The organism is uncultured Aquimarina sp. (assembly GCF_947492115.1).
In the GTDB taxonomy this organism is placed as follows: domain Bacteria; phylum Bacteroidota; class Bacteroidia; order Flavobacteriales; family Flavobacteriaceae; genus Aquimarina.
On record NZ_CANLMM010000005.1, the window covers coordinates 1 to 461373 of the forward strand.

The 461373-nt window shown below is 33.0% G+C and carries 374 protein-coding genes and 1 pseudogene (1 of these 375 only partly in view); 248 read left to right on the forward strand and 127 right to left on the reverse strand.

Annotated features, from left to right (window positions below):
• Positions 1-102: 102 nt before the first annotated feature.
• From Q1A73_RS15605 to Q1A73_RS15820, 44 genes are all read left to right on the forward strand, one after another.
• Positions 103-567 (forward strand): DUF1877 family protein, encoded by a 465-nt coding sequence (locus tag Q1A73_RS15605; protein ID WP_299607243.1) that lies wholly within the window; start codon positions 103-105, stop codon positions 565-567.
• A gap of 199 nt (positions 568-766) precedes the next feature.
• Positions 767-1060 carry a hypothetical protein gene (locus Q1A73_RS15610; protein ID WP_299607245.1) on the forward strand — a complete coding sequence of 98 codons (294 nt, stop codon included), beginning with the start codon at positions 767-769 and terminating at the stop codon, positions 1058-1060.
• Between the two features lie 27 nt (positions 1061-1087).
• Positions 1088-1357, forward strand: coding sequence for a hypothetical protein (locus Q1A73_RS15615; protein WP_299607246.1), 270 nt, complete (start codon positions 1088-1090; stop codon positions 1355-1357).
• A 58-nt stretch (positions 1358-1415) separates the two neighbouring features.
• Positions 1416-1859, forward strand: coding sequence for an RDD family protein (locus tag Q1A73_RS15620; protein WP_299607248.1), 444 nt, complete (start codon positions 1416-1418; stop codon positions 1857-1859).
• A gap of 144 nt (positions 1860-2003) precedes the next feature.
• The gene (locus Q1A73_RS15625; protein ID WP_299607250.1) at positions 2004-2453 is read left to right on the forward strand and encodes a hypothetical protein; all 450 of its coding nucleotides are present in this window, start codon (positions 2004-2006) and stop codon (positions 2451-2453) included.
• A gap of 189 nt (positions 2454-2642) precedes the next feature.
• Complete coding sequence (locus tag Q1A73_RS15630; protein ID WP_299607251.1) at positions 2643-3305, forward strand: hypothetical protein; 663 nt, start codon at positions 2643-2645, stop codon at positions 3303-3305.
• Between the two features lie 160 nt (positions 3306-3465).
• Positions 3466-4434 (forward strand): peptidase, encoded by a 969-nt coding sequence (locus tag Q1A73_RS15635; RefSeq protein ID WP_299607253.1) that lies wholly within the window; start codon positions 3466-3468, stop codon positions 4432-4434.
• 61 nt (positions 4435-4495) lie between these two features.
• On the forward strand, positions 4496-5899 hold the full coding sequence (locus Q1A73_RS15640; RefSeq protein WP_299607255.1) for an SMI1/KNR4 family protein: 1404 nt from the start codon (positions 4496-4498) through the stop codon (positions 5897-5899).
• A 77-nt stretch (positions 5900-5976) separates the two neighbouring features.
• Positions 5977-6609: a hypothetical protein gene (locus Q1A73_RS15645; protein WP_299607257.1), complete on the forward strand. Its 633-nt coding sequence runs from the start codon at positions 5977-5979 to the stop codon at positions 6607-6609.
• Between the two features lie 176 nt (positions 6610-6785).
• Positions 6786-7823: an RNA ligase family protein gene (locus Q1A73_RS15650; RefSeq protein WP_299607259.1), complete on the forward strand. Its 1038-nt coding sequence runs from the start codon at positions 6786-6788 to the stop codon at positions 7821-7823.
• A 63-nt stretch (positions 7824-7886) separates the two neighbouring features.
• Entirely contained in the window at positions 7887-8807 is a 921-nt protein-coding gene (locus tag Q1A73_RS15655; protein ID WP_299607262.1) for an NAD(P)-dependent alcohol dehydrogenase, read from the forward strand.
• A gap of 106 nt (positions 8808-8913) precedes the next feature.
• Positions 8914-9423: a lactoylglutathione lyase family protein gene (locus Q1A73_RS15660; RefSeq protein ID WP_299607263.1), complete on the forward strand. Its 510-nt coding sequence runs from the start codon at positions 8914-8916 to the stop codon at positions 9421-9423.
• Positions 9424-9588: 165 nt separating this feature from the next.
• Entirely contained in the window at positions 9589-10239 is a 651-nt protein-coding gene (locus Q1A73_RS15665; protein WP_299607265.1) for a hypothetical protein, read from the forward strand.
• 88 nt (positions 10240-10327) lie between these two features.
• Positions 10328-10768, forward strand: coding sequence for a hypothetical protein (locus tag Q1A73_RS15670; protein ID WP_299607267.1), 441 nt, complete (start codon positions 10328-10330; stop codon positions 10766-10768).
• A gap of 282 nt (positions 10769-11050) precedes the next feature.
• Positions 11051-11545 carry a hypothetical protein gene (locus Q1A73_RS15675; RefSeq protein ID WP_299607268.1) on the forward strand — a complete coding sequence of 165 codons (495 nt, stop codon included), beginning with the start codon at positions 11051-11053 and terminating at the stop codon, positions 11543-11545.
• Positions 11546-11743: 198 nt separating this feature from the next.
• Positions 11744-12343, forward strand: a complete 600-nt coding sequence (locus Q1A73_RS15680) for a hypothetical protein (protein ID WP_299607270.1) — start codon at positions 11744-11746, stop codon at positions 12341-12343.
• 77 nt (positions 12344-12420) lie between these two features.
• Positions 12421-12798: a lipocalin family protein gene (locus Q1A73_RS15685; RefSeq protein ID WP_299607272.1), complete on the forward strand. Its 378-nt coding sequence runs from the start codon at positions 12421-12423 to the stop codon at positions 12796-12798.
• A 205-nt stretch (positions 12799-13003) separates the two neighbouring features.
• Positions 13004-13822 carry a hypothetical protein gene (locus tag Q1A73_RS15690; protein WP_299607274.1) on the forward strand — a complete coding sequence of 273 codons (819 nt, stop codon included), beginning with the start codon at positions 13004-13006 and terminating at the stop codon, positions 13820-13822.
• Positions 13823-13975: 153 nt separating this feature from the next.
• Complete coding sequence (locus tag Q1A73_RS15695) at positions 13976-14542, forward strand: Crp/Fnr family transcriptional regulator (protein WP_299607276.1); 567 nt, start codon at positions 13976-13978, stop codon at positions 14540-14542.
• A 65-nt stretch (positions 14543-14607) separates the two neighbouring features.
• Entirely contained in the window at positions 14608-15063 is a 456-nt protein-coding gene (locus tag Q1A73_RS15700; RefSeq protein WP_299607278.1) for a hypothetical protein, read from the forward strand.
• Positions 15064-15168: 105 nt separating this feature from the next.
• The gene (locus tag Q1A73_RS15705) at positions 15169-15966 is read left to right on the forward strand and encodes a hypothetical protein (protein ID WP_299607279.1); all 798 of its coding nucleotides are present in this window, start codon (positions 15169-15171) and stop codon (positions 15964-15966) included.
• Positions 15967-15996: 30 nt separating this feature from the next.
• The gene (locus Q1A73_RS15710; protein WP_299607281.1) at positions 15997-16257 is read left to right on the forward strand and encodes a hypothetical protein; all 261 of its coding nucleotides are present in this window, start codon (positions 15997-15999) and stop codon (positions 16255-16257) included.
• 22 nt (positions 16258-16279) lie between these two features.
• Entirely contained in the window at positions 16280-16621 is a 342-nt protein-coding gene (locus Q1A73_RS15715; RefSeq protein ID WP_299607283.1) for a biotin/lipoyl-containing protein, read from the forward strand.
• A gap of 124 nt (positions 16622-16745) precedes the next feature.
• Positions 16746-17162: a DUF3997 domain-containing protein gene (locus Q1A73_RS15720; protein WP_299607284.1), complete on the forward strand. Its 417-nt coding sequence runs from the start codon at positions 16746-16748 to the stop codon at positions 17160-17162.
• A gap of 138 nt (positions 17163-17300) precedes the next feature.
• Positions 17301-17849, forward strand: a complete 549-nt coding sequence (locus Q1A73_RS15725; protein ID WP_299607285.1) for a VOC family protein — start codon at positions 17301-17303, stop codon at positions 17847-17849.
• A gap of 15 nt (positions 17850-17864) precedes the next feature.
• Positions 17865-18593, forward strand: coding sequence for a DUF2071 domain-containing protein (locus tag Q1A73_RS15730; RefSeq protein ID WP_299607286.1), 729 nt, complete (start codon positions 17865-17867; stop codon positions 18591-18593).
• A gap of 93 nt (positions 18594-18686) precedes the next feature.
• The gene (locus Q1A73_RS15735) at positions 18687-19280 is read left to right on the forward strand and encodes a hypothetical protein (RefSeq protein ID WP_299607288.1); all 594 of its coding nucleotides are present in this window, start codon (positions 18687-18689) and stop codon (positions 19278-19280) included.
• A gap of 152 nt (positions 19281-19432) precedes the next feature.
• The gene (locus Q1A73_RS15740) at positions 19433-20560 is read left to right on the forward strand and encodes a helix-turn-helix domain-containing protein (RefSeq protein WP_299607289.1); all 1128 of its coding nucleotides are present in this window, start codon (positions 19433-19435) and stop codon (positions 20558-20560) included.
• Between the two features lie 66 nt (positions 20561-20626).
• Positions 20627-22000 (forward strand): S41 family peptidase, encoded by a 1374-nt coding sequence (locus tag Q1A73_RS15745; RefSeq protein WP_299607291.1) that lies wholly within the window; start codon positions 20627-20629, stop codon positions 21998-22000.
• A 114-nt stretch (positions 22001-22114) separates the two neighbouring features.
• Positions 22115-22699, forward strand: coding sequence for a GrpB family protein (locus Q1A73_RS15750; protein WP_299607292.1), 585 nt, complete (start codon positions 22115-22117; stop codon positions 22697-22699).
• Between the two features lie 100 nt (positions 22700-22799).
• A complete protein-coding gene (locus Q1A73_RS15755) occupies positions 22800-23474 on the forward strand; it encodes a hypothetical protein (RefSeq protein ID WP_299607293.1) in 675 nt (224 codons plus the stop codon).
• A 93-nt stretch (positions 23475-23567) separates the two neighbouring features.
• Positions 23568-24026: a hypothetical protein gene (locus tag Q1A73_RS15760; protein ID WP_299607294.1), complete on the forward strand. Its 459-nt coding sequence runs from the start codon at positions 23568-23570 to the stop codon at positions 24024-24026.
• 1046 nt (positions 24027-25072) lie between these two features.
• A complete protein-coding gene (locus Q1A73_RS15765; RefSeq protein WP_299607295.1) occupies positions 25073-26014 on the forward strand; it encodes an alpha/beta hydrolase in 942 nt (313 codons plus the stop codon).
• Between the two features lie 69 nt (positions 26015-26083).
• Complete coding sequence (locus Q1A73_RS15770) at positions 26084-26608, forward strand: GNAT family N-acetyltransferase (protein ID WP_299607296.1); 525 nt, start codon at positions 26084-26086, stop codon at positions 26606-26608.
• A 239-nt stretch (positions 26609-26847) separates the two neighbouring features.
• Positions 26848-27246: a hypothetical protein gene (locus Q1A73_RS15775; protein WP_299607298.1), complete on the forward strand. Its 399-nt coding sequence runs from the start codon at positions 26848-26850 to the stop codon at positions 27244-27246.
• 15 nt (positions 27247-27261) lie between these two features.
• On the forward strand, positions 27262-27849 hold the full coding sequence (locus Q1A73_RS15780) for a hypothetical protein (protein ID WP_299607300.1): 588 nt from the start codon (positions 27262-27264) through the stop codon (positions 27847-27849).
• 57 nt (positions 27850-27906) lie between these two features.
• Complete coding sequence (locus tag Q1A73_RS15785; protein ID WP_299607302.1) at positions 27907-28653, forward strand: peptidase E; 747 nt, start codon at positions 27907-27909, stop codon at positions 28651-28653.
• 90 nt (positions 28654-28743) lie between these two features.
• Positions 28744-29109 (forward strand): DUF2200 domain-containing protein, encoded by a 366-nt coding sequence (locus Q1A73_RS15790; RefSeq protein ID WP_299607304.1) that lies wholly within the window; start codon positions 28744-28746, stop codon positions 29107-29109.
• Between the two features lie 118 nt (positions 29110-29227).
• Positions 29228-30286 carry an AraC family transcriptional regulator gene (locus Q1A73_RS15795; protein WP_299607306.1) on the forward strand — a complete coding sequence of 353 codons (1059 nt, stop codon included), beginning with the start codon at positions 29228-29230 and terminating at the stop codon, positions 30284-30286.
• Positions 30287-30361: 75 nt separating this feature from the next.
• Positions 30362-30715 carry a hypothetical protein gene (locus Q1A73_RS15800; RefSeq protein ID WP_299607308.1) on the forward strand — a complete coding sequence of 118 codons (354 nt, stop codon included), beginning with the start codon at positions 30362-30364 and terminating at the stop codon, positions 30713-30715.
• Between the two features lie 38 nt (positions 30716-30753).
• Complete coding sequence (locus tag Q1A73_RS15805) at positions 30754-31224, forward strand: YHS domain-containing (seleno)protein (RefSeq protein ID WP_299607309.1); 471 nt, start codon at positions 30754-30756, stop codon at positions 31222-31224.
• Positions 31225-31365: 141 nt separating this feature from the next.
• Positions 31366-31788, forward strand: coding sequence for a DUF3592 domain-containing protein (locus Q1A73_RS15810; protein ID WP_299607310.1), 423 nt, complete (start codon positions 31366-31368; stop codon positions 31786-31788).
• A gap of 113 nt (positions 31789-31901) precedes the next feature.
• Positions 31902-32480 (forward strand): Crp/Fnr family transcriptional regulator, encoded by a 579-nt coding sequence (locus Q1A73_RS15815; protein WP_299607311.1) that lies wholly within the window; start codon positions 31902-31904, stop codon positions 32478-32480.
• A 60-nt stretch (positions 32481-32540) separates the two neighbouring features.
• Positions 32541-33308, forward strand: coding sequence for an MBL fold metallo-hydrolase (locus Q1A73_RS15820; protein ID WP_299607312.1), 768 nt, complete (start codon positions 32541-32543; stop codon positions 33306-33308).
• A gap of 119 nt (positions 33309-33427) precedes the next feature.
• On the opposite strand, the gene Q1A73_RS15825 is transcribed toward Q1A73_RS15820, so the two are convergent.
• Positions 33428-33946 (reverse strand): fasciclin domain-containing protein, encoded by a 519-nt coding sequence (locus Q1A73_RS15825; RefSeq protein WP_299607313.1) that lies wholly within the window; start codon positions 33944-33946, stop codon positions 33428-33430.
• A 121-nt stretch (positions 33947-34067) separates the two neighbouring features.
• On the opposite strand from Q1A73_RS15825, the gene Q1A73_RS15830 reads away from it, so the two are divergent.
• The 7 genes from Q1A73_RS15830 (at position 34068) to Q1A73_RS15860 (ending at position 41031) form a co-directional block, all read left to right on the forward strand.
• Positions 34068-34625: an RNA polymerase sigma factor gene (locus Q1A73_RS15830; RefSeq protein ID WP_299607314.1), complete on the forward strand. Its 558-nt coding sequence runs from the start codon at positions 34068-34070 to the stop codon at positions 34623-34625.
• A complete protein-coding gene (locus Q1A73_RS15835) occupies positions 34625-35410 on the forward strand; it encodes an anti-sigma factor (protein ID WP_299607315.1) in 786 nt (261 codons plus the stop codon). Before Q1A73_RS15830 ends, Q1A73_RS15835 begins: the two co-directional genes overlap by 1 nt.
• A gap of 33 nt (positions 35411-35443) precedes the next feature.
• Positions 35444-35986, forward strand: coding sequence for a DUF4287 domain-containing protein (locus tag Q1A73_RS15840; RefSeq protein WP_299607317.1), 543 nt, complete (start codon positions 35444-35446; stop codon positions 35984-35986).
• Between the two features lie 70 nt (positions 35987-36056).
• Positions 36057-36713, forward strand: a complete 657-nt coding sequence (locus Q1A73_RS15845; protein ID WP_299607318.1) for a DUF6090 family protein — start codon at positions 36057-36059, stop codon at positions 36711-36713.
• A gap of 110 nt (positions 36714-36823) precedes the next feature.
• Complete coding sequence (locus Q1A73_RS15850) at positions 36824-37759, forward strand: pyridoxal-phosphate dependent enzyme (RefSeq protein ID WP_299607320.1); 936 nt, start codon at positions 36824-36826, stop codon at positions 37757-37759.
• 153 nt (positions 37760-37912) lie between these two features.
• Complete coding sequence (locus Q1A73_RS15855; RefSeq protein ID WP_280936580.1) at positions 37913-38272, forward strand: BlaI/MecI/CopY family transcriptional regulator; 360 nt, start codon at positions 37913-37915, stop codon at positions 38270-38272.
• Complete coding sequence (locus Q1A73_RS15860) at positions 38272-41031, forward strand: M56 family metallopeptidase (protein ID WP_299607321.1); 2760 nt, start codon at positions 38272-38274, stop codon at positions 41029-41031. Before Q1A73_RS15855 ends, Q1A73_RS15860 begins: the two co-directional genes overlap by 1 nt.
• Before the next feature lie 124 nt (positions 41032-41155).
• Here the strand turns inward: Q1A73_RS15860 and Q1A73_RS15865 are convergent, their stop codons facing one another.
• The 4 genes from Q1A73_RS15865 to Q1A73_RS15880 all read right to left on the reverse strand — a co-directional run bounded on the left by Q1A73_RS15865 (position 41156) and on the right by Q1A73_RS15880 (position 44639).
• Positions 41156-42064: a hypothetical protein gene (locus tag Q1A73_RS15865; RefSeq protein ID WP_299607322.1), complete on the reverse strand. Its 909-nt coding sequence runs from the start codon at positions 42062-42064 to the stop codon at positions 41156-41158.
• Between the two features lie 67 nt (positions 42065-42131).
• A complete protein-coding gene (locus Q1A73_RS15870) occupies positions 42132-42536 on the reverse strand; it encodes a nuclear transport factor 2 family protein (protein ID WP_299607323.1) in 405 nt (134 codons plus the stop codon).
• A gap of 81 nt (positions 42537-42617) precedes the next feature.
• Positions 42618-43679 (reverse strand): alpha/beta hydrolase-fold protein, encoded by a 1062-nt coding sequence (locus Q1A73_RS15875; RefSeq protein ID WP_299607325.1) that lies wholly within the window; start codon positions 43677-43679, stop codon positions 42618-42620.
• Positions 43680-43697: 18 nt separating this feature from the next.
• Positions 43698-44639 (reverse strand): hypothetical protein, encoded by a 942-nt coding sequence (locus Q1A73_RS15880; RefSeq protein WP_299607327.1) that lies wholly within the window; start codon positions 44637-44639, stop codon positions 43698-43700.
• 244 nt (positions 44640-44883) lie between these two features.
• Between Q1A73_RS15880 and Q1A73_RS15885 the strand changes: the two genes are divergently transcribed.
• Together Q1A73_RS15885 and Q1A73_RS15890 are read left to right on the forward strand one after the other, a co-directional pair.
• A complete protein-coding gene (locus Q1A73_RS15885; protein WP_299607329.1) occupies positions 44884-46047 on the forward strand; it encodes a histidine kinase in 1164 nt (387 codons plus the stop codon).
• A gap of 11 nt (positions 46048-46058) precedes the next feature.
• Positions 46059-46793, forward strand: coding sequence for a LytTR family DNA-binding domain-containing protein (locus Q1A73_RS15890; RefSeq protein ID WP_299607331.1), 735 nt, complete (start codon positions 46059-46061; stop codon positions 46791-46793).
• Between the two features lie 82 nt (positions 46794-46875).
• Here the strand turns inward: Q1A73_RS15890 and Q1A73_RS15895 are convergent, their stop codons facing one another.
• Both Q1A73_RS15895 and gltB read right to left on the reverse strand, forming a co-directional pair.
• A complete protein-coding gene (locus Q1A73_RS15895; RefSeq protein WP_299607333.1) occupies positions 46876-48339 on the reverse strand; it encodes a glutamate synthase subunit beta in 1464 nt (487 codons plus the stop codon).
• A gap of 12 nt (positions 48340-48351) precedes the next feature.
• Entirely contained in the window at positions 48352-52851 is a 4500-nt protein-coding gene (gene gltB, locus Q1A73_RS15900) for a glutamate synthase large subunit (protein WP_299607334.1), read from the reverse strand.
• Positions 52852-53289: 438 nt separating this feature from the next.
• On the opposite strand from gltB, the gene Q1A73_RS15905 reads away from it, so the two are divergent.
• A complete protein-coding gene (locus Q1A73_RS15905) occupies positions 53290-53628 on the forward strand; it encodes a P-II family nitrogen regulator (RefSeq protein WP_219010207.1) in 339 nt (112 codons plus the stop codon).
• Positions 53629-53664: 36 nt separating this feature from the next.
• The gene (gene amt / locus Q1A73_RS15910) at positions 53665-54966 is read left to right on the forward strand and encodes an ammonium transporter (protein WP_299607337.1); all 1302 of its coding nucleotides are present in this window, start codon (positions 53665-53667) and stop codon (positions 54964-54966) included.
• 66 nt (positions 54967-55032) lie between these two features.
• Here amt and Q1A73_RS15915 read toward each other — a convergent pair whose 3' ends face one another.
• Positions 55033-55371 carry a DUF4870 domain-containing protein gene (locus Q1A73_RS15915; RefSeq protein WP_299607338.1) on the reverse strand — a complete coding sequence of 113 codons (339 nt, stop codon included), beginning with the start codon at positions 55369-55371 and terminating at the stop codon, positions 55033-55035.
• 167 nt (positions 55372-55538) lie between these two features.
• Complete coding sequence (locus Q1A73_RS15920; RefSeq protein WP_299607339.1) at positions 55539-57968, reverse strand: trypsin-like peptidase domain-containing protein; 2430 nt, start codon at positions 57966-57968, stop codon at positions 55539-55541.
• 239 nt (positions 57969-58207) lie between these two features.
• Between Q1A73_RS15920 and mnmE the strand changes: the two genes are divergently transcribed.
• The 9 genes from mnmE (at position 58208) to Q1A73_RS15960 (ending at position 67711) form a co-directional block, all read left to right on the forward strand.
• On the forward strand, positions 58208-59611 hold the full coding sequence (gene mnmE / locus Q1A73_RS15925; protein ID WP_299607341.1) for a tRNA uridine-5-carboxymethylaminomethyl(34) synthesis GTPase MnmE: 1404 nt from the start codon (positions 58208-58210) through the stop codon (positions 59609-59611).
• 111 nt (positions 59612-59722) lie between these two features.
• Positions 59723-61534, forward strand: a complete 1812-nt coding sequence (locus tag Q1A73_RS15930; RefSeq protein ID WP_299607342.1) for a helix-turn-helix domain-containing protein — start codon at positions 59723-59725, stop codon at positions 61532-61534.
• A 162-nt stretch (positions 61535-61696) separates the two neighbouring features.
• A complete protein-coding gene (locus Q1A73_RS15935) occupies positions 61697-62572 on the forward strand; it encodes an SDR family oxidoreductase (RefSeq protein WP_299607343.1) in 876 nt (291 codons plus the stop codon).
• Positions 62573-62676: 104 nt separating this feature from the next.
• Positions 62677-62928: a DUF983 domain-containing protein gene (locus tag Q1A73_RS24605; protein ID WP_366141465.1), complete on the forward strand. Its 252-nt coding sequence runs from the start codon at positions 62677-62679 to the stop codon at positions 62926-62928.
• 94 nt (positions 62929-63022) lie between these two features.
• Complete coding sequence (locus tag Q1A73_RS15940) at positions 63023-63937, forward strand: NAD(P)-dependent alcohol dehydrogenase (protein WP_299607344.1); 915 nt, start codon at positions 63023-63025, stop codon at positions 63935-63937.
• A gap of 19 nt (positions 63938-63956) precedes the next feature.
• A complete protein-coding gene (locus Q1A73_RS15945; protein ID WP_299607346.1) occupies positions 63957-64535 on the forward strand; it encodes an NAD(P)H-dependent oxidoreductase in 579 nt (192 codons plus the stop codon).
• Positions 64536-64576: 41 nt separating this feature from the next.
• Positions 64577-65533 (forward strand): NAD(P)H-dependent oxidoreductase, encoded by a 957-nt coding sequence (locus Q1A73_RS15950; RefSeq protein WP_299607348.1) that lies wholly within the window; start codon positions 64577-64579, stop codon positions 65531-65533.
• A gap of 2 nt (positions 65534-65535) precedes the next feature.
• Positions 65536-66246: a GNAT family N-acetyltransferase gene (locus tag Q1A73_RS15955; protein WP_299607350.1), complete on the forward strand. Its 711-nt coding sequence runs from the start codon at positions 65536-65538 to the stop codon at positions 66244-66246.
• 31 nt (positions 66247-66277) lie between these two features.
• Complete coding sequence (locus Q1A73_RS15960; protein WP_299607351.1) at positions 66278-67711, forward strand: amidohydrolase family protein; 1434 nt, start codon at positions 66278-66280, stop codon at positions 67709-67711.
• A gap of 223 nt (positions 67712-67934) precedes the next feature.
• Here Q1A73_RS15960 and Q1A73_RS15965 read toward each other — a convergent pair whose 3' ends face one another.
• From Q1A73_RS15965 to Q1A73_RS16015, 11 genes are all read right to left on the reverse strand, one after another.
• Positions 67935-68288 carry a hypothetical protein gene (locus Q1A73_RS15965; protein ID WP_299607352.1) on the reverse strand — a complete coding sequence of 118 codons (354 nt, stop codon included), beginning with the start codon at positions 68286-68288 and terminating at the stop codon, positions 67935-67937.
• A gap of 299 nt (positions 68289-68587) precedes the next feature.
• Complete coding sequence (locus tag Q1A73_RS15970) at positions 68588-68842, reverse strand: hypothetical protein (RefSeq protein WP_299607353.1); 255 nt, start codon at positions 68840-68842, stop codon at positions 68588-68590.
• 10 nt (positions 68843-68852) lie between these two features.
• A complete protein-coding gene (locus Q1A73_RS15975; RefSeq protein ID WP_299607354.1) occupies positions 68853-69269 on the reverse strand; it encodes an NUDIX hydrolase in 417 nt (138 codons plus the stop codon).
• 49 nt (positions 69270-69318) lie between these two features.
• Positions 69319-69906 (reverse strand): SET domain-containing protein, encoded by a 588-nt coding sequence (locus Q1A73_RS15980; RefSeq protein ID WP_299607356.1) that lies wholly within the window; start codon positions 69904-69906, stop codon positions 69319-69321.
• Entirely contained in the window at positions 69903-71279 is a 1377-nt protein-coding gene (gene rimK / locus Q1A73_RS15985) for a 30S ribosomal protein S6--L-glutamate ligase (protein ID WP_299608088.1), read from the reverse strand. The genes Q1A73_RS15980 and rimK overlap by 4 nt, the downstream gene beginning before the upstream one ends.
• Positions 71280-71307: 28 nt before the next feature.
• Positions 71308-72087, reverse strand: coding sequence for an RMD1 family protein (locus Q1A73_RS15990; protein WP_299607358.1), 780 nt, complete (start codon positions 72085-72087; stop codon positions 71308-71310).
• Positions 72088-72091: 4 nt separating this feature from the next.
• Positions 72092-72508 (reverse strand): VOC family protein, encoded by a 417-nt coding sequence (locus tag Q1A73_RS15995; protein WP_299607360.1) that lies wholly within the window; start codon positions 72506-72508, stop codon positions 72092-72094.
• Positions 72509-72519: 11 nt separating this feature from the next.
• Positions 72520-72825: a hypothetical protein gene (locus Q1A73_RS16000; RefSeq protein ID WP_299607362.1), complete on the reverse strand. Its 306-nt coding sequence runs from the start codon at positions 72823-72825 to the stop codon at positions 72520-72522.
• Positions 72826-72827: 2 nt separating this feature from the next.
• Entirely contained in the window at positions 72828-73802 is a 975-nt protein-coding gene (locus Q1A73_RS16005; RefSeq protein ID WP_299607364.1) for a deoxyhypusine synthase family protein, read from the reverse strand.
• Entirely contained in the window at positions 73792-74736 is a 945-nt protein-coding gene (gene speB / locus Q1A73_RS16010) for an agmatinase (RefSeq protein WP_299607365.1), read from the reverse strand. Before speB ends, Q1A73_RS16005 begins: the two co-directional genes overlap by 11 nt.
• A 36-nt stretch (positions 74737-74772) precedes the next feature.
• Complete coding sequence (locus tag Q1A73_RS16015; RefSeq protein ID WP_299607367.1) at positions 74773-76215, reverse strand: arginine decarboxylase; 1443 nt, start codon at positions 76213-76215, stop codon at positions 74773-74775.
• Between the two features lie 698 nt (positions 76216-76913).
• Here Q1A73_RS16015 and Q1A73_RS16020 point away from each other — a divergent pair.
• The 4 genes from Q1A73_RS16020 to Q1A73_RS16035 all read left to right on the forward strand — a co-directional run bounded on the left by Q1A73_RS16020 (position 76914) and on the right by Q1A73_RS16035 (position 85704).
• The gene (locus Q1A73_RS16020; protein ID WP_299607369.1) at positions 76914-79430 is read left to right on the forward strand and encodes a T9SS type A sorting domain-containing protein; all 2517 of its coding nucleotides are present in this window, start codon (positions 76914-76916) and stop codon (positions 79428-79430) included.
• A 43-nt stretch (positions 79431-79473) separates the two neighbouring features.
• Complete coding sequence (locus tag Q1A73_RS16025) at positions 79474-82197, forward strand: RICIN domain-containing protein (RefSeq protein ID WP_299607370.1); 2724 nt, start codon at positions 79474-79476, stop codon at positions 82195-82197.
• Between the two features lie 20 nt (positions 82198-82217).
• A complete protein-coding gene (locus Q1A73_RS16030; RefSeq protein ID WP_299607372.1) occupies positions 82218-84962 on the forward strand; it encodes a ThuA domain-containing protein in 2745 nt (914 codons plus the stop codon).
• Positions 84963-85089: 127 nt separating this feature from the next.
• A complete protein-coding gene (locus Q1A73_RS16035) occupies positions 85090-85704 on the forward strand; it encodes a pyridoxamine 5'-phosphate oxidase family protein (RefSeq protein ID WP_299607374.1) in 615 nt (204 codons plus the stop codon).
• Positions 85705-85737: 33 nt separating this feature from the next.
• On the opposite strand, the gene Q1A73_RS16040 is transcribed toward Q1A73_RS16035, so the two are convergent.
• From Q1A73_RS16040 to Q1A73_RS16055, 4 genes are all read right to left on the reverse strand, one after another.
• The gene (locus tag Q1A73_RS16040; protein ID WP_299607376.1) at positions 85738-88473 is read right to left on the reverse strand and encodes a TonB-dependent receptor; all 2736 of its coding nucleotides are present in this window, start codon (positions 88471-88473) and stop codon (positions 85738-85740) included.
• Between the two features lie 36 nt (positions 88474-88509).
• Positions 88510-89340 carry a GLPGLI family protein gene (locus Q1A73_RS16045; protein WP_299607378.1) on the reverse strand — a complete coding sequence of 277 codons (831 nt, stop codon included), beginning with the start codon at positions 89338-89340 and terminating at the stop codon, positions 88510-88512.
• A gap of 177 nt (positions 89341-89517) precedes the next feature.
• The gene (locus Q1A73_RS16050; RefSeq protein ID WP_366141464.1) at positions 89518-90813 is read right to left on the reverse strand and encodes a HAMP domain-containing sensor histidine kinase; all 1296 of its coding nucleotides are present in this window, start codon (positions 90811-90813) and stop codon (positions 89518-89520) included.
• Positions 90814-90850: 37 nt separating this feature from the next.
• A complete protein-coding gene (locus Q1A73_RS16055; protein WP_299607382.1) occupies positions 90851-92200 on the reverse strand; it encodes a sigma-54 dependent transcriptional regulator in 1350 nt (449 codons plus the stop codon).
• A 208-nt stretch (positions 92201-92408) separates the two neighbouring features.
• On the opposite strand from Q1A73_RS16055, the gene Q1A73_RS16060 reads away from it, so the two are divergent.
• The 14 genes from Q1A73_RS16060 (at position 92409) to Q1A73_RS16125 (ending at position 119495) form a co-directional block, all read left to right on the forward strand.
• On the forward strand, positions 92409-93659 hold the full coding sequence (locus tag Q1A73_RS16060; RefSeq protein WP_299607384.1) for an efflux RND transporter periplasmic adaptor subunit: 1251 nt from the start codon (positions 92409-92411) through the stop codon (positions 93657-93659).
• A 29-nt stretch (positions 93660-93688) separates the two neighbouring features.
• Entirely contained in the window at positions 93689-94366 is a 678-nt protein-coding gene (locus tag Q1A73_RS16065; RefSeq protein WP_299607386.1) for an ABC transporter ATP-binding protein, read from the forward strand.
• A gap of 37 nt (positions 94367-94403) precedes the next feature.
• Complete coding sequence (locus Q1A73_RS16070; protein WP_299607388.1) at positions 94404-96809, forward strand: ABC transporter permease; 2406 nt, start codon at positions 94404-94406, stop codon at positions 96807-96809.
• 25 nt (positions 96810-96834) lie between these two features.
• Positions 96835-99219 carry an ABC transporter permease gene (locus Q1A73_RS16075; RefSeq protein WP_299607389.1) on the forward strand — a complete coding sequence of 795 codons (2385 nt, stop codon included), beginning with the start codon at positions 96835-96837 and terminating at the stop codon, positions 99217-99219.
• A 36-nt stretch (positions 99220-99255) separates the two neighbouring features.
• On the forward strand, positions 99256-101637 hold the full coding sequence (locus tag Q1A73_RS16080; protein WP_299607391.1) for an ABC transporter permease: 2382 nt from the start codon (positions 99256-99258) through the stop codon (positions 101635-101637).
• Positions 101638-101662: 25 nt separating this feature from the next.
• Complete coding sequence (locus Q1A73_RS16085) at positions 101663-104089, forward strand: FtsX-like permease family protein (protein ID WP_299607393.1); 2427 nt, start codon at positions 101663-101665, stop codon at positions 104087-104089.
• 14 nt (positions 104090-104103) lie between these two features.
• Positions 104104-106521 (forward strand): ABC transporter permease, encoded by a 2418-nt coding sequence (locus Q1A73_RS16090; RefSeq protein ID WP_299607395.1) that lies wholly within the window; start codon positions 104104-104106, stop codon positions 106519-106521.
• A gap of 43 nt (positions 106522-106564) precedes the next feature.
• Positions 106565-108949, forward strand: coding sequence for an ABC transporter permease (locus Q1A73_RS16095; protein WP_299607397.1), 2385 nt, complete (start codon positions 106565-106567; stop codon positions 108947-108949).
• A 58-nt stretch (positions 108950-109007) separates the two neighbouring features.
• Entirely contained in the window at positions 109008-111362 is a 2355-nt protein-coding gene (locus tag Q1A73_RS16100) for an ABC transporter permease (protein ID WP_299607398.1), read from the forward strand.
• Positions 111363-111376: 14 nt separating this feature from the next.
• Positions 111377-113824, forward strand: coding sequence for an ABC transporter permease (locus Q1A73_RS16105; RefSeq protein ID WP_299607399.1), 2448 nt, complete (start codon positions 111377-111379; stop codon positions 113822-113824).
• A 162-nt stretch (positions 113825-113986) separates the two neighbouring features.
• Positions 113987-116410, forward strand: a complete 2424-nt coding sequence (locus tag Q1A73_RS16110; RefSeq protein ID WP_299607401.1) for an ABC transporter permease — start codon at positions 113987-113989, stop codon at positions 116408-116410.
• A gap of 54 nt (positions 116411-116464) precedes the next feature.
• Positions 116465-117208, forward strand: coding sequence for a DUF2807 domain-containing protein (locus Q1A73_RS16115; protein ID WP_299607403.1), 744 nt, complete (start codon positions 116465-116467; stop codon positions 117206-117208).
• A gap of 184 nt (positions 117209-117392) precedes the next feature.
• Positions 117393-118061 carry an ABC transporter ATP-binding protein gene (locus Q1A73_RS16120; RefSeq protein WP_299607405.1) on the forward strand — a complete coding sequence of 223 codons (669 nt, stop codon included), beginning with the start codon at positions 117393-117395 and terminating at the stop codon, positions 118059-118061.
• 12 nt (positions 118062-118073) lie between these two features.
• Positions 118074-119495 (forward strand): TolC family protein, encoded by a 1422-nt coding sequence (locus tag Q1A73_RS16125; protein WP_299607407.1) that lies wholly within the window; start codon positions 118074-118076, stop codon positions 119493-119495.
• 114 nt (positions 119496-119609) lie between these two features.
• Here the strand turns inward: Q1A73_RS16125 and Q1A73_RS16130 are convergent, their stop codons facing one another.
• The 13 genes from Q1A73_RS16130 to Q1A73_RS16190 all read right to left on the reverse strand — a co-directional run bounded on the left by Q1A73_RS16130 (position 119610) and on the right by Q1A73_RS16190 (position 141640).
• Entirely contained in the window at positions 119610-120749 is a 1140-nt protein-coding gene (locus tag Q1A73_RS16130; protein ID WP_299607408.1) for a hypothetical protein, read from the reverse strand.
• 40 nt (positions 120750-120789) lie between these two features.
• Complete coding sequence (locus tag Q1A73_RS16135) at positions 120790-121413, reverse strand: hypothetical protein (RefSeq protein WP_299607409.1); 624 nt, start codon at positions 121411-121413, stop codon at positions 120790-120792.
• A gap of 151 nt (positions 121414-121564) precedes the next feature.
• A complete protein-coding gene (locus tag Q1A73_RS16140; protein ID WP_299607411.1) occupies positions 121565-122083 on the reverse strand; it encodes a hypothetical protein in 519 nt (172 codons plus the stop codon).
• A gap of 2 nt (positions 122084-122085) precedes the next feature.
• Positions 122086-126759 carry a DUF6443 domain-containing protein gene (locus Q1A73_RS16145; protein WP_299607412.1) on the reverse strand — a complete coding sequence of 1558 codons (4674 nt, stop codon included), beginning with the start codon at positions 126757-126759 and terminating at the stop codon, positions 122086-122088.
• A 12-nt stretch (positions 126760-126771) separates the two neighbouring features.
• The gene (locus Q1A73_RS16150; protein ID WP_299607414.1) at positions 126772-130320 is read right to left on the reverse strand and encodes a hypothetical protein; all 3549 of its coding nucleotides are present in this window, start codon (positions 130318-130320) and stop codon (positions 126772-126774) included.
• Between the two features lie 326 nt (positions 130321-130646).
• A complete protein-coding gene (locus tag Q1A73_RS16155; protein ID WP_299607416.1) occupies positions 130647-132401 on the reverse strand; it encodes a hypothetical protein in 1755 nt (584 codons plus the stop codon).
• On the reverse strand, positions 132394-134634 hold the full coding sequence (locus tag Q1A73_RS16160; RefSeq protein ID WP_299607417.1) for a tryptophan-rich sensory protein: 2241 nt from the start codon (positions 134632-134634) through the stop codon (positions 132394-132396). The genes Q1A73_RS16155 and Q1A73_RS16160 overlap by 8 nt, the downstream gene beginning before the upstream one ends.
• Positions 134634-135923 carry a BatA domain-containing protein gene (locus tag Q1A73_RS16165; RefSeq protein WP_299607418.1) on the reverse strand — a complete coding sequence of 430 codons (1290 nt, stop codon included), beginning with the start codon at positions 135921-135923 and terminating at the stop codon, positions 134634-134636. Before Q1A73_RS16165 ends, Q1A73_RS16160 begins: the two co-directional genes overlap by 1 nt.
• Position 135924: 1 nt before the next feature.
• Positions 135925-136821 carry a DUF58 domain-containing protein gene (locus tag Q1A73_RS16170; protein WP_299607419.1) on the reverse strand — a complete coding sequence of 299 codons (897 nt, stop codon included), beginning with the start codon at positions 136819-136821 and terminating at the stop codon, positions 135925-135927.
• 22 nt (positions 136822-136843) lie between these two features.
• Positions 136844-137845: a MoxR family ATPase gene (locus tag Q1A73_RS16175; RefSeq protein ID WP_299607420.1), complete on the reverse strand. Its 1002-nt coding sequence runs from the start codon at positions 137843-137845 to the stop codon at positions 136844-136846.
• Positions 137846-137859: 14 nt separating this feature from the next.
• Positions 137860-138480 carry a DUF4159 domain-containing protein gene (locus tag Q1A73_RS16180; protein ID WP_299607421.1) on the reverse strand — a complete coding sequence of 207 codons (621 nt, stop codon included), beginning with the start codon at positions 138478-138480 and terminating at the stop codon, positions 137860-137862.
• A gap of 173 nt (positions 138481-138653) precedes the next feature.
• Positions 138654-139970: a TldD/PmbA family protein gene (locus tag Q1A73_RS16185; protein WP_299607423.1), complete on the reverse strand. Its 1317-nt coding sequence runs from the start codon at positions 139968-139970 to the stop codon at positions 138654-138656.
• Between the two features lie 29 nt (positions 139971-139999).
• Positions 140000-141640: a TldD/PmbA family protein gene (locus tag Q1A73_RS16190; RefSeq protein ID WP_299607425.1), complete on the reverse strand. Its 1641-nt coding sequence runs from the start codon at positions 141638-141640 to the stop codon at positions 140000-140002.
• Positions 141641-142184: 544 nt separating this feature from the next.
• Between Q1A73_RS16190 and Q1A73_RS16195 the strand changes: the two genes are divergently transcribed.
• On the forward strand, positions 142185-142760 hold the full coding sequence (locus Q1A73_RS16195; RefSeq protein WP_299607427.1) for a uracil-DNA glycosylase family protein: 576 nt from the start codon (positions 142185-142187) through the stop codon (positions 142758-142760).
• A gap of 11 nt (positions 142761-142771) precedes the next feature.
• Here the strand turns inward: Q1A73_RS16195 and Q1A73_RS16200 are convergent, their stop codons facing one another.
• The gene (locus tag Q1A73_RS16200; RefSeq protein ID WP_299607429.1) at positions 142772-143290 is read right to left on the reverse strand and encodes a DinB family protein; all 519 of its coding nucleotides are present in this window, start codon (positions 143288-143290) and stop codon (positions 142772-142774) included.
• A gap of 434 nt (positions 143291-143724) precedes the next feature.
• On the opposite strand from Q1A73_RS16200, the gene Q1A73_RS16205 reads away from it, so the two are divergent.
• Positions 143725-143946 carry a hypothetical protein gene (locus Q1A73_RS16205; protein WP_219009713.1) on the forward strand — a complete coding sequence of 74 codons (222 nt, stop codon included), beginning with the start codon at positions 143725-143727 and terminating at the stop codon, positions 143944-143946.
• A 9-nt stretch (positions 143947-143955) separates the two neighbouring features.
• On the opposite strand, the gene Q1A73_RS16210 is transcribed toward Q1A73_RS16205, so the two are convergent.
• The 6 genes from Q1A73_RS16210 to Q1A73_RS16235 all read right to left on the reverse strand — a co-directional run bounded on the left by Q1A73_RS16210 (position 143956) and on the right by Q1A73_RS16235 (position 150537).
• On the reverse strand, positions 143956-145743 hold the full coding sequence (locus Q1A73_RS16210; RefSeq protein WP_299607432.1) for a YfiR/HmsC family protein: 1788 nt from the start codon (positions 145741-145743) through the stop codon (positions 143956-143958).
• A gap of 98 nt (positions 145744-145841) precedes the next feature.
• Complete coding sequence (locus tag Q1A73_RS16215) at positions 145842-148553, reverse strand: TonB-dependent receptor (RefSeq protein WP_299607434.1); 2712 nt, start codon at positions 148551-148553, stop codon at positions 145842-145844.
• A gap of 119 nt (positions 148554-148672) precedes the next feature.
• Entirely contained in the window at positions 148673-149086 is a 414-nt protein-coding gene (locus Q1A73_RS16220) for a response regulator (RefSeq protein WP_299607436.1), read from the reverse strand.
• Positions 149083-149505, reverse strand: coding sequence for a response regulator (locus tag Q1A73_RS16225; protein ID WP_299607438.1), 423 nt, complete (start codon positions 149503-149505; stop codon positions 149083-149085). The genes Q1A73_RS16220 and Q1A73_RS16225 overlap by 4 nt, the downstream gene beginning before the upstream one ends.
• A gap of 152 nt (positions 149506-149657) precedes the next feature.
• Positions 149658-150068, reverse strand: a complete 411-nt coding sequence (locus Q1A73_RS16230; protein ID WP_299607439.1) for a response regulator — start codon at positions 150066-150068, stop codon at positions 149658-149660.
• A gap of 37 nt (positions 150069-150105) precedes the next feature.
• The gene (locus tag Q1A73_RS16235; protein ID WP_299607440.1) at positions 150106-150537 is read right to left on the reverse strand and encodes a response regulator; all 432 of its coding nucleotides are present in this window, start codon (positions 150535-150537) and stop codon (positions 150106-150108) included.
• Between the two features lie 266 nt (positions 150538-150803).
• Here Q1A73_RS16235 and Q1A73_RS16240 point away from each other — a divergent pair, with 266 nt between their 5' ends.
• Together Q1A73_RS16240 and Q1A73_RS16245 are read left to right on the forward strand one after the other, a co-directional pair.
• Positions 150804-151991 (forward strand): hypothetical protein, encoded by a 1188-nt coding sequence (locus Q1A73_RS16240; protein WP_299607441.1) that lies wholly within the window; start codon positions 150804-150806, stop codon positions 151989-151991.
• Between the two features lies 1 nt (position 151992).
• A complete protein-coding gene (locus Q1A73_RS16245) occupies positions 151993-153006 on the forward strand; it encodes a metal-dependent hydrolase (protein ID WP_299607442.1) in 1014 nt (337 codons plus the stop codon).
• A 49-nt stretch (positions 153007-153055) separates the two neighbouring features.
• Here Q1A73_RS16245 and Q1A73_RS16250 read toward each other — a convergent pair whose 3' ends face one another.
• The 7 genes from Q1A73_RS16250 to Q1A73_RS16280 all read right to left on the reverse strand — a co-directional run bounded on the left by Q1A73_RS16250 (position 153056) and on the right by Q1A73_RS16280 (position 175328).
• On the reverse strand, positions 153056-153556 hold the full coding sequence (locus Q1A73_RS16250; RefSeq protein ID WP_299607443.1) for a DUF1761 domain-containing protein: 501 nt from the start codon (positions 153554-153556) through the stop codon (positions 153056-153058).
• A 56-nt stretch (positions 153557-153612) separates the two neighbouring features.
• Positions 153613-154212: a LysE family transporter gene (locus Q1A73_RS16255; protein WP_299607444.1), complete on the reverse strand. Its 600-nt coding sequence runs from the start codon at positions 154210-154212 to the stop codon at positions 153613-153615.
• Between the two features lie 137 nt (positions 154213-154349).
• The gene (locus tag Q1A73_RS16260) at positions 154350-155534 is read right to left on the reverse strand and encodes a cytochrome c peroxidase (RefSeq protein WP_299607445.1); all 1185 of its coding nucleotides are present in this window, start codon (positions 155532-155534) and stop codon (positions 154350-154352) included.
• Between the two features lie 301 nt (positions 155535-155835).
• Positions 155836-161190, reverse strand: coding sequence for an immunoglobulin-like domain-containing protein (locus Q1A73_RS16265; RefSeq protein WP_299607446.1), 5355 nt, complete (start codon positions 161188-161190; stop codon positions 155836-155838).
• Between the two features lie 309 nt (positions 161191-161499).
• Positions 161500-166080 carry a BspA family leucine-rich repeat surface protein gene (locus Q1A73_RS16270; RefSeq protein WP_299607447.1) on the reverse strand — a complete coding sequence of 1527 codons (4581 nt, stop codon included), beginning with the start codon at positions 166078-166080 and terminating at the stop codon, positions 161500-161502.
• 224 nt (positions 166081-166304) lie between these two features.
• Positions 166305-173006 carry a BspA family leucine-rich repeat surface protein gene (locus tag Q1A73_RS16275; RefSeq protein ID WP_299607448.1) on the reverse strand — a complete coding sequence of 2234 codons (6702 nt, stop codon included), beginning with the start codon at positions 173004-173006 and terminating at the stop codon, positions 166305-166307.
• A 675-nt stretch (positions 173007-173681) separates the two neighbouring features.
• Positions 173682-175328 carry a tetratricopeptide repeat protein gene (locus tag Q1A73_RS16280; RefSeq protein WP_299607449.1) on the reverse strand — a complete coding sequence of 549 codons (1647 nt, stop codon included), beginning with the start codon at positions 175326-175328 and terminating at the stop codon, positions 173682-173684.
• Between the two features lie 252 nt (positions 175329-175580).
• Between Q1A73_RS16280 and Q1A73_RS16285 the strand changes: the two genes are divergently transcribed.
• The 4 genes from Q1A73_RS16285 (at position 175581) to Q1A73_RS16300 (ending at position 179526) form a co-directional block, all read left to right on the forward strand.
• On the forward strand, positions 175581-176066 hold the full coding sequence (locus Q1A73_RS16285; RefSeq protein WP_299607450.1) for a biotin/lipoyl-containing protein: 486 nt from the start codon (positions 175581-175583) through the stop codon (positions 176064-176066).
• A gap of 48 nt (positions 176067-176114) precedes the next feature.
• Positions 176115-177557 carry an acetyl-CoA carboxylase biotin carboxylase subunit gene (locus Q1A73_RS16290; RefSeq protein ID WP_299607452.1) on the forward strand — a complete coding sequence of 481 codons (1443 nt, stop codon included), beginning with the start codon at positions 176115-176117 and terminating at the stop codon, positions 177555-177557.
• Between the two features lie 2 nt (positions 177558-177559).
• Positions 177560-179101 (forward strand): acyl-CoA carboxylase subunit beta, encoded by a 1542-nt coding sequence (locus Q1A73_RS16295; protein WP_299607454.1) that lies wholly within the window; start codon positions 177560-177562, stop codon positions 179099-179101.
• A 71-nt stretch (positions 179102-179172) separates the two neighbouring features.
• Positions 179173-179526, forward strand: coding sequence for a hypothetical protein (locus Q1A73_RS16300; protein ID WP_299607455.1), 354 nt, complete (start codon positions 179173-179175; stop codon positions 179524-179526).
• Between the two features lie 427 nt (positions 179527-179953).
• Here Q1A73_RS16300 and Q1A73_RS16305 read toward each other — a convergent pair whose 3' ends face one another.
• Complete coding sequence (locus tag Q1A73_RS16305) at positions 179954-180844, reverse strand: TIM barrel protein (protein WP_299607456.1); 891 nt, start codon at positions 180842-180844, stop codon at positions 179954-179956.
• A gap of 335 nt (positions 180845-181179) precedes the next feature.
• On the opposite strand from Q1A73_RS16305, the gene Q1A73_RS16310 reads away from it, so the two are divergent.
• The 7 genes from Q1A73_RS16310 (at position 181180) to Q1A73_RS16340 (ending at position 188873) form a co-directional block, all read left to right on the forward strand.
• A complete protein-coding gene (locus Q1A73_RS16310) occupies positions 181180-182871 on the forward strand; it encodes a GMC family oxidoreductase (protein WP_299607458.1) in 1692 nt (563 codons plus the stop codon).
• Between the two features lie 10 nt (positions 182872-182881).
• Positions 182882-183520, forward strand: a complete 639-nt coding sequence (locus Q1A73_RS16315) for a gluconate 2-dehydrogenase subunit 3 family protein (protein ID WP_299607459.1) — start codon at positions 182882-182884, stop codon at positions 183518-183520.
• Positions 183521-183545: 25 nt separating this feature from the next.
• On the forward strand, positions 183546-184532 hold the full coding sequence (locus tag Q1A73_RS16320; protein WP_299607461.1) for a sugar phosphate isomerase/epimerase family protein: 987 nt from the start codon (positions 183546-183548) through the stop codon (positions 184530-184532).
• A 21-nt stretch (positions 184533-184553) separates the two neighbouring features.
• On the forward strand, positions 184554-185786 hold the full coding sequence (locus Q1A73_RS16325) for a nucleoside permease (protein ID WP_299607463.1): 1233 nt from the start codon (positions 184554-184556) through the stop codon (positions 185784-185786).
• A 2-nt stretch (positions 185787-185788) separates the two neighbouring features.
• Positions 185789-186934: a Gfo/Idh/MocA family oxidoreductase gene (locus Q1A73_RS16330; protein WP_299607465.1), complete on the forward strand. Its 1146-nt coding sequence runs from the start codon at positions 185789-185791 to the stop codon at positions 186932-186934.
• Between the two features lie 61 nt (positions 186935-186995).
• A complete protein-coding gene (locus Q1A73_RS16335) occupies positions 186996-188048 on the forward strand; it encodes a sugar phosphate isomerase/epimerase (protein WP_299607467.1) in 1053 nt (350 codons plus the stop codon).
• A gap of 15 nt (positions 188049-188063) precedes the next feature.
• Complete coding sequence (locus Q1A73_RS16340) at positions 188064-188873, forward strand: DUF1080 domain-containing protein (RefSeq protein WP_299607468.1); 810 nt, start codon at positions 188064-188066, stop codon at positions 188871-188873.
• Here Q1A73_RS16340 and Q1A73_RS16345 read toward each other — a convergent pair whose 3' ends face one another.
• From Q1A73_RS16345 to Q1A73_RS16410, 14 genes are all read right to left on the reverse strand, one after another.
• Positions 188874-189755 carry a carbohydrate kinase gene (locus Q1A73_RS16345; protein ID WP_299607469.1) on the reverse strand — a complete coding sequence of 294 codons (882 nt, stop codon included), beginning with the start codon at positions 189753-189755 and terminating at the stop codon, positions 188874-188876.
• Positions 189756-189892: 137 nt separating this feature from the next.
• On the reverse strand, positions 189893-190627 hold the full coding sequence (locus Q1A73_RS16350) for a hypothetical protein (protein WP_299607470.1): 735 nt from the start codon (positions 190625-190627) through the stop codon (positions 189893-189895).
• Between the two features lie 239 nt (positions 190628-190866).
• Positions 190867-192144, reverse strand: a complete 1278-nt coding sequence (argH, locus tag Q1A73_RS16355) for an argininosuccinate lyase (protein ID WP_299607472.1) — start codon at positions 192142-192144, stop codon at positions 190867-190869.
• A gap of 17 nt (positions 192145-192161) precedes the next feature.
• Positions 192162-193244 (reverse strand): M20 family metallo-hydrolase, encoded by a 1083-nt coding sequence (locus Q1A73_RS16360; RefSeq protein ID WP_299608091.1) that lies wholly within the window; start codon positions 193242-193244, stop codon positions 192162-192164.
• 107 nt (positions 193245-193351) lie between these two features.
• Positions 193352-194137 carry an acetylglutamate kinase gene (argB, locus tag Q1A73_RS16365; protein ID WP_299607475.1) on the reverse strand — a complete coding sequence of 262 codons (786 nt, stop codon included), beginning with the start codon at positions 194135-194137 and terminating at the stop codon, positions 193352-193354.
• A gap of 208 nt (positions 194138-194345) precedes the next feature.
• Positions 194346-195290 (reverse strand): N-acetylornithine carbamoyltransferase, encoded by a 945-nt coding sequence (locus tag Q1A73_RS16370; RefSeq protein WP_299607478.1) that lies wholly within the window; start codon positions 195288-195290, stop codon positions 194346-194348.
• A 41-nt stretch (positions 195291-195331) separates the two neighbouring features.
• Positions 195332-195685: a four helix bundle protein gene (locus Q1A73_RS16375; protein ID WP_299607481.1), complete on the reverse strand. Its 354-nt coding sequence runs from the start codon at positions 195683-195685 to the stop codon at positions 195332-195334.
• On the reverse strand, positions 195685-196497 hold the full coding sequence (gene proB / locus Q1A73_RS16380) for a glutamate 5-kinase (protein WP_299607483.1): 813 nt from the start codon (positions 196495-196497) through the stop codon (positions 195685-195687). The genes Q1A73_RS16375 and proB overlap by 1 nt, the downstream gene beginning before the upstream one ends.
• On the reverse strand, positions 196475-197671 hold the full coding sequence (locus Q1A73_RS16385; RefSeq protein WP_299607486.1) for a glutamate-5-semialdehyde dehydrogenase: 1197 nt from the start codon (positions 197669-197671) through the stop codon (positions 196475-196477). Before Q1A73_RS16385 ends, proB begins: the two co-directional genes overlap by 23 nt.
• Before the next feature lie 2 nt (positions 197672-197673).
• Positions 197674-198813: an aminotransferase class III-fold pyridoxal phosphate-dependent enzyme gene (locus tag Q1A73_RS16390; RefSeq protein ID WP_299607489.1), complete on the reverse strand. Its 1140-nt coding sequence runs from the start codon at positions 198811-198813 to the stop codon at positions 197674-197676.
• 153 nt (positions 198814-198966) lie between these two features.
• Positions 198967-199761 (reverse strand): pyrroline-5-carboxylate reductase, encoded by a 795-nt coding sequence (gene proC / locus Q1A73_RS16395; protein ID WP_299607492.1) that lies wholly within the window; start codon positions 199759-199761, stop codon positions 198967-198969.
• Between the two features lies 1 nt (position 199762).
• Positions 199763-200740, reverse strand: a complete 978-nt coding sequence (gene argC, locus Q1A73_RS16400; protein WP_299607494.1) for an N-acetyl-gamma-glutamyl-phosphate reductase — start codon at positions 200738-200740, stop codon at positions 199763-199765.
• Positions 200737-201927: an argininosuccinate synthase domain-containing protein gene (locus Q1A73_RS16405; RefSeq protein ID WP_299607497.1), complete on the reverse strand. Its 1191-nt coding sequence runs from the start codon at positions 201925-201927 to the stop codon at positions 200737-200739. The genes argC and Q1A73_RS16405 overlap by 4 nt, the downstream gene beginning before the upstream one ends.
• Positions 201915-202556 carry a GNAT family N-acetyltransferase gene (locus Q1A73_RS16410; protein ID WP_299607499.1) on the reverse strand — a complete coding sequence of 214 codons (642 nt, stop codon included), beginning with the start codon at positions 202554-202556 and terminating at the stop codon, positions 201915-201917. Before Q1A73_RS16410 ends, Q1A73_RS16405 begins: the two co-directional genes overlap by 13 nt.
• Before the next feature lie 843 nt (positions 202557-203399).
• On the opposite strand from Q1A73_RS16410, the gene Q1A73_RS16415 reads away from it, so the two are divergent.
• The 14 genes from Q1A73_RS16415 to Q1A73_RS16480 all read left to right on the forward strand — a co-directional run bounded on the left by Q1A73_RS16415 (position 203400) and on the right by Q1A73_RS16480 (position 223075).
• The gene (locus Q1A73_RS16415) at positions 203400-204113 is read left to right on the forward strand and encodes a FadR/GntR family transcriptional regulator (RefSeq protein WP_299607502.1); all 714 of its coding nucleotides are present in this window, start codon (positions 203400-203402) and stop codon (positions 204111-204113) included.
• A 309-nt stretch (positions 204114-204422) separates the two neighbouring features.
• Positions 204423-207569: a TonB-dependent receptor gene (locus Q1A73_RS16420; protein ID WP_299607504.1), complete on the forward strand. Its 3147-nt coding sequence runs from the start codon at positions 204423-204425 to the stop codon at positions 207567-207569.
• Between the two features lie 84 nt (positions 207570-207653).
• Positions 207654-209147 (forward strand): RagB/SusD family nutrient uptake outer membrane protein, encoded by a 1494-nt coding sequence (locus Q1A73_RS16425; protein WP_299607506.1) that lies wholly within the window; start codon positions 207654-207656, stop codon positions 209145-209147.
• Positions 209147-211561: a chondroitinase-B domain-containing protein gene (locus Q1A73_RS16430; protein WP_299607508.1), complete on the forward strand. Its 2415-nt coding sequence runs from the start codon at positions 209147-209149 to the stop codon at positions 211559-211561. The genes Q1A73_RS16425 and Q1A73_RS16430 overlap by 1 nt, the downstream gene beginning before the upstream one ends.
• Before the next feature lie 18 nt (positions 211562-211579).
• Positions 211580-213127: a hypothetical protein gene (locus Q1A73_RS16435; protein WP_299607510.1), complete on the forward strand. Its 1548-nt coding sequence runs from the start codon at positions 211580-211582 to the stop codon at positions 213125-213127.
• A 33-nt stretch (positions 213128-213160) separates the two neighbouring features.
• Positions 213161-215434, forward strand: coding sequence for a heparinase II/III family protein (locus tag Q1A73_RS16440; protein ID WP_299607512.1), 2274 nt, complete (start codon positions 213161-213163; stop codon positions 215432-215434).
• 3 nt (positions 215435-215437) lie between these two features.
• On the forward strand, positions 215438-215806 hold the full coding sequence (locus tag Q1A73_RS16445; RefSeq protein ID WP_219008159.1) for a cupin domain-containing protein: 369 nt from the start codon (positions 215438-215440) through the stop codon (positions 215804-215806).
• 3 nt (positions 215807-215809) lie between these two features.
• Complete coding sequence (locus Q1A73_RS16450; protein WP_299607518.1) at positions 215810-217117, forward strand: MFS transporter; 1308 nt, start codon at positions 215810-215812, stop codon at positions 217115-217117.
• Positions 217118-217160: 43 nt separating this feature from the next.
• Complete coding sequence (locus tag Q1A73_RS16455) at positions 217161-217922, forward strand: SDR family NAD(P)-dependent oxidoreductase (protein ID WP_299607521.1); 762 nt, start codon at positions 217161-217163, stop codon at positions 217920-217922.
• A gap of 21 nt (positions 217923-217943) precedes the next feature.
• Positions 217944-218948, forward strand: coding sequence for a sugar kinase (locus Q1A73_RS16460; RefSeq protein WP_299607523.1), 1005 nt, complete (start codon positions 217944-217946; stop codon positions 218946-218948).
• Position 218949: 1 nt separating this feature from the next.
• On the forward strand, positions 218950-219630 hold the full coding sequence (locus Q1A73_RS16465) for a bifunctional 4-hydroxy-2-oxoglutarate aldolase/2-dehydro-3-deoxy-phosphogluconate aldolase (RefSeq protein WP_299607525.1): 681 nt from the start codon (positions 218950-218952) through the stop codon (positions 219628-219630).
• A gap of 173 nt (positions 219631-219803) precedes the next feature.
• Entirely contained in the window at positions 219804-220997 is a 1194-nt protein-coding gene (locus tag Q1A73_RS16470) for a T9SS type A sorting domain-containing protein (protein ID WP_299607527.1), read from the forward strand.
• A 124-nt stretch (positions 220998-221121) separates the two neighbouring features.
• Positions 221122-222240 (forward strand): T9SS type A sorting domain-containing protein, encoded by a 1119-nt coding sequence (locus Q1A73_RS16475; protein WP_299607529.1) that lies wholly within the window; start codon positions 221122-221124, stop codon positions 222238-222240.
• 13 nt (positions 222241-222253) lie between these two features.
• On the forward strand, positions 222254-223075 hold the full coding sequence (locus tag Q1A73_RS16480; RefSeq protein WP_299607531.1) for a heparin lyase I family protein: 822 nt from the start codon (positions 222254-222256) through the stop codon (positions 223073-223075).
• Between the two features lie 72 nt (positions 223076-223147).
• On the opposite strand, the gene Q1A73_RS16485 is transcribed toward Q1A73_RS16480, so the two are convergent.
• On the reverse strand, positions 223148-224002 hold the full coding sequence (locus tag Q1A73_RS16485; RefSeq protein ID WP_299607534.1) for a DUF5777 family beta-barrel protein: 855 nt from the start codon (positions 224000-224002) through the stop codon (positions 223148-223150).
• Positions 224003-224037: 35 nt separating this feature from the next.
• Positions 224038-224421: a hypothetical protein gene (locus Q1A73_RS16490; protein WP_299607536.1), complete on the reverse strand. Its 384-nt coding sequence runs from the start codon at positions 224419-224421 to the stop codon at positions 224038-224040.
• A 125-nt stretch (positions 224422-224546) separates the two neighbouring features.
• Here Q1A73_RS16490 and Q1A73_RS16495 point away from each other — a divergent pair, with 125 nt between their 5' ends.
• From Q1A73_RS16495 to Q1A73_RS16560, 14 genes are all read left to right on the forward strand, one after another.
• On the forward strand, positions 224547-224915 hold the full coding sequence (locus Q1A73_RS16495) for a hypothetical protein (RefSeq protein WP_299607538.1): 369 nt from the start codon (positions 224547-224549) through the stop codon (positions 224913-224915).
• A 15-nt stretch (positions 224916-224930) separates the two neighbouring features.
• The gene (locus tag Q1A73_RS16500; protein ID WP_299607540.1) at positions 224931-225467 is read left to right on the forward strand and encodes a YceI family protein; all 537 of its coding nucleotides are present in this window, start codon (positions 224931-224933) and stop codon (positions 225465-225467) included.
• A gap of 102 nt (positions 225468-225569) precedes the next feature.
• Positions 225570-226469, forward strand: a complete 900-nt coding sequence (locus Q1A73_RS16505; protein WP_299607542.1) for a nucleotidyltransferase domain-containing protein — start codon at positions 225570-225572, stop codon at positions 226467-226469.
• Complete coding sequence (locus Q1A73_RS16510; protein WP_299607544.1) at positions 226462-227925, forward strand: radical SAM protein; 1464 nt, start codon at positions 226462-226464, stop codon at positions 227923-227925. Before Q1A73_RS16505 ends, Q1A73_RS16510 begins: the two co-directional genes overlap by 8 nt.
• Positions 227918-228709 carry a class I SAM-dependent methyltransferase gene (locus Q1A73_RS16515; RefSeq protein ID WP_299607547.1) on the forward strand — a complete coding sequence of 264 codons (792 nt, stop codon included), beginning with the start codon at positions 227918-227920 and terminating at the stop codon, positions 228707-228709. Before Q1A73_RS16510 ends, Q1A73_RS16515 begins: the two co-directional genes overlap by 8 nt.
• Positions 228706-230082 (forward strand): radical SAM protein, encoded by a 1377-nt coding sequence (locus Q1A73_RS16520; protein ID WP_299607549.1) that lies wholly within the window; start codon positions 228706-228708, stop codon positions 230080-230082. The genes Q1A73_RS16515 and Q1A73_RS16520 overlap by 4 nt, the downstream gene beginning before the upstream one ends.
• Before the next feature lie 255 nt (positions 230083-230337).
• The gene (locus tag Q1A73_RS16525; RefSeq protein WP_299607551.1) at positions 230338-231615 is read left to right on the forward strand and encodes a hypothetical protein; all 1278 of its coding nucleotides are present in this window, start codon (positions 230338-230340) and stop codon (positions 231613-231615) included.
• A gap of 73 nt (positions 231616-231688) precedes the next feature.
• The gene (locus Q1A73_RS16530) at positions 231689-232732 is read left to right on the forward strand and encodes a hypothetical protein (protein WP_299607553.1); all 1044 of its coding nucleotides are present in this window, start codon (positions 231689-231691) and stop codon (positions 232730-232732) included.
• A gap of 1 nt (position 232733) precedes the next feature.
• Positions 232734-233474 (forward strand): glycosyltransferase family 2 protein, encoded by a 741-nt coding sequence (locus Q1A73_RS16535; RefSeq protein ID WP_299607555.1) that lies wholly within the window; start codon positions 232734-232736, stop codon positions 233472-233474.
• The gene (locus tag Q1A73_RS16540; RefSeq protein ID WP_299607557.1) at positions 233471-235054 is read left to right on the forward strand and encodes a glycosyltransferase family 87 protein; all 1584 of its coding nucleotides are present in this window, start codon (positions 233471-233473) and stop codon (positions 235052-235054) included. The genes Q1A73_RS16535 and Q1A73_RS16540 overlap by 4 nt, the downstream gene beginning before the upstream one ends.
• Before the next feature lie 9 nt (positions 235055-235063).
• Positions 235064-236743: an ABC transporter ATP-binding protein/permease gene (locus Q1A73_RS16545; RefSeq protein ID WP_299607559.1), complete on the forward strand. Its 1680-nt coding sequence runs from the start codon at positions 235064-235066 to the stop codon at positions 236741-236743.
• 2 nt (positions 236744-236745) lie between these two features.
• Positions 236746-237639: a glycosyltransferase gene (locus Q1A73_RS16550; protein WP_299607561.1), complete on the forward strand. Its 894-nt coding sequence runs from the start codon at positions 236746-236748 to the stop codon at positions 237637-237639.
• A 107-nt stretch (positions 237640-237746) separates the two neighbouring features.
• Positions 237747-239270: a radical SAM protein gene (locus Q1A73_RS16555; protein WP_299607563.1), complete on the forward strand. Its 1524-nt coding sequence runs from the start codon at positions 237747-237749 to the stop codon at positions 239268-239270.
• Positions 239270-239932, forward strand: a complete 663-nt coding sequence (locus Q1A73_RS16560; RefSeq protein WP_299607565.1) for a methyltransferase — start codon at positions 239270-239272, stop codon at positions 239930-239932. Before Q1A73_RS16555 ends, Q1A73_RS16560 begins: the two co-directional genes overlap by 1 nt.
• A gap of 5 nt (positions 239933-239937) precedes the next feature.
• On the opposite strand, the gene Q1A73_RS16565 is transcribed toward Q1A73_RS16560, so the two are convergent.
• The 3 genes from Q1A73_RS16565 to rpmH all read right to left on the reverse strand — a co-directional run bounded on the left by Q1A73_RS16565 (position 239938) and on the right by rpmH (position 243706).
• On the reverse strand, positions 239938-240474 hold the full coding sequence (locus Q1A73_RS16565) for a nuclear transport factor 2 family protein (RefSeq protein ID WP_299607567.1): 537 nt from the start codon (positions 240472-240474) through the stop codon (positions 239938-239940).
• A gap of 110 nt (positions 240475-240584) precedes the next feature.
• Positions 240585-243437: a carbamoyl-phosphate synthase large subunit gene (gene carB / locus Q1A73_RS16570; protein WP_299607569.1), complete on the reverse strand. Its 2853-nt coding sequence runs from the start codon at positions 243435-243437 to the stop codon at positions 240585-240587.
• Positions 243438-243547: 110 nt separating this feature from the next.
• Entirely contained in the window at positions 243548-243706 is a 159-nt protein-coding gene (gene rpmH, locus Q1A73_RS16575) for a 50S ribosomal protein L34 (protein ID WP_081414554.1), read from the reverse strand.
• Positions 243707-243877: 171 nt separating this feature from the next.
• On the opposite strand from rpmH, the gene Q1A73_RS16580 reads away from it, so the two are divergent.
• The 3 genes from Q1A73_RS16580 to Q1A73_RS16590 all read left to right on the forward strand — a co-directional run bounded on the left by Q1A73_RS16580 (position 243878) and on the right by Q1A73_RS16590 (position 246757).
• A complete protein-coding gene (locus Q1A73_RS16580; protein ID WP_299607571.1) occupies positions 243878-244393 on the forward strand; it encodes a DUF2892 domain-containing protein in 516 nt (171 codons plus the stop codon).
• 148 nt (positions 244394-244541) lie between these two features.
• Positions 244542-245381, forward strand: coding sequence for a redoxin domain-containing protein (locus Q1A73_RS16585; RefSeq protein WP_299607574.1), 840 nt, complete (start codon positions 244542-244544; stop codon positions 245379-245381).
• A 233-nt stretch (positions 245382-245614) separates the two neighbouring features.
• The gene (locus Q1A73_RS16590; protein WP_299607576.1) at positions 245615-246757 is read left to right on the forward strand and encodes a glycerophosphodiester phosphodiesterase; all 1143 of its coding nucleotides are present in this window, start codon (positions 245615-245617) and stop codon (positions 246755-246757) included.
• Between the two features lie 111 nt (positions 246758-246868).
• On the opposite strand, the gene Q1A73_RS16595 is transcribed toward Q1A73_RS16590, so the two are convergent.
• The 3 genes from Q1A73_RS16595 to Q1A73_RS16605 form a co-directional block, all read right to left on the reverse strand.
• Positions 246869-247237, reverse strand: a complete 369-nt coding sequence (locus tag Q1A73_RS16595) for a sulfite exporter TauE/SafE family protein (protein WP_299607577.1) — start codon at positions 247235-247237, stop codon at positions 246869-246871.
• 73 nt (positions 247238-247310) lie between these two features.
• Entirely contained in the window at positions 247311-248258 is a 948-nt protein-coding gene (locus tag Q1A73_RS16600) for a lytic transglycosylase domain-containing protein (protein WP_299607579.1), read from the reverse strand.
• Positions 248259-248330: 72 nt separating this feature from the next.
• Positions 248331-248990 carry an alpha/beta hydrolase gene (locus Q1A73_RS16605; RefSeq protein WP_299607581.1) on the reverse strand — a complete coding sequence of 220 codons (660 nt, stop codon included), beginning with the start codon at positions 248988-248990 and terminating at the stop codon, positions 248331-248333.
• A 282-nt stretch (positions 248991-249272) separates the two neighbouring features.
• Between Q1A73_RS16605 and Q1A73_RS16610 the strand changes: the two genes are divergently transcribed.
• Positions 249273-249575 carry an N-acetyltransferase gene (locus Q1A73_RS16610; RefSeq protein WP_299608094.1) on the forward strand — a complete coding sequence of 101 codons (303 nt, stop codon included), beginning with the start codon at positions 249273-249275 and terminating at the stop codon, positions 249573-249575.
• An 80-nt stretch (positions 249576-249655) separates the two neighbouring features.
• Here Q1A73_RS16610 and mtaB read toward each other — a convergent pair whose 3' ends face one another.
• A complete protein-coding gene (gene mtaB / locus Q1A73_RS16615) occupies positions 249656-250969 on the reverse strand; it encodes a tRNA (N(6)-L-threonylcarbamoyladenosine(37)-C(2))-methylthiotransferase MtaB (RefSeq protein ID WP_299607583.1) in 1314 nt (437 codons plus the stop codon).
• 241 nt (positions 250970-251210) lie between these two features.
• Here mtaB and Q1A73_RS16620 point away from each other — a divergent pair, with 241 nt between their 5' ends.
• Entirely contained in the window at positions 251211-252731 is a 1521-nt protein-coding gene (locus Q1A73_RS16620) for an ABC transporter substrate-binding protein (protein WP_299607585.1), read from the forward strand.
• Between the two features lie 203 nt (positions 252732-252934).
• Positions 252935-253996, forward strand: a complete 1062-nt coding sequence (locus Q1A73_RS16625; protein WP_299607587.1) for a hypothetical protein — start codon at positions 252935-252937, stop codon at positions 253994-253996.
• A 97-nt stretch (positions 253997-254093) separates the two neighbouring features.
• On the opposite strand, the gene Q1A73_RS16630 is transcribed toward Q1A73_RS16625, so the two are convergent.
• The 3 genes from Q1A73_RS16630 to Q1A73_RS16640 all read right to left on the reverse strand — a co-directional run bounded on the left by Q1A73_RS16630 (position 254094) and on the right by Q1A73_RS16640 (position 256421).
• The gene (locus tag Q1A73_RS16630; protein ID WP_299607589.1) at positions 254094-255272 is read right to left on the reverse strand and encodes a GlmU family protein; all 1179 of its coding nucleotides are present in this window, start codon (positions 255270-255272) and stop codon (positions 254094-254096) included.
• 335 nt (positions 255273-255607) lie between these two features.
• Positions 255608-255859 (reverse strand): type B 50S ribosomal protein L31, encoded by a 252-nt coding sequence (locus Q1A73_RS16635; protein WP_219008121.1) that lies wholly within the window; start codon positions 255857-255859, stop codon positions 255608-255610.
• An 85-nt stretch (positions 255860-255944) separates the two neighbouring features.
• Entirely contained in the window at positions 255945-256421 is a 477-nt protein-coding gene (locus Q1A73_RS16640; protein WP_299607592.1) for a hypothetical protein, read from the reverse strand.
• Positions 256422-256615: 194 nt separating this feature from the next.
• Between Q1A73_RS16640 and Q1A73_RS16645 the strand changes: the two genes are divergently transcribed.
• The 9 genes from Q1A73_RS16645 to Q1A73_RS16685 all read left to right on the forward strand — a co-directional run bounded on the left by Q1A73_RS16645 (position 256616) and on the right by Q1A73_RS16685 (position 266004).
• Positions 256616-257185: a DUF4199 domain-containing protein gene (locus tag Q1A73_RS16645; RefSeq protein WP_299607594.1), complete on the forward strand. Its 570-nt coding sequence runs from the start codon at positions 256616-256618 to the stop codon at positions 257183-257185.
• A 143-nt stretch (positions 257186-257328) separates the two neighbouring features.
• Positions 257329-257856: a DUF4199 domain-containing protein gene (locus Q1A73_RS16650; protein WP_299607596.1), complete on the forward strand. Its 528-nt coding sequence runs from the start codon at positions 257329-257331 to the stop codon at positions 257854-257856.
• A 214-nt stretch (positions 257857-258070) separates the two neighbouring features.
• Entirely contained in the window at positions 258071-258580 is a 510-nt protein-coding gene (locus tag Q1A73_RS16655) for a DUF4199 domain-containing protein (RefSeq protein ID WP_299607598.1), read from the forward strand.
• A complete protein-coding gene (locus tag Q1A73_RS16660) occupies positions 258581-259528 on the forward strand; it encodes a glycosyltransferase family 2 protein (protein WP_299607600.1) in 948 nt (315 codons plus the stop codon).
• A 157-nt stretch (positions 259529-259685) separates the two neighbouring features.
• Positions 259686-261416 (forward strand): phospho-sugar mutase, encoded by a 1731-nt coding sequence (locus Q1A73_RS16665; RefSeq protein ID WP_299607602.1) that lies wholly within the window; start codon positions 259686-259688, stop codon positions 261414-261416.
• A gap of 29 nt (positions 261417-261445) precedes the next feature.
• The gene (locus Q1A73_RS16670; protein WP_299607604.1) at positions 261446-263272 is read left to right on the forward strand and encodes an ABC transporter ATP-binding protein; all 1827 of its coding nucleotides are present in this window, start codon (positions 261446-261448) and stop codon (positions 263270-263272) included.
• 974 nt (positions 263273-264246) lie between these two features.
• Positions 264247-264786 carry an RNA polymerase sigma factor gene (locus Q1A73_RS16675; RefSeq protein WP_299608097.1) on the forward strand — a complete coding sequence of 180 codons (540 nt, stop codon included), beginning with the start codon at positions 264247-264249 and terminating at the stop codon, positions 264784-264786.
• A gap of 31 nt (positions 264787-264817) precedes the next feature.
• The gene (locus Q1A73_RS16680; RefSeq protein WP_299607606.1) at positions 264818-265465 is read left to right on the forward strand and encodes a hypothetical protein; all 648 of its coding nucleotides are present in this window, start codon (positions 264818-264820) and stop codon (positions 265463-265465) included.
• 95 nt (positions 265466-265560) lie between these two features.
• Entirely contained in the window at positions 265561-266004 is a 444-nt protein-coding gene (locus Q1A73_RS16685) for a sensor of ECF-type sigma factor (protein WP_299607608.1), read from the forward strand.
• A 62-nt stretch (positions 266005-266066) separates the two neighbouring features.
• On the opposite strand, the gene Q1A73_RS16690 is transcribed toward Q1A73_RS16685, so the two are convergent.
• On the reverse strand, positions 266067-267125 hold the full coding sequence (locus Q1A73_RS16690; protein WP_299607610.1) for an oxidoreductase: 1059 nt from the start codon (positions 267123-267125) through the stop codon (positions 266067-266069).
• A 75-nt stretch (positions 267126-267200) separates the two neighbouring features.
• Here Q1A73_RS16690 and Q1A73_RS16695 point away from each other — a divergent pair, with 75 nt between their 5' ends.
• From Q1A73_RS16695 to Q1A73_RS16740, 10 genes are all read left to right on the forward strand, one after another.
• Positions 267201-268409: an RsmB/NOP family class I SAM-dependent RNA methyltransferase gene (locus Q1A73_RS16695; RefSeq protein ID WP_299607613.1), complete on the forward strand. Its 1209-nt coding sequence runs from the start codon at positions 267201-267203 to the stop codon at positions 268407-268409.
• Between the two features lie 20 nt (positions 268410-268429).
• Positions 268430-270247 (forward strand): endonuclease, encoded by a 1818-nt coding sequence (locus Q1A73_RS16700; RefSeq protein ID WP_299607615.1) that lies wholly within the window; start codon positions 268430-268432, stop codon positions 270245-270247.
• A 157-nt stretch (positions 270248-270404) separates the two neighbouring features.
• Positions 270405-274070, forward strand: coding sequence for a phosphoribosylformylglycinamidine synthase (gene purL, locus Q1A73_RS16705; protein WP_299607618.1), 3666 nt, complete (start codon positions 270405-270407; stop codon positions 274068-274070).
• A 169-nt stretch (positions 274071-274239) separates the two neighbouring features.
• Positions 274240-276639, forward strand: coding sequence for a M14 family zinc carboxypeptidase (locus Q1A73_RS16710; RefSeq protein WP_299607621.1), 2400 nt, complete (start codon positions 274240-274242; stop codon positions 276637-276639).
• Between the two features lie 87 nt (positions 276640-276726).
• A complete protein-coding gene (locus Q1A73_RS16715) occupies positions 276727-279138 on the forward strand; it encodes a M14 family metallopeptidase (RefSeq protein ID WP_299607623.1) in 2412 nt (803 codons plus the stop codon).
• 274 nt (positions 279139-279412) lie between these two features.
• Positions 279413-281185: a long-chain fatty acid--CoA ligase gene (locus tag Q1A73_RS16720; RefSeq protein ID WP_299607625.1), complete on the forward strand. Its 1773-nt coding sequence runs from the start codon at positions 279413-279415 to the stop codon at positions 281183-281185.
• 193 nt (positions 281186-281378) lie between these two features.
• Positions 281379-281834, forward strand: coding sequence for a MarR family transcriptional regulator (locus Q1A73_RS16725; protein WP_299607627.1), 456 nt, complete (start codon positions 281379-281381; stop codon positions 281832-281834).
• Between the two features lie 19 nt (positions 281835-281853).
• Entirely contained in the window at positions 281854-284259 is a 2406-nt protein-coding gene (locus Q1A73_RS16730) for a 3-hydroxyacyl-CoA dehydrogenase/enoyl-CoA hydratase family protein (protein WP_299607629.1), read from the forward strand.
• Between the two features lie 85 nt (positions 284260-284344).
• The gene (locus tag Q1A73_RS16735; protein WP_219008089.1) at positions 284345-285535 is read left to right on the forward strand and encodes an acetyl-CoA C-acyltransferase; all 1191 of its coding nucleotides are present in this window, start codon (positions 284345-284347) and stop codon (positions 285533-285535) included.
• Between the two features lie 33 nt (positions 285536-285568).
• Entirely contained in the window at positions 285569-287377 is a 1809-nt protein-coding gene (locus Q1A73_RS16740; protein WP_299607632.1) for an acyl-CoA dehydrogenase family protein, read from the forward strand.
• 118 nt (positions 287378-287495) lie between these two features.
• Here the strand turns inward: Q1A73_RS16740 and Q1A73_RS16745 are convergent, their stop codons facing one another.
• On the reverse strand, positions 287496-288290 hold the full coding sequence (locus tag Q1A73_RS16745) for a hypothetical protein (RefSeq protein WP_299607634.1): 795 nt from the start codon (positions 288288-288290) through the stop codon (positions 287496-287498).
• 769 nt (positions 288291-289059) lie between these two features.
• Here Q1A73_RS16745 and Q1A73_RS16750 point away from each other — a divergent pair.
• Together Q1A73_RS16750 and Q1A73_RS16755 are read left to right on the forward strand one after the other, a co-directional pair.
• Complete coding sequence (locus Q1A73_RS16750) at positions 289060-291354, forward strand: starch-binding protein (RefSeq protein ID WP_299607636.1); 2295 nt, start codon at positions 289060-289062, stop codon at positions 291352-291354.
• 270 nt (positions 291355-291624) lie between these two features.
• Positions 291625-292422, forward strand: a complete 798-nt coding sequence (locus Q1A73_RS16755) for a sugar-binding protein (RefSeq protein ID WP_299607639.1) — start codon at positions 291625-291627, stop codon at positions 292420-292422.
• Positions 292423-292492: 70 nt separating this feature from the next.
• Here Q1A73_RS16755 and Q1A73_RS16760 read toward each other — a convergent pair whose 3' ends face one another.
• A complete protein-coding gene (locus Q1A73_RS16760; RefSeq protein WP_299607641.1) occupies positions 292493-294259 on the reverse strand; it encodes a glycoside hydrolase family 15 protein in 1767 nt (588 codons plus the stop codon).
• A gap of 92 nt (positions 294260-294351) precedes the next feature.
• Between Q1A73_RS16760 and Q1A73_RS16765 the strand changes: the two genes are divergently transcribed.
• The 11 genes from Q1A73_RS16765 (at position 294352) to Q1A73_RS16815 (ending at position 307559) form a co-directional block, all read left to right on the forward strand.
• Positions 294352-296556 (forward strand): bifunctional alpha,alpha-trehalose-phosphate synthase (UDP-forming)/trehalose-phosphatase, encoded by a 2205-nt coding sequence (locus Q1A73_RS16765; protein WP_299607644.1) that lies wholly within the window; start codon positions 294352-294354, stop codon positions 296554-296556.
• A 53-nt stretch (positions 296557-296609) separates the two neighbouring features.
• On the forward strand, positions 296610-297731 hold the full coding sequence (locus Q1A73_RS16770; RefSeq protein WP_366141466.1) for an MFS transporter: 1122 nt from the start codon (positions 296610-296612) through the stop codon (positions 297729-297731).
• Positions 297732-297839: 108 nt separating this feature from the next.
• Positions 297840-299018 carry a nuclear transport factor 2 family protein gene (locus Q1A73_RS16775; protein WP_299607647.1) on the forward strand — a complete coding sequence of 393 codons (1179 nt, stop codon included), beginning with the start codon at positions 297840-297842 and terminating at the stop codon, positions 299016-299018.
• Between the two features lie 182 nt (positions 299019-299200).
• Positions 299201-300928, forward strand: a complete 1728-nt coding sequence (locus Q1A73_RS16780) for an amidohydrolase family protein (RefSeq protein WP_299607650.1) — start codon at positions 299201-299203, stop codon at positions 300926-300928.
• A 649-nt stretch (positions 300929-301577) separates the two neighbouring features.
• Positions 301578-302918: a M28 family peptidase gene (locus Q1A73_RS16785; RefSeq protein ID WP_299607653.1), complete on the forward strand. Its 1341-nt coding sequence runs from the start codon at positions 301578-301580 to the stop codon at positions 302916-302918.
• Positions 302919-302972: 54 nt separating this feature from the next.
• Entirely contained in the window at positions 302973-303908 is a 936-nt protein-coding gene (locus Q1A73_RS16790; protein WP_299607656.1) for an alpha/beta hydrolase-fold protein, read from the forward strand.
• Positions 303909-303920: 12 nt separating this feature from the next.
• A complete protein-coding gene (locus Q1A73_RS16795; protein WP_299607659.1) occupies positions 303921-305561 on the forward strand; it encodes a M1 family metallopeptidase in 1641 nt (546 codons plus the stop codon).
• A gap of 34 nt (positions 305562-305595) precedes the next feature.
• Positions 305596-306399 (forward strand): arginase family protein, encoded by an 804-nt coding sequence (locus tag Q1A73_RS16800; RefSeq protein ID WP_299607662.1) that lies wholly within the window; start codon positions 305596-305598, stop codon positions 306397-306399.
• 28 nt (positions 306400-306427) lie between these two features.
• Positions 306428-306724 (forward strand): ankyrin repeat domain-containing protein, encoded by a 297-nt coding sequence (locus Q1A73_RS16805; RefSeq protein ID WP_299607665.1) that lies wholly within the window; start codon positions 306428-306430, stop codon positions 306722-306724.
• A 117-nt stretch (positions 306725-306841) separates the two neighbouring features.
• Entirely contained in the window at positions 306842-307009 is a 168-nt protein-coding gene (locus tag Q1A73_RS16810; protein WP_299607668.1) for a Lacal_2735 family protein, read from the forward strand.
• Positions 307010-307028: 19 nt separating this feature from the next.
• Complete coding sequence (locus Q1A73_RS16815) at positions 307029-307559, forward strand: CIA30 family protein (protein WP_299607670.1); 531 nt, start codon at positions 307029-307031, stop codon at positions 307557-307559.
• A 7-nt stretch (positions 307560-307566) separates the two neighbouring features.
• Here Q1A73_RS16815 and Q1A73_RS16820 read toward each other — a convergent pair whose 3' ends face one another.
• Positions 307567-309204, reverse strand: a complete 1638-nt coding sequence (locus tag Q1A73_RS16820) for an ABC-F family ATP-binding cassette domain-containing protein (protein ID WP_299607672.1) — start codon at positions 309202-309204, stop codon at positions 307567-307569.
• Positions 309205-309467: 263 nt separating this feature from the next.
• On the opposite strand from Q1A73_RS16820, the gene Q1A73_RS16825 reads away from it, so the two are divergent.
• The 9 genes from Q1A73_RS16825 (at position 309468) to Q1A73_RS16865 (ending at position 319017) form a co-directional block, all read left to right on the forward strand.
• Positions 309468-310334 (forward strand): hypothetical protein, encoded by an 867-nt coding sequence (locus tag Q1A73_RS16825; RefSeq protein ID WP_299607674.1) that lies wholly within the window; start codon positions 309468-309470, stop codon positions 310332-310334.
• Positions 310335-310443: 109 nt separating this feature from the next.
• A complete protein-coding gene (locus tag Q1A73_RS16830) occupies positions 310444-311028 on the forward strand; it encodes a hypothetical protein (RefSeq protein ID WP_299607677.1) in 585 nt (194 codons plus the stop codon).
• 2 nt (positions 311029-311030) lie between these two features.
• Positions 311031-311726, forward strand: coding sequence for a DUF2490 domain-containing protein (locus Q1A73_RS16835; RefSeq protein WP_299607679.1), 696 nt, complete (start codon positions 311031-311033; stop codon positions 311724-311726).
• Between the two features lie 9 nt (positions 311727-311735).
• Positions 311736-312314 (forward strand): YdeI/OmpD-associated family protein, encoded by a 579-nt coding sequence (locus Q1A73_RS16840; protein ID WP_299607681.1) that lies wholly within the window; start codon positions 311736-311738, stop codon positions 312312-312314.
• A gap of 92 nt (positions 312315-312406) precedes the next feature.
• Entirely contained in the window at positions 312407-312868 is a 462-nt protein-coding gene (locus Q1A73_RS16845) for a DUF3291 domain-containing protein (protein WP_299607683.1), read from the forward strand.
• Positions 312869-312880: 12 nt separating this feature from the next.
• Positions 312881-313897, forward strand: a complete 1017-nt coding sequence (locus tag Q1A73_RS16850) for a pirin family protein (protein WP_299607685.1) — start codon at positions 312881-312883, stop codon at positions 313895-313897.
• Between the two features lie 130 nt (positions 313898-314027).
• Positions 314028-316109 (forward strand): transporter substrate-binding domain-containing protein, encoded by a 2082-nt coding sequence (locus Q1A73_RS16855; protein WP_299607687.1) that lies wholly within the window; start codon positions 314028-314030, stop codon positions 316107-316109.
• An 11-nt stretch (positions 316110-316120) separates the two neighbouring features.
• Positions 316121-318184: a transporter substrate-binding domain-containing protein gene (locus tag Q1A73_RS16860; RefSeq protein ID WP_299607689.1), complete on the forward strand. Its 2064-nt coding sequence runs from the start codon at positions 316121-316123 to the stop codon at positions 318182-318184.
• An 8-nt stretch (positions 318185-318192) separates the two neighbouring features.
• Positions 318193-319017: a DUF1853 family protein gene (locus Q1A73_RS16865; RefSeq protein WP_299607691.1), complete on the forward strand. Its 825-nt coding sequence runs from the start codon at positions 318193-318195 to the stop codon at positions 319015-319017.
• Positions 319018-319025: 8 nt separating this feature from the next.
• Here the strand turns inward: Q1A73_RS16865 and Q1A73_RS16870 are convergent, their stop codons facing one another.
• Complete coding sequence (locus Q1A73_RS16870; protein ID WP_299607693.1) at positions 319026-320489, reverse strand: magnesium chelatase; 1464 nt, start codon at positions 320487-320489, stop codon at positions 319026-319028.
• 38 nt (positions 320490-320527) lie between these two features.
• Positions 320528-321658: a VWA domain-containing protein gene (locus Q1A73_RS16875; RefSeq protein ID WP_299607695.1), complete on the reverse strand. Its 1131-nt coding sequence runs from the start codon at positions 321656-321658 to the stop codon at positions 320528-320530.
• Positions 321659-321893: 235 nt separating this feature from the next.
• Between Q1A73_RS16875 and Q1A73_RS16880 the strand changes: the two genes are divergently transcribed.
• Positions 321894-323036 carry a serine hydrolase gene (locus Q1A73_RS16880; protein WP_299607698.1) on the forward strand — a complete coding sequence of 381 codons (1143 nt, stop codon included), beginning with the start codon at positions 321894-321896 and terminating at the stop codon, positions 323034-323036.
• Positions 323037-323302: 266 nt separating this feature from the next.
• Complete coding sequence (locus Q1A73_RS16885) at positions 323303-323656, forward strand: hypothetical protein (RefSeq protein WP_299607701.1); 354 nt, start codon at positions 323303-323305, stop codon at positions 323654-323656.
• 3 nt (positions 323657-323659) lie between these two features.
• Here the strand turns inward: Q1A73_RS16885 and Q1A73_RS16890 are convergent, their stop codons facing one another.
• Positions 323660-323893 (reverse strand): hypothetical protein, encoded by a 234-nt coding sequence (locus tag Q1A73_RS16890; RefSeq protein ID WP_299607704.1) that lies wholly within the window; start codon positions 323891-323893, stop codon positions 323660-323662.
• 264 nt (positions 323894-324157) lie between these two features.
• Here Q1A73_RS16890 and Q1A73_RS16895 point away from each other — a divergent pair, with 264 nt between their 5' ends.
• The 5 genes from Q1A73_RS16895 to Q1A73_RS16915 all read left to right on the forward strand — a co-directional run bounded on the left by Q1A73_RS16895 (position 324158) and on the right by Q1A73_RS16915 (position 331687).
• The gene (locus Q1A73_RS16895) at positions 324158-327370 is read left to right on the forward strand and encodes a hypothetical protein (protein WP_299607706.1); all 3213 of its coding nucleotides are present in this window, start codon (positions 324158-324160) and stop codon (positions 327368-327370) included.
• An 11-nt stretch (positions 327371-327381) separates the two neighbouring features.
• Entirely contained in the window at positions 327382-329340 is a 1959-nt protein-coding gene (locus Q1A73_RS16900) for an alpha/beta fold hydrolase (protein WP_299607709.1), read from the forward strand.
• Positions 329341-329358: 18 nt separating this feature from the next.
• Entirely contained in the window at positions 329359-330036 is a 678-nt protein-coding gene (locus Q1A73_RS16905) for a DUF2490 domain-containing protein (protein WP_299607712.1), read from the forward strand.
• Positions 330037-330041: 5 nt separating this feature from the next.
• The gene (locus Q1A73_RS16910; RefSeq protein WP_299607714.1) at positions 330042-330614 is read left to right on the forward strand and encodes a cysteine hydrolase family protein; all 573 of its coding nucleotides are present in this window, start codon (positions 330042-330044) and stop codon (positions 330612-330614) included.
• A 356-nt stretch (positions 330615-330970) separates the two neighbouring features.
• Positions 330971-331687: a DUF547 domain-containing protein gene (locus Q1A73_RS16915; RefSeq protein WP_299607717.1), complete on the forward strand. Its 717-nt coding sequence runs from the start codon at positions 330971-330973 to the stop codon at positions 331685-331687.
• A 122-nt stretch (positions 331688-331809) separates the two neighbouring features.
• Here the strand turns inward: Q1A73_RS16915 and Q1A73_RS16920 are convergent, their stop codons facing one another.
• On the reverse strand, positions 331810-331965 hold the full coding sequence (locus Q1A73_RS16920; RefSeq protein WP_299607719.1) for a hypothetical protein: 156 nt from the start codon (positions 331963-331965) through the stop codon (positions 331810-331812).
• A 123-nt stretch (positions 331966-332088) separates the two neighbouring features.
• Between Q1A73_RS16920 and Q1A73_RS16925 the strand changes: the two genes are divergently transcribed.
• Together Q1A73_RS16925 and Q1A73_RS16930 are read left to right on the forward strand one after the other, a co-directional pair.
• Positions 332089-332310 carry a hypothetical protein gene (locus Q1A73_RS16925; protein WP_299607722.1) on the forward strand — a complete coding sequence of 74 codons (222 nt, stop codon included), beginning with the start codon at positions 332089-332091 and terminating at the stop codon, positions 332308-332310.
• Positions 332311-332466: 156 nt separating this feature from the next.
• Positions 332467-333678 carry a bifunctional alpha/beta hydrolase/OsmC family protein gene (locus Q1A73_RS16930; protein ID WP_299607725.1) on the forward strand — a complete coding sequence of 404 codons (1212 nt, stop codon included), beginning with the start codon at positions 332467-332469 and terminating at the stop codon, positions 333676-333678.
• 22 nt (positions 333679-333700) lie between these two features.
• On the opposite strand, the gene Q1A73_RS16935 is transcribed toward Q1A73_RS16930, so the two are convergent.
• Together Q1A73_RS16935 and Q1A73_RS16940 are read right to left on the reverse strand one after the other, a co-directional pair.
• Entirely contained in the window at positions 333701-334474 is a 774-nt protein-coding gene (locus tag Q1A73_RS16935) for a class I SAM-dependent methyltransferase (protein WP_299607728.1), read from the reverse strand.
• 12 nt (positions 334475-334486) lie between these two features.
• Positions 334487-337552, reverse strand: a complete 3066-nt coding sequence (locus Q1A73_RS16940; protein WP_299607731.1) for a DUF2723 domain-containing protein — start codon at positions 337550-337552, stop codon at positions 334487-334489.
• Between the two features lie 446 nt (positions 337553-337998).
• Here Q1A73_RS16940 and Q1A73_RS16945 point away from each other — a divergent pair, with 446 nt between their 5' ends.
• The 9 genes from Q1A73_RS16945 (at position 337999) to Q1A73_RS16990 (ending at position 349444) form a co-directional block, all read left to right on the forward strand.
• The gene (locus tag Q1A73_RS16945; RefSeq protein WP_299607733.1) at positions 337999-341265 is read left to right on the forward strand and encodes a T9SS type A sorting domain-containing protein; all 3267 of its coding nucleotides are present in this window, start codon (positions 337999-338001) and stop codon (positions 341263-341265) included.
• A gap of 67 nt (positions 341266-341332) precedes the next feature.
• The gene (locus Q1A73_RS16950; RefSeq protein ID WP_299607735.1) at positions 341333-342349 is read left to right on the forward strand and encodes a hypothetical protein; all 1017 of its coding nucleotides are present in this window, start codon (positions 341333-341335) and stop codon (positions 342347-342349) included.
• 313 nt (positions 342350-342662) lie between these two features.
• Positions 342663-343844 carry a fibronectin type III domain-containing protein gene (locus Q1A73_RS16960; protein ID WP_299607737.1) on the forward strand — a complete coding sequence of 394 codons (1182 nt, stop codon included), beginning with the start codon at positions 342663-342665 and terminating at the stop codon, positions 343842-343844.
• Between the two features lie 54 nt (positions 343845-343898).
• Positions 343899-344366 carry a hypothetical protein gene (locus Q1A73_RS16965; RefSeq protein WP_299607740.1) on the forward strand — a complete coding sequence of 156 codons (468 nt, stop codon included), beginning with the start codon at positions 343899-343901 and terminating at the stop codon, positions 344364-344366.
• A gap of 112 nt (positions 344367-344478) precedes the next feature.
• On the forward strand, positions 344479-344949 hold the full coding sequence (locus Q1A73_RS16970) for a hypothetical protein (protein WP_299607743.1): 471 nt from the start codon (positions 344479-344481) through the stop codon (positions 344947-344949).
• Positions 344950-344978: 29 nt separating this feature from the next.
• Positions 344979-345920, forward strand: coding sequence for a leucine-rich repeat domain-containing protein (locus Q1A73_RS16975; RefSeq protein ID WP_299607746.1), 942 nt, complete (start codon positions 344979-344981; stop codon positions 345918-345920).
• Between the two features lie 16 nt (positions 345921-345936).
• Positions 345937-346818 carry a hypothetical protein gene (locus Q1A73_RS16980; protein WP_299607748.1) on the forward strand — a complete coding sequence of 294 codons (882 nt, stop codon included), beginning with the start codon at positions 345937-345939 and terminating at the stop codon, positions 346816-346818.
• A 53-nt stretch (positions 346819-346871) separates the two neighbouring features.
• Positions 346872-348812 (forward strand): sensor histidine kinase, encoded by a 1941-nt coding sequence (locus tag Q1A73_RS16985; RefSeq protein WP_299607750.1) that lies wholly within the window; start codon positions 346872-346874, stop codon positions 348810-348812.
• Positions 348809-349444, forward strand: a complete 636-nt coding sequence (locus Q1A73_RS16990; RefSeq protein WP_299607752.1) for a response regulator transcription factor — start codon at positions 348809-348811, stop codon at positions 349442-349444. Before Q1A73_RS16985 ends, Q1A73_RS16990 begins: the two co-directional genes overlap by 4 nt.
• 105 nt (positions 349445-349549) lie before the next feature.
• On the opposite strand, the gene Q1A73_RS16995 is transcribed toward Q1A73_RS16990, so the two are convergent.
• Positions 349550-349942 (reverse strand): hypothetical protein, encoded by a 393-nt coding sequence (locus Q1A73_RS16995; RefSeq protein ID WP_299607755.1) that lies wholly within the window; start codon positions 349940-349942, stop codon positions 349550-349552.
• 191 nt (positions 349943-350133) lie between these two features.
• The gene (locus tag Q1A73_RS17000; RefSeq protein WP_299607758.1) at positions 350134-352395 is read right to left on the reverse strand and encodes a fibronectin type III domain-containing protein; all 2262 of its coding nucleotides are present in this window, start codon (positions 352393-352395) and stop codon (positions 350134-350136) included.
• 164 nt (positions 352396-352559) lie between these two features.
• Between Q1A73_RS17000 and Q1A73_RS17005 the strand changes: the two genes are divergently transcribed.
• Positions 352560-353435: a DoxX-like family protein gene (locus Q1A73_RS17005; protein WP_299607760.1), complete on the forward strand. Its 876-nt coding sequence runs from the start codon at positions 352560-352562 to the stop codon at positions 353433-353435.
• A gap of 40 nt (positions 353436-353475) precedes the next feature.
• On the opposite strand, the gene Q1A73_RS17010 is transcribed toward Q1A73_RS17005, so the two are convergent.
• Complete coding sequence (locus Q1A73_RS17010; protein ID WP_299607763.1) at positions 353476-356697, reverse strand: M36 family metallopeptidase; 3222 nt, start codon at positions 356695-356697, stop codon at positions 353476-353478.
• Positions 356698-357175: 478 nt separating this feature from the next.
• Between Q1A73_RS17010 and Q1A73_RS17015 the strand changes: the two genes are divergently transcribed.
• The 6 genes from Q1A73_RS17015 to Q1A73_RS17040 all read left to right on the forward strand — a co-directional run bounded on the left by Q1A73_RS17015 (position 357176) and on the right by Q1A73_RS17040 (position 361184).
• The gene (locus tag Q1A73_RS17015) at positions 357176-357658 is read left to right on the forward strand and encodes a YdeI/OmpD-associated family protein (protein WP_299607765.1); all 483 of its coding nucleotides are present in this window, start codon (positions 357176-357178) and stop codon (positions 357656-357658) included.
• Positions 357659-357782: 124 nt separating this feature from the next.
• Complete coding sequence (locus tag Q1A73_RS17020) at positions 357783-358301, forward strand: hypothetical protein (protein WP_299607768.1); 519 nt, start codon at positions 357783-357785, stop codon at positions 358299-358301.
• A gap of 11 nt (positions 358302-358312) precedes the next feature.
• Positions 358313-359056, forward strand: coding sequence for a hypothetical protein (locus tag Q1A73_RS17025; protein WP_299607771.1), 744 nt, complete (start codon positions 358313-358315; stop codon positions 359054-359056).
• Between the two features lie 86 nt (positions 359057-359142).
• Positions 359143-359745: a superoxide dismutase family protein gene (locus Q1A73_RS17030; protein ID WP_299607774.1), complete on the forward strand. Its 603-nt coding sequence runs from the start codon at positions 359143-359145 to the stop codon at positions 359743-359745.
• A 105-nt stretch (positions 359746-359850) separates the two neighbouring features.
• Positions 359851-360381, forward strand: a complete 531-nt coding sequence (locus tag Q1A73_RS17035; RefSeq protein WP_299607777.1) for a sigma-70 family RNA polymerase sigma factor — start codon at positions 359851-359853, stop codon at positions 360379-360381.
• Between the two features lie 2 nt (positions 360382-360383).
• Positions 360384-361184 carry an anti-sigma factor gene (locus Q1A73_RS17040; RefSeq protein WP_299607780.1) on the forward strand — a complete coding sequence of 267 codons (801 nt, stop codon included), beginning with the start codon at positions 360384-360386 and terminating at the stop codon, positions 361182-361184.
• Positions 361185-361198: 14 nt separating this feature from the next.
• Here the strand turns inward: Q1A73_RS17040 and Q1A73_RS17045 are convergent, their stop codons facing one another.
• The 4 genes and pseudogenes from Q1A73_RS17045 to Q1A73_RS17060 all read right to left on the reverse strand — a co-directional run bounded on the left by Q1A73_RS17045 (position 361199) and on the right by Q1A73_RS17060 (position 367547).
• Positions 361199-362170, reverse strand: coding sequence for a hypothetical protein (locus Q1A73_RS17045; protein WP_299607782.1), 972 nt, complete (start codon positions 362168-362170; stop codon positions 361199-361201).
• A gap of 360 nt (positions 362171-362530) precedes the next feature.
• Positions 362531-364762, reverse strand: a complete 2232-nt coding sequence (locus tag Q1A73_RS17050) for a TonB-dependent receptor plug domain-containing protein (protein WP_299607784.1) — start codon at positions 364760-364762, stop codon at positions 362531-362533.
• Positions 364763-364789: 27 nt separating this feature from the next.
• Positions 364790-366082 (reverse strand): tetratricopeptide repeat protein, encoded by a 1293-nt coding sequence (locus Q1A73_RS17055; protein WP_299607787.1) that lies wholly within the window; start codon positions 366080-366082, stop codon positions 364790-364792.
• Between the two features lie 154 nt (positions 366083-366236).
• Positions 366237-367547 (reverse strand): annotated as a pseudogene (locus Q1A73_RS17060) (DUF4331 family protein).
• Between the two features lie 175 nt (positions 367548-367722).
• On the opposite strand from Q1A73_RS17060, the gene Q1A73_RS17065 reads away from it, so the two are divergent.
• Positions 367723-368904, forward strand: coding sequence for an LETM1-related biofilm-associated protein (locus Q1A73_RS17065; protein WP_299607790.1), 1182 nt, complete (start codon positions 367723-367725; stop codon positions 368902-368904).
• Positions 368905-368936: 32 nt separating this feature from the next.
• Here Q1A73_RS17065 and Q1A73_RS17070 read toward each other — a convergent pair whose 3' ends face one another.
• Together Q1A73_RS17070 and Q1A73_RS17075 are read right to left on the reverse strand one after the other, a co-directional pair.
• Positions 368937-369560 (reverse strand): hypothetical protein, encoded by a 624-nt coding sequence (locus tag Q1A73_RS17070; RefSeq protein WP_299607793.1) that lies wholly within the window; start codon positions 369558-369560, stop codon positions 368937-368939.
• 2 nt (positions 369561-369562) lie between these two features.
• Positions 369563-370057: an RNA polymerase sigma factor gene (locus Q1A73_RS17075; protein WP_219008303.1), complete on the reverse strand. Its 495-nt coding sequence runs from the start codon at positions 370055-370057 to the stop codon at positions 369563-369565.
• Positions 370058-370264: 207 nt separating this feature from the next.
• Between Q1A73_RS17075 and Q1A73_RS17080 the strand changes: the two genes are divergently transcribed.
• Positions 370265-371563: an NAD(P)/FAD-dependent oxidoreductase gene (locus Q1A73_RS17080; protein ID WP_299607798.1), complete on the forward strand. Its 1299-nt coding sequence runs from the start codon at positions 370265-370267 to the stop codon at positions 371561-371563.
• Here the strand turns inward: Q1A73_RS17080 and Q1A73_RS17085 are convergent, their stop codons facing one another.
• The 3 genes from Q1A73_RS17085 to Q1A73_RS17095 all read right to left on the reverse strand — a co-directional run bounded on the left by Q1A73_RS17085 (position 371564) and on the right by Q1A73_RS17095 (position 374259).
• Positions 371564-372445 carry a GLPGLI family protein gene (locus Q1A73_RS17085; RefSeq protein ID WP_299607800.1) on the reverse strand — a complete coding sequence of 294 codons (882 nt, stop codon included), beginning with the start codon at positions 372443-372445 and terminating at the stop codon, positions 371564-371566.
• Positions 372446-372461: 16 nt separating this feature from the next.
• A complete protein-coding gene (locus Q1A73_RS17090) occupies positions 372462-373331 on the reverse strand; it encodes a GLPGLI family protein (protein ID WP_299607802.1) in 870 nt (289 codons plus the stop codon).
• A 124-nt stretch (positions 373332-373455) separates the two neighbouring features.
• Positions 373456-374259, reverse strand: a complete 804-nt coding sequence (locus Q1A73_RS17095) for a GLPGLI family protein (RefSeq protein ID WP_299607804.1) — start codon at positions 374257-374259, stop codon at positions 373456-373458.
• A 199-nt stretch (positions 374260-374458) separates the two neighbouring features.
• On the opposite strand from Q1A73_RS17095, the gene Q1A73_RS17100 reads away from it, so the two are divergent.
• The 10 genes from Q1A73_RS17100 to Q1A73_RS17145 all read left to right on the forward strand — a co-directional run bounded on the left by Q1A73_RS17100 (position 374459) and on the right by Q1A73_RS17145 (position 381970).
• The gene (locus Q1A73_RS17100; RefSeq protein WP_299607806.1) at positions 374459-376612 is read left to right on the forward strand and encodes a TonB-dependent receptor; all 2154 of its coding nucleotides are present in this window, start codon (positions 374459-374461) and stop codon (positions 376610-376612) included.
• A gap of 202 nt (positions 376613-376814) precedes the next feature.
• Positions 376815-377243, forward strand: coding sequence for a DUF2141 domain-containing protein (locus Q1A73_RS17105; RefSeq protein WP_299607808.1), 429 nt, complete (start codon positions 376815-376817; stop codon positions 377241-377243).
• 100 nt (positions 377244-377343) lie between these two features.
• Complete coding sequence (locus Q1A73_RS17110) at positions 377344-377964, forward strand: hypothetical protein (protein WP_299607810.1); 621 nt, start codon at positions 377344-377346, stop codon at positions 377962-377964.
• Positions 377965-378012: 48 nt separating this feature from the next.
• Positions 378013-379365, forward strand: coding sequence for a 2TM domain-containing protein (locus tag Q1A73_RS17115; protein ID WP_299607813.1), 1353 nt, complete (start codon positions 378013-378015; stop codon positions 379363-379365).
• Positions 379358-379702 (forward strand): 2TM domain-containing protein, encoded by a 345-nt coding sequence (locus Q1A73_RS17120; RefSeq protein WP_299607816.1) that lies wholly within the window; start codon positions 379358-379360, stop codon positions 379700-379702. Before Q1A73_RS17115 ends, Q1A73_RS17120 begins: the two co-directional genes overlap by 8 nt.
• Positions 379692-380036, forward strand: a complete 345-nt coding sequence (locus tag Q1A73_RS17125; RefSeq protein ID WP_299607819.1) for a 2TM domain-containing protein — start codon at positions 379692-379694, stop codon at positions 380034-380036. Before Q1A73_RS17120 ends, Q1A73_RS17125 begins: the two co-directional genes overlap by 11 nt.
• Before the next feature lie 10 nt (positions 380037-380046).
• Complete coding sequence (locus Q1A73_RS17130; protein ID WP_299607821.1) at positions 380047-380361, forward strand: 2TM domain-containing protein; 315 nt, start codon at positions 380047-380049, stop codon at positions 380359-380361.
• A 20-nt stretch (positions 380362-380381) separates the two neighbouring features.
• A complete protein-coding gene (locus Q1A73_RS17135) occupies positions 380382-380693 on the forward strand; it encodes a 2TM domain-containing protein (protein WP_299607823.1) in 312 nt (103 codons plus the stop codon).
• A 44-nt stretch (positions 380694-380737) separates the two neighbouring features.
• Positions 380738-381043, forward strand: a complete 306-nt coding sequence (locus tag Q1A73_RS17140; RefSeq protein WP_299607826.1) for a 2TM domain-containing protein — start codon at positions 380738-380740, stop codon at positions 381041-381043.
• A gap of 171 nt (positions 381044-381214) precedes the next feature.
• Positions 381215-381970 carry a LytTR family DNA-binding domain-containing protein gene (locus Q1A73_RS17145; RefSeq protein ID WP_299607828.1) on the forward strand — a complete coding sequence of 252 codons (756 nt, stop codon included), beginning with the start codon at positions 381215-381217 and terminating at the stop codon, positions 381968-381970.
• Between the two features lie 3 nt (positions 381971-381973).
• Here Q1A73_RS17145 and Q1A73_RS17150 read toward each other — a convergent pair whose 3' ends face one another.
• Positions 381974-383848, reverse strand: a complete 1875-nt coding sequence (locus tag Q1A73_RS17150; RefSeq protein WP_299607830.1) for a T9SS type B sorting domain-containing protein — start codon at positions 383846-383848, stop codon at positions 381974-381976.
• A 155-nt stretch (positions 383849-384003) separates the two neighbouring features.
• Here Q1A73_RS17150 and Q1A73_RS17155 point away from each other — a divergent pair, with 155 nt between their 5' ends.
• From Q1A73_RS17155 to Q1A73_RS17165, 3 genes are all read left to right on the forward strand, one after another.
• Entirely contained in the window at positions 384004-385620 is a 1617-nt protein-coding gene (locus Q1A73_RS17155) for a helix-turn-helix domain-containing protein (RefSeq protein WP_299607832.1), read from the forward strand.
• A gap of 145 nt (positions 385621-385765) precedes the next feature.
• A complete protein-coding gene (locus tag Q1A73_RS17160; protein ID WP_299607835.1) occupies positions 385766-385927 on the forward strand; it encodes a hypothetical protein in 162 nt (53 codons plus the stop codon).
• 201 nt (positions 385928-386128) lie between these two features.
• Complete coding sequence (locus tag Q1A73_RS17165) at positions 386129-386314, forward strand: hypothetical protein (protein ID WP_299607838.1); 186 nt, start codon at positions 386129-386131, stop codon at positions 386312-386314.
• A gap of 99 nt (positions 386315-386413) precedes the next feature.
• Here the strand turns inward: Q1A73_RS17165 and Q1A73_RS17170 are convergent, their stop codons facing one another.
• Positions 386414-387790 (reverse strand): hypothetical protein, encoded by a 1377-nt coding sequence (locus Q1A73_RS17170; RefSeq protein WP_299607840.1) that lies wholly within the window; start codon positions 387788-387790, stop codon positions 386414-386416.
• Between the two features lie 457 nt (positions 387791-388247).
• On the opposite strand from Q1A73_RS17170, the gene Q1A73_RS17175 reads away from it, so the two are divergent.
• From Q1A73_RS17175 to Q1A73_RS17190, 4 genes are all read left to right on the forward strand, one after another.
• The gene (locus Q1A73_RS17175) at positions 388248-388664 is read left to right on the forward strand and encodes a hypothetical protein (RefSeq protein WP_299607843.1); all 417 of its coding nucleotides are present in this window, start codon (positions 388248-388250) and stop codon (positions 388662-388664) included.
• A gap of 175 nt (positions 388665-388839) precedes the next feature.
• Complete coding sequence (locus tag Q1A73_RS17180) at positions 388840-389814, forward strand: helix-turn-helix domain-containing protein (RefSeq protein ID WP_299607846.1); 975 nt, start codon at positions 388840-388842, stop codon at positions 389812-389814.
• Positions 389815-389909: 95 nt separating this feature from the next.
• On the forward strand, positions 389910-390698 hold the full coding sequence (locus Q1A73_RS17185) for a cupin domain-containing protein (RefSeq protein ID WP_299607849.1): 789 nt from the start codon (positions 389910-389912) through the stop codon (positions 390696-390698).
• A gap of 140 nt (positions 390699-390838) precedes the next feature.
• Entirely contained in the window at positions 390839-391603 is a 765-nt protein-coding gene (locus Q1A73_RS17190) for a YARHG domain-containing protein (protein ID WP_299607853.1), read from the forward strand.
• A gap of 84 nt (positions 391604-391687) precedes the next feature.
• Here the strand turns inward: Q1A73_RS17190 and Q1A73_RS17195 are convergent, their stop codons facing one another.
• Both Q1A73_RS17195 and Q1A73_RS17200 read right to left on the reverse strand, forming a co-directional pair.
• Positions 391688-392491: a lysophospholipid acyltransferase family protein gene (locus tag Q1A73_RS17195; RefSeq protein WP_299607856.1), complete on the reverse strand. Its 804-nt coding sequence runs from the start codon at positions 392489-392491 to the stop codon at positions 391688-391690.
• A gap of 167 nt (positions 392492-392658) precedes the next feature.
• Positions 392659-393258: a CoA pyrophosphatase gene (locus Q1A73_RS17200; RefSeq protein WP_299607859.1), complete on the reverse strand. Its 600-nt coding sequence runs from the start codon at positions 393256-393258 to the stop codon at positions 392659-392661.
• Between the two features lie 38 nt (positions 393259-393296).
• Between Q1A73_RS17200 and Q1A73_RS17205 the strand changes: the two genes are divergently transcribed.
• Positions 393297-394058, forward strand: a complete 762-nt coding sequence (locus tag Q1A73_RS17205; protein WP_299607862.1) for a peptidylprolyl isomerase — start codon at positions 393297-393299, stop codon at positions 394056-394058.
• A 12-nt stretch (positions 394059-394070) separates the two neighbouring features.
• On the opposite strand, the gene Q1A73_RS17210 is transcribed toward Q1A73_RS17205, so the two are convergent.
• The gene (locus Q1A73_RS17210; RefSeq protein WP_299607865.1) at positions 394071-394796 is read right to left on the reverse strand and encodes an RDD family protein; all 726 of its coding nucleotides are present in this window, start codon (positions 394794-394796) and stop codon (positions 394071-394073) included.
• Positions 394797-394835: 39 nt separating this feature from the next.
• Between Q1A73_RS17210 and Q1A73_RS17215 the strand changes: the two genes are divergently transcribed.
• From Q1A73_RS17215 to Q1A73_RS17245, 7 genes are all read left to right on the forward strand, one after another.
• Positions 394836-395804 (forward strand): stage II sporulation protein M, encoded by a 969-nt coding sequence (locus Q1A73_RS17215; RefSeq protein WP_299607868.1) that lies wholly within the window; start codon positions 394836-394838, stop codon positions 395802-395804.
• Positions 395785-396708, forward strand: a complete 924-nt coding sequence (locus Q1A73_RS17220) for a hypothetical protein (protein ID WP_299607872.1) — start codon at positions 395785-395787, stop codon at positions 396706-396708. Before Q1A73_RS17215 ends, Q1A73_RS17220 begins: the two co-directional genes overlap by 20 nt.
• Complete coding sequence (locus Q1A73_RS17225) at positions 396701-397423, forward strand: hypothetical protein (protein WP_299607875.1); 723 nt, start codon at positions 396701-396703, stop codon at positions 397421-397423. The genes Q1A73_RS17220 and Q1A73_RS17225 overlap by 8 nt, the downstream gene beginning before the upstream one ends.
• Complete coding sequence (locus Q1A73_RS17230) at positions 397416-398600, forward strand: DUF4350 domain-containing protein (RefSeq protein ID WP_299607878.1); 1185 nt, start codon at positions 397416-397418, stop codon at positions 398598-398600. Before Q1A73_RS17225 ends, Q1A73_RS17230 begins: the two co-directional genes overlap by 8 nt.
• A gap of 4 nt (positions 398601-398604) precedes the next feature.
• Positions 398605-399597, forward strand: a complete 993-nt coding sequence (locus Q1A73_RS17235) for a MoxR family ATPase (protein ID WP_299608102.1) — start codon at positions 398605-398607, stop codon at positions 399595-399597.
• A complete protein-coding gene (locus tag Q1A73_RS17240) occupies positions 399597-400931 on the forward strand; it encodes a DUF58 domain-containing protein (RefSeq protein WP_299607881.1) in 1335 nt (444 codons plus the stop codon). The genes Q1A73_RS17235 and Q1A73_RS17240 overlap by 1 nt, the downstream gene beginning before the upstream one ends.
• 201 nt (positions 400932-401132) lie before the next feature.
• Positions 401133-401552 carry a DUF2141 domain-containing protein gene (locus Q1A73_RS17245; RefSeq protein WP_299607883.1) on the forward strand — a complete coding sequence of 140 codons (420 nt, stop codon included), beginning with the start codon at positions 401133-401135 and terminating at the stop codon, positions 401550-401552.
• Positions 401553-401634: 82 nt separating this feature from the next.
• Here the strand turns inward: Q1A73_RS17245 and Q1A73_RS17250 are convergent, their stop codons facing one another.
• Positions 401635-401934, reverse strand: a complete 300-nt coding sequence (locus tag Q1A73_RS17250) for a hypothetical protein (RefSeq protein WP_299607885.1) — start codon at positions 401932-401934, stop codon at positions 401635-401637.
• 166 nt (positions 401935-402100) lie between these two features.
• Here Q1A73_RS17250 and Q1A73_RS17255 point away from each other — a divergent pair, with 166 nt between their 5' ends.
• The gene (locus Q1A73_RS17255; RefSeq protein ID WP_299607887.1) at positions 402101-403051 is read left to right on the forward strand and encodes a LysR substrate-binding domain-containing protein; all 951 of its coding nucleotides are present in this window, start codon (positions 402101-402103) and stop codon (positions 403049-403051) included.
• Positions 403052-403067: 16 nt separating this feature from the next.
• On the opposite strand, the gene Q1A73_RS17260 is transcribed toward Q1A73_RS17255, so the two are convergent.
• The 3 genes from Q1A73_RS17260 to Q1A73_RS17270 all read right to left on the reverse strand — a co-directional run bounded on the left by Q1A73_RS17260 (position 403068) and on the right by Q1A73_RS17270 (position 404766).
• Positions 403068-403265 carry a hypothetical protein gene (locus Q1A73_RS17260; protein WP_246615842.1) on the reverse strand — a complete coding sequence of 66 codons (198 nt, stop codon included), beginning with the start codon at positions 403263-403265 and terminating at the stop codon, positions 403068-403070.
• Positions 403266-403396: 131 nt separating this feature from the next.
• On the reverse strand, positions 403397-404197 hold the full coding sequence (locus Q1A73_RS17265) for a TIGR00266 family protein (RefSeq protein WP_299607893.1): 801 nt from the start codon (positions 404195-404197) through the stop codon (positions 403397-403399).
• 113 nt (positions 404198-404310) lie between these two features.
• The gene (locus tag Q1A73_RS17270; RefSeq protein ID WP_299607896.1) at positions 404311-404766 is read right to left on the reverse strand and encodes a DUF4442 domain-containing protein; all 456 of its coding nucleotides are present in this window, start codon (positions 404764-404766) and stop codon (positions 404311-404313) included.
• Between the two features lie 154 nt (positions 404767-404920).
• On the opposite strand from Q1A73_RS17270, the gene Q1A73_RS17275 reads away from it, so the two are divergent.
• The 7 genes from Q1A73_RS17275 (at position 404921) to Q1A73_RS17305 (ending at position 410856) form a co-directional block, all read left to right on the forward strand.
• Positions 404921-405373 (forward strand): DUF4870 domain-containing protein, encoded by a 453-nt coding sequence (locus tag Q1A73_RS17275; protein WP_299607899.1) that lies wholly within the window; start codon positions 404921-404923, stop codon positions 405371-405373.
• 6 nt (positions 405374-405379) lie between these two features.
• Positions 405380-405913: a hypothetical protein gene (locus Q1A73_RS17280; RefSeq protein WP_299607902.1), complete on the forward strand. Its 534-nt coding sequence runs from the start codon at positions 405380-405382 to the stop codon at positions 405911-405913.
• 54 nt (positions 405914-405967) lie between these two features.
• Positions 405968-406309, forward strand: a complete 342-nt coding sequence (locus Q1A73_RS17285) for a PadR family transcriptional regulator (protein ID WP_027392197.1) — start codon at positions 405968-405970, stop codon at positions 406307-406309.
• Positions 406306-408066: a PspC domain-containing protein gene (locus Q1A73_RS17290; protein ID WP_299607906.1), complete on the forward strand. Its 1761-nt coding sequence runs from the start codon at positions 406306-406308 to the stop codon at positions 408064-408066. The genes Q1A73_RS17285 and Q1A73_RS17290 overlap by 4 nt, the downstream gene beginning before the upstream one ends.
• A 49-nt stretch (positions 408067-408115) precedes the next feature.
• Positions 408116-408835, forward strand: a complete 720-nt coding sequence (locus Q1A73_RS17295) for a head GIN domain-containing protein (protein ID WP_299607909.1) — start codon at positions 408116-408118, stop codon at positions 408833-408835.
• A gap of 164 nt (positions 408836-408999) precedes the next feature.
• A complete protein-coding gene (locus tag Q1A73_RS17300) occupies positions 409000-409782 on the forward strand; it encodes a DUF4440 domain-containing protein (RefSeq protein WP_299607912.1) in 783 nt (260 codons plus the stop codon).
• A gap of 216 nt (positions 409783-409998) precedes the next feature.
• Positions 409999-410856, forward strand: a complete 858-nt coding sequence (locus tag Q1A73_RS17305; RefSeq protein WP_299607915.1) for a DUF2807 domain-containing protein — start codon at positions 409999-410001, stop codon at positions 410854-410856.
• A 60-nt stretch (positions 410857-410916) separates the two neighbouring features.
• Here the strand turns inward: Q1A73_RS17305 and trxB are convergent, their stop codons facing one another.
• Positions 410917-411885 carry a thioredoxin-disulfide reductase gene (gene trxB, locus Q1A73_RS17310; RefSeq protein ID WP_299607917.1) on the reverse strand — a complete coding sequence of 323 codons (969 nt, stop codon included), beginning with the start codon at positions 411883-411885 and terminating at the stop codon, positions 410917-410919.
• A 272-nt stretch (positions 411886-412157) separates the two neighbouring features.
• Here trxB and Q1A73_RS17315 point away from each other — a divergent pair, with 272 nt between their 5' ends.
• The 13 genes from Q1A73_RS17315 (at position 412158) to Q1A73_RS17375 (ending at position 433469) form a co-directional block, all read left to right on the forward strand.
• A complete protein-coding gene (locus Q1A73_RS17315; RefSeq protein ID WP_299607919.1) occupies positions 412158-412775 on the forward strand; it encodes a trimeric intracellular cation channel family protein in 618 nt (205 codons plus the stop codon).
• Between the two features lie 220 nt (positions 412776-412995).
• A complete protein-coding gene (gene fabV, locus Q1A73_RS17320) occupies positions 412996-414189 on the forward strand; it encodes an enoyl-ACP reductase FabV (RefSeq protein ID WP_299607921.1) in 1194 nt (397 codons plus the stop codon).
• Positions 414190-414463: 274 nt separating this feature from the next.
• The gene (locus tag Q1A73_RS17325) at positions 414464-418267 is read left to right on the forward strand and encodes a M48 family metallopeptidase (RefSeq protein ID WP_299607924.1); all 3804 of its coding nucleotides are present in this window, start codon (positions 414464-414466) and stop codon (positions 418265-418267) included.
• Positions 418268-418410: 143 nt separating this feature from the next.
• Positions 418411-418935 (forward strand): hypothetical protein, encoded by a 525-nt coding sequence (locus Q1A73_RS17330; protein WP_299607927.1) that lies wholly within the window; start codon positions 418411-418413, stop codon positions 418933-418935.
• A 162-nt stretch (positions 418936-419097) separates the two neighbouring features.
• Complete coding sequence (locus Q1A73_RS17335) at positions 419098-420981, forward strand: OstA-like protein (RefSeq protein ID WP_299607930.1); 1884 nt, start codon at positions 419098-419100, stop codon at positions 420979-420981.
• Positions 420982-421067: 86 nt separating this feature from the next.
• Positions 421068-422258, forward strand: coding sequence for an aspartate aminotransferase family protein (locus Q1A73_RS17340; protein WP_299607934.1), 1191 nt, complete (start codon positions 421068-421070; stop codon positions 422256-422258).
• A 409-nt stretch (positions 422259-422667) separates the two neighbouring features.
• Positions 422668-424065 carry a tetratricopeptide repeat protein gene (locus Q1A73_RS17345; protein WP_299607936.1) on the forward strand — a complete coding sequence of 466 codons (1398 nt, stop codon included), beginning with the start codon at positions 422668-422670 and terminating at the stop codon, positions 424063-424065.
• Between the two features lie 120 nt (positions 424066-424185).
• Positions 424186-425151, forward strand: a complete 966-nt coding sequence (locus Q1A73_RS17350) for a DUF368 domain-containing protein (RefSeq protein WP_299607938.1) — start codon at positions 424186-424188, stop codon at positions 425149-425151.
• Positions 425152-425158: 7 nt separating this feature from the next.
• Positions 425159-426187: a DUF368 domain-containing protein gene (locus tag Q1A73_RS17355; protein WP_299607940.1), complete on the forward strand. Its 1029-nt coding sequence runs from the start codon at positions 425159-425161 to the stop codon at positions 426185-426187.
• On the forward strand, positions 426184-426912 hold the full coding sequence (locus Q1A73_RS17360; RefSeq protein WP_299607943.1) for a shikimate dehydrogenase: 729 nt from the start codon (positions 426184-426186) through the stop codon (positions 426910-426912). Before Q1A73_RS17355 ends, Q1A73_RS17360 begins: the two co-directional genes overlap by 4 nt.
• 139 nt (positions 426913-427051) lie before the next feature.
• Positions 427052-429109, forward strand: a complete 2058-nt coding sequence (locus Q1A73_RS17365; protein ID WP_299607946.1) for a DUF349 domain-containing protein — start codon at positions 427052-427054, stop codon at positions 429107-429109.
• A gap of 20 nt (positions 429110-429129) precedes the next feature.
• Positions 429130-429759: a class I SAM-dependent methyltransferase gene (locus tag Q1A73_RS17370; RefSeq protein WP_299607949.1), complete on the forward strand. Its 630-nt coding sequence runs from the start codon at positions 429130-429132 to the stop codon at positions 429757-429759.
• Positions 429760-430028: 269 nt separating this feature from the next.
• Complete coding sequence (locus Q1A73_RS17375) at positions 430029-433469, forward strand: starch-binding protein (protein ID WP_299607951.1); 3441 nt, start codon at positions 430029-430031, stop codon at positions 433467-433469.
• A 206-nt stretch (positions 433470-433675) separates the two neighbouring features.
• Here Q1A73_RS17375 and Q1A73_RS17380 read toward each other — a convergent pair whose 3' ends face one another.
• The 7 genes from Q1A73_RS17380 to mazG all read right to left on the reverse strand — a co-directional run bounded on the left by Q1A73_RS17380 (position 433676) and on the right by mazG (position 448298).
• Positions 433676-435037 (reverse strand): RagB/SusD family nutrient uptake outer membrane protein, encoded by a 1362-nt coding sequence (locus Q1A73_RS17380; protein WP_299607953.1) that lies wholly within the window; start codon positions 435035-435037, stop codon positions 433676-433678.
• A gap of 11 nt (positions 435038-435048) precedes the next feature.
• A complete protein-coding gene (locus Q1A73_RS17385; RefSeq protein ID WP_299607957.1) occupies positions 435049-438057 on the reverse strand; it encodes a TonB-dependent receptor in 3009 nt (1002 codons plus the stop codon).
• A gap of 737 nt (positions 438058-438794) precedes the next feature.
• A complete protein-coding gene (locus tag Q1A73_RS17390; RefSeq protein ID WP_299607960.1) occupies positions 438795-440252 on the reverse strand; it encodes a RagB/SusD family nutrient uptake outer membrane protein in 1458 nt (485 codons plus the stop codon).
• An 18-nt stretch (positions 440253-440270) separates the two neighbouring features.
• Positions 440271-443336 carry a SusC/RagA family TonB-linked outer membrane protein gene (locus tag Q1A73_RS17395; protein WP_299607963.1) on the reverse strand — a complete coding sequence of 1022 codons (3066 nt, stop codon included), beginning with the start codon at positions 443334-443336 and terminating at the stop codon, positions 440271-440273.
• Positions 443337-443683: 347 nt separating this feature from the next.
• The gene (locus tag Q1A73_RS17400) at positions 443684-445222 is read right to left on the reverse strand and encodes a helix-turn-helix domain-containing protein (protein WP_299607966.1); all 1539 of its coding nucleotides are present in this window, start codon (positions 445220-445222) and stop codon (positions 443684-443686) included.
• A gap of 495 nt (positions 445223-445717) precedes the next feature.
• Positions 445718-447238 carry an AraC family transcriptional regulator gene (locus Q1A73_RS17405; RefSeq protein ID WP_299607969.1) on the reverse strand — a complete coding sequence of 507 codons (1521 nt, stop codon included), beginning with the start codon at positions 447236-447238 and terminating at the stop codon, positions 445718-445720.
• A gap of 286 nt (positions 447239-447524) precedes the next feature.
• A complete protein-coding gene (gene mazG, locus Q1A73_RS17410) occupies positions 447525-448298 on the reverse strand; it encodes a nucleoside triphosphate pyrophosphohydrolase (protein ID WP_299607972.1) in 774 nt (257 codons plus the stop codon).
• A gap of 122 nt (positions 448299-448420) precedes the next feature.
• Here mazG and Q1A73_RS17415 point away from each other — a divergent pair, with 122 nt between their 5' ends.
• A complete protein-coding gene (locus Q1A73_RS17415) occupies positions 448421-449719 on the forward strand; it encodes a nucleotide disphospho-sugar-binding domain-containing protein (protein WP_299607975.1) in 1299 nt (432 codons plus the stop codon).
• Here Q1A73_RS17415 and Q1A73_RS17420 read toward each other — a convergent pair.
• The 3 genes from Q1A73_RS17420 to Q1A73_RS17430 all read right to left on the reverse strand — a co-directional run bounded on the left by Q1A73_RS17420 (position 449716) and on the right by Q1A73_RS17430 (position 452971).
• Entirely contained in the window at positions 449716-450660 is a 945-nt protein-coding gene (locus Q1A73_RS17420; protein WP_299607978.1) for a nitronate monooxygenase, read from the reverse strand. The genes Q1A73_RS17415 and Q1A73_RS17420 overlap by 4 nt on opposite strands.
• Positions 450661-450955: 295 nt before the next feature.
• A complete protein-coding gene (mnmA, locus tag Q1A73_RS17425) occupies positions 450956-452143 on the reverse strand; it encodes a tRNA 2-thiouridine(34) synthase MnmA (protein ID WP_299607981.1) in 1188 nt (395 codons plus the stop codon).
• 138 nt (positions 452144-452281) lie between these two features.
• Complete coding sequence (locus tag Q1A73_RS17430) at positions 452282-452971, reverse strand: hypothetical protein (RefSeq protein WP_299607984.1); 690 nt, start codon at positions 452969-452971, stop codon at positions 452282-452284.
• Between the two features lie 242 nt (positions 452972-453213).
• Here Q1A73_RS17430 and Q1A73_RS17435 point away from each other — a divergent pair, with 242 nt between their 5' ends.
• Entirely contained in the window at positions 453214-454200 is a 987-nt protein-coding gene (locus tag Q1A73_RS17435) for a fasciclin domain-containing protein (RefSeq protein WP_299607987.1), read from the forward strand.
• A 41-nt stretch (positions 454201-454241) separates the two neighbouring features.
• On the opposite strand, the gene yidC is transcribed toward Q1A73_RS17435, so the two are convergent.
• The 7 genes from yidC to ruvX form a co-directional block, all read right to left on the reverse strand.
• A complete protein-coding gene (yidC, locus tag Q1A73_RS17440) occupies positions 454242-456128 on the reverse strand; it encodes a membrane protein insertase YidC (RefSeq protein WP_299607990.1) in 1887 nt (628 codons plus the stop codon).
• A gap of 91 nt (positions 456129-456219) precedes the next feature.
• A complete protein-coding gene (locus tag Q1A73_RS17445; RefSeq protein ID WP_299607993.1) occupies positions 456220-457863 on the reverse strand; it encodes a CTP synthase in 1644 nt (547 codons plus the stop codon).
• 253 nt (positions 457864-458116) lie between these two features.
• Complete coding sequence (locus tag Q1A73_RS17450) at positions 458117-458806, reverse strand: hypothetical protein (protein WP_299607996.1); 690 nt, start codon at positions 458804-458806, stop codon at positions 458117-458119.
• Positions 458807-458977: 171 nt separating this feature from the next.
• A complete protein-coding gene (locus tag Q1A73_RS17455) occupies positions 458978-459397 on the reverse strand; it encodes a DUF5606 domain-containing protein (protein ID WP_299607999.1) in 420 nt (139 codons plus the stop codon).
• Between the two features lie 111 nt (positions 459398-459508).
• Positions 459509-460099, reverse strand: a complete 591-nt coding sequence (gene def, locus Q1A73_RS17460; RefSeq protein WP_299608002.1) for a peptide deformylase — start codon at positions 460097-460099, stop codon at positions 459509-459511.
• Positions 460100-460148: 49 nt separating this feature from the next.
• Positions 460149-460487, reverse strand: a complete 339-nt coding sequence (locus tag Q1A73_RS17465; RefSeq protein ID WP_299608005.1) for a four helix bundle protein — start codon at positions 460485-460487, stop codon at positions 460149-460151.
• A gap of 39 nt (positions 460488-460526) precedes the next feature.
• On the reverse strand, positions 460527-460937 hold the full coding sequence (ruvX, locus tag Q1A73_RS17470; protein WP_299608008.1) for a Holliday junction resolvase RuvX: 411 nt from the start codon (positions 460935-460937) through the stop codon (positions 460527-460529).
• Positions 460938-461063: 126 nt separating this feature from the next.
• On the opposite strand from ruvX, the gene Q1A73_RS17475 reads away from it, so the two are divergent.
• Positions 461064-461373, forward strand: the 5' end (the start) of a protein-coding gene (locus Q1A73_RS17475) for a 2,3,4,5-tetrahydropyridine-2,6-dicarboxylate N-succinyltransferase (protein WP_299608011.1). It continues 506 nt past the right edge of the window; the window shows 310 of its 816 coding nt (coding positions 1-310); it begins with the start codon at positions 461064-461066; its stop codon lies off the right edge, out of view.

Consider the following 461373-nt stretch of genomic DNA (forward strand, 5'->3'; position numbering starts at 1 on the left):
TACAAGAAATAAAAATGCGCAGATAGATCAATTGGTTCAGGTATACTTGCCTAGCTCCGATTCATATATTTGGCGTTGTACGTAATTTGAAAAATAATTGAAGTGGGAATAATTTGCGAATTATACAGAATATCGGACTCAAAAATTGAGGAATTAAAAAAACTTAATTCGGATATTGCGGAGGAATTTCTTGACAAAAATTACGCTTATATTTATGGGAAATATCATAAACAAAACGACACCGTATTTTCAATGGATAAAGGTTGGGATGTAACTCGATTTCTGCTTCAAGAATGCGATAATTCTTCTGATAAAATTTTGAATAAACTTGATAAGCGATTTATAAAATCCAATGATGTTAAGTTAATAAACAAAGTGTTGGAACTGATCGAAATTGGAGACCTGAAAAAAGTATATAATAAAGATAAGTTGATTAAAAATCATATCTACGGAGCCAAATATGATGTTTATTGGGAATATATAAATAACTATCATCTAAAATTATATAAATCTGCATTCAAAAGAGCATCTGAATTGAATGACGGAATAGCAACGAACCATAACTAAAAAGAAAAAACTACGTACAACACGATATATGATGTCATAGCAGCTAAGTGATCAATCGAATAGTCAGTGTATATTTGCAGTGGCGAAATGCTTGCAGAAAGAAAAAGTTAGCAACCAATGCGCAGAAAAACCGAAAAATAGGGTAACATTTTGCCCCGCTACGACACATATTAAACGTTAGCATTAATACATAAAAAAATTGATTAAAAAACTCATTTACATACTGATTCTTTTACCCATAACTTCTTGTTTAAATGATAAACAAATAAAGTCTGGATGGTGGAAATATGGTAATGGATATCATATTGGTGATGTTATAAGTTTTGAAAGATATGATTTACGAAATGACACGTTATTTTTGGAAAACACTCCGAAAGCAATATTATCAAAACGAGAAGGAAGTTATTTCGGTTTTACGGATAGAAAAATAACCATCAAAGATTTAAAATCTAATAAAACGGGAATATACTATCAAAAAGGAAAATCAGAATAATAAATTTGAACAATGTGTAGATAGGCAATGACAACATATAAATCTCATTATGAATGTTTTAATTACAGAAAAACATTTAAACGAAGTCTACTGAGTGATATTAACGGAGGACAAAGTAAGGATGAAAATCAAAATGCAACTTATCTCTATAGTATCCCTAAAGAAATGAAAACGGGTTCAAAAAAGAAACCTAAATATGATGCTCGGAATGCCCAAATATATTGGAATGAAAGAGTTATCCAAATCGATGAGAAAATTGAAAAAGTAAAAATGCTAACACTGTATAACAAATTATAGTCTCCTTCGGCAGACCACGATTGTTATACTTACCGTTACCATAAATTAAAAAAATTAAATGACAAACCAAACAAATACCAAAACGGAGTCTAATATTGGAAGTAGGATTTTAGCTGGATTTATTGACTATTTGATTATTTACATATTTTTCTTTGCTTATGTTTATACTTACGGGGAACCAGATCCAGATGGTGGTTATTCTGTGAATGGATTACCAGCATTGATACCTATATTGTTTTGGGGATTGATGACAATCGGACTTGAGCAATTGTTTGGAGCTACTATTGGGAATTCAATAGTAGGATTAAAACCGATTTCAATAAATGGAATTTCCAAAAATTTGTCATTTGGACAATCCGCGCTAAGACATTTGTTTGATCCGATCGATATGTTCTTTTTTGGACTAGTTGGAATTCTAACCATACAGAACTCTGAAAAAAATCAGAGAGTTGGTGATATCGTTGCAAAAACAATAGTTGTAAAGATTAAAAAAGAAAAATAAAAACGTATGATAACAAGGTGTATAGCTAATTGCGGCTGAATTCCTTAAACGGAATTCATTGCAGATTTGCTACTTTAGTGATTCATCGGAATGTTTCCTTCGGAAAATTCCACAACAAGCCATACACAGAACGTTAGTAAACATATGATTAAACGGAAAGAAATAATATATTCGGATTATTCTGGAGATTATATAAAAAGGCTAATCGAAAGAGAATTATCAACTGAACCTAAATTAGAGATCAATCTAATTAAATGGTTTAAAAAATTCGAAAAACATATAGAAGATGGAAAAAAGTTTAGTGGATCTATCCAAGGTAATAAGATAAAACTTCATTCAAAAACAGTTTTGTATTGGCCAAAAACAATTATTGAAATAGAAGAAGGAACAAAAACAAAATTGACTTTAAACTATAGACTCTATTGGTTATATGCATCAGTATTTATTTTCCTTGTTATTATGCCTATTTTAATGATTTTTGAATCTGGAACGATCCAAGTTAATGACATAATTATACCCTTAATTATCTTTGGTGTAATTGCTATGTTCGGAAGACGGCTTCAAAAGAATACGAAAAAAATTTTAACGGAATAAAAACACATTTGCTAACACGATATATGTGATCATAACAGCTAGGCGATGAATCGAAAGGTTATTGTATTTTTGATAAGGTTAAATGCTTGCAAAGAGTAAAGTTAGCAAGCAATGCGCAGTTTTAGTTGAAAATAAGGTATCTTTTTGCCCTGCCAAGACACATATATAAAACGTTATGCTTAATTAAAAATGACAGGAAAAGATTTACTTTATAAATACCTTGATTATAAATATTTGTGGTCAAACTCGGACAGATTAAATGAAAAGCCCAGTATTATTAGACGACAGCAACTAAACTCATTGTTAGATGCTTTTGGTCTTTCTAAAAAACATGTGAATCCTTTGGTGCAGATGAAATACTTCCTATCAGGAAGAAAAGAAGAATTAAATCGTTCACAGCATTTAAACAAATTATCTGATATACAATATTTTGAGCAAGGAGAATTTCTAAATGATCGAGAATATGATGTAAATAAAGAATTAATTATACGTGCTTTAGACAAAATAAAAGAGTTATATAAAAATCCACCCGAAAATAGAATGAATAGACCAATTCATATTGGATGGATGTTTAATGACCTAATGAACTTTAGACAAGAAATATTTAAAGTTGCTTATCCATGGGGAGGAATGGACGAAGGTTTTGCTGTAGGATTGATATATAGTAAGTATCTTCAAAGCGAATTAAAGAAAACTATAAACGAAAATCTTAATAAAATTGACGAAACTTTATGGTTAATAATAGATCCTCAAAAAAGAGAAATTGACTTGGAAACTATAAAATCCGAATTTCAATACCCTGATGTGGATTTAGAAGAAATTGACCTAAATTGGAAAATTGAAAATTATTAAAAAAGCATAACATTTTATATAATGCATATCCCACCTTCAGCTGACATACGTAATACAGAAGGAACGTTAGCTTCCATTAAAAGAAAAAGGGACTTTCTGATTCAAAGAGACTTTATACAATGGTAATCTTTATAAATTTATCAATTAAAAAGATAGAGCCATGTTTCAAGCAGAAGTAAAAAGTAAAATAGGAGAAGATATCTCAATATTATTGCGATTGGATAATCATCCATGGAATTATTTATGTGAGTGTGGAGATGCGAGCAATTTGACCGTAAAAGAATTACAAAATTGTAAAGCTATATTTATAAGTCATACGCATATAGATCATTTTGTGAATTTTGATTCAGTTTTAAGGCATCAAATAGGAATTCAAAGAAGAATTATCATATGTGGTCCAAAGGGAATAGCGAATCAAGTTCAATCAAGAATAAAAAGTTATACCTGGAATCTTATTGAGAAAGGTGCAATAACCTATGAGATAAGAGAATATGTTTTAGAAGGAAGGATAATAATCTATGAAATAGAACCTCCAATATGGGATTTGGTGAAAATTAAAGAGACCGAAGGAATGGTAATATATGAAGATAAATCGTTTAAAGTAAGCTCTATATTATTAGATCATAAAATACCTACATTAGCCTATAAATTTCAAGGGGAAGATGCTATAAAAATAGATATTGAATCTAGTGGATTTAGAGGAGGTAAATGGGTGAGAGAATTGAAAGAGGCTTTTGAAAAAGATGAAAGGGATTTGATTATTTCGATAGGAGATAAAGACTATAAATCCGAAGATTTATTTCATTTACTACATGTTCAACAAGGAGATTCGCTAGGAATAATTATGGATCATGCAGCAAATGAAGAAAACCATAAAAAGATAAAACATCATTTTTATAGGTGTAGACAAGTGTTTATAGAAAGCTTTTATAAAGCAGAAGATAAAGAACAAGCGAGATTAAACTATCATAGCTATTCGACCATGTCTGGCAGAATCATGAAAGAGAGTGAGATTAAAGATCCCATTCCTGTTCATTTTTCGAGGAAGTATGATGAAGATGAAATAAAGGAACTGATTAGCGAATTTGAATTAGAATTACAAAACAAAACGGAAGCCGACAAAAGCTAAAGCGTCAATTGCCCCTATGCGTTGTAACTGCGTTTAGTAATGCCGTTAGCAGATATTAGAAATGAAAGACTACTCCATTCAAATTGAACGTATAAAATCTAAGCTGTTAGAAGCGGCAAAGGTGGACAAAGGCCTTAAAGCTTTTGGCGCAAGTAGCCATAAATACAATATTCATAACCCCGTTAGTATTGAGGAAGTAAATACTTTTGAAAGAAAGTATTCGATTAACCTTCCTGATTGCTATAAATCATTTGTATTGCAAATCGGAAACGGAGGAAAATCATATGCTAATTCAGGAGCTGGACCGTTTTATGGAATATATCCATTGGGAGATGGTGTCGATGAACTTGTTTATAAAAATACAGAAAAGTATATTAAAAATGAGTCAATACTTCACCCTAAAATGACAAATGATTATTGGTCAAAAGTAATTGAAAAAATAGAGATTGATAATATTTCAGATAGTGAATATGAACAAGAACTAGGTAAAATATTCGGTGGTATTTTACCAATTGGTTCCCAAGGATGTTCGTATTTGCATGGTATCATTCTTAATGGTACACACAAAGGAAAAGTAGTAAATATAGATCAAGATCTTCAAAAACCACATTTTACTTTTGAGGACAATTTTCTTGATTGGTATGAAAGATGGTTAGACGAAGTTATTTCTAAAGATTTGTTGATTGAATCACCTTCATGGTTTGGGTATACAATGGGAGGATCCGAAGAAAAACTACTAGAAGCATATAAAAATGGATCTAGTGATATTGCCAAGGAAGATGCGCTCAACGGTCTGCTAAAAAAGAGAACATTAAATTCTTTTACTCTTGACTCAATTGATAAACTTTATCTCAATACTTCTAAAGAAAACTCTAAGCTATTACTTCAAATATTAGTAAAATACAAACATAAAACTTGGAAAGAATATTTAACTAAACAAGGTAAAGATGATCTCTTAACAGTATTCCAATACATTTTTTGGTACGATAAAGCAAACAGTACGAATTGGAAAGAATATATTACCAGCCACATTAACCAAATTACTAATCCTGAAACGTTTCGATTTTGTACATATTTACTTCAAGAATGTAATTTTGATTATGGTTATCTTATCCAAGGGTTTATTAAAAATACTGACAAAGATATTAGATCAACAGTAGTATATTCCCTCGGTCAGTTGAGTAACAAAAAAGATTATCTGGAGACTTTCATTATTGGACTAAATGATGATTCTAATAAGGTTATTCACTCATCATTACAAGCTCTTTCAGGAATAAAAAATGAGAAATTACTTATTCATTATAAAAAAATTGCAGATCGTTTTCCTGTTGAAAAAGATTATATATTATCAAATTTGAAACAAAGGCTTGCAGAGTTTAAAATTGATTTAAATTGGATTAGAAAAAATGATCTAAATAAAATTCCATTAAAAAGTGATAAAAAGTGGTATCAAATATGGAAATAAAATCGCTAACACTATGTAAAGATGCATTAAAAACGCGTTTTACATTAAACATTGCACAAGTGCATATAAAATTATAAATGGAAAACTTTCAACTAATTTTTGGAATAATAATACTGACTCTTGTTGGTTTTGTTATTTATAAAAATGCTTTTAACTTTTACAGGATTTCAAATTTACCGAAAGACAAAGTTAAATTTGATATCATAAAACCCTTATTTAAAAAAATAGCTAAAGGAGAAATCCCTGAACCGAAATTATTAACGAAATATGCATTTGATATTAAGACTAGAGAAATAACGTATCAACTTCTTAAGGAATATAATAGAATTGATTTGTTTCCAAAAGAGTTTAACACCATAGAAAAAGGTGCTGAAACTAATTTAGTTAATTGGTTAGATTTTCCAGGAGATTTGGAAAAAGTTCCTGACGAAATAGAATATATTGAAAAGGTTAATATTGACGATAATGGAACCCAACTTTATTATCACACATATAAGTTTAAAGTTTATGAACCTTCTTATGCAGCCAAATGTGGGTGGATGATCGGAACGGTAGGCCCCTACTCTGATGTTAGCGTTCCCTACGAAAAACCAAAAGTGATTTCAAGTAGATTTGTTAAAAGTAAATATGGTGAAGTTACCCCTAAAGAAGAAGTACTATGGACGCATAATAATATTTACCTAAAAGCCAGTACACAACAAGATATATAAGTCATAGCAGCTAAGTGATAATTAATCAATCGATTGGTTTGTATTTATTTATGAAGGCGTAATGCTCGTAAAATGTAAAAGTTAGCAACCAATAAGCAGTTTTTATTGAAAACAGGGTAACATTTTGCACTGCTAAGACATATATTAACCATTAGCAGAAGTTAAAAACAAAAGTTATGAGTGATTTCTCAGGTTATGAGAAGATGCCAAATAGTTTAAAAAAACTTGGATTAAATGATAGCGATTTTTCTAAATTAGAGAAATTGAGTTGGGTTGTTACTGAAAAAGTTCATGGAGCAAATTTCAGTTTCATCTATGATCAAAGCACTTTGAAATATGCAAAAAGAAAGGATTACCTCTCTTGGAATGATGACTTTTTTGGTTTTCAGCTTATTGTTAATAAATTAGAAGATAATCTTCTGCAATTATTTGAAGTTTTAAGTACTCTAATAAAAGGTAGTAAGTACATTATTTATGGAGAATTATTTGGTGGTAAATACCCTCATCCCGATATTGAGCCTGACTCAAACGTTCAAGCTATCCAAACAGGAGTTTATTATTCACCAACCATAAACTTCTGTGCGTTTGATATTGCAATTGAAATTAATGGTTTAAATTCTAAATATTATCTTGATTATGAATCATCAGTTTCATTCTTTGAAAAGTATGAGATATTTTACGCAAAACCTTTATTGGTTGGAAAATTTGGGGAAGCATTAAATTTTGATACCAGAATTAATTCTGCAATTCCAAAGCAATTGAATCTTCCAGAATTAAAAGAAAATCTAATTGAAGGTGTTGTAATAAAACCTTTTAATCAAATAGATAATAAGAGTATACCATTTAGACCAATAATCAAACTAAAGAATAAGGAATTTGATGAAGAAAAAAAATTTCATCAAGCAGAAAAATGGACATACATTCCAAATATATCATCTAAAACTGAAGACTTATCATTCATATTAAATGAACTAAGAAACTACATAACTGTAAATAGGTTAGAGAGTGCTATTTCTAAAATAGGTGCTTTGGATTTCACTAATGAACAACGAATCATTGACATCAAAAATGAATTCTTTCTTGATACATTAGTTGACTTTAATGAGAACAATAAAAATCTATTGGAAGAATTATCCGATGATGAAAAAAAATGGATTAACGAAAGAGTGAAATCTGAAATAAATAAGAAAATAACTGCCAATAAAACTTTGTAAAAATGTAGTAAAACGTATTTTACGTTTAACGTTTTGTATCATTTCAAAAAAACTAAAATTAATATGAAAGCAGTAGTTTATGAAAAATATGGTCCACCAGAGGTTCTCAAACTAACAGACATCGATAAACCTAAACCTAAGGATAATGAGATTCTAGTAAAAATACATTCAGCTACTGTTACTTCGGGAGATGTTAGGCTTCGAAGTTCTGATTTCCCACCTTTGTTTTGGCTGCCTGCAAGATTAATTTTTGGACTGTTCAAACCAAAGAAAAGAATTTTAGGCCATGAATTGGCTGGAATCGTTGAAGAAATTGGGAAAAACGTAACTGAATTTAATGTTGGTGACAGTGTATTTGGAACTACAACAATGCTAAATTCAGGTTCATATGCAGAATATATATGCTTGCCTCAAAAATGGAAAAATGGTGTGATTGGTTTAAAACCAGAAAATTTGAGTTACCATGAAGCTGCAGCGTTACCAATTGGAGCAATGACTGCAATTTACCTTTTAGAGAAAGCTAGTTTGAAAAACGGACAAAACGTTTTAATTTATGGAGCTTCTGGAAGTGTTGGAAGCTATGCCGTACAAATTGCAAATCAAAAAGGTTCTCATGTAATAGGTGTATGTAGTGCTTCGAATTTCGAAATGGTGAAATCTTTAGGTGCTTCAAGTCTAATAGATTATAAAAAAGAGGATTATTCCCAGAGAAATGAGAGGTTCGATATTATTTTTGATGCTGTTGGAAAAACAACAAAATCAAAGGCAAAAAAGGTGCTTAAAACTGGAGGTGTTTTCGTTTCAGTTAAAATGCTAACAAAAGAAAAGAATGAACATCTTAGGTTAATAAAAGATATGGCTGAAAAAGAAGAACTAAAACCATTTATAGACAAATCCTTTACACTTGATGAAATAGTTAAGGCTCACGAATATGTTGATAATGGGCGAAAAAGAGGAAATGTGATAATTCATATATTAAAATAAACGAATACATAACTATGGATAAAAGTAATTGCCAAGTTAAGCACTAATCCCTGCAACTACTTATAGTCGATGCAGTTGTGTATAATTTTTTAAAATAAATAGAAATATGAAAGAAATAAAATACCCAAAATCATTTTCACATATTGGAATTACAGTCCCTGATATTCATAAAGCCGTAAACTTTTATGAAGAAATTATGGGATGGTACGTAATTATGAAACCATCCGTAGTAAAAAAAGAACGAGATACAGCAATTGGACAAATGTGCATAGATGTTTTTGGAGAAAATTGGGAAGAATTCGAAATAGCACATATGTCAACTTCAGATGGAATTGGAATTGAACTTTTTTGTTTTCCTAACGGAGTTAAAGAAGCACCTGAGTTTAATCCGTTCAACACAGGATTATTCCATTTTTGTGTCCAAGACCCAGATATCGAAAATCTGACTAGAAAAATCGTCGATGCTGGTGGAAAGCAAAGAATGCCAATAAGATCATATTATCCAAATGAAAAACCGTATAAAATGGTTTATGTAGAAGACCCATTTGGAATTGTATTTGAAATCTATACTCACAGCTATGAATTAACTTATTCATCAGGAGCTTATCAAGAATAAAACTATATACAATCATTTGTAGAATTCGTTGTTAGTTAAAGCCTACATAAGAAAGTACTTGTGAATCTTCTATCTATGATTTATTTGCTAAATTTAGTACTTAAACCCATAACGAAATCACACACTAAAACAGTTTATCATTTCTAAAAAGCTAAACTAAATAAGATGTTTAAAGAATACAACTATATAGATTTTCGTGAGTTTTTGATTTTTCCATACTACTTAAAAATCGGACAAAAAAAAAGTTCCGAAAGGTGGCTGAGAGATGAGTTGGCATTGATTGATTATCACTCAGAGTTTATTACACAATATCACTATGTTAAATGTGAGCATCTAGAGTTCTTTTATTTTTGTTTTAAGTCGGTAAGTGCCATAGATGAGAAACTCTTTGAGGATTTCATCAAGTTTGGATGGAGAGGTGTTGTATGGGCAGCTTGGATCAGTTGTATTACACCATATCCTGAGGAATATATGACTAAGCAATTACAAAATATAGATTTTAATTCACCTTATAATGATTGGCTTGTAAATGTGGCTTTAAATATTCTAACTGGAAACAACAAAAACGAAGGAATATATCAATGCATGAATAAATTTCGAAATTATATGGGTATGATTCCTCGAATAGAAGTTCCTTTGAGACCATGGTATAACAAAGAATATTTCAAACGAGCAGCGGAGTTTCAACGCAATCTGAAGAATATATATATAAATGAAGGAACTGATGCTGCAATTGATTTCTTTCATCAAAACAAGTGTTCAACTTATAATGTTGACTATAAAACATGGGTGCAAAATTTATCCAAAAAACAATAACACGCAACAATTTACATATCACATATGCTCCCTTCAGGAAGCAAACATACTACACAAAAAACGTTAAGTATCTTAATTCAAAATCATTATGAAAAAGAAAATCATCCTACTATTCATATTCTTAATAAGTTCTTTGAGCATATCTGCACAAAAAGATTATTCTGAAAAAAAACAAATTGAAAAAATTAATAATATTTTGTCCTCCAGTATTGGAAAAACGAAATACACTTTTTCCATATCCGGAAATGATTTAGTTGTATCTGGCACAGGTAAACAAACCTTCCCAATCAATAAAATCTCAACAAAAAAACTTAAATTTAAGAAAAAAGGTGAAGTTAGTTTTAGTGGAAGAAAAGGTAATTCTTATCATGTTTATATGAATCCGAACGAAAAAGGGCTTTATGTTTATAATTCTATATTTAAAAAAAAGAAAAAACAGCTAATTTTCTTTTTTAGTCACGAAAAAAAAGAAACTATTGAAGAATTAAAAACATTAATTATTGATTTAGTTAAAAAACACTCAAACTAACATTTTATCACACAAAAATAGATGGTATTAAAACATCTTTAATTTGAGCTATCATATGAAGTAAAAAAGTAAATACTTTAAAAAAAGAATCGGTTCAAATCTGGATCTTGACGAAATACAAAATACTCTACAAGTAAAAGAACTATATACAAAAAAGTATTATACCGATTAAGCCCAAATCTAACCGATTTCCGAATATAGAATGATATAATTATAACTCACATTCTATATCATTGGAAATAGGCTACATAATAAAACATTTCACAACAAATATTAATAAAAATGAGAAAAACTATCTACATTCTTTTACTATTTACAAGTTTAAACAGTTTAGCCCAAGAATTATTTGAATATGATTTTGATGAAAATTTAACCCTAAACGTTATTGACAATTCAGAAGAAGGAGAAATTGCTAACGGTAAATTCGTAAAAGGAACATTTGAAAATGAAACTATTGTTTATTTAAAGTCTAAAAAGAAAGGGTTAAAAAACGTTAGCGGGAAGAAACTAGAAAAACTTTTTGAAGGAATTAAGGATGGCGCTTTAAAAGCTAGTAAAGGAAAATTAATTAATGAAGAAATAATAAAAATTAATGAACTTGATGTTTTAAATTATAAATATTTTATAAAACAGAGCGAAGAAAAAAAGATAATAGAAAACTATGTCTTTGTATATAAAGAGAATATCTACACAATTCAATTTATGAATAATAAAGACGAGTTTAACAAAAACACTGAATTTAGGAAGCGAATAATCGAGTCAATAAAATTAAAGTAAAAATTGTTTTTAAAACTATAGATATGCTTTCGTAACAACAACACGATCAATCAAAAGGTGCAATATTCCTGACCAAATGGAATAATTTTATTTCGAAAAATTAGAAAAAATGAAGTTTTTTTGTTGAAAACAGGGTAACATTTCATCCTGTTACGGAATGTATCTAAAACGTTAGTTATTATCTAAACTAAACTTAAAATGAGAAATTTATTTTTATTATTTTCTTTAACTCTTCTCGTTTCTTGTAAATCCGACAACTCGAACAATTTTCTTGAAAATCATGATCATTCAAAACACATAAATCACAAGATTAGAAATAAAAAAGCGATTGAATTCTACAACAAAGGGGTTAAATTACTTAAGCAACAAGATTTAGATTCCGCCAAAGTTTATTTTTATAAATCATTAAAACAAGAAAAAAATTCAATTGTATTAAATGAACTTGGAACGATGGCTTTGTCTAAAAACAATTATCAAGAAGCTCTAAATTATTTTAATGATGGCATAAAACAAGAATTTGAATATTGGCCAAGCCATATCAATAAATCACGAACTTTTATTTTATCATCTCATTTTGAAAGTGCGGAACAAACTCTAAAAAGTATGTTGCTAAAATGTGAATCTGATTATTGGAAAGCTTACGCAAATCTTCATTTGACCTATATTTATACAAATGGCATATTAAATTGTAAAAAAGCAAAAGAATCTGCGAATAAGGCTGTGTTTATAAAAAATGATATTGAACTAAAAAATCAATATGAGAGCATAATTAAAGAGAAAGTTAAATACTGTGACTAAAGTATATAATAGTATCATTACTCCGAAAAGCAACAATGTATGCTATGTCGGTTATTAAATAATAATTAAAGAAACAAATGCATAAAAAAACAATCATATTATTATCATTCATATTTATAACTATTAATTTATGTGCTCAAAAATCTAACTTAATTGTTGGTAATTGGGTTTTTACAAAACCATTAAACAAAGGGATAGATGAAGCTGGATTAGCATTCTTAGAAGCTGAAGTTATAGGAAAGTGGAAAATTAATTTTAAACCTGATGGAAAATTTGACTCTACTATGATGGGAGAACAAACAGATGGAACTTGGAATTTTGATTCAAACTCTAATTCTATAACCATATCTGGTAAGGAAGGCGAACCACAGAAATTCAAAATTTTAAAATCAACTAAAAGTGAACTAATTTTAAAACTTGGATTAGGAGAATTCTTACTAACTAAAATTGAATAACAAAACTAAGCTCAATATTGTACACCTACTAAAGCTGCAAAGTGATCAATCTAATAGTTTGTATTTATTATTGAAAATTACTTGCAGAATGAAAAGGTTAGCAATCAATGCCTAGAAAGATTGAAAAGTAAGGTAACATTTTACGCCCTACCGCGATACATATATACAATAAATATTAAGATTGATAAAAAACAAAATCAGATAAGTGAGGCTGACTAAAACAATATTCATAAACATCGCTCTTGTAATTGGATTAAATTGTAATTCGCAAACAATTATAGGTCTTTTAGATAAAAACACACTTGTTTTCGATTCCGAAAGACCAATCAAAGAAGTTTACGAAACTTTTTCTGGCAAAAAACAAACAATTTTTACCTATGATAGAAATGGTAAACTAATATCAAAAGTACCTCGTTTAAAATCAATTCCTAATTTTTCGATATTCTGGGAATACACAGACTCATTACAAAAATTCCGTACTGATATAAAAGAAACAAATTTTGGAAAAATGATTAACTATTTTTCATACCATTATGATAACAGTGGTTATTTAACATCAATAAAATACCTCAATCCAGAAAAAAAATTGATCAATGATATTATAATAAAAAATGACTCTTTAGGAAATCCTATCAGATTAGAAACTTTCGACAATAAAAGAAGAAAAATGGGATATGAAGTCGCTAAATATTTTTATGACTTAAATTTGGTCGAGATCATGGTTTACAATACAAAGGATCAGATTGCTGGAATAATTTTAAATCCAATTGACAAGAAAAAACCAATGATCTCATTTAAAGATTATTTATCCAAAAACTCATACAATCATCTAAAACAAAAAGCAAAAGATTGGGCTAATTTAAGAGTTACCTACAATAAATTTAAGTATAAGTTTAACAAAAATGGATTTTGGAAAAAAGAGACTCATGACTTAATTGGATATTTTCCAGCTACAAAAAGAATAGAAAATTATTCCAACGGATATATCACAAGAAATATTAAAAAATATTACAATAAAAATTAACTAGCTCCAACAATGAATAGAATACATTATTATCTCTTGGTGCAAAAGTAAAATAGAAACAGAAATCACTCCATCCTAATTAGCAAACAGAATTCCTTACGGATTTATTACCTTAGTAGCTCTTAGAAATTCACTTCTAATAATATCCACAGCATGGAAGAAATAAAAAAATTCATTGATCATATTTATCCAATGAATCATGCTGATTGGGACTTTTTTTCTTCAAAACTCCAAAAAAAAACAGTAAAGAAAAAATCAGATCTCATAAAGGTGGGTATGATTGAAAACTATTTATCTTTTATTTCCGAAGGAATAGTGAGGTTTTATATCCCTCTAGAAGAAACCGATTTAACATTTGGTTTTCTATTTGAAAACGAATTCGTGACAGCATACGATTCTTTCATTACGCAAACTCCTTCACTCTATCAAATAGAAACACTAACAAAAACGACTTTATGGAGAATATCTTATAAAGATCTTCAAGAAGTTTATAAGAAAACTGAAAGTGGAAATTTTATCGGACGAAGAATGGCCGAAAATATGTTTTTAATAAAGTCGAAAAGAGAAGTTTCCCTGTTAAGTAAAACAGCTGAAGAACGTTATTTGGACTTATTCTCGGAACGTCCTGAATTATTAAAACAGATTCCACTAAAATACATTGCTTCTTATATTGGTGTTACACCCCAAGCCTTAAGCCGAATACGTAAACGAATTACTTAACTTAGGTTCATTGTCTATTTTAAATTCATTCACAAACTTTGTAAATAAATCAAAATCAAGACCATATGAAACCCTTAATAGTACTTTTATCCACTTTTATCATTGCTGTTTTCACAGTTAAAATCGCTACAACGACATATGACTTTACCTTATCGGCTAGGATAGCAATGTCAATAATGTTGTGTTTTACCGCAATTGGACATTTCGTTTTCACCAAGGGAATGGCTATGATGATTCCACAATTTATTCCTTTCAAAACAAATCTTGTTTATATGACAGGATTTCTTGAAATTCTTTTAGCAATTGGATTACTTGTCCCCTATTCTAAAACAATTAGTGGATGGACTCTGATTCTTTTTCTATTAGTAATGCTACCCATGAATATTTACGCAGCAGTTCATCAAATAGATTATCAAAAGGGAACATTTGGTGGAAATGGCCTTTCTTATCTATGGTTTAGAGTTCCGTTACAATTTCTTTTTATTGCTTGGACTTATTTTAGCTCTATCCGAATACTTTAAAAAAACTACTCCGTAACTAAATTTATAAAGATTTCTTTGAATTTTAAGGTAACAATTTCTTTGACTGAGATACATATATTAAATGTTAGACAATAGCAAATCGGAATGAAGAATATTGATAAACTAAAAAATGTACTGGATTTAATAAAAAACGAAATTTATGTATTAGATTATCCAGAGAATGATATAAGAATAGCGTACTTCGAAAATCTTTATTCTATCATTAATGAGTTTTATTTAGGGAAAGTATTTTTTGAAATCAGTACCGAAATAAAAAATGGTAATATCAAATTTGATGCTGAAATCATGGACTTAAAGCCCCATATTTTAAAAGTCTATGAAGTCGCTGACATCCCATTATTGTCAAATGGATTTCATAACGACCTTAATCGTAAACTATTTGTTGATTCCTTTACCAATTTTGAAGTAACTATAGATTTATGTTTTGAGAATCTAAAGACCGATGAAATTACAAAAGCAATAGTAACCGATTTAAATGTTAGACTTATTAAACTTATAGAAGAGTCCCATAAAAAAGAAGAGATCATTAATCAACTAGTTAAAAGTTCTTTTATTCCTTTATTAAGAAAATTTAAGTTTCTTTCTAACAGAAGAGATCACTGTTATGGAGAGAACTATTCAGAAGATCTGAAATTCATTGGCTTTTGTGGAAAACTAAGAAACTGTGTACTCCATTCTGCTGGATATTATAAAGGTAAAAATTCTGAATATGAATTTGAAGATGTAAAATTTATATTTAAAAATGATGAATTTCTTGAGATGGTTGGTGAAAATGATTATATATTTCTTAAAATAAATGAGCGATTGACTAATATAGCGAGTCAATTATTTAATTGTTTAAATGATATCGAATTTTTGAAATATCCTGATGATGGGTTTTAAAAAGTATAGTTTGATAATATTACAAATAAAATGGATCAGGAAATACTAGATATAATAGATAAAGACTTTGCATTAGATTTCAGAGAATCTGTAATAAAAGAACTTTTATCTATTGAATTAAAACATGTTATGGCCGAATCGGAATACAACTTAAAAAATACAAGAATGGCTATTCTATATTTGGCACAAGGTAATATAGATGAAGTTATAGAACTTACCAAACAAGCTAAAATTGATTTTCGCGACGTCATCATGTTGGCTACTCAAGAAAAGAAATCAAAGGATAAATAAAATTAAAACTTAAAATCAATACATGAGAAAATGGCTACTTAAACAGATGGATAAATTGGGGTTAGACAATACCAGTTTAAAAACAAAAGCATCATCAAATGACATTAGTTTAAAGCCAGGCGAATCTGTAAAAATTAAGTTTCCTGTAGAATTAGCTAAAGATCAACAAGAATGGATCTTAAAAAAAATGAACTTTACAACAGGTGAAATCGTGAAACCAGGAGATATTATTGGAATCATCGAAAGTAAAAAGCTAACATTTGAATTCGAAAGTTACTTACATGGAAAATTAGAATACACCTGTCCTATTGGACAAAAGATTACGGCTGATACAATTTTAGTAGAAATAAAAGGTGTAGAATAAAACTAGAAAACGAGGTAACATTAATTCTAATAGAATTCGTATTTAAGATTCTTAAGCTTATTTATACCTTCAGAAAATAATACTTTATATATTAGAAATAATAAATTAGATTTGATCAAACCATATGCGGAATATTACTAAACTCATACTGATACTTGGAATTTTAACCTTTAATTCTTGCTATTTGTTCGACAGTGATTCAGATAAGATTATCGGAAAATATGAAGTGCAATGGGTTGACATTCCAAATAAACGTGCTATTTGTGAACGATATAGTACTACTGTAAGTTCTGTTTTAATTCCAGAATATGTCTTTGCTGTAGGACATAATTCAGAATTTATCATTGCCAAACAACACCCAACTAACGGATTTGAAAAAGGATATCAAATCGATACATCAAAGACCAATTATTATATTATAGACATAAGAGAAAAAAGCAATGTTCTAGGACCGCTAAACCTCTTAGATTTTAATAAAAAAATATCCGAACTAAATATTACCAAAATTGATTTTGATCAGGTGTATCCAGATGATATATAATAATACCTAAGCTACGGTCTCAACCTCATTTATAAGTTAAATCATATCGAATATCCATTCTGTCTTTGTTGTATCTTTACATAGGTTATATTTTCATATTACATTAATAATTTCTGTAAAATCTAAAAAACATCAACTATGACCAGAGTTATTCCACTAATACTCCTACTGCTACTGACATACAGCTGTAAAGAGGTAAAAAAAGAAGATGAAAAAAATGCAGAGTTGGTTCATTTAAAAAGCAAACTTGACAGTTTAAGAAATATATTCCATAAAAAGCAAGATCTTGAAAATGATCAAATTGCAACATTTCTAACCTTTCAAGATGCAAATGCAGAACAGGCGATGAACTTTTATGTAGCACTGTTTGACAATTCTAAAATTATAAGTACCAAGCGCTGGGGAAAAGAAGGACCAGGAAAAGAAGGAACAATAATGCATGCCAAATTTAATCTAAATGGTGCTTTGTTTATGTGCAGTGATAGTCCAGCCATACATGAATGGGGCTTTACACCAGCAGTATCCAACTATATAGAATGCAAAAACGAAGAAGAACTTCAGCGTTTATTTGCAAAACTATCTGAAAATGGAAAAGTTATGATGCCTTTAAATAATTACGGTTTCAGTCAAAAATTTGGATTTGTCGAAGACCAATTTGGAGTTTCCTGGCAATTGAATTTACAATAACATAAATCAGAGGAAATGAAAATACCAAAAATAAAAGGAATAATCGACAGGCGAATTCTAATTAATTATCAGGTAGAAAAAGAAGTTTTGGAAGACTATTTGCCAAAGCCTTTTAAACCAAAATTAGTAAATGGAAAAGGTATTGCAGGAATTTGCTTAATTCGATTAAAAGAAATTAGACCAAAGGGATTACCAAAACAAATCGGAATCTCCTCTGAAAATGGTGCGCACAGGATTGCTGTAGAATGGTATGAAAATGGAAAACTTCGAGAAGGAGTTTATATTCCCAGAAGAGATACTTCTTCTAAGCTAAACTCACTAGCAGGAGGAACTATTTTTCCAGGAGTACACCATCTTGCTGAATTTAAAGTTCGTGAAACCGATGAGAATTATAATGTTTCTTTTATTAGTGAAGATGACACTACGTTATCCATTGAAGCTTGCGAAACTCATAAATGGAATGAAGAAAGTATATTTGATGATTTAAATTGTGTCTCAGATTTTTTCGAAAATGGTGCCATTGGTTATTCCCCAGACAAGGATGATTTTGACGGATTAGAATTAAAAGCATACAACTGGAAAGTTTCTCTTTTAGAAGTAAAAAAAGTTCAATCTAGTTTTTTTGAAGATGAAAATATCTTCCCAAAGGGCTCTGTAAAATTTGACAATGCACTTTTAATGAAGAATATTGAACACGAATGGATCGGATTAGAGAAAATAAAACCAACCAACCATATACTATAAAACCCATGTATTCTTAGAATTAAAAAACAAATCAAAATAACGTAACATTTTTTCCTTTCAGCGTACCTATAGTAAATATCAAAGTCTCTAAAAATGAACAAACTAATAATTTTATTTTTGTTATTTATAACAGTATGCGTATCCTGTAAAACTTCTGAAAACGAAAAGAATAAAACATTCAATAAACTCGAGATTGGTACACAATATTATAAAGCATTAGACCAATCTGATAGTACTAAGATGACTTCGCTAGTTGGAGATATTATTGTGATCAGAGAAAATAAAGATAACTATGAAGAACGTTTTTCTAATCAAGGATATAATACTTGGTTAGCATGGGAATCTGTTTTTGATCCAACCTACAAAATCCTTCAAATTAAAGAAGAAAAAGATATCGTTATCGCAAAAGTTTCCAAAACCGATAAAAGAATCTTTTTTCTTACCCAAGAACCAGTAGTTTGGGTAGAAACTTTACAGTTTGATCAAAACAGAATAGTAAAAGTGAATCGAATTGAATATGAAGTTTTTGATATAGATAAGTTTTTGAAAAACAGAGATTCGCTAGTACAATGGGTTGATAAACATCATAAAGAGCTAAGTGGCTTTCTGTATCCGCAAACAAAATCTACAGGAATGAAATACCTAAAAGCAATTGAGCTATATAACAAAGAGAAGGGATCTTTATAATAAAGAATTTAAAATTTTCTGATTATCTAACCATACTATAAAATCAAGTAAAACAGAATTTAAAAATTGTAGAATCTATTGTAACCATTAATTATATTATGTTATCATAATCCCCATCATTATTTTAGCAAATAGAAAAACAAATACTTTAGATGGTTACCTCTAACCCTATTTTATTTACTATTATCTGCGTATTGGCGCTACAGGCAATGATACTAAGTGGATTGATTGCTTTTAAAAAACCAAAACGGTTAGCAAACATTTTCTTATCTCTATTAGTATTCTTTTATACGCTAATGGTTATTAATATTGTAGTAGTGAATGTATTAAAAGACTATGAATTACTATACGTATTTCGATATATTCAAATGGAAATGCTCTATGGTATCGGTCCCTCTCTTTATTTCTATACATTATGTATCAGTGATCCCAAATTTCAATTTAAAAAAATACACTACCTACATTTTATTCCTTTGCTATTAGAGTTCATTTTCTATAGAACTTCAATCTATAGGATTGGATCCAATGGACTTTACTTAGAAGAACTTCCCTCTTATTCGTATGTTTATCTAACACAACAATGGTTGGGAGTGATTTCGATCTTATTATATAGTTTCATACCATTAGGAATATTGATCAAATACCAAAAACGTCTCAAAGATTACTATTCTAAAATTGAACATCTATCCCTAAAATGGTTACAAGCACCTATTATCATTTATGCCAGTTACCATATCCTGTATAGAATAATTACAGAAGTGGATCGGTTTGTTTTTGATAAAAGTCTACGAGAATATTACTTCCTACCTAATTTTGCGATCCTTGCAGCGATAACTTGTTGGATAGGTTTTAAAGGATATGTTCAAAAAGAGCGTGATATTATTCGGTTACAACCAATTGATAAGAAACCTCCAAAAACACCTTTAGAAAAAGATGAAGCTTTTCTTTCAAAACTTAATCATTTGATGCAACATGAAAAACCTTATCTTAATCCAGATCTTAATCTTAATTCTTTAGCAGATTTGCTAGCTATAAAACCTAAACAGTTATCTGCAAAAATTAATCAAAATTGCAATCAAAATTTTTACGATTTAATCAATTTATATCGTGTAAAAGAATTCAAAAATCGTCTACAATCACCAGAGCAAGATAAACTATCATTACTGGGACATGCATTTGAATGTGGATTTAATTCAAAATCAACTTTTAATCATGTATTTAAAAAATTCACACAAATGACACCAAGTCAGTATCTTAAAAACACGAAAAACAAGTCCTAATAGAAGCGTTAGGACGATTGAAGTTGTTTATTTCTATAATATTGCTCCCTCAAATTATTTATATCCATGAAATTTATAACTACTCTTGTCTTTATCATCCTAAACACTTGTTTGACTTTTGGGCAAGCTAAATTTTCAAAAAAACAAGTCCTAAACGATCTTGATTATCTTAAGAATTCACTAATTACAACTCAGTACAATTGTTATCATACGATTACTGAAGAAGCTTTTGAAAAAGCGTATCATAAAATTAAAAGTAAGATTACGAGGGATTCTTTAAGCCTATTAGAAGCTACTCGTTTATTACAACAACTACCAGCATTATTAAACAATGGACACACTAGAATTTCTTTTCCTGTTCAGTCATACATCAATTATGCTCAAACAGGAGGTACCATATTTCCATTAGAAGTAGCCATTGAAAAAGGTAAAGTCTTGGTAAGAAAAAACTGGTCAAAAAAATCAGACATAAAGATTGGAGATCAACTTATAAGCATTAATAATCAGCCGATTCAGAAAATTCTGGAAACAATATATCCACATATCGCTGCAGAAAGGATATACTTTAAAAATGCTCAATTAGAATTTCTAACGCTTCCAAGATTCTATTGGTTAGCTTTTGGAGAACAAAAAGTGTTTGAAGTTGAAATATCAAGAAACGATAGAGTTTCTACTTATAAGTTAGCTTCTATAAAAGCCATGGAAGATTATGAGACAAAACGTGATGATATCATAAAACGCGATAGAAATATTAAATTTTTATCTAGGTCCACAGCATATCTTAGACCTGGTGAATTTGGAGGAGATGAGGATCAATATCGTAAGTTTGTTGATAGTGCTTTTACCGAAATAAAATCCAAAAAAAATAAAAACCTCATCATTGATTTAAGAAATAATCCTGGCGGTGATGATTCTTTTAGTGACTACTTGGTATCATATATTGCTAACAAACCATTTAAATGGTGTTCTAAATTTCAACTTAAGACCAGTGCTTTACTAAAAGAACATGTGAGAAAAACCAAGGATACAACCACATCATATTGGAAGTCTACTTTACTACATGAGGATGGCAAAATATACGAATATGACTTTGGGTTTTATCAACCACAACCCAAGAGTAAACGTTTCCATGGCAATGTCTATGTATTAGTAAATCGTCAATCCTATTCACAGTCTACAGTAACGGCAGCCCAGATACAAGATTATGATTTTGGGAAAATTGTAGGGGAAGAAACTGCAGAGTATCCGAATCTGTATGCTTCCATTTTTAACTACCAATTACCGGAAACAGGAATCAGTGTGGACATCGCTAAAGGGAAAATACAACGTGTCAGTGGTCTCGATAATAATACAGGGGTTATTCCAGATATTTCTGTAAAGGATTATTTATTAGATGAAAAAGATGAAATACTCGAAAAACTTTTAAAACAAATAGATTAGGAAAAAATAAGTTTTATCTCGCAAAAAAAGTAAAAAAGAAAATGCCATTTTCTTTCTCTTCCTAGTATATTGCGGCTCCTAATTACATCGTTAATCCTTCAAAAAACTTCTCATATGAAAAAGACCTTATATGATTTAACCAAAGATGAATGGAACACTCTTTTTCCTATTGAACTAGTGGATCATAATCCCAATTGGAAATCTCTGTATCAAGATGAAAAAGAGAGGATTCTAAATACTGTTGGAAGTGAAAAGATTTTACGCATAGAACATTTCGGAAGTTCATCGATACCCAGCATAAAATCTAAACCTTATATCGATTTGATGATAGAAATCCCTAAAGAATTACTATTTAATGAAGACCTTATCAACCAATTTACGCAACTAGGTTATTCACATTTTGTAGTTCCTGCTAGAGAGAATATCGAAGCGTATTCATCCTTTGGAAAAGGTTATAATTTAGAGGGAGCAAATGAGCAAATTTTTCATATTCATATGTGTCCGAAGGATAACATCATGTGGCAACAAATCGACTTTAGAGATTATCTAAATACAAATCCTGATAGAGCAAAAGCCTATGAAAACTTAAAAATTGAACTGGCTGCCAAATATAAAAATGATAGAGGTTCGTATGTGCTTGGAAAAACAGATTTTGTAAACGAAACTTTAGAGATTATTAAACAACATAATCTATCCTAAAACAATTAATTCTATGTTTTAAGAAAAACATGGATAAATAGGGGTAACATTTTATGGCGTTTTGACACCTATATAAAACGCTTTATAAAACATATCAACCATGAAAAAACTAGCATATACTTTACTCCTATTTTCAACAATAGTTATCGGACAAAATGGATCTATTCAAGTAGAAGTAAGAGACTCTATAAAAATCGATCCTATAAGCTTTACCTATGAAATCTATGTGGATGATTCGAAATTTCTTAGATATGCAGAAGATGGAACTAGAAATGATGAAGAAGCAAGAAATAAACTGCAAGAGAAACATGAAGAACTTGGTGCAATTCTAAAGTCAAAAGGATATAAATTCAAAAACCTCAATAAAGAAAATTATGAATTACATAGTTATGTTGGGTTTATAAATCTGGGGTACTCCGTTAAACTAAAAAATACCGAAGAATTGGATGCACTTCTGGTAGAATTGAAAAAGCTGGATTTTGTAAGAGCTTCTATGGGTGAGTTTGAATTACCTGATGAGTCCATTTCTGATAAAAGACTTTTTAAAAAACTTATGGAAAAAGCTTTTCAAAAAGCCACAACTATTGCTGCGCTATCAAAATTAAAACTTGGTAGAGTCATAGAATTTAAAGAAGTTCCAGAGATAGATAATCTTACTTTTAATATTATGGATATGTATGTAAAATCCCAAACAAAAGGAACATTTGGTGGTAAACAAGGTGTTTTATATACTCAAAAATGGAAAACTGTTCTGATAAAATTTGTAGCAGAATAATTCACTAAAAAATAATCAATTCGTATAGTAGGAAACTGCATGAGAAATGAAAATAACTAAAAAGATTACATTTTCCTCAGTCGACAAAAAAACATGGAAATACTGATTACAAAGGGTAAGAATAGAAATACCCTTACGTGTAAAAGAAATGATGGAACTTGGACAAGTATAAATTTGGGACCTGATATTCCCAACCATGATCTTGCGCATTATGTTGTAGAAAAGGAATTTGATCTACAACATGGATTTTATGGGAAAATAAAATCCGGAATGACAATAGAACAGCTTTCTGATAAAGAAATCATTAAAACCTTAGAAGCAGAAACTTGGTTGTCTGAAATCATGGCAAGAAATCTACAAGCTATTGGTTCTGGAGCTTCTAATACTGATCAATTTATCCAATTAACAGCATGGGAAGCTCGAAATATGGATGGAATTAGTATTCCTCATATGAAGCTATCTCAGGTTGAAAAAATGAAAATAGACTTTGATCAGCTTTGTAAACAATGGGATGAAATACCTCAGCAAGGAACGTTACAATTATTCTTTTAATAGACCTGCGTTCTTAAACTTTTAAATGCTTTAGTAATCATCATCGTCTGACTTATATAATGTTTAGTACACTCATCGGGATAACTTGACTTAAAATCGAATCATAAAAAAATCATACTTTTTTCTAGCTATGCTTATGAATTACACAAAGACCATATACAGTATAATTGGAGATAGTTTTATCGTACTTTGTTTGTGCTACTTATGGAATAAAAAAATAAAAATGGATACAGAATAAGGATTGATCAAGAGAATATTGCGTTTACAAAAGAATAATTAACCAGACTACTCACGAACTATGGCAAAATTAACAGCATAGTAATCGATGGCTGGGGCTCTGGTTGGGGAAAAAGTCTGAACTTCGAAGAATTTACTTATCATATTTTAGCAAATCACATCCATTCTATACAACCTGAATGTTTGGTAATTAATCATAGTTGTTGACCATCTTTTAGCGTTTGTTTTCGTAAACTAATATTCACAATATGTTTTTTTGTGCTTTTTCAGAATTAAGTATCGATTATAAGACCGTAATAATCAAAAAAGCACAAAAAAATAATAATTCAGTATGAAAAAATTAAAAATGAAAAATCCGTTGACGCCTATAAATACTGATATATTTTGATGTTTATGATTCTGATTTAATTTTTTAACTTTTTGTAAAAGAATGTAAGATTTTTTATTTTGGTGAAGAATACAAAATAAACCTAATGCATCTATAGTTTATTTTTATTCAGAAAACAAAGGTGGAAAAGAAACATTGCAGTAGTATCATTAGCATCCGCAAGTTTGATTAAAAGAAAAGGAAATTGAACGTACTACAATTATTTTTAGTTATGTAAAAATTTAATAAATACGATTTTTATTTTCTGTTAATCATACCATTATCAGATTGAGTTTGTGGAAATGAATCTTGAAAATCAGATGTTTGAAAACTTCGTTAGACTCAATTTTGCACCAGAGTAATAGCAAATAAAAACTTTCGAATGCTAGTATATTAGTAGCTCCAAAAGGTATGCTTTCTAAAAATATGTAAAATATTGACTATGAGATTATTTTTATTGTTTATTTTATTAGTCTTATTTGCTAATTGCACAAACAAATACGACAAATACAAAAAAGTGCCACAATACATTACAGAAGCATCTGCTTTAGATGCAACTTACTATGAAGCTTACGACAAAACATTACAATTATGGGATGTACCTTATGAAGAGTTATACATCACTACCACTTATGGCATTGCTCATGTCATCGTAAGTGGTCCTAAAAATGCAGAAGCTGTAGTATTACTTCATGGAATGAATGCCAGCTCAACAATGTGGTATCCCAACATAGAGTCACTGAGTAAGAATCATCAGGTATTTGCAATAGATTTTATTTTAGAACCTGGAAAATCGTATCTATATAATGAAATTGAAGACGTCGAAAAAGTAACTGATTGGTATGAGGAAGTATTATTTGTTTTAGAATTAGATAGTTATCATTTAATAGGTGCTTCCAGAGGTGGCTGGTTTGCTGTTACCATGGCATTAAAAAACCAAAATAAAATAAAAAGTTTACTATTGTTAAGTCCCGCTCAGACTTTTACATGGATTAAACCGAGCGCAGAATTGCTTAAAAACGTCGTTGCTTTATTTTCTTCAAAAGAAAAACAAGTTGAACAAACTTTAGAAAGTATGTCTAACGATGTTGGTAATATTAGCGAAGCTTATATACGACAATATAAAATAGGTTTGGAAAAAGAATCTAACAACAAGTTTTTATTGAGTATGACGCCTTTTTCTAATGATGAATTAAAATCCTTACAAATGCCTGTTTTAGTATTAATTGGCGATAATGATGTAATTAATAAAGAAAGAACAGTTGAAATTGCTAATTTACTACCCAAAGGAAAAGGTGAAGTGATCCAAAACGCTGGACACTTTTTATCTGTTGATCAAGCAAAAATTGTGAATGAAAAAATGGTAGCATTTCTAAAAAAATGAATAGCCTTTCATCCATAATGCGATGCAAGATTAAAGATAATTCAACCAACATTATTAAAAAAAGAGTAAATGGCAGAGAACAAACTTCCAACCATCCTAACAGATAGACTTCTGCTACGCAAAATAATTGATTCTGATCTGGAAAACATTTACAATGGCCTTTCTAATCCAAAAATTACTCAATATTATGGAGTTAGCTATAACAGTTTAGAAGCCACAAAAGAGCAAATGACTTGGTTTGCGGATAAAAAACAGCTATGGTGGGCAATTTGTGATGTTAATACCAAAATATTTTATGGAGCAGGTGGATTAAACGATATAGATGATAAAACCAACACAGCAGAAATTGGACTTTGGTTACTTCCTGATTTTTGGGGTAATGGTATTATGAAAGAAGTTCTGCCATTGATTTGCAATTATGGATTTAAGCACTTATTCTTAAAACGAATAGAAGGATTTGTAGAATCCAATAATAAAAATTGCAAAAGAGCAATGGCTAAGCTTGACTTTAAACTTGAAAAAACCGTTCCTGATTTTGAAATCAAAAATGGTAAACCCATTAGTGTTGATATCTATGCTAAAACCAATCAGTAGGAACTAGATTAAATACCGTTCGGAATACCTAGCTGTATTATTCTGATTAATGTATATTGCTACTAGTAATTCATTTTCATTAGTTCTGTATAAAACACAAAAAACTCAATAATCAATTCTCATTCGCACATTACATGAAATTCAAAAACACTTCCTTAAGCTTCCACAAGTTTTATAGCTGTATAGCTTTTATTTTTTTCTTCAATCTAGCTTTTAGTCAATCCTCTAACACGCAGCAAATGGAGTTATTAGACTTTATGATTGGAGAATGGATAGGCACCAGTACCATTTATGAAAATGGAAAAGTTACCAAACAAGGATCAGCATATCAACATATTTCCTATGACCTCGAAAAAAGTATTTTGGTCATCAAATTAAATAGTGAGTTTCTACAATTACATACTATAATTTATTATGATGAAAAGGATAACACATATTACTATTATCCTTTTTCGAAGCGAGGCGTAAGAAAATATCCCGCAGTATATAAAGACAGAAAGTTGATCGTAAATAGCAGCGAGACTAATAGATTTATTTTCGGTAGAACCGAAGAAGGTGGTTTTCGCGAATACGGAGAAAAAATGGTCGACGGTAAATGGGTTAAATATTTTGAAGATAATTTTAAAAACACACAATAATAACAACATGCCATCTTGAAAGCAAACCAGACATATCTTAATGGAAAATCAGTCTTTACAGTTTCTTTAATTGTAATCGTAATTACAATCCTAACAGTTTACTTTACTGGAATAAACTATAATAGAAGTTTAACCTCTAATTTTTATATTTCCTTATCCATCATTTCAACTGCGCTATTCGTTTTTATGTCTTATGGACTTTATAAAGGGGTGATTTTAAAAGATGATTTTCCTAAATTCAAAAGTTTTAAAACTGGAGATATTATACCTGATTCTGGGACAATACCCGATTTACCGAGTATTGATTTAGATCTAGATGATGAACTTGGTGCAGGAATTCTTCTATCGATCGTATTATGGATCGTCATGACGATCCTTTTCCTTATTCTTCTGGTTTTATTAGAAGCAGTTTTTTGGGTATCCATTTTTATTATATTGGCCATGCTCTATTGGATTTTCTTTAGGGCACTTAAATTGGTATTCGCCAAGTCAAAAGATACTATCGAAGATTTAGGAAATTCGATGTTATATGCTATAGGCTATACTGCTTTGTATACAGGATGGATTTTTGGAATTGTTTATATCTCTCAAATTCTTAAATAAAGTATTCTCCAATCTTATATAAATTCGTCATAAGTAATTATTGAAAACACAACGTACATGAAGAAAATTTTATTCTTTTTATTTATTCTCATTACCACAGTAACTTACTCGCAAACCGATAAAAAAGCATTTGTTTATGGTGGTCAAATAACGAAAGAATTTATCAAATATACTGCTAGCATTACAAATAAGGAAAAGCCTAAAATATGCTTTTTACCTACTGCTACGGCAGATAATCAACGATATATAAATTATTGGTATGAACTGTGTTCTGATTTAGATATTGAACCCAAAGTAATGACTGTATGGATCAACTCTTCTACACAAAAACAAACTTTTGAAGAGATACTGTTAGAAATGGATGCAATTATTGTTGGTGGAGGAAACACACTTAATATGCTTGCTATTTGGAGAGCTCAAAAAATCGATACCGCTTTACGAAAAGCATATGAAAAAGGAATTGTAATGGCTGGAGGCAGTGCGGGTTCATTATGCTGGTTTAATGCAGGTACTACCGATTCTAGGCCAAAAGAACTTACTATTGTAAAAGGACTAGGCTTTCTAAATTATAGTCACTGCCCTCATTATCATTCCGAAAAATCAAGAAAACCGCTTTATCATAAAAATATACTAGACAAAAAACTAACCAATGGATATGCCTGTGATAATAGATCTGGAATTTTATTCATTAATGGAAAAGTAAAGAATAGTGTTTCTCTGGACTCTAAATCCTTTTCTTATTATGTTTATGAAGAAAACGGTAAGATTATAGAAGAAAAATTACCTACAGAAATCATACTATAAGTAATTTTATATAACTTTTTGTATATTTTACCAGAACATTGTATCAATTTGAAAGGAAAAATATCCCAGGATACTTAAAGAGATAACATTATGGCAACAACACCAGAACACGATGCTCGAGTTGCAAAAATAGTATTTGCTTCTATATATCCTCATTATCTGAATAAAGTAGAAAAAAAAGGAAGAACAAAAGAAGAACTACATCAAGTAATAGAATGGTTAACGGGTTTTGATGAAAAAAAGCTAAAAGAATTAATCGATGAAAAGGCTACTATTGAAACATTTTTCGCAAAAGCAACCCTACATCCAAACGCTCACCTAATCAAAGGAGTCATCTGTGGCTATAGAATAGAAGAAATCGACACTCCTTTAACTAAACAAGCTAGGTATATGGATAAACTTATAGAAGAGTTAGCCAAAGGGAGAAAAATTGAAAAGATCCTTAGAACAGCGTAATCTTATTCTTTAATAATGTAATCAATAGGATCATAAACGTCTAAGTATTTATTAGTAAAAAGATAATACCTACTCTAAAAATACTTCTATCTTAAGAAGATACTACTCCTCCACTCTTATGCACAAAGTCGAAAAATTCTCACCAGAAATTAACAAAGTATACTTTATAGAACGGCATACGTTATTTCATATTTTATCGGGTAATGGTAGTATTCAGGTTGATTTTAAGAATTACTTTGACTGGCAAGAAAAAGCAATCTTTTTAGAGAAAGGACAATACATCAAATTCTTATCAGATACATTTGAAGTTCGAAAAATCGAATTTTCTAATGATCAAAAATTTTATAATAATGATGTCAGGGTATTATTTAAACATCTTATATCCCTAGGGTATATAGATTTGATAGAATGTGATGAATGCAATAGTTTTTTATCCGAATCTGCTTTAGCGGATAACTCTTCAAACATTATTGATATATCATCTAAACAATGGTATTGGCAGAATCCTTTTAAAGCTAATAAAGAGGAATATCAAATTATTTTTGACATAAAAGATGTAATAGATCTGGAATACGCAAATAATCTTACTGGAAAAGATTTAGTAGGTCTTATCAATGAGAATGGTTATAATGCGCAAGCTTTGGTAAAAAATAAAGTAGGATTATCTATTAAGAACTTAATAAGTTCTAAACGATTGCAAGAAAGCCAGAAACAAATCGCTTTTACGGATAAAAATATTCAGGAGATTTCTTATGATCTGGGTTTTAAAGATGATGCCTATTTCAACAGAGTATTTAAAAAATCTACCGGACAAACTCCAAAGCAATTTCGAGAAAATTTCGATTTTGAAAGACGGGATGTATTTACTCAGGATATTTTAGAACTTCTTCAAAAATATCATACTACCGAAAGATCATTAGAATTTTATGCCGATAAAATGAACCTTTCTATTAAGGCGCTTTCAAACAAAGTAAAATCCAAAATGAATATCACTATAGGTCAATTAATTCGATTAGAGCTTGTGAATACTGCTAAGTTTATGTTGCTCGAAGATGAATCTATTACCGCTGTTTCTCACACTTTAGGTTTTGAAGAACCTAACCACTTCACTCGATTCTTTAAACACTACTCAGGAATTACTCCTTCAGACTTTAAATCTAAAAAGTACAATTCGTAGTCCTTTTTTGGTAACATTTTTACTTGAAATCTGCTTCATCTTTGCAGTGTATTAATCATTTAAATAAACAAAAAGATGAATATTAAAGAACAAGTACAAAAAATGGATGCAATTGTATCAAAAGGTGCAATCGTAGAAGCAGTAAAAGAATTTTTCGCACCAGATGCCATCACTTCTGATTATGGCAACGGAGGAACAACAGGCAAACCAGCAATGATCCAAAAAATGGAAGGCTTTGCGGGATCAATTGCCAATGTTAACGGAATAGAACATCATTATACGATCGTGGATGGTAATGTATCTGCGTCTGAATTTACTTTTGATTTTGACATGAAAGACGGTAGCAAAATCTACTGGCATGAAATCATTCGAAGAGTTTGGAACAACGACGGAAAAGTAATTAGAGAAGAATACTTTAACGCAGCATAAGTAAAAACACAAAACATTAATATTTAAACAAAAAAATTATGAAACTTATCAAATTATCAATCGTTTTATTCGCTTTTTTAGCAACTTCTTTAGTAACTGCTCAAGATAAAAAGGCTAATAATATAGACAATAGTAATATCGCTTTACAAGGATACAGTCCAGTTTCCTATTTGGACTTAGGATTAGCACAGCGAGGGAATAAACAATTCAAATCTGAACATCAAAAGGTGGTATATTATTTCACATCTGCTGACCAGAAAAAGCAATTCGATAAAAATCCTTCTAAATATTTACCAGCATATGGAGGGTTCTGCGCCTTTGGAACCTATGCAGGTGCTAAATTTAGAGTAGACCCTACAAAGTTTATTGTAAAAGATGGTAAATACTTCTTGTTTCTCAACAATGTAGAGTTAGATGCTAAGCAACTATGGCTGGCAGAAAACGATCATAATAAACTGAAAAGTACGGCAGATAAAAATTGGACCAAATTAAGTAAAACACATAATTAAGGATTGGTTCCTTTTCATGAGAATAACGGTTTAGGTAGTTACTTAAACCGTTATTTGTTTTTGAGAATTAACTAAAAAGTAAAAACTATATTTATATGTTTACAATAGAAAATTAAAAAACATAATATAAAACTTTATAAAATGGAAAATCTTCTGGTTATAGCTATCTTCTTTATCGTAGGAGGTGTTTTCATTTATATCGGATATTATTTCCGAAATAAAAATATTAGAATTGAAAGTAATGGGGTTAAAACAAAAGCAACAATCATTGATTTTGTAGAAAAAAGAAGTAAAGATTCTGATGGATACACCAGTACAATGTACTATCCGATTGTGAAATTTTATGACACCAATGGAATAGAAAAAATCCAAGAACTTGATTATGGTACTAGTTTTAAAAGTTCTAAAAAAAATATGGATATTATCTATTTAAAAAAGAATGACACCTATGAAATAATCATTAATAATAAATTTTGGAAAACCTATTTTCCTATGATCTTTATTGGAATGGGCTATTTCTTTTGTATAATAACGTTGATTTTTTATTTATATCTTATACAGTAGTAATCTCTATTATATTCTAAAAGTTTTGATTACCGAAATAAAACATAAACAGTTGATATAATAATTAAACAGCATCCGAAATACTTTGGTTTAAGTATAAGTAAAATACAGCTATGCATCTTGATACATCTAAAATATCATCATTTTTTGAAACGGAATATCCATTAAACAAACATGGATTAAGGGAACTGTTGGATTTATTTAGTATCAAAAAAATAAAAAAGAACACACAAATTCTCACCGAACATAAAGAAGAAAAGCAACTTCGCTTTTTGAATAATGGTGTGATAAGAGAATACTATTCATCAAGTAATAAGGAAACAAACATTAATTTTTATACAAAACCACAGTTTGTTACAGACTTGTCCTCCTTCATTAATGATACAAACACTAAAAAAAATCAAGAAACATTAACTGATATTGAGTTATTGGTTATTGACAAAACTCCATTTAGACAACTGCTACAAAAATACGAATGTGGAAAATCATTTATTGATCTGTCTTTTCAAAAACTACTAAAACAAAAAGAACTTTTTGAATATAATAGAATAACCAAATCATCGGAAGAATTGTATAATGAATTACTTATTTACAAACCAAATTGGTTACAAACCATTCCTCAATATCACATTGCTTCTTACTTAAACATTACTCCTGAAACATTAAGTAGAATCCGAAAACGAATTTCTTGATTCAAATCAATGAAATCAAATAATTAGCACTTTAATTTTATCTTTTTAAAATATGAAGTCATGAAAATACATCATCTCAGGAATGCTACAATGGTAATTGAGACTAAGGATAAAGTTATTTTAATAGACCCAATGTTGGGTAAAAAAGGAACAGCCGGACCGTCTTTTACGTTCTTTAGATACAAACCCAAACGAAATCCTATTCTAGATCTACCTCAGAACGCAATGGAAATAGTACATAAAACAACGCACTGTTTGCTAACACATTTACATCCTGATCACTTGGATAAAGCGGCAGAACAATTTCTAAAATCGAAAAACATCCCGATAATCTGCAGTGTTAAAGATGAAAAAATACTACTTAAACGTGGACTAAACGTTTCACAAGTTATTAACTATTGGAAATCTTCAGACTTTTTAGGGGGCACTATAGAAGGAATTCCAGCCAGACACGGGTATGGATTCGTAGCAAAACCTATGGGAAATGTAATGGGTTTTTACATACAACTTCCGAATGAAAAAACAATTTATTTAAGTTCAGATACTATTTATACCCAAGCTGTTGACAAAGTACTTAAACAATACAAACCAGATATTAGTGTAGTAGCAAGTGGTAGAGCACAATTGGATCTCTTTCGACCTTTATTAATGACTATGGAAGATATTGTCAAATTTGTTAAAAATGCTCCCGATAAGGTAATTGCGAACCATTTAGAAGCCGTTAACCATTGTCCAATTACTAGAGAAGAACTAACTTCTGAATTATCCAAAAAAGGACTAATAGACAAGACATATATCCCGCAGGATGGAGAACTCATGGTGTTTTAGTAAACTTTGGTTATAAACAAAGTATCCATATTAAAAATACACTTTTTATCCTATCAATTTTATTGAAAAAAAATAAGCGCTGTATCCGATACAGCGCTTATTACTGATGTATAAAGCTACTATTTAGGCATTACAACATCACCAATCACATGAATCACTCCATTCGAAGCCATCACATCAGTTTTTACAATTGGACTATAGTTCCCGTTTTGATCTTTTAACCAAATCTTTCCGTCCTTTTTGATAACTTTTAAGGTAGCACCACTAAGTGTCTTTAACTCAGCTTTACCTCCGCCTCCTTTTAGTGCTTTTACCACAGCAGCAGCATCAATTTTTCCAGATACTACATGGTAAGTAAGAATAGAAGTTAATTTTCCCTTATTCTCAGGTTTTAATAAAGAATTAAGTGTTTTTGAATCAATTTTAGCAAATGCATCATTTGTTGGTGCAAATACTGTAAATGGTCCATCTCCTTTTAACGCTCCGACCAAATCTGCAGCTTTTACAGCAGTTACTAATGTCGAAAAGTCTTTGACTGATGCTGCAACATCCACAATATCTTTTTTTGATTGTGCAAATACAGATTGAGATACTACGAATAAGAATAATGTTGATGCAATAAAAATTAGTTTTTTCATGATTTTATTTTTTAATAATTAAACATTTTTAAACGCGTTTTTCATTATCATATACACAAGATTGTTTCGTTTGGATGAGTTTGGATGAGATTTTTTTTAAATTTGAAGAAGCCAATAATAAATGAAAGACGATTTAGAACTCATAAAAAAGTTACAGAATCAAGATACCCAAGCTTTGTCTAGGGTCTATGATCTCTATTCTGGAGCGATTTATGGTGTCATTTTACGAATGTGCAAAGACGAAGGTTTAGCACAGGATCTATTACAAGAAACTTTTATGAAAATTTGGCAAAAATCTAACACTTATGACCCTGAGAAAGGGAAGTTTTTTACCTGGTCCTATAAAATAGCAAGGAACATAACGTTAAATTCTTTAAGAAAAAAAGATGCTCTCCTCATCCAAACGGAAGATTTAAGTGTATATAAAGAGAGAAGTACTTCTGAAGCGGGAAAAGATATCACACAACTAGAAGGCTCCTTAAAGAGATTGGAACCTCATCATCAAAAAGCTTTAGAACTTGTATACTTTAATGGGCTTACACATAGAGAAGCTCATGAAGAGATGGAAGTGCCTTTGGGAACATTTAAATCGTATATCAAACAGGCATTGAAAAAACTTAGGGAATCTTATAAAGAGGAACTTGGAATCGTATGGATTATTATTGAAATGATGAGATGATGGATAGGAATACAATAAAAGATACAGGAGTACTAGAACAATATCTACTGGGAGAACTTTCTGAAAAAGATTCCAGAGAAATAGCTAAAATACTGAAAGAAGATTCGGAATTACAAGCGTACTTCCGTAAAATGGAAGATGACATGGAACAAATGGCTTTTGAAAATGCCATCTCACCTCCTACTCATATCAAATCTAATCTTCTAAATTCTATAAAAAATAGTGATACAGTTTCTGAAGAAGGTGTGATTCCTATTCAACAAAAGAAAAAAATCTCTTACCGCTTTGCTATTGCTGCAAGCCTTGCAGCACTATTTCTATGTACTTCAGGGTGGTTATACAATGAGTGGAAAAATACCGAAGCTACTATTGTGACTTTGCAAAAAGAAACTACTAATCTACAAGACAGACTGGTAACCGTAGAAGATAATCTAAAGGAAACCGATAAATGGTATCGAGCGATTAACAATCCAAAGGTGGTCCAATTGGTACTTAAAGGAAATGAAAAATCTCCTACTTCTTCTGCCGTAGCATATGTAAATCATCAGAATAAAGAAGTAATTCTTAATCCACAAGGACTTTCTAAATTAGATAATAGCAAAACATATCAAATGTGGGCAGACGTGGATGGAGAAATGATTGATATGGGCGTAATCGCCCAAGATCAGGAAATGATCACCATGAAATATATTGAAAATGCAGCATCCTTAAATATTACTATCGAACCTGCTGGTGGAAATGACCATCCAACGGTGGAACAGCTAATTTCTAATGTGTACTTATAATTTAAATTTCTCTTCTTTAAATACATACCAACCATGAATCAAGCATTACAAACTATGATTAATAATATGCCTGAAAAAACAGGCAAATCATTGGAAGAATGGAAGTCTATTCTAAAAGACAAATCATTTGCTAAACATGGAGAAGCAGTGAAGTTTTTAAAACAAGAACACGGAGTAACTCATGGTTTTGCTAATACCATCGTAACTTTATCAAAGGAAGGAAATGAAACTACTGAAGATTTAGTAGCGAACCAATATAAAGGAAAGGAACAGTTAATTCCAATCTATGAGAAACTAGTTTCTGTAGTAGATTCCTTTGGTTCAGATGTTACCAAAACTCCTAAAAAAACTAGCGTTAGCATTATCAGAAAAAGACAGTTTCTACTAATTAAACCAGCTACTAAAACAAGAATTGATTTAGGTTTCAAACTTAAAGAGAAACCAACTACAGATAGATTACTGGATTCTGGACCATTTGGAACAATGTGCACGCATCGAGTACAATTACAATCCGTAGAGCAAATAGACAAAGAGTTAATAAGTTGGATGCAAGAAGCTTATGAAGACTCTATTTAAAAATCCAAATCTTCTTTTATTTTTCTGAATCATTTCATTTTTTATATCTTAGAAAAGATAAAATGGCAGAATGAAACGTATTAATTGGAAATATGCAATCGGAGAAATCATCATTGTGATTATTGGAATCACTATTGCCTTTTCTTTAAACAATATAAAAGAAAACCGATCTAATACAGATCTTAAAAAGCAATATTTAGATAATCTTGCAATTGATATTGAACGTGAAATAGCACTATTGGAAGAGAATGAAACAAAGTTCAATTCTAAAATTAAAACTACTTTACAGATACAAGCTTTTTTTAGAAATCCTGAGATAACGAAAAGAGATTCTATAAGCAGAAAGGTTTTTGTATTAGCAAGACTTATTAATTTTACTCCTCAAAATACTACTTACCGAACATTGGTCAATTCTGGTGATATGAAGTTGATTGATAATTTTGATTTGCGTAAAAGTATAGAAGAGCATTATTCATCACATAAAAATATCTTACAAGATTATCAAAGAATAGAAAAGATTAACGAAAAGTATTTAGCAGATTTTTTCATTCATAAGATGGATTATACCAAAATAAGAAGTGGGAATCTTGACTTTTTAGAAGATCCTTTGTTAAAAAATATTGTATCCAGTATGAATGGTGCCTACTACATTGTTTTAGAGAGTGGAAAAAAATGCTTAGAAAGTAACAAACGCCTTTTAGAAGAGATCAAAAAAGAGAGTACATAAATGTAGTATATCATATTATTAAGTCTTTATTTTCATTGTTTCTAACTAGCCAATCATACATATAGATTGGTAAATTAGTATCTTCGTCCAAGGCTAATCTTACTATAATTATGAATGCACAAAGTCTTAGAGATACGGCAGCTAAAATCTCTTCTTATATCCATAGAACTCCAATATTAACTTCTAGGCTTATAAATAATATTGCTGGAGCTGAAATTTATTTTAAGTGCGAAAATTTTCAGCGAATGGGAGCCTTTAAAATGCGAGGTGCTACACATGCTATTCTGCAACTCTCAGAAGAACAAAAAGCAAAGGGTGTTGTTACGCATTCTTCTGGAAATTATGCGCAAGCGTTATCTCTTGCTGCCCAAAGCTTAGGTATTACCGCATATATTGTAATGCCTTCTAATGCCCCACAAGTTAAAAAGGATGCAGTTAGAGATTATGGAGGTCATATTATAGAATGTCCTCCTACGCATAAAGATAGAGAAGAAACTGCTAAAAGGATACAACTCGAAAAAGGAGCTACATTTTTACACCCTTATAATGATCACAATGTAATATTAGGACAGGGAACAGCAGCGTTGGAGTTATTAGAAGACCATCCGGATCTCACTCACATCTTCGCGCCTGTTGGCGGTGGTGGACTCATCGCTGGAACTTCTTTAGCTGCTCATTACTTTGGTACTAATTGCACCGTAATTGGGGGAGAACCCTTTGAAGTAGACGATGCGTATCGTGCATTACAAAGTGGAACTTTAGAAATTAATGAAACCACTAATACCGCTGCAGATGGACTTAAAATGCCATTAGGAGACCTTACCTTCCCTATCATTCAGCAATATGTTTCTGAAATTATTCGTGTAGATGAAGAGGAAATTGTTAGTGCCATGCGTTTGATATGGGAACGAATGAAAATCATTATAGAACCTTCTTGTGCGGTTCCACTTGCCGCTTTATTAAGAGAAAAAGAACGCTTTCAAGATCAAAAAATAGGAATGATCTTATCTGGTGGTAACGTAGATTTAAGTAATCTTCCATTCTAAAAAACACTTTTACTTTTTTTTAACACTGTTGCAAAACCCGAGTAATAAAAGGGCTTCAGCTCTAAATCTCCTAATAAATTAGTTTAACTCCTAATTAATTAGTTGTTTAACTAATTAATTAGGAGTATGTTTGTATTATCAAATTAAGAAATCATGCAAAAGTTAGCCAAAAGAGAAGAACAGATCATGCAGAGTTTGTGGAAGCTGGAAAAAGCTTTTATCAAAGAAATCATAGAAGAATTACCAGATCCTAAGCCTCATTATAATACTACTGCTACAATTGTAAAGATTCTGGAAGAAAAGGGTTTTATTAGCCATAAAGCTTTTGGCAATAGTTTTCAATACTATCCATTGATCTCTAAAAATGATTACCAAAAAGATGTTTTAGGTGAAGTTGTGAATAATTACTTTGATAATTCACCTCTAGCCTTAGTTAAATTCTTTGCCAAAGAAGAAAAGATCAATACCGAAGAATTAGAAGAAATCATCAAACTCATCAAAAACAACAAGTAATGGCTTATATCATCTACAGTGCTGCTCTTATAGGTTTATCCTATACTATATATCGGTTATTTCTTTCTAAAGAAACTTTTTATCATCTGAATAGATGGGTTTTAGTTGGTTTAGTTCTTGTTTCTTTTTGTTTACCATTTATTTCTGTACCAGAAAACATTTCATTTAAGACTACAATTTTTCAGCCTTCGGCTGATTCCGAAATCCAACAAACAGCAATCTCAGAGAATAATAGTACTCCGATTGAAAATACAATACCATTCTCTGATTCGGCTCCTGTAACTTCAACTTCAGAAAGTATTACAGAAACTATTGCTCCATCCATAATTGCTCTAGATTGGAAATCAATTTTGCTTTATATCTATGTATTAGGTGTCATGGCGTTCGGAATAAATTTCTTAATACAACTTGCAGTACTCATCTTTAGAATGATAAAATATCCAAGTATCGAAGTGGATGCCTACAAAATTGTAGAAACAGATACTAATCATGCTCCTTACTCTTTTTGGAACAGAATATTTATAAATCCCAATCAATACGATCCAGATACCTATTTACAGATATTAAAACATGAGCAAATGCATATAGCTGGTGCTCATAGTTTGGATATGTTATTAGTAGAATTATTAGTTACAATACAATGGTTTAATCCATTTGCCTGGTTATACCGCAAGGCTATTGATAACAACCTGGAATATCTTACCGATGATGGCATGCTCAAAAAAGGTGAAGATAAAGAGATGTATCAAATGAATTTACTAAAAGTTTCAACCCCAGATATGCCAACAGGTTTGGCAACAAGTTACAATCAATCATTTCTCAAAAAACGAATAATTATGATGAATTCTAAAAAATCGACAGCAAAATCAGGATGGAAATACCTAATCATTATTCCATTACTGGCATTAACCGTATTATCTTTTAATCCGGTTCACATGAATCCAATAACAACAGAAAACGATGCTTTCTATTCTGATGAAATAGAAACTCCATCTGAAGAACATTTCGAAGAATCAAAATTTAAAAACGATTACACCAGAGGCTCTTGGGATGCTGAGCTTGGAGGAGGAAAATTATGTATTATGTATCGAAATGCAGAACCATTAAAAAGAAGTTACTGGTCAATTACTAGATGTTATGACCCTTCATTCTTTGCAGGTTTTCCAGCTGGAAACAAACAAAATTTTGAAATTACCAGAGATGCAGGAACTATGTTATTTACAGGAGAATTTGAAAATGGGCTTGGAGATGGAAGATATACCTTCACTCCGAATACCAATTTCAGTAAAGCATTAAGAGATTATGGATTTTCGGCTGATAATGAAGAACTTGTTCATTGTTTCCTTACTGATTTTGATGAAACTTATTTAGCATATTTAAAACAAGAAAATCTTTCTTTAGATCAGGATGATTTTGAAGACATTATCCATAAAGGGCTTTCTCTTGATAAACTAAAGATGTACCGCAAAGGATTAGCCAACCTTGGCTACAATGACTATACTATGAATGAAGTGAGTAAGTTAAACCTTTTTGATGTTGATCTCGCGTATATAAAATTCATAAACAAAGTAAACGGTCAACAGACATCATTAAAGAAAATTACTAAGGCTAAAATCCATAACCTATCACCAGAGTTTATCAAGTCCTACTCAGATAATGGATATAAAAAGATGTCTTTAGAAGATTATATGAAATTAAAGATTCATAATGTATCTCCAGATTTTATTGCTGACTTCAAAAAAGAAGGTTATACTGATATTTCTGCAAAACAAGCACAAAACCTTAAGATCCATAACGTAACACCAGAATATGTTCAGGCGTACAAAAATGCTGGTTTCAAAAACATTACTTTAAAAGAAGCTCAGAACCTTAAAATACATAATGTTACTCCTGCTTTTATACAAAGTTTCCAAAAAATGGGGTATCCAAATATTACTTTAAAAGAAGCTAAGAATTTAAAGATTCATAATGTAACTCCAAGTTTAGTTGAATCTTATAAAAAAGCTGGACAAAAGAATATTTCTTTGAAAGAAGCAGTGAAGTTGAAAATTCATAATGTGACGCCACAATTAACAACCGCTGCACAGCAATATAGCCAATCGAGTTCAACAAATAGCTCTGGTAAAGGATATCAAAAGAGTCAGCAGACGACTCCAAATGATTTTATCAAACAGTTTAAAGCACTTGGTTATGATGATGTATCTGTAGATGATATTATCTCTTTAAAAATTCATAATGTGACTCCAGAGTTTATTAAAAGATATAATGATGCAGGGTATAAAAATATTCCTTTAGATGAAGTAGTTGGATTAAAGATTCATAATGTAACTCCAGAGTTTATTAACACCTTTAAAAAAGCAGGTTACAAGAATATATCTTTGGATGATGCCAAATCTCTTAAGATTCATAATGTATCTTCAGATTACGCTTCAGAATACGCAAAAATGGGATATAATAATCTTTCTATAGATGATCTTATGTCTCTTAAAATACATAACGTATCACCACAATTTATCAAAGACTTTAAAAAAACAAGATTCGGTAATCTTCCTTTAGATGATATTATATCTTTTAAAATTCATAATGTTACTCCTGAGTTTGTAAAGCCGTTTGAAGACCTTGGATATAGCAATATTTCTGCTGATCAAGCGAGAAGTCTAAAAATCCATGGAGTAACTCCGGAGTTTGTAAAATCTTTAAAAGATCAGGATAATGATATTTCATTAGAGCAAGCAATCCGTATTAAGATTCATTTTTAAGTGATCAATATTTCAAACTAGCCAATCACATATACATTCATCAATCATTGAAAATGCTGTTAATTATTTCAATTAACAGCATTTTTCGTTTTTATCATCTCTTTGTAAATAATGAAATAGTCCTTTATTTATGAATATGTAAGCCTATCTGCCTATGTATCCTAAGAGAATGATCCTTTTCTCTACGCCAGTAAGAAATACCAGTTCCGGTACTATTCCCAGAATATCCTGGAACAGACCAATCCACATAAAATCCACCATATTTAATATAACCATCCTCTACGATATCATAAGCATAAGTCATCACCTCTAGCGAGTCGATCGTTGCAGGATACTTGTAGTATCCCTTATAATGTTCTACCAAAACAGACTTTCCGGATTTTATGGTATCCGCAAATGGTAAATACATGGCATCATCTGTATAAGAATCTGCAGTTCTTTCTGGAATTCTAGCTCTTACATTACTTTTTCCCAAAGCACTATAGGCAGCCAATTCTCTTGGTATTTTAATTGGATCAAGGGATGTAGTACTAGCTTCGGGGACCAAGAATTTGTCCGGATCGTCCATACGTTTCAAATATCCAAAAGCTTCTGCTCTTAACTTTAATTTTCCTTCGCCATTATACTTCCACACATTCAAATACTTTCCCTCTACTTTTTCTGCATCCTCAAACACTTTAGTAAACAATCCTATTTCAATGATTCTACTAGAAAACTCTAAAACATCTAACGTTTTTCGGTTGTATTCCTTTATATTCATTCTATCAAATATAGTATCGTAATAAATTTTGATGTTTGCTTCACTTACAATCAAAGGGTTATAATCTGTCATTAATAAAGACTCAGAATCATATAGTTCTTGTATGATCTCAAAAGAATTTGTTTTTCCAGCTTTTACAATCATCTGATTATATTTGGCTAACATATTTTCAACAGTTACTGGTTTTTCTATCTCTATAGTATTTTTATTTTCCTTGTTTTCACAGGCGATTAGTGTTGTTATACTAAATATGAGTACAATATATCTTTTCATTACTACTTATTTTTATGAGTATTCTTATGGATATTTACAGATAACCATACTTCCCTTTTAATTTTATCTATGAAGTCATATTGAATATCACTTTCCAAATTTTTAACGAATTGTCTTTCATTCTTCTAAAGACAAACATATTTTTAGTACTAAAAGCATTATGTTTTTCTTTGTTTGTAGGGTAAAAAGTTCCCGTTACTCTTCCATGCATCACTACCACCTCAGCATACGAATGCATCTCTGTTATTTCATGTTTCATATCTGCAAAACCATACTCCCTTTCTTTTTCTATATGAGCCACAAGTGTGGGTTTATCAGAAATCAATGGATGATTTGGAGCCATGTGGATCAAATCATCAACCCATACCATCATTTTATCTTCCGTGGAAATACTATGATCATCCAAAATTTTTAAAATTTCCTGTACTGATTTTTGATCTTCTTCTAGAGAAAACTCGGGAGTTTTATCCAAACATGTACACTGTAAAAAAGATATTGAAATAACTAACCATATAAGAATCCGTCTTATCATCATGCTTTGTTAGATTTAATATTAAAACGATAAATGTTTATTTAAAAAAGGTAAAACTCTAGTCGCTATGCGACCATCATCGCCCCAATATTTATTCCACGGATCGCCTACAAACTCGTCACCCTGATGATCAACATTAAGATCCATCAATTTTTTACTAAATCTTCGATTAGAAATCACATGAGCTTGTGTCTGATCAAATCTTGCCCAATCAAAAGCAATCGCTTTAAGACTTCGAAGATTTTCTGCGTAATCATCTAATCGTTCATCTAAGTGAAACTCTTTTTGTTCTTTTCTTACATTATTTGGATGCAGTTTTAGTTGTCCATTCTCATCTTTTTCGAACAAAAAATCACAATACAAAGGAGCACGATTGATGTTTGGAAGAAACGCCTGACATACACTAGTGAAAATTTTGGTTCTTATATCTTCTCCTACTTCTTCAAATGAATTAGCCTGATGTATTTTTTCCCAATCTACACCCAAAGAAACTCTGGGAAGGTATCCAGAACCAGTAGCCACAGGATGCAAAGCATATACAACAGTAAACATTTCGGGATATTCCATAGCAACTTTAAGCGCTCCTCTGCCTCCCATAAAATGTCCAATCACAGCTCTACTATTTTTATCAGAAATAGTTCTATACTTTTGATCTATGAAAGGAACTAGTTCTTTGCTAATGAAGTCTAACCACAAACCACTAGTTTCCGAGTTCTCATACAGACTTCCTACTGTTGGAGAACTGAAGTCTGCTACCACGAAAACAAACTCCTTCGATGCGCTAGACATGATACTTTTATCGATAATTTCTGGAGTTTTTTGATCAGAAACTACACGGTTTATATTTTCAAAAAGGCTATGTAAATAATAAACTACTGGATATGTTTTTTTTGATGATGAATAACCCGGTGGAAGGTAAATTTTGATTTTTCTTGTAGCGTTTAATCCAATTTTATTCTTTTTTAAAACCTTTGATGGTATAACGTCTTCTACTATGTTTCCCTTCATCTTGTATTGTGCAGAAGAATCATTCATCACAAAAATCATCAGAAAAGGAAGTAAAGCTAGCTTGAAATATTGCATAAGAGAATGATTTTCAAATTAATAGTTGTAATCGTAAGTAGATATTTGCCTTACTATTTTTAGTGTTCCATTTGGTGCTCTTCGCCATATTTTTATTCCTTTACCCGTACTAATTCCAGAATATTCATTATTTCTCCAGTTTGCGATATGACTTGCATAGTTCACCACATATTCTCCAAGATCATTGATATAATTATTCCTGATATCTAGTTTTTCGAAAATTGGAAGCTCCGCTACATGATCTTTTATAAATTGATCTAAGGCGTTTTTATCTTTAAAAACTGGTTTATAGCTAAACAATGTAATCGCGTCTTTTGCATATAATTGTTTCCATAAGGTATGATCCCGATGCGCTATAAACTCTTCTGTAAAATGGTTAATAGAAGCTATTTCAAATCGGATATTATCATTAATCGGCAAGTGTCCTTGATAAGCAAGTACTGTTCCCGGAACATCGTTAAACTTTAGCTGTTCGGTAAGATCTGTATGATGATTATAATTCCATATTTCAGAAATCAAAGTAATATCTGTTTGCCCTTTTTTCCATATATCCATATACTTTCCATTTAACTCCACTACTTGAGTTTCATTTTTTAATCGAACCTTCATCTTAAATTCGCCCAATACACAGAGTTGTGATCCTAAATCCAAGGTTTCGAAATTTTCTCTTTCATATGCCAGAATATCAAATCGATCGAAGAAAGCTTTGTGATATAAGAATGCATTCTCTTTTCCGAGTAGTGTTTTTTGAAATGCTGGCATTAAATACATTTCTTTATCATAATGTTTCACGATGATTTCTGCATTAGATGATTGCATTCCCTTATTGTAGTCTCTAATAAACTCACTAAGCTGTTTTTCTATACTTACTTCATCTATCAGAGTAGTATTTGCCTGTGTTTCTTGAAAACAAATAGTAATTAAAAACAAGAAACTTAAGCATGTTTGGACAAGTCTCATAATGGTTTTGTTTTGTGATTTATGCTAAAATATTCTGAATATGAACTTGTTAACACACTAAATTGATCAAACGAACTGAAGTATTGATGTTCGACGAATTTTAGGAGTCTGTAAAAAAAGAGATTAAAAAAGACGAGTTTTTTTGCGTTCGTCAATAATTTAGCGCTGTTGATCAATAAATCAATTAAGAGCAGTAGGGTTAGCAACTATTTTCTTATTTTAATGAGTTGTAAGTAATACATGTATGTCTGTTATATCCTTGGATACCTTTAAGAACTCTAAAATTCTGAACGTTTTATACCGTTATAAAGTGTACCATCTTTTATTTTGGTTTGTATATCATTATATGTGGTGGGCTATTGGAATAGGAAGTGCAAAAGAAGCTGCGTATAATATTTTCTTTCCACCATATAATGTAAAATTTCTGTTCTATTTTGTTTTCCAGGCAGCAGCAGTATATTTCAATTTATATTACCTCATTCCTAAATTCCTAGAGAAAAGAAAATATCTTACCTATCTTCTTTTTTTCGGTGCAACGATATTGGTTACTGTATTTATTCTTACTTCTGGTTATTATGTAACAGCATACGTGGCAAATTCAACTGTTGCGGAGCTATTTGACAATCAAAGTTTTTCAAAACTTCTAAGGTCTGGACCTATATCCTCTACACTGGCTAGTATGACCTTAGCAATGAGTATAAAGCTTACCAAAAATTGGATTAAATCTCAACAACAACAGCAATTGTTAGAAAAGGAAAAAATTGAAACAGAACTTAAATTTCTAAAATCTCAATTTAATCCTCACTTCTTATTTAATACCATCAACTCTATCTTTGTTTTGATCCATAAAAACCCTGACATGGCTTCTGAATCCTTAGCCAATTTTTCTGATCTCATGAGATATCAACTCTATGAGTGCAATGAATCTAAGATCCCATTAGAAAAGGAAATTAATTACTTAAAAAATTTTATTAACCTCGGAAAATTAAGACTAGACAATACAGTTAAAGTTACGACTACTATTAAAGATCAGGCATATGGTAATATCTCAATTGCTCCGTTTATTCTAATGCCTTTTGTAGAAAATGCTTTTAAACATGTTTCTCTTGGAGAAGATCAAAAAAACTGGATTGAAATTGAGCTTCATTGTTACGAGGAGAAAATACTCTTTAGAATAAAAAATAGCATTAATAATTATGATAATTATAATGCTGAGGATCTTATGAAAAATAGCGGAATTGGTTTGAAAAATGTTAGAAGACGATTGGATTTAGTATACAAAAACCAATATCATCTTGATATTCAAAAAACCAATAATATATTTACGATAGAGCTTCAATTATTGTTACAATCGCTCTCTATTTCTTCGGAACCGATAATCAATCCAATTACCTCATTACAATCTTAAAAAAATAAAGTATGGTTTTAAAATGTATTGTAATTGATGACGAACCTTTAGCAAGAGAGTGTATTTCGAATTATATAGCAGAGGTAGATTTTTTAGTATTACATGGTAGCTGTTCAAATCCATTAGAAATGACTAAAATTAAGAATGCTCACGAAGCAGATCTTTTATTTCTAGATATTCAAATGCCTAGAATGAATGGAATCGAATTTCTGAAATCCATGAAATCTAAACCGATGGTCATCATTACGACCGCATTTCCGAATTACGCTTTAGAAGGCTTTGATTTAGACGTAATGGATTACCTATTAAAACCAATTACTTTTACTCGTTTTTTTAAAGCGGTTTGTAAGGTAAAGGAGCAATATCTCTTGCTCAATAACAAAACTGAAACTATATCTGCTAATGATACTACAACATCAGATTATGTTTTTATAAAATGTGACAACAGTTATAAAAAGTTATATTTTGATGATATTCTCTTTATAAAATCCATGCAAAACTACGTGGCATTTCATACGGCTGATGGAAAAAAATATCTCTCTCTAATTCCTCTAAAGGAAGTTGCCAAGCAATTAGATGCTGATATTTTTCTGCAGGTTCATAAATCTTATATCGTTTGTATCCATAAAATTGATTCTATAGAAGCGGAGGGGATTACTATTGCATCTAATCATATTCCATTAGGCAGAAATTATAGATCTAAAATAATGGAAAAGATCGTACACAATAAAATTCTCAAAAAATAGTATCCAAAAAAAAGGCTGCTAGCACATACGCTCACTAGCAGCCTTTAATTAACACTAATATTGAATATTAGATTCTAAAAAACTAAATTCTTGGTAAATCTCCATCTCCTTTTAGTGGTAGATTAGAGCTTCCCATTAAATATGTATCTACATGATATGCTGCTTGTCTTCCTTCGGCAATAGCCCATACAATTAGAGACTGACCTCTTCTTGTATCTCCAGCTGCAAAAACTCCTTTTACATTGGTAGCATAATTATCTTCTGAAGCCTGGATATTTGTTCTAGCATCCATATCAACACCTAACTGTTCTGCGATAGTAGGTTCTGAACCAGTAAATCCAAGTGCTAGTAATGCTAGCTCACACTTCCACTCTTTTTCGGTATTAGGAACTTCTTTTAGTGTAAAACGTCCATTTTCTTTGATCCATTCTACCTCAGATGTTATTAATCCTTTCAGATTTCCATTTTCATCTCCTAAAAATTCCTTTGTAGATATACTCCAGTTACGCTCTACTCCTTCTTCATGAGAAGAACTTGTACGCAATCTCATTGGCCAAAACGGCCAAGGCTGATTCGCGGGTCTAGCTGTAGTACCTTTACCCATAATTTCAAAATTAGTCACAGAAGTAGCTCCATGACGTACAGAAGTTCCTATACAATCAGATCCTGTATCTCCACCACCGATAACGATAACATCTTTTCCTGTAGCTAAAATTTCTTCTCCCAAATCCTTAATACCATCAACTCTTCGATTGTTTTGTGGTAAAAAGTCCATTGCTTGCACTACACCTTTTAGATCAGAACCTTTTACTGGTAAATTTCTTCGAACCGTTGCTCCTGTGCATAATACAACTGCATCAAAATCTTCTTTTAATGCATCTGCTTTTACATCTTTTCCGATAAAGGTATTTGTTTTAAAAATAATTCCTTCTTCTTCTAAAACTTCAATTCGACGATCGATTACATTTTTCTCCATCTTAAAATCCGGAATTCCATATCGAAGTAACCCTCCTACCTTCTCGTCTCTCTCAAAAACAGTCACCAAATGACCCGCACGGTTCAATTGTTGTGCTGTTGCTAATCCAGCAGGACCTGATCCAATAACCGCTACTGTTTTACCTGTTCTTTCTTTGGGAGGATTAGCTTTAATCCATCCATTTTTAAAAGCTTCTTCGACAATATTTTTTTCAATATTTTCTATGGTTACGGGATCTTCGTTAATCCCTAAAACACAAGCTTCTTCGCAAGGTGCCGGACATAATCTCCCTGTAAACTCGGGAAAATTATTTGTGGAGTGTAAAATGCGTGTTGCTTTCTCCCATTTCCCACGATATACCGCATCATTAAAATCAGGTATTAGATTTCCTAACGGGCATCCGCTATGGCAAAATGGAATTCCGCAATCCATACATCTTGCTCCTTGGTCTTTAAGTTTACTTTCCGTCATAGGAACGGTAAACTCTTTATATCCTTTTATACGATCTTTAACAGGTTCATACTGTTCCGTCTCTCTTTCAAATTCTAAAAATCCAGTTGTCTTTCCCATGTTTATTATCGTTTATGCTTGTGCTAATTTTTCTTCTTCTAATCGTTTTAATGCTTGCTTATATTCTTCTGGGAATATTTTGATGAACTTTGGTAATTCACTTTCCCAGTTTTCAAGAATTCTCTGAGCTAATGGACTTAACGTGGCATTATAATGTGACTCTATTAAATCTTTTAACTCTTTAACATCCTCAGGAATCACTACGGGATCCAGGTTTAAAGCTTCTTTATTGCAATGTGCTTCAAATGTTTTCTTGTCATCATAGATATATGCTATTCCACCAGACATTCCAGCTCCGAAGTTTCTACCAACCTCTCCAAGAATTACGGCAACACCACCAGTCATATATTCACATCCATGATCTCCAATACCTTCCACTACTGCTTTGGCACCAGAATTACGAACACAGAATCGCTCACCTGCTTTACCATTGATATACACTTCTCCATCTGTGGCTCCATATAAGGTTACATTACCTGTAATCACATTATTTTCAGGAATTAATGTCGCTTCGTCTGGTACTTTAATAATTAATTTAGCTCCAGATAATCCTTTACCTAAATAATCATTAGTATTACCATTAACCACCATGGTAAGACCTTTGGTAGCAAATGCTCCGAAGCTTTGTCCTGCTGCTCCAGTAAAGTTTAATTTCAATGTGCTATCTGGAAGACCTTGCGCTCCATATATCTTAGAAATCTCATTACTTAGAATCGCTCCTACTGCTCTATCTGTATTAGTAATATCAAAATCCAAGGTGGTTTTTTCTTTTCTAAATAATGCCTGGTGAGCCTGCTCGATAATTTCAAAATCTATGGATCTTCCTAAACCATGATCTTGCATTTCAGAATTGTAAATACCAACACCTTCTGGTGCTTCTACCTGATGCAAAATTGGAGAAAGATCTACTCCTGCCGTTTTGTAATGCTCAATTGCTTTTTTACGATCTAATTTATGTACTTGTCCTACCATTTCATCGATAGTTCTAAAACCAAGCTTTGCCATTATTTCTCTTAGCTCTTGAGCCACGAAATACATATAATTTACTACATGCTCAGGTTTTCCTTTGAATTTCTTGCGCAATTCAGGATTCTGGGTAGCAATTCCAACAGGACAGGTATTCAAGTGACAAACTCTCATCATTATACAACCAGAAGCTACTAACGGCGCTGTTGCAAATCCAAATTCTTCCGCTCCTAATAAACAAGCAACCGCTACATCTCTTCCTGTTTTTAACTGACCATCACATTCTAATACAATACGACTTCTTAGGTTATTTCCTACCAAAGTCTGCTGCGCTTCTGCGATTCCCAGCTCCCAAGGCAAACCAGCGTGTTTTAGAGAAGTTAATGGTGATGCTCCTGTTCCTCCATCGAATCCAGATATAAGAATTACGTCCGCTTTTGCTTTAGCCACACCTGCGGCAACAGTACCAACTCCTACTTCTGATACTAATTTCACATTAATTCGTGCATCTCTATTCGCAGATTTTAGGTCATAGATTAACTGCGACAAATCTTCTATAGAATAGATATCGTGATGTGGTGGTGGCGAAATCAATCCTACGTACGGTGTAGAATTACGTGTTTTGGCAATCTCAGGATTTACTTTAGGTCCTGGTAATTGTCCTCCTTCTCCTGGTTTTGCTCCCTGAGCCATTTTTATTTGAATCTCAGCAGCATTGGTAAGATAGTTAGAAGAAACTCCAAATCTACCCGAAGCAACTTGCTTAATAGCACTGTTCTTCCAATCACCATTTACATCTTTATAAAAACGCAATGGATTTTCTCCTCCTTCTCCCGAATTACTTTTTCCTCCAATACGATTCATTGCCACCGCTAGGTTCTCATGAGCTTCTTTACTAATCGATCCGTATGACATCGCTCCTGTTTTGAAACGTTTTACGATTTCTGTCCACGGTTCTACCTCATACAAAGGAATAGGATCGTAATTAGAGAATTCTAATAATCCTCTAATCGTCATAAGATCTTTGGATTGCTCATTGATTAACGCAGCATATTCTTTATAGGTCTTAGGGTCATTGTCTCTTACCGATTTTTGCAATTTAGCAACAGACAATGGATTAAACTGGTGTTTCTCTCCATTACGTCTCCATCTATACTGCCCTCCTATTTCAAGATCTAAAGAAGCATCTACTTCTCTTTCGATATATGCTCTTTTATGACGTTTCGCTATTTCTTTTTCTATTTCGTATAATCCAATTCCTTGTATACGAGTAGCAGTATTTGGGAAATACTTATCTACCACTTGTGTGTTGATTCCAATACATTCGAACAACTGAGAACTACGGTAAGAATTCAATGTAGAAATACCTATTTTGTTCATTACCTTTAATACTCCTTTCCCAACAGCTTTATTGTAATTATTTATAGCTGCTTCTGCTTCTAAAGCGGTAATATTATTATCTTCAATTTGCTCTTTGATAATCTCATTTACCATATAAGGATTAATAGCACTTGCGCCATATCCAAATAGTAGCGCAAAATGGTGCACTTCTCTTGGTTCTGCTGATTCTATAATGATACTAACCTGAGAACGTTTTCCTAATTTTTGTAATCCGCTATTCACAAAAGAACAAGCTAACAATGCTGGTATTGGCGCTCTATGTTTACTGATATTTCTATCAGAAAGAATGATTATATTACTTCCGTCATCGATTGCTTCAGAAACTTTATCTAACATGGTATCTAAAGCATCTTCTAACCCATTAAGTCCACGATTAATGTTGTATAACATGGATACAGAAGTAGCTTTAAAACCTTTATCTGTATACGTTTTAATTTTATCAAGATCCTCTTTAGATATAACCGGATTCTGAATTTTTAATTTATTACAGTGCTTTTCATTAATATCAAAAATATTATGATCTGCCCCTAAGGTAAGACTGATATCAGTGATTAATTCTTCACGAATTCCATCTAATGGAGGATTCGTTACCTGTGCAAACAATTGCTTGAAATAATTGTAAATCAGTTGAGACCTTTGTGAAAGCACCGCAATTGGGGTATCTGATCCCATAGAACCTATAGGTTCCTTTGCTAACTGACTCATAGGTACGATAATCGTATCGATATCTTCTTGAGTATATCCAAATACTTCTTTTCGTTTAGCAATTGTTTCTTCTCCTAAGAATAAAGGACAATCATTATAAGGTATATCTTTTAAATGCACTAAACTGCTATCAATCCACTTTCTATACGGATGTTTGGCTGCTATTTCTTCCTTAATTTCCTCGTCATTTACAATTCGCCCTTCATCCATATTTACCAAGAACATTTTCCCAGGTTCTAGGCGACCATGAAATTCTATATTTTCTGGTGCAATATCAACTACTCCCGTCTCAGAAGACATGATTACATATCCATTCTTGGTTACGGTATATCTAGAGGGTCTTAATCCATTTCTATCCAGTACAGCTCCAATATAATTTCCATCTGTAAAAGGTATAGAAGCTGGACCATCCCAAGGTTCCATCGCACAAGAATTGTATTCATAAAAAGCCTTTTTCGCTTCTGACATTTCTGGATTCTTTTCCCAAGCTTCAGGTACCATCATCATCATTACCTCTGGTAAAGATCTACCTGTCATTAATAATAGCTCCACAACCATATCCATAGATGCAGAATCGGATTTACCTTTTAATACTACCGGTAAAATCTTTTTTATATCATCTCCAAACCAATCACTAGCTAATAATTCTTCTCTAGATCGCATTCTGGTTACATTACCTCTAAGTGTATTGATTTCGCCATTATGACACATATATCGGAAAGGTTGTGCTAAATCCCAAGTAGGAAATGTATTGGTAGAAAAACGTTGATGCACCAAAGCAAGCCTTGTTACAACTTTTGGATCCATTAAATCCGTATAATACAATTTAATATCCTCTGGCATCAAAAGACCTTTAAAAATTAAAGTCTTTGTAGACAAACTTGGTAGGTAAAAGAATTTATTCTCGGATAACTTAGAACTGTAAATTTCGTGTTCTGTTATTTTTCTAGCCGTGAATAATTTAAGGTTAAAATCAAAATAACTTTGATCCTTAGAATTCTTACCAATAAATATTTGTTTGATAAAAGGCTCTGTTGTAGCAGCTATTTCTCCTAAGTGTACCGTGTCTACAGGAACATCTCTCCATCCTAATAATACCAACCCTTGATTTTCGATATTTCTTTCGAAAGTATCTATACAATATTGTCTCTGGTTTTCTTTTTTGGGTAAGAACACATTACTTACAGCATATTCTCCTGCTTCGGGTAAATCAAACTCACAATTTTCTAAAAAGAAATCATGTGGTATATCTATTAGTATTCCTGCTCCATCTCCTGTCTTTCCATCTGAGCTTACCGCTCCACGATGTTCTAATTTTTCCAGAATTTCTAGTGCTTTATGTATGATGTCATTAGACTTTTTACCTTCTAAGCTACAGATAAATCCAGCACCACACGCGTCGTGTTCGAATTCTGGCAGATACATTCCTTGTTTCTTCATGTTATTTCCGATCTAAATAGTGTTTCAAGTTGTTGAAATTAACAAAACCTTAAGGAAGGGGAAAGAAAAACCGCGTATGGAACATCGTTTTTTTGAGCTCGATAAAAAAAGGACTATTTAACTAATATAATCCTAAAATAAAGACTTGAAATTACGAATTTAATAACGCGATTTTCTTCAAAAAACCTTTATTAATCGTAGGTATTACAGCATTTTAGGCTAAAAAAAATAAATGAAAACGTTTTCGTAAAAAAACATCAATCTTTCACTGCGAAATCCTCAGTTATTTCTTGAAAAAATACATACCCCTAATTTTTTAGGGGGTAAATATTTTAAAATGATAAAAATAACATGAATACCCTTATAAATTTTGAGGCTAAAAAGTAATTCACATATTTTTGACAGAGATTTAACATTAATTTTAACTTTTTAGTCTTTATGAAGAAAATAGAAGCAATCATCAGAAGATCAAAATATCGTGTGGTTAAAGAAGCACTTCACGAAAAAGGCATTACGTTCTTTTCTTATTGGGATGTAACGGGTGTAGGTAATGAGAAAAAAGGGAGTGTATACCGTGGTATCTCTTACAGTACTACTGATATCCAAAGACGTTATTTATCGATCGTTGTAAACGATGACTTCGAAGAAGTAGCTATTGCTGCTATTTTAGAAGCTGCTAAAACAGGTGAAGTTGGTGATGGAAAAATATTTGTTTCAGATATAAAAGAAGCCTATAGAATTCGTACATCAGAAAAAGGGGGGATTACCTTATCATAATCTTAATACAACAAAGATCAACTAAAACTAAATTTTATGAGTTATATACAACAACCAGACGTACAAGAAGCAGTAAAAGCAGCCGTGGAAGGAATCAACGGGGACATGGGTGCTTTATGGATCACGCTTTCTGCGATCCTAGTTTTCTTTATGCAGGCAGGATTTACCTTGGTAGAAGTAGGTTTTACCAGAAGTAAAAATGCTGTAAATATCGTTATGAAAAATATTATGGACCTTTCTATCGGTTCTATAATGTTCTGGGCAATCGGTTATGCAATTATGTATGGAGACGAAGTAATTGCTGGTGGTTTTTTCAGATGGAGTTCTGCGGATCAAGGATATGCCTTTTTTCATGCTGACGATTGGTATAATCTATTTTTCCAAACGGTATTCTGTGCAACTGCTGCAACTATTGTTTCTGGAGCCATTGCAGGGCGTACTAAATTTTCAACGTATTTAATATTTTCTTTTGTGCTTACAGCAATCATTTATCCAATTTCGGGTAGCTGGTATTGGCCTTTTGACGACAGTGCTTGGTTAAACACATTAGAGAAAAGTATGGGACTTCCAAACTTTGTTGACTTTGCAGGATCTTCTGTAGTGCACGCTGTTGGTGGTGGTGCTGCATTAGTAGCTGCAAAATTAGTTGGACCACGTATTGGTAAATATGAAAATGGAAAAGTAAACGTGATTCCTGGACACAATATGTTATTTGGTGCTCTTGGGGTTCTTATCCTTTGGTTAGGATGGTTCGGATTTAACGGTGGATCACAATTAGCATGGGGTGGTGATGATACTATTGCTGCTGGTAGTGTTCTTATTAATACAAATATAGCCGCTGCCGTTGGTGCTGTTGCTGCTTTATTCCTTACTTGGATCAAATATGGAAAACCAGATGTTTCAATGACATTAAATGGAGCATTAGCAGGATTAGTTGGTATTACAGCAGGATGTGGTGCAGTAAGTCAATTCGGTGCACTATGGATCGGTTTAATATGTGGTATCGCTGTTGTGTTCTCTATCGAATTACTTGATAAAGTACTTAAAATAGATGATCCAGTAGGAGCTATTTCCGTTCATGGAACTTGTGGTTTCTTAGGAACTGTATTGATCGGTTTATTTGCAAAAGAAGGTGGTTTATTCTACGGTGGTGGAGCTGGACTTTTAGCAAGTCAAACTATCGGTACATTAGCATACATAGGATGGGCTGTAGTAACGAGTTTCATCGTATTAATTATATTGAAGAAAACGATTGGACTTCGTGTTTCTGAAAAAGAAGAAATTGATGGATTAGATGTTCACGAACACGGTGTAAGTGTTTACGGAAGTGATAGCTAAATAGTTAGCAGAACATTAAAAGTAATAAAAGGAGTGTTGTATTTACAGCACTCCTTTTTGTTTAGTTTATTTTATAATCTCCATCGATAATGGATATGAAGGTTCTTCTCCGTTGCTTGCTTTTATAGCATTGATAATTGGAAATACGATACATAGAATTCCTATTAATATCAAACCAAGTATTCCTAATCCAAATAATAATATTAATGGAATACACACAATCGCATAGATAAACATACTTATTTGAAAATTCATAATGGATTTTCCATGATTATCCATTGCCAATACCTGCTCTCTTTGGGTTAACCAAAGTATTAAAGGAACTATAAACCCTCCAAATCCGGTTACTAAGTCTAATAACTGTGATAAATGGGTAATTACTAATAATGATTTGTCTTGTCTCATGATTATTTATGTTTTTTGGTTGATGATAGTTTTGATTGCTAATAAAATTAGCACTCTTTATCTATATGACGCAAAACTTTTAAAAATGTTACATATTTGTGATCACAAAAAAAGCATCCCTAATTGGGATGCTTCCTTTATATAACTAAATTTAATTCTATATCTTTTTATTGATTGATGATTAGTTTTTGTGTGGTTGATTCTCCGTCACTTTCTATTCTTATTAAATAGATACCTTGTGACATTGAGAAGTTTTTGGCAGAAATGGTATTAACTCCTGATTGTAATTCAATAACTGCTTGTCTACGACCCAAAATAGAGAATATAGTCGCTTTTGCATCTTTAACATAAGAATCTAGATGTATAGAGAAGTTATTCCTTGCAGGGTTTGGTGAAATGCGAACATCTGCAAAAATTCCTTCTGGTTCATCACCTAAGATTGCCTCTGTAGATGCTAATTCTGCTACTAAACTTTCTGCACTAGCCGATTGACCACAAGATCCTTCGTAAATCTTAACGTTGGAGAATACTGATGTGTTACCACTACCAGCATCATTATCGTTAATAAATACTAATCTATCCATTGTACCTGTATAGAAGTTTCCTACAGGTATCGTATATGTAGTTGTTCCTCCAGAATAGTTATCAAAATTAGTCACTCCATAATTCTGAGTTCCATGAACTTTAAAATATCGACTAGATGTTAAAGCATTATCATCCTCGAATCCTATTCCATGAATTTCTCCCTGACTTGAACTGCTAAAATCAAATTCAATAACGGTGTTAGCAGTTACGGTATAATTCAATGCAATATATTTCCAAGTATTATTTTGCATGGATATTGATGCTCCTCCATTGGTAATTGAGTAATTTCCAGCTGCATCTTGATTTGAGAAACCTGTGATTGTAAAATCATTAAAGTCGATTGCATCACATGTTGGAGGCGGTGGAGTTGAACCATTTGTGATACTTAAATCATCAATAGTAATATCTCCTTGCCAGCTAGTTCCAGTAACTACATTTAATCGTAACTGTACACTAGAATTTCCTGCATAAGCAGAAAGATCAATACTAGCTTCATTCCAGTTAGATCCTTGTGAACCAGATCTACTGAATACACTAGTCCAGTTACCTGAATTATTTGTTCTTGCTTCTACATTTAATGATCCTACAGCATTACCAACCATATGATACTGAAAGCTTAGTGTTGGAGAAGAAACTCCGTTAAAATCTAAACAAGGAGAATTAAGAATTGCTTGTTTAGATGGATATCCTGTTCCATTTCCTGAAGCTTCTACATATATATATGAAGAACCGTCAACTGCTCCACTCGGTCCAGTTCCGTTAGAAGGTGTTCCTCCGGAGTTTACTGTCCAGTTAATATCATCACTTGAGGATTGTGACCACGCTCCTATCGATCCTTCAAAACTTTCTGAATATGGGAATGAAGAAATATCTCCTGTACAATCTTCATTTGGTGGTGGCGGAGGTGTTCCTAATCCCATAGCATCCCAAAAAGCAGGAATGGTTGCTCTTTCTCCAGAGTTAGAACCTCCAGAGCTTGTACAACCTCCATAGGCATGAACTCCAACTGCATTACCAGTCGCTTCATCTATGATTGGACTCCCAGAGTTACCTCCAGTAGTATCTGCTCTATATCGTACGAATGTATTAGTTACACTAGCTAATGGTCCTGAATGTGTTTGCTGTGTTTGGTTATCGATTCCTGTATCGGTACCAAATCCAGTAATTCTAATTGTGTTTCCAGGAGCATCCTGTACTACATTGAACGATTTTCCTTGTGCTTGTAAAGGTGTTAAACCAGTCTGAGAATTGGCACTTGCTTCAAAAACACCCCAGTCATTAGCTTGACTAGGACTATTGATATATGGAGAAACAAAATTACCTATTGGATATTGATCCTCAGGTCCAGGATGTACTATCGTTCTATCAGGATTAGATTTAGGTACATTAAATTCAATAATTTCAGATCTACTGGTTAAACAATGCCCAGCAGTTACAAATTTCCCATTGGTGATGATCCATCCAGTACAACCGATAGGTACAATTCTTCCAATCGCATCATCAGTAGAGTCGATACGATCATCTGCGGATCCACATTGAGATTTAACAGTCGGATCCAATTCCCCAACACTTAACTCATAAATGTTGATATTAGCTGTAGCATCATTAGGTGCAATTGTTAAAGTTACCGTTACTTCGTCACCATTAAAATATGCACTTGAATTTTTCCAATCCTTAATTGTTTGTGAGTTTAACACTTGAGTAGCGCCGTCTAATTTTGAGGTGATAGTTATGGTACTATTCTTACCAAGATTTACATCCTTAAAGAATAAACGAAGCCAAGTTGCTCCCTTTTCCGAAACATTTTCTGTTATTGTATTAGATCCACTTTTACCTGAAATGTCGTCTGATTTTAGAGTCAGATTATATGGTGTTTCATGTCTAGCTAAATTCTGCGTTTGTGCAAAATTGACAAAAGGAATTAGCATAATTACTGCGCATATGACAGTAGATAATTTGTGTTTGATTAGCAGTTTGCTTCTGCTAATTGAGTTTGTGCTGTGAAAATTCATAAAAATAAAAGTTTAGTATATAGAAATTAAATTTAGTTACTAAATCTCTCGCTTTCGGTTAGTTAGACCTTAAGCTGCATTCCATATTATTTCCTTTTATTTTTTACTGAAATTATAAAAATTTCAACCCCTAAGCCTTAAATGTAAGGAACTAAATCCTCTCTGCAAAAAAGTTTCAACTTAAAAATAGAATGCTACCGTGATAATATGTCTATTTTTGTATTTTGATTTTGAAATGTATGATTACACAAGATACTATTGTGGCGTTAGCTACACCATCGGGAGCAGGTGCCATCTCTGTAATTAGAATCTCGGGAAAAGACGCCATAAAAATCTGTAACCCTTTATTTAAATCTATTAAAGGAAAAGATTTGGCTGCTCAAAAAACCCATACGATTCATTTAGGTCATATCGTAGACAATGGTCGTGTTTTGGATGAAGTATTAGTATCACTATTTAAAGACACTAATTCATACACTGGAGAACCTACGGTAGAAATTTCATGTCATGGATCTACTTACATCCAACAAGAAATCATTCAATTATTATTACGCAGTGGATGTAGAATGGCTGATGCTGGTGAGTTTACTTTACGTGCTTTTTTAAATGGAAAATTAGATCTTTCGCAAGCAGAAGCCGTGGCGGATCTTATAGCTTCTGATTCTGAAGCTTCGCACCAAATTGCCATGCAACAAATGCGAGGTGGATTTTCTAATGAAATTAAAAAACTTCGTGAAGAATTGATGAATTTTGCCTCTCTTATAGAGCTTGAGCTAGATTTTTCAGAAGAAGATGTAGAGTTCGCGGATCGAAGTCAGTTTAAAGATTTGATATCAAGAATTACCAATGTTCTGAAACGACTGATAGATTCATTTGCTGTCGGAAATGTGATCAAAAATGGAATCCCAACAGCAATTGTTGGAGAACCTAATGTAGGAAAGTCTACATTATTGAACGCATTGCTAAATGAAGAAAGAGCTATTGTATCCGATATTGCAGGTACTACAAGAGATACTATCGAAGATGAAATTAACATCGGAGGAGTTAGCTTTCGTTTTATCGATACAGCAGGAATTAGAGAAACAGAAGATGTTGTAGAAAGTATTGGTATCCAAAAAACCTTTGAAAAAATAGAACAAGCGCAAGTAGTTATCTATTTACTAGAAGCTGATAAATTTCTGGTTTCGGGTAAAACTTTTATTGTTGAAATTGAAAAAATTAAAAATAAATACCCTCAAAAACCACTAATTATAGTTGCTAATAAAATTGATAAAGTTGATACCAAATCTCTTGAAGCATTAACCAATGAACTATCACAAGTAGAAGGTGTTACTTTACAATTATTATCTGCAAAATCTGGGACAGGAGTTGAAGAATTGCAAAACCAATTATTAGATTTTGTAAATACAGGAGCTCTACGCAATAATGAAACAATAGTCACGAATACCCGACATTATGATGCTTTATTAAAAGCATTAGAAGAAATACAAAAAGTACAATATGGATTGGATACTGGACTTTCTGGAGATCTAATGGCTATCGACATTCGCCAGGCTTTATATCATTTTGGAGAAATTACTGGAGAAATCACCTCTGATGATTTGCTAGGAAACATCTTTGCTAATTTCTGTATTGGGAAGTAAGTTACTTCCTCTTCTTTCATTTTAAAGTCACATAGAACTTTCCCGAGTGGTATACTATTTTTATGCACTGATCATATCAATTTGTATCTTTAGATTTTAGTTTTTATAAACTTGGGGATAGTTAGCAAGCATATCATAGATGTAGATAAATCTATTGTCGTATTACCATTCAAGAATATGAGTGGAGATGACAGCTATGATTATTTTTCTGATGGAATTACTGAAGAAATCATTAATGCATTATCAAAAGTTGAAGGACTAAAGGTAACAGCCAGAACATCTTCATTTGCATTTAAAAATAAGCCAAAAGATATTCGCATAATAGGTAATGAATTAGGTGTAACGAATGCCGTGGAAGGAAGCATTAGAATTGCAAAAGATAGGATTAGGATTTCAACTCAATTAACTCGCACCGACAATGGTTTTCTTTTATGGTCTGAAAAATTTGATAGACAATTAGATGATGTTTTTGCGCTACAAGATGAAATAAGTCTATTAATTGCTGATAAGATTCGTGAGAATTTTGGACACTTAACCGTTCAAGATCAATTAGTACATCAAGAAACTGAAAGTATAGAAGCTTATGAAAATTATCTAAAAGGGCGGTTTTACTTTTTTAAATGGGATTTACCTTCTATGGAAAAAGCTATTTCTTTTTTTGATGAAAGTATCCACATTGACCCTAACTTCACGAAAGCCTATTTTAATTTGGGTATGTGTTACAGTCTTTTGGGATCATGGGGCTTTTTTTCTAAAAATGAGGCTTTTGAAAAGGCGGAAATGTATTTTGCATTAGGTGCTCAAGTAGGAAACGAATCATACGAAACCTTTTATGTGCGTGCAACTCATGAATTTTGGGGAAAATGGAACCATCAGAAAGGGTATGATTATCTTCAAAAAGCTATAAAATTAAACTCTCAAAATGCATTTACCCTTGATTTTATCGCTGAAATACATAGAGCCACAGGCAGTTTTGAAAAAGGACTGAAATCGAACAGTCAAGCGTTGCAATTAGATCCACTATCGGTAAATGCCTTATACACAAGATCAACTATTCTGTATTTAAAAAGAGATTTTACCGAAGCTATTTCTTACGTCGAAAAAGGATTGAACTTAGATCCTCATTTCAGTTTATTACAAAACCTTAAGGTTTTAATTCTTATACAACTGAATAAGAAAGCAAAACTTGATATATATCTAAAAGAAAACGTGCAATCTCAAACCCTAAAAACAATCGCACAATGTTTTTATAATCTATTCCATAAAAAAGAGATGGACTCATCTAAAATAGAAGATCTTATCGGACAATTGGAATCACTAACCGAACCACTATTATATCCGTGGGATGTCTATTTGAATTTATATGCAGGACACTCTAATAAGGCGTTATCTCTTTTGGAAGAAAAAGTAAATAACAGAATGGGACAAGTTATCTCATACAAGAACGATCCTCTTTTTGAATTGCTTTCTTCTGCTATATCATCCAAAGAAAACCTAAACTCTAATTTCTTATTAGCTGACTTAGAAGCTATTCAAGAAAATGTAGATAATAATCCTAAGAATTCTATCCTCGATCATTCTGAAATTAACGCTCTGCTTGACGTTTTAAATTCGAAAATGGAAAATGAGCAACTGTATACAAATCAAAACTTAAGCTTAAGGGCTCTTGCCAAGCACCTCAACCTTCATCCTAATAAATTGTCATGGCTATTAAACGAATGTATCGGTAAAAATTTTAATGATTATATCAATACCTATAGATTGAAAGCTTTTAAGGACAATGCTTTAAATTCAGAAAATAAACATCTTACTCTTTTAGGTTTAGCCTATGATAGTGGCTTTAATTCTAAGACCGTTTTTAATACCTACTTTAAAAAAGCAGAAGGCCTAACACCAAAACAGTGGTTAAAGTCGCAACCATAAATTAGTCACCCTAGATTAACCACCTTTCCTTAACTTCTTTGTAACCTAATAAGTTCTATATCTCATTTTATAAGTTCTGAATTTTATTTCAGAACGATTGCCTTTCGGTTTTACTACACCTTTGTATCATCAAAATTTATGAACCCACAATGATAGATAACGATGCTACCAAAAAATAATAATAAAATCATTCTTCTCGCTGGAGCTACAGGTTACCTCGGTAATTATATAGCACAGGAAATGCAAAATAGAGATCTTACCGGACGATTAATAGCACGAAAACCTGAAAAACTAGAACAACTTAAATCGTCTCGATTAACAATTCTAAAAGCCGAAGTTACGCATGCTAACACATTAAAAGGTATTACTGAGAATGTAGATACTATTATTTCCACTGTAGGTATAACGCGCCAAAAAGATGGATTAACCTATATGGATGTAGATTATAAGGCAAATCTAAATCTCCTGGAAGAAGCAAAAAAAACTGGTGTTAGAAAATTTATATATATCTCAGCTATAAACGGAGATAAACACAAGAACTTGAAAATTCTAGAGGCAAAAGAAGCATTTGTAGATGAATTAAAGAAATCAGGTTTGGAGTATACCATTGTACGTCCAAATGGATTCTTTTCCGATATGAAAGACTTTTTGGAAATGGCTAGAAAAGGAAAAATATATCTCTTTGGAAACGGCGAACAATTGCTAAATCCAATACATGGAGAAGACCTGTCAAAATTATGTCTTGATTTAGTAAACGACACTATTAAGGAAATTTCTGTTGGGGGTCCTGATATATTAACCCATAATGAAATTGCAGAACTGGCATTCAATGCATATGGAAAAGTACCATCCATCTGGCATTTACCAGATTGGGTGAGAAAGCTGGTATTATGGTCCGTTCGAAAATTTACATCTATTAGCACCTACGGCCCATTAGAATTCTTTTTAACACTGATGGCTGATGATAATATTGCGATGAGATATGGAGAAAACAAACTTCAAGATTTCTTTTTGGTTGAAGCTCAAAATTCTAAATAATTAAAGTCATGATACGTGAAATTTTAAGTAATAAATGTCCTAATTGTAATGAAGGACATATATACAGCAAAAAGAATATCTACTTCAATTTTTTTTCAAATAAAATGAATAAGAAGTGTGAGAAATGTGGATATATTTTCGAGAAAGAACCAGGATTTTTCTTTGGCGCTATGTATGTAAGTTATGCACTGGGCATAGCGGAAGCTGTAACAGTATTCCTCTTCGGAAGACTTTTTTTTGAGTCTGCTTATGATATGAGAATAATCTTTTGGATAGCATTAACACTCATACTCTTGTCATCATTTAACATGAGGTTTTCGAGAATAATTTGGATTTATCTCATGCGAAAATTTTAAAGCTATAAAATAGGTTCGGAATAATAATCTAGAACGATTTGCTTAAGTACCCGTAAGATATTTGTAGCGTAAATTTTAATTGCAAACTAAGTTTATGAAAGCTGTAATATATAAAAAATATGGAGGTCCAAACGTACTTCAATTAAAGGATGTACCTAAACCTGTAATTCAATCAAATGAGGTTTTGATAAAAATAATAGCAACCTCTGTTACTGCGGGTGATGTTCGTCTTAGAGCATCGAATTTTCCGCCATTAGCTTGGTTACCCGCACGATTAATTTTTGGATTATTTACACCTAAAAAACAAATATTGGGCCACGAGTTTTCTGGTCACATCGTACAAGTCGGTGATAAAGTTACAAGATTTAAAACGGGTGATGAAGTCTATGGAACAACATCGATGCTTAAAACAGGTGCGTATGCCGAATTCATAGCAGTACCAGAATGTTGGAAACAAGGCGCATTAGTGCTTAAACCAACTAACATAGATTTTAAAGAGGCGGCTATTCTACCTATCGGAGCAATGACCGCGCTTTATTTATTGAAAAAGGCCAATACCTATAAAGACAAGAGAATACTTATTTACGGTGCTTCTGGTAGTGTTGGAAGCTATGCAGTACAAATTGCAAAAAGCATAGGCGCAGATGTTACGGGAGTATGCAGTAGTCGGAATATAGAAATGGTCGCTTCACTTGGTGCAGATACAGTTATCGATTATACAAAAGAGGATTTTACCAAATCAAACAAGATGTATGATATCATTTTCGATGCTGTCGGCAAACTAAGTAAAGTAAATTCCAAAACTGCCCTTTTAAAAGGTGGGAAATATGTTACAACAAAAATGATTACTAAACAAAGTAATGAGTCCTTAGAAGAAGTAAAAACTTTAGTTGAACAACAGGCAATTCGTCCATTTATAGATAAAACTTACGCTTTAGAAGATATCCAAAAGGCACATGCTTACGTAGATACAGGACGAAAACGAGGCAATATTTCGATAATAATTTAATAAGTCAAAATACATAGAAATGAAAAATATAGTAATCATAAACGGTCACCCAGATAAAGAAAGTTTCAATTGGGCACTATCAAAAAGTTATCATAAAGGGGCAATTATGACAGGTGCAAGAGTAGAAATGATAAACCTTATAGATATAAAATTCGACCCTAATTTAAAATATGGTTATCGTATTCCTTACCCCTTAGAGCCAGATTTAGAAACAGCAATTTCTAAAATAAAGAATGCAGACCATATTGTTTGGTTTTTTCCGATGTGGTGGTATGGCACACCTGCCTTATTAAAAGGATTTATCGATAGAACATTTTTACCAGGTGTTACTTTCAAGTACCAAAAGGGAAAATTATTTCCAAATAAATTATTAAAAGGCAAAACCTCAAGAATGATAATCACTTCGGATACTGTGAGCTGGTATCATAGCTTGGTGATGAAAAAACCAGTGATCAATCAGATGAAAAAAGGAGTATTAGAGTTTTGTGGAATAAAGCCCGTAAAAACTACCTACTTCGCACCTGTAAAAAGTTCTTCTTTGGAGCAGCGTAAAAAATGGCTCTATAAAATCGGAAAACTTGGAGAAGCCTTAAAATAAGTATAAAAAGTAATTCAAAAAACGAATAAAAATTAAAAATCATGAAAAACATTTTAGCATTTTCTGGAAGTAATAATCCAGATTCAATTAATGAAAAATTAGTACAGTCTGTAATTAATCGACATCCTGAATATGATATTCGGTTTATAGATTTAAAAAAGTTTGACACACCAATTTACTCACAGGAAATTCAGACCAAAGGTATACCAGAAACTATTTTAGATTTATATAAAATTTTTCAAGAAAGTGAAGGCTTTATTATTGCATCACCAGAACATAATGGTTTACCATCAGCTTTTTTAAAAAACATCATAGATTGGTTATCAGTAATAACTCAAAAATTCTTCGATAATAAGCCGGTACTGTTGTTAAGTACATCACCAGGTGTTACTGGAGCAAGAACACATCTAGGATTGTTGGCTAAACTAATACCCCTATGGGGTGGTAAATTAAAAGCATCCTATTCTTTAGGTAGTTTCGAAACAAACTTTGATATTACCAATAAGAGAATTACAAATAATTCAGAAGTAAATAAGCTTGATAAGGCATTTAATTCTTTCATTAATACTCATTCTAATGTTATGAAAAGTAACAAGGATGTTGTGGAGTCTTATTTCAAAGCATTTACAAATGGTAATTTAGAACAGGTAATAAACATTTTTCATCCAGACTGCTACATCGTTAGTGTTAAAGAAGAAGAACGCCCAACAGAGCAATTACATGGCATATATCGCACACGTGAGGAAGCAAGACAATTTTTAAAGAATATTGTATCGCTATTTGAAACGAAAGAATTTACAGTAGATACTGTAGTTGAAGCTGAAGAAAATTTGGTAATTGCCAAAGGTACATTCACACATCTAGTAAAAAGTACTGGTAAGTTATTTTATAGTAATTGGGTACAATTATGTATAATCCAAGATGAGATGATTAAAGAATACAGATTTTACGAAGATTCTGCGGCATTAATCGAGGCATCATCCATTCAATTAGTATAATTATGAAATCAAGACCAATAGCACATCAATTTGAGTTTTGGGCAAATTTAGGTAAGGTAAGTGGCTATATTCATCAATATGATGGATATACCACACTCTTACCGAGCCAAGGTACTTGGCCCTCAAAAACATTCAATATTCAGAACAACAGTATTTCAAAACTGAAAACTGAAATTTTGAAAAATAACATACCTAATGCTATTGCTTTAGATGCAGAAGATACAATTAATCAAATACTAATTGAAAATCACTTCAATATAACATCGGTTGTAGAAGGTATGTCAGTAAATGTTTCGTCTAAGATGGTGTTTAAAGAGAGTTCCAACATAATCAAAGTAGAAGATGAAACTGCAATTGCTATATTTTCAAGTATTGCATCTAATGCCTTCGGTTATAATATTCATTTTTCCTCATTACTAGGGTTGCTAAAAGATACAAATACCCAATTATTTCTAGGACAGTATGAAACTGAATTTGTTAGCTGTGGTATGCTTTACTTAGATAAAAATGGTGATTCTGGCTTGCATATGATTGGAGCTAAAAAGGAATTAAGAGGTTTAGGACTAGGTAAAGAAATGACGCGGCATTTATTACATCATGCTTGCAAAAATAAAAGTCCTCAAATTCATTTAGTGGCCTCAACATTAGGAGCACCTATTTATCGCAAATATGGCTTTACTAATAAAGGATACTTAAATTCATTTAAATTATAACACAGTAACGTAATACTCAATTCCCATAATTATGAAAACAGTAAGACGCCTATTAAAAATCATTACAATTCTAGCAACACTAGTCATTATAACATTAATCATAACCTTATTTGTGGACTTGTATAAAACAAATTATTTAAAAATAAATACAAAATCTACTGCATCTAGGGATACCTATTTAATTACTAATGTGAACGTAATTCCAATGTATAAAGACACTATTTTGAAAAGTAAGATGGTGTTTATTAAAGACGGTATCATTCAAAAAGTAGCAGATACTATTCTTATAGATGGTATTCAAAAATTTGATGGTCAAAATAAATTTCTAACTCCTGGTTTAATCGATATGCATGTTCATATATGGGATAGATATGAACTTGGCCTTTATTTGTCTAATGGTGTAACTGCCGTTAGAAACTTATGGGGAATGCCGATGCATCTTAGAATTAAAGAAGATGCAAATACTGGTGAAATCTATTCTCCAATAATAGTCACTACAGGTCCAAAATTAACGGGTCCGGAGTTTATCGGTGATGATAATTTAAACCTATTAAATCCGAAAGAAGCTAAAGAAAAAATAATGTCATACAAAGAGAGAGGATATGATCTGATTAAAACCTATTATGGTCTAGATAAAGAAATATTTGATGCGGTAATTGAGCAGACGAAGAAAAGTGATATGGATATAGTAGCACATCCATCTCAAAAAGTACCATTTTCATACCATTTAAATCCACAAATAAAGTCTATAGAACACGCAGAAGAAATTGTTCAACAAGCTTTAAAATTTGATTTAGATACTACAAAACTAAGAGGTATCATTGATACTATTTCAGAATCAAAGCATACAAGTTATTGTCCAACATTGATCGTTTTTAAAAATATTCACAATATGATGGGTAACGATTCGATTTTAGATTCTGAACCTATAAAGTATTTGAATCCACTAATTAGGCAAGTTGATAGTAAAATGCAATTTGAACGATGGTATAACACAAAAATTAATGACTCATCAGCACTAACTAGAATTGAAGAACAACATAAATTTCATTTAACCATAGTCGAATTGCTTCATAAAGCGAATGTAAATCTAATTTGTGGGACAGATGCAGGTATTGGCGTAACATTACCCGGATTTTCAATTCATAAAGAACTTCAATTTTATCAAGAGGCGGGTCTTTCTAATTATGAAGTCTTAAAAACAGCAACAGTTAACCCAACCAAGACACATTCGCATTTTGAATCTTTAGGAACTATTGAAGAAGGAAAAACAGCAAATCTATTGGTTTTAGATACGAATCCTTTAGATGACCTATCTGTACTCTCTGAGCCTTCAACTATATTTATAAAAGGGAAAAAAATAAATAGAGATAAGCTTAACTCTTTTAATTCAAAAGCTAAGAATAGAAAAAACTTAGTAGCAACTGCAATAAGATATGTAGAAAACTTATTGGTCGAAAAGTAAAAAAATAATAAAAACATTAATCATCCAATAGATAAGCAACTAATTCTTTTAGTACTCATTTTCAGAAATTAAGACAGATATTACGGACACCTTTTAAAATCCAATGAATAAGTTCACAATCCAAACAAAAAAAAGTATCGGTAACCTGATTATCACCAATACTTTTCTCTGATACTTAAAAGGACAAAATTGTATATTTTATATCTTCTATTTAGTTTTACATTTAGTCCAATAATTCTAAATCAATAATAGTTCTAACCTCATATTCCTGTTCATCACCATCTTCATCTGTTTCTGTTTCCCATTCTATCTTAAAAGTGATGTTAAACTTTTTTCCAATAAATTTCTCATCACTAAGATTGTATTTTTCCAATACTTCAGGTGCTACTTTAGGAAAAAGAACTATATCTTCATCACCATCTTCCGTGATATAATTAAATGTGAAATTTTCACCATCAAAACCATCAAAAACTCCTTCAATGGTTTCCTTTTCCTGATTTGTTTCTTGTGCCTTTACTGTAGTGACACCGAAAAATAATACTATTATAATGAATGTTGTATTTATTAAATTTTTCATCTGTTTTATTTTTTGTTAGAAATGAATCAAATAAAAATTTCCTGCTTAGATAACCGCTACGGCTTTTATTTAAAAAGTTTACTTACTTATAGATAAGCAAAAAATTAATTCTGTTTATACTCCATTTCGTGATATGTAAGATTTAAGTTTTTTTATGATATAAAACCAGATTGTTATCACTTCAAGTCTGGTGCTTTTAGTAAATAATCTCTTAGATACTTACACGTGATGATTTCCTATACTTTTTTATCTACGATATTCTTTAAAGCTATATCGATTATACAATCTTTAGTTTTTTTTTATGCAAGTTCTAATTTTTCAATTCTAAAGGATACAAAATCCTCATCATCATCCTCAACATACTCTGAGTATGTGATTTCAAAACTTTTGCCTTTAAAAGAATCTGATTTAAGATCAAATTTTCTAAGTGCAAGATTTGACACTTCTTCAAAAACAATGGTTTCACCATTTTCCATTTCAAATTGAAAGTACCCATCATAGTATTTTTTAAACACTCCGTACTCTACATTTTGATTAATAAAAACACCGTCCATATATTGATTTTTAATAATTAATCTTACAAGGTTTAAATAAAGATTTCACCATTTTTCGGTCCGACTTACCAAAATATTTTAATGCATCCTTCCAATATATCCATGTAATTTTTGCAAACTTATCGGGCTCACTAAGTGAAAAAGATTTATTCGCATTTTTACAAACAAAATAATGTTTGGAAAGCTTTTGATTCTCACCCCAATCCAACGTTAAAGAATCGTAATAGTCCATATCTTGTTCAGAAAGTTGTACACCTGTCTCTTCATACGTTTCTCGGATAAGACCTTTTTCTGGAGTTTCTCCTTTTTTTAAAAACCCTCCTATTAATCCATATTCTAATCTATTACTGATCTTTTGAAATACTAATAGTTCATCTCCTTGATAGACTATTAATCTTGATTTTTGTCTGTGTTTTTTAATTTTCATCGGCAACCAATTGATTAAATTAAGTAATCATAAACTTGATCATTTCTTCTTATACCTTCTGATAATAATTTTTTAATATGGATTCCATTTTCTTTTCTCCTTTTTCTATTTCTAAAACTAAAAGACGTAGATCTTCATTTAATAATTTGAATAAAGGCTGTTTTACCTTCGAAACATAATTAAAGGCTTTTGCTAGTTTATTATCCCATGATTTATGGTATTTTAATAAATCATCAGGATACACAATTTTTCTTCTGGTTCCTTCATCTATTCCTCTAAATGGGATTTCAATGTTTAAATACCCATAATCATCTGTTAACTGCTCACCAGGATGAATATCTCTTATCGCTAATTCAAAATTATAAGCAGTAGTTAAGCAATTAGATTTAAAACTGTGATTTACAAATCTTCCATTATCCCAACACAACACCAGATTCCCTAGGTTGTTTTTGAAGGCATACGTTTCTAATATATCTTTATAAATAGGATCTAATTTATCGATTGTATCAGGTGTAAATTCTTGATCAAATTTATCCAGAACCCATGTAATTGTTCCCATAGGAATGAATTCAGTGGCTACTACACCGTAACCAATCTCTTCGCTTATAAATTCTATTTTAGTGCTAGGGTGTATCATCTCTTAAACTTTAACTTTTTTTCAATTGATTCGATCATAATATTAGCAATATCCAAACCTGTAGCATTCTCAATACCTTCAAGACCTGGAGATGAATTTACTTCTAGTAAAAGTGGTCCTTTATTGGATCGAATAATATCGACTCCTGCTACTGGTAAATTCAATATTTTAGCTGCTTTTATTGCTAGCTTTCGTTCCTCAGAAGTGATTTTAATTTTAGAAGCTGAACCTCCCTGATGGATATTTGCTCTAAACTCTCCTTTAGCTGCTTGTCGTTGCATAGATGCTACCACTTTTCCATTGACCACAAAACAACGAATATCCTGTCCATTTGCTTCTTTGATAAATTCCTGGACCAAAATATTGGTTTGCACACTTTTAAAAGCATTGATCACACTTTCGGCAGCTTTATTAGTTTCTGCAAGCACCACTCCTTTTCCTTGAGTACTCTCTAGAAGCTTTATAATCAAAGGGGCTCCATTAACCATTTTAATTAAATCTTTAGTATCTAAAGGAGACTTTGCAAAACCAGTAATAGGGATATGAATATCATGTTTAGCAAATAATTGAGTAGCAAGTAATTTGTCTCTTGATTGCGTAATTGCTTCCGCAGAATTTAAACAATAAGCTCCCATAGAATCAAACTGACGAATTAATGAACAAGCATAAAACGTTACTGAAGGTTTTATCCTTGGAATAATCGCATCAAATTCATCAATAATATTACCTCCACGATAGCGTATTTCAGGTTCGGCAGCATCAAGCTTCATGTAGGCTTGTTCGACATTAAGAAATACCATTTCGTGACCTCTGGCGATTCCTGCTTCTATAATACGCAAATTACTATATAACTGAGGATTACTGGCTAACAATGCGATTTTTAACCCTGATTTTTCTTTAAGAAAAGGTTTATATTTTATTTGGATCTCATCTGGAGTGAAATCTTGCTGCGCAAAACTAATGGAGGGATTAACAATATACCGATCAACTAACGCTTCACGTCCTAATAACATTCTATATTCCATCGCATCACGATTGGCTAATGTAAGTTCTATATTAAAAATAGTTTCACCTAGTTTTACAGGTGTTTTAATTACAAAACGTAGTTCGGCAATACCAGATGAACTTTTTACTATTCTCTTACCATATAATTTAGTTTCACATCGAATTACAATACTTCTATTGTCCTGAATAGGGTTTACTTCAAAACGCACCCATTCCTCACCTCCTTTATGAATGAGTTTGATATTGTTAGCTTGGATAGAAGAAGTTTTTGCTCCAGAATCTACCCTAGCCTTGATAGCTGGGATACCAAATTCGGCAAAGACACACCATTCCTCACTCCCAATTATTTTTAGTTCCTTATTTATTATAGTTTCAATCACTTAATTAATTTCTTTACTATGTTAATTTTTGTACAAAAAGATCTACTACCTCAACCATAATCAGAATGATAATAATCCATTCGAGTGTACTACTTTGTCTATGGAACATAATATCTTTAAAGAGTTCCAGATTTTCTTTAATAATTCCTATTTGATCATGAATACTGCGATAACGGTCTTTTAGATCAAAAACTCTTTTTAAATCCTGATCTAACTTATTTAGAGTTTCATCTTCCCATGAGACATCATGCGAATCAAAAATGTAAAGGTTCTCAGAAATCTTGTTTTTAATATTCAACACACGTCCTATATACCTTTTCAATTTTCTGCCACTGATATCTAGCTTTCCATTTTCTTCGAGATAGGAAGTATGTCCTCTGGTATCTTCTAAAATTTGTTCAGAAATATTAGCATACTTATCCAAGGCAACAGATTGAGAAACATTAAGCATAATTAGTCGTATGGATTCTACATCAAACTGTTGCAGTGATACTTTTCCAAAAGATACTTTGTTCAAGTTCCCACCAATCATAATCTCCATACTTTCCGAAATCTCTTCTGAAACAACATTTTTAGCATATTTCAAAATTTCGAAACACTTCTTATTTATATTTTCAATGGTAAGATCATGAAAAGAAATTACTCCATATTTAAAGATATATATGTATTGCCCCGAATGTAATTCATAAAATAACTCATCACTATCGGAGAATAAAAGTTTTTCTTTAAAGCCATTTTTACAATCTCTTATAGAAATTGAATCTGCAACTTGCACTGAATAGGCTACTGTTCTCATGTTCTTAAACAGTGAACACCTCTCCTGTATTCTTAAAACTTTTAAACTCTACCATATATCCATCGGGATCTTTGACAAAAAAAGAAAGATGCTCTCCCACTTTATTTTCAAAAAAGGTTACCTCTGTAGTAACTTCGATATCCTTACTAGATAAATGTGAATACAACTTTTCCCAAGTTTCCATATCTACAATGACTCCGAAATGAAAAGATGGCAAAATTTGGTCTCCTAAACGATAATTCTTAAAATCGAAATTAAAAGTACCTGCTTTGGTAAATGTAATTTGATTCCCATACAAGTTAATATCTATCCAATTGTCTGTATGCCTCCCCAATGTTGCACCCAATATATTGGTATAAAAATCTTTTGTCTTGCCTATATCTTCACAAGGCAATGCTAAATGAAATTCTGCCTTTTTCATATTATGATATTTTATTCTTCTTCAACATTAGAACCATCTGGTAAATCCTGATTTTTTTCACTAGAATCTTCATCTGTATCATCAAAATCTTCCATAGCGGCCACTAAACGTTTACTTACTTTAATAAGATAAAGTGTATCTTCTGTTGTTACCTCTACACATTCCACAATTTCGTTTTGCGCATTTCTAAAAGTGATAACATCTCCATCACCATATCCATCCGGGTACTTATTGACTAATAGATCTAAAATCTGATTATTTAGTTTTTTATAATCTACAATAACTCGTTTTAAATGTGCGTTTCTTTGTCTTTTCATTTTTACATATCTAATAAGTAGCCAAATATTAATGGTGCTACGATGGTTGCATCACTCTCTATTACAAATTTTGGAGTATCAATATCTAGTTTACCCCATGTAATCTTTTCATTAGGTACTGCACCAGAATAAGATCCATAGCTTGTGGTAGAATCACTTATCTGACAGAAGTAATTCCAAAATGGAGTATCTGTTCTTTCTAAATCCTGATATAACATTGGTACTACACAAATAGGAAAATCACCTGCAATACCACCTCCTATTTGGAAAAACCCTATACCGTCTTTAGAGTTTTCTGTATACCAATCTGCCAAAAATGTCATATACTCTATTCCAGATTTCATGGTGCTTGCTTTCAACGCTCCCTTCATTACATAGCTCGCAAAAATATTCCCCATAGTACTATCTTCCCATCCAGGAACCACCATAGGTAGATTAGCTTTGGCAGCAGCATACATCCAAGAGTCTTTAATGTCTATTTCATAATATTCTTCCAATACTCCAGAGAGTAAAAGCTTATACATAAACTCATGCGGAAAATAACGTTCTCCTGCTTCTTCTGCATCTTTCCAAATTTTAAAAATATGCTCCTGCAGCCTTCTAAAAGCTTCCTCTTCTGGTATGCAAGTATCTGTAACACGATTGAGACCTTTTTCTAATAACTCCCATTCCTGTTGTGGAGTTAAATCTCTATAATTTGGTACCCGTTCATAATGGCTATGCGCCACTAGATTCATAATATCTTCTTCAAGATTTGCTCCAGTGCAAGAGACAATATGCACTTTCTCTTCTCGAATCATTTCAGCAAATATTTTCCCTAATTCTGCAGTACTCATAGCTCCTGCAAGAGAGACAAGCATCTTACCTCCTTTTTCTAATTGAGATTCATATCCTTTTGCTGCATCTACAACAGTCGCTGCATTAAAATGAAGAAAATATTTTTCTATAAATTTTGAAATTTCACCTTTACCTTTCATCGTATTCTTCGTAACTAGATTTAAATTTTCTTAATGCTTCATTTTCTGTAATATCATCCTCTTCATCGATTGTATCTTCTGTGTCCTCAAACTTATAAGACAACATTTTATAGTATAATTTTGCAGCAGCAAAATCAGATGGTTTACTCGTTTCATTAGGACATAATTCCACGATATCAAATCCTACCACATTCTTTTCTGAAAAGACTTTTCTTAAGAATTCTAGGGTTTCGTACCAGAACAATCCTCCTGGTTCCGGTGTTCCGGTTGCAGGTAATATAGAAGGATCAAATGCATCTAGGTCAAATGTGATATATACATTATCCGTCATAAGTTCGATTGCATTATCCATCCAATAATCATCTTTTGCCATTTCATGGGCAAAAAACACCTGATCATCATTCATTACCAAGTTTTCTGAAGCATCCATACTTCGTATCCCTACTTGAATCAAATTGGTTTTCTCATTGGCCTCATACATAGCGCAAGCATGATTATACTTAGAACCATTATATTCTTTTCTCAAATCCGCATGTGCATCAATCTGTAACACCGTAAGGTTATTAAAACACTCATCAAAAGCTCTGATAGCACCAATTGAGATAGAATGTTCTCCTCCAAATAGGGTTACAAACTTATTCCTCTTTATATTATTTTTGGTTGTATTATATACTGCCTCTACCATAGATTCTGGAGTATCATTCTCCGTAATTGGTTCTAATAAACATATCCCTTTTGTATATACTTCGCTGTCCGTTTCTATATCGTACAATTCCATATTTTCAGAAGCTTCTAGAAATGCTTCAGGGCCTTTGTCGGCTCCTTTACCCCAAGTGCTGGTTCCATCATACGGAACGGGTACTAATACTATTTGAGATTTTTCATAGCCCGCAAACTTTTCAGAAATGCCGGCATATGTGTTACTAGTTTTCATTGTATTAAATTATAAATGGTTTTTAAATTATAGTCTTTAAATGATGTTTGATACCTTTAACTGTGAAGGATCTTGTTGATATTCTTTCTGATATCCAAGAATAGATAATAATTGTTCTGAGGTTTGTTGTTCCGTAAAGACAGAGGTTTCTAAGTTCCCATCTTGGTCTCGATCAATAATAATATGTTTTGGCTGTGGAATCAAACAATGTTGTAATCCTCCGAATCCTCCAATGGTTTCCTGATATGCTCCTGTATTAAAGAAACCTATATACAGTGGTTTTTCTTTTTTATACTTAGGTAAATAAATCGCATTCATGTGCTGCTCAGAGTTGTAATAATCGTCGCTATCACAAGTTAGACCTCCTAATAACACACGTTCATATTCATCATTCCAACGATTAACAGCAAGCATTACAAAGCGTTTATTGATAGCCCATGTATCAGGTAAAGTAGTAATGAATGAAGAATTAATCATATTCCACTTTTCGCGATCATTTTGCTGTTTTTGATATAATACTTCATAAATAGCTCCTCCACTTTCTCCTACTGTGAAGCTTCCAAACTCTGTAAAAATATTTGGTACATCTACTCGAGCTTCTTCACAAGCTATTTGAATTTGATTTACAATCTCATTCACCATATACTCATAATCGTAATCAAATCCTAAGGAGTTTTTGATCGGGAAACCACCTCCAATATTTAGGCTATCTAAGGATGGACATATTTTTTTGAGGCTTATATATACTTTGAGACATTTTAATAATTCATTCCAGTAATAAGCAGTATCACGAATTCCTGTATTTATAAAGAAATGTAACATCTTTAGTTCTACTTGAGGGTTCGCTTTAATCTGGTTATTGTAAAAAGGAACAATATTACGATAGCCTATTCCTAAACGAGAAGTATAAAACTCAAATTTTGGTTCTTCTTCTGAAGCAATACGAATACCAACTTGAAACTTATCATTAATACTTTCGCTTAGTAAAGATAATTCTTCATAATTATCAATAATAGGAATACAGTTTTGATGACCATTATTTATAAGTCTTGCTATATTTTGGATGTATTGATCTCTTTTAAAACCATTACAAATGACATAAGTATGGTCATTAATTTTACCTTGAGCTTTTAGATTTTCAACAATGTCAATATCAAAAGCAGAAGAAGTTTCGATATGAATATCATTTTTTAATGCCTCATTCAACACATGTTGAAAATGAGAGCTTTTGGTACAGTAACAATAGTTATAAGTACCTGCGTAATTATTCGCTTTAATCGCGTTATCAAACCATTTTTTGGCTCTGTTAATATTTTCAGATATTTTGGGTAAGTATGTAAATTTTAAAGGCGCTCCATATTGAGCAATCAATTCCATTAAATCTATTTCATGGAACTGCAGCTGATCATTCTTCAGGTTAAATTCTTGCTGAGGGAAATCAAAAGTTTGATCGATAAGATCAATATATTTAGTCTTCATTTATTCGGTTTTGTTTTGCGTATAAAAGAAATCAATAGATAGAAAGATTAACATCGTTAAACTATATCTAATCGAGATTCTATGATGTCATATTTGAAAAATTACAAATTGTAGATAAAATGATAAAAGCATCTTATCAATCTATACTCATATCCGAATAATTGAAATCGTATGTGGAACGAATTTTATCCGTTCTAAAAACTGAAGTGCAATTGTATATTTTTTAGAAGTCAGCCTGAGAATTCGGTTCCCTATCCCTAAGGCAGCTTTTGGAGTAGACTTCTTTATTCTCCTAAGCCCGAATCTGAAAAAAGATTCCATTTTATTTAGGCAATGCGTCTGATTGTACAGACTCATTTGTTAACAGTTAATCAAACATAGTAAAAAAACAAATATCAAAAACTTTTTTACATATTTTTTTAAAATTTATTTCGCTTTGCAAATTTCAGTCAAAAACAATACCTAACATTATAAATATCAACAGATTAAGCAATAAACAACTTCTAGATTTATAATTTAAAACTGCGAATTATTTTCACTCCTCTACGAATTCTACTTTTATAAAGTCGAAAAATCATTTAACTCTCTTCTCCACAGATAATAAACATACTTTAGACAATTATAAAATTGGTCAACCAATTTTATAATAATGATAAACTCCATAAAAAAATTAAAACTACACTATCAATCTAGCAATAATGAAAAAAATACTATTACTCTTATTAACCTTTACCACCTGGAATTCCTTTTCTCAAATTACAGTCAATTCTTTACAACAATTATTACCTTATTTAAACGACAATAATGTACAAGTAAAATTAGCTCCTGGCACCTATAATATTTCAGCTGCTGATGTTGCTACAGGAAAATTTAGCAACCCACTTTTTCTTTTTGAAGGTAATAACAGTACTTATGATTTCACAGGTGTTACTATCAATTTTGATACAGATATTTTTACTGCATTTGGAAACATCGGTGTTGAAGAACTCAAAGTAATTGGTAATAACAACGTGCTTAAAAATTTAAAGATGGTAGATGTAGGTAGTGTATATGATAGACCTACAAGAACAGCACTTGGTATAAGTTTACAAGGTCAAGATAATTTGATCGAAGGTTTCGACATGACCATTGTAGGATCTCAACCATATGGATACGGTGATGCTTTTGGTAAAGGATCTGGATATGTTATCAAGCATTTCAAACATTCAGCAATATTAGTTGGAGGAAATAGAAATCATGTAAAAGACTGTAACATTAAGCATAGAGCCTATGGGCATGGAGTCTTTATGCAAGGGGCAGTTGATGCGTTGATTGAAGGTGTTTATCTAGAAGGAGAAGTGAGATCTACTGATGATATGTTGGCTGGAGCTTATGAAGGAGATGGAGTCACTGGTGAAGATGTGGATTGGATGACTGTTTGGGGGTTTCCGCTTCCCGCTGGCCATACAATGAGTCTACAGGAAGATGGAATTAGAACGTACACCAGAGGGACTACTATAATTAATGGAGAAACAATATCTGATAGAAGAACAACAAATATTACCATTAAAGACTGTATTATAAAAAAGATGCGCTCTGGATGTTCTATAACGTTAACAGCTGGAACAAAATATATTGAAAACACTACTGCTATTAGTTGTGAAACTGGTTTTGGAGCAGGTAATGGTGGTCAAGTAGTAAATTGCTTTGCAGATGCGGCAATAGGACCTGTTTACAGAAATGCTTACAATACTACCAATAATTTTGAAGGTGAGATCACTGTTATTCCACCAGAAAATGGATACTACAATGGAGCTAATTGCTTGGCTTATTTAGGTGGAAATAATCATGAGGTAATTCTTAGAAATGCTGAGCCAAATTTACCCTCTAATCTAGCAATCATGTTTGGGGGAGATTTTTTAGCACATCGTTTTTTAAGTGATGATACTAATGTAGATCACCCATCAAGAGATGTTTCTCTTATTAATTATACAACTGCACCAGTTTTAATATCATCCGAAAGTTCAGGAAATCAAATTGAAACCTGTTCTACTGTGACTAATAATGGTTCCAATAATACTATCTCACAACTAAATGATTGTAATACTGTTCCACCACCAAGTTCTAGCTTTACTCCAGATCCTAATAAAACTTATTATATAGACAACCCATATCACAACCTTCGATTAGCTTCTAACGGATCTAGCGAAGATACATATACTACATCTACTCAGACTACAGGAGATGATGTAGCCTGGAAATTTGTAGATAAAGGTAATGGATACTGGCATATACAAAGAGCAGCCGGAGGTCCTAAACCACGCTTACGGACAGATAATTCAGAACTGGCAGATATGCAAGCAATCACTAATTCAGGTACATATACCTATTATAATTTTACTCAAGGGGCTAGTGCTAACACACATTTTATAACGCTTCCCGATGGTCCTTCAGGGCGTCAACGCTTACAAATCAACAATTCAGGTTTAGTTCGTTTTATGAGTTCTAGTTTAAATGGTACTTGGGAATCATTTACAATTACCGAGATAAACAGTACTAATATAGTTCATATTACCAAACGCAACGCACCAGATTTTGCTATCGATGGAAACAATGGAGGAGAAAATGGGCAGAGTATTTATTTATGGACTGAAAATGAGAATAATGTAAATCAACAATGGATAGAAATTGATAGAGGAAACGGCTACTATTCATATCAAAAAATGAATACTAATTATTGTATTGATGGAGGGGTTTCTGGCGCTAACAGACAAGACGTATATCTGTGGACATGTAATGAAAACAACCGAAATCAACACTGGCAAAAGGTAGCTACAAGTGGTGGAGCTTTTAAATTGATTAAACGTAATGCGCCATTTGCTATTAATGGAGGTAACAATGGAGCTAATGCTCAAAATGTAAACCTTTATGATGCCACAAATGGCTCGTATAATTTACAATGGTTTATTACACCAATTAATGATACTAAATCCCCAGAGATTTCCAACGACAGTAGTACAGTATTATATCCAAATCCCGTAGTAAGTACTGTAACTATAATGGGGGCTGATAATTCAATTATCAGAGTGTATGATATGAATGGAAAAGAGGTATGGTCAAAATATGTTTCTAGTAATAACGAAACTATAGATTTAAGTTTTCTTCCTTCTGGCATTTATTATGCTAAGGTAAATGGCTCACAAAGCATTTCTACAATTAAAATAGCAAAACAATAATCCCATAATTAAGAATATAATTTAATATCAATATAAAATAACAATGAAAAAAATAGTATCAATTTCTTTGCTTTTAGTAGGTCTATTTGCTTCACAACTAAGTTTTGCTCAAAGAACAATTTCTAGTCTTCAAGAATTTATAGAACTTCAAGATGCAAGTAATCAGAATATCAAAATGACACCAGGTACTTATCATATCTCATTGTCAACAAAAACTTTATTTGATGGTGATGATTGGATTGTGCGCACAACAGGTTCGTGGCCGGGGCTTTTTAACTTTACAGGTAGTAATAATATCTTCGATCTAACAGGAGTAACGTTCACTTTTGATTCTACTATAATCAATGACATGCCTAATTTAGCTCATGGAAGCTTGGTAAGATTGGGAGGAACTGGTAATACCTGGATAGGGTTTAATTTGCAAGAATTGCCCGGTAGTAATGGAAATTATGGATACTACATTCACGTTTCGGGTGGTGTGGTCGTGGAGATAACTGGAAGTGGGCATCGTTTTGAAGACTTTACCCTAAAAGCACGTTATTCTCATCCATATGGTTTTGGATCGCTCTACGGAAAAACAGGTAGTAGTAGTGGCATGCTACCTGGATCTCGTTTGGGAAAAAAGAGTGGTGTCATCCTTTCAAATTTAACCAATAGTACTTTTACAAATGTTTTAGTAGACCATAGTGCTTTTGGCCATACTTTATTTTTTAATGGACCTATTAATAATGTTGTTGTAGAAAATGTAACCATTATAGCTGAGTCCAGATCCACAAATGATCTTCGTCAAAATGGTATTGGCGGTACAGATCGTAATGGAGTACCCTTTGGAGTTAATTATCAAGGAAATGTTTTGTTTGGGGCTTCAGATAATGATACTTTTTTTGATCTTTTTGATACAAATAATTTAGATCAGTGCCAAAATTTAGATGGTGGTTCTCAAAGATCTCCAATCCGTAATAATTATCAATTTAGTTTGGTCGAAGGTGCATTTAGGGGTTATACCCAAGGTGAAATAGAAAACCTTACCATTCGTAATGCTTATGTTGAAGGAGCACGAAGTGGTATCGCAATGGATATTGCCAATAGAGGTTTTGTAGTTGAAGGCATGACCGTAAAAGGAGTTGCTGGTCATGGAGTTCCTGCATGTAATGGAGCCTGGAACAGTGCCAATGGAGGTGAAGGTGATGCTACCGCTTTTGGTGTTCCCTCTTATGCGGTTATTAAAAATGCACAAGCTGATGCTGCATATGCCACAGTTTTAGAACTTGCTGGAGCACGACAAGAAGTTACAGCTGATATTGAAGTATTAGATCCGGATAATGGCTATTTACGCCCGTCTGGCTCCACAGCATTAGCACTAATAAGTGGTAGTGATCATAAACTCCGATTATGGAAACGTGATGGACAAGCCCTGGATAAAGACCTAGTCATAAAAGTAGGTAATCAAGCTACCTCAGGTATTTTGCTCTGCAACATGACTAAACAATCTGTAACATTATCCAATAATGTAACCAACTCCACAATTTATTCAATTGGAAACGTAGTAGATTCTAGTAATGGTAGCAATACCATCATAAATGTATCTAGCATAAATCAAGAACCTTGTGAATGTAGCTCTATTGCCAATGATAGTTGTGTGGATAATTCATTCACTCCCGATCCCAATAAAACGTATTATATCGATGCACCACATCATAATCTTAGGTTAGCAGCAAATGGCAGCAGTGAAGATCCTTATGCTACCTCTATCAATACTACAGGAGCAGATGTAGAATGGAAATTTGTAGACAAAGGAAATGGATACTGGCATATACAAAGAGCAGCTGGAGGGAGTGTTCCGAGACTTAGAACAGATAATAGTTTATATGCAGATATGCAGGCAACTGCTAATTCAGGAACCTATACCTATTATGAATTTACAGAAGGGACAATAAATAACACCCACTTTATTACACTTCCTGATGGTCCAACTAATTTTAAACGATTACAAATGACTCCTAATGGCGAGGTTCGATTTTTCCCTACTACCTCCAATGGTACTTGGGAATCCTTTAGGTTTACAGAAGTAGTCACTGGTGAACAAATCGTACATATTACCAAAAGAAATGCTCCGGGATTTGCTATTGATGCACCAGGATCTACTCCGTCCAATGGAGATCAAGTGTATTTATGGTCATCCAATCAAAACAATGCAAACCAACAATGGGTTGAAATCGATCGAGGTAATGGATATTACTCCTATAGAAAAAAAGATACAAATTACTGTATAGATGGTAACAACGGAGGAGCGGATCGACAGAATGTCCATTTATGGACCTGTGATCTAAACAACCAAAACCAACAGTGGCAAAAAGTAGCTGTTGGTGGAGGCGCCTATAAATTGATAAAACGCAATGCTTCAGGATATGCAATAGATGGAGGTTCCAACGGAGCAAATGGACAAAACGTGCAGCTTTATAATTCAGCTAACACTAGCCAAAACTTGCAATGGATTATCACACCAATTAATGACATCAAAGCTCCAGAACCTTCCGAAGATAAAACTATCGTCGTATACCCTAACCCTTTGGTAAATAAGTTTAACATAGAAGGAGCTGAAAATTCCATAATTCGAATATATGATATAAATGGAAAAAGGGTTTTTACAAAACATATTTCCCAGGATTCAGAAACCATTGATATAAGCTCATTTGCTCAAGGGCTGTATTACCTAAAGGTGAATACATCCAAAAGCATCCGTACAATTAAAATTAGTAAACAATAAAACTCTTTAAACTTAAAACCATGAAAAATGTAACCCCATCTAAAAACAGTATTTTGACAATACTATACGGTTTTTTCGCTCTACTTGTTCAGTTTAATTATGCTCAGGATTTCAATGTATTAGTATTCCATGAAACCAATGGGTTTAGACATACTGGCGCTATTAATGCCAGTATAGCTATGTTAGAAGATTTAGGGGTCAATGCAGATCATGATACGTGGTCTGTTGATGATACCAGAGATGCATCTGTTTTTACGGATCAAAATCTAGCCAATTATGATGTTATTATATTTTCAAATACATCAGGTGGAGATTTATTAGATGATAATCAGAAGAATGCCATGGAAACATTCATACAAAATGGTGGTGGTTTTATTGGTTTTCATGCAGCTAGTGATACCTACAGAGGTACCAATGTAGGTTCTACATGGCCATGGTATAATGAGCTTGTTGGTGCCATAGTACAAACCAGTCCGAATCATACTTCTAATAATCTACCAGGCGTAATGAATGTGCTGGTAGACCATCCTGTCACTAACCATATAGGAAATGCAGGAGATGTATGGTCTCATGAAGAAGAATGGTATTATTGGGAACTAAACGGCGGACAATTAAGTGATACTAATTTTGATCTTTTAGAAGTACAGACAACAGGAAATCAAAGTTATGATGCCACTCGTCCTATTACCTGGTTAAAAGAATTTGACGGAGGAAGATCATTTTATACAGCTCTAGGTCATAATGCTACTACGTATAATGATAATGAAACTTTTAGAAGAATGATCGAAAAAGCAGTGCTATGGGTAGCAGATCGATTAGATACAAATGAACCTGTTAATGATTGTGGCGCCACTTTAACTAGTCAATGGACAGATCTTCTAGAAAATGATTTAGATTGTTGGGAAATATGGATGGGAGTGCCACATAGCACAACTGGATTACCAGGTGCTAGTGATAATGTTACTAATGGATCTGGAACTCCTTTGGGATTAAACAATGATCCTCGAAATGTGTTTTCTATAATTGAAGAAAATGGTGAAAAACAACTCTATATAACGGGTGAAGTCTACGGAGGATTAACTACTTTAAATGAATTCGAGAATTATCATCTAAGCATGGAATTTAAGTGGGGAGAGCTAAAGTGGGAACCCAGATTAAATCGCCTTAGAGATAGTGGTATTTTATATCATTGTAATGGAGAACACGGAACGTTTTGGGATGTATGGAAGTCTTCATTAGAGTTTCAAGTGCAAGAAGGAGACTTAGGAGATTATATTGGTTTAGCAGGAACGAAAGGTTTGGTTCCGTCAGAAAATAGAAATGGATTAACCTTTACTCCTATGGCCCCATTGAATACGGGAACACTAATTAGAGCTGGATCAAACACAGAATTTCCAAATGGAGAATGGAATTTATTAGAAATTATTGTAATTGGTGATAGAGCAATTCATTATGTAAATGGTGTTATGGTTAATGCATTGCAAGATGCTACCTGGAATGGAAATACAGTAACCAGTGGACAAATACAACTACAATCTGAAGGAGCAGAATTATACTATCGGAATATTAGGATAAAGTCAGAAACTGAATTCCCAGCAGAAGATGTTGCAACACTAGGATGGGGTGATGACACTACTCCTACTCCAACCTGTGATACTGATGCTCCCATAGGACAAATGATTGCGCTTAAAAAATCAGGTGGTGATCAAAAATGGGTTACTATCGATCCTTCTAATTCCAGTCTTATTGCAGATGGTGAAATTGATGATAGAGCATTATTTTATGTAGAAGAACATCCGAATGGTTGTATTGCTCTTAAATCGGTAGCTACCGATAAATATGTACAAGTAGTTCGTAATTCGAGAACCACACCTATTCGTGCTACAGGTAACGCTCCAGGAACTTGGGAAAATTTTGGTTGGCAACCTAAAGGAAATAATCAAGTCGCATTAAAAAGTTTATTTAATAATGGATGGGTACAAGCTAATTGGAATATCAATAACACATCACTTTTTCCTGCTGGAAATGCGGATGGCACATGGGAAACTTTTGATTTCGAAATCATAGATAATTCTCCGACAACTACCATAGTACATATCACTAAGCGTAATGCTCCAGGTTTCGCTCTAGACGGAGATCATGGTGGTGCTAATGGACAAAATGTGTATTTATGGTCTGAGAATTCTAGCAATGTGAATCAACAATGGATTGAGATTGATCGTGGTAATGGATATTATTCATATCAAAAGATTGGAACAAATTATTGTATCGATGGAGATCATGGTGGTACAAATGGACAAAATGTGTATTTATGGAATTGTGCCGAAAACAATCAAAATCAGCATTGGTTAAAAGTAGATGTAGGAGATGGAGCTTTTCAATTAGTTAAACGTAATGCTTCAGGTTTTGCCATCAATGGTGGTAATGTGGGATCCAATGCTCAAAACGTTAACCTATATGATTCTTCTAATACAAGTCAAAATCTACATTGGATTATTACTCCAATTGATGATATCAAAGCGCCAGAAATTTCAGAAAATACCAATATCATCTTATATCCTAATCCAGCTGCCAACGCTATTACTATTGAAGGTGCTTCAAATGCTCTAGTCCGTATCTACGATATCAATGGAAAGGTTGTTTTAAACAAAAGTTTAAGCTCCGAAAATGAGATCATAGATATACACACTTTTGCAAAAGGAATGTATTATCTAAAGATTCTCGGTGATATGGAAAATAAGGTAATAAAATTTGTGAAGCTATAAACCCTTTAAAAATAAAGTAAATACTAAACTAAATTATATAAATCGATAATTTAGTTTAGTATTCCATCACAAAATTGAAAGTTCTTGCAAAATAAACAGACTATTTACTCATCAAAAAACTAGTAGCATGAGTAAAAGTTTTATTAGTGATATCGCTTTTAGTCCAAAAGTTAAAAAACGCCAAGAAGAGATGGGGTCTAGAGAGACCTATCAAAAAATGGCAGAGCGTAGAGATTGGCAAGATACTATAACGGAAGGTTTAGAATCATTTCTTGCGCTAAGAGATTCATTTTATATGGCTTCTGCAAACAACGAAGGCCAACCTTACATTCAGCATAGAGGTGGACCGAAAGGTTTCCTGAAAGTTTTGGATAAAAAGCATTTGGCATTTGCAGATTATTCTGGAAACAGACAATACATTTCTGTGGGTAATTTTGATGTAAATAACAAAGTACATCTCTTTTTAATGGACTATCCAAATAGAATGCGAATAAAAATTTGGGGAGAAATCGTTCCTCAGACTGAAGAAGACGTTACTCTTTTTGAAAAAGTTTCAGATAAGGATTATGCGGCTAAAGTAGAACGGATTATTAAAATTAAAATCAATGCTTGGGATGTAAACTGTCCCCAACATATAGAACAACGATTTACAATAGAGGAATTTCAACCTAGAATACAACGATTAGAAAATAAAATAGAAGAACTAGAAAAACAACTAAAGGAATTTCAAGACAAGAAATAACACTAATCTGTTTCTTTAAAAGAAGTACCGAAATTACAAAACATAACGTAATCTAAACGTGATAAATCTGGGAAGAATAAAAGTCTCTGTAGAAGAAACAAACAAATTATTCGCTGTATTATTTACTCTAGATTGCACATCTAATATATTCGTGGCTCTAAGTTCATATTCCCATTTAGCATCTTTATCTTTTCTATAGGATAAGGAAGCATTCCATGTATCAAATGACTGAGCATTACCTCCTGACCTACGTTGTCTAGTATAGGTGTAATCGGTAACAAAAGTGAAGGATTTCCAGATATATGCATCAAAATCTATAGAAGGAGCATCGGTATAAAAAGTGGTTTTATTAGACCCTTGTGTATTGTTTGTAATACTATAATTATAGCGCACACTTATATTTGGTGCCTTTTTAAAATTTGTTCGTAAAGCTGGAGTATAACTCTGTGTAAAGCCTTCATTTACCGAACGTCGATCCTGAATAAATTGATTAATCTTGTTATAATTGTAGTTTACATTTAGCGTTGCCCTTAGCTTACCAAAAGTTCGTTGTATACGACCAAAAGCAGAAAGATTTTCATCCGCGAAACTAGAATTAAAAAATGTACTAGTAGTAATAACATTGTCAAAACTAGTTAAACCGCGAATTTGATCTATGTTTTTAGAATAGGCTAGTCTTGCAAAAATATTGGTGTAATTAAATAAGTTGAAACTAGAATAAAACAAACTCAAATTATGGGATAACGCATTCTGTAATTCTGGCTCTCCAAATTGAATGCTATTAAAATTATTTAGCACGAGGCCTTGGGCTAATCGAGTAACATCTGTAAATTGATTCCTCATATCATAACGAAACGTAAGACTTTCATTTTTCTTAAACTGAATACGTGTTTCAAAATCTGGGAGTACTCTAAAAAAGTTTTCTTCAAAACGTTCTTCAAATTGGGTGTTCTTATTTCCATAGGAATGTAATGATACACCAGGCGTGATGATAAACTTACCTGTTTTAAAACGATAATGAGCTCCTAGATAAACATCACTAAAGGTATATTTGGTATCATTTGTTGCTCTTCCTTCATTAAAAGTAGGAATTGGATCCAAGGTTGTATCTGATGTTAAAAATTGAAACAATCTAGAATCAAACTGTTGTTGACTAAAAATTGACCCCAAAGTTATATTCAGATTACTTTTTGCATTAATAATATAAAAATAGTCAAGCTTTGCGTCTAATTGATTCGATTTAATTCTTCTATTTTGACCAAGATTATAATTCTGAAGGCTTGTATCTAAACCAAGAACTGCTGCAGTGTTATCAAATGGATCATTAGAATCCGGATCAGTATTGTTAGTAGGATCATTAGTAAGTTGAGCATTATAGAAAGGATCTTCATCCTTTATCAGATGTTCCGCTTCTAACGCAAAAATACTTTTCTCATTTAGTGTATAGTAATATTTCAAACTTTGGTTGATACTATAAGGTGTATTTTCTTCATTTTCTGTTGTACTACCTAAAACAGAAGAGAAAAAGTTTTGATTTTGAACATCTTTAGAAATTCTTCCTAAAACATCATAATCTACCTGATTACTCACATTAGGCTTATAAGATGCACTTAATTTAAGGAGTCCTTGATCTGATTTTTCTTGATTATTTTGTTCGGTTGACTCATCCGGAATACCCAGATCTGCATCTGTATATTGATTAAAACTTAATTGTCTCGACGACAGATCACTTACATTAAAAATAGCAAACCCACTGATATCTAGCGATTTATTAGGTGAATAACTAAAATTTGCAGCTCCCAATATATTTTCGATATCGGTAGCATTATTCTGATTGGTCAAAAATCCTAAGTCATTATTTCCTAAGTTAATACTAGTTCCACTGCTCCTACTTGGAGCTCTAAATCCACCTCCAAAACTTCGAATATCTCTTCTGGATAATGCAACATCTCCAGTATTATTAAAATCCCCAATAAAGTTAACACTATACTTTGGACTGTAGTAAAACAATTTGGGTTGTACTACATATAACCCTTCATCAGTTGATGCTCCTCCACCAACCGTAACGTTTCCAAACCAAAAACTTTCTTTTCCTTCTTTCAGTTTAATATTTAGTGCTACATTATCTTGATTATTCGTTACTCCACGTAATTGACCTACTTCAGCATAATTTCTTAATACTTGTATTTTATCAACTGCTTTGGACGGAATATTTTTAGTGGCTACCTTAGTATCTCCATCAAAAAAATCTTTTCCATTAACCATCAGTTTGTTTACTACCTTACCTTCTACTTCTACTTGTCCTTCTTCATTAATCTCTACTCCTGGTAAATTTTCTAATACATCTTCCAGTTTACGTTCTGTTCCTGTATTAAAAGAGTCTGCATTATATATGAGTGTATCTCCTTTTACAGTTACCGGCATTTCATAGGTGATCTGAACCTCATCAAGAGCATTGCTGAGCTTTAGAACAATATTTTTAGTAATGTCTTCTTCTCCTGTAGAAATAATCTCTTCATAACTTTCCATCCCTACATAACTGGCGGTAATTTTATATTTGGTATTCGTACTCAGTTCTAGCTTATATTTTCCATTAGTATCAGAAGTACCGTAGGCTTGTAAAATGTTAGTTTCCTGATTAAAAGCTACAACATTCGCAAGTTCTAACGGATTACCCAGACTATCTTTTACTATTCCCTGAAGCTGAACTTGACAAAAGGAATTAGATATAGCAACAAAGCTTAATAATAAAATAAGTAAAACTCTCATGGATCTGCGATAGGGTAAGGGTCTACAATAACTCAATTATCTTCCTGTTCTTCCTGGTCGTTGTCTTCCTCTATTATTCCGCATTTCTTGCATCTTACCAGTAATGATTTCTTTGTACTCTTTTTTAGTTACAACCTTACCTTTTTTAGGAGCTTCTATAGATGACTTTTCTTCTGGGTTCATAACAACTTTAAAACACAGCATGGTCGTATTTCCAACATTTACCTCTAGAATTAAACCTGGCAATCCCCAATATTCAGAAGGTCCGGAACTGACAGGAATGTTAAGCGTATACCATGCAGTTACTTCAGTCATATTAACTTCTTCACCGTTTTCTTTATCAGCGGCTCGTAATTCGCTCCACGAAAAATCATACCATGTAAGATCGGCGGTAGGTATCGCAGCTGTTGCTTTATAACAGGTATAACCACCTATTTGTTTGGTCTCGGCTCCCATTTTCCAATCTATAGATGGAAGTTTATCCTTTACCAAAAAGTTTTTTCCATAAAACTCCTGCTTTTGAACAAGTTCATTGGTTTTTACATTCTTATATTGTGCTCCAGGTGAGAAATTCTTACCCCAAGTATCTGTAGCTCCAGAAAGTACATCCACATCTAATTTCTCATCTTCTTTAAAAGTCGATGCAGCTTTATCAAAAGTTAATATGTATGTTTTTTCTAATCGATTCTTCAAACGTGCGGCTACTTGTTTTTTCTGAGCTTCACTCAATCGTGCTCCCCAACTTCCTAATTCCATTGTGGATTTTGAGTAGTAATAGGCTCTTCCCTGAAAATCTTGAGAGAAAATATTTAATGAGAAAAAAAGAAAAAAGAAAAACGGTAAGGGGCTACTAGTAAAATTTTTCATCTGAGATTAGTTTTGTTTAACGAATATATACAAATGTTAAACAAATAAACTATTCTTTATTAAAACATTAACGGAATGTAGAAAGTAAACTTGAGCAAAACGGAAAATCACAAAACTTCGTAAGCAATAAATAAACTCAGTTTTTTCTTCTCTTCTAAAGAAACTCTTTGCTATTATTTAAAAAACCAAACTAAACACAGTTCCTTCGTCTTCTTTACTATTTACGAGTATTTTACCTTTATGCAATAACATAATCTGTTTACATAAACTAAGACCAATACCGCTACCAGTTGATTTACTCGTAAAAAATGGAATAAAGATACTCTCCATTATATCCTGAGGAATTCCAGAACCATTATCGTACACTTTAATAACAATATTCCTATTTGGTTTTTGCTCTGCAATTACTCTTATTTGTGGTTGCTCTCTATGTTTACAGGCATCTACAGCATTTACAATTAGATTTATTAGCACTTGCTCTATGAGGTAGCTATCAATATTTAATTCTAATTTTGGAGGTGTTACTTTAAAATCTATATGAATATTCTTTACATCCAGTGAGGGTTGCATCAATAGCTTTATGGTGTCGAATAGTTCTACTACCATTTTCTTTTCTAAGCTCAAATGCGTTACTTTACTCAGGCTACGATAGGTTTTAGCAAACTTAAGCAGCCCTTCACTCCTATTCTGAATAGTTTTGATACCTGCATTGATGTCTTGTAATTCTAGTGGATATTCCTCTGGATTATCTAACGTTAGCTGTAAATGTGTTTGCAAAGTATCCGCCAATGACGAAATCGGAGCAATAGAATTCATAATTTCATGAGTCATCACACTCAATAACTTTTTCCAAGCTTCTGATTCATTTCTATTTAGAGTATCATCAATGTTCTGCAGTACGATTAGCTTAAACGGATCATCCTTTACCTGAAAAACAGTATCAGAAATAAGAACTTTTATCTTTTCATTCTGTACTGCTATAGAAATCGAATTGGGTTCCCTATGATAGGTTTCAAAAATAGCATCATACAATTCTGGTTTTCTACCTTCTACAAAGCGAATATTTTTAAACGATGGAAAATCAAGTGTTTCTCTAAAGGAATCATTGGACCACAAAACATCTCCTGTATCCAGATTATACGCAATAATTCCTATGTCTACCATTTCTAATATTTTTTGGAGATATACATATTGCGCTTCATTCTTAGAATTAATTTCTTTAATAGTACGATTTACTTCATTAAAACCTCTATATAAAAATCGAATATCTTTAGGACCTCTATCTTCTGGAAACCATCGTGAAAAGTCTCTATATTTTACAGCCTCAAAAAAATCATCCATCACTACAAAACGACGTTTTACGAAAACATAGGTGGTGTAGCCGAAATAAACAATTACAAAACTTACTATAGTTCCAATACTAGTATATCCCTTATCAAAAGCATATACCACACCTAAGATAAGCCCTACCAAAACTAAAATCCTTAAAAAAAGGCGGGTGATATAACCGTTATAATTCATATTTGTCTAACCTTCTGTATAACGCTGCTCTTGTGATTCCTAATTCTTTTGCCGATTTAGAAACATTTCCTTTATTCTTCTCCAGAACTGTAAGAATTGCATTTTTCTCTATACTATCTAAATTCATTGTAGTGGTCGATGAAGTTTTGGTCGTTTGGCGTTCGATAGTTGAAAACACCAAATCCTCTGGTTTCAAAACATTTCCATCTGTCATTATTACAGCTCTTTCTAAAACATATTGTAACTCTCTAACATTACCTGGGAAATCGTGTTTTTTTAATTTAGATATAAATCCAGAATCCAACGAAAACTGTGCTTTATTATATTTATCCGCATAGATACCGATAAAGTGTTTTGCTAATAACGTAATATCAGTTCCTCTATCTCGTAATGGTGGCATAACGATATCCACCGTATTTATTCTATAAATCAGATCTTTTCTAAACTTCTGCTCATCTGCCAATACTTTGGGTTCCAGGTTTGTTGCACATATCAACCGTATATCGATCGGTATTTCCTGATTAGAACCTAAAGGAGTTACTAATCTATTTTGTAATACGGTTAATAATCGTACCTGTTGTCCTAGGGTGATATTTCCTATCTCGTCTAAAAATAAAGTACCGCCGTTGGCAGCTTCAAACCTTCCTGTTCTATCCTCTTTCGCATCTGTAAAAGCACCTTTTTTATATCCAAACAATTCACTTTCGAAAAGAGAAGAAGTAAGCGCTCCAACATCTACTTTTACAAATGGCTTATTCCTCCTATTAGAATTATCATGTAATGCTCTTGCGATTAAATCTTTACCAGTACCATTCTCTCCAAGAATCAAAACATTCGCATCTGTTGGAGCGACTTTTTTAAGTTTTAAGAAAACATCTTTTATCGCGTCGCTTTCTCCAATGATGGTACTCGTAGAAAGTGTTTGAGGATTTTTGTTGGTTGTATTAGATTTTCGGGCTTTTAATAATGAACTAATAGTATTTATTATTTTTTCATTCTTCCATGGTTTTACCAAAAAATCCGAAGCTCCTTCTTTTAGGGCTCTAATCGCCAAATCGATATCAGCATACGCTGTAATTAAGACTACATCGGTATCAGGTCTAGATTTTTTAATTTCATTTAACCAAAATATGCCCTCATTACCTGTATTTACCAAACCATTGAAGTTCATATCCAAGATGATAATATCAAAACTCTTCTTGTCTATCTGAGCACCAATATTACTTGGATTTTTTTCAATAATTACCTCCTTTACCAAAGGCTTTAATAAAAGACGCAATGCAGTTAATACATCTACATCATCATCTATAACTAAAATCGTAGCTTCCTTTAATACCATTGATACAATATTACAATATTATCCTGATGTCGTAAAAATTATAAAAACAAAATATTTTGGGATTGCTAAATGTACTATTTCCGAACAGAAAGTGTATCAAAACCGAACACTTTTATTTTTACAAAAAAACATTAAATACTGATAATCAGATATTTATTTTTTTGGCATCATCTTGACTATCTAAAGATTGTAATTAAAAAATCAATCAATGGACGTTCCAATTCAAAAAAAGAAATTTTCTAAATCACGTATAGCGATGGTAATAGGTGGTTTATTAGTAGTAGCACTCATCATCTTTGTCTTTTCTCAATCTCTGGGAGGATCTAAATTAAATGTAGAAAAGGAGCGTATCGCTATCAGTACTATTAAAAAAGATGTGTTTCAGGAAAACATTCCTGTAAACGGAATTGTCCTACCTATTACAACAATCTATTTAGATGCATTAGAAGGCGGAAGAGTTGAAGAAAAATATGTCGAAGATGGAGCAATTATGAAAAAAGGAGAGCCTATCCTAAGATTATCTAATACAGACTTAGAATTAAGTCTGATCAATCAGGAAACATCGGTGTACAATCTACTTACTCAGATGCAGATTTCTCAAAATGCAGCAAGACAAAATACGATTAATCGTCGTAATCAATTTACGGATGTAGAAAATAGCCTTATCGAGGCAAAGCGAGTATATGAATTAAACAAAAGACTATATGATAAAGGAGCTGTAGGACGACAAGAGTATGAATCCTCTGAGAACAATTACAAATACCAGCAAGAAAGAATGCAGTTAGCCAAACAAGTATTAAGTCAAGATTCTATCTCTACTAAACTAGAATTAAATCAAGCACAAAGCTCTTATACCAGAACTCAAAATGCTTTAGAATTAATGCGAAAAAAAGTAGGAGATCTTGTCGTTCGAGCACCGGTAGATGGTCAATTGACTTCTTTAGATGCGGAAATCGGACAATCTAAAAACAAAGGAGAGCGATTAGGTCAAATAGATGTACTTAGTGGATATAAAGTAAGAGTTGATATCGACGAGCACTACATCTCCAGAATATACAACGGTCAAAAAGGAACCTTCAGTTTTAATAACAAGATGTATACCCTAGTGATCAAGAAAGTATTCACTCAAGTAAATAATGGTCGTTTCCAAGTAGATATGCAATTCGAAGGTAATGTTCCAGAAGGAATTAGAAGAGGACAAAATCTACAAATAAGAGTGGCACTTAGTGCAGAAAAACAAGCCCTGTTAATCCCTAAAGGTGGATTTTTCCAAAAAACAGGTGGAAACTGGGTTTATAAAATAAGTGAAAACGGAAATTCAGCATATAAAGTGAACATAAGTTTAGGTAGCCAAAACACTGAATACTATGAAATTATCGATGGATTACTTCCTGGAGATAAGGTAGTAACCTCTAGTTACGACAGTTTTGGAGATACCGAAGAATTAATATTAAAGTAAAAGCAATCAATTAAAAAAATAGATCGAAAATGATACAAATAACTGATTTAGAAAAGTTCTACAGAACTGAAGAAGTACAAACTATCGCATTAAACAAATTATCGTTTGAAGTAAAGGAAGGTGAATTCGTAGCCATCATGGGACCATCTGGATGTGGTAAATCAACCTTATTAAACATCCTTGGATTGCTCGATGATCCAGATGGAGGAAGTTTTAAATTCAATGGAGAAGAAGTTGCTGGATATAACGAGCGTAAGCGTTCAGATCTTCGTAAGCATAATGTAGGTTTTGTATTTCAGAGCTTTAACCTTATTGATGAGCTTACTGTTTTTGAAAACGTAGAATTACCTCTTATTTACACTGGTGTAAAACCTGCAGAACGTAAACAACGTGTAGAAGAAGTTTTAGAAAAAATGCAAATCATGCACAGACGTAATCACTTCCCTCAGCAATTATCAGGTGGTCAGCAGCAAAGAGTTGCCGTAGCAAGAGCTGTAGTAAATAATCCAAAATTAATTCTTGCCGATGAACCTACTGGAAACCTAGATAGTACAAATGGTAATGAGGTTATGGATTTATTAATAGAACTTAATGAAGCGGGAACTACAATCATAATGGTAACGCATAGCGAACATGATGCCAAATACAGCCATCGCATTATCCGAATGTTAGACGGTCAGAAGGTAACAGAAAATGTATTAGTGTAGAGGTCATTCATCAAATCATCAAAAAAAACGAGCAATCATGATTAAGAATTATTTTAAAATAGCGTGGAGAAATCTTTTAAAGAATAAGGTCTATTCTTTTATCAATATATCCGGTTTAGCTATAGGAATGGCGGCCACGATACTTATAGGTCTTTGGATACACGATGAACTTAATCACAATAAGCATTTTGAAAATCATGATACGATTGCTCAAGTGTTCCAGCATGAATCTTCAAACAACGTCGTAGGAACAGGACCTGCAATTCCAAGACCATTAGAATTTGCTTTGCGAGAAAAACACAATGATAATTTTAAGCATATCATTATGTCTTCTTGGGAACAACCAAGGTATATCCGATATGGAAATACCAATATTAACAGACGTGGTTATGCGATGCAAGAAGGTGCTCCAGAAATGTTAAATCTAGAAATCATTGTAGGAGAAAAAAATGGAATCAAAGAAAAAAACTCCATTATGTTATCCGAATCCTGTGCTCAAGCATTATTCGGAGATAACATAAGTATAGCTATTGGAAAAATAGTAAAAATTAATAATCGTGATGATCTTGCGATTACAGCTGTTTTTAAAGATAATCCAGAGAATACTTCTTTTAAAGACATGGATTATTTAGTGCCTTGGAAATACTATATCACTACACAACCATGGTTAGAACGTGCCAAAACTGCTTGGGGTAATAATTCATTTCAGTTATTTGTGCAGATCAATGATAACACCACTATGGAAGCTATTACTTCTAAAATCATTGATGTAAAGAAAAATGCCTCTCCAGAAGAAGCAGAATTTAATCCGCAAATATTTCTTTTTCCAATGAAAGATTGGTATTTGAGAAGTGAGTTTGAAAATGGAATTCAAACAGGAGGACGTATCGAAAACGTGTGGTTATTTGGTATCATCGGAATATTCATTTTATTGCTTGCTTGTATCAATTTCGTAAATCTAAGTACCGCTCGTTCCGAAAAAAGAGCAACGGAAGTTGGGATTAGAAAATCTATTGGTTCACAAAGAGGACAACTTATATTCCAGTTTTTAAGTGAATCATTTTTAATCGTTGTGTTGTCATTCGTTGTAGCAATAACCATTGTACTCATCAGCTTAGGCGGATTTAATAACTTGGCTAGTAAGGAGATTCTTTTTCCTTGGGCTAACCCAATCTTTTGGATCATTTCTGTATTATTTATTTTACTTACAGCATTCTTATCCGGAAGTTATCCTGCACTCTACTTATCATCATTTAATCCAGTATCGGTATTAAAAGGAACTTTTAAAGCTGGTCGTTTTTCTGCACTTCCAAGAAAGATATTGGTGGTCACACAGTTTACGGTATCTATCGCATTAATTATAGGAACGCTGATTGTCATGAATCAAATTCAACATAGTAAAAACAGACCCACAGGATATGATAAAGAAGGATTGGTGCAAATGCCTGTAATGAGTAGTGAATTTATCGGAAAAGCTGATGTAATGCGAGATCAATTCATAGCTTCTGGAGGCGCTATAGAAATGGCAACTACCAGTAGTCCTACAACAGATGTCTGGTCTAATCGAGGTGGATACACTTGGGAAGGTAAACCAGTAGGGTTTCAGGAAAATCTTGCTTATACAGATGTGTCTTATGAGTTTGTAGAAACATTAGGCGCTGAAATTATTGAAGGAAGAGGTTTCTCCAGAGATTTTCCATCCGATTCATCGGCAGTTATTTTAAACAAAACCGCAGTGGCATATATGGGTATTAAAAATCCTATTGGAAAACTAATCAGACATTCTGATGAAAATGACCCTAACCCACCTCTTAAAATTATTGGTGTAATCGATGATATCATTATGCAGTCGCCTTATAGCCCGGTAAAACAATCTATGTATGCTTTTGATCAACACGGAAATGTTTCTTATTGGAACTTAAGACTAAATCCAGAAAATAGTGTTCGAAAAAACTTAGAAATCATAGAAGGAGTTTTCAAAGAGAATTTCCCTAACGTTCCTTTTGATTATCAATTCATAGATGAAGAATACGCGAAAAAGTTTAGAGCCGAAGAACGAGTTGCAAGCCTTTCTAAAGTATTTACGGTATTAGCAATCTTTATCAGCCTTTTAGGTTTATTTGGACTTGCTTCATTCGTTGCAGAACAACGTACTAAGGAAATAGGAATTCGTAAAATATTAGGAGCTTCGATTACACACTTGTGGATGCAATTATCTAAAGATTTCATCACTTTAGTAATGATTGCACTTATCATGGCGGCTCCATTGGCATATTACTTTATGAGTCAATGGCTTCAAAAATTTCCTTATAGAATCAATATATCCTATACAACTTTTTTAATTGCTGGTTTAGGTGCATTGCTCATCACAATCATTACGGTAAGTATCCAAGCCATACGAACCGCAACTACCAACCCAGCCAATTCTTTAAGAACGGAATAAATCATCAATCAAAAAACGAACAGTAATGTTTAGAAATTATCTAAAAATATCCTTAAGAAACTTACAGAAAAACAAAACGCTTTCTCTGTTAAACCTTATTGGTCTAAGTATAGGAATATCAAGTGTATTAACACTATTGTTTTCTGTATATGCATACTATAACGCTGATAGTCCAATACCCAATAAAGAGCATATATTCTATGCAAAAACGATTTTAACAGATGGTAATGATTATAACGAAGTGCCCTACCCATTACTAGATCGTGTGTTGAATAGTTCTCCGGATGTTATTGCAGGAACGCATTTACATAGTTGGAATACTATTTGGTTAGCTTCCGACGGAAAAGATTTTCAAAATAATACGAATTATGCTGATCCTGAGTTTTTTGAAGTATTCGATCTTCCCTTTAAATATGGAAATAAAACGACCGCTTTAAAAGAAAAATACTCTATAGTACTTACAGATAAAGTAAGCAAACAGATTTTTGGAGATATCAACCCAGTTGGTAAAACTATCGTTGGAGCGGATACACTCAACTTAAAAGTTACTGGAGTTTTTGAACCTATTAGTCCATATTCGTCTTTTAGATTTGAAGTTTTACTTCCTAATACAATTCTTGAAACAAATGCTTCTTTTATCGCTCAGAATAACTGGGATAATACCTTTTCTCCTACTTATTTTAAAATGAGACCTAATAGTGATCTAACCAAACTTAAAACTAGTATATCGGAATTGATTATCGGAAACCGTACAGAGGGAAGCCCGATTGCCGAAATGAAGATAATACCATTCACAGATTTGCGAACGGATGCTATTCCTGTTGTTGACATTATCATTAACAGTTCCATTGCCGCAGCGTTGTTTATTTTACTTATCATATTAGTTAACCTTTTGAATCTAAACACTTCTACTATGCTGAGTCGCACAAAAACAATTGCTGTGAGAAAAGTATTAGGAAGTGATAAGAAAGGGCTCATTTTACAATACTGTATAGAGAATGGTATCCTGGTTTTCGTTTCTATACTTATATCCATGTTGCTGTTCTTTACCGTAAACCTTCCTAGATTCAATGATACCTTCGGTCCAGAATTTGGAAGAATTTCCTTTAATCTGATCGAAGATTATCCAGTTATTTTAGGAATTATTTTTATTGGAATTGTTGCAACCTTAGTAGTGTCTATATTGCCTAGTCTCCGTTTTGTAAAAATCCCTGTGACTCTAGGTATTAAAGGAAAAATCCAGCAAGTAAAAAGTAGCTTTTTGTTACGCAACTCTTTTATAATTCTTCAATTTACTATTGCTATCCTATGCATAAGCGTTGCTGTTATACTCAACAAACAGATAGGCTTTATGAAAAATGCAGATTTAGGTTTTGAACGTACTAATGTTTTGGTAGGTAATATAGATCTAGATTATAAAAACTTTGATATTGCTCAATCAAAATTTAATGCGCTTTTAAATGAATTAGAGTCTAATCCTTATGTAAAGAGTGTTTCTACGAGTCAAGCAGTGCCATCAGAGTATTATTTCAACTATACCACGTATTATGATAAAGAAAATAATAGGGATGTAAGAATCCGAAGGTCATATGCAGACGATTCTTATTTTAAAACATTAGGCATTCCAATAACCAAAGGGCGTAATTTTGATAAAAATCTGGATCAGGCTGATGAATATCCAGTCATCATAAATGAAGCGGCGTTAAAAGCTTTTGGATGGAAAACAATCGATGGAAAAACACTTGGGTCTAAAGGAGAAAATACAATAAAACAACCTATAGTAGGTGTCGTAAAAGATTTTCACTATCAAGATTTACAAAATGCTATTGAACCTTTGGTTCACATTTACAGAGATCGAAAAACATTAGACAAGCATAGGTTTTTAACAGTACGTGTACAAGAAGGTCATGAAGCCAGTATTGAGAAAATGATTACTACCGCATTTGAGAATATCCCTTCGAGAAAAACTTATATACAATCCAGGTTAACGGATAAAGTTAGTGGTCAATATTTATTAATTGAAGGAATTCTAAAGTCTGTAAGTATTACAGCAATACTCGCAATTTTTATTTCATGTTTAGGCCTTTTCGGACTCATTTCTTTTTCTGCGAAAAGAAGAGTAAAGGAAATTGGAGTTCGCAAAGTTTTAGGTGCTGGTGTTACCAAGATAGTACTCTTATTATCTAAAGATTACATCTTCCTTGTAGGAATCGCCGCACTTATTGCATTTCCAATTGCATGGTACGCAATGAACTCTTGGCTAAATGGTTTCGCCTATAGTATCTCAATTAAATGGTGGATGTTTGGATTGGCTGCTGTTATTGCCCTATGCATTACCTCATTTACATTAGGAATAAGAGCTATTAAATCCGCTATGGCAAATCCAATAAATTCATTAAGAACGGAATAAATCATCAATCAACAAACGAACAGTAAACCAACAATCATGATAAGGAATTATTTTAAAATAGCATGGAGAAACCTTTGGAGAAGAAGAGGTTTTACATTTATTAATATCACGGGCTTATCGATAGGAATGACAGCCAGCTTTCTAATGCTTTTATATGTTAGTTTCGAATTAAGTTACGATAACTTTCATAGTAAAACAGATAATATCTACAGGGTTGTTGCAGATATTAAAACTCCTTCTGATAATATAGAAGCGAATATAACCGCTTGGGCTGTTCCTCCTAATTTAGAGAAGGATTTTCCTGAAATTACATCTGCAGTACGGATAAATGATTTAAATATGATCGTTCGCAAAGATGATCTAAAATTTAAAGAAACCAATGCTATTGCAGCGGATTCCAGTTTTTTCTCTGTTTTTGATTTCGAATTGGTACAAGGAAACCCAAAAGAAGTACTCAAAAAGCAATTTAGTATTGTATTATCCGAAACTACAGCAAAAAAATACTTTGGAAACCAAAATCCTGTTGGGAAATCATTAAAAATAACTGAAGAAGGGTTCAACTCTGTAGTAACTGGAGTAATGAAGGATTTTCCCGAAAACTCTCACATCCAAGCGGATATGATACTATCGCTAACCACATTTACACAAAATTTAGACAAAGAATTAGATACCAGATGGGGTAGTTATGACGCGGCAGCATATGTGTTGGTAAATCCAAATACTAATATAGATCAACTAACTTCTAAATTTCCAGCATTCTTAGAGAAGCATAGCGGAGAATTTATGAAACAAAGTAAAATGTTCGTCACATTACACTTAGAACCTCTTAAAACATTATATCTGCAATCCACCAGAGGTGGAACTGGTGGTGGGAGTATGACCAATGTATATATATTTTCTATCATAGCTATTTTTATTCTTCTTATTGCGTCTATCAATTTCATTAACCTTACTACCGCTCGTTCCGTAGAAAGAGCAAAAGAAGTGGGTATCCGAAAGGTTATGGGTGCCGAAAAACAACAGTTATCACTCCAATTTATTGGAGAATCAATTATAACTTGTTTGATAGCTTTTTGCATTACAACGGTCTTAACCATGCTAATCTTACCGTTTTTTAATGATATCTCAGGAAAGGTAATTAGCGAAGGCTTGTTTTCTAATTATTCCAATATTTTTAAATTATTTGGAATTTCATTAGCCATAGGAATTTTTGCAGGAATCTACCCTTCCATAGTATTATCCTCTTTTAAACCTATACAAGTCCTTAAAGGTAATTTCTCTACTGGTGGTAAAGGTGTTTTGCTTCGTAAAAGTCTTGTAATTATACAATTTACTATTTCGATTATACTTATTACTGGTACGATTATTATCTATAATCAAATGGAATATATGCGTAATCAGGAATTAGGGTTTAACAAGGATCAGTTATTAATTCTTGAAGCAGAATCATCTACATCTCAATTGGCATTAAAGAATGCTATCAGTAATATTTCTGGAGTAAAATTCACAAGTTTAGGTTCTAGTGTACCTGGAGGAGGAAATTCATCAGCTTATTCAGAAATAGAAAATAAATCAGGGGATTTGCAAATAGCAAATCTAGACCTCTACTTTGTTGATCATGATTATATCCCACAATTTGATCTTGAAATTTTAGCTGGAAGAGCATTTTCTAAAGATTTCGCTTCAGATTCTACAAAAGCGATGATCATTAATGAAGAAACTGTAAAATTACTAGGATATAGTGATCCACAGAATGCTATTGGTGCCAAATTTAAACAATGGGGTCGTGAAGGTCAGGTAATTGGCGTTGTTAAAAATTTCCACTTCAACTCTCTTCATGATCAGATTGGACCTCTAACCATGAGAATGGAGACGAATAGAAATGATTTAATTACTGTAAAGCTAGCTTCTAATAATATGAAACAAACTATTGGTGAAATAGAGAAACTATGGGAGTCATTTTTACCAGAACAGCCTTTTGATTATTACTTTTTGGATGATGCATTCAACGAACAATATGAAAGTGAAGAGCGATTTGGAAATCTGTTTCTGTATTTCGCTAGTTTAGCAATACTAATATCCTGTCTAGGTTTACTGGGACTTGCTGCTTACAGTACATTACAAAGAAAACGAGAAATCGGTATTAGAAAAGTAATCGGAGCTTCGGTATCTGAAATTGTAAATCTTTTATCCAAAGATTTCCTAAAACTTGTAATGATTGCTTTTGCTATTGCTTCTCCTATTGCTTGGTATGTGATGCATAATTGGTTACAAAACTTCGCATTTAGGATTGATATACAATGGTGGATGTTCCTATTATCTGGTGGCTCAGCGATCCTTATAGCCATATTCACCGTTAGCTTTCATGCGGTAAAAGCTTCTCTATCAAATCCAGTAAACGCACTTAGAACCGAATAAATCATCAATCAAAAAACGAACAATCATGATCAGGAATTATTTTAAAATAGCATGGAGAAGCCTTCAAAAAAACAAACTACAAACTACAATTAACCTGCTAGGGCTTACAGTAGGTACAGTCTGTTGTTTGAGTATATTATTATATGTATTTGCGCAGTTAGGTTATGATGATCATCATAAGGACGCTGAGGCTTTATATAGAGTACGAACAATTATCGATGATCCTAGTTCTGTTCAATTCAATGCTGCATCCAGCGGACCTCCTATTGGTTTTGCTATGAAAGAAGACTTTCCTGAGGTTATAGAAGCGACTCGATTGGTATATATGGGTGAGGGTACAGAAGAACTTATTAGAGCAAGTGATCAGAATGAAGGTTTTTATGAACCAAGAGGTTATCTTGCAGATGCTACTGTTTTTAATATTTTTACTTTTAAGTTTTTAGAAGGAAATCCTGAGACTGCATTAGTGGAACCTAATACCGTCGTACTATCTGCTTCATTAGCTCAAAAACTATTTGGTAATGTGCCTGCCATTAATAAAACTGTATTATCAGGAAGTGGAGAGCAACAATTATCACTAAAAGTAACCGGTGTTTTTGATGATAGTAATCCAGAAAAATCTCATATCAATCCTAATTATCTGGTTACGATGAATACTCCAGGTCTTGGAGAGTTTGTAAGAACAGTACAAAACTTTGCAACACAAAACTTTATTTATACCTATGTAAAGCTAAACTCGTCAGATAATGAGGACTTAGTACAAAGTAAACTTCCGGGCTTTTTAAATGCTCGTGGAGCGAAAGATTTTGCTAAATTAAATTTCACAAAACAACTGTTCCTTCAAAAAGTTAGTGATATACACTTACATTCCAAAGGCATATCCAGACAAATCGGACCTATATCAGATATTAGTTATCTATATCTTTTAATCACTCTAGCCTTATTTATTCAATTAGTAGCTTGTGTGAATTTTATCAATCTAAGTACCGCGAGAGCCAACAAAAGAGCTAAAGAAATTGGTGTTCGTAAAACCATTGGAGCTGACAAAAAATCACTTATCGGTCAGTTTTTGGGAGAATCTATATTACTTTCTCTTTTTGCTACCTTAGTAAGTATTCCTCTAACAACAATTCTTCTTCCTGTCATAAATTTGCTTACCCAAGGTAATGTAGCTTATCTTGATATATTAGATTGGAGAGTATTAACAACACTACTGGTAGTAGGTATTCTTACAGGATTTGTTGCTGGAATTTATCCTGCACTCATACTTTCCTCTGTAAAACCAACTCGTGTATTAAAAGGATCTGTATCAACAAACCCTAAAGGCACTTTATTACGCAAAGGATTAGTCGTTTTTCAATTCGTAGTATCGATTGGATTAATCGCTACGGTATACATTATTACGCAGCAAGTTCGATTTGCTCAAAATAGAGATATGGGGTATGAAACTGATAATCTAATCGCTGTTCGTTTGGGTACCCAAGAGGCCTTTGCGCAATATGAAACGCTTAAAACCAATATGAGTGCCGTATCAGGTGTAAAATCTGTCTCTGGATGTAATATTTTCCCTTCTCAATTATTAAGAAGTGACGTTGGTGCCTATTTACCAAGTGGAGATCCTACAAAACCTAAATTGGTAAAAACAAATGGTATCAATGCTGATTATTTACAAACCACTAAGACTAAACTCCTTACTGGTCGTCCCGTAAAAAAACAAGACACTACTCAAGTATTAGTCAATAAAGCCACAATAGATGCCTTTAACATAAGTCTAGAGAATGCTATCGGACAAAAAATTCTTTTCTCTACTGGTGGTGATGTTACTACTGTAGAAGTAATCGGAGTAACCGAAGACTTTCATTATGCTTCGCTAAAAGAAGAAATCGAACCTTTATTAATGTATGTAGATGATACACCAGAATGGTTATTAGTAAAAACAGAAACATCTAATTTCGAGACCATTCTTAGTCAATTAAAAACTGCTTGGAATGAGGTAAATAAAACAACTCCTTTTGTTTACACTTTTGTCGATAAAGAAGCTGAAAAACTAATTGCCGAAGAAAAACGCCTTGCGAATATTTCAGTTGCCTTTACTACACTCGCTATATTGATCAGCTGTCTGGGATTATTTGGATTAATCTCTTTTATGGCAGAACAAAAGAAAAAAGAAATTGGAATACGAAAGGTACTTGGTGCTAGTGTAAGTACGGTAGTAAAAATGTTGACCAAAGACTTTTTCACCTTAATTACGATAGCACTAATCATAGCTACTCCTCTAGCCTACTATTTGATGGAGAACTGGTTACAAGACTTCACTTATAGAATATCAATAAGTTGGTGGGTATTCTTATTGGCTGGTATCGTAACTATGGCTATCACGCTTTTAACAGTTAGTATCGAAGCTATGAAAGCAGCTACCGCAAATCCAGTAAATTCATTACGAACAGAATAAATAAACGCATAATTATGATTAAGAATTATATCAAAATAGCCTTTCGTAATTTATGGAAGAATAGAATTTTCACATCCTTCAATATTGTAGGATTGACATTAGCATTTGGGGCAGCTTTGTTATTAACTATCTATGCTGTTTTTGAATTATCATTTGACCATTTTCACGAAAATGGAGATCAAATCTATATGGTATACTCAGAAGACAGCACCCCTAATGGCATAGAAGCCAATACTTCCCAATCAGAACCTTTTGCAGAAACTTTACAGAAAGAAATAAGCGGAGTTGAGAAAATAACACGTCGTGCTGGTGGAAATTTATTATTAAGTTATGAGGATAAAGAATTGAGAATGAATGGTGCTTTTGTAGATCCGGACTTTTTCGACATCTTTAGTTTTCCCATCATTAAAGGGGATACACAAAACCCCATAACATCAGAATCTTCTATTGTCATTACAGAATATGCGGCAAATCGAATATTTGGTGATAAAAATCCAATTGGACAAACGGTAACAATTCTTAGAGATGGTAAACAAGTACCTTTTACCATTAGTTCGCTTATCGAAGATTTTCCTGATACTAGTTCTATTGGTTTTGATATCGTATTAAACTTTAAAAGTCAAGGAGAACATGCATATGGCAGAACTGTGGGTCGCTGGGATGTTGAAAACCATGAAGTGTACATGAAATTAGCGCACGGAATTACACCCGAGCAATTTGAAAACAGCACCAAAGATTTTACAAAACTACATTATAAAGATGCTATAGAAAGTGCAAAAAGAGATGGTATCCAACCGATTGTTAATGGGGAGTACAAACAAATAAAATTACTATCATTTTTAGATAAAAAGTTTGCCAATTTTGATCAGGGTCCTGCCAAAGTAAATCGAAAAATGCCGTATATCGTTTTAGGTATAGCACTACTCATCCTGTTTATAGCATGCGTAAACTTTGTGAATATGAGTGTTGCCAAAAGTGATCAAAGACTTCGAGAAATTGGCATGCGAAAAACTCTTGGAGCCAATAAAAAGCAATTGTTTTTCCAATTTTGGGGAGAAAGCGTTCTTGTTTTTATAATTTCTGTGATTCTAGGTATTTTAACTACCATTCTTCTACTTCCCCATTTTAAAGTACTTTTTAAAACCAAAGCAACTTTTGGTACCTTATTAGATCCTGTATCTATAGTCTTCTTACTATTAGCAATAGTTGGCATCACACTCATAGCAGGCGGATATCCTGCGATACTAATGAGTCGTTTGAATACCATACAGAGTTTAAAAGGTAAATTAAATAACAACGGAAAAAACTATTTACGAAACGGTTTAATTGTAGCACAATTTGGAATTGCTACGATATTGATATGTGGAACTCTTGTGGTTTGGGAACAAGTTCAATTTTTACGAACCAAAGATTTAGGATACAATAAAGAACAAGTGATTGCCTTCCCACTAAACGGAAAGCGAAATGATCAACAAGCTTTACAACTTTTGCGAAATGAATTAAAAGATCAGACAAACATTTTAAGCGTATCTGCATCCAATAATATCTTAGGTTTAGGTAAAGATGGATCCCGATCAACCAGTATTTTCGGTTTTGATCATAAAGGTGTCGGCGTTGAAACTCATATGCTTGTAGTTGATTCAGATTATATCAAAACTTTGGATTTAGAATTGCTAGAAGGTAGAGCCTTCAGGAAAAATCTGGCAAGTGACAGTCTATCAGTCATTATCAATGAGTCTATGGCTAGACAACTCAATGAAGATCAAATACTAAACGCTCAGTTAAACATAGATGATAAATTCTATTCTATAGTTGGAGTTATTAAAGATTTTAATTTTCAGGATTTAGATAGAAATATTGCACCAATGTCTCTTTTTGCACTACCTGATTGGAATCTGAGAAACGTATATGTAAAAGTTGCTCCTCAGAATCTAGAAGCATCTTATGATATTGTAAAAAATGCTTGGGCTACTATAGAACCTAACGCAGAGTTTCAAGCTTCCTTCTTGAACGAAAATGTTGACAGAACTCTGAAAAGAGAACGCGATATGATCTCTATGATTAGTAGTGGTTCTTTATTGGCAATTATTTTAAGCTGTATTGGTCTTTTTGCGATGACCTTGCTTATTGTTGCAAAACGAAAAAAGGAAATAGGCATTCGAAAAATTGTTGGAGCAAATATTACAGCAATTACTATGCTTCTAACCAAAGACTTTTTAAAGTTAGTTTCTATTGCCTTTTTGATTGCTGCACCTATTGCCTGGTGGATGATGAGCAAGTGGTTACAAAACTATATCTATCGTATCGATTTGAATATAGTATTATTTCTTGGAGCTGGAGGTATTGTTTTATTAATTGCTTTACTTACAATATCCTTCCAAACGGTTAAAACTGCAACTGCAAATCCGGTGAATTCATTACGAACAGAATAATATCAATTTTTCTGCTCCAAAGCAGATCTAAAAGCAGACAATTATGATTAGGAATTATTTCAAAATAGCTTGGAGAAATATACAGAAACGAAAAGTGTTTTCCTTTATAAACATCTTAGGATTAGCGCTTGGGTTTGGATGTTCGATTTTAATATTTCTATTTGTAAACTACCATTTACAATTCGATAATTTTCATAACAATTCTGATAGGATTTATAGAGTTGTCACCGAAGAACATCAAGATGCTATAGAATATGAAGCAAGTGTTCCTCCAGGTTTTGCAAGTGTATTCAGATCTGATTTTAATTATTCTGAAAAAGTAGCGAACATCTTTATTAGACAAGAATGGCAAATCGATGGAATGGATTCTAACACCAATCGTTTATTAGAAGATGTAGTTTTTGCGGAGCCCGATTTTTTTGAGATATTCAATTTTCCCCTACAAGAATCTCTTGGTACACATAATTTCGCAGCACCTAATGTTGCATACATCACCAAGAGTTTTGCTAAGAAAATGTATGGCGATAGTACATCTTCTTTGGGAAAAACATTTACACTTCAGAATACAGGAACTATACAAGTTATAGGAATACTTAATGATATCCCTACTAATTCTTCTGTACAAGGAGATGTATTTATATCCTATGAGAGTCTTAAAAATTATAGTCAATTTGCATATAGCAAGAGTTGGGGAGGTATCACAAACAGTTTACAGTGTTATACCCTTTTAAGACCTAATCAAGACATCTCTCATATTGAAAAAACACTTATTCCTTTGGTTTCTAAATACAGACCAAAAAGTAAAAACGTACACAGATACAAGTTACAACCACTTAGTGATGTTCATTTAGAACAAAAATATGGTGGTATTAATGTGAATTTACTATGGATATTTTCTTTAATTGGGATATTTCTTATAGCAGTTGGTTGTATTAATTTTATTAATATTTCCACAGCACAAGCATTTTCCAGATCTAAGGAAATTGGGGTTAGAAAAGTACTTGGTGTAAGTAAAACCAAACTATTCTGGCAATTTATATTAGAAACTTTTTTAATAAGTCTCTTCGCATTACTACTAGGAATTGGGATTTCTATTGGAGTATTACCCAAGTTCAATGAATTATTTGAATTGCAGTTAAGTATCCAATCTTTACTTTCCTTTAAGGTAATAAGTTTTCTTATCACACTTTTATTACTAGTATCACTTTTGGCAGGTAGCTATCCTGGCATTTTAATGGCAAGAATTCTACCTACTCTGGCATTAAAAGGGAAACTTACCCAGAATGATACTGGTGGTAAATTGACACGAAAAGTATTAGTAACCACTCAATTTGCAATTTCAATTATGCTTATTGTAGCAACTATCGTAATCGGTAAACAAATCAATTTTGCAATTACTTCCGATCTAGGTTTTGATAAAGAAGCTATCGTAATGTTAGAAATTCCAGAAGAAATTGAACTATTAAAATTACAAGGACTAAAAAACAGATTAAATAATATTTCAGGAGTATCAAATACTACAGCTTGTTTATCAAGTCCTGGAGCAGCAGAAAATGAATGGGGAACTAGTTTCCGATATCATAATAGACCCCAGTATGAAGAGTTCTCCATAGGTGCTAAACTTGCCGACGAGGATTATCTAAATACATTTAATTTAAAACTTATCGCTGGACGTAATTTTTTTACTTCGGACTCTATAACAGAAGTTGTGGTTAATCAAAGAGTAGCAGATAAACTAGGTCTCTCCTCCTATGAAGAACTAATAGGAAAACAAATAGAAGCCAATCGTGGAAGAGTAAAAGCTACCATCGTTGGCGTTATTGCTAATTTCCACGATCAAAACTTCTTAAGCGGTATTGGTCCCGTTTTTATAGCGCCAGAAAAAACTGGTTATAGCGAACTCGCTGTTAAAATAGATGGTGCCGATATAAGTACTGCATTGAAAGCTATCGAAAGTCGCTGGAAGGAAGTGTTTCCAAAATTTGTATATCAATATAAGTTTTTAGACGAGCGCATAGCTCAACAATACATCGAAGAGCAACGTTTCTTATCAATGACCAAAATATTTTCTGGTCTTGCAATTTTTATCAGTTGTTTAGGGCTTTACGGACTTATTTCTTTCTTTATCGCACTAAAAACAAGAGAAATTGGAATCAGAAAAGTATTAGGTGGAAAAGTTAAGGATATCCTAGCTATTGTAATGCAAGATTTCTTCAAATTGATCTTATTAGCAGGTGCTATAGCATCTCCAATAGCCTGGTATTTTATGAATAACTGGTTACAAAATTATACGTACCGAACAGAAATAAACTGGTGGATTTTCGTAGTTGCTGTGGGGTTACTATTAATTATCACTTTACTTACCATTAGTTACAAAGCTATTAAAGCAGCCACTGCCAATCCGATCAAAAGCCTTAAAACAGAATAAATCAATCAATGTGTCCGCCTATCGTGGATCTAATAACACAAATCAAAAACGAACAATTATGATCACTAATTATATAAAAGTTGCTTTCCGAAGTTTATTAAAAAATAAAGGATATAGCTTTTTAAACATTTTTGGATTAGCTATTGGTATTACTTGTGCAAGTCTTATTTTTCTTTGGGTAGAAGATGAAGTAAGTTTCAATAAGGATTTTGCGAGACAAGATCATATCTATTATACACCTACCAATCAGAATTATGAAGAAGAATGGAGAACCTTCTACTCTACTCCAGGTCCTCTTGCTCAGGCAATGAAAGATGAAATCCCTGGTGTTATTAGAGCTACCAGGTCTAGTTCTGAAGAACGACTTTTTACGGTTGGTGATCGTGCTATCAATAGAACTGGAAGATATGCAGATGCCGATTTTCTAGATATTTTTAGTTTAGAATTTATTGAAGGATCTATAAAAGGAGCCTTTGAGAATCCAGAAGCCATAGTCGTTACTCAGGAAACAGCTGAATTCCTCTTTGGTAAAAACGAAAAAGTACTCGGAAAAACTGTAAAACTTAACAATAAGGACAATTACCTTATCACTGGAGTTGTAGAAAATTTACCAGAAAATGTTTCCTTTCCATTTGATTGGGTAGCTCCATTTGAGCGCTACAGAAATGGTGCTGAATGGATGACAGAATACGGTAGTAATTTCTCTGATACGTTTGTAGAGTTATCGCCAGAAGCTAACGTAGTCGAAGTGAATGAAAAAGTTAAAGCTCTGATCCCTGCAAAAGATCCTGAAAGTGACACTTACGCCTTTTTACATCCTATGAAAGATTGGTATTTGCGTTCCAAGTTTGAAGGAGGCAAAAAAGTTGGTGGAAAAATCACCTATGTACGTCTATTTTCTCTAATAGCACTGATCATATTATTGATTGCTTGTATTAATTTTATGAACTTATCCACCGCTCGCAGCGAAAAGAGAGCAAATGAAGTAGGTGTTCGAAAAGCTATCGGTTCTAGTCGATCTCGTTTGATTATTCAATTTGTATCAGAATCTATGATGATGGCTTGTTTTGCAGCTATCATAAGTATTATATTATTGGTGGTATTATTACCGCAGTTTAATCTCCTGATTGATAAAAATCTTGTTCTTGGTTTATCCAAACCTTCTCACATTGGTATATTATTAGTTATTACTATAGTCTGTGGATTGTTTGCTGGTTTATATCCAGCCTTTTACCTATCCTCTTTTAGACCAGTAGAAGTTTTAAAAGGCATAAAAGTTAAAAGTGGTTCCGCTTCATTTATAAGAAAAGGATTAGTGGTAGGACAATTTACTATTTCCATTGTTTTTATCATCTGTACAATCATCGTATATCAACAAATTCAGCATGCTAAAAATAGAGAGCTTGGATATGATAAAGAACGATTGATTTCTATGCGTGTTAATGATGAAATTATTGATAAGTTTTCTGTAATTCAGCAAGATCTAATTAAAAGCGGATATGCTCATAATGCTGCATTGTGTAATTCTCAAATCCTATCTGGAGGTAATAATGGTTCTGGATTTACCTGGCAAGGAGGCGTTAATACCCAAGATGTTTTGCTATCCTTTAGAAATATAACAGCTAGTTTTTTTGAAACTACAGGCATGGAAATTGTTGAAGGTCGTGGTTTTGGGACAAATGTAGATGCCGATAGTACCAATGTAATGATTTCTCAATCACTAGCTAAACTAATGAAGACTGATAATCCAGTAGGTAAAAAGATTAATAGAGGTGATGAATCTTACGAAATCATAGGAGTTGTTAAGGATTATCTCTACGATGATATGTTCGATACCAGTGATCCGGTATTGTTTATAAACAACCCAAATTTTGCAAGATATATGTATATCAAAACAAAACAGGGCACGCCAATTGATCAGGCAATATCCGGAATAGGAGAAGTACTGAAAAAGCACAATCCTGCTTTCCCATTCGAATATACTTTTGTGGATGAAGCTTTTGATGCTAAATTTAAAAGTGAGCAACTTATCGGTGAGCTATCTAGAATCTTTGCTTTGTTGGCAATTTTTATATCCTGTTTAGGGCTTTTTGGATTAGCAGCATATACCGCAGAACAGCGAAGCAAAGAAATCGGAGTACGAAAAGTATTAGGTGCCAGTGTAACCGGTATTGTAAAATTACTATCAAAAGATTTTCTAAAATTAGTCTGCATTGCCATTGTATTAGCAGTGCCCTTAGCTTGGTTCTTTATGAACAACTGGTTACAAGACTATGCTTATCGCATAGAAATTAACTGGATAGTGTTTGTCATCGCAGGAATTGTCGCAATTCTCATTGCATTAGCAACTGTAAGTTTTCAGGCTGTTAAAGCGGCAATAGCCAACCCTATTAACAGTCTAAAAACCGAGTAATAAAAACTAACATTATGATCCGGAATTATTTTAAAATAGCATGGAGAAACATCTTAAAAAACAAGGTGTTTTCTTTTATTAATGTTATTGGACTTACTATTGGTCTAAGTGCTTCTTTTGTAATAGGTCTTATGATTTATTATGATTATACTTTTGATGATTTTCATAAGGATGGAGATCGAATTTATCGAGTGGTCACAAATTTTAAAAACCCTGAAGGTGAATTTTATAATTCTGGAGTTACTATAGCTTTAGAAGATGCTATTCGTGAAAATTCAAACTTTGAAATGGTGAATGGTTTTTACAGCGAAAGACCCGCAAAAGTAGAAAACAAAGAAAATGATCTTACGCTGAAGTGGCCCAATTTTGTGATCTTTACAGAGCAAAATTATTTTGATATGTTTCAGTATGAATTCTTAGCAGGAAATACAGATGAAATATTATCACAACCTAACCAAGTTATTCTAACAAAGACAAGGGCTTTGGAGTATTTCCCAAAACTAAAACCCACTGAGATTATTGGTAAAACTTTGATTTATAATGACTCAATTCCTATTACTGTTTCTGGAGTAGTTGAAAATTTTGCAAGACGCACTGATTTAGTATTTCAGGAATTCATATCACGTCCTACCCTATTACAAACCCGACTTAGAGAAAACATCTTAGAAAAAAACTGGAACAGTACTAACTCCGCTTCACAGCTATATGTAAAGGTTAATAAGAATGCAAGTCTTGATCAGATTCAAAAAGATTTTGATGCATTAGCCGAGGCACATATAAATGAAGAAGTAGCACAATATGGACAAACAAGACAATATGTTTTACAACCACTTAGAGAGATTCACTTTGATGATCGTTATGGTATCTATGATTGGACACGTACTCAGGCAAGTAAATCTTTGCTACGAAACCTCGCGTTAGTAGCCCTGTTTCTTTTACTATTGGGGTGTATTAATTTCATTAATCTTAATACAGCGCAAGCCACACAGCGAGCTAAAGAAATTGGAATACGAAAAACACTCGGTAGTTCTCGCAAACAAATTATTAAACAATTTATGGGAGAAACCTTTATACTAGTGATGTTATCTGCAATTATTTCTATAGCATGTACTAGTTGGTTAATCAAGTTATTCTCAGACTTTGTCCCCGAAGATTTGGAATTCGAGCTTATTGGAACTCCAATAATCATATTTGGTATTGCGATCGTATTGATGGTCGTTACTTTCTTAGCTGGTTTTTATCCTGCCTTGGTACTATCAAAATTCAATACGGTTTCTGTTTTAAAAAATCATTTAGGTATTGGCGAAAAGAAAGTAGGACTCAGAAAGTTTCTAACCGTTTTTCAATTTACCATAGCTCAGGTATTTATAATTGGAACCTTGCTAGTTAGCAAACAAATTAATTATGTATTAAGCAAAGACATGGGCTTTAAAACCGAGGCCGTAGTCTCCGTTTATAGTCCGCGTAGCGAAAGAGAGCTTTCTAAGAAAGAAATATATGCACAAAAACTAAAGGCAATACCACAAATAAAAACCATTAGCCTTGGAGGAGTACCGCCAGCATCAAGAAATACTAACATTTCTAACACTACAGTGCATAATGGAAAAACTGAAGTGAAATCTGAATTACACTTCATTTTTGGAGATACTGATTATCTAGATCTATTCGAGCTACAGTTATTGGCTGGTCGTGTTTACAAGAATGATACGATACGAGAAATTGTTATCAATGAAACTGCTCGAAAAATATATGGCTTTGAAACTCCGGAAGAGGCTTTGGGAGCTATTGTTGATTTTGGAGATGAAAAAATTCCTATCGTAGGAGTGATGGGAGATTTTCATCAACGCTCTTTAAAATCTGACATAAGTCCAATGGGATTGATTGGAGATTGGTATAGACCAAATTTTAGTAGATTTCAGGCAGTACATATAGCTTTTCAAAACAACACCGAAGAAGGGTTAACACCTGTTCTATCTAAAATTGAATCCGCTTATAAATCTGTTTATACAGAGATTGATGATTATCGTATCGAATTTATGGATGAAACCATTGCTAAGTTTTACAATAGAGAAAAGAATATTTCTAAATTGCTAAATTGGGCCACAGGCTTATCTATTTTAATAAGTTGTTTAGGATTGTTAGGACTAGTTATTTATACCACCAACAGACGTATCAAAGAAATTGGAGTACGTAAAGTCTTAGGAGCATCTCTACTGCAAATTAATACTATCTTATGCAAAGAATTTCTAGTATTGGTAGCTGTTGCTTTTGTTATCGCAGCGCCTATAGCATGGTATGGGATACAAAATTGGCTAAATGATTTTGCTTATAGAACTAATATTAGCGTATGGATATTTCTTCTTGGAGGTAGTGCGATGATTCTTTTAGCACTTATGGTGATTAGTGCTAAAACCTTGCAAGCTGCTAATGCAAATCCAATTGATTCTTTACGATCAGAATAATAAGGATTGTAAAGTGTTCGATTTTGAACAAAAAGTGTATCAAAATCGAACACTTTTTATTTTAAAAATAATTTTAAAACACTGATTTTCAGTGTTTTATTTTTTTGGCATCATCTTCACTATATACATACCAAATTCAACAATCAAAATAAAATCAACATCGTGATCAGAAATTATCTTAAAATAGCGTGGAGAAATCTCATTAAGAACAAAGGGATTACTTTTATTAATACCGTTGGACTTTCGTTAGGAATATGTTGCTTTATTCTTATTGCATTATTTGTAACGGATGAAATAAGTTATGATCGGTTTCACGAAAAAGCGGATCAAATTTATAGAATCAATTCTGATATCCTCTTTGGCGGTACCGAAATGCATATGGCTGTGAGTTCTGATCCGATGGGAGCTACACTAAAAAAGGATTATCCCGAAGTAGAAGAATATACCCGAATATATGCTTCAGAAGGATCAAAACTTATCCGAAAAGGAACGGAACTTATTGATGAATATGCCATTGCCTATGTAGATTCGACTTTTTTTAATGTATTTACCTTTCCAGCTTTAAAAGGAAACCCGAAAACAGCATTGAAAGCACCTAATACGGTTGTTTTATCTGAAAAAGCAGCAATAAAGTATTTTAATGGTGTAGATACAGCTATTGGAGAAGCATTAGAAGTAAATAATACTTTGTATAAGGTTACTGCTATTATTGAAGACATGCCTAAAAACTCACATTTTCATCTAGATGTTTTACTATCTATGGCTAATGTGGATTATAACTTTGGAGATTACCTAAGTCATAATTTCCACACGTATATTGTGCTAAAAGAAGGTGCTGATTATAAAAAGTTTAATAACAATTTTAGAGAAGTAATTGCAAAATATTCCTTACCACAGATATCTCAGTTCACTAATATTAAAAGTATAGAAGATATAGAAAGTTCTGGTAATAAATTAGAATATTCTTTAATTCCTCTTACTTATATTCACTTGCATTCGACTCAAAATATAGAACTCAGTACTAATGGTTCGATAAAGTATGTATACATTTTTTCTGCAGTAGCGTTGTTTATTCTACTTATTGCATGTACCAATTTTATGAATCTTACTACAGCTAGATCTTCGGGTAGAGCAAAAGAAGTTGGTATTCGTAAAGTATTAGGTACAGAGAAAAAATCTTTGGTATTACAGTTTTTAAGCGAATCTACGCTGATCGTAGTACTAGCACATAGTATCGCTATTATATTTGTGTTTCTTTCTTTGGAATGGTTTAATAACGTCTCTGGCAAGGAAATTTCAATAAAAGCATTACTACAACCACAATTTTTGATTTTCCTGATTCTATTACCTTTTGTAGTAGGACCTCTAGCAGGTATTTATCCAGCATTTTTCCTTTCTAAATTCCAACCTATAAGTGTATTAAAAGGAACTCTATCTAAAGGAAGTAATAAAAACAGCCTGAGAAATTTCTTAGTTATTTTTCAGTTCACCACCTCTATTATATTGATCATCGGTACCATTGTTGTCTACCAACAATTAAATCATATCCAGACTACAGATGTAGGGTTTAACAAGGATCAAGTATTGATCGTAGATAATTCTGGATTAACGAACGAAACAAGAAAGTCTTTAAAATCAGAAATCGAACAATTCCCAGAAGTAAAATCAGCATCATTTGCAGGATATATTCCAGTATCTCAATCTGCTAGATCGGATACCACCTTTAATACTGGAAGTGTAAACACCGCAGATAATGGTTTTAATATGCAGTATTGGAGAGCAGATTACGAATATATAGAAACGATGGGCATGGAACTTATTGCAGGTAGAAACTTCTCTCGTTCTTTTGGAACAGATTCCACAGCCATTATCATCAATGAAAAAGCGGTTGCTCTAACTGGTTTTGATGATCCAATCGGCAAGAAGCTTTATAAAACTATTGGTAAAGACGACAAGATTGTATACACGATTATCGGAGTAGTAAAAAACTTTAATTTCGAGTCTTTACGACAAGATGTTGGTCCTTTAAGTCTTAGACTAGGAGATAATAGTTGGAGAACTGCCTATCGATTTAATACAGCAGATGTAGAAGGTTTTATTAGCAAAATTCGTAATAAATATGAAGCTGTTTCTTCCGAACTATCATTTACCTATAGTTTTTTAGATGATTCTTATCTTGATATGTATCAACAGGAAAAAAGAATTGGAACGATTGCTTTAATTTTTACAGTACTTGCTGTGATCATAGCAGCTTTAGGATTGTTTGGATTAGCCACCTATATCGCAGAACAACGTACCAAAGAAATTGGAATTCGTAAGGTTTTAGGAGCTTCTACAGCGATTATCGTAAAGATACTGTCTAAAGATTTTATCAAACTAATTGTATTTGCCTTTTGCATCGCTACACCAATTGCATGGTGGTTCATGAGCAGTTGGTTACGAGATTTTGCTTTCAGAATTCAATTAAATTGGTGGGTTTTTGCCCTTACAGGAATCATCACCCTACTGGTAGCCATAATTACGTTAAGCTTTCAAACGATTAGAGCAGCCGTTGCAAACCCTATTAAAAGTTTAAAAACAGAATAAAAAATAATATCATCATTTCAATCAAATAAAACGAACATTAAAAACTCATTCATCATGAAACATTTAAAATACTTATTAGCACTTGTAGCCTTAACTATCGCACAATTGTTAGCTGGACAAACAAAGAAAAACGTTGCTGATTTTGATAAAGTAATCATTAGCCCACACATTCAGGCAAGATTTGTAGAAAGTAGCGAAGCCTCTGTAATTATAGAAGAAAGTACAGAACCAAACGATAAGATTAATATTGAAGTAAACGGAAAAACACTACGTGTATATCTAGATGGTGCCAAAGAAACTACAAAACATAAGGTTGTTGTGAAAAATGGTATCGAGCGAAAAGTACCGATCTATAAAGGAAGAGTATTAACCATTACCGTGAACTATAAAGACCTGGAATCACTTTCTGTTCGTGGTGAACAAGACGCTACCTGTGAAAGTAAATTAGATTCTGAATCTTTTAGACTAAAAGTTTTTGGAGAGTCTAGAATTACCTTAAACGAAGTAGATTTAAAATATTTAGATGCAGATATTTTTGGAGCTAGTACCTTAACGATCAAAAAAGGAAGTATCGAAAATCAAAAAATCACGGCTTTTGGAGAAAGTTTTTCGGATCTTATTGCAGTAGACAACAAGAACACTAAAATCAAAGCTTTTGGAGAAGCAGAATTTAAAATTAATTCTTCTAATCGTATTAAGCTTACTGCTTTTGGAGAAGCAAAACTATATTATAAAGGAGATGCTAGTATCCATAAGGGATTAAATATTGGAGAAGTAGAAATTTCTGAAATTCAATAATATCATGATCGAAAAAATGAATTCAATTTCCGAAAATTATGTCTGTCTGAGACATGAAAACTCTAGGGTTTTTAATACCATTAGACCCAGACGCATCTCTCAGAAGACTTATAGAAAATTACACTAGCTAATTTTTTATAGCAACTAAGTAAACAACATAGATAATCATCATCAAAAAATAATTATGATTTTACGACTTAACAACGCTTCTAGAGTAATTAGTTCTGGAGGAAAGAAAATAGCATTACTAGACAACATCGACTTAGCAGTAAAAGAAGGAGAGTTTATTTCTCTAATGGGACCATCAGGTTCGGGAAAATCTACTTTACTTAATTGCATTGGGATGTTAGATAGTTTTACTGCTGGGAATTACACCTTTTTAGACGAAGAGGTGCATACGCTAAAAGAAAAACAACGTTCTAAATTATATAAAGAATATATAGGATTTGTTTTTCAGGCGTATCATCTGATCGATGAGCTTAATGTGTATGAAAATATCGAAACTCCCCTACTCTATAAAAATGTAAAGTCGTCAGAACGTAAAGCTTTAGTAGCTGATATGCTAGACCGATTTAATATCGTAGGTAAAAAAGATCTGTTTCCAGCACAATTAAGTGGTGGTCAGCAGCAGTTGGTAGGTATTGCAAGAGCATTGATTAGCAAACCGAAACTTATTTTGGCAGATGAACCTACTGGAAACCTCAACTCTAAACAAAGTACAGAAATCATGGAATTATTTTCTGAGTTAAACAAAGATGGTGTAACGATTATACAAGCCACTCACTCAGAGAAAAACTCTTCCTATGGTTCTAGAATTATTAATTTATTAGACGGACGAATCGTCAGCGAATAATCCAACAATCACATGTCACTGAAATCAATTATTTATATCAGTGCTTTTCTTTTATCTTTTACAGGATTTACACAAAGAAAAGACACAGAGAAGTACTCTCTTGACCAATGTATAGCTATGGCTTTAGAAAATAATCTAGATCTAAAGTCTACTACATTGCGCGCCAATACTGCGCTCATTAATCATAGACAAGCAAAAGCGAATATACTTCCAAGCCTAAATGGTAATTACAATATAGGAGTAAATAATGGTAGAAGTATTGATCCTTTTACGAATGATTTTATCAATCAAGAGCTTACGTTTTCTAATGCAAGATTAAACCTGGATGCTACGATTTTTAATGGTTTTCGGATATTAAATACCGTAAAACAGCAACGCTATAATCGATTAGCTTCTGAAATGGAAATCGAAGAAGCGAAGCAGACGCTTATTCTTAATGTGACCTTGGCATATCTGCAGGTACTCAACCAAACGGATGTTTTAACGCTGGCCAAAGACCGATTAGTTGCTACGAATAAACAATTAAAACAACAAGAAGATCTCTATAACGAAGAGTTTGGGAATCCAGCGGATTTCGCAGATATCAAAGGACAAAAAACCATTGATGAAACTAATATTCTGATAGCAGAAAGTAGCTTAAATAATGCAAAACTAAGTCTGGCACAATTACTAAATACAGATGCTAATATTACGGCTGATAAGGCATCTATCCTCTTAGATTTTAAAGAGTATACCCTAAGTTCTGATGATGTGTTTAAAGATGCCATGCAAAACCTAGCCACATTTAAAGCACAAGAACTAAGAGTAAAAGCTGCGAAAAAAGGAGTTCAGGTGGCAAGAGCGCAATACATACCAGAGATTTCATTCTTTGGGCAGATAAACACCAATTATTCTAGTGTGGCAGAAACTTTTACCGAAACTGGATCTGAAATTGTAGAAACTGGTGACTTTGTAACCGTTAATAACGAACAACTTTCTGTATTTACTGATCAAACGCAGTTTAGAGGAGAAAGTATTGACTACTTAGATCAGTTTGATAACAACCTAAATACAGTGGTAGGGATTGCCGTAGATATTCCACTTTTTAATGGATTTAGAGCAAAAAACAATGTGGCGCTGGAAAAAATCAGAGCTGAAGAATCACTCATCGAATTAGAGAGAACATCACAACAAGTAAAAAATGCAATTGATCAGGTACATTTTGATATGCAAACTGCTTATGATCGCTATCAAAGTTTACAGAACCAGGTAACTGCTTTTGAAGAATCCTATCGTGTAAACGAAATACGCTTTAATAATGGCGTATCTAATTTTATCGCTTACATCACTAGTAAAAATAATCTAGATAATGCCAGAACCAATCTTACCAATGCACAATATGAATATTTATTACGGGTAAAAGTATTAGAGTTTTATCGTGGAAATGCATTGTAAATAGAATGCTTTTAAAATTCGATGCCGCTAGTTTGTAACTAGTGGCTTTTCTTTAGTATTTAACAATAAAACTCATCAAAACAATATTCTCCTTTTATGAGATATATTTTTATATTATTCTGAAATAAATATTGAAAAAGGAAAACCATATAATACATCAACTGATTTCCCTTGTAACTCTCCTGTTTGTAAAGTAGGAATTGCATATAATATTCGGGTAATCTCATTTACAATAAAAGGATCATCATGCAAAACAAAAACGTCTGTAATCTCTCCTTTGTGAGATACTTTAAACTTACTTAATATGAGATGCCATCCTGGTTTCAGATTTGCATATTCTATTACATTTCGATCAAAATTACTATTTACAAAACTTTTAAAATAAGAAGAAAAACACTTTTTTAATTCTTCATTATCCTTAAGATGTTGGCAATCCGTAGGTGCTGGATATCTATCTAATTCCCTATCTGTAGTGATATCTTCTTGCTTTATTATTTCATTTGATTGATTCATATTATGATAAGTGATATCGGTAATTACAGAATCTAAACGAGCGTTATCCCTTATTTTTCTATTTACAATCGAATGTCCAAGAATCGCATCAAAATGATTATTCTTTTTGATCATTTGTTTATACCAAGCTTTTGCAACACCATACTCCCCATTAAGCTCACAAGCCCAAGCAAGATGATATGTTATTTTATCATCATTCGGATCATCTTCCTGATAGGTATAAAAATCTGCTTTGGCATTTTCAAATTCTCCTCGTGACATATAGATAAGAGCTCGTTGAAAAAGATGTTCTTTCTTATGCTTTCCTTTTCTTATTTTCTTAGATATTGTTTTAAAATATTTTTCGTCAACATTATATCTAACATTGATCAATTTTTTGGCTCTTTGAGCACTTACATACCAATAATAGGGTTGACATTCATTCACGAAATATTCTTGATGTCCAGCAATAAAAGCATTAAGGTTTTTAGGATTTATTTTGTAATCTGAGGTATAAGATTCATCATTTCTAACGGCAAATTTTTCCTGTAAGAGAATTTCTTTATGTTCTGTTTTATATGACTTCATTTTTTTACTTAAACATTGTTCTAATATAGAATTACCTTTATGTAATCTTCCATTCTTAAATTGTTCATCCAAACAGTAGCAAATATCATTTTTCAAAACATCTTGTATATCCTGTGCAGAAAGTATATTGGAAATCAATACCAGTATGCAAACAATGTATTTTCTTATTCTCATGTGATACTATATCGTTTATAGAAAAGATGACTTTTTATCCTTAAGATCCTGATGATAATTTTTTGAGCTTCGCTCGCCAACGTTGTTTTACTTTAGCATAGGAATACTCTTCTAATTCATATAGCTCTTGATCTACTTTTAGTAACCAATCGCTACTTGGTTCTGCCAACGTACCATTAAATGTTTCTTGATCATACTTTCTTTGATACGTCTTGCATTCTTTCCAATAGGTAGTATATACATTTTGATAAGCATTAAAGTCTTTAATCTTCTTTTCTTTTAGCTTTTCAAAAGCTTTTCTCATTTTTCTGGCAAATAGTTCTCCAATATTAAAATGATTCTGTTCATGAGCCAATAACTGTTTGTCATTTTTTTTGCCTAGCCATGACTTATTCTTATAAAAATAGGTGGCAAGATTCATTTTTAGGTAATTAGCAATCTGATTATTTTCGTCTACCAAGACTTCTTTGGGTAAGATCTCTATTTTATAGGTAGTTAAACCATTCCTAGTATCATAAGGATCTACTTCTTTTACGATTCTAAAATCTTCCGGCTCTAAAAACACTCCTTTTTCCCATAGAATGATATCATCACCAACTTTAATATCTTTTTGACCAAGTATTACCATTGGAAATAACAGTAGTATATATTGTATTTTATTCATGTGTAGTTCTTTTTATGTAATAAAACCAGTTACATCTTAATACCATATAATGTAACTGGTTTTATCTTTATCTAATATCTATAATTGCCTTACAAACTATGTCGGCACCCGAAAGATTCGGGCGCGAGCGAGGGGACGACGCTCGCGCAAGCTATCTGGAAATTCCAAATTTCTTTTTATAATTTCTTCTTAACTCCTCTAAATTTAATTCTTTATTCTCATTATAAAATTTTATAAACCTTTCATATGATAAATTGGTTAAATAAGAGGGTATTTCGATTTTGCCTGATTTAAAATTCGAAAAATAATTATCAATTAAAATAAGAGCGGATTCCGATTTTGTCAATAAATCCAAATCACCAATTGTTGATAAATAAGGATTCTTAGTTTTGATCCAATTACAAAACTCCTTATCCTCATTTCTATATTTTAATAAATAATCAATGATTTTTATATCTGAACTATAGAACTTTCGAACCGAATTTTTATAAATATTAAACCTCATCTCATGTTCCTTTTCGTTGATATTATAATGCTCATAATACAAGTCATCACCAATTTCATCTTTTATTAAAACATAATTATATGATAAATCGTTTAAAATAGAATCATAATCTTCTGAACAACTAATATTAAAGATTATAATTAAGTATATTATTGTGTTTTTCATTTTTATGGTTTTTTTCTAAAATATATTCTACTTGGATATGTTTTTCCATTAGGTGCTACAAAAGTAGGAGTAAGAGCTCCATAACTAGATGGAATATCTCTCGGATGATGCTTGTATCTAGCTGATTTACCCCATTTACTTTCAACCTCGATTGTATTACCATATTGATCTATCGCAGTAACTATAGCAGAATGCGTCGGTATAATAGTTTGAGATTTGATATCCCATTGGTAATAAATTAACCTATCCCCAACTTGATTAGGATCGTTAAAATTTAAAGGTTTATACCCCCCAGTATTATTAAGAGGATCATTATCCCATTTTGTAATTCCAGCAAGAACCAATTTTTTATTAGAAGGATCCATAGGATCCCCTTTAGAATTGCACCAAGCGAAAGAATGACAGTTATAAGCATTCACATTTATATTACCATTCTTATCAAAAAAAGGTGTGGGTGGACCTGTTTGCTTCTTTCCCTTATAATTTTGGCCAATTGGCTTATCTCCATCAGAATCAAAGTTAGAACGTATACTATCCCATTCTTTACTAGATATATTATGATTCAATTCTCCTTCATCAAGCCATTTAAATTTTCTTCCTTTTTTAGAATTATTATCAACAGATTGAATACTCACCAAAAATTCCATAACCCCCATAGCTTCACTAACCTGAGAAGACGCATAATCATAAGGTGTATAACCTCCATATCCAGAACCACCCATAGCTCTTCTTTCCTGTACACCTATATGTCTACCCTCAGAAAATATCTGATCATCCATGTGACTGTACTCACTATTCCCTCCAGATGGATCTGCATATACTATCGGATTATTATCAAACGCATTATACGGAGATAATCCATGATGCACTACAGGATCGATACGATTCCATCTGGCAATGGCTGGATCGTAAGAACGTAAGGGCATTTCATACCAGTTAAGTCCAAGCTCTTCGGTAAGTTCTGTCCCATTATACTTATAGTTATGTTCCTGTCCTGTAATCTGGCTATTATAGCCCTTATGTTCTAATCCAAAAGGATAGTAGCTATTCTCCTGTAAAATCTCATGGGCATAATCCCCATCACCATCCAGATCGCTAGTATCATTTCTAAGAACGTCTATCTGACCATCATGATCCTTATCAGAGTAGTTTAATCTGTTATTACCAAGGTGGTCTTTATATTGGTAAATATAAGTAAAAGTTCCATCACTTTCGGGTTCTATATACCCTTCTGAGTGATGAAAAAGTTTTAACTGCCCATTTTCATATACATAGTTACCTGGGTAATCGGTTTCTGTATATACGTCATCCGTTCCATATACTCCCGTATTCTTTTTTAATTTTGCTCCAGTTGCGTCATATGTATACCATATTTCTCCACTATCAGCATTATCAAACTCTATAAAAGTAGGTAAGTCCAAATGATTGTATTGTATACTGGTAATTCCTTTATTACGATCTAAGGTAATATTACCGTTAACATCATACACATAATCATCATTGGTATTCGTACCGTCTTTAAAGCCGTAATTATCATCTCCATAATCAATAACTTTGCTTAATTTGTTACCCGAGTCGTAACTATATACCAGATTATCCATATCCCAATAGTTACTACTATTCTTCCATCCATGACGTTTTAGCGTCTTTAAATTTCCATTTTTATCGTAGGAAACATTAGATAAACTATAGCGATTGGCATTATCTACTGCCCTAGTTAATCTATTTAAATGATCATAGCTATATCGATACCATCTCAGCACATTATCTGTCGCAGATTTCCATTCTATTTCGGCAATATTACCGTTGTATAATGCTGTGCCACCATGAGTTGGTGTATTGTAGTTTACTTTATAAGCAAACAAATCATCTCCAAGAGCATTAGGATCATTGATTTTGGTCATCCATCCTCTTACATTATACGTATAATCCACCGTTTGTAAAGGTGCTTGCTCTGCATTTCCTACTTTTTTCTGTACTACCTGCCCTAAATCATCATATATCAACTGAGATAACAATTCTTCTGCCTGGTTATTGATTTGCTGTTTTTGGGTAAGCAAACGGCCCATATGATCATAGGTAAACCTATCTATAGTGACTATGGCAGTATTACTACCTTTTGTATGTGTTGTTTTTACCTCTATAGCTTTACCTACAAAATCGAGTTTTGTTTCTGTTTTATCAATAGTGTTTAAATACCTATTTCTACTTCCTGCCCAGATTACTCTACCTCTATCATCATAAGCATTTACCGTAGTAATCCAATTATTAGTTCCTAATACACGTACTTTAGAACCCGTAGCCAAACCTTTGGTCTGATTGGTGGTAGCTACTCCGTATATGGTAGCTGGTTTGTTCATTCCATCTCTATCAAAAGTATAATCATCATAGTAGTGGATGGTATAAATTTTACTAATCCCAATAGGTTTTGCATCATTACTATAATATAGGGTTGTTCCTGCTAAAGTAACAGCATTTTCAAGTTTTGTTTCGTATTGCTGATCACTATTATCCAAAACCTGTTCCATATACTCTCGATTTCCTTCATTGAATATTATTCCTGTATAAGCCACTCTACCAAATGCATCATATTTGGTAAATGACCATTCGTCTCGGGCACGTTGTTTTGCATCCTGTGTCATTACAGGTTGGTCTAATTTATTATAGACAATATATTCCCAACCTTTTCCTGGTATTTTCTTTTCGATCAATCGGTTTTGGTTATCGTACTTATATTGGTAACACAGCTCACTAAGCTCTGTAGCCGACACACCATTATCTACAGTTACCTTGGGCGGAATAACATACGTAAGATTTCCAAAATCATCATATACATTATAGGTATCATGGGCAGCTCCATTGTTATACGCTCTGCTTAGTACTACATTCCCGTTTTTATCGGTAAAGGTTTCAGCAGTTTTGTTTTTACCATCTGCTACAATCCAATTTTCGTTTTTGGTGATGTTTTTAGTTAACTGTCCTGCGGCATAGTTTCCATTAGCTACCAATGTTGGTTTCTGGCTATCTCCATTTTGCATTGCCACATCAAAACGTTTTACCTCACTACCTGTATTGAGTCCGTAAGATGCCTTGGTAGTAGTATTAGTGGAATACACCTCATCATATCCTGTAAGTACTTGTAGTTGGTTTAGATTATGATCACTGCTTGTATTGATTCCTGCGGTAATCAATCTCGGGTTTTGATTAATTGCCTCTACAGCAAAGTAGTTATCTTCTATATATACTTTGTAATCCATATTATTACCAGAAGCATCTTTGATATACCCTAAATCCAAATATTCAATCGCTGGTGTAATATCTAGTTTACGCAACTTACCTGTTGGTAATCTTTGTAGACCATCACTAGACGTACTTTTGATTCTAAGTTTTAGTTTACCTGCATTAAAATAAATCCACACATAACTATTACTAAATAGTGGATTAATTACTGCCTCTTCATTAGGAGGTGTCCCTTGTCCAGGAACATAAAAAACACCTTTGGCAGCCCACGCCTTACTAAAAGTAACATCGGTAGGGTATGATGCATACACTGGATTTTTATACTGGATATTTTTTTCATCATATCCCCAAGGGCCTCCTGGTGCTGCCTGCTCCATCACTCGGTTTGCAGGAGAAGCTTCTGTAATCGTTTGGCTATAAGGATTTAGTGTATTTTCATATTTTGGTGTATTATAAAATGCTTGTAACTCGGCTAAGGCATCGGTATGTATAGCACCTTGTGCTGTATTATCTGATGCATAGGACAAATAGGATTTGGTTTGTTTTCCAAAATCGTCATACTCATAATGAGATATAATATCCTTAGGCTTGGTCTGTTGGATTAGTTCTGTAACTGGCACTCCATTTCCATCAATCTTTGTCAATACAGGATTCCAAAAGTATTGACGTACACTGATATCAGTTGAATAGTACAGGTAATTTCTAAATCTAGAAGTGGTTGTATTATTTCTCCATTTAAAATCATTTCCTGACTTTACTTTAGTTCCATTGATATCATACATACCGCTAACACCAGAATTACCACCACTATAGGTATATGGGTGTATGACTCCAACTAATAAATACCATTGGTTCAGATTAGGTGTATCACCTACGACAAAGTACGGGTTGTTATTAGCACTTCCACTAAGGTTATTCACATTTTGTGTACCATGATAAGTACTTCCATCCTGTGATCCTGTACGCTTTACCCAAACGGTATATCGATACGCAACATTTTTATCTACAGGGATGTAATCTGTATTCCATCCACCATCTGCATCTCTATTCGGATCATTTCCACATCTCCATAAAAGGGATTGTTCTCCAAAAGGATTGCTACCAAATATTCTTTGGTTATCAGAAGATTGACCGTTTAAATTAAACAAAGGGGTAGCTCCTGTACCTGCTTTCCAATCATTTGTCCAATCCAAGATATTCGTACCTTGTTGTTGTCCTCCTGCGCGTACTGCCACCGTTTGTTTCGTTCTACCCAATCCATCCGAGTATGCTACCGTAACAATTTGATCACTTTCTAATACCTGAGCTTGTTGTCCTTCTTTTACTTCGGTTTGATATACCGTAGTTTTTACATAATTTTCTGTTGGTGTCTGCGCACTTACTATCGTAGCTACTAATACAGCAACTACACTTACGATTTTTTGTAATGTCTTCATCTTTGTACTGTATTAGTTGTTTTTATAATTGTATTCATTGGCTGACAGGATATTCCCATCCTGATCTTTTACTTGTTTTAGTCTATGGAGACTATCATATTCGTAGTAGGCCGTTCTATTTCTAACATCCGTAGTACTGGTCATACCGATCAAAGGATCGTAGGTATAGGTGACCATCTGCGATGCAGCAAAATAGCTATGGTTTCTCAAGTTTTGTAATGCTGTCCTTAATTGATTTTCTGTAGAAGCATTGGTATCATTATCGGATGCTGTGATAGCTGCGTTAATCAGATTTTGTACTGCAGATGGCATTCCTGTGTAGGATGCATTTGTAATGACAGCAATGGGTGTTGTATGATTGTATCCCCAAACATAAATGGTATGTATACCTTCTCTAGCGGAAGTTTCTAGAGGATTTCCGTATACATCATATTTATGAAAAATAGTTTGATCCAATAATGCTGCATTCTCCTTAGCCGATTGTATGGTTTTCGGCAGGTATCCTCCCGTATTCCAGGAATCAAAATTTACCAAAGCAGTACTCTGTTTTTTATTATTAAAAAAGGTTTCTGTTTTTATAGGAGAAGCAATACGATTATCTGAAACTAAGGTGCTATTATTAACGGCACTATGATACGGATAAAAATAGGTTGCTTTTTGAGTATCCCCTTTAGAAGTGGTACTCCTTTGTTCTATCACCTGTTGGTTATTGTCATAGGTAAACTCCTGAACACTTTCCTGATACTGATCTGGTGCAAGATCAGAATACGTTTTACTTACTACTCGTTTTCGTTGATATTGTACATTAGTATCTTTATAACTAATTACGGTATACATCTCTTGTCTATCCCCCACAGGTTCGGCTAGGTCTGCCTCTACCATGCCCACTCCTTTGGCCATCCTGAATAGGGTTTTCCAACCAACTGAATTTACTGGGAAGCCTGTGTACCCTATCATTTGTCTGGCATAGTCTTCGAATTCTGCTTGTGTGCGGTTTTCATAATATTCTCTAAAGTTCTGCAATCCAAGTGGTAATACGTTCATATTATTTTGTTGCATAATGATCGGTATCAACTTATCATAATGCATATCTCGCTTGATTTGGGTTTTTGCTATTACTTTTATCCCGTATGGATAGTCAGTAGCAGTTGCGTTACCAAAGAAATCCGTAGCAGGTGTTACTGCCTCGTATTCGTAAGCTTGCTCTGATATCAATTGCTCTTTTGGAATCACTGCAGAAACGTCTGTCTTATACGTTTTAATAGTGCTGATTCGTAATCCTCCTTCATTGATACCTTTAGGAGCGCGATCATAATATGCTCTTGTTCTAAAATCATAAGGTTCGTTAAAGAAATAAGGATCTTCATAGCGATACACTGTTTTTCCATTTTTTGCACTGCTCATAGGATCAGAAGAAACAACGGATTCATTTACTTGCGAATAATAAATTGGTAGCCCTCTTCTCTCTACATAAAACGGGATGTAATACTGATGTGAAGTACCATACCAGTATTTTTGCGGTTCTAGTTTTAAGGCTGTATAAATTTTAGCACTAGAAACTTTCTGATCATTGATATATTCGTATCTTTTTTCGGTACATTGGCCCGTATCGATTGGACAACTGCGAATACTTGCTACACGAATCCCTCCGTATATTTGGTCTTGAGAGGTATTTACATAATTCTGAGGAGTTGAAATTTTTACATTTATTTCTGCCTCTGTATTTGCTTCTGTTTCTACATAAAATGTATAGGTTCCTGGTTGTACGGTAAGTGTACATTTTCCATAACTATCATATTGCACCAATCCGTCAGCCAGTTCTGATCGTTCTCCTACTTCGTTTATATACAATTGAGCAACACCTGCGGTATTGCTGCAATCTGTATAAGGAACATATGCTCCAGTATATCCCTGTTTAAAGATTCTAAGTTGTACTCTAGAACCATATTTGGTAATACTTGCTTTATGCTCTATCTCAATTTGTGTAGCGCTGGTAAATGTCCCAGAACGCACCTCTTTTCTTGATGTTCCAATAGTATTGGTATTACGACTGGATACCGTAAATGATCCGTTAATCGTGTTATTATTGGCATATTCTTGGGGAATACGATTTAACTCATACTGGATTGTTGTTTCCCCACCAGTTTTATACCGTATCTTTTGCAAAGCACCTGCGACTGTATGGCTCAAAATAGGATTTACACTTGCTTCTTCTTTTAATTGATCGGTAGGGGTTTGAGAACCATTGTAGTATCCCCAAGCATCCATCGTAGAACCTACTTCTTTATTATTATATTCGAATGCTGGAATGGTTGAAGATATATTTTCATAATAATAATCAAATCCAAAAGTAAACTCGTTATTGGTTCGGATTTCTTTTAGTAAATCTCTATTTCCTTGTGTAAAGAACTCATAAGTATTGATTAAGTTTCCATTAAAATCTTCAAGATCGATAGATGTATACTTATGATGTGCTCCATTAGGAACAGATGCTTCATTAAAATGCAATGTACCGTCAGCAAATGTAATTTTCTGTAATACAGGTACTGTTACATCTACATCCAATCGTGTATGGGTATATACATTGGGATCTTGTCCTTCTTGTAATTCAGATGGTGGTGCTTGTTGTCCAAATGGAGTTAACACGGGTTTTACCAACAATCCTTCTAAAAACTGCGCCTGTAATCCCTTATATGAATATATTTTTGGTAAAAAAGCCTTAGTTTTAAATAAATGATTTTGATAGGTAAAATTAATTTGTTGTGTTGTATTTGGAGGTTGTATGCTTGTTAAATACCAACTCCGTGTGTACGGATAATTAGGTTCAATTGGCAAAAGCGCTGTTCCACCAATACCTAAAGTATGTACAATATCATCCTCTGGTACTGGCGTAAAAATTTCTTTTGCCGCAAAAATATAAAGTACACCTTCCGAATCTATAACTTCTATCTGATTCCAATTAAAGGTTACCTTAACATTGTGATGTGATAATAATACGGGTTCTAGATTTTCTCCTAGTTTAAATGAAAAATTAATACTACCTGCATTTACATGAAACACATCTGGTTCTCCATCCATCATTCCTTGTGCAAGCAAATAGGCATGATGTTCTTTGATTACTTGTTTTCCATTGGTCGCAGTATTATTGCCATTAGGGTTAAAATAATAGAATGGATCTAAAATAGTGGCTCTCAAATTTTCGGATCCATAATATCCTTTTGGGTGATCATCTGGCAATCCTCTTACTTCTCTCGATATCATACCTGTTGCTGCCAAATCCCACCCTAATCCAATAGCAGAAGGTTCTTCCATCACTCTTAATCCAGAATAACGATACTGTAATCCTGTGCTCCATGACACTCCATTTTGTTCTATGGTATAAATTGGCACATACTGTTGTGCGCTACCACTAGTGAGACTTACGGTAGCACTACCACCTCCACTAATCTTAGCGGCTGTCGGAGTCGTAGTGGCTGATGGAGTATACCCTCCGTAATAGTTATCTTGTGCTATTGACACCATACTAACGGTTATCATACACATCAAAAGAATTTTCTTCATAAAAACGATACTTACAAATTGATTACTTACTTTTTTGCGGCGGCAAACTTATGAAAAACTTTCCGCGTCATATGTATGTGTCATAATCCATACTTGTGTTACCCCTATTTTTTGATTTTTTTTTATATTTTTTGAAAAAAGCTGATTTTCTGAGGATTCATAAGGCGTATTAATTGAATAAAGAAATGTATTGACCTTTTGACAAAATCAAAATGAAGAGTTTTGAACTAAAATTAATGAGGTTAAAGATTTAGAAAGAAATTACTCTATATAGGCTGTAAGTTTAAAAGAAAATCTTTTTAGTAAAGTATTTTATCTAGTCTACTCTATGAAAGTTTTGGTGCTAACCATAAATATCCAAGGCAGCAAATTAAAAACACATATAATCCAATAGGATTTACGGGGGCTACCGGAGAAGTTGTTTTGGTATCTTTGGATAGAGAAGTTTCGAAATTCCTTTGGTTAGCCTGAATTCGATTATACTTACTATTGGATTGCCATGTAGTAGTATCTGTTACGTAGTAATTAAGAACCGTAGTAGTATCTTGTGCTGTTATAATATGATTCCATCCCGTTGTTTTAGGATATATTTTTCCTTTCCATAAATTAGGAATGTCGATATTTCTTGCCATCGAAATTTGATATCCATTCTCAGTAATTACGTCAGGATTTGGTATAAAAGTTCTTAAAGTAAATTCATAAGGTTCATCCTTACGGATAGGTACCTCACCACCATCCCAATAAATCGCTTTACTATCTTTTTTACCAATTTTATTGATAATATCTGACCATATTCTTTGGTAAGTAGCACTCTTTCCATTTAGCAAGAGTTCATAGGTTTCTTTTAATAAGGTAGTACCTACTTTACCCTTACCTATATGTTTGCAACCAGAAACCACGGATTCATTAGCAGCAATATGAATAGGTTGAAGCATCAATCCTTGTTGTATTGTAAATGGATACTTACGCACCTTTGCAATAGTTTCATTATATAAACGAACTTCTGAAGTTTTTTCTCGGCTTACATCAAAAGACAGTAAGCTATTGTTTGTCCTAAAAAGACTTTCATCTGGTTGTATAAAAAGCCCTAATCCCTTAGTGCGTATTACGGTTTCTAAAGCTACTCTCGAATTCCTACTAAGATTCTTAGCCGTAAGAGCATCCAAAATCACTAAATCATAAGGTGCTAGACTTTTTTCTGTAAACCCTCCTATCGGAATCCGATCTGTATTAAAATATTCAAACTTATACTTACCTTTTGTGATTTTAGTTTTCACTAAAACTTTATGCCCTTTTTCACTTAAGTAGTTTTTGAGATATTTCGTTTCGAAGGTCGGAAAATCATTTATGATCAGTATTCTTAGATTTTTACGTTTTGCAACTTGAATAGGTATAGAATCTTTAGCAAGTAAAGTCCCTAAGGAATCTTTCTCAGTAATTTTATAAGTATAGTTTCCAGCTATTTTTAGGGTAGCAGATAACTCAAATTTCCAGTTTTTATCAGTTTGTAATGTTACAGAATCTATTACATCACCCGATGGTTCCTCTAAAAATAATTGAGTTCCTTTTTTAGCATCGTTATAAACCCCTTTGAATACTAGCTGCTCTCCAACAGTAGCTTTTTGATTATAGGTATATTTTATAATTCCAGAAGGTGCGGCACCATTGATATAAGTAACGTTCTGATCTTTTAACTGCCAAAAATCATAGGATGCTAACCCATTTCCAATCACAAAAATAGTATCAGAAGTATATATTTCTTTCAGAATTGTTTGGTTTTCCTGATAAGTAATTGTGGTTAGATTTCTATATTGATTTTTTAGACTATCCAACGTGCTTTTCTTATAGTCATCGGTAAGAATAACTACTTTGGCGTTTTTACGATGTATGGGTAATGCAGGTTGTAATGCAAGTATTCCCATCGTAAGGATTGCTAAAGAAGCTACGACGCTACGAATCCAAAACTTTGGTTTTGAAAAATGACCCCATTCTTTCCAGATAAAGATACCCCAAATGATGAGACAGCAAACTACAATAGGTATCATCCAATGGTTATGCAAAAAGGTAATCTCGTTATTCATTAATTTCAAGTTCTTTTAACAATAACTCATTGATTTCACTTAACGGTTGCTCTTTTTTGAAAGCATTTGGAGGCATTGCAGGAAGTGCCTGCAACAATCCTTGTTGCAACTCGATCAAGGCCTCATAAGGAATCTCTACATCCTCTGATATCCATTTTAATTGCTGCAATGTTGTTAGATATTTTCCAGGTTTTTCGATTGCTTTTATGGCCAACTCATTTGCTGCTTCTCTAAACAGTTGCTTATCGGTTTCGGCGATTTCCTCTTTTTCTCTTGCAGTGATTAATGTTTGCAATCTGTTCAATGTTAACCGTATGGATTTATAAGTATCCACTTCAGTTATATCGGCTATTTTTCGAAACCCATGTACTTTATCAATCTCTCCGGTTAATCTCTTCTCTTCTTTTATGGGTGGAGGATCAAATCCTATACGATGTACATAAATGCGAGCACTATTCTTTATTTCCTGAATAAGTTTTAAAGCTCTATACTGATACGGCAATGACTTTTCTGGTTTGTATAATCGTAGATACAATTCAGCATCCCACATTTCATTTAGTGCTTGTCGTAATTTACTTTTTAACGATTGTGTAAACAAAGTAGATTCTTCTGGATCATCATGATTGTGTAAATACTCTTCTAAAGGATCTTTCTCTTTTTTTTCTTCTTCTGGTACAAGGTTATGTTCGTTCTCATGATCATGTTTATGTGTATATTTTGCTAAAGGATCTTCTTCTTCATGATCTTCATGTTCATCGTGATCATGATCATGTTCTTCTTCATGATCGTGATCATCCCCATCTCCCTCGGCTGCATGAACTTCTTCGGTTTCGTCTCCCATAAACTCAGCATACTTAATTCGCAATACTTTTTGATCAAAACCTAGCTCATTACTTCTTGACTTATATTCTTTAGCAGATAGTTTCGATTTATCTTTCAGTAATTTTTCGGTATCTATAATAAGCTGTCGCTGGCTTCTGAAATAATCTGGCATCAAGTCTACTCCCATAGTTCCTTCTACTGCAAATGTATCCGAAATGGTATCTTTAATCGCGGCAAAATAGGTTTCGCTACGTGAAACATTCTTTTGTGGTCGTTTTTGATCTGTAGCTTCTACATAAAAATACAATTCATCACCAGGTTCCATTTTCATCTTATCCAAATCGATTTCTTTAGATAAGTCCAAATCTTTACTTCCTATTTGTAGATTACTAAACCTTAATTTTTCTTCTCTAAATTTTACAGACTCCCCAGAACCTTTACTTACTGTAGCAATAATATAGGCATCTCCAATTCCAAAATCATCTGTAATCTTGGTTCTAAAGGCAAGTTTTTTATCCTCTGAATATTCAAAAGATGTGAACTGCTTAATTCCTAGAATTTGTGTCTCGGGACTCTTATCTTTCGTAACTTCTATCGGATATAATTTAGAAACGTGAGCTTTATCGTCTAAGTCAATAAACTTAAAATTATAAAAGCCTGAACTTCTCATTTCCGAACCACCAAAATAAATTCCATCAGTGAATTTCATTACATAGCTATTTCCAGCACTTTCTACAAAAGCTTCCTTAATTTCTTTATCAAATTCTAGTCGCCATGTTACTTTAGTACCTTCTATCACTTTAATATCCATATCGGAAGTGATCACAGACTTTATTCTCGTATATGCCGGATATTTAATTTCTAATTCTTGTTTTATCAACTTCGGAGGAGCAGTTATTGCGATACTGCTATCCGTTGCTATAAAAACAATTTCATCTGACACGTTTAGTGGTGATACTGGATTTTGAGAAAAAGGAAATATGCCAATAGTATTTAAAATTAATCCTATTCCCAGACATAATGCAAAAAACAAGAAACTCCATTTTAGATGACTAGGTGGTTGTATTGTTTTATATTTTTCAACCAGAATATTGCCCGCCCTATTTTGTTGGATTCTAGCCAATCCGGATAATTCATTTTCCGGAATTAGTATCAGACCTGTACTATACTCGATCGCATCCAAATGTTGATCCATATAACTGGCAGCGCTTTCTAAAGAAGGTTTCCATGGTTTCGTAAAAATTAGTAGTACTCCTACAATAAGGATAGCTACTACAACTGCCAACAGTATTTTTGAAAACAATGTGTATATCAGTATCGAAGTACCCACCCCATACAAAAGGGTTTCTAACCAAAGTAGGACTTGCCATTTTCGTTTAAAACCTACTAATATGTTATATCCTGAGCTCACTACTGTTTTCTATATTTTGCTATACAACGTTCTGCTATTAACAATGTTCCAAATACCAACCACAACCATTTAGAAATATCTAAAAGCGCAAACTGTTTTTTTATCGTCTGTTTTGAAGTCACTAGTGGTGTTATTTCAGAAACTTCTATCACTCGTCTATCATGTTTTGCTATATCATTTTTTATATCCTGATAATCATCTAACACTTCTAAAAGCTGTTCTGAAAAATGTTGATCTATACTGCGCTCTACGGTAAGTAGTTCCGTAAGGTAGAATATCTTAGATGCATCAGTAGTTTCTATACTTCTTTTTGCATATTCATCGGGGTTAAACACCAATAATTTTGAATTGGTATTAGGTACAGGATCTGTAGACAACCAAATAATAAGATCAAAACCTGTAATGGTATCTGCAGTATTTGTAAACTCTTTTATTTCAATAGTTCTATCCGTATACTTCGCAATGGCTTGTAATGAAGCTTTTATTAATCTTTTTTGATCTAAGAGACTATCATCATAAAACAAGGCTACTTTTTTAGCACTAAAATTAGAAACAGGAACTCGTTGTTTCAGATCATTTTTTGTAAAAACTATACTATCATTATTTTTTGAAAACTCAAGGTCTTCATTTGACACCTTTTCTTTTATAAAAGTTAATTGATCCGAATTACTCCTTAACATTAGGACTTGGGTAGTATCTTCTTCTTTAATAGCCTTAAGAGCATAGTTATATGATTCTTTTCTATCGATAGAAATCCAGTTTATATTTTTATAAATCGTTGGTCTGGCTCCTTTAAGTCCAGATAAGAAAGCGCTGGTAAATACTACTATACTATCTGTTTTTAAGTTTTCCATTTCTTTGGCTAATTGCCAGTAATTCGGAATGCTTTTTTGATCTACATCTAATTCATCTTTGTCTAGCAGCGGAAACGTACTTGCCAATAACCGTAGGGACTCTCCTTCATCTATCGTATCCAAGATATTCATTACACGATCATGTTTCAGTAGAGAAGGTTCAAAAAGATAGGTAACAGGTAACGTTGTTTCTTTTTTATTAATTCGTATTCCGGAAATAAGTAATACAAGTACACCTAATAGTAACATTCTTAGCATCAATAAAAAGATCTCATTCAGTTGAATGCTTTTAGATTGTTTAGAATCTGATTCACTTAATAATTTAGTACTACCTACTTTTATTGTTTTTCCTTCTCTCTTACTCCAAAAATGGATTACTATCGGGATGATAAGTCCCAACAACGCCCAGAGATATGTAGGATATAAAAAAGACATCTCAGACTAGTTTATTTCGTTTTTTAAGGAATAAGCGAAGGGTCTCTTCAATAGGTTGATTCAGTTCACATAAATGATAATCAACATCATTCATTAGCAAGGTGTTTTTTGCCTTTTTAATCATCTCTTCTAATGACGCTAAATACTGCTTTTTAGCGGTTTTAGTATCTATCTTAAGCTTGGCACCTGTCTCTAAATCTTCAAAAGTAACTGTCCCTTTGTAATTAAAAGTAAGCTCGTTTTCTCCCATCAAATGCAATACAACCACTTCATTCTTAGGAGTCTTAAGTCTTTTTATAAAATTGGTTAATTCTTCTGTATGTTCGTAGAGGTCTGTAATAAAAAAAATCAATTCCTTTTGATTTCTATTATGAAGACTTTTAGAAGTATTCAAATTCTCAGGCCATTTCCCTTTGTTTTCTATCTGGGTCAGTTCTAACAAAAATCGATTATAGTGCTGTTTTTGAATTCTAGGATATAAGTCATACAATTGATCTTCATTTAAACCAAACAATCCAATAGCATCACCTTGGTTTTGACACAGATATCCCAAGGAAGCGACTAATACTCTTGCGAAATCCATTTTAGAAAAGGTATGTTCGGTATGCAACATGGATGCACTTGCGTCTATAATAAAGTTGACGGAGATATTGGTTTCTATTTCTGATTGTTTGATATAATATCTACCTGATCTGGCTAACATTTTCCAATCTAACAGCCGCAAATCATCTCCTGGTTCATAATTCCGAAACTGATTAAATTCCATTCCGGTTCCTACGTTACGACTTCGGGTTAATCCAGATAAATATCCATCTACAATAATACGCGCTATAAGAGACAATCCAGATACGCTTTTGATCAATTCTGGTTTAAGTAATTGATGATAATCTTGTCTCACGGCTACTTATATTAGTAATTCTTTATTTCCCTACCTGGATCTGCTCTAATAAGTGATTGGTAACTTCATCTGATGTAATTCCTTCTGATTCCGCTCTAAAGTTCACAATTACTCTATGACGTAATACAGGAATCGCCACTTGTTTTAAATCTTCTAAGGTAACTGATAACCTTCCTTGTGCCAAGGCTCTGGCCTTCGCAGTTAATATCATCGCTTGCCCAGCTCTGGGTCCTGCTCCCCAGTTCACCCATTCTTTAACATAAGAAACGCTTGTTGTCTCTGGTCTGGTCGCTCTTATTACCTTACTAACAAAAGCGATTAGATCGTCACTAATAGGAACCTCTCGGACAAGCTGTTGTAATCGAATAATATCTTCTCCAGAGATCACTTTATTTAACGTTGCTTTTTTTACTCCAGTGGTATTTTTTAAAATGGTGGTTTCATCAGATGCTGTTGGATACCCTATCTTGATATATAATAAGAATCGATCTTGTTGTGCTTCAGGAAGCACAAAAGTTCCTGATTGTTCAATTGGGTTTTGCGTTGCCAGAATAAAAAATGGCTTATCCAACTCGTATGTTTTTCCAGAATACGTCACTTCGAACTCCTGCATTGCTTCTAACAGAGCTGCCTGGGTTTTTGGAGGTGTTCTATTAATTTCATCTGCCAAAATGATATTTGAGAAAATTGGCCCTTTATTAAATTTAAAAAACTTCTTCCCAGTACTGTAATCTTCTTCCAATATTTCGGTACCTATAATATCAGAAGGCATTAAGTCTGGCGTAAACTGAATCCTTTTAAACTTGAGGTCTATCGCTTGCGCTAACGTTCGTATCATTAGGGTTTTTGCTAAACCTGGAACACCTTCTAATAATGCGTGCCCGCCAGCTAAAAAAGTAATCAATAGCTGTTCAATAGTTTCTTCTTGCCCTGTAATGACCTTAGCGATTTCTTTACGTAAATTCTGTAATTTTTCTGTGAGCGTATCTATCTCTCGTTCTATACTAGCCAACTCTTTATTCATTTACATACATTATTTTAAGACGTCAATGCATACATAACAATATTAACACCAAATCGTGTATTATCTATTTTGTACCATCGCTTGTTTCTAAAATCATAATCCCATTCGCATCCATAATCTTTATTACTGTATAAAACCCCTATTCTGCCATTAATTTCTATTGCTTTTAGATAATCATGAACGATATCATCTCCCCATCCATTTAATTCTTGAGAAGTGGTAGGAGGACCATCTTCAAATTCAAAAAACACTTTATATAACTCATGATTATTTGGTATTTTTTTTAGTGCTTGTGGACCAAAAATATCTGCCATCTGACGCTCAAAAGATTTTGAAAACAAACCATCAATATCATGGTTACAATCATCTGCAAATACAAAACCTCCATTATTCACATATTTTTTAAAGTTTTCCCTTTCTTTTTTAGTAAATTGAACAAGCTTATGACCGGAGATGTAGCAAAATGGACTTTTAAAAATCTCATCGCTACTTAATGAAATAATCTTCTCCTGTGTATCTACTTTTAATGTAGTATACTCTACTAACGAGTTCAACAAATTGGAAGGCATTCTTTGATCTACATCCCAATCTCCAGACTCATACTGTAATCGCGTAAAGAAAAACTTGGCACTCAATATTTAACTAACTAGGTAAAACAGCAATATAAACTATTACTTATGAAGATGATCTAAAATTAAAGTTAATTAGGATTCTATTACCAGAAATACATCAAAATAACAAGTATAGTTGTTAAGTATTACTTTGTAACACCTAACAACTATACTTATTTGATATATTGTGATATCCGTTATACAGCGTCCGAAAGGCTGGTAAAAGTAAAGTCTCTTATTTTCATATAAGGCACTAAATTACCATCTATTCTTACTTGTTTTCCAAGAGTTTCGAGATTATTAAGCATGATAATCGGGCTCTCATTAAACCTAAAATTCTTTACCGGATGTTTGATTTTACCGTTTTCTATGTAGAACGTTCCATCTCTGGTAAGACCCGTATATAATAAGGTTTGTGGATCTACACTTCTGATATACCATAATCTGGTTACTAAAATTCCTTTTTTAGTTCCTTTGATTAGATCTTCGAGAGAAGCATCTCCTCCTTGCATGATAAATCCATTAGGAAAAGGTACTGGATTTACGCCTTTCTTTTGAGCCCAAAAACGACTATAGGCTAGGTTTTTCACCACACCATTTTCTATCCACGTTGTCTTTTTCAAAGGTTGCCCAGAACCATTCCAAGTACCTGTTGGCACATCTGGATTTAATGGATCAGACCAAATATTCACACGTTCATCTACAATTTTCTCTCCTAGTTTTGTTCCACCACCTTCTTTAGACATAAAACTCCTACCTTCATCTGCAGTACGAGCATTGAATGCAAATGCCATATTTCCTAAAAGACCTACAGAAGCTGCTGGTTCTAAAATAACTGTATACTTACCAGGTTCTATAGCTTTTGCTTCTTTAGACATAACCGCTTTATCGATCGCTATTTTTGAAGCTTCCGCGGCATTAAATTTGGATACATCATTGTAATCACGTGTTACCCATCCAGATCCTGTACCATCGTTACTACGCATCGTTACTGTAAAACTGGCATTCGTAGATTGATTATAGGCGAATAAACCATTAGAATTCATCATTGCACTAAAACCTGATGAATCATTAAAAAAACCTGCTGCAGTTACATTTTTAGCCGCTGCTGGTCCAATACTACTATTAGCAACTTCAGCACGGTAATCAGGTGTTATCTTAGCAGTGGATTCTTTAAAAGTGATAGATTTATCATATTCTTGAGGACCCAATGGTGCCATAAATTCTGGATTTTCTGGAGAAAGTTTTGCTAACTCCTCTGCCCTCTTTACTACCTTCTTAAGTGACTCGTCATCAAATTCATCGATTGTTGCTGTACCTGATTTTTTTCCAAAACTAGATTGTACTACTAGTGTTTGGTTGGATCTATGTCCTGCAGTGGATACCGTATTTCTTGCATAGCGGATATTACCACTTTCGCTTCCACTTAAATTGATTTCGCAAGTATCTGCAGTAGAAAAGCTTAAAGCCTTTTCCATGATCTTCTTTGCTTCTTCTTTCGTATATATTGCCATGATATTTTTATTTGTAATAAGACAGTGATTTAAATTTTTCTACCTGTGTTGATCACATTTACACCATTAAAACGTGTAGTAGAACTTCCATGAGAAACAGCACTTATTTGCGAAGGCTGTCCTTTTCCGTCAAAGAATGATCCAAACATTCGATAATCATCTTTGTCACATATCTTAGCACAAGAATTCCAGAATTCCTGTGTATTAGATTGGTATGCTACATCATCTAACATACCCACTATCTTTCCATTTTTGATTTCATAAAAAACGGTTCCACCGAATTGGAAATTATATCGTTGCTGATCAATAGAGTAAGAACCTCTACCAGCTATATAAATTCCTTTCTCTACATCCTTAATCATATCATCTATAGAGTATTTCTCTTTTCCTGGTTCTAGAGAAACATTTGGCATTCTTTGGAATTGCACATCATTCCAGCTTTGGGAATAACAACATCCATGAGATTCTTTTTGATCAATCATATGAACTTGATCCCGTATTGCCTGATAATTGGTTAAAATACCATTACGTACCAGATCCCATTTTTTAGTCTTTACTCCTTCATCATCATAGCCTACAGCCCCTAGAGACCCCACTTGAGTTTTGTCGGCTACCAGATTAACAATTTCGCTACCATATTTAAAGTTCTTTGTTTTCCATTTGTCTAACGTTGCAAAACTTGTTCCTGCGTAATTTGCTTCATAACCAAGTACTCTATCCAATTCTAAAGGATGACCTACAGATTCGTGAATAGTCAACCCAAGGTGATTTGGTTCTAACACCAAATCATACTTACCTGCTTCTACCGATTTAGCAGTTAACCTTTGCTTGGCTTGCTGAGCAGCTACAGTTGCATCCTCTACAATATCATAACTATTGCGATACAAGTTTAAGCCTTCTGGACCTTTTAGTTTTTCAGAAGCCAATCCATCCATATACTCATATCCCATTCCCATAGGAGCACTCATTGCCTGACGTGATTTAAACTTTCCTGTACTTTTATCGATGGCAGTAACTGTAAATGTTGGCCAAATACGATGTACATCCTGATCTATATAAGAACCATCAGTAGATGCAAAATACTTCTGCTCATTTACCATAAACAATCCAGAATTCACATAGTTTGCTCCGTTTTTTAAAGCTGCGGCATTTGCAGATAGTAACAGATCTACCTTTTCAGAAACTGGAACTTCTTTGAAATCCTTTTTTATCGGTGTTTTCCAGCTTACTTCTCCATGGGATGCTACTGGAGCTAATTTTACCTCTTCCTTTTGAATTTTAGAATTGGCTTTTGCGATAGCAACTGCTTGATCTGTTGCTTTCTTAATTCCATCTTCATTAACACTATTGGTAGATGCAAATCCCCAAGTGCCATTTACGATTACTCTAATACCTATACCAAATGATTCCGTATTTACTACATTTTGCACTTTATCTTCTCTAGTAAACACATATTGGTTTAAATATCTACCGATTCGAGCATCGGCATAGGTAGCACCAAGCGATTTTGCTGTATTGAGGGCTACATCAGCCATCCTCTTTTTAATGGCTATATCCATTCCTGGATTAAGTAAAGCCTCTGCCGAAATATCATTTCCTAGTAGTAATGATGGCATCATTAAAGCTCCTGCACCTAATCCTGTGTATTGAATAAAATCTCTACGTTTCATAAACCTCTATTTTGATTGAGTGAATATTATAATAAGTTTGATGAATTGATCTTGTAACAATATCTAAGTTCACCAATTACTAGAAGATATTCTTAAAAGATTGTTACAAGACTAACTTCTGTTAGCTTTAAAAGTAGAAAAATTATATCAAACAACCATACCATAAAAACAGGTAAACCCATAACCTTAACGTGTAAAATTCCGCTTATCATAGCAACACTATTAAACAAACTAAACACCTGATAAACAATAACATAAAAACCAAAAAAGAATTAAAAAATTCTCATCAAAACGATCCAAACTCAATAAAAAACGCACTAAAATCACATTTGCTTAAATTTTTGTTAAACTTTCAAGTTATTCTTTGGTAATTATTCAAATTATCGACTTAAGCCATATCATAAACAGTTGTTTTGCAAAAAAATACTGCCGAACGATATACCTAATGATACTAAAATTATGATTAAGCATCATAATTCTGGTATTCTTAAAGAGTATCTATATTATTTGTAATGTAATTTCAATTTTTATAATTCACTATTTTATGGAAAGTTTGTTATCTGATATTTCAAAATGTGATGTTTGCGCTTCTAAATTAGCATTGGGACCAAGGCCTGTAGTTTCTGCAAGCGAGCATAGTAAAATTGTTATTATCGGACAGGCACCTGGTAGCGTTGTTCATAAATCTGGTATTCCATGGGATGATAAAAGTGGACAGAATCTACGGAGTTGGATGGGAATTGATAATGAGACCTTTTATAATCCAGAAGTAGTAGCGCTTATTCCTATGGGGTTTTGTTATCCAGGAAAAGGAAAGTCTGGTGATTTACCTCCCACCAAAGAATGTGCTCCTTTATGGCATCTAAAATTATTAAATCAGATGCCTAATGTGCAACTTACCCTTTTAATAGGAGCGTATTCCCAAAATTATTATTTAGGTAATAGATTAAAGAGAACCCTTACTGAATCTGTTAAAAATTATAAAGAATACTTACCTGATTATTTTGTGCTTCCGCATCCTTCTCCAAGAAATAATATATGGCAAGCTAAAAATGAATGGTTTAAGAATGAAGTCCTACCAACATTACAACAGACAATTGAAAAGATTATAACTTCCTAATCTTTTCTGGTTTATAAATATCTTTCTTTTATAATATCCATATGCCAAATCTCATGACCTATAATAGTAAATGCGGCTGCTCTTGCGGACATATCACCTCCGTTGGCATTTCCTATAAATTGAAGATCGTGATCAGAAATACTGGCTAATACAGAAACTGAATTTTGTCTACATATCGTATATTCTTCAAGTAACTCATCTATTTGTTTATCCTTTGCTCCAGAAGGTTTGATATAAATATCTTGATCGAAACCTGCTAACGGAGTTTTATCTCTACGAGCAATTCGAAAACATCGATACATAAAAACTCTTTCTGTATCAATAAGATGTTGTAAAATCTCCTTTACTGTCCATTTATCATTTTCATATTGATAATTATGCTTACTCCTTGGAATTGATTGAAAAAACGCGATAATATTTTCCCTTCCTATTTCAAAACCTTCACGTAAATCCAAGCGTGACGATAATTTATCGATATATCTCTTGTAGTAGGAATCATATTCTTGTGTACTTAAGTCTATAATAGTCATTGTAATTATTTTGATACAATGATATTATTTATCTGTATATAGGTTGTAGTCCAGTTTTTGAATAACTGCTATTCCAGTTTCGCGCGATACACTCTTAGATGAATTAAAAATCAGATATGTACTAGTTAAGAATTAATAGGATAATCTATAGAGAATCAAGGAAAATAATTCACTACAAAAAGATTAGGAAAGTAAGAAATTTCTCATTAAATTAGTTAAATCGTTAAAATTTATGATACGTTTTTTAATGAAATATTCTTTTTTATCAAAAGCTGTATCATTAACATTTATATTCTTATTAATTTCTGTTATTTATATGAGGATGTAAATGCCTATTTTTTTTATATATTTACGCCCGAAAATGTTAAGTTTGGGTACCAAATTTTAGAAAATATAACCTACTAAACATTTTATTTTATACAAAATATTGAGTTATGGAATTAATGGAGAAAGCAAGGGAGTTTGAGAACAGGAGTATGAGCAATATGTCCACTAGTGATAGAGTTGAAGCATCAAGAGAAGCTAAAGATCTTGTCTTAAGTCTTAATGAAATTTATAAGCAAAATAAAGATCCTGAAATAATGGATATGATGAAAATCATTACTGCTAAAAAGCAAAAAATCGAAAAAAGACTTAAAGGTAGACCAGAAATATAAAAGTCTAATCTACATATCGATTTTTATCCCAGATTTATCTAATAGTATATTTTCCTTCTTAGGAATAGTGAAGTAAAAGGTAGTTCCTTTTCCTTCTTCTGATTCTAGCCATATATTACCACCGTGAGATTCGATTATCTTTTTACAGTGTGCAAGTCCTATACCTGTACCTTGATATTGTTCTCTAGAATGTAATCTTTGAAAAATAGCGAATATCCTATCCTGATGTTTTTTGGGTATACCTATTCCGTTATCCTTTACTGAAAATTCCCAAAATGTTTCTGTTTGACTATTGATTGGTACGTTCTTGGTAGTCACATTAATATGAATTTCAGGTATCGTCTCTTTATCTGTAAATTTTATACCATTACTAATTAAATTTTGTAATAAGAGTCTTAACTCTATTGGATTTCCAAATACTACGGGTAATTTTACTGAATGTATTTTTGCGTTTGTTCTTTCTAATACGTTTCTAAAGTCCTCTTTAATTTCCTGTAAAATAGTTTCCATACCAGTATCCACAAAGTCAGTAGATCTGCCTAATCTGGAGTATTCTAATAATGAATCAATCAGTTTTTTCATTCTAATACTTGCATCACTGATATAATTCAAACTTTCTTTTCCTACCTCGTCAAAACTGTCACCATAATCCTCTGATATCAATCCTATAAAACTAGATATCGTATTAAGAGGTTCTTGTAGATCATGACTAGCGATATATGCAAACTGTTCTAACTCCTTATTTTTAGATTCCAGATCTAAAGATTGCTCATGAATTTCTTTATTCTTCGCTTGTAAAACTTTATTCAACTTCTTTTTATTGAGATAACTTCTATACACAAAGAATCCACCTATGAGAATTAGAGAAATTAATGCAATAAGATACCAGTTAATTGTTTTTTGATCTTCGATTTCTCCTCGTTGCCTGTCTAAAATACTTTCTTGTTCCTTAATCTGTTTATTTTGTTCCTCTAAATAACGTTCCTTCTCCTCTATTTCGACTACGCTCTGTTTAATTCTTTCCTCTTGAGCTTTGATAAAAGTAACCTGCTCCTGAATATTTTTCTCTAATTCTTTTTCTATCAGAAGCTTCTCTTCATATTTCTTTTCCTGAATTTGATTCTGATTAGATAATTCTTTTATCCATTGATTATTCTCAACAATTTTTTCCTGAATATTATCAAGAGTTTTAGACTGATTTTCAATCTTCTTTTCCTGCTGTTTTAACTGATCATTTTTGCTTTTAATCTCCGCCTTCTGCTCTTCATTTTCATTTAAAGCATTTACCAAGGATTGTTCTGTGGATTTAAATAACCCTTTCCATTTTTGTGAAGAAGTTACTGCGTATTGTTTTAAAGAAGGTGCGATCACAAACCCTTCTCTTTCTATTCTATTTTCATTGATTTCGTATTCGAAAGAATCTCCAACATTCACCATATTAATCATCGAAGAATTATAAAAATAATCCTCTGAAACTAATAATATATTTTTTTTAGAAATTTTACGTAAGATGTAGGCTATGTCATAATTGTACTTATTGTGTACGTAAAGCAATTGAATATCTTTAATATTTTTCACAAACTGATATCGAACAACCTCTATCGGTTTTCCAAAAATCTTTCGTTTTTGTGCGATCGCCTTTAAATCTATTACCGTACGGTCAGGACCTAAAACTCCTATCTTAAAAGTTTCTAGTTCTGCTATTTGTGGCCATCCTATTTGTTGGGCAAAATTGTAGATAAAAATCGTTCGCTGTGCTCTTTTTACCTCTTCATTTCCAAGATCTTGTCCTTTCACCCTTTGTATATTACCAAGAACAAGGAATAATATCAATATACCTATAGTATATCGCCTGCCCAATTTAGTATTAAAAAGATGTTGGTGGAAGATCCTCATTATAACCGTAACAATAATCGAAGATAGTAATTCGCGCCATTAACTCCGAATTGTTGCACTCTTCTGCTGTAAACGAAATTACCATCACTCGTATTTGCTGAATGTGTATGCTCATCTGGATACACATTAAAAATATTATTCCCGCCTATAGTACATTTTACGTAATCATTAAATTGATAGGAAACTGCTAGATCTGTAGTTAGTTTAGGAGAAAAGGTTTGGTCACGTGATTCTACTACTCCGGTAAATTCATTTAGCACCCAATTTGCAGCGTCTCCATCATCAGGATGTACAAATTCCACTTCGCCAAATAGAGAATTCATCATTTGCAATCTGAATTTATCGAATTCGTAGGATATTCCAGAATTAATTTTATAATTAGGTTGAGAAGATTCTACTCTTGCAATTTCCTCTCTATTAAACAAGACATTCTCCTGTCCAATAAGCGATGGAGATACTTTGATGCCTCCTTTTACTTTTGTACTCGTAACATTTGCTCCCAGCGACGCGTTTAATTCACCCGTACCGAGTATAGTTTTGTAAGCAACCGCAAAATCACCACCAGAAGTTCTGGAATCAATTGCATTGGTAAAAAACTGTGCTGCACCAACACCAAACGGTTCTAAGATAGTCTCATATCCTTCTGCAAATCTACCAGAAAGAACAATTCTGTCATCTATATTAATTAAATAATAGTCAAAAGCGAAGGTAAATTTATCATTTAGCTTTCCACTAATACCAGCACTAAAGTGTGTTGACAGTTCTGGTTTTAAACGTCCAATCTGGAATGCTTCGGCAGTAACTGCACTTTCATTATTAAAAGTTCCTACCTGGATGCTTTCGCCATTTACAAATTGAGTACTTATATTTTGAAAAAACACCTGATGTAAAGAAGGTGCTCTAAAACCAGTAGAAAAACCAGCTCTTACACTGATATCGTCCTTTACTATATAACGCCCAGAGAGTTTCCAAATACCTTGACCACCAAAATCATTATACGCTTCATACCGTCCTGCTGCTTTTACCAATAACTTTTCTGAAATATTGGTTTCCACGTCTAAGTATGCTGAACTATTGGTTCTAAAACGATTTAATTCGTTTTCTGGTCGAAACCCTGGAAAAACTTGTGCTCCTACTGCTCTTGGAAGTTCTTGACCAGAAGTATCAAAATAGGTGCTACCTCCATCTACATAAGACGCTTCTTCTCCTGCTATAATCTGATAATTCTCCACTCGTAGCTCTGCTCCAAAAGCAATACTTACTCCACTTAACCAATCAAAAGATTTAGATAAATCTAAATTCGTGGTATTCTGCTGGTATTCAAATCCACCTGCATAAAATGTTCTTGGTGAGGCTACACCAAGAGACGCATTATTAGAGTTATTTACTGTATAGTCTAAATGATTGATCCCTATTGAGTGACTAAAATCAATATTCCATCCATTCTTAATACCTTTAATTCCTCCGGCAATTACATCGTCTCTAATATCCGTTAATATCTGGGGGGAGAATCCATTAGGAAATAGCTCTGGAACTACTCTATCCTGATCTTTTGGGAAACGATAAAATCCAGCGGACATTCCTTCTCTGTAATTTCTACCTCCTTGTAAGTAAAAGGTAGCATTATCTGACATTTTTATCTCTCCATTAATGCCTAAAGCCAAGTTTTGAGTCTCTGCACTTCCTATTTCCATGACACGACGATCATCATAACCTGTTTGACCAAAAAAATTATTCTCCTGAATTAATCTTTCATCCTCAACCGCATCATCGGTATACACTGTTCCTGTGTAATCACCAGCTCTATTTACTGATTCTCTATTCCTGTATTCTGCGGTTACGTTTACAAACCCTTCTTCCCCAATTTTTAACCCAAAATTGGCTGATGAATATGTAGTAAAACCGTCTCCCTCTGTAGTGATTCCTACTCTATTATCTACCTGTATTACCTCCGTCTGTTTTTTCAGTATAATATTAATTACACCTGCAATCGCATCTGATCCATACTGAGAAGTAGCGCCATCTCTAAGAATTTCTATTCGCTCAATAGCAGAAATTGGTATTGCATTAAAATCTGTTCCTACAGTACCTCTACCTACGGTACCATTTACATTTAGTAATGAGCTATTATGTCTTCGCTTTCCATTAATAAGCACTAACACCTGATCTGGTCCTAATCCTCTTAATGTGGCAGGGTCAATATGATCCGTTCCATCCGCAATGGTTTGATGTGTAGAGTGAAAGGAAGGTACTAAATAGTGTAAAATATGGCTTAGCTCTATTTGGGAGGCATTTGTAATTTCTTGTGGAGATATAATATCAACCGGAGCAGTGGTTTTTAGAGAAGATCTAGGTTTAGCTCTGGATCCAACAGCAATAGGTTGGTCTATAGAAAAACCTGTTTCTAATATAAAGTCTACGGTTACCTTTTCTCCTACCTTAACCGTAACAGTTTTAGAAATGGAAGTATACATAACAAAAGCTGCTGTTAGCACATATTCTCCTTCATCCACATCAAAGCTATAACTTCCATTTACATCTGTAGTTGTAACTTTATTTGTCCCTTCTATACTAATTTTTGCTCCAGGCAAACTACCAAATTGATCAGATACATTACCTGATATAACTCCTCTGGACTGAGCAACAACATTTCCTATAGTACTAAAAAAGAATAACAAAGCGATACAGGCTACATATTGTAATCTGACCATAAGGGGGTAATTTTAGTTTAATTCCTATTTAAAGAATGTATTTGCGTTCTATTTATGTCTGAAAGATAAAAAAATTAACGTGAAATCTTTTAAAAAGTACAACAAACACAAGTACGTCTTTATGATTGTAGCAAGGCAAATTCTTCTTGATAATGCTTTCTCATAATATCATCCATAACAATCCTAGAAAGCATCTTTCCCTGAAATTCTTTAATCTGTGGAAAAGACAGTACCTTATCCTTATCCTCATTTGATAAAGGTGCTCCTATCATTAAAACGATGATCGTATTTTCTAAGGCATTGTTCAAACTTTTAAATTCTTCTAAAAACTCCCATCCATTCATAACAGGCATATTAATATCTAAAAATATGATATCGGGAACTACTCCTGATTTAATGATAGTTAATGCTTCCAAACCATTTTTTGCCACTAATATCTCATCGATATATCCTGTTTTGGAAAGTATTGTTTTATTAAAAAAAGTTGTAGCCTCACTATCGTCTACTAAGAGAACCGTTCTTATTTTTTTCATAACTGTGGGGTGTTAAAAAAATGTTTGTTAATTACGTTATTTAATATGGGTAACGATAAAGGCTTATTAATTAAATCTGTAACTAGATCATTGGATTTTGATTTTTCTATATCTCTGTGATCTGAAGAGGTAGTAAGTATGATTACGGTAATATCGTTGGTTAAACTAGGGTTTAGTCCTTCATATTCTATAAGAAACTCCCATCCGTTCATAGCCGGCATATTCAGATCTAAAAAGATTAACTTAGGTTTTTTCGCATTACCTTTTTCGACCTCTGACAAGTATTCTAAAGCAGCCTTTCCACTTTGTTTGATGAGTATTTTATCAAAGCTTTTATGCTTAGCCAAAACGGTACTATTAAAGAAGTTAGTAGCCTTACTATCATCTATTAATAATACACAGTCAACAACATTATTCATAATATATCTTTGTTGGTTGGCGCAAAAGAAATAGATACAGCGTTAGAAAGGTGTATTTACCTGAGAATCAATCTAAATTTATAGACAAAATACAACTAAACACGATAAAGTGCATTAACTATTTAGAATCGAATATAATTTGGACGGTTTTATTAAAGTTTTGAGGATACTTCTTGTGCAAAATATTTCAGAATAATTTCTTCTAAGACTTTCTTAGATAACATTTTATCTCTGAACTCTACCACTTGAGAAAAAGATAAAAGCCGTTCTCGTTCTTCTTTGCCTATTTCTACCCCAAGCATGATAACGATTTTTGAATTCTGGAATGGATTCGAAGGATGATGATAAGCGTCTAAAAACTCCCATCCGTTCATGACAGGCATATTTAAGTCTAAAAAAATTAGTTCTGGAGCGCTATCTGACTGCAGACTCTCTAACGCCTCTTTTCCATTATAAGCAACAGCAATTTCTTCTACGACTTCCGTTTTTAAAATAATCGTTTTATTAAAAAATGTCGTTGCTTTACTATCGTCAATTAAAAGAAAACGTTTCAACTTTCTCATAAGCTCCTAAAATAATCCACAAAATAAGTAATTCAATTTACTTATCTGCAGGAACGGTATTATTTGAGAAATGTTTTTTGATCACATTGTCTAACAAATCCAATGATAGTGGTTTATTGATAAAATCATCTACAGAATGATTTTTTATAGACTCATTAACATCATCAGGATTAGAAGACGTAGATAATAAAATGACTTTTATACCTTCGGTAAGGCTTTTTTTCAACTTAGCAAATTCTATTAAAAACTCCCACCCATTCATAGCAGGCATATTAATATCCAAGAAAATAAGATCTGGTTTTATTGCCAATTCATTCTCCACATTAGCGAGATATTCCAGCGCAGCTTTCCCACTCTGCACCGTATTTACATTATCAAAACTATTGTGCTTAGTAACTACTCGTTCATTAAAGAAGTTAATGGCTCTATCATCATCGATTAAGAGCACACAAGTGATTGATTTCCCCATAAGACTTTCCAATTACACCCAAAAAAAGTAAACTTATTTGACATATGCACCATAAAATCAGACTTTTCGAATGAGTTTTCGTTCAAAAACATCATTTAAACGACAAAATAACTTTAAATGTTTTTCCGTAAATAAATTACGGCTACAAAACACCAAAAATAAGGCTTCTGCCAAAATTGAGAAGGGTTTAACAAACTACTAATAAAATTAAATGTAAATTTGATATTAATCCTAGGGGCTACACGAAAAATATTTGTAAGGGATTTATGCTTAATAAAATAAAAAACAGGTGCAAAGGCACCTCGCTTCAATATTCGATATTTACCAATACTTCGGAGATTCCAATTAATGAATGGAATGCTATAAATGAACAGCATAATCTGTTTTTATCCTTATCATATCTTCGAACTTTAGAAAACACCTTAGCAGATACCATTGATTTTCGTTATATCATTTTTTATCGGAGAGACGAGGCCGTTGGTATCGCTGTAAATCAATTGATAAAATTTAATCCTCAGGATCTAAAACTACAGGAATTTCCTTGTCGCATTAGTGATACTATTAAAAATACTCTAATTAAAAGTATGGACGTTCGCGTACTGATATGTGGCAATTTATTTTCTTGTGGAGAACATGGTTTTGTGTATTCCGATCAAATTACGGATCAAGAAGCTTTCGAAAATTTATCAGAAGCGCTTAAAGAAATACGAAAAACCGAAAAAGCAGACAAACCTTCTTTCATTTTACTAAAAGAATTCTGGCCTTCTTCTTTTACTAAGGGTAATTACATCAAGAAACAAGATTTTAGAGAGTTTAGTATTGATGTGAATATGGTATTAGAGGTTCAAAAAGATTGGACAAGTTTTAATGACTACTTAGCTAGCATGAAAACAAAATTTAGAACCAGAGCAAAAAAAGTATTTAAAAAATCAAAGGAATTAGTTATCAAAGATTTTACAGCCAATGACATTGAAATACACCAAGAAATTATTGATGCTTTATACCTTTCTGTTTTAGATAAAGCAGATTTCAAAATAGGGAAATTGAATGCCATTACATTTAAGAACTTAAAAGAAACTCTTAACGACTCATTTGTTTTTAAAGGATATTTTCTTGAAGGTTCTCTTGTTGGTTTTACAACTGCTTTTATTCTGGATAATATCGTGGAAGCTAATCATATTGGAATTGATTATTCTTACAATAAATCTCATGATATCTATCAGAGAATGCTATATGATTATGTGAATCTTGCCATTAGTCGCAAGGTCGGCGAATTAAGATTAGGAAGAACTGCAGAAATCATTAAAAGTTCTGTTGGAGCTAAACCCGTGGAAATGAAATTATATGCACGACATGGAAATTCCCTTTCTAATCAATTAATAAAACCGTTGATAGAACTTATTTCTCCCAGTGAATATGAAATTCGTAATCCTTTTAAGCTACAATTAGGATAGTATGGATTCATTAACCCAAATTGTATTAGGTGCCGCTGTTGGTGAGGCAGCTATTGGTAGAAAAGTTGGTAACAAGGCCATGTTATGGGGTGCTATTGCTGGAACTATTCCTGATTTAGATGTAATTGCTAAATGGTTTTTTGATCCCGTAACTGCGAATGAGTTGCATAGAGGTTTTTCCCATTCAATACTCTTTAGCATTCTGATGGCTCCAATACTCGGTTGGCTTGTGAGCAAAATTTACAGAAACAAAGAAGCCGATTGGAAAGACTGGACTAAACTCATGTTTTTAGGGCTCTTTACGCATCCGATACTCGATGCTTTTACTACCTGGGGAACACAATTATTCTGGCCATTTGGTAACAGATTAGCTTTTAATAATATTTTTGTTGTTGATCCACTATATACAGTCCCTTTTCTCATATTTGTAATCATTGCGATGTTTTACAAACGAACGAATCCCAAAAGGAGACGTGTTAATAATATTGGGTTATACATAAGCTCCACATATCTTTTACTTACCTTGGTTTTGCAAAAAGGAGCTAGCTCAAATTTTATTACCAATTTGGAGAATCAGCATATTCAATATCAAGATATACAAACGCGTCCTACACCGCTTAATAGTATTCTATGGACTGCTAATATAAAAACAGATGATTCCTTTCTTATCGGATATTATTCCTATCTCGATGAACCTGATGTTATTGATTTTATAGAGTTTCCTAAAAATCATCATTTATTAGGAAAAATGAAAGACGATCCACTTATACAACGTCTCATAAAGTTATCTCATGGCTGGTACACCATAGAAAAAACTGAGAACAACATATATTTTAATGATCTTAGATTTGGTTTGTTAGGGTTAGGAAAAAGTGCAAAGCGCTTTGTTTTTAGCTACGAGCTTTTTTACGATACTTCCGGAAAATTGCAAGCCAAGGAGCGAGAGCGTGATATGCAAGAAGCTGGTCCAATGTTAGAAAAACTGTTTGCTCGAGTATTTGGAAATAAATCATAAAAAAAGGGATCGCTATGGTATCCCTCTTTTGTGTATTTAAAAAAGAATATTAAGCAAACTGACAAATAACGCCTCCCATTAATGCTAAACATACCGTCCAGTAACCTACATTAATAGCAATATATTTAAAGCCCTTTCTCTCGAACATTGCATTGGTTCCCAGAATTGGTAACGCTACTAATATTCCCATCATGGTACCATGTAGAGCGCCATGTTTAAAGGTTCTGAAATTATCTCCATGATCTGCCATAAAATCCTGAGCATATTTGTATACTTCAGTCCCTTCTACTAGAACATCAGGATTCTCCATAAGAACTTGAAAAACACCGAACTGATGAATTACATAAGTTTGAACAAAACTTGCAAGAAAAAAGCTGAGTACGTAGCTAAGGATAAAAATTAACGCCATATTTCCTCCTTTGAGATCTTCTTCGGTAAAACCACAAACATTCATCCACGCAGTTCCAAAAACCTTTGGGTTATACCATATAAATCCTAATACCATAGGGATAAGAGCGGCAAGTGCCGTAATCACTAAATTAAATTCCATATTGGTTTGTTTTTAAAGTTGTTACTCAAATATAGCAAAAATCTAAAGTATCATTTTCACCATACCAAATACAATAACCGAAACGAAAAGATTAACAGCACTGCACCCGTAATTCTAAAAAATACTTTTAACCTATCCACGGAAATAAATCTCTTAAGTTTATCAGAGAGGAATACTTTTAACAAATCAGTTGTTAATATTCCCATAAGTACCGCACTTAAAAACATGTATAATTCTAATGTTTCGAAATATTTCTGAGAACCATATTTAAAAACTCCAATCCAAACTACAAATACAAAAGGATTAAAAAAATTAACGCTGAATCCTTTTATAAAAAAAGTACTACCCTTTTTGGAGTCAATCGCAAGATTATTTGAAATATGAGGTTTTTTTAAAAGATAATTAATGCCCAATCCAAAAAGAATACAGCTTCCTATAACACCTATCCAAAATTGATTATGTGATGCTGTTATAAACTTTGATATTCCGTAATAACATAGTATTACACAAACAATATCACTAACAATAATACCCAAAGCAACAGATATCCCTGCTTTCATGCCGTATTCAAAGCTACTATTGAGTAACAAAAAGAATACTGGTCCAACAAAAATTACCATTGCCAAACCAATCAAAAACCCTTCTATAAATGACATATCTACAATTGTTGCTTAACAAATATAGTTTTATAAATATGCTTATTAATCTAAATGTATTGAATTCCTAATATAAAAAAACCACCTTATTCTAATAAGGTGGTTTTTTCTAAACTACTTAATTTGTGATTATTAGTTTATAAAAAAGGATCGCTCCATTTTGTATCTGTATACATATTTGATCCTGATAATGTTTTGAGAAAAGCTTCTAGCGCTAACATTTCTTCATTAGTAAGATTCAAATTTTGACCATTTCCTCCAGCTCCTCCTCTTAGACGATTATCTAAATTAGTATTTCCTGTGGCATCGATATCATTATAGTGTAAAATTGCATCCATAATTGTTGGGATACTAGCATCATGCATTAAAGCACCGTTCATAGTCCCGTTTGCATTCATGATATCTCGTAATGAAGGAGATCGTGTAATCGTGAAATCAGCATCATTAACAACTCCAAAGACACCAGTAACCCCATTATTTAAACTTTCGGGATCAATAGAGAACTCTGGTGCTTGGTGACAAGTAATACATCCTGCACCGCCTTCATTTGGAGGTTGCATAAAAATAGTTTTTCCTAGATTTTCCTGATCTGTAAAGTTTGGAAAGTCCATATTATTATTTGCTATTACTGCCCTACCATCATCGTATTTTGAATCGAATGATTGTATACTACGAATGAATTGCGCCAAGCATTCCTGAAGTCTCTCTTCTGTAATAGCAGTATTTCCATAAGCGAACTGGAAGAGTTCTTGATAATATGACAGTTGTTCTAATTTACTTAAAAGATCTGTCATAGATGGATCTCCGTTTTCACCACTGAACCCCATCTCTGCATGGTCTTGAATTGGTTGTGTGGTTTGCTCCTCTAATGTACTTGCTCTTTCATCCCAAAAGAAATGAACTTCATCAGAAAACCTAGCATTTACCAATCGCATACTATGCCTTCCTGTAGTTCCGTTGACTCCTGTACTCACATCTGAACCGTCGCTAAATGCAAATGCCTGTTGATGACAACTAGAACAAGAAATTGTATTATCGGAAGATAAATTCTTATCATAGAACAATACCCTTCCTAATGTTGCCTTTTCATCAGTTATAGCATTTCCATTAGTATTATCTCTTGTTATATAATTAGGAATATTTTGTGCTGCATAATTCTCTAGATTATTTAAATCTATATTTTGACCAAAAGTGGCTTGGAGGGTTTCTGAAATTTCTTCATTATTTTGATCTTCATCAATTTCCACATAGTTACTTTCTTCATTGGAACATGCTACGAATATGCAAATACATAGTAGCAAAAGTAGGTCTGTTACTTTCATTATTTTGGGATTTGAGGGTTGTTTATAAATTATTAGACTTTCTAAACCTAAAAAGGCTTAACGATTTCATTCTCAAAGATATTTTAATTCTCCAAAGATGTAAGCTTATATAGGGGTACAAAAAGGGGTGCAACTTCAAAAAACATCATTTTATGGCTGATTTTAAAAAGGTTATATTCTATTTACAAATCAGATACATATAAAAACCATCCACCTGATGAGGCAGATGGTTTATAATTGCAAAGAAGTTTATGTTCCCCATAATTATATAAATCTTCCTTGCACAAGAACTATTGAATTATCATTTTTTTATCAATCGTATGGTTTGCTTGATATCATTTTGCTCTATTGTAATCAAATACACTCCTTCAGATAAATCTGTGGTAGATACAGCTTGTCCATTCACAACTTTTATGGTTTGTAACATACGCCCGTTGATATCATAGAACGTAACTGCTGCCTCTCCACTTACTCCGGTAATCCAAAATTGATCCGTTGCTGGATTTGGGTATATGGAGAATATGTCTTCTGTATTTTCTTCTACACTTAGTACACCAGATACAGTAATGGTAAAAGAAACTGTTTCTATATTCGAATTATCATCTGTTGCCGTAAGTGTGATTACATGATCGCCTTCCGCTAACAACGTACCTGCTACTGGACTCTGCGTAATCGTCGTAGCAAATGCACTTTTGTTAGTATCGCAATTGTCTGTAACTACTACTCCAACTGTAAAATCAGCCAACGTATACATATTACCAGTATCAAAAGGTACTTCCATATCTGTAGGTACGGTAGTCATATCAAATTCTGGAGCTACCTCATCTTCTACCGTAACAGTAGCCATGCACATATCCGTATTTCCATTAGCATCCGTAACCATTAGCGTAACCATGTTATCTCCAATGTTAGTACAATCAAAATCTGTAACATCAATAACAATTGATGCTATGCCTGAAAGATCTGTAGAACCGTTATCGATCATAGCGGCCGTAATAGTAGCATTCCCTGTATCATCTAATTGTACGGTTATATTTTGACATACAACAGTAGGATTGGTAGTATCTACTACATCCACTGTTCTGGCCACCTGAATCGCTGCATTGCCAGCAGCATCGGTAGCATCATAATAAATCGTATAACTACCTACTGCGTCCATAAATTCTAAAGTATCAATACTTACTACAGAACCATCATCGGTAGTAGCTCCTAATTCTGTATATCCAGCTCCTAATTCTATAATTTGTGGATTTGCTCCGTTTAAGGTAATTACTGGTGCGGTAGTATCGACTACATCCACCGTTCTGGTTACCTGAATAGCTACATTACCAGCAGCATCGGTAGCGTCATAATAGATCGTATAACTACCTACTGTATCCATAAATTCTGAAGTATCAATACTTACAGCAGATCCATCATCTGTAGTAGCTCCTAACTCAGTATATCCAGCTCCTAATTCTATGGTTTGTGGATTTGCTCCATTTAAGGTAATTATTGGTGCTGTAGTATCTACTACATCTACAGTTCTGGTTACCTGAATAGCTACATTACCAGCAGCATCGTTAGCATCATAATAGATCGTATAACTGCCTACTGCATCCATGAATTCTGAAGTATCAATACTTACCGCAGTACCATCATCGGTAGTAGCTCCTAATTCTGAATATCCAGCTCCTAATTCTATAGTTTGTGGGTTTGCTCCGTTTAAGGTAATTATTGGTGCGGTAGTATCTACTACATCCACCGTTCTGGTTACCTGAATAGCTACATTACCAGCAGCATCGGTAGCATCATAATAGATCGTATAACTGCCTACTGCATCCATGAATTCTGAAGTATCAATACTTACCGCAGTACCATCATCGGTAGTAGCTCCTAATTCTGTATATCCAGCTCCTAATTCTATAGTTTGTGGGTTTGCTCCGTTTAAAGTAATTACAGGTGCTATACAATCTAAACTAAAACTAGTTTGTACATCTTTATCTATAAAATTGGTATTCGCATAATCCACATCGTCCACTTCTACACAATACAGATCTGGATTTCCAGTTATTTCTAATTCGTCGATACCCGTGTTACCACCATTCTTTAAGTTGATTCCTGTTAACTTTCCATCTGTAGCGTAGATATCTAACAGTATAGGGTTATGAGATAAATCTAAAAAAGTGATATCTGTTTGTCTTAGACTTATTTCTCGTAAATCTACCAACAAGCTAAGGTCGATATTGGTTAGTGCCGTGTTATCTAATTGAATTGTTTCTAAATCTGTGCTATTCCCAAAAATTATTGATGAAAGGTCAGAACAGTTATTACAATAGACCAGTTGAATATCTCCATTAGTAGTTAAATCTAAAGAAGACAAAGCTGTATTGTCATTTGCAAATAACTCCAATAAACTTGTATTACCACTTACATCAATACTTGATAAGTTATTCTCATCTAAATAAAGAAATTCTAGGTTTACAAGACCATATATATTAATTGTAGTAATATCATTAGCATCTAAAGACACATTTTCTAGAAGTGTATTGTTAGATAAATCTATACTAGATATTCCGTTATTATTCGCATTTAATTCTTCTAGGTTTACATTTGAAGAAAGATCAAGTATAGCTATATTATTATCATGGATATCTAAAATTTCTAAAAATGTATTTGTAGAAACATCGATAGTAGAAAGTTGATTTTCTCCTAAATAAACTATTTGCACTTGTGCATTCTCAGATAGGTCCACTGAAGTAAGTGCATTATCCGAAGCATTCAAAATCTCTAAATTAGCATTATTTGAAAGATCAATTACCGATAAACTATTTGAACTCACATTCAAAGTTTCCAAATCTACAAAAGCTTCAATCCCCGTTAGATCAGAGATACCACTATTTGCTACATTTACGATTGGAACATTTTCTATCCGATCTGTAGGTATCAAACCATCATTTGCTATATCATCATAGGCACTCAAAGCTGCCTCAAAATTTGCGTCAGGAATTAATGTATATCCACAGGTTGTTTCACTAAAGGTTACTCCCATATCAATATCAGTAAAATCAGTAATCGCCGCTGTAGCATCATCCACCATAATACAGGTAAGACTTGCATTAGATGTTGCCTCCATCCTACTAAAATTACTGTTATTACCATTTCTAAGATCCAAGCTTACCAAATCAGCATTATCAACTCTCAAATCCGTCAACGCGATATTTGCTGAGATATCTAAGGTCTTCAAATTGGTATCTCCTACATCTAGTACTCTCAAACCTGTAAGTGGTGAAACATCTATGGATTCGATAGCAGTTTCATCAATATAAAGTTGAGTCAGCCCAATTGCATTTCCAAAAATTACTGTAGTCAACGTAGCTGTATTATCTATATCCAATCTGGTAAGCGCTGTGTTATTAGAAAAATCTAAATTTACAATCTGCGTGTCATCCGTATCTACATCTTCCAACAATAAGTTTTGAGAAAAATCAATTGCCGTTAATGGATTGCTCTCCAAATCAGCTCTTTCCAGATTAGGTAGAACCGTTAGATCTAAAGTTGAGATGTTATTCGTTTCTATATCCAGAAATTCTAATAACGAGTTATTACTCAAATCTAATGCAGAAAGGTTATTATTGTCCAGATCTAAAAACTCAAGTAGTATATTATTACTAAGATCTAGTGTGGTAATTATATTATTATCTAAATCTAATGATTTCAGGTTAATATTAGTAGACAAATCGATAGTACTCAAGTTATTATCATCTGCTTCCAGCGTTTCCAATACTGTACAACCGTTAAGATTTATAGATGTAAGTAATCCACAATTATCAACATATAAACTAATTAATTGGTTGTTATTAGATAAATCCAAACTTGAAAAGCTATTGTCTCCACAAGTCAAAGTTTCTAATAACTCATTATTAGAAAGATCTAACGTACTTAAATTATTTCCACTACAATTAAGTGTTGTTAAGGATTCAAAAGATGCAATTCCTGTAAGATCCGAAATAGTATTTCCTTCTACATCCAGCTCTTCTACATCGTAAATGTTTTCTAATGGAATTTGACCATCACTACTAATATCATCGTAGGCAGCTAATGCTGCTTCAAAATTCGAATCAGGGATAGCAACATAGATCGTACAATCTGTTTCGCTAAATGAAGTTTGGTTATCTATATTGACAAAATTAGCATTAGCATAGGTTTCGCTATCTACCAAAATACAGTTTAAATCTGCATTTTCGGTCGCGTCAAAAAAAGTAAGATTGGTATTTGCTCCATTTTGAATATTTAAAGCGAATAAGTCATTTTTATCTACTTCGAGACTGGTTAGGTTTACCAGATTTGATACATCTAATGTCTTTAAAGAATTTTCTTCTAGATTAACAATTTGTAGATCTGTATTATTTGATAAATCAACCTTTCTAAGACTGTTAGTACTGGCATTAAGTGATGATAATGCAATAAAATCTTGAATCCCAGTCAAATCAGCAATATCCAGAGAAGAAACATCTAAAGTTGTTAGAATTTCGATTGCTGCTTTTGGCACACTATTATCACCTGGTATATCGTCATAGACTGCTAGCGCAGCTTCAAAATTGTCATCTGGCACATAGGTATACAAAGCACAATCAATACTATATCTAAAATCTGAAGTAAGATTTGCTTCTGCTAAAGCTACATCATCCACTGATATACAATCCAAATCATTATTTCCAGATGCAGATAAATTAATTTGTGTAACATCAATATTACGCAGATCTAAACTGGTCAAGTTATTATTTGGAATCTGAATAACAGTTAGTGCTGTATTGTTTCTTAAATCTAGAGTTTCCAACTGACTACCAATAGCGCTTAAAAAATTTAAATTGGTTGCTTCACTAAAATCTAAAGAAGTTATAGATGCGGTATTTACCTGAAAAACCTCTAATGCTGTTACTCCTGCTAAATTGACCGTAGTCAGATTATTGTTACCGCTCCCATCAATTATGGTTAAGTTACTTAAACCTGAAAAATCGAGACTTCCAAAATTATTACTCTCAAAACCAAAAAATTCTAGCTGTGTATTATTTGATAGATCAATAGTAGTTAATTGATTATCCGAAACTAACAAACTCTCTAATGCTGTTAGATTAGTTACATCTAAGGTTGTGAGGTTATTATCTTCTAAGTCAAGTTGCTGCAATAAAACATTATTAGAAAGGTCAATGGTACTTAAATTAGAATTTTCCGCAACGAAATTCGTTAGTTTGGTATTTTGAGAAATATCAATCCCTGACGTTAAATTAAGATCATTAATACTTAAGTAATCAAGATTTACATTGGCAGAAACATCTAAAGCAGTTAGATTATTATCTCCTATAAAGAGTGTTTCTAATGCTGTGTTTTGACTTAAATCTACCGATGAAATACTATTAAAATTAGCTCTTAATTCTTCCAATGCGCTAAAATCTTCAATACCGGTAAGATCTGTAATCTGTTCATTCCGTATATCTAATTCTGTTATTGTTGCTATGTCGGCTGTTAAAACCTGTCCATCACCACTAACACTATCGTGACCTAAAGCTACTAACGCAGCTTCAAAATTGGCGTCAGGTATACTCGTGTATTGAGCATGACTTACTGTAATTCCTACTAAAAAAAGTAAAATAATTAAAAGGTATTTTTTTTTCATAAACTAAGGGCTTTATAAATTACTTGGATATTCTATATTAATTTTGGTGCAATGGTACTACTTACCGCTTGTTAAAAAAACTATATTGGGGGTACATATAGGGGGACAAACATTTTTTTGCAATAGTAATCAAGATATTAGGTATCCATAAAAGGAAAAAGAAGACAATTGGGAGACATTTTTTTAACTATTCAATTTTTAACAATTAGAGATAAAAAACCATCCGCCTAAGGCGGATAGTCCTATCTTGCAAACTTCCGTACTACGACCCCTTACCTCCGCAGTACTTAGTTGCTAATTTTTGTTATGCTAATTCTTGATCAATCGAATAGACTGATAAATATCATTTTGCTCTATTGTAATTAAATAGACTCCTGCAGATAAATCTGTGGTAGAAACCGCTTGTTCATTCATAACTTTTATGGTTTGTAACATACGCCCGTTGATATCATAAAACGTTACTTCTGCTTCTCCGCTTACTCCTGTAATCCAAAATTGATCCGTTGCTGGATTTGGGTATATCGAGAATATGTCTTCTGTATTTTCTTCTACACTTAGTACACCAGATACAGTAATAGTAAAAGAAACTGTTTCTATATTCGAGTTATCATCTGTTGCTGTTAGCGTAATCACATGATCGCCTTCCGCTAATAACGTACCTGCTACTGGACTCTGCGTAATCGTCGTAGCAAATGCACTTTTGTTAGTATCGCAATTGTCCGTAACTACTACTCCATTTGTAAAATCAGGCAACGTATACGTATTACCTGTATCAAAAGGTACTTCCATATCTGTAGGTACTGTAGTCATATCAAATTCTGGAGCTACCTCATCTTCTACAGTAACAGTAGCCATACACATATCTGTATTTCCATTAGCATCGGTAACTGTTAGCGTAACCATGTTATCTCCAATGTTAGTACAATCAAAATCTGTTATATCAATAACAATTGATGCAATACCTGAAAGATCTGCAGAACCATTATCGATCATAGCGGGCGTAATACTAGCATTCCCTGTATCATCTAATTGTACGGTTATATTTTGACATACAACAGTAGGATTGGTAGTATCTACTACATCCACTGTTCTGGTCACCTGAATAGCTGCATTACCAGTAGCATCGGTAGCATCATAATAGATCGTATAACTTCCTACTGCGTCCATAAATTCTGAAGTATCAATACTTACCGCAGATCCATCATCTGTAGTAGCTCCTAACTCATTATATCCAGCTCCTAATTCTATGGTTTGTGGATTTGCTCCGTTTAAGGTAATTACTGGTGCGGTAGTATCTACTACATCCACTGTTCTGGTCACCTGAATAGCTGCATTGCCAGCAGCATCGGTAGCATCATAATAAATCGTATAACTACCTACTGCATCCATGAATTCTGAAGTATTTATACTTACTGCAGAACCATCATCGGTTGTAGCTCCTAACTCAGTATATCCAGCTCCTAATTCTATGGTTTGCGGATTTGCGCCGTTTAAGGTAATTACTGGTACGGTAGTATCTACGACATCCACTGTTCTGGTCACTTGAATAGCTACATTACCAGCAGCATCGGTAGCGTCATAATAGATCGTATAACTTCCTACTGCATCCATAAATTCTGAAGTATCAATACTTACCGCAGATCCATCATCGGTAGTCGCTCCTAACTCAGTATATCCAGCTCCTAATTCTATAGTTTGTGGATTTGCTCCATTTAAGGTAATTATTGGTGCGGTAGTATCTACGACATCTACTGTTCTGGTTACTTGCATTGCAGTTTCACCAGAAACTGTATTTATAGCATCATAAGTAACCGTATAACTACCCACTTGATTTGTATTTACAGACGCCGAATTGATAGTTAACGTAGCTCCATAGGTAACCTCAGCCCCTAATTCATTATACGTATCTCCTTTTTCTATCACTTGTGGATTATCTCCCAATAAAGTAATGACCGGATCGATACAAGCTTGCCCCATATCGTTGATTATCCAATTATAAGGTGCAGCAGTTAAAGTATTTCGTGCCGATTCTCCTAAGCAATAGGTACTATTTCCTGCATTAAATGTAATTCCCACTGGGATTTGAGTTTCATCTGCATCTAATGTTGCCCAACCGATTAAGGTCTGATCATAATTTTCTGTCGATAATCCTGAACTAAACAACATATTTCTCATATCTGTCACACTCGATATATCCCAATCCCCTATTGATTGATCGTAACCAAAGTTTTGTCGAAACATTTCTCTTAAACTACTTACCTTGCTCATATCCCAATTGCTAAGATCCTGGTTAAAGGATGTTGCTCTAGCAAACATTTCGGTCATATTTATAGTACCTGTAACCTGTTCCCCAATATTCCAACCACCTATATTTTGAGAAAACCCACTTTGATAGAACATTCTACTAAAATTGATCACATTTCCAACATTCCATGAAGTTATATTTTCATTAAAAGCCGTAGCAGTATCAAAAACACCCCACATATTGCTAATGTTTGAAACATCCCAACTATTCATAATGTCTTTATCATCCTCAAAAGAAGTCGCCCCAGCGAACATAAATGAGATGTCTGTTGTGGTTGATAAATCTGGTACGTCATCAGCGTTTAACACTAGGTTACTACAACCTGCAAAAGCACGATTCATACTATCCCATTGTTGTTTTCCCCACTGTTCTATTGTCAAGATTTTATCTCGATCTCCTGTATTATTGAAATATATTCTTGGAAAATCTCCCGTAATCTTTATAATATACGTTGCAGGTGTATCATATTTACGAATAATACTCCCTGTCACATTAGATATCACGATTCCATCTCCCCAATCCACATTGTAATTATAACCACTTCCTGTGGTGGGAAGGGTAACTGTTCCAAAAGGTACAGTCGTTTCCCAAGTAGTAATAAACGCATCACTACAATCCAATCCTCCATCATCTATGGTCCAATTATAAGGTGCACTTGTAAGGACGTTTCTCGATACTTCCCCTACACAATACTTAAGTCCATCTGCCCCTAACACTAAGCCATTAGGACTATTGGTATTGGATGCCCAACCTATTAAAGTAGCGTCGTAATTACCTATAGAAAGTCCAGAATTATTCAAGATATCATTGATATCTGTTACTTTCTGTAAATCCCAACTTCCTAAATCCTGATCAAAATTTTCAGTACTCTCTAACATACTATCCATACTTATTGTACCCGTCACGTTTTCTCCTATATTCCAGCTGCTAATATTCTGATTAAAGCTTCTTGCTCCTCCAAGCATCAATACAAAATCAGTAACATTACCAACATTCCAAGTAGTAATGTTGCCATTGAAATTTCTAGCATTCAAAAACATCCAACCCATACCGGTAACATTAGAAGTATCCCAAGCTGAAAAATCAGGAGAACCCAAACTAGTACATCCAAAAAACATTTGTCCCATTTCTGTTACCTGTGATAAATCAGGAGTATCTGTAGCAGTAACATTCATATTAGCGCATCTCGAAAATGCTTGAAACATTGTTCTCCATTCCATATCGCCCCACTGTTCAATAGCTTGTAACTTTTCAGCATTACCTATCCCTCCTACTAAGGAAGCAAACTGAGGAAAATCTCCTATAATTTTTATCTTATATATTCCTGGAGAAATATAGCTGTGCGATGCATTCCCTGTAAATCCAGTTTCTATAGTTCCATCTCCCCAATCAATATCGTAATCATATCCAGCTCCTGTAGTTGGTATAGTAATACTTTCGTTATTAGAAGTAGTCTCCCAGGTAGTGATAAAGAAATCTGTAGAAGCACACGCTGCACCATCATCCGTAATGTTCCAATTAAATCTAGTACTATCGGTTAATATATTCCTTGCATCCACTCCAAAACAATATTGACTTCCTTCAAAACTGATGCTAATATTTGATGGTATCGTTTCTCCCGCATCTTGTGTAGCCCAACCAATTAAGGTAGCATCATAATTTGTTGTGGAAAGTCCAGCTAACTGGAACATAGCCCCCATAGCGGTTACGCTAGAAAGATTCCAATCACCAACATTTTGATCAAAGTCTGATGCTCCAAAAAACATTCCTCCCATATTCTCTACGCTACTCGTATCCCAATTATCAAGAGGCTGATTAAACGCTGTAGCAAACCCAAACATACTTGACATGTTTATGACTCTACTTATATCCCATGTATTTAAAGGACTATTAAAACTACTAGCAGAGTCAAACATAGCCCTCATATTTATAGTACCAGTCACAAACTCCCCAATATTCCAACCATCTATATTTTGATTAAATGCGGTATTTCCGGTAAACATCCCTGTAAAATCTATTACGTTTCCCACATTCCATAACCCTATATTTACATTCATTCCAGAATTTCTGAACATATCGATCATGTTTTCAATAGTTGACACATTCCAATTTCCAAGTTGTCCTCCATTATCCACAAAGTTGGTAGTCCCATCAAACATTTTTTCCAAAGAAGTAGTATTACTTAAATCTGGTATATCTGTAGCATTAATCACTAGGTTTGTACAACCTGAGAACGCTCTGGTCATATCCGTCCAGGCATTTGATCCCCATTGTTCTACGGATACTAATTGAGCTGGAACTCTAAAATCAGGATTGTTACCAAAGGTTATCGAAGGAAATACTCCCTGTATTTTCACAGTATAAATACCATTACTTGCGTATGTATGAAAACTAATTCCTGTTTGATTGGATTCTATAACTCCATCTCCCCAATCTACAGTATAATTATAGCCAGATCCAGAGGTGGGTATAGAAAGTTCTTTTTGATCATCAGTGGCTTGCCAAGTAATTATAAACTCATCCTGAGCAAATCCTACAGTAAAAGAGCTAACAATCAAAAAAAGTGCAGTGTAAATGTGTTTCATATTAAGGGGTCTTTTAGAAAAAGAGTTGATATACATTTTTTAAAATCGAGTGCAAAATTAACAAGATATTAAGTTTTACCAAGAAAACAGGGGTTGCAAAGGGGTTGCAAAATACTATAAACAAAAAACCATCCGTCTGAGGCGGATGGTTTTGTTTGGCAAATTTCCATGTTACAACCCCTTAACTTTGTAACACTTCCTTTTGCCGATGATTATTTAGTATTCTAATTCTTCATCAATCTCATGGTTTGATTGATATCATTTTGTTCTATCGTAATCAAATACACTCCTTCAGATAAATCCGTGGTAGAAATCGCTTGATCGTTCATCACTTTTATTGTTCTTAATATGCGACCATTGATATCTGAAATCGTTACTTCTGCTTCACCTTGTAATCCAGTGATCCAAACCTGATCTTTCGCTGGATTTGGATATATCGTGAACAGATACTCTTCATTTTCTTCTACACTCAATATCGCGGATACAGTAATCGTAAAAGAAACTGTTTCTATATTCGAATTATCATCTGTTGCTATTAGTGTAATGACATGATCCCCTGCTGCTAATAATGTACCTGCCACAGGACTCTGTGTAATCGTCGTCGCAAACACACTGTTACTATCACAATTGTCAGTCACCACTACATCAGTAGTAAAATCAGCCAACGTATACATATCACCTGTATCAAAAGGCACTTCCATATCTGTTGGTACTGTGGTTATATCAAATTCTGGAGAAATGGAATCTTCTACCGTAACAGTAGCCATACACATATCTGTATTTCCGTTAGCATCGGTAACCGTTAGGGTAACCATGTTGTCTCCAACGTTTGTACAATCAAAATCAGTCACATCAATTGCTAGTGATGCTATGCCTGAAAGATCTGTAGAACCGTTATCGATGATAGCCGCGGTAATACTAGCATTTCCTGTGTCATCTAGTTGTACGGTTATATTTTGACATACCACGGTTGGATTAGTCGTATCTACCACCTCTACTGTTCGGAATACTGTGGAACTATTACCACTAGCATCTGCTGCAAAATACATTGCAGAATACGCACCTACATCACTAACCAAGAGACCAATATTAGTATCTAAAGTTACTGGACTACCATCATCGGTGGTTGCTCCCAACTCTACGTACGGATTTCCTAATTCTATGATTTGTGGATTTGGTCCGTTTAAGGTAATTACTGGAGCGGTAGTGTCTACCACTTCTACTGTTCTAAATATTGTAGAACTATTACCATAAGCATCCACGGCAAAATACATTGCGGAATATGTACCCACATCACTAACTAAGAGACCAATATTAGTATCTAAAGTTACTGGACTACCGTCATCGGTTGTTGCTCCCAGTTCTACATACGGATCTCCTAATTCTATGATTTGTGGATTTGCTCCGCTTAAGGTAATTACTGGAGCGGTAGTGTCTACCACTTCTACTGTTCTAAATACTGTAGAACTATTACCATAAGCATCTACAGCAAAATACATTGCCGAATATGTACCTACATCACTAACCAAGAGACCAATATTAGTATCTAAAGTTACTGGACTACCATCATCGGTTGTTGCTCCCAGTTCTACATACGGATCTCCTAATTCAATGATTTGTGGATTTAGCCCGTTTAAGGTAATTACTGGAGCGGTAGTATCTACAACCTCCACAGTCCTGGTTACTTGTGTTGCAGTGGCTCCCGATACCGTATTTACAGCATCATAAGCAACCGAATAGCTACCTACCACATCTGTATTTACAGAAGTTGCATTGATTGTTACTATTGCACCATAGGTAACTTCAGCACCTAGCTCTGTATACGCATCACCTCTTTCTATTACTTGTGGATTATCTCCTAATAAAGTTATCACTGGGTCAACACATCCTTGTCCTCCATCATTGATGGTCCAATTATAAGGTGCGTTGGTTAGCGTATTTACTGCATCGATACTTAAACAATGAGCAACCGTAGCATCCAGTGTTAAATTAGCTGGGATTTGAGTCTCTCCAGATTCTAAAGTAGCCCAACCGATCAAAGTGTTGTCATAATTTTCCTGAGACATTCCCGAACCGATAAAAAAGTTATCTAATGATTCTACATTACTAATATCCCAAGCAGATAAATCCTGATTAAAAGAAGTAGCGCCATTAAACATATCATAAGCTTCATAGACATTGCTAAAATCCCAAGCACTTAGGTCTTGATTAAAAGAGGTGGCTCCTGCAAAAAAATCATTGATATAATCTACTACACCTAATGTCCAATTACCTATAGGTTGATTGAAAGAAGTTGCATCTTTAAACATACTTTCCATATCCTCTACAGTAGACATATTCCAATTGGAAATATCCTGGTTAAAAGCTGATGCCCCGTTAAAAGCACTAAAACTAGATTTAAGTTTTGTAAATGTCCAATTACCTATGTTCTCATTAAAGACTATACAATCATTAAACATATATGATATTCTTTCGATATTACTTACATCCCAAGAATTCATATTATCTTTTAAGTCTTCAAAGTTGGTACAATCCCTAAACATATCTGCGATAGTGGTTACTTGAGATAAGTCAGGTATATCATTGGCATTTAATTTTAGGTTATAACAACCCCCAAAAGCTCCGTTCATAGTGGTCCATCGCTGTGTACCCCATTGTTCAATGGTTAATAACTTACCTTTATCATCATTTGACAATATCCTAAAGAATGGTGCTGGAAAATCTCCAATTATCTTTATAGTTTTGATTCCTGCTGTTGCAAATGTATGTGTTGCATTTCCTGTAAAACCAGTTTCTAAAATTCCATCTCCCCAATCTACACTATAATTATAAGTTTCTGCACTTCTAATAGGAATAGTGATTACTTCATTCGCTGTGGTCGTTTGCCAGGTGGTAATGAAAAAGTCGGTAGCTGCGCAAGCTGTTCCTTCATCAAAGATGAGCCAATTATACAAGGTACTTGTTAATGTGTTTCTGGCAGCTTCTCCTAAACAATAGGTGGCATCAACATCTAATACTATATCACTAGGAATTTGTGTTTCTCCCGTTTCTAAAGTCGCCCAACCGATTAAAGTCGCGTCATAATTCTCTGTAGACATTCCTGCATCTCGAAGCATTGTGTCCATACTCGTGGCACTGCTAATATCCCATTGACTTAAATCTTGATCAAAAGAGGTAGCACTTAGGAACATAAAATCAAAGCGGGTTGCTTCGCTTACATCCCAATTAGTAATACTACTACTGTTAAATGCGATCGCATCTGTAAATGCCCAGGTAAAATCTTGAATACTACTGGTATCCCATCCAGAAAAATCAACATTGAAATCTTTATCTAAGGAATGGCATGAGCGAAACATCGATTCAAGTGAAGTAACATTTGATAAATCCGGACTATCCACTGCTTTCACTTCTAAATTCGTACAACCGTTAAAAGCATCCTCCATAGAAGTCCAAGTATTGCTTCCCCATTGTTCTATGGTTTGGATTTTGTTCCTATCTGCATTTCCATTAAAACGCATACGATTAAAGTTTCCTGAAATACGGATGGTGTACGTTCCTGCATTCGCATAGGTATGGTAAGCCTCTTCGGTTTCATTGGTAATCATACCATCTCCCCAATCTACTATAAAATCCAGCCCGGTATCTGTGATAGGAAGTGCTATTTCTTCATTATTTGTGGCTATTTCCCAAGTGGTAATAAAGAAATCTGTGGAAGCACAAGTAGTTCCTGCATCGGTAATAGACCAATTATAGGGAGCACTGGTTAGCGTATTGTGCGCATCTACTCCAAGACAATACGTTAGGTGATTTGTAACAATAGAAATTCCTGTAGGTATTTGTGTTTCTCCAGTATCTAAGCTTGCCCAACCCATTAAAGTTGCGTCATAACTAGCTGTAGAAAGCCCTACATTACTAAACATTCCGGTTGTGATTCTTAAACTAGATATATCCCATGCACCAAGACTTTGATCAAAACCTGTAGCGTTAAAAAACATGAATCCCATATCAACAACATTAGATACATCCCAATCACTCAAATCCCTGTTAAATAATCCTGTTCCTCCAAAAACTGCCTCCATGTTATCAACATTACTCACATCCCATTCGTTGATACTACCATTAAAGTTTGTTGCTCCTGTAAACATTCCATTTATCTTCGTTACGTTAGAGAGATTCCAATGATTAAAATCTTCATTGGTAAGAGAAGTACAAGCCGCAAACATTTGACTTAATAAAACAACATTACTTAAGTCTGGAGCATCCGTAGCATTGATTACCAAATTAGAACATCCATTAAACGCATCAGACATGGAATTCCAGGCAATAGTTCCCCACTGTTCTACACTTAAAATTTTTGTTGCAATAGATGTGTTTCCAGAAAAGTATATTCTAGGAAAGTCACCATTGATTTTAACTACATAAGTTCCTGCAGTAGCATATTCATGACTTGCATTTCCTGTAAATCCATATTCAACAGTTCCATCTCCCCAATCAACTGAATAGTTATATCCATTTTCAAACGTTGGAATGGTAATACTTTCATTATCTGAAGTGGTTTGCCAAGTGGTAATAAAAAAATCTGTAGGAGCACAAGTGGTTCCATCATCACTTATGGTCCAATTGTAAGGTGCACTCGTAAGCGTATTGTGAGCCCCCACTCCTAAACAATAACTACTAGAACCTGCATGAAAAGTAATATTAACAGGAATATCATCAATTCCATCAGTTGTATTTCCACTAGAGTCCGTTGCCCAACCAAGTAAGGTAGCATCATAATTAGCTAAAGAAAGTCCAGAGGTAACCAGCATATCAGACATATTAGTTACACTATTAATATCCCAATTACCAAGATTTTGATCAAAATTTGGACAGTTAGCCAGCATATTACTCATATTGGTAACATTCTGAGTATTCCAACTACTGATATCCTCATTAAAGGGAGTATTTCTAAATAGGTACCCCATATCCTGCACATTACTTACATCCCATGTGCTTATAGCACTACCGTTATCAACAAGACTAGAATTTAAAAAGAACATTCCTTGCATACTGGTTACCATACTCAGATCTGGAACATCTATAGCATTGATCACCAAATTGGTTGTACTATCAAAAGCATTTTCCATACTTTCCCACTGTTGCGTGCCCCATTGTTCTATGGATTGAATCTTGGCTGCATTAGTAAAATACCCTCCCATTCCTGGAGAATAAAACCTTGGAAAATCCCCTGTAATTTTAACGGTATAAGTATCTGTAGTAGCATATTCATGCGTAGCATTTCCTGTTAAATCGAATTCAACAGTTCCATCTCCCCAATCGATATGGTAATCATATCCAGATCCTGTTGTAGGTATGGTGATGGGTTCATTTGCGGTTGTAGTTTGCCAGGTTGTGATAAATGCGTCACTACAATCTATTATAGTGCCACTAAATAACCAATTATAAGGATCTAAAGCTAGGTTAGTTTCTTCCTGCAAGCCTAAACAAAAGTAAGTGAATTGTAAAAAAAATATTTGAAAATCTCTTGGTATATCGTCAATACCATCGCCATCGATTCCACTTGTATCAGTTCCCCAACCTGTTAATAACTTGACATAATTTTTCTCTGAAAGTGTTAAGAAAGTAATAGAACTTCCATTAGTAATATTACTTAAATCCCAATTTCCTATGTCTTCATTAAAATTTGAACCTGCAAACATTGCAGTCATATAATTTACATTACTTACATCCCAATCCTTCATTCTACCTCCAATATCATCAAAACTCGTTGTAGATTGAAACATGGCGCTTAAATTTTCAACTTCTGATAAGTCTGGTATATCGGTGGCATTTAGTACTAGATTCGTTGCTCCATTAAAGGCAGATTCAAAACTTTGCCATTTGTTTGTACCCCAATTATCTATAGAAAAAATTTTTCGCCTATCACCTGTATTGTTAAAATAAATTCGAGGAAAATCTCCCCATATTTTAATTTGGTAATCGCCAGGACCCGAGGTATATTGATGAGTAGCATTGCCTGTTTCTATAGTCTCAACTGAACCATCTCCCCAATCCACATAATATTCGTATCCCGAGCCTGTAGTTGGAATTGTAATGGTCTCATTATTTGAAGAAATCCTCCAAGTAGTTATAAATGCGTCGCTATCATCGCAATTAAATCCTCTATCTAAAATTGTCCAATTATTCGGTGTTGATGTTAATATATTCAAGGCGGACGTACCAATACAATGGCTGCTGCTTCCAAAATCTACAAAAATATTCGTAGGTATCGTCTCCCCTGCATCCAATGTTGCCCAACCGATTAAAGTAGCATCATAGTTTTCCGTCGATAAACCACTCCTAAAAAACATACTTACCATACTTGTTACACTAGAAATATCCCAATTTCCTAAATCTTGACCAAAATTATTCGCAGATGCAAACATACCGGTCATAGAGTTTACAGTACTTACATCCCAGTTTCCAATACTGCCTTTAGTATCTACTAAACTACTTGCATCACTAAACATTTCAGAAAGATCATTCACCAATGATAAATCCGGAGTATCATCTGCATTCAATATCAATTGCGAACATCCATCAAACGCGTTTCCCATGCTGGTCCATCGAATAGTCCCCCACTGTTCTATGGTTCTAATTTTATCTTTATCACCAGAGTTCGCAAAGTAAATCCTTGGAAAATCACCAGTGATTTCAACAGTATAGGTATCTGCTATAGCGTATTCATGTGTAGCATTTCCAGTCAATCCATTCTCAATAGTACCATCTCCCCAATCAACCGTATAATTGTATCCTGATCCTGTTGTGGGAATGGTAATACTTTCATTAGCTGTTGTGGTTTGCCAAGTGGTAATAAATTCACTTTGAGCAAATCCAGCAGTCAAAAAACTAACAATAAAAAAAAGTGTAATGTAAAAGTGTTTCATCTGTTGCTTGTATAAGGTTTATCAGCCAGATGGAATTCGCCAATAGTAATGATCAGTTCAATAAAAATCATTTTAATGGCTCATTTCATAAGGGGCTTTTTATTAAAAAAAGAGTTGAAATAAATTCTTAAAATCGAGTACAAAATTAACAGGATTTTAAGGGTTACAAAGGTTTTGGGGGTTGCAAAAGGGTTGCAACGGGGTGTTTTTGGGGTTGCAGGTTTATTTTACCTTTTCTTTATGGTTGCTATATCGGTCCCTTCGAGAACTTGAGAGTTCACTCGTATCGTGGGCTGAGGCTCTCGAAGCCCGACATGATGAAGACTAGAATTGGTTCTCGATACATCCCGATATACATCGGGACACTCGAACTGACGATATGTTATATTCAAAATTTGACCTTTTTAGTAATTAAGGGGCCATACACATCGAGGGCTGAGGCTCTCGAAGCCCGACCTCATCATATCTAGGACTGAAGATATATACATATCAAGGTGTGAGACCCTTCGAGAACCTCAGGGTCCGAACACATCTAGAACTGAGATCCTTCGAAAACCAAAGAGTACATGCTCATCGAGGGCTGAGGTTCTCGAAGCCCGAAAAGGGAAGTTCTAAAGTTATACTTCGACAGGCTCAGTATGACATCATAACTCTTGCAGTAAAATTATGTACTAATTAAATATTGGAATTATTTATAAACTCAATAATATCTTGTTTAGAATCTACTCCTATCTTTTTACGAATACGAGAGCGTGCAGATTTAATCGCAGAAACGGTATTGTTTTGTAGTTTACTAATCTCCGTAGCATTGAGCCCTAAAGTCATTAAACACAATAACTCTTTTTCTTTTTCTTTTAAATCGGGAAACTTGCTATCCAAAATCACTTTAAAATCCATACTTACGGTATCCATATAGGATTTTAGATCTGTAGTACTGTTGGTAGTTGCTTTTTCTGAAAGTAAGGATGCGGATAATGATTGTAAGGCGGTTTTACGTTCTTTTTCGTTTTCTAGTTTGATAATCTCCTTAATGTCACCCAAGGTTTTACTCAATACTTCTTGTCGTAAAGAATTTTCTATAACGGCATTCTTCAATTCTTTTTCTTTCGTAACTAATGCCAATTCTGCTTTTACCTTTTCTAATTGCTCGGTTGCTAACTCTTTATTTGATAAGGCTAATCGATGCTTCGCGTTTTTTCGTGTCAACCAGAAAATAATACCTCCCATAATAGTAGCAATTACAAAAAGTAATAAGTACAATTGTTTCTTAGAGGTTTCATTCTCTAATCTTAATTCACTTGCTTGCTTCTCTTTATCAAATTTATAATTGAGTTCTAATTCTGTAATACGCTTTGTTTTTTCTGTATTATTAATAGAATCATTGTACATTTTATAGATCTTGTAATCTTGTAATGCTTCCTCATACGCTCCTCTAGTTTCATTCAGATTACTTTTGCTATAATACTGCGTTCTTAATAGCCCATTATTTTTAATCTTTTTAGCTTCTGTAATAGCACTATCTAAATATGGAACCGCATTGTCGTATTGCTGTAAGGCATTATATAATACCGCAACATTTAAATAACTGATGCTTAACTCATTTATATCTTTAGCTTTTTTAGAAATACCGATGTTTTCTTTATAGATCTGAATTGCTTTATCGTACTCTTTATTTGAATAATACACTGCCGCTAAACTTCCATTGGCTTTCGATTTACGTAGCGCAGAGCAAGGTAAACCTTTAACTATAGCCAAATGATGTCTGGAAGAATCTAGTTGTTTATTTTCATAATAGGCAACTGCCAACATATGATGAGATACTGCCAAACTTTCGGTATCATCTAACTTTTCTTTGATTGTAATTGCATTTTTAAAATACTGTTTTGATTTTTTAAAATCTTTTTGGCGTCTGTAAAACATGCCCAAATTATGTAATGAAAATCCAATCGTAGTTGAGTCATTTATAGTTTCACTGATATTAAGTGCGTTCAGATAATTCTCCAAAGCATTTTCTACTTTACCTTGTTTGATATCTAGAATACCAAGATAATTGATAGCCTGCGCCTCATTACTCTTATGATATGATTTCGGACTTTGGATACTTTTAAGTTGTTCTAATACATCGTTGATTATAATTCTCGTGGTATCCACATCAAAACGACGCATTTGTTCTATCAATTGTATTTTATAACTAATTCGAGCAGAATCCGTCGTAGCGCTTTCTATTTTATATTTCAAAACAGTAGCCAAACTATCATGGGATTGACCAAAGCATTGTATCGTACTGAAAAAGATAAAAATGATAGGGTATAAAAGTTTCAAAAGGAATATTAGGTTTTAATAGTGTATGACAAAAGGTTTATTAGTTTCAAAAATACAAGATAATTTATTTGCTACCACAATGAAACCCTTTTGACACCTTTTTGCAACCCCATTCTCTAAAATACGCAGTACTTTCTTTTTTTCATTTTCTTAGAAAAGATACCCTTTATGAAACAATTTTTAAAAATTTCACAAGAAATCCCTATGCTGAATATAAATACCTATATTTATCCACCAAATGAATGATTATTTATGAATGCAACATATAAGGTAAAAGTAAATAAGGATTTTGAATATACTATAGAACAAGAAGAAGTCTTCAAAACGGATATTATCCAGACTTCTGATTCAAAATTTCATCTTCTCGACAAGAACAAATCGTATCATAGCGAGATCATCCAATCAGATTTCAACAATAAAAAATACAGCATAAAAGTAAACTCTAATACCTATGAAGTGGACATTGCTGATTCATTAGATATGATGATTGCAGAAATGGGATTTTCTGTTGGTGCTTCTAAACAAGTAAATTCTATCAAATCTCCAATGCCAGGATTAATTATAGATATTCAGGTAGCCGTTGGACAAACAGTTGAAGAGGAAGACTATCTATTAGTGTTGGAAGCCATGAAAATGGAAAATATCATTACTTCGCCAAGAGCAGGAACTATTAAATCCATCGAAGTCGAAAAAGGAGATGCAGTAGATAAAGGAAAATTATTAATTGAGTTCGAATAATAGTTCTTGTCACACTAATTATAAACCTATCATAAGTTCTAAACGATTATGAAAAAAATATTGGTCGCTAATAGAGGCGAGATTGCTATACGGGTAATGAAAACGGCTAGCAAAATGGGGATTAAAACGGTAGCTATCTATTCTACTATAGATAGGAACTCACCACACGTGGCATTTGCAGATGAAGCCGTTTGTGTTGGTGAAGCTCCTTCTAGTGAATCTTATTTATTAGGTAATAAGATTATTGAAATCGCCAAAGAATTAAACGTAGATGCCATACATCCTGGATATGGATTCTTAAGTGAAAATGCTGATTTTGCTTCGGAAGTAGAAAAAAATGATATCATTTTTATTGGACCTAAGTCCAAAGCGATTGAAGTTATGGGAAGTAAGCTAGCGGCAAAAGAAGCGGTTAAAGCATATGACATCCCTATGGTACCAGGTATCGAAGAAGCGATCACAGATCCTGAAAAAGCTAAAGAAATTGCCAGAGAAATAGGGTTTCCTATTTTGATCAAAGCTTCTGCTGGTGGTGGTGGAAAAGGAATGCGTGTAGTAGAAAAAGAAGAAGACTTAGAATCTCAAATGCAACGTGCTATTAGTGAAGCTATTTCTGCCTTTGGTGATGGTTCTGTTTTTATCGAAAAATATGTAGGTTCTCCAAGACATATCGAGATTCAGGTAATGGCGGATACGCATGGAAATGTATTACACTTTTTTGAAAGAGAATGTAGTGTACAAAGAAGACACCAGAAAGTAGTGGAAGAAGCTCCTTCTGCTGTACTAAGTCCAGAATTGAGAACTAAAATGGGGGAAGCAGCGGTTAGGGTAGCCAAAGCTTGTGATTATGTTGGTGCGGGAACAGTAGAATTTTTATTGGATGAGCAGCACAACTTCTACTTCTTAGAGATGAATACACGTTTACAAGTAGAACATCCTGTTACTGAATTGATCACTGAAGTGGATCTTGTAGAACTACAGATCAAAGTTGCCAGAGGTGAAAAGTTAAACATCAAACAGGAAGATTTAACCATTAAAGGACATGCATTAGAATTAAGAGTCTATGCAGAAGACCCTATGAATGATTTCTTACCAAGTGTTGGAAATCTGGAAACCTATCAAATACCTGTTGGTGATGGTATTCGTGTAGATAATGGGTACGCAGAAGGAATGGATATTCCTATTTACTATGATCCAATGCTATCCAAATTAATCACTTATGGAGAAACACGAGAAGAAGCAATCGAATTAATGATCAAAGCTATTGATCACTATCAAGTAAAAGGTGTGCAGACTACCTTATCCTTTGGAAAATTTGTATGCCAACACGAAGCCTTTAGATCAGGAAATTTCGATACTCATTTTGTAAAGAAATATTATACCGCGGATGCTTTGAAAACAGAAATGCAAGAAGAAGCCAGAATTGCTGCATTGATGGCATTACGACAATATCAAGAAGATCAAAAACAATTAAGATTACCAACACACTAGATATGAACTCGAAAATAAAAGTTTTACAAGAAAAGATTGATCAGGCACATCTTGGTGGTGGTAAACAACGTATCGAAAAACAACACCAAAAAAAGAAATTAACCGCCAGAGAACGTATTGCATACTTCTTGGATGAAGGGTCTTTTGAAGAAATTGGTATTCTGGTTACTCACAGAACTACTGATTTTGGTATGCAAGATGAAATATACTACGGTGATGGTGTCGTTACCGGTTATGGTACTGTAAACGGACGATTGGTCTATGTTTTTGCACAAGATTTCACCGTATTTGGAGGAGCCTTATCCGAAACACATGCCGAGAAAATCTGTAAGGTTATGGACTTAGCAGTTAACGTGGGAGCGCCAATTATTGGACTAAATGATTCTGGAGGTGCTAGAATTCAGGAAGGAGTACGATCTTTGGGTGGATATGCAGATATATTCCATAGAAACGTACAAGCTTCTGGTGTTATTCCTCAGATCTCTGCCATTATGGGACCTTGTGCTGGTGGTGCCGTATATTCTCCTGCAATTACTGATTTCACACTAATGGTAGAAGATACTAGTTACATGTTTGTAACAGGACCTAATGTAGTAAAAACAGTGACTAATGAAGAAGTAACTTCTGAAGAATTAGGAGGTGCAAGCACACATTCTACAAAATCTGGTGTAGCGCATATCACTTCTTCTAATGACATTCAGTGTTTAGAAGATCTTAAAACGTTACTGAGTTATTTACCACAAAACAATAAAGAAACAACAAAAGCATTACCGTATACCTTAGGTGATGAGAAAAGAGCTGTTCTAGCTGATATCATTCCGGACAATCCTAACAAGCCTTATGATATGCATGAGGTGATTGGTGGAATTATTGATGAAGATTCTTTCTTTGAAATTCATAAAAACTACGCCGAAAATATTATTGTAGGTTTTGCCAGAATTGGAGGTAAAAGTGTTGGTATTGTGGCGAATCAACCGATGTTTTTAGCAGGTGTTTTAGATGTAAATAGTTCTAAAAAAGCTGCTCGTTTTACACGTTTCTGTGATTGTTTCAATATTCCTTTATTGGTACTAGTGGATGTTCCAGGATTTTTACCTGGAACTGATCAGGAATGGAATGGAATTATTGTCCATGGAGCTAAATTATTATATGCCTTAAGCGAAGCTTCTGTTCCTAAGGTAACCGTAATTACGAGAAAAGCCTACGGAGGAGCTTATGACGTAATGAATTCTAAACACATTGGCGCAGATCTTAATTTTGCTTGGCCAACTGCCGAAATAGCGGTTATGGGTGCCAAAGGAGCTAGTGAAATTATCTTTAGAAAAGAAATCAAAGCTGCGGATGATCCAGCGGCAAAATTAGCAGAAAAAGAAGCTGAGTACGCAGATACCTTTGCGAATCCCTACAGAGCCGCACAGCGCGGATTTGTAGATGAAGTGATCTTACCTGAAAATACCAGAAGAAAATTGATCAAAGGATTTAGCATGCTAGAAAATAAGGAGATCCATCAGCCAAAAAGAAAACATGGTAATATTCCTTTATAAATAAATTTCTTGGGGAGAAGTCACAAACATTTTCCTATTTTTACGATGAAGTAATTATAGGAAAATGCCCCATGAATAATAGACAACTCACTAAATTTGCGATCTACGCGATCGCTGTTCTTTGCGCAGCTTTGATTAACGAATTTGTTATTAAACTTGTAAAAAAACAAATTCATGAACAAGGCTATCTTTTGGTGCTCATCGATATGCTAATCGTAGTATTGATTTTTGCACCTGCTTTTGCTTTAGTTTCTAAATACACTAAAAAATTATCCAAAGCTTATTTAAAAACTTCCAAAAAGGTATCCAGTAGTAAAAATGGAAACTTATTAGGGTTTACCGTAGCTATGATTATTTTATTTGTTCTTTTCGCGTATTTACGCCATAATATTAATGTTATTCAGGATCTAAAAACCATCATTTAGCAACAAAGGTGTAACCGAAGTGGTTTAAACTGCATTCAAAAAGTTAAAATATTAAGTTTTTTTCACCAACTAGGGGTACTTGTTAAGTACCCTCCCTCTACTTCTGAAGTCCCCTCTCCCTACCTCATTACTAAGGTGGTCGAAGCTAAAAGGGAAGTCTCACTTTCCTCTAAACTTAGTGTCACTTTGCTTTTTACTAGGTTGCACTAAGCTCTGAGGTACCCTCACCCACTAATGGAAGTACCCCTCATAATCCTTTTACAAACAATGCCCCACCTATATAAGTACCCCTTTGTATTATATCTTACATGAAACCCCTACCTATATATGTACCCTCTCCCCACATAGATAAGTGGGTATTTAGCCATTTGAGTCTGTTTTTGTTAAAAAAATATTAAGGATTGATCTATTCTAGTACGATCAAAAATTATACATCACATATTAGTATTCCCTCTTTAAGGGCTGCCAGATTATCCTCATAAGTAGGGATAAATTCTTGGGCTACATATCCCTTGAATCCAGTTTCCACAATTGCTTTCAAAATTGCAGGATAATTTAATTCTTGTGAGTCATTTATTTCATGTCTTCCTGGCACACCTCCTGTATGATAGTGCGATATATACTCTTTGTACTTTCTAATGGTAGCAATAATATCTCCTTCCATAATTTGCATATGATAAATATCATATAACAATTTAAAACTATCAGAACCTATCTTATCCACCAATTGAACACCCCAAGGAGTATGATCACATTGGTAATCTGCATGATCAACCTTACTATTTAGCAGTTCCATGATTAACGTAATATTATTCTTCTCTGCATGCTTCACCAAAGGTGCTAATCCTTGTGCACATTGCTCCCATCCTTCTTCATCAGAGATCCCATTCTTATTTCCTGAAAACACAATCACCTGTCGTACTCCTGCATGAGAAGCTTTAGAAATAAGCTCTATATATTGCTTTTGTAATTTTTCATGATTCTTCTCATCATTAAAACCCTCTGTAATACTAGCAAATGTATCCGTAGCTACAGAACAAGAAAGTCCTTTTTTTTGCACTACTTCCCATTCTTCCGGTTTTAAAAGATCAATAGCCTTGATCCCTATGCTTTTACACTTTTCAGCGAATTCTTCTAATGGTATGCTCTGATAACACCATCTGCAAACTGCATGATTTACATTTCCTTTTAATCTATCCGAAAAAGTTCTCGAAAAATCTTGTGATATCGTTTTTCCAAACGCTGAACCACTGATACTCAATGCTCCAAAACCCAAAGACATATTCTGAATTGCTTTTCTTCTATTTAGCTTAGCCATAACCCCAAAATTGAATAGTTCATAAAACACAGCTAATTTAATTAATGATTTGTTAATTTTATTGTTAATACAGAAACAAACTTCTTATATTAGAAGCAAAATTGTGCAAACAATAAAAATTGAATTATGAATCTATAATTTTTCATTTTTCAAAATACCTTTCTTCGAGAACAAGAAGAAAACAGACAAACAAAAAACTACTATCAGAGCGTACTCAATCAAGCAATGATCAGCTTGATTCGGGATTAATTTATTTTAACATAAAATGAGAAGATTGATCGCAATCTCTCATCTTTTAATGTAACGTATAGACTGTCTGTAAACATCAAAAAAGTATGGAACAAGAACCTCAATTTGACGCTATTGTCGTTGGAACAGGAATTAGTGGTGGCTGGGCTGCTAAAGAACTTTGTGAAAAAGGTCTCAAAACACTCGTATTAGAAAGAGGTCGTATGGTAACGCATATCGACGATTACACCACTGCTAATGATGATCCGTGGGATTACGAATTTAAAGGAGAACCCTCTCGAGAAGAAATTGCCGAACAACCTAAACAACATAGAACAGGGTATGTTACTGATAAAGCACACCGTCACTTTTTTGTAAATGATCTTAAACATCCATACAATGAAATTAAACGTTTTGACTGGATTAGAGGATATCATGTAGGTGGAAGATCACTCATGTGGGGAAGGCAAAGTTATAGACTGTGTGATTTTGATTTTGAAGCAAATAAAAAAGAAGGAATTGCTGTAGATTGGCCGGTACGCTATAAAGATATTGCACCTTGGTATGATAAAGTAGAAGAGTTTATTGGAGTAAGTGGAGAAAAATTAGGTTTGGAACAATTACCAGATGGTCAATTTTTGCCACCCATGGAATTAAACTGCGTAGAAGAGCATCTAAAAAAGAATATCGCAGAAAATTATGAAGATCGCTTGCTAACCATCGGAAGAACCGCTCATATTACCGGAACCAAGACTTTTGAAGGCAGAATGAACTGCCAATATCGTAATCGATGTATGCGTGGATGCCCATTTGGAGCATATTTTAGCAGTAATTCATCCACTTTACCAGCCGCAGAAAGAACAGGTAATATGACTTTGCGACCCAATTCAATCGTACATCAAGTACTCTATGATGATAAAACTGGAAAAGCTACTGGAGTAAAAGTCATTGATACACTTACTAAGGAGAAAATGCAATTTACTGCAAAAGTTATTTTCTTATGTGCTTCAGCCATTGCTTCGGCAAGTATATTAATGCAATCAAAATCAGAACGTTTTCCGAATGGAATGGGAAATGATTCTGGTGAATTAGGTCATAATATTATGGACCATCATTTTAAAGCTGGAGCTATTGGAAAATATGATGGCTATAAAGACAAGTTTTATAAAGGAAGAAGACCTAATGGTATTTACATTCCACGTTTTAGAAACATTGGTGGCGAAACAGATCAGGAAAATTTTAAAAGAGGTTATGGATATCAAGGCGGAGCTAGCAGATCCAACTGGGAAGAAACTATTGCTGAGCTTGGTTATGGCGCCGAATTAAAAGAAAAAATATTAGAACCTGGAGGATGGCGATTCGGACTAATGGGATTTGGTGAGTGTCTACCCTATCATGAAAATAAAATGACGCTCGATTATGATAATCTAGACGAATGGGGATTACCTACCGTAACATTTGATGCCGAGTTTAAAGAAAATGAGCTAGAGATGCGTAAGGATATGATACAACAAGCAATGGATATGCTTTCTAAAGCAGGATTTACAGATATACAGCCTTGGGATGATATTGGAGCACCTGGTTTAGGAATTCATGAAATGGGAACCGCTCGTATGGGAAGAGATCCTAAAACGTCTGTACTTAATGGAAATAACCAAATTCACGCAGTTCCTAATGTTTATGTTACCGATGGTTCTTTTATGACCTCAGCGAGTTGTGTAAATCCATCACTTACGTACATGGCTTTTACGGCTCGTGCAGCAAATCATGCCGCAGAACAAATTCAAAAAAACGCTTAATCTAAGTATTATGAACAGAAGACAAGCATTAAGAAATATTGGACTATCAGCAGGATATATTGCTGCTACTCCCACCCTTTTCAGTCTATTGCAAAGCTGTAAAAAAGAGTACATATTGGATTGGACACCAGAACTATTATCTGTGGATGAAGGAAAAGCCTTAGATCACATCGTGGATCTTATTTTACCAGAAACAGATATTCCTGGCGCGAAAGCATTACACATACCTATGTTTATTGATAAATTTATAAATCACGGTATCGAAGAAACTGAAGAAACGCAGATGTTTAAATATGGTGCTGGTGTGATCCTGAAAAAATTAGGAGTTAGTGAAGAAAAAAATATTGATGATGTTACCGCAGAAGAATATGATGCCTTATTAGCTAAATACTTAAAACTTCCTAAAGAAACACGAAAAGCACATTGGGAAGAAATATCTAAAGTAAATACTCCCGAAGATATAGAAAATGTATCTCAAGAGGCTATATCATTTAATTTCTTATATTCAGTAAGAGATATTTCTATTTTAGGATTTAAAACCTCAAAAGAAATTGGCGAAAACGTATTAAACTACCTCCCTGTTCCTGGAGAATATATCGGTTGTGATTCTGTTCAAAATCTTACTGGTGGAAAGGACTGGGCTTTATAATTATTACCTAACTAAATTTAAAATTATGTACAAAACAATCTTTAAGGGGCTTATATGTATGCTTATTATTAGTTCCTGCAAGAATACCTCTAAAGAAACTACTGTAACCGAAACTCAAGAAGAAGAAACCATACAAGAAGCACCCAAGGAACCAGAGCCATTCTTCGAATTATCCTTAGCCCAGTGGTCGCTTCATAAAGAAATCCAATCTGGAAAATTAGATCCTATGGATTTTGCAAAAAAAGCAAAAGAACTTGGTTTTACCGGTATTGAATATGTAAGTCAGTTATACACGCATCTATATAAAGATGCCGGTGACCCAGAGAAGGAATTACATGAGATTCTCAATGCGCTAAAAAATAAAAGTGATCAGTACAATGTGCAAAATCTACTTATCATGGTAGATGGAGAAGGTGATCTAGCCGTTCTTGGTGAAAAAGAAAGAAACCAAACCGTTGAAAATCATAAGAAATGGGTAGATGCTGCTCAGTTTTTAGGATGTCATTCGATCCGAGTAAATCTATTTGGCACCAATGATCCCGAAAAATGGGTTGAAGTTGCAACTGATGGATTAAAGAAATTATCGGAGTATGCAGCTACTAAGGGTATCAACGTAATTGTAGAAAATCATGGCTATTTATCATCTGATGCATCTTTATTAGTAAAAGTGATGCAAAATGTGAACATGAAAAACTGCGGAACACTTCCGGATTTTGGGAACTTTTGTTTAGAACGTGAAGGCGGTGCGCGATGGGGTGCCAAATGCGTAAAAGAATATCCAAAATATAAAGGTATCGAAGAAATGATGCCATTTGCCAAAGGAGTAAGTGCTAAATCGTATGATTTTGACGCCGATGGAAATGAAACGACTATCGACTTTAAAAAAATGATGGATATCATCAAAACTGCAGGATATCAAGGATATATTGGGGTTGAATATGAAGGAGAACGACTAAGCGAAATTGATGGCATCATTGCCACCAGAGATCTATTAATAAAGCTATCTAAGTAACCAGGTAATCGTTCTTAAATTATGAAGAAATTTATTCAATTTCAGTTATCTCTAATGATGTTTTTAGAGTTCTTTATCTGGGGTGGTTGGTTTGTTACTATGGGAATCTATTTACCTAACTCTCTCGATACTAGTGGTGGTGAAATTGCGATGGCATATTCTACACAATCGTGGGGCGCTATCATTGCTCCTTTCATTATCGGGCTTATTGCTGATCGTTTTTTTAACGCAGAACGTATTTTGGGAGTACTACATCTCATCGGAGCATTGCTAATGTATCAAATGTCTAACGCTACTGATTTTTCGGTATTCTTTCCCTATGTTTTGGGATATATGATTGTATATATGCCAACATTGGCATTGGTAAATTCTGTATCGTTTAACCAAATGACAGATCCGGCGAAACAATTCTCTTTTGTAAGAGTATTTGGAACCGTTGGATGGATTGTTGCTGGTTTAGTCATTAGTTATGTTTTTCATTGGGATTCTCCAGAAGGTGTAGCTAATGGAATGCTGAAAAACACCTTTTTAATGACAGCAATTGCATCTGCAATTCTAGGAGTTTTTAGTTTTACATTACCCAAAACACCTCCAAAGGTTGGAAAAGATCAGAAAGTAACTATTTCTGACATTTTAGGGTTGGAAGCAATCAAACTGCTAAAAGACAGAAACTTTCTCATGTTTTTCCTAGCCTCAATATTAATCTGTATTCCTCTCGCATTCTATTATCAACATGCTGGACAATTCTTAGGTGAAATTGGTGTTAGCAATCCTGCAGGTAAAATGACTATTGGTCAAATATCCGAAGTACTGTTCATGTTACTTTTACCATTTTTCTTTAAACGTTTTGGTTTCAAGAAAACATTAATCGTTGGAATGTTAGCTTGGGGAGTACGATATCTATTATTTGCCTACGGAAATTCGGGCGAACTTGCATTTATGCTCATTGTTGGAATTGCGCTACATGGTATTTGTTATGACTTCTTTTTTGTATCTGGACAAATCTATACAGACTCTAAAGCAGGAGAAAAGTTCAAAAGTGCTGCACAAGGTTTAATTACACTAGCGACATATGGATTAGGAATGCTTATAGGATTTTATGTAGCTGGAAAAATTACGGATGCCAATGTAATCGCAGATGGAGAACATAACTGGAATAGCATTTGGATATTCCCAGCAATTTTTGCAGCTGCAGTAATGCTACTATTTGCTATCTTCTTCAAAAATGAAAAAATAGAATATAAAGAAAGTTAACTATGACTAAACTTAAAATGGGAATGGTCGGTGGCGGAACAGGATCCTTTATTGGAGATGTGCACCGGAAAGCCGCCAGTATTGATGGAATGGTTGATTTAGTTTGTGGTGCATTTTCTTCTAGTAAAGAAAAAAGTCTTACTTCTGGGAAAGAACTAGGAATCCCTAATGAACGAGTGTATGGCAGTTTTGAAGAAATGATCCTGGAAGAGGCAAAACTTCCTGAAGAGGAACGAATGGATTTTGTATCTATCGTAACTCCTAATCATATGCATTTCCCTCCTGCTAAAATCGCTCTAGAATATGGGTTTCATGTGATTTGTGATAAGCCACTGTCCTTAACTTTAGAAGAAGCTATCGAATTAGAAAAAGTAGTTGCATCTACTGGAAAAATATTTGCGCTAACTCATAATTACACAGGATATCCTATGGTAAAACAGGCAAAAGCTATGATCGCCAAAGGAGACTTAGGAACCATTCGAAAAATAAACGCTCACTATCTGCAAGGCTGGCTTTCTACTTCAGTAGAAAAAACTGGTCAAAAACAAGCTGCATGGCGAGTAGATCCAAAGAGATCAGGAATTGGAGGTGCTTTGGGTGATATCGGCACACATGCCGAAAACTTGATTGAATATATCACAGATATAAAAATTGAAGCACTTGCGGCAGATTTAACCGCTTTTGGCGAAGGTCGTAGTCTAGATGATGATGGCAATATATTAGTTCGTTTCGAGAATGGAGCCAAAGGAATCATCTCTTTTTCTCAAATCGCAACGGGAGAAGAAAATAATCTGAGTGTTAAAATTTATGGTACCAAAGGAAGTGTAGAATGGTATCAAGAGAATCCAAATCAGTTAATCGTTAAATGGTTAGAGCAACCCAAACAGATCTATACTCCAGGTGGAAACGGAACGTATCCTGAATCTTCTGACTATGTAAGAATCCCTGCAGGACATCCCGAAGGATATTTAGAAGGGTTTGCTACTATTTATAGAAGTTTTGCCAAAGAAGTCCTCGCGTTTAAAAATGGAAACTCGATTTCAGATCAATTAGATTTTCCTACCGTAGCAGATGGGGTGCGTGGAATGAAATTCATCTATGCTGCCGTAGAAAGTAGTAATAATAATGCCGCTTGGGTAACATTATGATCCTAGTAAAATTTTTAATTAACCAATCACACATATAAACCACCACTAAAAACTTATGACAATGAAGACAATAAAAGGGCCTGCAGTATTTCTTGCTCAATTTATGGATGACAAAGCTCCTTTTAACTCACTTGATGGATTATGCAAATGGGCCTCTGATTTAGGATATAAAGGTATTCAAATCCCTACTTGGGAGACCAGACTTATTGATCTGGATACTGCTGCAGAAAGTCAAACCTATTGCGATGAACTCAAAGGTAAGATTGCAGATTACGGATTAGAAATCACTGAATTATCTACGCATCTGCAGGGACAATTGGTAGCAGTGCATCCCGCCTATGATTTGATGTTTGATAATTTTGCTCCTGATGATTGCAAAAACAATCCTAAAAAGCGTACAGAATGGGCGATAACTCAAGTAAAAAATGCTGCAACCGCTAGTAACCACTTAGGAATTAGTGCGCATGGCACCTTCTCTGGTTCCCTTTTATGGCATACGATGCATCCTTGGCCACAACGTCCTGCCGGATTGGTAGAAATGGGATTTGAAGAATTAGCAAAAAGATGGCTACCCATTTTGAATCATTTTGATGAGCAAGGCGTAGATGTTTGTTATGAAATTCATCCAGGAGAAGATTTACATGATGGTGTTACTTTTGAACGTTTTCTAGAAGCTACAGGTAACCACAAAAGAGTAAACATACTATATGATCCAAGTCATTTTGTGTTACAACAATTGGATTATATCGAATATATTGATCATTATCATGAATTTATCAAAGCTTTTCATGTGAAGGATTCTGAATTTAATCCCACCGGAAAAAAAGGTGCGTTTGGTGGATATAGTGATTGGATAGATCGTGCAGGAAGATATCGTTCTCCAGGAGATGGACAAATAGATTTTAAGACTATTTTCTCTAAGCTTACTCAATACGGATGTGATGTTTGGGCGGTAATGGAATGGGAATGTTGTATTAAATCTCCAGAACAAGGTGCCCGAGAAGGTGCTCCGTTTATCCAAAGTCATATTATTGAAGCCACGCAAAAGGCATTTGATGATTTTGCTGGTGCTGATATTGACAAAGAGCAACTAAAAAAAATACTAGGATTATAATTTAAAAAACTCAAAATGAAGAACCTTATTTATTTTCTTATCATCAGCGGTATGTTATATGCTTGTGATACGAAACAAAAAGAGACCACTACTATTGCTGAGGAAAACAAGATTGAGGAAGAGATGGAAGAAACTCCTACTCCCACAAAAGAAATTACAGATCCTAAAGAAACTGAAGTTTGGGATCCAGAACCAAAAGCCATTTCTTTTGATTCGATGAATGTTCCTTCCGATGCTATTGTTCTTTTTAATGGATCGGATTTGGAGCAATGGATTGCGACCAAAGATTCTGCACAAGCTGGTTGGACTATCAATCCTGATAACACCATGACGGTGAAACCAGGTACAGGAGATATACAAACTAAAAGAAATTTTGGTAGCGTTCAATTACACTTAGAATGGAAAGCGCCGGATGTTTTGGTGGGTGATGGACAAGGAAGAGGAAATAGTGGTGTGTTTTTTCAAAATAGATATGAAGTACAGATTTTAGATAGTTATCAAAATCGTACGTATGCTAATGGACAAGCTACTTCTATTTATAAACAGCACATTCCTCTGGTCAATGCTACCAAACCTAATGATCAGTGGCAGACTTATGATATCATATTCCACCAACCTGAATTTGAAAACGGTAAAAAGAAAACGTCAGGATCTTTTACGGTAATTCATAATGGTGTATTGGTGCAGGATCATGTAGAGATTTTAGGAACTACAGAATATATAGGTCCGCCGAAGAATATTCCTCATGGAAAAGGTCCTATAAAATTACAAGATCATAGCAATCCAGTACATTATCGCAATATATGGATACGGGAATTGAAGTAGCTACTGAGCATTTATAAATGCTTGAATCTCTTTATCTGTAAAAACAGGATTCGCTCCTTCGCTACCTGCTACCATAGCACCAATAGCGCATGCATAATCTATGGCTGTTTGTGGATCGGCTTGTTGGATTAGCTTCGAAATTAAGGTGCCTAAAAAGGAATCCCCAGCTCCTACCGTATCTATTACCTTTACTTCGTATCCAGAATTATTGTAAAAACTATTGTTATAAAATAAGGTAGCGCCTTTTCCTCCTTTGGTAATACAAATTTGGGAAGTTTCTGTATGTTTTGCTACAGCTTTTACTTGATCTTCAACTGTGTTTTCTTGTATGTTGAAAAAGGTACAGATTTCATCCAATTCTTCATCGTTGAGTTTTATAAAATCAGCCTTTTGCATCAATTCTAAAAGTAAAGCTGCATCATAATGTGGTGGGCGAAGATTAACATCCAATATTTTAAACTTGGCAAGCTCTAACAGCTCCAACAAAGTCTTTCTAGAAACATCATTTCTAGCCGCCAAACTCCCATAAATAAATGCATCCGAAGTGGCTACTTCCTTTTTGAGAGCTTCAGAATTCTCAATAAAGTCCCATGCCACCGGTCTGGTAATTTCATAAGAAGCAGTACCTTCGTGATCTAAGTTTACTAAAACTTCTCCCGTTTTATATTCTTGATCCTTCTGAACCGTATTGGTTGAAAGGCTTTTTTCTAGAATGTAAGAAGTAATATGATCTCCTAATTCGTCATCACCGACTCTGGTAATAATAGTGGTATTAATTCCCATAGTTTTTAGACGCAATGCCACATTCAGTGGTGCGCCTCCTATTTTTTTATGAGAAGGAAATATATCCCAAAGTACTTCTCCAAAACAGCTTATTTGCATAAAAATAATTTAAGTACTAAAGATATTCTTTTGTCTTTATAAAAAGAAATACCAATACTTGAAGTTTTAGGTGAAAACATAAAAAAACCTTGAAATAAAAGTATCAAGGTTTTTGGTTCTAAAATGTATTCCAAATTCTAAAAAAACTGTTCAATGATTGGAGTTTCTGGTTTAATATCTTCAAAATCTATTGGCTCTACAAAAAAGTCAAGATACATTTCGGGAATACTAAGCATATCAAGATATTCCATAAAATCATCTGGTACATATGGACAAATATAACATCTAGAATATTCAGAGACAGGACAGATATACCAGTTGCAAGAAAAACAGTCCCAACCAGTAAAACCGGTATAACAGGTTTTGGTATCCTCTTCGAAATTATTAGCTAGAATACCTTCCCCGAACAGAAAAATTCCATCTTGATTTCCTAGATTTTCCGGAACAGTAACCTCATTCAAATAACTCAAGAAAACTAAATCTCCTTTTCTATTTGTTTTTGGGTTATAAATACCAGATATCAATATTGCTCTACTATTTTCTTGGTAAACCATTTCTTTTACAAAAGCTGATTCTTCTTCGGGATATGGTTGTGCTTTTAAATCGATCTTTTCCAAAATCCCTTTACCACTAACTACGGTTGCTTTTTCTAATAATTCTAACATATTCTCCTTAGCATTTATAGAACCGTAAATATGAACCAGCGCATATAGTAATGCCTTATTTGCTTTGGTTGTATAAATTCCTTCGGACTTTTGAAAATTCTTAGTTTGAACATTTTCTGGAATAGTGCCTTCTGTCTCAGTTTTTGAGCATGAAATGACCATCGTGGCGCATAGAAATACTACAAAAAGTTTACTTACTTTTTTCATCATAATTGGTTTTAAGATTAAACATATACCCGTTAGTAAAAAAAGACACCCGAAAGTAGACATCTGCGAAAAAACAACCCTCAGTGGTTAACTACTCCTCTGAGGGTCTAGGCTGAAGCGAAAAAATTAAACTAACTCAACTTACACTCAATTAACAGCTTCAGCTTCTCTTATATATCTTATGTTTCTTTATCTAAAATGGATTCCTGCCTTTGCTGGAATAACTAAATACTATTGTTTTATACTGAATTTAATTTCTCTTTAATCTTATCAATACACGGATTGTTAATACTTCCTATATGTGTATGTTTTGTGTTCTTTTCAGGTTTGTAATTTCCTTTTTCGATATTCTGCCCGATTTTTACATAGGCATCTCTAAAAGACATTCCTTCCATTACCAACGCATTCAACGTATCTACACTAAATAAATAATCATATTTGGTGTCTTCCAATATACTTTCGTTTACTTTCACATTCTTTAGGGCATAAATCGCCATCTCTAAAGACGCTTTTAAATCCTGAATTGCAGGTACGATGCCTTCTTTCAATAACTGTAAATCTCTATGATATCCACTGGGTAAATTATTCATAAGCAAACTCAATTCATACGGTAATGCTTGAATCTTATTACACTTTCCTCTTATTAACTCAAATACATCAGGATTCTTTTTATGTGGCATAATACTAGAGCCTGTTGTAAATTCTGAAGGAATACTCATAAAGTCAAAATTCTGACTCATATACAAACAAACATCCATTGCTAATTTGGATAAGGTACCTGCCACGCTACTCATGGCAAAAGCAGTAGATTTTTCGGATTTTCCTCTGCTCATCTGAGCGGCAACTACATTGTATTTCAATGTCTCAAAATCTAGCTCTTTTGTAGTAAACTCTCTATCTATAGGAAATGAACTTCCATATCCAGCTGCACTTCCTAATGGATTTTGATCTACTACCTTTAAAGCCGCATTTACAAAATAAAGATCATCCACAAAGCTCTCTGCGTAAGCAGAAAACCATAATCCAAATGAGGATGGCATGGCAATCTGAAGATGTGTATATCCAGGTAGCAACACCTCTTCATACTGCTTTGCAGACTTTAATAAATTTTCAGATAATTCTTTTACCTGATCTTTTATCTGTTGTAATTCATCCTTTAGGTATAAATGCATTGCTACTAAAACTTGATCATTTCTGGATCTGGCAGTATGTATTCGTTTACCAGCATCTCCAATTTTTTGAGTAAGCTCAAACTCTATTTTAGAATGCACATCTTCAAACTGATCTTCAATTACAAAAGTACCTTGCTCAATTTGTTGTGCCAAGACATCGAGTTCTTTTTCGATGGCAACGATATCTTCATTTGAGAGCAACTGAATTTTATGTAACATTTTAGCGTGTGCTAACGTTGCTTTCACATCATATTTAGCAATTACCAAATCCAATTGCCTATCGTTTCCAACAGTAAACATGTCTATCTTCTGATCGGTTGGTAATCCTTTATCCCAAAGTTTCATCTACTATTTTTATTTTTCTAAATTATACCTTCTAATATCTTTATATACAAAGCGACTCCTTCTTTGATTTCTTCTACATAGATAAACTCATTTGCAGAATGCGATCTTGTAGAATCTCCTGGTCCTAATTTTAGCGATGGACAACTTAATACCGATTGATCCGAAAGTGTTGGAGATCCATAGGTGGTTCTTCCTAATGAAATTCCAGAGGTAACAATTGGATGGTCCTTTGGTATAGATGACGACCCTAAATGCAGTGATCTTGGTTTTACCTCTACATTCTGCGGCAAAGAGTCTTTAACTAATTCTAAGACTTCTTCATTTTTATACTTATCATTTACTCTAATATCTACAACCAAATTACAGTGAGATGGCACCACATTATGTTGATTGCCAGCATTAATCTGAGTCACAGTCATTTTTACATCTCCCAACGTCTCTGAACTGTTTTCGAATTTGTAATCCTTAAACCATTCAATCACCTTTAGTGTATTATATATTGCATTATCATCATTAGGATGTGCAGCATGACTGGCAGTCCCTTTTACCGAAACATCTAATACCAATAATCCTTTTTCAGCAATTGCTAGTTGCATCAATGTAGGCTCTCCCACAATAGCAAACTCTACATTTTTTAGATATTTCAGAATACTTTTTAATCCTAACGGACCACTACTTTCCTCTTCTGCCGTGGCTGCTATTACAAAATTGTAATTCAGATCTTGTTTGTTATAAAAATAGGTGAAAGTTGCTATGAGAGATACCAAGCATCCGCCAGCATCGTTACTTCCCAAGCCATATAACTTTCCATCTTCTACAAAAGCCTTAAATGGATCGTTGGTATAATTACCGTTAGGTTTTACCGTATCATGATGAGAATTCAAAAGAATTGTAGGTTTTGCTTTATCAAAATTCTTATTATATGCCCAAATGTTATTGTTCTCTCTTTCAAAAGGTATTTCATATTGATGGAACCAATTTTCTATCAATAAAGCTGTTCCTTCTTCTTCTGAAGAAAAAGATTGAGTTTCTATTAACTGATGCAACAGATCTATTGCTTTTTTAGTTAATTCAGGAATACTTAAAGCTGAATTATTCATAGTAGTATGGTTGTCTATCACAGTTGTATTTATGGTATTATCTTCTTTCTCCATGATAATTTATCTCTCTTTATTAGTCCAGATTTTAAAAGTTTATCATCTTATATTTATAAGCTCAAAGTCGTATGTTTTATTGAGTTATCTTTTATAAAATCTGCATTGGCTATATGCACTTTATTTACGTTTTTATGCAATGCATCGAAACAGTTTTTTAATTTGGGCAACATACCATCTGCAATGATATCTTGATCTCTTAATTCAGAATATTTTTCTAAATCAATATGCTCTATTACAGAATCTTTATCCTCTATATTTTCGAGAACTCCTTTTAGTTCAAAACAGTAAAACAACGCTACTTCGTAATCTGTACTCATCGCTGAAGCAATTTCGGATGCAATAGTATCTGCATTAGTATTAAACAATTGACCATTGGTATCATGTGTTACCGCACAAAACACAGGTGTTATTCCTAAATCTATAAATCCCTTTAACGTATCCTTATTTACCGTTGTAACATCACCCACATATCCATAATCTATAAACTGTACTGGTCTTTTATTCGCTACGATCACATTTGCATCAGCACCCGTAAGCCCCAAAGCATTGCAATTATATTTTTGAAGACCTGAAACAATAGTTTTATTTAAAAGACCTGCATACGTCATTACCACGATATCCAAATTCTCTGCCGATGTGATTCTTCTTCCATCAATCATTTCTGTCTTCACACCTAATTTAGATGCTAATTTTGTAGCAGATTTTCCTCCTCCATGAATCAAAATTTTTGGTCCTTTTACTTTGGAAAAATCTTGCAGAAAAGAATCCAACGCTTCTTTATTTTCGATGATGTTACCACCAATCTTAGCAACTAATAATTTATCTTTTGTTTTCATAATTATCATTTATAGCCTACGCGCCATCTAAAATCACTAATTTAAAAGGCTGCGTAGTCAGTCTGAGCTTGTCGAAGACCACATTAACTACAGTTGTAAAATACACTTCGACAAGCTCAGTGTGACATATAGTTTATTTTCTTCTTACTCAATACCGCTTATACTCTACTTATTTAGCAACTAATAATTTATCTTTTACTTTCATACCTTAACTCTTTTCTAAAATCTTTTTCATCACCAACTGTGCAGCATAGGTTCTATTGTTTGCTTGTTCAATAACTACAGAGTTCTCACTATCAATGACTGCATCATCAACCACTACATTTCTTCTTACTGGTAAACAATGCATAAACTTCGCATTATTGGTAAGATCCATTTTATCTTTTGTAATTCTCCAGCTTTCATCTTGCGAAGAACTTCCGTAGTCTTTATACGAACTCCAGTTTTTCACATATACAAAATCAGCGTTTTCGAATGCTTTTGCTTGATCGTACTCTATGGACACCTCATTGGTAATCTGACTGGCTAACTCAAACCCCATTGGATGGGTAATTACAAACTCTGCGTCCATTTTTTGTGCCATTTCTGCAAAAGAATTGGCGACAGCCTGCGGTAAGGCTTTCGGATGCGGTGCCCATGAAAGTACAATCTTTGGTTTATGTATTGGCTTATATTCTGTTATTGTAATTGCATCTGTTAACGCTTGTAGCGGATGACCTGTAGCACTTTCCATATTAATAATAGGAACGCTGGCATATTTCATAAAGCTTTTTAAAACTTTTTCTTCATAGTCCTCTTCCTTATTTTCTAACTTCGCAAAAGCACGTATTGCTACGATATCACAATATTGAGATACTACTTGTGCTGCTTCTTTAATATGCTCCGAATTACCTTGATCCATGATGGTTCCATCTCCATATTCTAAGGACCATCCTTCTCCACCAAAATTCATTACCATCACATTCATCCCAAGATTTAAAGCGGCTTTCTGCGTACTTAACCTAGTTCTTAAACTAGGATTAAAAAACAATAAACCGATTGTCTTATCTTTTCCTAATTCTTTGTGAGATAAAGGGTTTTTCTTTAAATCAATCGCTTCTTCAACCCAAGAAGTAAGAACATCTATATCGTGTACTGAAAAATAATTATTCATTTTTTCTAGATTTAAGAATAAAGAAAATAGAGTGGAGACTTTTAAAGTTTATTTTGAAAACTCATAGTCATTCTTTGAAACTCTTCTAACTTATTCTCTAGTTTTTTTAATTCGTTATTATCTATATAATTTCTATGCTTAGCTATTAATAATTGAGTTCCTAATTCAAAAGAAGATCCTAAGGAAATGTTTATAAAATGACTAAACGATTTATCAGTTCTTGCGGAACCTTCAGCAATATTACTAGGTATTGAGACAGAGCATCTACTCATTTGAGAACTTAGGTCATACATTTCATGTTTCGGAAATTTCAATAAAACATCTGAAACGTCATTGGCTATCTCTAACCCAAGTTTCCAAATTTTTAGATTTTTATAATTATGTCTTTTACTCATTAATATCTATTTTCTATAGTCTCTTTTCTATTTGATATTTTAATCTTAGTAAAAGGAACAGTATTATTAATCGCATTTACCATAAAATTGTCTTCGAGACCGTTGGCTATCCATGTTTCTATGTCACAGTCCTGAGTGATGCTAGCGGCTTGTACTTTTGATTTCATTCCGCCAGTTCCATGTTTAGATGTTGAAGAAACAATTTCATTATTCAAAAGCTCTAAATCATCTACTTCATCTATTGTTTTAAAGGTTTTATTTTCTACTGACTCCTTGGTACATATACCATTGGTATTGGTAGCAATAAGTAATAAGTCTGCTTCTAATAAACAAGCAGTTAATGCTGCTAGTTTATCGTTATCTCCAAATTTAATTTCGTCTGTTGCAACCGTATCATTCTCATTGATAATTGGGATGTAGTTATTCGCTATCAAGACATTAATCGTACTTACAATGTTTTTTTTAGACTGTTCTCTTTCAAAATCAGAATACGACAATAAACATTGAGAAGTAAGTAACCCTAAATCCCTAAAGCTTTCTTGAAAAATTCGCATCAAATGTGGTTGCCCAATAGATGCTAAAGCTTGTTTTACGGTAATCTCTTTACCATTACTCTCTAGATTTACAAATTGCTTTGCTACTGCAATTGCTCCAGAGCTTACAATTACAAACTCATAACGATCTTGTAATTCAACTATCTGATTACCTATATCTTCAATTTTGCCTCTAGAAATATGATCCGTTTCTTTGGTAAGAACATTGGATCCTATTTTTAGGACAATTCTCTTTTTATCTGATTTGCCCGTCTCCATGTATATACCATTTATTGGTTACCAAATGTTGCAGTCCAATAGGACCTCTTTGGTGCAGTTTATCTGTACTAATCGCCAATTCCCCACCTAAACCTAATTGAAATCCATCTGTAAATCGTGTAGAAGCATTGTGATATACTGCTGCGCAATCTACAGATGCCATAAAGGATTCTGCTTCCTTCTGATTTCTTGTAATTATTGCGGCAGAGTGTCCTCCACTAAATTTATTAATCTTAGAAACTGCTTCGGGAGCGTTTTCTATTTCTCCGATTACTATTTTATAATCTAAAAATTCTTCTTCCCATATATTAGGATTTGAAATTTGAGCTACTTCATCATATTTAGAGAGCGAAGCATCTCCTAGTATTTCAACATTAAAATTCTTTAAGGTGATGATCAGGTTTTTTACAAAATCTTCTTTATTAGGCAAGTTCTTATCGATAAGAACCTTGTCTACAGCATTACAAGCGGAAATTTTGTCTGTTTTACCATTAATAATATTATCTAGCGCCAGCGCACGATCTGCTTCCTTATGCACATACACAAAATTGTTTCCTCTTCCACTTACTATTACCGGACAAGTGGCATGTTTCTTTACGAAGGCAATTAGCTTTTCTCCTCCTCTTGGAATAATTAAATCCACATTTTGGGTTGGCTTTTCTAAAAAAGATTGAGTCTCGGTTCTATTGTAGTTTAGATACTCTATCCAATCACTTGATATATTGTTATCTTTTAAAGCCTGATGCCATAGCTTAACTATCGCAAGATTAGACTGCAAGGATTCTTTTCCTCCTTTTAGTAAAATTTTATTCCCAGATTTAAAAGCTATTCCTGCCGCCTCCACTGTAACATCTGGTCTAGATTCATAGATAATTAAAACCGTTCCAAATGAAGCCGTTTTATTATATACTTGCATTCCATTATCATGGGTAAATCGAAAACGTTCTACCCCAACAGGATCTTCTTGACTAGCCAATTGTTCTAGAGAAGCAATCATTGTATCTATTTTGGAGTCATCCACTTTTAATCGGTCTCCCATTGCTAAATCATCTCCAGAATATGAATTAAGATCACTTTTATTTGCTTCAATAATAGCATCTTTATGTTGTGCTATTAAGTCTGCCATTTTTTGCAGTACAGCATTTCTTTCTGATATATCAAGTATAGTATTCATTTTTATATCTTTTCTGGCACTAACACGGTTTGTAATGCCTTTATAAATTGATCTATTTCCGTTTTACCAATTGTTAATGGTGGAAGAATTCTCAACAACTTTTTATTCATAGCACCTCCAGTAAAAATATGCTCATCATAGATTAACTTTTTTCTTAGTTCGGCTACTTCAAAATCAAACTCCAATCCTAACATCAAACCTTTTCCTTTTACTTGTTGAACACCAGGGATTTCTAAAGCTTTAGTAATAAAATACTCTCCTGTTAATCTTGCATTATCAATCAATTCTTCAGCTTCTAATATTTCCAAAACTGCCAAAGCTGCTGTACAAGCAAGATGATTGCCTCCAAAAGTAGTTCCGAGCATGCCATAACTTGGTTCGATATGTGGAGCGATCATAATGCCTCCAATTGGGAATCCATTTCCCATACCTTTGGCAATCGAGATAATGTCAGGTGTAATTCCATGATATTGATGCGCAAAGAATTTTCCGGTTCTTCCAAATCCTGATTGTACCTCATCCAGAATTAATACGACTTTATTTTCTTTACATAATTTTTCTAATTCTTTAAAAAAGAATGAGGTTCCTTCATCTAAACCTCCTACACCTTGAATAGGTTCTATAATAACAGCGCAAACATCACCTTTGGATAGTTCGGTTTTTAGTAAATCCAAATCATTTAAAGGCAAAAAAGTAACATCTTGTTGTTTATTTAAAGGCGCATTGATCTTGGCATTATCAGTTGCTGCTACGGCTGCAGATGTTCTACCATGAAATCCGTTATGAAATGAAATTACTCTAGACTTCTGTGTATAAAATGAAGCCAACTTTAGAGCATTCTCATTAGCTTCTGCTCCAGAATTACATAAAAACAACTGATAGTTATCGTATCCTGATAATTGACCTAATTTATTCGCCAAATCAGTTTGCAAACTATTATGAACAGCATTAGAATAGAAACCAATTTTGTCCAACTGTTCTTTCATCCTTTTTATATAATGAGGATGTCCATGTCCGACTGATATTACTGCATGACCGCCGTATAAATCTAAGTACTCCACTCCATTTTTATCCACTACGATACTATCATGAGCTTCTACCGGCTCTACATCATAAAGAGGATATACATCAAATAGTTTCATTTTATTTGTTATTTGTTATTGGTTAATTGTTATTAGCTTTTATAGTTAAAGCAAAACAATTAATCATTGTATTATCTAATTCTTATATTCATATAGTTTTACTATTAATGGTTATTAGTAGGTAGCTATCAACTAATAACCAAAAACAGTCAACTACTTTATCGTATTAATTTTTTCATAGGATGCCATTACTCCTTTAATTACCGAGGAACTAAGCCCTTGGTGTTCCATTTCATTCAATCCTTCTATAGTGCATCCTTGTGGGGTTGTCACCTTATCTATTTCTCGTTCTGGATGTGTTCCATTTTCTGCTACTAAGGTAGCTGCTCCAATAGCGGTCTGAACAGCGATAATCTGAGCTTCGTGAGGGTGAAATCCCATTTGGATACCTCCTTGTATCATAGCTCTTAAGAATCTTAAGAAGAATGCAATACCACTGGCTCCTAATACTGTTGCTGCTTGCATTAATCTTTCTTCGATTACCAAGGTTTCTCCGATCGTATCAAACATCTTTTCGACCATTGATAATTCTTCTTTCACATCATCATTAGCCGCAATACAGGTCATAGACAGTTTTTTTGCCGCACCTGTATTGGGCATTACTCTCACAACTTTGTTATTAGGAACTATCTCGTTTATCTCTTCTATAGATGTACCTGTTACGGTAGATATTAATATCTGATCTGTTGTTACTTCATCTTTAATTTCCTGAAGTACCGCGTCTAATTGTCTTGGTTGCACACATAAGATAACCCACTTTACATCTTTTATAGAAGTTAAAATATCTTGTGATGTAGATACACCCAAATTCGTTTCAACTTCTTTTAGATTGTATTTTGATTTATCAACAACGGTAATATTCTTTGCTTCGAATAAATCACTACTGGCTAAACCCGATATAATTGATTTACCTAAGTTACCTCCTCCTATGATTGTTATTTTGTTCATTTTAAAACGCGCTTGCTTTTAATTCTAGTCCTGTTTTTTCTTCTATTCCCAGCATCAAGTTCATATTGTGAATTGCCTGACCAGAAGCTCCTTTAATCAAATTATCAATTACAGAGGTGATCAGTAGCATTCCATCTTTTTTACTAAGATGAAGAATACACTTATTGGTATTCACTACTTGTTTTAAATAAATTTCCTTCTCAGAAACCACTGTAAATTTGGAATCTTTGTAATAGGTTTTATATAACGCTACTGCCTCTTCTTCAGAACCATCATACTTTGTATATAAAGTTGCATAAATGCCTTTACTAAAATTTCCTCTATTCGGAATAAAGAAAATGGGAGTATTAAAATTGTTTTGTAATTGTTGAATACTCTGATTGATCTCATCGAGATGCTGATGTGTAAACACTTTATAACTCGAAAAGTTATTATCCCTCCAACTAAAATGCGTAGTCCCACCAGGCATTACTCCTGCTCCAGTACTTCCCGTAGTTGCATTAATATGCACTGCATCATGGATTTTATTAGAAGATGCTAATGGTAATAATGCTAATTGAATTGCCGTAGCAAAACACCCTGGATTTGCAATATTCTGAGCCGACCTAATCTTATCCTTTTGTAGCTCTGGTAATCCATAAACGAACTCTCTTCCATCAAACACATGATCTTTTTCTAATCTAAAGTCATTTCCTAAGTCTATAACTTTAGTATGATTAGAAAAGGTATGTTCTTCTAAAAAAGCTCTTGATCGTCCGTGTCCCAGACATAAAAACAAAACATCTATACTAGGATTTACAGTATCCGTAAATGCTAGATCAATATCTCCTAAAACATCCACATGCTGATCACTAATAGACACACCAGCGTTTGTTGTACTATACACAAAATCTAGTACTACATTTGGATGATGAATTAATAACCTAATTAGTTCTCCTGCTGTATACCCAGATCCTCCTATGATTCCAACTTTTATCATGATTCTGTAGGATTTACATTATGATATATTTTATTCGCATTTCCATAAATCTTGATAAAACCTTTAGCATCATCTGAAGTCCATGAATTATTCATTTCTCCATATTGACCAAAATCTGATTTCATCATATCAAAAGGAGATTCAATTCCTTCTAATAAAAAGTGATAAGGTTTCAATTTTACAGTCACATCTCCAGTTACTGATTTTTGAGAATCTTCTAAGAAAACTTCAATATTTCTCATCACGGGATCTAGATAATTTCCTTCGTGTAATAACATACCATACCAATTAGCCAATTGTTCTTTCCAATATTGTTGCCATTTAGTAAGCACATGCTTTTCTAGTAAATGATGCGCTTTTATGATCACCAGTGGCGCAGCAGCTTCAAATCCAACTCTTCCTTTGATTCCTATAATCGTATCACCTACATGAATATCCCTACCAATCGCAAAAGCACTTGCTAATTCCTCTAATTTTTGAATATTTTTTACAGGTGTATCTTTAATACCATCGAGACCTACAAGTTCTCCTTTTTCAAAATTTAAAGTGATTGTTTCTTCTTTATCCTTTGTTAGCTGACTAGGATATGCAGCTTCTGGAAGTGGATCATGAGATGTTAACGTTTCTTTACCTCCTACACTCGTTCCCCAAATACCCTTATTAATGGAATATTGTGCTTTTTCCCAACTATAGTGTACATTATGCTTTTTAAGGAATTCTACTTCTTCTTGCCTGGATAATTTTAAATCTCGAATCGGTGTGATGATTTCAATTTCTGGAGCAAGTGTTTGAAAAATAACATCAAATCTTATCTGATCGTTTCCAGCTCCAGTACTTCCATGAGCAATATATTTAGCTCCTACTTTTTTCGCATAATTGATTACTTCGATTGCTTGAAAAATTCTTTCGGCACTAACTGACAACGGATACGTATTATTTTTTAAGACATTCCCAAAAATTAGATACTTAATGGCTTTCTGATAAAACTCATTTAGAATAGTCTTATTCACATGTGATGTACTCCCCAGTTCATAAGCTCTCTTCTCTGTTTGGTCTAATTCTTCATCAGAAAAACCGCCTGTATTTACCAAGATCGTATGCACCTCTAAATTCTTTTCATGAATTAGATACTTTACACAATAGGAAGTATCTAAACCTCCGCTGTATGCTACTACTACTTTTTCCATAACAATAATTGTTTATTGCTTGTAAGCATTGTTTGTTTTATTTTTTTTAATCTTTTAAGTACTTTTTTATCGTACCATTTTTCTTTTTTCTTTACTTTATTAGCAGGATCATATAACATACCCGTACATAGACACATTTTATGTTCCTTTGCTTTAAGAATATCATAATTTGTACATGTTTTACAACCCGCCCAAAACTTAGGATCATCTGTTAACTCAGAAAAAGTCACTGGTTTATATCCTAGATCAGAGTTGATCTTCATAACGGCTAATCCCGTTGTAATTCCAAATACTTTAGAGTGAGGATACTTCTTCAGAGAATAATTAAAAGTGAATTCTTTAATTCTTTTTGCCAGCCCTTGATTTCTATAATCAGGATGAACTATAAGACCTGAATGTGCAACATACTTTTCATGTCCCCAAACCTCTATATAACAGAACCCTGCAAACTTATCATCGTATAAAGCGATAATAGCATTACCGTTTATCATTTTTGTTTGTATATACTCAGGCGTTCGCTTAGCAATACCAGTTCCTCTGACTTTTGCAGAATCCGATATTACATCACATATTTCCTGAGCAAAATGTAAATGCTTGTCTGTTGCTATGATAATTTCTATCTGTTTCATATTGTTATTTCTACTATCTGCTTTCTACATCAGATATAGATATAATTAATGATAAATATTAGTATACAAAAGCTATGAATCCACAGTAAAATGAAACATAGACTAGTGTATAATTCTTAAAATTTCTTGATAATTCCAGTGAAAATAAAATATGGATATAACCATACTCGAATTAGTACAAAGTCATCTTTGATACTATTATTTAACTAAAATGGAATTTGAAAGGAAGCAGGACGCACCTACTTCTAAATGAATTTAAACCCCCAAGGGGCGACGAAAGCGGCGCACTCTGAATGCAGTAGTAACAGATATGTTCTGAAATTGAACTTTCACTTTTCTCGAAATGTTTATTGCCGTTTTCATAATAGTAACTCTAAATCGTCGGCCGAAGCCCCTTTCGTTAACTAGATGATACAATATTACGCAAAATAGTTTTGATGAAGAAAAATAAAAATCAAATTTCACAAAAATTACGACAAATGCAAAATTTGATTCTTAATAAAGAACTTGTTTCAAAAAAACCATCAAAAAATTACATTATACTCATTTTAAACACTTTATTAAGAACACAACTTACTTTTTAATATATTAACACCATATTATTGAATAAATATTATTGTAAGGCGAATTTATAGACCAAATAGTCATTTTTACTAATGATCACTTGGGCTTACAAGTATCGATAATATAATACGAAAAGGATTTAGAATGAATATTCGACGAAAAAACAATGCTTTTTTTACAGTTTCATAATATTTTTAACATTTAAATTTTGTGATAATAAAAAAAAACTATACTTTTGGTTAACCAGATTGGTCAACCAGTTAAAATCAAAACCAGTATATGAGTATTAAAACAGAAAAAGAATCGGACGTTTCATCCAATTCTAAAAAAGGTTCTGAAGAGATAATTATTTCTAAAATAAGAGAACTAATTGTTTCTAAGCAACTCGAACCAGGAGATAAACTTCCTGCAGAACGAGTGCTGGCTGAGCAACTTGGTGTAAGTAGAAATCAATTAAGACAAGCAATTCAAAGATTAGAATTCTATGGACTTGTTAAAAAGTATCCTCAGAGTGGAACGAGAGTATCTAATATAGGTGTAACTGCATTAAACGGAATGATGACGGATATTTTGCAGTTACAAGAACCAGACTTTAAATCACTGGTAGAAACCAGATTGATATTAGAAACTCATGCTGTTCGACTAGCTGCTACAAGAAGATCCGATGAACATTTAAAGCAAATCCTTGCTGCCCATGAAGCTTATAGTGAAAAAGCGGTAAATGGGCTAAGCGCAGTAGAAGAAGATTTAATGTTTCATCTAAAATTATCTGAGGCTAGTGGCAATAGTGTAATCAATTCTTTAATGCTTGTTATTACCCCAGAAATAATAACCCATTTTGTTGCTAACAAAGTTTGTAATAAAGATGAAAATTATCTACTCATTAGAGAACATCAAGCTATTATAGATGCTATCGTGGATAGAGACCCAGATCGAGCAGTTGCTAAACTAGAGGAACACTTTAAAGATCTATACAAATATTGCTATGATTAAAACTTAACAATACTAAAGAAACAATTTTAATACCAATCAAATTATGTGATATACAACTAAAAAAAGGGACAGCTACCACACTAATCCCTTTATTTTCAAACTTTACTTGGTCTAAGAAGTAAAATTATAACTATAATTACTTATAGATAGATTAAAACAAAGATACTAAAAATTGATAAATGCTAATTAGTATATCTTTTTTATGCTTTGTTCAGTGATAAGTAATTACAAAATTAGGGTTTGCTTTTACTCATTGATGACCAATTATTGATTTAAAAGAAAGCATTAAAAAAACAAAACTAATTACTTATGTATTTCAAAAAGATCATAACAATCATCCTGATTGTTCTATATCATAGTACAATGCTTGCTCAAGAGAGCATTACCCTTGAGGGAACGGTCACTTCACTAGAAGATGGAATTCCAATTCCTGGAGTTAACGTATTAATACTTGAATCAAATACAGGAACTACTACCGATTTTGATGGGAATTACCAGATAAAAGTTACTAAAGGAGACGTTCTTTCCTTTTCTTTCACAGGTAAAAAAACAGTTACCATAGTTGTGGAAAATCAAACCAGACTTGATGTTTCACTTCAAGAAGAAGCTTCAGAACTTGAACAAGTTGTAGTAATAGGTTATGGAGTTCAGAAAAAATCAAGTTTAACAGCCTCTGTTGCAAAACTAGAAAACACCAATCTAGACGAGCTTCCATATTCGGATGTATCAAATAGTATAAAAGGTAAAATTGCTGGAGTTCAGATCAGAAACCCAAGCGGTAATGTCGGTGATGACCCCGAAATTATCGTAAGAGGTATCGGTTCTATTAGTCTTAGCTCTGCTCCTCTAGTAGTAGTAGATGGCTTTCCGTTTGATGATGGACTTCAATTTATAAACCCGAGTACCATAGAATCTATAGAGGTATTAAAGGACGCAAGTTCTACCGCTATATATGGATCTAGAGGTGCAAATGGTGTAATCTTAATTACAACAAAACAAGGAAAAGCTGAAAAGACGTCTTTTGAGTTTAAATCCTTATCTGGAATTAAACAGGCAGCTAGAAGTATCGATATCCTTGATGCCATTGAATTTGCAGACCTAGACAGAAGCAGAGATCAGTTAGTTGAAAATTTTAATGCACAACAAGAAAATAGAGAACCTAATCTCGTATACTATGATAATGTACAAATAGGAAAAAGAACCATCGCTCAAAATATTGGTGGTGCAACAGACTGGCAAGAAGAAGCTCTTAGAAATCAGGCAAGAATCGAAAACTATCAATTAAATGTATTTGGAGGAGGTGCTCGAACAAATTATCTAGTATCTGCCAATTACATCTATAACGAAGGTCTAAGAAATGATAATGACTTAGAAAGATTAAATCTTTCTGCAAGGCTAAAATCGAAACTTTCAGACAATTTAAGTTTTGATCTTAAAATAAATCCTTCTTATACCCTTACCAGAAGATCTTCTATCAATTTTACAGATGTTGGAAGATATGAGACTTGGATTCCTGTTAGACATAATCAATATACATCAGACTTAACAGGACAACCTGTTGGAAGCTTTGCTCATGCATTACATTTTAGAGATTTAAACTTTGATTATGTAGACCCAGTTACTGGACAAGTAGAAAATACTGGGAATATAGAAGCACTTTGGACTTCATCCAATTTTAACCCTATTTCCAGACAAGAAGCTAGTAGGAGAAATCGTTTTGAATATAGACTATTATCTAATGGTTCTGTAAAATGGAAAATAGCAACTGGATTAACTCTTAGATCATCTTTAGGTGGATATGTACGATACAGAACAGGAGAAGAGTTTTTTGGTTCTGACGGAGATAGAGATGGAGAAACTGAAGGATTATTAGCTGATCAACTTACTGTAAAATACATAAATGAAAATACTTTAACGTATAATAGAGACTTTAATGGTCATGATCTTGGACTATTAGTTGGTATTACTTACGAAAATACTGCCGAAAGATTAAGTAATTTAAGAATTACAAACTTTGATGACGAAAATATAACCACACTTAATGGTGGTACTATTATAGATTTAGACAACACATTTACTATTAAAGATGAAACCATTTTATCTTCTTACTTAGCTCGAGTGAATTATGCTTTTAAAGATCGCTATTTAATTTCTTTAGCAGGTAGAGCAGATGGTTTTAATAAGTTTGGTAAAAACAACAAATACGGGTTTTTCCCATCTGTTTCCGTAGGTTGGAATGTAGCTAATGAAAATTTCTGGCGAAACAGTATCGGAAATACCGTGAATACTTTAAAGTTAAGATCTAGTTGGGGAATTAGTGGAGCAGCTCCTCCTCTATTCGATTTCTTATCGCAAACCATTGTAGACTTCAGTAACTATAGCTTAGGAAATACTGGTGGAGTAACTACAGGTCAGGGAGAAGTAGACTTTTTACAAGGAAATCCTGATATCACTTGGGAAACAAATACAGAATTTAATAATGGTGTAGATCTTGGACTTTTTAATGGTTCTGTAAATCTTACAGTAGACTACTACTATAAATTATCTGAAAAACTATTATTAAGACAGCAAATTTCTAATACTACTGGTTTTGATGAGCAGTGGAACAACATCGGAAAAGTACAAAACTCTGGATGGGAATTTGCACTATCTACAAATCTTGGTACAGGAAAACTAAAATGGCAAGGAAGTGCTAACATCTCCTTTAATGAAAACAAACTTATATCTTTTGGTGGATCCGAGAGAGCTATTAACAATGGAGAACGTACAGATCAATATATTACACGTGTAGGTGAACCTTATATTCAGTTCTATGGATATAAAACTGATGGTATTTTTCAGAATGCAGAAGATTTAGCTAACAGTCCAAGTGGTATTACTGATGCTGTTGGTGGATTGAAACGTGTGGATGTAAATGGTGATGGAATCATTAATGAAGATGACAGAACAGTTATTGGAGATCCTTTCCCAGATTTTATTTGGGGATTCACAAGTACGTTTAACTATGGAAACCTTGATCTAAACTTCTCATTCCAAGGATCACAAGGAGGTGAAGTAGTTTGGGGTGAAGCTTTCTATAATGAAGTTGCGAGATATGGCTCTGTATATGCCGAAGGACAATGGTTTAATGAAAACATCCCAGCAAGCAGACCAGGAATTAGAATTGGAGTTCCATGGTTAGAAACAGATTATGCAGTACAAGACGCTTCTTACGCTTCTCTAAGAGAAGTTGTATTAGGATACTCTATACCTACTCACTCTGTGAAAAAAATGGGACTAGAAAAATTGAGAATTTACCTTTCTGGTCAAAATTTATGGTACCAAACCGCTGATGATTATCTGGGTAATAATCCAGAAGGAAATACTGATCGTAATAATGTTCTAATTAGAGGATATCAAAGAGGTGTTACACCAGTACAAAGACAACTTGCACTGGGACTAGACATCAATTTCTAAAAGCAAATAATAATAGTCCATTTCGAAAAACTTCTGTTACAGCAGACTTGAAAAACCGAAATATTGACTACAAAAAATTAGATAATGAAACATATTTTTAAACTTCAGAACAGATCCATAAATTTTAAGATTTATGCTTTTTTCTTGACATTATTAATGGTGTCTTGTGATCTCGAAGAAGATGTAATTTCGTTTAGAACGGATGACAACTTCTATGAAGATCAGGAAGAATTAAATAGAGGAATCATCGCCGCCTATTCTAGTTTATACGATGTAATGGCAGTTGAATGGAACGTTACAGAACTTCGTTCTGACAACACATTTACGAATCCGGATCGATCTCCAGAATCGGACGCTCCAAGATTTACTTTAGATAGACTAACCGTAGACACCAATAATTCTATCAATCAGAGTTATTACTCGAGTTGTTATAAAACAATTGCTTTAGCAAATAGAATATTAGCTAACCTAGATGTTGCAGAAGATGAAAATCTAAGAAATCAATATGAAGGTGAAGCTAAATTCTTAAGAGCATTGATGCATTTTAATCTTACCAGATTATACGGAGGTATTGTAATTGTTGATAGAATCCTTATCGGTGAAGAAGGGTTTCAATTATCCAGAGAACCGCAAACAGCAGTGTATGATTTTATTATTCAAGATCTTACGGATGCCATAGCATTGCTTCCAGAGCAGTATGACGATTCAGAATTTGGAAGAGCAACAGGAATAGCAGCAAGAACAATACTTGGGAAAGTTCACCTATCAAGTCCCACTAGAGATTTAGAAGCTGCTATCACTCAATTAGAGTATGTAAGAGATAGAGGATTAAATGATTTACTCCCTGATTATGACGAACTATTCGAACCTGGAAATGAAATCAATAACGAAGTAATTTTCTCTGTTAGATATGAACAAGGATTGATTGGTTTAGGATCTCCTTTTCCAAATTTCTTTGCACCACTACAGAGTGATGGAAATGTAGTTTTTGGTAATGGTGATGGACTTAACGTTCCTACTGATGATGTGTCTGATTCTTATGCTACTGATGACCAAAGAAAACCTTCTTCCATGGCTGATAGCTACATAGCTACGAATGGAACTGAAATATTTAACAAACATGTTACTAAATACAATTCAGATTTTAATGCATTAGATGATGGAGACGTAGATTGGCCAGTAACTAGATTTGCTGATGTACTATTAATGCTTTCTGAAGCATATGTAGATGCTAGAGGAATTTCAGAAGCCTTAATTGAGCTTAATAAAGTGAGAGAACGAGCAGGTCTGACAGCAATCGTAGAAGCTGATGTAAGTTCTAGTTTTGCCTTTAAACTTGCTTTGGAAGATGAAAGACGCTTAGAGTTCGCTTTCGAAAACCATAGATTTTTTGATCTATTAAGAACTAATAGAGCATTAACAGTAATCAATGAACATTTCGTAACTGAATTTGCTTATAACAATCCTGATAATCCGGATTTAGATGCAAGTCCAATCTCGGACTTCCAGTTACTGTTACCGATTCCGCAAAGAGAAATTGACTTGAACCCTAATTTAGCTCAAAACGTAGGTTATTAATGATGTTTATAAAAACACATATCATCACTATTACTTTACCAATTCTACTTTTTGTAGGATATGCAGGACTTGCAAACGAGATTAAAGTAGCTACTCTTTCTGAGTTTAATGAAGCTATAAAATCTGTAAAAGCTGGCGATCGTATCATTCTTAAAAACGGAGAATGGAAAGATGTAAAATTAGTGGTAAAAGGTATAGGAACGTCTGAAAACCCTATAACTATTGAAGCTGAAGAATCAGGTAAAGTTGTTATTTCAGGTGATTCTAGCTTAAAAATGGCTGGAGAATATCTAATAGTCAAAGGGCTATGGTTCAAAAATGGATATTCTTCTGGTAAGTCAGTTATCTCCTTTAGAGTAAATTCTAAGGAATTTGCTAATCATTCTAGATTAACAGATTGTGCTATTACCTATTTCAACCCTAGATCTAAATCTATTGATTATAAATGGATCAGCGTTTGGGGTAAAAACAATCGTGTAGATCATAATTACTTTGCTGGTAAAACTCATTCAGGAACTACTCTTGTGGTTTGGTTAAAAGGTGAAAAACACATTGAAAACAATCATAGAATTGATCATAATTATTTCGGAGAAAGACCTCCTTTAGGATTTAATGGAGGCGAGACTATCAGAATCGGAACTAGCAAAAATTCTTTGTTATCATCCAGAACGATTGTAGAAGATAATGTGTTCGAAAAATGTAACGGAGAAGTAGAAATTATATCTAACAAATCCTGTGATAATGTCTATAGAAATAATTTATTTCTAGAAAGTGAAGGCGTGTTAACATTAAGACATGGTAATAGATGCTTAATCGAAAGTAATGTCTTTATTGGAAACCAAAAACCAAATACCGGAGGAATCAGAGTGATTAATGCGGGCCATATGATTAGAAATAATCTTATGATGAATCTAACTGGTGATGGTTTTAGAGGTCCTATTGTAGTAATGAATGGGGTTCCAAACAGCCCCGCTAATCGTTACCACCAAGTTAAGGATGTAAGCATTGTTAATAATACAGTAATCAATTGTTCTCCTATTCAATTTTGCGCTGGTAAAGATGAAGAAAGATCATTAGCACCAGAAAATACTGTATTTGCTAATAATATAATTTTCAATACTCATAATGGTGAAATAGCTTCTGTATATGACTCCTTAGATGGGTTTAAATTCTATGGTAATATACTTGATACAAAAGGTACTTTTGAGAAAGACGGTTTTACAAAAGTAAAAGTAAACTGGGATACTTTTGAAGACATTTTATATATACCAAAAGTTGAAAACGAAGCCTTACTAAAGAATTCCAAGAGTGAAGGCAAACCTACAAGATTGGATATCACTGGAGCTAAAAGAACGACTTTTGTCGCAGGAGCTTTTAACTTAGGGAATAAAAAATACCCGAAAGCACTGCTATTAAAAAGTGGAACTTCATGGGATTCTAAATTCGTACCACAAAAAACTAAGACAATTACCGAAGTTATTGAAGTGGAACCAGGTGTAGGTACTTTGCGTAAAGCATTGAAAAAAGCACCTGATGGAAGTATTCTAAAATTAAAACCAGGAACCTACACTCTGGAAAAAGGCATAAAAATCACAAACAGTGTTACCATACAAGGAAGCGCAAACGAACCTAAGGCAATTTTAAAAATACAGGAAGGTTTAGAAAAAAAACCAACCTATTTTTTTAGAGTCGAAGGTGGAAAATCCTTAAAAATAGATAACATTGAGATAAACGCTACATCCAATACTCCTATAAAATATGCTGTAGTTTCTCCTGATAAAGGAATTTCCGATCCATACTCTGTATTTATTAATAACTGTCATATAAAAGGTTTCAAAAACAAAAATGGCGGTAGTGTTTTTAAAGGATATAAAGGAACTTTTGCTGATTCTATAAGCATCATGAATTCAAGAATTGAAAATGCCTACAGAGGTGTCAACCTAGGTGAAGAAAAAGATGATTTAGGAAGGTATAGTGCTCAAGTAGTTATCATAAAAAATACGATTTTTAAAGATATTGATCAATGGGCTATAAATTATTTCCGTGGCGGTAATGATGAATCTACTTTAGGAGGTAAACTCCTCGTTGATAATTCTGTATTCAGTAATGTAGGAAATATGGAAAAAGGAACTGTTTTAAGAACTAAAGGAATTGTTACCGTAGCTATTAAAAATTCAGTATTTGAAAAAAGCTATAAAGTTGTAAACCCTGTAAGTTTAAAAGGAAACAAAAATGAGATTACCAACTGTGTCATTTTTGATTGCGGAACGGTAAAAGCAACAAAAGGAGCATCTGCAACAGATGTATTTTATAAAAACCCGAAATGGGACGATAAAGAAAACTTCATTCCAAGTAAGAAGTCACCTTTACTAAGGCAACAAGCTATTGGTCTGAAATGGGAAACTAAAAAATAAAATTAACACCATAGAATTATGAAAAATTATGAAGCATCTTTTAAAAGAATCTTAGCAGGTCTGCTAGTTTTCTGTTTAATGTTGATATTCGTTATATCCTCTTCTTGCGACGCAGATATTGAAGTAGATCAGACTGTGGAAGAAATTGAGTCTGCTACACCAATTATTACAGGTTTTTCTCCGTCTAATGTAGAAATTCTTGAGGATGTATTAGTAGAGGGAGAGTTTCTACAATTTGTAGATCGCGCAACTATCGGAGGTATCCCTACAGAAATTAAAAGTAAAATAAGTGATACTCAGATTTTACTAAGAGTAGATCCTGCAGTAGTTTCTGGACAAATAGTTTTAATAAATGATGTAAGTAGACAAGGTGCCGAAAATCTTGAATTTACAGCTACTTCTAATGAAACTGTTAATGTTTCCTACCCTGTTCCATCGGTAACAAGTGTTATCCCAGATGAGGCTACAGCGAATGACCTTCTTATTATCGAAGGAGCTAATCTAGGAGTGGTTTCTAGTGTTACCTTTGGTGATGTAGCAGGTGTAATATCATTTCAGGAAACTGGTGTAATTGTAGTAACAGTACCTAATCCAGGGACCTTGGATCCGGTTGCAGTAAATTTAAACTACAATAGCAATACTGGAGAAATAGGACAAGAATTAAGCTCTTCTTTTCTGGTAAATATACCTACTCCAGAGCCAGATAATGTTCCGAGAATAATGACTCGTGATAATATGGTAACGATAACTGGTGCTAATATCAATTTTACCACCTCGGTAACTGTAGATGGTATAGAAGCTACAATAACAACATCTCCGACAGATTTAACTTTTATGGTGCCATCTGGAGTATCGACAGGTATTTCTGAGGTGATCATAACAGATACCGAAGATCGTCAGACAACATTTAATATTCCATACATTAATGGCCCATACTACGAATATTATGATTTTGATACTAAAGCATTAGAAACTGTACGAGATAACAAAAATGATCCTAGCCAAGTAGTTTTATCATTGGGTGAAGAGGCTTCTGAACAGCCTAGATTTACGGGGATGACAGAACCTTTTGGAAGTAGATATCTACATATAGATTATCCTACAGCTACTACAAGTACATTGGCATCTATCTATGGATATGATTTTAGTGATGCATATGGAACTGAGGAAATGGGAGAAGAATCTGCAGCATTGGTAGATCCAGATGGTCGATTTGGAGGAAATCCAGTTCTGCATTTCTGGATGAGAATTAATGGTGCTAACTGTAGAACTAAAATATATCTAGGAACTTCTAGTGCTCAACGAAGAGAATCTAATGGAGAATTATTAGATACAGCAGGAGAATGGGTATTAGTAGCTGTTAGACTTAACGGATTTATGGACAGTGCGGCGGATTTCTCTAGATTTCATTTCCGTCTTACTGCAGGAAGCTCTTCTGATAACATTCCTAGGTCTGCGGATTACGACTGGATCATTGTTACAGATAGAGTACTTACAGAATTCGGAGCTGTAGATTATTCACCAGCATCAGTTACTGATGAAACTTTTTGGAAAGACCAAGGATAAGAACAATATATAATAACAATCATAAAAGCATATATGATCCAATCACCTTCACATATTATACGGTTAAGGTTAGACATTCTTTGTCTAGCCCTAACCCTATGCATCCTCAATTTTAGTTGTAACTCAGACCTAAAAACAGATGCTAAAGCTGAAGTAAAAACAGAAACCAAAAATCAAAAACCTGTACTTTCTTTATCCAATTCGGAAGCCAATGAAATAAAAGAATTACTAGACTCAAATGAGATTTTAAGAAATTCATTTGAAGAACAAAAAACAAAGGCTGATAAAGCAATCGTAAATGGAATAGAAGTTCCAGTACCAAAAGATCCAGGTGGCGGTTATTCTCATGAAAAACACAAGCGTAATTATGGAGAAATGTACGCTGCGGGAATTGCATTTATGATTACTAAAGATAGCAAGTATTCTGAGTTCGTAACAAATATGTTACTTGCCTATGCGGATATGTATCCTCAGTTACCATTGCATCCAAAAAGAAAAGAAAATCATCCTGCAGGAAAATTATTTTGGCAAGGATTAAACGAAAGTGTATGGTTAGTTAATTCTATTCAAGCTTACAATTTGGTAAGTGATGCTATTTCATCAGAAGATAAAAAAACAATAGAAAACAATGTCTTCCGAAAAGTAGCTGAATTTATAAGTGTAGATTCCAAAAAAACCTTTAATAAAATTCATAATCATGGAACCTGGGCAGTAGCGGGCGTAGGTATGACAGGATATGTTCTCAAAGACCAGGATATGGTAGACCGTGCTCTGTACGGAAGTAATAAGGACAAGAAAACCGGTTTTCTTAAACAAATAGACATGCTTTTTTCTCCAGAAGGATATTATTCTGAAGGACCTTATTATCAGAGATACGCTATGATGCCCTTTATGCTTTTCGGGCAGGCTATCCAACGTAATCAACCTGATCTTAAAATCTTCGAATACCGAGATCAACTATTAGGCAAAGCTGTAACCACAGTATTGCAACTTACTGATGAAAATGGAGCTTTTTTCCCTTTTAATGATGCATTAAAAGAAAAAAACTATTTAACCAGTGAATTGATATTCGCCAGCAATATTGCTTATGCCTACTATAATGATAGTTCGCTACTGCCTATTACCCATGAGCATAATAAAGTAAGTATATCTGGTGCAGGACTTTCTGTTGCTAAAGCACTTCAGAATTTCAACGCTAAAGAATACGAAAAAAAATCACTACTTATTACCGATGGTAAAGATGGAAATGATGGTGGATTAGCATTGTTGCGTATGCCAAATTTACAAGATAATGAAAAACTCACTACGGTCTTTAAGTTTGCATCGCAAGGTATGGGGCATGGACATTTTGACCGACTTTCATTATTCCTTTACGACGGAAAACAAGAAATCATTCAAGATTATGGTGCCGCAAGATTCTTAAATGTAGAATCTAAGCAAGGAGGTCGCTATTTACCAGAAAACAAAACTTGGGCTAAACAAACAATCGCTCATAATACGGTTACTATAGATGAAACATCGCAATTTGGAGCGAATGTTAAAGCTTCCAGCGAGGTAAGTCCTAAACTATTATTTTCTAACGTAGGAGATAAAGATCTTCAAATTGTTAGTGCTAAAGAAGAAAATGCATATGATGACATAGCTATGCAAAGAACAATTGCTTTAGTAGAGGGTAAAAATTCAGAACAACCGCCTTTTATAATCGATGTGTATCGAATCGCTTCTGCTAACAAACATCAATATGATTTTAATTTTATGTATCAAGGACATTTAATGGAAACTAATTTTGAGTATATCAAAGCAAATACATTATCACCACTTGGTACAAAAAACGGATATCAACATTTATGGAAACTTGCAGAAGGTAAAAGTGATCATAACCTAGCCACATTTACTTGGCTTAATAAGAACCGCTTCTACTCTATCTCGAGTCTTGTTTCTAAGGATAGTAAAATGGTTTTTTCGTTATTAGGAGCTAACGATCCCGAATTTAATCTCAGAAATGATGCTTCTTATATGTTGCGAGAAAATGATAAAAAAGACCACGTTTTCGTGAATATTATTGAGCCGCACGGAAATTTTGATCCTAAGTTAGAATCCGTTCAGAATCCGCATTCTCGTGTAAAACACATTCAATTATTATTTTCAGATGAAAACTACACTATCGTAAAAGCAATATTCAATAATAATGAAAGCTATACGCTAGCAATAGTGAATAACGATCACGATCCACACAAAAAGCATACAGTAACCATTGAAGATCTAGAATTTCAATGGACAGGAAATTATAATTTAAAAACCAACTAAACAATGAGCTATTCTAAAATAAAAAGCGAAGTATTTTTTGTAACAAAAGACAAACCTTGGGAGCAAGCAGCAGAAGGAATTACACGTCAGATGATTGGTTATGATGTAAACATCATGATGGTAAAAGTAGCATTCGAAAAAGGAGCTATAGGGTATATCCATGACCATTTTCATTCACAAACAACATACGTGGAATCAGGAAGTTTTGAAGTGACAATTGGAGATGAGAAGAAAATATTAAATGCAGGAGATGGATTTTTCATCCCTCCTAATGTTTCTCATGGAGCAGTTTGTTTAGAAGCTGGAGTATTAATTGATGTTTTCAGCCCAATACGAGAAGACTTTTTAGAAATTGACTTCAAAAAGAAATAATTGATGAAGAAGGTACAAGGATTACGCTGGTGGGTTATAGGTTTGATTGCCTTGGCAGCTGTTATCAACTACATAGACAGACAAGCGTTTTCTGTTTTATGGGAAACTGAAGGAGGTATTGCCGATGAGCTTTATCCTGATTTGGACCAAGAAGGACGCAAAAAAGTATATGGTGATATTGGCTTTTATTTCATTATCGCCTATGCATTAGGACAAGCACTATTTGGAAGAATTTTTGATAAAGTAGGTACCCGATTAGGTTTTGCCATTTCTATAGGCTTTTGGTCATTAGCCACTGGTTTACATGCTATAGTGAGAGGTTTTTTAGGCTTCACTTTAGTAAGAATGTTGTTAGGATTATCAGAAGCAGGTAATTGGCCTGGAGCAGCAAAAGGAAATGCTGAGTGGTTCCCCACAAATGAAAGAGCAGTTGCTCAAGGAATTTTTAACTTTGGAGCATCCTTTGGAGCATTAATCTCCATCCCTCTTATAGGACTTTTAGCACAACAATTACATTGGCAATTTGTCTTTTTAATTATTGCTGTTCTAGGATTTGTTTGGCTAATTCCTTGGTTTGTTTATGTAAAAACCTCGCCAAAAAAACACCCTTGGATAACTGATAAGGAAAGAAATTTAATTATCGATGGACAAAAGAATGAATCAAATTCTAGTGAAGAGACAGAAGAGAAGAGTTTAAGTTACGGTAAGCTTTTAAAAAACAAACAGAGCTGGGGAGTTATTCTAGCCTCAGCAGCGATTGACCCAATTTGGTGGATTTTTGTAATCTGGATACCTAATTACTTGGTTAATGTTTTTGAAATGGATATCGCAGGAATCACCAAATTAGGTTGGGTTCCTTTCCTTGGAGCCATGATAGGAGCTTGGTTTGGTGGATTAATAGCTAAATCATTTTTTGCTAAAGGCTGGAGTACCAACAAAGTTAGAAAAACAACCATTGCAATTGGATGCGCTATTATGCTTCCAGCATTACTCTCTTTAAGTAATCCAGGTAGTCCACTAATTGCTGTACTCATTATGGCAGTTATTCTATTTGGTTTTCAAACTGCAATTGGTAATATCCAAACGCTACCAAGTGATTTATACAACGGGAAATCGGTAGGAACTTTATCTGGATTAGCAGGCATGTCTGCAAAATTCGCAGCAGCAGTTTTAACATGGTACATTGGAAATAAATTACCGATAGACAAATACTCTTTTGTATTTCTAATTGGAGCTGCACTTGTAGCCATTGTAGTTTTTTCTGTATGGGTGCTTATACCAAAAGTTGAACCAGTAAAGGTAAAGAGCTAAATAATAAGAATTAAAATTAATCAACATAAATAAAGTTTAAAAAATGAGTTTAAAAGAAAAAGTTGCTGTAGTAACAGGTGCAACTGGTGGAATAGGATTTGCAGTTGCGGAAAGATTAGGAAAAGATGGATATACCGTGATTTTAAATGGTATCGAAGATGAAAAAGGAGCTGAAAGAGTTAAAGAACTTACAGCACAAGGTATCACTGCAGAATATTATGGATTTGACGTCACTAATGAAGAAGCCGTTACATCAAATATTACTGCAATCGGTGAGAAATATGGTAAAATAGACGTACTAGTAAATAACGCTGGTGGACTAGGTGGTAGATCTAGATTTGAGGAAATGACCACAGAGTTTTACAGATTCGTAATGGCATTAAATCTTGATTCTACATTTTTTGCTTCAAGAGCTGCCATCCCATTTCTTAAAAAAGCAGAAGGATCTTCCATTATCAACTATACATCCAATGCTGGATGGACCGCTGGAGGACCAGGAGCTGGAATTTATGGAACTTCTAAAGCTGCAGTTCATGCAATTACAAGAGGATTGGCAAAAGATTTAGCAGAGTACGGAATTAGAGTTAATGCAGTATCTCCTGGTACAATTGACACTGATTTCCATAAACAAATTAAATCCACTAAACCTGAAGTTTTTAAGTCTTGGGCAAACAATATAATGCTAGGAAGGTTAGGACAGCCAGAAGATGTAGCTTCTGTTGTTTCGTTCTTAGCAAGTGATAGTGCAGCGTTTATAACTGCCGAGACTATACAAATCGGAGGTGGACAAGCGTTAGGTATTTAATAACATCCTGAAAAATATAAAATGAAAAAAGTAGTAACCTTTGGAGAAGTTTTAATGCGTATTGCTCCTTTGGGAAACAAAAAATTAAAACAATCTAACCAATTAGAATACTACTTTGGTGGAACCGAAGCCAATGTCGCCATTTCCCTGGCACAGTTCGGAAATAATACTAAACATATCACTGCAGTATCCAATGATTTTGTTGGTGACGCAGTAAAGAGCTACTTGCAGAAACTGGGAGTAGATACTGGTTTGATTATTGACTCGTATCATCCTCTGGGACTTTATTTCCTGGAGGTTGGTGCGGTCATGAGATCAAGTACGATTGCATATAATCGTTCTAATTCTGCTTTCTGTCATATTGATCCAGATGCTATTAATTGGGAAAAAGCTCTTGAAGATTGTGATTGGTTTCATTGGACAGGTATTACTCCTGCCCTTTCCTTAAATGCAAACAAAGCTTTGCAAAAAGGATTAGAGATTGCTAACCACAAAGGAATTACCATTTCCGCAGATCCAGCTTATCGCAGTGGACTTTGGAATTATGGACACAAGGCAAAAGATATTCTTAATCAATTAGTAGAATTATCAAACGTATTCATTGGCGGACCTAATGAAATTAATGAATTACTAGATACCAGTTTTTCATACGAAAATGAAGATTTTATCCAAGCAAGCAAGCTTCTTATCCAAAAGTACCCGAATCTAAAAGGTATTTTTGATAAAACAAGAGTATCCCTAAATGCTAGTTGGCATAAAATTAAAGCGCGCCTATGGAATGGTGTTGATTTTTATGAAACTAATGAACTAGAAATAACCCACGTGGTTGATAGAATTGGAACAGGTGATGCTTATGCTGCTGGATTAATTCATGGTTTAATGCATTATGATGATCAAAAAGCTTTACAATTTGCCAATGCTGCTTGTGCTTTGAAGCACACTATAGAAGGAGATGCAAATCTGGTTTCAGAAGCCGAAGTATTACATATAATTGAAGGAAACTTATCAGGACGTATAAAAAGATAATATGGCAGATTATACACGAATCGAAGTAGCGCAAATAACAAAGGATACAGGTATAGTACCTTTATTCTATCATGAGGATATTAATATTGTAAAGCAAGTTATCAAAGCATGTTATGATGGAGGTGCACGTGTTTTTGAATTTACCAATAGAGGTGATCATGCTCAAGATATCTTCGGCGAAGTTGCCAAATGGATACAAAAAGAATTACCAGGTATGATTTTAGGTGTTGGATCTATTGTAGATCCTGGCACCACTTCTTTATTCATTCAAAAAGGAGCTAACTTTATTGTTTCTCCAATCTTAAATAAAGAAATAGCCAAAGTCTGTAATCGCAGAAAAGTTGCATGGTTACCTGGCTGTGCTACTCTTACAGAAATTAACTATGCTGAAGAATTGGGCGCTGAAATTGTAAAAATATTTCCTGCTGCTCAAATCGGTGGAGCTGATTTTGTAAAAAGTATAAAGGCTCCATGCCCATGGACTAGTATTATGCCAAGTGGTGGAGTCACTCCTGAAAAAGAAAATTTAACTGATTGGTTCAATGCAGGCGTACATTGTGTTGGTATGGGATCTAAACTTATCGTAAAAGATAAGAATGGAAAACTAGATTATGACAAGATCACGGAGCTTACTAAAAACTCAATAAACATTGTAAAAAGCTTACGAAATCGCATTCTATAACCTCTATTTTGGTATTACAGTAAAACCCTCTTTTAAAATATCAAATTGATACAAAAACAATTAAATTAAATAATTTTTCACAAAAATTGTCTTAAATAAAAATAATCTATATATTTGGTTAACCAATTTGGTTGACCAAATATAATTTCACCAATTCTCTAAATGAAATAATTATGAAAAATTTATTACTTATCTGCACAATGCTAACTATGACCTTGGGGTTTTCTCAAATCCCTTCAGGATCAGGCACATATATCAATAAATTGATTTTAAGTCCTAATGGTCCAGATTTAACTAATGAGTATATAGAGATAAGAGGTACTCCAGATGCTGTAATCCCTTCAGATTTATATCTGATAAATGTAGAAGGTGACGGAGAAGCATCTAGAAGTGACTATGGAGAAGTTGGAGAAGTGATTCAATTAGGTGATGGAACAAGAACTTTTGGTTCTAACGGATTTCTAGCTATTGTAGCAAATTATACTGATGAAAATACAAGTGTAGTTACTACAAACCCTTATTCTAGCGTTATCGCAGCGGGGACTACTGTGATTACTATCGAACTTGTAGGAAACGATGTTACTGGATCTTCTAGTAGTAATGTTTCTTCATTTACGCCAGACATTGGTTATGATGGAAATTTTGAAGATTGGAGTGCTACTTATATGCTAATACAGGCTCCTAGTGATCCTAGTGGTATTGATATAGATGCTAATGACGATGGTATTATCGATGCGACAGGTGATCATACGATGTGGACACGATATGATTCAGTAAGCTTTTTAGATGAAGATGACTTACTTGATGCTGGAGATAATGGAGAGTTCGGATATGGGCAAATTATCGTTGTAAGAGATTTAGCTGAAAACTCTGCTAGTATTTTTACAGATACTGGTGCTACAGTAATAGAAAACACAGGAAGTAATGTACACTTCTGGGGTAGACAAGGTACCTCTACAGGTTTTGCAGCTTCAGATTGGATAGCAGCTTCTTTTGATGGAACAGGTCCTAATTGGGAGTTCTCTAGTAATACAGCACGTGTATCTCCAGAAGAATTCGCTGGTTATGTTATTCCTAGTGATATATATGGAGCTTTAAACCCTACTGTTGCGTTATTATCCGTAACAGAACAAGAATTGACTGATGATATTTCTTTCTATCCCAATCCGACATCGAATGTAATTAACATAAATTCTAAAAATGATATTATACAATCCTTAGAGGTTGTGGATGTTACAGGTCAAATTTTATTGGACAAAAAAGAAAACTTAGATGTTGTTGATCTAACACCATTTGCTACTGGTTTGTACTATTTAAATATATACGGTGATGGTGCAAAAATCACCAAAGCAATCGTAAAAAAATAAGAACGCATAAAATCAAAATAATGGTTTGATTTTAAATTTGAGTTTACTACTATCTATTTGATATCCCTGCATTTTTTTGTGGGGATATCATAATTAAAATCAATAACTTAACGCCCTGTAATCGATGAAACATTTTATTTTATTTTTTGGTTTAATTGTAAGTTATAGTATAACCGCACAGGTCACCTTAGATGCTAATGGTCCAGGAAATACTTATGAACTCATTAATAGCGTTCTTGCACCTACCAGTGGAAATGTAATAGAAGCTCCTGGAATTACAGGAAGTACCTGCGACAATCATTCTACTTATGTTGGTACGGATGGAAATCGTCATATAGATGAGCTATTTGATTCTGATTTAGGAATCAATGTTTTTAGGTTTCTTCTCCACGTAGATGAAGATATAGATCGTGACAAATGTAATACTACCGATAGACAACGTAATGAGATCAAAACGTACGCACCTTCACCTGATAACCTAAAAGGTACATTAGGAGAAACAGTTCAATACAAATGGAAGTTTAAAATCGATGCTAATTTTCAACCCTCTACCAGTTTCACCCATTTACATCAATTAAAATCAGTTGGTGCGGATGCTGCAGAAGAAAGTCAACCATTAATCACGCTAACTGCAAGGAAAGCAACTGAAGATCGATTAGAACTAAGATACGCACCTACCACATCGCAATCTACGCTAACCACTGCAAATCTTTCTTTACTAAAAGGAAATTGGGTAGAAGTAGTTGAAACGGTTACCTATGGAGAAACTGGGAACTCTAACTATAGCATTATTATTACCAATGTTGATAGTGGTGCAGAAATTCTAAACTACTCTTCTTCTAATTTAAGAATGTGGAAAACAAATGCAGATTTTATAAGACCTAAATGGGGTATTTATAGAAGTTTAAATTCTGCTTCCGATCTAAGAGATGAAGAAGTGTTATACGCTAATTTTTCCATTACCGAAAATCCTAATTTATCTGTACCTACTGTGTCAGAAAAAAAATTATTTGATATATACCCAAATCCAGCAAACGCTACCATAAATATTACCTTTTTAGAAAACATCAGTGATTACGAAATAGTAATCACTAACCAATCTGGACAATTAGTTCGTAAAAGTGGAATATTAAAAACCGATACACTTGATATCACTACTCTTTCTAATGGACTCTACTTTATTAAACTAATAGATCATAAAACCAATACCTTTTCTGTGGAGAAAATTGTAAAAATGAACTAATCTCACATTCAATATGCGATCAATTGTCATTCTATCTATCTTTTTCTTATATGCCACCTCATATACCCAAGTTTCGCTTAGTGCCGATGGACCTGGAGACACCTATCAGCTTATCGCTTCTAAATTAGCTCCTGGTTACAACCCTATAGAAGCACCTGGAATAAAAAAAGGTGATTGTGATAACCATTCTAATTTTAAAGACACTCATATTAGTGAGATTTTTAGCAAAGAATTACAGAAACATGTATTTAAATTCGTAATCCATGTAGCAGAAGATAATGATCGTTGTAAGAAGTTCGATCGACAACGTAACGAAATTAAAAGCTACAAATCTTCACCTGATCATCTCAAAGGAGTACAAGGAGAAACAGTGGAATACAGATGGAAATTTAAACTGGATAAAGGTTTTCAACCTTCTAAAAGATTTACTCACTTACATCAACTAAAAGCTGTAGGAGGATTAGATAAAGATATGCCTCTTATTACATTAACTGCACGAAAAGGAAGTGTTGATCGTTTAGAATTACGATATGCCTCTGGTTTGGATCAAAACACCCTAACCAAGGTAAATTTAGACGAGCTGAAAGGTAATTGGGTAGATGTGATCGAAACAGTAACTTATGACGAAAAAGGAAAAGCTAAATTTTCTATAATTATTAAAAATCTAAAAACAGGTAAAACTATATTAGAGTATAAAAACAATGACCTAAAAATGTGGAAAACAGAAGCCGACTTCATTAGACCTAAATGGGGTATCTATAGGAGTCTAAAAAATTCACAAGATCTTAGAGATGAAGAAATATTATTCGCTGACTTTGTGATCACTGAATTATAGCTCTAAAAAACAACGAAATCATTACCTGCAAAAACTTTACATAATAATAATTAGCTCGACTGAAATTTTATACTAAAGATCAAAAACTCTACTTAGGTTAAAACCGAAGAAAAAATCTCCATCACCCCAATCACCAGAAGCCTGACCAAGGAATCCATTTTCGAACATAGGTTGTGCATTGGTAAAATGTAATTGAAATACGTGACCACCAGTTTCTATATCTACGCCAATGGACAGTGGATTTTTGAACGCAGAACTACTACTTCTGTTTAAATGATATCCATAATCTACATTTAAACTAAATCGTTTTGTAAGTTTATAACGACCACCAACACCCATAATAAATTGAGAATTATCCTGATCATCAAATCTTACAAAATTTTCGTGAAGATAGGAAGGCGCAAGTTCTAGAGATAACCTTTTTCCAAATTTCCTAGCAATCAAAACCTGAGAAACATAAGACAATCTGTTATTAAATTCTAATTTTGGTAATTGATCCGTATCTAAACCAGTATTTACGGTTACTAAATTATATCCTACGATTGTTAACGGAAAACCATTTTTCTTTTGTCTAAATAACCTATATTTTACGTGACCTCCATAAGTTTTCTGAAATGAACTTCGAGCAATTCCAATATTAACGGCATCAGAGATCCCATAAATAAATTTTAATTGAGTAACCGCTTGATCCAATCCAAAGAAGTCATCAATTCCGTTTTCTACACTACCAAATCGATGCGCAACAATAAAAAATAGATTTCTCTTATTAACCAGTTTTGTGGATTCAAAATTAACAATCTTCAACCCTTTAAAAGTTGAGGAGACATAATTATCTTCCTGTATACCGGACTCTAATTCATTTAACAAATCATCCTGAGCTAATAGAGTATAAGGGAATATTAATAAAATTAAAATGAGTTTTTTCATTAAGACGATATTATGATAAGAATAAGTGTTATTTACTATTTTATTATGGATGCCTGATCAAGCTTTACTATTTCTAACAGTTCATCATACCCAATACATCTTCCCTTTATGGAATAAACGGAATTCAAATTGGTTTCCAAAATACCATGATTGGCATCAAAAGTACAGTAGGCAGCATTTGCAAGCATTAAAGAATTTGATTCAATTTCTGTAAGTGCTCCTTTTACAATGATAGTTTTGTTTAAATATTTCTTCGAAGCTAGTTCTGCATCCTTGGAAAACTCTTTCACCAAACTAATTGCCTCTAAATTAAACGACGCTTCTTCCTTTTCAATATTTCTATGAGATTGATACAGATATTTATACCCAAAAAAACCACCAATGGCTAAAATGACTAGAATTATTATAAGCTTTTTCATAACGAAGTATTAGGCTTAAGTTGTTTTAAAAGTATGAAAATTATCCTCCGAATGAAACATATTTTTGCATATGAATGAAATTTGATCTAATTTCTACCGACCAAAACTTAATATATAACTCACTTATGAAAGTACATTTTCTTAAATTCTTTGTCTTTTGTGCACTATTTATACATATTGGTTGCGAGAATGATAGCGAAGATGATTTGGTTGACACAACGCCTCCTGTTACCTTAGTTACCTATGAATCTGACGTGAAATCTATTATCGACACAAACTGTATTGCTTGTCATAATGACCCTCCTGTTAACTTTGCTCCAATGCCTTTATTAAATTTTACACAGGTAAAAGAAGCTGTAGATAATCGTGGCCTGCTAGATAGAGTATCCTCTGAAGATATTAGTTTTTTGATGCCTGCAGGTGGCCCAAGACTTCCACAGGCAACTATTGATATCATTTTACAGTGGAATACAGATGGATTATTAGAACAATAAAATAACAACCATTCTATGAAAAATATCATATTCGTTTTTCTTTTTATTATTTCTGGAACTGTCCTTGCCCAAGGAAAATTCATTACTAAAAAAGGTGTTATTAGTTTTGAAGCTTCCGTTCCTTCTTTCGAAGAAGTAAAAGCAAAAAACACGACAGTAACGGCGATCTTAAATACTGATAATGGAGAAATTGCTGCTCTAGCATTGGTAAAAGGTTTTAGATTTAAAAATGCCTTAATGGAAGAACATTTTAATGAAAACTATATCGAATCTGATGATTTTCCAAAAGCTACTTTTAAAGGCGTACTAGTAGACTTTGATGTAGAAAATTTACAAAAAGAATATATCATTAAGGGGAAGTTATCGCTACACGGAAAATCAAAAGAGATACAAACTAAAGGGATCTTAACAAAAGACGGAAATACAATTTCTATTTCATCAACATTCATTGCAAAACCAGAAGATTTTGATATTAAAATACCAGGTATTGTAAGTAAAAAAATTGCAGATGATATCTCAGTATCCTTAAATTTTCTTCTAATAAAGAAATAAATAACAACGGTAATAATTTAAAATAAATTCTATACGAACGAACATTTTTCATTTTTTTCAACACAAATTTTAATTTTAAAAGGCTTAACTCTTACAACCCGAATGAACTCACTTAAAACACTCCTTTATTTTTCAATTTTTAAGTATCCCCTTTCGGCTAGGGAAATTTTCTTATTTTCTTCTGCAGCTGATGAAAATGAAGTAAATCATGAATTGGATCTTTTAAAACAAAAAGGAGTCGTATCTATCGATAATGACTTCTATTTTTTAGACAATAATCCTTCTTTGGTAAAACGAAGAATTAAGGGTAATAAAATGGCTAATTCTGTTATGGACAAGGCAATTAGGAAAGGAGCATTTATTTCCAAATTCCCGTACGTAAAAGCAGTTGGAATTTCAGGATCCTTATCTAAAAATTATCATGATAAAAATGGAGACGTTGATTATTTTGTAATTACCAAATCTGAAAGATTATGGGTTGCTAGAACCTTATTAATGTTATACAAAAAGATTTTTTTATTGAACTCTAGAAAGTTTTTTTGTATTAATTATTTCGTAACCGAAAACTCTCTGGAAATATCTGAGAAAAATATTTTTACCGCTACAGAACTTTTAACGCTGATTCCAATTACTGGTGATTTTACAGAATTTTACAATCAAAATCGCTGGGTTTCTAATTTTCTTCCTAATCTAGAAATTGGAAAACCTTCAATTATCTCTGCAAAAAGAAAACCTATAACCTCAAGATCCATTGAATTCTTATTGCTTAGTAAACTCGGAAACATTTTGGAATCAACATTTCTAAAACTTACTCTTAAGAAATGGAACAATAAATTTAAGACTTTAAGCAAAGAAGATTTCAAAATAGCTATGAAGTCTACACAAGGTGTATCGAAACATCATCCTCAAAACTTTCAAAAACAAGTAATTAATAAACTAAATAAAAAATACCAAGAATTTCAATCAAGGTATAATATAGAATTAGAAAAAGAACATGCTTGATATTTTATTTTCACATTCTTATTATTATCCACTGGACCAGAAGCAATGGGATAACAAAACTCCTTATCCACCTCTAGGAACAATATATGCTGCCGCTTTAATGAGAGAAAAAGGGTTTAAAGTTGATCTTTTTGACACGAATCTAAAAGATAACCCTTATGAAATAGAAAAAGAGATTATTCATAAAAAACCTAAATTTCTTGTATTGTACGATGATGGTTTTAACTATTTAACCAAAATGTGTCTTACCACGATGCGAGAAGCAGCATTTGAAATGATGAGAATTGGAAAAACTCATAATTGTACTATTATTGTAAATAGTTCTGATGCCACTGATCATTATTCTAAATATCTTTACAATGGCGCGGATTACATTATTCAAGGAGAAGGAGAAAACACATTACTAGAGCTAATTGAAACGCTTAATCAAAAAGGGTCAACTGAAAAAATTAAAGGAATTGTATATTCTAAAAATGAAGAAACTATTACAAATCCAAAAAGAGAAGTTCTAAAAAATTTAGATGATCTTCCGTTACCTGCTTGGGATCTAGTCGATATAAAATCTTATAAAGAAATATGGACACGTAGTGGCAAAGAATTCACCTTAAATCTTGCTACTACACGAGGATGTCCGTTTAAATGTAATTGGTGTGCTAAACCTATTTATGGCAATAGATATAACAATCATTCACCAGAATACATTGTAAAACATATACAATTGTTACAAAAAAACTATCAGGTATCTCGCTTTTGGATGTGCGATGATATTTTTGGTCTTACTCCTGGTTGGGTACAAAGCTTTAATCATGAGCTAAAGAAAACAAATACGAAGCTCAATTATTATATCCAAAGTAGGGTTGATTTATTGCTAAAAGAAGACACTATAGAAGCTTTATCAGAATCTGGTTTGGAAGAAGTTTGGGTAGGAGCAGAAAGTGGTTCCCAGTCTATATTAGATGCTATGGATAAAGGAACTAAAGTCGAAGAAATATATAAGGCAACTCGTCTATTAAAAGAAAAAAACATCCGAGTAGCATTTTTTATACAATTTGGATACTTGGGAGAAACTAAAAAGGACATCTCCAAGACTATCAGAATGATCAAAGAACTTATTCCTGATGATTTGGGAGTTTCCGTATCCTATCCACTTCCTGGAACCAAGTTTTATGAAAAGGTTAAAGATGATCTAAAGTTTAAAGCAAATTGGACTGATTCTGATGATTTAGCTATGATGTTTAAGGGAACTTACAATTCTAAATACTATAGAAAATTACACAGATATGTACATAAAGAATACAGAAAAAGTCAAGGATTACAATTTTTAAAAAAAATATTCAAAAGCCCTTCTAAAGTATCTGCCATTGCCGTGAAGAGAATAGCTTACCTTTTATATTATTTCCCAAGTGCTTTTATAGACGCACAAGTTTTAAAAAGAATGGAACATTTAAATGAATGAAAGTTTTGACATATCCGCTATTTCTTATGATACTGTTTTTACAAATAGTCATATCGGTAAACTTCAAAGAAAAAGAGTGCACGATTTTCTAATAACTACGTTTCCTAAAAATAGCAGCTTAGACATTTTAGAGGTCAACTGTGGAACTGGTCATGACGCAATCTGGCTTTCAACCTTGGGGCATCATATTATAGCTACAGATATATCAACAGAAATGATCGCTGTAGCAAATTCCAAACTTACTAAAGAAAGTAACCAACCAGATTTTAGACAATTAGACATTAATAGTTTAGACAACACAGATTTTAATAGGTCTTTTGATCTTATCTTTTCAGATTTTGGTGGTTTAAATTGTCTTTCTCCTCTAGAATTAGAAAACTTTTTTAGTGCTGCAGCAAAAAAACTAAAACCTAACGGTAAAATCGTAGCGGTTATCATGCCTAAAAATTGCCTTATGGAAAAACTCTATTTTATAATGAAAGGTAATTTCAGCAACGTATTTAGACGAAATACGAAAAAGGCAGTTCTCGCAAACGTTGAAAATACTTCGGTCAAAACTTGGTACTATAATCCTAAGGATATAAAAAAGAACTCTAGTAGTTACTTTCGCATTCAGAAAACTAAACCAATTGGTTTTTTTATTCCTCCCTCCTACCTCGAAAGCTTTTTTAAAAACAGATTAGGATTATTAAAATTATTAAATCGTTTAGACTCGTTTTTCAAACACACTACTTTTATATCCAGCTTCAGTGATCATTACATAATCTCATTATCTAAGAAATGAGCATCGTATTAACCCATGCATATTACCTAAGTACAGATCCTAAAGAACATAGGATTATGAAACCATATCCTCCATTAGGTCAGTTATATATTTCCTCATATCTAGAGAAGTATGATGTAAAAAATTATGTTTTTGATACTACTTTTAGTTCGAAAGAAGAACAGCTACAATTTATTCAAGCTAAAAAACCAGATCTTGTTGCGATATATGTAAATCTTATGACTAAAGTAGAAGTTATAGAACTAATAAAAATACTTAGTACGGATGCTGTATATGGATTCCCAAAAATTGTCTTAGGAGGTCCAGATGTCACTTACAATACTGAAAATTATTTAAAATCAGGAGCACAATATATCGTAATTGGCGAAGGTGAAGAAACTTTATATGAACTTTATTTAGCTATAAAAAATAAAACGGAAATTAATAATGTCTCTGGAATTGCATATCTGGATAATGAAAAAGTAATCAAAACTTCTGCAAGGGTTAAAATAAAGGATCTATCCGTCCTTCCATTACCAAATAGGAAAGCGATAGATATGCAATTGTATTTAAAAACCTGGAAAAACAATCATGGACAGAGTTCTATGACTGTTAGCACGCAACGTGGTTGTCCATATACATGCAAATGGTGTAGTACAGCGGTTTATGGTCAAAGTTATAGAAGAAGACCTGCAAAATTAGTGGCGCAGGAACTTGCGATGTTAAAAGAAGAATATAATCCTGATACTATATGGTTCGTAGATGATGTATTTACAGTAAGTCATAAATGGTTAGGAGAATTTCATAAAGAAGTAATCAAACAAGATGCTATCATCCCTTTTGAATGTATTACCAGAGCTGAAAGATTAAATGATCAAGTACTACAGCAACTTAAAGAAGCAGGTTGTTATCGTATTTGGATTGGTGCAGAAAGTGGCTCACAAAAAATTGTGGATGCTATGGATAGACGTGTTAAAGTAGAAACTGTTAGAGAAGCCATTCAAAAAACCAATAAATTAGGTATTGAAACAGGAACTTTTATCATGGTTGGATATCCTGGAGAAGACGAAAAAGATATTGCAGAAACTATTCATCATCTCAAAATTGCCAATCCTACACATTTTACCATTACAGTTGCCTACCCTATCAAAGGAACATCACTTTATAATGAAATAGAAAATGATATTACCATACAACCTGATTGGAATACCTCAACAGATAGAGATATTGATTTTAAACGAACTTACCATCGTAAATTTTACGACTATGCCGTAAGAAGAATTGTAAATGAAGTAAACTATTTTAAAAAGGGTAATGGATTAATCTCGAAATATAAATTAAAACTCAAATCTATGGCTGCTTTGGTTTTAATGAAATATTACAAGTTTAGATAATAGATAATGGGTAGCTTTTTAATTTTATTTTCGGAAAAATTTGCTCCTTACTCCTTAGTTTTCATTTTTTTTGTTCTAAGCTTTATAGGGATTACGCATCATGAACTTTGGTTAGATGAATCCCACAGTTGGTTGTTAGGAAGAGATAGCAACTCTCTATCCGATCTTATAATAAATACCAGCTATGAAGGACACCCGATACTTTGGAATATAATACTATTTTACATTAACCGGTTTTCTTCGAACCCTTTTTGGATGCAATTGCTACACATTATTATTTCTAGCATAGCAGTCTTCATATTTCTTAAAAAAGCCCCTTTTTCTTTATTGTTTAAGATATTATTCATTTTCGGGTATTTTATATTTTTTGAATATAACATAATTAGCAGAAATTATGGATTAGGAGTTTTATTTTTATTCTGTGCTTTAGCAATCTATAAAGACAGACATGAAAAATTTATTCTTTTTATTACTTTTCTGGCTATTGCAAATCATGTCCATTCAATTTTTATAATACTTTCATGCGCATTGCTTGGTATCATTTTTCTTGAAATGATCCTGAAAGAAGATTTCTTTTTAAAAAAGAAGTTTCTTATCGGTACTCTAATCTTTGGAGGTATCACAGCGCTTTCAGTTATTCAAATCATTCCTCCTTCCGATAGTATATATTTTGAAAGAACGACAGATCTTTCTGTATTTGAAAAACTTTCAAGAAGCGCAATTACTTTTTTTAAAGGAGTTTTTTTTATTCCTGATTTTAGAATGCTTCATTTTTGGAATACCCATTTGATCGTAAACCTTAGTAGACCATTTGCAATCATACTAGGAATTATAAGTATATTCATTCCTTGTTTCTTATTTTTTAAAAATAAGTTGGTTATGATCTATGCTTATTTAGGAATTTTGGGAACGATAGTTTTCTTCTTTGTTACTCAAGTATCTGCACCTAGATTTTTTGGAGTACATTTTCTTTTAATAATCACAGGATTATGGATTAATCACTACTATCCGTTTCAAACAAACATAATTAATTCCAAACTTCCCTTAATGTTATTAAAAAACATAAAAAAGAGTCTTATTTACAGCATGTTAATAACACAAATGATCGTTGGAATAACTGCATTTTACATGGATTTAACATTACCTTTTTCGAATTCCAAACAAACCATTACTTATCTAAAAACATCAAATCTCAACAATAAAATGGTCATTACCCAAGGATGTGGTGGGACTCCTTTGAGCAGTTATCTAGAAAAGCCTATTTTTTTCCTCGATGCAGACAGCTATGAAAGTTTTTGTAAATGGAATCGTAGAATTCCAATAGTACAAAATCCAGAGAAAGCTTTAAATGATTCTTTACAAAAGGTGCTAAACAATGTAAATCAGAGTGTTATTTTTATATCTACCCATTCTTTAAATACTGAAAAACAAATGACACTTTCAAATTCTTTAAACTATAAATTCTTGAAAGGTTTTAATAGTAGTATTGTCAAACAAGAAAGTTACTATATATATGAAATATCAAAAATATAAATACGGTATTCCAATATTGCTAATTACAATTACGCTATTGATACTCTCTTTTAGTTATCCAAAAAAGAGTAATATGATTAATTTAAAATGGAATAAATCATATCCCGAGGACACGTTTACCAAAAATGTGATTGCTCTAAAATGGTGTTTATCCTTTTTAGGTTCTGATCTGGTAGCAGATACGAAAACGGCAGGTATTTCAACAAATAAAGAACCTATAATAACTTTAAATATCCAACAATTAAAATTCAATAAAAATGCATCCAAATATCTAAAGAAACTTCATTCTCAATTAAAAAAAACAGAAGAATATAAAAAAAACAATGCTATTGATCTCGGAAGATATATAGCACTTACTATTGGTAGCTCCTATCATTATTACAAAATTGTAGATATACCTAACAAGCTTCAAGAGTATCATACTTCATATGCTTTTGATACTATAAAAGGCTATATCGATGATTCCAGTGTATCACTCGTAGACAGAATTATTTCTATATCAAAAAATAACACAGAAAATAGACAAGCATATATCTCCGCCGAAGTAGATTCTGTATCAAAAGAAATATTCGAATATGAAACTTTAGAAATAATGAATAATGGTCAACTAAAGTTTGGAATATATGACCGCAATGGAAATATTAAAGACGTTGCAGATCGCACGGTCACAAATGCTGGAAAACCAGCAAAGTGTATTTGGTGTCATGAAACAGGAATACAACCTTTATTTAGCAAACAAAATAACTATCCTGGATATTTAACGTACCCAGAATTAAAAGACTCTTTGGATAGGAATAATAAACTTCTAAGGTCATATCAGGACAAACATTGGCAGGATAAAGAAATTAGAAATAAGAGATTACATACTGAAATGGAAATATCTTACATTTCATTTATGGAACCTTCTGCAGAACATATTTCGAATGAGTGGGGAATTTCTATCGAAGAAGTAAAAATCAAATTAAAACATCTAAAAACACACCGGCATCATGAATTCGGATTTATTGGTGATTTATACCATAGAAAAGATATTGATGCACTGGCACCCTGGAAATCCTTAGAGATTCCCGAAAGTATACGCGAGAAATCTGCTAACGAGATTAATCATCTAAAATAGTATGTTACATTCAAAAAAGATAGTAGTCATTCTTCCTGCTTACAACGCAGAAAAAACATTACAAAAGACTTTTGAAGAAATTCCTTTTGATATTGTTGATGAAGTAATTCTTACAGATGATTTTAGCTCAGATCAAACCGTTCAGCTTGCAAATGAAATTGGAATTCAACATATTATAGAACACAAAACCAATATTGGGTACGGCGGAAATCAAAAATCATGTTATAAACGTGCATTGGCCATTGGTGCTGATATCATAGTCATGCTACACCCAGATTATCAATACACTCCCAAACTCATTCCTTCGATGGCTTATTTAGTAGCAAATGATATCTATGATGTAGTACTTGGTTCCAGAATATTAGGAAAAGGAGCTATACAGGGAGGAATGCCTATCTATAAATACATAGCGAATCGAATTCTCACCCTTTTTCAAAACATAATGATCAATCAGAAATTATCAGAGTATCATACAGGATATCGATGCTTTTCTAAAGAAGCGCTGTTAAAAATTAATTTTAAAGACAATTCGGATGATTTTATTTTTGATAATGAGATGTTAGCACAATGCTGCTTTCATGGCTTTCGTATTGGAGAAGTATCTTGCCCTACCAAATATTTTGAAGAAGCTTCTTCCATAAACTTTAGAAGAAGTGTTATCTATGGTTTAGGTATTGTTAGAGTATCAATACAATATTTTCTTCATAATAGTAAAATATTAAAATCACGTTTATTTGAATGAAAGGGATTTTAGCAAAAGAACAGAAATGGATACTATATATCTTACCACTACTATTGATGGGTATTATATATATTATAAAATCCTATTTCTTTTTACCTCATGATTTTGCTAATTATTACTTTGGAGCTTATTTCTTAGAAAACGGAAGTTTCTCTAAAATTATTTATGACCCTACATGGTTTAATCAAAAAATCTTCGAGATTCAAAAAAACGTTTTTGCAAGTTATTCGCCGAACACTCCATTTCTGGCTTTGTTCTTTGTTCCTTTTACATTAATTAGTTTTTCTACCGCAAAAATTGTTTTTAATTCTTTAAGTCTAATCTTATTTCTGTATACACTAAAAAACATATTTACTACTTATAAAATCTCAAACATCCATTATGTTACTGTTTTTCTGGTATTCTTAATTCCTATCAAAAATAATATCCTTTTTGGTCAGGTATACTTGTTACTCTTCTTTTTAATTTCTGAAGGTTTTTTAGCTTATAAGCAGGAGAAAAGATTGAAAATGGGAATCTTATGGTCCATTGCAATACTCCTAAAAGTATTTCCTTTAATTCTTTTTGGATTTTTACTTTTCCAAAAAAAAATAAAAAGCTTTCTGGTTTTAGCATTTTGTACTACGATAATTTTAGCTATTTCCATTTCTATCAACGGTTTCGATGCATGGATGTATTTTATAGAAAACATACTACCAAAAGCCAATAAAGGAGAGATATCAGGAGAGTTTATTAAAGGGTATCAATCCATATTAATGTTTCTAAAACATGTTTTTATACACAATGAGATCAAAAATCCGGATGCTATAATTCATAGTCCCAGCATATATTATTTGCTATTAATAGTATCTAAACTACTAATCATAGGATATGGATTATTAATTACTTGGCATCAAAAGTCAAAACTTCTTAGGTTTTCATACTGGATACTCGCATCTTATTTACTGTCTCCATATGGAAGTAGTTATAGCAATATTTTACTTATCATACTTTTAATTCAATTACTCAGGGAAAATTCAAAAGACTATCTGGTTTTATTAGGAGTAGCTATTCTATTTCTTATTTGTAATTTTCCATTTCACTATACCTACAATTTACCTCTACCCTTTTCTTTTTTAAAACTATTCCTATATTTATCATTATGGTGCCTACTTTTCTTCAAAAAAATAAATTTAGTAAAATGGCATCTAAGTATCTTGCCTATTAGCCTATGTGTTTCCGCTATATTCTTGTGGAATAATGATGAGAAAAAGATAAATCCAGATACAAATTACCTACTCGAAAAAGATCAACACCAAGCGTTGATATATGATTATTATGTAGAAAATGAGGTGTTAATGTATAAGTACTGGACAGAAGAAGGAAGTCAAACTAAGTCGACAAACATTAATGTAAAAAGTATAAATTATGAAATTAGCATAAAAAACAATCAGATCTATCATGGTACAACCAAAATTACAGATGATCCTTCGAACAAATATAAACCGGCAATTATCAATGAAGATACTTTGATTTATCTTTCGGATACTCAAAGAGGCTATGGTTTTTACACTTTTAGAAAGATAATCTTGACAAAATAATAAGTATTAATGAATTTTTTGAATTTAATAAAACGAATACAACGGGTGATTCCAATAGAGTATCGAAAGACTTCGAAGTATTTCTCCTTGCTTTCATTTTTCTCATTAATTCTTGATGCCTTTTCTATCTTTTTATTGATTCCTGTAATCATATCCATTTTAGGGCAAGAACATTCATTCGATTTTCTTAATGTCACTATTGAAACCAATACCCGATATGTGTTACTAGGTGTGGTCATCTTATTTTTTGTTGCAAAAAATTATATAGCCATAGAAATAAATAAATACCAGGCTAAAAAAGCATTTGAACTAGGTTCCGAATATTCTTCATTGTTATCTAAATACTACTTGTTAGAAAATTACGTAGTATTCAAGCAAGAAAAAAAGTCTACAGTTGCAAAAGATATCATATTTGTTCCAAACGATTTTGTTAGTAACGTATTACTATCTCTCAATACCATACTTAGCGAACTTTTATTGTTATTTATACTATGTCTTATAGGTGTTTTCTTTAATTACATAACTACTCTGCTTATCATTATGATTATGGTTGTGATTTTTATGGTTCATAAAAAATATAATAGCGCTGATTTAGAAAAAATAAACAAAACACGAATTAACGATTACAACCAAAATATTAGTAACCTAAATAATTTGCTAAACGGTTATCTTTCTTTAAAATCTTCGAATATCTCTGCATATTTCCTAAATGCATTTCATAACTCTAACAAAGCGCTTAACGAAAGCTATGCAATACTGCATGCCAAAAGGGTAAATAGTACAAAGCAAACAGAGATTATTTTGATTTTAATCTTATGCGTAATTTTCATGATTACTAATGTTTTGATTACTGATAAAACTAACGCTACAGTTTTTTTATCAGTTTTCGCAGCCTTATTATTTAAAGCAATCCCATCACTAAATAAATTAAATATTGCTTTTACCAATTTTAAAGCACACCTATATACCTTAGATATTATTGAAAAGAAGACTACTATTTCCAAAGACAAAAGAACAGCTAACTCTATAATTTCTTTTGAAAAGGAAATTTCTTTACAAGATATTTCTTTCTACTATGATCAGGATAAAAAGATTTTAGACAATCTGAATTTAAAATTTTCGAAAGGAAAGTTTACTGCTATTTCTGGAAACTCAGGAGTTGGAAAAACTACGCTATTAAATGTTATTTCTAAACTTATAAAACCTACTTCTGGAAATATCTATATAGATGATATTAAAATCACAGAAGAAAATAAATATGAATATTTTAATCTTTTCACCTACCTCACACAAAAACCTTTTATCTATGAAGGTACGATTCTAGAAAATATCGTTTTAAATAAAACAGATTACAATAAGGAAGAACTTAACGGATTGATTTCTGATTTAAAAATAGATAAAATAATAAATCAATTTCCAGATGGGATACATACTTTTATTGGATCGGATGCTGGTAATTTATCTGGTGGTCAATTGCAACTAATTTGTATAGCAAGAGCCATCATTAACAACCCGGAAATCCTCATATTGGATGAAGCTACCAATAATCTAGACAAAGAAGCTGAGATTAGAACATTAAGCTTTCTAAAAACTTATTCGTCCAAAAACAACTGCACAATCATTACCGTATCTCATCATATAGACGAGACTAAAAACATGTATGACTCCATAATTGAACTAAAAAAGTAATCATGAAATTTAGTATCATAACCATTACATATAATAGAGCTCAATTGATTGGAGAAACCATAGAAAGTGTGAGAAATCAATCTTATCAACATTATGAACACATTATTATAGACGACGGTTCTAATGACAATACAGAAGAGGTAATAAAAAGTTATAAAGATGATAAAATTATATATCACAAAATTAATAAGATTGGAAAACTAAGTGTTTTAAGAAACATTGGACTTAAAAATGCAACTGGTGAGCTCATTACTTTTTTAGACTCTGACGATCTCCTACATCCTGAGAAACTTGATCAAACACTCAAAACATTTTTAAAACATAAAAACTTACAGATGAGTGCGCATAATTTGTCCCTTTTTAGCAAAGAAGCAGTTTATAAAAACAAAGTTTATCAATTTCATAAAGATTTTAAAAAGAATATACTTCTGGACTTGTTATATAATAGAATCCAATCCTATTCTTCCTATACCTTTACATCAAACATTCTAGAAACTATAGGATTATTAGATGAGAGTTTTCATGACGGACAACATGATTTTTTTGCAAGAATTGTAAGTATCCATGAAACATACTTCATACACAAAAGTCTTATCAAACTTAGAAAACACAGAGATAATATGTCATCGAGAGAAAGCGAAGGACCTTTTATCGAATACTTAAAAACATTACAACATTTATATGAAAGTAAAAAAATTCTAAGACCACACTATCTAAATAGAAAGAGCTATATTTATAGTGAAATGGCAAGAATAAATGCAGACAACGTTCAATTTAAAACGTTTCTAAAAAAATCAAATGCACATATCAAATTAAATATTGAAGGGATTAAAATAATCATAAAAAACTTGAAACTCTATCTGTTTAGAAGATCTTATGTTGGTTTTCTAAAATAGATTAGACTTCTAATTGGTAAAACATTTCCTATCAAGTTTATTTGATATTCACAGTATCTAAAAACATAAAATAATTACATACTACTATAACGTAAGTTTTTTAAATAATGACTAAAAACAAAATAATCATATTTAATCCCAGAAGTGCCAATGCCAAACATAGAATTCCTAATTCTATATTACAAGTTGGTGCCTCTATTTATGGAAAGTACGATTTTGTTTTTATAGATGGTAATTTAGAAAGAGACCCTTGGAAAAAAATACTTAGTTATTTCTCTACCGGAGAATACAAGTACTTCTGCTCTACTGTGATGCCAGGACCTCAGCTAAAAGAAGCAATTCCTTTTACCAAAAGACTAAAAGAACAATTTCCTGAGTGCATCACTATTTGGGGAGGATATTTTGCCTCTAATCAATACAAAGTTTGTATCGAAGCTAATTATGTAGATTATATAGTTAGTGGACCAGGAGATGTTGCTTTCCCTTCGTTATTAGATGCTTTGGAACAAAAGGAATACGGAAGAATAAAAGATATTAAAAATCTGATTTTTCTTGATTCAGAAGGCAATATCATACAAACGCAAAAAGAAAAATTACTAGATCAAGATACTTTACCTCCATTACCATATCAACATCTAAATACCTTTTATGATTTAAAACATTACCTAAGTAAGACCTTCTTAGGAAAGAAAACATTTTCTTACCATTCTAGTTTAGGTTGTCCTTTTACCTGTTCATTTTGCGCTGTCGTTCCTATCTACGATGGCCGTTGGAAAGCGAAATCGGCGCAAACGGTATATGAAGATGTAAAATATTTTAAAAATACATATGGCATAGATGCTATTGAATTTCATGACAACAACTTTTTCACTTCCAGAAAGAGAGTTATCGAATTTTCTGAATTAATCATGAATGATGGAATTACTTGGTGGGGAGAAGGAAGAATCGATACGATTAATAAATATAGTGATGACGATCTCCTAACAATGAAAAAAGCGGGATGCAAAATGATCTTTCTTGGCGCAGAAACTGGAAATGACGAGATCCTAAAACAAATGAATAAAGGTGGTACCCAAACAGGTCAAACGATAAAAGATTTTGCGAAAAGACTGGCTCCAATAGGAATAATTCCTGAATTTTCTTTCGTACTGGGTATGCCTGCCGATTCTCCTAAAAAAGTGATGAATCAGATTAATTGGGATATTCAATTTATAAGAGAAATTAAAGAGATCAATCCCAATGCTGAAATTATTATTTACCTCTACAGTCCTGTAGCAACTGAGGGATCTGAATTGTATGAACAAATCCAAGATGCTGGATTTAGTTTTCCTAAAAAACTTGAAGACTGGTTAGATCCTGCATGGGAAAAATTTGACTTAAGAAAAAATCCTCTAACACCTTGGCTAACTCCAGAAATGGTTGATAAAATCAAAGACTTTGAAACCGTGTTAAATGGCTATTATCCCACAGCCTCGGATTTTAGAATTAAAGGTTTAAAGAAAAAAATATTACAAATCATTGCCAGTATTAGATATCAAAATCAAATCTACAAATATCCATATGAGATAAAGGCACTGCACAAAATATGGAAATATAGACAACCAGAAATACAAGGATTTTATTCTGAATAGTGAGGCTCTTTTTAAAGAAAATAACACATCCATTTTTAAAACTAGGTTTAAAATTATTCTATTTAAAACCAAGAAAATACAGTTATGATGGAATTAAGGTACTTGTCCATCCAGAAGTATTCCCTCCTCATCTTACGTTAAGCACAAAAATTTTGCTAGATTTTATCAACCCCATGAATCTGGAAAACAAAACACTTCTCGAACTAGGTTGTGGATCTGGCATCATTTCGTTATACGCATCTAAAAAACAAGCTATTGTAACGGCTACAGATATCAATAAAATTGCATTGCAATATTTAGAAAAAGCATCACTAAAGAACAATCTAGATCTAGAAATAATACAATCAGATCTTTTTGATAATTTGCAAAATAGAATCTATGATTACATCATTATAAATCCTCCATATTACCCAAGAACCCCAAAAAACACGAAAGAGAAAGCTTGGTTTTGTGGAGAGAACTTCGAGTATTTTGAAAAATTATTTAAACAAATTCCGAATCATATCACAAATTCATCTAATGTCTTTATGATTCTATCTAACGATTGTGATATCGAGCATATAAAGAGTATAACCTCGAAATTTGATCTTAACTTGAAAATCTTCTTTGAAAAAAAGATCTTGGGAGAAATCAATTATATTTTTAAGATCGCATCTAAATAGGTCATTTATTCAGAAAAAACTATAGGTTCTTTTTTATTAAAATCTTCTTCAGATATCTTATGACCATTAATCATAGTGGTATCCCAATCCTGAGTAATCTTCCAAACTCCTTCTATCTTTTTTAATACAATATGAAATTGACCATAAATAAGCTGAGTTTTGTCATTGGTAGTAAGTCCTATTTTATAGAAACCAACTTCATATGAGGTATCTTCATTAGTATGCCTGGAATCAAACCAAAAGTCGAGTTTGATTTGAGTCTTACTTTCTTTAGAAGCTTTAAAACTCTCTATATTCTTACGTTTAAAATCATCCTTTGTATCAATACCATTAGGTGTTACTCGTATGACACCAGTAGCATAAATTGCGTTTAGCGCATCGGCATCTTTTGCTTCATATGCTTTCTGAAAAGAAGCCCAAACAGTTTTATCAATATGTTGTTGTATTGCTTCAACATTGGTTTGTGCCAAAGTACTTAAACTGGATAGTATAAACCCAAAAAGAAAACATACTCGTATTACCATTCTGCTATTAATCATCATCGATATTTAAATTTTAGTCTATCTAAAGGTATACTAATAATCTATAACTAATATATTCGAACAAAAAAATCCCGTCAGAAAACGGGATTTTAGTTATATGCAGTATAAAATTATTTGCTCAAATACATCTTACGTCTAGCGTATAGATCATAGAACTGATCATCCTTAAGATCATCTATAAATAAAATACTTTCTCCAGTACTCTTCATTTCTGGACCTAATTTCTTATTTACATTTGGGAATTTGTTAAAAGAAAATACCGGCTGTTTGATTGCGTACCCTTCTAAATGTGGTTTGAAATCAAAATCTGTAACTTTCTTTTCCCCTAACATTACCTTAGTTGCATAATTCACGTAAGGTTCTCCGTATGCTTTTGCAATAAAAGGTACGGTTCTAGATGCTCTTGGATTCGCTTCTATGATATAAACCGTATCATCTTTTATAGCAAACTGAATATTAATCAGACCAACTGTATTTAATGCTAAAGCAATTTTATGTGTATGATCCTTGATTTGTTGCATTACAAACTCTCCAAGGTTGAACGGAGGTAATGTTGCATTTGAATCTCCTGAGTGGATACCACAAGGTTCAATATGCTCCATAATTCCGATGATGTATACATTTTCTCCATCGCAAATCGCATCTGCTTCAGCTTCGATTGCTCCATCTAAATAGTGATCTAATAATAACTTGTTATTCGGAATTTTACGAAGTAAATCAACTACATGCTCTTCTAATTCTTGCTTGTTGATCACAATTTTCATTCCTTGACCTCCTAATACATACGATGGACGTACTAATATTGGAAAATCTAAACGATCCGCTACTGCCAACGCTTCATCTGCTGTCTCGGCTGTATCAAATTCTGGATAAGGAATATTATTCTCTTTTAATAATGTAGAAAAACTTCCACGATCCTCAGCAAGGTCAAGAGACTCATAGCTCGTTCCGATGATATTAATACCATAACGATCTAGTTTCTCAGCCAATTTTAATGCCGTTTGACCTCCTAACTGTACGATTACACCTTCTGGTTTTTCATGTCTTATGATATCATAGATGTGCTCCCAGAAAACAGGTTCGAAATATAATTTATCCGCTGTATCAAAATCTGTAGAAACAGTTTCTGGGTTACAGTTAATCATAATCGTTTCATATCCACATTCTGCAGATGCTAAAACTCCATGCACACAACAATAATCAAACTCGATTCCCTGTCCAATTCGGTTAGGACCAGAACCTAATACCACGATTTTCTTTCTATCTGTAACTACACTTTCATTAGCAACAATTACTTCTCCTTCTGGAGTTTGCGTTTCTGCTTCAAAAGTAGAATAGAAATAAGGTGTCTGCGCCTTAAACTCCGCAGCACAAGTATCTACCAGTTTATAAACTCTATTAATTCCGAGTTCATCTCTCTTATTATATACTTCACTTTCATAACAACCAACCATATGCGCAATTTGTCTATCAGCAAATCCTTTTTGTTTTGCTTCCAGTATCAAATCCTTCGTTAATGATTGGATGGTATAAGTAGAAATTTCTTTTTCTAATAAATGTAGTTCTTCGTATTGCTTTAAGAACCACATATCGATCTTAGTAATCTCATGAATACGACTTAAAGGAATTCCCATCTGAATAGCATCGTAGATCACAAAAACTCGATCCCAACTAGCATAAGTTAGCTTCTCGATAATCTGATCGTAATTCTTGTATCCTTTTCCGTCTGCACCAAGACCATTTCTTTTAATTTCTAATGACTGTGTAGCTTTGTGTAATGCTTCCTGGAAAGAACGTCCAATTCCCATTACCTCACCTACTGCTTTCATTTGTAGTCCAAGAGTACGATCAGAACCTTCGAACTTATCAAAATTCCAACGAGGAATTTTTACAATTACATAATCCAATGTTGGCTCAAATAAAGCCGAAGTAGATTTTGTAATTTGATTATCTAATTCATCCAGTGTGTATCCTATAGCTAATTTAGCAGCAATTTTTGCAATGGGGTATCCAGTAGCTTTCGATGCCAATGCCGAAGAACGAGATACACGAGGATTGATTTCAATTGCGATGATGTCTTCATTTTCATCAGGACTCACTGCAAATTGTACATTACAACCACCAGCAAATTCACCAATACTACGCATCATATGGATCGCCATATCACGCATTTTTTGATATGTCTTATCACTAAGTGTCATTGCTGGAGCTACAGTGATTGAATCACCAGTATGAATACCCATTGGATCCATATTTTCGATAGCACAAATAATAACTACGTTATCATTAGCATCTCTTAATAACTCTAATTCATATTCTTTCCAACCAATTAGTGCTTTATCAATCATAACTTCATGGATTGGAGATGTTTCTAATCCACGAGTTAATAATTCATCGAAATCTTCTTCTTTATATACAAAAGATGCTCCCGCTCCTCCTAAGGTATAAGAAGCTCTAATTACTAAAGGAAATCCAAATTCCTGAGCAATTTCTTTTCCTTTTAAATAAGACCCTGCAGTTGCTTGCGGTGCCATTCCAACACCAATTTGAAGCATTAATTCTCTAAACTTTTCGCGGTCTTCGGTAATATTGATTGCATCGATATCAACACCAATAATCTCTACATCAAAATCTTCCCAAATTCCTTTTTCATCTGCTTCGATGCATAAATTCAAAGCAGTTTGTCCTCCCATGGTTGGTAACACTGCGTCTATATTAGGATGCTTCTTAAGAATCTCTATAATAGATTTAGTATTCAATGGCTTTAGATATACGTGATCTGCCATTGAAGGATCCGTCATTATAGTCGCTGGATTAGAATTTATTAATATTGTTTCTATTCCATCTTCTCTTAATGAACGTAGTGCTTGCGATCCTGAGTAGTCAAACTCACAAGCTTGTCCAATGATAATTGGACCTGATCCAATGATTAGTATACTTTTTAGTTTTTGATCTTTTGGCATTTTGGTGTTGGTATTGAAAAATTAAAAATATTTTATAGGTATTGACTAGATATAAAAAAAGGCGTTACTCCTAAAAGTAACACCTTAATATTTTTACTGCACTACAATCATTAGTGCTTATGTCTTAATTCAGAAGAAACAGATAGCTTTTTTCTACCTTTAGCTCTTCTACGAGCAAGGACCTTTCTACCATTAGCAGAAGCCATACGCTCTCTAAAACCGTGTTTGTTTTTTCTCTTTCTCTTCGATGGTTGAAACGTTCTTTTCATTGCTATCTCTCTTTATATATCTTCTTGAAATCTCTTTTTAAATACCTATTGGGCATCTCATCCCAAAACTGCGGGCAAATATACGAAGAGTTTTTACTTTCGCAAACCTAATTATCAAAATTTTTTAATTGTTTTTATTACCTTTGCCGCGATTAAAAAATAACGGATTTCATGTATAACAAAAATATTAAATTAGTAATAGCCGCATTAATTGTTGGAACTGCCATTTGGCAAATGATAGAAGGATATATTGGTAATGGGATCATGCTAATTTTACTAGCTTCAGTTTTTGTATTCTTATATTTTAAAAATGAACTAATCCTATTAGCTTTTCTAAGATTACGTAAACAAGATTTTCCTGGAGCAAAAAAATGGTTAGATAAAATCAAAAATCCAGAAAGTGCTTTAACAACAAAACAACAAGGATACTATAACTATCTTTTAGGGATCATGTTGTCTCAAACAAATATTACGCAAGCAGAAAAATATTTAAAGAAAGCAATCAAACTTGGTCTATCGATGAATCAGGATCTGGCAGTTGCTAAACTTAACCTAGCAGGAATTGCAATGACCAAACGCAGAAAGCGTGAAGCTCAAAATTTACTTACCGAAGCTAAAAAGTTAGATAAGCATGGTATGCTAAAAGAGCAAATCTCCATGATGAAACAACAAATGAAAAGAATTTAGGCACACTAATTGTACCTACAATTACGTTATCTATTAGTTTTAGGGGTGAAATAAATAGTGTACTGAAACCAAAAAATAACGTTTTACACTACGAAAACTGTTATTTTTAAAGACTTTATAGTACTTTAGCTATCGTAACAAGGTTGTAATGAAGAAAATATTAATTCTAGGAATACTCTTTTTGTGTATTGGAAATACTTTTGGACAAATCGGACAAACAGAAAGAAAAGTTCCTTTTTCCATAGCTGTTGCAGCTCATATCAAAAAATATAATCTCAAAAGTAATGAGGCATACAAAGACCAAGATCTGGAATATGCGCAATTCTTATTTGATTCTTTAGTTCAAAACCATCTGGTTGGAACCTATATGGACGATTTTAAAATGAGTCCATTAAAAGGAGAGCCTATCTCATTTAAAGAAATAGAAAAACCTATCTTCCTTATTACCTATGCTACTTGGTGTGTTCCTGGTATAGGAGAAATACCAGCACTAAATGACCTTGCTGATAAATTCCATGATCAAATTGATTTTATTGTCTTGTTTTGGGACACAAAAGAAAGATTAAAGGAGAAAGTAGGTGAATATAGTGAAAACATACAGCTTCTATATGTTAATGAGCTTACGAATCAAAACTCCTACATTATTAATAACCTAAAACATTCTTTAGGTTTTCCGATGATGTATTTTATGGATAACGAAAAGAAGTTATTGGATATTCGTAAAATTGTTACACATCACTCTAGTGAAACACTAAGCAACTCTTATACGATACACTATAACTCATTGTCCAAAGGTGTCTCTTTATTAATAGCAGATCTTGATGCTAAAGGTGAATTAGTCCCTAAAGCTGAAGAGGAAGAAAAGAAAAAGTCTAGAGAAAGAGGAGATACTCGTACCCAAGAAGAACGTGACATCGATGAAGAGTACGAACGCTATCGAAGAGAAAAAGACTCTTTAGAAAATCAAAGAAGAAGAGATAATAAATAAGAACATCCTTTTATCTCTTAATCCTTAATTATTATTAACCAAGATTACTATTATCTTTAATCAGATTATCAAGATGGATAATCATTGATAATCTTACCTCTTTATATAAGGTATTTATATCACATCTCTCAAAAATTTAACCTTAGTAGTATTAAAGTGATCGTAGTGTAACCTTAGTTTTACAATAAGCTAATTTAAGTTTCATTTATTGTGCGAAATTTAAAATTACAAAAATGAAAACTCTTAAACGTATTACACTATTATCATTAATCATTACAATGATTACTTCTTGTGACTTCATTGATGATTCCAGTGGTGATCCAGGATCTGGTGATGGTCAAAGACCTTTAATAATTGCTCATAGAGGTGCACAATCAGTTTTACCAGAACATACTTTAGAAGGATATGCCAAAGCTGCTGAATTGGATGCAGATTTTATCGAACCAGATTTAGTACTTACCAAAGATGGTCATTTAATTGCTCGTCATGAACCTTTTCTTTCTAGTACAACAAATGTTTCCGAACTTCCTGAGTTTGCTAATTTAAAAACCACTAAAAACTTAGATGGTAAAATGATCACTGATTGGTTTGCCTCAGATTTTACTCTTGCCCAAATCAAAACTCTTAAAGCAATACAACCGTTTAATGGAAGACCTACGGATTTTGACAACTTATTTGATATCCCAACTTTCGAGGAGATCATCTTACTGGCAAAAAAAGAATCTATTAAAAGAGGTAGAACTGTAGGTATCTATCCTGAGATTAAACATCCTTTATTTCATAATGAGATTTTTGGAATACATTTTATGGAAAACAAATTATTACAAGTGCTTTCTAAATATCATATAAATAGAAAAAGTGCTCCAGTATTTGTTCAGTGTTTTGAAGTAGAACCATTACAATATATCAATAACAAGTCTTCTGTAAAACTTGTACAATTAATTTCTACTTATAATATTAACAAGGATGGATCTTTAGACTACAATGTTCCTGTAGGAGACTTCATATCTTATGGTGCTCCTTTCGATTTTTACAGCAATGGAGATACTAGAACCTACGAATTTTTCACCACTAGAGAAGGAATGGAATTCACTGCTAGTTATGCAGATGGAATTGGTCCGTGGAAACCTTTCATCATTTCGTACAAAACAGAAGATTCTGGAGAGCTTACTTTATTACCTCCAACGGATTTTGTAACCTTAGCACATGAAAACAATTTATTAGTACACCCATATACCTTTCGTAATGAAAATACACAATGGAGTGCTGGTAACCCTGAAACAGAGTATCACTTATTTTTTGATGCAGGCGTAGACGGTCTTTTTACAGATTATACAGATGAAGCAGTTAATGCATTAGACACTTGGCAAAACTAATAAGTCAATACGTAGACCAAGAAATTATTCTATTTATATCAAAGCCTCTTTTTAATCAAAAAGAGGCTTTTTCATTGATATTAAAAAATTGTTTTAGTTTGAATAAAGGGTTTATTTTCCAAAAATCATTTTCAGTGCTACCAATAATAGTACACCACCGAATATTTTTTTTAGTATTGACTGATTAACAGAAATAGCCAATTTACTACCTAAGTAGCCACCTATAATAAACGTTATCGCAATAATAGCTGCAAATTTCCAATTTACATGTCCTGCTTTGTAGTAATTAAAAGCTGCTAATAGTGTTACAGGAACAGAAAGCACCGCTAAACTTGTACCTTGTGCTTGGTGCTGCGTAAAGCCAACCCATAAGATTAGAAGAGGTATCATGACAACACTCCCACCTATGCCCATAGTTCCACTAAGAAAACCCGCTAGTAGTCCAATTACCACTAACGAAATAATAGTCATTGTATCCATACCACAATTTTACAATAATTGTGGTAATCGTACATACATAAAACACGTAATTTTTATGGAAAAGCAATGAAGTTTATTGTCCCATTCCTGTTTTATAATATCCTTCTCTAGGAATTTTAATTAGATATTCCTTACCTGTTCCATTGTTCAGGTGTGTTTCGCGTAACCAAGGGTTATGCAATTTTAAAATTTTATAATTGATATTATATTTTGCTGCGAACTCGTTAAAATCTGCTATAGGCTCATCCACTAATACATTAAAAGTAGGAATATATTCATATAAGTCTTTTTGACTAAAATTAAACCCATACTTCTTAGGATTGCTAAGAATTTCTTTTACCGCAGCAATTCTAAACACATATCTTCCTGTTTCTTGTCCTAATAAAAGATCATAATATGAAGTTGCTTTTTGTCGCTGTAATTGCTTGTTTATCCCAGCAGGACCAGCATTATATGCTGCTGCAGCTAGTGTCCAGCTACCAAAACGCTCTTTTGCATTTTTTAAATACTTACAGGCAACTCTAGTAGATTTTTCTATATGATAACGCTCGTCTACATTATTATTCACTTCTAGACCATATTCTTTTCCAGTTGTCTTTAGAATTTGCCAGAAACCAGTAGCTCTCGCTGGAGAAACAGCTTGTGTTAAACTACTTTCGATTACAGCAAGATATTTAAAATCATCAGGAACTCCTTCTTCTTTTAAAATCGGTTCTATAATCGGAAAATATTTATTAGCTCTTTTAAAAAGCAACAAACCGTTAGATTGCCAGTAGGTATTTACTAACAGCTCTCTATCCATTCGCTCTCGAATATCAGGGTTTTCAACCGGAACTAACTCACCAGCGAAATTGATATTCTCAGGCATAGGTACAGCATAGACATTGTAGTCATTAATCAACTTTTCTTCTAAAAGTTCTTGCGCAATTGGTTTTTGAGGTTCTTCTTGGGTGGCGTTAACCAAAATACTAAAGGTAAATAGCGCACCTAAAAAAATCAGCATTTTTCTAATCATCTTCATGTTTAAGTAGGTTTTATAGGGGAAATACTTTCTAAGTTTCCAAAATAATGTAAAATATTGGAATATCGGCAATTAATTCTCAATAATTTCAGGTAAATGCTTATTAAACCACCTTGCACGGTTAATAATCATGACATGAGTACCTTTTTCTACTGTTATACAGCTATCTACATACGAAATAGGAAAAACAATATCTTTATCTCCATGGATGTGAACTATCCCATCAATAGATTCTTCCTGATCCCAGCATACTATTTTTTCTATGGCCCAATCTAAATACGTTTTATCATTTACAGATAAATACTTTTGATACATCGCTGCTCTTTTTTTGGCGAAGTCTCCAAAAGCTAGTTTTTCCCAATTATCAATTTTAGAAACCAAAGAAGTAGGCATTAATTTATACGCCTTAGTCTTGCGAACAATATGCATTCGTTTAGGTAATTCGTACTTGTTTTTAACACTCGAAATAATTATTAATTTCTTTAATTTCAAATACTTACTCATTTCCTGAACCATAATCCCTCCAAAAGAAACACCAATTAGCACACAATTTTCATGCTCAATCTCTTCGCACATTCGCTTGGCATACGCTTCTATCGATTCATTTTTATCCGGAATCTTCCAAGGAAGTGTATGAGTTTGATAAGATACCTCAGGTAATTTTATAAATTCAAAAATGGATACATCTGCAGCCATGCCAGGAACGAAATAAACATGGGTAACTTCCTTCATACTAGGTATTTTAACAGTGATTTATCAGTTTAAAGTTCTAATTTTCTTATCTTTGCAGCTCAAAACTATAGTAATACTTTATCAGAAAAAAGTAAACAGGGTATTAAATTATTGTAAAAGGAAAAAAATAGACTAACAAATCTTAGTTAGGCTTGTTACAAATTAACAAAATTTCATCCAACTTTTACATGGTTTTTATGCTATTTTAATTTTCTAAAAAGCAGCTATAGCTTTTGAAAATCTTTTAATTTTTTAAATAGTAAATTAAAACATATGGAGAACATGAGCGATGTCGAATTAGAGATAGTAGACAATGAATTTCTAAGACAATTCGAAACTACTATTGAAGGTCAGAAATCAAAGATCGAGTATGCTCAACAAGAGAGAAAAATATTCCTAACCAAGCTTGTAATGAGCGAAGAGCAAATAGAAAAGGGATATTCAGAAGATTTTATAGTAGCTGTTTTTAATATTATCGAAGAGCGTAATATTAGACTTGTTCCTACGAGCCCTATCATCGCTAAGTTTATGCGAAAGAATAGAAGAAAATACAAAGATTTACTTCCTGTTGGCATTAATATATAGTCGCTCTAAGTAAATTAGAAAAAGTAAAGCCTGCTAATCAGCAGGCTTTTTATTTTAATAGAATCATTGTAAGATTGCTTTTATAGTAGTAAATCAAAACGCACCATCCCATCATCATCAATATGCGTCAATTTTACCTTTCGCAAGGTATTTACATAAGAAGGATCCCAAGGCATTTTTACTTTTACATAATTCTCTGTAAAACCATGAATATACCCTTCTTTATTCTCAGATTCGAATAAGACTGTTCGCTCCGTTCCAATCTGACTCTCATAGAAAGCTCTTCTCTTCTTTACAGAAAGCCCTCGTAACATCTTACTCCTCTTTTTTCGTATGTTCTGTGGCACTACTCCATCCAAGGAAGCTGCCACCGTATTTTCTCTTTCAGAATAGGTAAAAACATGTAAATACGATATATCCAGTTCTGATAAAAAGTTATAGGTATCTAAAAAATAATCATCTGTTTCTCCCGGAAAACCAACAATAACATCAACTCCAATGCAAGCATGTGGCATAACCTCTTTGATCTTTTTTACGCGATCTACATATAAATCACTCAAATATCTGCGTCGCATCATTTTTAACACCTCATCACTTCCTGATTGTAAAGGAATATGAAAATGAGGAACAAAAGTTCTCGACTGAGAAACAAAATCTATCGTTTCATTTTTTAACAAGTTCGGTTCTATTGAAGAAATTCGCAAACGCTCTATACCATCAACGTCATCCAAGGCTTGAACTAGTTCAAAAAAGGTATGCTCATGTTTTTTGTTTCCGAATTCCCCTTTTCCATAATCACCAATATTTACTCCGGTAAGAACAATCTCTTTGATTCCTTGTTCTGAAATCTCCTTTGCATTCTTCAATACATTTTCTAAAGTATCACTTCTAGAGATTCCTCTAGCCAAAGGAATTGTACAATAGGTACATTTATAATCACACCCATCTTGCACTTTTAAAAAAGCACGGGTTCGATCCCCTATCGAATAACTTCCTACATAAAAATCTGCTTCTTCTATCTCGCAAGAATGGATTTCTCCAAACTCGTTTTTCGATAAATCATTGATATAATCGGTGATTTTAAATTTTTCTGTGGCACCCAATACCAAATCAACACCATCAACCGCTACGAGTTCCTCTGGCTTCAATTGCGCATAGCAACCTACTGCTGCCACAAAAGCATCCGGATTAGACTTTTGTGCCTGCTTTACAATGGTTTTAAATCTTTTATCAGCATTTTCAGTAACAGAACATGTATTGATTACATAAATATCTGCATTCTCGGAAAAATCTACACGATCAAAGCCTTCATTCGTAAAACTTCGGGCAATGGTAGAGGTTTCCGAAAAATTCAGTTTACAACCTAAGGTATAAAAAGCAACTTTTTTTCTCATCAACATTTATAAAGTCATTTCCACAGGGAAAGAAATCTATTTATATTTACACTGGTTTTTAATCCATGATTCCAACTTTTGTTAGCATCCTAATTAAAAGCCGTCAAAGATACCAACAATAATTCGTTTACTAAAATTGAAAATCAACCAATTAACTTCTTTAACTAACTATTTTGTAGCAGTTTACTTTTGCCTTCTTTGTATTTCTTGTAAAGAGACTAACAATAAGAATAAAGAACATTTGATATTTCGCTATAACGAATATTCTAATATCCAAACCTTAGACCCCGCTTTTGCCAGAAATCCACCCATTATCTGGACTACAAATCAACTATTTAACAGCTTAGTACAACTTGATGACTCATTGCACGTACAACCTGATATTGCCAAACACTGGAATATTAGTGATGACAACCTAACATACACCTTCTTTTTAAGAAATGATGTAAAATTTCATAAACATCCAGAGTTCAAAACAACAGACAGTACCAGAATTGTGGTCGCCAAAGATTTTGAATACAGCTTCAATCGTCTTATAGATCCAAAAGTAGCTTCTCCAGGAAATTGGGTTTTAAAAAATGTCGAAAAATATAAAGCTATTAACGATACTACCTTTCAGATTAAATTAAAAAAACCGTTTCCCGCATTTCTTGGCTTAATGAGCATGCGCTACTGTTCTGTAGTACCTAAGGAAATTGTGGAATTTTACGGAAGTGATTTTAGAGCTAACCCTATTGGCACGGGTCCGTTTAAATTCAAATTATGGGAAGAAAATATCAAACTCGTTCTTCGTAAAAACGAATTGTATTTTGAAAAAGACGCAACTGGAAAACAACTACCCTATCTTGAAGCTATCGCTGTAACTTTTTTACCAGACAAACAAACCGAATTTTTACAATTTGCAAAAGGAAAGATTGATTTCCTAAATAGTTTGGATGCTTCTTATAAAGATGAATTATTAACACCTAGTGGTAAGTTAAGAGAAAAATTCAAGGATAAGATTACATTTACCAAAAGCCCTTATTTAAATTCTGAATATCTGGGATTTTATCTGGATGGTGAAAATGACGAAGTAAAATCAGAACTCATCAGAAAGGCCATTAATTATGGTTTTGATCGACAAAAAATGATCACCTATCTCAAAAACGGAGTTGGAACACCTGCTAACAGTGGCTTCATACCAAACGGATTACCAGGATACAACCAACAAAAAGGATATACGTATCATCCTGAAAAGTCAGAGAAATTGATTAAAGAATACATACGAATAAGTGGAAATAAAACTCCTACCATAAGGATTGCTACGGATAACAATTACCAAAGCTTATTTGAATTTATCCAGCGAGAAATGGAGAAAGTAGGACTTACTGTTGTTGTAGATGTTATGACACCTGCTACCATTCGAAAAAAGAAATGGAGTGGTGAATTGGATACATTTAGAGCCAGTTGGATTGCCGATTATCCAGATGCCGAAAACTTCTTATCCCCTTTTTACAGCAAAAACTTTACACCAAATGGCCCTAATTATACACATTTTAAAAACGAGACTTTTGATCAATTATATGAGCAAAGTTTTTCTGTAACCGATCCAAAAACACGAGAGCAACTATATATAAAAATGGATTCTATTGTGATTGCCCACGCACCTATTGTACCTTTATATTATGATCAGGCTACACGATTTGTTCAAAAAAATGTGAAGGGACTTACCAATAATCCACAAAACTTCTTGGTGTTAAAACGAGTTTGGAAAGAAAAATAGATTCCAAAAAATCATCAAAGCAAGAAAATTAACTTTTTATCGATAAAAACGGTATTTTATCGGTTAATTTTCCCTATATTCGGCATCGATTAATTTTAATTAACCTAAATCTTTTAGAATTAACTATTGAAATTGGAGTATCAAAAACTCCAACGTTCTTTGGTAAATTTTATCTGACACTTAACATCTAAAACAAACAACAAATGAAAAAAACCTATCTATTTGCCATGGCTTCCTTGTTTTTGGCCGCAGTATCCTGTAGTGATGATGACTCCAATAATGGACCAGGAATCGTAACAGTAACTCCTGACCCTACTGAAGAAATCTCATTAAATCCTGATGATGTTTCTGACGGAATTATCATTACTAATGGTACTAGAGTTCCTGGAGATGCTCCAACACCAACAGGAACATTACCGTTTAGCCTAAGTACAACATCACAATCTGGTTTTCAGAAAAATGGTTTTGATATCAGTTTTACTGCTCCTACAAATTATGCAGGAGCCTACATTCAGGTACAATCTACAGATGGAACAATGGCAGATGAATACTGGAATGTTACTGGACCTAATAGATCTAATAGTAAAGCAAAGACATTATTTGGTAAATCTAAAAATCAATCCAAAAATCAGGATGTTGAAATTGATGTAGATTTTGAAGATACTGTATCACCAGGTACCTTTTGCTATCTAATCTGTATCTATGATACTGATGGGAATATTAGTGCACCTGTAGAAGTATGTGTAGAAGTTGAAGCTTGGGGAGGAAACCCAAATTTAGTTGGTACTTGGAATCTTACTAAAGAAGAAGTTACTTATGGAGGAGAAACAGACACCGATATTGTCGGTGAAGAAACTTGTGATTCTAGCACAGTTACCTGTAACAATGATACTAGTTTAACCATAGACGATGCGTATTGTTACACTATCAATTTAGCTAAAATCACGTTTAATGCAGACGGAACACTATCCGAAACATTTAATGAGTCTTACAGAGACTATAACTATTCAGCAACTATAGAAAATTGCCAAGCTTCATATTTTGACTCTCAAGAGTATGATTATGCTGCCACTGGATATTGGGCATATGATGAAGAAGAATCTAGCCTAACGCTAGTTATTTTTAACGAAACAACAAATGGAGATCCTGCAACATATGAAAACGGTGACGCTTATTCCGTTACTTTAGAAGAAGTTACTAGCTCAACATTTACAGTAAATGATCCTGGAGAAGAAGCTATAAAGTCTTTCTTTACTAGACAATAAAAAAGAAATAGCACTATTTAAAAGTGTATCTTAGTTTATATAAAAAGGGTAGTAAGAAAACTTACTACCCTTTTTCGTTTTATAACTTACTAAGGTTTTACTCATAACTCTTTCGCCAGGTTTTCGTTTCTTCGAAAACATGCTCCAAGATTTTTTGATCTGTCTCAGTAAAATCTATTTTACGTCTTGCCATCACCACTTTTGCTACCTCAAAAGCTTTTTTGGTTAAGTAGCTAGAGAACCCGTTACTTCCTCCCCAACTATAACTAGGTACAAAATTACGAGGAAAACCACTTCCGAAAATATTAGCATTTACTCCTACTACAGTTCCGGTATTAAACATGGTATTGATACCGCATTTAGAATGATCTCCCATCATTAATCCACAAAATTGCAATCCAGTTTTTGCAAATCCTTCGGTTTCATAACTCCACAATCGTACTGGAGCATAATTATTTTTAAGGTTTGATGTATTGGTATCTGCTCCTAAATTACACCATTCTCCAAGTACTGTGTTCCCGATAAATCCATCATGTCCTTTATTCGAATATCCAAATATTACAGAATTACTCACCTCTCCTCCTATTTTAGAAAACGGCCCTACTGTGGTACCACCATATATCTTAGCTCCCATTTTAATCGTCCCATGATCACACAAGGCAAAAGGCCCTCTTATTAAGCTACCCTCCATAATCTCCGCATCCTTACCAATATAAATAGGTCCATTAGAAGCATTTAAGGTAACAAATGCTAGCTTTGCTCCTTCCTCGATAAATATATTCTCTGGTGCAATTACCTGAACGCTATCTGGAATGGGTTCACTGGTTCGATCCTCAGTAAGCAATGTAAAATCTTCTTTGATTGCTTCTTCATTTTTAGAAAAAATATCCCACGTATTTTTTACCGTTAATACCTCATAACTATATTGAATCACGTCATAGGTATCAAAATCTACTTCCTGATCTTCTTTGGTATAAAAAGCTATCGGTTCATCTTCAAAAAAGATAGCTTGCTCTGGCTGTAAGTTCTGAATCATTACCACCAAATTTTTTGTTGGTAGAAACGAAGCATTGATCATTACATTTTCTTCGACTTCTACCATTGGATATTTTTCACTTAGGTAATCTTCAGTAACAGTAGAAGTAGTATATCCTAGATATTTTTCCCACTTTTCTCGAATGGTTAAAACTCCGATTCTAATATCTGCAACAGGACGCGTATAGGTAAATGGCAATAATGCATTTCTGGAAGCCCCATCAAAAAGAATATAGTTCATGGTTATGTATATAATATGTTTGTTCTTATTGGTTTTGTATTAATATTTGTTTTGTTCATCTAAGCTTCCTTCATAGGCGAACAAGTGTCGAAGATCAAAAAAACATTTTAATGAGTCCATAATCCGATATATTTTATCCATAACTTCATGTCATCCTGAATTTGTCGAAGGAAATATAACCTACAATTGGCTCCGACAGGCTCAGTGTGACATTTATTGTTTCAAAATATCTTCCGCCACCCACTTTCATAATTCGGAATCAAAAATACGCTAACGTATAAAAACAAAAAAGCCTTTCGATAAAGAAAGGCTTTCTGTTTGTTGTATTTACTAAATTACTTTTTGAATTTAGCATATTTGTTTTTGAACTTGTCAATACGTCCTGCAGTATCGATAAGTTTAGACTTACCTGTGTAAAAAGGATGAGAAGTTCTTGAAATTTCTAATTTCACTAACGGATACTCAACACCATCTACTTCAAGTGTTTCTTTAGTATTCGCAGTAGATTTAGTAATAAAAACCTCATCATTGGACATGTCCTTAAAGGCAACTAGTCTATAATTTTCTGGGTGAATATCTTTTCTCATGGTTATATCTTATCATTTTCGAGGTGCAAATGTAAGTATTTTTTATAAAATAGCAAGATGAAAAATTATAAAATATTAAAAACACTTAATTTATAACCTCACAAATTAGATCAGATAAAAAATGCCATAGAATATTTGTATTATTAGCTTCCGTTGCAGCTGCACAGTCATGACCATCTTCCTCCGATTTACCAACATTCATTGATTTGATACCATCGTAATATTCAATCACTATTACTCTTAGCTCTTCCTTTGATAAATTCATCTCAGAAACCAAATAATACAACTCCACGAATTCAGGAGTTTGTTGGCTTAAAAACTCTTGTTCTTGCAATTTTAATTCTTCCTCAGAATAATTAGAAGTATTTTTAGATCTTGATTTTATTTCTTCTATAAATTTTTTATAACTATCAGAAGGTTGAATTTCTTCAGCAAAAGTTTTTATCAAACTTTTTACTTTTAGGTCTTTTTCTTGTTCTGATAATTGAGTATTTTCATCTACAGAACAAGCAGTAAATAACACAAGCATAAAACTTGCTAGATAAAGTAATTTTGTTTTCATATTACCATATTTTGGGAGTTAAAGAGCTAAAAAAACGGCTAAAGTGCATCTTACCTTTTATTATGTTTGACTTGTAAAAAACAACAAAAAAGATGGTTTACCCGTAATTTTACAACGTAAATATAGTCTTTTTTCATCAATTATTGGTCTAAAAAACAGAAAATAACTCTCTTGTTATTAACATTTTACTATATTTGAAGGGAGAAAACAGTATAACAACCCAAAATAGCGCAATGAAGAGTAAGAGTATTCCTATAAAAAAATATATTATAAAATATGGTGTTTTTCTAGGATTTTCTATTGTTATATACAGCCTAGTTAATTATGCAATCGGTAATTACACAACAAAAAGCATATTCCACTATTTCATACTTCTTTTGATTACAGTAATCAGCATAATAGCGGGTCTAATTTCTTTCAAAAGAAAAAACAATAATTTCATTGACCTGATGGAGGCTATAAAAATTGGGATTGGAATAACGGTAATAGGCGGGTTAATAGTTACCTTTTGGGAAATTATTGTACTTAAAATAATTGATCCTGAAATCATTACTCAACTAGAAGGTAATCAAATAAAAAAAATAGCCGAAAAATCTAAAGATTTTTCTCAAGAAAATATTGATCGAAAAATAGCTATAACTCAAAAGTTTACTTCACCTTGGATAATGTTAATTACCGCTTTAATAGAAGATATCATTGTTGGTTTTTTCTTATCCCTTCTTGTTGGTCTAGTTATTCGAAAAAAAAGAGATCCTTTTAAATAAAAACCGACTAATTGCTTGTTTTTTATCTAGCAATTTCTTTATTACTTTTCTATCCTCTCCAATCTTTTTTGATTAAAAATGTAACAAATCATTACATTTGTGTACTTATGTGTTATATCTAAATAACCAAAAATTTTATACATATGGAAAAATCTGTTAAATCAAGTGGTGTATCCCAAGGAATTATAATTGGAGTAATACTGTCACTCATTACCGTTATCGGATACGCTGCTTATCAAGATTTATTCACTAAATGGTGGATGGTATTTATACAACTAGGAATACCTGTTACTTTTGGAATAATTGCTGGTGTAAAAGCAAGAAAACTATTGGGTGGATTTATTTCTTTTAAATCCGCTTTTACGGCATACCTTATTGCAGTAGCTATAGGAACTCTAACCTCCATGCTGATCAGTATTGTTATTTTTAACTTTGTGGATCCAGATGCAGCACTTGCTATCAAAGAGAAGTCCATTGAGGTAACTGTAGCAATGATGGAAAGATTTGGTACACCACAAGAAGCAATTGAGCAATCCATTACAGAATTAGAAAAACAAGATACTTTTGGTATCGGCACACAAATTAAAGGATGGTTCATTTGGATGGTAGTGTATATCATTGTAGGATTATTAGCTTGTCTTGCAGTTAAAAAGAAAGAACCTCTGTACTAAAAAAATTATATTCTTTAAAAAGACTGTCTAAAAAGTATTAGAAAGCTTGTATTGTCAGTCTGAGCCTGTCGAAGACAAATTAAAAGTCTAGATATTAAAACTTCGACAAGCTCAGTTTGACACCGAAAAGCAACTTTTTAGATAGTCTTTTTTTATGCAATGTTCTTAAGATGGAATACCTATATTTGTCAACCAAATCATTTTAATACGATTTATGGAGGTTTCTCAGAAAAATTTTCTCTCATATATTGTTGGTGTAGCTATCATATCAGGAATTGCCAGAGTTGCTTTAGATTATCTATTCAGAATACTAGAACTCTCTCCTATTGCCTACTACCTTACTTTTATACTCGCGTTTATATTAGAGATATATATTATTGTTTTTGTTATCAAGAAATATAAAAAGCTAAAAAACCCATTAACGATTGTTGACGCACTTAAAACAGGTATTATCATAATGGGAGTGATTGGACTTTTGTATTGTACAATGGCTTATATATATGATATGTATATAGATCCAGATTTTCAGACAAATATGACATTACGATTTACGGAGCAATTTAGTCCTGATCAGTTAGAGCAAACAAAACAGAATCTGGCCAATCAAGATCGCAGTAAGTCGTATTTTGGAGTAATTATGTATACCATCTGGTTTGTATTTTTAGGAACAGTGATTTCTTTAATCGCTGGATCAGTTTACAAAACAAAAGAAGCATCAAAATAAATGGATATTTCTGTAGTAATACCCTTATTAAACGAACAAGAATCTCTTACAGAACTATATCAGTGGATTGTAAAAGTGATGCGCAAGCATTCCTATTCCTACGAGATTTTATTTATCGATGATGGTAGTACTGATGGTTCCTGGAATACTATACAAACCTTATCAAAAGAAGATCCTAATGTAAAAGGAATACAGTTTTTACGAAACTATGGGAAGTCCCAAGCACTCCATGCAGGTTTTGAAGCCGCGAATGGAGAAGTAGTCATCACCATGGATGCAGATTTACAAGACAATCCAGAGGAAATCCCAGAATTATATGATCTAATCACAAAAGAAGGATACGATCTAATCTCTGGTTGGAAAAAGAAACGTTACGATTCTGTAATTGCTAAAAATCTGCCTTCTAAACTTTTTAATGCTGCTGCCAGAAAAACATCGGGATTAAAACTACACGATTTTAACTGTGGACTAAAAGCCTACAAAAAAGATGTTGTAAAACATGTTGATGTTCATGGCGAAATGCATCGTTATATTCCTGTATTAGCAAAGAATGCTGGTTTTAATAAAATTGGTGAAAAAGTAGTCCTACACCAAGCCAGAAAATATGGTAAAACAAAATTCGGGATGAATCGTTTTGTCAATGGGTTCTTAGATCTCATAACGATCTGGTTTATGTCACGTTTTGGCAAAAGACCGATGCATTTCTTTGGATTAATAGGAACTATATTATTCATTATTGGTTTCTGTTTTTCATTATACTTAGGAATCGACAAATTATTTATTGCGAAAAAAGGAAGGCTTATTGCCCAACGACCAGAATTTTATATCGCGTTAACAGCAATGATTTTGGGAACTCAGTTTTTCTTAGCTGGTTTTCTGGGAGAGATAATGCTTACCAGCAAAAGAACCAAAGAACGATATCATATTTCCGAAAAAATTCACCTTTAGAACCGTATGAAAATACTGGTATCATTAAAATTACAGGTGACAAATTGAGGATTTTTTAATATACTAATATATAACCAAAGTTTAACCAAATACGACCTTTTCTAAGTACCCCACAAACGAAAATTAAATAGTATTTTTGTTACTAAAACCTAGAAACATGCAAATATCAGACACCTCACTACAAACCAGAATTGAAGAGTGGTTATCACCAGTTTTTGACCAGCAAACTCAAGAAGAAATCACCAACTTACAAAAGCAAGATGCAGAAGCATTAAAAGAAAGCTTTTATAAAGATCTGGAATTTGGAACCGGTGGTATGCGTGGTGTGATGGGTGTGGGAACCAATCGCATTAATAAATATACTTTAGGAAAAAGTACACAAGGATTAAGCAATTACCTAAAAAAAGTATTTGCTGGTGAAGAAATTAAAACAGTAATTGCTTATGATTGCCGTAATAATAGTGATACCCTTGCAGAAGTGGTTGCCAATGTATTCTCTGCTAATGGCATTAAAGTATATCTTTTCTCTAGCTTACGACCTACTCCAGAACTTTCGTATGCCGTAAAGGAATTGGGATGTCATTGTGGTATCGTATTAACAGCTAGCCATAATCCACCAGAGTATAATGGATATAAAGTATATTGGCAAGATGGAGGTCAGTTGGTACCACCACAAGATGGTGAAATCATTGCAGAAATCAATTCTCTGAATTATGCAGATATTCAGTTTGACACAAATTCAGATCTTATTCAAAAGATCGATACAGAAATCGATGTTCCTTTTATAGAAAATAGTGTAAAAAATGGAAGTTTTGCTGCTGATCAGGAGGCAAAAGACAATACCACGATTGTGTTTACTTCTTTGCATGGCACATCTATTACTGCTGTTCCGGATACTTTGAAAAAGGCTGGATATAAAAATGTACATATTGTAAAGGAACAAGAAGTACCTGATGGAAATTTTCCGACAGTAAAATCTCCGAATCCCGAAGAACCAGAGGCATTAGCGATGGCGATGGAGTTAGCAAATAAAGTAGACGCAGACATTGTTATCGGTACAGATCCTGATTGTGATCGTTTAGGGATTGCCGTTAGAAATACTGCTGGAGAATTGCAATTGCTCAATGGAAATCAAACCATGATTGTAATGACCTGGTTTTTATTGAAGTATTATAAAGAAAAAGGATTGCTAAAAGGTAATGAATTTATCGCATCTACCATTGTATCTACACCTATGATGAAAAATCTTGCTGAAGCCTACGATGTATCATATATGGAAGTACTTACAGGATTTAAGTGGATCGCAAAATTGATCAAAGATTTTCCTGAAAAGCATTTTATTGGAGGTGGTGAAGAGAGTTTTGGGTATATGGTTGGAGATTTTGTGCGCGATAAAGATGCAGTTACCTCTACTCTATTAGCTTGTGAAATTGTAGCATACACAAAAGCAAATGGAAGTTCTTTCTATGAAGAACTGTTAAATCTATATGTGGAGCATGGTTTTTATAAAGAAAATCTGGTTTCACTAGTCAAAAAAGGAATTAAAGGAGCTGAAGAGATTAAGCAGACCATGATCGATCTTAGAAACAATCCTCCTACTCATGTAAACAATGAGAAAATCGTTCTTATTGAAGATTACCAGACAAGTATTGCAACGAATGTTTTGGATAGAACAGAAAAGGCAATCGACATTCCAAAATCCAATGTATTAATTTTTTATACAGAAGCTGGAAGTAAGATAGCAGCAAGACCAAGTGGTACCGAACCTAAGATTAAGTTCTATATGAGTGTACAAGAAACGCTTGACGATTTGTCAGCTTTTGATACTGTGGAACAAAAACTGAATACTAAAATAGCAACCATCAAAAAAGATTTACAAATAAATTAACGACGGTATTTATCGTCTCTAAACATTGAATGGATTACTTTAAACAAATTCTTCGCTTTGCGAAGCCTTATAGAATCTATGCTGTTTTAAATATAATTTCTAATATTTTTTACGCATTATTCGGAACTTTAGCAATGGTTTCATTATTCCCGATGCTAAGTGTTTTATTTGATAAAACCAAAAGAGTACATGAAAAACCAGAATGGTTAGGAATTTTTAAGGTTAGAGAATATTCTGAAAGCTATCTGAACTATTTTGTCACTCAAAAAGCAGAACAAGGAAATGAAGATGTATTAATTTTTATGGTAATATTGGTAATAAGTATGTTCTTTCTCAAAAACATCTTTAGCTATTTAGCCATGTATTTCATAACATTTTTAAGAAATGGTGTTCTAAAAGATATTAGGAATGAACTATATGAGAAAACCGTTGACCTACCACTATCTTATTTTTCCGAAAAACGAAAAGGCGATACCATTGCAAGAATTTCTACAGATGTTTTAGAAATACAACATTCCTTTCTTTCCATACTGGAACTAATTGTTAGAGAACCCTTAATGATTCTCTTTACAATTTTTGCTATGTTATTAATAAGTGTTAAGCTTACTATTTTTGTTTTTGTCTTTATTCCAGTTTCAGGTTTTCTAATATCTCTTATTGGTAAGAAGTTAAAAAAACATTCTGATCAAGTACAACAGGAACAAGGTTTTTTTCTTTCGATTGTTGAAGAAACACTTGGCGGTCTTAAAGTAATTAAAGGGTTTAATGCAGAGAAGATTTTTGGAAAGAAATTCGGAGATTCTACATCAAGGTTTTACAATTATTCCAATACTTTATTAAATAGGCAAAATCTAGCCTCTCCTACTAGTGAATTTTTAGGAATTGCGGTCATAGCAATATTATTATGGTTTGGAGGGCAAATGGTACTCGTTGAAAAAACCCTTGATCCAAGTCTTTTTATAGTTTATATGGGACTTGCATATAATATACTTACACCTGCTAAGGCTATTTCTAAAGCAAGTTATGGTGTAAAAAGAGGAAATGCAGCTGCAGAACGTGTATTGGAAATCCTTAATACCACTTCTCCACTAGAGGACAAGCCAACTGCAAAACAGAAAGATGATTTCACCTCTGATATTCTCTTAGAAAATATATCGTTCAAATATGAAGATGAATATGTACTGAATGATTTTACACTAAAAGTTCCAAAGGGGAAGTCTGTCGCTCTTGTTGGGCAATCAGGAAGTGGTAAATCTACAATTGCTAATCTAGTCACCAGATTTTATGATGTAAATAAAGGTGCTATAAAAATAGATGATATAGACATCAGAGATCTTAGTAAAAATTCTTTACGAGGATTAATGGGATTGGTAACTCAAGATTCTATCCTTTTCAATGATACTATAAAAAACAATTTGCTTATTGGAGATGAAAATGCCTCTGAAGAGGATATATTAGAAGCCTTAAAGATTGCCAATGCCTGGGAATTTGTAAAGGATTTACCAAAAGGTATTGATACTAATATTGGAGATAGTGGTAATAAATTAAGTGGAGGACAAAAGCAGCGACTATCAATAGCAAGAGCTGTTCTTAAAAACCCTCCTATCATGATCTTAGATGAAGCTACCTCTGCGCTGGATACAGAAAGTGAACGATTAGTACAATCAGCATTAGAAAATATGATGAAGAATCGAACGAGTATTGTAATTGCGCATAGACTATCTACAATACAAAATTCAGATTTAATCGTTGTAATGCAAAAAGGAAAAATTGTAGAACAAGGTACTCATGAGGAACTGATTGCTAAAAACGGTGCTTATCAAAAATTAGTAACCATGCAATCTTTTGACAACTAAACAAACTGATTGTCAATTACATAAAAATAAAAAAGAGCGTCTCCACGCTCTTTTTCTTCACACAAATCATCTTAATTTAGGGGCTTAATCTAAAATTAAAACTCACTTTTATAAAAACTCTCACTTTGGGGGAAATGAAAGCACTAACTCATTTTCACTTTGTAAATATACAACTCAAATTCGAATACACAAACTTTTTTGTGTATTTTATCTAAAAAAAATGCATTTTAACATTTATATATACCTAAATATATCATTTTGTAGTATTTTTCTTTCAATAACACAAAATAACACATACATGAATCTCAATTATATAAAAATAAAAAAGAGCGTCTCCACGCTCTTTTTCTTCACACAAATCATCTTAATTTAGGGGCTTAATCTAAAATTAAAACTCACTTTTATTAAAAACTTTCATCTTGGGGTTTAATGAAAGTACTAACTCTTAATTACACTGTAAAGATACTACTATTTTTCATTTAAACAAATTTTATAAGCTTTTTATCCAAAAAAAAAGCTTTTTATCTTTGTTTAAAAATCAAAAATTATAATAAAGTAGTATTTTTCTTACTTTTTTATAATCATTAGATTGATGCGTAAATTTAAATAAACATCAATAAAACAAAAAAGAGTGCCTAATAGCACTCTTTTTCGAAACAAATCATCTTTAATCTAGGGGGCATTTTATAAAATAAAAACTCAACTTTTAAAAAACTTTTTCATTTTGGGGGAAATGAAAACTTTAACTCATAATTACATGACAAAGATAAGAGTTATTTTTTAATTTCCAAATAAAAAACGTTTTTTATCTAATTTTAACGTATTTTATCTATTAAATATAACAATATTCCTACATTTTCCTACAAAAAATAAATTTAAATACGCATTAAACCTTTTTTACTTAACTTAGTCTAAGAGTAAATTAACGTATGTTACCACTAACCGTTTAAAACTATAATTTGCTTTTGAATAGTATAGAAGAAGAAAACCTACTTACAGCATTACAAACTGATAAGGATATCAATCAAGCTTTTGCAAAACTCGTTTCATTATATAAGGAACGACTATATTGGCATATCAGAAACATGGTAAAAAGTCATGATGATACTGATGACGTCCTTCAAAATGTATTTATTAAGGTGTACAAAAACATTAGTAAGTTTAAGGGAGAAAGTAAATTATACTCATGGATGTATCGTATAGCTACGAACGAATCCATTACGTTTTTAAACCAGAAAGCAAAAAAATATAATATCAGTAATGAAGAGTTACAACAGCAACTGATTCAAAACTTAGAAGCTGATGTCTATTTTGAAGGTAATGCTATACAGCTTAAGTTACAAAAAGCAATTGCACAATTACCTCAAAAGCAGCAACAGGTGTTTAATATGAAATATTTTCAGGAATTAAAATACAAAGAAATGTCTGATATTTTAGAAACCAGCGAAGGAGCATTAAAAGCTTCTTACCATTTGGCTTCTAAAAAAATAGAAGAATTCTTAAAAACCAATTAAACCTTTTTACTTTTACATCGTCTTATATATAGTGAAAAAGAATAATCTACATAACGACAAACAAGGATTTAAAATCCCGAAAGACTATTTCGATACTTTCGAAGGGAAGCTTTTTGATAAAATTGCTAAGGATAAAGAAGCATCTTCTATTCTTTCAGATGATTTAAAATCAGGCTTTACAGCACCAGAAGGTTATCTAAACAACTTAGAAGAACAGTTATTAGATACACTAGCAATACATAAGGAAGATTCTCCTTCTCTAGATCTAATTTCGAAAAATAATTTCACTACTCCTGGTAACTATTTTGAAACAGTAGAAAAAAATATTTTAGAAAAAACTGTTACCAAAGCTAATGCAGAACCAAAGGTGATATCATTGGTATCTCGTAAGAATATAGTATATGTAATAAGTATAGCAGCTATGATTGCAATTTTAATTTCAGTGGTGTTTCCTTCAGATAAAAAAATTGAAGATGCTTTCGGGAGTGTAGCAATTGCAGACATCCAACAGTATTTTGATGATGGTAACGCAGAGTTTAGTGACTCGGAAATAGCGGAATTATTAGATGAAGAAATTAGTTTAACTGATACCTTCGTAGATGAAGAGATTAGTGAAGAAGAATTAGAATCTTATCTTTCTGATGAAGAATTGTCGGATGATATCATATACACAGAATAAGAGAAAGCATGAAACAAACTATAAAAAATATTTGGATTTACGAAAAGGAAATGAACCGTCGTTTCCATGTAATCTCTAAAACAAGATATTAAAACATGAAAAAGATATTACTATTATGCGTAGTTATTTTTACCGTTAATTTCTCATTTGGTCAAAGAGGACCAAGAGAAAAAGTAAAAGCATTAAAAATCGCATACATTACAGAACAGTTAGATTTAAGTACTAAAGAAGCTCAGCAATTTTGGCCCATCTACAATGAGCACGAAGAAGCTATGGAAAATCTAAAGAGAAACGAACGTAAATCCATACGCGCCATAAAAGAAGCTAATGGCCTAGAAAATATCAGTGAACAAGAAGCTGAAGATTTTTTGACTAATTATGTATCTGCCGAAGAGAAAAAATTCTTAGCACGTAAACAGTTAATTAAAAATCTAAGTACCGTAATTCCACATAAAAAGATTCTAAAACTGGTAAAAGCCGAAATGGATTTTAACAAACGACTTTTAAAACAATTACGAGATAGAAGAAGAGCAAATTAGTAGATGATTTTACAATAACATATACTAAAAGGTAAATGGAAACTTTATTTCATTTACCTTTTTTATTTAAAAGATACTTTTGCTATTCTATTTTTACCTGCAGCGATAGCAAGGCTATCATTTATAAAACGAATGGTATAAAAACTTTCTTTACTCACTTCTTTCCAAGTATTTCCAGCATCATTAGAAATTGAGATTCCGGTAAAACCTACAGCTACCATTTCTTTACCACCACTATTAGGAATATACCTTATACAACTTTTATACCCTGCTCCTACTCCATCTGCAATAAGTTTCCAGCTTATACCTCCATCATTTGTAATCGCTTTATTTTGTGAGTTCTCTTCTGGTTTTGTGTAATCGCCTCCATAAATAATTCCGGTAGTTTCATTATAAAAATCCATAGAATACGCTCCTGTTGTTTCTTTTCCTTGTATTATAGGAGTATCGTATACATTCCAAGTATTTCCTTTATCACTAGAATAAAACACTCTAGAAGCCATTCCACCAGAGACAATCCATACATTATCACCTACGATCCTAATATTTCCATTACTTGCAGCAAAGGCAGCTTCCCCTTTTACCACTTTTGGTAATTGATCACATGAAATTTTAGTCCAGTTTTCTCCTCCATCTCTAGTAATAATTATAGATAAGCAATTTTCTGTAGGATCGCCCATCGCGATACCTTCATTATCATTCCAAAAGGCAATAGCATCGTAGAACACTTTTTCATGTTCTTCTTTATAAACTAGCTTCGTTTCGCCAGTTACTTTATTTATTTTGTACAAAAGTCCTGGAGAAGCAATACTGAGCAAAAAACAATGAGTATTCGTACTTGCAACTGCTCTGAATTGAATCTTTTTTCCTTCAAATTCTAACGTACTCACTTTTTTCTTTCTTATATCAAAGTTTTCTTCTATTTGAAATATTCCATATATACTATTACTACCAGCAAAGAAAACCTCATCATTTGAAACTGTTATTGCCCGAATACTAACAGAATCTGTATAAAAAGGTGTGACTACAATCTCAGAAAAATTGTGAGCAACCACTTCAGGTTCTTTAGGTATACAGCTTATAAAAAGGAATATAACTGATATCGATAGTAAAAATCTCATACCCAATATTTTTGATCAAATATAATACTATTCTAAAGCAAAGAGTTACCTTTGCATCCCTTAAAAAAATAAAGGATGCGTTTACATAGGAATTTGGTATTTGCTGTAATTGATGGACTCAATGAAATTTTTAACAAGGATGCTTATGCCGATAAGGTAGTTCAAAAATTATTAAAGCGTGATAAGAGATGGGGATCTCGAGACAGGAGTTTCGTTGCTGAAACTACCTATGACATTGTACGTTGGAAACGCTTATATGCTGAGATAGCAAATGTTTCTGAACCTTTTACTAGAGAAAATCTTTGGCGAATATTTGCTGTTTGGGCAACCTTACGTGGAATCACATTACCTGATTGGAAACAAATTGGTCCAACACCAACAAGACGTATCAAAGGACGATTTGATGAACTCAGTAAAATTAGAAAGTTTAGAGAATCCATTCCTGATTGGATGGATGCATTGGGTGAAAAAGAACTTGGATCTATTTGGGAAAAAGAAATAGCAGCACTTAATGAACAAGCACCTGTTGTACTAAGAACGAATACTCTAAAAATTTCTAGAGATAAGCTTAGAGGCATTTTAGAAGATGAAAATATCGACACAACGTTTATCAAAGGTTACCCATTTGCATTACAACTTACAGAAAGAGCCAATGTATTTTCTACAGAAGCTTTCAAAAAGGGATTATTTGAAGTTCAGGATGCTTCTTCTCAGCTAGTCGCTAATTTCTTAGATGTACAACCAGGACAGAGAATTGTAGATACTTGTGCTGGAGCTGGCGGAAAGACATTGCACCTTGCTGCATTAATGGAAAATAAAGGTCAGGTAATTGCCATGGATATCTACGGTAATAAACTAAAGGAACTTAAGAGAAGAGCCAGAAGAGCAAGTGCTCATAATATAGAGACTAGAATAATAGAAAGTTCTAAGGATATCAAAAAACTCCATAACAAAGCTGATCGTGTGCTCATTGATGCTCCTTGCAGTGGATTAGGAGTATTAAGTCGAAATCCTGATGCCAAATGGAAATTGCAACCAGAGTTTCTTCAAAAAATAAAGCAAACACAATCTGAAATATTAGAGAGTTATGCTAAAATGGTAAAACCAGGAGGAAAACTAGTGTACGCTACTTGCTCTATCTTACCTTCTGAGAACCAAGAACAAGTTAAAACTTTCTTAACCAAAGAAATAGGAAAAGAATTTACCTTTGTAAAAGACAAAAAAATACTTTCATCTGAATCCGGTTTTGATGGATTCTATATGGCATTGCTAGAAAGAAAATAACTCAACTTACGTAACAAATAATGAAAACAAAACTACTTCTTATTGCGCTTTGTACATTTTGTATAGGGTTTAGTCAGGTTCCTACTGGATATTACAATTCAGCTACAGGATCAGGATATACACTAAAAACGCAGTTAAAAAATATTATTGATAGTGATAATGATGGATTATCTCCTGAGTTTCAATCAACAGATCCTGGATATAGTGGATTGTACACTACTTATGTGGCATCAGATTCGGATTCGTATTATGAAAATAATGGAAGTGTACTAGACATGTATTCAGAAAACCCTACAGGTGCTGATGATTACGAATATACTCACTTTACAGATCAAGACCCTGGAACTGGAGGAACTTCAGAAGGAGAATTTTATAATAGAGAGCATATAATTCCGCAATCTGTTTTTAATCAGGTTACTCCGCAACGCTCGGATGCCCATTTTGTCGTTCCATCAGACAAATTTGTTAATGGAGCTCGTGGTAGTTTTCCTTTCGGAAGAGTCGAAACAGCTAACTTAACTACAACAAATGGTTCTAAAAGAGGTAATAATCTAAACTCTGGTTATTCCGCAGGATATACAGCCACTGTTTTTGAACCGATAGATGAATTTAAAGGCGATATTGCAAGAATGCATTTTTATTTTGCAACTCGTTATGAAGATGATGTAGCTAGTTATTCATATAGTATGTTTAATGGAACTAGTGATCAAGTTTTTGATCAAACATTTTTAAACATCCTTATCACTTGGCACAATCAAGATCCTGTATCTACTAGAGAGATGGACAGAAATAATGCGATTTTTGGTAGACAAAATAATAGAAATCCATTTATAGATCATCCTGAATACGTGGAAATGATCTGGAGTTCTACAATTGATTCAGAAGCACCATCGGTACCGACTAATGTGATGGTTTCTAATGAGACGTCTAATAGTATTGATTTGTCCTGGACAGCCTCTACAGATAATATAGCAGTAACAGAGTATGATGTATATGTAAATAGTGTTTTTAATAAATCTACCTCTTCTACAACTACCACTGTAACTGGTTTAAACTCAGAAACCACATATGCTTTTACCATCTTGGCAAAAGATGCAGCTGGAAATGAATCCTCTCAAAGTGCTTCTGTAAATGGAACTACATTAGCAGGTGGAACTGGCGGAACTGATTGTGCCACCGAAACATTTAGTAATATTGGAGCTGCTTCTAGTGCATATGCTGAACGTATGTGGACTGGTGACGACGGTGGAGAATGGACCGCTACAGATGCCAGAACAGATCAAACATTAACAGGAAGCGCAATTACTATTAGAAATGGTGAACTAACATCTTCTTCAATTTCTGGAGGAATTGGATCCTTAACCGTAACTACGCTAAGAGCCTTTAGTGGCGGTACGGGAACATTTAATCTTAAAGTTAACGGAACAGTAGTAGGAACAATACCTTATAGCGATGTCCAAGAAACGACCACTATAAATAACATTGATATTACTGGAAATATTATAGTTTCTTTTACAGATAAAGCTAATACAGGTGATAGAGTAATTATTGATGATTTATCTTGGAGTTGTTATGATCCTACACTCGGTATTGATTATCTTAACTTGGAAAAACTTGTTACAGTATATCCAAATCCATCTTCAGACAGAAGTATAACTATAAACACAGCAAATATTACTGGTGCTGAAATAAATGTTTATGACATTATAGGGAAGCTGATATTTTCAAAGAAAAATTTATTAGAAAACACCCTAATATCCAACCTCCCACAAGGAATGTTATTGGTAGAAATTATTTCTTCCAAACGGAGTATTACCAAAAAAGTATTGATACGATAATAAGAAAAGCGGCTAAAGAAAGCCGCTTTTTTATTTCTTTAAGGATTGTTTAAAATTTAGTGAATAACTCCATAATTCAACTGAAGTTTTATATAACACTTTCTATAGAAAAGTAGTAAATTTGCAGCTTATTAAAAACAACTCAAAGTCTGGGAGCATGATCCATTTCTTCGGAAACCAAAATGAGAAAGTATTTGCAGTACAAACTACTGATGAAATCTCAACAGAAAATAATAAAAAGTTAAGCTGGTTATTTGGAAACCAACCTAAGATATTTACGGCGTCTATTGACGCTTTTTTTGTTGGTCCTAGAGCCGCTATGATTACTCCATGGAGTACGAATGCTGTAGAGATTACTCAAAATATGGGGATCTCAGGAATCATTAGAATAGAAGAATTCAAAGCTATTGATTCTAATTTTTCTGATTTTGATCCAATGCTTTCGCAAAAGTATAATCGTTTAGATCAAGATATTTATACTATAGATATTAAGCCAGAAGAAATTTTAGAGATTGATGATATTGATGCTTACAACAAAGCTGAAGGATTAGCATTAAGTCCAGATGAAGTTGAATACCTTGAAAAAGTTGCTAAAAAAATTGGAAGAAAACTTACCGATTCTGAAGTGTTTGGTTTTTCTCAAGTGAATTCTGAACACTGCAGACATAAAATATTCAATGGAACTTTTGTTATAGATGGAGAAGAAAAGCCCACATCTCTATTTAAGTTAATTAAGAAAACTTCAGAGACTAATCCTAACGATATTATCTCTGCATATAAGGATAATGTTGCCTTTATTAAAGGGCCAAATGTAACGCAGTTTGCACCAAAAAGTGCTGATAAGCCAGATTTTTACGAAGAAAAAAAGTTTGATAGTGTCATTTCATTAAAAGCAGAAACCCATAATTTTCCAACCACCGTTGAGCCTTTTAATGGTGCTGCGACAGGTTCTGGAGGAGAAATCAGAGATCGTCTAGCGGGTGGAAAAGGGTCTTTACCTCTTGCAGGAACCGCTGTATATATGACTTCTTATTCTCGATTAGAAGAGAATCGCCCTTGGGAACAGGCTGTGGACGAAAGAAAATGGTTATATCAAACACCCGTAGATATTTTAATTAAAGCTTCGAATGGAGCTTCAGACTTTGGAAACAAATTCGGACAACCTTTGATTACGGGTTCTGTACTTACTTTTGAGCATGAAGAAGATGCACGAAAATTAGGATTTGATAAGGTAATCATGCAAGCTGGTGGTATAGGATATGGAAAAAATGAACAAGCATTAAAAGATCAACCAGCTGCAGGAGATAAAATTGTTATTTTGGGTGGAGAGAACTATCGAATTGGTATGGGAGGTGCTGCAGTATCCTCTGCTGATACAGGTGAATTTAGTAGCGGTATCGAATTAAATGCTATTCAGCGTTCTAATCCCGAAATGCAAAAACGTGCTGCCAATGCTATTAGAGGAATGGTAGAAAGTGATGTTAACACCATCGTTTCTATTCATGATCATGGTGCTGGTGGACATCTTAATTGTTTATCGGAATTAGTAGAAGAAACAGGTGGTCATATTGATTTAGATAAATTACCCGTTGGAGATCCAACACTCTCTGCGAAAGAGATCATTGGTAATGAATCTCAGGAAAGAATGGGGCTTGTTATCGGACAAAAAGATATTGAAACTTTAGAACGTATTGCGGAAAGAGAACGTTCACCAATGTACCAAGTGGGTGATGTTACTGGTGATGATCGTTTTACATTTCAGTCTAAAACCAAAGGAGATACTCCTATGGATTTGGAACTAAGTGATATGTTTGGTAGTTCTCCTAAAACGATCATGACTGATAAAACTATTGATCGTAACTACAGCAGTATTACATATCAAAACGAAAATATAGTAAACTATCTCGAACAGGTATTACAACTGGAAGCAGTTGCTTGTAAAGATTGGTTAACAAATAAAGTAGATCGTTGTGTAGGCGGAAAAGTAGCTAAGCAGCAATGTACAGGCCCTCTGCAATTACCTCTAAATAATTGTGGTGTTATGGCATTGGACTATACATCTAAAGAAGGTATTGCCACTTCTATAGGTCACTCCCCTATTTCAGGATTAATAGATCCAGAGGCTGGTAGTAAAAACTCTATTGCTGAAGCACTAACAAATATTGTTTGGGCACCACTTAAAGATGGATTACAATCCGTATCACTATCTGCTAACTGGATGTGGCCTTGTAAAAACGAAGGAGAAGATGCTAGGCTTTATAAAGCAGTAAAAGCAATTTCTGATTTTGCTATCGATTTAGGAATTAATGTACCTACAGGAAAGGACTCTCTTTCTATGAAACAAAAATATCCTAATGAAGAAGTAATCTCTCCTGGAACTGTAATTATATCAGCTGCTGCTAACTGTAATGACATTACCAAAGTAGTAGAACCTGTTTTTAAGAAAAATGAAGGGAACATCTATTATATAAATCTATCTCAAGATACTTTTAAACTCGGAGGATCTTCTTTTTCTCAAATCGTTAATAAAATAGGCACTGAAGCTCCGAGTATAAAAAACCCAGAGAATTTCAAGAATGTGTTTAATACAATTCAAGGATTAATACGAGATGGAAAGATTGTTGCCGGTCATGATGTAGCTTCTGGAGGACTGATTACTACATTATTAGAGCTATGTTTTGCAGATATAAACTTAGGAGCAAATATTGATCTATCTAAACTAGGAGAGCAAGATTCTATCAAGGTACTTTTTGCTGAAAATGCCGGTATTGTTTTCCAGAGTACTGCTAATGCAGATGTAGAAACCGTTTTATCTCAAAACAATATCGAATTCTTCAATATTGGTAGTGTTACAAATGAAGCTTCCTTAAGAATTACAAATGGAGATGATTCACATACACTTGAAATAGAAAGTTTACGAAAAACCTGGTATAAGACCTCTTATCTTTTAGATCAAAAGCAAACTGCAAATAATCTAGCGGAAGATCGCTACACGAATTTCTCGAATCAGCCATTACAATACGAATTTCCAAAACATTTTACTGGAAAACTACCTGTAATTGATGCTTCTAAACCAAGACCGAAAGCAGCTGTTATTAGAGAAAAAGGAAGTAATTCGGAGCGTGAAATGGCCAATGCCATGTATTTAGCTGGTTTTGATGTAAAAGATGTGCATATGACCGATCTCATCTCTGGACGTGAAACATTAGAAGACATACAATTCATTGGAGCTGTAGGAGGATTTTCTAATAGTGATGTCTTAGGATCAGCAAAAGGATGGGCAGGAGCTTTTCTTTATAACGAAAAAGCGAACAACACATTAAAAAAATTCTTCGAAAGAAAAGATACACTATCGGTAGGTATTTGCAACGGTTGCCAGTTATTTATGGAACTAGAAGTTATTAACCCTAATCATAGTGAGCATGGAAAAATGCATCATAATGATTCTCATAAGCATGAAAGTAATTTTACTTCTGTAAAAATACAAGAGAATAATTCGGTTATGTTATCATCATTAGCTGGAAGTACATTAGGTGTTTGGATTTCTCATGGAGAAGGTAAATTCCACCTTCCTCTTTCTGAAGATCAGTATAATATTGTTGCTAAATATGGATATGATTCCTATCCTGCAAATCCAAACGGATCTGACTATAACACGGCTATGATGTGTGATAAAACTGGGAGACACCTAGTAATGATGCCACATATCGAGCGTTCCACATTTCAATGGAACTGGGCTAATTATCCAGATGGAAGAGCCGATGAAGTATCTCCTTGGATAGAAGCTTTTGTAAATGCTAGAGAATGGATTGCAAAACAATAACAGCAATAGTTTAATTTACTATAGTTAATTGTTAAAAAAAGTTAGGGTTTATTTTAATATAACTGTTATTAACATATAACAGTTATTTGGATCCTCAAACAAGATCCTAAATTGTTATATACTTAATTAAAGTATAAATAACTATTTTTTAAAACCTTAAACGTAAACCGTGAAAAAATTACTATGTACCCTACTTTTTTTGGTTTCAGCCCTATCTATTGCTCAAACAAAACCAACCTATAGCAGAGCTAAAATCACCTATAATTCTCGAGCTAATTATAAAGTCCTTATGGATGCAGGAATTCCTATGGATCATGGCCAGCATAAAGAAGGAATCTTCATCATTTCAGATTTTTCTTCAGAAGAACTTGATATCGCACGAAATCTAGGATATAAAGTAGAAATCCTAATCAAAGATGCTGAAGCAGATTTTCTTGAGAGAAACGAAATAGCTAAATATCAAAAAGCAGCCCGAAATCCTACCTGTCCTTCAGGAAATGGGACAATAAATATTTATCCTACTCCATCAAATTTTGCATTAGGATCTATGGGTGGATACCTTACTTACCAAGAGATGCTAGATAATCTAGATGCGATGAGAAACCAGTATCCCAATCTAATTTCGGCAAGAGCAGATATCGGCACATTTGTTACCAATGGAACCCCAGATAATTTAGTAACTCCTTCGATCGGCGGTAATACCATCCAATGGGTTCGCATATCTGATAATCCGGATATTGATGAAAACGAATCAGAAATTTTATACGATGCAATTCATCATGCCAGAGAGCCTGCAAGTCTCTCTCAATTGATTTATTATATGTGGTACCTTCTAGAGAATTATGACTCTGATCCAGAAGTAAAGCAAATCGTTGATAACACCGAATTATATTTCGTTCCAGTCATAAATCCAGATGGATACCTTTATAATCAAGTAACTAACCCCAACGGAGGTGGTCTTTGGAGAAAAAATAGGTTTAATACACATGGTGTTGACAACAATAGAAACTACGACCATTATCCAAATGGAAATGCCGCAAATGCTACATGGGGAGGTCCTGGATCTTCTAGTAGCACCAGTGCTCAGACATATCATGGGACGAGTGCATTTTCTGAAGTAGAAAATCAAGCTATGAAATGGTTTACAGAGCAGCATGAATTTGTTATCGCTTTGAACAATCATACATTTGGTGAATTATTATACTTTCCATATTCTTATGCAGACAATACCCCTACTCCCGATGAAGATATATTTATCGCAATTGGCGCTGAACTTACTTCTCAAAATGGATATAGTCCACTAAGAGACGCTCCTTTTTCTGGAGATAGTGATGATTTTATGTATGGAGGAACTACACAACCTCATGATAAGATATTTTCTTTCACACCAGAGGTTGGAACTTCATTTTGGCCCGTATCTAATCAGATAGATGGAATTTGCAAGGAAATGATGTATCTCAATCTTACCGCTGCAAAAATGACCAACAACTACGCGCAGATAGAAAGTAATGGGAGCGTTTTTGTAGGAGACAATTTAATTGTTAACGCTGATTTTACATTAAGAAGATTAGGAATTACTGGAAATGGAAATTTCACTGTAACGATTACTCCCATATCATCAAACATTTCTAATGTAGGAAATCCAAAAAATTACACGAACACGCAGATAGGTACAGATATATCAGATAGCATAGAGATTGTTCTAGACAATTCTGTAAATACAAATGATGACATAGAGTATATAATTCAAGTAGATGGAGGTTTATTAACCGAATCTATTCAGGTTACCAAAAAGTTTGGAGCATTACAACAAGTAGTTAATAATGATGCCAGTGATATAAATGACTACACCCAATCTGGTTGGTCTACAACAACAACTACATTTGTTTCATCTAACAGTTCTATAACAGAATCACCTACTGGAAACTATGGATCTAATCAAAATAAATCTATAGAACTTTCACAAATGATTGATCTCACAGATGCTACTGCCGCAAATGTTCAATTCTATGCGAAATGGAATATTGAAAATAATTGGGATTACGCTCAGTTTGAAGTATCTATAGATGATGGAGCTTCTTGGATTCCCCAATGTGGTAAATTCACCAATTCTGGAAGTACAAATGCGGGGCAACCAACAGACGAGCCTTTGTATGACGGCGTACAAAATGATTGGATACTAGAAGAGATTAGTCTTAGTGATTATTTGGGTGAAACCATAAAAGTTAGATTTCAATTTGTATCAGACGATCAAATTGAACAAGATGGATTCTATTTTGATGATCTAATAGTCAATATTTTAAATCCAAATGTTTTGGATGTTGAAGAAAATTTATTGTCTGCATTCAAAGTTTTCCCAAATCCTGCAAAAGACATGCTAACCATTACACCTGCAAATGTGGGAGATTACAATATTTATATAAAAAATATATTGGGGCAAGAAGTGATGAGTAGGAATCAAATGACAGGAACACAAGAATTTAATATATCGAACCTTAGATCTGGTCTATACTTCTTAAATATTGAAGTTTCTGGAAACACGAAAACAATTAAAATTATCAAACAATAATAAAACTTAGTATCAACTTAAGATTATCTATTTGTCCTTTTGATTATCAAAAAAACCTTAATATCATTAAACAAAATTTTAAAATCGATGAAAACAGTACTTTTCATAATGATGTCCCTAGTTTGTTGTTTTGCAATAGCTCAGGAATCATCTATTTATAAAAAAGTTAAAATCAACTATAACACCCCTGACAATTACAGACTTTTAGAAAAAGAAGGGATTCCAATGGATCATGGTATTCATAAACAAGGAATTTTTATCATTTCAGATTATTCTGAAAGAGAGATAGAAATTATAAAACGCCTTGGTATAGATTTTGAAATTTTAATCGAAGATGTTACATCCGATTTTCTTAAAAAAAACAAAATTGCTAAAAATCAAAAAGTAACTAAAAACCTTTCTTGTCCAGCAAATAACAATCCTATTATCATATACCCTACTCCTTCAAATTTTAGTTTAGGATCTATGGGGGGATATCTGACATATCAGGAAATGTTAGATAATCTAGACGAAATGCACTCTAAATACCCAAACCTAATCACTGCCCGAGCTGATGTAGGTAATTTTTTAACTAATGGAACTCCCGATAACAATGTCTCTCCATCAATTGGAGGAAATGCTTTGCAATGGGTTCGAATTTCAGACAATCCTAATACCGATGAGTCTTCTGAACCAGAAATATTATACAATTCAATACACCATGCTAGAGAGCCTGCAAGCTTATCACAGCTAATTTACTTTATGTGGTATTTACTAGAAAATTATGAAACTGATTCAGAAATCAAAGCGATCCTAGATAACACACAATTGTACTTTATACCAGTGGTAAACCCAGACGGATATCTGTATAATGAGCTTACAAACCCAAATGGAGGAGGCTTATGGAGAAAAAATAGGTTTAACACCCATGGAGTAGATAATAACCGAAATTATGACCATTATATAGATGGCACTATCGCTACATCCACTTGGAACACTGTAGGAACTTCCAATGACACCTCCTCTAATGTTTATGCAGGTACTAGCGCATTTTCTGAAGTAGAAACACGAGCCATGAAATGGTTTGTAGAACAGCATAATTTTACAATATCTATGGATAATCATACTTCTGGCGAATTACTACTGATGCCATATGGTTATGAACCCAATAACCCCACACCAGAAGGAGATATTTACCAAACAATCTCAGAAGAATTAGTATCACAGAATAATTATAGCAACATACTTATCACTGATTTAACTGTTGCTGCTGGCGGAAGTGTTGATTATATGTACGGCGGTACTATACAACCACATAATAGAATTTTTGGATTTTCGCCAGAAATAGGGACTTCATTCTGGCCTACTTCCGTTCTGATTGATCGTATTTGTAAAGAGATGATGTATCTAAATATTACTGCAGCTAAAATGACTCATAATTTTGCAAAGGTTGAGAGTAATCAGACTGAATTTATTGGTGATAATATAACCTATAATGCAGATTATGTTATAAATCGTTTAGGACTGAATGGCAATGGTAATTTTACAGTAAGTATCATTCCTGTAAGCAGCAATATCGAAAGCGTTGGAGCTTCTAAAAGTTATACAAATCTTACTATAGGAAATCCTATCAATGATCAAATAGTGATCAATTTAAAAAATACCGTCAATACGGGAGATGAAATCGTTTATACCATAGAAGCAGATGGAGGCATCATCAAATATTCTACCACAGTAACTCAAAGATTTGGTTCTTTTCAAGCATTGGTTAATAATAACGCCGACACTCTAAATGATTTTACTGGAGCTGGATGGAGCACTACCAGTACTACTTTTGTTTCCGCTTCATCATCTATTACCGAATCACCAAGTGGTAATTATGGCCCAAATCAAAGAAAAATAATCGAACTTGATCAAAATATTGATCTTACCAGCGTTATTGCAGCAAATGTTCAATTCTATGCGAAATGGGATATTGAAAATAATTGGGATTACACTCAGTTTGAAGTATCTATAGACAACGGAGCTTCCTGGATTCCGCAATGTGGTAAATTCACTAATTCTGGAAGTAGTAATATAATACAACCTACTGGAGAACCCTTATATGATGGCACCCAAACTGATTGGGTATTAGAAGAAATTAGTCTGAGTGATTATATTGGAGAAACTATAAAAGTTAGGTTTCAGTTTGTATCAGATGATCAAGTAGAGCAAGATGGTTTTTACTTTGATGATCTCGTTATAAATACTTTAAATCAAAACACACTAGACATTGAGGAGAACATATTGTCTGAATTTGTAGTTTTCCCTAATCCTTTAAAAGATATACTAACTATTACTCCGAATGCTACGAGTAATTTTAATATTCAATTGAGAGATGTAATAGGCAAAGAAGTAATGACAAAAAAACAAGCTTCTGGAAATCAAGAATTTGATCTTTCAAAATTAAACACTGGATTGTACTTTTTAACGATTGAATTAGGAGAAAGTGTAAAAACTTTTAAAATCATAAAACAATAAAAATTCAATTAAAACCTATAAAAATTAAGGAGTTATCAAAAGATAGCTCCTTTTTTTATATATTAGGGTTGTGTATTGTTATATTTTTTATAATTTGCGAAACTATGCACGCATAGTAGTTTTTAAAATTCTTTTGTAATTAAAAAGTAAGAGAATTTTAAGTAATAAACCAAAAAATTTGTGCAACTTTATAATAACGGTTACAGTTATGTTTATAAGAACGTACCAAGTGATCGAAGTTCTTTAAAACAGAGTAAAACTATCTGAAAAACGTATGAATACAATTACTAGATTATTTGATTTTCCGCATTACCAATTAGAGAAATATAACCTAGACAAAGCCTTAATCACCAAATATAATGGAGAATGGGTCGCTACTTCAACGAAAGAATATGTAGAAAAAGCAAATCAGATCAGTCGTGGTCTTTTACGATTAGGTGTAAAACCAAATGATAAGGTTGCTATTATTTCTTCAAATAACAGAACCGAATGGAATATTGTAGATATCGGTGTATTACAAATTGGGGCTCAGGATGTGCCTATCTACCCTACTATTTCTCAAGAAGATTATGAATATGTATTAAATCACTCTGAATCTATGTATTGCTTCGTGTCTGATGACGAAGTTTTACAAAAAGTAAATAACATTAAAGGAAATGTTCCTTCACTAAAAGGAGTATATTCTTTTACTGACCTTGACGGTTGTGATAGTTGGAATAAAGTTTTAGAACTTGGAAAAGACGACAGCAATCAAGAAGAGGTAGAAAAAATAATGGCGTCTGTAAAAGAGGACGATCTAGCAACTTTGATTTATACATCCGGAACTACCGGAAGACCAAAAGGTGTAATGCTAAGCCATAAAAACGTGGTAAGCAATGCATTGCATAGTTCTACAAGATTCCCAATTGTAGATGGAGAAACAAAAGCATTGAGCTTCTTACCTGTATGTCATATATATGAGCGAATGTTGATGTATTTATATCAATATAGAGGAGTTGGTATTTACTTCGCAGAATCACTAGAAACAATTAGTGATAATTTAAAAGAAGTAAAACCAGACGTAATGACTGCGGTTCCTAGATTATTAGAAAAAGTATATGATAAGATTATTGCTAAAGGAACAGATCTTACTGGAATCAAAAAGAAATTATTTTTCTGGGCTGTTGAATTAGGTCTTAAATATGAGCCATACGAAGCCAACGGTTGGTGGTATGAAAAGAAACTAGGAATAGCAAGAAAACTTATATTCAGTAAATGGCAAGAAGCTTTAGGAGGGAATCTAAAAGTAATTGCTTCTGGTAGTGCTGCATTACAATCTCGACTTGCCAGAGTATTTAACGCTGCTGGAATCAGTGTGATGGAAGGCTATGGATTAACCGAAACATCTCCTGTAGTATCTGTAAACGATGTACGCGATAGAGGTTTTAAAATAGGTACTGTAGGAAAAATGATTCCCGAAACCGAAGTTAAGATTGCAGAAGATGGAGAAATTCTTGTAAAAGGTCCTCAAGTGATGATGGGATATTATAAGGATGAAGAAAAAAGTAAAGAAGTGTTACAAAACGGGTATTTCCATACTGGAGATATTGGAGAAATAGATGGTGAAGGTTTCTTACGCATCACAGATCGTAAAAAAGAGATGTTCAAAACTTCTGGAGGAAAATATGTTGCTCCTCAAGTAATCGAAAATGCGATGAAACAATCTCGTTTTATAGAACAAATTATGGTCATTGGAGATGGAGAAAAAATGCCAGCTGCTTTCGTTCAACCTAATTTTGAATTTGTGAAAGACTGGGCCACGAGAAAAGGAATTTCGATTGGTGCTACTCATGAAGAAATTGTTTCCAACCAAACAGTAATTGACCGTTTCCAAGAAGAAGTAGACGAACATAACGAAAAATTTGGAAAATGGGAACGCATCAAAAAGTTTGAACTAACTGCAGATGAGTGGAGTATCGATGCTGGACACCTTACTCCTACTATGAAATTAAAAAGACGTGTAATCAAGGCAAAATACCAAGATTTATACGCTAAGATTTATGGCTAATTCAATTCACTGATTACAAATGTATGGTGTAAAACTTTAACTTTAAATCAGTAAACTCCTCATTTTATGGGGAGTTTTTTTATTAATTCATCAGAAAAATGTAAATTACTTGCTCTTTTTGTAATTTTTTATCCAATTTATTATGCGTGCATAATAAATTTTTCTTACCTTTACAGCATAACAAATTTTCTGAATGAGAGAAAAAACAATTGATTATGCACTCCGCGCTACATGGATGGCTGTAGCCAAGATGTACAACGAGGAAGCAAGTAAAAAAGGAAGTACTATGGCAACCGGATTTGCTTTAATAAGCATTGATCCCGAAAATGGAACACCATCTACTTCTTTAGGCCCAAAAATGGGTATGGAAGCCACTAGTCTATCAAGAACTTTGAAAACCATGGAAGAAAAAGGATTGATCTTCAGAAAGAAAAATCCTCAAGATGGACGTGGCGTATTAATTTATCTAACTCCTTTTGGATTAGAAATGAGAAACTTTTCTAAAGACGTAGTATTTACTTTCGATCATGCTGTACGAAAGCATGTTCCAAAAGAGAAACTTGATACTTTCTTAGAGGTTTTTCAAATGATTAATGATCTCATAGCTACAAAGAAAATTTACACGAATAAAGAATCTATAACATCTTAACAACCAGAAGTTAAAAAAAATGAAAAGAGTCATTAAAAAAGTTGCAGTCGTTGGTTCAGGAATAATGGGCTCAGGTATTGCGTGTCATTTCGCCAATATCGGTGTCGAAGTACTATTATTAGATATCGTACCAAGAGAATTAAACGACAAAGAAAAGGCAAAAGGCCTTACACTAGAAAGTAAAGTGGTTCGTAACAGGTTAGTAAATGATTCACTAACTGCCGCTCTTAAATCCAAACCTTCACCAATATACAGTCAAAAATTTGCTGCTCGTATCACTACTGGAAATCTGGAAGACGATATCGCAAAAGTAGCTGATGTAGACTGGATCATCGAGGTTGTCGTAGAAAGACTTGATATTAAGAAACAAGTTTTTGAAAATTTAGAAAAGTATAGAACACCAGGAACCTTAATTACTTCTAATACTTCTGGTATTCCAATTAAATTTATGAATGAAGGAAGAAGTGAAGATTTTCAAAAGCATTTTTGTGGAACGCACTTCTTTAACCCGGCTAGATACCTAAAATTATTCGAAATCATTCCTGGACCAAACACTTCATCTGAAGTACTTGAGTTCTTAAATGGATATGGAGAGCAATACTTGGGTAAAACTTCAGTTGTAGCAAAAGATACACCTGCTTTTATCGGTAACCGTATTGGTATCTTTAGTATCATGAGTTTATTCCATATGGTAAAAGAGATGGGATTAACTATAGAAGAAGTAGACAAATTAACAGGTCCTGTAATAGGTCGCCCAAAATCTGCAACTTTTAGAACTGTAGATGTGGTTGGTTTAGACACCTTAGTTCACGTGGCAAATGGTATTGCTGATAACTGCCCGGATGATGAACGCCATGAATTATTTAAACTTCCTGATTTCATCAATACCATGATGGAAAATAAATGGTTAGGAAGCAAAACAGGACAAGGGTTCTATAAAAAGCACGTTTCTCCAGAAGGAAAAAAGGATATCCTTTCTTTAGATCTTGACACTTTAGAATATAGAGAAAAGAAAAGAGCGTCATTTGCTACTTTAGAAATGACCAAAACTATTGATAAAGTAGTAGATCGTTTTAAAGTATTAGTAGCAGGAAAGGATAAAGCTGGAGAGTTTTATCGTAAAAACTTAGCCGCTCTTTTTGCTTATGTATCTAATCGTATTCCTGAAATCACAGATGACCTTTATAAGATTGATGACGCTATGAAAGCTGGTTTTGGTTGGGAACATGGACCTTTCCAGATCTGGGATGCTGTAGGCGTTGAAAAAGGAATCGAAATGATGAAGGCAGAAGGATATGAGCCAGCTGCTTGGGTAAATGATATGATCGCTTCAGGAAGTACTTCTTTCTATACCGTAAAAGAAGGTGCTACTTATTACTATGATATTCCTAAAAAAGAACAAGTAAAAGTTCCAGGACAAGATGCATTTATCATCTTAGATAATATCCGTAAATCCACAGAAGTTTTCAAAAACAGTGGTGTTGTAGTTGAAGATCTTGGAGATGGAATCCTAAACGTAGAATTCCAAAGTAAGATGAACACTATCGGTGGAGATGTGCTTGCTGGATTAAATAAAGCTATCGATATTGCTGAAAAGGATTTCCAAGGATTAGTAGTTGGTAATCAAGCAGCTAATTTCTCAGTAGGAGCTAACATTGGAATGATCTTTATGATGGCTGTTGAGCAAGAATATGACGAATTGAATATGGCAGTAAAATACTTCCAAGATTCTATGATGCGTATGCGTTACTCAGCTATCCCAACAGTAGTTGCTCCTCACGGAATGGCATTAGGTGGTGGATGTGAAATTTCACTTCATGCCGATAAAGTTGTGGCTGCAGCAGAAACCTATATGGGATTAGTAGAATTCGGAGTTGGTGTAATTCCTGGTGGTGGTGGATCCAAGGAGATGGCACTAAGAGCATCGGATCTTTTTAGAAAAGATGATGTAGAGCTAAATGTTCTGCAGGAGCACTTCTTAACTATTGGAATGGCAAAAGTGTCGACTTCTGCTTACGAAGCATTTGATACTAATCTTCTTCAAAAAGGAAAAGATATCGTAGTAGTTAATAAAGATCGTCAGATTGCTACTGCTAAAGCATATGCTAAATTAATGGCTGAGCAAGGATATACACAGCCAGTGAAAAGAAAAGATGTAAAAGTACTTGGTAAACAAGCACTAGGAATGTTCTTAGTAGGTACAGATTCTATGGAAGCTAGTAAATACATCTCAGAACATGATCATAAAATAGCAAATAAACTAGGATACGTAATGGCTGGTGGAGATTTATCCGAACCAACTTTCGTGACAGAACAATATTTGTTAGATCTAGAACGTGAAGCTTTCTTATCATTATGTACAGAACGCAAAACGTTAGAGCGTATAGAACACATGCTTAAAAAAGGTAAACCTTTAAGAAACTAGCATTAAGTAATTAGATTACAAGATTGCAAGGTTATCAACTATCCAATCAATCTAAAAATCAAATAATCTAAAAATCCATAAAGAAATGAAAACCGCATATATAGTAAAAGCATATAGAACAGCCGTAGGAAAAGCACCTCGCGGAGTGTTCAGATTTAAAAGAACTGATGAGTTAGCCGCTGAAACAATTCAGCACATGATGAAAGAACTTCCTCAACTAGATAAAAGTCGTATCGACGATGTTATCGTAGGAAATGCGATGCCAGAAGGATCACAAGGATTAAACATGGCACGTTTAATTTCATTAATGGGATTAGAATCTATAGATGTACCAGGAGTAACTGTAAATAGATTTTGTTCTTCAGGAATAGAAACTATTGGTATGGCTACTGCAAAAATACAAGCCGGAATGGCAGACTGTATTATTGCAGGAGGTGCAGAAAGTATGAGTTCTGTTCCAATGACAGGATATAAGACTGAATTAAACTATGATTTAGCAAAATCTGGTCATGAAGATTATTACTGGGGAATGGGAAATACAGCCGAAGCTGTTGCAAATCAGTTTAATGTTTCTAGAGAAGATCAAGATGAGTTCGCTTACAATTCTCATATGAAAGCTTTAAAAGCACAAGCAGAAAATCGTTTCCAAGATCAAATCGTTCCAATCAATGTAGAGCAAATTTATGTTGACGAAAATGGTAAAAAGGCATCTAAATCATATACTGTAACTAAAGACGAAGGACCACGTGCTGGAACTAGCAAAGAAGTGTTAGGTAAACTACGTCCTGTTTTTGCTGCTGGTGGTAGTGTTACCGCTGGAAACTCTTCACAGATGAGTGATGGTGCTGCTTTTGTAATGGTAATGAGTGAAGACATGGTAAAAGAACTTAATCTAGAACCAATTGCTAGATTAGTAAACTATGCTGCTGCAGGTGTAGAACCAAGAATTATGGGTATTGGTCCTGTAAAAGCTATTCCTAAAGCATTAAAACAAGCAGGTCTTAAGCAAGACGATATAGAACTTATTGAACTTAACGAAGCATTTGCATCACAATCTTTAGCGGTTATGCGCGAACTTAATATCAATCAGGATATAGTAAACGTAAACGGAGGAGCTATCGCATTAGGACATCCGCTTGGATGTACTGGAGCAAAACTATCCGTGCAGCTATTTGATGAAATGCGTAAACGTGATATGAAAGGAAAATACGGAATGGTAACCATGTGTGTTGGAACCGGACAAGGTGCTGCAGGTATTTTTGAATTTTTGAATTAAAAAAAACTAGAATAAAGAAATAACACTAATAAAATGAGTACAGAAACTTTAAATAAAGACATTCTTAGAGGAGGACAATTCCTTGTTAAAGAAACGAAAGCTGAAGATGTATTTACTCCAGAAGATTTTTCTGAAGAGCAAAAGATGATGCGTGATAGTACTAAAGAATTCGTTGATCGCGAACTTTGGGCACACTGGGAAAGATTTGAATCAAAAGATTATGCTTTTACAGAGGAATGTATGAAGAAAGCTGGTGAGCTTGGTCTTCTTGGTGTAGCAGTTCCTGAAGCGTATGGTGGACTAGGAATGGGATTTGTTTCTACGATGTTAGTATGTGATTACATTTCTGGTGCTACAGGATCGTTTAGTACTGCATTTGGAGCACATACTGGTATTGGTACTATGCCAATTACATTATATGGTAATGAAGAACAAAAACAAAAATATGTTCCTAAATTAGCTTCTGGTGAGTGGTTTGGAGCGTACTGTCTTACAGAGCCAGGTGCTGGTTCTGATGCAAACTCTGGTAAAACAAAAGCCGTATTATCAGAAGATGGATCACATTACCTGATTTCTGGTCAAAAAATGTGGATCTCTAATGCCGGATTCTGTAATGTATTTATTGTATTTGCTCGTATCGGAGATGATAAAAACATCACAGGATTTATCGTAGAAAATGATCCTTCTAATGGAATTTCTCTTGGAGATGAAGAGAAGAAATTAGGAATCCACTCCTCTTCTACTCGTCAGGTATTCTTTAGTGACACTAAAGTTCCTGTAGAGAATATGCTATCTGAAAGAGGAAACGGATTTAAAATTGCAATGAATGCCTTAAATGTTGGGCGTATCAAATTAGCAGCTGCTTGTTTGGATGCACAACGTAGAGTAATTGGTGAAGCTACAAAATATGCTAATGAGCGTATTCAATTTAAAACTCCAATTATGAACTTTGGAGCGATCAAAGCTAAGATTGCTGAAATGGCAACGAATACGTATGCTGATGAATCTGCTTCTTATAGAGCTGCTAAAAATATCGAAGATAGAATTGCTATTCGTCAAGCGGAAGGAAATACGCATCAGGAAGCTGAATTAAAAGGAGTTGAAGAATATGCAATTGAGTGTTCTATTTTGAAAGTAGCAGTTTCTGAAGACGTTCAGAATACTACCGATGAAGGTATCCAGATTTTTGGAGGAATGGGATTCTCTGCAGACACGCCTATGGAATCTGCTTGGAGAGATGCTCGTATTTCTCGTATCTATGAAGGTACTAACGAAATCAACAGAATGTTAGCCGTGGGAATGTTAGTGAAGAAAGCAATGAAAGGACATGTAGATCTTTTAGGGCCAGCAATGAAAGTTGCTGATGAACTAACAGGAATTCCTTCTTTCGATACTCCAGATTATTCTGTATTATTTTCTGAAGAAAAAGAAATTCTTGCTAAACTTAAGAAAGTATTCTTAATGGTAGCAGGATCTGCTGTTCAGAAATTCGGTCCACAATTAGAAGAGCACCAACAATTATTGATGGCTGCTTCAGATATTCTTATCGAAATCTATATGGCTGAATCTACGATCTTACGTACAGAGAAAAATGCAAAACGTTTTGGAGAAGATTCTCAGGAAATCCAGATCGCTATGTCTCAATTATATTTATACAATGCCGTAGACATTATTATCAAGAAAGGAAAAGAAGCGATCGTTTCTTTTGCTGAAGGTGATGAGCAGCGTATGATGCTTATGGGACTTAAGCGTTTTACTAAATATGCAAACCAGCCAAATGTTGTTGCATTAAGAACTAAAATTGCAGATAAAGTAGCAGCAGAAAACGGATACTGCTTCTAATAATAATTTTAATATATCCTATCCTAAGGATTAAAACTAGGAAAGTTGTTTAATTTTGATTTAATAGACCGCCTTTCTGTTGGGGAAAGGCGGTTTTTTATTGGTTATAATTATATAATTACCCTCTACAACCACGGATCACACCAAAAAGGAAGTCATCAGCAGCTTGCCCATACTCATCTCCACAATTTCTATCAAAAGGATTCGTACTTCCTCCGAGCACTCTTCCACATTGATCATGATCTAAACAATCTTTAGTCCAAGCACTGGCAATAGTAAAAATTCCTGGACATCCAGATCCACAGCGACCTAAACAACGATCTCCATTAACTAGTTTTCGATCACTAAAGGATTGTCCATTGTTATCATCATATTCGGCTGTAACATAGGTGTTCTTTCTGATACAGGTAATACCTTCATCATTACCTTTCGACAAATTTGTTTGAGAACCTTTTATTACGATTTTCTCGTAACGATAATTATTCGGTGATTTCGCCCAATACTCTAATAATCGTAATAAGGTATACTCCGCCATTGTAAAATTATCTACAGAACCATCTTTAAATAAATACATTGATAACTCTTCTCCTAACATCAATAGCGTTTCTTTTTCTTTGGTAGAAAGTATTACATTTTTTCCGTCAATTTCAATAAACTCGTTGCTGTAATCTATCGAAGCTGTAATTCTTACATCATTAATAGAAACTTTAACCTGATAGTAATTCAAATCCTTACTGGTTACCTTATAACCAATCTGAAAGCCATTTATTTCTTTATTTCCTTCTAAATGGTCTTCTTGGTGCACTTCTAGACCAAGCACTTCTTTTGTTTGAATATCTTCTTGTTTATCGCAAGAAAATAACGCCAAAAGGAATAAAAAAAATAATCCGTAAAATCTAAAATGAATTTTCATAATAAAATATATTTAAGTTGGTTCCTTAAAGATACCCTAGTAAAATTCTTTGAAGACAAAGAAAATATTATGAAAACATTAATCTATTATAACGTAAAGACAGTCTTTAAAAGTAAACCTAAAAAATTCTAAACCGATGATTTCTAGAAGATATGATGGATACAACAAAAAGTAGCGTGTACTGGCAAAATCCTAAAAATTACCGAAATACTATAAAAAATTGTTAATTATAGCTTGTTTCTCAACATATTATGTGAAATAGTAAGAATTTATCAACACGAAAACGTTGTAGTAACTTTTAGAAACTCAAAAATTGAATATTTCGTAATAACTTAGTGGAAATTTAACACAAGAAACACTTTTACAAACTAAAATTTACGAATTATGAAAACAATTTCACCTCCTCCGAAAATTTCTAAATTGTTTGAGCTACTCTAATTAAACAAACTTTTCTTTTAAATATTCAGTCAGGAATACAAGAATAAATTTCTAAAATAAAGATTGCCGAGAAAAAATTACTTATTACTTGTCGTTATAACTAATATGTCATCAGTCGAATAATTACCAAAAGACTATTAGTTTAAAAATTCTTTAAAATGGTGTAACGTAAATCAGTGTTACGATTATTCCTATTTCAAATACATACGACCAGCTTATTATTAATCTCTTCAGGCTCTTTTTTCCGACAGCGAAAATTTGAGAAAAACACAAATTTACTTACGTATTTAAAACCTCCGTTCTCATTAAAGAACACAAAAAATCTTATGAAATGAAAAGAAAAACCCTTTTTAAAATTTTAGTAAGCTTCTTATGTTGCTTCCCGCTTATGCAGATGCAAGCACAAGATGAAGACGTTATGTTCCAAGCCTTTGACTGGAATGTTCAAAACCAACCTGCTGGTCAAACTTGGTATGATGTAGTAACCAGTGTAAGTAGTACGATTAGCGATGCTGGTATTGATCTAATATGGATGCCGCCTCCAAGTAACTCAGCAGCGCCACAGGGATACCTTCCAAGGGAACTTTATAATTTTAACAGTGCCTACGGTACAGAAGCACAATTGAGAAATCTAATCAACCAGTATCACTCTCAGGATGTAAGAGTAATTAGTGATATTGTAATCAACCATAGAGTTGGTAGCAATGACGCCGTTACTTTTACCAATCCTGCTTGGCCAACTTATTTTATTACTGCCGATGATGAAGGTAGAAATTTTGTAAACTTCCCAGTAGAGTTTAGTATCAATGGTGATTTTGTTCCTGGTAATGCTCTAAAAGCAGATGGATCTGGTGGTGGATTTGCTGCTGCAAGAGATTTAGATCATGAAAATCCAGAAGTACGACAAGAAATCATCGCCTGGATGAATTTCCTAAGAAATGATCTAGGTTTCGATGGTTGGAGATATGATTTCGTACATGGATATAATCCTATATACAACAAAGAATACAACGATGCTACAAATCCTTATTTTGCAGTGGGAGAATTACTAGAAAGTAGCAGAGTACAAACCAACAACTTTGTAAACTGGACACAAGGATCTTCATCTGCATTTGATTTTAATACTAAAGTAAGTCTTCAAAATGCACTAAGAGATAACAATTTATCTTACCTAAGAGACTTTTCTGGTAATCCATCTGGAATGATCGGAATCAACCCAACAAAATCCGTAACTTTTTTAGATAATCATGACACTGGAGAAGCGCAACAATGTTGTGGATCTAATTTTGTATTTCCCGGAGGAGAAAGCAATTTAAGAAAAGGATACGCTTACATTTTAACACACCCTGGTAATCCAATGGTATTCTGGACACACTTCTTTGATGCTGGAGCTGGAGTACAAAATGCAATTAGAGATTTAATCGCTATTAGAAAAGATGTAAGAGTATTTGCTGGATCTTCTATTAACATTGCAGAAGCAAGAAATGATTTATATGCTGCCTATATCGATGGACGAAATGGTACTATTGCCATGAAATTAGGAAGTGGTAATTGGTCTCCTAATGGAAGTGGATGGACTCTAAGAACTTCTGGAAGTGATTACGCTGTTTGGACACAAGGTGGTGGAGATAATACAGGTGGTGGAGAAACTGTAGCTCCTTTTACTGTTAATTTCAAAAAACCATCTAATTGGGGAAATACAATCAACGCATATTTCTTCGATGCTTCAGCTAATGCAACTATTTCAGGAACTGCTGGTTGGCCAGGACAACAGATGACTAACATCTCTGGTACTCCTTGGTATTCTTATACATTAACACCACCCGCTGGAGTATCTGCTGGTAACATAAGAGTAATCTTTAACGATGGAAGCAATCAAACTGGAGATTTATCCAGAAGTACAGACGGTTGGTATACCAATGGAACGTGGTCTGATACTTGTCCATCTGACTGTAGCTCATCTGGAGGAGGATCTAATGATGTTACATTAAACTTCCAAAAACCTAGTAGTGGATGGGGTACTAATGCTAACTTATATCTATTCAATAGAGCTACAAACCAAACATTAGCTGGAACGCCTGGATGGCCAGGAGATGTGATGACCAATTTAAGTGGAACTTCTTGGGCAAGAAAAACATTTACAACACCAAACGGAGTATCCGCAAATGATATCGGAGTTGTATTCAATAATGGAAATGGTCAACAAACTGTAGACCTTACTAGAGGTACAGATGGATGGTTTACTGTTACCGGAAGTAGTAGCGGACAAAGAACAGGAACTTGGTCTACTAATTGTCCGAATAACTGTCCTTCTACAAGAGCATTGGAATTAGCTGATGAAGCTGATAAAGGAAATAGTTCGATTATAGAAACAGACGTTACGCTGTGGCCAAATCCTGTAAGAGAAAGAGGAACCTTAAGTGTTAATACTCCAGAAAACGGTGTCTTAAGCGTATCCATTTCGAATATTTTAGGTCAGACAAAAACAATTTATAGCGAAAGTACCTTAAAAGGAAATCAAACTATTGAGATAAACGCTAATGATATGCGTGAATCTGGAATATATTTCTGTACGGTTACCCTTAATGGAGCAAAACTGAAAAGAATTAAAATTGTAAAACAATAATTTTTTTGTCCTAATTACTTACCATCGTATCACAAGTTGATATGTCAGTCAAAAAGCGGTCGTTTGAAGTAAACGACCGCTTTTTTTATGATTAGAATTCACCCTTTCCTTTAAGTTAATCATCCTCGGTTCAATCCTTAGAGCATTTAAATATTGATTATCGACTTTACAAAATCTTAACTTTTATAGATTCCTCGAAAACGAGTGAATGTTTTTAATATCTTTCCGATTCTGTTAAGTTTAAATTCAATAACTATAAATAATAATCTTGTGAAAAAAATAGTCTTCTTACTTTCATTAATCTTAATCATTTCCTGCAAAAAGAAAGAAAATAATAATTCAGATAAAACAATTGCTGATAGTACAGAACAACCTGCAGAAATTGCTAAAAAAGAAAAAAAAGACCATCAGCTAAGAAATATAAAGAAGGCAGAAATTACTCCTAATATAGACGGTGATATGAATGATCCTATTTGGAACGAAACCAAATGGTATCCTATGGATCAAAATTGGATAGGAGAATTTCCAGATGTCAACGATTTTTTTGGACGCTATAAAATGGCATGGACACCAGAAGCGCTATATATATTAGTAGAAATAAAAGATGATGTATTATATGATCAATACAAAGATCCTTTAAAACTTTGGTGGGATGATGATTGTGTAGAAATTTTTATAGATGCTGATAATTCTGGAGGTGAACACCAATATAATAATAATGCATTTGCATATCATGTAGCATTAGATGGTAATGTGGTAGATTTAGATGCCAGTAAAAAACCTCTGTTATACAACAATCATGTGAAAATGAAGCGCAAGACGGATGGTGATGTTACTGTTTGGGAATTCGAAATGGTTGTATTTGATGATACCTATGAAGAAGGGAAAACTAATGATCCCCTTGTATTATCTAAAGGTCAAAAGCTAGGTTTTGCCATTGCATACAATGATAACGATGCGAGTAAAGAAAGAGAAAACTTTATGGGTTCTGTTTTTGTACCAGGAGAAGATAAAAACCAAGGTTGGATCAATGCAGATATCTTTGGCACTATTGTTTTAGTAGAATAACATTTTTTATAAACTACAAATACAAGATGCTATTTGAGATCTTGTATTTGTAGTATTTCTATTCTATTTATTAGCTTTCCGAAAAATTCACTGCAGTTTCTATTAATGCTAGATGAGAGTATGCTTGTGGAAAATTACCAAGTAATCTTTTAGATTTAAAATCTATATCCTCACTAAACAACCCTAAATGGTTACTGTAGGATAATAATTGGTCAAACATTTTACGGGCCTTTTCCTTCTCTCCTATTTTGTTTAAACTATTTATAAACCAAAAACTACAGATCGTAAATGAAGAGGAAGGCAATCCAAAATCATCTTTATTCTTATATCTATATAGTAATCCATCATTACATAATTCTCGTTCGGTAGCTTTTACTGTATTCACAAATCTCGGATCTTTTGCTTCTATAAATCCATAGGACTCCATTAATAAAGTAGAAGCATCTAGGTCAGCCGACCCATAAGACTGTGTATACGCTTGCACCTCTTCATTCCAGGCATTCTCATATATATCATTATAAATTCGATCTCTCAGTTCTTTCCACCTTTCATTATTGTTAGTTTTACCTATTAATTCTCCTATTTTGATAGCTCTATCCACAGCTACCCAACAAAGTAGTTTGGAAAATGTAAAATGTCGTTCTTCTGTTCTAAATTCCCAAATACCTTTATCAGGTTTTTCCCAGTTTACGTTTACAATATGTACAATACTTTTACTAATGGTCCATAAACTTTCGCTATCATCTACCGCAGCATCAAATTTTACAAATTGCTGATAAATTACATTCATTAAGATACCATAGATATCATTTTGTTTTTGGTGAAAAGCTGCATTTCCAATCCGAACTGGACTAGAATTTTTATAACCACTAAGATGATCAAGTGTTTTTTCTGTAAGATCCTTCTCTCCATTAATTCCATACATAATCTGAATCTTTTCATCCTTATCAGGTATAATATCAATTATAAATCTTAGAAAGCGTTGTGCTACTTGTTTATGCCCAAGATCAGAAATTACTTTTATTACCATAGAAGCATCTCTAATCCAACAGAAACGATAATCCCAATTTCGTACCTCTCCTATAGTTTCTGGTAACGAAGTAGTTGCAGCCGCTAATACAGCTCCTGACTTTTCATAACTCAATAATTTAAGCACTAAAGCACTTCTTAGGATTTCCTGATTATACAAATTATAAGAGGTCGTTTTTTCGCTCCAATCCATCCAATACACTCGTGTCCTTTGTAGTTTAAGGTAACAAAGTTCTAGTGATTGTTTCAAAATCTTTTCGTGATAACTTATCAAAAAATAAGCGTTATCAGTCAATGTAATTTCTTCAGAATTCAGAATGGTTTCTAAATCAAGATCAGAGTATAGATATAAGGTATCATACTTATCTTTATCTGTGATACTTTTAATATAATTTTCAGTTACTTTTGAGTAAGTATCCTCTTTTGCATATTCTAGCTTAGGATCATAATTTACCCTAAAAGTCGGTTTACCCGAAATTAACTTAATGTATCTAATGATATCTGCCGGTGCATGATAAGAACCATCTTCATTTTGATATCGCGGCATAAAATCAATACTTTCAAAAACATCCGTTCCATTATTATATTCCGTTACCAGAATATTTGTTTTAATTATATATTTCTGAGAAACCTTATAATCATCACTCACTAAAATTTCGAAAGTTCCTCCTTTATCTTCATCCAGAATTTTTGCAAAAACTGAAGATGAATCAAAATTGGGAAGACAACACCAATCAATAGCTCCTTTCTTTGAAATTAAAGCTGCGCTCTTACAATTTCCAATAATTCCGTAGTCCAAATTATTCATATAATTTCAAGTTCTTTTAAATAAACGTACCTTTATTCGCTGAACCGAAATTTAATCAATCAAAATTAGTCAACCAACTTTCACCAAGCTTTATGAGTAAAACTATCATAATCTCAAATCGACTGCCTTTACAATTAGAAATTGATAATAATTCCATTAATACGATACCAAGTGTTGGAGGATTAGCAACAGGAATGAAATCTGTTCATTCTGGAAGTGATAGTATTTGGATCGGTTGGAGTGGTCTTACTGAAGAACAATTAGACGATAATAAAAGAATTCTGGTAAAAAATGCATTGACAAAACATCAATGTGTTGGAGTTCCATTAACTTCTGAAGAAATTGATGGATTTTATTATGGTTTTAGTAATAATACTTTATGGCCACTATTCCACTATTTCATGGAATATACCGAATTTGAAAAAGATAGTTGGAATATATATCAATCGGTAAACCAAAAATTCGCGGATATCGTCATCGAAAACCTTGATGAAAATGATACTATTTGGGTACACGATTATCAACTACTACTGTTACCCGAAATGATCCGAAAAAAGAAACCGAATGTAACCATAGGATTCTTTTTGCATATTCCTTTTCCTTCATATGAAGTATTTAGAACAATTCCTTGCAGAAAAGAAATACTAAAAGGACTATTAGGAGCAGATTTAGTTGGATTTCATACGTATGATTATGAAAGACATTTTCTAAGTTCCGCGCAAAGAATTTTAGGATTAGAAATTAACTTTAACAATGTACAGCTTGATAACAGAATTGTTAAAGTAGATTCTTTCCCTATGGGTATTGATTATCAAAAGTTTCATGATGCCGCTACCTTACATAATGAAAAAGAAAAACAGGATCAAACTGAAATACAACAAAAAATAGATGAGCACCTTGCAGATGGAGATCGTGCAAAACTCATTTTATCCATAGATAGACTTGATTACACAAAAGGGATTGCCAACAGATTAAGAGCCTTTGAATATTTCTTAGATAAATACCCTCAATTTAGAGGAAAAGCAAGATTAGTAATGCTTGCGGTACCTTCTAGATCTAACGTTCCACAATATCAACTACTAAAAAATGAAATTGATCAACTGGTAGGTAGAATTAATGGCAAATTCTCGGAAGTAAGCTGGACTCCTATTTGGTATTTTTATCGTTCGATGCCTTTTGAGAATTTAATTGATTTATATACTTCTAGTGAAGTGGCTTTGCTAACTCCTATAAGAGATGGAATGAATCTGGTTGCCAAAGAATACATCGCTTCTAGAGTAGATAAAAAAGGGGTTCTTATCTTAAGTGAAATGACAGGTGCTTCAAAAGAGATGAGCGAAGCACTTATTATCAATCCAAATAATTTTGAAGAAATAGCGGACACCCTAAAGTTTGCTTTAGAGATGCCCGAAGAAGAACAGATAAAAAGAAATACTGCGCTACAAAAGAGATTGAAAAGATATAATGTAGAGAAATGGGCTAAAGATTTCATGGAATCTTTAGAAAACACTAAGACCACAGCTAAAAAGTACTCATTAAAGAAATTAACTCCCGAACTAAAGAAAGATTTATTATCAGATTTCGAAACTTCTAAAAATCGAATTTTATTTATTGACTATGATGGAACTTTAGCTCCTTTTGAAAAAATTCCTGAAAATGCTAAACCCACCCAAAAAATATTTGATATTTTAGATAACCTGCAAAAAGATAAAAGAAATAAAGTCATATTGATAACTGGTAGAGATAAATTTACTTTTAATAAATGGTTCGGTCATAAAGATTATACCTTAATTACCGAACATGGAGCTTGGCTAAAAGACGTAGATAAAGATTGGGAACTATTAGAAAGAGTAAATAACGATTGGTTCGAGTCTATTGCTCCTGTATTAGAATCGTTTACAGACAGAACACCAGGTTCTCTTATCGAAGAAAAAAATTATTCGTTAGCTTGGCATTTTAGAAACGTAGATCCAGATCTTGGTAAACTAAGATCTATGGAATTAAAAACCACAATACAACACCTCATCGCTAACCATAATCTCGAAATTTTAGAAGGTGATAAGGTATTAGAAATAAAAGTAAGTGGTATCAACAAAGGAAAATCTGCTTGCAAAATGCTTGTAGAAAAAGACTATGATTTTATTTTTGCCATAGGTGATGATTGGACAGATGAATATATGTTCAAAGAATTACCATCTTCTTCATATACAATTAAAGTAGGGTTGAAAAAAACGATTGCCAAGTTTTACGTAGAAGATACAAATCAGGTTCATCAATTATTACAAGAGCTTAACTAACTTTTAATATAAATATTCTGAAACCAAAGATCTATATACTTCCTGTTATTATTATTGCCCAGTTTTTCTGTACGTCTTTGTGGTTTGCAGGAAACGCTGTTATAGATGATTTTGCAGCTCAGTTTAATGTAGGTTTTAATATACTAGGATATCTTTTATCAACGGTTCAATTTGGTTTTATTATCGGTACGCTCACTTTTGCCCTTTTTACATTGGTAGATCGATTTTCTCCATCAAAAGTATTTATGATTTCAGCAATCTTGGGAGCGCTTTGTAATATTGCTCTATTAGTACCCAACATTACTGTTCTTAATGTACTCACAGCACGATTTGGAACTGGTTTTTTTCTAGCCGGCATTTATCCTGTTGGTATGAAAATAGCCTCCGATTATTACAAAGATGGTTTAGGAAAAGCATTAGGATATTTGGTAGGTGCTTTAGTTATGGGTACTGCACTTCCTCATTTATTAAAAGAACTATCATGGAATAGCGATTACAAAATCGTAATCCAGTCTACTAGTTTGCTAGCCTTACTTGGCGGATTATTAATTTATTTTTGTATTCCTAATGGTCCTTATAGAAAACCCGTTTCTAAATTACAATTAGGAGTAATCACTGAACTTTTTGGAATTATTAGTTTTAGAAAAGCTGCTTTCGGATACTTTGGTCATATGTGGGAGCTTTATGCATTTTGGGGCTTTGTTCCAGTACTACTAAAAACCTATGTCGAAAAGCATAGAATAGGAATTCCAATATCCCTCTGGTCATTTACGATCATTGCTATTGGTTTCTTTTCGTGTGTTTTGGGTGGTTATATTTCCTTGAAAACTGGAAGTAGAAAAGTGGCACGGTATTCACTAATTATTTCTGGGCTTTTTTGCTTAATCTCTCCGCTCCTATTTCAATTACCAGTAGAAATATTTTTAGGCCTGTTATGTTTCTGGGGGATGGTGGTGATATCTGATTCTCCTCAGTTTTCTACAATGGTAGCTGGTGCTGCTCCTCCAGAACTGAGAGGAACTGGACTTACGATTGTAAATTGTATTGGTTTTGCAATAACGATTCTTAGTATTCAATTACTTTCCTATCTAGTCAACCATATGGATTCTATGTATATATTCCTTTTTTTGGGAATTGGTCCACTAATTGGTCTTTACGCTTCTCGAAAACAGTAAACTTGATTTTAAAGTTGATATTTTTCAACTCTTAATTATCGGAAATAACTCTTAACAAATACTTAAGAAAATACTTGATATTTACCTGTATTTTAGAAAACAAAACCCATGAGAAACATTCTTTTTTTCGTAATACTATCCCATTTTTTTTTAAGTACAGCTCAAACGGATACAGAAGTATATTTATTCGACATTTCAACAGAGAATAATGAACTAAAGCTTACCAATCAAAGAAATATTTCAAACAATCCAGGCTATGACAATCAGCCTTCTTTTTATAACGATAATATTGTTTTGTTTTCTTCTACCAGAAATGGACAAACTGATATAGCTGCGTATAATATTAGAGACAATAAAATTGATTGGATTTCTAATACTTTAGAAGGAAGTGAATATTCACCTACTAAAATCCCGAATCAAAAGGCTATTTCGGCTATTAGATTGGATACCACAGGCAAGCAACTATTGTACTCGTATGATTTTAAAACTGGGAAACCTAAGGTATTATTAGAAAATCTTGTAGTTGGATATCACTCTTGGTATGATAAAGATATAATTGTTTCCTCTGTATTAGAGGATCAGAGTCTGTCACTGGTGGTTTCTAATCTAAAAAATAAGACGAATGCAACTCTACAAAAGAAAATAGGAAGATCATTACATAAAATTCCAAACTCAAAGCTCATCAGTTATATCAGCAAAGAAAATGAACAATGGGAAATAAAGTCATTAAATCCAATCTCTGGCGAAACGAAAAAAATTATAAATACGATTCCAGAGGCCAAAGATATGTGTTGGTTACTAAATGGAACTATTTTAATGCCTAAAGGAAATATAATTTATAAGTTTAATCCAAAAACAGATAAAAATTGGAGCTTGTTTTATACTTCTACAGATCCAGGACTTGGGAATATTACAAGAATTGCTACAAATTCCATTAGCACTTTACTGTCCATAGTTTCTGATGTATCACCAGAGCGTATCGTTCAGCAGCAATTAGATGCCTATAACGCTAGAAACATTGACGCCTTCGCCTCAACATACTCAAAAAATGTAAAAGTGTATTACTATCCTAATAAATTAAGTTATGAAGGGATAGATAATCTAAAAAAAGGGTACGCATCCTTTTTTGAAAATACACCAGATCTGCACTGTGAAGTAAAGAATAGAATTGTATATGGAAACAAAGTCATTGACGAAGAATCAGTACTCATAAATGGTAAAAAGATAAAAGCTGTAGCGATCTATGAAGTGGAAAACGGTAAAATAGCTAAGGTTACTTTTTTTTAGAATCCATCAATAATAAAGGCAAAATAACATTTCTTAGTATCAAAATTTAATTAATAAGATTCATAAATATGATTTAAACGGAAACACATATTTATTTAGAATTATTTTTTCTTTTCACGTATCTAATATTTTTTTATACTTGACATTTGTATTAATAAAATTAACAATCACACAAATCACTAATGAATAGAAATTTCGTTTTAATCACTATTGTAGTTATATGCTCGACTTTTTCAGGTTTTTCTCAATCAATTTTACTCAAAAACATAAATCTTATCGATGTAGAAAACGGTAAAATTCAAAAAAACAGGAATATACTTATTGAAAAAGATCGCATATCAAAAATTACTGCTGACGAAATAAAAGTAAATAATGAAGTTTCTATTATTGACGGAACAGATAAGTTTCTAATTCCTGGTATGATTGATACTCATATACATTTTTTTCAAACAGGAAGCTTATATACCAGACCAGATGCAATCGATCTAACAAATAACTTTTCTTATGAAGATGAGATACAGTTTGCAAAAGATATAATCCCCGATAATTTTAAACGCTATCTAAAATTAGGTATCACATCGGTAATGGATGTTGGAGGTCCTTTTTATAATTTTACTGTACGAGATAGTATTGCTAAACATAATATTTCTCCAAATGTTTATGTTACAGGTCCTTTATTTTCTCCATACCAACCTAAAGCTTTTTCCAGTCTGGAAGACATCCCTATAGAAAAAATCAACTCTAAACAAGAAGCCACGAAACTATTTAATAAAATGATTGCTTACAAACCTGATTTTATCAAAATATGGTATATATCAGGTAATGGATTACCTGCAGAGAAAACCTATCCTATCGTTGCTCATATTGCTGAGTTAACTCATAAAAACAACCTGAAATTAACAGTTCATGCAACTAATCTAAAAACTGCAAAACTAGCGGTAAAAGCAGGTGCCGATATTTTAGTGCATAGTGTAAATGATCAACTTGTAGATGATGAATTTATCAAAATGCTTAAAGATCATAAAGTAACATATATACCAACTTTAATTGTTGGTAAAAATTATGGCAAGGCATATCTAGCTAACCCTAGCAATCATATACAAGATCTAACCTATGCAAATCCAAAAGTATATGGTACATTAACCGATATGAATAGATTTTCTGATAATGAAATTCCAGACAGAATAAAAAAACTAAGAAAAGATCCAAAATCCTTAGAAAAAAGAAATAGAACTCGCGATAGCATAATGCTTACAAACCTTTTAAAACTAACTGAAAAAGGAATTAATATAGCTACTGGAACAGATGCTGGAAATATAGGTACAATCCACGCTTCTTCATACATCCAAGAGATTGAAGCTATGAAAAAATCAAACATATCTAATTTTGATATTATAAAAGCTTCTACAATTAATGCTGCTTTAGGTTTTGGACTAGAAGGTGATATTGGATCTATTAAGGAAAGAAAATTAGCCGATTTGGTTATTCTATCTAAAAATCCCGTTGAAAATATTGAAAATTTAAATTCAATAGAAGAAGTTATTAAAAGTGGAGAAATATTGAATATTAAAGAGCTTTTAAAAGAAACTCCAGAACAAATTGTACAAAGGCAGGTAAATGCCTACAATGCTAGAAATATAGATGCTTTTATGGACACTTATTCGGATGACATAAAGATCTACAACTTCCCTAATGAACTATCCATTTCTAGTAAAGCAGACATGAAAAAAAGTTTTGAAACTATGTTTGAAAAGGTTCCAAACTTATACTGTGAAATTAAAAACCGTATTGTTCTTGGTAATAAAGTAGTCGATCGAGAATATGTAAGATTTGGAGATCGCTACTCCAATGTTATAGCAATCTATGAAGTAGAAAATGGTAAAATAGCTAAAGTTACCTTCTTAAGATGAATCGAATAGAGGTTACAGTCAAATGAAAAATCCTGTGCAACTACATATTTAAGAAATTGTTTCATTAACGGACAAAGAGTTTGATTTTATATTGAGCCATTTTAAAAACTACTAAAAAACGGAGGCATCAATATTTGGTGCAAGAATGAGAAGTTGTAAAAAAGAATAGAATATTAGACTACTAAAGGTTGTATAAAAAGTTATTTTTTAAATGAGAAGGGCAAAGAACATATTCTTCGTTTTGCTGTAGAATATTCGTGGATTACGGATTATGAAGCTCCTTCTCTAATCAATATTAATTATCTAGAAGATCGTGAACCACCCTACATATCTTTTGATAATAGAGATAAACTTAATAGCTAAATCTACAAATGAAATTTTTCTTAAAATTCAAAACTCAATTGAATGGAAAAATGCTAGTATCAGATTGCTATGGTACTCTTATACATGAACAAAAAGTTAGATATGAAAACAGCATCGTATAAATACATGTTCGAAAATCCATATTTGTACATTTTAAAAGATAACTATGATAAATCAATTCATTTATGTTTCATATTAAAGCGCCATCGTGTAGGTCTTATAAATTTGTTAAGGAGTCACTCCCAATGATTGCTTTTACTTAAATTACGCGATCAAATTAACACAAATGAAGATTTTTTTTACCTCAACACTTTTTTTATTTTCAATAATTGCTAGCGCACAAACAAACCCAAAAATATATGATATTATCAATGCTATTTCTAGCGAAAGAATAGAAGCAGATATTAAAACATTAGCTGGTTTTGGTACCAGACATACCTTAAGCGATACAGTTTCCAATACAAGAGGAATTGGTGCTGCCAGAAGGTGGATCAAATCTGAGTTTGAAACCATATCTAAAACATGTAATAATTGTTTAGAAGTTTTTTATCAAAAAGACCTTGTTAAAAAAGGAACAAATCAACGTATTACCAAAGATGTAATGGTTGTAAATGTAGTTGCCATACAACGAGGAACTAAATACCCTAATCGCTTCATTATTATGAGTGGAGATATCGATTCCCGTATTTCTGACCCAAATAACTTTACTGATGATGCTCCTGGCGCTAATGATAATGCAACAGGAATGGCTGGAGCGATGGAAGCGGCAAGAGTATTGTCCAAATACAAATTTGAAAGTAGTATTATTTACGTAGGCCTTTCTGGAGAAGAACAAGGACTGTTTGGCGGAAAAGGATTGGCCAACTATGCCAAAAAGAACAATTGGGATATTGTTGGAGTTATGAATAATGATATGATTGGTAATATCAAAGGTGTAGATGGTGTTATCGATAATAGAACATTTAGAATTTTCTCTGAACCAACCAACCTAACTGACAATGAAAGAACAGTTAAAAACAGACGTTTTTATGGAGGCGAAGTGGATGGAATTTCTCGTCAGTTGGCTCGGTATATTCATAAAACTACCAAAACATATATGCCAGAAATGAATCCTATGATGATCTATCGATTAGATAGATTTGGTCGTGGTGGTCATCATCGTCCTTTTAATGATGCTGGATTCGCTGGAATTAGAATTATGGAGGCTCATGAAAACTATACTCAGCAACACCAAGACATTAGAAAAGAAGATGGGATTGCATATGGAGATGTAGTAGAACATGTAAACTTTGAATATGCAGCTAAACTAACTGCTGTTAATGCAATCAATCTTGCATCCATCGCATGGGCTCCACCAACTCCAACAGAAGTTAAAATTGGTGGAATAGTGGAACCTTCTGTGAAGTTTAAATGGGAAAAATCAAATGATCCTAATATCCAAGGATATAAAATATATTGGAGAGATACTACATCGCCTACCTGGGATTATAGTAGATTTGTTGGTAATGTAGATAACTTTGTACTCGATGGTATTGTTATTGATAATTACTTTTTTGGAATAGCAACTGTAGGAAAAAACGGATTTGAAAGTCAGGTTGTGTTCCCTACTGCCATTTTTAGAAAGTAAATGGAGTATGTTCTAAATTAAATTATTAATGTGTAACAACTTAAATGTAAACGTGTGAAATTCTTAAACTTCTTCATCATCACAGCGCTATTATTTACATTTTCTTGTAAACAAGAAACCGTAAAAGAAAAATCATCCGTAAATGTTGATATAGCAGAAAAATTATCCATTGAAACCAAGGGAAAAGTTGTTATTCATGAGAACTTTAAATCCGCATACGTAATCCCTAGAAACGTAGAAGTGTTCTTGCCTAATGGATACGATACTTCTAATAAGAAATACAAAGTATTGTATATGCATGATGGACAGAATGTTTTTAACCCTAAAACATCTTATACAGGTATCGATTGGGGAGTTGATGAAACGATAGATAGCTTAATTAAAGCTGGTAGCATAAAAAATACTATTGTTGTTGCCCCTTGGAACACTGAGAGAAAGCGTTTTTCAGAATATATGCCAGAAGCTCCAGCTGAAGCTACAAACAATCCGGAAGCAAAAGCAGCTTTAAAACAAAATACAGGGTTCGATTCTTTATATTCTGATGAATATTTGAAATTTCTAGTTGAAGAATTAAAACCATTTATTGATAAAACTTATAATGTATCCACTAAAATGGAAGATACTTCAATTATGGGATCTTCAATGGGTGGATTAATATCGTTATACGGAATATGCAAATATCCAGAAGTTTTCGGAGCTGCAGGATGTGTATCTACTCATTGGCCAGTTCCTATTTTGGGCGAAGCCTATATCAAAACCTTACCATCTACTCTACCCGATCCTCAAACACATAAAATATATTTTGATTTTGGAACCGAAGGTTTAGACGCTCAATATGAACCTTTTCAGAAACAAGTGGACCAAATGATGAAAGATAAAGGGTATGAAGAAGGAAAGAACTGGATCACCAAAAAATTTGAAGGAGATGGTCATAATGAGAAAAGTTGGAATGAACGTGTACACATCCCATTAGAGTTCCTATTACAATAAATTAAATTGAAAATGAATAAGTTTTTTTTAGTAGTATGTTTGATATGCTCAAGTATTCCAATTATCGGACAGACATCTCTTTTTGATTCGCATCAAAAATTCACAAGACAAGACACTTTAAGAGGTTCCATTACGCCAGAAAGATCATGGTGGGATCTTACTTACTACCATTTAGACATCACAGTGGATCCTGAAAAAAAAACGATTTCAGGTAAAAATACAATTCAATATAAAGTATTGGAAAATCAAAGCACGTTACAAGTGGATCTGCAGCCTCCATTAACTATAGAAAAAGTAGAACAAGATGGAAAACTACTAAAAGTTCGTTCTGAAGAAAATGCTCATTTTATAGAATTGATCAAAAAACAGAAAAAAGGAAGTATTAATTCTATAATTGTTCACTACAGTGGCAAACCAAGAGAAGCCGTCAGAGCTCCTTGGGATGGTGGTATTTCCTGGAAAAAAGACACAAATGGCAAACACTTCGTAGCATCCTCCTGTCAAGGATTAGGAGCAAGTGTTTGGTGGCCAAATAAAGATCATATGTACGATGAAGTAGATAGTATGTTGGTGAGTGTTACTGTGCCAAAAGATTTAATGAATATTTCCAATGGGAGACTGCGTAAGATTGAAGAGCGAAACCCAAATACAAAGACCTATCATTGGTTTGTTAATAATCCAATAAACAATTATGGCGTAAACATTAATATTGGGGATTATGTCCATTTTGGAGAAAAATACAAAGGAGAAAAAGGCCTGTTAGATATGGATTATTATGTACTAAGATATAATCTTGAGGCTGCTAAGAAGCAATTTAAAGATGCGCCAAAAATGATGAAAGCTTTCGAACATTGGTTTGGCCCCTACCCTTTTTATGAGGATAGCTTTAAACTGGTAGAAGTTCCTTATTTAGGTATGGAGCATCAGAGTTCTGTGACTTACGGAAATAAATACGTAAACGGATATCTAGGTAATGATTTATCCGGAACAGGTTGGGGATTAAAATTCGATTTTATAATAATACATGAATCGGGTCATGAATGGTTTGCTAATAATATTACCTATAAGGATATTGCCGATATGTGGATACATGAAAGTTTCACCGCATATTCAGAAAATTTATTTCTGGACTACCATTATGGAAAAGAAGCTTCTTCAGATTATGTTATTGGCACAAGAAAAGGAATTAGAAATGACAAACCGATTATAGGTCATTATGATGTGAATAATGAAGGATCTAGCGACATGTATTATAAAGGTGCTAATATGCTACATACGCTACGCCAACTTATTGAAGATGACGACAAATGGCGATCTATACTACGAGGACTAAACAAAGAGTTTTATCATAAAACAGTAACTACAAAAGAAATTGAAGATTATATAAGTGAGCAATCAAAAATTGACCTCACTGAATTTTTTAATCAATATTTACGTGATACCAGAATTCCTACTTTGGAATATCGTTTAGATAATAAAGAGCTTAAATATCGATATATCGATATTGTTAAAGGTTTTGATATGCCTGTGCGATTAAAAATAGACGGGAAAGAAAAATGGATACAGCCAAACGCTTCTTGGCAAACTCTTCAGGTAAAAGCTGACAAAATTGACATAGACCCTAATTTTTATGTAAAAGGAAAATCTATATAATCAAATACATATTCATCTCTAAAACTTAAAATCTGTGAAAATATATTTTCCTCAATGGCAAGGATCTGGTACTGGTAAAACGATAGAAAATGGTGCACAAACTATTTTAGAATATGTAGAAGATCCAGGATTTATTAAAATCCCATTATCTAACATTGAAGCAGGTCCAAATGGAGAGAAAAAGCACGACATTAATAACTATGATGCGATTTTCGAACAACTAACTCGTCTTAAAAATAAGATTGATGCAGAACAACCAAAAACCATTACTACCATTGGAGGAGATTGTGGATTAGAGATTGTTCCTGTTTCGTATCTAAACGCACTTTATCCAAACCTGGGAGTTATCTGGTTTGATGCTCATGCCGATATTAACCGCCCTTGCGATTCTCCTAGTTGTAATTTTCATGGCATGCCGCTTAGAACATTATTAGGAGAAGGTTCAGAGCATATGAATCCATTACTTTTTTCTACCATTACCGCTTCTCAAATTCATTATATTGGAGTTAGAGATATAGATAGCACAGAACAAACTAGAATTGAGGATGGCAATATTTATGCCCCTAAAAAAGTAAATATTTTAGATCTTGTAGGTACTTTACAATCTAAAAAAATCACACATCTTTATCTTCACTTCGACTTTGATTGTTTGGAACCCAATGATTATGATAAAACATATTACCAAGTTTCTAAAGGTGTAAAAATTCTTGAGGCCGAAAACTATATTCAAACATTACAAGAACATTTTACCATTGTAGGAAGTAGTGTCTTAGAATCTGTTACCACGGAAATTTCCGAATTAACTCCTATCAAAAAAATCATTAACTTATTGGTCTAATTAAGGTTTTTATCAATATATAACTTTTATGTCTGGGGGTAATTGGAAAGATATGCTATTAGCATCACAAACTGGAGATCTAGAGCTTGTAAAATATTATGTTACCAATGGTGTAGATATTAATTATCAACATCCTGAGGCGATGACCACACCGCTAATAGAAAGTATACGATTTGATAATCTTTCGATTGCTAAATATCTCTTAGAACATGGTGCTGATATTAATGCCAAAGAAGGGTTTAGTGGAGATACTGCTTTATCCTTAGCGAAAGAAAAATCAAACATCGAAGCTTTAGAGTTACTAAAGACCTACCTTACAAACTAATATTTACTAGTACATATTATCTAGAATTAATATAAAGACTCTTATAAAAAAGTTATTTAAGATAACTTTCTCATCTGTTTAAAAGCTTACCCTTTATCTTTAGATAAAACAAAAATTATGTTTGCTATATTTAAGAAGAAAACTGAGAAAGAGCGTTTACAAAAAAAGTATAAAACGTTGATGGAAGAATCGTATAAGTTGTCTCATACCAATCGAAAGGCTAGTGACGAAAAACAGGCCGAAGCTGCTGAGATCTTAGAACAAATAGAACAATTACCTGATTAGATAAATAGTCATTAATTCTGTGAATACATATCTATTTTTAATTTTTATTGGATTGACGACTCCTTCTCTCACTATTTTTGATTTTAAAAAAACGAATAAGCTTTCCGATTGGATTGTTGTTAACGACGGCGTAATGGGAGGCTTATCTAAAGGTGAAATAACGCTGAATGATAAAGGAAATGCTATTTTCTCTGGAGCCATTTCTTTAGAAAACAATGGAGGTTTTTCGATGGTACGGTACCGATTCTCGACCAAAAAAGTAAAAGGGTATACAAAAGCCTTGATTACGTTAAAAGGTGATCAAAAGAGATATCAATTTAGAGTTAAAACGAATACCTATGATCGTCATTCATACATAGCTCATTTCGAAACTTCAGGAGAATGGCAAACTATTGAAATACCATTATCCGAAATGTATCCAGTTTTTAGAGGTGTATCGTTGGATATGCAAAACTATCCTTCCATACAAATGGAAGAAATAGCATTTTTAATTGGCAACAAAAAACAAGAAAAATTTAGATTAGAGATCGATAAAATCGTGTTGGAATAGATTCAATCTAATTTTTTAATTGTATTTCTCTCAAGTTTTCCATTCTGTTACGCTCCAAAAATGCATCAATTGTCTCAAAATGTTCAATAACTCTTTTCTCTTTAAACTCAAATACTTTATTAGATAATCCTGAGAGAAAATCTCTATCATGCGATACTAGAATTAATGTTCCGTCGAAAGCCATTAGTGCTTCTTTTAACACATCTTTAGATCTAATATCTAGGTGATTTGTAGGCTCATCCAAGATCAGCACATTTACAGGTTCTAAAAGTAATTTTACCATCGCCAATCTAGTTCTTTCTCCTCCAGAAAGGACGCCCACTTTTTTATCAATATTGTCGCCACTAAACATAAATTGTCCCAAAATATTCTTGATTTGAGTCCTCACATCTCCTTTAGCAACTTCATCAACTGTCTGAAAAACTGTGAGATTTGGATCTAACAATGAGGCTTGGTTTTGAGCAAAATATCCTACTTTGGCATTATGCCCTAAAGCACATTCACCTTCAAAATCAATTTCTCCCATAATAGCTTTTATCATTGTTGACTTCCCTTCTCCGTTACGACCTACAAAAGATACTTTCTCTCCTCTAGCAATCGACATACTTGCCTCTTTAAAAACAACATGATCTCCATACTTTTTAGACAATTCTTTTGCAATCACAGGATAATCCCCAGATCTGGCAGAAGGAGGAAATCGAAGTTTTAAAGATGAGTTGTCCACTTCATCAATTTCTATTAACTCTAATTTTTCCAACATTCGCTCCCTAGAATTTACCTGATTTGTTTTCGAATAAGTTCCTTTAAACCTTTCGATAAACTGTTTGGTATCTGCTATAAACTTTTGTTGCTCTTGATAAGCTTTAATCTGATGAGATCTTCGCTCTTCTCTTAATTGTAAATAATGAGAGTAATTAGCCTTATAATCATAAATTCTACCCATTGTAACTTCTATAGTTCTATTCGTAATATTATCTATAAAAGCTTTATCATGGGAAATTACTATAACAGCTTTAGCTTTATTTTTTAAAAAATCTTCCAACCATATTACAGATTCAATATCTACATGATTGGTTGGCTCATCTAACAAAATTAAATCAGGTTTTTGTAATAGAATTTTAGCAAGTTCAATCCTCATTCTCCATCCACCACTGAACTCACTGGTTGGTCTGGTAAAATCCTCTCTTTTAAAACCTAATCCTTGCAATGCTTTTTCTACTTCAGCATCATAATTCACCTCTTCAATTGCATAAAACTTTTCTCCTAAATCAGTTACCTTTTGGATGATTCCCATATATTCCTCAGAATCATAATCTGTACGAGTTTCTAATTCCTTATTTAACCGATCTATTTCCTGCTGCATTTCATGAATCTCACTAAAAGCTTTAGAAGCTTCTTCGAATACTGAACAATTATCATCTGTAAGTAAATGCTGTGGTAAGTAAGCAATCACAGTTTCTTTAGGACATCTAACATTACCTCTGGTTGCTTTTTGAGCACCTGCAATGATTTTCATCATAGTGGACTTTCCGGCCCCATTTTTACCCATTAAAGCGATCTTGTCGTTTTCGTTGATAACAAAAGAAACATTGTTAAACAAGGTTGTTCCACTAAACTCTACCGCTAATCCATCTACAGAAATCATATGTTTTCATTTTTAAAAATGCAAAACTATAAAAAAGGTTGAGATCAACGAAAATCGTTGTCATAGAATTACTTCATATCTATGGAAACCTTAACAAAATTAAAGCTTTCGGGAAAAAGCCCCATCTAAAACTGGTGATACACCTATACAAAAACCGTTATTTACTCATTGACTAACAACTAGTTAATAAATAATTTTGTCTACAACATGGTATTTCCGGAACACCTTAATCAATTAGTTGAATACTTTTAAAACTTAAAAAAATGAAAAAATCAATTTTTAAACCGTTTATCTTTGTTGGAATACTTAGTATTTCACTTTTATCTTGTGAAAACAAAGAAGAAGAATTATACGATGATTCTGTACAAGAACTACAAGATAGTCCAACGAAAGATGCAAAATATATCAATGAATTAACTCAAACATCCTTTGAAGTAGCCAAAATCCAAAAAGATGGTCATGAATATCATTTTATTGCGCTAGGAGACGATGATGAGATGATTGTAGCAGAAACGCTGTATGGTGAAGCTGCTAACAATAAAGAAGAAAGCTTACATAGTATTGATCAATCGCCTTTTAATTTATTTATTTCTTTGACAAAGACATCGGTATCTATTCCTGATCGTATAGCTAAGACAGCTTCGCCATCAGCATTACAATCATCTGGCAGACAAATAGAAAATAGTGGAGCATTATTAGAAATCAATGACCCTAATTATACAAATATTGATCAAAAGTCTTGTTATGATATAGGAGCAACCACATTTATGAATTCCTACTGTGGTGGTGTTCCTGTAACTTCTACACCAACTGATATTAGATTTTGTGATAATGGATTATGGAATTCTCTAACTCGTAGTTCTTTTTACGGTGGTGATTGGAAAGAATTAGACGACACCTACACTAGAACGAATGTGGTATGTGGTTTAACAAGATTGCAATTTTACGCTTGGGAAAACACTGCTTCTTGGCCATTTAGTGACTGGAAATGGGTACTAAAATATCAGGTAGATTTACCAAATGGGTATTGGTATTACTATTACTATACGTCTACCAATACAGAACGACAAGTAAAACGTACAAGACCATATAATACAGGAAACTTTAGAGCATATACGAGGTTCTACTAGATCGATGTATTACACAAAATCATTCAACCCATACTATCTTAATTATAGTATGGGTTCTTTTATGAAATTTATCTATTTTTTGTACATTCCATAAAAGAATTCAAAACTTATGTTTGCACGTTATTTATGGATATGGATTTGTTGTTTCAGCATGGGTTCTACCCTTTCGGTAAATGCTCAAAATAAAGTAGAAAAAGAATATCGTATCAAATATTCACAGGTACCAAAAGAAGCATTGGATTTTATTAAAAAATGTCCTTTCAAAAAAAAAATCAAATGGTATATCGAAGAAAGTCAAAATGGGAAAAGCATAGAAGCCAAAACTTTTTATCAAAAAAGAAAGTATAGTATAGAGTTTACAAACGAAGGCAAGCCTGAAGATGTAGAAATAAAAATTCCTTTCTCAGAACTTTCCATCGATTTACAAAAAACAATTCAATCTTCTTTAGATAGTATTTTCACAAAATCAAAAATCAAAAAAACTCAATTACAATGGGTCAGTGATCGGTCTACCTTAATTTCATTGATAAATAAAAAAAATACCAAAGCAGCGTACACAACAAACTACGAACTAATTGTAAAGGGTAAAAAAGAGAAACATTCTCATTATTATGAATTACTTTATTCTAATGATGGAGTTTTATTGAAGATGTTACAAGTAGTGAATGATAACACTGATAATCTCCTATATTAGTGATGAAGAAAAGATTTTGTCTCCTTATCGTATTCTGTATGTGTTCTTTAAATAGTTATACGAATGCCCAAACATCATTTACTTCTGGATTATTACCTAAAATCGTAATCTCTCATAAAATTTCGGATCGTTTCAAATTAATTAACAGTATCGAATCTCGTCAACAACTATGGGAACATAGTCCTTCAGAAGAGTTTTCGTATGAATACCTCTTAACAGATATAACCAATATTCTCTCTTACAAACTATCATCTGATCATGTTTTTAATGTTGGCTATCTATTGCGCATTGAAAAAGATGAACTTGTGCATCGTTCTATATTTCAGTATTCCATAGCCCAACAATTAGAAGCTATTCGAATAGCTCATCGTTTTGTAACTGATCAAACATTTAGCACTAAAGAATCTCCAGAATTCAGACTACGATATCGATTTACTGTAGAAATTCCATTTAACGGATATCGAGTTGACCCTAAAGAATTTTACTTAAAAATTAATAACGAATATCTTGGATCGTATCAAGCTTCCAATTCAGATTTAGAACTACGGTTAATTCCTTTCCTAGGTTATAACATGAATGATAAAAGTAAAATTGAGATAGGTCCTGATTATAGAATTAGTCAATTTCTTAATTCACCTACTAAAAATAGATTATGGTTAAGTATCAATTATTATCATGCCTTTACAAACAAAAAATAAGAAACCCATATGAAACCCAAACCAGAACTGTATTTTAAAAATGATAAGGAATGGAGAAATTGGTTACATCAAAATCATGCAGCAAGTGATGGTATTTATTTAATTTTTTATAAAGTAGAAAGTGATCAGGCTAGTATGCGTTGGGAAGAAGCTGTAAAAGTAGCTCTTTGTTATGGTTGGATAGATTCTACGGTTAAAAAAATTGATAACGAAAAAAGAAGACAATATTTCTGTCCGAGAAAACCTAAAAGTGTTTGGAGTAAATTAAATAAGACCTATATCATAGATTTAATAAAAGATAATTTAATGCATGAAAGCGGATTAAAATCTATAGAAATCGCAAAGGAAAACGGATCTTGGACCGCACTTGACAATGTAGAAAATGGCATTATACCACAAGACCTACAAACAGCTTTCGACCAATCACCAGTAGCATTTAATAACTACCTAGGTTTTTCTAAAAGCTATAGAAAAAATTATTTGTATTGGCTTTATCAGGCAAAACGACCCGAAACAAGAGATAAAAGAATAAAAGAAATCATCAGGCTTTGTAAAGCGAATATAAAAGCTAGAGATCAAGGGAGATAAATGAAAAGAGGAATATTGATATTCTTACTTAACAACACTTTAAGATATTTTGATTTCTTTATATTTAATTTAGAGTTAAAACAACCAAACAAATGCAACTAGCACAAGTAAACATAGCAGAGATGTTAGCGCCTATAAATGATCCTATTATGGCTGATTTTGTAAATAATCTAGATCGTATTAATGAATTAGCTGAAAAAAGTGATGGTTTCGTATGGAGATTAAAAGGAGATGAAGGAAATGCAACCGCCATTACAGTTTTTGATAATTTATTCTTAATCATCAACATGTCTGTCTGGGAAAGCATGCAAGACCTTTTTAATTTCACATATCAATCTGCACATGTAGAAATTCTAAAACGTAAGAAAGAATGGTTTCATAAAATGCCTCGTATGCATATGGCTTTTTGGTATGTAGAAGATGGCCATGAACCCAGTCCAGCTGAAGCAAAAGAGCGACTATATTATCTACAAGAACATGGTGAAACTCCTTATGCATTTTCTTTTAAAAGTAAGTTTACTCCAGAAGATGCTACCAATTACCAAAAGTTATAATATTCTATATTCATGGCTGCAATTATCTCTATAAAACCTCTCGGGTTTACCTGGCAAACTCAGGATCCTTTTTTATTCTGTGCCTATCATGAAGATCTATATCCAAAAGGGAATCAACAATTGGGGCCAGATGCTTCTTTAGAAGGGAGAAATATAGGGCAAGATTTCCAGGGAAAAGATGGATGGAGAATGTATCATGGTCAGACAGTACCTGGCTTTCCTGCACATCCGCATCGTGGGTTTGAAACAGTAACGATTGTACAAAAAGGACTGGTAGATCACTCAGATTCTTTGGGAGCTGCTGGGCGTTTTGGTAATGGTGACGTGCAATGGATGACGGCAGGAAAAGGAGTGCAACATTCTGAAATGTTTCCGCTTCTTAATACCGATCAGAAAAACCCATTCTTACTATTTCAGATTTGGCTAAATCTTCCAAAAGCAAATAAAATGGTTGCCCCTCATTTTAAAATGTTATGGAATGAAGAAATCCCAAAGCTTACCAAAGTAGATGATAATAATCTTTCTACAGAAATTACATTAATTGCTGGTAGTCTTGATACAACTCATGCAATTGCTCCTGCTCCCGATTCTTGGGCAGCTGATACTAATAATGAAATTGCTATTTGGACAATTAAAATGGCTCCTAACGCTACTTACACCTTTCCAAACGCTTCTAAAGATGCTAATCGTTCTCTCTATTTCTTCAAAGGAGATGAGATCATTGTTGATGGATATAAAATCTCGGTTAATCATGAAATTAGAGTCCATGCCGATAAAGAACTAACCATTACCAATGGAAATACCGAAGCACATTTTCTATTGCTACAAGGAAAACCTATAAATGAACCTGTTGTTCAACAAGGGCCTTTTGTGATGAATAATCATAATGAAATAAGGGATGCTATTTTAGAATATCAACAAACCGAATTTGGTGGTTGGCCTTGGCCTAGTCATGACCATGTACATGAAAAATCAAAAGGGCGTTTTGCTCTATATCCTGATGGAACAGAAATTATTAAACCTAGTTAAAGCTTTTAAATAACTACATTTCACATACTATATTCATAGTTTTCAAAAGATTCTCCTTTTAAAACTATGATTAAAGTACTATCTTTATTAATGGAATCAAAAAAGTTAAGTATTTAAATAATGAAAGCTTATGCCAAAAAAAATACTTTGTTTACTTCCATTACTCCCTATATTTTTTATAATTCAATCTTGTTCAAAACCTTCATTATTAGATGAAAACGAAAAAAAATGGTTAGCTCAAAATGATAGTATAACAGTTGCTATATATCCATACTATCCGCCTTATCAATTTATTAATGAACAGAATCAAATCGATGGTATTTTTATCGAATATCTAGAACTCGTTGAACAAAAAATCAACTATAAATTCAAAAGAAAAAGATATGATGATTGGCCCAAGCTATTAGAAGGTGTTAAAAATAATGATGCCAGCCTAATATTAGAAATACAACAATCTGATGAAAAAGAATACTATTTAAAGTTTTACGAACCTCTTTTCGAATCTCAAAATGTAATTGTTACTAGAAACAATGTAGATTTCGGAAATGATGTAGAAAGTCTTTCAGGAAAATCTATTGTCTTACCCCAAGGCTATGCTATCACCGAAAATCTAAGAAAGAAATATCCTAATTTTAATATTATAACACTATATGATGAACTTACTTGCTTGTCCAAAGTGAACGCAGGTGATTATGATGCTACTATTAGTCCTAAAGCAGTAGCTAACTACTATATCCGATCAAAAAAAATGGATAATCTAAAAATAAAGTCTGGGACTGACCTATATTATGAACCTGGTTTTGCTATTAATCAAACTAACACTGTTTTAGACGGTATAATTTCCAAAACAATTTCCAAAATCACCAAAGAAGAAAAGCAAGCTATCGTAAATAACTGGTTTTATACCAATGTCATTCCATTTTACAGAACGTCTAAATTTTGGACCATTATCGCATTGGTAGCGTTATTGTCGTTATTATTTGGTATGTCATTTAATTCGTATCTAAAGTATAAAATCAAACAAAGAACTGATGAATTGATGATTGCCAAGGATATTGCTGAAGAAAGTAATCGATTAAAAACAAACTTTATTTATAATATCCCTCAAGAAATTAGAACCCCAATGAACGGAATCATAGGGTTATCCGAGTTTCTTAATAATGAAGATCTAAGTCTTGAAGACAGGAAAAAATATACTCAAATGATTATCGGAAATAGTAAAGAATTACTCTCTATTATAGATAATATTTTAGAAATCTCTCAATTACAATCAAATAGATTTACATTAAGACTTATAGAAGTTAATCTTCAGAATGTTTTTCAAAACCTAATTTCTAATTATAAAATAAAAGCGGAAGAAAAAAACATTGAATTTCTTATAGAAAACAAGCTAAAAGATCAAGAAAACATAGTATTGATGGATAGGCCTAAATTAAACAAGATATTAAATATTCTTATTGATAATGCCATTAGATATACCGAAGACGGATCTATTAAACTTTTCTGCGACGTAGAAGAAGAATTTTTAACAATTTCAGTTGTGGATACAGGTATCGGTATTAGTGAAACTACTAAAAATAAAATCATAGAAAGTTTAACAATACCATCTAGCACAGATAAAACAATTGGTGATTATAGTGGAATGGGATTAGGGTTAACTATTGCAAAAAAGAATACAGATTTTATTGGAGGGCAACTACAGCTAATCAGTGAAAAAAATAAGGGTACTTCCTTTACCCTAAAAGTGCCATATAATCCATTAAAGAAAATAAGCGCAAAAACAACACGAACATCCAAGCCTATTGCCAAGCCAGAAAAGAACATCATATTAATTGCTGAAGATGGAGAAACCAATTTTCTATTTCTAAAAACCATTCTTACTAAAATGAATGATTATGACTTTACGATATATCGTGCTAAAAACGGAAAAGAAGCGGTTTCCATTTGCCAGGAAAATAAAAATATTGACTTGGTACTAATGGATATCAAAATGCCAGTTATGGATGGATATGATGCTACTGCTTATATAAAAAAAATGAGACCGAATTTACCCGTAATTGCGCAGACCGCTTACTCTATAGAAGAAGATATTCAAAAAGCTCTGGATGCAGGATGCGATGATTTTGTGTCCAAACCTGTAGACAGAAAAATTTTAAAGCCCATTCTAAATAAATATTTTTCTGTACTCAATAAAAGAAACAAAGCTTCTTAAATCGACAAACTATGCCAAATAAAATATTTTATATTTCCATTTTAGTATGCTTTGTATGTATCACTTTTTCTTGTTCTAAGAAGGAAATACTTAGTACGTCGGAAAAAGAATGGCTTGCCCAGCAAACTTCTGTAAATGTGGCAGTATACCCATACTATCCGCCTTATCAATTTATAAACAAAAAAGATAGTATTGATGGTATTTTAGTTGACTATTTTAATCTAATTGAAAATAAGATCAATTATAAGTTTCAAAAAAAATATTACTCCAATTGGAGCCTTTTATTGAAAGACGTTAAAACAAAAAAAGTTGATATTATTCTCGAGATGCAAGAAACTGAAACAAGAGAAGAATACTTAAACTTTTACACTAAGTTTTTTGAAACTCCCTTTGTTTTGGTGACTAGAAAAGAAGTGGATAGCGGGCTACATTTCTCAGAGTTTCTCAACAAAAAAGTTGCTGTACCAAAAGGGTATTCCATTGACGATTATCTAAAAGAAAACTACCCAAATCTAATGATCAATAATTATTCTGATGATATTGAATGCCTACGCAGTGTTCAGACAGGAATGTCAGATGCATATATTGGAGGAAGAGCGGTAGTAAATTATCTTATTAAATCTGAAGGACTTAATGACCTAAAAGTTATTAATAAAATAGATTTTAGTTATATACCTAGCATTGCTGTGCGTAAAGAAGAAAAAATTCTCAACAGCATCATCTCTAAAGCTTCAAAAGCTATTTCCAACGAAGAAAAGCAGGCAATATTAGATAATTGGCTATTTGATATGGTTAAACCATTTTATAAAAAGCCAAAATTTTGGATTATTTTTTCACTAATTTTTACATTAGTGCTATTAGGTGTCGTTTCAATATATTTTTATTTACAATTTAAAATAAAACAAAAGACAAAAGAACTTAGAATTGCAAAAGAGGAAGCAGAAGAGAGTAATCGAATAAAAACTAATTTTATTCAAAACATCTCACATGAAATTAGAACACCGATGAATGGTATCATGGGATTCTCTGAATTACTAAAATCAGATACATTAACCGAAGAAGAAAGAAGAGAGTATACCGATATCATTATAAAAAGTGGAAAAGATCTAATTGCTTCAGTGGATGACATATTGGAAATTTCAGTCTTAGAAACAAAACAGAGCAAAGTAAAGTTCTCGAAAACGGATTTAAAAGAATTATTAGAGCGGATAATTACTAAATACACAGATAAGGCTAAAGAAAAAAATCTAGAGATTTATTTCAAAAATGAAATAAAACCAGGGGAAAATATCATTCTTACAGATCAACCAAAGTTATATAAGATCATAAGTAATCTGGTAGATAACAGCATTAAATTTACCAGTACCGGATCCATAACAATATTTTCTTATATTGTAGAAAATTTTGTTACCATATCGATTAAAGATACTGGCATCGGAATTAAACAAAAAGACCAAGACATTATTTTTAAGAGTTTCTCTCAATCCGAAAAAGAAATTTCTAAAAATTTTGGAGGTTTAGGCTTAGGACTGGCAATAGCAAAAGAATATACAGATTTAATTGGAGGGAAAATTTCGTTTTCTAGCAAAGAAAATGAAGGTAGTTCCTTTATATTAAAAATACCATTTACCCCAGATTCAATGCTGAATAATTTAGAACCGACAACTACTAATTTACAAGAAAGAACATTGCAAAAACATGTAGTACTTATTGCAGAAGATGGAGAAATCAATTTCCTATTTTTGAGAACTGTTTTAACCAAAATGATTGATTTTGAATTCGTTATTTATAGAGCCAAAAATGGTCAGGAAGCAGTTGAGATCTGCCAAAAAAACGACAAAATTGATTTGGTGTTAATGGATATCAAAATGCCCATTATGGATGGATATGATGCTACCAAACAGATCAAAAAATTAAGACCAGAATTACCGGTTATTGCACAAACTGCCTATTCTACCGAAGAAGATATTGAAAGAGCATTAGCCGCAGGATGCGATGACTTTTTAGCTAAACCCGTAGATCGAAAAATATTACGCCCTATTCTGGATAAATACATTTCCATTTTTAAGAAATAGAACTCTTAATGACTTCTATCGACCATCAATACAATGGATTTATTAGTAGTAAACCACTATGGAACGGTGATTCTCTTTTTGGATTATCTCAATTAGATTTAAAAAATTTCGAATGTGTTATAAAAAACCCAACAAACATTAAAATTAGAGATAATGAAGTTTTAGGAAAAAGAATCGAACATTTCTTTGAATACTATATAAACTCATCTAAAGACTATCAACTACTCGTAAAAAACCTACAAATATTTAAGGATAAAATTACCATTGGAGAACTAGACTTTGTTATTGAAGACATTTCTAAAAAATGTCTTTTACACATAGAATTAGTATATAAGTTCTATCTCTATGATCCTCAAAGAAGCAAAAATGAATTAGAACGATGGATTGGTCCTAATCAAAAAGACAGCTTGTTAGAAAAAGTAGCAAAATTAAAGCATAAACAATTTCCTCTACTCTACCAGTCTGAGACGATTAAAGCCTTACAAAAACTAGACATTTCTACGGATACAATAAAACAAAGAGTCTCTTTTTTTGGTCAGTTATTTATTCCTTTATCTTTTCAAAACAAAATTTTACCCGAAATTAATAATGATTGTATCTCTGGTTTCTGGATACATTGGCATGATTTCAATTCAGAAAAATATCACCATTATCTATACTATATTCCTTCAAAAAAAGATTGGGTTACAAACCCAAAAGATCATAGAATTTGGCATTCCTACAATACAATTCACGAGTCTTTAGAAGTACAACTCTCGAAAAAAAAATCTCCATTACTTTGGATAAAACGTAATGAAGATTCTTATGACAAATGTTTTATTGTTTGGTGGTAAAATAAGATCTAAAGATCATTTATATAACTTCCGTACAAGTCTCTGAATCTAAAACCTTCGGACAATCTATATTTACTCAATTTTTTATGCTCTACCAGTCCCCATAATAGGAACTCTTTCATAAAATAGCTGTCTTTTTTATCGATATCTTCCTGATACTTATTCAGAAGATCATTAAGTGGTTTTATAGCATCTAACTTTTCGATATATTCTGCCTCTGGTATTTCATCCAACAGTTCAAAACCACTTTCCTCAAAAAACCAGTCAATTAATTCTTGATAAGGACTTGTTTCACTTTCTTTTTCAAGACGTTCTATTTTAGGAAAATAATCTGGAAACAATGATTTAATTGCATCCGAAATTAGTGTAAGCGCAACAGAAGCAGCACCTTCTTGTTCTCCTTCGTATACCAATTCTACTTTACCAGTAATAGCCGGAACAACTCCCATAAAATCGCTTAATCGTAACAATGTTTGATTGTCACCAGATTTCAGTGCTCTATATTCTGCCGTGCTCAATAAATTCTCAAAAGCAGTAATACTCATTCTGGCACTAACACCACTTTTGGCATCGATAAACTCGCTTTCTCTCGCCTCAAAACTAATCTGTTCTAATAAATCTTTAGCGAGCTCAGGAACATGAACTAAACTACTCTGTCTAGAATCTAACTGAGCTTCTTGCTGAGTAATAGTTTTTGCAATCGCTACAGTCTCTGGATAATGCGTTAGAATTTGAGAACCAATTCTATCTTTTAATGGAGTAACGATACTTCCTCTATTAGTATAATCTTCTGGATTTGCGGTAAATACAAATTGCATATCCAGAGGAAGACGTAACTTAAAACCTCTTATTTGGATATCACCTTCTTGTAAAATATTAAATAAAGCTACCTGTATACGAGCTTGTAAATCTGGTAATTCATTAATCACAAAAATACAACGATTAGCTCTTGGAATCATTCCAAAATGTATCACCCTATCATCTGCGTAGCTCAATTTTAAATTCGCGGCTTTTATAGGGTCTACATCTCCAATAATATCTGCTACTGTTACATCTGGAGTAGCTAATTTTTCTGCAAAACGATCATCTCTATGAATCCAGGATATTGGAGTATCACCTGCTTTTTCTTTAATAAGGTTAATCGCATATCTAGATATTGGCTGTAAAGGATCATCATTAATTTCTGATCCTTCTACAATAGGAATCCACTCATCTAATAAGTTCACCATTTGCCTAGCTAAACGTGTTTTAGCCTGTCCTCGTAATCCTAACAAATTGATATTATGTCGAGATAATATAGCTCTTTCCAATTCAGGAATTACAGTATTTTCATAACCATGAATTCCTGTAAATGTAGTTTGATTATTACTAATTTTTTCTCTGAGATTATCTCGTAATTCGTCTTTTATACTTTTACTTTTATATCCTGATGCTTCTAACTGTTCTAAAGTCTTTATGCTGTTAATGTCCATATTTTCTTTTTCGGAAGTATTATAAACTCAATATTGTTTTATCCTTTAATTCTTTTTTTTCTATTTGTTTCGTAGTCCTCGAAGATCATCTCTCCTAACCCCTTCAAACCAGTATAAAATGCTTTTCCTTGGTTTGCGTAAGTAAACTCTCTTACGAATTGCATTAAATAAGGATCTTGCGCAATCATAAAAGTGGTGATGGGTATGTGTAATTTTCTTGCTTGTTGTGCCATCACATAGCATTTATTCACAATATTACGATCTAAACCATTACTGTTTTTGTAATACTGACCATCTGGAAGTCTTAAACAACTAGGTTTACCATCCGTGATCATAAAAATCTGTTTATTAGTGTTTCGCTTCCGCCTCAGCATATCCATTGCCAATTGAAGACCTGCAACGGTATTGGTGTGATAAGGGCCAACTTGCAGATACGGTAGATCTTTAATAGCTATTGGCCAAGCATCATTCCCAAAAACAAGAATATCTAGTGTATCTTTAGGATACCTCGTTGTTATTAGCTCTGCTAGAGCCATAGCTACCTTTTTGGCAGGAGTAATTCTATCTTCTCCGTACAAAATCATGCTATGACTAATATCGATCATCAATACTGTACTCATCTGAGCTTTAAACTGAGTCTCTTCGACTACCAAATCATCTTCGGTAAGATGTAAATCACCAATGCCATGATTAATTTGGGCATTTTTTAAACTCTCAGTAATCGATATCCTTTCTAATGCATCACCATATTGATAGTTTCTATACTCACCAGCATGCTCATCACCTCGTCCTGTATATTTAGTACGATGATTTCCAGATCCACTGCGTTTTAAATTACCAAAAATTTGATCTAAGGCTCTTTTTCTAATTGCACGTTCTGTTTTTGCAGTTATGGACATTCCTCCTTTTCCATCTGGCTTAATTTCTTCTCGGATATAACCTTTTTTCTTAAGGTCTTCTACAAAATCATCTAAAGTATAATCCTCACTAGTAAGCTGATACTCTTTATCTAATTCTTTCATCCAGTCTAGTGCTTCATCAAGATCACCCGAAGTATGAGTTATTATTTCCTGAAAAATGTCGAAAAGTTTTTCGAATGGAGATTGTTCTGGAGCTTCATAATGTCTAAAAGCAAAACCTTTTTTAAAAATTCCCTTTTTCTCTTTCATTATATAAATTTAGTATATTTTACAAAAGATACCGCCCCAACTAGTATGGAATCACACAGAATTAACAAATGTTTTGGAATTGTTTCTATTGGGTTCCCTTTTTTTATTTGAACAGGCTAGCAAAACAATTCTTATATTTAACTTAGTATGATGAATGACAGCTAATTCTTAGAGCAAAGATTTTAATTTAAAAAACACAAATGATTCATTTACCCGCCTTATTTAATACATGTCTATGAAATTAAAACTACTTATTCTTCTTGGTATTTTAATATGTTCTTGTACTTCAGAAAACCCTTTAGATACTATTTTACAATCCGAGTCTCCGAATATATCAAGGGTGATCAATAAGCTCGAAAAACATGAAATTCAAATTTTATATACTCAGATTGATCGAAATTCAAAAAACGAAGTTTCCTTTACCGATTATGAATTTAATGTAGCGGACAGCATTTATTTTTATCCAGCAAGTTCCGTTAAGTTTCCAATAGCCGTAATGGCATTAGAAAAGCTAAACAATTTAAAGGATAATGGGATTCCTATTAATAGAGAAACGAAATATAGTGTGAATCAAGGAAACTTATATTCATCTATTGAAAATGATATTATCCAAATTTTTTCTGTGAGTGATAATGATGCCTATAATCGTTTATTTGAGTTTTTAGGACAAGACTACATTAATCAAAACTTAACATCAAAAGAAATATCCGGGAGAATTTCTCACAGATTATCTACGAGTAACGCAGATGCTTCAAAGACGCAACCGATTATTTTTAAAAAACGTATCACAGATAGTCTGACTATTTATAGTCAAGAGATTATATTTAATAGTACACCTTCAAAATTGGATTTAATCAACATCTCCAAAGGAAAAGGTTATTACGAAAACGACTCTCTTATAAAACAACCTAAAAATTTTTCTAAGAAGAATTATCTTCCGCTAAGGTCTTTACATGAGCTAATGAAAAGAGTTCAGTTTCCCGAAGTTTATGACAAAAAAAAATCATTTAATATTTCCGAAGCTGATCATCGTTTCCTATTAAAGACGATGAAACTATTGCCCCATGAATCTGGTTATGATAAAACCAAATATTATGACGGTTATGTAAAGTTTTTTATGTTCGGAGATACCAAAGATGACATTCCGCAACATATTGAGATCCATAATAAAGTAGGATATGCGTATGGATATCTAACGGATTGCGCCTACATTAAGGATTCAGAAAACAATATAGAATTTCTTTTATCTGCTACCATTCATGTAAATGAAAATGAGATTTTCAACGATGATCAATACGAATATGATGAAATTGGAATTCCATTCTTAGCAGAATTGGGCAGAAAAATATATCAGTTAGAATTAGAAAGAAAAAAGTAATGCTACATCTTCCTATATTTTAAGAATTTTTCAAAAAAACTATTAATATATTATTATAAAACAATCTTTTTTAAGATTTAATAATTATTTTTTAACAAAATTATATATTTAATCGAACATAAAAGAGTTAAATTTATAATTCCCCTTACATTAAGAACGTCAGCATATAGTACAAAATAACAACAACAGTATGGTTACACAATTTATAATCCAGTAATCACATACTATTACTAATAATAGTATATGATTCTTAAAACTGATTACATATGAAAAAACATATACTATTCTTCTTTTTATTTTCTTACACTTTTATATATCCAAATGATTTTTTAGATAGATCGGATTGCTCCTTTTTAACAGAAATTCAAAAAGATCGCAAACTTTCTGACGAAGAAGTAAAACAGCGTGGATTAGATGTATTAGCTACAGAAGTTATCGAAAAAATTGACGAGGTTGATTTGCGTAAGATGGCAAGATCAGCAATTTTTGAAACCTCCTATGGATTTCGATGGAAAATGATAAATCTGCATACTGGAAAGATTATTATTGTTAAAGTAAATAAGGATTTCGAATTAATATCCGCTCGGGATAGTAAGAAAGCTAAAGTTATGATACCTTAATAATTACGTAAGCATTTCTTTTACGCTGTTGTAATCTTCTATATATTCCCAATAAATTATTCTATCAAAAGCATATTTGATGAGGATAAATTTTTCGCTAACAGATAAAATTCTATCTACAGAAACTATTTTTTTGGATGGAATCTCTACCGTTACTTCTTCTGTGATTTCTTGATTTCTTGCATCAAATCCGTGTACAATGATATGATTATGTAAAGTAAGTTCAATAAATTTCATAAGATCTATTTTATACTCCAAAGGTATCGCTTTTTCACCTTAACACCCCTTTAAGAATTTCGCATTGTCATTTTCTTAACTTTAGCTTTTCAATTTTATAATCAATCAAAAATGTTAAAAAGATATTTTCTTTTAACGCTTCCAAAACACGACAACTCTAATCATTCTAATAGAAATATTGCCCAATCCAATGGAAATATTCTCCTATTAAAATCACGCATAGGTTTTAAAACAATTTCAATTTAATTAACTCTCTACACTAAAATGAAAAAATTACTATTTCTACTATCTATAATTCTGGTTTCCGGAATGTACGCCCAAGATTTTTCGATGGATTATGTTAAAAAAGTTCATCCTAGAAACATAGGTCCTGGTGGAATGAGTGGTCGGGTTACCTCTATAGATGTAGTTGTTTCGGATCCTGATATTATTTATGCTGGTACCGCTTCTGGTGGTTTATGGAAATCTACATCTGGTGGAATTAAATGGGATCCAATTTTTGATAACGAGGCTACTGCCTCCATAGGTGCTATTGCAATCCAGCAATCTAATCCATCAGTAATATGGGTAGGAACTGGTGAAGGAAATCCTAGAAACAGTCTTAATGGTGGGTATGGAATCTATAAATCATTAGATGGTGGAAAAAATTGGAAATTAATGGGATTAGAAAAAACTCGACATATTCATAGAGTTATTGTTGATCCTACCGATCCTAATATCGTTTATGTAGCTGCTATTGGTTCTCCTTGGGGAGAACATCCTGAAAGAGGTATTTTTAAAACTACGGATGGTGGACTAACCTGGAAAAAAGTTCTTTTTGCAAATAATAAAACTGGTGCCGCAGATTTGGTTATGGATCCGACAAATCCCAATAAACTAATTGCAGCTTTATGGGAACACAAAAGAGATCCTTGGTTTTTTAAATCTGGAGGAGAAGGTTCTGGTTTATACATTACCCATGATGGTGGAAAAACATGGAAAGAAAGAACAGACAAAGATGGTTTACCAAAAGGAGATTTAGGAAGAATGGGAATAGCAATCGCTAGGAACAAACCAAATATTGTGTATGCATTAATCGAAGCAAAGAAAAATGCCCTATACAAATCTGAAGATGGAGGTTTTAATTGGAAAAAGGTAAATGATAAAAACGATATAGGTAACAGACCATTTTATTATTCTGAAATATATGTAGATCCACAAAACGAAAATAGAGTATATTCTATTTTTACGTATGTGAATGTATCAGAAGATGGAGGAAAGAATTTCACTCAATTAATGCCTGCTTACGGCGTTGATAACGGTGTACATCCAGATCATCATGCTTGGTGGATTCATCCTGAAGATGGTAACTTTATGATTGATGGAAATGATGGAGGTTTAAATATTACAAAAGATGGTGGAAAAAACTGGAGATTTATTGGCAATCTTCCTGTTGCACAGTTTTACCATATCAATGTAGATAATGAATATCCTTACAATGTCTACGGAGGAATGCAAGACAATGGAAGTTGGAGAGGACCAGCTTATGTATGGAAAGCACAAGGAATAAGAAATTCTTATTGGCAAGAAATATCATTTGGTGATGGATTTGATGTGGTACCAGACAAAGACGATTCAAGATACGGATGGTCCATGAGTCAACAAGGATTTGTAAGTCGCTATGATTGGATGACAGGAAATAATTATACTGTAAAACCTACACACCCAGATCCAGAAGTTAAGTTACGATTTAATTGGAATGCTGCTATCAATATTGATCCGTTTGATAATAGCACTATCTATTTTGGTAGTCAATTTGTGCATAAAAGTACCGATAAAGGACTTACTTGGAAAGTCATATCTCCAGATTTATCGACCAACAATCCTGAGAAACTAAAACAAGCAGAAAGCGGTGGACTAACCATGGATGCTACCGGAGCAGAGAACCATTGTACCGTTTTAGTCATAGAACCTTCTCCGCTAGAACAAAATATGCTATGGGCCGCTACCGATGATGGTAGAGTACATATAACTAGAAATGGAGGAACAAATTGGACAGATATTTCTAGTAATATCAAAGGATTGCCTACTGGAAGCTGGATAGTACAGATCAAAGCATCTAACAAGAAAAAAGGAGAAGCGCTATTAGTCGCTAATGACTACCGAAGATTTAATTATACTCCGTATGCCTATAGAACGGTAGATTATGGTAAAACATGGCAACGAATTGTTGATAGTAATGACGTAAAAAGTTACGCATTAAGTATTGTAGAAGATCCTGTAGAGAAAAATTTACTTTTCTTAGGAACAGATGACGGATTATATATTTCTGTGGATGCTGGAAATAAATGGACAAAATGGACGTCTGGATTCCCTACTGTATCGGTAAAAGATCTTGTAATCCAACCGAGAGAACATGATTTAGTAATAGGAACTTTTGGTAGAGCTGCATGGGTGTTAGATGATATCAGACCATTAAGAGGCATTGCTAAAAACAAAAGCATCCTTACCCAAAAATTACAATTATTCGAACCACCAACAGCATACCAAGCGGCATATCAGCAACCAACAGGAAGTCGTTTCGGTGGGGATGCATTATTTAATGGTGAAAATCGTGATGGTGGAGCTCATATTTCATTTTTTGTAACCGTAGAACAAAAGAAAGCGTCTAAGGATAAAAAAGAAGATGAGAAAGAGGATGAGAAAGAAGAAGAGGACGAAAAAGAAGAGAATAAAGTGAAATGGGATTCTGTACATTTAAAAATTTATAATGGAGATAAGCTTATTCGAACGCTTAAAAGAAAGACTCCAGACTCTACTGGTATTCATAAAATGAGATGGTTTATGGATGAAAAAGGTGTACAACGCCCTTCTAGAAAAATTCAAAAACAGAAAAGAGAGCCAGGAGGTGTTGGTGTAAAACCAGGAACTTACAAATTGGTTATGGAATATGGTGATCAAAAATCTGAAACCAATATCACGGTAAAATCTGATCCAAGATTACAAGTTTCTCAAAAGAATATTAATGAAATATATGCGGCTTCAAAAGAGCTAGAAAGTATGCAAAAAACAGCTGCAGATGCCGTAAAGCAATTAGTAGAAAGTAAAGAAATTGCTACAAAATATCAGAAAGAGCTTAAAAAACTAGATAAGGAGAAGTTTAAAGATCAAATAAAATCTTCCAAAGAAATTACGAAGAAAATAGATTCAGTAATTGCTATTTATTTAGGTAAAGAAGATAAAAGGCAAGGAATTACCAGAAATCCAGAAGTCACTGTAATGCAACGAATGGGCACCGCAGGATGGTACACAGGCAGTAGACAAAATGGATTAACCACAACCGAAAAAACGCTAATGAAGCATGCAAAAGATGCTCTTACTGATGCGATTAATAAAACCAACAACTTTTTTAAAGATGAATGGTTACCGTACCAACAGGCAATTGAAAAATTAGACACTTCTCCTTTTAGGGAAATAAAGACTTTCACAATCAATTAAAACGTTCACCAATGAAAAAACTCGTTATCCTGGGAATGGGACTTCTCTTATTCTATTCCTGTAAAAAAGAAGCTAAAGAAGAAACGCAAGATGTTGCACAATCTGTAAAAATAGAAGAATATTCTATAGAACAGTTTATGGACAATGAAAATGCATTTGCCAATGGGTTTTCAAAAGACAAATCCAAAGTGCTGATGACCAGCAATCGTTCTGGAATCTATAATATGTATACCACCTCGGTAAAAGGAGGTGAATTGATCCCAGTAACTAAATCCGATAGTTCGTCTATATACGGAATATCATATTTCCCAGAAGATGATAGGATTTTATTCAGAATGGATGGTAATGGAGATGAAATTTTTAAAATCTTCATGAAAGATAGCGCTGGAATTAAAAGACTTACTCCAGAAAAGAATGTACGCGCCTTGTTTAGAGGATGGTCCAAAGATGGAAAAAGTTTCTTCTACGGAAGTAACGAAAGAAATCCGAAGTTTATGGATCATTATGAAATGAATATTTCTGACTTCTCGTCTAAGGTGATTTATGAAAATAAAGATGGATTTGATTTTGCTGGTATGTCTAATGATAGAAAATATATCGCTTTATTAAAGCCAGTAAATACAAACGACACGGACTTATTTGTATTAAATACTGAAACTGGTAAGAGAACTAAGATTAATGAGAACCTAAGTGGTAACTCTCCGGAAGATTTTTCTCCTGATAACAAATTTTTGTATTACACCAGTGATGATGGTGCAGAATTTAGTTATTTGATGAAATACAATCTCGAGGATGGAACTAAGGAAAAAGTAGCTCAGAAAGATTGGGACATCACCTCTTTTTACTTTACCAGAAACGGAAAATACAAAGTAATGTTCACCAATGAGGATGCTAAAACAGTGATGGCTGTAGAAGATGTGGCTACTGGAAAACCAATGGATTTCCCCACCTTTAAAGATAAAGAAATCTCTAGCGCTAGTTTTTCTAGAGATGAAACGATGGCTTTTCTAAATGTTGCCGGTTCTAGCACACCAAGAAACGTATATTCATATAACATAGCTACCAAAGAATACCATCAGCTAACAGATGTATTAAATAAAGATATCAATGCGGATCATTTAGTAGCATCTGAAGTTGTGCGTTTTAAATCTTTTGATGGATTAGAAATTCCAGCAATATATTATAAACCTAAGCAAGCATCAGCTACCAATAAAGTTCCTGCTTTGGTATGGGTGCATGGAGGACCTGGAGGACAATCAAGACAAGGATTTAGCTCAATTATTCAGTATTTGGTAAATCATGGATATGCTATTTTAGCTGTTAACAATAGAGGAAGTAGTGGTTATGGAAAAACATTTTATAAGATGGATGACCAAAATCATGGTGATAAGGACCTAAAAGATTGCGTAGCCGGTAAAGATTGGTTAGCTGAGCAAGATATTATCGACCCTAACAAAATTGGAATTATCGGTGGTTCTTATGGAGGTTATATGACAATGGCTGCATTAACGTATACTCCCGAAGAATTTAAGGTTGGTGTGAATATATTTGGTGTTACCAATTGGTTAAGAACTTTAAAAAGCATTCCGCCATGGTGGGAATCTTTCAAAGATGCTTTATATACAGAAATGGGAGATCCCAATACGGCTGATTCTGTAAGACTACGTAAAATTTCTCCTTTGTTTCATACAGAAAAAGTGACTAAACCACTGATTGTATTACAAGGTGCTCAAGATCCAAGAGTATTAAAAGTAGAATCTGATGAGATCGTTGAAGGAGTTAGAAAAAATGGTGTTCCAGTAGAGTATGTTCTATTCGAAGATGAAGGTCATGGTTTTGTTAAAAAAGAAAATCAAATTGAAGCTTACGGAAAAGTTTTAAAATTTCTGAATACTTACCTTAAAGGATCTGGATCAGATGTCATTAATGATGGAAAAAAAGAAGTAAAAACTGTAGAATCTGATTCTTAAAAGAATAAGTATATTTTTATGAAGAAAACAATTTTAGTAATTGCATTGTTAGCCTGTATCACTCAAGTTAATGCGCAAAATACCGGTGAAAATGAGTTAGGCGCTTGGTATATGTATTTTGGTACAAATCGAATAACTGATAAACTTAGTATTCATTCCGAGGCACAGTTTCGATTTTATGAAGTAGCAAACACTTTTAACCAATTGCTATTGCGAACTGGGCTTAATTATCATATTACTGACAATGCAATTGCTACAATTGGATATGGATATATTAACACAGATGGAACCTTTGCCGATATTCCCGGTGAGGAAAACAGCAATGAACATCGAATTTTCGAACAGTTTATCCTCAAAAATAAAGTTGGAAAAGTAGCATTAGAACATAGATATCGATTAGAACAACGTTTTATCAGTACACAAGCAGATGATTTTACAGAACATCGAGCTAGGTATCGTTTGCAACTCACCTACCCTTTTAATGATAAATGGTTTCTGAATGTATATGATGAAATTTTTATCAATTTACAAGAACCAATTTTTGGTCAAAACAGACTATACGGAGCTATTGGATATAACGTAAAATCTAACTTTAGCATTCAGGTAGGATATTTAAAAAATCACTTTACAGGAATTAATTTTGACAGAGTACAACTAGGTATTATCTATAATACTGATTTTAGAAGTAAGCAATAGAAATCATGACAATTACAAAAAAGGATAATCCAGCACTATTATTAATAGATGTTCAAAAAGGGATCAATAGTCCAGGATATTATGGTACAGAACGGAATAATCCTGATGCAGAAAAAAATATTGAAGCTTTACTACGTAAATGGAGATCTGAAGAACTTCCTGTATATCACGTAAAGCATTGTTCTACAAATCCTGAATCTCCTCTGGCAAAAGGTAAATCCGGGAATGATTTTCAGGATTTTATCAAGCCTCTAGCTCATGAACCAATCATAGAAAAAGGTGTAAATAGTGCCTTTATAGGTACAGATCTTAGAGAACAACTAACTCATAAAAAGATCAACACACTGGTTATTGTTGGGCTTACTACAGAACATTGTGTGTCTACGAGTACCAGAATGGCTTCTAACTTTGGTTTTAAAACATTTCTGATAGAAGATGGTGTTGCTGCTTTTGACAAAATAGGTGTTAATGGAGAAAGGTATAGTGCTCAAATGGTTCATGATATTGAAATTGCAAATCTAAAAGATGAATTTGCAACTATCATAAAAACCGAGAGTTTACTCAGTAATTTTGAATAAATTTTTCTAATAATTTTATAGCTCCTTGGTTGATATTTTATGCTAATAATCGTAACCACTCTTAAGAGATAATATTTCAATTTAGATTTGAAATACGTAGCAGAGTTAAAAAACAAAAATCTATCAATTCTTTCCATAAAACTAAGACAAAACAGGTGATTTTTTCACCACAAAAACTCCTTGAATTCGTAGTCTACGTTTATATATTAGCAGCTTTTAAAATGTTAAAATCATAAATTATTGTATTTTAATCGTTAAAATTTGCTTTTTGTCGATAAAATTTTATAGATTTACGGTATAACCGTAATTAAAATAATTTAAGTTGTAATTTCCCCTAAATCTAATACAGTTTTGTTATGAAAAAGTTTCTAATATTCACTGTCTTAACTTTATTCAGTTTTATTACTGATATACAGGCGCAAAAAAATCATATCGATCATATGGTATGGGATCAGCTTTTATTGCTGAACGTATCTAATGACGGTAAAGTAGATTATAAAGGTTTTATTAGAGATAAATTTTTATTCGATAAATACTTCAAATCTTTATCTACTAACTATCCTGCAGAAAATTCCGAGGCTACAGAAAAGCTTGCGTATTGGGTAAACTTATACAATGCCATTGTTATGAAAATGGTCATAGATCATTATCCTATTAAATCCATTAATGATTTAGAAAATCCTTGGAAGAAAAAATCCATAACGATTAATAATAAAGAATATAGTCTTGATGATATAGAACATAAAGTACTAAGAAAAATGAATGAACCAAGAATTCATTTCCTTCTTAATTGCGCTGCCACCTCATCGCCAAAACTATGGAATAGAGCGTACACGAGTAGAAATATTACTCAGGCACTAGAAGATAAAACTATCGAATACATAAACGATCCTTCGAAGAATTTGGTAGCTAATGATGATGTTAAGCTGTCCAAAGTATTTGAATGGTATGCGAAAGATTTTAATAACGGAGATATAAAAGATTATGTAAATCAGTATGCTAAAGAAAAAATTCAAAAATCATCCAAAATAGCATATCTGGAATATGATTGGAGTCTAAATGAACAAAAATAAACCAATCTCGATAAATTTTAAGGTCCTTCCACAGGACAACAAAGATATTATTACCCCAAAATATTTTATCAAATAAACAGTTATAGGTAGATTAAAAGTCTACCTATAACTAAATCTTCTATTTAGCAACCATTACTTGTGCAAAAATTGTTGACACATACTGAATGTGCTGGACATATAGCATCATCTCCAAAGCAAGCCAATCCACCCTTTACAATTTTCATTTGAGCTTTTGGTAACTCATTTACTCCTTTTAGATTAAGAATTTTTTGTAGCATAATTTTAAAATTTTGATTGAACATCTTAAAGCTAGTTAAATTAATTTAAAAATGGGGAAAAAATCACTTTTTAATGTATTTTTAAAGGAAGTATATTTTATTCTTTTAATTACATTAAAACTTATGAAAACATTAGTAGAAAAATTCGATCATTTTAAAAAACTTTCTAGAGTAGAACTTATCAAAATTGGCGGTGGACAAAGAGATCAATGCACGCCAGAACAGGTAAATACCTGTACTTTTGTTCAGTATTATCCAGAGGGATCCGTAATGATGGATTGCGGATCATCTATCGATGCAGATGGAGATGAGGTTTGGATACCTTGCGAAGCACATTTAGCATAAGAACAAATCTATTAAATCATACCAATTCATCATTTTGAATCGGTATGATTTTATCTATCTATCATAGATCGACTTCATAGATGTTAACACATTTTTAACCTATTCTAAAAGTTAGAAAAGAATAAAAATTTCGACTTTTAGAAAAACAACAATCCAATGAGTCTATCTAAAATCTCTTTTACCAACGCCGAGGGTCAGGTCCTTTCTGGTCGTTTAGAACTTCCTGCAGATCAACATCCACATAATTTTGCACTTTTTGCACATTGTTTTACTTGTAATAAAAACTTAGGTGCTGTTCGTAATATCAGCAGAGCGTTAACCTCTCAAGGTTTTGGTGTTCTTAGATTTGATTTTACTGGATTAGGAGAAAGTGAAGGTGATTTTGCCGATACCAATTTCTCGGGTAATGTAGAAGATCTAGTAGCAGCTGCAGATTTTCTTACTGAAAATTATCAAGCTCCTTCCCTACTTATTGGTCATTCTTTAGGAGGTGCTGCAGCAATATTCGCCGCTTCAAAACTTGATGCTATCAAAGCGGTGGCTACTATCGGAGCTCCTTCAGATCCAACTCATGTACAGCATTTGTTACGCAGTGGATTAGATGAAATTGAAGCCAATGGAAAAGCTGTAATCAATCTAAGTGGTAGAGATTTCACCATCAAAAAACAATTCTTAGATGATTTAGAAACAAAATCATTAGCCACAGTAGCAAAAAACCTAAATAAAGCTTTACTGGTGTTGCATTCTCCACAAGACACTACGGTAGGTATCAAAAATGCAGAAGAGATATATCACGCTGCAAAACATCCTAAAAGTTTCGTTACTTTAGATGGAGCAGATCATTTACTAATGCGTAAAGAAGATTCCATATACGTAGGAAATGTAATTGCTGGTTGGTCATCTAGATATATAGACATTCCTGAAGAACCTAAACTAAAGAGTACACATCAGGTAGTAGTCAGTTTAGGAAATGATGAAGGATACACTACTCAAATGAAAGTAGGGAATCACTATATGGTAGCTGATGAACCAGAAAGTGTCGGTGGTAATGATTTTGGACCTTCTCCATATGAATTAGTTTCTGCAGGATTATCGGCCTGTACAGCAATGACCATTAAGATGTACGTTTCCCGAAAAGGATGGGATCTAAAAAATGTAGAAGTCCATACCAGTTATGACAGAAGGCATATAGACGATTGTGAGAATTGTGAAGATCCAACTGCTAAAATTGATACATTCGATCGAGAAATTAAATTGGAGGGTGATTTAGATGAAAAACAAATCGCTAGAATTCTTCAGATAGCTGATAAATGTCCAGTACATAAAACTTTACATACAGAAACACAAGTAATTACTAAATTAGTTTAATTATCTTAAAACTTTAAAAACTCTATTTTTCCAAAATGCAGAAAAAATCTAAAGTTTTATCAGTACAGCTGTTAAGTTTATAATCATTGGAGTTTATTTCTTCTATTAAACTTCTATTATTTTCTAACAATTGTTTACGATTTTTCCTGTTTAGTATCTCATAAGGTATTTTAAGAAAGCTCGAGGGTAATTTATGCTGTAATCCAAAAATATCAAAACGAAGTAATTTTTCGACCTTATCCTTATTTTTAAGATAGTATAAATTCGCTTTATTATTTCCTTCAATACCTTTTATTTCAAAATTTTTGAAATATTTCTTTAGAAGTGTTTCTAGTTCTATAAAATCATATTCTTTATAATGCCAAGGATTTCTTGCTATCGATTTTGAAGCATTTGGTGTTGTAATAAGTGCTTTGCCTCCTGGTTTTAAGACACGATAAATTTCTTGAAGGTATAAATGATCATGTTTAATATGTTCTATAACTTGAAAAGACAATACTATATCAAATTGATTGTCTGCAATATTTGTTAGTGGTGGGATTTTTTGCTTTAGAAAAGTAACTTCCGGAAAATTCTCCCTGAGTACTCGAAAAGAATAATCCGATTTATCGATTAAAGTTAGCTTCTCTACATTCCTATAATATTGATTGATCCCATAGCCTTCTCCACAACCTATTTCTAGAACATTTCCATACACCAATTCCTTAGCAATTTCATAAGCTTTTTTAGTTCTTAAATATAACGGCCGATCAGAGAGAATTCTGGAGGAAGTAACTTCGGTAGAAAAAAAATACATCAATGGAGATAATTAATAGGGCCAGTTTTTACTATGCCATTCTTTAAATGATAGTTCTATTTGTTCGAACTCTTTCTTCAGTTCATTAGCTTTTTTAAAATTTAACGCTTCATATTGATGAATCATTTGAATATACATTCCCTTAATTCGATTAGCATGTCTAACGTTAATGATTGAATTATCTGGATTAAATGAAATTAACCATAATAACTCTTCCTTTAAATTACTCATTGATTGCAAACAAATTTTATCACCCTTATCCTGATTTCCAGCTCTTATGTATAATTTCCCAATCGCAAATGCAAATTGCTTGAAAGGAACGGTATGATTTGGAAATTGAGCAACACACTTGTCAAGAATCGCAATGGCATCTTCTGCCCTATTTTCTTCAAGCAATGCCTGCGCAAGAAAATAATAGTTCCTACGCAAAATCTGTTGCGCATATGCTCTATTTTCATAATCTACAAACTGATCTACATCTCGAAAACCACTAAACATTGTTTGATCTTTTAAGAAAGGAAACATCATACCTGTATTCACAATTTTTGGATTTAATCCAGGTTTCGATCGTTTTACTGGAGCTAGAACTTCAACCAATCCTTGTTGTATGGTATAAGGTTGTAAACCTATATAATGATTGGTATTTCCATTGATAGCAAAAGCAATAGGCCTATCGTGGATGTTTTGTTGTATAATGTTTAAGGTAGCTAGTTCATTAATAGCATAAAAATCTTTCGAAAAATTCCAGGCAATTTGATCTACAAAAGACAAATTCAATTTATTTTTATTGTAATGTTTTTGTGGAATTTTTAGAGTATCAATCTTAATATAAAATTTATCTGTAGGAATGTAATGAATTGGTCTTCTATTCCAAGGTTTTTTTGTTTTTGGATCAGCTAAAAATTTAAACAATAGGTCCACATCCACAGCATCTTTGACTTCTTTTCGTAAAGGTAATACTTGTTGAGGTCCTTTTTGGTATAATTCTTTAGGCAGTGTTACTGTAAGCCCTCTCGAATTATTCATTGATAATTTTAGTTTTTCGATATACCAATCCAAATTAAGCTGATCGAAATTAATGATGCGTATATCAGTGCGATAATCCTCAACTTCCTGTAAATACCATAAAGGAAAAGTCATATTATCGCCATTGGTAATTAAAATCGTATTGGGTGGACAGGAATCCAAGTACGCTTTTGCAAAATCTCTAGCAAAAGTATCATCACTTCTATTATGATCGTCCCATCCCTTGGCAAAAAGTTGTAAAGGCCCCGCTATTGCGACTAATACAGTGATTCCGATGAGTTTTGTTTTTTTTGAAGGGATAAATGAAAACCACTTATACAGCTGTAAAGAAGCTAATCCGATCCACATACAGAAAGGAATAAATGATGCAATAAAAATATAATCTCTTTCACGGATCAGAATACTAGAGGGAGTTGGATTTACATAGAGAATAATTCCCAATCCAAACGTAAGAAAGAAAACGAATGAAGTTAGTAAATGTACCTTCTTTTTTCGCATGGAAAACAATCCTATTAGCCCTAATAAAAAAGGTAAGAAGTAATAAGAATCTTTGCTTTTATCGATTTTATAATAATCTGGAATAACTTCTGAATCCCCGATTTTATTTTGATCTACGATCCCAATACCACTAATCCAGTTTCCGTTAAGGATAGTTCCAGTACCTTTGTTATCATTCTGTTTACCAATAAAATTCCAATATAAATATCGTAGGTATAACCAATCTAATTGATAGTTATAAAAAAAACTTACATTTTCAGAAAAAGTAGGTTTGTTAATTTGTTGTACCTCTCCCATAATAGGATATGAAACAGGAGTACCTTTTACAAAAGTCCAGGTATTATAACCTGTTATATCTGCAGATTTACGACTATACATTCTAGGGAAGAAAGTTGTAAATTCACGAGCATAATTTTCCTTACTATAAACACCATTATCTACCTCAACATATTTCTTTGTATTCTTATCGTACAGCACTATAGGAGATCTATCGGAAAACGGCATATCCTTATCTATTGGAGCATTAAAAAAATGTCCTCTAACCAACTGAGTATCACTCAAACCAAACTGCTCAGCTTTAATGTATTTTAAAAGCGATAATGGGTTCGTTGGTTCATTGGAAGTAGGAGTTTGCGCATTTGCTCTTATAATAGTAACTCCATAAGAACTTAGACCTATGTAGAAAAATAAAATACAAAAACTTACGATAGCTAAAGATGAATTGTTTTTCCTAGAAGCGTACCAAATACAGGCGCTTAAAAAGAGAAAAAGTAATATATACATAACAATAAGTCCAGTATTAACGCTAAGACTCATATCATTCACAAAAAAGACATCTAAAAGATAACCTATATATAAAAAACCTTGAATGATAACTCCATATATAACAAAAAATAATAACGTGCCTCCTACTAAACCTAAAATTATATTTTTTATTGAAAATTGATATTTCTTATACACAAATATTATAGCCATTGGGATTACAACGGAGAGATTAATCAAATGAACACCAGCAGAGAGGCCCAACAAAAATGCAATTAAAATTAGCCAACGAACCTCTCTTTTATTTTCTATTTCTTTTAACCATAAAATAAGCAGGTACCAAATAAATATCAATAATAAAAACGATAGTGTGTAGACCTCGGTTTCGGTAGCTGCCACCCAAAAACTATGAATAAATGCCAACGTTAACGCACTAATGATTCCGCATACAGAAGGAAGCCAAATAGTGTATTCTTGTTTTGATTTTTTGAGTATTGAGTAGGCTAAGGCTTTTGTAATAAAGTATACTAAAGTTACAGTTAATGCTCCAAACAAACCTGAAATAATTGTATTGACAAAAGCAATGTTAGAGGACGGCACAACAGAAAGGATTGCATTAGAAATAAGCATGTATAAAGGTGCTCCAGGAGGATGAGTAATCTGTAGTTTATAATTACTGGCTACAAATTCAGCACTATCCCAGAATGAAATAGTACGAGAAGAACAGACTATATAGATCGCAAAAACTACTCCAAAAAGAATCCAACCAATAATTTGTTCTGCTTTTTTCATTTCTGTATTGTTCTATTCAATTAGCAAGATAGGAGATTTTTTTTAGAAAATTAATCTGATGATATAGGTTAATGATTGAATTCTAAAACAGGTATAATCCCCTATACGTGAGAAAATAGATTTTTATAATTTTACTTAAAAATATGTTAAATAATATTTTGTATATTTGCAGCACCCTTTAAATCCATACCCTATGATTAAAAAACTACCTATAAAAATCATATCTTTTTTAGATTTGATTTTCGATCTTCAAATAGAAAGCCTTAAAGATCTTATAAGCTTTCATTACTCATATTTTTTACGAACAAAAAAACATCAAATTATTCCTTTTTGTTAAAATAATTTGTTTGACTATTTATTCTTTTAATCTCTGAATTAAACTAACATAAGTTTAGATCAGAAATTAATCTTATTACCGTATAGACATAATTTTAAACATAAAACTTATGAAACAAAAACTACATGTAATCATTACCACTTCCTTATTCTTGGTTGGTATGATAAGTGTGCAAGCACAGACCCTAAATGAAACGCAAGGTACCGGATCAGGTGCTAGCATTTCTTCAGGAGATTTTAATACTATGTATGGAGATAGTACAGGTTCGTACTTAACTTCAGGATCCCAAGTAACTTTAATGGGATATCAAGCTGGTAGAAGTGTTACCACTAGCGAATTAGTTGCCATAGGATATCAATCTGGATATACAAACACCACAGGATTTGATAATACTTTTGTTGGAGCACAGTCCGGAAGGCTAAATCAAACTGGAGGTGATAATACTTTTATTGGTACAGAATCAGGAGAAAATAACACTACAGGATACGATAACACCTTTGTGGGTGAGGAATCTGGAACTCTAACAACAACAGGTTACGAAAATACCTTCATTGGAGAAGATGCTGGTTTTAGTAATACTACAGGATACAAAAACGTATTTGTTGGAAATGAAGCTGGAATCTCATCTGATGTAGGATACAGAAACGTAGCTGTAGGTTCTGAAGCAATGAGTGATGTAGATGATGGGCATCACAATACTTCTATTGGAGATTCATCTGCTATTGATATCGGCGACGGTTTGTATAATGTTATGGTTGGTGCTGCCTCTGGAGTAGCCACAGAATGGGCGGATTTTAATACGTTTGTAGGAGCCATGTCTGGATGGGATAATAACAGAACCAATAATACTACGAATGCAAATCGAAATACATATGTAGGATATATATCAGGAGCTTCTAACCGTGAAGGTGAGGATAATGCAGGTTTTGGAGCCTTTTCAGGGTATGGAAGAACTCAACGAACGACTGCAGGAGGAGAAGGTTTTACATATTTTAGTGGAAATACAAACCGCAGTAGAACAACATTTTTTGGATCTCAAGCTATAGCTGCGCAAAATGATGTAATAACAATGGGGTATTATTCTTATAATGAAGGACAATACTCTATCGGAATCGGAAATGAAGGGGACATGCAAAATGCTGTTGGAGCTATCGTTATGGGATATCAATTTGACACTACTGATAATTCGGATTATTCTGTTGGTATGGGATACCAAGCAAATATCGCACAATCTGACGCTATTGGTATTGGTAGATCAGTAGATGTAGATAATACACAAGCCATTGCACTGGGTGCTAGTACAATTGTACAAACTGATGGAGGTATAGCTCTAGGGTATCAGGCTACCGTAAATGAAAGTGGAGCAACAGCAGGGGCATTATACAATATGGCTGTAGGATATCAAGCGCAAGCAACAGATTCTTTAGCAGTTGCTCTTGGAAAAGGTGCCATCTCTTCTGGAAAATATTCGTACGCTATAGGAACCAATGCTACGGCTACCATAGATAGTACTTTTGTTTTGGGTGGAGCATCACTACCTTTAAGTGTAGGAATAGGTACCGATACTCCTAATACCAATGCTTCATTAACTTTAGCTGATACTGACAAAGGTCTTCAAATAAATAGATTGACGAATACCCAAAGAACAAATCTAGAGAACGGTCTAACGACTTCTGATGAAGGTTTAATAGTTTATGACAACGAGGATAAAACAGTGTATACTTGGGATGGTACTCAATGGATAAATACTAGTTCTCTTAATACTGATGATCAAACGATAGACGTTTTTCAATTAAATTCAAATAGTCTTGAGTTGTCACTTGAAAGCGACGGAGTCGCAACACAGACGGTTGATTTATCATCTTATCTAGATAATACCGATAGCCAGGAATTATCTCTGGCAACCAACACATTAAGTATTTCTGGGAGTACTAATACAGTTGATCTTTCATCATATCTAGATAATACTGATTCGCAAGCATTATCATTAGCAACAAATACACTTAGTATATCTGGAGATTCTGGAACCATTGATCTTTCTGGATATTTGGATAATACAGATGCACAGTCAATCTCACTTGCTACGAATACTTTGAGTATTTCGGGAAATGCCTCTACAGTTGATCTATCATCTTACTTGGATAATACTGACAATCAGGATTTGAGTTTGTCTAATAATACATTAAGTCTAACAAATGATGCTACTTCTGTAGATCTTTCTTCCTATTTGGATAATACCGATGCGCAGTCAATCTCCCTTGCTACAAATACATTGAGTATTTCAGGAAATGCCTCTACAGTTGATCTATCATCTTACTTGGATAATACTGACAATCAAGATTTAAGTTTATCGAACAACACATTAAGTCTAACAAATGATGCTACTTCTGTGGATCTTTCTTCTTATTTGGATAATACCGATGCGCAGTCAATATCGCTTGCTACAAATACATTGAGTATTTCAGGAAATGCCTCTACAGTTGATTTATCATCTTATTTGGATAATACCGATGCACAGTCAATCTCCCTTGCTACAAATACATTAAGTATTTCAGGAAATGCCTCTACAGTTGATCTATCGTCTTACTTGGATAATACAGATAATCAAGATTTAAGTTTATCGAACAACACATTGAGTCTGACGAATGATGGAACTTCTGTTGATCTTTCTTCTTATTTGGATAATACGGATTCTCAGGAATTATCACTTAGTGGTTCTACTTTAAGTATTTCTGGAGGAACGAACACCGTGGATCTTTCCTCTTTGCAAGATGGAACCGGTACAGATAATCAGACGTTAACATTGGCTACAAATACCTTAAGTATAAGTAGTGGTAACTCAGTAGACCTTTCAGCTTATGTAAATTCGGACAATCAAAATCTTACTTCGGCAATATTAACAGGTACTAATCTTACTATTGATATTCAAAATGGATCTTCGGTATCTGTAGATTTAGCTCCATTAATTTCTTCGCTTCAGTCTGATTTAAATAGTGCACAGAGCGAAGTGTCGACTTTACAGACACAGATGACTGATGTGTTAGATCGTTTACAAGCGCTTGAAGATTGTGCTTGTCAAATTTTGAATGTAGAAGATGTGCCTGAAGGAAAGAATACTCCTGCTAAGTTATATCAGAATATTCCTAATCCTTTTAATGGTACTTCCTCTATTAAATATTATCTACCATTGGAAGTGAATAAAGCTGCAATGGTATTCAGTGATGGTAGCGGTAAAGTAATCTCTAATATCACATTAAATGATCGCGGTGACTCTCAACTAGATATCAATAGTGATGGTTTGGCTGCTGGAGTTTATTATTACACTTTATATGTAGGAGGACAAAAAGTAGATACTAAAAGAATGGTAATAGAATAATAAAACCTGTAATAAGTTTATATAAAAAAGCTTCACTGATAGTGAAGCTTTTTTTATTTTTAAAATTATGAATATATCTCAAACTGATCGTTTAAACACTATTCTAATTCTTTTGTCATTTGGATTAGCATATTTTTTACCATTTGAACTTTTTTTAATGGCATACGCAATTTTAGGCCCTTTACATTATTTTACGGAAGTTAATTGGATTCGAGATAATAATTATTTTGTATCCAATACTAACTGGATATATATTGTTTTAGCATTCGCCTTATTACTATCAGTACCTAAACTACTTAAATTAGAAGTATTTACTCCTACCAACGACAATGATACAGTAGTCTACATAAGATCAAAATTACCTACATACCTAAACTCTTTATTTTTTATTGGGATTGTTATTGCTATAGCTCTAATAGCGTTTAAAAACAGACAAAAACAACTCATTATCATTGGATTAGCAATTATAGTAGCTGTTTTGATGCATCAATTCACCCTATATCATGTAATCTTTAGCATATTTATACCTACCATTATTCACGTATATTTATTTACATTATTTTTTATGTGGTATGGAAATTTAAAAAATAAAAGTCATATTGGTTCTTTGAATGTACTACTGATAATAATTATTCCTGTAATCATTTGTTTTATTCCCGTTGATCAAGGATTGTATAATTTTTCTGAAAACATCAAATCCAATTACGTAGGAAATAATTTTCACATATTAAATACTAATATTTCTAAAATACTCGGATTAACTGATGGATCAAAATTCTTCTTTTATGAAATTTTAGATCTTAAAATCCAGATGTTTATAAGTTTTGCATATACCTATCATTATCTGAATTGGTTCTCAAAAACTACTATTATTCGATGGCATCAGAAATTGACAACAAAAAAATCATTAATTATACTAATACTATGGATGCTCTCCATCAGTCTTTATTTTTATGATTATAAGACAGGCCTAGAACTTTTATTATTTTGCAGTCTTGTCCATGTTTTTGTAGAATTCCCTTTAAACATTATATCCATAAGAGAAATTGGAAGACATTATCTAACTATGAAAAAAAATATATAGACGATTGTGAGAATTGTGAAGATCCAACTGCTAAAATTGATACATTCGATCGAGAAATTAAATTGGCGGGTGATTTAGATAAAAAACAAATCGCTAGAATTCTTCAGATAGCTGATAAATGTCCAGTACATAAAACTTTACATACAGAAACACAAGTAATTACTAAACTGATATCGTAACATGGAATAATCGGATATTCTAGTACTTTATACATCTAAGGGTATACCCTGATTTTTATAAATCAAGGTATGCCCTTACCTTTTTTAGATGCTATCATAATAGCTTGCAGAAGTAAATAATAAACTATGTAACGATGAGGAATAGCATTAAAATTTCTAACTTATTTATTCTACTACTGTTAATATTAAGCTGCAGTAATGATGACTCGACCGAAGGATTATCAATAGAAAATCAATCACCAACGGAGTTTACAATCAATATAGCTATTGATAAAAACACAGCTCACTTAAGCTGGACAAATGCGGAGGATCCTGAAAATGATACTATAGAATATACTGTAATGCTGGAAAATACTCCAATCATTTCACAAAATACAACCAGTTTTATCATAGATGACCTTTTATATGATCGAGAGTATCAAGGTAGCATCATTGCCAATGATGGTAATGGAAATGAAATAGAAGTACCATTTACCTTCAAGACCGATTATATGAAACTATTATTTTTTGAATCTGATAATGGTTCGGATAATAATTTCCTATACGAATATGACAGTAATAATGTATTAGTACAGTCTATACAAAGCTTCCAAAGTGTTACTAATACTATGGCTTATGACGATAATGGTCGTTTATTATCCATAGGTAATACAACATATACTTATAATTTTAACGGACTACTCACAAAAGTTAGTGATGGTACTGGCAAAGGAGATTTAAAATTTCTTTATGATGATCAAGATCGTATACGCGAACTTAACATCCTCAGAACCGGAGATAATAATTATGTCGGTGTATCCAAAATGAAGTACACCTATGACACTTCAGGAAATCTTACCGTGCTACATTTTGAAAGGAGACATACCTCCGATAATACAGATGGAGTTCAATTGACTTTTTACAGATGGTTATTATCCTATGATAATGTTGGAAATTTAGTGGAGCGTACATTTCAAACTAGTGATGACGAAGGTATCACCTATGAAACATCACGTAGACAGGTTTATGCCTATGACAACAAAAAAAATCCCTGGACCCCCATCATCAAAGAGCAGTTTCAATTTAACATCCCAACCCTATTTTCTGTCCCGAGAGGGTATAGGTCTTTTCGAGTTGGTACTTTTAATATCGATGGATATGGAATTCAATTTGTGAGAGGAAATCATAATATAATCAATTTACAAGATTATAGAAATGGAGACCTAAATATCGAATTCAATATAGCGTACGAATACAACGAATCTGGTTATCCTATTTCTGCAAGATATTCGGTAAACGATATATCCCTTTTCCCTAAATGGGTTTACCAAGAATAAGCAATCAACTACCCACATCTTTACAAAACAATCAAATTTTATAATTAGAAAACAATGAAAACACTAACGAAAATTTTAAGCATCTATTTATTTGTATTGCTATGCAGCTGTAGCAGTGATGATGAAGAAGAAATTATTCCATTCTCACCAGAACAATTACAGGGCGTATGGCGTATCAGCTTATATCAAGATCAAGTTCGGAATATAAGCTATGACGGAATCAATATTTTATTAGAATTTGATGGAGAATCAGCAGCGCTACGAGCATTCAATGAGGAGGCTACTACACTTGGTAGCTACGAGGTAGATCCATTCGAAATAGATTCCGAGAGAGTTTGGCAACTACAGATTGGATTAGACATTACTGATGATGCTCATGAAGTTTTAGAAAACATACGTGGTAACTGGCCTGTAAAACAAGTGCTCTTAGATGCTTCAAAAATAGAATTTGAAAAAGCACTCAATCCACAATTTGATCTAGAAGTATTACATCTTGAAAGAGTTACCAATACCAATGAGTAATCCAAAAACAAACTTTATATCATGAAATGAACCATAATAATAAGGTGATACCCACCGAAGTGATTAATAGTGAATTCTATGTGACAATTACAAAAAAACAAAACACAAACACATGAAAAATATTTTTAAAAGAATCACGCCTTTATTAGTAATTATCTTGATTTTAAGTTGCAGTAATGATGACGACACTATAAGTGCTAATAATACTCCTCCAACACTAACCAAAGAACAACTTAGCGGAACCTGGGTAATAAGCTACTTTGAGAACCAAACAGATAGAACTTTGGATTATGAAGAATTCCGCTTTTTATTTAACGCGATTGATGATGTAGAAGCAGAAGTAGAAGATTTAAATATCGACGGAGAATACGACTTATTTAGTGACGAAATTAACGGTCTAACATATACTATAGTTGATATCTCTTTTAGAGAAGATAGTTCATCAACAATAGTACACAATCTACTTAGAGATCTGATAGAAGAATGGATCGTTACCGCTATTAACGATAATGGAACTACTATAGAATTTGAAGAACGTGTGAGTAATAACCCACCAGAAATTCTGCATCTAACCAAACTTTAAAAACAAAATCACGACAAATAATAATGATTATGAAAACATCCATATTTAGATTCGTTTTTCTAATGTCTTTAATATTCATTAGTTGTTCTGAACAAGAAGATTTACCATCCAACAGTGTGTACAATAATGATTTCAAATCAGATAATGATGATTATCTTAAAATTCAGCTTAAAGTATTATATACCATAGATAAACAAAATCCAACTAATTCTTTGGGTTGGGTATTTAACGAAACTGATTTTTACGCAACGGATATCCATAATTTTTCTGGAGTAATTACAAATCCAGCAGGTCAAATTATAATTCTAAATCTTCAAAACAAGAATTTATACATTTTACCTTCTCAAATACATTACTTAACGTCTTTAACCCAGTTATTTATTGGTTGTAACAATCTTGATACTTTGCCCAATGAAATAGGGAAACTTACCAATTTACAACACTTAGATGTTAGCTTTAATGAATTATCTACTTTACCATCGAACTTCAACAAATTGGAGCATCTAAGATGGTTATCACTTTCATTTAATGAATTTCAAAACATACCAGAAGTGGTATTAGAGATAGAAAATTTAGTAGGACTTAACTTTTTTTGGAATGAGATCTATACCATTCCTGATAACATTTACAAATTAGAAAAACTTGAAGAGTTAAATCTTGCTAGGAATCAAATCACAACTATTCCCGTAAACATTTCTGGTTTAAAGCAACTTAAAAAACTGTTTTTAGATAGAAACCGGATTATCAGCACAAGTTCTAATCAATATTTAGGAAAGCTAAAAACCTTAAAAGAACTAAGACTAAATAGTAACGATCTAACTTCAATTCCTTCGCAATGGAAATATTTACAACAACTTGAATCTCTGGACATCACCGATAATCAAATTACAATGATTCCTCAAAGTGTTTGCGATTTAGAAACACAAAATGGAACTGTTATCAACTTCGACTCCAATGTGGTCTGCCAATAACTAAAACTAACTACTAATGAAAACTAGATTCATAACTTCTTTATTTTTAATAATAATGATCAATATTTTAAACGCTCAGCAATTACAAACGGGAATTGTTCAATATCCAGAATATGGAGTACAGTTTACGATTCCTAATGGATGGTTTGGCAAAGAGATGAATGATGGATATGCCATGCAATCTCAAACCGAAACTGGACTCGTTATGCTTATTGTAAACGAGCTAAAAACAATTGGTGCTCTTAAAGAGGAATTTTCTAAAAACATTGTAGAAGAAGGAATTTCTCTTACCCCAGAAAATAATATCGAAGTAAAAACCAATTATGTAAAACGTTATTATACAGGAACTGCTGATGGACAAGCTGTAAAAGTATTGGCGTATGGTTGTCTTAATCCTAATGGTTATGGTGTAACAGCCATGATCATGGCAAGAACAAGTGATTTTTCGGATGCTCATAAAAGCATTCTTTTAAAAATAAAAAACAGTTTAAAACTTACCAGACCCAAAGTAAACGAAAGCTTCAATGCATCCATATGTAAACGTGAGTTAAGTGGAAAAAGACTGAAGCATGAAAAGAATACATTCTCACCTGGTGGTGTTGGTGGTGTGAGTGGCAGTTACAGCGTTACTAGAATTATAGACTTATGTGCATCTGGTACATTTATGTATTACGGAGGTTCTAATGTTTCTGTAGAAAGCGAAAATGCACATGGATATAGCGGAGGCACTCAAGATAATCAGGGCGAATGGGAATTTAAGGATGAAGCAGGAAAAGTATTTTTGTATTTGCATTACAATAATGGAGAGTCCAGATACTATCATGTTACTTATGGCAAAGATGGTGGTACTTATTTAGATAACACAAGATATTATCGATTAAATTTAAAATGTAATTAACTCATTTATAAATGATTTATAAATTATCTTTATTGAATTACATCTTATCATTTATGAAAGGTACACTACGAATACTATTATTCCTATTTCTTTCTTCTGGATTTTCTCAAAATAAAATCATAGACAGTATTCAGAATGAATTAAGGATGAATCCCACCACTACAGTTAAAATGAATTTATATAACCAATTATCACGCGCTCTGGTTAATATAGATATTGTGGCCTCTGAGAAGTATAATGATTCCTTATTCGATTTAAGTAATAAAGAAAATAATGAAGAAATGAAGATGAACGCCGTGTATAATAACGGAGTTCTAAATAGAATGAAAGGAGATTATAGCAAAGCTGAAAACTTTATTGAAAAATACTTGGCATACACCAATAAAACAAAGGACAGTATTGAATTTGTAAAATCTATTTATCAATTAGCAACGGTTCTGGTATACCAGGATAAAAAAGAGCAAGCATTATCTACATACCTCAAAGCTATATCGTATATAGAGAATATGAAAGACATGCAACTCCAAAAAGCAAAAATACTAAACGCTATTGGAGTTATTTATAAGAATACGAGTCAGTATAACAAAGCCAAAGAATATCATATAAGTGCTGCAAATATTGCGATAGCAGAAAAAGATTCTACCTTATTGTCTATTGTATACAACGGTTTGGGTTTGGTTTCTATGAAACAGGATAGTACTTCGAAAGCATTAGGCTATTTTAAAAAATCTTTGGGTATTGCAGAAAAAACAAATAACACCAGAGTAAAATCATACCAATATAGAAACATTGGCATGATTTATTCTAAAAATAAAGACTTCACAAAAGCAGAAGAATACCTGAAAAAAGCACTAGTTTTAAGAAGGAAAATGAATAATAAATCTGCTATTGGTGGTTCATTATCCGACTTAGGAAATGTTTATATAGAAACCAACAGATTAGATAAAGCAGAAAGACACATAAAGGAAGCTCTTGATATATTTAGAGAAAATAAAACAGTTTCTAACGAGAATTTAATGTATTTCTATCTAAGTACCATTGAAACTAAGCGTGGAAACCATCAAAAAGCAAATGAATTATTACATCAATATTATACCAGAAAAGATAGTTTAGAAAGTCTCGAGTTAAAAGAAAAACTCAATGACTTAGATGTTAAATATGAAACCGAAAAAAAAGACAAAGAAATCACAAAGCAACAATTAGAATTAAAATCCCAAGAAGCTAAGATTCAAAAACAACAATCTCAAAACGTAATAATGGCAGGATTAGCTATTTTTCTACTATTGACTTCAATTTTAATCTGGTTTGTATATCAACAACGCCAAAAACGTAAAGATCAAGAGATTTTAACCCTTAAAAGAGAACAACAGGTAAAAACTCTAGAATCATTGATAGAAGGTGAAGAAAAAGAACGCTTACGATTGGCAAAAGAATTACATGATGGAGTAAACGTAGATTTATCTGCTATAAAATATAAACTCACTTCATTACTGGAAAGAAATAACAAAGTCATTCATGAAGCTGTGGCCATGATAGATAAATCCTGTGAACAAGTAAGAGCCATTTCCCATAATTTAGTTCCTCCTGCTTTACAAAACTTTAGTTTGGTAGAAACCTTACAGGATTATTGCAGTACTACTAACAGCATTCAGGATGTAGAAGTTTCTTTTCAGACTGTAGGTTCTGCAATAGAGATTCCCAAGAAAGCTGAAGTTAATATCTTTAGGATTGTACAAGAATTAGTAAATAATAGCTTGAAACATTCTCAAGGATCAGAAATACACGTACAATTAAGTTATCAGGAAAATAACACTATACAACTTACGGTTGAAGATAATGGAATAGGATTTGACACTTCCGAAACCAATATAGAAGGAATAGGACTTCAAAACATAAACTCTAGAATAACCTATTTAAATGGAAAACTGGATGTCACTTCTGATGAACAAGGAACATCTTATGTAATTGATATTAATACCGAAAAATTAGCATGACCACCAAAATCGCCATAACAGATGATCATCAAATTGTATTACAGGGTATTCAAACCATGCTCGAAGGTGTAAACGAAGTTACTATCGTTGGACTATACAATAACGGAGCTCAGACCCTTGAATCTATTGGAATTGACCAACCAGACATCTTATTACTGGATATTAATTTACCTGACATTAATGGCATACAACTTTGCAAAAAATTAAAACAACTACATACCAAATTAAAGATCATTGCTATTTCTAATTACGATGAAGTTTCTTTTATAAAACGAATGCTCAGTAATGGCGCAGATGGGTATTTATTAAAAAACACAGATAAATTAGAGCTTTTATCTGCATTTAAAGTTGTCCTAGAAAACGGAAAATACATTCAAAGAGATATAGAGAAAAAATTACTCAATGAATCTTTGGGCATGCAGACAAACAAAGGCTTTTTAGTAAAACTGACCAGACGAGAAAAAGAAGTCTTGGAAGCGATTGCCGAAGAATTAACTACACAAGAGATTTCTGAAAAACTATTTGTAAGTGTAAAGACAATCGAAACCCATCGCATGAATATCATGAGCAAACTAGGAGCAAAAAACAGTGTTGGTATCATCAAAAAAGCTATTGAAAAAGGATTGTTATAGATTCCAGCACCTAATTTATCATAAACTTAAAAACAAAAAGGGAAGCTATACAGGACTCACGCTTCCCTTTTTCCATTATGAAAAGTATAAAAAATCTTTAGGTCTTTATTCTGACCAATATCGTAGTGTTACTTCGATCCAACCTTCTGGAGTTTCATTTTCTCCACTTACTTCTACAATCGCCGAAGACGCTCCATCAAAATACCCATCACGTGCATCGAATCGATAGGTTCCTACAGGAAGACTTTCGAACAATCCAATTTCGTATCTGGAATCAAAATAAATTGCTCCTGTTTCAAGATTGGTAGCACCATAACCAGGTAAGGTACTTGCTGGAATTTCTTGTCCAGACCATTCATCTACCAGTTTTATAATCACATCAAAACGAACATCACTTTTTTCTTCAATTGCTATGGTCTGATCTACTACCTGCTCAGTTTCACAGGATACAAAAAAGCAAACGATCAATATCAATGTAATGTACCTTAGTAGTTTCATGGTAGTTTTGGTTTAAGAGTTTCGTACAAAGTTCTTTATTAAAGCTTCAACATCGATTATCTAATGATTATCAAAATGTTATATAATATAATTTGTAACAATATGGCTAAGATTTCTCAACGGAAAAACAAAAAAACCACTAATCCATATAGGTTAGTGGTTTGTAAACATCTTCGATGTATTGATAAACACTACTTTTTTACCAATCGTTGTGTTCTTATGATTTTTCCATGATCATCACTTATGGATAGTATATAGATTCCAGATTGCTGTATGTTATTAATAATCATCGTATCTCCAGAATTACTATTTAATTCTTTATGATACATGACTTTCCCTCCCAAATCAAATACCTTAACTTGATATTTATGATCTATTTTTTTGGAGGTTGTAATATAAATCTCATCCTGGAAAGGATTAGGATGTATATGAAAAGCCATATCATCTTCTAACGGAGGAAATATAATTTTAGAAGTCTCAGCAGCACTTCTTGTCGTACCACATTCACCTAGGTTTGTCCAACCTGATGCAGTCCTTTCGTACAAATATCCTAGATAAGTCACTTTATCACCAACGGAATAGCTAATCCCACTTTGCCAAGGAGCGATTCCTAAACAAATATCTACAGGATCTGTACCTCCGTCTGTACTATATTCTACAACTAATCTTGCGGCTTTACTAGCTCCTCCTTCGTAAGAATCCGCAACTCTTTTTGCAGAAGTGTTGGTTAAACTAACTCCTATTCCTCTGATAATAAAAGTAGCATTGTTCCCGGAGGACCAATTGCTTTTATTAACTAATTGCTGCACCATATTTTTCAAGTTCGGAGTTCGCTGTCCAGAACCACTCTGGTTGCTAGACCAAGAACTTGGATTCCAAACTACTTTATTTGAAAATAAAGCTCTATTCGAAACATTATAGTCACTTGTACTAAATGCTGAAGAATTACTGCTATCATGTAAAGCAATTTCTAATTCTGCATTAGCACTATTACTCTCATCTGCTGTAAATTGCAAATAGGCGTTTGTGATGGTTACATCTTTTGGTAATGCCAAAGATCTAAATCTAAGACCAATTACCTGATTACCAGCATTACTATGACTATCGTATACCAGTTCTAAATCACTACTGTTGGTATACATATCTCCATTTTGTCGTTCTTCTACATCGTCATTTCCGCTACTTATCGCTACTTCTATACGACCTGTATCAGGATCTGTAGTAGTTCCTTTATTGATCGTAACTACACTACCATTAGAAGGGTTCCATATATCTAAATTTGAAGGAATTTGAAAAACATTACTGTTAGATACAGAACCAACCTGCGAAGCATTATCAACTCTTATCGTCCTCGTTTCGATTTTATTTTCATCAACAAAAATCCATTTAAATTGATTAAATCTGGCAGAATTTCTAGTCCAATTTTTATTATCATTATTAGATCTTAATGGAGCTCCCCAACATCCTTCTCCGGCATATACTGTTCCATTTTCATTATCTCTTATAAAACCTTCATCACTTCCTGATCCTGTAGAAGGTCTTACCGGCCATGTGGTTTTTACGGTATGTGCATCACATTCTACCACCAACCTTACTCCTTTATCATAAAATAATTGCGCCCAGTTATTATATTGGCTATATCCTTCCGATTTATAAGAAACATGAGGTCGCATAGGTTTGTGATATTGTGCGATTTTCCAAATAACGTTCGTACTTGCATTCAGATCATTTCGTAACCAAGTAGTCTGATTACCAGAAATAGAAATCTCCGTATTCAAGGTATATGTTCTTACGAGATTATCCCCAAAAGTTAGTGCATAATACACACTTGATGATGGAGTATCGAATAAATTATAAACACTATTATTGCTATCCTCATGATTTCCTCTGGTCGCTACAATAGGAAACATTCTGCCGTCAGAAGCAATTGTTAACTGCCAATCATTAAACCAATCTCTCCATTGACTATTCGTATCATCATCAGTCATATCTCCTCCAAATAATACTGCATGAGGTTTTAGTTTAGCCACCAATCTATTGGCATTTTGTCTTGGTGTTCTATTGTTTCTAGAATCACCTCCCGCAATAAATGACAATCTACTTTTATCAGCAGGCGCTGTTTTAAACCAGAAACGCTCACTCGTTCCCTGACTATCTCTTATCACAAAATAATATGCAGTATCAGGCTGTAAACCAGTCAGTCTGGCAAATGTATTATTCATTCCTTTGTAAGATACTGTTCTATCTGGTGTTTTAGTAAATGGATAACTATTATAATTAGTTCCGTAATCTGTAGTTCCGTAGTATACTCTTACATTATTGCCAGAATATTGATTCCATCCTATCACAATTGAGGTCGATGGATTTCCTCTTAGGGTTAAGCGATATTTATCATTTGAAGCATGGAGTTGCAGCCCACAAACCACTAAAAGTAGTGTAATAAGTTGTTTCATTTTGGTAATATGATTAAGTTAGTTACTCAAATTTAGTGTATCGATTTGTAAATAATTAATAATTCCTGATATTTAATTCATACTTAAATTTCACACCTTTAACCTAGAAAAAATATAACCATCATTTCACAGTCTATTAACATACTGCTATGTTACTTTGCAAAATGAAAAGTAATCAAACTCAACTACTCCTTAAAACATGCGTATTTCTCATTTTTATAGGTAGAGCCTATCAACATTTATTTTGGGATGCACCTTATCGCACTTTTTTTTGGGATGAATCTACCTTAAAACCAATCATCGAAGGGGTATTTAAAACTCCTTGGCAAGACTATGTAACAAGTGCTAAAACCGATAGTGTAATACAGACTATTATAAAACTCAACGGAGTACTGTATCTGATAGCTGCTATTTCCGTTATTCTGATAAAAAAAATCAATAGAAAATGGTTTCGAATTCCGATATTGATTGGAGGATTTAGTTTAATAGTACTTACAATATTAATGACTAAGGAAAAATTTTATCATACTGCACAGTTTTTTGAGCATAGTATTCAATTCGGATTACCTTTTGTTCTACTGTATAGTTTCTCAGAAAAATTTAATTTAGAAAAGTTCATCTTTGTACTTAAACTTCTTATCGCTTTTACTTTCTTCTGTCATGGATTATACGCTTTTGGTTTTTATCCAGTCCCAGGAAAATTTGTAGATATGGTTATTCAAATTCTTGGGTTTTCTGAAGAAAACGCGATTACATTTTTATACATAGCAGGTATTATCGATTTTATTCTTGCTATTCTTATTTTTATTCCGAAGCTTCAATTATACGCTTTATGGTATGCCGTTATTTGGGGATTACTAACTGCAATTGCCAGAATTGCGGCAAATTTCTATTTGGATTTTCCATTACAATCCATTCATCAAAATATACACGAAGTGGTATTCAGAATTCCTCATGGGTTAACGCCTTTATTAGTTATTCTATATGGTAAAACAATCTCTTACAGTACCTTGTTTAAAACGAAGAAGGCCGTTTTATAAATAAAACGACCTTCTAACTAACTTAAGATATTAATCTAATCTACTTGATTACGAATCTCTTTGTTTCGCCCTGCACTTTTAATAAATACATACCAGCATCAAGGTTTCCTACATTGATAGTTTGACTACCACTTACTTTTCCTTGTCCAACTACCTGACCAATCATATTCATGATAGAGTAAGTAGTATTTGTGCTCTTAGCATTATTCATAGAAAGTTGTAATACTCCACCTCTTTTTAATGGGTTCGGAGCAATAGTAAATATAGATACACTTTCTTCATCCTCATCTCCTAAAATTGGAGTTGTTGGTCCGAAGTCCGCTACTACTGCTGAACTACCACAAGATCCTTCATATATTTTCACATTCGAGAAAATTGAGTTGTTACCTGATCCTGCATCATTATCATTAATGAATACTAATCGATCCATACTTCCTGTGTAGAAATTACCTACAGGAATGGTGTACGTAGTTGTTCCACCAGAGTAATTATCAAAGTTCGTTACTCCGTAGTTCTGTGTACCATGTACTTTGAAATATCTAGTAGAAGTTAAAGAGTTATCATTTTCAAAACCAACCCCATGAATTTCTCCTTGCGAAGTACTGCTAAAGTCAAACTCTATTACTGTATTAGCAGTAACAGTATAGTTTAATGCGATATACTTCCAAGTGTTATTGCTTAATGATAAACCAGCTCCTCCACTTACTATAGAGAAATCTCCAGCTGCATCCTGATTAGAGAATGAAGTAATTGTGAAAGCGTTAAAGTCGATTGAATCACAAGTTGGATCTGGAGGAGTAGTTCCATCCGTAATGCTTAAATCATCAATCGTAACGTCACCTTGCCAGCTTGATCCGGTTACCGTATTTAAACGAAGTTGTACACTTGCTTCACCTGCATAAGCAGATAAATCTACATTTGCCGTATTCCAGTCAGTTCCCTGAGCTCCTGTTCTGCTGAATACGCTAGTCCATTCTCCTGTATTGTCAGTTCTAGCTTCAACAGCAAAAGTTCCGATTGCACTACCAACCATGTGGTACTGGAAGCTTAATGTTGGTGAAGTTAATCCACTGAAATTCAAACAAGGTGAATTTAGAATAGCTCTCTTATTAGGATATCCTGTTCCGTTACCTGAAGCTTCTACATAGATATAAGAATTTCCATCTGCAGCGCTACTAGGTCCAGTTCCATTAGAAGGAGTTCCATTAGAATCTACAGTCCAGTCTAAGTCATCTGTTGTTACTTGTGACCAATCTCCTATTGATCCTTCGAAACTTTCGCTATATGGGAACGAAGCGATATCTCCAGAACACTCGTCTCCACCAGGTCCAGGTCCACCACCATCACAAGGATTGTCGAAAGAAACTGTTTGATCCGTTTGACCATTGGTTCCTCCATTATTATTTTCATTAGCTCCTTGACCAACACCACGCTCTGCGAATGCTTTCCAAATTAAACACTCATACTGACCTCCGTATAAATCTTGATCAGCCTGAAGAATTCCATCTCTACCAGAAACGAAACCAGGGTTATTAGCCGTATTTTTTAATCCTTCTGTTACTAAAGCTAATGCTATATTATTTCCTCCAGTTCCATTATAGAAATCTGGATCAAATCCTTCAGCATCTATTAGTAACCATGTCATATCCCATAAAATCGTAGCAAATGCATATCCTACTCCATGAGGTCTTGCTAAACCACCTATATCAGCATAATCTGTGTTATTTATCGATCTATCAATAGAATATCTTGTTGGTCGAATTCCAGCTCCATCTGGTGCCTGTCCTAATACATAAGAACCTACACCTCTTCCATCGGTACCAACATCTCCAGCTTTCATGGTAAGCATTAATCCAAAGTAATCAGACCATCCTTCACCCATTTGCTCAGAACCTCCAAGTACATTAGAACTTGGTCCTCCTACTAACCTGATAGAAATTCCATGTCCATATTCGTGTACGATAATTACATTATCAAAATCTCCATCTCTTCCTGGATTCGTTTGATTCCATAAGAACATTTGCATACGTGGATTTCCTCCATCTCCAGGAGTAGAGAAATTCGCGTTGTTTGTTCCACTACCATCTTGAGCATCTGCATTTACAGAATCTCCTCCTGCTCCACCACGTCCGTAGTTATTCTCTTGGAAATTACCACTAGCTTCATCAAAACCATACTGATAGAAGATATCATGAATAACATTGTTCCAATAGAATAAATTAGTGATTGCAGCACTTCTATAAGAACTAGGTTGCTGTGTTAAATCTACTGGATAATCAAAATCTAAACTAGCTCCTGCATCTGGAGAGAAACCAGTTCCGTTATTACCATTACTATCATCTTGAGCCCATACATTATTACCTCGTGTAATCGTAAACTCTGCTCCCGCACTACCGTTTGTATCATGCCATCCAAAAGGAGAAGCCGTTGCATCTGCTGGATCAGTTATAATAGAACGACCTCCATGAATTGGAGACTCTACAGGAAGTGGATAAACATTATAGGAATCTGGTGCAAACGAAGCCATAGCTTTTGCTTCAGCTTCTGTAGGTGCAGTTGGAATATCAGCTCCAAAAAGTACAGACTTCCCATGATTATGACCGTCATGATCATGAGCCGCATGATTTGAATCACCAAAATTACAAGTGATTACCCAATCTTCGGTATGTAAAATCCTTCCAGTAGTAGCATCTACGTTAGCATTCCACCAATGCTGACCATCTTTTTGATACAAACTAACTTTCCAGGTAAGTATCAATTGATCATCTTGTTTAATGTAAACTTGTTTAGCTTTAATAGGTTCTAATGAAATTCCAGAATTTTCATATACCCAATCACCCTTAACTTTACTATTAGATTTGGTTAATCTAGGCGTACTTAGATTATGAGCTTTGGCCACATTCATAATTGCTGTCTCAGGAGATAAAGACGCTTTTGCAGAATTTACTTTGGACTTAACATCCTTTACAAATTGATCAATTTCCCAAGTTACCTCCTGCCCATTCTTTACAGTAAGTTTATACGTAGCATATTGAATAGGAATATCCAAATGATACTGCTGAACATAAACATGCTGAATCGCTGGGTTTAATGAAGGAACAACATCCGTTACTTTCCACTCAGAAACATCGTCCATTGTGAGTGCCGACTTTGCAGTCGTTCCGTTTAGATGGTTTTTAACAATACCATCCATAATGCTTTGTGCAAACATTGCCTGCCCTACTAATAATGTCAGTAAGACAAACGAGTACATTTTTCTCATATGTATAAATTTGAATTTGTGTTAAATAAAGTTAACAAAAACCCAAATGTTTCCTGCACATATATCAAAACTCTGAAAGAAGTTTAACAATTTTACATTTTCATTGATTTTTCTTCATTAAAAAAAAGAAGACTTTTTATCAAACTATCATTTGTTAGTTAACCTATATAAACACTAGAGTTTAGAAAATATTAACATTAGGTTAAATTAAAATTCCTAAGAATCAGAATAATAACTATCCCGTTCTCTAATTACGGTATACCTGTAGATTTTTTTTTCTCTTTTTGGGCAAAAAATCGTTTTTGCTGATCAATTTTTATCAATTTGACTAACAAAGTCAAAAAAACATTAAACAACTTATTCTGATACTAAATCTTTACACTCAAATATTTATATATTTTTGAATACTTTAACCATGGTTTTACCACCTTAAAAAGTAAAAAGACATCATAACTTATTAAACATCTAAATAGCATCAATGAAAAGTACCATTTTCGAAACTACCCTACTATCTACGCATACTGTATTGATCCCAAAAGATATTGTGACACCTTTCATTCTTCAAAATCATAAAAGAGTTATTGTAAAAATAAGTTTTGGGGAATTTTCCATTAAATTTCATGCAGCATTATTAAAACGAAAGGATCAGTATTATTTCATGTTTAGTAAAAAAAATCAAAAAGTAGTAAACGTCTTTCCAAATGATTATTTTGAAGTACAATTATTAGAAGACACTTCTAAATATGGTGTAGAAATGCCCGAAGAATTAGAAGCTGTATTGCAAAGTGACCCTGAAGCTTCTGAAGTTTTTGAATCTTTTACTGATGGAATGAAAAGAAGTCTTATTTACTATGTATTGCAATACAAAAACTCCCAAACCAGAATAGATAAATCACTTATTATCACTGAAAACATAAAACTCGGAATCCGAGATAAAAAACAAATAATCAAGAAATTATAATCTTATAAAAACACCTCAAAAAAGTAGAGATTCCAAAGGAATACCATTTGAAAATTCACCAAACTAGAAAACCTATACGCAACCTTTTTTAAATCATTTCATCTTTTAAGCAAACAATCAAAAGATGAAAAAAACGAAATTACTTCTATTAGGGACCTTCCTTATTTTACTGCAAAGCTGCTGTCCTTTTTTTACGGACTGCGAAGACAATGATGATGATTTTATCATAATGGGATCACAATATGAACCAATTTTAATAAATCGAAATGATTTTGAAAATTCGGTTTCATTAAAAGACCCAATCTCTATTACTACTTCTGGAAAAATCTATATAAAAGATGATCTACTTTTTATCAATGAAGTACATAAAGGTTTTCATGTGTATGATAATAGTGATCCATCTTCTCCAACTCCCATCAAATTTTTAGAAGCTCCAGGATCTACGGATTTGGCGATTAGGGATAACATGATTTATATCAATCAAGCTACTGACCTCATCGCAGTAGAATATGATACTGCAAATGGAATTACGCTCACAAAACGAGTAGTCAATGTATTTCCAGAATTACGCTCACCAGATGGATTTTTACCATTTGATATTCCCACGGATAACGTCGTTGTAGGTTGGACTCTAATCAATTAAAAGAAAACATTATGAAAAAATATATCTATATGATTCTCACTTCCTTTATAATATTTAGTTGCGATTCTGATTCTTCTGATACTTCAGCTCCTATTTCTTCCGACGGTCAGGGAGGATCATTAGCTACTTTTACGCTAGTAGGAGATTATCTATATACCGTGGATAACACCGACCTCACTGTATTTAATATTACCGATATAAAAGATCCTGTCCAGGTAAATACTATCCCTATTGGTTTTGATATCGAAACTCTTTTTAGTTACAAGAATTACTTGTACATAGGTTCTAGAAACGGAATGTTTATCTATAGATTGACTAATCCAGAATTTCCTCAAAAATTATCTGAAGTAGCACATTTTACAGCCTGTGATCCTGTTATTGCAAATGACACGCATGCCTACGTTACCTTACACTCAGACACCTTTTGTGGTAACAATATAAACCTTTTAGAAATATATGATATTACAACGGTAACAGAACCTATATTGGTAAGTTCCAGAAATTTGACTTTCCCAAGAGGGTTAGGATTATATCAGGATTTCTTAATAGTTTGTGATGACGAAATCAAAGTGTTCGACATCTCGAATCCTGCAGAATCTAATTTGGTTACTTCTGTAAATAAACAAGCTTTTGACGTGATTATTTCTGGAGATCTTTTAATTGCTATCGGAGAGACAGGTTTGTATCAATATAGACTCGCTGCGGACAATAATACAGGAATTAGCATCACACAATTAAGTACAATTTCTATATAACAAAACGTAAAAACCTCTTAAATCCTTTGCTATAAGCGAAAACAACCCTATCTTAGGTAGCACTTAACGAAAGAACCCCATGAAATATGAAAACGCTCAGTTTTGCGATAATTGCCTTTTTATCCATCATTCTTGTTAGTTGCAATGGTGAAAAGAAAGAAGGAAAAGCATATGACAAACAGGTAAATGAAGAAATTTCGAAGGAAACTAACGAGGAAAAAGAAGAAATTCAAAATGTAAAAACATTAGCGATTTCCTTATCTCCAAAGAGTGACAGTAAAGTATCTGGAAATATAACTTTTACCGAAGATAGTGGTGTAGTTACCATGGTAGCCTATTTAAATGGACTAGCAGAAGGAGAGCATGCTATCCATATCCATGAAAAAGCAGATTGTTCATCAGATGACGGAAAGTCTACGGGAGGGCACTGGAACCCTACCATGGAACCTCATGGAAAATGGGGAGCAATCGAAGGATATCACAAAGGAGATATTGGTAATTTCAATGCTACTGCTGATGGAAAAGGTGCAATTACATTTGCTACTAACGAATGGTGTATCGGTTGTGGAGATGATAAAAAAGATATTGTCGGAAAAGCAATTATTGTACATCAGGGTATTGATGATTTTAAATCGCAACCTTCTGGCGCTGCTGGAAGCAGAGTGAGTTGTGGAGGAATTATCAAATAAATTAACTACAAAATAATATATAAAAAGGGTCTAATAGTCTTCTCTACTAGACTCTTTTGTTTTTTATAGAAAAACAGTACATTCGTACTACACGATTTCATCTTTATGCAGCCTAACGAATTAATTTTGCAATTACAACAAAAGAACGAAAAGGCTTTTGAACGTATTTACGAAATGTATTCTGAAAATGTTTTTGGAATTATATATACCATTCTAAAAGATGAAACTCTTGCAGAAGAAGTATTACAGGATGTATTCATAAAAATATGGAATAATTCAAGTTCCTATTCAGAGAAGAAAGGTCGATTTTTTACTTGGATACTAAACATTGCAAGAAATGCTGCCATTGATAAAACAAGATCTACTGCTTTTAAAAACGCTAAGCAAAACCAAACCGCTGATAATTTCGTAGATATATTAGAACAAAAAAGTAATTTTTCTAATAAAATGGATGCAATTGGTATTAAAAAGTATATTGATATACTTGAACCAATTTGTAGAAAAGTCATTGACTTACTATTTTTTAAGGGATATACACAAAAGGAGGCTTCAGAGGAATTAGACATTCCAATTGGAACGATTAAAACTCGGAACAGAATTTGTATTAATAAATTAAGAGAAGTCTTAGCAGAATAAAAATGGATATTGAAAAATACATATCGTCTGGAATTTTAGAGCTTTACGTATATGGAGCACTTTCTGAAAAAGAAAACGCTGAAGTATATAAGGCTCTAAAGGAATATCCTGAAATCGAAGAAGAAGTAAGAGCAATTGAAAAATCGCTACTACAACTTTCTGCGACTACTGCTCCTTATAATCCGGAAACGGTTTTCAATTCGATTAAAAACAAATTAAGTTCTAGAGACACTGATGTAAAGACTATTCCTATACATGCTAAAAGAACCAAATGGACAGCATACCTAGGATGGGCAGCCTCTATTGCACTATTAGTTGGATTGTTTATTCAATTTGCGAAGAATAAAGAATTACGACAGCAAGTTGTACAATCCCAGATAGAACAAAACGTATTAGAAGGAAAACTGAATGTTATAGAAAGTGATTTATCCAATACAAAATCATTATTAAGTGTCCTTAGAAATAAAGATATATTACAGATTCCTTTAGAAGCTCAAAAAGTGGATCCTAATGCCTATGCTACAGTTTATTGGGACAAAGACAAACAAACTGCATATATCGATGTAGCTGGATTGCCTACACCTCCTCCAGGAAAGGTTTACCAAGTATGGTCTTTACAACTTAATCCTCTTACTCCAACAAGTTTAGGAATTTTAGATACGTTTACGGAAGATGAAAACAAAATATTCTCTCTAAAAAACGCCAATGAATCTGAAGCTTTTGGTATTACTTTAGAACCTGAAGGTGGAAGTGAATCTCCTACGCTAGAGCAATTATACACCTTGGGAACGGTAGCTTCTTAAATAAAAAAATCTACTTAATCATCGAAATCTCCTCCACCACCAGTTGGAAGATCCTCTAGAAAATCATCAAATTCTAAAACATTTGTAAAATCTCCTAAAGGCAAAGATATATCGATATCTAAAAGTTCTCTGGCAGAAAACTCAGAAACCTCGGTAGTTACGTGAATATTAAGATCCACTCCTTTTTTCAATATTTTAAGACCAAGATTCAACCATTTATTGCTAGCTAGTTTTTCTAAATCACTTTCTTTGTTAATAGTTGAGTCTTTTTTACGTAGTAATTTCCTGGCAAATTGATCTAAAGCTCTAGTTTGTTTCCCTTTGATTATGGAATCGTTACTGATCTCAGAAAATGTAAGCTTTGATTCTGATACCAGTGGAAAATTAATTTCTTTAGGAAGATTTATAAAAATCAGTTCTAAAAATTCCCTTTTCACTTTTATTTCTTTGGAATCAAAAATATCCTGTTTTAAAAAATCAGAATTATCATGATATCTGGAAAAATCTGAAGTAAAGCCATGGATTACCGTAGAATCTTTAACATGATGTATTAGTTTATACTCTGGTAGAAGCTCGAATGTATGGTCTACTGGAGATGGAATACCGTTAGGAATTGTTTTGGTTTCTAAATACGTTTTATACTTTTTAATACTAAGTGTATGCTTATTTTTCACCTTACTAAACTTATCCGCATAATACATCGTTACGCTATCCTTTTCCATATCGATAATAATACCCGCATAATTATCTAGAACACTATAGACTCCTCCCCATCTTTGTTCTCTCTTTATTCGATTTTCTGAAATATAGTAGGTGGTATTTACCTTGGTTAAAGCACCATACAATCCTCTGGCTTCGGATAATTTAATTTCCCCTTCAAAATATGGCCTTGTATCTTCTACTTTGGATGTTTTTGAAGAATTACAAGAAAAAGAAATGACACAAAAAAAGATAAAACCGAATAAAAAGCACTTTGAATTAATCATTGATTAGCGTATTACATATGGTAACCAAAGATATACAACAGAAATTATTTTAGAATACCCGTTTTCGGTGAAATATTATTTCTGTATATATTGAAGTGGTTTAAACTTTTTCAATTTGCTAAAAAAATGCTTTTTTGCACCCATATTCCGCAATTTTTGAATTCCGTAGTGCTGCTATGCAACTAAAAAATTACTTCATCTGATCACAAAACTGCTATTTTTCACTTAAATCAAAAAAGTTTAAAACACTTCATTAATAAAAAGCCTGTTTGTACCTCAACAAACAAGCTTCTTCTAACAACATCAAAAAACAAAACCAATTAACTTACTTATTCCTGTTTTTCTAATTACTATTAATTTCTAAAATCTGTAGGTTATACCTGCTTTTGCAAAAAAAGGAGTTCCTGGTGTGAAATGAATTTCTTCTACGGCTTCACTTTCGTTTGCAAGTCTAGATTCGGTAGCAAATTGCGTTTCATTCCACTCTGTATCCAATAAGTTTTCGAGACTAACGGAGAAGTCAAACTGTTTCCATCGATAATTTAAAGACATATCGATAACTGTATATCCCTCTGCAACAATACTATTCGTTTCGGTGGCAGGACGATCTCCTAAATAACGGTATCGTAGACTTCCGGAGAAATTATTAAAATTTTCTATACTAATTCCTCCTGCCGCTGTAACCTTTGGTGCTAACGGAATATAATCCTCTCCATCGGACGCATCTACACTTCTGGCATGAGTATAAGTAAGATCTGTATCTAAAAACAACCAATCATTAACCTGATATCGTCCACTGAAATCTATCCCAAACCTTCTCGTTTCCCCACTTGGTTCTACAATACCTTCATCACCTACATAGACAAACTCTTGTTCTAAACCTAAATACCAAAATGTCGTATTTAAAAATACTTTTGAAAACGGTTTCCAATTAATCCCTGCATCGATTCCATAAGATTTTGGTAAAATATCTTCTCCCTTTTGAGTGACTACTACTCTGGTATCATTACCATGAAATCCAATTCCAGACTTGGCAAACAGTTGTAAGTTATCAATTGGATCATATTCAATCCGTAATTTGGGAGCAATGATAGCTTTGGATTCTGATTGTATTCGAAAAGGAGTTAATAAAGCATCTTCGTACGTATATTTAAAATAGTCCAGACGAACTGCTGGTGTTATTTTTAATTTCCCAAAGTCTATGGTTGCATCTACAAAGGCATAGGCATTGGTTTCATTTACCGTTCCTAAACTTACGTTTTCTAAAGTTTCATTTCTATTTACAGTTCTGGATAATTCGTTCCCTTTAACAGAGTCATTTCTAAGTCCTATTCCACTATTAAAAACTGCTTCTACTTGATCCCAATATTTTTTAGTATTAAAAACACTATTAAAACCGAATAAATTTCTTTGCTCCTTTTGTCTAATCTGATCTCCGTTTAAAGGATCATTTAAAAAGAATGTAAAATTAGAATATAGCTCAAAATCATAAAGTGAATAAAACACATTCGTTCTAAAAGAACTATAATCTCCAATATACTTGTTATAGGTAAAATTGAAATTAGTTCTGGATGTATTACCTCCTTCGGTATCATCTATTGCACCAAATCGTGAGATTAATCCCTGAACTACAGCTCTATTGGGTATTTGACCAGAAGCATCCCATCTACTGGTAAAATGTGAGGCTGATAAAGTAATCTTTTGCGTATCCTGTAATTGGGTTGTATACTTTCCAACAAAATTAATCCTATTAAAATTTTGAGGAGAATCAAATGGACCGTCACTTTCTAAATATTCTAGTGCTACTGTTCCTCTTCCTTGATTAGAAGCTCCTAAAAAATTGAATAAACCTACGGTTCTTAATGTATTAAATTGACCTGCTTCTACTTTAATTTGATTATTCTCAAAACTGTCTCTTGTATTAAAAGCGACATATCCTGCGGTATTAAAATTTCCTTGATCTGCTGTATACGAGCCTTTTCCAAAACGTATGTTTTCTATTGTTTCGGGAATGATAAAATGTAAATCTGCATACCCTTGTCCATGTGCATGAGATACCATATTCACAGGTATTCCATCTACCGAAATTGAAATATCAGTTCCATGATCTACATCAAAACCTCTTAGAAAAATCTGCTCTGCTTTTCCTCCTCCAGCATGCTGACCGATAAACAAACCTGGTACCTTTTGCAATAGTTCCTGTGACGAGTTTACAGGATTAACTTTCATATCTAACTTATTAATCAATTGTAAAGGATTAATTTCTTGTTTTAGAATCAACTCATCTAACTGGAAGATTTTATTTTCTAATACAAGTGTAATTCCGTTTTCAATGTCCATTTTTTTCAGAACGATGTTTTTCGTTTCAAAACCTAGCAATCGCGCGGTTAATGTATCTCCTACCTTAATATCTCCTAGGATAAAAGTTCCGTTTTCTAATGTATGTGTATGGTTTTTAGTTTCATTACTGTAGATATATACTTCACCAAGTGGAACATCAAACGTATCAACAACTTTTCCTTTTACGGTTTGGTTTTGGGCGTAGCCGTACACACCGAATATCAGTGAAAGTATTACTAGAATATTTTGCATGGTATTTTATTTAGACCTTTTAAATAATTATAGGTTAGTTATTACACTGGACATGACCGGACCTAATTCATAAGAGCTTTCACTTAAATCCTCAAAAATTGGATCTGCTTTTCCTAATAGATTATTTGCCTTATAGATTTGGGCAATATGAAGATTAGTGACAGGTTCAAAAGTCTTATTGACAACAAATTCTTCAGCTATTTTTAGTGCTTTTTTATGCTCTCCTTTTAGATGTAATATATATGCTTTTAGATCATATGATTGTGGAGTTGGCCGATTCTCTATTTCCAAATCGGCTATTTCCAGTGCTTTATCAAATATTTCATACTCCTCGGCTAGTAATAATGCTGTATGTACATTATACATATCGCCATATGATTTATCTTTTATAGCGTTGCTGTACTTGATTAAGTTTATCTTTTTGGCTATTTCATTAGTAAGGTATTCTTCTATTTCTGCTTTTAATAGAAAATAATCTGGACTTTGATGGGTATCCGTTATTGCGTCTAATATTTTCAAAGCTTCTTCTGGTCTATCTTCATAAGAATATGTGATCCAGGCGATTCCTTTTTTTGCATAAGCATTTGCCGGATCTATTTCTAAGGCTTTTATATAGTAGTTGTATGATTCCTTAATTCTTCCAGCATGACCATAATAATCAGCTAAGTTGGTATATGACCAAAGTAATAAATCATCATTTTTACTACTTAGCGCTATTTTCAATGCTTTCTCCATATTTCGTATAGTAGCATCTAGATTTCCTTTGTAATCATTCCATTTTGCCAGGCGAATTAAAAAGTTATAATCATTTTGATTTGCAAATTTTTCTAAATATTTGTGCGCATTATCATACTCCCCTAATTCCATAGACACATCAAAAAGTACCATTTCCGTGGCTTTAGTATTCGTACCTAATAAGTATGCTCCCATTGCTGCGTCCTTAGCTTCGATAAAGCGATGCTGAGAGATATAGTTATGAGCAAGTGCTAAAAGATGATCTGATTTTCCGATCGTAGCTATTGCCGAGGATTTGGTTAATGCTTTTTCCGCTAATTTTAGGTATTTAATCTCTCCAGTAGATTCAAAAAGTTGAGTATAGGCAGAAGCCACTGGCCCTAGAGCCGTAAGTTGTAAACTATCCTTTTTTATTCGTTTATTCCAAAACTCTAGTTGTAATTTTGCTTCACTAAATTTTTGGTTTTCTGTTACGCTGAGATATTGAGCGTACTCTTCTGAATTAGTAATTAGTTGTTCTTTATTCCCACAGGATAGTACTAATACACTAATAAGAAAGACCATTATATTTATTAGAATTCTCATATGTATTGTTTTTTGATTTTGTTAATTAAAGATTACTGCCCATACTGAGTCTACTTTCCCCTTCATTATAGGGTATACAAAGTCATTTGAGGGCTGACTTTTTTATGCTAAAAGGCAGACTCAGTTTGACAGTAAATTATGTTGTTTAGAATACTTAAGAACCGTGTGGTGCTTCTAAATACGGGAAAGTATTGGAGGGAGTTTCTCCGGAATTACTAACACCATCTGTTACCAAGATTGGTAAGTCTGGAGTTCCATCTCCATTAGTATCTTGTCCGTTAAAACGATCTCCATTTTGACCTCCGAAAAGTAATATTAAAGAAACGTCAATCACATCATCCGTTAAGGTTCTACCAGTTAACACATTAGTTCCATCAAAATATGTTGTCGGAGCATCTGGAGCAACTTGTAATACATCAGAAGCAAGAACTGTTGTTAGGGTTGTAATGTCTAATCCTAAAATATTGTTTTCATAAGTAGCACCAAATGCTCCATGAAGATTGGCCAATTGCGTTTCGAATAAGGATTGAAAAGCTGCTCCCTGTTGAGAAGGAATAGTAACATTAAAATCGTTTTCTATATCTGGTGTTGCGCTAAAAACTGTATTGATTCCTGGTCTTCCCATCTGATCTTCCTGAGAAAATGTTCCAGAAAAATCTACCGCTACTGGTGGATCAATTACTATAACGTCATCGTCGCTGCTGCAACTAACAAATCCTAGAGTTAATATGAATATTGCTGATATATTTTTAAAATTATTAAGTTTCATAATTATGTATTATTAAATTTTTGATTATTGTTTTCTTTTAGCTTCTGCCCAAGTATTAAATACTTCAACACCTGTTCCTGCCGGATGGCTGAAGGTGCCTCCTAATAGTGAATTAGGAACTTCTACTACGATAGATAATACATTGGTACCATCAAAATCATCATTCCCTGGATTATTAAATCCTCCTGGTGCCATTCCACCAATAATTGCATTAAACTGATTGGAGTCAAAAAAGAAAGGGTCTTCTCTTAAACCAGCGAAATAGGATATACCATTTGCTTCAGAAGTTGTAGCATTGGCACCTGTACTAATGGCTACTTGTCCTAAATACTGAGTATCTTCATTGATTGTGCTATTCAGGCCTGTTTGAGTAGGCTGATAAGGTCCAAAAAAGTACATAATACCATCTCTGGGTATTGCTTGTATGACCAAATCCTCTATAAGATCCCCATCATTATCGATATTGATCTCTACTAAGACATTTTCGTCAAAACTTGCCGAGCTTCCAGGAGCTAGTAATCCTTGAACATTTGCTACGAATACCGTATTATCTGGGTCGCCCCCTTCAAATGCATAAAGATCCGTAATGTCTGCTGTGCTTCCTACAACAGCCGGCGCATCAATGTGGTCTGCCGCCATTAAAACAATCCCTAAACTTAAAAGCCCTCCAAGGATGTATAAATTTGTTTTTCTAATCTTGTTCATTTTTATTTAATTTTAAATGTTTACGCTTTTACTTACGAGCTTATGAAGAAGACGGTTTTCCTAAAAGTGTTAAAAAATAGTTAAGTATTAAATTTGCATATACTAATCCTTTGAGTTTGTCTTTAGAAGAAAAATAAATTTAACTTTGCCATAAACCAATAGACTCATGAACCCATCAACTTCTGGTTGGATAGATAAGTTTTTAAGAGAATTTGACTTAGACGCTCTCCCAGTATCATCTCTAGATGAATTGTATCCAAAACTGAGAGAAGCTGGTTTTATTTATGGCACTTCCATTTCATTAGCGATATCGTTAGACTCCGAAATAACCTACTCGGAAGAAGAGAAAACAAAAATTAATCTTTTCTCTGCATTGGTAGTGACCTATTATGAAACTATCGACAATGGAAGTTCTAAAGATTGTATCAATGCATTAGTTGAGTTTTATGAATATTTAGATACGAAAAAGTCTTTCTTTTCTTTTATCAATTCATTGACTTCTAACAAGAGTGAAAAACTTGAAAAGATTATAAACACTCGTATCCAAACGAATGAATCTATTTTTAAAAAGAACTTTAGTCATTTGCTTACAAATGCATTACTCTTTATTGATGTACTTGCTTTTGAACATTTTCTAATTCATGATATCAACCCAATAGAATATGCAGCGTCGCTGGAAGAAACCTTAACAAATATTGTATTTCTGGCATTAAATTCTAAAATAGAGAAAGATGATTATTATGAATTGTTAGTAAAACTTTTCGCTTCTTCGGTACGATATACCACGATTAGTACGGAGGAGGATGCAAGTTTTGACCAAGTCGATCTAGATACTTATACCGATGACTTAGAGAAACGTTATATTCTTGATCTTACAAGTTTAGCCGTTTGGAATGATAAAGAAATTGATCTTGGAGAACAGGATTTTATGCGTGCTTTGGGAGCAGAGTTAGCATTATCAAACAGATGGGTTCAGGAATCATTGGATTCTGTTCTTAGGTTTGTAAATGATCATAAAGATGAGATTTCTTTTTTCAATTATTCGAATCCAGCGCTTCATTTTTACAAACAGACTTCAAGAACTGTAAGTATTCTTATCCTAAGAAATAAGAAACGACTTATAAAAGAAATCTCTGAGAGTAAGGATTTAATGATATTATTAGGACAATCTGCAGTAAGAGACCTTTCTAAGGAAGAAAAACAACAAATGAAACAGCAGCTATTAGACGTTTGTAAAACCATTCCGTCATTAGCTATTTTTATATTGCCTGGAGGAAGTCTCCTTTTACCGTTATTGGTAAAATTTATACCTCAGCTTTTACCTTCGGCATTTAATGAAAATAAATAAAAAAATCCCTGAAGTGAACAGGGATTTTTTGTTTATACTTCAAGTTTCTGAAGTTCTTGATAATTCTTTTTAAGCCTTCTGGTTAGTATTCCATATACCACTCGATACAGCAATGCTAATAATCCAATGAAAACTGCTAACACCAGTACCGAGGTAATGATTACTACATATAATGGAATATTCTGATCAGCGGATTGAGCTTCATACGTATCTGTATAAAAAGTCATGTACATAATAACGACCAACGTTGTTAAAGACAAAAAGCTAATATTCACCCAAACATACTGTTTTACAGTTTTCCTTGTATTCAGGATATTTTTCATCAACACCGATGCCGAATCTGTAGTCTTTATGTTTTTATAATTGATATAAAAACGGACAATAAAGTAGATTAATATTCCATACGATAAAATCGTAGATATCACTGAAAAGTTTTCTAATCCTAAAATCTCAAGATCATCATACTCACCAGATAGCCTCACCATAATGTCTATCGAAGACCATAAAACAAACTCTATGACACTTATCAAAAAGATCCACTTAACTATAGATGATGATTTCTTTAAAATCATCTTATAGATCTCATTATATGATAGTTTTGGAAGTTCCGAATCTCGGCTTTTCCAGTCTTTTTTTAATAATTCTAATTCATCCATCTTTATGGGTTTAATATTTTTTTCAACTTCGTCTTCACTCGATTCATTTTTACTCTTGCATTTACTTCAGAGATTCCCATAGTCTCTGCAATTTCTTTATATGATTTGTCTTCCAGATACAAGAAAACTAACGCCTTCTCGATATCATTTAATTGTTTTACTGCCGCGTACATAAGTTTTAATTGCTGCTCCACTCCATCGTCATACTCTTCTGCGGTGATTTTAAAATCCATCGCATCAAAATCAGAAGTTTTAATACTTCGTTTTGACTTTCTATATAGTGTAATAGCAGTATTTAACGAAACTCTATACATCCAGGTACTAAATTTAGATTCACCTCTAAATTTTGGATACGCTTTCCATAACTGGATAGTAATTTCCTGAAACAAATCATTATGCGATTCTGGGTCATTGGTATATATCCTACAGACCTTGTGCACTATATTTTGATTTTGCTCAAGATTGGTTACAAAACTATGTTCTAATTCTTTCTTCACTTTAGTTAGTTACACCTTATAAGTAGACAATAAAACAAATACGTTACACATTCTGAACTAAAATTTATTTTTAATGATACTATTTTTAGAACAAAAATATTTTAGCAACTGATTTTCAATCAGTTTTACCGAAGCAATAAACAAAAATAAATATTCTATAGTCTATATGACATTATCAGTTTATCTTTGTAGAACAACACTTTATTTATGAACATTCCTTATACTAATTTACCAAGATTAGTGATTATCGGAGGTGGTTTTGCAGGAGTAGCTTTAGCCAGAAAAATGGTAAAAGAAAACGTACAACTCGTGCTATTAGACAGACACAATTATCACACATTTCAGCCTTTATTATATCAAGTTTCAACCTCATCGTTAGAACCAGATTCTATTGCCTATCCATTACGAAAAATCGTAAAAAGAGGTAAGAACACCTATTTTAGAATGACAGAGGTTACCTCTATAGATCCAGGAAATAAAGAAGTTCATACCTCTATTGGCAGCATTACATACGACTATCTGGTTATCGCCACTGGAGCACGTACCAATTTTTTTGGAAATCAGACTATCGAAAAAAACTCCATGCGAATGAAAAACCTTCCGCAAGCCTTGAACTTACGAAGTTTGATGTTAGAGAATCTGGAACAAGCTGTAATTACTACTGATCCAGAAAAACGAAAGGAACTGCTTCGCTTTGTGCTAGCTGGAGCTGGTCCTACAGGTGTTGAGTTAGCTGGTGGAATTGCAGAGTTACAATTAAACGTACTCCCCAGAGATTATCCTGATATGGATTTTAGCGAAATGGAGATTCATCTTATTGAAGGAGCAGATAGAGTGTTACCACCTATGAGTCAGAATGCCTCCGAAAAAGCTTCTAAGTTTTTACAAAAAATGGGAGTGCATATTCATACTAATACTCAAGTAACCAATTACGAGAACAACGTAGTTTCTACCAATACGGAGTTATCATTACAAAGTGCTACATTCATTTGGTCTGCAGGTGTTACTGGTGCTCCTGTAGAAGGGTTAAAATCGGATGCTCTTATTCCTAGAGCAAATCGTTATAAAGTCAACGAATTTAATCAAATTGAAGGGTATGAGGATGTTTTTGCTATTGGTGATATTGCATTAATGCAAACAGAAGCGTATCCTAAAGGACATCCTATGGTTGCACAACCAGCGATACAACAAGGAAGTCATTTAGTAAAAAACATAAAGCGCAAATTACAAGGAAAACCTATGATTCCTTTCTCTTATTTTGACAAAGGATCTATGGCAACAATCGGAAGAAATAAAGCCGTTGTTGATATAGGTAAATTTCGTTTTGGAGGGTTCTTTGCCTGGTTTATATGGATGTTTATACACCTTTGGTTTTTAGTAGGTTTTAGAAATCGTTTTGTAACCTTTTTTAATTGGACCTACAATTATATCAACTACGACAAAGCCGCTAGATTAATTGTAAGACCATTTAAGAACAAAGAAGAAAATGCAATTGAAAGGGTTTAATTAATACTGATCAAATAGTTTCTGAGCCAAACCTTCTAACTCTTCTCTGTTAATTTTTTCGCCTTCTGTTGGCGGATTTATAATAATTGATTCAGAAGGAAATAAGGAAACCTTGTCGAAGCTGACTTTCTTTTTACCTTCTTTTAGTTCTAATATTAGACCAGGAAGCCCGTAATATCCTTTTGGTCCATAAGGAGCTTTGATTTCATTCGTATACCAAGCTTCTACTTTTTTATCCGAGTTTTTCAGTATTGCTTTATAACAGCGATATTGATCGATTTTCTTGGTTTCTTCGGTTAACTCCCATTCCTGTGGCTCTAATGTTTCATCGATCAAAAACTTTCTCCCTCTAAAATCAAATTTATGTACTTTTAAAGCGCTTATCTTTTTCTTTTGAGAAATGTCTAGATAAATAATTTCTGAATCGTTGTAATTAATCTGTTCATCAACCAATTCTTTACCTTTTTTATTGAAACTAGTTCTCGAGACTGTATCATTACTTACGTTGTCTTGCGGGTAATATAACGATTCCTTCTTGTTAACCTTCAAAATAGTGATATAATCATAAGATGGAATTGCCAATGGCGCTTTATTCCTTTCTTTCTTTTTCAATTTTTCTTTTACTATAGCGTATAGACTATCTGACACTGCTCTAAATTTTTGATTATAGAGTTGGATAGAGTCCTTACCAACACCAGGTTTATGTGTTGCCCTAAATTTTTTCATTCCTTCTATTAGAAATGAATCAATCTCAGTGTAATCAAAAGATTCTTTCTTTTTGACTTGAGCCGGTTTACGCTTTTCTTTATAATAGACTGTTAGCTCTTGAGATTTTGCCATAAATGAAGTCAATACTATAATACTTATTAAGATTTTTTTCATATCACTTCTGAGTACATTAATATTCATTAAATATCTTAGTAGATAAGTTTTCTAACTCTTCTCTAGTAATTTTTTCACCTTCATTAGGTGGGTTTATGATGATCGGTTCCGAAGGAAATAAGGAAACCTTATCAAAGCTTACTATCTTTTCCCCTTCTTTTAGCTCTAATATAAGACCAGGAAGTCCGTAATACCCTTTTGGTCCATAAGAAGCTTTGATTTTATTGGTATACCAAGCTTCTACTTTTTTATCCGTATTTTTAAGTATGGCTTTATAACAAATATATTGATCGATTTTTTTAACCTTATTCGTTAGTTCCCATTCCTGTGGCTCTAATGTTTCCTCTATAAGAAATTTTCTTCCTTTATAATCAAACTTATGCACTTTTAGAGAACTTATCTTTTTCTTTTTAGAGGTATCCAAATAGATAATTTCCGAATCATTATAGTTTATTCTCTCATCTACTAATTCACGTCCTTTTTTATTGGTACGACTATGAGAAACGGTATCATTACTCACTTCATTCTGTGGGTAGTACAATGATTTTTCTTTATTAATCCTTAATACAGTAATATAGTCATAGTACGGTATAGTTAGTGGTTTTTTATTCTTCTCTCTTTCACTAATCCTTGCGGAAATACGTTCTCCTTCTTTCTCAAGTTCCTCTCTAATCAACATAATAGAATCTTTACTGACTCCTGACTTTATAGCTTCCTTAATTTTAGCAAACTGTTCTCTGTAATAATCAGAAATTTCATCAGTGTCAAAAGATTCTTTTGTTGATACTTGAGCTGGCTTACGCTTTTCTTTATAAAACACAGTAATTTCCTGACATTTCCCTAAAAAGGAAATAAAGAAAAGTATGATCAATAATTTAATTTTCATGTAAAGATTTTGGTTAATGATGATTCGTCTAAGGAATTGGATCCTTTGATAATAAATTTAGACTATATAAGTATGTGTCATTTCGTCTAAAAATGTTACCTCAAATCATAAGTTTATTAAAAAATTAATGTTCATGAAAAAGTAACGCTGGTATTTCTTCTAATCCCTCTCTAGTAATTTTTTCTCCCTGAGTTGGTGGTTTTACTTCAAAATCATCCAGCGTATAAAGAATTTTATCTAAAAAGATAGTTGCATCCTCTTCAATCACTTTTATTATCAGACCAGGTAACCCCCAATATCCTAAAGGTCCAAATGACGATTTGATTTCTTCCGTATACCAAACCTCAACAGGTTTACGCCCTTTTACTCGATAATTTCCATAGCTATAACTTGTATACTCTTGCTTTTCTCTTTTAAAAACTAATGCTTTCTTACACAAATATCCAGAGATCATTTTTGTCTGATTGGTAAACTTCCATTCTAGATCAACCAGCTCTTCATCGATCAGATATTCTTTACCATAAGCATATTCTACACTTGATTTTTGTTTTGTATCTTGATTTATATAAACAATTTTGTACTCTTTTTCCGAGGTCTCTCTACTAATAAAAGTTTGTTTCCCGTCCTTTCCGTAAGAAACAGTAATATTAATTGTATCATTAAACTGCCGCTCTAATGGATAATAAATTGATTTCTCATGATCAATTCTAAGTACACTTGCATAACCATAATTTGCAAGTTCATCGCTATGATCCTTCGCTTTATCATTAATCAATTGTAAATCTTGCTTACTCATTCTTTTTTCAAAAACATATGTTCTTAATTGATAATAATCAGATTTACGTTCTTCTTTATAAAAAACCGTCATCTCCTGAGATTTACCTCCTATTGCGATAAGAAAAATTGATAAAAAGAGTATTTTTTTCATAGTTCATTGATTAAGAAATGTAAAACTAAAAAATTAGTTAAAAGATTCAACTAATTTTTTAGTTTATTTTTTCAAAATATACTATTTCCCTTTCCTAACAATCCATCCTACATTTTCTACAATTCAGTAAGAATCAATTTTTAGAATCTTCGTTTTAATACACCTTTGAACTGTCAATCAAAAAACAACAGTACATCAAATGAGATATTTATTATTTACCATTTCACTACTTGCCTCTCTTTTTTTAACCGCTCAAACCACTATTTCAGGAACTGTAACGGACCCTTCTGGCATACCAATTCCTGGTGCAAACATCTATCTAAAAGGAACTTATGATGGTGCATCTTCCACGGATACAGGAAGCTTTTCTTTTACGACTTCAGAAACAGAAGATCAAATCTTAGTAGTATCATTTCTTTCTTTTGAAACATTTATTTTAAACGCAACAGTAAACGAAATGAAAAACCTAAAAATCACTTTGAAAGAAGATGTTAACTCTCTCGGAAGTGTAATCCTGAATGCTGGTACATTTTCTGCTGGAGACAATAGCAAAGCATCTGTGCTAACACCTTTAGATATTGTTACTACCGCTGGTGCCGCTGGAGATTATATTGGTGCTTTCCAAACACTACCAGGAACTTCTACAGTTGCCGAAGATGGTAGACTTTTTGTTCGTGGTGGAGATGCCAATGAAGCTAATGTATATATTGATGGACTTCGTGTTTTCCAACCGTTTTCTGCAACTGCAAACAATATTCCTACACGTGGTCGTTTCTCCCCTTTCTTATTCAAAGGAACTAATTTCTCAACTGGAGGATATTCAGCAGAATATGGAGACGCATTATCAAGTGTACTTCTTCTCAACACCATTGATCAACCCGAACAGGAAAAGACAGACCTCTCCTTTATTTCAGTAGGTCTTGGTGTAGGTAATACTCAAAAATGGGAGAAAAATTCATTAAGTATCAATGCTTTTTACTTAAACCTAAAACCTTATCAAGAAGTTATTTCTCAACGAGTAGATTGGATAAAACCTTTTGAATCACTGTCTGGAGAAGCTGTATATAGACATCAATTTAACAATGGTTTGTTTAAACTATATGGAGGATTGAATTATGCCGATTTCGAATTAATTCAAGAAGACATCAATATTCCTGAAGGTATTAACTTTGGTTTAACCAATAGAAATTTATACCTCAATGCTTCCTATAAAGGTGAATTAGGGAATGATTGGACTCTTGCAACAGGTGTGAGCTTTGCTAATGATCATAATGACATTAAAATTGAAGATACAAATGTTGATTCAGATGACAACAGTGCTCATTTAAAAGTAAAACTTAGAAAAAGGTTTAATAATCGATTTAAACTAAATTTTGGTATAGAGCAATTTCTAGGAGATTTTAAAGAAGATGTTAGTGCTACTACCTTCGGAAATTTCCAAAGTAGTTTCAATAACAATAGTACAGCAGCTTTTGGGGAAGCAAACATCTTTTTTAACAAAAAGCTAGCGATGCAAGTTGGAATAAGAGGTACGCATAATTCCTTATTAGATATTACCAGAATATCGCCAAGAGCATCACTAGCATATAAAATTGCAGAGAAATCACAAGTCTCTTTAGCGTATGGAGATTTTTATCAAGCACCTCAACAAGACGTTTTAAAATACAACAGTTCTTTAGATCCAGAAAAATCATCACATTATATCCTTAACTATTTGTATCAGAACAATGGGAGAACTTTAAGAGCTGAAGCATATTATAAAGGCTATGATCGTTTAGTTAAATTTGATACAGAACTTCCTGAATTCGGAAGTACTTTTACTAATAATGGCGATGGATATGCAGCTGGATTAGATTTATATTGGAGAGATAATAAATCTTTTAAAAACTTTGAGTATTGGGCTAGCTATTCTTATCTGGATACAAAAAGAAATTATAGGAATTATCCAGAACGCGCCACTCCAAATTTTGCTGCCAAGCATAATTTATCATTAGTAGGTAAATATTGGGTCCAAGATTGGAAATCATTAATTAGTACCACCTATAATTTTGCTTCGGGACGCCCATATACAGACCCAAACACTCCAGATTTTCTAGGCACAAAAACCAGAACATTTAATTCTTTGAATATGAGTTGGGCTTATTTAATAAGTCAACAGAAGATCTTGTTCGTTTCTGTATCCAATGTATTAGGTTTTGACAATGTATTTAATTATCAATATGCCAACACTCCTAATGTGAATGGAAATTTTGCCAGACGCGCCATCAGACCAACTGCTGATCGTTTTTTTATCGTTGGTTTCTTCTGGACCATTAGCGATGATAAAACCGATAATCAACTCGATAATCTATAAAATAAATGTCATTAAACTAATAAATCCATTTAGTATTACATCTCCAGACATTATCTGTATCAAGAGAAAACTCAAAAACGACAATATAAACTTTTGTTTACTGTCTTTAAATCCATAAACACAACCAAAAGTAATCTTAAAATAAACTACAAATCAAACACTTGCAAAAACATATGTTTAATTTTATAAATAAAACTAAGCCATGAAAACCACTTATTATTTCACTTTTATTATTATTTGTCTAGTAAGCTCTTTTACTACTTATGCACAAAACGATGAAAACACCATCCAAATTGATATTTCAAATATCAAATCTTCTGAAGGCACCATCAGAATTGGGTTGTATAATAGCGAAGAAAACTTCTATAAAAAGATATTCAAATCTACCAAAGTAAAAAGTAAAGAAGGAGCACTTACCGTTACTTTAGAAAATATTCCTGCGGGCACCTATGCCATCTCATTATTTCATGACGAAAATGATAACGAAAAACTTGATACAAACTTTTTCAAAATACCTAAAGAACCTTACGGCACTAGTAATAATGCGAAAGGAAACTTTGGCCCACCAAGTTGGGAGGATGCTAAATTCTCAGTTTCTAATGGAGATGTGATCCAATCTATTAAACTTTGATACAATTCATCCATCATAAACTACAGTTCGGTATGATTTAATTCCAAATTTTCTGTTGTTGAAGGATATTTACCATGTAAAACTAAAACAACAAAAAATTATGAAAACAATTATCCTTATAGCTTCCTTTTTTATAGTACTAACATCAAACGCACAACAAGCATACGAAAAAGGAATGGGAAAAGCTTTTGAGCTTTGGGGCAATCAAAAAAACGACGAGGCGGTAAATCTATTCGAACGAATCGGCAGAGCAGAAAAGGACAATTGGTTACCTTTTTATTATGCAGCGCAAATACATATTATAAAAACATTTAATACCAAAGACGCTGAGGAAATTGAATCCCGTTTAAAGAAAGCTCAGAATTATTTGAATGAAGCTAAGACCTTTTCCAAAGACAATGCCGAAATTTTAATTCTAGAAGCAATGCTAAATACAGCATATGTAGTGTATGATGGAACAAAATATGGAATGACACATTCGCCTAAGGTCGAAGAATTATATCAAAGAGCAAAAAAATTAGAGCCCGAAAATCCAAGAGCAACCTTATATCATGCTGAGTGGCAAATGGGAGCTGCTAAATTCTGGGGTAAGGATCCAAAGGCCTTTTGTCCTGAAATAGAAAAAGCTATCTTGTACTTTGAAAAAGAATCGAACACAACACCTTTTTATCCAGATTGGGGAAAAGATCAGATAAAAAGGATACAACAAAACTGCAAATAAGGCTTAGCAGACATGTTCATCGATTCTATATAATACCAAAATTATACTATGAAGGATTTAAGAAGAGTACTGATCATTGCATTCGGAGTATCTATCGCAATAACTATCGTTAACTTATTCGCTAACGGTTTCAAAATTGATAGATTCTTAAGCATACAATACTGGATTATCAACTTCTTATATAGTTTCTTTCTCACGTATATCAACGTGTTATATTTTAGATATATCAATTATAAATTTGAATGGAAAAATAAAGGAATACAACGAATATTAATTGGTGCTGGTGGCTCTATAGTAGTAACCATGTTAGGATACTTTATTTGTGAGTTTATTGCAAGTGTTGTAGTACTACAAAGACAAACAACTAATGAGTTTTTAGCAGATCAATCTTTTGGAGATTATGTATTCCCACTATTGATCACAGCAATTATTTCATTGTTCTTTCATACCATTTACTTTTATAAAGCCTTACAAGAAAAAAAGGTAACCGAACAAAAAATAATAGCAGGTACAGCATCAGCAAGATTTGATGCTCTAAAAAATCAATTAGATCCTCACTTTTTGTTTAACAGTCTAAATGTTTTGACATCATTAATTGATGAAAATCCAAGAATGGCTCAAAAGTTTACCACATCGTTATCTAAAGTATATCGATATGTATTAGAACAAAAAGACAAAGAATTAGTAACCGTAGATGAAGAACTAAAATTTGCAAAAACATATATGACCTTGTTAAAGCTTAGGTTTGAAGACAGCATTATTTTTGAAATGCCCGAAAAAGCTTCTAATCCCGAGGCCAAAGTTGTTCCCTTGTCTTTGCAGATTTTATTAGAAAACACCATTAAGCATAATGTAGTAATGCCGGATAAACCACTACATATCAAAATTTATGAAGATGATGGTTTTCTAATTGTAGAAAACAACTTACAAACCAAAGAAGTTATCAAACAAAGCAGCGGTGTAGGTTTAGGAAATGTACAGCAACGATATGGATTACTTACCAAAAGAGAGTTTTCTGTATTCAAGACTGAAACGGCTTTCATTGCAAAGCTCCCGATATTAACTAAAAAAATAACATCAATCGATATGACAACATCACAAAATATAGCAATCGCAAAAGACCTGAAATATAAAAGAGCTAAAGATCGAGTAAAGAAAATGAAAGAATTCTACGGAAGTTTGGTCGCCTACTGTATCGTAATTCCGTTCTTGATATTCATCAATTATAAAACCACTGGTTTTGGTCTTCCTTGGTTTATTTTTCCAATGGCAGGTTGGGGATTAGGATTAATCTTCCATTATGCAGAAGCATTTGATCATCACCCAATATTTGGCAAAGATTGGGAAAAAAAGAAAATCAGAAAGTATATGGAAGAATCTAAAAGAGGAGATTATGAATAAGATGGATAAAAGAAAAGCCTATAATCGTGCAAAAAAACGCGTAGCCGAAGAAAGAGGATTCTACACACATGCCACAGTATATGTAGTAATGAACATTATCATTTTTATTTTTAAGATACAAATAGGCGATTATGTGAATAGTGAAAGATACAACGACTTCCTGCCATGGAATGTAGTAAGTACTCCAGTGTTATGGGGAATAGGATTATTAGGTCACGGATTATGGACATTTAGACATAGAAACGGATTAGGAAAACTTTTTAATCGCTCTATTTTCAGTAAAGAATGGGAAGAAAAAAAGATTGAAGAGTTTATGAATAAAAACAATGAATTGTAATATCATGGAAACATCAGAATTAAATAAAAAATATGAGTACGCTAAAAAACGAGTAAAAGAAGAGCGTATATTCTATACACATTTGGGTGTTTACTTGATAATTAATGTAATTATTGCAGCAGTAATTTTACAATTTCAAGAGTATATATATGATGGATATTTAGTGATTAATTTGATCAGTTCTCCAGTATTATGGGGAGTATTTTTACTTGCACATGGATTATGGGTATTTAGAGATAGAAAATTGAAGAAAAATTCATTTACCCTTTCTTTATTTAGTAAGAAATGGGAAGAAAAAAAGATCAAAGAATTAATGGACGATACTAATCAATAAAAAAAGAATCATGGAAAATTTAGAAAAAAGACAGAAATATTTAAACGCAAAAAAACGAGTTGAAGCAGAAAAAGGATTCTATAGCCATTTTACCGCATATGTAATTGTCAATGTTTTCTTGTTATTCATTAATGCTGATTTTTTAGATAATGGTTTTAGTGACTTCTTTAACTGGAATTTATATATCACTCCGTTTTTCTGGGGTATTGGTTTATTTTTTCATTGGGTAAAGGTTTTCAATCCTAACATAATATTTAGCAAACAATGGGAAGAAAGAAAAATCAAAGAAATTTTGGATAAAGAAAAGTTTAATAATTTTCTATAAAAATCATAATACTATTCGTCATGAAACCAATAGAAGAAGATAAGAGATTTAAAGAAGCTAAAAAAAGAGTTGATGATGAAAGAGGTTTCTATACACACCTTACTTTTTATATTGTCATCAATATAATCATCCTTTTTATCAATACCAACTTTAGCAGTCAGGGATTTAAAAACTGGGCGCAATGGCACTTATATGCTACTCCATTTTTTTGGGGAATAGGATTGCTATTTCATGGACTGAGAGTCTTTAAACGCAATTTTGTGTTTGGAAAAAGCTGGGAACAAAGGAAAATAAAAGAGCTTATGGACGAAGATGATACGCTAGATGTATGATCATTCGATGTAAAATAATACAATAACTAACAAAACAGTAACCAATGAAAGATTTCGAAGAACAAAAAAGATACGAACGTGCAAAAGAACGCGTAGAAGAACTAAAGAAGTTTTATAATAACCTATTTTCATATATCATCATTATAGGATTTTTAGCGGGATTAAATTATTATCAAAATGAATGGCGCTACGCATGGTTTTTATGGGCGGCATTTGGTTGGGGAATCGGTTTAGCATTTCATGCGGTAAAAGCTTATAGAATCAATCCGATGTTTGATAAAGATTGGGAAGAGCGAAGAATACGAAAGTATATGGATGAAGAAGATAGAGAGAAGCAACTTTGGGAATAAATTAGATAATTAGACTGAATTACAGAAGCGTGAAATTGGCATATTTAACCTTGTCTTTTTTGTTATATTACAATAAATATAGTTAATCAGCTTTTGCAAACATCAAGTCTAAATCACATAAAAAAAACAATAATCTAATTCATCCAACAATCTAACAATCCAAACTAAAATATGAATGTACTCATAATAGAAGACGAAAAACCCGCAGCAAGGAGACTTAGTCGTATGCTTGATGATCTTGATATTAAAGTAGATACGATGCTGCATTCTGTAAGCGAATCCATAGAATGGTTTAGTAATAATCCACATCCTGATCTTATTTTTCTGGATATTCAGTTAAGTGATGGTTTATCTTTCGAGATTTTTGATTCTATTACGATTAAGAGCTCTATTATTTTTACAACTGCTTATGATGAATATGCTTTAAAAGCTTTTAAATTAAATAGTATTGATTATTTACTGAAACCTATTGATGATGAAGAATTGGAATCCGCAGTCAAAAAATACAAAGAGCAATTACCTACTACTCCATCACTACAAGTAGATTTTGAGGATATCAAAAAACTTTTGGTAAACCCTATGGATAGAGAATATAAGAAACGGTTTACAGCTCGTGTAGGTCAACATCTTAAAATATTCTCTGTAGAAGATATCGAATGTTTCTATTCTGAAAATAAAGGAACTTATCTTCATACAAATGAAAATCGGAATTATTTGATCGATACCACTTTAGAGTCTTTGGAGAGTGAATTGAATCCGAAACAGTTTTATAGGGTAAACCGCAAGTTTTATATCAACATCAATGCAATAAAGGATATTATTTCCTATACGAATTCCAGGTTACAGATAAAGTTACATCATTTTAATGAGCAAGAAATTATAGTGGCAAGAGAACGTGTAAAGGATTTTAAAGATTGGTTAGAATAATTATTACCGAATCAACGAAAAGTGCCCAGTAACACTAGACCTGTCTTGTAAATCTATTCGAAACCAATATTCAGAAGAAGGCATTTGTCTGCCTAGATACGTACCATTCCAACCTGTGCTGTCAGGAAGCAATTGCTTTAGTAGTTTACCATAGCGATCATAAATATAGATAGAAGCCGAGGGAAACTGCTGTATCCCTTCTATCTGCCATAACTCGTGAAAACCATCATTATTTGGTGTGAAATATTCTGGATATACTAACAATATATATTCCTCTGAATCCGTACCGCATCCATTTATTTCTCTTACCATTACTTCATATAGGCCACCTTCTAAATTCGTAAACACATTACTACTTTGGTAATTAACACCATCTATAGAATATTCAAACTCGCCAGTATTTGCAGTTGTAATAGTAATGGTATCACCAATAGATGTAATAGCCTCAATGACAGGAGCTTCACTTTCTATAACTACAATAGTCTTCACACTAGAACACATGTTGCTATCCGTAACTGTCACAGTATATGTATCTTCAACATTTACAGTAATATTAGAAGTTGTTTCACCAGTATTCCATAAATACGTTACATTAGTAATTCCGGCATCCAATACCACACTTCCTCCTGAACAAAAAGAGGTTTCTTCATCTGTTACTTCTGGAGATTCAAAAAAATCCAAGCTAACGGCAGTTCGGGTATTCGATATACAAGAGCCCAATTCAGAAATAGCCTCGGCATAATAAGTACCTGAAACATCCGTAACATATGTTGTAGAATTAGCTTGCAAAAGACTTCCGCCTGCTACACTATCATACCAATTTACCGTAATACCGTTAGGAACATTTACAGAGACTCCCTGATTTTCGTTATCACAATTAATAACATTTCCATTACTTACAGGTGCAACAGGCTGTGTTATTATATTTACTTCATAGGTTTCTGATAAAGCGATACACAATGGATTAATAAGATTTATAGCATCCTCTGCAACTTTTACTCTATAATAAGTTGTTGTTGACAATGAAGGTGTAGTAAACATATCATTAGTTTCTCCGGGAATATCAGTCCAATTCACATTGTCAGAACTTTCTTGCCATTGATAAGCATGGGTTGTATAAATCGAAAAATCTGGAGTTGCAGTTAAAGTTGTTGAGATTGGAGCATCACTTTCACATTCAGTAATACTAGAATTATCTAGTGTATCAGTAACATCGATAAAATCTCCACATGTTCTAAAAACAATGTCGTCTATTGCCAAATCGTTTCCACAACCTCCATCACCGTTATTACTCATTCTCAATACAACAGATGTTTGCCCAGGCAAAGTTTGAAATACTAAACCATACTGTTCCCAATTTGGACTTGCCGTAGAAAAAATATCACCAGTACTCCCAGAAGCTAATAAATTAGTATCAGTAACATCCCATATTTGAAAATTTACATTCACTGGAATTCCATTTCCTCCACATCCGCTAGATGGCAATAAATTTAACAACCAAGCTGAAAATTCATAAGAAGTATTTTCACATAATCCCGTTACTGGTCTTCTAAAAAATTCTCCTGCCGTAAAATCTGCGTTGACAATAAAACATTTTCCATTCGTATCTCCAGGCGTATGATCCTCGGTATCATGCCAATCGAAATATCCCGTAAAACTAGAAATCGTATATGCTCCATCATCTGGCGCGGTATTTACATATCTATACGTTGTACTACCTGGAGGTAATGCGGGTCCAATAGTCGTTCCTGTTCCAAAAGTTTCATTAAAAATTGAGTCACCAGAATTCCCATTACAAAAGCCCAATTGCGCCACCAAGGCAAACGGAGAAAACAAGAGTAAAGACAGAACACAAAAAGTGTAATGAGATCGCTTCATAGTCCGAATATAGACTATTACCGTAAATAGACAACTGGTATCCCAGTACAAACTTTAAATTTTTAAGTATTTTGCAACAGAAAGTAAATTATGTTGCAAATTCTAAAAAAGAATAGCGTCCGATCTACTTTTACATTATTCACAAATCATCTAAAATGACTACTCTATACCCATACACTCTCAATAAGTACGTCTTTCCTATTATAATACTATTACTTTCAATTACTACTCACACTCTTTCTCAAGAAAACAAGGAGTTACAAAAAGCGGTTTTTTTAGTTGATAAAGGATTTGATTTATATAGTTCTGAAGATTATGATGTAGGTATACAATTCTATGATCAGGCTTTAAAAATCAGTAAAGAACTCAAAAATGATTCTTTAGTATCTATAATACATACATTAAAAGGTCACATACACTTAAGAAATGGAAAAAATAAAGATGCACTGCAAGAATATACGAAAGGATTACAGTTTGCTAAATTTACAGAGCATAAAGAATTAGAAGTTAAAGCCAATGCTGGATTAATCGTTATTTTAAGAAGGATGAATCGGTCGGAAAAAGCATTAAACATTGCGCTTCGTTCTCTTGAAATCATTCCAAAAACAAATATGTATCGAAAAGATGCACATGTAAGTATTCTTGTACTTAGTAGTGAAGTGTATTTGGCTAGAGAAGAATATGATTCAACCCTATTTTATGTAGAAAAAGCATTAGAAATCAGTAAACAACTTTCATATAAAGAAGCTATTCTGGATTTGTATATTAAAAAAGGAATGGTCTATTATCATAAAAAACAATATAATGCTTCTCTAGATTATTTATTGAAAGCTAAAAATATATTAGATACTCAAGAAATTAGTAACAAAGCATTTCCTATCATAAACACCACCTACTACACAGGTAGTTGTTATTATGAGCAAGGATTATATGATAAAGCAATTCCCATACTAGAAGATGGCATTAATAATTTTGAAGAAACAGATTTCTTTAAACCTCCTGCGATAAGAGCACATTTACTTTTAGCTAATTGTTACAACGAAAAAAAGGATTACGAAAAAGGAAGCTTTTGGCAAAAGAAATACATGGAACTTAATGACGCTTATCAAAAAGATAAAGATCAAACAATAGATATCATTCATGAAAAAGAGACTAACCAACTACAACAGAAAATAACTGATCTCGAAAATAATCAGCAACAAGCAAAAACCAAATTGTTTATTTTTTTGTTTGTAATTTCTCTAGCAATGGTAATACTATCCTACAATTACATCAAGAAACAAAAATCTAATAAAGTTGTATTTCAAAACTTAATGCAAGAAATCAATCAATTAGAATCTGTAAACAAACAAACAGAAATTCAAGAACAATCTAAAAAAGAAATTAGTATTGATGACCAAAAGGTGCAAGAGATCATCAAAGGAATCGAAAAATTAGAGACTCAGGAATATTTTCTAAAATCAGATTGTAATTTGCGAACTATGGCAAAGAAGTTAAAAACAAATGCCACCTATTTATCACAAACCATCAATCAACACAAAGAGAAAAGTTTTACCGAATATATCAATGATCTTAGAATTACTTATGTTTTAAAGAGATTACAGGAGGATTCAAAATTTAGATCCTATGCTATTCAATCCATAGCTTCCGAGATTGGATATAAAAGTAGTTACTCTTTGGTAAAGCATTTTAAAGCTAAAACAGGAATCAATCCTTCTTACTATATCAAGAGCTTAAATAAGCAAGAAACAACATCAGAAATCAAGGTATAAATGATCGCTATTTTAAACAATTTAGCTATATAAGATTACCACAGATGCTTTAAACCAAATATATTTCTATCGAAATACATTTATTTCCAGATAAGAATATCTCAAAAAAAAGGGATACTGTACTAACGATCAAACAATTCGAATAATGAAAAACAACAAAACACAAAAGATCTCTCTAAAAAAGCTAACTGTAGCAAGGATTAGTAACGATTCCATGACTAAAATTGAAGGTGGAAGTACCGTTTTAACAAGTAATTATTGGGAACAGGGTGGCGCAGTGATTCCTTTTTGTTATATACCTGATTAAATAATACTTGTAAGTATTTAGAACCTGCAAAAATTTGCAGGTTTTTTTATGGCTATTTTGTTTAAAATAGCGAATACTTGTTTTTTAACAGGTTGATCACTTATTACTTTGGTATCTGAATCAAAATAGCTTTTTGGCTTTATTTTGATAAGGGGTAACCGAAAACCTTAGCAACAGAGTAGGTATCTAAAACATATAATCATGCTTAAAAATCTTTTAAACACTACAGGAGTAACAACACTAAAAAAAGAAGAACAAAAAACCATTAATGGAGGGAATACGGGTATGCAATGTCGCAGTCATTCAGATTGTAGTGCCCTAAACGGCATCCCTGGATTCGAATATGAAGAATTCTTCTGTCATTGGGGATATTGCCAGATTATGTAATAACTTATTATTTTATAAGTCCAATAAAAAACCCCGAAAGACAACTCATCTTTTGGGGTTTTAGGAAAAATAATAATTACTAAAACAAACAATTAATTTTTATATCGCTACAATACCTTGAGTATTGGTGTCTGGTAAGTTTCCTGATTCTTCGCCAATGAACTCTAACGATTGTCCATTTACTCTATAAATTCCTATTGTACCGTCTAATCCATATAATTGGTATAAGTATTGACCATCATCGCTAATCCACATATCGATCCATCCTTCGGTAGTTCCGAATGCAGCACCAGGATCCGTAGTATTACCTGTGGCTCCTACTCCTTGCGCAGCTACCTGATCCAATAAGGTTACTACTCCGTTATTAAAGCTAAAGGATGCCAATCCTGCTTCAATCGCATTAGACACAAAGAAAGTACTTCCATCTGCTGTAAAATCTAGCCAACAAGCAGTTCTACCTGTATTTCCTTCTCCAGATCTCACATCCAGACTAATAGGGCTTAAGCTTCCATCACCCTGAATTTGCCAAGTAGATACTGATCCATCTTGCAACGCTGGAAATGCTGGTGGAGTTCCGTCTGGTTGAAATTCTCTTGCTTCTGTTACCACCACATAATTATTTCCTACAATCTGAAATCCTATAGCTGATGGTAGATTTCTACCTTCTACATTATCTCTAAGTGTTGAGGTTGCTCCTGCTACTTGATTAGCGGATAAGGTACCATCATTATTCACAGCATATACCACAAGTTCATCTTCGCTTCCAGAAGCTAATGCTGCTGCTCCAGAATTTATAGATGCTACTACTAACCAATTACCATCTGGTGAAAACTGAACAGCAGAAGGTCTGTTTGCTAAATTTCTGGTAGAACCTGCAATGGGTGATAAAGTTCCATCTTCTAACAACCAAAATCCTGTTACCGTTCCTTGTTGTCCTGGTTCTCCTTCTCCCAAAAACTCTGTTCTCGAAATATTCGACACATACACAATTCCTTTTACACCATCTGCATCTACAGAAGTATAAGCAATACTATTAGGTCCTTCTGCTCCTGTAGGCTGTGGGGTACCAGCCATTTCTAAAGAGAAATCATCTTGAATATTAAATGATGTGATGGTATTACTACCAGCATTTACTGCCAGTAAGTTTTCATTGTCATCGGTTTTTGTAAGTGCGTATGCAGAAATTAGTGGATCTAGTCCTTCTCCTCCATCAAAATCTCCTCCATTTCCACCAGTAGATACAGGGCCAATTGGTGTTAGGGTTCCGTCTGCATTTCTTCCATAAGAAACAATAGTATTTGCTCCTTGTACAATTCCAGAAATCTGACCATTTCCATTTGTCATTGCATATACAGCTCCAACAAATGCATCAGGCTCTCCGCCTCCATCGGAGATAAAATCATCATCGTCATTACATGAGGTAACAAGAAGTACAACAGCCAAAAGCACAGATAAGCTTAATTTTAGATTTTTCATTTTATTCTTTTTTGAGTTTAAGTCTATGTTTACGTTACGTATTGAATAACATCCATACAAATAGTAAAACATATATTCAATTTTTATCTACTGTCTATTCGGCCGAATATGATGTAAACATCAAGAAAGGAAGTTCGTTACTCTTTAAAATTCTTGACTATAATTTGGTACGCATCGATTTCTGCATACTTACAGCCTTAACAAAAGGTAATTATGAGCTGTCAAAAACTTAAGACACTTACCAAAACCACATAAGTTATTCAAAAACAAATAGTTAAAGCCGAAACCACTATACATCAAGCATAATGAAAAATTCATAGAATTTATAAGAACATTAACACTTTATCTAAAATGCTTTAACAAAGCAGTATTATCGTAAATGTTAGCTAGCTAACAGAAACTTAGCGCATACGCAACCAATAATAATTTTTTACATCTAATAAAAAAGCAAAAAACAATGAACAAACCATTTAAATTAATTGCCATAGCACTATCGCTTCTATTGGCAACCTCTCAAATGTCCTGTGACGAAGATGAGTGTGATGATGTAGCTTGCACCTTAGTGCTTATACGACTTTCCGTAACAGTTACTGATGAAAATCAAGATCCTGTAGAACTAGATTCATTTGAAGTTATCAATCTTGATACTAATGAAAATATTACCGTTTCACTGCTACCTGAAGAACTCGAAGAATGGTTAAGACAAGGGAGATATCCTTTGGCAGAAGATGGTAGCATCGGAGTGAACTTACAACAAGAAATTCAATTTAGAGGATTTATAGACAATCAAGAAGTTATTAGAAGTAACTATGTTATAAGTTCAGATTGTTGTCATATAAATCTAGTTTCTGGGGATGTAGACCTTACTATTTAAAACGTAAAAATTTAAACGAATAGCATCTGAACTCTTAATCGGAGTTTAGATGCTATTTTAGTATTATAGTTTTTTTGAATACATCATTTTGAAAAATATAATTCCCTATTTTTATTCGAAGTTAATTACTTAAATCAACTTCTTGTATTCATATAATGATAGACCTATTTTGAAGATGCAAAATGAAATTTTATTCTTCTTTAGTGCTTTAGGGATTTTTAATACGTTATGTATATCTATATATCTGTTCTTGAGATATAAAGTATTTAAGCCTTATCTATTTCTAGCGATATTTCTATTATTCGTAACTGCTAGAGTTGGAATTTCTTGTTTTTATTTTTTTCAAGGTAAGATCGCCCCAATATTTATTCAAATTGGTTTGTTATCCAACTTACTTATGGGTGTAAGTTTGTATATTTTTATAAGTAGTAAGCATATAAAACCAAAAGATTTTATCCATTTCTTTTCGGTTGTAATTGTACTTGTCATCTTTAGTATAGCGATCCCGTTCTCCTCTTTTTTCCTATTATGGGATCATACGATACGTTTTATAATTCATGGAATATTAACTATCTATATTGTAGGATCATGGTTCCAATTGTATAAGAAACATAGAGCAAAACAAAAAATCTATACCAAACTGATAATTTTAACAGCGTTCACCTTATTGTGTCTATCCTTTTCTATTTCATTATTCACTAGCTATATCATTGGGCCTATAGGTGCTACCATCATTATTTATGTAACAATTTTAAAGTTTTTCTTAAGTGCCAGAAAAAGCAATAAGTATCGAAATAGAAAAATTGAAGATAAAACTGCAGAGAAACTAATTCTTGAAATCAAACAATGTGTTGTTGACCATCAATTGTATAAAAAGCAAAATTTAAAAGTAAAAGAGTTGGCAGATGAATTAGGAATTCAACCACATGCGCTTTCTCAAATTCTAAATGACAATCTTCAACTAAGTTTTACCTCCTTTATCAATCAACTTAGAATTAGAGAAGTCAAAAAGATGCTTACTTCAGAAACAAGACTTACTATTGAAGCTATAGGAGAAGAAGCTGGATTTGGTTCCAAAACAACATTTTTTAAGGTTTTTAGAGCTGAAGTAGGAATGACTCCCAAAGAATTTATCAAAAATAACTCCTGATTTAGAAAACGGTACTTTTCTTCTCTTTAAAATAAGTCCCTATATACTATAAAGTTTCATATTCGTATACACAATTCTTAAACTTTATAAATACAATGGACAAAAGAACATTTACTATACTATTGTTGGTCTTGCTATCAGCGATAGCAACAGGGCAAGAAAAAGTTAAAAATCCTATTCTTTTAGATAAATCTGTTTTATCAGGAGTTGGCCTAAAAAAAATAGATTTAAAAGATGAGCCTGAAAAAAAATTTTATCAAAAGCGTTTATATCGTGGCAATGACATCAGTATTTATGTAGTTTCAACGGAAACCTGGAATAATAAATTCGAAAACTTTTGGTTCGATGAATTTATATATATGTATCATGGTGAAGCCATTATCAAACCTAAACATGGAAAAGCCCAATTATTTCACTCCAATGATTACTTTTTTGCTCCAAAAGGATACACTGGTGAATGGGAAATAAAAGCTGGAAAACACCTTCATTATGAATTATCAGTAATCACCACCAAAAGAGCTGATTCAACAATTACTTCAGAAAATCTTACGCATGAATTATTTGATAAATCTGTCTTATCAGGTGCACATATTCAATTAGATAAGAATCGTAAGTTTACTCAGACCTTACGAAAAGGAGTAGAATTAACAATTAGCTTAAAAGCGGAAGAGCCTTCTCTATCAAAAATAAAAGATACTAAAGAAATGTTGATCCAATTATTATCGGGTATGGTCACGATAAAGACATCAGACAATACCGAAACAACTTTTTATAGTGGGGACTTCTTTGTAATTCCTGAAAAGATGATTGGAACTTGGAAATCGAAAGGACATGGATTAATAAAATATCTAACAATTGAAAAAACAAGCAGTATAAATAATTAATAAATATACTATAAGGTTTTATGGTTATTTGACCATCTAAACATGAGTAATTATCTTTTCGGGAGATTTTAGGTATTTCATAGAAAAATTGAATGTAATATCATATTTTGCCCATACCAACGTTAAGCAATAATTACACCATGAAAAAACCTCTTCTTTATATCGTCATGATACTCCTATCCTGTTGTACACAACAGGAAAATAAAACTGCAAGTTCAACTCAGTCTTTAGGGGATATTAGCGAATCTCTTATAACGGTAGAACAACTACAAGGAAAAACGGCTATCGAATTAAGGCTTTTACGAAATGAAATATTTGCAAGAAAAGGTTATGTATTTAAAGACGCTATTCTAAACGATTACTTTTTGAAAAAGAATTGGTACAAACCAAATGAACAAAAAGAGATTATACTTACTGATATTGAGAAGCAAAATATTGAACTTATCAAAAAAGTAGAAAAACAATATGCTGCGAGCTCTACTCAAAAAACCGCTAAATCATCAAATTGTCTTAATAAGACTATTAAAAAATTAAAACCTGAATTAGCCAAAAGTGATTTTGACTTTTTAGGCAGATATAGAATATTTTCAAAAGAGCTAAAGGATTTTCTAAAGAGTATTGATATTAATGATTTGAATACTGATGAAGACGGATATGTCTTTTCTAAAACCTACTATTTAAAAAGAAACTGGGATTTAGACCATATCGAAGATGATGAATGCGAAGATGAAATTTTTCTTAGATATGATGATGAAAATAAGTGGATCTCTATTCAGATAAATAACTGTTCTTTATATAGAGAAAAAGGAGAAGAGGATCAGATTTCAGAACAATCTATCATCATACAGTTTATTATCGAAAATAATTGTTCTTACAAATTCCATAAAGTAACTGTTGCAGGATGATATTTTCTATTGTTATCAGGTTTACCTCTAAGAACTGTAAGAATTATCATAAAAAACCTATTAGTTAAGCTTACTAGTTTTGTTCTAATACTCCCACTGTCGCTTTTTATTTAATTCTTCCTCTGCCTCGATTTCTTCTTGCGGAATAACCTTTAGAAAAGATGGATGTTGTTCTATAGCAAACTCTAATTTACCAACAATATCATCTATAGAATCGTTTTCATAATCAATCTGTAATGGTTCTTTAATTACCATCGATTGCAGAATACCTCTTTTCTTTATTCTAATACCTTTCTTATCAAAAGATCTTCTAAAACCATCAATTACTATTGGAATCACAATAGGCTTATACTGTCTGATAATATGAGCTGTTCCTTTTCTAATAGGTTTAAAAGGTTTAGTCGTTCCTTGCGGAAAAGTAATCACCCAGCCATCTTCAAGTGCTCTTTTAATATTCGTAATATCACTCATTTTCACCTGTCGATTGATGTCTTTACCTTTCTCTCTCCAGGTTCTTTCTACGGTTATAGCCCCTGCATATGCTAATATTCTTGCTAGTAAACCTGCATTCATTGTTTCTTTTGCTGCTACATAATACAAGTTTAACTTAGGTTTCCATAGATATCCTATATTTTTAATAGAATCCGTACGACCACTTAAGCTAGCATTGAAAACATGAAACATCGCTACTACATCCGCGAAGTACGTTTGATGATTTGAAACGAAAAGAACATTATTATCAGGAAGATCTTTAAAAATCTCACTTCCCTCTATCTGTAATTCATTAAAACCTCTATAACGCCTATGCGTCATAGCGCCCATGATTCTAATAAGCCAGGTTTTTAAAAATAATATATGACCAAAAGGATTTCTTTTAAATAATCCCATAAAAAATTTTATTTACCTAATATCTATCATTAATCGTCCGTACACAAACAGCTCCTGATTTTTAATTAGTTACATTTAAAACTAATTACAATTAATCATATAATAGATACAATTTCAGTTAAATTCTTCTAAATATTACGAAGAAATCAGGTGCCAAATATACAAAATCAGTGTTCTATAGCAGATTTTAAGAGCATTTTAAGTTCACTAAGCATCATTGCTGTTGCTCCCCAAACTACGTAACCATTTAATTCAAAGGAAGGTACTTCGATATTTTCCGCATAAGAAGTTGATAATTTTTTAGAAATCACGTATTGATCATCCAACAATTGTGACAACGATACCTCTATAACCTTAGCTACTTCTTCTTCCTGAGGCACAAAATTGGGTAATGACTGAGAATATCCTAAAAACGGATGTACCCAAAAATTCGAAGGTGGAATATACACTTTAGTTAATGATTTTAATACCTGAATGATATCAGAAGATACTCCTATTTCTTCCCAGGTTTCACGCAATGCTGCAGATTCATAACTATGATCCGACTCTTCAACTTTACCGCCAGGCAATGCTACTTGTCCAGAATGTACACCCTCATATGTCGGACGAAGTATTAAGGCCAAATAGGTCTGATGCTCTTTTGGATAAAAAAGCATTAGAACAGCAGCATTCCTGGGATTTCTCTCTTCGATTTTAATTTTATAGAGTTCTTGTTTTCGAATTTCGGGAGCCATTATAAAATGAGAAGATTCTCCAGGTACTGACATTTTCTGTATTTTTGGAATCAAACTTTTAAATGTTTCGAATGTCATTTACCAGAGTAATTTTAATAGGTAGTTGTATTATTTCTTTAATTTTCTGCAGTTGTGAAGATACACATTCTAAAAAAACTAAAGAGGATGTACTAAAAAATGAGAAAGAGACTTCTAACAAAGAGGTTGAACAACAAAAAACTGAGAATTCAATACCTAAAAACGACTCCAAGACTTTAAACACAGCGGAAAAAGAAGAAGAACCTTTTAAACTTACTAATGAGAATATGAGAGAATTCTTATTAGAGTATGGTAAAAATAACCCTGAAACCTTAGTTCGTCTAAAAACCAAATTCGGGAATATTGACATACAACTTTATAAAGAATCTCCAATACATCGCGCCAATTTTATTTATCTGGTGAAAGAGAAATATTTTGACGAAACATTTTTTTATAGAGTTGCGAAGGGTTTTGTAATACAAGGTGGAAATAGTGATCGAAGACAAATGGCGCAAAGACGTCATGAGATTGGTGATTACACCTTGCCACAAGAACCTATAAAAGGACTGACTCATAATCGTGGATCTGTTGCCCTTTCTAAACAATGGGTAGATAATCCTTCCAATCGTTCTACCCCTTATGAATTCTTTATCGTAATTGCTAAACAAGGAGCACATCACTTAGATGGAGAACATACTATATTTGGCAAAGTGGTAAAAGGAATGAATGTTGCTGATAAAATTTCTAATGTACCAGTAGACGGAAGTGAATGGCCAAAGGAAAATATATTTATAAAAGCAGAAGTAATTCGATAATCCACAAAGGATTTATAACTTCTGAGTAAAATAATTGTAATCTTTTAAGACAATATCCAAAAACTGACGATCGTACAATTCTGATTTTACCTGAAGTACATCTTCTACCTTGTTTCGTAAAGCTGTAAGTGTCTGAAAGTCATTTGATCTAACTGCAACCCTGTACGTCTCTTTTATCAATCTTACATCCTTATCGGTAAGCTGAGTCACGTTTAAAAACTTAGGCTCATAATCTTCATTAAGATCTTCAAGAATGGTATGAGAAATTTTTACTTTTTGTTTAGTACGAATGACAATAGTACCTGCTGCAGCATCTCCTAATCGTTGATGTTTGTTAGAAAATATAATACTAAGTACACCCACCGATGAAAGAAAAATCCAAATATCAACTAATCTAAGCATCCATCTCACCAAATAATTACTCCAATGTACTGGTAACCCATCTACTCTTACAACTCTTATTTTTAATAACATTTTACCTACAGTTCTACCATTAAAAATAATATGCATATACAAAGAATAAAAAGAAACAGGTAAAAACAAAAGCGATTGAATACCAAAAACAGTCCAATTATCAGAAAAAGCAGTACCAATTAGTGAGGTAATATAGTTGACAATAAATAGATAAAGCCAAAATATTGCAAAATCAATTAAAAAAGCTAGCATCCTTTCCCCTATCCCAGCAGTTTTGTAATCCAAGTTTACATTTTGTGTTGTATTGATTGCTATATTTGCCATTTATATTTAACTAATTATATTTGAGTAAAAAATTGATCGATGCGGGAAGCAGCTTTTGTCAAGCAAAATAAAGAAAAATGGATCGCTTTTGAAAAAGCTATTACACAAAATTTAAGGATTAGCCCAGATCAACTTGCTGAGTATTATGTTCATCTCACAAATGATTTGTCGTATGCGCGGACATATTACCCAGATAGTAAAACACTATTATACTTAAATTCTTTAGCATCTCAAGCACACCAAAAAATATACATCAATAAAAAGGAGAGTAAAAATAGGATTGTAGAATTTTGGAAGACGGAATTTCCCCTTTTCTTTTATCAGCATCAAAAAACACTGTTATTTACATTCTTAGTTTTTTCTATTGCCTGTTGCATTGGTATTATTTCCGCAATTAACGATTCTTCTTTTCTAAGACTTATTCTTGGCGATGCGTATGTAAATGAAACTTTAAACAATATCGACAAAGGTGATCCTACAGGAATTTATAAAAGTGGTAGCATGGTAGGTTCGTTTTTAGGTATCACTATTAATAATATTAGAGTGGCATTTATAGCATATGCCTTTGGAGTAATCACTTCTTTAGGAACTGTTTACGTATTATTTAGCAATGGAATTATGCTTGGTGCATTTATGACGTTTTTCTACACAAAAGGGTTATTATTTGAGGCTTCTAAATCAGTATGGTTGCATGGTACAATAGAAATTTCGGTAATTGTTATTGCCGGATGCGCTGGAATCGTCATGGGAAATAGTATATTGTTTCCTAAGACATTTTCTAGAAGAGTTTCTTTTATGAAAGGAGCAAAAGATGGTTTAAAAATTGTAGTTAGTACGATACCCTTTTTTATTATCGCTGGCTTTATAGAAGGATTTATTACGAGATATTCCAATATGCCTGTTTGGTTAGCAATGACCATTATATTCAGTTCGTTAGCATTGATAATATTCTATTATATAATATACCCCAGATATCTAAATAAAATTTATGAAAGAGAATTACATTGAGTTAAAAGAAAGTAGAGATTTTGGTGACATTATAAATACATACTTTGAGTTTTTTAAACTTAACTTAAAAAGTTTTACAAATGTATTTATAAGTTACAATGGTATTTTTATTTTTCTTCTTTTAGGGATTAGCTATCTAATGGTTACCGGTTTTATAGGCATGTATAATGTAGAAACCGGTTTTGGTAATGGTACTCAAGATGAATCTGCAATGTTGGTTGGTTTCGGAGTTTTGTTGTTTTTTGTTGTTTTTATTATCATTGCGGCACTTAATTATAGTTTAGCTTCGTCTTACATGATAAATTATGATGAACAAAAGCAGGTAGTAACAGATAAAAAACTAGTCTGGAATATAGTCCGAGACAATATAGGCCGTATTTTAATTTTTATTCTTTTGCTTGCTGTAATTTATGTCATCTACATGATCATATCCTTAGTATTATCTTTTATACCGCTAATTGGATTTCTTGCTCAAAATGTTATTGGTTTTGCATTAACGGCATGGTTCGGTATTTCTTTTATGGTAATGTTGAATGAAAATAAAAGCCCTATTGATGCATTTGGAGAAGGCTGGGATTTAGTAAAAAGTAATTTCTGGAAAACGGTTGGTGCCAATTTTATTTTAGGTATTCTTGTAGGGTTAATTCTTCTTTTGATATTGATGATCCCAGGAATTATTGTTGGTGTTTATACTTACCATGCTGTTAGTATAGATACTGCAATTGGTGAATCTGTTTTAGCCAAGGTTATTTATACTTTTGGACTGTGTATATTTTTTGTGGTAATTGCCTATTCACAATCGCTTTCACAATTCATAAATGGTATTTTGTACTATGCACTTCATGAAGAAAAATATAATGTGAATACTAGACAAAAGATTGATCAAATTGGTGCAAGTGAATAAGAACATTTTCTACATATTCATCTTATTATTAATAAACTTCACGTATTCTCAGACGGATTCTCTTAGTGTTTCTATAGATACCTCCGAAATTACTATTCATGAATTTAAAGAAGATATTCCAGAAAGGTACTCTGATAAAGATTTTGATTATACCACTGCAGAAGGAGAAGCTGAAAATATTTTAGCAAGAATTATAAACTGGTTTTTTAATGGCTTACAAGATATATTTGGTATAGAAATAAGTCCTGAATTAGCGGAAATACTAAAAAACCTGATTTATCTGATTTTTATAGCCATCGTCATTTACATACTTATTAGAGTTCTTGCAGGAAAGGAAGTAGCTTCATTTTTTGGTAAAAAAAATAATGTAGTTGCACCTATCCATTTTTCGGAAGAACATATTGAAAAAATAGATTTAGATAAATTAATACAGGATGCACTATCTATAAATGATTATCGATTAGCCATTAGATATATGTATATGAAGACTTTACAAGAATTGTCTGTAAAAAAGATCATCGATTATCATTTTGAAAAAACCAATAGTGATTATCAAAGAGAAATTAAGAATGAACAATTAAGATCACTTTTTAAAAAGGTTTCTTACTTGTATGAATATATCTGGTATGGAAAGTTTGATCTAAATCAAGAAAAGTATCATAATGCAAAAATATCCTTTGACGAAATAAAAGGTAACATAGAGAAAATTGGATAAAAAATCGAGAAACATATTAATTCTTTTTGGGTTAGCTTTCTTAACCATTATAATCGTTGAAGTCACTCGACCAAAACCTATAAATTGGAACTCGAGCTACATATCGAGTGATAAAATTCCGTTTGGTTGTTATATTGCTTTTGAAGAACTAAAAACCTATAACGGACAGAGTGAAGTAAATTTGATTAACAAAAATCCTTATGACTTTTTATCCAATCGTTCATACGAAGAAAATTCAGCGTACTTATTTATTAATTCTGGCATCAACCTAGATAAAAGATCCTATGAAAAATTAATAGAATTTGTAAGATCTGGAAATAAAGTTTTTTTAGCCGGAACAAGTTTTGGAAAAGTATTTAAAGATTCTCTTAATATAGAAACAAATACTGATTACCAGTTAACTGAGGAAGAAATAAAGCCCAACTTCTTTTCGAACACATTTAAAAATAGCGACTCAGTAAAATTCAAGAAGAAAATCTACAAAACTGTTTTTCAAAGTTTTGACACCTTAAAAACAAAAGCCTTAGGCTATTACAAAAACGATCTAGAGCCATTGGATCAAATTAATTTCATTGAGATCTCTGAAGGTAAGGGTAAACTATATTTGAATACATTGCCTGAAGCATTTTCTAATTACTACATGCTAACGGATAATGCACATTATACAGCAGCTCTTATTTCGTTTTTAGAAACAGATACATTCTACTGGGATGATTATATCAAATCAGGACGAAAAGTCATAGAATCTCCTATGCGATTTGTATTAAATCAAATCCCATTGCGTTGGGCTTACTATTTACTGATCCTTGGGGTTTTGATTTTCATTCTTTTCAGAGGAAAGAGAGAACAAAGGATTATACCTGTTATTAAACCTTTAGAGAACACCTCTATTGAATTCACTAAAACCATTGGAGATTTATACTTTCAGCATAAAGATTATAGCAATATAATAGCTCAAAAAATCACCTATTTTTTGGAAAAAATAAGGAGTAAATTTTATATAGATACGAATAAATTAGATAACGACTTTATTCATAGACTAGCTGTAAAAAGTAACAAGTCTGAAGATGAAACAAAAGAACTAATTGATTATATTAATAGTTTACGCAATAGAACACTTCATAATGAAGGAGATGTCGTTGAGTTAAACAAAAAAATTGAAGAATTTAGATTATAATACTATGGAAGAAACGACAGAAAACCCTTTAGAATTCAATAATAGAATTGATCTAAAAGACTTGCAAGAATCTGTACAAAAGATAAAAGAAGAATTAGGCAAGGTCATTATTGGTCAACAAGAAATGATCGAATTATTAATTATCTCCATATTAGCTAATGGCCATTCATTAATAGAAGGAGTTCCTGGTGTTGCCAAAACCGTAACAGCAAAACTTCTTGCCAAAACAATGGCTGTGGATTTTAGCAGAATACAATTTACACCTGATTTAATGCCAAGTGATATTCTTGGTACGTCTATTTTTAATGTAAAGACTTCAGAGTTTGAGTTTAAAAAGGGACCTATATTTTCTAATATTATTCTAATTGATGAAATCAATCGTGCTCCTGCAAAAACACAAGCAGCACTTTTTGAGGTAATGGCAGAGAGGCAAATTACTATAGATGGTATTAAAAATGAAATGAAAGCACCATTTCTTGTATTTGCAACTCAAAACCCAATAGAACAAGAAGGAACTTACGCATTACCAGAAGCTCAGTTAGATCGTTTTTTATTCAAAATAAACGTAGGTTACCCATCAATGGAAGAAGAGATCAGCATCCTAGAAGGACACGATCAACGAAAAAATGAAATTCCTACCGATATTATTCAATCGATTTTAACTGCTAGTCAAATTGCAGAATATCAAGGAATCATTAAGAGTGTGATTATTGAAAAAAATCTTTTGACCTATATCGCTTCTATTATTAGCAATACCAGAGATAACGGAAATTTATATCTGGGGGCATCTCCACGTGCATCAATCGCGATTATGAATGCCTCTAAAGCGCATGCAGCTATTAATGGAAGAGATTTTGTTACACCAGATGATATTAAAAAAGTAGCTCCTTCTGTGTTAAGACATAGAATTATATTAACTCCTGAAAGGGAAATGGAAGGGTTCACAACTGAAAAAGTAGTATTACAAATTATCGAAACCATAGAAATTCCTCGTTAGTGAAAGCCTTTTTGAAAAGTTTATATTTTAAAAAATTATTCTTTACCGTATTTTTTTCAATTACGGCACTTTTTATAGTTTCCTATTTCTACGAGAGTCTTTTTGGTGTAGCTAAACTTTTAATATACACCTTACTAGTTATTACTTTTTTCGATATTCTATTATTGTACAGAAATAAAACCGGAGCCAAAGCTGCAAGAATTCTTCCTGAAAAACTATCCAATGGAGATCAAAACCCCATCCATATTAGGGTTTCTAATAGCTATCGTTTTAAAATTAGCATAAGAATTATTGACGAAATTCCAATTCAGTTTCAAGAACGAAATTTTGAAATAACATCTACTCTTAAAACATCTCAGGAAAAACAGTTTAATTATGAACTAAAACCTGTTGAAAGAGGAGAATACCATTTTGGAAATGTTAATATATTTACCAGTTCGCCAATAGGATTAATAGAACGCAAGCAAAAATACTCCAATGAAGAGATGGTGCCTAACTATCCATCCTTTTTACAACTTAAAAAATATGAATTCATAGCATTTACCAATAAGCTAAAGTTATATGGTTTAAAAAAGATCAGAAGAATTGGTAATACTTTAGAGTTTGAACAAATTAAAGAATATGTTACTGGAGATGATATTCGTAACATAAACTGGAAAGCGACCGCAAAACGAAATCATCTAATGGTAAACCAGTACCAAGATGAAAAATCTCAACCTATATATTCGGTAATTGATGCTGGTCGAGTTATGAAAATGCCTTTTAATGGATTAAGTCTATTGGACTATGCCATAAATGCTACGTTGGTAATTTCTAACATCGCCATAAAAAAGCAAGATAAAGCTGGAATGTTTACCTTTTCAAGAAATGTAAAAAACATGGTTGTTGCTCAAAGGAGAAAAGGTCAAATGAATACAATTCTGGAGACTTTATATAATATTAATACCGATTTCTCAGAGTCGGATTATGCTAGACTATATACAGATATAAAGAGAAATATTAATCAAAGAAGTCTATTGCTATTATATACTAATTTTGAAACATTAGATGGTCTCAACAGACAGTTACCATATTTGCAAGCTATCGCAAAAAATCATCTATTGGTGGTTATTTTCTTCAAAAATACTGAACTGAAATCTTTTCTAGATGAACCAGCTCATTCTACAAAACAAATCTTTGAAAAAACTATTGCCGAAAAATTTGTTTACGAGAAGAAAATGATTGTTAACGAACTGAGCAAACATGGTATTCACTCTATACTAACCGCTCCAGAAGATCTTACAGTCAACACTATTAATAAATACCTTGAGATTAAAGCCAGAGGTTTATTGTAACTATCAATTCATACTTCTATCTTCAGTTTTTTGTTGTTCTTAGGTGGTCTGAAAAACTTATGTTATTCACTACTCCTTCAACATACTACATTTCATCAGCCAAATTCTACAGTTGAGTTAGATACTTTATAAAGAGTACCATGATTTTTAGACTTTTGAATCATCAAAACAGAATAATAAAAATCAAAAAACTAAACTCTTATGAAAACTCTTGTATTATTTTTAACCATGACAGCCATCAACTTTGTAATGAATGCACAAGACACCCAAGGCATAACCATCACAGTTACCGTTCCTAATGTATCTAGTTCTGATGGTGCTGTACTATTTGGATTGTATGATGAGGCTACTTTTATGAAAACTGCTCCTATTCAATCTGTTAAAGGTAAAATTAAAGATGGAATTGCTAAAATTACTTTTACCAATATTACTCCTGGAGAATATGGAATCTCCTGTGTACATGATGCTAATAGTAATGAAAGAATGGATTTTGAAGAAAATGGTATGCCAAAAGAAAGTTATGGGATATCTAATAACAATATGAGTTTTGGACCTCCATTATGGAGCGATGCTAAATTCGAAGTTGGTAATGAAGATTTAGAACTAGAAATCAGATTTTAAGCCTTCGAAAAACAATATACATCAATCAAAAAAAGGGTTTTGCTTTAATTAAAGTAAAACCCTTTATAAATTCTATAATATATTACCCTTCGCAATCAAGTTCGCTAGCATCTTGTAATGCTTCTTCTAAGTCTGCATCTTCTACCAACGGACATCTATCTAATTCATTTAAATAGGCAATGGAAGCAGCTTTAAAAGCTTCACAATTTTCTGCAGTGGGATCATTAGAATATCTTTCTAATGTAGCACTATAGTTTTCTACCGCAGCTAAAGGCACACATCCTCCTGTTAGATCTTCAATAACATCCTCTTCAGAACAAGAAGTAAAAAATGTAAATAGTCCTAATCCTAGTATTAATGTTTTTTTTGTAATTGATTTCATCACTTATCTTTTTTTATTAGTAAAGTTTTTTCAATGTTTAGTGTATACAAAAAGAAATAGGTAAACATTTTTAAAGAAAAAATTCAATAGAAAAAACAAATTTTTAGCATATTCTTAATAAGTTTTATCGATAGCTTTTCTATTTTTGTCAACCTAAATTAACACCATGACCATTACACAACTACGATATGTATTAGCTGTTGCTGAGCATCAAAACTTCACGAAAGCAGCAGAAAAAACCTTTGTAACACAGCCAACTTTAAGTATGCAAATCCAAAAACTGGAAGAAGAATTGGCTATTTTAATTTTTGACAGAAGTAAAAAGCCTATTGAATTAACAGAAGTAGGTAAAAAATTAGTGCAGCAGGCAAGAAATATTGTTAATGAGAGTGAACGTATACAAGATATTGTAGATCAACAGAAGGGATATATAGGCGGCGAATTTAAATTAGGAGTCATTCCAACTGTAATGCCAACATTACTCCCAATGTTCTTACATAATTTCATTAAGAAATATCCTAAGGTAAAATTAAAAATTGAAGAGCTTACTACAGAGGCAATTATAGAAAGATTACACGATGGACATTTGGATGCGGCAATTGCAGCAACACCATTGCAGAACGAGAGTATAAAAGAGCGTGTATTATACTACGAACCATTTGTTGGTTACATTCCTCCAAGTCATAGATTAAACCAAAGGAAAAAAATAGATGTTGCTGATTTAGATATAGACGATATGTTACTTTTAGAGGATGGACACTGTTTTAGAGATGGTATTGTAAATCTTTGCAAAACACAAAAGAGCTATGACGAAGACCATTTTCAATTAGAAAGTGGAAGTTTCGAAACATTAGTAAAATTGTCTAATGAAGGCTTAGGCATGACACTACTTCCTTATTTACATACTTTAGATATTAACGATAAAGAAAAAAGTAATCTACATTTCTTTAATGAACCCTCTCCAGCAAGAGAAGTAAGTTTGATTTATCATAAAAGCGAACTCAAAATGCAAATCATTGAGGCATTACATACTACCATAGCTGGTGTAGTAAAAGGAGCGATTACATTTCAGAATGTGGAAATTATTAGCCCTATAGCAAAAATAAAAAGCGACTAAAAAGTCGCTTTTTTCTTTATGATTTTAAATAGATTAAACAAGGTTCTAACTCTGGTTTATTTACTGCTAAAGATTGAATCCAAAGTTTTAATTCTTCAATCTCGTGGGGAAGTAATCTGTTTAGTGCTTTAATTACTTCTTTTGTAAATAGATTAACATCAAAACTAACTTTTTTTAGTACAGTTTTTGTGTAATCAAACATCGCTCTCGCCATAAATTAATAAGGGATTAAGTTATTAGTTTAACACAAGTAATTGTAGGATTATACTTACATTTTTAAAGTTGTTAAGTCTAATATAGTCAAATAAAACTAAAAAACCGTCTTTTAACCCTTATTTAACTTAATTAAAAACTATTGTCGCCATCTAGTAAATCTCCTAAACCTCCGAGAATACTGCCTTCTCCTCTACTTTTACCACCTGCTCTTGGTGCCACTGCTAATACTCGATTAGCTAATCGACTAAATGGTAAAGACTGAATATATACTACTCCTGGTCCCGTGAGAGTAGCAAAATATAATCCTTCTCCACCAAAAATGGTATTTCTGATACCTCCCACTAATTCGATATCATAGTTTACTCCTTTGGAAAATCCTATAATACAACCTGTATCTATTTTTAATTTTTCTCCTGGTTGTAATACCTTTCTGGCTGTTGTTCCTCCAGCATGTACAAATGCCATTCCATCACCTTTCAATTTTTGCATGATAAAACCTTCTCCTCCAAATAAACCTCTTCCTAATTTTCTAGAAAACTCTATACCCACAGAAACTCCTTTTGCAGCACATAAGAATGCATCTTTTTGGCAAACAAACTTTCCACCATATTCAGTAAGATCAATTGGAATAATTTTTCCTGGATAAGGAGACGCAAAACTAACACGCTTCTTTCCTACTACCTCATTATAAAAGGCTGTCATAAATAAACTCTCTCCCGTAAGTAATCTTTTCCCTGCTCCAAAGATCTTTCCCATCACTCCTTGATCCTTTTGGGAACCATCTCCAAAAATGGTGCTCATTTTTATGCCATCATCCATCATCATAAAGCTCCCTGCTTCTGCAATAACACCTTCCTGAGGATCTAATTCTATTTCTACATATTGCATCTCTTCACCATAAATGGTGTAGTCAATTTCGTGTGCTGTCATATTTGTAATTTATTTATTGATTAATGAATATCTTTATATATGAGTTCATAATTACGCAAAAACGTTACAAACTATTTTTGGTAAATCAATAAAATCATTCTCAAGAAAGAGAATTAACTTTTCAGTTTTATCGTCCATTGAAAATTAAAGGTGGAAACTTCTACACCATCTTTATTCGTTCCTACAGATTTCATCCATATCGTTTGTCCTTCTCCTGTTTCGATGGTTTTCTTAATAGCTTCCTTAATCAAATCCCCATCGTTACAAACAAAAGTTATTCTTCCTGTAGCCTTTTTCGTAAATGTAGCATTATTAGTAGCTACAAGCATGGATATTTTCTTACCACTCTGATATATCTGACCAGAAACCATCGCTCCTGTACTCATCTCTGCAGCCATACCCTGAACAGCCCAAAACATAGAATTAAATGGATTTTGATTCATCCATCGGTGTTTAACACTAACTGTACAACTAGATTCATTAATCTTTTTTACACGCACCCCACATAGCCAAGCAGAAGGTAACTTAAACATTGTGAAGGTGTTGATTTTTCCTGGTGTCATCTTCATAAAATACATTTTAAGTCTTCTAAAATATTGAAAAAGAATGGACATACAAAACATTATTAAATCTTAAATTTATGTTAAATTATGGTACTATGTTTTGCATAATACCTTCTTTTAGATATATATTTGCATAAGAAACTATTATATACTTTTAAAAATGTCAACTAATAACCATAATAACATCGCAACTTTTATGCACCTTGGAGTATTCAGTAAATACTTTATACCTTTTGGAAATTTTATTGTTCCTATCCTACTTTGGACTACGAATAAGGAAAAATCTGACTTCATTAATGAGCACGGTAAGGAAGCTATTAATTTTCAGTTAAGTGTACTGTTGTATACAATCATATTAGGAATGATATCTTTTCCATTTTTCATTTTTAACATTTTTGGAGATGCCACCTTATTCGATATTTTCAATCACAATGGTTTTGATATCAACTTTTCCACGGATGGTGGATTTAGAACGTTAATAGGTGCTTCTTTTGTTGGAGTAATTGCACTGATAGGTTTTTTCTTAGAAATTATTTTCATCATATCCGCTGCACTAAAAAGTAATAAAGGAGAAATATATAGGTATCCATTAACCATAAGATTTATAAAGTAAATTAGAATGAATTCATCAATCAACATAAAATATATTCTAATTACTGCCATAGCAGTGGTATCCTCCTTCTTTTTTCATGAGTTAGCTCACTTCATCACTGGGAAACTCTTAGGATATGAAATGGGAATGACTCTAAATTCAGCATTTTTGTTGGAAGGAGAATACCAGTATGGTTGGCATCAACAATTGGTAAGTGCAGCCGGACCAATGTTTACTATTATTCAGGCATTTGTTATTTTCTATTTTATTAGAAAAACAAACAATAAATACTGGTATCCATTTTTATTTTTTGCATTTTACTCTAGAGTACTGGCAATGATTATATCTATTTTTAATCCCAATGATGAAGCTAGAATTAGTGCCTGGTTAGGACTTGGATATTGGATATTACCATTAACAGTAGGATTTACATTATTTATATTATTAATTAAAACATCGAAAGAGCAGAAATACAATTTAAAATTTAACCTAATCAATTATTTTTTATCTACTGTCTTTATCGCAGGAGTTGTATTTTCAGATCAATATATACTTAAATAACCATCAATCATTAATCAAAAAATGAACAGTTTAACTTTTTAAAAATTCAGTTTTATGAAGATCGAAAACACAAAAGCGCAAATGCGTAAAGGTGTTCTGGAATATTGCATACTTTCAATTCTTAAGGACGATGATGCTTATGTAGCGGAGATTTTAGAAACACTTAAGGACGCAAAGATGCTCGTTGTAGAAGGCACAATATACCCTTTATTAACTAGGTTAAAGAACGCCGGATTACTAAGCTATCGCTGGGAAGAGTCTACATCAGGACCACCTCGTAAATATTACGGACTTACTGAAACAGGAAAACTATTCCTAAAAGAACTAAATACCACTTGGGACGAATTACAAAATGCAGTAACCATTGTTACTAAACAAAAAAAGAAACAAAAATGAACAAAACAGTTAATATAAATTTAGCAGGCATATTTTTTCACATAGATGAAGACGCTTACTTAAAGCTGCAGCGCTATATTGAGGCGATAAAACGTTCATTTACTGACTCTCAAGGAAGGGATGAGATTATTGCTGATATCGAAGCTAGGATAGCCGAGCTTTTCAGTGAAAAAATAAAAGACGAAAGACAAGTAATCGGTATTAAAGAAGTCGATGAAGTAATTGAAGTAATGGGACAACCCGAAGATTATAGATTAGATGAAGAAATCTTTGAAGACGAGCCTAAAACATCTTACCAGAGACCAACAAAATCTAAACAATTATTTAGAGACACCTCTAATTCTTATGTAGGTGGAGTAAGTTCTGGATTAGGACATTATTTAGGGATTGATCCTATTTGGTTAAGAATAGCATGGATATTATTCACCATCTTTTCTAGTGGAGCTTTTATTCTTATCTATATAGCATTTTGGATTTTTGTTCCAGAAGCAGTAAGCACAGCAGATTATTTGGCGATGAAAGGTGAAGCTGTAAACATCAGTAATATTGAAAAAAAAATTAAGGAAGGATTTAATGATGTTGCCGATAAAGTAAAGGATGTCGATTACCAAAAATATAGTGATAAAGTAAAAAGTGGATCTACGAGTTTCTTTGAAGCACTTGGAGATGTTTTATTAGTAATACTGAAAATATTTGTAAAGTTTATCGGAGTACTTCTAATCCTGGTAGCTGGTATCACTTTAATTAGTTTGTTTATTAGTTTATTTACCGTAGGTACATTTGGTTTTATCGAAACTCCATTTACAGAATATATTGATGTGGTTAATCGTCCTAATGTTCCAATTTGGTTAGTATCCATGTTAACATTATTTGCAGTTGGAATTCCATTTTTCTTCCTATTCATTCTAGGCTTAAAAATTGTAATAAACAACTTAAAATCTATAGGAACACCAGCAAAATTAGGATTATTAGCGGTTTGGATCTTTTCTGTAATCGGATTAACTATAGTTGGAATTCGTCAGGCAACTCAAGAAGCTTATGATGCAGAAGTGATCGAAGATTCTAGAAATTTATATCTAAACCCAACTGATACTTTAAACATTAAAATGGTCGGTAACGATAGATATGTGAGAGGTCTGTACCATAGAAATGATTTTAAAATCAAACGAGATGAGAATGATAACAAAGTAATTGTAATCCAGGATATAGAAATATTCTTAAAGGAAAATAGAGAAGATTCTATTCCTAAATTGGAAATTAGAAAAAATGCAGAAGGAAGTAGCTATGATGAGGCAAAAGAAAGAGCTGCTGCATTAAAATACAATTATGACATCAAAGGAAACACCTTGTTATTAGATGGATATGCCATTACCGATTATGCACAAAAATACAATGATCAGGAAATCGAAATTATAATTTCCATCCCTGAAGGAATGACTGTATTTGTTGATCAAAACACATCAGGATTCAACAACTCTTGGAAATACAATGATTACTTAACAGTAGACGGAAAAGAAGAAAAGTATTTAACATTAACAGATGGTAAGCTTACTTGTCAGGACTGTCCAAAAGACGAATGGCAATACAATGAGTGGGAAGATGATGATAAGGATACTAATGACGGTGTAAAAATCAATATCAACTCTGAAGATGAAAACGCCAACCTTAAAATTGATGAGGATGGTGTTCAAATCAAAAGCGAAGAAGTTGATATTAAAATAGACGAGAACGGAATAAAAATTCAAACCGATAACTAAAAATAATAATCAAAAAACGAACAGTTTAATAAATTAATCAATCTTAATTATGACAACAATAGCAAAAATCATCGTTACTTTATGTGTTACTGCCTTATGTTGCTCTTGTAATATAGCTTTTGACGGAATTAGAGGAGAAGGCGAAGTAATCAGAAAAGAGAAGACCATTAACGAAAACTTTGATACTATAAAATCAAGTCGAGGTTTAGACGTAGTTTTAACAAACAAAAAAGATAGAAAAGTAATTATAGAAGCGAATGAAAATCTACATCAACATATAGAGGTTTATGTAGAAAAAGAAACACTTTATATTACTTCTGATAAAAACATCTATCAGGCAGATGAAAAAACTGTATATGTATCTTATGATAAATTAGGTAAAATCTCTGCAACTAGTGGTTCTCGTGTAACTTCTCAAGGACCTGTTGTCCAAAAAGATTTAGCAATTAGTGGAACAAGCGGTGCGGATATTGAATTAAAAGTAAAAGCAGAAACCCTTACCACATCAGTAACGAGTGGCGCTATGATGGATCTTACTGGAAAAGTAAATAACCATAATGCAAGTGCTACAAGTGGCGCAGACATTAGAGCTAATGAATTATTAAGTCTCGTGTCTGAAGCAAAAGCTACCAGTGGTGCTATGATTAGAATTCATGCCAAAAACCAATTCACTGGAAAAGCAACTAGTGGAGCCAATATCAATTATTATGGAGCACCAGAAAAAGTTGATGAAGCAGAATTTTCTGGAGGAAACATAAAGAGACATTAAAATTAAAACCTAACCAATAAATACAAACTAGCCAACCACCAACCACACCAACCAAAAATACGAACCACCGGAAAAGCATCCACTGTTGACAGACAAGTTATTTAGATATTTTACGCTTTTCAGGTGGTTTATTTTTTTCAAAACACAATCAATCAAAAAACAAAATGAAATCACAATCAAACTATTTCACCCTATGGGTTTGCATCCTATTGTTTGCGAACTTTCATATCCAAGCACAACAACCAACTCCAAAAAATGATCTAACCCAAACAATTCTAAAACTAGACTCAGAATTCTGGGAATCTTATAACACTTGTAATATCGAAAAATTTCGAACTTTTTTTAGAGAAGATTTCGAATTCTATCATGATAAAGGAGGACTTACCAAAGGGCTTCAAAAAATGATGTCTACTGTAGAAAATGGATTGTGTAATCCAGCTGGTCCTAGAGTTCGAAGAGAAGTAGTAGAAGGGACTGTAGCAGTATATCCGCTTAACAACTACGGAGCTATTATTAGTGGCGAACACCTATTTTATGTAACAGAAAAGGGTAAGGAAGAACAATTAACTCAAATTGCAAAATTCACCCATGTATGGCAACATAAAAACGATCAATGGGTAATGACCAGAGTATTGAGTTATGACCACCAACCAGCTCCGCAGAATACAGATAAGAAAGAAATTTTACTATCAGATAAAATATTAGAGCAATATTTAGGCACTTATAAAGCTCCACAAACAGGAACCGTGGTTATCACCAAAAAAGACAATTTATTAGAAATTAAAGCTGGTAAAATGCAATCCATTGTGCATCCACAATCCGAAACCTTATTTTTTCATAAGCAGAGTCCCCTAACCTTTGAGTTTGTAACAAAGAATAAGATAGTTTCAAAGATGATCGTTCGTGAAAACGGGAAAATAGTAGAAGAAGCTAAGAAATTGAATTAACTAATATTGTACTTAAACCACAACCTGTCCATTCTGCTCTTTACAGATAAAAATGACCTCTAATCCTATAGAGGTTATTTTTTTGGTACACCTTTTGGAATATGTCCTTTTGTAAAATTATCTTTATAGTACAAATATGATTTGCGCAGATAGTTTTAGCAAATTAATTATACTGAAATGAAAAAATTAAAGTTTAAAAATAAAAACTTTCACACTATGAGAACTTGGATGCTTATTGCATTATTTATTATTAGCTTAGGAAATATACATGCTCAGAAAGAAAAAATAAAAGGGAATAAAATTGTTGTGACAGAACAAAAATCCGTCGATGCCTTCCATACCATACAACTCAATGATAATTTCGAAGTTACAATTCAGGAAGACAGTGATAATCTAATTAGTATTGAAGCAGACAGTAACTTACAGGAAATCATTAATATAAGCGTAAAAGATAGTGTTCTAACAATTAAATCAGACAAAAGAATAAAGCGCTCCAAAGCACTAAATATTAAAATTGGATATGCTCAGGATTTAAAGAAAATAGTGTCTTATAATAAGGTACACCTTAAATCAACTGCTCTTATTAAAACTCCTGCGATTAGAATCGAATCCAATGATGACACTGAAGTATTCCTTAGTATCGAAGCTGATCAAACTACCAGTGTTTCTAATGGTAAATCAAATGTAGAATTACATGTACAAACAAATGAGGCTTTTTACCAAGTAAATGATGATGCAGAACTAAAAGGAATTGTAGAAACAGATAGCCTAAAAGTAGATTTATACCAAAAAGGATATGCAAAATTAGAAGGAAAAACAACTTCAATGCTACTAAGAGCAGATGGTAATACAGATTTTTATGGAGAAAAGTTAACTTCAGAAAAAACATCGCTAATCGCAGAAGGTTCTAGTGATTGTTATGTTATAACCAATCAAGAAATCACTATTGAAGCAAAAGATGAAACTGAAATTTATCTTTTAGGAGAACCTATTATCAAAATGACTCAATTTGCTAATGAAGCCACTTTGTATAAGAAAAAAATAGATTACAGTCCCGGTTTATTGAAATTATAGAAAAAAATAGCCTTATAAATTTTAAAACTTATCAGGCTATTTTTTTTAACAAATGTATTTTTAAGCAGAAACTTCTTCACTAGTTTCAACTGTGGCAAGATATCTTTCTGCGTCTAAGGCTGCCATACAACCCGTTCCAGCCGCAGTAACAGCCTGTCTATACTCTTTATCTTGTACATCCCCAGAAGCAAACACACCTGGAAGATTTGTTTTTGTTGATTTACCTTCAGTAATAATATATCCAGTATCATCCATATCAATCTGACCTTTAAATATATCTGTATTAGGTTTATGCCCAATAGCTATAAAAAGACCTGTAATTGAAATTTCCGATTTTTCTCCTGTTTGGTTGTTTACCATTCGTAAACCTTCAACTACCTGATCACCTAAAACCTCATCTACCTCGGTATTATAAAGCACTTTCAGATTAGGTGTAGCATTTACTCTGTGCTGCATCGCCTTAGAAGCTCTCATATAATCTTTACGCACTAGCATTGTTACACTAGAACATATATTTGCTAAATAAGTTGCTTCTTCTGCTGCTGTATCTCCTGCTCCAACGATCGCAACATCTTGTCCTTTATAAAAGAATCCATCACAAACCGCACAAGCAGATACTCCTCCTCCTCTTAGCTTTTGCTCACTTGGTAAGCCTAAGTATTTAGCAGTCGCTCCTGTAGAAATAATTACTGCTTCTGCTTCTATTTCCTTTGTATTATCTACAGTAACTTTATGAATTCCTCCAACCTCTGTACTAAATTCTACTGCAGTTACCATTCCTATACGAACCTCAGTTCCAAAACGCTCTGCTTGTTGTTGTAACTGCACCATCATCGTTGGACCATCAATTCCTTCTGGATAACCAGGAAAGTTGTCAACTTCTGTTGTGGTAGTTAATTGACCACCAGGTTCCATACCTGTATACATAACTGGTTTAAGATCCGCTCTAGCTGCATATATAGCCGCAGTATAACCTGCAGGCCCTGAACCTATAATAAGGCATTTTATTCTTTCTATAGTATCTGACATAATCTTCACTTTAATTACTGATGTAAAAGTAGCAATTTGAAGAGAAACCTTACACTAAAGTTATTAAGAATTGTTATCCACTTATAGACATCTTAAATAGATCATTAATTGGGACTTTTTACGCAACATCTTCAAATAAGTAATTGACTATCAGACAACTTTAAAATAAAAATAAAAATTAAAACAAATATTCTTAAAGAAAAACCATAATTATCAACATAAAAAATCATAATTAAGATTAGATACCCTACATTTAATCAAAATTAAAAAGGATGACTTTTTTTGATATTTTAGACATCTTAGGAACCATCGCATTTGCTATTTCAGGAGCTTTGAGTGCAATGAACCGAAAATTTGATCTTTTTGGAATATTCATTATTGCCTTTGTAACTTCTATTGGAGGCGGAACACTAAGAGATGTATTGATTGGTGCTACACCTGTTTCCTGGATGCAAAATACACTAAACCTTTATTTAATTAGTGGCGTTACTATCTTATCTATCATCTTTAGAAATAAATTGGATTATCTTAAAAAATCTCTTTTTTTATTTGACACTATCGGATTAGGAATTTTTACAATTATTGGAGTAGAAAAAGGAATACAAACAGATCTTGCACCTATAGTCTCGGTTGCTCTGGGAACCATGACAGGATGTTTCGGTGGCGTTATTAGAGACATCTTATGTAATGAGATACCTGTTATTTTTAGAAAAGAAATATACGCTACTGCATCGATAGCTGGAGGAATTTGTTTTATGGTGTTATATCAACTCAATACGCCTATGAACATCATTTACGTAAGCACAACACTCTTGATTATTGTCATCCGTTTAATCGTTGTAAAATATCGAATATCATTACCTTTATTTACAGTTATTACCAAAAAGTAATAATAATTTTGTCATAAAAACTCACTATCTAGAACTAAACGTTTTACCTTTTTATTGAAAGTGATTCGAATTGAATTAGAAATAATATTCTTTTTGGAAAACTTTTATAGATTTCATGATTAAATTTATCTTATTTAAAAAAAATACTAATATCCTATTATTTCTTTGGAAATAGGTACTTTTTGGGCTATGTTCGTAACATCGGAAAAGAAATTGCACAATGATCATAGAACCAAGAACTCGCGGATTTATCTGCTTAACGGCACACCCAAAAGGATGTGAAAAAAATGTCCTAAATCAAATAAATTATGTCAAATCAAAAGATCCTATAGAAGGTCCAAAAAATGTTTTAGTCATTGGTGCTTCTACAGGTTTTGGTTTAGCTTCCAGAATTACCAGTGCTTTTGGTTCTAATGCTGCAACAATCGGAGTGTTTTTAGAAAAACCTCCCAAGCCCAATAGACCTGCTTCTCCAGGATGGTACAATAGTGCAGCTTTCGAAACGCAAGCACATCAAGCAGGTTTATATGCGAAGAGCATTAATGGAGATGCTTTTTCTGATGAAATCAAACAGCAAACAATCGAACTAATTAAAAAAGATCTTGGACAAATTGATCTTATTATCTATAGTCTTGCTTCGCCAGTGAGATTACATCCTAAGACAGGTATAAAACATAAATCAGTTTTAAAACCAATTGGTGGTGTTTATAAGAACAAAACCGTTGATTTTCATACAGGTGATGTTTCGCAAGTGTCTATTGATCCTGCAACAGAGGAAGATATCACGAATACCATTGCAGTTATGGGTGGAGAAGATTGGTATTTTTGGATAGATGCTCTACAAAAAGAAAATCTACTAGCTCCAAATGCTACTACTGTAGCATATTCCTATATCGGTCCTAAACTTACAGAACCAGTGTATAGAAAAGGAACTATTGGTCGTGCCAAAGATGATTTAGAGGCTACTGCTTTTAAAATTTCCGATAGTCTTAAAAGTATTAATGGTAAAGCATATGTTTCTGTAAATAAGGCTTTAGTTACACAAGCAAGTTCAGCTATTCCGGTAATCCCATTATATATTTCGTTGCTATACAAAATCATGAAAGAAAATAATGTTCATGAAGGTTGTATAGAGCAAATGGAAAGACTATTCTCAGAAAGATTATACACTACAGAGCAACCAAATACTGATACGGAAGGTAGAATAAGAGTTGACGACTGGGAAATGAGAGAAGATATTCAAGCTCAAATAAAGGATTTATGGGACAATGCAACCACGGAGACTTTAGGAAGCATTGGTGATCTCGAAGGTTATAACACTGATTTCTTCAACCTTTTTGGTTTTAAAGTAGAAGGAGTGAATTATGATGAAGATGTGAATGAAATCGTGGAAATTCCTGGTTTGCAGAATTAATTTAACTGAGTCTTATAAAATCATTTTTTATAAACCTGTATTTGATATCTAATTGTTAGTGTTTGTAATAGTTTCTCGTAATTATTAAACACTTGATAGTTAATAATTTGATCCCTAATATAAAAAAATGGATTATTAAGGGTAACATTTTATACGTATTTGACACTTACCTAAGAACATCATAATCAATAGTCTCCAAAATGCATGGCAATTGTTGTCGAGCTTTCTTATAGACTAATGTTCTTTTTTAACTAACCATCAAATAATGCGTATAATGAAAAGTTTATACTCTAAAAGTTCTCATAGTATCCCAGAGGGACTAACAAAACCTTCTTCTTCTTTTAAAAAGTTTGTTTGGCTGTCTGTACTTGGACTCCTATTTTTTATTATTATTTATATTACATTAATTATCTGGTTTGGAAGATTAGCCTATTATTCCTTTATGGAAGGTGATACTTTTTGGAATTACATACTAGCTGGTGGATATGCTTTTTTAAGCTTATTCATGATAAAATCTCTTTTTATTTTTAACAAACGAGAAAAAAAACCACTAGATGTATTCATTACAGAAAAAGAAGAACCTGTACTTTTTGATTATTTATACAAATTAGCCGACGAAGCTGGAGCTCCCAGACCAAAAAAAGTATTTTTATCTCCTCGTGTTAACGCAAGTGTATCATATGATTTATCAATTATCAACTTAATCTTTCCCTCGAAGAAAAACTTAGAAATTGGTTTAGGATTAATGAATGTTCTAAATCTTGGTGAATTTAAAGCTGTATTAGCACATGAATTTGGTCATTTCGCTCAACGTTCTATGTTACTTGGAAGATATGTCTATATCGCACAGCAGATAGCTGTACAAATAATTAACAAAAGAGACATTTTCGATAATTTCTTAGCTGGTATTTCAAGTATAGACATTCGGATAGCCTGGATAGGTTGGATATTATCCATACTGGTTTGGGCAGTTCGTTCATTAATCGAAACATGTTTTAGCGTGGTTATGATTGCTCAAAGAGCACTATCAAGAGAGATGGAATTTCAAGCAGATCTTGTTGCCGTATCATTAACTGGTAGCGATGCATTGATTCATGCACTATCCAAATTACAAGTTGCAGACGAAGCATATGACCATGCTTTAAATACTGTAAACACCAAATTAGACGATAAAAAGGCTATTTATAATTTATACAAACTACAGACTAATTATATAGAAAAAATGTCTTGGGTATTGGACGATCCAACTTATGGAAAATCACCTAAAGTATTAGATATTAATCCTGAGCTACATAGAGTTTTTGGAAATAGAGCTTTTAACCCTCCAAAAATGTGGTCTACTCATCCAGCCGATAAAGACAGAGAAGAAAACGCTAAAAAAATATACATATCGGCTCCTATAGATGAAAGACCCGCAGAAATCCTATTATCAGATGCTACTAAATATGAAGTAGAGATGACTGCAAAATTAATCGCTACCAGCAAAATTGAATCAGAGATAATATCTGATGAAGAATCTCTGAAATTTCAAGATAAAGAATATTTCAGCTGGACTTTTTTAGATCCAAAATATCGATCTAATTTTTTAAATAGGTTTTTCACTTTAAATTTTAAAGATACGAATGAGATGTATTCTATGAATATGACCGAAAGTGAAATTACTTCTAATTTTGATGTTATTTATCAATCAAATCTCACGGAAAAACTAGAAGCTTTAAAGGAAGTTAAAGAAGAGATTTTATCTTTAAACCTTATCATTAATGAAGCAGTAACAATCGAAAAAAGAGAAATCTGGCATCGAGGTGAACGAATTAAAAGAAAAGATGTTAAAACAATTCTTCAAAAATTAGAACAGGAAGAATCTTCGATTTTAGATGATCTTAAAAAACACGATACGATATGTCGATCTACATATTATCACGCTGCTACTTTTTTAGGTGGTAACTGGAACGACTATCTAAAATCTGTTAGTAGTTTGGTCCATTATGCCGAACATGCTATTGCCGATTTAAACGATGCTGCAACAAAATATCACAATGTTGTTAATATAGCGCTAGCAGATGGAAATGTTAGTTCAGATGAACTTACAGATATTATAAATTCCGGAAATGATTATTACAAATCTATTCGTTCTGCATTTCAGAAGAGTACCGAAATAAAACTAAATAAAGAACTACTAGCTAACTCCACAAAAGAGAAATTCTCCGATTTTTTTGAAGAATTAAAACTATCCTCACCAACAAGTGATAATATAAGTAAGTGGTCGGAGGTAGTCGATGGGTGGGCTGGAGAGGCATTAAACGGCTTAAACTTTTTACGAAGTTCTTCATTAGAACATCTATTAGACATAGAAGAAGAAATTAAAAAATCATTTCTTAACAAAACTCCTATTACAAGGACATTACCCGATCCGATCAATACTGTAAATTCATACAAATTGCTTACTCGTGGTAATGAAAGACCTATTCAACGAAAGTTAAAACTATGGGACCGATTTATCATAGGTGAAGGCTTTTTTGGCGCTACTGCTAAATTTGCAATTTCCTTAACTTTAATAGGAGGAGCATTGTTTCTAGGAAGCTTTTCTCAATCTACAGATCTAACCATTTACAACGGACTAGAAATGGATGTTACCGTAGTCTTGAATGGAGAAAAGGAATTAGAAGTTGAAACAAAAGATAATATTACAGTATCTGTAGACCATAACACAGATTATCATATCGTTGCCTATGATCCAAATGGAGAAGTTATTGAAAACTTTATGGAGTCTACGAGTTCTCCTGGCAAAGAGTATGTTTATAATGTAAGTAACGCAGGTGTTTTCTTTGAATATACGGCTTACTACGGACCAGGAAATGGTTTTAGACCTAAGCAGCGTAATATAGGAGCCTCCAGATGGTTTCATAGCAACGCGGATTATATTTTAGAAACCCCACCAGAAATGGATGATGAAGGAACAAGAAAAGACGTTTTAGTAGCCTATAGTGATAATCCTTATGATATGATATCGATTGTAGAGGATTCTACAGAATTAAACAAACTAATTAATACTCATGTTTTATGGGATTCTAGCACTAGTAACAATTTATTATCCTGGATGAGTTTATTACCCTATGTAAAAAATCCTAACTCCATAATTGATAAAAGAATAGAGCGTTTAGGAAATGACATTATTGCAAAAAGGGCCAAAATGGATATGGTTGGCGATGATGAGAAAAACAAAATATGTAATGAAATTCAGCAATCCTTTGAGAAAGAAAAAGACAATCCAGATTTATACTACCTAAACACAAGGTGTTTAGAAGATTCTAAATATCAAGACAATACTTTCGTCCAAGGATATGAAAAATGGCCCAATCATTCGTGGTTAGCTTACGCCGCTGCAAATATTTATGGTCAAAATGAAAATTGGGAAAAGAGTCTTGAAGCTTTTAACGAAGCTAGTAAGATAAATGGTCTTAAAGGAGTAATTGCTTTAGATGCTGAAAGAGTTCGAAGAAAAATCAATAAAAACAAAAGACCTTTAAAAATAAACTTTACTAGTGATGATCTGGAATATTATCTAAATATTGACCAAGGAAAACTTAATAAAATAAATGGTGATCCATACTATGTATACGTACTTATGTCGAAAGGAAAATTAAAAGAGGCATATAGCTTTATTAAGTCCAACGAAACATTTAAACCATTTATTCTTAGGTTTCTTGCCATTTCTGAAGGAGCTAGCGAAGAAATGAAAAATGATGTCAAATTGTTAGATGAGAAAGAAGGTATAAATAGTCATTCAATATGGTATGCATTAGCCTGGAATATCCTAGAAAAAAATGAATACTCAACAATCATTAATGAAATTAACCAAATGGGGGTTTCCGTTGTAGACCTGAATAAATTCATTGAGTCCATTAAATCTAATAATTATACGACTGCCGAAAATATTATTAAAGAACAGCGGCTATATTTCAAAGGACATATGTATGCTTTGGGATATATTATTTCAGAACATAAAGCACCAGAAATATGGAAAGAACAAGCAAATCAACTATTATTTGCTCATGAACAACCATTTTTAGGAAACTAAATTTTGATAACTTGGAAATACATCCTTTCTCAGCCAGCTACTAACTAAAGTGGCTGGTTTTTTATTCTTAAAATGCAATTAATAATTAGAAACATTAGTTTTGACTACTTTTATAAATAAATTGATTTATATCTATATTATTTATGACAAACTTTGAGGAAAGATTGACAGGTGGGCATCCCAATTCTTTAGGTGATACGGTAGAAGTAGTTGAAGAAGTATTAGCCGAAAACGAACTTTTTAATGAGCTATTCAATTGTTATTTCAGTAATGATGAAATTGTTAGGTTAAGAACTTCTAACGCTATGAAACGAGTTTGTAAAGTTAATAGATCTTTACTGATTCCATATATAGATAGATTTTTATCAGAGATTTCCAAAATTGATCAAGCTTCTACACAATGGACTTTGTCTCAATTGTTCGAAATGTTAGAGAAAGAAATGAGTGATGGACAAATCAAAAAAGCAAAGGAAATCATGAAAAACAACCTAGCTAATCATAATGATTGGATTGTATTGAATCAGACCATGAATACGCTAACCAAATGGTCTAAAAAAGATGAGAATCTAAAATTATGGATCATTCCGCACTTAGAAAGGTTGACTTCAGATACTAGAAAATCAGTTTCTGGAAGAGCGCAAAAAATGCTTAAAGCTTTGGGATTATAGTCTTTAATTCCATGAAACCAAAACTACGGGTAACATACTTACACTATCATCTTTTGATTAAGTGATAAAATGCAACAAAACAACATTTGAAAAGTATTTATAACGGAAGACGTACAATCATTACATACAAATTTCGTTATTTTGCAGACAAATCAGAAATACTTGAAAAATACATTTTTCTATATAGTTTTTACACTACTGTTTTCTTCAATTGCCTTTTCTCAAGAGAGCAAGAAAATTAAGGTTCAATCAGACCGTACCATAAAAAATGAAGAGCGTTTTCCAGGAGCTACCATTTTGGCGAAGGTGAATAAACAGGTATTTATCGAACATGAGGGAATTGAAATTTGGTGTGATCAAGCTGTTCATTATGGAGAAGACAAATTTGTAAGAGCTTTTGGGAATGTAAAAATGAAGCAAGGTGACACCCTAACTATGACAAGTGCGTATGCAGAATATAATGGAAATAGTAAATTCGCTTATGCTAGAGAAAATGTTTTTTTAGAGACTCCTTCTAATACTTTGAATACAGACACGCTATTCTTTGACAGACTTCGTCAACAAGCATATTACCGAAGTGGTGGAACGGTAAAAGATTCTTCTAATACGTTAACCAGTAAAATCGGAAGGTACTTTATGGATAGAAAACAATATTCATTTAATACTCAAGTGAAAATTGTAAATCCAGAAAACACGGTAGATTCCGATCGATTAGATTATTACACCGAAAATGGACATGCGTATTTATATGGTCCTTCTACCGTAAAAGGAAAAGAAAGTACGTTATATTGTGAACGTGGTTTTTATGATACTAAAGTAAAAACAGGCTATGCGATAAAAAATGCACGAATTGATTATGACAATCGTACTGTATTTGGAGATAGTATCTTCTATAACAGTGCTATACAATTTGCTTCTGCTACTAATAATATCAAAGTTTTAGATACAGCTAATAATTCTGTTATCACGGGCCATTATGCCGAAGTTTTTAAAGACAAAGATTCGGTTTTTATTACCAAAAGGGCCTTAGCAGCTACATTACAAGAAAAAGACTCTATTTATATCCATAGTGACACACTTATGGTTACAGGAAAACCTGAACATAGAATCATGAATGGCTTTTATGATGTTCGAATTTTTAAAAGTAATATGAGTGGAAAGAGTGATTCTATAAATGTAGATCAAACTACTGGTTATACCAAAATGGTAGGCAGACCCATTTTATGGTCTCAGAGAAATCAGATGACAGGAGATACAATCAAAATCATTTCTAATACAGAAACTGAGAAATTAGATTCTCTTGTTGTATATCAAAATGCATTTCTTGTTCAAGAAGATACTCTTAAAGCTGGTTACAATCAGGTCAAAGGACAAACGCTCTATGGACTTTTTAAAGATAATGAGATATACCAAGTAGATATTGACAAAAATACCGAGACAATCTTTTATCAAAGGGAAAGTGAAGGTGAATTAAAATTGATTGGTATTAATAAAGTATTATCCAGTTCTATAAAACTGCTACTCGAGCAAAGAGAAATTGTTGATGTTTATTATTATCAAAATATTGATGGCACTTTATATAGAGAAATCGATTTGCCAGAAAATGCAAGAGAATTATCTGGTTTTGTATGGCGTGGCGATGAACAGATACTTAGCAAAAAAGATCTTTTTAGAGGAGAATCTCCTCCAAAACTAACGAAGATCACTGGAATTCCATTACCCGTAGAAGATGAAGATTTCTTTGATGAAGAAACCTTAAAACGTTTGGAAGAAAACAAGTCAGAAGGTTCTCGTTTATTAGAACAAAGACTAGAGGATGCGGAGCTTAAAGAAACAAATGAAGAGCTAGATAAATCTACAGAAGAAAAAATCAACGAGGAATTGAATAACCTTAAGAAAAAAGATTCTACCTCTTCTAAAAAGAAGTCTAAAAAAGTAAGTTTTGTAGATCCTAATCTTAATCGCACTGCAAAAGAAAGAGATAGCATAACAGTAACAACGCTTAAAAACACAAAAAAAACAGACACTGTTAACAGAGAAAAGTAATACCTTCTTTTTACGTTAAAACTCACCAGTAAGATAAACTTCATAAGATATTTAAACTCCCATTAGTTTGGATTACCTTTGCCAAGGTGAAAGAAGATTTTTTTACATATCAAGCCCAGACGACTCCGCATCCATTAGCGATGGAAATATCTCATGCTGAGGGAAGTTATATTTTTGCTACTAATGGAAAAAAGTATTTAGACTTCGTTGCTGGTGTTTCTGCTTGTAGTTTAGGCCATAGACACCCAAAAGTGGTAAATGCCATAAAAGAGCAACTAGATAAATATTTGCACGTTATGGTTTATGGAGAATATATCCAACAACCTGCCGTAGCACTTACCAAACTCTTAGCTTCTCTCCTACCTGACCCTTTAGAAAAAACCTATTTAACTAACTCTGGTACTGAAGCAATAGAGGGTTCTCTAAAATTAGCAAGAAGAGTTACAGGAAGAAGTCAAATCATTGCTGCTAAGCTTGCCTATCATGGTAACACAATGGGGTCTATGAGTGTGATGGGTTATGAAGAAAGGAAACAAGCCTTTCGACCATTAATTCCCGATGTATCCTTCATATCCTTTAATGAAGAGGACGATCTAGAACAAATCACCAATAAAACAGCAGGAGTTATTTTGGAAACAATTCAGGGTGGTGCAGGATTTATTACTCCTAAAAATGACTATTTACGAAAAGTAAAAAAACGCTGTGAAGAAGTTGGAGCCTTGTTAATTCTTGATGAAATCCAACCTGGATTTGGTAGAACGGGCAAGTTATTCGGGTTTCAGAATTACAATATCACACCAGATATTGTGGTAATGGGTAAAGGTATGGGTGGCGGATTACCGATTGGAGCTTTTACAGCTTCTTCAGAAATGATGAATCAGTTACAAGATAATCCCAAACTAGGACATATTACCACTTTTGGAGGTAATCCGGTTATTGCAGCTGCCGCTTTGGCAACTTTAGAAGAAATCTCACAAAGTGACTTAATGTCAGAAACCCTAGAAAAAGAAAAATTAATTAAATCTTTATTAGTACATCCTTTAATCACAGAAATTAGAGGTGTAGGATTGATGCTAGCTTTAATTACCGTTACTCCCGATATTGCTAATGAAATTGTGTTAAAATGCCAAGACAATGGTTTGATATTATTTTGGTTACTTTTTGAACCAAAAGCAGTGAGAATAACACCTCCCTTGACTATTTCAAAAGAAGAAATAAAGGAAGGATGCCAAATTATCCTAGAGGTATTAGATAATATTGAATATCCAAAAAACTAATTATATTCTATACTAAATTCATTTAAATTCCTTATATTTAAAGGACTATCTCACCAATAACACAATTCGATAGAACATCTGGCTTTTTTTAATGGACATGTTAACCCATTCATTTTTAAATGGTACACATTTTGTTAATTAGTTTGTTAAAAACAATTGATTTCTGAAGTAGTATGATGACATTTCATTCGTAATTTTAATACAGAGGAAATCAATAATGCTAACAATAAATTATGTAAAGTATTTTGTATTACTCTTATTTGTTGGGGAAGACAAAAAAAGTTTGTAATACGATTATGATTTATTGAGCATCTTTAATCAACGTGTATGAAATGAGCATATATTACGTTTCTATAATAGAGATATAATCATGCGAATGACATCTGATATTATTAAATAACACAAGCGGATGAAATTTAACCACGAAGAATTCGAAGACAACAATTTCTCAATTAGTCGTTACGAGTCTATGCTGAGATCTAATGATGTGAAATTTTTTGATTCTGATGAGTTTGAATCAATAATCCATCATTATTTAGAAAATGGGAAAATTGCTAAAGCGAAAAAAGCTATTTCTTTAGGGCTTTCACAACATCCATCTTCTGTTAACTTAAAGCTACTACAAGTAGAGGTTTTAGTTTTCGAAGATCGTTTGGATAAAGCAGATCATCTTTTAGCGCAGCTTCATGCTTTAGAGCCTGAAAACGAAGAAATTTATATTCAGAAAGCTAACATCCTTTCTAAACAAAATAATCATATAAAAGCAATTGAGTTATTAACCACTGCATTGCAATATACTGGAGATGAAGCAGATGTTTATTCCCTCATAGGAATGGAATATCTGTTTATGGATGATTTCGAAAATGCGAAAGTAAACTTCATGCGATGCTTAGAGGCAGATGATCAAGACTACTCGGCTTTGTATAACATTATTTACTGTTTTGATTTCTTGGAACAACATGAAGAAGCTATTACGTATCTTAATATGTTCTTGGATAAAAACCCATATTGCGAAGTAGCCTGGCATCAGGTAGGTAAGCAATATTTTGACATCAAAGAATATGAAAAAGCATTAGCTGCTTTTGATTTTGCTATCATTAGTGATGAATACTTTATCGGTGCATACTTAGAAAAAGGAAAAGTATTAGAAAAGCTAAAGAGATATGAACAGGCAATAGAAAATTATCGTATCACCTTAGAACTAGATGATCCAACTTCATTTGCTTTACTAAGGATAGGGAAATGTTTTGAAAAACTTGGAAGCGATGATTTAGCAATTCAACATTTCTCTAAAACGGTACATGAAGATCCGTTATTAGATAAAGGATGGATTGCAATTACTGATTTTTACATGAGAAAGCGTAATTATCAAAAAGCACTTTACTATACAAATAAAGCAATTAGTATCGATGCAGAAAATGTACTTTATTGGAAACGTTATGCCAAGATTAATAATCGCCTGGCATTTTTCGAAGAAGCAGAACGTGGATATAGAAAAGCATTAGAACTGGGTAATTACGAGTTAGAAACTTGGCTTAATAGATCTGATATCCTAAAATATATTGGTGAATCAGATGCTGCGATTCAAAACATGAACCAAGCCATAGAATTTTATCCCGAAAATGCTGAGATTCAATATCGATTAGCTGGATTATACTATGAGCAACAAGAATATAGCAAAGGTGAATTCCACCTTAGAAAAGGTTTGGAATTAGATCAAGAATATACGATTGTTTTAGAAGAGCTGTTTGAGTCAGTTTTCAACCTTTCTTTAGTTCAAAATATTATCTCAGAATACAAAAGATAACACCTAATTTATTGTTTATTTTACAATAAAATTGAGTCTTTCAATTTCCTTAGATAACCGCATGTTTTACAACAAAAAATACATACATTTGTTTGTATAACCATTGTAAAAGCACAAAAAATGCAACGAAGTCTTAAGGACTACCTATTAGTTTCACTAAAAGGAATTGCTATGGGAGCTGCTGATGTTGTTCCTGGAGTTTCTGGAGGTACGATCGCCTTTATATCTGGCATCTATGAAGAATTAATTTCTACAATAAACAATCTGAATATTGCATTTTTTAAAGACTGGAAAAAAGATCGATTAAAAGATACCTGGAAAAAATACAATCTCTCTTTTCTAGTAGCATTGTTTGTTGGAATTGCCATTAGTATTCTATCTCTTGCCAAAATAATTAAATGGTTATTACATAATGAACCCTTATTATTGTGGTCCTTTTTTTTCGGATTAGTACTTGCAAGTATTCTCTACATAGGAAAACAGATTACTACATGGAGCCCAAAAGTCCTTATTAGTATTGTATTAGCTGCTGTAATCTCCTATTTTATTACAATTGCAGAACCTATGGCTTCTCCAGAAAGTCTTTGGTACTTATTGTTTTGCGGGTTCATTGCTATAATTGCTATGATCTTACCTGGAGTTTCGGGCGCATTTATTTTATTGATTCTAGGAGCTTATGAAACTTTTATCGGAATCTTGAATCAGTTTCGAGAAGGACTTACGACCTTTAATATTAGTTTGCTATGGGAATCTTTTTATAAAATCGTAATAATTGGAATTGGAGCTGTAGCCGGTTTAAAACTATTCTCTAAAGTTCTCAATTGGATGTTCGACAATCATAAAAATATCACTTTAGCATTACTAACTGGTTTTATGATCGGTTCTTTAAATAAACTATGGCCTTGGAAAGAAGTACTCTCATGGAGAACAAACTCTGAAGGCATGGAAGTGCCTTTTATAGAAAAGAGTATTTTACCAGCAAGTTATGAAGGAGATCCTAGAGTAATGTGGGTGCTTATTTTTGTTACTATTGGTTTTCTTTTAATTCTTATATTAGAGCGACTTGCAACAAAAAAGGAAAAGTAAATAATTCATGGCCCAAAACACCAGAACGTTAAGCGATAAGTTTTTTTTAGTCATCAAAGGTTTGGCTATGGGAGCTGCTAACAAAGTACCTGGTGTATCTGGAGGAGTAGTTGCTTTTGTTGCTGGTTTTTATGAAGAATTCATATACTCTTTGCAGAAAATAAATCTCAAAGCATTCAAATTATTTATCAATTTTAGATTTTCCAGCTTCTGGAGATATATTAATGGTAGGTTTTTAGCATTGCTGATCTTGGGAATGCTCATTAGCTATTTTAGTGTATCTAAAATATTGGATTATTTAATCATTCATTATGAGTTATACGTTTGGTCGGCTTTTTTTGGGATGATTATCGGATCTATTTATTATATCGTAAAAGACTTTGATGACTGGAATAGACGCAATATTTGTTTTATCATTATCGGTATTATCGTGGGAGTTAGCATTAGTCTTTTGGAGCCAGCAAAAGAGAATGACAACTTGTTTTTTGTTTTTTTCTGTGGAATTGTTGGTGTTTCTGGTATGACCTTGCCTGGTTTGTCAGGATCCTTTATTCTTATCTTATTTGGAAACTATGTGCTGTTACTCGTAGATTCTGTAAATGCTTTATACGATACCATAGCAGATCTTATACGATGGGATTTATCTTTTACAGAAAATGAAAATAGAATACGATTATTAAAAGTTCTCGTGATTTTTAGTCTTGGCTCTATTACCGGATTAGTAACGTTATCACATTTTTTAGGATACGTATTAAAACATTATAAAAATGCCACTTTTGCATCGATTATTGGTTTTATTACAGGCTCATTAGGAGTAGTTTGGCCATGGAAATATAAAATGTATAAAAAAGATGAAGTAGGTCAAATTTTAATAGATGCACAAGGCAATCCAATACTTGATAACTACGATCGATATCTACCAGATTTTTCAATCATGTCTACATACATTGCTTTCTTTTTCATACTTGTGGGTATTGGAATTGTTCTGTGGTTAGAATGGTATGGAGAAAAAACTGTAAAAACCAAACCAATATGAGTACATATGGATTATTAGGAAGAGATATAGGCTACTCCTTTTCCAGAAATTATTTTTCTAATAGATTCGAAAAAGAAAATCTACCACATCGTTATATCAACTTTGATCTTAAATCCATTGAGGAGCTTAAAGAGGTACTCGAAAATAAGGAAATCCATGGTATGAATGTCACTATTCCTTATAAAGAAGAAGTGATTCCATATTTAGATACTTTGGATCCAATAGCAAAAGAAATCGGAGCTGTTAATGTTATCAAGTTTGAAAATAATGGAAAGCTTACAGGATACAATAGTGATTATTATGGTTTTACTGAATCTCTAAAACCACTACTTACCCCAAAAGTAAAAAAAGCGCTAATTCTTGGAACTGGTGGCGCCTCTAAAGCAATTGCCTATGCGCTAGAAACACTAGATATTAAGTATACTTTTGTATCCAGAAATCCAGACTTTAAAGAACTTAGTTATAACGATTTGGATGAAGATATCATTAGAGATTTTAAATTAATCATCAACTGTACTCCTTTAGGAACACACCCTAAAGTTCAAAATCATCCAGATATTCCGTTTGAGCATCTTGGCGAGAATCATATTTTATACGATCTTATCTATAATCCAGAAGAAACAACCTTTATGAGAAAAGGTAAAGAAAAAGGTGCCAAAACTATTAATGGCCTACGGATGCTCGTGCTACAAGCAGAAAGATCCTGGGAAATCTGGAATTCATAATTTTTAATATCACTTCCTAATAAATAATATACTTTTCCTACAAATGTAATTCCTAAAACGAAGTATTTGCTTTGAGTTTATATAAGATGTTAGTATCTTAGACAATCGTTAGTCTCCGATAAACAAAAACATTAATACGATGTCCACACACGATAACCTGCCTCAGGCAGATGGAAATGAAGAAAAAAAGGCTGAATCTACTATTGAAAGTATAGGTATAGAGAATCCTACTACCGAAGAATCTGAATCTGTTACACCTGTAGTAGAAGAAAATGCTGGCAATGATGGCGCAAAAGTAGAAGAAGCTTCTAATACTGAAGTTACAATAGAAGAAACATCATCTTCAGAAAAAGAAGAAGCGGTAGCAGAAATTCCTAAGGAAGAGATTCCTGCAGAATCTTCCAATGAAGCTATTCAAAATGAAATGGATGAGGCAGTTGCTAAGGATAGCGAAGATGAAGCTAAATTAGAACGTCATGATATCGAAAAGAAGGATTATCATGCCATGACCAAAGATCAGCTTATCTCAGAATTAAGGCATCTTATAAAAAATGAGAAGATTCAAGCTATAAAAGAGCATGTAGAAGAGATTAAAACTGAATTTAACGCTAAATTTAATGAAGAAGTAGAACAGAAAAAAGATGAGTTCTTAGCTGAGGGTGGTAACATTATTGATTTTTACTACTCTACTCCTCTTAAAAAAGAATTCAATTCTGTATATTTTGATTACAAAGAAAAAAGAAACGCTTACTACCAAAATCTAAAAAAAGACCTTCAGGTAAACCTTCAAAAGAGATTAGATATTATCGAAGAACTTAAAGGGCTATTAAACGTAGAAGAAAACATTAATTCTACTTACAATCACTTTAAGGAAATTAAAGAAAGGTGGCACAATGCAGGACCGATTCCAAGAGATAAATACAACACCGTTTGGAATACGTATCATCACCATACCGAAAACTTTTATGATTTCCTTCATCTCAATAGAGACTTTAGGGATCTTGATTTCAAGCATAATCTAGAACAGAAACTAAAAATTATCGAGCGTGCTACAGAACTTGCACAAGAAACAGATGTAAATCGAGCTTTTAGAGAATTACAAATTCTTCATAAAATGTGGAAAGAAGATTTAGGTCCTGTTGCTAAAGAATATAGAGAACCTATCTGGGAAAAATTTAGTGCTCTTACCAAACAAATTCATGAAAACCGACAAGAATTTTTCAAAGTTCAGGATAAGGTTTATGAACAGAATTTAGTGGTAAAGCAAGGAATCATCACTAAAATAGTTGAAGTTTCTTCTGACCATCCTAAAAATCACAATGGATGGCAACAAAAAATTAAGGAAATAGAAGCATTAAGAGAAGATTTCTTTAAAGCAGGAAAAGTTCCATTAAGTGCTAACGAAGAAACCTGGAGTCAGTTTAAAAGTGCGGTTCGTGATTTTAACAGAAATAAAAATGCCTTTTATAAAGGTCTTAAAAAAGATCAATTCGAGAATCTAAACAAAAAGATGGAATTGATCAAAATTGCTGAAGATAATAAGGATAGTGATGACTTTTCTGTTACTACCCCGTTAATGAAAAAAATCCAAGCAGACTGGAAAAAGATCGGTCATGTGCCTAGAAAAGACAGTGACCGAATCTGGAAAAGATTTAAAGATGCCTGCAACTTTTATTTCGATAGAATTCATGCTGAGAAAAATGAAGCAAATAAAGAAGAATTAGTTTCTTACGACAAAAAGCTAGCACATATTGAAGCTCTCAAAGAACTAAAGTTATCTGGTGATCCTAAAAACGATTTAGATACCATTAAGGATAATATAAAAACGTGGAAAAGTTTAGGAAGAGTACCTTATAAAAAAAGAAATATAGAATCGGATTATCATAAAGTTTTGGACGGATTTTTTGAGCAATTAAATCTAAGTCGTCAAGAAACGGAAATGATCAAATATGAGAATAAACTAAATTCTCTAGCCAACCAATCAGATGATAGAGCACTACGAAATGAACAAAACTTTATTCGTAAAAAAATAGAAGAGGTTCATAATGAAATTCGACAACTAGAAAATAATTTACAGTTTTTCAAGAATACCGATGACTCTAACCCTCTCGTTATTGATGTAAGAAAAAATATCGAAAAACATAAAGAGAGTCTAGTCGTTTGGAAAAATAAACTCAAAAAAATCAAAGAACTTTAATAAGTCCATAGATTTAATTAATGATTAATTGCGCTCTTTGCGGTTCAGAAACCCAGAAATTTACTGAAATACAAGAGCGCATATATTATCAATGCTTTAACTGTCATGGAATATCATTAGATCCTTCTTTTTACCTAACAAATAAACAAGAAAAAGAACGGTATGAAATTCATAATAACGATGTAACCGATTCTGGATACCAGAACTTCGTATCTCCTATTGTTAATGCTATCGCTAAAAACTATACACCTCATCATAAAGGTTTAGATTTTGGTAGTGGAACAGGACCAGTTATAACTACAATGCTCCGAAAACAAGGGTATGATATTACTACGTATGATCCCTTTTTCGATCCCAATCCCAATGCATTAAGACAAACCTATAATTATATTGCTTGCTGCGAAGTAATGGAACATTTTCACAATCCGAATAAGGAATTTGCTCTACTACATTCCTTACTTGAAGAAAATGGTACTTTATATTGTAAAACGTATCTTTATAATTCATCCATTAATTTTAATTCTTGGTGGTATAAAAACGACCCTACTCACGTTTTCTTTTACACAGAAAAGACATTGCAATGGATACAGTCTAAATTTAATTTTAGCAAACTAATTATTTCGGACAAGCTGATTTGTTTTAGACGATAAGGTATTTTGTTTTATATCTAACAAAATTCAAATATTATACCTTCTACAATACTCTCATTACAAATCTTATTAACACGAAAACGTTTGAGTAATTAACTACTTCTATTAGTACTTATTTATTCCCTAAATTGCATAATTATCATTTTTATCGATAAAATAATATCACTAATATAATAATATTTGAAATTTAATAACTATATGACAATTTAAACACCAACTTCTTTCAAAAGAAGATTATTACACAAGACACAATTCAAACACTAAAACTTATGAAAAACTCACTACCTAAACTCTTAGGCATTATTTGTCTATGGAGTTTATCACTCAATTCATTTTTTGTAAATGCACAAACTGATTTTAGAGAAGAAACCATTTATTTCCTCTTAACCACTCGTTTTTTTGATGGTGACCCTAATAACAATGTACCTACAGAATGGTCCTCTTACAATCCGGACCCGAATATCAATCCTACTATTACGGATCCCAATGATGTAACATGGAAAGGTGACTTTAAAGGATTAATCCAAAAACTAGACTATATAAAGGATCTTGGTTTCACAGCTATTTGGATCACTCCTATCGTGCACAACAGAAGCCCTTTAGACTATCATGGTTATCATGCTTGGGATTTTACTAAAGTAGATCCCCGTTTAGAATCTCCTGGAGCTACGTTTCAGGATTTGATAAATGAAGTTCATGCGCGTGATATGAAGATTGTATTAGATGTTGTTACCAATCATGCAGGTCGTTTTGGGATTAAAGATGTTGCAGAAATAAAATATAACACAGATCCTACAAAACCCTGGTACGCACCAGACAACCCCAATTGGGAGTATGATGGTTTAACACCAAATCCAGAAGATGGACTAATCTGGAGTCGTGCCAACCTTGCAGAAATGCCACCTCCTTATAATCAAGATCTTTCTGCCTTTAATTTTCCTAGCAAAGAAAGCTATGTAGATACTTCGGATCCAGATTGGTATCATCATTCTGGGAATGGATTTGCACAAGGTTTTGATGATATAGAAAATTTACACAATAGAGCTTTAGCAGGAGACACACCAGACTTAAATACAGGAAGTCAATTAGTTAGAGACTATCTTGTAAATGCATATGCTACATTTATTAATATGGGAGTTGATGCATTTCGTTGGGATACAGTTAAGCATATGAGTAAAGAAGATATCATTTATTTCTACGATGCTTTTAAGGCTATTAACCCTGATCTCTTTATTTTTGGAGAAGTTGCGCAACTAAGACACGAGTTACATCCTGTTGATGAAATCAATCCGCATTATTATACTTGGAGAGGTGCAGTAAACAATTCAGAACCTTTAGATCTTGCTGTAATTGATTTCTTTGGTGAAGCGACATTTCACGGAACTTTCGAAGAAGGACAGTCTTTCCCAACAGTGAAAGCAGCAGCACGTTATGACCATTTATATAGTGATCCCTCGACTTTGATAACATGGTTAGACAATCATGATTTTGGTCCTAATAATGATTGGAACAGAAGATATGGCGGTACCGATGAAAATCTAGCCGCATGTATGAACTTTATGTTTACATGGCGAGGAATTCCAGTAGTGTATTATGGAACTGAAATGAGATTTAAAGCTGGAGAATTTAATGATATTCATAATGCTGCAGGTATCGAACAATCAATTGATAAAACTGGTAGAGCCTACTACGGAGATGTAATAGACCAAGCTCCTAGTCATAAAATATACCAACATATAAGAAAGTTAAATGCTATTAGAAAAGCTGTTCCAGCACTCCAAAAAGGAAGTTGGGACTGGAAAGAAGCTCCGGGAAATGCCGTATCGTATCGTAGAGTACATCAAAATAGTGAAGTTGCTGTAGGGTTAGCAAAAGATGGAAATGCATCTTTTAGCATATCCGGAATGACTAATGGTGTGTATAGAGATGCTGTAACGGGAAGAGAAATTTTTGCGCAAAACGGAGTGTTGAATTTCACTGTAACCTCAGGATCAGCAGGGATCTATGTACTTAATGGACCTGGACTCATTGGAGGGTGCGGTGGTGGTTTCTTCGAAAATTGCGTTAATGGACCAAGTAATCCTGTAGTTATAATGAATCCAAATACTACCAACTCCGAAGATCCTATTGAAATTACTATGGATGGTGTTGGAGGAGCTGGTGCTCCATACGCTATTTATTATACGTTGGATGGATCCACTCCAAATAGTTCGAGTACTTTATATAACAGTGCGTTTACGATCACAGAATCTACCACTATCAAAGCTATCGTCTATGATAGAGATGGAGTAGCTTCAGATATTCTAACAAAAAATTATAGAATTGGTCCTATTGAAGGATTACACGTATATTTTAAGAAACCATCTTCTTGGTCTCAGGCGAATGTTCATTATTGGAATGAATCACCAGATGTATTACCATCTAGTAATTGGCCAGGTCCTCAAATGAATCAAATAGACAATTCTGAATGGTATGAATATATTTTTGAAGGCGTTCAGAGTACTAATTTACTATTTAATGATAATGGTGGTGCTAAAACTGATGACCTAACAAGAGATAGAGATGGATGGTACGATGATGGAGTATGGTATGATACTGATCCTAGAGTTGATGTTAATACCCCTCCAGTAGTATCTATATCTCCAAACGGTGGAACTTTTAACATTGGAGAAACTGTGAACATTACATTAAGTGCTACAGACAATTCTTCCACAGGAATTGAAATTTATTACACATTAAATGGTAATGATCCTTCTTCATCCTCAACTCGGTATACGAATCCAATATCCATTACCTCTGATACCACCATAAAAGCAATTGCATATGATTCAGAAGGATTAACTTCTACAATAGCAAGCAATTCTTTCACATTTACAGACGACACTACTGATTCAATGACTATATATTACAAAGGTAATTTAACAAACCCTTCTATATATTATTGGAACACTACTCCAATTGCAAGTACTATACCTTGGCCTGGAGTGGTAATGAATTCTATTGGCAACGACTGGTATTCTTTTACTTTTGATACTATAAGTTGTGCCAATATTATATTTAGTAATAATGGATCGTCGCAAACAGAAGATCTTCAAAGATGTGGAGATGGATGGTATTACAATGGTACTTGGTATGACAGTAATCCAGAAGAAAATCAAGATCTTACCTTATATTTTAAATCAGATTCTTTTACATCTCCAACGATCTACTTTTGGAATACTACACCATCTGGCATAACAACAGCTTGGCCTGGAGAAGCTATGACGTTAGACGCTAATGGTTGGTATAGTTATACCTTATCTAATACTTCTTGTTCTAATTTAATATTTAGCAATAATGGTGGATCCCAAACACCAGATCTTAATAGATGTCAGAATGGATGGTATTATAACGGAACTTGGTATGACCAAAACCCAGACAACCTTAGATTAAACAATACTGATGACAAATTATCTGTTGAAGATGTAAAGGTATTTCCAAATCCTCTTGAAGAAACATCTGTACTACAACTACAAGTTAGACAATCAACAAGTCTGGTAAAAATTGAATTAATAAATGTATACGGTGCTTCACAAACCATTATAAATGGTAAAATAAATGAAGGAATTCATCAACATGAGCTCGGTAAAACCCCATTAGCAAGTGGAATTTACTTTTGTAAAATTACTATGGATGGTAAATCTTTAACAAAAAAGGTAATTAAACGCTAGCAAGTGTGGATTTAATAACTAAAGCCCCTTACTTAAGTTACACAACTATAAGTAAGGGGCTTTTCTATTATAAATTAAGCAAATCCTACATTAAAAACTACCTAGAAAATTATTTTGAAAAATCATTTTTACGTACCACTCTACTGACGAATATAATTTCAATGTTCATTTCTAGGCAGTTTTAAAAAAGTATAAAAACTCAACAATTAACTTCCATACCCTGGATTTTGCATCAAATTAGGATTAGCATCCCTTTCCCTTTGTGGAATTGGCATTACTAAGGAATTATCATCATAATTTAGTGTACCAACTGTACCTTGCAACCTTTTTATATCGTGCAATGCAAATCCTTCAAATGCTAATTCTCTTTTACGTTCATCAATAATATCTTGTAATGTAATTGCTCCAAGTGCCACCGCATTTGATCTACCACGAAGCGCATTAATTTCTGTAAGCGGTGCTAATCCTATTGCTGTAGATAGTCTAAAATTAGATTCAGCCCTAATCAAATGCATCTCTGCTACACGTAAAAAAGGAATATTTGCAAACTGAGATTGCCATTTAGTTGTAGCCGTTCCACTAGAGGTTGTATAAAAAAACTGTGATCTATCATCGTTAGGATCATCAAAAATATTGAAAAACGATGCATTAATAGACACATCAGGATTCCCTTGTCTTCCTCCAAAATCTTGTCCTGCCCAAAAAGTATTCATCAGATTAGCTCCATCTTGGCTAGTTACTTGCCATGCAAAAATATCTTCACTAGAATCCCCATCATTATTAAATGCTCCGTCATAAGTTGCTGTAAGTGCATGTCCACTATTTTGTAACACATCATTAGCGGCATCTCTTGCTCCGCTATAATTACCTTGTTGTAAATACACACGAGCTAAAAGGGCTTGAGCAGCGTATTTATCTGCAAAGACTCCATTGCTATCTGGTAACAGATTGTAAGCACTTTGTAAATCTTCTATTACACGAGCATAAACATCTTCGACATTATCTCTAGAAGGAGATGTAATATCTGCAGGATTTAAAATTGCATTTAGTACTATTGGAGCTGCAAGTTGCGTATTTCCTCCACCTGATTCATATGATTGCCCGAATAATCTAGCAAGATCAAAATAAGCTAGTGCACGTAAAAATTTTGCTTCTCCTTCGACTCTATTCCGATCTGACTCGTCCTCGAATACGTCTAAATTAGCTAAAACAATATTGGCTTGATTATTTACTTCATATGAATTTAACCAATAATCTCTTACAAAAGTATTATCTGGTGTTAATTGTTTTTCTATTAATTGCGCAGGTTGTTCAAATGTACCATTCCAGGAAAGATCGGTATCATTAGCCAATAATTCTGCGGCTAAATTAATCTGCCCTCCATAAGAAACACCTTGTCCTGCTTCATCATAAATTCCGGTTAAAACATTTTGAAGGTTAGCCGGATTAGTGATCACTACCTCAGGCAACAAACTTTGTTCTGGTTCTAATTCGAGATTATCCTCGCATCCAACAATGGAAACCACTGCGGAAAGTAATACTAATATTTTATATTTTATTGTCTTCATATTCTTATATTTTAAAAGTCGATATTTATACCTAAAGTGTATGTTTTAGCTGGAGGTGCCGAATAAAATGTTTCTCCAACTTGAATATTAGAGTTACCATTAAAATCTGCTGTAGATTCTGGATCATATCCATCAAAATCAGTAAAAGTTAACAGATTAAAACCTGTAAAATATATTCTTATCCTCTCCATATAAAACTTCTTAGTAACTTCTTGAGGTACGGTATATCCTAATGTTAAATTTCTTAGCCTGATAAAATCAGACTCCTGAAGATATCTAGTAGAAGCTTGCTGACCATTAGTCGAAAATAACCTCGCTTGTGGCACATCTGTAATATCACCAGGTTGTTGCCATCTTCTTAACTGATCTGTAGTTTGATTATCAAAAAATCTAGCGTTACCAGATTGGAATCGACCTCCATTATTGTAAATAGAAGCACCCCATTCTCCTTGAAACGTAAATGAAAAGTCAATTCCTTTATAGGTAACATTATTTGTCAATCCAGCAATTAAATCTGGATATGGACTACCAGCAATAACTCTACTTGCCTCATTAAAGTTATTTGTTGTACTTCTATCAATCGTACCATCAGCGTTTACTGTATTTCGAATAAACAATGCATCTCCATTAGCAGGATCAGCACCCGCAAATTCTACTAAGTAAAAAGAAGATACTGTTTCTCCCTCTCTAACAATATTTCTACCAGCGATAATATCTCCTCCAGGTAAATTAGTCACTTCATTATCAATCGTAGAAAGATTTAAAGAAGTACTCCAACTAGCATCAGAAGAAACAATATTCTTAGTATTGATTACAAATTCAAATCCACTATTTTTTATTTCCCCAACATTTCTTGTAATATTTGGGAAACCAGAAGTACCAGGAACTGGTTCATTAAGCAATAGATCATCTGTAGCTTTTTCATAATAATCAATTTCTCCAGAAATTCTGTTGTTAAGGATACCAAAGTCTAATCCGATATCATACTGTGTAGTTTTTTCCCATTTTAATGCAGGATTTCCTAGTTGAGTTGGTGCCAATCCAGCTCTTTGATTATATGGAGTTCCTTGGAACAAACTCAAACTTGCAAAATTCCCAATACCAGCATTTCCTGTAATCCCCCAGCTTCCTCTTAGTTTCAGTAATGATAGTATTTCTGAGTTATTAAGAAATGATTCTTCTGATACAATCCATCCGGCTGACACTGCTGGGAACCAACCAAATCTATTTTCTTCACCAAAACGAGAAGAACCATCATATCTCAAACTTGCTTTCAATAAATATTTATCCGCAATAGATAAAGTAGCTCTACCAAAATATGAAAGGAAATTAAATCTTGTGCGAGTAGATCCCCCAGCAGTAATTTCGGCTGCACTATTTAATGTTTGTAGGTCATCCGAAGGAAATCCTTGTCCCTGAGCAAACTGCAATCTTCTCTGACTATCCTCATAACTCATCCCCACAGTTGTTTCCAAATCAAACGTATTGTCAAATCTTTTGGCATAAGTAAAATAATTGTTCAAATTATATTTCTCTGTTTGTACTGCATTAACAGTTCCAAAACCACCAACGGACGCCGATTGCGTAAGACTTCCTGAAAATCGCTCTGCAACTTGGGATAGAAAATCATATCCAATCTCGGATCTAAAACTTAAATCTGGTAAAATTTGATATTCTGCATAAGTATTGGCTAAAATTCTCCAGATATTTGTCTTAAAACTACCGTTAAATTCATCGCCTAAGAAATTGTAGTATTCAGTTGACTCATTATTAGGAGTAATACCATCTTCCAAATAAGCTGGAGATAACGGTGATTGTGCAATTGCTTGAAGTGGTGTTGCAAATGCATTATCATTAGCAATCCTGTCTATTATCGACTTTGAGATACTTGCATTAGTTCCTACTTTAAATTTCTTGGAAAGCGTATGATCGATATTTGTTCTAAATGAATATCTCTCTAATTCATTGCCTCTTACAATACCATCTGTATTGTTATATGCTGTAGACATATAGAATCTAGTTTTTTCACTTCCGCCCGAAACCGACACTCCAAAATCCTGTACTGATCCATCTACTAGAGCAAGCTCTTGCCAATCTGTATCAACCTCTCCATTTCTCCAATCTAGACCATTTGCATAGAAATCAAACTGTCCTTCTATTCCTGCCTGACTAAATCCTGCGTTCAAGGCAGATTCAGTCATTAACTCCACATATTGCTCTGCATTTAACCAATCTCTTTTATTTGTAGCACTACTGATTCCATAAGATGAATTAAGAGAAACCTTTGTTTTTCCTCTTTTACCTTGTTTTGTAGTAATAATAATTACCCCATTTGTTCCTCTAGCCCCATAAATTGCCGCGGAAGAAGCATCTTTAAGTATATCGATAGATTCGATATCATTTGGATTCAATGCAATAAGAGGATTAATTGGTGAATTATTGATAGATTCATCTGCATTGGTAATTGGAATTCCGTCTACAACATAGAGCGGTTCTTGCGAAGAAGATATAGTAGCTACACCTCGCACTCTTACTTTTATCCCTCCTTCTACCTTACCGTTTAATTGAGTTACCTGAACGCCCGCTGCCTTTCCTGTTAGACTACTTTGTAAACTTGGTGTTGGAATTTCATTAATTTTATCAGAAGATATAGAAGCTATATTCGCAGTAATCTTTCGCCTAGATTGTGTTCCAAAACCCACGACAACTACTTCTTCTAAAGCGCTTACATCTTCATCCAAGATAACATCTATTGTGTTTTGATTGTTTAATACAATCTCTTTTGTAATATATCCTAAAAAAGAAAACATAATTGTTTCGCCACTAGCTGCTTCGATAGTATACATTCCATCAAAATCACTCTGAGTTCCCCTATTCGTATCCTTAATAAGAATATTTACACCTGGCAAAGGAATTCCTTTGTTGTCCTTAATAGACCCAGAAATTGATCTTTGCTGAGCCATTGCAATGCCCGAAATAAAAAAAACAAGCATTAACAAATTGTAATGATTTACTTTCATACATTAATTTTTTTCAAGATTTATACTCCAATTGTTGATCTAATCATAAAGGAAGGCAAGAGTATATTGAAGGCTAACTCAATAATACATCACCGATAAGAATAAACTACACGACCACTATCGGTAATTCTCTTGCCTAAGCTATATGATTACCATGTAAAGGAAGTTATAGAGGGAAAGAAATCAGGTAAAGCCTATAAACATTTACCTTGCCGATAAAAATTACCCTTTACCCACTAACAGATTGATTTCAAAATACATAACTATAAATTGCAGTTATATGTAGTATTCTAGAAGATTATTAAACAGTAATTAATAATCTTCTCTTTTTTCTGACAATTCCGTAGGTCTTCATAGTATTCGTGTATTAAAACGGATAAGACATAACACTTAAATTCTTTAGACGAACTTCATAATGTTTATCTAATCATTAAGAAATTGTTTAGAAGCTTCTTAGTTAGTACTAAATGAATTAAAATGAAGTTACCTGTCTCTTCTAGATATAATGAGGTCTTAAATGATATAAGTTAAAATCTCCGGAGCAAGTTAACAGAGCAATCAAAGGACCTTTCATTTTCAAACCGTTTACGTTTTACTGGCAAAGTAAGCCTAGGGGTAAACCCTCTTAGAATAAAAAAAGGTCATTGAAGGCGATATGCCAACAATGACCTTTGCTTAAAGAATAAGAAATAATTATTTCTAAAAATCTCTTATTACATTCCTATCACAATTTTAAATTAGTAACCAGGATTTTGCTGTTCAGCAATAACAGTGTTTGCGTTTAACTCTGCTTGAGGAATTGGAAATAAAAATCTAAAATTTCCTGGTTCGATAGTAAGTACTTCTGGTGGTGTACCAGTACCATCAATCACATCTCCATTATTAGATCTTTCAATAGCCTCTCCTCTTCTTTTAAGGTCAAAAAATCTATGCCCCTCAAAAGAAAGTTCAACTCTTCTTTCAAATTGAATTGCATCTTCTAAAGCCTGACCTGTTTCCGTTCCAGCAGTAAAAGGAGTGTATCTTGTAGCTCGTAGCTCATTTAAGGTAGCCAGTGCTGCTGCTTGCTGGTTTAGCTCAAACTGTGCTTCAGCTTTATTTAATAACACTTCTGCAGCTCTCAACACTTTTATATCGACACGTCCATTAATTTGTCCTTCTTCACCTAGGAATTTCTTAACAGCATTATATTCTACTCCATTATTATTACCAACGAACTGCATAACATCTCTTCTTACGTCTGTTGTAGAAACACTGTTAAAGAAATCAAAGTCGATTACGAATTCTAATATATCGTTATCAGCGTTAGACTGACTAAAAAGAACTCCAACATTGTTAAAGTTAGCTTCTGAAGAAGTATTTACTGATAATTCAATCACAATTCCTGAGTTATTAGAATCTGTATAAACACCTGGTAAATCATCTGCACTCGCCAAATCTGTAGTAACTTCATTAGCTGCATCAATAGCTAACTGATAATCTCCGTTGTAGAGATAAACTCTTGATAAAAGTCCAAAAACTCCATTTCTATTAAGACGACCTTCACCATTATCACTTCCTATAAGTTGACTAGCACGCTCTAAATCATCAATGATCTCTGCATAATTAGAGCCTATAGTTTCTCTTGCTGGCTGTGCAAAAGGATCTCCAGTATCCCCATCTTCTGTTTTTATATAAACTACTCCTAACTCTCCGTTAGCACCAGCACTTTGTGTTGGTATAGGTCCATAAATCCTAGCTAAATCAAAATGCGCCCATGCTCTTGCTCCTAGAGCTTGTCCTAATATATTATCCTTATCATCTCCTTCTGGTAGTTTATCAATATTACGGATTAATATGTTAGCAGCATTAATTGCTTCATATGCTTCACTCCAATATAATGCAATTGCACCACCTGTAGTCGGAACATATCGATAATCATAATAATCATCATTTGAACGTCTTCCGCTTTGCGCTTGTATTACATTATCAGATATAATATCAGGAATTGACTGCAATCCTGACCCTGGATTTGAGTAATAATTCCATAATTGACTATATATTCCATCTACTCCATTCTGAAATGAAGAAACACTTCCGAAGAAATCATCCGGATTTACCTCTACAAATGGTTGCAAATCGTTTAACTCGTCGTCACATGCCATAAAAGTGAATGTGAAAAAGACAAGAAATATTTTAAAAAACTTATTTTTCATTTTATATTTTATTTTTTATTAAAATCCTATTTCCATACCAAAGATGTAAGCCTTCGTTTGAGGATAACTAAATAACGAAAACTCACCTTGAACGAAGTTAGCATCTCCCGGTTCTCCTGTTTCACCAGATCCAATCCCAATTTCTGGATCTCCTTCATAGTCACTAAAAGTAAGAATATTTTGACCTGTAGCATAAAGACGAAGACGGTTTATCGGTAGTGGCTCTAAGAATTTATTAGGAAGATTATATTCTAAAGTTAATGTTCTTAATCTTATATAATCACCTTTTTCTAAGAATCTTGTAGTACCTGCTTGATCCGCATCTGCTTGAAATAATGGACTTGGTAACACATTGGTATCTCCAGGTTGTCTCCAGTAATTAAAAGCACTCGTTCTTAAATTAGCATCAATATTTCCAATAAACTCACCTTGTGCTCTTTGGTTATTCAAAATATAATTACCTCCCTGATACACGAAGTCAGCTCTTAAACCAAATCCTTTGTAATTAACACTACCAAAGAAACCTCCTTGATAGCTTGGAAGTGGAGACTTCCCTTCTTGAATTTTCAGGAACGAATCACTATAGGTCTCTGATAAATTACCATCAAGATCAACATATTGAGGTGCACCATTATCAGGATTAACACCTGCATACTCCACTAAATAATAAGAAAATAGTTCTTCTCCTTCTCTTAAAATAATATTTCCGAACGAACCTGTAATAATATCTTGTCCATTTACTAATTTATTTACCCTATTATCTATAAATGTGATATTTCCTCCTAAAGAAACTTGTAGGTTTTCAGTTCTAATAATATCAGCATTTAAACTTATCTCTACACCAGAGTTTTGAATCTCTCCAATATTTTGGAATATACCATTATCTTCATCTCCCACTGTTTGTGAAATAGGTCTGTTTAATAATAAATCGTCAGACACTTTTTTAAAGTAATCAACAACCCCATTTAATCTGTTATTAAACAATCCGAATTCTAATCCGATATCTAAAATAGATTGTGCTTCCCATTGTACTTCAGGATTTCCAACACGTAATGGTATTACAGTAGTATTACCGTTATATGTATTGAATCCGGCAACACTTAAAAACTGAAAATCTGGTATGTTTTGGTTTCCAGATGTACCATATGAAGCCCTTAGTTTTAAATTATTGAATGCGGAATCACTTAAAAATGATTCTTTTGCTAAATTCCATGCAACGCTACCACTATAAAAAGTACCAAATTTGTTATCAGGACCAAATCTTGAAGAACCATCACGTCTTAACGAAGCTGACAATATATACTTCTGTTCAAAATCATAATCAGCGAATAATGCTTGAGACCATAGAATTCTTCTAGCCTCATTAGACCCTTGATTCGTGGACTCTGCTGCTACATCTATGAAAGGAATATCCGGTGAAGGAAACCCTCTTGCTGCTACGAATAATTCATTTCTGATATTCTCATTATATTCTAAAAGAAAACTCGCTGAAAGATTATGAGAATCACCATACTGATCTGCATAAGTAAGAATATTAGACACATTATATTCTAAATCTAAGGCAACATTTTCTGTCTGCGTACCTGGGAATTGGCTATCTCCAACAAAACCTTGTAAAACTCCGCCTGGAAGCGATCTAGCTGTTCTATTAAATCTATTATTAATTACACCTACCTGAAAGCGATTAGAAAACTTATCAGATAATCTGATATCAGCTGATAGTGATCCTATCAATAACACATTTCTATTATCTTCTGGTTCTGTTATTAATGCCTCTGCTATTGGAAAGAATATCCCTCCTCCTCTATTAAATACTGGGTTACCATCAGCATCTGTTACAACATTTCCGTCTGCATCTCTAGCAAACAATGGCGCATATGGATTATAATCATATAAACCTCTAAATGCATTTTGAACATTATTTCTATCCCTTGGAAGATCCGTAGTACTTCTAGAAGCAGAAACGTTTGCTCCAACAGTTAACCAATCTTTTGCCTGATAGGTAGTATTTAACCTTGCAGATACTCTTTCAAAACCGTCAATACGATCAATAATACCCGTATTTAGGTTGTATCCTAAAGATAAAAAGTACGTAAGCTTATCAGATCCACCAGATATAGATAAATTGTTATTTTGAATCACTGATGTTCTAAGTAATTCTTCTTCCCAATCAGTATCAAAAGAAATCAACCTTTGTCTTTCTTCAGGTGTAGCTGTAGCTCCTGGTAATGATTGTGCTGCTCCTACACCCAAATTAGCAAACTCTTGCTCTAAATTTAGTTTTTGTTCTGCATTTAATAAATCAAAAGGATCTGCAATTCGTTTTCCAAAACCATAAGAAGAAGTAAAGGTGATTTTTGCATCTCCAGATCTTCCTTTCTTAGTAGTAATTAATACAACTCCATTAGCCCCTCTAGAACCATATTTAGACACAGAAGCTGCATCTTTTAAAATTGCTAACGATTCGATATCATTAGGATTCAAGTTATTAAGTGGATTAAATTGCTCATTTTCGTTGATAGGAACTGGCACTCCATCAATAACATATAATGGAGTAGTACTAGATGAAATAGAACCAACACCCCTAATCTGAACAAAAGCAGTATTTCCTGGTCTACCATTTGCTGCTGTTACCTGAACCCCAGCGGCTTGACCTTGTAGTATATTATCAATACTAGTAGATGGAACGAAATCTTCAATATCATCTGCTCTTACCGTAGATATTGCAGAAGTTACAGTTGATTTCTTTCCTAATCCATAAGCAGTTACTACTACTTCCTCTAGTTCAGATGCAGATATTACCAAACTAACATTAATAGTTTCAGCAGTATCTACAATAACTTCTTTATTGGTAAAACCAACATAGCTAAACACCAAAACAGCCCCTCTGTTTGTTGTAATACTATAATTACCATCAAAGTCAGTTTGTGTTCCATTTGCAGTATTTTTCACCACCACGTTTACGCCAGGTAAGGGCAATCCGTCACTGTCTGTGACATTACCAGTTATTATCTTTTGCTGCGCAAAAACAAAACTGGTGACAAAAAACACAAATAGTAATAATTTGTAATTAAGTTGTTTCATAAATAAATTTTCATAAATTAAACCTCAGTTAGAAATTGCAGAAAAGGAGTACGGTAAATTGAAAATTGATGGCTAATTCAATTTATCTTGCGATATATTATAAAAGGAATAACATAATTTCGTAGATAGAACAATTTACCGTACTCCTTTTCTGCAATTTTTTGACAAAACAAGTAATTATGGGGGGTCAACCAGTTAAAACTGATCAAGCTTTACCCTTTTACCGATAAAAATTTACCTATTTACCTAACTTTTATGCTTGAAGATTTGTCTAGAAGTATACACATCAATGTTCTACTCTATTTATTAAATTTTAAAAGGGAAAAACTATCAAAGAAAAATTAATTTTAGACACTAAAATTCCTAAGATATTCTGAAGGAGTAACGTGATTATATTTTTTGAAAGATTTATTAAAAGTAACTTTGTTATTAAATCCAACTTCGTAAGCTACATCAATAATATTTATACTTTTTGATTTATCATTTTTTAGGATACTCATAGCCTCGTTAATCCTGTATGAATTAATTAAGTCGAAAAAATTAAGACCAAAATGTTCATTGATAACTTGTGAAGTATTATGTCGATTTGTATCCAAAAGATCTGCTAATTTTTGTAAAGTGATATCGTTATCGCGATACACTTTTTCCACATCCATTAAATAAACAAGCTTATCTTTTAACTCAACGGACAACCTAGCTGTTAAACTTGAAGAACTATATTTATAAGCACTAGGTAACTTATTTACTTCATTGATAGGTAATGCTAATACATCTTTTTTCTCTTTTATTAGTGCTAAATTAAAGAAGGTATTGTAACTTATGTAGAGCACCAAAAAAGTCATTATAAACACCTGTAAATTAAACAATAAACTACCTATCTCGTACTTTTCGAAAATAAGAACATAACACCCATAAAAAATAGTATACAAACTATAAAACAGGATTAAATTTCTCTGCCAATTTATTTCGGATTGATTTACATTTTCATCCTCAATTTCTCTTTTCAAATATTTGGAAATTAATAAAACCCCATATATAATTAAAGACAACAATTTAGCTATCATAATAAACAAAGCATAAGGTCTATCATTATCAATAATAATTCGAAGTTTTTCCGTACCTGATAACATATAGATAGGCAACATTAAACCTACGAATAGCACCGTAGGAATTAAATGCAACAAATCTTTTTTCTTAAAGGTGTAATTTTCGTTTATCCGTTTGAAATAAAAATATATCAATGGCCCATACAAAAACGAAAAAGATGCTGAAACGTATAGTGTGTGAGGTAAATAGAACTCATAATTGGTAATAAAAATACTAATTCTTAAAACGAAGAATGAATGCAATAAAAGAAAACAACCGATTAGGAAATTAGCTTTTCTATCTTTTACTGGTCGAAATATTAATATGGTTGAAATAAAAATCCCGATAAATCCTACATAAAGACAAAACAATGCCCATCCACTAATATTCCGTTGATATCTCTTTTGCAGCTTTTTAAAAACAGCGGAGTCCTTTATTAATTCAAAATTACTATGATTTATAAATGAAACATCTAAAGTTGCCCCAATATATTTTTCTATAAATATAGCCGCTTCTGTTGATTGCTTAGATTGAGCATAAGAAAAAGCTGCCTTTTTAAATATATCAATAGAATCGCTATAGCTAGTTTTAGGTAAAGCATTATACTTATGGATAGTTGTATCATAATTCTGTGAACCAAAAAAAGCATCTTGAACCTTGCTTTTTTTAATGGTATCTTTTACAATATTATCTTGAGGAATAAATGCGATATCATTAGCATACAAACCTATTACACAAATTAAATATAAAATAATAGTTCGCGTGATCGTAGACTTTACGTTTTGTTGAGTTTGACACATAATCACTTGGCAAATTAGGGATGGCTAAAAATACTATTTGTGTAGAACTATTTTCATAAAATTTTTCGAACATATAGGAGATAATAAAACGATGTTAAGAGGAATCTAAAAAAATAAACTCCTGTTAAGCAATCTTTTAAAAGTAAAAAAACTAAATAACCCTTTCTGTTTTTTTGTTAAATTCTTAACTAATATCAGTGTTAATTAACACTAAATTAATACTCTTCTTTTATGAATTCTTAGCCTCTTAAATTTTTAATTTATCAAAGCCATAAAGCAATAATAAAAGGAGGGCAAAAATATCTTCATGGCTAACTCAAATATTTCATTTTATAAAACTAAACAAGGTTTATAAAAGAACCGCACCTCCTTTTAATGATTACAAGACAAAAGAAGTAATCATCAAAACAAAAACAGGCAAACCTTATCAAGGTTTACCTTTACCGAATAAATTTTACTTTTTCCGAAGAAAGTTTACTAAAAAACCATGAAAAATTAGGCAACCAATGATTTAAGATATTCAGAAGGAGTAACTTGGTTATATTTTTTAAAAGATTTATTGAAAGTAACTTTATTATTAAAACCAACTTCGTAGGCAATATCAATAATATTAAAGTTTTTATGTCTCTCTTCTTTTAATAGCTCTTTAGCCTCTTCAATTCTATATTTATTAATTAATTCAAAAAAGTTTAAATTAAAATGTTCGTTAATAATCTGAGAAGTATTATGTCTTGTTGTATCCATTAATTCAGATAGCTTCTGCAAGGTTATATCATTTTGCTTATACACCTTTTGATCATTTAATAAGTGCAGTAGTTTTTGCTTTAATTCTATTGACAAACTTTCTGTAAGTCCAGATTTTACATATTTTGTAGCCTGTATTTTTTCCTTCGGTTGCGTTCTAATAATTTTGAGACTACCAAAAATACTAGGCTGCACAAAAGCTGTATAACTTACATACAACACTAGAGAAGCCATTAGGCCAACCTGCATATTAAACAAGAAACCACTATAAATCTTGGATATTATTAAAAACGCGTATATACTATATGTTAGAATGTAGACAGAACAAAAGATGACGATGTTTCTTTGCCAAACAAATTCCTCTCGCGAAACTTTCCGTTTGCTTTTAAATGCTTTTACATAAATTCTTACGACCAAAATTCCGTAAAACACTAATGATACTAACTTCATTACCGTTATCAATGCTCCATGCGGAACTGTTCTGTTCAATAGCATTCTGAGCTTTTCTTCTGAAGACTGCACATAGACTGGCAAAAGCAGAAAAACGATTAATCCTATTGTAGGTACTATATGTAAAACATCTAAAGTCTTAAATTTATGTTTCTGAATAACCCTCTTAAAATAGAAGTAGATAAGAGGTCCATATAAAAATGAAAAAGAAGTAGAAATATATAAACTATGAGCAAAATAATATTGGTAGTTTGTTAATAGCGCACAAATATGAAGAATAAAAAATGAATGCAGTAAAACGAAAAAACTCATTAGTAAATTCGACACTTTATCCGATCTTTTCCTTAGATTTAAAACTACTGCAACGAAAAAACCGATAAGACTTATATATAAGCAAATAATGGACCACAAATTTATCTTTTTAAGATATTTAGCAGCTATTAATTGATACGCTGGCGAATCACTGATCGAATCGAAGAAACTATGTCCGACAAAATTGATATCTAAACTTGATTTAACATATCTATCGATATACTGAACCGCGAGTTCTGGTTCGTTCATTTCAGAATAAGTGAAAGCTAACTTTTGAAAAACAGCAAGGGAATCTGCCCTCTTATCATTCAAACTCTGAAGATATTTGTCTATAACGTCTTGTTGATGTTTTTCCTCATTGTCATTTTGAACTATCTCAAAAGAAGAAACACCATTTACCTCATTACTATAAAATGAAGTATTGCTCCAACTTTTGAAGTTAGAGTAAACGAGCATTAATAAAAGAATACTCAATAATGGTATTGATGTATTTTTGTTTGAGTTAGCCACACAATTATTTTTACATAATTATACCTCCTAATTTACGACAACTTTTTCATAAATTTTTCATAACAGAGGATTTCCCGATAATATCTTACTAAAAAAACCAGTAAAATCAAGGGTTTGCAAAATATAAAATTTTCTTATAAAATATGGGTTTACCGTAAAATAAGTAAAAAAACACATCAAAAACGTATTTCGAAAAAACAAAAAAAAGTGAATAAAATCACTTTTTTTGAACATTTTTTACACTAAGAAAATGTATTAATCATCTTTTATGTGGATAAGAAACATACTATAGTCTTTTGGCTTCCTCCCAAAAAACATTCATTTCGTCTAAAGACATTTCCTTTAAGTTTTTGTTTTTTTCCTTAGATTTTTGTTCTAAAAACTGAAAGCGTTTTATAAATTTCTTATTGGTTCTTTCTAAAGCATCTTCAGGGTTAATATTTAGAAATCTGGCATAATTGATCATAGAAAATAACACATCTCCAAACTCAGATTCTATTTTATCTATATCCTGTTTTTCGATTTCATACTGCAACTCTGAAAGTTCTTCTTCTAATTTTTCAAAAACCTGTTTTGGTTCTTCCCAATCAAAACCTACACCAGCAACTTTATCCTGTATCCTGCTTGCTTTTACCATGGCAGGTAAAGATTTAGGAACTCCTTCTAAAACACTTTTCTTACCTTCTTTTAACTTAAGGTTTTCCCAGTTTCGTTTCACGTCCTCTTCATTATCAACTTTCACATCACCATAAATATGTGGATGACGGTTAATCAATTTTTCACATATACCATTAGCAACATCTGCAATATCAAAATCCTTTGTCTCACTGCCTATTTTTGAATAAAAAACTATATGAAGTAACAAATCTCCTAATTCATTTTTTACTTCATTTAAATCATTCTCTAAGATAGCATCTCCTAATTCATACGTTTCTTCAATAGTCAAATATCTTAATGACTGTAAGGTCTGTTTTTTATCCCATGGACATTGCTCTCTTAACTCGTCCATTATAGTTAGTAACCTATCAAAGGCTTTTAGTTGATCTGCTCTAGAATTCATTAGTTTAATTTTATATCAAAAGTAACGATTATAAAATCTTCAATTTAATTTTAACGGGAAAGTCTTTTTCTCTTAAAAAAGTATAGATTTGAGGGCTTATAAATTTTGTAAATACGTACAATATGCCTCTGAAAAAGATTTTGTTTGCCTGTATTCCTGCAGATGGTCACTTTAACCCAATGACTGAGCTAGCTGTATATCTAAAGGACAAGGGATATGACGTACGGTGGTACACTGGAAAAAGCTATGAGAACAAACTAAAGCAAATGGAAATTCCATATATTCCTTTTGTAACTGCAAAGGAAATTAAAATCTCTGAATTAGACGAAGCTTATCCAGAACGGAAGAAATTAAAAGGGATTTCCCATATTAAATTTGACATTATAAATCTTTTTATACACCGAATGAAAGACTATTATGAAGATGTGAAAGACATTTTTAGCTCTTTCCCTTTTGATCTTCTGATATTTGATAACACTTTTCCAGGAACGATCGTAAAGGATAAATTGAATGTTCCAGTGGTTGGTATAGGTGTTGTTCCCTTAGCTTTATCTGCAGCAGATATTCCGCAATACGGACTGGGACATCAGCCTGCTGGCAACTTTTTAAGCAAAAGAAAGCAAAATTTCATAAAATTAATGGCTGAAAAATTAATTTTCAAGGAAACCAAATTTGCATATAATGAATTATTGGCGAGCTTGAACTTGCCACCAACAGATCATAATATATTTGACATTTCTCCATTAAATGCAACGGTATTTTTGCAAAATGGAATTCCTGAAATGGATTACCCAAGAAATGCTATTCCTAAATCCATAAAATATGTTGGCGCATTAAATACTTGGAATAAAAAATCTATCAACAATCATAGTAAAGATTGGGGAACGATATTAGATCCTAAGAAAAAAACAATTTTAGTATCTCAAGGTACTGTAGAAAAAAATCATAAAAAATTGATTATTCCTTCTTTGGAAGCTTTTAAAAACAGTTCTTTTAATATTGTCGTAGTAACGGGAAATAACGATACTAAGCTATTAAAAAATCAATATCCTCAGAAAAACATTTATATAGAAGATTTTATTCCTTTTGAGATAATCATGCCTTTGACAGATCTATTTATTACGAATGGCGGATATGGAAGCTCTATGATCAGTATTAAACATGGAGTTCCGATGGTCACAGCTGGTATCAATGAAGGTAAAAATGAAATATGTGCTCGTATAGATTATTGTGGATTAGGTATAGATTTAAAAACCGAAAGACCAAGAAGCTATTCCATTAAGGAAGCAGTTGATCAAATTTTAATTAATGATAGCTACAAAAAGAACGTAAAACGAGTACAAAACCTCTTAAACTCATATAAAACCTTAGAAATTTGCGAAAAGCATATCGAAAACCTGCTTTTTTCATCCAATGATTAAATTTCTAACTGTTGCATTCTTTGTTTAGTAATTTCAAAATCTGAAATCAACTTTTTCACTATTTCTCTGACAGGTTTGATATCATGAATTAATCCAGATACCTGACCTATCTCTAATTCTCCTTCTACGAGATCACCTTCAAACATTCCTCTTTTTGCTCTTGCTCTACCTAACAACGTTTTTAACTCTTCGATAGATGGACCTTTTGTATACAATTCTGCGACATCATGATAGAACTTATTCTTTAATAAACGAACTGGTGCTAATTCTTTTAAGGTAAGATGAGTATCTCCTTCTTTAGCATCCACTACCATTTGTTTAAAATCTTGATGTGATGAAGCTTCTTCACTAGCAACAAATCTACTCCCTAATTGTACTCCATCTGCTCCTAACGACATTACCGCATACATAGAGGCACCCGTAGCAATTCCTCCTGCAGCAATTAATGGAATATCAACCTTTTCTTTCACCATTGGTATTAAGGTTAAAGTTGTTGTTTCATCTCTTCCATTATGTCCTCCAGCTTCGAACCCTTCAGCTACAACAGCATCTACACCAGCTTCTTGAGCTTTTAAAGCGAACTTTAAACTACTTACCACATGAACTACTGTTATACCTTTAGATTTCAAAAAAGAAGTATATGTTTTGGGATTACCCGCAGAGGTAAACACTATTTTTACATCTTCTTCAATAATTATCTCTATTACCTCTTGAAGGTTTGGGTACAACATAGGAACATTTACTCCAAAAGGTTTATCTGTTGCTTTTTTACATTTTTGAATATGCTCTCGCAAAACATCTGGGTACATGGAGCCTGCTCCAATAAGTCCTAATCCTCCAGAATTACTAACAGCACTAGCAAGCTTATAACCACTTGCCCAAATCATTCCACCTTGTATAATAGGATACTGAATTTTAAAAAGATCTTTAATTCTATTCATTCGTTTTTGATACCTTTAGTACACACTTGGAATTATCTATTAATAATTCCATTAAATAAAGACTATTAGATAGATTACCTTACAACTTAATTTTGGTTCCCTCTAACATTTTAGTCCAAACCAATCTACCTTCAATGGTAAAAATCCGAATTTTAAGTGATTTTAAGGTACTAAGATTTAAAAAATAATTTATCTATAACCGAATTTAAACAACTACGAGTACCCACTGAATAAAAATCCACAAAATCAGCACTAAACAATAAATTAAAAAAATTGTTTTCGGGCAAAGGTTAATCTAAGAAATTACGCCTGATCCAACTAATTCATCATCGATATACCAAGCAACAAATTGTCCTTCGGTAATAGCACTTTGAGGATTCTCGAATACAATATACATTCCTGAGTCCACCTGATGCAAAGTAGCTTTATCTAAAGGCTGTCTATAACGAATTCTAGCCATCACCTGTAATTCTTCGTCTACATCCAATTTAAGATCTGGTCTTACCCAATGCAATTCATCATTACTAATAAATAATGCTTTTCTATACAATCCAGGATGTGATTTTCCTTGACCAGTATAAATCACATTTGTTTCGACATCTGTTTCTATAACAAATAATGGTTCGGGAGTACCACCTACAGCCAATCCTTTGCGTTGTCCTTTAGTATAATAATGAGCTCCTTGATGTTTACCGACTACTTTACCATCATTTACATTATATTCATATTTTGATGATAAAAACTCCAATTCTTCTTGTTTAGAGTTGAAATCAGGTACTATTCTATGATACATTTCTTCTGAAGAAGGTATTTCTATAATATCTCCTTGTTTTGGTTGTAACTTTTGTTGAAGAAACTCGGGTAATCTTACTTTCCCTATAAAACATAGACCTTGTGAGTCTTTTTTATCTGCAGTAATAAGGTCTTGCTCTTTGGCTATTTCTCTTACCTCTGGTTTTAATAATTCTCCAACTGGAAATAATGTTTTTGATAATTGCTCTTGGGATAATTGACATAGAAAATAAGATTGATCCTTGTTAGGATCTTTACCAGCTAGTAAACGATGTATTTCTCTATCATTTTGTATAATCGTATCTTTTCTACAATAATGACCTGTAGCGACATAATCCGCTCCTAAAGACATTGCTATTTTTAAGAAAACATCAAACTTAATTTCTCTATTACACAGAACATCTGGATTTGGAGTTCTACCTTTTTCATATTCATTGAACATATAATCCACTATACGCTCTTTATATTCTTCACTTAAGTCTACCGTTTGAAATGGAATTCCTAATTTTTCAGCTACTAATAATGCATCATTACTATCATCTAACCAAGGACATTCATCAGAAATAGTCACAGAATCATCATGCCAATTTTTCATAAAAAGACCAATAACTTCATATCCTTGTTCTTTCAATAGATATGCTGCCACACTAGAATCTACTCCTCCTGATAAACCTACTACTACCCTTTTCATTATATTATTTATTCTTACTTACCTAAATTATTAAAGTAAAACCGGTACTCAAATCTTTTGCAAAAGTAATAAATAAAAAAAGTAATGCTCTCGCATTACTTTAAGGTTTTATCTATGCCAATATTTTTAAATATTATACTAAGATCTACTTTTTTCGATAGGAAATCTCTTCTGTTCAATTAGCTTTCCATTCTCATAGTAATTCCAAACTCCATCTTTTCGATCTCTTTTATAATTACCTTCAATTTGTACATTCCCATTCGCATCATAATACTTTGTTACTCCATGTAATTGATCATTTTCATAGGTGAATTCCTTTATCATTATACCTTTTTCGGAATACACTATTCTCTTACCCTGTTTTTCACCATTTACGTAAACAGTTTTTTCTGTAAGTTGTCCATTTTCAAAATACGTTTTCTGTTCTCCATCAAGCTTACCTTGTTTATATTCCTCAGTCATCATCACTTTTGTTGATCCTCTATGATAATATACCCATATTCCAACACGATCCTTTCCTAACATCTTTCCTTCACTTATCACCTTTCCTCTTGCTGTATAATATTTTACCTGTACACTATCATTATCCTTTGAAAATATTTTAATAGCCGTTGGTATTTTCCCACTATTAGGTTTATAAAATTTAAACTCTCCTATTTCCTTGCCATGGTCAAAAGTTCCTTCATATCTAATTTGATTACTATTATCATACTTTTTTTGCCATTTCCCATGTCTTTCACCTTCTGAATCAAAAGCGTTAAACACCTGGCTATACAAGCCATTAGAAGCAAGAGCCAAGAAAAACAGAAACAAAAATATTCTTTGCATAGTATAAAATTTAAACCAACTTCATAGACCAAAAAGTATACCAAGCTTGGAAAGTTTGATTTTTTACAAGGGTATACTTTTAAATAAATATCTTACAAAAAAAACATTAAAACTTCTAAAAAAACAATTAACTAAGTATAAAAACAACCTAAGTTAACTTTTGTTTAACTAAAAATTAAAAATATATAAAACAAACGCCTCGTTAGTCAAATTGAACAAATAAACTTTTAAAACTCAAAAAAATGAAAATTATTTCAAAAATCACCAATGCACTGTTCCTTGCAGTCTTGGTATTAAGTACTTTTTCTTGTGGTAGTGATGATGACGGAGATGTAATCATTTCAACAGATAACATTGTTACTATCGCTACTGGAGATTCGGACTTGTCGCTTTTAGTCAGCGCTTTGACAGCTGCAGATGGAGATCTCGTTTCTGTACTAAATGGTGATGGTCCTTTCACTATTTTAGCTCCTACAAATTCCGCTATGGAAGCATTTTTAGCTGCGAACAATTACGCTGATATCAATGCGATTCCTACTGATGAATTACAGCAAATTTTACTCAATCACGTAATTGCTGGAGAAGTAACTTCCACTACATTAGCGAATAATGTAGCTGGCTATACGCAAACTTCGTCTACCTCGGGACCGGACAACACTAATTTAAGTGTATATTTTAACACCACTAATGGAGTCGTTTTCAATGGTACAGCAACTGTGACATCTGCTGATATTTCAGCTTCAAATGGAGTGATCCATAAAATAGATGCCGTTATAGAGTTACCAGATCTTACAACATTTGCTAGTGTAGACCCTAATTTATCAAGATTGCTTGAAGGATTAACTGCTTATAACTTTGACTATGTAACAACGCTTCAAGGTGATGGTCCTTTCACTGTTTTTGCGCCTAATAATGCTGCATTTGAGAACTTGTTAGCTACTAACCCCTCTTGGAATAACCCTGGAGATATAGAAGAAAATATACTTGAAAACGCTCTTAATCTTCACGTAATTCCTGATAATAATGTTAGAGAAGCAGATTTAACTGATGGTAATGTTACCACATTATCTGGAGAAATTACTATTGATGCTACTGCTAAAACTGTAAGAGCAAATGGTGTAGATTCATCTAATGCTAGTTCGATTATATCAACAGATATACAAGCATCAAATGGAGTTATTCACCTAATTGATCGTGTAATGGTGGCCTCACCATCTTTACCAAATTAAAAAAACACCCCCCATTTCACGAGAAATGGGGGGTTTTTAAATTATTTCTTTTTAGCTTTTTGTTGTTGCTCTGCTTGTTCCATTAATTCTTTCATCTTCTTCTGGAACTTTCCTTGCTTTTTCGGTTTCTTCTTATTCTCCTGAATTTTAGCATGAATTTTATCTTCATCTATAATAACATTCTTAATCACTAGCATAATACCAATAGTAATTAAATTAGAGATAAAATAGTATAATGATAACCCACTCGCATAATTATTAAAGAATACTAACATCATCAATGGCGATAAATACATGATAAACTTCATGTTTGGCATTCCTGGTTGCTGCTGTTGCATGGTTTGACCTGTAGTCATCATCATATAAATAAAAATAGCAATCGAAGCTAATATTGGGAATAAGCTGATGTGATCTCCATAGAAAGGAATTTCGAATGGAAGTTTCGCTATGGTATCATAACTAGATAAATCATCTGCCCATAAAAAACTCTTCTGTCTAAGATCAAAAGCACTTGGAAAGAAATTAAATAAGGCATAGAAAACTGGAATCTGCATTAGAGCTGGTAAACAACCACTCATTGGGCTTGCACCTGCTTTGCTGTACAAGGCCATAGTTTCTTGTTGCTTTTTCATCGCATTATCCTTATACTTTTCATTAATCTCATTGATTTCAGGGCGTAAAATTTTCATTTTAGCCTGAGAAACATAAGATTTATAGGTTACAGGGGACAATACAATTCTCACTACAATAGTCATTACTATGATCGCAATACCATAAGGCAAGAAACCACTTAGTAAGCTAAAAAACGGAATAAATAAATATCTATTAATGAACCCAAAAATACCCCATCCTAATGGTACGATCTCATCAAGATTGCGATCATAAGAACTTAAGATTTTATAATCCGTAGGCCCATAATACCAGTCCATATTATAATTTAATTCTCCTCCATTTAACTCTAAAGGAACTGTAGCTGCAAATTCTTTAGTAACCTTTATATCCTTATCATCTAAATCACTGGTATTTGCAATATTTTTAGAAGCCATAGTGGCTGTTTTAAACGGAGTATCCGTTAATAAAACCGAAGTAAAGAAATGTTGCTTAAACCCAATCCAGGTTACATCTTCTTCTTTTTCCTCTGCAAAATCACCTTGACCAGTATAATCATCTTTTCCACCATCATATTCAAACAGAATTTCTGTATATCTATTTTCATATGAAGCACTTTTCGCTTGTCTTATCGCTTGTAATTTCCAATCTAAGTTTATAGGTTGACTGCTATTGAATACTTGCTGTAATCCTTGTGATCTTATCGAAAAATCTAACATATATTCATTAGGTTTCAACTCATAACGATATTCCAAAAATTGAGATTCTGAAACCTTCCATTTCATAGATAAAACACTATTCTCACCATTTTTGGTCAATGAAGGTTCAAAAAACAGGTCTCTCGTATTTAAAATTCTATTGTCTGTAGTTCCGAAATTCAGATTGAAAGATGCATTCTTTCCATCTTTGATTAAATATAGTGGAACGGAATCATACGTTTTGAAGTTCTTAAGCAATGCTTCATCAATATATCCTCCTTTGTTATTAATCTTTAGACTTAGAACTTCATTTTCAATTGTGGTAACCTTATCTACTGCAGATGGCAAACTAGCTGAATAAGCTACCACTCCTAAAGTAGATTTAGCTTGTACCATTGCCAATGAATCTTTAGGATCTACTGCTACAGCTTTGCTCTCGGGAACAAAATCGGTTGCTACATTCTCACTTTCATTTTTCTTAGCTTCAACTTGTTCTTGTTCTGCTTTTTTAGCTTCAATTTCTTCTGGTGTAGGTTTATTGATATAAAACATCCACGCAAAAATTCCAAATATTAGAACAAATCCAATTACTGTATTAAGGTCAAATTTCTTTTCTTCCATTGATCTGTGTATAAATACTCTCGTATATGATTAACTAATCAGACACGTTTTCTTAATTTTTGTTACTTTTTATTGTCAATTATCTCGCCACTTAAGATTTTTGTGCCACTTTGGCACTTTTGGAGGAGTTAGCATACGCTACGGCTGCTTTTACAAATGCCACAAACAAAGGATGAGGATTTGCAACTGTACTCTTATATTCTGGATGGTATTGAACACCTACAAACCATGGATGCTCAGGGATTTCAATAATTTCTACTAATCCAGTTTTAGGATTCACTCCTGTAGTTCTTAGTCCTGCCTTTTCTAATTGTGCTTTATATTGATCATTATATTCGTAGCGATGACGGTGTCTTTCAGCTATCAAAGAAGTTCCATAAGCCTGTGACACTTTACTATTCTCAATTAGCTCACAATCCCACGATCCTAATCGCATCGTGCCTCCCATATCGGTAATATTCTTTTGCTCTTCCATTAAACTAATAACTGGATTAGCAGTCTTTTCGTCTACCTCAACAGAACAAGCATCCTTTAAACCTAAAACATTACGAGAGTATTCTATAACTGCCATTTGCATTCCTAAACAGATACCGAAAAATGGTAATCCTTTCTCCCTAGCAAACTGAACTGCCTTAATTTTGCCTTCTATTCCTCTTTCCCCAAAACCTGGAGCTACTAAAACACCATCTAAGTGCGCTATTTTATTTTCAATGGTTTTTTCATCTATATACTCTGAATGAATACTCTCTACATTCACTTTTACTTCATTCTCAGCTCCAGCATGAATAAATGCTTCTAAAATTGATTTATAAGAATCTTGTAATTCTACATACTTACCAATTAATCCAATAGTTACTTCACATTTTGGATTTTTATGTCTTTTCAAGAAATCATTCCATTTATCTAAATTAGGAACATTATCATCTCGTAAAACTAGTTGTCTTAAAACGACTGTATCTAAGCCCTCTTCTAGCATTAAATTAGGCACATCATAAATCGTAGAAGCATCAATAGACTGAATAACTGCCTCTTTTTTAACATTGCAGAATAAGGCTAGTTTTCTTCTTAGATCTTCTGATAATTCGTGTTCGGTACGACATACCAAAATATCAGCTTTAATTCCGCTTTCCATTAAGGTCTTTACACTATGCTGAGTAGGCTTTGTTTTTAATTCACCAGCAGCAGATAGATACGGAATTAATGTTAGATGAATAACCAATGCGTTGTTATCTCCTAATTCCCATTTTAATTGCCTTACTGCTTCGATATAAGGTAAAGACTCTATATCACCGACAGTTCCTCCTATCTCTGTAATAACTATATCATAATTACCACTTTTTCCAAGAATTTGTATTCTTTCTTTTATCTCATTTGTAATATGAGGAACTACCTGTACGGTCTTACCTAAGAACTCACCTCTACGTTCTTTTTCGATAACACTCTGATAAATCCTACCAGTAGTAACATTATTTGCTTGTGAAGTAGGAGTATTCAGAAAGCGTTCGTAATGCCCTAAATCTAAATCAGTCTCTGCACCATCATCAGTTACATAGCATTCTCCATGTTCATAAGGATTTAAAGTTCCTGGATCAACATTTATATAGGGATCTAGTTTTTGAATCGTAACTCTATATCCTCTCGCCTGAAGTAATTTTGCTAATGAAGCTGCTATAATTCCTTTTCCAAGAGATGAGGATACGCCTCCAGTTACAAAAACATATTTGGTATTAGCCATGTAAACTTTACTATTTATTGTAGGGTTGTGTTTAAATTTTGCGCAAAAATACAAAGAAGAACCCAAATAAAGCATTGAAAACTAGGCAATATTTGCATTACTTATCCATAATTCTTCAACAGTATAAAAAACTGAAAATGAACAAAAAAACATTCCACAAACAAGAAAAAACCAGTCAGTTGACTGGTTTTTATATAGTTTTCTATTATTTTCTTAGTGTTTAAATTTAAATAAGAATATAGAATTATTAATCTTATCTTCTATAAAGCCTGAAAGAAGATATATCATCATTCCAGTTCCTAACTCCAAAGGGCCAAGATCCATATGTGAGTTTTTCTAGATCTCTATACTCCGTTAACCTACCATAACTATTAATAAATGTAGATCTATCAGTGTATCGAGCATCTTTATATATCCCTAAGTTAAAAGCACCAGACAGTTTAAGTGATGTTATATTATCACCCCATATTCTACCATCGACAGGCATATATATAGTATGTAAATTATACTGAGAAGTAGAAAATACCTGAGAAGGCCCAGCAAAATTTCTATCTCTAAAAACTTTAACTCCATAGAAATTATCATTTTTTTCTATATTTTGATTTTCGACTAAAGTTTCGATTGACTTTTTATACACATCTGATTTTTTATAAACATTTAGATTATCATAAAGGTAAAATATATTCAAATCATCACCATTAACAACAGACACCAAATCTCGTAATTCAAAAATTTGCTTTAGATTTTCATTGTCCCTTCCTTCGATTATTTTAGGTTTATTCTTTTCAGAGAAATCAATTTGCAAACTAAATGTTTTGCCCTCATATATATATTTATATTCTTCAATTTTTTTATCCAAAGATAAATTTTCTAGAGTATTTATTTCATCTTTAGTGCACGATATAATAAAAATTGATAAAAGGATTAAAAACAGTTTTTTCATTTTAAGTTAGGTTTTAAATTAGTAATTTGTAATCACCCATCACAAGTGACTTTCATTACATTAGTGACCTGAGCAAACATTTTGTTATTATTAAAAACAGTTAATATTTTCTTAAAAAAAGAAAATCCCATCCATACAGGATAGGATTTTAATTTTGCCAAAAAAGAAATTTTATTCTTCTTCATCAGACCCTGATGCTTCCGGATCTTCAAAATCAGTAATTCCTTTAGCTTGTAAAATATTATACCATTGTATTACTTTTTTCATATCACTTACATATACCCTATCCTCGTCATAATCTGGTAATACTTCACTAAAGTATGATTCTAATTTATTTTTGGACTCTTTATGACTTATCGCTTTTTCTCCATTTTCTTTTTCCTGAATCCTTTTAAAGATCTCTCTTAGAGGAACTTCTTCAGTAAAAGTATAAATCGCAATCTCACTAAGAATACTAACATTATTCTGAATACTAACAGAAAGTTTTTTTCCATCTGCTAATGATTCGGCTACAAACCCACTTCGTGTTTGCGCTTTTAATTCATATAAACCTGGTTTTCCAGAAATTGATAAAATTTTGTCTAAGCTCATAAATTTCTTTTTCGAAGTTGGCAAATATCAATAGTTCAATTTTAAAAATCAAACTTTAGCCAACATAAATAATTAAGATACTTCTATATTTTTATTAAATACGATAAACTGTTAACGTCCCTTTTTAGCTAACGGAAATTTCATTCTATAATCTGCATTGATCTTACCTTTAGAGATATTCGTAAGCTTTCCTTTAATCAAACGCTTTTTAAGACTGGATAGTTTATCTGTAAATAAAATTCCTTCGATATGATCATACTCGTGCTGAATTACTCTCGCTGCCAAACCACTATAAGTCTCCGTGTGCTCCACAAAGTTTTCATCGAAGTAGTTTATTTTGATCGTTTCCTTTCTAAAGACATCTTCACGAACATCTGGAATACTTAGACAACCTTCTGTAAACCCCCATTCTTCTCCAGTTTCTTCAACAATGGTGGCGTTTATAAAGACTTTTCTAAATCCTGTCAATACTTCTTTTTCTTCTTCAGAAAGCTCATCATCATCCGCAAAAGGTTCTGCGTCCACTAAAAACAAACGAATAGGAAGTCCTATCTGCGGAGCTGCTAATCCAACACCATGTGCATTATACATGGTTTCAAACATATTTTCTAACAATTCTGAAAGCTTAGGATAGTCTTTATTAATTTCCTTTGCTTTCTTCTTTAAAACCGGATCACCGTATGCTACAATTGGTAAAATCATTTAGAATTTATAATTTTTATTGGATAATGAATAATCCAAACTTATTAATTTAAAGGTTTTTCGAAGCTGTTATTCTGCTTGAAATAAAAATAGTTGTTAATTCTTTAGCCTCATTTAATGCTTTATCTAATTCACTTCCTTGGACTAAATCTTCATCTTTAAGAAATTCAATCCAGAATATACATTCATCAGATTCTTCTATTACAATACTTAGTTTAGAAACGAATCCTTTTTTAGTTTGAGCTAAACAAGCTGCTCTATAATTTGCCGCGACAGATGTTGAACACCTTATTAACTGACCTTCTACATGCTTGCCTAACTTATTAGAAGGAAGATCAAGTGCTAATTTAACACATTGATGAGCAAAATTTTTTGATCTTATCTTCAAATCCATAATAAAAACACAATATTCATTAAAAAATATTCATTATAAATTATAAAGATAATCCTGTAATATAATAGTGGCACTAATTTGATCTACTAACTTTTTATCTTGTCTTTTCTTTTTAGATATCCCACTGGCTATCATTGTATCAAAAGCTATTTTAGAAGTAAATCGCTCGTCTATTCTTTTTATCGGAATATCAGGCAAAATTTTTGATAATTTTTCTAAAAACGGTTGAATCAGCTTTTCACTTTCAGACGCCTCTCCATGCATCCTTTTAGGTTCTCCCACAACAAACAATTCTACTTCTTCACTAACAACATAATCTTGCAACCAACCCAGTAATTCTTTTGTATCCACAGTAGTTAATCCAGATGCGATGATCTTAGATTCATCTGTTACCGCAATACCACATCGTTTTGCTCCATAATCTATTGCTAGAATTCTTGCCATATACTATTTTGTGCAAAAGTATGATAATATTATAATATAGTGCGAATTATTAAGACTATCCTAAAATATTTAATCTGTCTATGTTTTTCCATCGAAGCTATTATCTTTACCAAAATTTTTTAATACATGGACCAACTAAAAGAAACCATAGAAAAAGCGTGGGATAACAGAGAGCTTTTAAAAGAATCAAAAACACAAGAGGCTATAAGAAAAGTTGTAGACCTATTGGATGCAGGAGACCTTCGTGTAGCAGAACCTATAGAAGGTGGATGGCAAGTAAATGAATGGGTAAAAAAGGGAGTTGTACTTTATTTCCCAATTCAAAAAATGGAAACCTTAGAAGCAGGTATTTTTGAGTACCACGACAAAATTCCATTAAAAAGAGGATATGAAGCCAAAGGGATTCGTGTAGTACCTAATGCTGTTGCTCGACATG

Bases quoted from the DNA above. Each gene is read 5' to 3' on its own strand.
- Q1A73_RS24605 (WP_366141465.1), top strand. From the start codon at position 62,677: ATGAATAAGAAGTGTGAGAAATGTGGATATATTTTCGAGAAAGAACCA.
- Q1A73_RS16490 (WP_299607536.1), bottom strand. From the start codon at position 224,421: ATGAAAAAGCTTATAATAATTCTAGTCATTTTAGCCATTGGTGGTTTT.
- Q1A73_RS16630 (WP_299607589.1), bottom strand. From the start codon at position 255,272: ATGAACTATATTCTTTTTGATGGGGCTTCCAGAAATGCATTATTGCCA.
- Q1A73_RS16495 (WP_299607538.1), top strand. From the start codon at position 224,547: ATGAAAGTACATTTTCTTAAATTCTTTGTCTTTTGTGCACTATTTATA.
- Q1A73_RS15760 (WP_299607294.1), top strand. From the start codon at position 23,568: ATGGAAATACTGATTACAAAGGGTAAGAATAGAAATACCCTTACGTGT.
- Q1A73_RS16515 (WP_299607547.1), top strand. From the start codon at position 227,918: ATGAATGAAAGTTTTGACATATCCGCTATTTCTTATGATACTGTTTTT.
- Q1A73_RS16305 (WP_299607456.1), bottom strand. From the start codon at position 180,844: ATGGCTAAGCTAAATAGAAGAAAAGCAATTCAGAATATGTCTTTGGGT.
- Q1A73_RS15820 (WP_299607312.1), top strand. From the start codon at position 32,541: ATGAAAATACATCATCTCAGGAATGCTACAATGGTAATTGAGACTAAG.
- Q1A73_RS16930 (WP_299607725.1), top strand. From the start codon at position 332,467: ATGAGTCTATCTAAAATCTCTTTTACCAACGCCGAGGGTCAGGTCCTT.
- Q1A73_RS16985 (WP_299607750.1), top strand. From the start codon at position 346,872: ATGAAAGGTACACTACGAATACTATTATTCCTATTTCTTTCTTCTGGA.
- Q1A73_RS16270 (WP_299607447.1), bottom strand. From the start codon at position 166,080: ATGAAACACATTTACACTGCACTTTTTTTGATTGTTAGCTCTTTTACT.
- Q1A73_RS15720 (WP_299607284.1), top strand. From the start codon at position 16,746: ATGCGGAATATTACTAAACTCATACTGATACTTGGAATTTTAACCTTT.
- Q1A73_RS15965 (WP_299607352.1), bottom strand. From the start codon at position 68,288: ATGAAAAATTTAATAAATACAACATTCATTATAATAGTATTATTTTTC.
- Q1A73_RS17400 (WP_299607966.1), bottom strand. From the start codon at position 445,222: ATGTGTCAAACTCAACAAAACGTAAAGTCTACGATCACGCGAACTATT.
- Q1A73_RS16585 (WP_299607574.1), top strand. From the start codon at position 244,542: ATGAAGAAAATATTAATTCTAGGAATACTCTTTTTGTGTATTGGAAAT.
- Q1A73_RS15775 (WP_299607298.1), top strand. From the start codon at position 26,848: ATGGAGTTATTAGACTTTATGATTGGAGAATGGATAGGCACCAGTACC.
- Q1A73_RS16820 (WP_299607672.1), bottom strand. From the start codon at position 309,204: ATGATTTCTGTAGATGGATTAGCGGTAGAGTTTAGTGGAACAACCTTG.
- Q1A73_RS16060 (WP_299607384.1), top strand. From the start codon at position 92,409: ATGGACGTTCCAATTCAAAAAAAGAAATTTTCTAAATCACGTATAGCG.
- rpmH (WP_081414554.1), bottom strand. From the start codon at position 243,706: ATGAAAAGAACGTTTCAACCATCGAAGAGAAAGAGAAAAAACAAACAC.
- Q1A73_RS16360 (WP_299608091.1), bottom strand. From the start codon at position 193,244: ATGAATAATTCAGCTTTAAGTATTCCTGAATTAACTAAAAAAGCAATA.
- Q1A73_RS16520 (WP_299607549.1), top strand. From the start codon at position 228,706: ATGAGCATCGTATTAACCCATGCATATTACCTAAGTACAGATCCTAAA.
- Q1A73_RS16695 (WP_299607613.1), top strand. From the start codon at position 267,201: ATGCGTTTACATAGGAATTTGGTATTTGCTGTAATTGATGGACTCAAT.
- Q1A73_RS17010 (WP_299607763.1), bottom strand. From the start codon at position 356,697: ATGAGAAAAATGTACTCGTTTGTCTTACTGACATTATTAGTAGGGCAG.
- Q1A73_RS16970 (WP_299607743.1), top strand. From the start codon at position 344,479: ATGAAAAATATTTTTAAAAGAATCACGCCTTTATTAGTAATTATCTTG.
- Q1A73_RS16505 (WP_299607542.1), top strand. From the start codon at position 225,570: ATGAACTCACTTAAAACACTCCTTTATTTTTCAATTTTTAAGTATCCC.
- Q1A73_RS16665 (WP_299607602.1), top strand. From the start codon at position 259,686: ATGCAAATATCAGACACCTCACTACAAACCAGAATTGAAGAGTGGTTA.
- Q1A73_RS16555 (WP_299607563.1), top strand. From the start codon at position 237,747: ATGACTAAAAACAAAATAATCATATTTAATCCCAGAAGTGCCAATGCC.
- Q1A73_RS16255 (WP_299607444.1), bottom strand. From the start codon at position 154,212: ATGTCATTTATAGAAGGGTTTTTGATTGGTTTGGCAATGGTAATTTTT.
- Q1A73_RS16545 (WP_299607559.1), top strand. From the start codon at position 235,064: ATGAATTTTTTGAATTTAATAAAACGAATACAACGGGTGATTCCAATA.
- Q1A73_RS16925 (WP_299607722.1), top strand. From the start codon at position 332,089: ATGAAAACATTAGTAGAAAAATTCGATCATTTTAAAAAACTTTCTAGA.
- Q1A73_RS16765 (WP_299607644.1), top strand. From the start codon at position 294,352: ATGAGTAAAACTATCATAATCTCAAATCGACTGCCTTTACAATTAGAA.
- Q1A73_RS16080 (WP_299607391.1), top strand. From the start codon at position 99,256: ATGATAAGGAATTATTTTAAAATAGCATGGAGAAACCTTTGGAGAAGA.
- Q1A73_RS17215 (WP_299607868.1), top strand. From the start codon at position 394,836: ATGCGGGAAGCAGCTTTTGTCAAGCAAAATAAAGAAAAATGGATCGCT.
- Q1A73_RS17365 (WP_299607946.1), top strand. From the start codon at position 427,052: ATGTCCACACACGATAACCTGCCTCAGGCAGATGGAAATGAAGAAAAA.
- Q1A73_RS15855 (WP_280936580.1), top strand. From the start codon at position 37,913: ATGCAAAAGTTAGCCAAAAGAGAAGAACAGATCATGCAGAGTTTGTGG.
- Q1A73_RS17145 (WP_299607828.1), top strand. From the start codon at position 381,215: ATGAATGTACTCATAATAGAAGACGAAAAACCCGCAGCAAGGAGACTT.
- Q1A73_RS16510 (WP_299607544.1), top strand. From the start codon at position 226,462: ATGCTTGATATTTTATTTTCACATTCTTATTATTATCCACTGGACCAG.
- Q1A73_RS16935 (WP_299607728.1), bottom strand. From the start codon at position 334,474: ATGTATTTTTTTTCTACCGAAGTTACTTCCTCCAGAATTCTCTCTGAT.
- Q1A73_RS17420 (WP_299607978.1), bottom strand. From the start codon at position 450,660: ATGAATAGAATTAAAGATCTTTTTAAAATTCAGTATCCTATTATACAA.
- proC (WP_299607492.1), bottom strand. From the start codon at position 199,761: ATGAACAAAATAACAATCATAGGAGGAGGTAACTTAGGTAAATCAATT.
- Q1A73_RS15915 (WP_299607338.1), bottom strand. From the start codon at position 55,371: ATGAGACAAGACAAATCATTATTAGTAATTACCCATTTATCACAGTTA.
- Q1A73_RS15955 (WP_299607350.1), top strand. From the start codon at position 65,536: ATGAAATCAAGACCAATAGCACATCAATTTGAGTTTTGGGCAAATTTA.
- Q1A73_RS16135 (WP_299607409.1), bottom strand. From the start codon at position 121,413: ATGAATAAAATACAATATATACTACTGTTATTTCCAATGGTAATACTT.
- Q1A73_RS16025 (WP_299607370.1), top strand. From the start codon at position 79,474: ATGAAAAAAATAGTATCAATTTCTTTGCTTTTAGTAGGTCTATTTGCT.
- Q1A73_RS16915 (WP_299607717.1), top strand. From the start codon at position 330,971: ATGAAAAAGTTTCTAATATTCACTGTCTTAACTTTATTCAGTTTTATT.
- Q1A73_RS16990 (WP_299607752.1), top strand. From the start codon at position 348,809: ATGACCACCAAAATCGCCATAACAGATGATCATCAAATTGTATTACAG.
- Q1A73_RS16185 (WP_299607423.1), bottom strand. From the start codon at position 139,970: ATGGCAATATATACGAAAGAAGAAGCAAAGAAGATCATGGAAAAGGCT.
- Q1A73_RS16805 (WP_299607665.1), top strand. From the start codon at position 306,428: ATGTCTGGGGGTAATTGGAAAGATATGCTATTAGCATCACAAACTGGA.
- Q1A73_RS17160 (WP_299607835.1), top strand. From the start codon at position 385,766: ATGAAAAACAACAAAACACAAAAGATCTCTCTAAAAAAGCTAACTGTA.
- Q1A73_RS16350 (WP_299607470.1), bottom strand. From the start codon at position 190,627: ATGAAAAAAGTAAGTAAACTTTTTGTAGTATTTCTATGCGCCACGATG.
- Q1A73_RS16420 (WP_299607504.1), top strand. From the start codon at position 204,423: ATGTATTTCAAAAAGATCATAACAATCATCCTGATTGTTCTATATCAT.
- Q1A73_RS16550 (WP_299607561.1), top strand. From the start codon at position 236,746: ATGAAATTTAGTATCATAACCATTACATATAATAGAGCTCAATTGATT.
- Q1A73_RS17285 (WP_027392197.1), top strand. From the start codon at position 405,968: ATGAAGATCGAAAACACAAAAGCGCAAATGCGTAAAGGTGTTCTGGAA.
- Q1A73_RS16375 (WP_299607481.1), bottom strand. From the start codon at position 195,685: ATGAGTAAAAGACATAATTATAAAAATCTAAAAATTTGGAAACTTGGG.
- Q1A73_RS16140 (WP_299607411.1), bottom strand. From the start codon at position 122,083: ATGAAAAACACAATAATATACTTAATTATAATCTTTAATATTAGTTGT.
- Q1A73_RS16465 (WP_299607525.1), top strand. From the start codon at position 218,950: ATGGCAGATTATACACGAATCGAAGTAGCGCAAATAACAAAGGATACA.
- Q1A73_RS17235 (WP_299608102.1), top strand. From the start codon at position 398,605: ATGGAAGAAACGACAGAAAACCCTTTAGAATTCAATAATAGAATTGAT.
- Q1A73_RS15995 (WP_299607360.1), bottom strand. From the start codon at position 72,508: ATGAAAAAGGCAGAATTTCATTTAGCATTGCCTTGTGAAGATATAGGC.
- Q1A73_RS17015 (WP_299607765.1), top strand. From the start codon at position 357,176: ATGAAAAGTACCATTTTCGAAACTACCCTACTATCTACGCATACTGTA.
- Q1A73_RS16655 (WP_299607598.1), top strand. From the start codon at position 258,071: ATGGAGGTTTCTCAGAAAAATTTTCTCTCATATATTGTTGGTGTAGCT.
- Q1A73_RS15710 (WP_299607281.1), top strand. From the start codon at position 15,997: ATGGATCAGGAAATACTAGATATAATAGATAAAGACTTTGCATTAGAT.
- Q1A73_RS17390 (WP_299607960.1), bottom strand. From the start codon at position 440,252: ATGAAAAATAAGTTTTTTAAAATATTTCTTGTCTTTTTCACATTCACT.
- Q1A73_RS17200 (WP_299607859.1), bottom strand. From the start codon at position 393,258: ATGTCAGTACCTGGAGAATCTTCTCATTTTATAATGGCTCCCGAAATT.
- Q1A73_RS16175 (WP_299607420.1), bottom strand. From the start codon at position 137,845: ATGAATAAAGAGTTGGCTAGTATAGAACGAGAGATAGATACGCTCACA.
- Q1A73_RS17445 (WP_299607993.1), bottom strand. From the start codon at position 457,863: ATGGCTAATACCAAATATGTTTTTGTAACTGGAGGCGTATCCTCATCT.
- Q1A73_RS16265 (WP_299607446.1), bottom strand. From the start codon at position 161,190: ATGAAAAAAAAATACCTTTTAATTATTTTACTTTTTTTAGTAGGAATT.
- Q1A73_RS15765 (WP_299607295.1), top strand. From the start codon at position 25,073: ATGAGATTATTTTTATTGTTTATTTTATTAGTCTTATTTGCTAATTGC.
- Q1A73_RS16055 (WP_299607382.1), bottom strand. From the start codon at position 92,200: ATGGTATTAAAGGAAGCTACGATTTTAGTTATAGATGATGATGTAGAT.
- Q1A73_RS15755 (WP_299607293.1), top strand. From the start codon at position 22,800: ATGAAAAAACTAGCATATACTTTACTCCTATTTTCAACAATAGTTATC.
- Q1A73_RS16190 (WP_299607425.1), bottom strand. From the start codon at position 141,640: ATGAAACGTAGAGATTTTATTCAATACACAGGATTAGGTGCAGGAGCT.
- Q1A73_RS16610 (WP_299608094.1), top strand. From the start codon at position 249,273: ATGAGCGATGTCGAATTAGAGATAGTAGACAATGAATTTCTAAGACAA.
- Q1A73_RS16225 (WP_299607438.1), bottom strand. From the start codon at position 149,505: ATGAATAATGTTGTTGACTGTGTATTATTAATAGATGATAGTAAGGCT.
- argH (WP_299607472.1), bottom strand. From the start codon at position 192,144: ATGAAACTTTGGGATAAAGGATTACCAACCGATCAGAAGATAGACATG.
- Q1A73_RS16730 (WP_299607629.1), top strand. From the start codon at position 281,854: ATGAAAAGAGTCATTAAAAAAGTTGCAGTCGTTGGTTCAGGAATAATG.
- Q1A73_RS16880 (WP_299607698.1), top strand. From the start codon at position 321,894: ATGAAATTAAAACTACTTATTCTTCTTGGTATTTTAATATGTTCTTGT.
- Q1A73_RS16390 (WP_299607489.1), bottom strand. From the start codon at position 198,813: ATGAAACTATTTGATGTATATCCTCTTTATGATGTAGAGCCGGTAGAA.
- Q1A73_RS17360 (WP_299607943.1), top strand. From the start codon at position 426,184: ATGAGTACATATGGATTATTAGGAAGAGATATAGGCTACTCCTTTTCC.
- Q1A73_RS16500 (WP_299607540.1), top strand. From the start codon at position 224,931: ATGAAAAATATCATATTCGTTTTTCTTTTTATTATTTCTGGAACTGTC.
- Q1A73_RS16035 (WP_299607374.1), top strand. From the start codon at position 85,090: ATGAGTAAAAGTTTTATTAGTGATATCGCTTTTAGTCCAAAAGTTAAA.
- Q1A73_RS17070 (WP_299607793.1), bottom strand. From the start codon at position 369,560: ATGGATGAATTAGAATTATTAAAAAAAGACTGGAAAAGCCGAGATTCG.
- Q1A73_RS17170 (WP_299607840.1), bottom strand. From the start codon at position 387,790: ATGAAAAATCTAAAATTAAGCTTATCTGTGCTTTTGGCTGTTGTACTT.
- Q1A73_RS16700 (WP_299607615.1), top strand. From the start codon at position 268,430: ATGAAAACAAAACTACTTCTTATTGCGCTTTGTACATTTTGTATAGGG.
- Q1A73_RS16005 (WP_299607364.1), bottom strand. From the start codon at position 73,802: ATGAAAGGTAAAGGTGAAATTTCAAAATTTATAGAAAAATATTTTCTT.
- Q1A73_RS16275 (WP_299607448.1), bottom strand. From the start codon at position 173,006: ATGAAACACTTTTACATTACACTTTTTTTTATTGTTAGTTTTTTGACT.
- Q1A73_RS17385 (WP_299607957.1), bottom strand. From the start codon at position 438,057: ATGAAAGTAAATCATTACAATTTGTTAATGCTTGTTTTTTTTATTTCG.
- Q1A73_RS16865 (WP_299607691.1), top strand. From the start codon at position 318,193: ATGACTTCTATCGACCATCAATACAATGGATTTATTAGTAGTAAACCA.
- argB (WP_299607475.1), bottom strand. From the start codon at position 194,137: ATGAAAACAAAAGATAAATTATTAGTTGCTAAGATTGGTGGTAACATC.
- Q1A73_RS17305 (WP_299607915.1), top strand. From the start codon at position 409,999: ATGAGAACTTGGATGCTTATTGCATTATTTATTATTAGCTTAGGAAAT.
- Q1A73_RS15745 (WP_299607291.1), top strand. From the start codon at position 20,627: ATGAAATTTATAACTACTCTTGTCTTTATCATCCTAAACACTTGTTTG.
- Q1A73_RS15890 (WP_299607331.1), top strand. From the start codon at position 46,059: ATGGTTTTAAAATGTATTGTAATTGATGACGAACCTTTAGCAAGAGAG.
- Q1A73_RS16860 (WP_299607689.1), top strand. From the start codon at position 316,121: ATGCCAAATAAAATATTTTATATTTCCATTTTAGTATGCTTTGTATGT.
- Q1A73_RS16370 (WP_299607478.1), bottom strand. From the start codon at position 195,290: ATGAATAATTATTTTTCAGTACACGATATAGATGTTCTTACTTCTTGG.
- Q1A73_RS17165 (WP_299607838.1), top strand. From the start codon at position 386,129: ATGCTTAAAAATCTTTTAAACACTACAGGAGTAACAACACTAAAAAAA.
- Q1A73_RS15880 (WP_299607327.1), bottom strand. From the start codon at position 44,639: ATGAGACTTGTCCAAACATGCTTAAGTTTCTTGTTTTTAATTACTATT.
- Q1A73_RS17315 (WP_299607919.1), top strand. From the start codon at position 412,158: ATGACTTTTTTTGATATTTTAGACATCTTAGGAACCATCGCATTTGCT.
- Q1A73_RS17255 (WP_299607887.1), top strand. From the start codon at position 402,101: ATGACCATTACACAACTACGATATGTATTAGCTGTTGCTGAGCATCAA.
- Q1A73_RS15970 (WP_299607353.1), bottom strand. From the start codon at position 68,842: ATGGACGGTGTTTTTATTAATCAAAATGTAGAGTACGGAGTGTTTAAA.
- Q1A73_RS16850 (WP_299607685.1), top strand. From the start codon at position 312,881: ATGGCTGCAATTATCTCTATAAAACCTCTCGGGTTTACCTGGCAAACT.
- Q1A73_RS16960 (WP_299607737.1), top strand. From the start codon at position 342,663: ATGAGGAATAGCATTAAAATTTCTAACTTATTTATTCTACTACTGTTA.
- Q1A73_RS17325 (WP_299607924.1), top strand. From the start codon at position 414,464: ATGAAAAGTTTATACTCTAAAAGTTCTCATAGTATCCCAGAGGGACTA.
- Q1A73_RS16340 (WP_299607468.1), top strand. From the start codon at position 188,064: ATGAAGAACCTTATTTATTTTCTTATCATCAGCGGTATGTTATATGCT.
- Q1A73_RS15680 (WP_299607270.1), top strand. From the start codon at position 11,744: ATGAGAAATTTATTTTTATTATTTTCTTTAACTCTTCTCGTTTCTTGT.
- Q1A73_RS15885 (WP_299607329.1), top strand. From the start codon at position 44,884: ATGTCTGTTATATCCTTGGATACCTTTAAGAACTCTAAAATTCTGAAC.
- Q1A73_RS15875 (WP_299607325.1), bottom strand. From the start codon at position 43,679: ATGCAATATTTCAAGCTAGCTTTACTTCCTTTTCTGATGATTTTTGTG.
- Q1A73_RS16330 (WP_299607465.1), top strand. From the start codon at position 185,789: ATGACTAAACTTAAAATGGGAATGGTCGGTGGCGGAACAGGATCCTTT.
- Q1A73_RS16235 (WP_299607440.1), bottom strand. From the start codon at position 150,537: ATGGGGAAATCAATCACTTGTGTGCTCTTAATCGATGATGATAGAGCC.
- purL (WP_299607618.1), top strand. From the start codon at position 270,405: ATGATCCATTTCTTCGGAAACCAAAATGAGAAAGTATTTGCAGTACAA.
- Q1A73_RS16215 (WP_299607434.1), bottom strand. From the start codon at position 148,553: ATGGTCAGATTACAATATGTAGCCTGTATCGCTTTGTTATTCTTTTTT.
- Q1A73_RS15615 (WP_299607246.1), top strand. From the start codon at position 1,088: ATGACAACATATAAATCTCATTATGAATGTTTTAATTACAGAAAAACA.
- Q1A73_RS15825 (WP_299607313.1), bottom strand. From the start codon at position 33,946: ATGAAAAAACTAATTTTTATTGCATCAACATTATTCTTATTCGTAGTA.
- Q1A73_RS16030 (WP_299607372.1), top strand. From the start codon at position 82,218: ATGAAAAATGTAACCCCATCTAAAAACAGTATTTTGACAATACTATAC.
- Q1A73_RS15750 (WP_299607292.1), top strand. From the start codon at position 22,115: ATGAAAAAGACCTTATATGATTTAACCAAAGATGAATGGAACACTCTT.
- Q1A73_RS16895 (WP_299607706.1), top strand. From the start codon at position 324,158: ATGAAAAAATTACTATTTCTACTATCTATAATTCTGGTTTCCGGAATG.
- Q1A73_RS17065 (WP_299607790.1), top strand. From the start codon at position 367,723: ATGAACCCATCAACTTCTGGTTGGATAGATAAGTTTTTAAGAGAATTT.
- Q1A73_RS15990 (WP_299607358.1), bottom strand. From the start codon at position 72,087: ATGAGAACAGTAGCCTATTCAGTGCAAGTTGCAGATTCAATTTCTATA.
- Q1A73_RS16450 (WP_299607518.1), top strand. From the start codon at position 215,810: ATGAAGAAGGTACAAGGATTACGCTGGTGGGTTATAGGTTTGATTGCC.
- Q1A73_RS16870 (WP_299607693.1), bottom strand. From the start codon at position 320,489: ATGGACATTAACAGCATAAAGACTTTAGAACAGTTAGAAGCATCAGGA.
- Q1A73_RS16230 (WP_299607439.1), bottom strand. From the start codon at position 150,068: ATGAGAAAGTTGAAACGTTTTCTTTTAATTGACGATAGTAAAGCAACG.
- Q1A73_RS16100 (WP_299607398.1), top strand. From the start codon at position 109,008: ATGATCACTAATTATATAAAAGTTGCTTTCCGAAGTTTATTAAAAAAT.
- Q1A73_RS17345 (WP_299607936.1), top strand. From the start codon at position 422,668: ATGAAATTTAACCACGAAGAATTCGAAGACAACAATTTCTCAATTAGT.
- Q1A73_RS16590 (WP_299607576.1), top strand. From the start codon at position 245,615: ATGAAAACTCTTAAACGTATTACACTATTATCATTAATCATTACAATG.
- Q1A73_RS16900 (WP_299607709.1), top strand. From the start codon at position 327,382: ATGAAAAAACTCGTTATCCTGGGAATGGGACTTCTCTTATTCTATTCC.
- Q1A73_RS15770 (WP_299607296.1), top strand. From the start codon at position 26,084: ATGGCAGAGAACAAACTTCCAACCATCCTAACAGATAGACTTCTGCTA.
- Q1A73_RS16780 (WP_299607650.1), top strand. From the start codon at position 299,201: ATGAATAGAAATTTCGTTTTAATCACTATTGTAGTTATATGCTCGACT.
- gltB (WP_299607334.1), bottom strand. From the start codon at position 52,851: ATGAAGAAACAAGGAATGTATCTGCCAGAATTCGAACACGACGCGTGT.
- Q1A73_RS16535 (WP_299607555.1), top strand. From the start codon at position 232,734: ATGTTACATTCAAAAAAGATAGTAGTCATTCTTCCTGCTTACAACGCA.
- Q1A73_RS15980 (WP_299607356.1), bottom strand. From the start codon at position 69,906: ATGATACACCCTAGCACTAAAATAGAATTTATAAGCGAAGAGATTGGT.
- Q1A73_RS16845 (WP_299607683.1), top strand. From the start codon at position 312,407: ATGCAACTAGCACAAGTAAACATAGCAGAGATGTTAGCGCCTATAAAT.
- Q1A73_RS16760 (WP_299607641.1), bottom strand. From the start codon at position 294,259: ATGAATAATTTGGACTACGGAATTATTGGAAATTGTAAGAGCGCAGCT.
- Q1A73_RS16965 (WP_299607740.1), top strand. From the start codon at position 343,899: ATGAAAACACTAACGAAAATTTTAAGCATCTATTTATTTGTATTGCTA.
- fabV (WP_299607921.1), top strand. From the start codon at position 412,996: ATGATCATAGAACCAAGAACTCGCGGATTTATCTGCTTAACGGCACAC.
- Q1A73_RS17055 (WP_299607787.1), bottom strand. From the start codon at position 366,082: ATGAGAATTCTAATAAATATAATGGTCTTTCTTATTAGTGTATTAGTA.
- Q1A73_RS17140 (WP_299607826.1), top strand. From the start codon at position 380,738: ATGAAAGATTTCGAAGAACAAAAAAGATACGAACGTGCAAAAGAACGC.
- Q1A73_RS16405 (WP_299607497.1), bottom strand. From the start codon at position 201,927: ATGGAAAAAGTAGTAGTAGCATACAGCGGAGGTTTAGATACTTCCTAT.
- Q1A73_RS16660 (WP_299607600.1), top strand. From the start codon at position 258,581: ATGGATATTTCTGTAGTAATACCCTTATTAAACGAACAAGAATCTCTT.
- Q1A73_RS15790 (WP_299607304.1), top strand. From the start codon at position 28,744: ATGGCAACAACACCAGAACACGATGCTCGAGTTGCAAAAATAGTATTT.
- Q1A73_RS15920 (WP_299607339.1), bottom strand. From the start codon at position 57,968: ATGAATTTTCACAGCACAAACTCAATTAGCAGAAGCAAACTGCTAATC.
- ruvX (WP_299608008.1), bottom strand. From the start codon at position 460,937: ATGGCAAGAATTCTAGCAATAGATTATGGAGCAAAACGATGTGGTATT.
- Q1A73_RS16725 (WP_299607627.1), top strand. From the start codon at position 281,379: ATGAGAGAAAAAACAATTGATTATGCACTCCGCGCTACATGGATGGCT.
- Q1A73_RS16220 (WP_299607436.1), bottom strand. From the start codon at position 149,086: ATGAAAAAAATAAGAACGGTTCTCTTAGTAGACGATAGTGAGGCTACA.
- Q1A73_RS16810 (WP_299607668.1), top strand. From the start codon at position 306,842: ATGTTTGCTATATTTAAGAAGAAAACTGAGAAAGAGCGTTTACAAAAA.
- Q1A73_RS15865 (WP_299607322.1), bottom strand. From the start codon at position 42,064: ATGAAAAGATATATTGTACTCATATTTAGTATAACAACACTAATCGCC.
- Q1A73_RS15860 (WP_299607321.1), top strand. From the start codon at position 38,272: ATGGCTTATATCATCTACAGTGCTGCTCTTATAGGTTTATCCTATACT.
- Q1A73_RS15625 (WP_299607250.1), top strand. From the start codon at position 2,004: ATGATTAAACGGAAAGAAATAATATATTCGGATTATTCTGGAGATTAT.
- Q1A73_RS15730 (WP_299607286.1), top strand. From the start codon at position 17,865: ATGAAAATACCAAAAATAAAAGGAATAATCGACAGGCGAATTCTAATT.
- Q1A73_RS17280 (WP_299607902.1), top strand. From the start codon at position 405,380: ATGAATTCATCAATCAACATAAAATATATTCTAATTACTGCCATAGCA.
- Q1A73_RS16580 (WP_299607571.1), top strand. From the start codon at position 243,878: ATGTATAACAAAAATATTAAATTAGTAATAGCCGCATTAATTGTTGGA.
- Q1A73_RS16835 (WP_299607679.1), top strand. From the start codon at position 311,031: ATGAAGAAAAGATTTTGTCTCCTTATCGTATTCTGTATGTGTTCTTTA.
- Q1A73_RS15670 (WP_299607267.1), top strand. From the start codon at position 10,328: ATGAAAAAGAAAATCATCCTACTATTCATATTCTTAATAAGTTCTTTG.
- Q1A73_RS15715 (WP_299607283.1), top strand. From the start codon at position 16,280: ATGAGAAAATGGCTACTTAAACAGATGGATAAATTGGGGTTAGACAAT.
- Q1A73_RS16795 (WP_299607659.1), top strand. From the start codon at position 303,921: ATGAATAAGTTTTTTTTAGTAGTATGTTTGATATGCTCAAGTATTCCA.
- Q1A73_RS16020 (WP_299607369.1), top strand. From the start codon at position 76,914: ATGAAAAAAATACTATTACTCTTATTAACCTTTACCACCTGGAATTCC.
- Q1A73_RS16445 (WP_219008159.1), top strand. From the start codon at position 215,438: ATGAGCTATTCTAAAATAAAAAGCGAAGTATTTTTTGTAACAAAAGAC.
- Q1A73_RS16885 (WP_299607701.1), top strand. From the start codon at position 323,303: ATGAAAAAACATATACTATTCTTCTTTTTATTTTCTTACACTTTTATA.
- Q1A73_RS17450 (WP_299607996.1), bottom strand. From the start codon at position 458,806: ATGAAAAAACTGTTTTTAATCCTTTTATCAATTTTTATTATATCGTGC.
- Q1A73_RS15650 (WP_299607259.1), top strand. From the start codon at position 6,786: ATGAGTGATTTCTCAGGTTATGAGAAGATGCCAAATAGTTTAAAAAAA.
- Q1A73_RS15785 (WP_299607302.1), top strand. From the start codon at position 27,907: ATGAAGAAAATTTTATTCTTTTTATTTATTCTCATTACCACAGTAACT.
- Q1A73_RS16000 (WP_299607362.1), bottom strand. From the start codon at position 72,825: ATGAAAAGACAAAGAAACGCACATTTAAAACGAGTTATTGTAGATTAT.
- Q1A73_RS15960 (WP_299607351.1), top strand. From the start codon at position 66,278: ATGAAAACAGTAAGACGCCTATTAAAAATCATTACAATTCTAGCAACA.
- Q1A73_RS15735 (WP_299607288.1), top strand. From the start codon at position 18,687: ATGAACAAACTAATAATTTTATTTTTGTTATTTATAACAGTATGCGTA.
- Q1A73_RS17270 (WP_299607896.1), bottom strand. From the start codon at position 404,766: ATGAAGATGACACCAGGAAAAATCAACACCTTCACAATGTTTAAGTTA.
- carB (WP_299607569.1), bottom strand. From the start codon at position 243,437: ATGCCAAAAGATCAAAAACTAAAAAGTATACTAATCATTGGATCAGGT.
- Q1A73_RS16310 (WP_299607458.1), top strand. From the start codon at position 181,180: ATGGAACAAGAACCTCAATTTGACGCTATTGTCGTTGGAACAGGAATT.
- Q1A73_RS16995 (WP_299607755.1), bottom strand. From the start codon at position 349,942: ATGAAACTACTAAGGTACATTACATTGATATTGATCGTTTGCTTTTTT.
- Q1A73_RS15800 (WP_299607308.1), top strand. From the start codon at position 30,362: ATGAATATTAAAGAACAAGTACAAAAAATGGATGCAATTGTATCAAAA.
- Q1A73_RS16435 (WP_299607510.1), top strand. From the start codon at position 211,580: ATGAAAAATTATGAAGCATCTTTTAAAAGAATCTTAGCAGGTCTGCTA.
- Q1A73_RS16285 (WP_299607450.1), top strand. From the start codon at position 175,581: ATGAATGCAACATATAAGGTAAAAGTAAATAAGGATTTTGAATATACT.
- Q1A73_RS15640 (WP_299607255.1), top strand. From the start codon at position 4,496: ATGAAAGACTACTCCATTCAAATTGAACGTATAAAATCTAAGCTGTTA.
- Q1A73_RS16425 (WP_299607506.1), top strand. From the start codon at position 207,654: ATGAAACATATTTTTAAACTTCAGAACAGATCCATAAATTTTAAGATT.
- Q1A73_RS16605 (WP_299607581.1), bottom strand. From the start codon at position 248,990: ATGAAGGAAGTTACCCATGTTTATTTCGTTCCTGGCATGGCTGCAGAT.
- Q1A73_RS15635 (WP_299607253.1), top strand. From the start codon at position 3,466: ATGTTTCAAGCAGAAGTAAAAAGTAAAATAGGAGAAGATATCTCAATA.
- Q1A73_RS17415 (WP_299607975.1), top strand. From the start codon at position 448,421: ATGCCTCTGAAAAAGATTTTGTTTGCCTGTATTCCTGCAGATGGTCAC.
- mazG (WP_299607972.1), bottom strand. From the start codon at position 448,298: ATGAATTCTAGAGCAGATCAACTAAAAGCCTTTGATAGGTTACTAACT.
- Q1A73_RS16670 (WP_299607604.1), top strand. From the start codon at position 261,446: ATGGATTACTTTAAACAAATTCTTCGCTTTGCGAAGCCTTATAGAATC.
- Q1A73_RS15945 (WP_299607346.1), top strand. From the start codon at position 63,957: ATGAAAAATATAGTAATCATAAACGGTCACCCAGATAAAGAAAGTTTC.
- Q1A73_RS16690 (WP_299607610.1), bottom strand. From the start codon at position 267,125: ATGAGATTTTTACTATCGATATCAGTTATATTCCTTTTTATAAGCTGT.
- Q1A73_RS17260 (WP_246615842.1), bottom strand. From the start codon at position 403,265: ATGGCGAGAGCGATGTTTGATTACACAAAAACTGTACTAAAAAAAGTT.
- Q1A73_RS17020 (WP_299607768.1), top strand. From the start codon at position 357,783: ATGAAAAAAACGAAATTACTTCTATTAGGGACCTTCCTTATTTTACTG.
- Q1A73_RS16145 (WP_299607412.1), bottom strand. From the start codon at position 126,759: ATGAAGACATTACAAAAAATCGTAAGTGTAGTTGCTGTATTAGTAGCT.
- Q1A73_RS16640 (WP_299607592.1), bottom strand. From the start codon at position 256,421: ATGAAAACAAAATTACTTTATCTAGCAAGTTTTATGCTTGTGTTATTT.
- Q1A73_RS17115 (WP_299607813.1), top strand. From the start codon at position 378,013: ATGAAGGATTTAAGAAGAGTACTGATCATTGCATTCGGAGTATCTATC.
- Q1A73_RS16345 (WP_299607469.1), bottom strand. From the start codon at position 189,755: ATGCAAATAAGCTGTTTTGGAGAAGTACTTTGGGATATATTTCCTTCT.
- Q1A73_RS16825 (WP_299607674.1), top strand. From the start codon at position 309,468: ATGAAAAAATCAATTTTTAAACCGTTTATCTTTGTTGGAATACTTAGT.
- Q1A73_RS17355 (WP_299607940.1), top strand. From the start codon at position 425,159: ATGGCCCAAAACACCAGAACGTTAAGCGATAAGTTTTTTTTAGTCATC.
- Q1A73_RS16650 (WP_299607596.1), top strand. From the start codon at position 257,329: ATGGAAAAATCTGTTAAATCAAGTGGTGTATCCCAAGGAATTATAATT.
- Q1A73_RS17040 (WP_299607780.1), top strand. From the start codon at position 360,384: ATGGATATTGAAAAATACATATCGTCTGGAATTTTAGAGCTTTACGTA.
- Q1A73_RS17105 (WP_299607808.1), top strand. From the start codon at position 376,815: ATGAAAACCACTTATTATTTCACTTTTATTATTATTTGTCTAGTAAGC.
- Q1A73_RS16940 (WP_299607731.1), bottom strand. From the start codon at position 337,552: ATGAAAAAAGCAGAACAAATTATTGGTTGGATTCTTTTTGGAGTAGTT.
- Q1A73_RS17130 (WP_299607821.1), top strand. From the start codon at position 380,047: ATGGAAAATTTAGAAAAAAGACAGAAATATTTAAACGCAAAAAAACGA.
- Q1A73_RS17000 (WP_299607758.1), bottom strand. From the start codon at position 352,395: ATGAAACAACTTATTACACTACTTTTAGTGGTTTGTGGGCTGCAACTC.
- Q1A73_RS17275 (WP_299607899.1), top strand. From the start codon at position 404,921: ATGTCAACTAATAACCATAATAACATCGCAACTTTTATGCACCTTGGA.
- mnmA (WP_299607981.1), bottom strand. From the start codon at position 452,143: ATGAAAAGGGTAGTAGTAGGTTTATCAGGAGGAGTAGATTCTAGTGTG.
- Q1A73_RS17185 (WP_299607849.1), top strand. From the start codon at position 389,910: ATGGACAAAAGAACATTTACTATACTATTGTTGGTCTTGCTATCAGCG.
- Q1A73_RS17295 (WP_299607909.1), top strand. From the start codon at position 408,116: ATGACAACAATAGCAAAAATCATCGTTACTTTATGTGTTACTGCCTTA.
- mtaB (WP_299607583.1), bottom strand. From the start codon at position 250,969: ATGAGAAAAAAAGTTGCTTTTTATACCTTAGGTTGTAAACTGAATTTT.
- Q1A73_RS16945 (WP_299607733.1), top strand. From the start codon at position 337,999: ATGAAACAAAAACTACATGTAATCATTACCACTTCCTTATTCTTGGTT.
- Q1A73_RS17350 (WP_299607938.1), top strand. From the start codon at position 424,186: ATGCAACGAAGTCTTAAGGACTACCTATTAGTTTCACTAAAAGGAATT.
- Q1A73_RS15905 (WP_219010207.1), top strand. From the start codon at position 53,290: ATGAAGAAAATAGAAGCAATCATCAGAAGATCAAAATATCGTGTGGTT.
- Q1A73_RS15655 (WP_299607262.1), top strand. From the start codon at position 7,887: ATGAAAGCAGTAGTTTATGAAAAATATGGTCCACCAGAGGTTCTCAAA.
- Q1A73_RS16105 (WP_299607399.1), top strand. From the start codon at position 111,377: ATGATCCGGAATTATTTTAAAATAGCATGGAGAAACATCTTAAAAAAC.
- Q1A73_RS15725 (WP_299607285.1), top strand. From the start codon at position 17,301: ATGACCAGAGTTATTCCACTAATACTCCTACTGCTACTGACATACAGC.
- Q1A73_RS17155 (WP_299607832.1), top strand. From the start codon at position 384,004: ATGACTACTCTATACCCATACACTCTCAATAAGTACGTCTTTCCTATT.
- Q1A73_RS16165 (WP_299607418.1), bottom strand. From the start codon at position 135,923: ATGTCTTTTTTATATCCTACATATCTCTGGGCGTTGTTGGGACTTATC.
- speB (WP_299607365.1), bottom strand. From the start codon at position 74,736: ATGAAAACTAGTAACACATATGCCGGCATTTCTGAAAAGTTTGCGGGC.
- Q1A73_RS17250 (WP_299607885.1), bottom strand. From the start codon at position 401,934: ATGAAATCAATTACAAAAAAAACATTAATACTAGGATTAGGACTATTT.
- Q1A73_RS15665 (WP_299607265.1), top strand. From the start codon at position 9,589: ATGTTTAAAGAATACAACTATATAGATTTTCGTGAGTTTTTGATTTTT.
- Q1A73_RS16205 (WP_219009713.1), top strand. From the start codon at position 143,725: ATGGAATTAATGGAGAAAGCAAGGGAGTTTGAGAACAGGAGTATGAGC.
- Q1A73_RS17380 (WP_299607953.1), bottom strand. From the start codon at position 435,037: ATGAAGACAATAAAATATAAAATATTAGTATTACTTTCCGCAGTGGTT.
- Q1A73_RS16335 (WP_299607467.1), top strand. From the start codon at position 186,996: ATGAAGACAATAAAAGGGCCTGCAGTATTTCTTGCTCAATTTATGGAT.
- Q1A73_RS15845 (WP_299607318.1), top strand. From the start codon at position 36,057: ATGAAACGTATTAATTGGAAATATGCAATCGGAGAAATCATCATTGTG.
- Q1A73_RS17430 (WP_299607984.1), bottom strand. From the start codon at position 452,971: ATGCAAAGAATATTTTTGTTTCTGTTTTTCTTGGCTCTTGCTTCTAAT.
- Q1A73_RS17005 (WP_299607760.1), top strand. From the start codon at position 352,560: ATGAAAAGTAATCAAACTCAACTACTCCTTAAAACATGCGTATTTCTC.
- Q1A73_RS16980 (WP_299607748.1), top strand. From the start codon at position 345,937: ATGAAAACTAGATTCATAACTTCTTTATTTTTAATAATAATGATCAAT.
- Q1A73_RS16740 (WP_299607632.1), top strand. From the start codon at position 285,569: ATGAGTACAGAAACTTTAAATAAAGACATTCTTAGAGGAGGACAATTC.
- Q1A73_RS16855 (WP_299607687.1), top strand. From the start codon at position 314,028: ATGCCAAAAAAAATACTTTGTTTACTTCCATTACTCCCTATATTTTTT.
- Q1A73_RS16415 (WP_299607502.1), top strand. From the start codon at position 203,400: ATGAGTATTAAAACAGAAAAAGAATCGGACGTTTCATCCAATTCTAAA.
- Q1A73_RS16150 (WP_299607414.1), bottom strand. From the start codon at position 130,320: ATGAAGAAAATTCTTTTGATGTGTATGATAACCGTTAGTATGGTGTCA.
- Q1A73_RS16920 (WP_299607719.1), bottom strand. From the start codon at position 331,965: ATGCTACAAAAAATTCTTAATCTAAAAGGAGTAAATGAGTTACCAAAA.
- Q1A73_RS16950 (WP_299607735.1), top strand. From the start codon at position 341,333: ATGAATATATCTCAAACTGATCGTTTAAACACTATTCTAATTCTTTTG.
- Q1A73_RS17205 (WP_299607862.1), top strand. From the start codon at position 393,297: ATGTCATTTACCAGAGTAATTTTAATAGGTAGTTGTATTATTTCTTTA.
- Q1A73_RS16065 (WP_299607386.1), top strand. From the start codon at position 93,689: ATGATACAAATAACTGATTTAGAAAAGTTCTACAGAACTGAAGAAGTA.
- Q1A73_RS17045 (WP_299607782.1), bottom strand. From the start codon at position 362,170: ATGATTAATTCAAAGTGCTTTTTATTCGGTTTTATCTTTTTTTGTGTC.
- Q1A73_RS15705 (WP_299607279.1), top strand. From the start codon at position 15,169: ATGAAGAATATTGATAAACTAAAAAATGTACTGGATTTAATAAAAAAC.
- amt (WP_299607337.1), top strand. From the start codon at position 53,665: ATGAGTTATATACAACAACCAGACGTACAAGAAGCAGTAAAAGCAGCC.
- Q1A73_RS15645 (WP_299607257.1), top strand. From the start codon at position 5,977: ATGGAAAACTTTCAACTAATTTTTGGAATAATAATACTGACTCTTGTT.
- Q1A73_RS17180 (WP_299607846.1), top strand. From the start codon at position 388,840: ATGCAAAATGAAATTTTATTCTTCTTTAGTGCTTTAGGGATTTTTAAT.
- Q1A73_RS16085 (WP_299607393.1), top strand. From the start codon at position 101,663: ATGATCAGGAATTATTTTAAAATAGCATGGAGAAGCCTTCAAAAAAAC.
- Q1A73_RS16325 (WP_299607463.1), top strand. From the start codon at position 184,554: ATGAAGAAATTTATTCAATTTCAGTTATCTCTAATGATGTTTTTAGAG.
- Q1A73_RS15840 (WP_299607317.1), top strand. From the start codon at position 35,444: ATGAATCAAGCATTACAAACTATGATTAATAATATGCCTGAAAAAACA.
- Q1A73_RS16070 (WP_299607388.1), top strand. From the start codon at position 94,404: ATGATTAAGAATTATTTTAAAATAGCGTGGAGAAATCTTTTAAAGAAT.
- Q1A73_RS16455 (WP_299607521.1), top strand. From the start codon at position 217,161: ATGAGTTTAAAAGAAAAAGTTGCTGTAGTAACAGGTGCAACTGGTGGA.
- Q1A73_RS17195 (WP_299607856.1), bottom strand. From the start codon at position 392,491: ATGGGATTATTTAAAAGAAATCCTTTTGGTCATATATTATTTTTAAAA.
- Q1A73_RS16565 (WP_299607567.1), bottom strand. From the start codon at position 240,474: ATGATGATTAATAGCAGAATGGTAATACGAGTATGTTTTCTTTTTGGG.
- Q1A73_RS16905 (WP_299607712.1), top strand. From the start codon at position 329,359: ATGAAGAAAACAATTTTAGTAATTGCATTGTTAGCCTGTATCACTCAA.
- Q1A73_RS15895 (WP_299607333.1), bottom strand. From the start codon at position 48,339: ATGGGAAAGACAACTGGATTTTTAGAATTTGAAAGAGAGACGGAACAG.
- Q1A73_RS17370 (WP_299607949.1), top strand. From the start codon at position 429,130: ATGATTAATTGCGCTCTTTGCGGTTCAGAAACCCAGAAATTTACTGAA.
- Q1A73_RS16975 (WP_299607746.1), top strand. From the start codon at position 344,979: ATGAAAACATCCATATTTAGATTCGTTTTTCTAATGTCTTTAATATTC.
- Q1A73_RS16540 (WP_299607557.1), top strand. From the start codon at position 233,471: ATGAAAGGGATTTTAGCAAAAGAACAGAAATGGATACTATATATCTTA.
- Q1A73_RS16130 (WP_299607408.1), bottom strand. From the start codon at position 120,749: ATGAGAATAAGAAAATACATTGTTTGCATACTGGTATTGATTTCCAAT.
- Q1A73_RS16785 (WP_299607653.1), top strand. From the start codon at position 301,578: ATGAAGATTTTTTTTACCTCAACACTTTTTTTATTTTCAATAATTGCT.
- Q1A73_RS15935 (WP_299607343.1), top strand. From the start codon at position 61,697: ATGCTACCAAAAAATAATAATAAAATCATTCTTCTCGCTGGAGCTACA.
- Q1A73_RS16295 (WP_299607454.1), top strand. From the start codon at position 177,560: ATGAACTCGAAAATAAAAGTTTTACAAGAAAAGATTGATCAGGCACAT.
- Q1A73_RS16750 (WP_299607636.1), top strand. From the start codon at position 289,060: ATGAAAAGAAAAACCCTTTTTAAAATTTTAGTAAGCTTCTTATGTTGC.
- Q1A73_RS16485 (WP_299607534.1), bottom strand. From the start codon at position 224,002: ATGAAAAAACTCATTTTAATTTTATTAATATTCCCTTATACTCTATTA.
- Q1A73_RS16200 (WP_299607429.1), bottom strand. From the start codon at position 143,290: ATGACTATTATAGACTTAAGTACACAAGAATATGATTCCTACTACAAG.
- argC (WP_299607494.1), bottom strand. From the start codon at position 200,740: ATGATAAAAGTTGGAATCATAGGAGGATCTGGGTATACAGCAGGAGAA.
- Q1A73_RS17120 (WP_299607816.1), top strand. From the start codon at position 379,358: ATGAATAAGATGGATAAAAGAAAAGCCTATAATCGTGCAAAAAAACGC.
- Q1A73_RS16320 (WP_299607461.1), top strand. From the start codon at position 183,546: ATGTACAAAACAATCTTTAAGGGGCTTATATGTATGCTTATTATTAGT.
- trxB (WP_299607917.1), bottom strand. From the start codon at position 411,885: ATGTCAGATACTATAGAAAGAATAAAATGCCTTATTATAGGTTCAGGG.
- Q1A73_RS17035 (WP_299607777.1), top strand. From the start codon at position 359,851: ATGCAGCCTAACGAATTAATTTTGCAATTACAACAAAAGAACGAAAAG.
- Q1A73_RS17265 (WP_299607893.1), bottom strand. From the start codon at position 404,197: ATGACAGCACACGAAATTGACTACACCATTTATGGTGAAGAGATGCAA.
- Q1A73_RS17395 (WP_299607963.1), bottom strand. From the start codon at position 443,336: ATGAAACAACTTAATTACAAATTATTACTATTTGTGTTTTTTGTCACC.
- yidC (WP_299607990.1), bottom strand. From the start codon at position 456,128: ATGGAAGAAAAGAAATTTGACCTTAATACAGTAATTGGATTTGTTCTA.
- Q1A73_RS16240 (WP_299607441.1), top strand. From the start codon at position 150,804: ATGCTTAATAAAATAAAAAACAGGTGCAAAGGCACCTCGCTTCAATAT.
- Q1A73_RS17220 (WP_299607872.1), top strand. From the start codon at position 395,785: ATGAAAGAGAATTACATTGAGTTAAAAGAAAGTAGAGATTTTGGTGAC.
- Q1A73_RS16300 (WP_299607455.1), top strand. From the start codon at position 179,173: ATGAATAATAGACAACTCACTAAATTTGCGATCTACGCGATCGCTGTT.
- Q1A73_RS16890 (WP_299607704.1), bottom strand. From the start codon at position 323,893: ATGAAATTTATTGAACTTACTTTACATAATCATATCATTGTACACGGA.
- Q1A73_RS15675 (WP_299607268.1), top strand. From the start codon at position 11,051: ATGAGAAAAACTATCTACATTCTTTTACTATTTACAAGTTTAAACAGT.
- mnmE (WP_299607341.1), top strand. From the start codon at position 58,208: ATGATTACACAAGATACTATTGTGGCGTTAGCTACACCATCGGGAGCA.
- Q1A73_RS17245 (WP_299607883.1), top strand. From the start codon at position 401,133: ATGAAAACTCTTGTATTATTTTTAACCATGACAGCCATCAACTTTGTA.
- Q1A73_RS16385 (WP_299607486.1), bottom strand. From the start codon at position 197,671: ATGAATACTATACTTGATATATCAGAAAGAAATGCTGTACTGCAAAAA.
- Q1A73_RS16735 (WP_219008089.1), top strand. From the start codon at position 284,345: ATGAAAACCGCATATATAGTAAAAGCATATAGAACAGCCGTAGGAAAA.
- Q1A73_RS16460 (WP_299607523.1), top strand. From the start codon at position 217,944: ATGAAAAAAGTAGTAACCTTTGGAGAAGTTTTAATGCGTATTGCTCCT.
- Q1A73_RS16090 (WP_299607395.1), top strand. From the start codon at position 104,104: ATGATTAAGAATTATATCAAAATAGCCTTTCGTAATTTATGGAAGAAT.
- Q1A73_RS17085 (WP_299607800.1), bottom strand. From the start codon at position 372,445: ATGAAAAAAATCTTAATAAGTATTATAGTATTGACTTCATTTATGGCA.
- Q1A73_RS17090 (WP_299607802.1), bottom strand. From the start codon at position 373,331: ATGAAAATTAAATTATTGATCATACTTTTCTTTATTTCCTTTTTAGGG.
- Q1A73_RS16440 (WP_299607512.1), top strand. From the start codon at position 213,161: ATGATCCAATCACCTTCACATATTATACGGTTAAGGTTAGACATTCTT.
- Q1A73_RS17290 (WP_299607906.1), top strand. From the start codon at position 406,306: ATGAACAAAACAGTTAATATAAATTTAGCAGGCATATTTTTTCACATA.
- Q1A73_RS16125 (WP_299607407.1), top strand. From the start codon at position 118,074: ATGTCACTGAAATCAATTATTTATATCAGTGCTTTTCTTTTATCTTTT.
- Q1A73_RS16245 (WP_299607442.1), top strand. From the start codon at position 151,993: ATGGATTCATTAACCCAAATTGTATTAGGTGCCGCTGTTGGTGAGGCA.
- Q1A73_RS15660 (WP_299607263.1), top strand. From the start codon at position 8,914: ATGAAAGAAATAAAATACCCAAAATCATTTTCACATATTGGAATTACA.
- Q1A73_RS17095 (WP_299607804.1), bottom strand. From the start codon at position 374,259: ATGAAAAAAATACTCTTTTTATCAATTTTTCTTATCGCAATAGGAGGT.
- Q1A73_RS15940 (WP_299607344.1), top strand. From the start codon at position 63,023: ATGAAAGCTGTAATATATAAAAAATATGGAGGTCCAAACGTACTTCAA.
- Q1A73_RS16115 (WP_299607403.1), top strand. From the start codon at position 116,465: ATGAAACATTTAAAATACTTATTAGCACTTGTAGCCTTAACTATCGCA.
- Q1A73_RS17175 (WP_299607843.1), top strand. From the start codon at position 388,248: ATGAACAAACCATTTAAATTAATTGCCATAGCACTATCGCTTCTATTG.
- Q1A73_RS16260 (WP_299607445.1), bottom strand. From the start codon at position 155,534: ATGAAAGTAACAGACCTACTTTTGCTACTATGTATTTGCATATTCGTA.
- Q1A73_RS15810 (WP_299607310.1), top strand. From the start codon at position 31,366: ATGGAAAATCTTCTGGTTATAGCTATCTTCTTTATCGTAGGAGGTGTT.
- Q1A73_RS16910 (WP_299607714.1), top strand. From the start codon at position 330,042: ATGACAATTACAAAAAAGGATAATCCAGCACTATTATTAATAGATGTT.
- Q1A73_RS17125 (WP_299607819.1), top strand. From the start codon at position 379,692: ATGAATTGTAATATCATGGAAACATCAGAATTAAATAAAAAATATGAG.
- Q1A73_RS16840 (WP_299607681.1), top strand. From the start codon at position 311,736: ATGAAACCCAAACCAGAACTGTATTTTAAAAATGATAAGGAATGGAGA.
- Q1A73_RS16470 (WP_299607527.1), top strand. From the start codon at position 219,804: ATGAAAAATTTATTACTTATCTGCACAATGCTAACTATGACCTTGGGG.
- Q1A73_RS17135 (WP_299607823.1), top strand. From the start codon at position 380,382: ATGAAACCAATAGAAGAAGATAAGAGATTTAAAGAAGCTAAAAAAAGA.
- Q1A73_RS17030 (WP_299607774.1), top strand. From the start codon at position 359,143: ATGAAAACGCTCAGTTTTGCGATAATTGCCTTTTTATCCATCATTCTT.
- Q1A73_RS16600 (WP_299607579.1), bottom strand. From the start codon at position 248,258: ATGAAGATGATTAGAAAAATGCTGATTTTTTTAGGTGCGCTATTTACC.
- Q1A73_RS17080 (WP_299607798.1), top strand. From the start codon at position 370,265: ATGAACATTCCTTATACTAATTTACCAAGATTAGTGATTATCGGAGGT.
- Q1A73_RS16530 (WP_299607553.1), top strand. From the start codon at position 231,689: ATGATTAATTTAAAATGGAATAAATCATATCCCGAGGACACGTTTACC.
- Q1A73_RS16625 (WP_299607587.1), top strand. From the start codon at position 252,935: ATGAAAAAAACCTATCTATTTGCCATGGCTTCCTTGTTTTTGGCCGCA.
- Q1A73_RS15950 (WP_299607348.1), top strand. From the start codon at position 64,577: ATGAAAAACATTTTAGCATTTTCTGGAAGTAATAATCCAGATTCAATT.
- Q1A73_RS16290 (WP_299607452.1), top strand. From the start codon at position 176,115: ATGAAAAAAATATTGGTCGCTAATAGAGGCGAGATTGCTATACGGGTA.
- Q1A73_RS15630 (WP_299607251.1), top strand. From the start codon at position 2,643: ATGACAGGAAAAGATTTACTTTATAAATACCTTGATTATAAATATTTG.
- Q1A73_RS15975 (WP_299607354.1), bottom strand. From the start codon at position 69,269: ATGAAAATTAAAAAACACAGACAAAAATCAAGATTAATAGTCTATCAA.
- Q1A73_RS16745 (WP_299607634.1), bottom strand. From the start codon at position 288,290: ATGAAAATTCATTTTAGATTTTACGGATTATTTTTTTTATTCCTTTTG.
- Q1A73_RS17050 (WP_299607784.1), bottom strand. From the start codon at position 364,762: ATGCAAAATATTCTAGTAATACTTTCACTGATATTCGGTGTGTACGGC.
- Q1A73_RS16430 (WP_299607508.1), top strand. From the start codon at position 209,147: ATGATGTTTATAAAAACACATATCATCACTATTACTTTACCAATTCTA.
- Q1A73_RS17330 (WP_299607927.1), top strand. From the start codon at position 418,411: ATGACAAACTTTGAGGAAAGATTGACAGGTGGGCATCCCAATTCTTTA.
- Q1A73_RS16775 (WP_299607647.1), top strand. From the start codon at position 297,840: ATGAGAAACATTCTTTTTTTCGTAATACTATCCCATTTTTTTTTAAGT.
- Q1A73_RS16635 (WP_219008121.1), bottom strand. From the start codon at position 255,859: ATGAGAAAAGATATTCACCCAGAAAATTATAGACTAGTTGCCTTTAAG.
- Q1A73_RS16475 (WP_299607529.1), top strand. From the start codon at position 221,122: ATGAAACATTTTATTTTATTTTTTGGTTTAATTGTAAGTTATAGTATA.
- Q1A73_RS16830 (WP_299607677.1), top strand. From the start codon at position 310,444: ATGTTTGCACGTTATTTATGGATATGGATTTGTTGTTTCAGCATGGGT.
- Q1A73_RS16525 (WP_299607551.1), top strand. From the start codon at position 230,338: ATGCAATTGCTACACATTATTATTTCTAGCATAGCAGTCTTCATATTT.
- Q1A73_RS15685 (WP_299607272.1), top strand. From the start codon at position 12,421: ATGCATAAAAAAACAATCATATTATTATCATTCATATTTATAACTATT.
- Q1A73_RS16480 (WP_299607531.1), top strand. From the start codon at position 222,254: ATGCGATCAATTGTCATTCTATCTATCTTTTTCTTATATGCCACCTCA.
- Q1A73_RS17375 (WP_299607951.1), top strand. From the start codon at position 430,029: ATGAAAAACTCACTACCTAAACTCTTAGGCATTATTTGTCTATGGAGT.
- Q1A73_RS15835 (WP_299607315.1), top strand. From the start codon at position 34,625: ATGGATAGGAATACAATAAAAGATACAGGAGTACTAGAACAATATCTA.
- Q1A73_RS16685 (WP_299607608.1), top strand. From the start codon at position 265,561: ATGAAAAAGATATTACTATTATGCGTAGTTATTTTTACCGTTAATTTC.
- Q1A73_RS16875 (WP_299607695.1), bottom strand. From the start codon at position 321,658: ATGAAAGAGAAAAAGGGAATTTTTAAAAAAGGTTTTGCTTTTAGACAT.
- Q1A73_RS16120 (WP_299607405.1), top strand. From the start codon at position 117,393: ATGATTTTACGACTTAACAACGCTTCTAGAGTAATTAGTTCTGGAGGA.
- Q1A73_RS15700 (WP_299607278.1), top strand. From the start codon at position 14,608: ATGAAACCCTTAATAGTACTTTTATCCACTTTTATCATTGCTGTTTTC.
- Q1A73_RS15830 (WP_299607314.1), top strand. From the start codon at position 34,068: ATGAAAGACGATTTAGAACTCATAAAAAAGTTACAGAATCAAGATACC.
- Q1A73_RS16595 (WP_299607577.1), bottom strand. From the start codon at position 247,237: ATGGATACAATGACTATTATTTCGTTAGTGGTAATTGGACTACTAGCG.
- Q1A73_RS16715 (WP_299607623.1), top strand. From the start codon at position 276,727: ATGAAAACAGTACTTTTCATAATGATGTCCCTAGTTTGTTGTTTTGCA.
- Q1A73_RS16315 (WP_299607459.1), top strand. From the start codon at position 182,882: ATGAACAGAAGACAAGCATTAAGAAATATTGGACTATCAGCAGGATAT.
- Q1A73_RS16410 (WP_299607499.1), bottom strand. From the start codon at position 202,556: ATGAAACAGATAGAAATTATCATAGCAACAGACAAGCATTTACATTTT.
- Q1A73_RS16015 (WP_299607367.1), bottom strand. From the start codon at position 76,215: ATGAAGACTAAATATATTGATCTTATCGATCAAACTTTTGATTTCCCT.
- Q1A73_RS15815 (WP_299607311.1), top strand. From the start codon at position 31,902: ATGCATCTTGATACATCTAAAATATCATCATTTTTTGAAACGGAATAT.
- Q1A73_RS17455 (WP_299607999.1), bottom strand. From the start codon at position 459,397: ATGAGCTTAGACAAAATTTTATCAATTTCTGGAAAACCAGGTTTATAT.
- Q1A73_RS17150 (WP_299607830.1), bottom strand. From the start codon at position 383,848: ATGAAGCGATCTCATTACACTTTTTGTGTTCTGTCTTTACTCTTGTTT.
- Q1A73_RS16095 (WP_299607397.1), top strand. From the start codon at position 106,565: ATGATTAGGAATTATTTCAAAATAGCTTGGAGAAATATACAGAAACGA.
- Q1A73_RS17435 (WP_299607987.1), top strand. From the start codon at position 453,214: ATGAAAATTATTTCAAAAATCACCAATGCACTGTTCCTTGCAGTCTTG.
- Q1A73_RS16155 (WP_299607416.1), bottom strand. From the start codon at position 132,401: ATGAATAACGAGATTACCTTTTTGCATAACCATTGGATGATACCTATT.
- Q1A73_RS16195 (WP_299607427.1), top strand. From the start codon at position 142,185: ATGGAAAGTTTGTTATCTGATATTTCAAAATGTGATGTTTGCGCTTCT.
- Q1A73_RS15695 (WP_299607276.1), top strand. From the start codon at position 13,976: ATGGAAGAAATAAAAAAATTCATTGATCATATTTATCCAATGAATCAT.
- Q1A73_RS16250 (WP_299607443.1), bottom strand. From the start codon at position 153,556: ATGGAATTTAATTTAGTGATTACGGCACTTGCCGCTCTTATCCCTATG.
- Q1A73_RS17190 (WP_299607853.1), top strand. From the start codon at position 390,839: ATGAAAAAACCTCTTCTTTATATCGTCATGATACTCCTATCCTGTTGT.
- Q1A73_RS17300 (WP_299607912.1), top strand. From the start codon at position 409,000: ATGAAATCACAATCAAACTATTTCACCCTATGGGTTTGCATCCTATTG.
- Q1A73_RS16045 (WP_299607378.1), bottom strand. From the start codon at position 89,340: ATGAAAAATTTTACTAGTAGCCCCTTACCGTTTTTCTTTTTTCTTTTT.
- Q1A73_RS15850 (WP_299607320.1), top strand. From the start codon at position 36,824: ATGAATGCACAAAGTCTTAGAGATACGGCAGCTAAAATCTCTTCTTAT.
- Q1A73_RS17100 (WP_299607806.1), top strand. From the start codon at position 374,459: ATGAGATATTTATTATTTACCATTTCACTACTTGCCTCTCTTTTTTTA.
- def (WP_299608002.1), bottom strand. From the start codon at position 460,099: ATGATTTTACCAATTGTAGCATACGGTGATCCGGTTTTAAAGAAGAAA.
- Q1A73_RS15795 (WP_299607306.1), top strand. From the start codon at position 29,228: ATGCACAAAGTCGAAAAATTCTCACCAGAAATTAACAAAGTATACTTT.
- Q1A73_RS16075 (WP_299607389.1), top strand. From the start codon at position 96,835: ATGTTTAGAAATTATCTAAAAATATCCTTAAGAAACTTACAGAAAAAC.
- Q1A73_RS17025 (WP_299607771.1), top strand. From the start codon at position 358,313: ATGAAAAAATATATCTATATGATTCTCACTTCCTTTATAATATTTAGT.
- Q1A73_RS15805 (WP_299607309.1), top strand. From the start codon at position 30,754: ATGAAACTTATCAAATTATCAATCGTTTTATTCGCTTTTTTAGCAACT.
- Q1A73_RS16720 (WP_299607625.1), top strand. From the start codon at position 279,413: ATGAATACAATTACTAGATTATTTGATTTTCCGCATTACCAATTAGAG.
- Q1A73_RS15620 (WP_299607248.1), top strand. From the start codon at position 1,416: ATGACAAACCAAACAAATACCAAAACGGAGTCTAATATTGGAAGTAGG.
- Q1A73_RS17110 (WP_299607810.1), top strand. From the start codon at position 377,344: ATGAAAACAATTATCCTTATAGCTTCCTTTTTTATAGTACTAACATCA.
- Q1A73_RS16040 (WP_299607376.1), bottom strand. From the start codon at position 88,473: ATGAGAGTTTTACTTATTTTATTATTAAGCTTTGTTGCTATATCTAAT.
- proB (WP_299607483.1), bottom strand. From the start codon at position 196,497: ATGGAGACGGGCAAATCAGATAAAAAGAGAATTGTCCTAAAAATAGGA.
- Q1A73_RS15740 (WP_299607289.1), top strand. From the start codon at position 19,433: ATGGTTACCTCTAACCCTATTTTATTTACTATTATCTGCGTATTGGCG.
- Q1A73_RS17210 (WP_299607865.1), bottom strand. From the start codon at position 394,796: ATGGCAAATATAGCAATCAATACAACACAAAATGTAAACTTGGATTAC.